The 461373-nt window shown below is 34.0% G+C and carries 445 protein-coding genes, 2 tRNA genes and 2 pseudogenes (2 of these 449 only partly in view); 192 read left to right on the plus strand and 257 right to left on the minus strand.

Features of this window, described 5'->3' with window-relative positions:
- Positions 1-239, plus strand: partial view of a hypothetical protein gene (locus NEF87_RS16260; RefSeq protein WP_457916660.1) — the 3' portion only. It extends 13 nt beyond the left edge of the window; the window shows 239 of its 252 coding nt (coding positions 14-252); its start codon lies beyond the left edge, outside the window; it ends in the stop codon at positions 237-239.
- Positions 240-483: 244 nt separating this feature from the next.
- Here NEF87_RS16260 and NEF87_RS16265 read toward each other — a convergent pair whose 3' ends face one another.
- Positions 484-1554, minus strand: a complete 1071-nt coding sequence (locus NEF87_RS16265) for a hypothetical protein (RefSeq protein ID WP_457916661.1) — start codon at positions 1552-1554, stop codon at positions 484-486.
- A 15-nt stretch (positions 1555-1569) separates the two neighbouring features.
- Here NEF87_RS16265 and NEF87_RS16270 point away from each other — a divergent pair, with 15 nt between their 5' ends.
- Positions 1570-1716, plus strand: a complete 147-nt coding sequence (locus NEF87_RS16270; RefSeq protein WP_457916662.1) for a hypothetical protein — start codon at positions 1570-1572, stop codon at positions 1714-1716.
- A gap of 17 nt (positions 1717-1733) precedes the next feature.
- Here NEF87_RS16270 and NEF87_RS16275 read toward each other — a convergent pair whose 3' ends face one another.
- A complete protein-coding gene (locus tag NEF87_RS16275; RefSeq protein ID WP_457916663.1) occupies positions 1734-1982 on the minus strand; it encodes a DUF3795 domain-containing protein in 249 nt (82 codons plus the stop codon).
- A 257-nt stretch (positions 1983-2239) separates the two neighbouring features.
- Between NEF87_RS16275 and NEF87_RS16280 the strand changes: the two genes are divergently transcribed.
- From NEF87_RS16280 to NEF87_RS16305, 6 genes are all read left to right on the plus strand, one after another.
- Positions 2240-2827, plus strand: coding sequence for a PadR family transcriptional regulator (locus NEF87_RS16280; protein ID WP_371802466.1), 588 nt, complete (start codon positions 2240-2242; stop codon positions 2825-2827).
- Entirely contained in the window at positions 2820-3854 is a 1035-nt protein-coding gene (locus NEF87_RS16285; RefSeq protein WP_457916664.1) for an HAAS signaling domain-containing protein, read from the plus strand. The genes NEF87_RS16280 and NEF87_RS16285 overlap by 8 nt, the downstream gene beginning before the upstream one ends.
- Before the next feature lie 136 nt (positions 3855-3990).
- Entirely contained in the window at positions 3991-4596 is a 606-nt protein-coding gene (locus NEF87_RS16290) for a hypothetical protein (RefSeq protein ID WP_457916665.1), read from the plus strand.
- Positions 4597-4764: 168 nt separating this feature from the next.
- Positions 4765-5475: a GTP cyclohydrolase II gene (gene ribA / locus NEF87_RS16295; protein ID WP_371802469.1), complete on the plus strand. Its 711-nt coding sequence runs from the start codon at positions 4765-4767 to the stop codon at positions 5473-5475.
- A gap of 77 nt (positions 5476-5552) precedes the next feature.
- The gene (locus NEF87_RS16300) at positions 5553-5975 is read left to right on the plus strand and encodes an AbrB/MazE/SpoVT family DNA-binding domain-containing protein (RefSeq protein WP_371802470.1); all 423 of its coding nucleotides are present in this window, start codon (positions 5553-5555) and stop codon (positions 5973-5975) included.
- 109 nt (positions 5976-6084) lie between these two features.
- Complete coding sequence (locus NEF87_RS16305) at positions 6085-6900, plus strand: hypothetical protein (RefSeq protein ID WP_457916666.1); 816 nt, start codon at positions 6085-6087, stop codon at positions 6898-6900.
- A 28-nt stretch (positions 6901-6928) separates the two neighbouring features.
- On the opposite strand, the gene NEF87_RS16310 is transcribed toward NEF87_RS16305, so the two are convergent.
- From NEF87_RS16310 to NEF87_RS16330, 5 genes are all read right to left on the minus strand, one after another.
- Positions 6929-8716 (minus strand): right-handed parallel beta-helix repeat-containing protein, encoded by a 1788-nt coding sequence (locus NEF87_RS16310; RefSeq protein ID WP_457916667.1) that lies wholly within the window; start codon positions 8714-8716, stop codon positions 6929-6931.
- Positions 8717-8859: 143 nt separating this feature from the next.
- A complete protein-coding gene (locus NEF87_RS16315; protein WP_457916668.1) occupies positions 8860-9192 on the minus strand; it encodes a hypothetical protein in 333 nt (110 codons plus the stop codon).
- Between the two features lie 86 nt (positions 9193-9278).
- A complete protein-coding gene (locus NEF87_RS16320) occupies positions 9279-11075 on the minus strand; it encodes a NosD domain-containing protein (RefSeq protein WP_457916669.1) in 1797 nt (598 codons plus the stop codon).
- A 143-nt stretch (positions 11076-11218) separates the two neighbouring features.
- On the minus strand, positions 11219-12034 hold the full coding sequence (locus NEF87_RS16325) for an ABC transporter permease subunit (RefSeq protein WP_457916670.1): 816 nt from the start codon (positions 12032-12034) through the stop codon (positions 11219-11221).
- A complete protein-coding gene (locus tag NEF87_RS16330) occupies positions 12031-13011 on the minus strand; it encodes an ABC transporter ATP-binding protein (RefSeq protein WP_457916671.1) in 981 nt (326 codons plus the stop codon). Before NEF87_RS16330 ends, NEF87_RS16325 begins: the two co-directional genes overlap by 4 nt.
- 93 nt (positions 13012-13104) lie before the next feature.
- Between NEF87_RS16330 and NEF87_RS16335 the strand changes: the two genes are divergently transcribed.
- Positions 13105-13602, plus strand: a complete 498-nt coding sequence (locus NEF87_RS16335) for a GNAT family N-acetyltransferase (protein ID WP_457916672.1) — start codon at positions 13105-13107, stop codon at positions 13600-13602.
- Between the two features lie 12 nt (positions 13603-13614).
- Here the strand turns inward: NEF87_RS16335 and NEF87_RS16340 are convergent, their stop codons facing one another.
- From NEF87_RS16340 to NEF87_RS16370, 7 genes are all read right to left on the minus strand, one after another.
- Positions 13615-14829, minus strand: a complete 1215-nt coding sequence (locus NEF87_RS16340) for a metallophosphoesterase family protein (RefSeq protein ID WP_457916673.1) — start codon at positions 14827-14829, stop codon at positions 13615-13617.
- A 113-nt stretch (positions 14830-14942) separates the two neighbouring features.
- On the minus strand, positions 14943-15653 hold the full coding sequence (locus NEF87_RS16345) for a hypothetical protein (protein ID WP_457916674.1): 711 nt from the start codon (positions 15651-15653) through the stop codon (positions 14943-14945).
- Positions 15654-15684: 31 nt separating this feature from the next.
- Positions 15685-17433 carry an ATP-binding protein gene (locus tag NEF87_RS16350; RefSeq protein WP_457916675.1) on the minus strand — a complete coding sequence of 583 codons (1749 nt, stop codon included), beginning with the start codon at positions 17431-17433 and terminating at the stop codon, positions 15685-15687.
- Positions 17434-17638: 205 nt separating this feature from the next.
- Complete coding sequence (locus tag NEF87_RS16355; RefSeq protein ID WP_371802479.1) at positions 17639-18004, minus strand: ribbon-helix-helix domain-containing protein; 366 nt, start codon at positions 18002-18004, stop codon at positions 17639-17641.
- Between the two features lie 313 nt (positions 18005-18317).
- Positions 18318-18638, minus strand: coding sequence for a ribbon-helix-helix domain-containing protein (locus tag NEF87_RS16360; protein WP_457916676.1), 321 nt, complete (start codon positions 18636-18638; stop codon positions 18318-18320).
- Between the two features lie 326 nt (positions 18639-18964).
- On the minus strand, positions 18965-21079 hold the full coding sequence (locus NEF87_RS16365; RefSeq protein ID WP_457916677.1) for an ATP-binding protein: 2115 nt from the start codon (positions 21077-21079) through the stop codon (positions 18965-18967).
- Positions 21080-21387: 308 nt separating this feature from the next.
- Positions 21388-23064 (minus strand): aldo/keto reductase, encoded by a 1677-nt coding sequence (locus NEF87_RS16370; RefSeq protein WP_457916678.1) that lies wholly within the window; start codon positions 23062-23064, stop codon positions 21388-21390.
- Between the two features lie 57 nt (positions 23065-23121).
- Between NEF87_RS16370 and NEF87_RS16375 the strand changes: the two genes are divergently transcribed.
- Positions 23122-23913, plus strand: a complete 792-nt coding sequence (locus tag NEF87_RS16375) for an alpha/beta hydrolase (protein ID WP_457916679.1) — start codon at positions 23122-23124, stop codon at positions 23911-23913.
- Between the two features lie 6 nt (positions 23914-23919).
- Here the strand turns inward: NEF87_RS16375 and NEF87_RS16380 are convergent, their stop codons facing one another.
- Together NEF87_RS16380 and NEF87_RS16385 are read right to left on the minus strand one after the other, a co-directional pair.
- Positions 23920-25212, minus strand: a complete 1293-nt coding sequence (locus tag NEF87_RS16380; RefSeq protein ID WP_457916680.1) for an SLC13 family permease — start codon at positions 25210-25212, stop codon at positions 23920-23922.
- A gap of 106 nt (positions 25213-25318) precedes the next feature.
- Positions 25319-26662, minus strand: coding sequence for an ArsB/NhaD family transporter (locus tag NEF87_RS16385; protein ID WP_371802485.1), 1344 nt, complete (start codon positions 26660-26662; stop codon positions 25319-25321).
- 326 nt (positions 26663-26988) lie between these two features.
- Between NEF87_RS16385 and NEF87_RS16390 the strand changes: the two genes are divergently transcribed.
- From NEF87_RS16390 to NEF87_RS16400, 3 genes are all read left to right on the plus strand, one after another.
- On the plus strand, positions 26989-27870 hold the full coding sequence (locus tag NEF87_RS16390) for an Mrp/NBP35 family ATP-binding protein (RefSeq protein WP_371802486.1): 882 nt from the start codon (positions 26989-26991) through the stop codon (positions 27868-27870).
- A 159-nt stretch (positions 27871-28029) separates the two neighbouring features.
- Positions 28030-28203: a hypothetical protein gene (locus NEF87_RS16395; RefSeq protein WP_371802487.1), complete on the plus strand. Its 174-nt coding sequence runs from the start codon at positions 28030-28032 to the stop codon at positions 28201-28203.
- A gap of 37 nt (positions 28204-28240) precedes the next feature.
- Positions 28241-28981, plus strand: coding sequence for a metallophosphoesterase family protein (locus NEF87_RS16400; protein WP_457916681.1), 741 nt, complete (start codon positions 28241-28243; stop codon positions 28979-28981).
- A gap of 313 nt (positions 28982-29294) precedes the next feature.
- Here the strand turns inward: NEF87_RS16400 and NEF87_RS16405 are convergent, their stop codons facing one another.
- Positions 29295-29768, minus strand: a complete 474-nt coding sequence (locus tag NEF87_RS16405) for a winged helix-turn-helix transcriptional regulator (protein ID WP_457916682.1) — start codon at positions 29766-29768, stop codon at positions 29295-29297.
- A gap of 217 nt (positions 29769-29985) precedes the next feature.
- Here NEF87_RS16405 and NEF87_RS16410 point away from each other — a divergent pair, with 217 nt between their 5' ends.
- Both NEF87_RS16410 and NEF87_RS16415 read left to right on the plus strand, forming a co-directional pair.
- The gene (locus tag NEF87_RS16410; RefSeq protein WP_457916683.1) at positions 29986-30522 is read left to right on the plus strand and encodes a class I SAM-dependent methyltransferase; all 537 of its coding nucleotides are present in this window, start codon (positions 29986-29988) and stop codon (positions 30520-30522) included.
- Between the two features lie 4 nt (positions 30523-30526).
- The gene (locus tag NEF87_RS16415; protein ID WP_457916684.1) at positions 30527-31045 is read left to right on the plus strand and encodes a methyltransferase family protein; all 519 of its coding nucleotides are present in this window, start codon (positions 30527-30529) and stop codon (positions 31043-31045) included.
- A gap of 50 nt (positions 31046-31095) precedes the next feature.
- On the opposite strand, the gene NEF87_RS16420 is transcribed toward NEF87_RS16415, so the two are convergent.
- Together NEF87_RS16420 and NEF87_RS16425 are read right to left on the minus strand one after the other, a co-directional pair.
- Positions 31096-32082, minus strand: coding sequence for an NAD-dependent epimerase/dehydratase family protein (locus tag NEF87_RS16420; protein WP_457916685.1), 987 nt, complete (start codon positions 32080-32082; stop codon positions 31096-31098).
- Positions 32083-32326: 244 nt separating this feature from the next.
- A complete protein-coding gene (locus NEF87_RS16425) occupies positions 32327-32482 on the minus strand; it encodes a hypothetical protein (RefSeq protein ID WP_457916686.1) in 156 nt (51 codons plus the stop codon).
- Between the two features lie 315 nt (positions 32483-32797).
- Here NEF87_RS16425 and NEF87_RS16430 point away from each other — a divergent pair, with 315 nt between their 5' ends.
- Complete coding sequence (locus NEF87_RS16430; RefSeq protein ID WP_457916687.1) at positions 32798-33940, plus strand: hypothetical protein; 1143 nt, start codon at positions 32798-32800, stop codon at positions 33938-33940.
- A gap of 52 nt (positions 33941-33992) precedes the next feature.
- Here the strand turns inward: NEF87_RS16430 and NEF87_RS16435 are convergent, their stop codons facing one another.
- Both NEF87_RS16435 and NEF87_RS16440 read right to left on the minus strand, forming a co-directional pair.
- Entirely contained in the window at positions 33993-35276 is a 1284-nt protein-coding gene (locus tag NEF87_RS16435; protein WP_457916688.1) for a 2-hydroxyacyl-CoA dehydratase subunit D, read from the minus strand.
- On the minus strand, positions 35276-36328 hold the full coding sequence (locus tag NEF87_RS16440) for a 2-hydroxyacyl-CoA dehydratase family protein (protein ID WP_457916689.1): 1053 nt from the start codon (positions 36326-36328) through the stop codon (positions 35276-35278). The genes NEF87_RS16435 and NEF87_RS16440 overlap by 1 nt, the downstream gene beginning before the upstream one ends.
- Positions 36329-36471: 143 nt before the next feature.
- On the opposite strand from NEF87_RS16440, the gene NEF87_RS16445 reads away from it, so the two are divergent.
- From NEF87_RS16445 to NEF87_RS16455, 3 genes are all read left to right on the plus strand, one after another.
- Complete coding sequence (locus tag NEF87_RS16445) at positions 36472-37347, plus strand: MBL fold metallo-hydrolase (protein ID WP_457916690.1); 876 nt, start codon at positions 36472-36474, stop codon at positions 37345-37347.
- A 302-nt stretch (positions 37348-37649) separates the two neighbouring features.
- Complete coding sequence (locus tag NEF87_RS16450; protein ID WP_457916691.1) at positions 37650-38969, plus strand: M28 family peptidase; 1320 nt, start codon at positions 37650-37652, stop codon at positions 38967-38969.
- 95 nt (positions 38970-39064) lie between these two features.
- Entirely contained in the window at positions 39065-39715 is a 651-nt protein-coding gene (locus NEF87_RS16455; RefSeq protein WP_457916692.1) for a hypothetical protein, read from the plus strand.
- A 7-nt stretch (positions 39716-39722) separates the two neighbouring features.
- Here the strand turns inward: NEF87_RS16455 and NEF87_RS16460 are convergent, their stop codons facing one another.
- Positions 39723-40715 (minus strand): alpha/beta fold hydrolase, encoded by a 993-nt coding sequence (locus NEF87_RS16460; RefSeq protein WP_457916693.1) that lies wholly within the window; start codon positions 40713-40715, stop codon positions 39723-39725.
- Between the two features lie 559 nt (positions 40716-41274).
- Between NEF87_RS16460 and NEF87_RS16465 the strand changes: the two genes are divergently transcribed.
- The 4 genes from NEF87_RS16465 to NEF87_RS16480 are packed head-to-tail and all read left to right on the plus strand — an operon-like array spanning position 41275 to position 44908.
- Positions 41275-42240 carry an RIO1 family regulatory kinase/ATPase domain-containing protein gene (locus tag NEF87_RS16465; RefSeq protein WP_457916694.1) on the plus strand — a complete coding sequence of 322 codons (966 nt, stop codon included), beginning with the start codon at positions 41275-41277 and terminating at the stop codon, positions 42238-42240.
- A gap of 54 nt (positions 42241-42294) precedes the next feature.
- Complete coding sequence (locus NEF87_RS16470; RefSeq protein ID WP_457916695.1) at positions 42295-42906, plus strand: Type 1 glutamine amidotransferase-like domain-containing protein; 612 nt, start codon at positions 42295-42297, stop codon at positions 42904-42906.
- A 32-nt stretch (positions 42907-42938) separates the two neighbouring features.
- Complete coding sequence (locus NEF87_RS16475) at positions 42939-43721, plus strand: HAD family hydrolase (protein WP_457916696.1); 783 nt, start codon at positions 42939-42941, stop codon at positions 43719-43721.
- Positions 43722-43774: 53 nt separating this feature from the next.
- A complete protein-coding gene (locus tag NEF87_RS16480) occupies positions 43775-44908 on the plus strand; it encodes a hypothetical protein (protein WP_457916697.1) in 1134 nt (377 codons plus the stop codon).
- Between the two features lie 66 nt (positions 44909-44974).
- Here NEF87_RS16480 and NEF87_RS16485 read toward each other — a convergent pair whose 3' ends face one another.
- From NEF87_RS16485 to NEF87_RS16495, 3 genes are all read right to left on the minus strand, one after another.
- Positions 44975-49273, minus strand: coding sequence for a PPC domain-containing protein (locus tag NEF87_RS16485; protein WP_457916698.1), 4299 nt, complete (start codon positions 49271-49273; stop codon positions 44975-44977).
- A 366-nt stretch (positions 49274-49639) separates the two neighbouring features.
- Positions 49640-49825, minus strand: a complete 186-nt coding sequence (locus NEF87_RS16490) for a hypothetical protein (RefSeq protein ID WP_457916699.1) — start codon at positions 49823-49825, stop codon at positions 49640-49642.
- A gap of 78 nt (positions 49826-49903) precedes the next feature.
- Positions 49904-51448: an FGGY-family carbohydrate kinase gene (locus NEF87_RS16495; RefSeq protein ID WP_457916700.1), complete on the minus strand. Its 1545-nt coding sequence runs from the start codon at positions 51446-51448 to the stop codon at positions 49904-49906.
- Positions 51449-51531: 83 nt separating this feature from the next.
- Between NEF87_RS16495 and NEF87_RS16500 the strand changes: the two genes are divergently transcribed.
- Complete coding sequence (locus NEF87_RS16500; protein WP_371802512.1) at positions 51532-51804, plus strand: hypothetical protein; 273 nt, start codon at positions 51532-51534, stop codon at positions 51802-51804.
- Positions 51805-51811: 7 nt separating this feature from the next.
- Here NEF87_RS16500 and NEF87_RS16505 read toward each other — a convergent pair whose 3' ends face one another.
- Complete coding sequence (locus NEF87_RS16505; protein WP_457916701.1) at positions 51812-52264, minus strand: rhodanese-like domain-containing protein; 453 nt, start codon at positions 52262-52264, stop codon at positions 51812-51814.
- Between the two features lie 109 nt (positions 52265-52373).
- Between NEF87_RS16505 and NEF87_RS16510 the strand changes: the two genes are divergently transcribed.
- Entirely contained in the window at positions 52374-53117 is a 744-nt protein-coding gene (locus NEF87_RS16510; protein ID WP_371802514.1) for a glycerophosphodiester phosphodiesterase, read from the plus strand.
- A gap of 18 nt (positions 53118-53135) precedes the next feature.
- Entirely contained in the window at positions 53136-53528 is a 393-nt protein-coding gene (locus NEF87_RS16515) for a hypothetical protein (RefSeq protein WP_371802515.1), read from the plus strand.
- A gap of 24 nt (positions 53529-53552) precedes the next feature.
- Here NEF87_RS16515 and NEF87_RS16520 read toward each other — a convergent pair whose 3' ends face one another.
- Positions 53553-54251 (minus strand): hypothetical protein, encoded by a 699-nt coding sequence (locus NEF87_RS16520; RefSeq protein ID WP_457916702.1) that lies wholly within the window; start codon positions 54249-54251, stop codon positions 53553-53555.
- Between the two features lie 187 nt (positions 54252-54438).
- On the opposite strand from NEF87_RS16520, the gene NEF87_RS16525 reads away from it, so the two are divergent.
- Genes NEF87_RS16525 through NEF87_RS16540 form a run of 4 tightly spaced genes read left to right on the plus strand, consistent with a single transcriptional unit; the run spans position 54439 to position 57758 of the window.
- Complete coding sequence (locus NEF87_RS16525) at positions 54439-55236, plus strand: hypothetical protein (protein ID WP_371802517.1); 798 nt, start codon at positions 54439-54441, stop codon at positions 55234-55236.
- 20 nt (positions 55237-55256) lie between these two features.
- Positions 55257-55991 carry a Mov34/MPN/PAD-1 family protein gene (locus tag NEF87_RS16530; protein ID WP_371802518.1) on the plus strand — a complete coding sequence of 245 codons (735 nt, stop codon included), beginning with the start codon at positions 55257-55259 and terminating at the stop codon, positions 55989-55991.
- A gap of 16 nt (positions 55992-56007) precedes the next feature.
- Complete coding sequence (locus NEF87_RS16535; RefSeq protein WP_371802519.1) at positions 56008-56865, plus strand: HesA/MoeB/ThiF family protein; 858 nt, start codon at positions 56008-56010, stop codon at positions 56863-56865.
- A gap of 35 nt (positions 56866-56900) precedes the next feature.
- Positions 56901-57758 carry a hypothetical protein gene (locus tag NEF87_RS16540; protein WP_457916703.1) on the plus strand — a complete coding sequence of 286 codons (858 nt, stop codon included), beginning with the start codon at positions 56901-56903 and terminating at the stop codon, positions 57756-57758.
- Positions 57759-57766: 8 nt separating this feature from the next.
- Here NEF87_RS16540 and NEF87_RS16545 read toward each other — a convergent pair whose 3' ends face one another.
- The 6 genes from NEF87_RS16545 to NEF87_RS16570 form a co-directional block, all read right to left on the minus strand.
- Positions 57767-58705 carry a hypothetical protein gene (locus tag NEF87_RS16545; protein ID WP_457916704.1) on the minus strand — a complete coding sequence of 313 codons (939 nt, stop codon included), beginning with the start codon at positions 58703-58705 and terminating at the stop codon, positions 57767-57769.
- A gap of 194 nt (positions 58706-58899) precedes the next feature.
- Entirely contained in the window at positions 58900-59157 is a 258-nt protein-coding gene (locus NEF87_RS16550) for a hypothetical protein (RefSeq protein ID WP_457916705.1), read from the minus strand.
- Between the two features lies 1 nt (position 59158).
- Positions 59159-59695 carry a hypothetical protein gene (locus NEF87_RS16555; RefSeq protein WP_371802523.1) on the minus strand — a complete coding sequence of 179 codons (537 nt, stop codon included), beginning with the start codon at positions 59693-59695 and terminating at the stop codon, positions 59159-59161.
- A gap of 1 nt (position 59696) precedes the next feature.
- The gene (locus NEF87_RS16560; protein ID WP_371802524.1) at positions 59697-60287 is read right to left on the minus strand and encodes a hypothetical protein; all 591 of its coding nucleotides are present in this window, start codon (positions 60285-60287) and stop codon (positions 59697-59699) included.
- Between the two features lie 436 nt (positions 60288-60723).
- Positions 60724-61623: a TolB family protein gene (locus NEF87_RS16565; RefSeq protein ID WP_457916706.1), complete on the minus strand. Its 900-nt coding sequence runs from the start codon at positions 61621-61623 to the stop codon at positions 60724-60726.
- Between the two features lie 158 nt (positions 61624-61781).
- A complete protein-coding gene (locus NEF87_RS16570) occupies positions 61782-62330 on the minus strand; it encodes an AAA family ATPase (protein WP_457916707.1) in 549 nt (182 codons plus the stop codon).
- A 242-nt stretch (positions 62331-62572) separates the two neighbouring features.
- Here NEF87_RS16570 and NEF87_RS16575 point away from each other — a divergent pair, with 242 nt between their 5' ends.
- The 4 genes from NEF87_RS16575 (at position 62573) to NEF87_RS16590 (ending at position 66615) form a co-directional block, all read left to right on the plus strand.
- Positions 62573-63718 (plus strand): actin, cytoplasmic 2, encoded by a 1146-nt coding sequence (locus NEF87_RS16575; protein ID WP_371802527.1) that lies wholly within the window; start codon positions 62573-62575, stop codon positions 63716-63718.
- Between the two features lie 345 nt (positions 63719-64063).
- A complete protein-coding gene (locus NEF87_RS16580) occupies positions 64064-64228 on the plus strand; it encodes a hypothetical protein (protein ID WP_371802528.1) in 165 nt (54 codons plus the stop codon).
- A 286-nt stretch (positions 64229-64514) separates the two neighbouring features.
- Entirely contained in the window at positions 64515-64928 is a 414-nt protein-coding gene (locus tag NEF87_RS16585) for a DUF3795 domain-containing protein (protein ID WP_371802529.1), read from the plus strand.
- Between the two features lie 292 nt (positions 64929-65220).
- On the plus strand, positions 65221-66615 hold the full coding sequence (locus tag NEF87_RS16590; protein WP_457916708.1) for an ABC transporter substrate-binding protein: 1395 nt from the start codon (positions 65221-65223) through the stop codon (positions 66613-66615).
- A 23-nt stretch (positions 66616-66638) separates the two neighbouring features.
- On the opposite strand, the gene NEF87_RS16595 is transcribed toward NEF87_RS16590, so the two are convergent.
- Positions 66639-67322, minus strand: coding sequence for a TIR domain-containing protein (locus NEF87_RS16595; protein WP_457916709.1), 684 nt, complete (start codon positions 67320-67322; stop codon positions 66639-66641).
- A gap of 136 nt (positions 67323-67458) precedes the next feature.
- Here NEF87_RS16595 and NEF87_RS16600 point away from each other — a divergent pair, with 136 nt between their 5' ends.
- A complete protein-coding gene (locus tag NEF87_RS16600) occupies positions 67459-68376 on the plus strand; it encodes an NAD-dependent epimerase/dehydratase family protein (RefSeq protein WP_457916710.1) in 918 nt (305 codons plus the stop codon).
- A gap of 173 nt (positions 68377-68549) precedes the next feature.
- Here the strand turns inward: NEF87_RS16600 and aroF are convergent, their stop codons facing one another.
- Genes aroF through trpD form a run of 6 tightly spaced genes read right to left on the minus strand, consistent with a single transcriptional unit; the run spans position 68550 to position 76383 of the window.
- The gene (aroF, locus tag NEF87_RS16605; RefSeq protein ID WP_457916711.1) at positions 68550-69533 is read right to left on the minus strand and encodes a 3-deoxy-7-phosphoheptulonate synthase; all 984 of its coding nucleotides are present in this window, start codon (positions 69531-69533) and stop codon (positions 68550-68552) included.
- 38 nt (positions 69534-69571) lie between these two features.
- Entirely contained in the window at positions 69572-70216 is a 645-nt protein-coding gene (locus NEF87_RS16610; RefSeq protein WP_457916712.1) for an anthranilate synthase component II, read from the minus strand.
- A gap of 16 nt (positions 70217-70232) precedes the next feature.
- Positions 70233-71753 carry an anthranilate synthase component I family protein gene (locus NEF87_RS16615; protein ID WP_457916713.1) on the minus strand — a complete coding sequence of 507 codons (1521 nt, stop codon included), beginning with the start codon at positions 71751-71753 and terminating at the stop codon, positions 70233-70235.
- A gap of 5 nt (positions 71754-71758) precedes the next feature.
- Positions 71759-72583: a tryptophan synthase subunit alpha gene (gene trpA / locus NEF87_RS16620; protein ID WP_457916714.1), complete on the minus strand. Its 825-nt coding sequence runs from the start codon at positions 72581-72583 to the stop codon at positions 71759-71761.
- Entirely contained in the window at positions 72576-75299 is a 2724-nt protein-coding gene (trpB, locus tag NEF87_RS16625) for a tryptophan synthase subunit beta (RefSeq protein WP_457916715.1), read from the minus strand. Before trpB ends, trpA begins: the two co-directional genes overlap by 8 nt.
- Positions 75300-75330: 31 nt before the next feature.
- Entirely contained in the window at positions 75331-76383 is a 1053-nt protein-coding gene (gene trpD / locus NEF87_RS16630) for an anthranilate phosphoribosyltransferase (RefSeq protein ID WP_371802538.1), read from the minus strand.
- A 534-nt stretch (positions 76384-76917) separates the two neighbouring features.
- Between trpD and NEF87_RS16635 the strand changes: the two genes are divergently transcribed.
- A complete protein-coding gene (locus NEF87_RS16635; protein ID WP_457916716.1) occupies positions 76918-78147 on the plus strand; it encodes a GNAT family N-acetyltransferase in 1230 nt (409 codons plus the stop codon).
- 8 nt (positions 78148-78155) lie between these two features.
- Here the strand turns inward: NEF87_RS16635 and NEF87_RS16640 are convergent, their stop codons facing one another.
- From NEF87_RS16640 to NEF87_RS16650, 3 genes are all read right to left on the minus strand, one after another.
- Entirely contained in the window at positions 78156-78521 is a 366-nt protein-coding gene (locus NEF87_RS16640; protein WP_457916717.1) for a hypothetical protein, read from the minus strand.
- 81 nt (positions 78522-78602) lie between these two features.
- On the minus strand, positions 78603-79274 hold the full coding sequence (gene trhA / locus NEF87_RS16645; RefSeq protein ID WP_371802541.1) for a PAQR family membrane homeostasis protein TrhA: 672 nt from the start codon (positions 79272-79274) through the stop codon (positions 78603-78605).
- A gap of 286 nt (positions 79275-79560) precedes the next feature.
- On the minus strand, positions 79561-80286 hold the full coding sequence (locus NEF87_RS16650; RefSeq protein ID WP_457916718.1) for a polymer-forming cytoskeletal protein: 726 nt from the start codon (positions 80284-80286) through the stop codon (positions 79561-79563).
- Between the two features lie 174 nt (positions 80287-80460).
- Here NEF87_RS16650 and NEF87_RS16655 point away from each other — a divergent pair, with 174 nt between their 5' ends.
- On the plus strand, positions 80461-80730 hold the full coding sequence (locus NEF87_RS16655) for a hypothetical protein (protein ID WP_457916719.1): 270 nt from the start codon (positions 80461-80463) through the stop codon (positions 80728-80730).
- Between the two features lie 139 nt (positions 80731-80869).
- Here NEF87_RS16655 and NEF87_RS16660 read toward each other — a convergent pair whose 3' ends face one another.
- The 5 genes from NEF87_RS16660 to NEF87_RS16680 all read right to left on the minus strand — a co-directional run bounded on the left by NEF87_RS16660 (position 80870) and on the right by NEF87_RS16680 (position 84783).
- Positions 80870-81280: a hypothetical protein gene (locus tag NEF87_RS16660; RefSeq protein ID WP_457916720.1), complete on the minus strand. Its 411-nt coding sequence runs from the start codon at positions 81278-81280 to the stop codon at positions 80870-80872.
- Positions 81252-82268, minus strand: coding sequence for an IS110 family RNA-guided transposase (locus NEF87_RS16665; protein ID WP_457916721.1), 1017 nt, complete (start codon positions 82266-82268; stop codon positions 81252-81254). Before NEF87_RS16665 ends, NEF87_RS16660 begins: the two co-directional genes overlap by 29 nt.
- A gap of 362 nt (positions 82269-82630) precedes the next feature.
- On the minus strand, positions 82631-82870 hold the full coding sequence (locus NEF87_RS16670; protein ID WP_457916722.1) for a hypothetical protein: 240 nt from the start codon (positions 82868-82870) through the stop codon (positions 82631-82633).
- A 248-nt stretch (positions 82871-83118) separates the two neighbouring features.
- Positions 83119-83946 (minus strand): 2-oxo acid dehydrogenase subunit E2, encoded by an 828-nt coding sequence (locus NEF87_RS16675; protein ID WP_457916723.1) that lies wholly within the window; start codon positions 83944-83946, stop codon positions 83119-83121.
- Between the two features lie 18 nt (positions 83947-83964).
- Positions 83965-84783: an SDR family oxidoreductase gene (locus NEF87_RS16680; protein ID WP_457916724.1), complete on the minus strand. Its 819-nt coding sequence runs from the start codon at positions 84781-84783 to the stop codon at positions 83965-83967.
- Positions 84784-85052: 269 nt separating this feature from the next.
- Between NEF87_RS16680 and NEF87_RS16685 the strand changes: the two genes are divergently transcribed.
- From NEF87_RS16685 to NEF87_RS16700, 4 genes are read left to right on the plus strand one after another with little or no spacing between them, the layout of a single operon-like run.
- Positions 85053-86087, plus strand: a complete 1035-nt coding sequence (locus NEF87_RS16685) for an acyl-CoA dehydratase activase-related protein (RefSeq protein ID WP_457916725.1) — start codon at positions 85053-85055, stop codon at positions 86085-86087.
- A complete protein-coding gene (locus tag NEF87_RS16690; RefSeq protein ID WP_457916726.1) occupies positions 86063-87220 on the plus strand; it encodes a CoA protein activase in 1158 nt (385 codons plus the stop codon). The genes NEF87_RS16685 and NEF87_RS16690 overlap by 25 nt, the downstream gene beginning before the upstream one ends.
- Before the next feature lie 13 nt (positions 87221-87233).
- The gene (locus tag NEF87_RS16695; protein WP_457916727.1) at positions 87234-88268 is read left to right on the plus strand and encodes an acyl-CoA dehydratase activase; all 1035 of its coding nucleotides are present in this window, start codon (positions 87234-87236) and stop codon (positions 88266-88268) included.
- Between the two features lie 48 nt (positions 88269-88316).
- A complete protein-coding gene (locus NEF87_RS16700) occupies positions 88317-89150 on the plus strand; it encodes a sugar phosphate isomerase/epimerase family protein (RefSeq protein WP_457916728.1) in 834 nt (277 codons plus the stop codon).
- A 12-nt stretch (positions 89151-89162) separates the two neighbouring features.
- Here the strand turns inward: NEF87_RS16700 and NEF87_RS16705 are convergent, their stop codons facing one another.
- From NEF87_RS16705 to NEF87_RS16720, 4 genes are read right to left on the minus strand one after another with little or no spacing between them, the layout of a single operon-like run.
- Positions 89163-90356, minus strand: coding sequence for a hypothetical protein (locus tag NEF87_RS16705; RefSeq protein WP_457916729.1), 1194 nt, complete (start codon positions 90354-90356; stop codon positions 89163-89165).
- Between the two features lie 56 nt (positions 90357-90412).
- Entirely contained in the window at positions 90413-93964 is a 3552-nt protein-coding gene (locus NEF87_RS16710) for a hypothetical protein (protein WP_457916730.1), read from the minus strand.
- Positions 93965-93966: 2 nt separating this feature from the next.
- A complete protein-coding gene (locus NEF87_RS16715) occupies positions 93967-94503 on the minus strand; it encodes an HIT family protein (protein WP_371802555.1) in 537 nt (178 codons plus the stop codon).
- 30 nt (positions 94504-94533) lie between these two features.
- A complete protein-coding gene (locus NEF87_RS16720; protein ID WP_457916731.1) occupies positions 94534-95058 on the minus strand; it encodes a DUF2299 family protein in 525 nt (174 codons plus the stop codon).
- A 96-nt stretch (positions 95059-95154) separates the two neighbouring features.
- On the opposite strand from NEF87_RS16720, the gene NEF87_RS16725 reads away from it, so the two are divergent.
- From NEF87_RS16725 to NEF87_RS16735, 3 genes are read left to right on the plus strand one after another with little or no spacing between them, the layout of a single operon-like run.
- Positions 95155-95988, plus strand: a complete 834-nt coding sequence (locus tag NEF87_RS16725) for an enoyl-CoA hydratase/isomerase family protein (RefSeq protein WP_371802557.1) — start codon at positions 95155-95157, stop codon at positions 95986-95988.
- Positions 95989-96029: 41 nt separating this feature from the next.
- Positions 96030-96644 carry a Maf family protein gene (locus tag NEF87_RS16730; RefSeq protein ID WP_457916732.1) on the plus strand — a complete coding sequence of 205 codons (615 nt, stop codon included), beginning with the start codon at positions 96030-96032 and terminating at the stop codon, positions 96642-96644.
- A gap of 40 nt (positions 96645-96684) precedes the next feature.
- Positions 96685-97041 carry a hypothetical protein gene (locus NEF87_RS16735; RefSeq protein WP_457916733.1) on the plus strand — a complete coding sequence of 119 codons (357 nt, stop codon included), beginning with the start codon at positions 96685-96687 and terminating at the stop codon, positions 97039-97041.
- Between the two features lie 422 nt (positions 97042-97463).
- Here the strand turns inward: NEF87_RS16735 and NEF87_RS16740 are convergent, their stop codons facing one another.
- Entirely contained in the window at positions 97464-98156 is a 693-nt protein-coding gene (locus NEF87_RS16740; protein ID WP_457916734.1) for an MBL fold metallo-hydrolase, read from the minus strand.
- Between the two features lie 132 nt (positions 98157-98288).
- Between NEF87_RS16740 and NEF87_RS16745 the strand changes: the two genes are divergently transcribed.
- Positions 98289-99149, plus strand: coding sequence for a hypothetical protein (locus tag NEF87_RS16745; RefSeq protein ID WP_371802561.1), 861 nt, complete (start codon positions 98289-98291; stop codon positions 99147-99149).
- 241 nt (positions 99150-99390) lie between these two features.
- Positions 99391-100242 carry an alpha/beta hydrolase gene (locus NEF87_RS16750; RefSeq protein ID WP_457916735.1) on the plus strand — a complete coding sequence of 284 codons (852 nt, stop codon included), beginning with the start codon at positions 99391-99393 and terminating at the stop codon, positions 100240-100242.
- Positions 100243-100282: 40 nt separating this feature from the next.
- Here the strand turns inward: NEF87_RS16750 and NEF87_RS16755 are convergent, their stop codons facing one another.
- The gene (locus NEF87_RS16755) at positions 100283-100825 is read right to left on the minus strand and encodes an NUDIX hydrolase (RefSeq protein WP_457916736.1); all 543 of its coding nucleotides are present in this window, start codon (positions 100823-100825) and stop codon (positions 100283-100285) included.
- A 141-nt stretch (positions 100826-100966) separates the two neighbouring features.
- Between NEF87_RS16755 and NEF87_RS16760 the strand changes: the two genes are divergently transcribed.
- The 3 genes from NEF87_RS16760 to NEF87_RS16770 are packed head-to-tail and all read left to right on the plus strand — an operon-like array spanning position 100967 to position 106393.
- On the plus strand, positions 100967-102256 hold the full coding sequence (locus NEF87_RS16760) for a hypothetical protein (protein ID WP_371802564.1): 1290 nt from the start codon (positions 100967-100969) through the stop codon (positions 102254-102256).
- A 48-nt stretch (positions 102257-102304) separates the two neighbouring features.
- A complete protein-coding gene (locus NEF87_RS16765; RefSeq protein WP_457916737.1) occupies positions 102305-103516 on the plus strand; it encodes a hypothetical protein in 1212 nt (403 codons plus the stop codon).
- Positions 103517-103543: 27 nt separating this feature from the next.
- Entirely contained in the window at positions 103544-106393 is a 2850-nt protein-coding gene (locus NEF87_RS16770; protein WP_457916738.1) for a site-specific DNA-methyltransferase, read from the plus strand.
- A 5-nt stretch (positions 106394-106398) separates the two neighbouring features.
- Here the strand turns inward: NEF87_RS16770 and NEF87_RS16775 are convergent, their stop codons facing one another.
- Positions 106399-106989 (minus strand): hypothetical protein, encoded by a 591-nt coding sequence (locus tag NEF87_RS16775; RefSeq protein ID WP_457916739.1) that lies wholly within the window; start codon positions 106987-106989, stop codon positions 106399-106401.
- A 74-nt stretch (positions 106990-107063) separates the two neighbouring features.
- Here NEF87_RS16775 and NEF87_RS16780 point away from each other — a divergent pair, with 74 nt between their 5' ends.
- Positions 107064-107342, plus strand: coding sequence for a hypothetical protein (locus tag NEF87_RS16780; RefSeq protein ID WP_371802568.1), 279 nt, complete (start codon positions 107064-107066; stop codon positions 107340-107342).
- The gene (locus NEF87_RS16785; protein WP_457916740.1) at positions 107342-108628 is read left to right on the plus strand and encodes an FAD-binding protein; all 1287 of its coding nucleotides are present in this window, start codon (positions 107342-107344) and stop codon (positions 108626-108628) included. The genes NEF87_RS16780 and NEF87_RS16785 overlap by 1 nt, the downstream gene beginning before the upstream one ends.
- 565 nt (positions 108629-109193) lie before the next feature.
- Here NEF87_RS16785 and NEF87_RS16790 read toward each other — a convergent pair.
- Positions 109194-110189 (minus strand): phosphotransferase enzyme family protein, encoded by a 996-nt coding sequence (locus NEF87_RS16790; RefSeq protein ID WP_457916741.1) that lies wholly within the window; start codon positions 110187-110189, stop codon positions 109194-109196.
- 79 nt (positions 110190-110268) lie between these two features.
- On the minus strand, positions 110269-111762 hold the full coding sequence (locus tag NEF87_RS16795) for an MFS transporter (RefSeq protein ID WP_457916742.1): 1494 nt from the start codon (positions 111760-111762) through the stop codon (positions 110269-110271).
- A 276-nt stretch (positions 111763-112038) separates the two neighbouring features.
- Here NEF87_RS16795 and NEF87_RS16800 point away from each other — a divergent pair, with 276 nt between their 5' ends.
- Complete coding sequence (locus tag NEF87_RS16800; protein ID WP_371802572.1) at positions 112039-112476, plus strand: TM2 domain-containing protein; 438 nt, start codon at positions 112039-112041, stop codon at positions 112474-112476.
- A gap of 50 nt (positions 112477-112526) precedes the next feature.
- Here the strand turns inward: NEF87_RS16800 and NEF87_RS16805 are convergent, their stop codons facing one another.
- Positions 112527-112997 (minus strand): GNAT family N-acetyltransferase, encoded by a 471-nt coding sequence (locus NEF87_RS16805; protein WP_457916743.1) that lies wholly within the window; start codon positions 112995-112997, stop codon positions 112527-112529.
- Between the two features lie 39 nt (positions 112998-113036).
- Positions 113037-113543 carry an RDD family protein gene (locus NEF87_RS16810; protein WP_457916744.1) on the minus strand — a complete coding sequence of 169 codons (507 nt, stop codon included), beginning with the start codon at positions 113541-113543 and terminating at the stop codon, positions 113037-113039.
- Between the two features lie 176 nt (positions 113544-113719).
- Between NEF87_RS16810 and NEF87_RS16815 the strand changes: the two genes are divergently transcribed.
- Both NEF87_RS16815 and NEF87_RS16820 read left to right on the plus strand, forming a co-directional pair.
- On the plus strand, positions 113720-114739 hold the full coding sequence (locus tag NEF87_RS16815) for a magnesium transporter CorA family protein (RefSeq protein WP_457916745.1): 1020 nt from the start codon (positions 113720-113722) through the stop codon (positions 114737-114739).
- A 29-nt stretch (positions 114740-114768) separates the two neighbouring features.
- A complete protein-coding gene (locus tag NEF87_RS16820; protein WP_457916746.1) occupies positions 114769-115488 on the plus strand; it encodes a nuclear transport factor 2 family protein in 720 nt (239 codons plus the stop codon).
- Positions 115489-115511: 23 nt separating this feature from the next.
- Here NEF87_RS16820 and NEF87_RS16825 read toward each other — a convergent pair whose 3' ends face one another.
- Both NEF87_RS16825 and NEF87_RS16830 read right to left on the minus strand, forming a co-directional pair.
- A complete protein-coding gene (locus NEF87_RS16825) occupies positions 115512-116138 on the minus strand; it encodes a hypothetical protein (protein WP_457916747.1) in 627 nt (208 codons plus the stop codon).
- Positions 116139-116458: 320 nt separating this feature from the next.
- Positions 116459-117178 carry a hypothetical protein gene (locus NEF87_RS16830; protein ID WP_457916748.1) on the minus strand — a complete coding sequence of 240 codons (720 nt, stop codon included), beginning with the start codon at positions 117176-117178 and terminating at the stop codon, positions 116459-116461.
- Positions 117179-117459: 281 nt separating this feature from the next.
- Between NEF87_RS16830 and NEF87_RS16835 the strand changes: the two genes are divergently transcribed.
- The 3 genes from NEF87_RS16835 to NEF87_RS16845 all read left to right on the plus strand — a co-directional run bounded on the left by NEF87_RS16835 (position 117460) and on the right by NEF87_RS16845 (position 120673).
- Positions 117460-118551 (plus strand): EF-Tu/IF-2/RF-3 family GTPase, encoded by a 1092-nt coding sequence (locus tag NEF87_RS16835; RefSeq protein ID WP_457916749.1) that lies wholly within the window; start codon positions 117460-117462, stop codon positions 118549-118551.
- 17 nt (positions 118552-118568) lie between these two features.
- Positions 118569-119546 carry a DMT family transporter gene (locus tag NEF87_RS16840; RefSeq protein WP_457916750.1) on the plus strand — a complete coding sequence of 326 codons (978 nt, stop codon included), beginning with the start codon at positions 118569-118571 and terminating at the stop codon, positions 119544-119546.
- Positions 119547-119644: 98 nt separating this feature from the next.
- The gene (locus NEF87_RS16845) at positions 119645-120673 is read left to right on the plus strand and encodes a hypothetical protein (RefSeq protein WP_371802582.1); all 1029 of its coding nucleotides are present in this window, start codon (positions 119645-119647) and stop codon (positions 120671-120673) included.
- A gap of 22 nt (positions 120674-120695) precedes the next feature.
- Here NEF87_RS16845 and NEF87_RS16850 read toward each other — a convergent pair whose 3' ends face one another.
- The 3 genes from NEF87_RS16850 to NEF87_RS16860 form a co-directional block, all read right to left on the minus strand.
- Positions 120696-121439: a GNAT family N-acetyltransferase gene (locus NEF87_RS16850; RefSeq protein WP_457916751.1), complete on the minus strand. Its 744-nt coding sequence runs from the start codon at positions 121437-121439 to the stop codon at positions 120696-120698.
- Between the two features lie 41 nt (positions 121440-121480).
- Positions 121481-122110 (minus strand): HAD family hydrolase, encoded by a 630-nt coding sequence (locus NEF87_RS16855; protein ID WP_371802584.1) that lies wholly within the window; start codon positions 122108-122110, stop codon positions 121481-121483.
- Between the two features lie 68 nt (positions 122111-122178).
- On the minus strand, positions 122179-123492 hold the full coding sequence (locus NEF87_RS16860) for a DEAD/DEAH box helicase (RefSeq protein ID WP_457916752.1): 1314 nt from the start codon (positions 123490-123492) through the stop codon (positions 122179-122181).
- Positions 123493-123935: 443 nt separating this feature from the next.
- Between NEF87_RS16860 and NEF87_RS16865 the strand changes: the two genes are divergently transcribed.
- Complete coding sequence (locus NEF87_RS16865; RefSeq protein ID WP_371802586.1) at positions 123936-124082, plus strand: hypothetical protein; 147 nt, start codon at positions 123936-123938, stop codon at positions 124080-124082.
- 14 nt (positions 124083-124096) lie between these two features.
- On the opposite strand, the gene NEF87_RS16870 is transcribed toward NEF87_RS16865, so the two are convergent.
- The 3 genes from NEF87_RS16870 to NEF87_RS16880 are packed head-to-tail and all read right to left on the minus strand — an operon-like array spanning position 124097 to position 127040.
- Positions 124097-124468 (minus strand): DUF167 domain-containing protein, encoded by a 372-nt coding sequence (locus NEF87_RS16870; RefSeq protein WP_457916753.1) that lies wholly within the window; start codon positions 124466-124468, stop codon positions 124097-124099.
- The gene (locus NEF87_RS16875) at positions 124455-125657 is read right to left on the minus strand and encodes a hypothetical protein (RefSeq protein ID WP_457916754.1); all 1203 of its coding nucleotides are present in this window, start codon (positions 125655-125657) and stop codon (positions 124455-124457) included. Before NEF87_RS16875 ends, NEF87_RS16870 begins: the two co-directional genes overlap by 14 nt.
- Before the next feature lie 12 nt (positions 125658-125669).
- On the minus strand, positions 125670-127040 hold the full coding sequence (locus NEF87_RS16880) for a DHHA1 domain-containing protein (protein WP_457916755.1): 1371 nt from the start codon (positions 127038-127040) through the stop codon (positions 125670-125672).
- Positions 127041-127295: 255 nt separating this feature from the next.
- Here NEF87_RS16880 and NEF87_RS16885 point away from each other — a divergent pair, with 255 nt between their 5' ends.
- The gene (locus NEF87_RS16885) at positions 127296-129065 is read left to right on the plus strand and encodes a hypothetical protein (protein ID WP_457916756.1); all 1770 of its coding nucleotides are present in this window, start codon (positions 127296-127298) and stop codon (positions 129063-129065) included.
- 78 nt (positions 129066-129143) lie between these two features.
- Here the strand turns inward: NEF87_RS16885 and NEF87_RS16890 are convergent, their stop codons facing one another.
- The gene (locus tag NEF87_RS16890) at positions 129144-129473 is read right to left on the minus strand and encodes a cupin domain-containing protein (RefSeq protein WP_457916757.1); all 330 of its coding nucleotides are present in this window, start codon (positions 129471-129473) and stop codon (positions 129144-129146) included.
- Positions 129474-129505: 32 nt separating this feature from the next.
- Positions 129506-130891: an iron-containing alcohol dehydrogenase family protein gene (locus tag NEF87_RS16895; RefSeq protein WP_457916758.1), complete on the minus strand. Its 1386-nt coding sequence runs from the start codon at positions 130889-130891 to the stop codon at positions 129506-129508.
- Between the two features lie 493 nt (positions 130892-131384).
- On the opposite strand from NEF87_RS16895, the gene NEF87_RS16900 reads away from it, so the two are divergent.
- Positions 131385-132221, plus strand: a complete 837-nt coding sequence (locus NEF87_RS16900) for a hypothetical protein (RefSeq protein ID WP_457916759.1) — start codon at positions 131385-131387, stop codon at positions 132219-132221.
- Positions 132222-132326: 105 nt separating this feature from the next.
- Here the strand turns inward: NEF87_RS16900 and NEF87_RS16905 are convergent, their stop codons facing one another.
- From NEF87_RS16905 to NEF87_RS16940, 8 genes are all read right to left on the minus strand, one after another.
- Positions 132327-133049: a hypothetical protein gene (locus tag NEF87_RS16905; protein WP_457916760.1), complete on the minus strand. Its 723-nt coding sequence runs from the start codon at positions 133047-133049 to the stop codon at positions 132327-132329.
- A gap of 11 nt (positions 133050-133060) precedes the next feature.
- The gene (locus NEF87_RS16910) at positions 133061-134236 is read right to left on the minus strand and encodes an ABC transporter permease (RefSeq protein ID WP_457916761.1); all 1176 of its coding nucleotides are present in this window, start codon (positions 134234-134236) and stop codon (positions 133061-133063) included.
- Positions 134237-134258: 22 nt separating this feature from the next.
- Positions 134259-135227, minus strand: a complete 969-nt coding sequence (locus tag NEF87_RS16915) for an ABC transporter ATP-binding protein (protein ID WP_457916762.1) — start codon at positions 135225-135227, stop codon at positions 134259-134261.
- A gap of 253 nt (positions 135228-135480) precedes the next feature.
- Complete coding sequence (locus NEF87_RS16920; RefSeq protein WP_457916763.1) at positions 135481-136338, minus strand: hypothetical protein; 858 nt, start codon at positions 136336-136338, stop codon at positions 135481-135483.
- 207 nt (positions 136339-136545) lie between these two features.
- Complete coding sequence (locus NEF87_RS16925; protein ID WP_457916764.1) at positions 136546-137574, minus strand: 3-oxoacyl-ACP synthase III; 1029 nt, start codon at positions 137572-137574, stop codon at positions 136546-136548.
- A 224-nt stretch (positions 137575-137798) separates the two neighbouring features.
- Positions 137799-139919, minus strand: a complete 2121-nt coding sequence (locus NEF87_RS16930) for an ATP-binding protein (RefSeq protein ID WP_457916765.1) — start codon at positions 139917-139919, stop codon at positions 137799-137801.
- 395 nt (positions 139920-140314) lie between these two features.
- Entirely contained in the window at positions 140315-140845 is a 531-nt protein-coding gene (locus NEF87_RS16935; protein WP_371802596.1) for a ubiquitin-conjugating enzyme E2, read from the minus strand.
- A 300-nt stretch (positions 140846-141145) separates the two neighbouring features.
- Positions 141146-141385, minus strand: a complete 240-nt coding sequence (locus NEF87_RS16940; RefSeq protein WP_457916766.1) for a hypothetical protein — start codon at positions 141383-141385, stop codon at positions 141146-141148.
- Between the two features lie 88 nt (positions 141386-141473).
- Here NEF87_RS16940 and NEF87_RS16945 point away from each other — a divergent pair, with 88 nt between their 5' ends.
- Entirely contained in the window at positions 141474-142028 is a 555-nt protein-coding gene (locus tag NEF87_RS16945) for a flavin reductase family protein (RefSeq protein WP_457916767.1), read from the plus strand.
- Between the two features lie 152 nt (positions 142029-142180).
- Here the strand turns inward: NEF87_RS16945 and NEF87_RS16950 are convergent, their stop codons facing one another.
- Positions 142181-143260, minus strand: a complete 1080-nt coding sequence (locus NEF87_RS16950) for a hypothetical protein (RefSeq protein WP_457916768.1) — start codon at positions 143258-143260, stop codon at positions 142181-142183.
- Positions 143261-143506: 246 nt separating this feature from the next.
- Here NEF87_RS16950 and NEF87_RS16955 point away from each other — a divergent pair, with 246 nt between their 5' ends.
- Positions 143507-144973, plus strand: coding sequence for a thrombospondin type 3 repeat-containing protein (locus tag NEF87_RS16955; RefSeq protein WP_457916769.1), 1467 nt, complete (start codon positions 143507-143509; stop codon positions 144971-144973).
- A 256-nt stretch (positions 144974-145229) separates the two neighbouring features.
- Here NEF87_RS16955 and NEF87_RS16960 read toward each other — a convergent pair whose 3' ends face one another.
- The 3 genes from NEF87_RS16960 to NEF87_RS16970 are packed head-to-tail and all read right to left on the minus strand — an operon-like array spanning position 145230 to position 149526.
- A complete protein-coding gene (locus tag NEF87_RS16960) occupies positions 145230-146987 on the minus strand; it encodes an ABC transporter ATP-binding protein (RefSeq protein ID WP_457916770.1) in 1758 nt (585 codons plus the stop codon).
- Positions 146984-148795, minus strand: a complete 1812-nt coding sequence (locus tag NEF87_RS16965; protein WP_457916771.1) for an ABC transporter ATP-binding protein — start codon at positions 148793-148795, stop codon at positions 146984-146986. Before NEF87_RS16965 ends, NEF87_RS16960 begins: the two co-directional genes overlap by 4 nt.
- 11 nt (positions 148796-148806) lie before the next feature.
- Positions 148807-149526: a hypothetical protein gene (locus tag NEF87_RS16970; RefSeq protein ID WP_457916772.1), complete on the minus strand. Its 720-nt coding sequence runs from the start codon at positions 149524-149526 to the stop codon at positions 148807-148809.
- Between the two features lie 79 nt (positions 149527-149605).
- Here NEF87_RS16970 and NEF87_RS16975 point away from each other — a divergent pair, with 79 nt between their 5' ends.
- Complete coding sequence (locus NEF87_RS16975) at positions 149606-150532, plus strand: hypothetical protein (protein ID WP_457916773.1); 927 nt, start codon at positions 149606-149608, stop codon at positions 150530-150532.
- 88 nt (positions 150533-150620) lie between these two features.
- On the opposite strand, the gene NEF87_RS16980 is transcribed toward NEF87_RS16975, so the two are convergent.
- Together NEF87_RS16980 and NEF87_RS16985 are read right to left on the minus strand one after the other, a co-directional pair.
- Positions 150621-150893 carry a hypothetical protein gene (locus NEF87_RS16980; protein WP_371802606.1) on the minus strand — a complete coding sequence of 91 codons (273 nt, stop codon included), beginning with the start codon at positions 150891-150893 and terminating at the stop codon, positions 150621-150623.
- Between the two features lie 90 nt (positions 150894-150983).
- Positions 150984-153116: a tetratricopeptide repeat protein gene (locus tag NEF87_RS16985; RefSeq protein WP_457916774.1), complete on the minus strand. Its 2133-nt coding sequence runs from the start codon at positions 153114-153116 to the stop codon at positions 150984-150986.
- Positions 153117-153262: 146 nt separating this feature from the next.
- Between NEF87_RS16985 and NEF87_RS16990 the strand changes: the two genes are divergently transcribed.
- Positions 153263-154039 carry a DUF1295 domain-containing protein gene (locus NEF87_RS16990; protein ID WP_457916775.1) on the plus strand — a complete coding sequence of 259 codons (777 nt, stop codon included), beginning with the start codon at positions 153263-153265 and terminating at the stop codon, positions 154037-154039.
- 25 nt (positions 154040-154064) lie between these two features.
- On the plus strand, positions 154065-155426 hold the full coding sequence (locus tag NEF87_RS16995; RefSeq protein WP_457916776.1) for a hypothetical protein: 1362 nt from the start codon (positions 154065-154067) through the stop codon (positions 155424-155426).
- Between the two features lie 10 nt (positions 155427-155436).
- Here the strand turns inward: NEF87_RS16995 and NEF87_RS17000 are convergent, their stop codons facing one another.
- Positions 155437-155919: a hypothetical protein gene (locus NEF87_RS17000; RefSeq protein WP_457916777.1), complete on the minus strand. Its 483-nt coding sequence runs from the start codon at positions 155917-155919 to the stop codon at positions 155437-155439.
- Between the two features lie 137 nt (positions 155920-156056).
- Entirely contained in the window at positions 156057-156689 is a 633-nt protein-coding gene (locus NEF87_RS17005) for a hypothetical protein (RefSeq protein WP_457916778.1), read from the minus strand.
- A 226-nt stretch (positions 156690-156915) separates the two neighbouring features.
- On the opposite strand from NEF87_RS17005, the gene NEF87_RS17010 reads away from it, so the two are divergent.
- The 4 genes from NEF87_RS17010 to NEF87_RS17025 all read left to right on the plus strand — a co-directional run bounded on the left by NEF87_RS17010 (position 156916) and on the right by NEF87_RS17025 (position 162443).
- Entirely contained in the window at positions 156916-157881 is a 966-nt protein-coding gene (locus NEF87_RS17010; protein ID WP_457916779.1) for a GNAT family N-acetyltransferase, read from the plus strand.
- Between the two features lie 175 nt (positions 157882-158056).
- Entirely contained in the window at positions 158057-160165 is a 2109-nt protein-coding gene (locus tag NEF87_RS17015) for a tetratricopeptide repeat protein (protein WP_457916780.1), read from the plus strand.
- A gap of 174 nt (positions 160166-160339) precedes the next feature.
- A complete protein-coding gene (locus NEF87_RS17020) occupies positions 160340-162094 on the plus strand; it encodes a Loki-CTERM sorting domain-containing protein (protein ID WP_457916781.1) in 1755 nt (584 codons plus the stop codon).
- 222 nt (positions 162095-162316) lie between these two features.
- Positions 162317-162443: transfer RNA gene (locus NEF87_RS17025), tRNA-Tyr, on the plus strand.
- A gap of 136 nt (positions 162444-162579) precedes the next feature.
- Here the strand turns inward: NEF87_RS17025 and NEF87_RS17030 are convergent.
- From NEF87_RS17030 to NEF87_RS17050, 5 genes are all read right to left on the minus strand, one after another.
- Complete coding sequence (locus NEF87_RS17030; RefSeq protein ID WP_457916782.1) at positions 162580-162918, minus strand: hypothetical protein; 339 nt, start codon at positions 162916-162918, stop codon at positions 162580-162582.
- An 81-nt stretch (positions 162919-162999) separates the two neighbouring features.
- Complete coding sequence (locus tag NEF87_RS17035; RefSeq protein WP_457916783.1) at positions 163000-164148, minus strand: M24 family metallopeptidase; 1149 nt, start codon at positions 164146-164148, stop codon at positions 163000-163002.
- Between the two features lie 2 nt (positions 164149-164150).
- On the minus strand, positions 164151-164666 hold the full coding sequence (locus NEF87_RS17040) for a hypothetical protein (RefSeq protein WP_457916784.1): 516 nt from the start codon (positions 164664-164666) through the stop codon (positions 164151-164153).
- A gap of 108 nt (positions 164667-164774) precedes the next feature.
- Entirely contained in the window at positions 164775-165308 is a 534-nt protein-coding gene (locus NEF87_RS17045) for a hypothetical protein (protein WP_457916785.1), read from the minus strand.
- A 265-nt stretch (positions 165309-165573) separates the two neighbouring features.
- Complete coding sequence (locus tag NEF87_RS17050) at positions 165574-167157, minus strand: methyl-accepting chemotaxis protein (protein WP_457916786.1); 1584 nt, start codon at positions 167155-167157, stop codon at positions 165574-165576.
- A 325-nt stretch (positions 167158-167482) separates the two neighbouring features.
- Between NEF87_RS17050 and NEF87_RS17055 the strand changes: the two genes are divergently transcribed.
- The 3 genes from NEF87_RS17055 (at position 167483) to NEF87_RS17065 (ending at position 169606) form a co-directional block, all read left to right on the plus strand.
- Positions 167483-167896 (plus strand): hypothetical protein, encoded by a 414-nt coding sequence (locus NEF87_RS17055; RefSeq protein ID WP_371802620.1) that lies wholly within the window; start codon positions 167483-167485, stop codon positions 167894-167896.
- Between the two features lie 56 nt (positions 167897-167952).
- Positions 167953-168990: a DNA methyltransferase gene (locus NEF87_RS17060; protein WP_457916787.1), complete on the plus strand. Its 1038-nt coding sequence runs from the start codon at positions 167953-167955 to the stop codon at positions 168988-168990.
- A 232-nt stretch (positions 168991-169222) separates the two neighbouring features.
- A complete protein-coding gene (locus NEF87_RS17065) occupies positions 169223-169606 on the plus strand; it encodes a response regulator (RefSeq protein ID WP_457916788.1) in 384 nt (127 codons plus the stop codon).
- 16 nt (positions 169607-169622) lie between these two features.
- On the opposite strand, the gene NEF87_RS17070 is transcribed toward NEF87_RS17065, so the two are convergent.
- Positions 169623-170192: a hypothetical protein gene (locus NEF87_RS17070; protein ID WP_457916789.1), complete on the minus strand. Its 570-nt coding sequence runs from the start codon at positions 170190-170192 to the stop codon at positions 169623-169625.
- Positions 170193-170276: 84 nt separating this feature from the next.
- On the minus strand, positions 170277-170972 hold the full coding sequence (locus NEF87_RS17075; RefSeq protein ID WP_457916790.1) for a GNAT family N-acetyltransferase: 696 nt from the start codon (positions 170970-170972) through the stop codon (positions 170277-170279).
- Between the two features lie 178 nt (positions 170973-171150).
- Here NEF87_RS17075 and NEF87_RS17080 point away from each other — a divergent pair, with 178 nt between their 5' ends.
- Entirely contained in the window at positions 171151-171690 is a 540-nt protein-coding gene (locus NEF87_RS17080) for a hypothetical protein (protein ID WP_457916791.1), read from the plus strand.
- 98 nt (positions 171691-171788) lie between these two features.
- The gene (locus tag NEF87_RS17085) at positions 171789-172676 is read left to right on the plus strand and encodes a damage-control phosphatase ARMT1 family protein (protein ID WP_457916792.1); all 888 of its coding nucleotides are present in this window, start codon (positions 171789-171791) and stop codon (positions 172674-172676) included.
- A gap of 34 nt (positions 172677-172710) precedes the next feature.
- On the opposite strand, the gene NEF87_RS17090 is transcribed toward NEF87_RS17085, so the two are convergent.
- Positions 172711-174390, minus strand: a complete 1680-nt coding sequence (locus NEF87_RS17090; protein WP_457916793.1) for an alpha-glucosidase — start codon at positions 174388-174390, stop codon at positions 172711-172713.
- A gap of 46 nt (positions 174391-174436) precedes the next feature.
- Positions 174437-175495 carry a hypothetical protein gene (locus NEF87_RS17095; protein ID WP_457916794.1) on the minus strand — a complete coding sequence of 353 codons (1059 nt, stop codon included), beginning with the start codon at positions 175493-175495 and terminating at the stop codon, positions 174437-174439.
- A 169-nt stretch (positions 175496-175664) separates the two neighbouring features.
- Here NEF87_RS17095 and NEF87_RS17100 point away from each other — a divergent pair, with 169 nt between their 5' ends.
- Positions 175665-176384 carry a TetR/AcrR family transcriptional regulator gene (locus tag NEF87_RS17100; RefSeq protein WP_371802629.1) on the plus strand — a complete coding sequence of 240 codons (720 nt, stop codon included), beginning with the start codon at positions 175665-175667 and terminating at the stop codon, positions 176382-176384.
- Between the two features lies 1 nt (position 176385).
- A complete protein-coding gene (locus NEF87_RS17105; protein WP_457916795.1) occupies positions 176386-176970 on the plus strand; it encodes a histidine phosphatase family protein in 585 nt (194 codons plus the stop codon).
- Between the two features lie 25 nt (positions 176971-176995).
- Here NEF87_RS17105 and NEF87_RS17110 read toward each other — a convergent pair whose 3' ends face one another.
- Together NEF87_RS17110 and NEF87_RS17115 are read right to left on the minus strand one after the other, a co-directional pair.
- Entirely contained in the window at positions 176996-178678 is a 1683-nt protein-coding gene (locus tag NEF87_RS17110) for a metallophosphoesterase (RefSeq protein ID WP_457916796.1), read from the minus strand.
- Between the two features lie 145 nt (positions 178679-178823).
- Positions 178824-179639 (minus strand): alpha/beta fold hydrolase, encoded by an 816-nt coding sequence (locus NEF87_RS17115; protein ID WP_457916797.1) that lies wholly within the window; start codon positions 179637-179639, stop codon positions 178824-178826.
- A 198-nt stretch (positions 179640-179837) separates the two neighbouring features.
- On the opposite strand from NEF87_RS17115, the gene NEF87_RS17120 reads away from it, so the two are divergent.
- Positions 179838-182390 carry an ATP-binding protein gene (locus NEF87_RS17120; RefSeq protein ID WP_457916798.1) on the plus strand — a complete coding sequence of 851 codons (2553 nt, stop codon included), beginning with the start codon at positions 179838-179840 and terminating at the stop codon, positions 182388-182390.
- Positions 182391-182480: 90 nt separating this feature from the next.
- Positions 182481-182918 (plus strand): response regulator, encoded by a 438-nt coding sequence (locus NEF87_RS17125; RefSeq protein ID WP_457916799.1) that lies wholly within the window; start codon positions 182481-182483, stop codon positions 182916-182918.
- A gap of 36 nt (positions 182919-182954) precedes the next feature.
- Here NEF87_RS17125 and NEF87_RS17130 read toward each other — a convergent pair whose 3' ends face one another.
- The 3 genes from NEF87_RS17130 to NEF87_RS17140 form a co-directional block, all read right to left on the minus strand.
- Positions 182955-185012 (minus strand): two-component system sensor histidine kinase NtrB, encoded by a 2058-nt coding sequence (locus NEF87_RS17130; RefSeq protein WP_457916800.1) that lies wholly within the window; start codon positions 185010-185012, stop codon positions 182955-182957.
- A gap of 131 nt (positions 185013-185143) precedes the next feature.
- Positions 185144-186376 carry a M28 family peptidase gene (locus NEF87_RS17135; protein WP_457916801.1) on the minus strand — a complete coding sequence of 411 codons (1233 nt, stop codon included), beginning with the start codon at positions 186374-186376 and terminating at the stop codon, positions 185144-185146.
- 157 nt (positions 186377-186533) lie between these two features.
- The gene (locus NEF87_RS17140; protein WP_457916802.1) at positions 186534-187346 is read right to left on the minus strand and encodes an MBL fold metallo-hydrolase; all 813 of its coding nucleotides are present in this window, start codon (positions 187344-187346) and stop codon (positions 186534-186536) included.
- A 116-nt stretch (positions 187347-187462) separates the two neighbouring features.
- On the opposite strand from NEF87_RS17140, the gene NEF87_RS17145 reads away from it, so the two are divergent.
- The gene (locus tag NEF87_RS17145; RefSeq protein WP_457916803.1) at positions 187463-189379 is read left to right on the plus strand and encodes a hypothetical protein; all 1917 of its coding nucleotides are present in this window, start codon (positions 187463-187465) and stop codon (positions 189377-189379) included.
- 30 nt (positions 189380-189409) lie between these two features.
- On the opposite strand, the gene NEF87_RS17150 is transcribed toward NEF87_RS17145, so the two are convergent.
- From NEF87_RS17150 to NEF87_RS17160, 3 genes are all read right to left on the minus strand, one after another.
- Entirely contained in the window at positions 189410-189829 is a 420-nt protein-coding gene (locus tag NEF87_RS17150; protein WP_371802639.1) for a hypothetical protein, read from the minus strand.
- Positions 189830-189928: 99 nt separating this feature from the next.
- On the minus strand, positions 189929-190468 hold the full coding sequence (locus NEF87_RS17155; protein ID WP_457916804.1) for a hypothetical protein: 540 nt from the start codon (positions 190466-190468) through the stop codon (positions 189929-189931).
- A gap of 88 nt (positions 190469-190556) precedes the next feature.
- The gene (locus NEF87_RS17160) at positions 190557-191042 is read right to left on the minus strand and encodes a hypothetical protein (protein WP_457916805.1); all 486 of its coding nucleotides are present in this window, start codon (positions 191040-191042) and stop codon (positions 190557-190559) included.
- 137 nt (positions 191043-191179) lie between these two features.
- Between NEF87_RS17160 and nudC the strand changes: the two genes are divergently transcribed.
- Entirely contained in the window at positions 191180-192106 is a 927-nt protein-coding gene (gene nudC / locus NEF87_RS17165) for an NAD(+) diphosphatase (RefSeq protein ID WP_457916806.1), read from the plus strand.
- Positions 192107-192171: 65 nt separating this feature from the next.
- Positions 192172-192996 carry a hypothetical protein gene (locus NEF87_RS17170; protein ID WP_457916807.1) on the plus strand — a complete coding sequence of 275 codons (825 nt, stop codon included), beginning with the start codon at positions 192172-192174 and terminating at the stop codon, positions 192994-192996.
- A 44-nt stretch (positions 192997-193040) separates the two neighbouring features.
- On the opposite strand, the gene NEF87_RS17175 is transcribed toward NEF87_RS17170, so the two are convergent.
- From NEF87_RS17175 to NEF87_RS17185, 3 genes are all read right to left on the minus strand, one after another.
- Complete coding sequence (locus NEF87_RS17175; protein WP_457916808.1) at positions 193041-193250, minus strand: hypothetical protein; 210 nt, start codon at positions 193248-193250, stop codon at positions 193041-193043.
- Between the two features lie 76 nt (positions 193251-193326).
- Positions 193327-193785 (minus strand): hypothetical protein, encoded by a 459-nt coding sequence (locus NEF87_RS17180; RefSeq protein ID WP_457916809.1) that lies wholly within the window; start codon positions 193783-193785, stop codon positions 193327-193329.
- Positions 193786-193863: 78 nt separating this feature from the next.
- The gene (locus NEF87_RS17185; protein ID WP_457916810.1) at positions 193864-194349 is read right to left on the minus strand and encodes a hypothetical protein; all 486 of its coding nucleotides are present in this window, start codon (positions 194347-194349) and stop codon (positions 193864-193866) included.
- A 613-nt stretch (positions 194350-194962) separates the two neighbouring features.
- Between NEF87_RS17185 and NEF87_RS17190 the strand changes: the two genes are divergently transcribed.
- From NEF87_RS17190 to NEF87_RS17205, 4 genes are all read left to right on the plus strand, one after another.
- Positions 194963-195679: an ABC transporter ATP-binding protein gene (locus NEF87_RS17190; protein WP_371802646.1), complete on the plus strand. Its 717-nt coding sequence runs from the start codon at positions 194963-194965 to the stop codon at positions 195677-195679.
- A 20-nt stretch (positions 195680-195699) separates the two neighbouring features.
- The gene (locus tag NEF87_RS17195) at positions 195700-198618 is read left to right on the plus strand and encodes an ABC transporter permease (protein WP_457916811.1); all 2919 of its coding nucleotides are present in this window, start codon (positions 195700-195702) and stop codon (positions 198616-198618) included.
- A 2-nt stretch (positions 198619-198620) separates the two neighbouring features.
- Positions 198621-199577: an ABC transporter ATP-binding protein gene (locus NEF87_RS17200; protein ID WP_457916812.1), complete on the plus strand. Its 957-nt coding sequence runs from the start codon at positions 198621-198623 to the stop codon at positions 199575-199577.
- Between the two features lie 223 nt (positions 199578-199800).
- The gene (locus tag NEF87_RS17205) at positions 199801-200547 is read left to right on the plus strand and encodes a hypothetical protein (protein ID WP_457916813.1); all 747 of its coding nucleotides are present in this window, start codon (positions 199801-199803) and stop codon (positions 200545-200547) included.
- Positions 200548-200554: 7 nt separating this feature from the next.
- Here NEF87_RS17205 and NEF87_RS17210 read toward each other — a convergent pair whose 3' ends face one another.
- The 7 genes from NEF87_RS17210 to NEF87_RS17240 form a co-directional block, all read right to left on the minus strand.
- Positions 200555-200710 carry a hypothetical protein gene (locus NEF87_RS17210; RefSeq protein ID WP_457916814.1) on the minus strand — a complete coding sequence of 52 codons (156 nt, stop codon included), beginning with the start codon at positions 200708-200710 and terminating at the stop codon, positions 200555-200557.
- Between the two features lie 24 nt (positions 200711-200734).
- Positions 200735-201535, minus strand: coding sequence for a hypothetical protein (locus NEF87_RS17215; RefSeq protein WP_457916815.1), 801 nt, complete (start codon positions 201533-201535; stop codon positions 200735-200737).
- Positions 201536-201649: 114 nt separating this feature from the next.
- Positions 201650-202168, minus strand: a complete 519-nt coding sequence (locus NEF87_RS17220; protein WP_371802651.1) for a hypothetical protein — start codon at positions 202166-202168, stop codon at positions 201650-201652.
- Positions 202169-202287: 119 nt separating this feature from the next.
- Positions 202288-202473: a hypothetical protein gene (locus NEF87_RS17225; protein ID WP_371802652.1), complete on the minus strand. Its 186-nt coding sequence runs from the start codon at positions 202471-202473 to the stop codon at positions 202288-202290.
- A gap of 167 nt (positions 202474-202640) precedes the next feature.
- Positions 202641-202859 carry a histone gene (locus NEF87_RS17230; protein ID WP_371802653.1) on the minus strand — a complete coding sequence of 73 codons (219 nt, stop codon included), beginning with the start codon at positions 202857-202859 and terminating at the stop codon, positions 202641-202643.
- A gap of 76 nt (positions 202860-202935) precedes the next feature.
- A complete protein-coding gene (locus tag NEF87_RS17235) occupies positions 202936-203154 on the minus strand; it encodes a histone (protein WP_371802654.1) in 219 nt (72 codons plus the stop codon).
- A gap of 400 nt (positions 203155-203554) precedes the next feature.
- Complete coding sequence (locus NEF87_RS17240; RefSeq protein WP_457916816.1) at positions 203555-204583, minus strand: prenyltransferase/squalene oxidase repeat-containing protein; 1029 nt, start codon at positions 204581-204583, stop codon at positions 203555-203557.
- 183 nt (positions 204584-204766) lie between these two features.
- Here NEF87_RS17240 and NEF87_RS17245 point away from each other — a divergent pair, with 183 nt between their 5' ends.
- From NEF87_RS17245 to NEF87_RS17255, 3 genes are all read left to right on the plus strand, one after another.
- Positions 204767-205465: a hypothetical protein gene (locus tag NEF87_RS17245; protein ID WP_371802657.1), complete on the plus strand. Its 699-nt coding sequence runs from the start codon at positions 204767-204769 to the stop codon at positions 205463-205465.
- Positions 205466-205476: 11 nt separating this feature from the next.
- A complete protein-coding gene (locus tag NEF87_RS17250) occupies positions 205477-206163 on the plus strand; it encodes a hypothetical protein (protein WP_457916817.1) in 687 nt (228 codons plus the stop codon).
- Between the two features lie 310 nt (positions 206164-206473).
- On the plus strand, positions 206474-206836 hold the full coding sequence (locus NEF87_RS17255; protein WP_457916818.1) for a fibronectin type III-like domain-contianing protein: 363 nt from the start codon (positions 206474-206476) through the stop codon (positions 206834-206836).
- 17 nt (positions 206837-206853) lie between these two features.
- On the opposite strand, the gene NEF87_RS17260 is transcribed toward NEF87_RS17255, so the two are convergent.
- Positions 206854-207870: an NAD(P)-dependent alcohol dehydrogenase gene (locus NEF87_RS17260; protein ID WP_457916819.1), complete on the minus strand. Its 1017-nt coding sequence runs from the start codon at positions 207868-207870 to the stop codon at positions 206854-206856.
- Positions 207871-207879: 9 nt separating this feature from the next.
- Entirely contained in the window at positions 207880-208605 is a 726-nt protein-coding gene (locus tag NEF87_RS17265) for a class I SAM-dependent methyltransferase (protein ID WP_457916820.1), read from the minus strand.
- 155 nt (positions 208606-208760) lie between these two features.
- On the opposite strand from NEF87_RS17265, the gene NEF87_RS17270 reads away from it, so the two are divergent.
- From NEF87_RS17270 to NEF87_RS17290, 5 genes are all read left to right on the plus strand, one after another.
- Complete coding sequence (locus NEF87_RS17270; protein ID WP_457916821.1) at positions 208761-209462, plus strand: hypothetical protein; 702 nt, start codon at positions 208761-208763, stop codon at positions 209460-209462.
- A 54-nt stretch (positions 209463-209516) separates the two neighbouring features.
- Positions 209517-210065: a GNAT family N-acetyltransferase gene (locus NEF87_RS17275; RefSeq protein ID WP_457916822.1), complete on the plus strand. Its 549-nt coding sequence runs from the start codon at positions 209517-209519 to the stop codon at positions 210063-210065.
- Between the two features lie 315 nt (positions 210066-210380).
- Positions 210381-211667 carry an MDR family MFS transporter gene (locus NEF87_RS17280; RefSeq protein WP_371802662.1) on the plus strand — a complete coding sequence of 429 codons (1287 nt, stop codon included), beginning with the start codon at positions 210381-210383 and terminating at the stop codon, positions 211665-211667.
- 206 nt (positions 211668-211873) lie between these two features.
- Positions 211874-212890, plus strand: a complete 1017-nt coding sequence (locus tag NEF87_RS17285) for a homoserine dehydrogenase (protein ID WP_457916823.1) — start codon at positions 211874-211876, stop codon at positions 212888-212890.
- A 41-nt stretch (positions 212891-212931) separates the two neighbouring features.
- Positions 212932-213753 (plus strand): CBS domain-containing protein, encoded by an 822-nt coding sequence (locus tag NEF87_RS17290; protein ID WP_371802664.1) that lies wholly within the window; start codon positions 212932-212934, stop codon positions 213751-213753.
- A 27-nt stretch (positions 213754-213780) separates the two neighbouring features.
- On the opposite strand, the gene NEF87_RS17295 is transcribed toward NEF87_RS17290, so the two are convergent.
- The 4 genes from NEF87_RS17295 to NEF87_RS17310 all read right to left on the minus strand — a co-directional run bounded on the left by NEF87_RS17295 (position 213781) and on the right by NEF87_RS17310 (position 216547).
- Positions 213781-213972, minus strand: coding sequence for a hypothetical protein (locus tag NEF87_RS17295; protein ID WP_457916824.1), 192 nt, complete (start codon positions 213970-213972; stop codon positions 213781-213783).
- A gap of 11 nt (positions 213973-213983) precedes the next feature.
- A complete protein-coding gene (locus NEF87_RS17300) occupies positions 213984-214589 on the minus strand; it encodes a XylR N-terminal domain-containing protein (protein ID WP_457916825.1) in 606 nt (201 codons plus the stop codon).
- 168 nt (positions 214590-214757) lie between these two features.
- Positions 214758-215333, minus strand: a complete 576-nt coding sequence (locus NEF87_RS17305) for a GNAT family N-acetyltransferase (protein WP_457916826.1) — start codon at positions 215331-215333, stop codon at positions 214758-214760.
- A 44-nt stretch (positions 215334-215377) separates the two neighbouring features.
- The gene (locus tag NEF87_RS17310; protein WP_457916827.1) at positions 215378-216547 is read right to left on the minus strand and encodes an ATP-grasp domain-containing protein; all 1170 of its coding nucleotides are present in this window, start codon (positions 216545-216547) and stop codon (positions 215378-215380) included.
- 581 nt (positions 216548-217128) lie between these two features.
- Between NEF87_RS17310 and NEF87_RS17315 the strand changes: the two are divergent.
- Together NEF87_RS17315 and NEF87_RS17320 are read left to right on the plus strand one after the other, a co-directional pair.
- Positions 217129-218262 (plus strand): annotated as a pseudogene (locus tag NEF87_RS17315) (AMP-binding protein); the annotation flags it as partial.
- 192 nt (positions 218263-218454) lie between these two features.
- Entirely contained in the window at positions 218455-218769 is a 315-nt protein-coding gene (locus NEF87_RS17320; protein ID WP_371806858.1) for an AMP-binding enzyme, read from the plus strand.
- Between the two features lie 44 nt (positions 218770-218813).
- Here NEF87_RS17320 and NEF87_RS17325 read toward each other — a convergent pair whose 3' ends face one another.
- Positions 218814-220643 (minus strand): hypothetical protein, encoded by a 1830-nt coding sequence (locus tag NEF87_RS17325; protein ID WP_457916828.1) that lies wholly within the window; start codon positions 220641-220643, stop codon positions 218814-218816.
- Positions 220644-220872: 229 nt separating this feature from the next.
- Between NEF87_RS17325 and NEF87_RS17330 the strand changes: the two genes are divergently transcribed.
- Positions 220873-221619, plus strand: a complete 747-nt coding sequence (locus tag NEF87_RS17330) for a DNA-methyltransferase (protein ID WP_457916829.1) — start codon at positions 220873-220875, stop codon at positions 221617-221619.
- 71 nt (positions 221620-221690) lie between these two features.
- Here the strand turns inward: NEF87_RS17330 and NEF87_RS17335 are convergent, their stop codons facing one another.
- Positions 221691-223109, minus strand: a complete 1419-nt coding sequence (locus NEF87_RS17335; RefSeq protein WP_457916830.1) for an MFS transporter — start codon at positions 223107-223109, stop codon at positions 221691-221693.
- A gap of 227 nt (positions 223110-223336) precedes the next feature.
- Between NEF87_RS17335 and NEF87_RS17340 the strand changes: the two genes are divergently transcribed.
- Complete coding sequence (locus NEF87_RS17340; protein ID WP_457916831.1) at positions 223337-225037, plus strand: C13 family peptidase; 1701 nt, start codon at positions 223337-223339, stop codon at positions 225035-225037.
- A gap of 49 nt (positions 225038-225086) precedes the next feature.
- Here the strand turns inward: NEF87_RS17340 and NEF87_RS17345 are convergent, their stop codons facing one another.
- On the minus strand, positions 225087-227984 hold the full coding sequence (locus tag NEF87_RS17345; protein WP_457916832.1) for a hypothetical protein: 2898 nt from the start codon (positions 227982-227984) through the stop codon (positions 225087-225089).
- A 130-nt stretch (positions 227985-228114) separates the two neighbouring features.
- Here NEF87_RS17345 and NEF87_RS17350 point away from each other — a divergent pair, with 130 nt between their 5' ends.
- On the plus strand, positions 228115-229164 hold the full coding sequence (locus NEF87_RS17350) for a threonine aldolase family protein (protein ID WP_457916833.1): 1050 nt from the start codon (positions 228115-228117) through the stop codon (positions 229162-229164).
- A gap of 269 nt (positions 229165-229433) precedes the next feature.
- A complete protein-coding gene (locus tag NEF87_RS17355; protein WP_457916834.1) occupies positions 229434-230141 on the plus strand; it encodes a hypothetical protein in 708 nt (235 codons plus the stop codon).
- A gap of 36 nt (positions 230142-230177) precedes the next feature.
- Here the strand turns inward: NEF87_RS17355 and NEF87_RS17360 are convergent, their stop codons facing one another.
- On the minus strand, positions 230178-230903 hold the full coding sequence (locus NEF87_RS17360; protein WP_457916835.1) for a hypothetical protein: 726 nt from the start codon (positions 230901-230903) through the stop codon (positions 230178-230180).
- Positions 230904-230987: 84 nt separating this feature from the next.
- On the opposite strand from NEF87_RS17360, the gene NEF87_RS17365 reads away from it, so the two are divergent.
- Entirely contained in the window at positions 230988-231533 is a 546-nt protein-coding gene (locus tag NEF87_RS17365) for a hypothetical protein (RefSeq protein ID WP_371802704.1), read from the plus strand.
- Positions 231534-231541: 8 nt separating this feature from the next.
- On the opposite strand, the gene NEF87_RS17370 is transcribed toward NEF87_RS17365, so the two are convergent.
- The 4 genes from NEF87_RS17370 to NEF87_RS17385 form a co-directional block, all read right to left on the minus strand.
- Positions 231542-231697 carry a hypothetical protein gene (locus NEF87_RS17370; protein ID WP_457916836.1) on the minus strand — a complete coding sequence of 52 codons (156 nt, stop codon included), beginning with the start codon at positions 231695-231697 and terminating at the stop codon, positions 231542-231544.
- A 45-nt stretch (positions 231698-231742) separates the two neighbouring features.
- Positions 231743-233572, minus strand: coding sequence for a PAS domain-containing sensor histidine kinase (locus tag NEF87_RS17375; protein WP_457916837.1), 1830 nt, complete (start codon positions 233570-233572; stop codon positions 231743-231745).
- Between the two features lie 62 nt (positions 233573-233634).
- Entirely contained in the window at positions 233635-233994 is a 360-nt protein-coding gene (locus NEF87_RS17380; RefSeq protein WP_371802707.1) for a hypothetical protein, read from the minus strand.
- A 1-nt stretch (position 233995) separates the two neighbouring features.
- Complete coding sequence (locus tag NEF87_RS17385) at positions 233996-236452, minus strand: beta-galactosidase (RefSeq protein WP_457916838.1); 2457 nt, start codon at positions 236450-236452, stop codon at positions 233996-233998.
- Positions 236453-236553: 101 nt separating this feature from the next.
- On the opposite strand from NEF87_RS17385, the gene NEF87_RS17390 reads away from it, so the two are divergent.
- Together NEF87_RS17390 and NEF87_RS17395 are read left to right on the plus strand one after the other, a co-directional pair.
- Complete coding sequence (locus tag NEF87_RS17390; RefSeq protein WP_457916839.1) at positions 236554-237639, plus strand: isocitrate/isopropylmalate dehydrogenase family protein; 1086 nt, start codon at positions 236554-236556, stop codon at positions 237637-237639.
- 23 nt (positions 237640-237662) lie between these two features.
- Positions 237663-237881, plus strand: coding sequence for a hypothetical protein (locus tag NEF87_RS17395; RefSeq protein WP_457916840.1), 219 nt, complete (start codon positions 237663-237665; stop codon positions 237879-237881).
- Between the two features lie 33 nt (positions 237882-237914).
- Here the strand turns inward: NEF87_RS17395 and NEF87_RS17400 are convergent, their stop codons facing one another.
- Both NEF87_RS17400 and NEF87_RS17405 read right to left on the minus strand, forming a co-directional pair.
- Positions 237915-239408: a hypothetical protein gene (locus tag NEF87_RS17400; protein ID WP_457916841.1), complete on the minus strand. Its 1494-nt coding sequence runs from the start codon at positions 239406-239408 to the stop codon at positions 237915-237917.
- A gap of 91 nt (positions 239409-239499) precedes the next feature.
- Positions 239500-240618, minus strand: coding sequence for a sugar phosphate nucleotidyltransferase (locus tag NEF87_RS17405; RefSeq protein ID WP_457916842.1), 1119 nt, complete (start codon positions 240616-240618; stop codon positions 239500-239502).
- A gap of 96 nt (positions 240619-240714) precedes the next feature.
- On the opposite strand from NEF87_RS17405, the gene NEF87_RS17410 reads away from it, so the two are divergent.
- From NEF87_RS17410 to NEF87_RS17435, 6 genes are all read left to right on the plus strand, one after another.
- Positions 240715-241887: a YqaA family protein gene (locus NEF87_RS17410; RefSeq protein WP_457916843.1), complete on the plus strand. Its 1173-nt coding sequence runs from the start codon at positions 240715-240717 to the stop codon at positions 241885-241887.
- A 33-nt stretch (positions 241888-241920) separates the two neighbouring features.
- Positions 241921-242469: a hypothetical protein gene (locus NEF87_RS17415; RefSeq protein WP_457916844.1), complete on the plus strand. Its 549-nt coding sequence runs from the start codon at positions 241921-241923 to the stop codon at positions 242467-242469.
- Between the two features lie 284 nt (positions 242470-242753).
- On the plus strand, positions 242754-243548 hold the full coding sequence (locus tag NEF87_RS17420) for a hypothetical protein (protein WP_457916845.1): 795 nt from the start codon (positions 242754-242756) through the stop codon (positions 243546-243548).
- Positions 243545-245296 carry an FAD-binding protein gene (locus NEF87_RS17425; protein ID WP_457916846.1) on the plus strand — a complete coding sequence of 584 codons (1752 nt, stop codon included), beginning with the start codon at positions 243545-243547 and terminating at the stop codon, positions 245294-245296. Before NEF87_RS17420 ends, NEF87_RS17425 begins: the two co-directional genes overlap by 4 nt.
- 55 nt (positions 245297-245351) lie before the next feature.
- A complete protein-coding gene (locus tag NEF87_RS17430; RefSeq protein WP_457916847.1) occupies positions 245352-246710 on the plus strand; it encodes an MFS transporter in 1359 nt (452 codons plus the stop codon).
- 122 nt (positions 246711-246832) lie between these two features.
- Positions 246833-248137, plus strand: coding sequence for a hypothetical protein (locus NEF87_RS17435; RefSeq protein WP_457916848.1), 1305 nt, complete (start codon positions 246833-246835; stop codon positions 248135-248137).
- 6 nt (positions 248138-248143) lie between these two features.
- On the opposite strand, the gene NEF87_RS17440 is transcribed toward NEF87_RS17435, so the two are convergent.
- The 3 genes from NEF87_RS17440 to NEF87_RS17450 all read right to left on the minus strand — a co-directional run bounded on the left by NEF87_RS17440 (position 248144) and on the right by NEF87_RS17450 (position 250563).
- On the minus strand, positions 248144-248779 hold the full coding sequence (locus NEF87_RS17440) for a hypothetical protein (protein WP_457916849.1): 636 nt from the start codon (positions 248777-248779) through the stop codon (positions 248144-248146).
- 177 nt (positions 248780-248956) lie between these two features.
- Positions 248957-249196 carry a response regulator gene (locus tag NEF87_RS17445; RefSeq protein ID WP_457916850.1) on the minus strand — a complete coding sequence of 80 codons (240 nt, stop codon included), beginning with the start codon at positions 249194-249196 and terminating at the stop codon, positions 248957-248959.
- A 239-nt stretch (positions 249197-249435) separates the two neighbouring features.
- On the minus strand, positions 249436-250563 hold the full coding sequence (locus NEF87_RS17450; protein ID WP_457916851.1) for a hypothetical protein: 1128 nt from the start codon (positions 250561-250563) through the stop codon (positions 249436-249438).
- A 238-nt stretch (positions 250564-250801) separates the two neighbouring features.
- On the opposite strand from NEF87_RS17450, the gene NEF87_RS17455 reads away from it, so the two are divergent.
- Positions 250802-251452 (plus strand): transcriptional regulator, encoded by a 651-nt coding sequence (locus NEF87_RS17455; RefSeq protein ID WP_457916852.1) that lies wholly within the window; start codon positions 250802-250804, stop codon positions 251450-251452.
- Positions 251453-251634: 182 nt separating this feature from the next.
- On the plus strand, positions 251635-252231 hold the full coding sequence (locus tag NEF87_RS17460) for a hypothetical protein (protein ID WP_457916853.1): 597 nt from the start codon (positions 251635-251637) through the stop codon (positions 252229-252231).
- A 439-nt stretch (positions 252232-252670) separates the two neighbouring features.
- Here the strand turns inward: NEF87_RS17460 and NEF87_RS17465 are convergent, their stop codons facing one another.
- Positions 252671-254065, minus strand: coding sequence for a hypothetical protein (locus tag NEF87_RS17465; RefSeq protein ID WP_457916854.1), 1395 nt, complete (start codon positions 254063-254065; stop codon positions 252671-252673).
- A 612-nt stretch (positions 254066-254677) separates the two neighbouring features.
- Positions 254678-255283 (minus strand): Pr6Pr family membrane protein, encoded by a 606-nt coding sequence (locus NEF87_RS17470; protein WP_457916855.1) that lies wholly within the window; start codon positions 255281-255283, stop codon positions 254678-254680.
- A 390-nt stretch (positions 255284-255673) separates the two neighbouring features.
- On the opposite strand from NEF87_RS17470, the gene NEF87_RS17475 reads away from it, so the two are divergent.
- Positions 255674-256486 (plus strand): hypothetical protein, encoded by an 813-nt coding sequence (locus tag NEF87_RS17475; RefSeq protein ID WP_457916856.1) that lies wholly within the window; start codon positions 255674-255676, stop codon positions 256484-256486.
- A gap of 61 nt (positions 256487-256547) precedes the next feature.
- Here the strand turns inward: NEF87_RS17475 and NEF87_RS17480 are convergent, their stop codons facing one another.
- Positions 256548-256931 (minus strand): winged helix-turn-helix domain-containing protein, encoded by a 384-nt coding sequence (locus NEF87_RS17480; RefSeq protein ID WP_371802727.1) that lies wholly within the window; start codon positions 256929-256931, stop codon positions 256548-256550.
- 168 nt (positions 256932-257099) lie between these two features.
- On the opposite strand from NEF87_RS17480, the gene NEF87_RS17485 reads away from it, so the two are divergent.
- Complete coding sequence (locus NEF87_RS17485; RefSeq protein WP_457916857.1) at positions 257100-257900, plus strand: hypothetical protein; 801 nt, start codon at positions 257100-257102, stop codon at positions 257898-257900.
- 116 nt (positions 257901-258016) lie between these two features.
- Positions 258017-258811, plus strand: coding sequence for a hypothetical protein (locus tag NEF87_RS17490; protein WP_457916858.1), 795 nt, complete (start codon positions 258017-258019; stop codon positions 258809-258811).
- A gap of 4 nt (positions 258812-258815) precedes the next feature.
- Here NEF87_RS17490 and NEF87_RS17495 read toward each other — a convergent pair whose 3' ends face one another.
- The gene (locus NEF87_RS17495) at positions 258816-259250 is read right to left on the minus strand and encodes a winged helix-turn-helix domain-containing protein (protein ID WP_457916859.1); all 435 of its coding nucleotides are present in this window, start codon (positions 259248-259250) and stop codon (positions 258816-258818) included.
- 174 nt (positions 259251-259424) lie between these two features.
- On the opposite strand from NEF87_RS17495, the gene NEF87_RS17500 reads away from it, so the two are divergent.
- From NEF87_RS17500 to NEF87_RS17510, 3 genes are read left to right on the plus strand one after another with little or no spacing between them, the layout of a single operon-like run.
- Positions 259425-260753, plus strand: a complete 1329-nt coding sequence (locus tag NEF87_RS17500) for an MFS transporter (protein WP_371802731.1) — start codon at positions 259425-259427, stop codon at positions 260751-260753.
- A gap of 51 nt (positions 260754-260804) precedes the next feature.
- Entirely contained in the window at positions 260805-261500 is a 696-nt protein-coding gene (locus NEF87_RS17505) for a tetratricopeptide repeat protein (protein WP_457916860.1), read from the plus strand.
- Between the two features lie 30 nt (positions 261501-261530).
- Positions 261531-262325: an NAD-binding protein gene (locus NEF87_RS17510; protein WP_457916861.1), complete on the plus strand. Its 795-nt coding sequence runs from the start codon at positions 261531-261533 to the stop codon at positions 262323-262325.
- Between the two features lie 40 nt (positions 262326-262365).
- Here the strand turns inward: NEF87_RS17510 and cysS are convergent, their stop codons facing one another.
- Positions 262366-263814, minus strand: coding sequence for a cysteine--tRNA ligase (gene cysS, locus NEF87_RS17515; protein WP_457916862.1), 1449 nt, complete (start codon positions 263812-263814; stop codon positions 262366-262368).
- 276 nt (positions 263815-264090) lie between these two features.
- A complete protein-coding gene (locus NEF87_RS17520) occupies positions 264091-264471 on the minus strand; it encodes a hypothetical protein (protein WP_457916863.1) in 381 nt (126 codons plus the stop codon).
- A 168-nt stretch (positions 264472-264639) separates the two neighbouring features.
- On the opposite strand from NEF87_RS17520, the gene NEF87_RS17525 reads away from it, so the two are divergent.
- Positions 264640-265203, plus strand: a complete 564-nt coding sequence (locus NEF87_RS17525; RefSeq protein WP_457916864.1) for a hypothetical protein — start codon at positions 264640-264642, stop codon at positions 265201-265203.
- 111 nt (positions 265204-265314) lie between these two features.
- Positions 265315-265980 (plus strand): hypothetical protein, encoded by a 666-nt coding sequence (locus NEF87_RS17530; protein WP_371802738.1) that lies wholly within the window; start codon positions 265315-265317, stop codon positions 265978-265980.
- A gap of 201 nt (positions 265981-266181) precedes the next feature.
- Here NEF87_RS17530 and NEF87_RS17535 read toward each other — a convergent pair whose 3' ends face one another.
- A complete protein-coding gene (locus NEF87_RS17535) occupies positions 266182-267561 on the minus strand; it encodes a signal recognition particle receptor subunit alpha (protein ID WP_457916865.1) in 1380 nt (459 codons plus the stop codon).
- 280 nt (positions 267562-267841) lie between these two features.
- Between NEF87_RS17535 and NEF87_RS17540 the strand changes: the two genes are divergently transcribed.
- The 5 genes from NEF87_RS17540 (at position 267842) to NEF87_RS17560 (ending at position 273169) form a co-directional block, all read left to right on the plus strand.
- On the plus strand, positions 267842-268747 hold the full coding sequence (locus NEF87_RS17540) for an EFR1 family ferrodoxin (protein ID WP_457916866.1): 906 nt from the start codon (positions 267842-267844) through the stop codon (positions 268745-268747).
- A gap of 32 nt (positions 268748-268779) precedes the next feature.
- Positions 268780-269406 carry a hypothetical protein gene (locus NEF87_RS17545; RefSeq protein ID WP_457916867.1) on the plus strand — a complete coding sequence of 209 codons (627 nt, stop codon included), beginning with the start codon at positions 268780-268782 and terminating at the stop codon, positions 269404-269406.
- Between the two features lie 121 nt (positions 269407-269527).
- Positions 269528-269710 (plus strand): hypothetical protein, encoded by a 183-nt coding sequence (locus NEF87_RS17550; protein ID WP_457916868.1) that lies wholly within the window; start codon positions 269528-269530, stop codon positions 269708-269710.
- Positions 269711-270151: 441 nt separating this feature from the next.
- Positions 270152-270817, plus strand: a complete 666-nt coding sequence (locus NEF87_RS17555) for a hypothetical protein (RefSeq protein ID WP_457916869.1) — start codon at positions 270152-270154, stop codon at positions 270815-270817.
- A gap of 246 nt (positions 270818-271063) precedes the next feature.
- Entirely contained in the window at positions 271064-273169 is a 2106-nt protein-coding gene (locus NEF87_RS17560) for a methyl-accepting chemotaxis protein (RefSeq protein ID WP_457916870.1), read from the plus strand.
- A 7-nt stretch (positions 273170-273176) separates the two neighbouring features.
- Here the strand turns inward: NEF87_RS17560 and NEF87_RS17565 are convergent, their stop codons facing one another.
- Together NEF87_RS17565 and NEF87_RS17570 are read right to left on the minus strand one after the other, a co-directional pair.
- A complete protein-coding gene (locus NEF87_RS17565; protein ID WP_457916871.1) occupies positions 273177-273344 on the minus strand; it encodes a hypothetical protein in 168 nt (55 codons plus the stop codon).
- Positions 273345-273346: 2 nt separating this feature from the next.
- Entirely contained in the window at positions 273347-275287 is a 1941-nt protein-coding gene (locus NEF87_RS17570; RefSeq protein WP_457916872.1) for a tetratricopeptide repeat protein, read from the minus strand.
- A gap of 171 nt (positions 275288-275458) precedes the next feature.
- Between NEF87_RS17570 and NEF87_RS17575 the strand changes: the two genes are divergently transcribed.
- Positions 275459-276316: an SDR family NAD(P)-dependent oxidoreductase gene (locus NEF87_RS17575; protein WP_457916873.1), complete on the plus strand. Its 858-nt coding sequence runs from the start codon at positions 275459-275461 to the stop codon at positions 276314-276316.
- A gap of 1 nt (position 276317) precedes the next feature.
- On the opposite strand, the gene NEF87_RS17580 is transcribed toward NEF87_RS17575, so the two are convergent.
- The gene (locus NEF87_RS17580; RefSeq protein WP_457916874.1) at positions 276318-279113 is read right to left on the minus strand and encodes a hybrid sensor histidine kinase/response regulator; all 2796 of its coding nucleotides are present in this window, start codon (positions 279111-279113) and stop codon (positions 276318-276320) included.
- A 125-nt stretch (positions 279114-279238) separates the two neighbouring features.
- Here NEF87_RS17580 and NEF87_RS17585 point away from each other — a divergent pair, with 125 nt between their 5' ends.
- The 3 genes from NEF87_RS17585 to NEF87_RS17595 all read left to right on the plus strand — a co-directional run bounded on the left by NEF87_RS17585 (position 279239) and on the right by NEF87_RS17595 (position 280719).
- On the plus strand, positions 279239-279568 hold the full coding sequence (locus NEF87_RS17585; protein ID WP_371802750.1) for a hypothetical protein: 330 nt from the start codon (positions 279239-279241) through the stop codon (positions 279566-279568).
- A gap of 182 nt (positions 279569-279750) precedes the next feature.
- Complete coding sequence (locus tag NEF87_RS17590) at positions 279751-280083, plus strand: hypothetical protein (RefSeq protein WP_371802751.1); 333 nt, start codon at positions 279751-279753, stop codon at positions 280081-280083.
- A gap of 219 nt (positions 280084-280302) precedes the next feature.
- Entirely contained in the window at positions 280303-280719 is a 417-nt protein-coding gene (locus NEF87_RS17595) for a hypothetical protein (protein WP_371802752.1), read from the plus strand.
- Positions 280720-280838: 119 nt separating this feature from the next.
- Here the strand turns inward: NEF87_RS17595 and NEF87_RS17600 are convergent, their stop codons facing one another.
- Positions 280839-281246: an SCP2 sterol-binding domain-containing protein gene (locus NEF87_RS17600; RefSeq protein WP_371802753.1), complete on the minus strand. Its 408-nt coding sequence runs from the start codon at positions 281244-281246 to the stop codon at positions 280839-280841.
- Positions 281247-281504: 258 nt separating this feature from the next.
- A complete protein-coding gene (locus tag NEF87_RS17605; protein ID WP_371802754.1) occupies positions 281505-281912 on the minus strand; it encodes an SCP2 sterol-binding domain-containing protein in 408 nt (135 codons plus the stop codon).
- A gap of 171 nt (positions 281913-282083) precedes the next feature.
- On the opposite strand from NEF87_RS17605, the gene NEF87_RS17610 reads away from it, so the two are divergent.
- Together NEF87_RS17610 and NEF87_RS17615 are read left to right on the plus strand one after the other, a co-directional pair.
- Complete coding sequence (locus NEF87_RS17610; RefSeq protein ID WP_457916875.1) at positions 282084-282773, plus strand: hypothetical protein; 690 nt, start codon at positions 282084-282086, stop codon at positions 282771-282773.
- 101 nt (positions 282774-282874) lie between these two features.
- Positions 282875-283420, plus strand: a complete 546-nt coding sequence (locus tag NEF87_RS17615; RefSeq protein ID WP_371802756.1) for a CopG family ribbon-helix-helix protein — start codon at positions 282875-282877, stop codon at positions 283418-283420.
- A gap of 30 nt (positions 283421-283450) precedes the next feature.
- On the opposite strand, the gene NEF87_RS17620 is transcribed toward NEF87_RS17615, so the two are convergent.
- On the minus strand, positions 283451-283765 hold the full coding sequence (locus NEF87_RS17620) for a MoaD/ThiS family protein (protein ID WP_457916876.1): 315 nt from the start codon (positions 283763-283765) through the stop codon (positions 283451-283453).
- A 114-nt stretch (positions 283766-283879) separates the two neighbouring features.
- On the opposite strand from NEF87_RS17620, the gene NEF87_RS17625 reads away from it, so the two are divergent.
- The 3 genes from NEF87_RS17625 (at position 283880) to NEF87_RS17635 (ending at position 286951) form a co-directional block, all read left to right on the plus strand.
- Positions 283880-285475 (plus strand): hypothetical protein, encoded by a 1596-nt coding sequence (locus tag NEF87_RS17625; protein ID WP_457916877.1) that lies wholly within the window; start codon positions 283880-283882, stop codon positions 285473-285475.
- Positions 285476-285520: 45 nt separating this feature from the next.
- Positions 285521-286210: a lysoplasmalogenase gene (locus NEF87_RS17630; protein WP_457916878.1), complete on the plus strand. Its 690-nt coding sequence runs from the start codon at positions 285521-285523 to the stop codon at positions 286208-286210.
- 147 nt (positions 286211-286357) lie between these two features.
- Complete coding sequence (locus NEF87_RS17635; RefSeq protein ID WP_371802760.1) at positions 286358-286951, plus strand: hypothetical protein; 594 nt, start codon at positions 286358-286360, stop codon at positions 286949-286951.
- Positions 286952-286974: 23 nt separating this feature from the next.
- On the opposite strand, the gene NEF87_RS17640 is transcribed toward NEF87_RS17635, so the two are convergent.
- From NEF87_RS17640 to NEF87_RS17665, 6 genes are all read right to left on the minus strand, one after another.
- Positions 286975-287868 carry a CoB--CoM heterodisulfide reductase iron-sulfur subunit B family protein gene (locus NEF87_RS17640; protein ID WP_371802761.1) on the minus strand — a complete coding sequence of 298 codons (894 nt, stop codon included), beginning with the start codon at positions 287866-287868 and terminating at the stop codon, positions 286975-286977.
- 1 nt (position 287869) lies between these two features.
- Positions 287870-288409 carry a 4Fe-4S dicluster domain-containing protein gene (locus NEF87_RS17645; RefSeq protein ID WP_371802762.1) on the minus strand — a complete coding sequence of 180 codons (540 nt, stop codon included), beginning with the start codon at positions 288407-288409 and terminating at the stop codon, positions 287870-287872.
- 67 nt (positions 288410-288476) lie between these two features.
- Entirely contained in the window at positions 288477-289019 is a 543-nt protein-coding gene (locus tag NEF87_RS17650; protein WP_371802763.1) for a hypothetical protein, read from the minus strand.
- Positions 289020-289065: 46 nt separating this feature from the next.
- A complete protein-coding gene (locus tag NEF87_RS17655; protein ID WP_371802764.1) occupies positions 289066-289665 on the minus strand; it encodes a Rab family GTPase in 600 nt (199 codons plus the stop codon).
- Positions 289666-289768: 103 nt separating this feature from the next.
- Positions 289769-291184: an NADPH-dependent glutamate synthase gene (gltA, locus tag NEF87_RS17660; protein WP_457920133.1), complete on the minus strand. Its 1416-nt coding sequence runs from the start codon at positions 291182-291184 to the stop codon at positions 289769-289771.
- Between the two features lie 2 nt (positions 291185-291186).
- Complete coding sequence (locus tag NEF87_RS17665) at positions 291187-292086, minus strand: sulfide/dihydroorotate dehydrogenase-like FAD/NAD-binding protein (protein WP_457916879.1); 900 nt, start codon at positions 292084-292086, stop codon at positions 291187-291189.
- Positions 292087-292404: 318 nt separating this feature from the next.
- Between NEF87_RS17665 and NEF87_RS17670 the strand changes: the two genes are divergently transcribed.
- From NEF87_RS17670 to NEF87_RS17685, 4 genes are all read left to right on the plus strand, one after another.
- Positions 292405-292860 (plus strand): hypothetical protein, encoded by a 456-nt coding sequence (locus NEF87_RS17670; RefSeq protein WP_457916880.1) that lies wholly within the window; start codon positions 292405-292407, stop codon positions 292858-292860.
- Positions 292861-292966: 106 nt separating this feature from the next.
- On the plus strand, positions 292967-294514 hold the full coding sequence (locus NEF87_RS17675) for a hybrid sensor histidine kinase/response regulator (protein WP_457916881.1): 1548 nt from the start codon (positions 292967-292969) through the stop codon (positions 294512-294514).
- A 129-nt stretch (positions 294515-294643) separates the two neighbouring features.
- Positions 294644-295891 (plus strand): hypothetical protein, encoded by a 1248-nt coding sequence (locus tag NEF87_RS17680; protein ID WP_457916882.1) that lies wholly within the window; start codon positions 294644-294646, stop codon positions 295889-295891.
- A 93-nt stretch (positions 295892-295984) separates the two neighbouring features.
- Positions 295985-297190, plus strand: coding sequence for a hypothetical protein (locus tag NEF87_RS17685; RefSeq protein WP_457916883.1), 1206 nt, complete (start codon positions 295985-295987; stop codon positions 297188-297190).
- 20 nt (positions 297191-297210) lie between these two features.
- On the opposite strand, the gene NEF87_RS17690 is transcribed toward NEF87_RS17685, so the two are convergent.
- Both NEF87_RS17690 and NEF87_RS17695 read right to left on the minus strand, forming a co-directional pair.
- Positions 297211-297372, minus strand: coding sequence for a hypothetical protein (locus NEF87_RS17690; RefSeq protein ID WP_457916884.1), 162 nt, complete (start codon positions 297370-297372; stop codon positions 297211-297213).
- A gap of 245 nt (positions 297373-297617) precedes the next feature.
- Positions 297618-299297, minus strand: coding sequence for an FAD-dependent oxidoreductase (locus NEF87_RS17695; protein WP_457916885.1), 1680 nt, complete (start codon positions 299295-299297; stop codon positions 297618-297620).
- Positions 299298-299623: 326 nt separating this feature from the next.
- On the opposite strand from NEF87_RS17695, the gene NEF87_RS17700 reads away from it, so the two are divergent.
- A complete protein-coding gene (locus NEF87_RS17700) occupies positions 299624-300979 on the plus strand; it encodes a hypothetical protein (protein WP_457916886.1) in 1356 nt (451 codons plus the stop codon).
- Between the two features lie 46 nt (positions 300980-301025).
- Here NEF87_RS17700 and NEF87_RS17705 read toward each other — a convergent pair whose 3' ends face one another.
- The 4 genes from NEF87_RS17705 to NEF87_RS17720 all read right to left on the minus strand — a co-directional run bounded on the left by NEF87_RS17705 (position 301026) and on the right by NEF87_RS17720 (position 307852).
- Positions 301026-304967: an STT3 domain-containing protein gene (locus NEF87_RS17705; RefSeq protein ID WP_457916887.1), complete on the minus strand. Its 3942-nt coding sequence runs from the start codon at positions 304965-304967 to the stop codon at positions 301026-301028.
- A gap of 125 nt (positions 304968-305092) precedes the next feature.
- Positions 305093-305773: a hypothetical protein gene (locus NEF87_RS17710; RefSeq protein WP_457916888.1), complete on the minus strand. Its 681-nt coding sequence runs from the start codon at positions 305771-305773 to the stop codon at positions 305093-305095.
- A gap of 40 nt (positions 305774-305813) precedes the next feature.
- Positions 305814-306317 (minus strand): hypothetical protein, encoded by a 504-nt coding sequence (locus NEF87_RS17715; RefSeq protein ID WP_371802774.1) that lies wholly within the window; start codon positions 306315-306317, stop codon positions 305814-305816.
- Positions 306318-306718: 401 nt separating this feature from the next.
- Positions 306719-307852 carry a hypothetical protein gene (locus NEF87_RS17720; protein WP_457916889.1) on the minus strand — a complete coding sequence of 378 codons (1134 nt, stop codon included), beginning with the start codon at positions 307850-307852 and terminating at the stop codon, positions 306719-306721.
- A 267-nt stretch (positions 307853-308119) separates the two neighbouring features.
- Between NEF87_RS17720 and NEF87_RS17725 the strand changes: the two genes are divergently transcribed.
- Positions 308120-308794 (plus strand): tetratricopeptide repeat protein, encoded by a 675-nt coding sequence (locus NEF87_RS17725; protein WP_371802777.1) that lies wholly within the window; start codon positions 308120-308122, stop codon positions 308792-308794.
- Between the two features lie 173 nt (positions 308795-308967).
- Here the strand turns inward: NEF87_RS17725 and NEF87_RS17730 are convergent, their stop codons facing one another.
- From NEF87_RS17730 to NEF87_RS17835, 22 genes and pseudogenes are all read right to left on the minus strand, one after another.
- Positions 308968-309153 (minus strand): hypothetical protein, encoded by a 186-nt coding sequence (locus NEF87_RS17730; RefSeq protein ID WP_457916890.1) that lies wholly within the window; start codon positions 309151-309153, stop codon positions 308968-308970.
- A 30-nt stretch (positions 309154-309183) separates the two neighbouring features.
- On the minus strand, positions 309184-309969 hold the full coding sequence (locus NEF87_RS17735) for a zinc ribbon domain-containing protein (protein ID WP_457916891.1): 786 nt from the start codon (positions 309967-309969) through the stop codon (positions 309184-309186).
- 263 nt (positions 309970-310232) lie between these two features.
- Entirely contained in the window at positions 310233-311240 is a 1008-nt protein-coding gene (locus NEF87_RS17740; protein ID WP_457916892.1) for a leucine-rich repeat domain-containing protein, read from the minus strand.
- 105 nt (positions 311241-311345) lie between these two features.
- Positions 311346-311837, minus strand: coding sequence for an uL15m family ribosomal protein (locus NEF87_RS17745; RefSeq protein WP_371802781.1), 492 nt, complete (start codon positions 311835-311837; stop codon positions 311346-311348).
- A gap of 13 nt (positions 311838-311850) precedes the next feature.
- Entirely contained in the window at positions 311851-312396 is a 546-nt protein-coding gene (locus NEF87_RS17750; protein ID WP_371802782.1) for a 50S ribosomal protein L30, read from the minus strand.
- Between the two features lie 18 nt (positions 312397-312414).
- Positions 312415-313164, minus strand: coding sequence for a 30S ribosomal protein S5 (locus NEF87_RS17755; protein WP_371802783.1), 750 nt, complete (start codon positions 313162-313164; stop codon positions 312415-312417).
- A 3-nt stretch (positions 313165-313167) separates the two neighbouring features.
- Positions 313168-313758 carry a 50S ribosomal protein L18 gene (locus tag NEF87_RS17760; RefSeq protein ID WP_371802784.1) on the minus strand — a complete coding sequence of 197 codons (591 nt, stop codon included), beginning with the start codon at positions 313756-313758 and terminating at the stop codon, positions 313168-313170.
- A gap of 10 nt (positions 313759-313768) precedes the next feature.
- Entirely contained in the window at positions 313769-314218 is a 450-nt protein-coding gene (locus NEF87_RS17765) for a 50S ribosomal protein L19e (protein WP_371802785.1), read from the minus strand.
- A 206-nt stretch (positions 314219-314424) separates the two neighbouring features.
- Positions 314425-314802 (minus strand): annotated as a pseudogene (locus NEF87_RS17770) (50S ribosomal protein L32e); the annotation flags it as partial.
- Positions 314803-314822: 20 nt separating this feature from the next.
- On the minus strand, positions 314823-315404 hold the full coding sequence (locus NEF87_RS17775; RefSeq protein WP_371802787.1) for a 50S ribosomal protein L6: 582 nt from the start codon (positions 315402-315404) through the stop codon (positions 314823-314825).
- Positions 315405-315420: 16 nt separating this feature from the next.
- Positions 315421-315813: a 30S ribosomal protein S8 gene (locus tag NEF87_RS17780; RefSeq protein WP_371802788.1), complete on the minus strand. Its 393-nt coding sequence runs from the start codon at positions 315811-315813 to the stop codon at positions 315421-315423.
- A gap of 13 nt (positions 315814-315826) precedes the next feature.
- Entirely contained in the window at positions 315827-315991 is a 165-nt protein-coding gene (locus tag NEF87_RS17785) for a 30S ribosomal protein S14 (RefSeq protein ID WP_371802789.1), read from the minus strand.
- A 10-nt stretch (positions 315992-316001) separates the two neighbouring features.
- Entirely contained in the window at positions 316002-316571 is a 570-nt protein-coding gene (locus NEF87_RS17790) for a 50S ribosomal protein L5 (protein ID WP_371802790.1), read from the minus strand.
- 13 nt (positions 316572-316584) lie between these two features.
- Complete coding sequence (locus tag NEF87_RS17795) at positions 316585-317331, minus strand: 30S ribosomal protein S4e (RefSeq protein WP_371802791.1); 747 nt, start codon at positions 317329-317331, stop codon at positions 316585-316587.
- 1 nt (position 317332) lies between these two features.
- Complete coding sequence (gene rplX, locus NEF87_RS17800) at positions 317333-317767, minus strand: 50S ribosomal protein L24 (RefSeq protein WP_371802792.1); 435 nt, start codon at positions 317765-317767, stop codon at positions 317333-317335.
- A 10-nt stretch (positions 317768-317777) separates the two neighbouring features.
- Positions 317778-318206, minus strand: coding sequence for a 50S ribosomal protein L14 (locus NEF87_RS17805; RefSeq protein WP_371802793.1), 429 nt, complete (start codon positions 318204-318206; stop codon positions 317778-317780).
- Position 318207: 1 nt separating this feature from the next.
- Positions 318208-318552 (minus strand): 30S ribosomal protein S17, encoded by a 345-nt coding sequence (locus NEF87_RS17810; RefSeq protein WP_371802794.1) that lies wholly within the window; start codon positions 318550-318552, stop codon positions 318208-318210.
- Positions 318549-318872 (minus strand): ribonuclease P protein subunit, encoded by a 324-nt coding sequence (locus tag NEF87_RS17815; RefSeq protein ID WP_371802795.1) that lies wholly within the window; start codon positions 318870-318872, stop codon positions 318549-318551. The genes NEF87_RS17810 and NEF87_RS17815 overlap by 4 nt, the downstream gene beginning before the upstream one ends.
- Positions 318853-319053, minus strand: a complete 201-nt coding sequence (rpmC, locus tag NEF87_RS17820; protein ID WP_371802796.1) for a 50S ribosomal protein L29 — start codon at positions 319051-319053, stop codon at positions 318853-318855. Before rpmC ends, NEF87_RS17815 begins: the two co-directional genes overlap by 20 nt.
- A 17-nt stretch (positions 319054-319070) precedes the next feature.
- Positions 319071-319865 (minus strand): 30S ribosomal protein S3, encoded by a 795-nt coding sequence (locus NEF87_RS17825; protein WP_371802797.1) that lies wholly within the window; start codon positions 319863-319865, stop codon positions 319071-319073.
- 5 nt (positions 319866-319870) lie between these two features.
- Positions 319871-320338: a 50S ribosomal protein L22 gene (gene rplV / locus NEF87_RS17830; RefSeq protein WP_371802798.1), complete on the minus strand. Its 468-nt coding sequence runs from the start codon at positions 320336-320338 to the stop codon at positions 319871-319873.
- Positions 320304-320513, minus strand: a complete 210-nt coding sequence (locus NEF87_RS17835; RefSeq protein ID WP_371802799.1) for a hypothetical protein — start codon at positions 320511-320513, stop codon at positions 320304-320306. Before NEF87_RS17835 ends, rplV begins: the two co-directional genes overlap by 35 nt.
- 249 nt (positions 320514-320762) lie before the next feature.
- Here NEF87_RS17835 and NEF87_RS17840 point away from each other — a divergent pair, with 249 nt between their 5' ends.
- A complete protein-coding gene (locus NEF87_RS17840) occupies positions 320763-321377 on the plus strand; it encodes a hypothetical protein (protein WP_457916893.1) in 615 nt (204 codons plus the stop codon).
- 103 nt (positions 321378-321480) lie between these two features.
- Here NEF87_RS17840 and NEF87_RS17845 read toward each other — a convergent pair whose 3' ends face one another.
- The 3 genes from NEF87_RS17845 to NEF87_RS17855 form a co-directional block, all read right to left on the minus strand.
- Positions 321481-322359: a DUF2268 domain-containing putative Zn-dependent protease gene (locus NEF87_RS17845; protein WP_457916894.1), complete on the minus strand. Its 879-nt coding sequence runs from the start codon at positions 322357-322359 to the stop codon at positions 321481-321483.
- A gap of 82 nt (positions 322360-322441) precedes the next feature.
- The gene (locus tag NEF87_RS17850) at positions 322442-322855 is read right to left on the minus strand and encodes a 30S ribosomal protein S19 (protein ID WP_371802802.1); all 414 of its coding nucleotides are present in this window, start codon (positions 322853-322855) and stop codon (positions 322442-322444) included.
- Positions 322856-322986: 131 nt separating this feature from the next.
- The gene (locus NEF87_RS17855; RefSeq protein ID WP_457916895.1) at positions 322987-324414 is read right to left on the minus strand and encodes a hypothetical protein; all 1428 of its coding nucleotides are present in this window, start codon (positions 324412-324414) and stop codon (positions 322987-322989) included.
- A 137-nt stretch (positions 324415-324551) separates the two neighbouring features.
- On the opposite strand from NEF87_RS17855, the gene NEF87_RS17860 reads away from it, so the two are divergent.
- From NEF87_RS17860 to NEF87_RS17875, 4 genes are read left to right on the plus strand one after another with little or no spacing between them, the layout of a single operon-like run.
- Entirely contained in the window at positions 324552-326015 is a 1464-nt protein-coding gene (locus NEF87_RS17860; RefSeq protein ID WP_457916896.1) for an extracellular solute-binding protein, read from the plus strand.
- A gap of 25 nt (positions 326016-326040) precedes the next feature.
- The gene (locus NEF87_RS17865) at positions 326041-327759 is read left to right on the plus strand and encodes an ATP-binding protein (RefSeq protein WP_457916897.1); all 1719 of its coding nucleotides are present in this window, start codon (positions 326041-326043) and stop codon (positions 327757-327759) included.
- The gene (locus tag NEF87_RS17870; RefSeq protein WP_457916898.1) at positions 327756-328115 is read left to right on the plus strand and encodes a response regulator; all 360 of its coding nucleotides are present in this window, start codon (positions 327756-327758) and stop codon (positions 328113-328115) included. The genes NEF87_RS17865 and NEF87_RS17870 overlap by 4 nt, the downstream gene beginning before the upstream one ends.
- A gap of 14 nt (positions 328116-328129) precedes the next feature.
- Positions 328130-329350, plus strand: a complete 1221-nt coding sequence (locus NEF87_RS17875; RefSeq protein WP_457916899.1) for an ATP-binding response regulator — start codon at positions 328130-328132, stop codon at positions 329348-329350.
- 337 nt (positions 329351-329687) lie between these two features.
- On the opposite strand, the gene NEF87_RS17880 is transcribed toward NEF87_RS17875, so the two are convergent.
- Positions 329688-331424, minus strand: coding sequence for a serine hydrolase (locus tag NEF87_RS17880; RefSeq protein WP_457916900.1), 1737 nt, complete (start codon positions 331422-331424; stop codon positions 329688-329690).
- Between the two features lie 468 nt (positions 331425-331892).
- Between NEF87_RS17880 and NEF87_RS17885 the strand changes: the two genes are divergently transcribed.
- On the plus strand, positions 331893-332600 hold the full coding sequence (locus NEF87_RS17885; RefSeq protein WP_457916901.1) for a hypothetical protein: 708 nt from the start codon (positions 331893-331895) through the stop codon (positions 332598-332600).
- Positions 332601-332633: 33 nt separating this feature from the next.
- On the opposite strand, the gene NEF87_RS17890 is transcribed toward NEF87_RS17885, so the two are convergent.
- The 5 genes from NEF87_RS17890 to NEF87_RS17910 all read right to left on the minus strand — a co-directional run bounded on the left by NEF87_RS17890 (position 332634) and on the right by NEF87_RS17910 (position 335706).
- Positions 332634-333020: a hypothetical protein gene (locus NEF87_RS17890; protein WP_457916902.1), complete on the minus strand. Its 387-nt coding sequence runs from the start codon at positions 333018-333020 to the stop codon at positions 332634-332636.
- Positions 333021-333170: 150 nt separating this feature from the next.
- Positions 333171-333455 carry a SemiSWEET family sugar transporter gene (locus tag NEF87_RS17895; RefSeq protein WP_457916903.1) on the minus strand — a complete coding sequence of 95 codons (285 nt, stop codon included), beginning with the start codon at positions 333453-333455 and terminating at the stop codon, positions 333171-333173.
- Positions 333456-334061: 606 nt separating this feature from the next.
- Positions 334062-334376, minus strand: coding sequence for a hypothetical protein (locus NEF87_RS17900; protein WP_457916904.1), 315 nt, complete (start codon positions 334374-334376; stop codon positions 334062-334064).
- A 213-nt stretch (positions 334377-334589) separates the two neighbouring features.
- Positions 334590-334892 carry a hypothetical protein gene (locus NEF87_RS17905; RefSeq protein ID WP_371802809.1) on the minus strand — a complete coding sequence of 101 codons (303 nt, stop codon included), beginning with the start codon at positions 334890-334892 and terminating at the stop codon, positions 334590-334592.
- Between the two features lie 25 nt (positions 334893-334917).
- Positions 334918-335706 carry a 6-hydroxymethylpterin diphosphokinase MptE-like protein gene (locus tag NEF87_RS17910; protein ID WP_457916905.1) on the minus strand — a complete coding sequence of 263 codons (789 nt, stop codon included), beginning with the start codon at positions 335704-335706 and terminating at the stop codon, positions 334918-334920.
- A gap of 61 nt (positions 335707-335767) precedes the next feature.
- Here NEF87_RS17910 and NEF87_RS17915 point away from each other — a divergent pair, with 61 nt between their 5' ends.
- On the plus strand, positions 335768-336226 hold the full coding sequence (locus NEF87_RS17915; protein WP_457916906.1) for a glycine cleavage system protein H: 459 nt from the start codon (positions 335768-335770) through the stop codon (positions 336224-336226).
- Between the two features lie 81 nt (positions 336227-336307).
- Positions 336308-337459: an ATP-NAD kinase family protein gene (locus NEF87_RS17920; protein ID WP_457916907.1), complete on the plus strand. Its 1152-nt coding sequence runs from the start codon at positions 336308-336310 to the stop codon at positions 337457-337459.
- Between the two features lie 130 nt (positions 337460-337589).
- Here NEF87_RS17920 and NEF87_RS17925 read toward each other — a convergent pair whose 3' ends face one another.
- A complete protein-coding gene (locus tag NEF87_RS17925; RefSeq protein WP_457916908.1) occupies positions 337590-338063 on the minus strand; it encodes a hypothetical protein in 474 nt (157 codons plus the stop codon).
- Between the two features lie 122 nt (positions 338064-338185).
- On the opposite strand from NEF87_RS17925, the gene NEF87_RS17930 reads away from it, so the two are divergent.
- Positions 338186-339277 carry a hypothetical protein gene (locus tag NEF87_RS17930; protein WP_457916909.1) on the plus strand — a complete coding sequence of 364 codons (1092 nt, stop codon included), beginning with the start codon at positions 338186-338188 and terminating at the stop codon, positions 339275-339277.
- 11 nt (positions 339278-339288) lie between these two features.
- Here NEF87_RS17930 and NEF87_RS17935 read toward each other — a convergent pair whose 3' ends face one another.
- Positions 339289-340260: a hypothetical protein gene (locus NEF87_RS17935; protein ID WP_457916910.1), complete on the minus strand. Its 972-nt coding sequence runs from the start codon at positions 340258-340260 to the stop codon at positions 339289-339291.
- A gap of 62 nt (positions 340261-340322) precedes the next feature.
- Between NEF87_RS17935 and NEF87_RS17940 the strand changes: the two genes are divergently transcribed.
- Complete coding sequence (locus NEF87_RS17940) at positions 340323-341123, plus strand: hypothetical protein (RefSeq protein ID WP_457916911.1); 801 nt, start codon at positions 340323-340325, stop codon at positions 341121-341123.
- A gap of 1 nt (position 341124) precedes the next feature.
- Here the strand turns inward: NEF87_RS17940 and NEF87_RS17945 are convergent, their stop codons facing one another.
- Positions 341125-341775: an SAM-dependent methyltransferase gene (locus NEF87_RS17945; RefSeq protein ID WP_457916912.1), complete on the minus strand. Its 651-nt coding sequence runs from the start codon at positions 341773-341775 to the stop codon at positions 341125-341127.
- A 168-nt stretch (positions 341776-341943) separates the two neighbouring features.
- On the opposite strand from NEF87_RS17945, the gene NEF87_RS17950 reads away from it, so the two are divergent.
- Complete coding sequence (locus NEF87_RS17950; RefSeq protein WP_457916913.1) at positions 341944-343188, plus strand: tRNA (guanine(10)-N(2))-dimethyltransferase; 1245 nt, start codon at positions 341944-341946, stop codon at positions 343186-343188.
- 18 nt (positions 343189-343206) lie between these two features.
- On the opposite strand, the gene NEF87_RS17955 is transcribed toward NEF87_RS17950, so the two are convergent.
- Entirely contained in the window at positions 343207-343950 is a 744-nt protein-coding gene (locus NEF87_RS17955; protein WP_457916914.1) for an AAA family ATPase, read from the minus strand.
- Between the two features lie 110 nt (positions 343951-344060).
- Between NEF87_RS17955 and NEF87_RS17960 the strand changes: the two genes are divergently transcribed.
- Positions 344061-344705: a hypothetical protein gene (locus NEF87_RS17960; RefSeq protein ID WP_457916915.1), complete on the plus strand. Its 645-nt coding sequence runs from the start codon at positions 344061-344063 to the stop codon at positions 344703-344705.
- A gap of 78 nt (positions 344706-344783) precedes the next feature.
- A complete protein-coding gene (locus NEF87_RS17965) occupies positions 344784-345821 on the plus strand; it encodes a leucine-rich repeat domain-containing protein (protein ID WP_457916916.1) in 1038 nt (345 codons plus the stop codon).
- A 6-nt stretch (positions 345822-345827) separates the two neighbouring features.
- Here NEF87_RS17965 and NEF87_RS17970 read toward each other — a convergent pair whose 3' ends face one another.
- From NEF87_RS17970 to NEF87_RS17985, 4 genes are read right to left on the minus strand one after another with little or no spacing between them, the layout of a single operon-like run.
- A complete protein-coding gene (locus tag NEF87_RS17970) occupies positions 345828-346394 on the minus strand; it encodes an inorganic diphosphatase (RefSeq protein WP_371802825.1) in 567 nt (188 codons plus the stop codon).
- A gap of 35 nt (positions 346395-346429) precedes the next feature.
- Positions 346430-347617, minus strand: a complete 1188-nt coding sequence (locus NEF87_RS17975; RefSeq protein ID WP_457916917.1) for a DUF362 domain-containing protein — start codon at positions 347615-347617, stop codon at positions 346430-346432.
- 29 nt (positions 347618-347646) lie between these two features.
- The gene (locus tag NEF87_RS17980) at positions 347647-348576 is read right to left on the minus strand and encodes a UbiA family prenyltransferase (protein WP_457916918.1); all 930 of its coding nucleotides are present in this window, start codon (positions 348574-348576) and stop codon (positions 347647-347649) included.
- A 13-nt stretch (positions 348577-348589) separates the two neighbouring features.
- Positions 348590-351163, minus strand: coding sequence for a M48 family metalloprotease (locus NEF87_RS17985; protein ID WP_457916919.1), 2574 nt, complete (start codon positions 351161-351163; stop codon positions 348590-348592).
- 56 nt (positions 351164-351219) lie between these two features.
- Here NEF87_RS17985 and uppS point away from each other — a divergent pair, with 56 nt between their 5' ends.
- A complete protein-coding gene (gene uppS / locus NEF87_RS17990; RefSeq protein WP_457916920.1) occupies positions 351220-351975 on the plus strand; it encodes a polyprenyl diphosphate synthase in 756 nt (251 codons plus the stop codon).
- Between the two features lie 6 nt (positions 351976-351981).
- Here the strand turns inward: uppS and NEF87_RS17995 are convergent, their stop codons facing one another.
- Genes NEF87_RS17995 through NEF87_RS18025 form a run of 7 tightly spaced genes read right to left on the minus strand, consistent with a single transcriptional unit; the run spans position 351982 to position 359962 of the window.
- Positions 351982-352971 carry a polyprenyl synthetase family protein gene (locus NEF87_RS17995; protein WP_457916921.1) on the minus strand — a complete coding sequence of 330 codons (990 nt, stop codon included), beginning with the start codon at positions 352969-352971 and terminating at the stop codon, positions 351982-351984.
- A gap of 29 nt (positions 352972-353000) precedes the next feature.
- Positions 353001-354071 carry a type 2 isopentenyl-diphosphate Delta-isomerase gene (fni, locus tag NEF87_RS18000; RefSeq protein ID WP_457916922.1) on the minus strand — a complete coding sequence of 357 codons (1071 nt, stop codon included), beginning with the start codon at positions 354069-354071 and terminating at the stop codon, positions 353001-353003.
- Positions 354072-354088: 17 nt separating this feature from the next.
- A complete protein-coding gene (locus NEF87_RS18005) occupies positions 354089-354904 on the minus strand; it encodes an isopentenyl phosphate kinase (RefSeq protein WP_457916923.1) in 816 nt (271 codons plus the stop codon).
- Positions 354897-355865, minus strand: a complete 969-nt coding sequence (mvk, locus tag NEF87_RS18010; RefSeq protein WP_457916924.1) for a mevalonate kinase — start codon at positions 355863-355865, stop codon at positions 354897-354899. Before mvk ends, NEF87_RS18005 begins: the two co-directional genes overlap by 8 nt.
- A 6-nt stretch (positions 355866-355871) precedes the next feature.
- Positions 355872-357044: a hydroxymethylglutaryl-CoA reductase, degradative gene (locus tag NEF87_RS18015; protein WP_457916925.1), complete on the minus strand. Its 1173-nt coding sequence runs from the start codon at positions 357042-357044 to the stop codon at positions 355872-355874.
- 1 nt (position 357045) lies between these two features.
- Positions 357046-358239: a diphosphomevalonate/mevalonate 3,5-bisphosphate decarboxylase family protein gene (locus tag NEF87_RS18020; RefSeq protein ID WP_457916926.1), complete on the minus strand. Its 1194-nt coding sequence runs from the start codon at positions 358237-358239 to the stop codon at positions 357046-357048.
- 19 nt (positions 358240-358258) lie between these two features.
- The gene (locus tag NEF87_RS18025; protein WP_457916927.1) at positions 358259-359962 is read right to left on the minus strand and encodes a hydroxymethylglutaryl-CoA synthase family protein; all 1704 of its coding nucleotides are present in this window, start codon (positions 359960-359962) and stop codon (positions 358259-358261) included.
- A 242-nt stretch (positions 359963-360204) separates the two neighbouring features.
- Here NEF87_RS18025 and NEF87_RS18030 point away from each other — a divergent pair, with 242 nt between their 5' ends.
- Positions 360205-361347 carry a DegT/DnrJ/EryC1/StrS family aminotransferase gene (locus tag NEF87_RS18030; RefSeq protein WP_457916928.1) on the plus strand — a complete coding sequence of 381 codons (1143 nt, stop codon included), beginning with the start codon at positions 360205-360207 and terminating at the stop codon, positions 361345-361347.
- Here NEF87_RS18030 and NEF87_RS18035 read toward each other — a convergent pair.
- The gene (locus NEF87_RS18035; RefSeq protein WP_371802838.1) at positions 361340-362281 is read right to left on the minus strand and encodes an alpha/beta fold hydrolase; all 942 of its coding nucleotides are present in this window, start codon (positions 362279-362281) and stop codon (positions 361340-361342) included. The two genes, NEF87_RS18030 and NEF87_RS18035, sit on opposite strands and share 8 nt — an antisense overlap.
- 3 nt (positions 362282-362284) lie before the next feature.
- On the opposite strand from NEF87_RS18035, the gene NEF87_RS18040 reads away from it, so the two are divergent.
- From NEF87_RS18040 to NEF87_RS18050, 3 genes are read left to right on the plus strand one after another with little or no spacing between them, the layout of a single operon-like run.
- The gene (locus NEF87_RS18040; protein ID WP_371802839.1) at positions 362285-363028 is read left to right on the plus strand and encodes a hypothetical protein; all 744 of its coding nucleotides are present in this window, start codon (positions 362285-362287) and stop codon (positions 363026-363028) included.
- Between the two features lie 20 nt (positions 363029-363048).
- A complete protein-coding gene (locus NEF87_RS18045) occupies positions 363049-363867 on the plus strand; it encodes a 4'-phosphopantetheinyl transferase family protein (protein ID WP_371802840.1) in 819 nt (272 codons plus the stop codon).
- Between the two features lie 6 nt (positions 363868-363873).
- Positions 363874-364815 carry an alpha/beta fold hydrolase gene (locus NEF87_RS18050; protein WP_457916929.1) on the plus strand — a complete coding sequence of 314 codons (942 nt, stop codon included), beginning with the start codon at positions 363874-363876 and terminating at the stop codon, positions 364813-364815.
- Between the two features lies 1 nt (position 364816).
- Here NEF87_RS18050 and NEF87_RS18055 read toward each other — a convergent pair whose 3' ends face one another.
- The 7 genes from NEF87_RS18055 to NEF87_RS18085 all read right to left on the minus strand — a co-directional run bounded on the left by NEF87_RS18055 (position 364817) and on the right by NEF87_RS18085 (position 371192).
- A complete protein-coding gene (locus NEF87_RS18055) occupies positions 364817-366103 on the minus strand; it encodes an acyl-CoA reductase (protein ID WP_457916930.1) in 1287 nt (428 codons plus the stop codon).
- Positions 366103-367224, minus strand: coding sequence for a LuxE/PaaK family acyltransferase (locus NEF87_RS18060; protein ID WP_457916931.1), 1122 nt, complete (start codon positions 367222-367224; stop codon positions 366103-366105). The genes NEF87_RS18055 and NEF87_RS18060 overlap by 1 nt, the downstream gene beginning before the upstream one ends.
- Entirely contained in the window at positions 367203-368285 is a 1083-nt protein-coding gene (locus NEF87_RS18065; RefSeq protein WP_457916932.1) for an iron-containing alcohol dehydrogenase, read from the minus strand. Before NEF87_RS18065 ends, NEF87_RS18060 begins: the two co-directional genes overlap by 22 nt.
- The gene (locus tag NEF87_RS18070; RefSeq protein ID WP_457916933.1) at positions 368282-369802 is read right to left on the minus strand and encodes a class I adenylate-forming enzyme family protein; all 1521 of its coding nucleotides are present in this window, start codon (positions 369800-369802) and stop codon (positions 368282-368284) included. Before NEF87_RS18070 ends, NEF87_RS18065 begins: the two co-directional genes overlap by 4 nt.
- Positions 369799-370038, minus strand: a complete 240-nt coding sequence (locus NEF87_RS18075; protein ID WP_371802846.1) for an acyl carrier protein — start codon at positions 370036-370038, stop codon at positions 369799-369801. Before NEF87_RS18075 ends, NEF87_RS18070 begins: the two co-directional genes overlap by 4 nt.
- 90 nt (positions 370039-370128) lie before the next feature.
- Positions 370129-370539: a MaoC family dehydratase gene (locus NEF87_RS18080; RefSeq protein ID WP_371802847.1), complete on the minus strand. Its 411-nt coding sequence runs from the start codon at positions 370537-370539 to the stop codon at positions 370129-370131.
- A 5-nt stretch (positions 370540-370544) separates the two neighbouring features.
- Entirely contained in the window at positions 370545-371192 is a 648-nt protein-coding gene (locus NEF87_RS18085; RefSeq protein WP_371802848.1) for a DapH/DapD/GlmU-related protein, read from the minus strand.
- A 91-nt stretch (positions 371193-371283) separates the two neighbouring features.
- On the opposite strand from NEF87_RS18085, the gene NEF87_RS18090 reads away from it, so the two are divergent.
- The gene (locus tag NEF87_RS18090) at positions 371284-372396 is read left to right on the plus strand and encodes a DUF354 domain-containing protein (RefSeq protein ID WP_457916934.1); all 1113 of its coding nucleotides are present in this window, start codon (positions 371284-371286) and stop codon (positions 372394-372396) included.
- Between the two features lie 24 nt (positions 372397-372420).
- Here NEF87_RS18090 and NEF87_RS18095 read toward each other — a convergent pair whose 3' ends face one another.
- Positions 372421-373785: a hypothetical protein gene (locus NEF87_RS18095; RefSeq protein ID WP_457916935.1), complete on the minus strand. Its 1365-nt coding sequence runs from the start codon at positions 373783-373785 to the stop codon at positions 372421-372423.
- A gap of 350 nt (positions 373786-374135) precedes the next feature.
- Here NEF87_RS18095 and NEF87_RS18100 point away from each other — a divergent pair, with 350 nt between their 5' ends.
- Positions 374136-374624, plus strand: a complete 489-nt coding sequence (locus NEF87_RS18100; protein ID WP_457916936.1) for a hypothetical protein — start codon at positions 374136-374138, stop codon at positions 374622-374624.
- Positions 374625-374766: 142 nt separating this feature from the next.
- Positions 374767-375798 carry a DUF2804 domain-containing protein gene (locus tag NEF87_RS18105; RefSeq protein ID WP_457916937.1) on the plus strand — a complete coding sequence of 344 codons (1032 nt, stop codon included), beginning with the start codon at positions 374767-374769 and terminating at the stop codon, positions 375796-375798.
- An 80-nt stretch (positions 375799-375878) separates the two neighbouring features.
- Here the strand turns inward: NEF87_RS18105 and NEF87_RS18110 are convergent, their stop codons facing one another.
- Complete coding sequence (locus tag NEF87_RS18110) at positions 375879-378647, minus strand: hypothetical protein (protein ID WP_457916938.1); 2769 nt, start codon at positions 378645-378647, stop codon at positions 375879-375881.
- Between the two features lie 101 nt (positions 378648-378748).
- Between NEF87_RS18110 and NEF87_RS18115 the strand changes: the two genes are divergently transcribed.
- Entirely contained in the window at positions 378749-379225 is a 477-nt protein-coding gene (locus tag NEF87_RS18115) for a flavodoxin family protein (protein ID WP_457916939.1), read from the plus strand.
- 57 nt (positions 379226-379282) lie between these two features.
- On the opposite strand, the gene NEF87_RS18120 is transcribed toward NEF87_RS18115, so the two are convergent.
- On the minus strand, positions 379283-380011 hold the full coding sequence (locus tag NEF87_RS18120) for a fumarylacetoacetate hydrolase family protein (protein ID WP_457916940.1): 729 nt from the start codon (positions 380009-380011) through the stop codon (positions 379283-379285).
- A gap of 289 nt (positions 380012-380300) precedes the next feature.
- Between NEF87_RS18120 and NEF87_RS18125 the strand changes: the two genes are divergently transcribed.
- Both NEF87_RS18125 and NEF87_RS18130 read left to right on the plus strand, forming a co-directional pair.
- Positions 380301-381554: a GTP-binding protein gene (locus NEF87_RS18125; protein WP_457916941.1), complete on the plus strand. Its 1254-nt coding sequence runs from the start codon at positions 380301-380303 to the stop codon at positions 381552-381554.
- Positions 381555-381565: 11 nt separating this feature from the next.
- On the plus strand, positions 381566-381982 hold the full coding sequence (locus tag NEF87_RS18130; protein ID WP_371802860.1) for a type II toxin-antitoxin system VapC family toxin: 417 nt from the start codon (positions 381566-381568) through the stop codon (positions 381980-381982).
- Positions 381983-382038: 56 nt separating this feature from the next.
- Here NEF87_RS18130 and NEF87_RS18135 read toward each other — a convergent pair whose 3' ends face one another.
- From NEF87_RS18135 to NEF87_RS18150, 4 genes are all read right to left on the minus strand, one after another.
- Positions 382039-383991 (minus strand): methyl-accepting chemotaxis protein, encoded by a 1953-nt coding sequence (locus NEF87_RS18135; RefSeq protein ID WP_457916942.1) that lies wholly within the window; start codon positions 383989-383991, stop codon positions 382039-382041.
- Positions 383992-384334: 343 nt separating this feature from the next.
- A complete protein-coding gene (locus NEF87_RS18140) occupies positions 384335-384712 on the minus strand; it encodes a translation initiation factor eIF-1A (RefSeq protein ID WP_371806860.1) in 378 nt (125 codons plus the stop codon).
- 196 nt (positions 384713-384908) lie between these two features.
- On the minus strand, positions 384909-387260 hold the full coding sequence (locus NEF87_RS18145; RefSeq protein ID WP_457916943.1) for a PAS domain-containing hybrid sensor histidine kinase/response regulator: 2352 nt from the start codon (positions 387258-387260) through the stop codon (positions 384909-384911).
- 87 nt (positions 387261-387347) lie between these two features.
- Positions 387348-388016, minus strand: coding sequence for a hypothetical protein (locus NEF87_RS18150; protein WP_371802862.1), 669 nt, complete (start codon positions 388014-388016; stop codon positions 387348-387350).
- Positions 388017-388163: 147 nt separating this feature from the next.
- Here NEF87_RS18150 and NEF87_RS18155 point away from each other — a divergent pair, with 147 nt between their 5' ends.
- Positions 388164-389513, plus strand: a complete 1350-nt coding sequence (locus tag NEF87_RS18155) for an MFS transporter (RefSeq protein ID WP_457916944.1) — start codon at positions 388164-388166, stop codon at positions 389511-389513.
- Between the two features lie 109 nt (positions 389514-389622).
- On the opposite strand, the gene NEF87_RS18160 is transcribed toward NEF87_RS18155, so the two are convergent.
- From NEF87_RS18160 to NEF87_RS18170, 3 genes are read right to left on the minus strand one after another with little or no spacing between them, the layout of a single operon-like run.
- Entirely contained in the window at positions 389623-390582 is a 960-nt protein-coding gene (locus NEF87_RS18160; RefSeq protein WP_371802864.1) for a metal-dependent hydrolase, read from the minus strand.
- Between the two features lie 48 nt (positions 390583-390630).
- Positions 390631-391839 (minus strand): aldo/keto reductase, encoded by a 1209-nt coding sequence (locus tag NEF87_RS18165; protein WP_457916945.1) that lies wholly within the window; start codon positions 391837-391839, stop codon positions 390631-390633.
- Positions 391840-391849: 10 nt separating this feature from the next.
- Positions 391850-392152, minus strand: a complete 303-nt coding sequence (locus NEF87_RS18170) for a hypothetical protein (protein ID WP_457916946.1) — start codon at positions 392150-392152, stop codon at positions 391850-391852.
- A 105-nt stretch (positions 392153-392257) separates the two neighbouring features.
- Here NEF87_RS18170 and NEF87_RS18175 point away from each other — a divergent pair, with 105 nt between their 5' ends.
- The 3 genes from NEF87_RS18175 (at position 392258) to NEF87_RS18185 (ending at position 394462) form a co-directional block, all read left to right on the plus strand.
- Complete coding sequence (locus tag NEF87_RS18175) at positions 392258-392395, plus strand: hypothetical protein (protein WP_457916947.1); 138 nt, start codon at positions 392258-392260, stop codon at positions 392393-392395.
- Between the two features lie 152 nt (positions 392396-392547).
- Positions 392548-393309, plus strand: coding sequence for a transcription elongation factor Spt5 (locus NEF87_RS18180; protein WP_371802868.1), 762 nt, complete (start codon positions 392548-392550; stop codon positions 393307-393309).
- 70 nt (positions 393310-393379) lie between these two features.
- Positions 393380-394462, plus strand: a complete 1083-nt coding sequence (locus NEF87_RS18185) for a hypothetical protein (RefSeq protein WP_457916948.1) — start codon at positions 393380-393382, stop codon at positions 394460-394462.
- Here NEF87_RS18185 and NEF87_RS18190 read toward each other — a convergent pair.
- From NEF87_RS18190 to NEF87_RS18205, 4 genes are all read right to left on the minus strand, one after another.
- A complete protein-coding gene (locus NEF87_RS18190; protein ID WP_457916949.1) occupies positions 394452-395423 on the minus strand; it encodes a triphosphoribosyl-dephospho-CoA synthase in 972 nt (323 codons plus the stop codon). The genes NEF87_RS18185 and NEF87_RS18190 overlap by 11 nt on opposite strands.
- A 62-nt stretch (positions 395424-395485) precedes the next feature.
- The gene (locus NEF87_RS18195) at positions 395486-395782 is read right to left on the minus strand and encodes a hypothetical protein (RefSeq protein WP_371802871.1); all 297 of its coding nucleotides are present in this window, start codon (positions 395780-395782) and stop codon (positions 395486-395488) included.
- A gap of 85 nt (positions 395783-395867) precedes the next feature.
- Positions 395868-397664, minus strand: coding sequence for a hypothetical protein (locus tag NEF87_RS18200; RefSeq protein ID WP_457916950.1), 1797 nt, complete (start codon positions 397662-397664; stop codon positions 395868-395870).
- Between the two features lie 95 nt (positions 397665-397759).
- Complete coding sequence (locus tag NEF87_RS18205; RefSeq protein ID WP_371802873.1) at positions 397760-398821, minus strand: helix-turn-helix domain-containing protein; 1062 nt, start codon at positions 398819-398821, stop codon at positions 397760-397762.
- 122 nt (positions 398822-398943) lie between these two features.
- Between NEF87_RS18205 and NEF87_RS18210 the strand changes: the two genes are divergently transcribed.
- Positions 398944-399072, plus strand: a complete 129-nt coding sequence (locus NEF87_RS18210) for a hypothetical protein (protein ID WP_371802874.1) — start codon at positions 398944-398946, stop codon at positions 399070-399072.
- 282 nt (positions 399073-399354) lie between these two features.
- Positions 399355-400161, plus strand: coding sequence for a caspase family protein (locus NEF87_RS18215; RefSeq protein WP_457916951.1), 807 nt, complete (start codon positions 399355-399357; stop codon positions 400159-400161).
- A 204-nt stretch (positions 400162-400365) separates the two neighbouring features.
- Here NEF87_RS18215 and NEF87_RS18220 read toward each other — a convergent pair whose 3' ends face one another.
- Positions 400366-402033: a RuBisCO large subunit C-terminal-like domain-containing protein gene (locus NEF87_RS18220; protein WP_371802876.1), complete on the minus strand. Its 1668-nt coding sequence runs from the start codon at positions 402031-402033 to the stop codon at positions 400366-400368.
- A gap of 50 nt (positions 402034-402083) precedes the next feature.
- Positions 402084-403073, minus strand: a complete 990-nt coding sequence (locus tag NEF87_RS18225) for a translation initiation factor eIF-2B (RefSeq protein WP_371802877.1) — start codon at positions 403071-403073, stop codon at positions 402084-402086.
- A 303-nt stretch (positions 403074-403376) separates the two neighbouring features.
- On the opposite strand from NEF87_RS18225, the gene NEF87_RS18230 reads away from it, so the two are divergent.
- Positions 403377-404750, plus strand: coding sequence for a DEAD/DEAH box helicase (locus tag NEF87_RS18230; protein ID WP_457916952.1), 1374 nt, complete (start codon positions 403377-403379; stop codon positions 404748-404750).
- 164 nt (positions 404751-404914) lie between these two features.
- On the opposite strand, the gene purE is transcribed toward NEF87_RS18230, so the two are convergent.
- A complete protein-coding gene (purE, locus tag NEF87_RS18235) occupies positions 404915-405298 on the minus strand; it encodes a 5-(carboxyamino)imidazole ribonucleotide mutase (RefSeq protein WP_371802879.1) in 384 nt (127 codons plus the stop codon).
- A 177-nt stretch (positions 405299-405475) separates the two neighbouring features.
- Between purE and NEF87_RS18240 the strand changes: the two genes are divergently transcribed.
- Positions 405476-406273 (plus strand): TrmB family transcriptional regulator, encoded by a 798-nt coding sequence (locus NEF87_RS18240; protein ID WP_371802880.1) that lies wholly within the window; start codon positions 405476-405478, stop codon positions 406271-406273.
- Positions 406274-406299: 26 nt separating this feature from the next.
- Here the strand turns inward: NEF87_RS18240 and NEF87_RS18245 are convergent, their stop codons facing one another.
- From NEF87_RS18245 to NEF87_RS18275, 7 genes are all read right to left on the minus strand, one after another.
- Positions 406300-406716: a response regulator gene (locus NEF87_RS18245; protein ID WP_457916953.1), complete on the minus strand. Its 417-nt coding sequence runs from the start codon at positions 406714-406716 to the stop codon at positions 406300-406302.
- 24 nt (positions 406717-406740) lie between these two features.
- Entirely contained in the window at positions 406741-407184 is a 444-nt protein-coding gene (locus NEF87_RS18250; RefSeq protein ID WP_457916954.1) for a hypothetical protein, read from the minus strand.
- Positions 407185-407399: 215 nt separating this feature from the next.
- Positions 407400-409733: an alpha/beta hydrolase gene (locus NEF87_RS18255; RefSeq protein ID WP_457916955.1), complete on the minus strand. Its 2334-nt coding sequence runs from the start codon at positions 409731-409733 to the stop codon at positions 407400-407402.
- A gap of 71 nt (positions 409734-409804) precedes the next feature.
- On the minus strand, positions 409805-410665 hold the full coding sequence (locus tag NEF87_RS18260; RefSeq protein ID WP_457916956.1) for an HAD-IIB family hydrolase: 861 nt from the start codon (positions 410663-410665) through the stop codon (positions 409805-409807).
- Positions 410666-410746: 81 nt separating this feature from the next.
- Complete coding sequence (gene thsB / locus NEF87_RS18265) at positions 410747-412432, minus strand: thermosome subunit beta (protein WP_371802885.1); 1686 nt, start codon at positions 412430-412432, stop codon at positions 410747-410749.
- A gap of 470 nt (positions 412433-412902) precedes the next feature.
- Positions 412903-414246, minus strand: coding sequence for a sugar-binding domain-containing protein (locus tag NEF87_RS18270; protein WP_457916957.1), 1344 nt, complete (start codon positions 414244-414246; stop codon positions 412903-412905).
- A gap of 77 nt (positions 414247-414323) precedes the next feature.
- On the minus strand, positions 414324-414743 hold the full coding sequence (locus NEF87_RS18275; RefSeq protein ID WP_371802887.1) for an AbrB/MazE/SpoVT family DNA-binding domain-containing protein: 420 nt from the start codon (positions 414741-414743) through the stop codon (positions 414324-414326).
- Positions 414744-415076: 333 nt separating this feature from the next.
- On the opposite strand from NEF87_RS18275, the gene NEF87_RS18280 reads away from it, so the two are divergent.
- On the plus strand, positions 415077-415718 hold the full coding sequence (locus tag NEF87_RS18280) for a hypothetical protein (RefSeq protein ID WP_371802888.1): 642 nt from the start codon (positions 415077-415079) through the stop codon (positions 415716-415718).
- Between the two features lie 9 nt (positions 415719-415727).
- Here NEF87_RS18280 and aroE read toward each other — a convergent pair whose 3' ends face one another.
- A complete protein-coding gene (aroE, locus tag NEF87_RS18285) occupies positions 415728-416612 on the minus strand; it encodes a shikimate dehydrogenase (protein ID WP_457916958.1) in 885 nt (294 codons plus the stop codon).
- Positions 416613-416782: 170 nt separating this feature from the next.
- On the opposite strand from aroE, the gene NEF87_RS18290 reads away from it, so the two are divergent.
- Positions 416783-418687: a beta-CASP ribonuclease aCPSF1 gene (locus tag NEF87_RS18290; protein WP_371802890.1), complete on the plus strand. Its 1905-nt coding sequence runs from the start codon at positions 416783-416785 to the stop codon at positions 418685-418687.
- 72 nt (positions 418688-418759) lie between these two features.
- Positions 418760-419716 (plus strand): 4Fe-4S binding protein, encoded by a 957-nt coding sequence (locus tag NEF87_RS18295; RefSeq protein ID WP_457916959.1) that lies wholly within the window; start codon positions 418760-418762, stop codon positions 419714-419716.
- Positions 419717-419906: 190 nt separating this feature from the next.
- Here NEF87_RS18295 and NEF87_RS18300 read toward each other — a convergent pair whose 3' ends face one another.
- Together NEF87_RS18300 and NEF87_RS18305 are read right to left on the minus strand one after the other, a co-directional pair.
- Positions 419907-420659, minus strand: coding sequence for an alkaline phosphatase family protein (locus tag NEF87_RS18300; protein ID WP_371802892.1), 753 nt, complete (start codon positions 420657-420659; stop codon positions 419907-419909).
- Between the two features lie 176 nt (positions 420660-420835).
- Positions 420836-421258 carry a hypothetical protein gene (locus NEF87_RS18305; RefSeq protein WP_371802893.1) on the minus strand — a complete coding sequence of 141 codons (423 nt, stop codon included), beginning with the start codon at positions 421256-421258 and terminating at the stop codon, positions 420836-420838.
- 118 nt (positions 421259-421376) lie between these two features.
- Here NEF87_RS18305 and larC point away from each other — a divergent pair, with 118 nt between their 5' ends.
- Both larC and NEF87_RS18315 read left to right on the plus strand, forming a co-directional pair.
- On the plus strand, positions 421377-422789 hold the full coding sequence (gene larC, locus NEF87_RS18310) for a nickel pincer cofactor biosynthesis protein LarC (protein WP_457916960.1): 1413 nt from the start codon (positions 421377-421379) through the stop codon (positions 422787-422789).
- 238 nt (positions 422790-423027) lie between these two features.
- On the plus strand, positions 423028-423465 hold the full coding sequence (locus tag NEF87_RS18315) for a ribbon-helix-helix domain-containing protein (protein WP_371802895.1): 438 nt from the start codon (positions 423028-423030) through the stop codon (positions 423463-423465).
- On the opposite strand, the gene NEF87_RS18320 is transcribed toward NEF87_RS18315, so the two are convergent.
- A complete protein-coding gene (locus tag NEF87_RS18320; RefSeq protein WP_457916961.1) occupies positions 423446-424525 on the minus strand; it encodes a hypothetical protein in 1080 nt (359 codons plus the stop codon). The two genes, NEF87_RS18315 and NEF87_RS18320, sit on opposite strands and share 20 nt — an antisense overlap.
- A 165-nt stretch (positions 424526-424690) precedes the next feature.
- Between NEF87_RS18320 and NEF87_RS18325 the strand changes: the two genes are divergently transcribed.
- Positions 424691-425806 (plus strand): pyridoxamine 5'-phosphate oxidase family protein, encoded by a 1116-nt coding sequence (locus NEF87_RS18325; RefSeq protein ID WP_457916962.1) that lies wholly within the window; start codon positions 424691-424693, stop codon positions 425804-425806.
- Positions 425807-425829: 23 nt separating this feature from the next.
- Here the strand turns inward: NEF87_RS18325 and NEF87_RS18330 are convergent, their stop codons facing one another.
- Together NEF87_RS18330 and NEF87_RS18335 are read right to left on the minus strand one after the other, a co-directional pair.
- Positions 425830-426810 carry an RsmB/NOP family class I SAM-dependent RNA methyltransferase gene (locus tag NEF87_RS18330; RefSeq protein ID WP_371802898.1) on the minus strand — a complete coding sequence of 327 codons (981 nt, stop codon included), beginning with the start codon at positions 426808-426810 and terminating at the stop codon, positions 425830-425832.
- Between the two features lie 11 nt (positions 426811-426821).
- Positions 426822-427610, minus strand: coding sequence for a hypothetical protein (locus NEF87_RS18335; RefSeq protein WP_371802899.1), 789 nt, complete (start codon positions 427608-427610; stop codon positions 426822-426824).
- 305 nt (positions 427611-427915) lie between these two features.
- On the opposite strand from NEF87_RS18335, the gene NEF87_RS18340 reads away from it, so the two are divergent.
- The 3 genes from NEF87_RS18340 (at position 427916) to NEF87_RS18350 (ending at position 430486) form a co-directional block, all read left to right on the plus strand.
- Positions 427916-428140 (plus strand): hypothetical protein, encoded by a 225-nt coding sequence (locus NEF87_RS18340; protein ID WP_371802900.1) that lies wholly within the window; start codon positions 427916-427918, stop codon positions 428138-428140.
- Positions 428141-428243: 103 nt separating this feature from the next.
- Positions 428244-429560 (plus strand): DUF1015 domain-containing protein, encoded by a 1317-nt coding sequence (locus NEF87_RS18345; RefSeq protein WP_371802902.1) that lies wholly within the window; start codon positions 428244-428246, stop codon positions 429558-429560.
- Positions 429561-429739: 179 nt separating this feature from the next.
- Positions 429740-430486 carry a hypothetical protein gene (locus NEF87_RS18350; RefSeq protein ID WP_457916963.1) on the plus strand — a complete coding sequence of 249 codons (747 nt, stop codon included), beginning with the start codon at positions 429740-429742 and terminating at the stop codon, positions 430484-430486.
- Between the two features lie 99 nt (positions 430487-430585).
- Here the strand turns inward: NEF87_RS18350 and NEF87_RS18355 are convergent, their stop codons facing one another.
- Positions 430586-431044: a GNAT family N-acetyltransferase gene (locus NEF87_RS18355; RefSeq protein ID WP_457916964.1), complete on the minus strand. Its 459-nt coding sequence runs from the start codon at positions 431042-431044 to the stop codon at positions 430586-430588.
- A gap of 116 nt (positions 431045-431160) precedes the next feature.
- On the minus strand, positions 431161-432819 hold the full coding sequence (locus tag NEF87_RS18360; RefSeq protein WP_457916965.1) for an Ig-like domain-containing protein: 1659 nt from the start codon (positions 432817-432819) through the stop codon (positions 431161-431163).
- 257 nt (positions 432820-433076) lie between these two features.
- Between NEF87_RS18360 and NEF87_RS18365 the strand changes: the two genes are divergently transcribed.
- A tRNA-Gln gene (locus tag NEF87_RS18365) sits at positions 433077-433152 on the plus strand.
- A gap of 49 nt (positions 433153-433201) precedes the next feature.
- Here NEF87_RS18365 and NEF87_RS18370 read toward each other — a convergent pair.
- Complete coding sequence (locus tag NEF87_RS18370; protein WP_457916966.1) at positions 433202-434689, minus strand: glycerophosphodiester phosphodiesterase family protein; 1488 nt, start codon at positions 434687-434689, stop codon at positions 433202-433204.
- Between the two features lie 66 nt (positions 434690-434755).
- On the opposite strand from NEF87_RS18370, the gene cyaB reads away from it, so the two are divergent.
- On the plus strand, positions 434756-435346 hold the full coding sequence (cyaB, locus tag NEF87_RS18375) for a class IV adenylate cyclase (RefSeq protein WP_371802909.1): 591 nt from the start codon (positions 434756-434758) through the stop codon (positions 435344-435346).
- Between the two features lie 15 nt (positions 435347-435361).
- Positions 435362-436072 carry a DNA alkylation repair protein gene (locus tag NEF87_RS18380; protein ID WP_457916967.1) on the plus strand — a complete coding sequence of 237 codons (711 nt, stop codon included), beginning with the start codon at positions 435362-435364 and terminating at the stop codon, positions 436070-436072.
- On the opposite strand, the gene NEF87_RS18385 is transcribed toward NEF87_RS18380, so the two are convergent.
- Positions 436069-436491: a nucleoside 2-deoxyribosyltransferase gene (locus tag NEF87_RS18385; protein WP_457916968.1), complete on the minus strand. Its 423-nt coding sequence runs from the start codon at positions 436489-436491 to the stop codon at positions 436069-436071. The two genes, NEF87_RS18380 and NEF87_RS18385, sit on opposite strands and share 4 nt — an antisense overlap.
- Before the next feature lie 43 nt (positions 436492-436534).
- Positions 436535-437116, minus strand: a complete 582-nt coding sequence (locus tag NEF87_RS18390; protein WP_457916969.1) for an HD domain-containing protein — start codon at positions 437114-437116, stop codon at positions 436535-436537.
- 142 nt (positions 437117-437258) lie between these two features.
- Here NEF87_RS18390 and NEF87_RS18395 point away from each other — a divergent pair, with 142 nt between their 5' ends.
- Positions 437259-438608: a PAS domain-containing protein gene (locus NEF87_RS18395; protein WP_457916970.1), complete on the plus strand. Its 1350-nt coding sequence runs from the start codon at positions 437259-437261 to the stop codon at positions 438606-438608.
- Positions 438609-438611: 3 nt separating this feature from the next.
- Here the strand turns inward: NEF87_RS18395 and NEF87_RS18400 are convergent, their stop codons facing one another.
- Together NEF87_RS18400 and NEF87_RS18405 are read right to left on the minus strand one after the other, a co-directional pair.
- Complete coding sequence (locus tag NEF87_RS18400) at positions 438612-441245, minus strand: type ISP restriction/modification enzyme (protein ID WP_457916971.1); 2634 nt, start codon at positions 441243-441245, stop codon at positions 438612-438614.
- A 236-nt stretch (positions 441246-441481) separates the two neighbouring features.
- A complete protein-coding gene (locus tag NEF87_RS18405) occupies positions 441482-442372 on the minus strand; it encodes a helix-turn-helix domain-containing protein (RefSeq protein ID WP_457916972.1) in 891 nt (296 codons plus the stop codon).
- A gap of 78 nt (positions 442373-442450) precedes the next feature.
- Here NEF87_RS18405 and NEF87_RS18410 point away from each other — a divergent pair, with 78 nt between their 5' ends.
- Together NEF87_RS18410 and NEF87_RS18415 are read left to right on the plus strand one after the other, a co-directional pair.
- A complete protein-coding gene (locus NEF87_RS18410) occupies positions 442451-443131 on the plus strand; it encodes a class I SAM-dependent methyltransferase (protein WP_457916973.1) in 681 nt (226 codons plus the stop codon).
- A 207-nt stretch (positions 443132-443338) separates the two neighbouring features.
- Positions 443339-443554 (plus strand): DUF1059 domain-containing protein, encoded by a 216-nt coding sequence (locus tag NEF87_RS18415; protein ID WP_371802917.1) that lies wholly within the window; start codon positions 443339-443341, stop codon positions 443552-443554.
- Between the two features lie 125 nt (positions 443555-443679).
- Here NEF87_RS18415 and NEF87_RS18420 read toward each other — a convergent pair whose 3' ends face one another.
- On the minus strand, positions 443680-444885 hold the full coding sequence (locus tag NEF87_RS18420; RefSeq protein ID WP_371802918.1) for a hypothetical protein: 1206 nt from the start codon (positions 444883-444885) through the stop codon (positions 443680-443682).
- 289 nt (positions 444886-445174) lie between these two features.
- On the opposite strand from NEF87_RS18420, the gene NEF87_RS18425 reads away from it, so the two are divergent.
- Entirely contained in the window at positions 445175-448297 is a 3123-nt protein-coding gene (locus NEF87_RS18425; RefSeq protein WP_457916974.1) for an ABC transporter substrate-binding protein, read from the plus strand.
- A 158-nt stretch (positions 448298-448455) separates the two neighbouring features.
- Positions 448456-449463, plus strand: a complete 1008-nt coding sequence (locus tag NEF87_RS18430) for a DUF6144 family protein (RefSeq protein ID WP_457916975.1) — start codon at positions 448456-448458, stop codon at positions 449461-449463.
- Here NEF87_RS18430 and NEF87_RS18435 read toward each other — a convergent pair.
- From NEF87_RS18435 to NEF87_RS18450, 4 genes are all read right to left on the minus strand, one after another.
- Entirely contained in the window at positions 449460-450155 is a 696-nt protein-coding gene (locus tag NEF87_RS18435) for a helix-turn-helix domain-containing protein (RefSeq protein ID WP_371802921.1), read from the minus strand. The two genes, NEF87_RS18430 and NEF87_RS18435, sit on opposite strands and share 4 nt — an antisense overlap.
- A 66-nt stretch (positions 450156-450221) precedes the next feature.
- Positions 450222-451838, minus strand: a complete 1617-nt coding sequence (locus tag NEF87_RS18440; protein ID WP_457916976.1) for a tryptophanase — start codon at positions 451836-451838, stop codon at positions 450222-450224.
- 155 nt (positions 451839-451993) lie between these two features.
- Positions 451994-452404, minus strand: coding sequence for a hypothetical protein (locus NEF87_RS18445; protein ID WP_457916977.1), 411 nt, complete (start codon positions 452402-452404; stop codon positions 451994-451996).
- A gap of 96 nt (positions 452405-452500) precedes the next feature.
- Complete coding sequence (locus tag NEF87_RS18450; protein WP_457916978.1) at positions 452501-452899, minus strand: RidA family protein; 399 nt, start codon at positions 452897-452899, stop codon at positions 452501-452503.
- 108 nt (positions 452900-453007) lie between these two features.
- Between NEF87_RS18450 and NEF87_RS18455 the strand changes: the two genes are divergently transcribed.
- A complete protein-coding gene (locus NEF87_RS18455) occupies positions 453008-453382 on the plus strand; it encodes a hypothetical protein (protein WP_371802925.1) in 375 nt (124 codons plus the stop codon).
- Positions 453383-453408: 26 nt separating this feature from the next.
- Here NEF87_RS18455 and NEF87_RS18460 read toward each other — a convergent pair whose 3' ends face one another.
- Entirely contained in the window at positions 453409-453897 is a 489-nt protein-coding gene (locus NEF87_RS18460) for a hypothetical protein (RefSeq protein ID WP_457916979.1), read from the minus strand.
- A 211-nt stretch (positions 453898-454108) separates the two neighbouring features.
- On the opposite strand from NEF87_RS18460, the gene NEF87_RS18465 reads away from it, so the two are divergent.
- Positions 454109-454942: an L-2-amino-thiazoline-4-carboxylic acid hydrolase gene (locus NEF87_RS18465; RefSeq protein ID WP_457916980.1), complete on the plus strand. Its 834-nt coding sequence runs from the start codon at positions 454109-454111 to the stop codon at positions 454940-454942.
- A 4-nt stretch (positions 454943-454946) separates the two neighbouring features.
- On the opposite strand, the gene NEF87_RS18470 is transcribed toward NEF87_RS18465, so the two are convergent.
- Positions 454947-455261 (minus strand): hypothetical protein, encoded by a 315-nt coding sequence (locus NEF87_RS18470; protein WP_457916981.1) that lies wholly within the window; start codon positions 455259-455261, stop codon positions 454947-454949.
- A gap of 110 nt (positions 455262-455371) precedes the next feature.
- On the opposite strand from NEF87_RS18470, the gene NEF87_RS18475 reads away from it, so the two are divergent.
- Complete coding sequence (locus NEF87_RS18475) at positions 455372-456301, plus strand: FKBP-type peptidyl-prolyl cis-trans isomerase (RefSeq protein ID WP_371802942.1); 930 nt, start codon at positions 455372-455374, stop codon at positions 456299-456301.
- A gap of 466 nt (positions 456302-456767) precedes the next feature.
- Here NEF87_RS18475 and NEF87_RS18480 read toward each other — a convergent pair whose 3' ends face one another.
- Positions 456768-457913: a GNAT family N-acetyltransferase gene (locus NEF87_RS18480; RefSeq protein WP_457916982.1), complete on the minus strand. Its 1146-nt coding sequence runs from the start codon at positions 457911-457913 to the stop codon at positions 456768-456770.
- A gap of 321 nt (positions 457914-458234) precedes the next feature.
- Between NEF87_RS18480 and NEF87_RS18485 the strand changes: the two genes are divergently transcribed.
- Positions 458235-459263 (plus strand): NAD(P)-dependent oxidoreductase, encoded by a 1029-nt coding sequence (locus NEF87_RS18485; RefSeq protein ID WP_457916983.1) that lies wholly within the window; start codon positions 458235-458237, stop codon positions 459261-459263.
- Positions 459264-459288: 25 nt separating this feature from the next.
- Here the strand turns inward: NEF87_RS18485 and NEF87_RS18490 are convergent, their stop codons facing one another.
- Complete coding sequence (locus NEF87_RS18490; protein ID WP_371802946.1) at positions 459289-459804, minus strand: UPF0179 family protein; 516 nt, start codon at positions 459802-459804, stop codon at positions 459289-459291.
- 67 nt (positions 459805-459871) lie between these two features.
- Complete coding sequence (locus NEF87_RS18495) at positions 459872-460588, minus strand: GAF domain-containing protein (RefSeq protein ID WP_457916984.1); 717 nt, start codon at positions 460586-460588, stop codon at positions 459872-459874.
- A gap of 164 nt (positions 460589-460752) precedes the next feature.
- Between NEF87_RS18495 and NEF87_RS18500 the strand changes: the two genes are divergently transcribed.
- On the plus strand, positions 460753-461373 hold the 5' portion of the coding sequence (locus NEF87_RS18500) for an Ntn hydrolase family protein (RefSeq protein ID WP_371802948.1). The gene runs 153 nt beyond the window's last position; the window shows 621 of its 774 coding nt (coding positions 1-621); the start codon lies at positions 460753-460755; its stop codon lies off the right edge, out of view.

The following is a 461373-nucleotide window of genomic DNA, read 5'->3' on the forward strand; positions in this document are numbered from 1 at the left end:
CAATTCAAATATCATCCCTTCCTTTAGGGGAAATCTCATTAATTATTATAGGGGCAATCATCTTGGCGATAGTTATTTTTGCCATCATTGACTATTTTAATAAAAAGAAAAGACATGAAATTTCACATATTGTTCATAATGAATTCGATAAGGAAGCTAAGTTAGAGCAAATGAGGGCAACTAAAAAGAGTAAACATATGCAAAATTTCAATCAATTGACTTCTGATAGTCGACCTTAATCTTTTTTACTGAGATTCCTTTTTTCTCTCATTTCCTTTTACTAACAAAAGTTTCCGAAATCACATGCTTTTTTTGGTAAAATTACAATTTTGATAAAATTGATTATTGATTAGCATTCTTGAAAAAATCAATTCTAAAGATGTTTGTCATTCTCAATATCGCAGTCATATGCAATAAAAACTCCCATAGTGAGGTCTTAATTAGAATAATTAATTAATCGGTGAAAATTTAAAAGAAATTATGTTAAAAAAATAATCCCCACTCATGCAAGATATATTTAGAGGTATTGTTTGTTGACACTGATTTTGGAGGAGGTAATGTAAAAAATGGGCAACCATCAGAATAATATGAAATTGTGAAAAAAACCCGTGTTACAGAGTATGAATGCGTTGTGGATAATTGAAACACATCGTCAATTACATCTAAAGGGACTTGTCTCAAAATGTATGTACCTTCTTCATCAAAAAGCAGCTGTTCTTCAAACCAATAGTTTGTGAAATCTTCAATTTCATTATCAAATAGCCCCAAAATAGATAAGCTTCTCTCAAAAAAAACTTGAAGATTGCTTATCGGTTCATCATTGACTTTGCATGTGTTTGCTACTTTGTTAATAACCCAACCATTTTGAAGTGTCTGTAAATCAAAGGGTTTAACCATTGCTTCATAAAAAAGATAGGGATAAGAATTACAATTATCAGTTATATTACTTTTAAGTCCGACTTCAAAATTATTCCAAGTTATTTTTTGCCCCAATTCTACCTCTGGAATGGTTTTAAATACATAACCATTGGGTACATTCACGGAAAGTGTTTCATTAAAGAGATTTTGATTTGAATTGTAAAAATAAATTACTGGTTTTAGGGCTTCAACAAAACATGCACGATGAACAAGAGTAATTGCATGAACTCTGTGATTTTTATCAATTATGACTGCTGTTTGATTGTCTATGTATCTACTATCACTGATATTGTTTGGAATTTTCACTATATAGATCAAATTTGCTTGAAGGCTGAGATTTGCTGTTGCTTCATATAGAATGCGATCGGTTTTTACAAGACTAATACTTTCCACAATTCTCCATGTGGTGAAGCTAATCTGATCCTTTCGTCTTTCCGGTAGTGAATATACTTCAACAAAAGAAGGCTCACTATCAGCATAAGTGTATCCATCAGCTTCAGAACTATTCCAATTTACTGTGATGTTTAAAAGATGCGTTTCCTTTTCTAATTTGCTGTAAATATATGTTCCACCAATCCCAAGTGCAGAAATTAAAAACAATCCTATAAAAAAAAGACTTGTGATTTTTTTCTTCATCAAGTGGTAATTGTTGTGCTCGTATTTATTCAATGGGGTCAGAAATTCGAACAAAAAAAAAACGGATTTGTTGATCCTAATAAAGGATCCACAGCTTATTTGATCAAAGTTCGATTAGAGGATTTCAATCTGATAACTCTCGGAATGAGTAAAATTGGATAAAAAAAAAATTTTTTTCTTCACAGTTTACCCGAAATATATTGACAGTATCCGTACTTAATTTGCCCAAATTTCTCAATAATCCCACATGGAAAGTTTTCACACTCAAAGCAAGTTTGAATTTTCCGTGAATATGCACAACCCGCAATTTTACAGACTTTATTCTCATGAGGATAGCATCCATCAGGTCCATTTGGACATTTTCCCTGCACTCGTCGCGGGCATTTTTCACATGCAATTCCACAGACTGCGATTCGTATTTTTTCCATGTAATAAAAAAAGAGATTTTATCCAATAAAATTAGAAGCTCAGTAGTTTTTTAATTTTTAACATTATTGTGAATTTGACGGATGTATTTAAAATATCTTGTAAAATAAACAGAAAACGATTTAAACGAAGATCAAAAGATTTAAATATTTATGTTATTTCTATAATACTATAGATAGTTAAGTATTAAACCTTAGCCATTCCATCCATATTATAGGGGGAAATATTTGTCTATTAAAAAAAAGTAAAATGATGAATTATGATTAAACGTGTTAAAAAACTCGGTTCTGATTCCACTACTGCGTTGATCTCGGATGATTCAATCAGGGCTTATCTTGCCAATTTCGAGTCTGAATTATCTCGAGGCATTAGCACTATTTGTGTCCTAAAAATTATTAAAAATTCTGGAGACCAAGGCATTACGGGATACCAAATTTTGAAGGAATTGGAAGAACAATCGAAATCTATGCTGATCCTTGAAGAAGGGCGATTATATCCTTTTTTGAAGAAATTGGAAAATTGGAAATCTAGCACTGGTGTTGTTAACTTAATCAGTGCCCGAAAAGAACAAACTGGGAGAAAAAAGAAATTTTATTTCATTACTCCCGAGGGAGTACAAATTTTGAATCACTTAGATGGATTTTTTTCAAAACTACTAGAATACATCTCGCCCATGCTCTCATTTCAAGTCGAATTGCAAGAAGATCACTATTTATATTGCCCAAATTGTGCTAATAAAATTGATCTGAATGAGGATATCATTTTTTGCGCAATGTGCGGGTTAGATATTGAAAATATTAAAAATCAAAGATTAGAAGGATTAGAAGGAGGCAATATCAATGACTAATCAACAAATTAAAACCTTTTTAAAAGAAATAGAAGAAAAATTACCAGAATGGTTAAAAGATAAGAAAGCCGATGTCACTGACATTTTAGATGAAATAGAATCACATATTTGGGAAAAAGCATCCGAAATCTCCCATAATGATGATCCAGACGAATTATCAATAAAGCAAGCAATTGTTTCAATGGGAACCCCCGCAGATATTGCTAAAGATTATAAAAAACGTGGAACACCCAAGTTCTTTATCTCAGAGGAGTTATTTCCTCTCTATGTTAGGACTTTGACCGTTGCTATCAGCGTAATTGCTGGTATTGCAGTACTTGCTAGTATTCCATGGACAGGAAATTTTCAATTCTGGAAATTCCTAGGGGATCTCTGGAATGCCATATTCACAACTGCTGTATATGTTTCTTTCTTTGCGACACTTATATTTGTCGGATTATCGATGGAGGGATACTTACCAGAAGATTTGGGTGTCAAGGGAAATATGAAACTGACATACGAATTCAAAGTGGCTCACAAAGAAAAAGGAAAAGGTAAGAAAAATAAATTCTACACTCCAGGTGAATGGTTCTTTGGAGCAGTATTTGGCTTTGTATTCGGTGCAATTTTAATTCTCCAACCAATTCCACAAATGAGTGAACTATTTGGAACAGAAATGTTGGCATGGTTCCGACTCTTAGGATTTCTCTCCATTGCGGAAGGAACTTTGAATTTGTTTCACATTATTCTTCAGAAATCCAATATTACCGGGCATCAATTCTTGAAATTACTCTTGATTGTTGTCAAAATCTTAGGGATATTCCTCCTCTTGCAATTGTTGGAAAATCCTGATATAATCACGATTATTTCAATAGAAAATGGAGTAGTTATTAGCCGCCCCCTAGTTGGATATTATCTCAGTAGTGAAAAAACCTTTAGAACTATTGTAATTGTGCTCTTAGTGTTTAGTGGCTTAGGAATAATGGATGAATTTTACAAAATGGTCTCTTTGCGTTATAAGTTTAATGCAAGTCAGATCGAAGAATAATTTTTTTTTTTTTTTGATTTATCTATAATTTTGTCGGATTTTGTCAAACATTATTTATATATAATCCCGATACGTTTTAGAGAATCTCAGATACCGCATACCTTTTTATGGGTGAAGTTGCTTCATATAGTCAAGGATGGAACTTTCTCACACCCTAATAAAAGGATCAGATCTTCTAAATCCATCTCTTTCTAGATCGAACACAAATACCAAAAATATTTTTGTACGCGATTCCAAACCTTCTTCCATTTCAAAAAATCTTCCTAAAAAAGCGAAGAATCGGAAAAAAAATAAACGGACTCAGCAATGTCCATTTTGTTCCCGGAAGCTGAAACATAAAAAAGGATTAAAACAACACATTGCTGTTAAACACCCTGAAAAAGTCCAGCGATATCAACGTCACAAAAAAAGAGCTGTTTTCAAACCAGATTTGGATTTAAAGTCTATAGTAAATGACTTTCCTCTAAAAAAAGACGACTCTGTTATATTAGCAGATGAGAACTTAAATTTCGATTCGTATCTTGTTAAAAAACTTGCCCAAGTGCAAAAAAAACACGTTTGCCCTCTCCCAGATCACATGCGAGGTTATTGTGATGAGATGATCCTTCGATTTTTAATTTCCCGGGGATATGGTTTAGTCACTCAAGACAAAGTTTTTGCCATTCGCGCATCAAAGCAAATAGAAAATGTCTATTTATTATCCCAAAATAGTTTAATTAAGATGGAAAAGGTTATTTTTTAATTAATTACATCTTTGTCAACCAGAAGGATCTCTTTTTTTTGGAAATTTGGTCAATGGATGGTAGTTTTGTTAAGGTGAACCTTTTAATTTGTTAGCCTATCAAACTTTTTGATTTATTTATAAAAAACGAAATCTATTAAATAAAAAGAACCTATTTTAGTTCGTAAAATGGAAAAAATATCCGAAAAAATGAGCTACGATGAGATTGTTTACAACAAATTATCGGACTTCTCCTGTGAGTCGGGCTGGAATTGTGTCGATTGTGACGAGAATGTGTGTGTAAAGGTGGTGTCCATCGCAGATTTCCCCTCTGAGTATGGTCATTTTAAAATTTTAGGCTTTGTGAATAATCAAGCGGATGAAGAAGACCACTGTGCAATCGTGAAGGGAAATTTGGAAGACGGGGAAAATGTTCTCGTTCGAATCCATTCTGAATGCCTCACGGGAGATGCTTTAGGTTCCCGTCGCTGTGATTGTGGGCCTCAATTACGTCTCGCTTTACGGCGTATTGAAGAAGAAGGTCGCGGAATTGTTGTATACATGCGACAGGAAGGCCGCGGAATTGGATTAACGAATAAATTGCGCTCCTATGCGCTTCAGGACTTAGGGGTTGATACCTATGACGCCAATATCGAATTGGGCTTTAATCCTGAAGAACGGAATTATGAAATTGCAATTGAAATGTTAAAAGCTCTGGGTGTGCAATCCGTTCGACTGATGACCAATAATCCCGACAAGATTATGGCTGTGGAGAAATATGGGTTAAAAGTCAAAGAACAAGTTCAACATGAGTTGCCTACTCATTCAGATGATAAAGAATACCTCACTACTAAAAAAGAACGGTTTGGCCATAAATTAGATTTAATAGATGAAAAATAAAATAAAACCAACATCTTGAAATCTGTTGACAAAGGCGAAATTTGTTATATAAAAAATTCTTTTTTTACTTGAGTTTCATGAGCATGAATCATTTTTATGGTGTTGCCAAGGTAAATTCGCGGGGTCAGATAGGGATTCCAAAACAAGCCCGCGAAGATTTTGCACTTAATTCAGGGGACAATCTTGCATTATTGGTTGGGGTTCTTCCCCACAGTAAAGATGCTATTATGTTAATGAAAGCGGAAGAATGGTATGGGGTACCAGAATCGGCCCCGATCAAAAATTCCAAGAATCGGGAGTTTGGTGGTTTGGTTAAGCTCGCAGAACGGGGCCAAATTGTCATACCTAAAAAAATACGCGAGCAAATTGGGATCACTTCTGGATTACAAATTTTAGTCTTATCACATGAAAAAACCCATAGCCTTGTTTTAGCTTTATTAAATCAAGATGCTGTTGGAAAATGGGCTGAAAATATGATAGGAAGGTCTAATAACGATTGAATTCCTTATACTAAAAGTTTATATTGATGTGTTGTCTTTTTCATATTAATATGAATTTCATACTCTCGTATTTTAAATATCTACAGGTAATTGGGGGGGTTTTATACTAATGGTTATGATTGACAATATTCCTTCCATTATTTTTCTGTGGTGTTATATGTTCATAATTTGGGGCAATTTGATCCATATTTGGATGAAAAAACCCGCAGAAAGAGCAAAATCGTGGAAGCTATTATTTGGTGCCTTTTTCCTGCTCGCCTTTGGGGATGTTTTTCACTTGCTTCCTAGAACTTATCTTTGGTTCCAATATTCTATAGGACACCAAATCGATATTTATACCAGTCCAATGGGTGTTTCGATATATGGGATTGGACTCATTTTAACAGGAATAACTATGACTTTCTTCTATTTGTTGTTTTACTTGTTCTGGAAAGAACATTTTATTAATCGTGTGAATATTCCTGGACTTCTGAACATTAAGAAACGAATAAAAATCTTTGATGGAATCGCTTTTGGTTCTGTCATAATCAGGAACATTCTAATTTTGCTACCTTGGAATAACTACGGAAGTGAACCCGTGTTATATTTAGGTTTCATTAGTTTTCGATTACTTACCAATTTACCTCTGTACATTATTGGATTGGAAGTATTATACTTGTTTCTGAAATCTACCCGAAAAACTCAAAGTACAAATGTAGTTCATCCAGATATAACAACTGCTCTCAAACGAAGTTCTGTATGGATTATTGTATCTTTTGTCACGTATACCATCACATTGTTGGGAAGTCCTGCAATTCCTCTGTTAGGGATGATGATGATTCCGAAAACGATCGCATATTTGCTCGTGTTTTATTATATGAAAAAATTTATCTTACTGAATCCCTCAAGTATGAAATTCGAGAAAGAATTTGCACTTGCGATTTAATTCAATATGAATTCTGGGTTTTCTTTTTTTAGGTTACTTCTAAGCTCGGGATATCCCTTTTCAGTAATGCTTTAATTTCTAAAGGATTAAATAAGAAAATTAGTGGTAATGAGAACCAAATAACATGAAAATAATAATTGAAGTCTATTAGGATAAACTTTGGTGTAATTTGTATCAATCCGAGCATTTCTATATTTTTTTCTATGAAAATAACTATACCTAACAATCCCCCCACCAAGTTTAGAATAATAAAAATGGTAAGTCGATTTTTTTCCCCTTTTCTGATTTCTGAATTTAGCAAGTCTTTTACTAATTTTTTCAAAACAAATATTATTCCAATCATTACAAGAAAACCGATTGAATATAGATAGGAGGAATAGATTCCAAAACCAAAATAACCGATTAGAATTAAAATGGGCGGAACAGCTACAAAATAAATATAGGCAAAATAATTTTTAAAGATCTGAAATTTCTTCTTTTTTACCAATTCCTTTGTCTCTTTATTTTCTTCAATGTTTTCTCCAGCATTTTTCTTATCAAAATCTGAATTTTTTTTCCATCTATTTTGATAGAGCAAATACACTATATAGATAACCGAAAAAACTATAAAATAAGAAATAAATATTGGGTCCTCTTTCCAGATTTTGATAGAATTGATTTCATTGTCAGATATTGTGTTTAGTTTAGGTTCATCAGAATAAATTCCTTTGTTTGATATTACATTAAGAAAGTTATTTGAGATGAGATTACCAACGGAATTAAGGAGTACTATACCATTTCTGTTATTATTTACTGTATTATTAATGATTTTTGAATTATTAGAATTTTTAAAAAGAATTCCAGATTCATAAAGGAGCCCATACTGAAAATTTTCCATGTTATAATCATTGGCAGGTGAAGACCAGAAATTCCTGATTCTATTCGTTTCATGACCTATTGTGGTAATGGTATTGTTTATTACGGAAACCCGATGACAAGAATCAATCACTACTGGATCAAACTTAGTAATACGAAAAATGTTATTACTAATAACTCCATCTGAGGACCACAATACCGTCATCGGATCAAAAGTTGAGTTTATTTCATTGTTTGATATTGTATAATTTAATAAGTAAGAAAATTGAATTGCTCCTCCAAAATCAATTTTGTTATTTTGGACACTGATATTGCTCCCTCCTCTAAATACTAAACCACCTCTATGAGATATAGTATTTGTTTCGAAAATTAAATTCTGAGTTCGAGAAATACACATTTGATATATTTTTCCAAATAATATGTTTCCAGTAATATTCAAATTTAGGTTGGAATAGGGAGAAAAATTGAATATTGGTGAATGTGAGACATTTATTTCATTCTTCGTGATGGATACATTTGAAATACGGTCAAACTCAATACCAAAAGCCACATTCGAAATAATATTCATATTAATTCGAATATTTGAACAATTTTCGATTATTATTGCACTTCTGGAGTTGTTAATACCCGAAATTAAACAATTTTGGATTAAAACATATTTCGTCGTATTTTGGATTGAAATTCCATGAGAGGATGAATTGGGACTTAGAATGAGATTTTCAATAATAATTGGATATTTTGAAGAGTGTCCATTATATGGGTCATTCGCAAATTGTTCCAAATCACTATCATCCTGAACTAAAATGAGCGCTGAACTTTCTTGGATGACATTATTAACTTGCGGAAAATAAACTTGGTCGAAATTTTCTGTACTCAGATCAAAGTTCAAATCATTAGGAACACGCAAAAATATTGAGGAAATTAGAATAATGATAGCTAGTAATTTTGGATAAGATTTCATCTATAATTTTATAATAGTGATTCAAAATATAAGTCTTATTTCACAAGATTGAATAGAAGTATTTTGATAAGAAAAGAGTGAAAAAAGAGAACTAAGTATTTTTAAACTTAAATAAATGGATAATCAAACAAAAAAAAAAGGAATCAAACAGGTATATCTCTCCTATCGGAGATCATTATAGAAGAAATTGTCAATACCATGGTATATCCGAATAAAATCAACATATCTCGTAGAACATTTTCATAGCTGTGAGAAACCATGATTCTCGCGGGTTCGTAATAGAAAAAGAGACTCAAGAATTTAATATCTTGAATATTTTCTTGAAAACTGGTGTAGAATGTGCCAATTACGAAGAACACAACAAAATTGCCGAAAGCCGCTCCCGTTGCATTCTTTCTATTTAAGAACGTTGAGAAAAAGAACGTTAAGAACGTTGATAAACTTTCATCTCTATTTCTAACATCGTTTTTGTTCATATAAATTTTATTTTATTGAACCATATATAATGGTAGAAATTGAAGAAAAAAATGAATAGCATTAAATGGGCTAATTTTTTGCTTTTTTATTGAACTTCTATTACTTGAGAACTCTTGTTTAGCAAATATTTGATTTCTTTAGGTTTTATCAGGAAAAATAGAGGTAATGTAAACCAAATAACATGGAAATAATAGCTATAATCTATTTGGATAAATTTTGGTGTAATAAGAATTAATCTTAGCATTTCTATGGATTTTCCTAAGATAATAAAGATACCTAACAGTCCCCCAATCAAATTTAAAATGAAAATAAAAATAAGTCTATAATTTTTCTTCTTTTTGAATTCTGCAGTCATATGATCTTCTGCAAATATTTTCAAAGCAAAAATTATTCCAATCATCACAACAAAACCGATTGTATAGATAGGAAAAGTATTGAAATTCAAGCCACAATAACCGAATAGAAGTAAAAATGGGGGAACGCCAAAGAAGTAAATATATGTAAAGATGTCTTTCAATGTTGAAAAGTTACTTATTTTTTCTTTTTCCTTTACTTTTCTTTTATTTTCAAAACCTTCATGGGTTTTTCCATCAACAAGATCTGATTCCTTTTTGACATTTTTTTGGATTAATAGATATCCTAAATAGAAGACACAATAAACGATAAAATAGGAAATAAATAATGTGTATTCTTTCCAAATTTTAATTGTATTGATTTCATTATTGGTGATTATATTTAGATCAGGTTCAGTAGAATAAATTCCTTCGTTTGATATCCCAGTGAGATGGTTGTTTGAGATAAAATTATCTATTGAATTAACCAATACAATACCATTGGTGTGAAAATTTATAGTATTATTAATTATTTCTGAATTGTTCGTATTGAGGAAAATAATGCCTGCTCCATCAGTGTCTCTAAAAACAAAATCTTCGGGGGGATTATTTGTAGCGGAAGTTGACCAAAAATTCTTATATTTTAAATACTTATAGCCTAATGTCGTTACATTATTATCTTCTACTGAAATAGAGTCGCAAGATGAGAAATACAATGATTCAAAGAAATAATTTAGGATTGTGTTATTATTGATAAATCCATCAATTGAATTTGTAATAGAGAGTGGTTTGTAGATAGTTTCCATTATATTATTAGAAATTTTAAAAGATATCACATTGGATAGGTAAATTCCTCTTCCAAAACTTAACTCACCTTTAAAAGTATTATTTAAAACGCTTACATTTTTACATTGGGATATTCTAAAGGCATCATTGATAACTAAATTGCCTTCGAAAAGGAGATTATGTATATATGAAAGATATGTTGGATAAGAATTACTTCTCAATTCATTGCCAATAATGGTAATATTTTCACTATGATCGAATGATTTGCTATCTAATGATTCATCTGAAGCATTGATTTTGTTATGGTTTATAATTATATTTGAGATATTAGTCCATTGAATACCAGTTTCAACTTTGGTTATTGTATTTAAGTCAATTTGAATATTGGAACAATTTATCATTTCTATTGCTAATGTCGTTCTTGAATTTCCCGATATTCTACAATTACGGATTAATACATGTTTTCTAGTATTTTGGATGGATATTACTTTTCCAGCTGAAATATTATTCAAACTTAAATTTTCTATAATTATTGGATATTTGGAAGAGTTTCCATTAAAAGAAACACTCGCAAATTGATCCAAATCGCCATCACTATTGATGGATATGAAAACTTCACTATTTTGGATAAATCCAGTAGATTGTGGAAAAGAAGTCTGGTTGAAATCATCTAGACAATGATCATTGATCAAATTAATGGAAACAGACAAAAATATTGAGGAAATTAGAATAATGATAGCTAGTAATTTTGGATAAGATTTCATCTATAATTTTATAATTGTGATTCAAAATATAAGTCTTATTTCACAAGATTGAATAGAAGTATTTTGATAAGAAAAGAGTGAAAAAAGAGAACTGAGTATTTTTAAACTTAAAAAAATGGATAATCAAACAAAAAAAATAGGAATCAAACAGGAATATCTCTCCTATCGAAGATCATTATAGAAGAAATTGTCAATACCAAGGTATATCCGAATAAAATCAACATATCTCGCAGAACATTTTCATAACTGTGAGAAACCATAATTCTCGCGGGTTCGTAGTAGAAAAAGATACTCAAGAATTTAATATCTTGGATATTTTCTTGAAAACTGGTGTAGAAGGTGCCAATTACGAAGAACACAACAAAAATTCCGAAAGCCGCTCCCGTTGCATTCTTTCTATTTAAGAACGTTGAGAAAAAGAAGGCTGTAGTTGTCAAAGATAAAATTAATAAAAATGCCCATGTTAGTGCTGTAATAAATTCTGCGGTATTAATTTCTTGATCTTTCAGATTTGGGAGAATTAAGATGAGTAAGGCAGTAATTAATCCCATGGAAATTATAACTGTGAGAATCGTAAATAGAAATCTCAGATATCGCCCGAGAATAAATTCCCATCGCTTCACCGGTTTGCTTAAGATTAAATCAATCGTTTTATTTTCAATTGTGGATGGAATATCTTGACCTGCTTTTAAGACAAAGTATATGCCTAGCCACATCCAAATCATGGCCAGAAATTCTACAGTGTAAAACCCCGCAAAAGTAGTCATATCAAGCACTCCCCCTACCATATCTAGAATCGCTTCAGGATAGTTAGCCACTAAATCTTCAAAATCGACAAAGAGGTCAGGGTCGAATATCACGGCGATCATTAGAACAAATAAACCCATAATGATCGAAAGGAGTAGGGTCGATTTGAGACTCTTTTTGATTTCAATCTTAGTAATTGTGAGAAGGCTCATCGTTTCATCTCCTCAGAATTTTCTTTATCATTTGTTTTATAATATTTCATAAAAATTTCTTCAAGGCTGGCACTATTTATATTGAAATCTTTGACAAATTCCCCTGCCCATTCTTGTCCACTCACTTCATGCAGCAACTGTCTTTTTTTCTCTGGTGAAATCAAAAATTCGATGGTAGTGGTGCTTTGGGATTTGATTGATGCCTCAGGAATCTCGTTTTGGAGATAGGATATGAAATCCTTTAAGCTTGCATTGGTTACAAATTCCAAATGAAAACTTTTCAACCCCTTCTCTTTCAAATCTGTGATGTCTGAAATCTCTACGAGTTTTCCCTCACGAATAATAGCAACCCGTTGGCAGTTATCTTCAACTTCGGAAAGGATATGGGAACATAAAAAGACGGTACAATTGGTCTTCCGTTGCTTTTCTTTCAATATTTTGAAAAATTCTGCTTGAATGAGAGGATCAAGTCCCGAAGTAGGTTCATCCAAAATTAATATTTCGAAATCACTCATTAAGGCGGCAAGGATTCCGACTTTCTGTTTATTTCCCTTGCTTAATTCTTGAGTGGGGCGATTTATATCTAAATTTAATCGAGTCGCAATTTTTTGAATTTCATCCAAATGGAAAGCGTTACCATACAATTTACTCAAGTATTCACACATTTGAAGGCCGGTCAGATCCCCTTCCAATCCTAATTCTCCCGGGATATATCCTATTTTACTGCGGTAAGTGGTTTGATGATTTGGATCAATTTTTTCTCCCAAAATGGTAATTTCACCCTCGACTCCTCTAAGCATCCCTAGAATGGCGCGGATAGTAGTGGTTTTTCCCGCACCATTGGGTCCTAAAAATCCAAAGATTTCCCCTTCGTTAACTTTAAAAGAAATATCATCAACCGCTTTGATTTCTACTCTTTTTGGGAATTTTTTAGTATAATATTTTTTTAAATTTTTAATTGTTATGACGGCACTCAATTTTTTTTACCTGATAGAAATTTTAATACGCTTCTGAAATAAGAAATCAGTCCATGGGATTTAATTTTGACCATTAATTCATAAAATTATCTGATGAATCCCAACACTGCGAAAAAAAAGGGTAGAAGCCAACAGATATGTGATTTAATTCAAATTCTTCCCGTTTCAGATACCACGGTGAATTCCGCAAAAAATTTGGTTTTGGCGGGTTTAAAGGAGCATTGGGGTTATATTGATGATACCCTGAATCCTGATCTATATGCGATCTTGGATCATTATATTGGAAAAGGGGACGATTTTCTAGTCGGAATCTATGAAAATGAAATAATCTGCTGCGGCGCTTTAATCCTAGAGGAAAATAAAGTAGGCCGAATGCAACGAATTTCAGTTGATCAGAATTTTCGAGGTATGGGATTAGCCAGTAAAATAGTTAGATCTTTGGAAAAGCAAGCAAAAATACGTGGAATGGATCGAATTGTGGTGGAAACAACCAACACATGGTCCGATGCCATTAGATTATATTTGAAAAATGGATATACTGAATCCCATCGCGATCCAGAAGATATTCATTTTTTTAAAGATCTTTCATAAATTGTTCTAATTTTACCTGTTTTTAATCATATATTGTTCAAGACGCTGAGGTTTTTTGTAAGTTTGTTGAGATGCATAAGTTTCTAAGGTACGAGTTGATTTTATGAATTTTCGATAGATTTTGACATCAATGATATCAAGATGGGAAAGAAACCATTCGCGCAAAGGTTTATCCTCAAAGTCTATTAATCGTGAAGGGGGATTTCCTTTGAAAACAATATAAAGCACGGGTAAGGAACGCGAATTTTTCAGGATTTGATCGTTTTTTTGAATTAAAAACGGGTTTTGTCTGATGATTTCGTGATTGATTTGAGCATAAATTTCTGACATAGATTGGTAGCTTTTGGAAAAAAACACGGTGATCCATTCAATTGGCCTATTTTTTAGCTTTATCAAAGAAATTTTCTGGCGAAATATCCCCTTGGACCCTGATATTTCTCCATAAAAGACACCTTTCTGAAATGTATTTTCTCCCGCAGAAACTGCTTGTGCACAACCAGGATTAAAAATCCATCCCTGAAGTGAATATCCTAAATGGTAATGTCCTAAACCTAAATAATCCACACGATCTCGCAGGCAAGATACTCGATGAAGTGATTGCCCTGGTACACCTTTCATCTGCCCTTGGATTCCGAAATGTTGAAGAAGAATATGAAACATTCCATCTTGGTCATTAATTCCCTCCCGAATTAAGTGAATTTTTTTTGGTAATTGCTTGCCTAAATAACTGGAGCCATAAATGACACAATTCTTTATAATCACTTTTCCTCCTTTACGTAAAATAGGATCAAAAATGCTAAATCGCTGTTCTGGTTGATTTTCTAAATCTGCATCCAGAAGGATCAACATTCCCAATTTATTTAAAATCCGAAGCCATGATTGTCTACGCGGAATTTGGTTTCCATGGGAATATCTGCGGATATCGTGGTTTCCTTCAATTGCAATTATAGGAATCTTTTCATTGGTTCTTTGTTTAAAATCCGATAATATATCAATAATTTGTTCCATTTGATTAGGCAATAGATCCTGTGATGTGAAAATGTCTCCTCCCAAGATTATAAAATCGACCTGTCTGTCAATCGCTAACGTCAAAATTTGCTGGAAGGCAAATAAATGATCATCGGCAAGCAAAGGATTCTGATATTGCTTAGATCCGAAGTGTAAATCGCTTGCATGTAGGAAACGAGTGCTTTTAGTATTGGTGGAAATATTTTGGGAAGAATTCACAATGCTCTAGGATATCAATTCTCCCCCAAAAAGTAAAGCACGAAGCAAGATTACTATATTTTTACAATTTTCTCATAGTTATGGAGAAAAAAATTCCGTAAAAACTATCAGTTCTACTTTAATTGAATCTGAATTGGTGCAAAAGAAAATTGTTTAGTCTGACCTGAAAACACAAATTCTGATGTAATCGGATAGAGAATATAGACTCCGGGATACCCTTTTTTAATGTTCCACGGCACATTTCCTACAATAATCTCTCCCGGATTGATGGTATTTGGTTGGGGAGTGTCTAATTTCTTGCCAAGCATTGTGAGCAATTCATTGCCTTGTAAATCTCCTAAACGAAATCCACATGGTGTAATATGCACTTGTTCATAAGTTACTGGTTGGTCTGTAATATTTTTCATTAAGAGTGTCAAATTACCTTCGTACATTGCTTCATTTTCTTCAGAACTTGTCGAATATATAGTTCCTTCATCTAAGAAAAAGGAAAATTCTAATCCACTCTCTTGCTTATCCTTAATTTTGCGAATGATAGGAAGATGTTTAACATCCATTTCATGCACCAGTGAAATCGTTCCCTCTTCTAATATGTCTAGCGCGTCAGTGAGTTTTTTAAATAGTTGTTCCTCTTCGGATTTTGCTGCGTAGAGTTGAATTGGTTCATTTTTGGTGGGAATATCATAGTACATGGCAATAAGCTTGCGGGAATCTTTTTCAGAATCATCAAATTCAAAGTGACTGAGTTGTAAACCGTATTTTTCTGCAAGAATTTCGATTTTGGATTTATCGGGAATGTTTTTTGCAGCAATTTTCAAAAGCATAGGAAAATTAAAGGAAGGAAGAAAAAATATTTTATCGTTTTTTCTTTTTCATAGCAGCAACACAACGTTCTGCTAAAGCAACGGCATCATCTGCCCGCTTGGTTTCATTTTTCAATTTAGCCTTCAATTCTTCATTTTCCACTTTCACACCAGACATTTCCAGCTGAAGAGTTTGTTGAAGAACACGAATGGCATCCCGATCATCAATTGTTTCTTGTAATTGGATGGTGAGATCGTCTTTTTCCTCCATAATTTCAAGCATTTTTTCATCATACATTTCCCCGGGCAATGGAGTATCCGAGTTTTCCGCGTTTAGATTTGGAATAAGGTCATTAATATCGTGAAGAAGGGTGGTTTTCTCAGATTCAATATTATTTTTAGATATATCCTCCATTTTGACCGTTTTTTGGGATTCTAAATCTAACAGGTTTTGCTTCATATTAAGATTTTCTTTCCGTAATTCATCAATTCGAGCATAGAGTTCAGATGGACTCAATTTTTGCGTTTTCAATACATCTTGAGATGCCTCTTCAAGAATACTTGGATTGAATGAATTTCGCAACCGTTCTACCAAAGCCGCTTTTGGTAAGATCTCTCCATTCTCAATAAAGTCTAGAGGATTATATCCTGCTCCACCGTGAATGGTATATCTTTTCCGAATTTTTACATATAACGGACAGAAAGGAGACACATCTCCTGTGATTATGGCTTCCCCAGGAGATAAATTTTGGATTTCTTCATCAGCATCATTGGTCAACCCTTCGGCTGAATTGCAAGTGATTTTGATATCATTTAGATCCGTGAGTTTATGGATAATCCATGTTCCCGCTTGAGCTCTTATTGTAACGTCTAGAAGCTGAGGTTTTTGAGTGATCACCACAAGATTGTGACCGAATTTTCTACCTTCTTGAGCTGAAAGTTTGAGGGTTTTTGTTATAGCTGTTTTTTTCTTACCAGCAAAAAGGTGTGCTTCATCTATAAACAAGTAATGGGGTGGTATTTTCCGGAGAGTACTCGCTTTATATAGTTGATAGCAAAAATGATTGACAAAATTCTCCTGGACTGGAATATCTAGCCCGGAAAGGTTGATAATTATCACATTTCCAGATGTGATTAAATCCTCGATGTTCGCCGCCAAGAGATAATCTAAATTCAAATCTGCACCAGGATTAACTTTAAGATCGCCAAACTCAATTATTGAGGCAGCATATTTCTTTTCTCGATCTTCAAGTTTAAAAAATGCTTCTTCTGGAGGAATGTTTTCTTTATCTAACAATTTTAGAGATGAATATTCCCCATGGCGATCAATAATTACCAAAGGAATTCTTTTTTTCATTAATTCTTCAATTATAACTCCAACTGTGTAGGATTTTCCTGAACCAGATTTTCCCGTTATAAAAACCCTACCCAATTTTTCAACATTGATATTTCCATCAATAGTTGTGTGCAAAATTTTGCCTAGATGAAGAGCTTGTTCATCCATAATATTTAAGCCGATAGCATCTTTGATTTCTTCATCTTTTGCGTCATAAATTTCTGTCGAAATATCAAAGGGACTTAGGGGAGGCTCCCCGATAACATTCACCTTTGCATGGTATCCATTTTGATCATTCCATAACTGTTGAATTCCTAAAACATAGTTTTTATCCTCACATTGGGCGGACAGATATGAATTTTTATGAATTGGATGAATTAAATTAACTTCAAATCCAAAAGGGGTTGTTTTTCCTTCAATTTTTGCGATAGCATTCGATTCGACAACTGGGGATTTATCAGTCATTTTTTTTCCTTCTATAATTAAATATCTTTTTTTCCCTTATCTAATTTAGTTAGACCAATTTTTTTTAGTAAAGAAATAGTGATTAAAAATATCAAAGAATCGAAAAAAACTGTTGTAAATGCTTCAAAAAACACTTCAAAAATATGAAATTTTGTTAAATCAATGGTTTTTTGTTTAAAGAAAGGAAAGAAAAAAGGGTAAAAATTTATCGCTTCACTAATTTATAGGTCTTATATTCCGTGACTCCCTCAATAGCACCTTCTTTTACGGGAACTCGGACAAACATACTATCATCGATTTGTTGCGGTTGTTTGGCAAGAGTAATTTGGTTTTGTTGATATTTTTGAAATGATTTGGCAGCGTCCAGCTCATGTATTAAAAAATCACGAACTGCAACTCGAATGAGTTCACTGCGGCTTGGATATAGACCTTTTTGACCTGTTAGTGCGTCAATTGCTTTTAAATAAGATACCGGAAGATTAACTGTGATTATTCTCAAATCTGTCCACACACCGTTAGTATTGATTGTAAACCTTACATTTCCTCTAAAACGAGACGAAACGTAAAACAATATTTTTCAAATTTCCCCCTTTTTGAAACCTATTATCCACTCCCGTGACGTTGCACATGAAATAAAAGGATTACGGTTGTTGCCAGCTTCTTTTAGGAAGACGACTACTATTTTATTTTGTCTGTCCTTGCTTATAAAAATATCGGCCTTTTTAAAGATGTTAGTTCTATAACATATTGGAAAAACAGCATATTTATAACGTGATTCTAAAAAACATAAGATTTAAATAACTCTTATTCTAAAACGGATTAGAAAATGGGTGATTGGAATGTTTCCCACATTTTCTAAAAATGATTCCAAAAGAAAAGCATTATTAGTGTTTTAACTTGTGATAAAACGAAATAAAGTCATTTGGCATTGATGGTTGTTTATCTATCATGGGAATTGGCTGATAATTCTTCCAATCTTTCGCTGATTCCAATTCTTCTATTAAAAATTCACGAACAGCACATCGGATTAATTCTGATCTACTTGGATATAATCCTCCCTTTGTCAATTTTTCAATGGCTTTCAGATAAGTTTCTGGGACATTTACAGTTATAATTCTAATACTCCATCTCCGCCTTGTAATTGCCTTTGAGAGAAAAATAATCTCAGTTAAATATTTATAATCTAATTCTGTGGTACAAATCACTTGAAATTAAGTAGTTCCAACAAACTTGTCTTTTAAACAAGCCGATTGAATTCGTATCTATGAACTTGAATAGATTATCTTTGATTTTGCACTAGTGGTTAATCTAGGTAAAAATCAACAGTAATGTTATTTGGTGGGGATTCAATAAAAAACTTTTGGCTCTTTTTAAAGACGACAAAACTCGATTTATTGCTATTTTTATCATTCCAAACACATTTTATTGGGGATTGCACGTGATTTCTTTCCAATAGATTAATTCTTTGTTCCCACTTAATGTTCATTCCCATCTATTACTCTTTCTTATCTAAAACTACATTTTTGTGGCCTTACTTTAAATTACGAAGTTTTTGTTTTAGTAATTTTACTAAATCCTCGAGTTTAAAGGGTTTTTGGAGCCATGTAACAGTCGGAGAAATTAGATCTGGTATTTTATCTTGCGAATATCCCGTAATAAATATAATGTCCTGTTTCTTGTTGACTGTCCGAATCCCATTATAAATTTCAATTCCATTTAAATCAGGTAAATTCACATCAAGGATTACAACCGGATATTGATCTGCATTTGCTATATAATGGGATAGAGTATCTTCTCCAGATGTAAAGTGTTTTACTTGTAAATTTAACTTCTGCAGATATTTCCTAATTGAAGTTGATATCGCTTTCTCATCTTCAGCAATTAAAATTTTCTGCTTGCTAAAAATCTTAAAACTTTTCTTATTACCAGTATCCACTTCTTGCTTTTCGACGTTTAGGTTAGTTAGATAAATCGGGAAAAATATCTTCGTTTCTAATCCTTCCCCTGGTTGGCTCTCCACCGATATGAATCCGTCCATAGAAAGAACATTACGATACACAATCGATAAACCTAAACCGGTACCCTTCCCTATTTTTTTTGTTGTAAAAAAAGGATCAAAAATATGTTTTAGGGTTTCTTCATCCATCCCTACTCCATCATCTTTGATAGAAATAAGTAATTCCCGCTCTTTATCATAAAAGTGGTTTGATTTGGAAATAGTTGTATTATGTTTAGGTTGTTCAGAAATCGATACTTGGATATTGCCCCCTTCAATCAAGGCATCTCGAGAGTTCACTAAAATATTTGTAATTATTTGGTGTAATTTTGTTTGATTTCCTAGGATATAAACAGGTGTTTCATTCCAATTGGAATTAATATGAATGCGTTTGTCAATGGTTTTGGAAAAAATTTTGATGGTTTTTTTGAGAAGGTTTTTGATTTCAATGGCTTCTTTCTCGAAATCTGTCTGACGGGAGAAAGTCAATATATTTGACGTCATTTCCTGGGCACGTTGCGTTAATTCTTCGATATCCGCAAAATTTTCGGAATATTCTTTCTGTTTATCGGAATCTGATATTATATCTAGAACATCTTCCTTCAATAGAAACAAATTTCCTTGTAATCCCATGAGAATATTGTTAAAATCATGAGCAACTCCCCCTGCTAAAGTACCTAAAGCTTCCATCTTTTGAGCTTGGAATAATTGAGTTTCCACTTCACTTTTTTCTAGGAAAGTTTTTTCAATCAATTCAGTTTTTTTTACTAATGAGCGAGCGAAGAGAAAGATAATAATGGAAGAAAACAGACTAATTACAATATAATGCCATTTAGCAAAATATCCTGTATTCGAAATAGAACTACTATTTGGTGATAGATGAAATTCCCAGACTCTACCATAAAAGTGAATCTGTTTTGTTGAACAATAATCACTTTTTAGATCAAAATCTTCCTGATAGTGGTATACTGAAGAGTTGAATTCTTGCAATTCAAAGGAAAAATCTTGAAGAATTGGAGTCTGTTTAATTAATTCTTCAATTAAAGGATTGATTTGAAAAACAACGTTGAAATATCCTACAATTTCGGTCACTTTAGTAGTGGTGTTAACGTAGATCAAAGGATGATATGTGACCAAACCCATTCCTCCTTGAAACAAAGTTGTAACATTTGTCATTCCAACGAGTCCATCGTCCCGTGCTTTTGAAAATGCAATGTTTTCTGCTCCTGAAAGCAACTTTACAACAGACTTATTTACTGCTCCTTGATTATTTTCTTCTGGGTATACCCATGAAATGACTCCTGAAGTATTTATCCAGTTTATAGCCAGATAACCTGGAAAAAATTCAAAATAATACGGAACCTTCAAGTAAAATCTTGTTGAAGAGTTTAAATTTTCAGTTCTTTGGATGTTCACCCAATCATTCGCAAAAATTTCAATTAATTCAATTCTTTGAGAGATATCATCTTCAATCTTCGATCTCATAAAGTTTGATAGTAATTCTGTCTCATTTTTTAACTTGGTTTGATCTTGCTTTACATCAAATACCCAAAACACGAAAGTTCCTATAAAAAATATTCCAAACAAAAGAAAAGGTGTTAGATTATGGATGAATTGTTGGTTTTTTTTAAAGAATTCCTTTCCCTTCATGTCATGGAATTAAGTAATCTCTTTCCTAAATTTTGTTCGAATCAATTGTAAAAACTACTCATGTAAAAAACACAATTTTGTCAGATCTTTAGAGTTGCAAGTTTTTTAATCTCATAACATCTACATGACGATGGAAAAACGTTTTAAAATGAAAATCTAAAAAATTATTAGTTTAATTCAATTCATTGATTTTCATCTCGAGAAGTTAATCTATCAAATCCACTTATAATTTTAATCCATTGGTACTGTGGAGATAAGGAAAATATGAATTAGCGTTGATATTGCTCATAAGATAAAAAATAATGATTCTATATAATTGGGATATAGACATCAAATTCAGAGTTTTGAGATGTGGGGTGGAATCGTCCATCATAATATTCTAAAATTGGTAAAGAAGTGATAATCGTATACTTACCATTTTCCTTCAACCATTTTTCAAAAATATAGGTCATTGTATCACCAAATTTGGCTATAGGTCCAATATGAGTAAATTTGGCCCATTTTTGACCATGAATTTTTCGCACAATCATATTATCTGGTATGTCCTCCACTTTTGAGACCTCAGTACAAGCTAAATATTCTTGTTCAGGGGAGTTTTGAATCGGAAAGGCAATTCCCCATGAGTATCCAGTTACTGGATGCTTAATCTTCCAATCTAATTTATTGAATTCTTCCCAAAGTCCAAGATTATTCATTTTACCTATTTCACCCGTCATTGCCATTCCGACAACTGTAAATGCGGGTTTTTCAATGAATTTTGGTCCTCGAACTTGTAGATTAAAGACTTCGGAAATTTCTTTGATTCCTGTCAGAACCGCATGGACTTTCTCTAAGTTGGTTGGAATGTCAATAGCTTGGGGACATTTATCAAGACACTGGCCACATTGTATACAAAGTGACGCATCACCATTACCTGGATCTTGTAACAAGTCATCTTTTTCTTTACACAACTCTGCATACGTATTATAGGCGGTATCTTTTGCCCCATCCCAGAAATAATCATTTAAAATCCGAAAAGTGGTTGGAATTGCTACTCCTGAGGGGCAAGGAAGACAATACTTGCAAAATGTACATGGCACAAGAGATTTTTGTTTAAAACGCGATGCGAGTTTTGTAATTAATTGGAGCTCTCTATCAGATAATTTATTTATGCCCGAATTTTTGGCACTTTCAATATTTTCTTGTACTTGTTCCATAGAACTCATTCCCGACAGTAAAGTGGCAACTTCTGGAAAATTCCATACATACTGGAGTGCCCAATCTGCGAGTGTCCGTTTAACTGGTGAATCTGCCAACAATTCTGATATTTCAGGTGTTGTTTTTACTAAAGCACCTCCTTTGATAGGTTCCATAATGACCACAGCAATACCTTTATTTGCAGCATATCGCAATCCTTTCATTGTTGCTTGAGTATCATGATCTACATAGTTGAATTGAATTTGAGCCATTTCCCAGGGATGGAAATCAATTATTTCCTTAAAAACTTCGAAGTCATCATGAAAAGAAAAACCAATATGTTTGATAAGACCATTCTCCTTCGCTTTTTCCATGCGTTCAACTAGTTTCAAGGTTTTTACTTTTTCAAATAAATTTTTTCCCAACGCGTGAAACAAATAAATATCTAGGTATGGAGTGTCTAATTTCTTTAATTGTTTATCTAAAAACTCATCGAAATCTTCGGATTTTTCAACTAACCAGACAGGACATTTAGTTACCAATTTGATTTTCTCTCGATATCCGTCCTTCAAAGCTTTCCCAACAATTATTTCACTTTGTTCACCGTGATAGTTCCAAGCTGTGTCAATATAATTGATCCCTTGATCAATACCATATCGGACCATTTTAATGGCTTCTTCTTCATCAATTACTTCAGAATCTCCTTCTTTTTTCATTGGAAAGCGCATACATCCAAAACCCAATGCGGATACTTTCCAATCTAGGGGCCCCATCTTGCGATGTTTCATTGCAAAATAGTAATGAGCCATTACTATTTAGAATTTTGGGTGGTAAGTTTTTTTAAGCTCATAGCAATTACAGTACCTATGGAAAAACGCTTTCAAATTGAAAATAGACGAGGGTATGAACTGCACTCAATACATTACTTTTCTTCTCCAGAATCATCTTCCTCAAAACCTCTTGCAATTCTGATTCATGGTTACTGTGGGGATAAAGAAAATATGGGCTTTAATGCTGAAGGATTTGAGTTAGGTCGGTTTACTAAATTGGCCAAAGCGTTACTCCAAGAAGGTTATGAAGTTCTTTCTTTTGATCTCTCTGGCCATGGTGAAAATATCCGAGAACCTTTACGTATCTCGAATTTTGTTATGGATGTAGAAGATATATATGCATGGGCCAAAAATCAGGGCTATACCAGAATCGGAACTGTTGCATATTCTCTAGGTGGCAATGCATCCATCCATGCTCAACTTCCAGAAAGGAAAGTGGCTGTTTTTTGGTCTCCCGCATTTTACCCTACTCGATCCAAAGGTAAATTTAAAGTATTTTTCTATAAAATTCTGGCTAAATTCATGAAATCTCCTGCAAAAGATGGAGCTAATTTTGGTGATGTTTTGGTTGATGGAACATTTTTACAAGAATCAATTAGAGGCACATCTGATAATGTTTTACAAAAATTCGTTATTCCCACATTAATTGTGCATGGTAAAAGTGATATGTACGTGCGCTGGGAATGGAGCCAAGAAGCCTTTAACAAAATGCCTCATGATGAAAAACATCAATTCCAAGTTGTGGAAAACGCTGAGCATCATTACGATAAAGATCTGTTACAGCAATTCATCGATCCTACGGTTGCTTGGTTAAAAATATATTTATGATGGCTGTTAAGAAACGATCAAACCATAAGCTACAAGGTAAATAATGCACATTCCGATATGAATTAGAGCAAAGGTGCCTCCTTTTTTCAGCAGTGTTTTATAGGTGAAACCTTCAACCTTTTGCTCGGTTGCAATATTTAAAGTCATTATATCGCACGCGGCGCCTTGTGGAAGAATATTACCTCCTAAATTTATTCCTAATAGGAAGGCAATTAGAACAATATTCGGTGGTGTTCCAGAATATAAATCGGAAAGTAGGGTAATTCCTACAATTGCTGTTGGACTATTTGCTAAAAAACCAGACATCAGAGAAGTGATCATTAAAACTCCAAGAGCCATTAATATTTCATTATCTGTGGGGACTTTTGAGAGTAAATTTCCGATAATATCAAAAGTGCCGTTAATATCCATATTACCAATTAGGAGAAATAGTGAAATGAAAAAGAAAATGACTTTCCAATCAATTTTAGCCATTGAATCCGTTATAGATTTCTTATTTAAAAGACTCATCACAATTGCTCCTAATAGAGCAATCAAATATGAATAATCGGACACAAAAATAAATCCAAGAATGACAAGTGTAAAATAAATTGAATTTAGAATAAATTGCTTTTTGTTAATAATAACAAGGCTTGGATCCATAATCTCCAGTAATATTTTTTTTCTCGCTTCTTCTGGTGGGGCTTGTTTTTTCAGCATTAATAAATCCAACAAAATAAGTGTTGCAGCTAAAGCTATCACCACAAAAATAATCATGTTTCCCATGAACCAATCTGCCCCAAGGCTGAAACCTGATGAAATCAATATATTTTCTGAAGAGGAAAAGGGAGTGATTATTGATCCGATGTTGATGGTTATTGTAATTCCAAAAAGATATGGTGCAGGTCTAATATTTAGAATTCGACAGGCTCGGATTACTAAAGGAACAAATATGATTGCCACAGTTACATCAGCAATAATCGCTGCTGTAATCGTTCCAATAATACAAATAAGATAGAAGAAAGCACGATGATTTCCCTTGGTTATATGCAAAGTTTTGACAGCGACCCATTGAAATATTTTATATTGCTCCGCTATCATTACCATAATTTGCATAGAGAGAATAAATATCAAGGGAGTAACTTCAATTGTAGAAACGAAGTCTTCTAAGGATGTATCAAAGCGTAATGCCGTTATCACACTGGCAATTAAAGCTGCTCCCATGGAATAGGCGACATAATCCATCTTATCTTGGCTGAAAATAATCATCACAGCCACAAATAGTACGAGTGTTATAATAATGGAAAAATAATCTGTCACGTTGCACAATCCCCTAGTTTATCATTAAGTGTTATTATCTCTTTATGTGGAAACAGTCCCTTAAGTTTTCTTAAAAAAGGATTTTATGGGTGTTTCGAAAATTTTTTTATAAAACACCTGTAATTAAAGCAAAAATTGTCATATACATTATACTATTCAAAATATGAAAGATGGTAATCATAGAACCATTCTTTAGCAGTGTCTTATAATTAAATCCGGTGATATTATTTTTCTCTGCCAAATTTAATGCCATCAGATCACATGCTGCTCCTTGCGGGAGGAAATTTGATCCAAGATTTATTCCAAAGAGGAATCCCATCAAAATTAGATCAGGAACCGCTCCGGGAGTTGTTCCATAGATATTTTGTAAGAGTGCAATAAAAACAACGGCTGTGGGCACTTGTGCTAAAAATCCTGATAGCACACTTATTAATAATAGAACTGTAATCCCTGCCAGTAATTCATTCTCCGACAAGATATTTCCTGTCCATTGTCCAACCACGATAAATAGACCTGAGATTTGCATACATCCAATTATTAAAAATAAGGATATGAAAAAGAATATGATCTTCCAATCAATTTTGGCAATTAAGTCAGTGATAAGACTATGATTTAATAAGCTCATAACAATCGCACCGAACACAGCCACTGCCCAAGCATTTGGGAACACAACAAAACCAATAATAATACTGATAAAATAGATCGAATTAAGAATAAATTCTCGGCGATCGACTATAACTATATCTGGATCCATGATTTCCAATAATATTCGTTTACGTTCTTCTACGGGAGGGGTTATCTTGCGGAGAAAAACAATATCTAATATAAAAAGAGTGAGAGGTAAGACTAAAAAGACATAGGCGGTAAATCTGGTAAGAAACCATTTAAAATCCAAGCCAAATACTCCTGCGATTAAAATATTTTCGGAAGATGAAAAAGGAGTATACAAGCTCCCAATATTGATGGTAAAACTGATTGCAAATAAGTAAGGGGTAGCATCAATCTTCAAAATTTTACAAGCTCTGACTACTAAGGGAATAAAAATAATTGCTACAGTAATATCGGCAATAATTGCTGCGGATAATGAACTAATAATGCATAATGAATAGAAAAACAAACGATGGTTGCCCTTAGTGATATGGAGTACTTTCAGTGCCACCCATTGGAAGATTTTGTGCTTTTCACAAATCATTATAATGACCTGCATCGAGATAAGAAACAAAATCGGTTCAAATTCGATAAATCCAACAAATGTATTAAAAATGTATTTAGATGGTTCAATTCCTTGATCATTTACTCCCAAAGATGGATAAAGTATTACAATCAGCACGACAGCGATGAATGCGGCTAAGAGCGAGAACGCTACATAATCCATTGAATCTTTTGTAAAAACTATCATAATGCCAACGAAGAGAATTAATAGAACAATTATCGGAAGTAAATCTGCCATGTTTTATCAAATACAATTTTTAGTATATTTTTTGGGGTGGGATACAAAAATTTTCAATAGGATCTCGGTTTTCATTCATTTCTCCCCAGATTTCAATACTCCTAATTTAGAAAATTCTTGGTTCCTATGTAAAACACGGATTTTTGGCCTTTTATTTTTATTTATTTCTTGTTTTGGAACTTTTATTCCAAAATAAATCGAGGGTATTTCTTCCCATTTATCGGTTCTGTAAATTCATAAACGAAATTCATGAATTTCCTTCAAAAAGTAATCACCAATTTTAATTTCAAAGATGTTTTATATGAATCAATATTCAAGTGATTAACATGACCGATGGAAAAGTAGAAGTATCGCAAGAAGATATTGACAGAGTGATGGGTAAACCCCAAAAAACTGCTCAACAAATAGAAATGGATGCCATTAAGAAAACCATGGCGGGAATCAAACACAAAATAATCGTTTGTAGTGGTAAAGGTGGAGTTGGAAAATCAACTGTCGCTGCAAACCTCGCAATCGCACTTGCTTCGCAAGGATTAAATGTAGGGATTTTAGATGTTGATATAACTGGGCCAAATATCGCTAAAATGTTAAATTTAGAAGGGCAACGTCCCGAAGTTCTACCAGGTGAAAATCTTTTTCTCCCAATTAATGGCCCGTTGAATATAAAAGTCATGTCTATGGCATTTTTACTTGAAACTCCCGATACTCCTGTTATTTGGCGTGGTCCTATGAAAATGAAGGCAATTCGTCAATTTCTTGCCGAAGGGAAGTGGGGTTCAATGGATTACTTAGTTTCTGATCTTCCTCCAGGCACCAGTGATGAAACTTTAGACATCATGCAATTAACCGAAGGAGATGTGGTAATCGTGACAACTCCCCAAGATGTTGCTACATTAGATTCCCGTAAAACCGTAATGATGGCTAAAGGGATGAAACGTAATGTAGTTGGGATTGTGGAGAACATGTCTGGTTTTAGTGTTGAATGTCCCGATTGTCATAAAACCCATACTTATGATCTCTTCGGTAGTGGTGGTGGAGAAAAAGCAGCCCAAGAACTCAAGGTTCCTTTCTTAGGTAGCATCCCTATTGAACAAGGCATTCGACAAGGGGGAGATGACGGATTACCTTTCACTTTAAAAGATCCAGAATCTGCTTCATCCAAAGCGTTCCAAGATATTGTGTCCAAAATTAGAAAATCACTTGAGTGATCAATTTAATTTCTCTAATTTTTCCCTTTTTTCATCTATTTTATCAAAACATGTTGTTTGAAATCAAATTTTGATCAAATAATTTTTAAAGAATTCAAATAAAAAACACGGGTGTCATTAATTTAAGTTTGGTCTCCTTATAGTATCTAGGTGTTATTTATGTCAGAAAAAGAAAAAATTCAAGAAAAATACAACAACCTTCGCACTCTATGGTTGGATTCGACAGATGCAAGTGAATCAGTTAAGTTAGTTATGGAGATGAAGGCATTGAAGGATAAATATCCTGATTTGATTGATTTTGAACGTGTTCCTTTTGGGAACCCTGTGTACTAACCAATTTCTTTTTTTACTTCTACGTTGATAGAGGGGTATGAAGATTCTCCTTCTTAGTGATCTATCAAATCGTGTTCCAAAAATCCCCATTGAAGTTATTCAATCATGTGATTGTGTTTTACTGGCGGGAGATATTACAATGGGTGCCCGAAGTGAACGATTGATTATTAAAGTTTTTACAAAACTCGCAGCATTGTTCCCAGCACCCCTACCCGTATTCTTTATTCCAGGAAATCATGATCATCCAGACCTAATGGAATCTCCTTCCTATATTCCAGAAAATTTCTTTCAAATGCATAATAAGATTTCGATGTTTTCTCCTGAAGTAGAAAATTCTGATATTAAATCTCTTCTTCTTCTCGGTTTCGGAGGTGCAACCCCCATTCCAGGATTTCCAAGTGGGCCTGGTCCAAACTATATCACTTTTACCGAAGATGAATTACGGGATCAATTGACAAATCTGTTTTCAGAAACCACATACCTTCGTAAAAATGCTTCCATTTGTACAATTTTATTTGTGCATAATCCTCCCTTTAATACCACCTTAGATTTAACTCATCAACTAGTGCATGTTGGTTCAAAATCTGTTCGGGATATCATTGAAAACTATTTTCCTGAGGTTTTCATCGCAGGGCATATTCATGAATCAAAAAGTATTGAATCATTAGGAGATACTCTTATGATAAATCCTGGTGAAGCAAAGTATGGACATTACGCAGTTATTGATATCTCCAAAAATCAAATCACGTCTAAGCTAGCGAAAGTTGAAAAAGCCTGAAAATGATAAAGAAATGACTCATTGAAGAAACTATAAAAAGAGATTCTGGAAAAAAATGGCTTTAATATCATAGAATGGAGGTAATCGAGTAGGTTAAAATGCTATTCCTCTATTTATATGAAAGCATGTATGCTAATAAGCATAATTAATGTGATTAGAGCTAGCATGATTAGACCTATTAATATCTTTATCCGTTTTCCACCATGTTCCTCCGAATTTTTATCCAAGCGTGGTGCTTGCATTAAATGAATTGAAATCCAAACACAAATGCTAAAGTTTCCATGAAGTATTGTTCAATCTTAGCTGTTAAATATCAAGAATCTTCTAAAGATTGGTTTTGGAATTCATCAAAATATGTTACATATACTAAAAGGGGGAGTAAAAGGCGAAAGATACCGTGTCCCAATTTGGTTAGGTTGTAACTTACCCGAATCGGTCTCTGATTTGGAAAAACAGTTCGATTGATAATTTTATCTTTCTCTAAAGATTTCAATCGTTTAGACAGTGTCCCGACGTTTACGTAAGATAACATTTGTTTTATTTCATTAAAATACAATTTTTCTTCTTCGCGGCTCAGAATGAATATAATGTCCAAAACATACTTAGAATCTAATATTTCAATAGCTTTTCGCAAGGATTGGAGTTCTGCTTCTACATGATTAGAATCGTGATTATGAAGACCAAGAAAATGATTAGATAATCCATTTTTGACTGCATTTTGCATTTTTGGGATTAAATTGATCATTTCTTGCATTTCCTCGATACGTTTTTCCATAGGATATGTCATTTACTTCCACTTCCAAATACAGTAAATACTTGAATAAGTATAATATCACATACTTACTTTCTTCCCGTGCACTTTTCCCTTTAAGAAGTAACAATTACTATATTAGTTAGAGTAAGTATGAATTTTGTACCTATTGAATCTATGTATTGTGATTCATTTTCGTCAAAATTCATGACTTTAATTCAAAACCATGCACTTTAACTGGAGATAAAACTATATGAGCACCCAAATGAGTAATTTTAATTTCAACCTGATGAGTTTTTTTATGACAGCGTTTAAAAAAAAATCTTTTATAGAAAAACGAATACGCGAATCTCAAATAAAAAAAGATGATTATGTCCTTGATTATGCCTGTGGTCCTGGAATATTTACAATTCCTATTGCATCATTTATAGGTGAGCAAGGAAAGGTCATTGCTGCAGATATCCATCCACTTGCAGGCGAAAAAATATGCAAGAAGGCATCTAATATGGTACTTACTAACATAGAATTCTATCAAACTGATTGTGAACTCCCAATTCCCGATAATTCCATTAATGTGGCACTTTTGTTTGATTGTATTCATATGTTTAAAAATATTAATAAGATTTTAGCTGAGATACACCAAGTTTTACGAAACGATGGTGTGTTATCCGTTGACATCCATCATATCAAAAAAGAAGATGGGATGAGCTTAATTGAGAAGAGCAACTTATTTTCTCTTGAAATGAATCATGATAATAGTAATCACTTATTATATAAACCTAGGAAGTGAGAAAATGAACCAAGAATCCCACCAAGTTCCTAAAAATAACCGGAAAGACTTAGGGAAGACGGTATCAAGGTGCGATTTAAAACAAGTGATCTTATTTTTTTCCTTTTTGATTTTTGTTAGCCTTGATCTATTATATTTAAAAATTGATGTTGGCTTGAATCTTGAAATGAAGTGGTATTATCGTTTAGTCATTAGTCTGCCGTTATTTATCATTGGAATTATAATTGCCAAAAAGAGCATGGTTATAATGTATTATGAAGTTCGCTCTCCTCCGGTGGTAGTGGATTGGGGGCCATTTCGCTATTCCCGTCATCCTATGTATTTAAGTGCCTTGCTTTTTTATTTTGGGATAACTGTGTTCAGTTTTTCAGTTGTAGGGATAATTTATTATCTTTTTATCTATGGGTTTTATGGCTATCTTGCACACTTTGAAGAAAACCATTTAATTTCACAATATCAAGAAGCTTATGTTGATTACAAAAAACAAGTGTTAAAATGGATTGATTTCCGCCATTTTAGCTAAATTTTTCCTTTTCCAGTAGTGTTTTTTATATAAAAAATTGGAAAAAACCATTACTTAATATATCCATTTTCTCTGTACCATTTAATTGCTTTCTCAATCGTTGTCTTAATTGGCGTCTGTTTTAATCCTAATTCACTTACTGCCTTAGAACAATCAAAATGTTCGCCCATCTTTCCTAACTTTACTTGCGATACTGATACCACAGGAGGTTTCTTGGAAATTCGGCTACCTACTTGAAATAAATGTCCTAACAATAATGCCACTCGATAAGGGATCTTCAATTTTGGAGGTTTAACTCCCGCAATATCCGCTATTAATTGGAAAAATTCACCCACAAATAAGTTTTCATTTCCAAAGAGATAACGTTCTCCAATTTTCCCTTTTTTTGCTGCTTGAATTTGACCCCGCGCGACATCTTCCACATCGATGACATTAATAGCCCCTTCAATATATCCGGGCATGTTTCTATTTGCGATATCTACAATGAGTGCTCCTGATGGTGTTGGTTTTCTATCTCTTACTCCAATAACCAACGTTGGATTTACTATTACTAAGGGAAGTCCTTTTTTACAGATTTTCTGGGCTTCTATCTCTGCAAGGTACTTTGAAATTGCATAATGATCCCCTGATTCCCAGCCATTGAACTCTGCTGTTTCATTAACATAGTTTCCTACACCGTGTGATCCAATTGAATTTGATGTACTTGTATAAACTACTTTTTGTAACCCTTGGGCAAGAGCTTCTTCGAAAAGAATTCGGGTACCTTCCACATTGATATCATAAAATAAATGTGTGTTTGGAGACCAATGGGCAAAATATGCTGCTGTATGATACAGTGTATCACATCCTTTCAACGCGGCCTTCACAGATTCCTTATCACGGATATCACAATAGACTTTCTCAACATCTAGATTATCTAAATTTCGAGTATCACTTCCTTTTCGAGTGGTGACTCTAACATCTGTTCCGTCTTTGATCAATTCATGAACTAAATTTGCTCCGATGAACCCATTTGCTCCAGTTACTAACACTTTCATCTTTTTTCTATTCCTATATGTTCTTTGAAATCTGAATTTAATATTTTCTTTGTTACTCCTTACCTTTTTTATTCTATCCTAATATATTTTTCTTAAATCGAACCTACTATCTTCTCATCTTACTCAATTCAATGAAAAGTGTTTGTATATTTTTTCCCAATAGTTGGCTTGTCCTAAAAGAAAGAATTTTATGCAGTCGGGGTTAGTGGGATAAAATTAGTTAATTATAATAAAAAAATGTCCCTTACGTCATAGAAACTGGGTATGGGAGATTATTTTTCACGGGCGCAATTGCTGATTCAATTGGGAAGTTATTCACTGCTTTTTTCTTTTTTTTACTCCCTTTTGAATGGACATATCGCGCATTGGATTTTATATTTTCATCAAAATAGTAATACATGATTTTTCACCGAAACCCTTCCCAAAATTTAAGGATACTAATTTATTAGTTTTCGGGAATTTAAACTTTCAGATTTTATGGTAAGTCTGCTGATATCTCAAAATTTGTGATATTCTGAATCAGAGCTATAAACAAAAAAAAATCTGCCAAAATCAATCAGATTCCCAAATAAATATTTATATGGTTATATAAGGCTAATAAAAACTAATATATCCGATCTTTAATAGTTTACAAGAATCAAATAGATAACAGTATGTTGGAATTATTCACCATGAAATCTGAAACTATATAAGAAGTGTTGTTTTTTTTACATTGATGGGATCAATCCACAATCTCAAAACCCAATTTACTCCCTTTCAAGGTAAAATTCGAGAATTTGAAAAGGAAATTGCTCAATTTTATCACCTATGTGGTGATTTAATGGGATTGCGTCCCAAATTGAATGTTATTTTCTTTTATTTGATGATACATCCTCAATTGACTCAAAAGCAAATCATGAGTTTAACCGGATATTCACAAAGCAATGTCTCATTGATGCTCCAAATTATGCTTGACAATGATATGGTTACCAAACAGACCATTAGTGGAAAAAATAGTTCTGCCTATATCTTGAAAATACAGGATTTTTCTTTAGATTACTCTAGTTTTCTTTCAGGAACCAAATTCCAGCTGATACTGGCCAGTTTGGAAGCATATTTAGTGCCATTACAAGTTCTTATGAAAAAAAAGACCCCTGGTAGCGCTCTTTTGTGGATGAGAATAAAGGAAATCATGTTTCTCCGAATAAAACAAAGTGACAACCGCCTTAACGGTTATAAACAATTAATTCAAAAGATTTTGAATTCCGATAATGAATTTTTGAAGCGGGAAGCCTTCACTTTAGTTCCTATTGATTTTGCTCCCGAGAGTGTTGCGATAGAAAATAAATTAATTAATATCATGATTGAAGATGAAATTTTCTTTATCAAACAAAAACCTTCCCATTCCAAGATTTTAGCTTATTTTTACACTCGTAGAATATTAACCCAAAAAATTTTACAAGATTTAACACATTTTTCCGCAGGAGTTATCTCTGAATCGCTTAGATTTTTTTCTAATGAAATGGATATTCGAGAAATACCGCCATCCCAATCGAAATTGAAAACAAAAGCAAAACTGTACGGGTTAGATTTCATTCATTATAGTTTACAATATTTCTTCATAAATTACAATCCAAAAGTGTGTGCTTATATTTCTCGATTTCAAGAAATTCTTCAAGAACTTCGCCAGCTTCCCCTTCAAAATTTTCATCAAAGAGGCTTTACAGAGCTATGTACATTCTTGGATCAATATTTAATAGCACGTTTGCAGCGGTTAAAGGCTGTCCGGCATTTGATGATTCAGTTTATTAAGAATTTTTATGAGTTTTATGGAAAAATTTGTCCTGATTGTCTCCCAAAGCCTCCAACTGAAAATTAATACGTTCTTACAGCCTAAATTAAAAAAAAACTTACTCAAAGGAATGAGGATCTTAATTTAGTTTATTTGCTTCGAGAAGTTCGATAAATCCTTCTAATCGTGTTTGCATGGGTGCTTCAGAAAAAGCACGGGGATCATTCATATCACAATCTAATAAGAGCACGGGAATTCCTTTATCTTCTTGAATCGCATTTTTTAAATCAATCATTCCGACACATGAGGGCCGACAACTCATATTTGAATGCAAAATAACACCATCAAGTTTGTAATCATCAATAGTTTTTTCAAAATATTTAATGCGGCGTTCCAAGGAATAATTATATGGCAATTTAATCATTGTTTGGGCCACATCCCGAATCGACTCCTTCAAACTGAGCCCCAGTTTTTTTCGAGGACCAAAAGAGAATGTATAGGGTTCATAGGTAACTACCGCACCATAATTGGCCAATTGGTGAAAATATTTGATGCGATACCACATAGGAATTCCTTCAAATAGAATTCGGTATTTTTCGGTACCTTTTGGCATAGCTCCTTCTTGCTTGACCACTTTTTCCTTAATATCAACTAATAAATTCTCATAATATTTAATCCCAACGTCTAATCCGGGTAAAATAACCATGGGAAAAATCGCTGCCAAAGTATCTTGGAATGCAACTGGTGTAGGCATAATTTTCCGATATTCATATATTTCATGCCATAATTCTGCTAGTCGATCGGATTTTTTAAGGATTTCAAAGTATTTCTTTTCGGAAAAAGTGTTTCCGGTAATTTTTTCGACAAATCCAATGAAATCATAAAATTGTTCTGCAACATAATCGATATATTCCTCCATTCGTTCATCCCCGATCCCGTCCACACAGCTGGGCACGTCAAAAGCAAAATATGGAACCTTCATTTTTCGCGCTTGGATTTGAAACCATTTCACATGGGTGTCACAAATGGTGTTGGTGGAAGCCATAAAAGTGGGTTTGTCGATGCCTCCAAGATTAGCACTGATTTTTCTAGCGGTCGCACCAATGTTGGTTTTAAAATAAGAACAGAGATCCCGGGAAAATCCTTCACTTTCGGCTTTTTCAATCAGTTCAAGGGAAACTTTTCGTGCTCCAGAAACACACGCGGCATTCTCGGGATGGAGAGGATAAATTCCCATACTGTAGCATAGTTCAACAGGAAACCCTGCGGCAACCCATGCGGTACTTTTCCATGGGAGAATGTGATTTAATTTTGCCTTAAGCATGTACTTGGTCATGATGCCCTTTAACTGCACTGATGACTTGAGATTTTCTACTCGAATACGAGAAGAAACTGGTTTTTGGGCATTTGTTGTGTCTTTCATTATAACATCTCTCCAAATGCTTCAATACGGGTCTTGAGTTGATGATCGATATCTGCAGTAAATTCCCGTTCTAAATGCATAATTTGATACCCCGCATCTTTCACCTGTTGAACTGTATACACGGAATCAAAGGCATAGGGTTCACAAAACTTTAAATTTTGGGATAAAACTCCGGCGAGATTATTTGATTTCATTCCTTCTAATATATAGCTTGCTCGAAGATCAGGAGGATTTTTAGTGGCAGGTCGAGGGATTGTGAAATAGTATTCGATCAATCGATCTAATACATCGTTCCCCATATTTTCAGAAATTAATGTAGCAAAATACCGTTCTCCGATAGATAAATCATCGCGAACCACTCGTAAATTACATTCATCTAATAGATCCATCCACTCTCCATAAGTGATATCTGATCCTGTAAGAAAAATCTTCTTTTTTGACGATGGGAATGGAGCTCGTTCTTGCCAATCTTTCAATAATGTTTTGAGTTCAGAAAATAACGATTTTTTATCTTGTTGCACGGATTTTTGACACATTGTAAAGTATTCTCGATTTGAAATGTCTTTAGTTGCCCGAAGAGTTGCCAAAGATTGCATCAATTTTTTTAGTGTATTGGATTCCTGAATAGCACTTTCAATTTTTGCAGGTGTAATATCAATTTGAAATTGATCTTCTAAAGTTTTGGCCATACGTTTGAGTTCCACTTTAAAGAATTTCTTCCCTGTTTCATTCATGTTTAGTGGAGAATTTACCCAATAGATGAAAGGGGTAGGAACATGTTTTTTCCAGACATCAAAATGGCGATTCGTAGCATCGCAACCATGAGCAACAACAATGCCTTGCCACTTCGCTGCATTAATTAAAGCATCGGATAGCATTGATCGGGCAGCTGGACAAAAAAAATTGGATAGGTATTGGTCCCCTAAATCGGTTGAGGTATGGACATCTCCTAAGATCTTATACGGATGGAATCCCGCCGCCATGATGAGTTCTTCCGGACAATCATGGGAACTATCAAAATATGCTAAAATTGGAGTGGTATTCTCAGTCATTATGTGAATCTCGATTGTTAATTGAGGTTAGTTTGATTTTGAAAAATATAAGTTTTAGTCTTTCAAATCTATGATATTTCCCAACCAGAAATAGAAGTTAGGAAAAATCAATAACAAGCATGTATATAATTTATTGAGAACAAATGGAACAATCTAGTTTGGTACAGATATCTCCAGGGATTTACTATTTACCATGTGGGGAAAATGACCGGCCAACTTTAGGTGTCATAATAGGTAAGAACGCAACTGCCTTAGTTGATGCAGGAAATTCTCCAGAACATGCAAAACTCTTGCTCACCGAAATTTCGAAATTACGTTTCGAAATCCCCCCAATTAAATATATTTGTATTACCCACTGGCATTGGGATCATATCTTTGGCTTATCAGCGTTCTCTAAGGATGTGAAAATTATTGCTCAGCAGCAAACGATTGAAAAAATTCTTGAAATGCAAGAATATCGGTGGGATGATCTTTCACTCGCCCAACGAGTGGCCGAAGGGACAGAAATTGTCTTTTGTGAAGAAAACATCAAGTTAGAATATCCGGATACAAATCGCCAGATCCAAGTTATAGTTCCAAATGTCTCCTTTGAATCGACCTATAATCTTGATTTAGGTAATACACAATGTATTTTACAACATGTTGGTGGAGATCATTCTCCCGATTCCACGATAATTGCAGTAAATGATGTGATTTTCTTGGGGGATGCTATTTATCCCAATGTATACAGTCAAGAGGAAGTAACTGGGGACTTACTTCACTTGCTGGAAGATCTATTGGCATCAGATTGCGATACTTATATTGAATCCCATGATAAACATTTCAACCACACCACATTAAACGAAATGTATGATTTATTTAAATTAATTTATGAGATTGTAAAATCCACTCCCAACTTAGATGAAATTCAAGCTGCAGTAGAAGCTTCTAATCCAATTGAAACTCTAAGAATTTCGTTATCTTGGGAGAAAGACGATATTTCATATTTTGCTGTGGCATTTTTCAAAGGACTCTCGTAAGCTTCTAAACCTCTTTTTTTTACATCTTAAACTGTCAAATTGGCTTTCCGTTTCTATTTTTACTTAAAATACTCTTTTGTTAAATGTTGGTCTAATTAATTAAAATGCTTTTTATTTGAATCAATGACTCGATTTCACTTATTACTCTATTTCATTTACCTAAATTCAATGAACTTGCTAAATTTTTCAATAATATTTCCAAGACATAGATTTAAATGAAAGTTTTTACTTGGGGTATATGTAGAAGTCGGTACTCTACATATCGTCCTAAAAAAATAAAAAGAAAATTTTGGTTTAATTTCATGACACAAAAGACCTTTCTTAATTCTGATTATATTGAAGCAAGATCTACGCACCATCAAAGTGTAGATCCCAAAAATATTATTGGTGTCTCTAAAACTGATGCTCAAGATGCTTTGGACTTAACCCAGTATATTATAGATCAAACGGGTCCTCGCTTAGCTGGATCAAAATCCTGCCATAAGGCGGCTAAGATGTTGAAAAATGAATTGGATGATTTTTGTGATCAGACCTATATAGAAGAATTTGCTGTACGTCCAGAATCATTTTTAGGTTTTACAAAGTTGATAGCGATTTGTTATATAATTTCTGCAATATGTGTTCTCATTGGAAGAGAGGGAATTTATATCGCCGCTCTTAGTTTATTCATTGGGTTACTGGTTGCCTTAAGTCAGTTCATATTTTATTGGAAAATATTTGATATTTTTTATCAAAAGAAGAAAGGATTCAACGTTAGTGGTATATTAGAGCCTGCGGGTGAAGTAAGGCAGCAAATTATCTTATCTGGGCATCATGATAGTGCTTTTGAATTCAACTTCCTTAAAAAAAAAGCGCAACGATGGTATAGCCCGCGGATATTTTTAGGAATGATCATGTTTATCGTTGCTAATGTGGCCAGCTATATTTGGTTGATCGATCACCTCATTATAGGCCATGAACCGAGTTATGTCATCGCAATTAAAATCGCTTTTATAATTGGCTTACTTTTCGTCCTCCCTTTTTATTTCTTCATTGGGAAAAAAGGAACTCCTGGAGCGGGAGATAATTTGATCGCCTCAACTATGGCAATTAAAGTTGGAAAAATGTTTGCCGAAGAGCGAAAACATCATGTCCCCTTATTAACTCATACAAGATTAATCATTTTAAGTAATGATGCTGAAGAAGCGGGATTACGAGGTGCGAACATTTATTGTAAACATCATCGCAAAGATCTACAAAGTATTCCTACATTTGACTTCAATCTGGATAGCATCTATAAATTAAGTGAGCTGCAATTTATGTCTTCTGATATCAATGGAACGATCCGGTTATCCAAAGATATGGCAACTGAATGTAGAATAATTGCTGAAGAATTTGGTTTTCATGCAAAAGTCACTCCTATTCCTTTTGGCGGAGGGGGAACAGATGCTGCTGAATTTTCTAAGATTGGGGTCGAATCTACCACTTTGATTTCGATGTCAACAGATCATAATCGCGAAGGAATTGTTTATCATACGATGGATGATACAGTTGAAAATATTGAGCCGGAAGCGGTTGAAGCTTGTTTGAAAATCATGGCACGCTATATCATGAAGAAAGAAAAGGAAATTTCTAAAAACTAATTTTTTTCTTAATGCAATTTTTCCATGTATTTTATCTTTATTGGGTGTTAACACATCATAGTATAATTTATTTGACTGTACTGTGAAAGAAAAATATGGCAAGAAAAAAATCAAAGATTAAATTAAAGAAGAATAACACTCATTCTACGCTCAAAGCAGTTTCATTAAGTGTATTTTTAACTTTGCTTATCGTGGGAGCAGGAGGTTATTTTGGTTTACCCTATATTTTTCCAAATCTTACTGCAGATCTATCTAAATATGACGATAATATTGAAAATACAGATGAAGGTATTCTTTTACAATCAATAATGGTGGAATCGTGGGATTTTGCGTACATTGAAGACTCTAGTACAACTAACTATGAACTCGTAGCAGACATGAATCTATCTATCTCGATTACTGCAGGATCAAAAATCAGAGCTCAATTTTCAACCCCCTATGTATTAGAAATTTATGACAATATGCAAGGTTTGCTTTCATTCTGGCTTAATCTAACGGTGGTTGGTGTGAAGAAAAAAATGGCCGAAATTTATCATTATTCAGATATAGCAACTGGTATTTACACGCGTTTAAGCAGCTTTGCATATTTAGAAGTGTTTACTGATCCCCTTCCTCAAGGCACCTATGAAATCCGGCTTGAATGGATATCGGAATCTGATCGTGCTGGAGATAATATCCTAATGTTTAGTCGTCCCAGTTTCTTTAATTACACTAGATCCCTCGTAGTTCAAGAATTCAAATCATAGGAATTGCCTATTTTTTTTCAAGAATAATGTTATTTTTTCCATAATATTTAATCCATAAAATTATTTTATCATAAATACCATAGCTCAACGCTTCTTTATCCGTTAGAAGTTCATGATAGGCCTTGGGGATGTAAGCTAAAAGTTTATTTTTGGTTTGGATTAATGAAATAAATTCCTTAATGCCTTGGAAATCAATGATGTGATCATTTTCTCCAAAAAACACAAAGGTTGGACAGAAATTGTCGAAATTTAAATTCTTTAAGTTGTGCACCATTTTCACTGCTTGGTAATAATAACGAGGGGAAACATCAACTAAACGGAAGGGATCATTTTGTTGGTATTCAATATAGGCTTTGGCTTTTGTTGAAAATCTTCCCTTGGAAGCATTATGGATGCTTTGCTTTTCAACACCCTTAAGGATCGCTCGGGTTAGGGCCGCTTGGATCATGGCAAATTCTGTCACTGGCCATGGTTTTACGGCCGGTGCAAGAAGTACCAATGATTGAATATTTTTGGGGTTTTTTGCAGTATATGTTATTGCTATTGCTCCTCCCATGCTTTCAGCAACAATATGAAGTGCGAGACCCACATATTTTCTTTTTAAGAAAGCGATAAATTCTTCTAAATCTCTTATCCATAATTCAAATTCCTTAATATCGCCTCTTTGATCAAGTTTCTCCCAACTTAAACCATGACCGCGTAAATCAAGTGAAATTATTTCCCAATTGAATTCAGCCAAATGATCGGCGAGCAAAACAAATTTTTCTCCATGAGAATGCAATCCATGGAGGCATAATACCAAGCGATTTGGAGGAAGGGCGGAGTATTTTTTCCATATCCGATAGTACAGTGAAAAACCATCAGATGTCTGGAATTCTTTACCTTCACACTGGTATTGATCACTATGCGAACGTAAAATATCCAATTTCTGATTTATTTGTTGGGCACTCAGAATCAATTGGGTTTTTTTCAAAGGTTTGATATTTGGAACAAAATCCATATATAATATTGGGAATTCGGAATTTTAAGAATAACGCTTTCCCATTTTTTTTGTCGTTCAGTATACAAAACTTCAAAAAATTTAAATATTTAAAATGACTATTTTTGCTTAGTAATATATACGAGGTGTATGCTGAATGATGGTAGAAGGAAAAGATCGGAGAACTCTCATTTTTGTGAATAATCAACATACACTTAAGAACATCTTGTAATTAACTGACTGTTTATTGTTGTTCATTTCATATTTGTGCAGATTTCATCTAATAAGGCACATTAAGCCACAAATTATTATGATATAGTGTGGAAATTATGGTATAATTCTTGTAATTCCTTATTCAGATGATTTTCTCCTTAAATTTTCCTTATTGGTGCTTGGAGAAAGATTAATTCAAAATAATCCGATTTTCGTTAGTTTGAATCTATTTCTTCCCATTAAATTGATTTATCTGATCAAAAATTCCCCCTCATTAACAAATGGGGATAAAGATCTTCGACTCTATTGTGTACGTATCATTTTTTTTCTGAAAACAACAAAAATAATTCAAAGTGAAATATCAATAATGGACAATAGTCATAATCAAAAAATTGGATTCGATTTTTCCAAAGACGGAATCAATTTTGACTCAATAGCTCAAAATCGTCTGTTTAAGTCGAAGTTCCAGCTTAAAGAAATAACCGTAGCTCAAGCAAAAGAACAATTGCTAGCGACACAGAAAATTGACAAAGTGCTTAAAGTCATAGGGGGCGGCAAAGAGGCAACTGTCCTCCTCGCACAAGAAAAAGATACAGGTGATTTGGTCTGTGCTAAAGTTTTTCGATATTATACAAGTACTATCCGAAAAAGATTACAAGGTACCAGACACATCTCCGAAAATGGGATGGCCGGAATTGCTGCTTCTCAAGAATATTGGAATTTGGATGGTTTGTATAAAGCAGGAATTCCTGTGCCCAAACCTCGATTACTCCTCAATAATATTGCAATCATGGATTTTATTAGTTCCGAAGAAGATGAAACTGTCCCAGCTCCTCTCTTAAGGGATGTGGATATTCGAAATTATGGAAATCCTGAAGAAATTTTCTATGAATCAATAGGATTACTCGCTGATATGTTCCTTAAAGCTCACTATATCCATGGTGATTATTCAGATCATAATCTCTTGATAAAGAAAGAAGGGCTGATTACCATGGATGTTTCACAATCCGTGGAATATAACCAAAAGACATTTATCAACACTCCCGTTCGTATCCGTATTGATCATGCTGTAGATATGCTACGTGTAGATATAGAGAATATTAATCAAGCATTCCGCAAGAATTACCGGCTCCATATGAATACTGAGGAAGTTCTTAAAGAAATATTGGATGAACTCCCTCAAAATTTGCAATCATATCTTGGGAGAACTGAAGATATTCCCTTCTATTCCGAAGGGTTTTATGCCCCAGAAATATATGCTGGGAAAGAACAAGTTCGTCAAACTGGTGTTCGAAAACGATCAAAACGTAATTATCAGAGAAAGAAACGATGATTTTTTCATTTTTTTTTATTAAACTTTTTTAATTAATCATTCTAAATTCTTGATATGAGACGATTAGTATTGTTTTCCAGCTTTGCCTTTAATCCCAACATTCAAGATGTCGTAAAAAAAATCATTCCTCAAGAAATTTCTGATAAACATATGGTCTTTATACCCGCTAATGGAATCCATAACGCTCACACTGAAATTTTGGATTATTGGGAGACAGTTGCTAAAAATCATCAAATTGGGTACACATGTGTAGATAACAGCCCTGATCAATCTCCCGACGATTTGAAATTTGCAAAACAACAAATTCGAAATGCAAATATTATCTTGATTTCTGGAGGTGATACTTATCCTATGCTTTCAAATTTTCAAAAATCGGGATTAGATCAAGCAATCTTAACATATTGGCAACGTGAAAATATCGTATTAAGTGGTTTTAGTGCAGGGGCATTACTGTTGACTCCAACAATCAATGTAAACAAAGTTCGGTTGGAAAGTTATGCTAAATTTTCGGAGGAAGAATTGAAAGCTCTTCATCTCGTTGATTTTACTATTTTTCCCCATTATGAGGAGAAGAGGCATAAAACTATGCTCGCTCAATATCGATCTCAATATTCCACGGAAATTCGTCCTTTACCTAACGATGCTCACATTGTGATCGAAAAGTAAGATCCTTTTTTTTAGCTTACCTTATTTTACTTATGCAGAATCCTGAATGGTTAAAATTGATCAAAGTTTTTTCCTTTGATTTAGGAGATACGCTATTTGAATATTTGGGGAACACACAAACATCCTACGATAGAGAAAACCAAATTCTTTTGGAATCAATGGAGAAACATGGTTATCACATTGCTGATATACCAAAATTTCTTGATATTTATCAAAAAACAATAAAATCAAACTATTTGGCTTTATTGAAAGAAGGGAAAGATACAAAATACATGTACGTTGTCTTAAGAAAAGTGTTTCAAATAATGGGGTGGACCGTTCCCAATGTTCCTACTCTCGTTGATATTATTCGTCCCGCTAATCTGCATCGTTTTTCAACATCTAATTTTAAACCATTTCATTATCTTCATTCCCTTTTGGAGCTTCTACAAAAAAATGGTAGAAAAATGATCTTGATTTCGAATATTCCGGAATCTTCAGGCCCTGGAGAACCTAAATTTGCAGATGAAATTTTAAAAAGGAATCACATATTTGATTTTTTCTCTTATATCATACTTTCAGGTGAACTTGAAATTAGCAAACCCAATCCAGCCATTTTTAATCAAGCCCTACATTTGACAGGTGTAAAACCATCTCAAATTGTTCATATTGGTGATAGTTATGAAATGGATGTTGTAGGGGCAGCATCTATTGGAATGAGAACAATATGGCTGACTAATGGCCATGAATTAAAGAAAAATCCTATAACACGCACTCCCGATTTGGAATTTCCTTCAATTAATGAATTTTATGAATTTCTAAATTTGTCGGACTAAAAATCACCTTTTTTTGACCAAACCTTCTTAAAGCCATATTCCCAATTTATATCGTGAGTCTTGATTTAAGCATTTTTATTCCTAATTTCGTTGGTTTTGTCTTGATTACACTTATTATTTTTTTTACAATCCAGAAAACAAATATCCATAGGAGTCCCATCAAATATTTTCTCTTGAATATGATCTTTGGCTGGCTTTACGCCGTAGTTGTGATTATTTACAGTTTTAATCCCTTTAATTCAGATAGTGTTCAAAAAATTTTCCAGATTATCTATTTGATGTTAATTTCTATGCAAACGATTGCCTATTTCCTATTTTTGGAAAGTATAATACGAAAAATTGTTTCTCGAATCCGATTTGCGGTTGTTTTTGTTTCTTTTTCTATTCAAATTTTTGGACAATGGACCGTGTACGGATTTATGATCAATAATCTTGATCATTTACCACTTTTTAGAGTTATTTCATTATTTAGTAAATTGGGATATGATGTGATTCAAATATTTGTCTACGGATTCTGTGGAATTCCAACCTATCAGAAAATGTATGCTTATACTAAAGAAAGAAAAGCAAAACTATTACTCTATGCTCAGTACATTTTGTTTATCGGAGCTATAATACCTTCTGTCATTGGAATATACAAAATTTATCATAGTTTAAATCCAGTTTTAGTCATTATAAAAGTGATAGGGGATTCTTTACCAATAATTGGGATTTTTCTGTTCTTATTTGTTAATTTATCAGATCTTAGCTTTCTCTATCAAGTTCCCTATGATCATTACTTTTTGATAGTCTCGGTAAAAAACAATGGTTTGGTAGTTTTGAACATGAAGTTTGAAAATAAGCGCACAAACGTCAAGATTGGAGAGAATTTAATTTCAGGAATGGTTTCTGCCTTAAACGCTGTATATAAGTCTATTTTTAAATCTACATCAAATTTCTCAGAAATTGTAAGCGATGATATATCTATGGTTTTTGAAACTGGTCAATATGTTACTGCTATGATCGGAGCCGATCAAATATCTCGAATTGTCAAGAGTGGATTGAAACAGTTTGTTCTCGATTTTGAAGATCATTATGCTGAAATTTTATCCACTCATCCGAATTATGTAGGGGAATTTCAAGATGGAAAAAAAATGGTTAAAAAAATTTTTCCTTTTCTTATTGAACAAAAAATCCAAAGTCAATAAGGAAAAAAAATAGAAAAGAAAAACAAAAAAAATAGAACTGTTCAATTCAATCCTCGAAATACTCGATTATTTGCGTTTATGGAAAGCAATGCTTAGTAAAGCAATCATACTTAGTATACCCATGACTGCCGTTGGATAACCTGGAATCGAATCGAATAAGTTTTGTACATCCTCGGAAGTGTTGCTTGTAGTATCGGATGTACTAGTAGTATTAGTGGTATCAGTATCATCGATCGTATCATCTATACTTCCATCCCATGAAACATAATTATCGGGGATATCAGAAGTAAATACCTCACCCAATTCCACTCCAGTCGGAGCAGATACTAATACTTGACGTTGCCATCGAGTCCAAGTGCCATTACTGATATAACGAGTCCCCATGAAAAAGTCCTGCAGAATACCCTCTTCATTCACAGCAATTTTCATGACAGATTCGATTCCATCACCCCTATCCACGACCATTTCAAATGTAGTTCCGCTGATCGTGAGATCTTCCGTAGTTATGGTGACACCTTCTGGTAATTCCATATAATAGTTGAGAATATCTAGTAATTCAGATTCTTGTGCAGACCAATCTGTCATTCCGATATCAAAGAATTGCGTATTAGCCAAAGTCCACATATCCTCATCACGGATTGTGCTTAAAAACCACATATTATATGCAATTCCATCTTCTTCATATTGCCAAGTTTCTGAATCCCATGTAGATGAGCCAGGTTCACGAAATCTTATACTACCAAGAAAGACTACATACTCATTGTCTGTGGATCTTACAGCACCAACAGTATATTCCATACCTCCTTTTTCTGAGGGATCTGCTCCAGTATCTTCTTCATTCCAATAGCCTGTGGGACGGTATTCAGATTGTTCCCATTCGTATACATCCAGAGATTGAACTCCCGTAATAGATGAAATGTCTGATTCTGATGTTATACCATAAGAACTGTTGACTAAGAAGCCTACGAAGGATTCTTCTCGATCATAACCTGAGGGCTCGTCATTTGTGTTGTTAAATTCTTCATTTTGTTTCATGTACATATCTAAATATGCTGTCATACCATAATTGTTCACATCTAATATAACGTCTTGTTGAAAAGTCCATTCACTCCATTCTTCATAACCACTTCCATCTGACCATGAATCCGACTTTTGTTCATCAAACCGTAGTCGGATTGTATTGGTGCCGAAATTCGATGCAAATGGTTCCGGTGGGCCATCCATGTTTCCAAACATAGTGATTATTGCATTTTCTTGTGTGGTCCAATCAACTCCTGCTGGTAATAATACAGGGGGGCCATCAATCTGGCCTAATCCTCCCATCGTCATGAATGATGCAGGATTTGTGGTATCCCAAACTAAAAATGGTTGAAATCCTTCCTTATGGTATTCCCCAACGGGTTCCAAATTAGGAGTCATTTGCATCGTTTCCATACTCCCGACTACACCCATTACGGTCCGATTTAATGCAAAGATATGGGTGACTGTAAAACGCGCTACAATAACATTGGTTTCATCAACTTTATCATCATTATCCGAACCCCAATTATCTTCATAGCGTTCATTTTGCACGATATATGTCCACCAATCCCCTTCTACCACACCAAGTTCTGGGTGATTTTTTGTCATTGAACCAGCAACAGAACAGTTGATAGTGAGAACTAAATCTTGGTGGAAATCTTCCCATTTATCTTCAGCCGATGAATTCCACTGCTTTTGATGGAACATTCTTACGGTTCCTACAGGATGTCCTGTGTCATGCCCTAACTGTTCAACAAACAGGTAAAAATCTTGTCCTGAATTTGCCATCGTTCCGTGGATTTCAAGAATCCCTGGTTCCCTGATTAATTCATAACCTGCAGTGAGATTGATATCGTTCTCAATAATATCTGTAATGAAGGCTTCAAATTCTGGAGATTGGAAATTAATATTTTTATGGAAATATCCTTCCCCGATCGCAGAATCAGGATGAATCGGATCGACGCGGCATAGCACTCGGTGTCGCCGCGCGCCAGTATTTATAACCATATCGGGCTGATCGAAAGATTCTTCAAATCCAATGATAACATCTTCCCCCGTAGCTGGATTGGAATATGCAAAACTAATCCATTCACGACTCCAAATACCTTGATCTTTATCATCATCTCCATCACCGCCATCATCATCATCTCCATCATCTTCAGTAGGAGGTTCGCCGGATCGGATTTCAATATTATAATTCACCCCAATATTCGCCCCAGTTACCTTGAAGTACAACTCATGGGATTCACTGGGATCAATATCAACTTGTAAATAACCATCTTCATCGGAATCATCTGGATTTACTTGTCCTCCACCAGCAGGATCGATTTCAGATAGTTCAAGACCACAATCTGGATCACAATGGATTACAACTTCATAATGCCATCCTTCGTTACCCCAGAAAACGAAGTAATCGTCATCAAATTTACTAAGATCGTTATAATGAGTATAACGGGCAGGAGTATCTAACCAAAACGGATTTAAATAATCGTCGTTATCTTCGAATTTATCCTCGCGAATATCAATCCAATTATCCCAATCATTATTTATGATGACATTGATCGAGTATGTGTCGTTCCAATATCCTTCAGAACCATTCACTTTCAAGTAATAAAAACCAGTATAAGTCGCAGTGTAATCAATAGACCAATAGTCACGAACCATGGGATATCCCTTGATAGTATTGTAAATATCTGTATTTTGGAGAATATCCTCTGAATTATTCATGAGATATAGATCCACATCTGCTCCCGTATAATATTCCAATTCCACTTTGATCTGATCTCCGGAATTCACATATACTTTATACCAATCATCATCATCGTGTAAATTTAGATACTTCAAGGATAAGGGAAATCCAAAACTGTTAAGATCTGAGGCTGTGTCCATAATATCATTATCCTCCATATAATCTGGTTTACCCCACCAATTTTCTATACTTCCGTAATTAGGGTAAACTCGCGTTGTTGAACTTTGCATTTCTTCCCAATTACAATCATAATATTGCCCTACATGATAAGTATCGTTGAAATTGTAACTTGCAGAAGCATTTACCATGAAATGAATCCAACGATCGTAGTCTACAGGTTCAATAAAAATCGAATCAATGGCATATTCATATTCAGTGGGAACTATGGTCTCTCCTGGAGTTTCTTGAATTATATCTTGAGTGGTTTCATTTAACCAATATAGTTTAACATCAGCCCCACTGTAATATTCCGTAAAGAGAGTCAAATTTTGATAGGCATCTAAACGAGTGGCAAAATGATCATCATCATTATATGTATTTAATCCCAACCAAATGTGATTTTCTAATGCTGGCCAATAAGTCAACTCGGTTGGATTATTGAAATCATCGTTATCTTCAAGCCAATCTTCCTCCCCAACCCATTCTTCCTCATCATATTGCTCTTCTGGATTATTATACCGTTCGAATCCCGCGGATTCGTCGTAGAATTCTTCCATTCCATCATCTGGATTATCATCACCTTCATCGGTCCATCCGTCTCCTCCATCCCCATCATCATAATTATTTTCATTGCCTTGCGGATTAAATCGATCTACATAATCCCCTGGAACAAATCCAAAACTATCGGGAACATCAAAAGAATATTGATCTAATCCTTCTCCGGGAGTATTACCATCATACCCTGCGAGCTCTAAGATTAGGATCGTCCCATTATCATTTTCTTTATAATAGGTCATTAATCCAGTTTCTTGGTTAAACCACGCATTTACCGAGAATGGTGCGTTTAGATCATCAGATTTGTTCAACGAGAAATCGACAATATGCCACCCGGCAGAAGTTGAATATGAAGATTCGAAATCGGTGGTTGCTCCGAAAGTATCTTTGATCAATTGATCTGTGTTTTCTGCAAGAGCAAGAACACCCACATCAGTAATATTATTTTCAATTAAAATTGTATGATTGAAAAGACGATATGTAAAATCATCGACTGTCCATCTTTCATTATCTCCGGTCATATTTTCGGTCATATCGTTCCACGTTTCTCCATCCCATCCCCAATCATCAAAATTTGAGACATTTGGGAAAAAGAAATCGTAGTGTACGAAATCATTGCTGGTATCTAGGTCAGATACTACTAGTTTTATTACCCCATCATCAGGACCATCATCCCCATCTTCCCCTTCTCGCACATTCGTAAAGTGATAATAAAGAACATCTCCTTCAACAACACTAATATTACTGGTCGGATTTAAATCACTCGCCTTTACAGTAGGCATTTTTATCGGTGAAGTTCCGAAAGTCATCGGAATCCCCGAAAATGTAAGGGAAACTAGAATAATGACACTCATTGTTAGCGAAATATTTTTTCGTTTCATATCATTAACTCCTTATTTTCAAAAAAAAGGTGTTCATGACAATTTTGGGGTACTTCTTTAAAAATGAAATTACCGTCTGGATTCCAGACCAATTTTTGATATTTGGTTTCCAAAAAAAAATTCACAATGAAGGATGATTTCTAGCAAAATATACTCCTACTTTGAAATTTCCCTTTAAATTCTTTTATCTCTCTGGATCACAGATAAAGTCACACTATCTTTAATATTTTTGGTTATTAAGTCATAGGGGTGAAGATAAGTGAAAAGATCATGTTCATTCATGCAAATTTTTTTGCGAAACTTCAAGAAGGGAAATAAATAGTCAAAAAAATCTTTCTCTTATTCATAGAACAAAAAGTCTTAGGTTTATTTTTGATAATGTTGATCAGCAAGAACAAAATTGGGGCAACTTCTATCACTTCCATAAACTTTTAAATTTAATTTTCGACATAGATATTCTTTAGATATCCCTTTATCATCAATCATTTCATCAGCAGCTGATCCTGCTCGATAAACACTCCATCCACAATTTTTGCATATTTTTTCAATCATAACAAGAAAAAACTTGAATCCTATCTTCTATTTACGTTTTAAGAAAAATGTGAAAAAAAATTCCAATTTTTGTTTTTTTTATTTTAAAAACTCGCTTAGCTCAGAATACAAACCAGATTGATTAATACTTTCATATAGCTTTTCCGAAATCTTGAATAATTTATCATACTTTATGGTATTTTCTAAAGTCGGTTCCCAGATATTGGTGATATTTGCCATTTCATCGGCCGCCCTTGCAATATCATTATATTCACCAGCCCCATAAGTTGCTAATATCGCAGCACCCACTGCGGTTGATTCTTCAAGATCTCCGCGACCACATTTTAATCCTAATACATCCGCCATAATTTGGTTCCAGAGATCAGATCTGCTTCCACCTCCGGTAATTCGGAGATCCTTTGGTTTCAATCCCAGATCTGCAAACACATTGACATTTTTCTTCACTTCCATGGCTACTCCTTCCATAACTGCTCGATATATGTCTCCCGTTTTATGACCTAACGCTAAACCAAACATTACTCCTCTGGCTTCTGGGTTCCAATGGGGTGCTCCTGCACCGATTAAATGGGGGATCATTAGTAATCCATTTGCCCCAACTGGAGATAAGGCTGCTTGTTCAGTCATCAGATCATAGGGATCTACATCTTGCCCTTTACTTTTATGAATGAAGGCTTGAATTGATTCAGCAGCTCCTACATTATCTCTAAACCATCGTAATGCTGCTCCACTTGTAAAAATACTCGCTTCTTGAACCCAAGTGCCTGGTACTGCTGCGCAACTACAAAGTACTCTCTTTTTTGGATCGAAGGTCGGTTTGTCAAGATACCCTAAAATAAACGAACCCGTTCCGGTGGTGCATTTCATTCTGCCCGGTTTTACGACTCCTACTCCCAAAGCGGCACATTGTTGATCTCCTGCTCCTGAAATAACTTTGGTTTTCGTTGAGAATCCTGTTTCTGAAGAATAAATATTTCCGATTTCTTTTCCAGATTCGATTGCCTCGGGCATTTTATCTAAATCGATCCCCATTTCATTTGCAATTGTATCCGACCATTTACAAGAATTTATATCAAAAAGCATGGTTCTCGAAGCATTAGAGTGATCTGTAATAAATTTCTTGGTCAATTTATGGGCAATGTAATCGTGGACGAGCACAAATTTATGTGTCTTATTATAAATTTCTGGTTTCTGATTTTTAAACCACATTATTTTGGACCCGCTGAAGTATGGATCGATGGTTAACCCCGTTGTCGAATAAATTTTGTCCTCCCCGATGTGTTCTTTGATCCAATTACATTCTTTTGTGGTTCGACGATCCTGCCATACAATAGCTTTTGCTAAAGATTTGCCCTCTTTATCTACCGGGACAATTGTTTCCCGCTGATTTGTGATGGCTACACTAAGAATATCCTCATTATTGATATTTGCTCTCCGAATGGCATTGAAAATTGTTTTACGAACCGCTTGCCACCATCCTTCAGCATCTTGCTCTACCATAACCGGTGAAGGATAAAAAGACTCCCATTCTTTATAATCGTGGGCAATTTCTTTTCCTTCCGTGGTAAAAATTAAACACCGAGTACCGGTTGTGCCTATATCCAAACCTGCTACGTACTTCGTCATATTTATTCACAATTTTTTTTTATATGCTTCTATTAGATCGTGTGAATTTTATAGCTTTTTAACTGGTGAGAATGAAATAAAATATGACTAAAATGTTGGACAATGAAAATACCCTTGGAAAAATTCAAAAATACCTACATAACAAACATAAGTTTGATCGAAAGTTAGATACGCGAGACTTGCTCGAACAACAAGATATTCTTTATAATGACTTCAAAGCTGCAATAAAATCGAATAATTCAACAAATATTCGGGAAACTTTAGGAAATTTATTAGTTGAATTGCTGAAGTATTCGAACACCAAGGAAATCGACTGGACAGATTTACTAAAAGAAAAAGTCAAACTAAATTTCTAAAATGTGATTATACAGTAGGATAACCTGCACTATTCCAAGCAGAAATTCCACCTACCATATTATATATTTTGGAAAATTCATTGGCTACAAGAACTTCAGAAGCTGATTGACTTCGGCTCCCTGATCGACAATGAACTATTATTTCTGTATCCTTATATTCTTCGAGTTCATCCAAACGATTCTCTAACTCGTCTAACGGAATCAAGATAGAGTTATTAAGATGTCCTGAATCATATTCACTTTGTGTACGTACATCAAGAACAATTAGATTTGGGTAATTTTTATCATCGTTAATCATCTCATATGCTTCAGAAACATTTATATCTTCAATACCGTCTGTTTGTCCATTATTAGGAGAAAGTTGGGGAATAAAAATAATCATAAGGATTATGCTTGCAATAACAGCAACGCTTCCGTAGATTAAGATTTTTTTTTTATTTAATTCAGAGTGTTGATCCATGATAAACTTACATTCTAGAAACAATTTATCCCTTTTCAATTACAATTGTAAGAAGTGTATTTAATAGCAAATACGAACTAAGTTTAATCATAAGAGTGAGGGACATTTAGTGAGTTTAAGTAGCGAACGACCGATTATTTTTGCCCATCGGGGGGCTTCTGGATATGAATATGAAAATTCCACTTCTGCATTTAATTATGCCATCACTTTGGGTGCTGACGGTATCGAAACGGACTGTTGGCTTTCGGAGGATGGAGAAGTTGTAGTTCATCACGATTTACTAATAAAAGCATCCCCTTCATTGAACATTCAGAAAATGACTCTCCAAGAGATTCAAAATCTTTCTTTACCAAATGGGGATAAAATTTTAAGTTTACGCGAATTGTTTGAGCAATTTGGTAGTAATGATATTCTTTCAAATCGTTTGGATCCCTTGAAGTTTAGCATTGATGTGCAAGATAACAAAGTAGGCCCTTCGATTGCAAACTTAGTTGAAGAATTCGGCTTAATCGATAGAGTAGATCTCTGTTGTGATACTCTTTGGAAAATGAAAAACATCCGCAAAATTAATCAACGTGTTCGTTTAGTTGCATCCAATTTGGAGCACATGATCAAACCCAAACATCTTGTGTCCGGCGGAAAAATGGCTTCTTTCAAGATAGAGGCATTTAATATCAAAGCAGAATATTTTTCCCCAAAGATGAAAGAAGCTTTGAATCAATATGGTTATAAATATTATATTTGGGATCTGCATTCCAGTCGAATTTTGCGCCAATACCTCCCTTATTCTCCGGATGCAATCTATTCCAATTTTCCCGATAAGGCCATAAAAGCATTAAATTCTATGATTTAAAAACTGTGAGTGAAAAAAATGTTTGATAATATGAAAAAAAATGTAAAAAACGCTGCGAAAAAAGCGGTTGAAGAGACTGAAAAATTTAGTCAAAAAGCAGGTCCAAAAATCGATGAAATCGTGCGAAAGACAGGTGAAACTGTTAAAAACGCTGCTGAAACTGCATCTCCTCATCTGAAAGAAATGCAATCCACCATCTCTCATAAAGTTCAATCCGGGGAAATCATTGATGATGCAAAAAGAATCGTAAATCAAACTGCTGAATCCTTGGAACGAGTCGCTCGACAAACTGGAAAAGTTCTGCAAGATGCTAGTAAAAAAGCATCCCCTTACATTAAAGATGCAAAGGATAAAATTGTTGAAAAAACTAAACCAATATTGGAAAAGGTAAAAGAATCATTCGAAGAATAATTAATCGAGAGGAGTGAGTCCCCTTTAGAATTTTTTCTCATACGCTTTTTGCTTGACAATTTCCTTACGCTCCATGTGGCCACAATCGGGACACACCAACATCCCAAATCCTATCTTATATCCATCCTGAATTCCAACTATTGGTCCATTACATACAGGACATGTGGGAGCGTTACTCGGGAACCATTGCCCTTTTGTGTTAGGAGTATTTTTTAATTTATTGATCCAATTCTGAAATCGTCCCATTGCTTGATATTGGTTTTTTTCCTTGGAACGTTCTTGGTAATTTTTTGGTCGTGACACAACCACCACCACTGATTTCATTTTTTCGGGACTGTTAATTAAAGTTAGAGTGGGTAAAATTGCATTATTCTTCATAGAGCCAAAGAACTCTAAAAGATCTGTTGGACCAACTGCTGCAATTGCACCTTTTCCTCCATAATCTGGATGGCGTTCAATTAAGATTTGAAACATTCGATCTCGGAAATCTAACGCCCATATAAGAATCCAAAAGTCTGGATCCAAAGCTTTTTTTTCTTCCCCCGCAATATTGAGTAATCCCATTTCGGCATTGTAATGTTGGTGTTTTCGGGTTAAACTATTAATATCTTCAAAGAACTGGCTTTCTATAAGGGGGTAAGGGTAAATCACGTCATTCATGTTATGCAAACTTATTTTAGTTGCAGACTTTTGCCAACTAGTACGGGTGGAGAGGTAAATCATTAAATATGACAGTCGGGGATTCAAAAAAAGAATGTGTTTTTTTGAATGAATTCCTTGTACTTTTTATAGAAATTCCATCAATAAAATGCAAGGATCAAATTTATCAAGATCAATTTCATTAATGGTCATATTAAGATTCCTTTCAAAGAAATTCAATTAATTTATTCGGTTCTGGATGCCCTCCATTATGAAAACACTCAATGAACAAATTCAAGATATTCTTACCCCTAATAATGCAATTGGGCTAATCAATCAAGAAAAAATATATGAGCTCTCACCGCTCATCCCTGTATCCATCTATTTTGAAATGATAGAAGATTTTGATGATGCTCTTCAGCAGAAATATTTAAGGTATCTTCAAATGGAAGGAATTGTGGTTTTTAATGGTATAATTTATGAGACTTCACGCGGTTTAAATTTCCAAGGACGATTGAAAGAAATTTTAACCGTGTATAATGCTCATTTCAAGCGGACCATTGGGAATAAAAAAGCCCTTTTGAAACTCTTCGATTCCGTCACTCCCTTCGAAATTGCGAATTTAACTCAGGATAAAGTCATATTTGTTATGAAAAATTTTCGAAGATCAGACATGAAAGGATTAGTGGCTATCCGATATCTGCCAGAATATGAAATTTATTATGATAAAAAAATTTATCAGATGCCTCCATGCACACTTCTGGTTCATATCGATGAAAATTTAAATTATGACACGCCGGAAGTGATTGCAGAAGATGGTTCCAATTTTTATGAGCACCCGTTTGTCTATGCTGATTTTTATAAGTTTGGACAAAGAATATGTATGGGGTCGTTTAGTCATAGTACTGAACAATCGCAAATTTATAGGTTAAGTTTTGCTAATGCCATTAATTCATTGTTAAAACAAGCCGTACAAATATTAGTCTCTGGATATAATCGTGATGTAAACCCAGCAAATGGGCATCTTGGGACATCCCAATATGAGAAATTTATTAAATCCAAAGAGTAGAATAAAAGGAAAATATTGGTATGAAGAATAAAGAGGTTGCTGTGGGGGATTCTTTAGAGAGTCTATTTTCACTTACTCCTTCAAATTGTAAAGAAATCGATGCAATGAATAAAAAACCACCATTTGATCAAATTATTGCTCTCACTGAAGAACAAGAAGAAAGACTGGCACTACGCCAGATTCATATATCTTCACGGGCTCTGCATAAAATGTTTTTCATGGCCAAAGAGGTCATTCGGCTTTTTAATGAACCTTTAGAAGTCTACGCTCTTGCAGTAGGGAATTCAGAAGTGATTGAAGACATATTAATTCCTCGTCAAATGTGTTCCCATACCTCAATTCATATAAATGCAAAAGATCTTCTCTCATTGATGCCAGAAATTCAAAAACAAGATGTGAATGTATTGGGATGGACACATAGCCATGCGAATTTTAGCGTTTTTTTTTCAGGTACGGATACCCAGAATCAAAAGACAATTCTGGCTGAAACTTCAAATTTTAGAACTCTTAATGGTTCACGGGTTAAATTCTGCTATGGGCTAACAGTAAATATTCACCAAGATGTTTTTGGGATGGTGAGTACACAATTTTCTTCGGGCAAAATCTATTCAAATCAAGCAACTCTGGAAATTCACAGTTCTCCGAATGATGGAGTTCTGTCTGACTTTGAAGAAGCCGCCCTTTCGCAAATTCTCCGGGATCATATACATATATTGAAATCTTCATCTCAAGACTTTAAATCTGAACATTGTTAATTATTAAGTGATAATTATGGTAGAAATAAAATACGATCGTCAAAGTCGCATTCCTCATTGGAATCAAACTGCTCTATCGGATGCATGTGTTGCCGTTATTGGCGCAGGTGCTTTAGGAAATCATGTATGTTTAGGTTTGATAGGGTTGGGAATTGGCACAATAAAAATCTATGATTTTGATGATATCGAAGCCCATAATTTAAACCGTCAATCTCTTTTTTGTGAAGAAGATATTGGCAAAAATAAAGCTGAAACTCTCGCATATCGCTTAGAAAAGCGGAATAGTAATTTAATGATATTAGGAATCAATGAAAAAATTGAAGAAGATACCATCGCTCCTGTCCTTCGAAAAGTTGATTTGGTCATTGATTGTGTAGATCGAATTTATGTGCGACGAATGATGAATCGTTACTGTCTCCGATCCAACATTCCATTGATCCATGGTGGAATTAGCTGGTGTGGAGGCCAAGTTGGTATATTAACCAGAACAACTCCATGCATAAATTGCATTTATCCCGAATCACTTCAAATTGAAGAATTGAAAAGTGTAACTTCTTGTATTCATAAACCAGAACCAAGTGTGGTCTATATTAGTCAAATTATCGCGGGGTTGATGGTGGAAAGTGTACGTCGTGCTTTGATGCCCTTTCCATCAGAAAAATCTCTTGGTTCTCAATTGTATAAAGTGGATTTTCGATTAGATCAACCCTTCTATTTTGAAAAAATATTTCGGAAGGTAGATTGTGAATGCACGTCAATTTTAAAACAAGTTGATCCTTCGATTCTAGAACAGGAAATGATTGAAAAGGCAAATCAGCAATCCCAAGAATCTCTTGATATTGCCAGCGCTCTTCGAGATGGGATTAGTTTCTAAATAAATGTAGATGCTCACCAAAAAATGTGAATATTATGGATGAAGAATTAAAACGTGCCATGGAAAAGGGTGAAATTTTAACCCTTGGAGAGATTACTCCAAAAGTCCCCGTCGATGTTACCTCCGAAATCTTAAAAGACTTAGATTTATCTCATCAGAAAATTCGATATAATTTTCCTATTGGCATTGATTTTTCTAAGCATATTTCTCCCGCTATATATTTTCCAAGCATGGAGATTCTCAAAAAAATCTTAGAAATTCCCTTCCTAACTACCGAAGATCACTATAATTTGGAGTCACTTTTGTTACTGTTGAGCCAAGGAAAGATAAATCGGTATCGCACTACTTTGCTTTCAATGCATTCTTCTGAAAAACAAATTGCTCCTCAGACTCCTGGCCTTCCTGATCAACAAAAGAGTTTAATTCATTTATTGGTTTTTCTATTATCGCTATCCTCTTCTGTTGAAGAAAAATGGCTCTCAAAGGATGGATTAGACCTTTATTTCCAAAAGAAGGAAAAAAAAAGTGCACAGAATAATCATGCACGTAGGTTAGAAATTTCAAGAAGTAAATTAACACTTCTTCAATATACCATTAATATTATCCTAAGAGAAATCTTAAAGATGCCTTTAAACCCATCTCAGATTGAAATTTGGGTCGATATTAAGAATAAAATTCTTTCGCATTTCTATTCTAAAGCAGAAATACTAGTCTGCGATCTATTAGACTCTTCAGTTCGTCCCCATTTTACTGTTTTATCTGCTTTGGTCAAAAATATGTCTAATTCTTCCGAAACGAATCAAGTAAATGATCAAAATCCAACACATATTAAAACTGCTGTGAAATTTTTCCTTCCTGAAATTTTTAAATGTCTAAATTATTTAATCCAATAAATCCACCCTTATTCTTCTCTATTTTTTGAAGAAGTGAGTTTTTTTGTAATATTCTTGAATGGGTCTGCTTCATTATTTTGAACCTCACTTTTAAAGGGTGTATTTTCGGGTTCTTGGGAGGAAGAGGGTTGTATTTTAGTCTTCTCATCCCTTATCCAGAAGGTTTTAATAGAATTATCATCTGGATATTGAACTGCTTGGGGGTTAGAAGGCATAATTGTTTTACTTTCGGATGATGCAGGTGTAAGATTTTTAGGGCGAAATGTTTTTTCAAAAGGAGATGCTATATCATTGGGTTTGAAGAGTGTTGCGGAATCCGGAGAAGGATGAATTGTCGCTGTTGTGCGTGGTTTAGCTTGATCAAAGGGATTTTCTTCCGATGAGAGGGATGTAAATTCTGATTTTGCAAAAGGATTAATGGGTACATCAAATTGGGGTTTGATCGTTTTATTGCTTGCTAGGGGAGAAAATGGTGTGTCAGTGCTGGAAAACTCTTTGGGCATGATTGTTTGGCTTGTATCTTCCTTCTTTTTTGGAAGTGCTGCTGCAAGATCCGCAATTTTCTTTAGTGACTCCCGAATTTGGGAAGAAACCCACGATTTTATATAGTGGCGATCTGGATGGTCTGAAATTGCTTTGGTTGTGGCAATTATTTCTTCATACGCGTCTTCAATTTTCCCCCGAGAAATCAAATTCCAGACATCTTCATCCCGATTTAAAAATTGTATATTAATATTACATTCTCTCAACAGTTCCACTCGTTGGTTATCAAATTCCATCAAAACTGGATGTTGCTTGATTTTTGTGTAGAGTTTGATGAGTTCTACTTTAGTTTTATCAAATTCACTTTTTGTATTGATATATGAGATACGACTGGCCAGACGATTTAGTGCAGAATGCATTTCATGGCCACTGACTATTGCTTTTTCTTTTCTCTTCTTTGACAAAACTAGCACCAACATTTATTGTTTTTTAGTACACCTATAACACGGATCATTATATTTATTTCTATAGTACTACCATCACTACCCGCTTCGGAGTTACAAATTGATTCTCAAACGAAACGTTTTCCTCAGCGCGAAATTTACGAAAAAGAGAAATCAATTAAAATTAAAAAAAACTTGAAAAATTCATCGCTATATTATTTCTCTTCAGCATATTTCTTTTCGGAAATGATGCCAACAAAAATCCCTAAGGCAATAAAAACACCCATTATAATAAAGGCCATTATGTAGGAATTTGACGGGAGAAAGCTTAAGAACGCATCTGATAGCCCCGCAAATATCTCTCCAAGTTGAATATAGATTGGTAAGACAAATGTTATTACTAATACGACGTAGGGATTTATTGGGGCTAAAAAGGCTCCAATTTGTGAAATTATTTCGGTTAAGTTCGCCATCTTAGAATCCCTCCGCTTCACTACTATAAGTTGTACTATAAGCATCGGCTTCTGCCTTAATTTTCGGTTCTTTTTCTTTTTCAGGTATGAAAGTAATCAAGAAATCTAATACTGTGATTGCAATATCAAAAATGACTGCTCCCATCATACCCCAGAAAAGTACTTCTAGATTAATGTTCAATGCGAGTGAAGATTCTGTCAAAATTGCCAAAGTTACATCAATACTTGTAAAATCTACAAAGATGAATGCTCCTAAGTAAATAATCTTGAATATTACTTTTATCAATTGCCAAAAGGGTTTCATTGTTGATTTCTCATGAGCCATCTTATGAGCAAAGGTCACTCCTAACAACATATAACCAAGAGATTTAACATAAAATACCAGTTGTTCCCAATCTGTAATTTCTACTAATAAACCTCCCCAAGATAAATCTGTACTTCCATAATTAGTTAATAAATAATCAGGGAGATAGATGTACAGAAAATATACTCCAGTTGAAGAGAGTAATGCCATTATAATTCGACCAATTAGCTTCATTTTAGAATCCCTTCTCCACATCTTCACCGATGACTAGTATTTCAAACTTAAGACCAAATTGATCCAAGGCATAGGAAATTGTAAAAGTTAAAGTCATCCGGGCTTCAAATCCGACATCAAATAAATCTGCGACATCCCATGGGGCCGTTAAATTGAATAATTCGCCAATTTCGGTTGTATTAAGTGCAAATAAGTCCATGTCTGCACTCACTTCAATTCTTAATGATTCGCCAACTGCAATTGTATCACCCGTTGCGGGTATAGGGGTTGCGGAATCCATTTCTGTAGAATTGCGGTCTAAAACCGTTTCCCATGCTGATTCATTGTCTATCCGCAATTCAAACTTGACTCCTAAGAGTACATCATTGATTGGGTATATTCCATTATTTTCCAGGTTTAATCCCACTTCTACGTGCAAGTCATCATATTTAATCCGAAAATCATCGGGATCAATATCTTGAATTTGGACACCCCCATCTGCTAAATCCATCGCTCCAAATATCCCATTTACTGAATTTAATACAAATGCGAGCATTACTAAAAGTGAGAGTGCTTTAACACTCCCACGAATAATTTTTAATACGTGTGCCATTTTTCTCTCCTTGTTTTGTTTGAAGGAAGTTAATACACTTTTGACCATTTTGCCATTAATAATTTTGGTTTATGCTTTAAAGGATAATTTGTTTTTGCATAATTAGTCTATAAGTTGTGTAAAACGCATTTGATATTTTCAAAGGAAAAATCTTCAATCCCTTCTAGAATACCCCTTTCCTTCATCTGTTCTTTCTTCTTTAATTATTTAACAATATTCCATATTTCGCCTTTGAGATGCTAATCAGAATTAATTGTTTTATAATTACTCGTAATATTTTTCCGGAAAATGTAGTAATGGTCAATTTCTGGGTCTAGATTTGCAGATTAGTGCAAAACAATATTTAGTATGAATAATAATTCTTGAAAATTACGTTCTCCTATTTCTTTTAACTCCCAATCTTATAAATTAGTTAAAAAAAAGAAATTGAAAATGGTTAGGAAAAAGAAAAAATCCACAAATTTGTATCATATGAGAAAACTATTAGGGAGCCATCCGCTGACCAGTCAGGAAATCGACAATCCCCAATATCTGTGAGTAAAGAAACTTTTTCAGAAGTCAAATTCTTAATAGCAATACTTGATATTCCATCATCAAATAAATGATATATGATTTGAGTGCCATCGTTTGACCATCTCGCCCAACTTTCTTTATCATTACTATTTCCTTTTGCCAAAAATTTCAAGTTACTTCCATCAACATTAATGGAGTAAATATCTTTGGCGGCATTTTCTTTAGAGAACAGAATTTGAGTATCATCATGATTCCAAGTTGGATTAACTGCTTCGTCTGCGTTAGGTACTAATTTCGCATCCCCACCTGACACAGGTTGAATATATAATTGCAAATAACTAGCATATACGATGTTTTGTCCATCATGGGACCAATCTGGACGAAAAGCATTACCACTCAAAGATGAAAATCTCACAATTTCTCCCGTAGCAATAGTTAAAATGTATATATAGGATGTTGAATCTGCAGTTGCTCGGGCATCAAAGGCTATTTGTGTATCATCTGGACTCCAAGTGCTGCTAAAATCCCCTGTCATCGTTGATACTACCGTCGTCAAATTTCCATCGGGAATTGAATAGATATTTAGACTCATTTTTGAAGTAGTGGGATTATATCGGGCGAAACAAACCTTATTTCCATCATTTGAAATACTTGAATGAAAATCCCAACCGGACCCTGAATTGGTAATTTGTAAAAAATCTTCTAATCCATATTGGGACGATTGAGGCGCCCTATTAGTAAAAATTAGACCTCCGACAATTAATACTGATAACAAGCTTATGATTGATATTGCAATTCCAATTTTTTTTTTTACTTTTTGCATTTTTCTCTCGGTGCTTTTTTTTTAATGAAGTCAAACAGGTATTACATCGCTCCATTATTATCAGAAATTATGTTTTGTTACTTAAAAATTTCCAATAGAGGACACAATTTTTAGTACTAAATTCTTTGAACAAAATATAAAGGTAATCTATACAGTAATCAACTGATCAAAGCGAGTACTCGGTCAACTTTCTCTTCCAATTCAAAATTGCCTTCTAACTTCAAAATTTTGCATGATAGTTTCTTTAACCATCCATCATGCAACATTTTACTTCGTGTGTTCATGTCTCCCTCATCATATCCTCTCGCCCAGTTCAGAAATTCTTGGGATTTTTCATACATTGTCCCCCCGGATTCAATTCTATCTCCATAACGTTGTTTCTCTCTCTCTGCTAACCTTACCATACGTATTTTGGGAGGAATCCACAGGTAAATTACCAAATCGAAATATGAGATTAGCATATCTCCCCACCCGCACAATGATCCCGATAGCGTCCACGATTCATGCTTGGATAAATCCTTTTTTAACATCTCTTGTCTGGCTTGTAGCTTTCGTTTAATACGAAAAGGGGGCGTAGTTGGAATCCAATAGTAATTATCTGTATCAAAATGATGCCAGTCTAATCGTTTTGCTATGGCTTGTGCTAAGGTCGTCGTACCAGACCCGGAAGCCCCAACAATGTGAATTCGATTTATTCGTTGTTTCATTTCCTAAAGTCATTTCTTTTAATTGTCAAATAAAAAATTAATCTTCCCTCTCCTCCCCTTATAAAGTAGACAAAAAAATCTCCCCCGAACTCTAAAAAAAAATGTCGACCTTTTAATTCTGTCTGGGTTTCACTAAAATCATAGGTTCACAATCTAAATTTTTTTAAGTCATAAGACTAGAGATAAATGTAAGATAATCGTTTTGTAGGGATTATAAAAAAAAATTTTTCCGTGAAAATAATATGAGCGACGATATGGACTGGTTAGCAGCTAAACCGTTAGTGGTTGATAACGGTACTGGTATTTCAAAAAATGGATTTGCAGGAGAAGATCAGCCTCGATCCGTATTTCCAACTTTAATTGGATATCCAAAATACACATCTATCATGACAGATGTAGAACACTACACTCGGGAATATTATATTGGGGAAGAAGCACTCCAACTCAAAGGAGTCCTCAAACTTATGTTTCCAGTAGAACACGGAGTCATCGAAGACTGGATGGCTATGGAAAAAATCTGGCATTACACTTTCTATACAGACTTACGAGTCGATCCAAGCGAACATCCGGTTTTACTTACTGAGGCACCTCTTAACCCTCGTCCAAATCGGGAAAAGATGGCCGAAATTATGTTCGAAACCTTCAATGTGCCCGCACTGTATGTGGCTATGCAAGCAGTATTGTCTTTGTATGCTTCTGGTCGAACTACAGGGTGTGTTATTGATATTGGGGATGGGGTATCGCACGTTGTCCCAATTTATGAAGGATTTGCACTTTCCCATGCAATCTCTCGGTTAGATTTAGCCGGGCGAGATATTACCACTTACTTACAAAGATTGCTTCGACAAAAAGGATTCACGTTCACAACATCCGCAGAAAAACAAATTGTCCGAGATATCAAGGAAAAACTCTGTTATGTAGCTTTAGATCCTGAAAAAGAAATTATGTTATCCAAGAAAGTAGCAGGGATGGAAAAAGTGTACATGATGCCTGATGGGGAAACCATTACCGTATCTGTGGAACGTTTCTTAGCGCCAGAATGTTTCTTCAACCCAAGTGTTATTGGAAAAGAGTTGGAACCTTTGGATGATGTGATTTGCACCGCAATTAAAGCCTGTGATGTAGATTTACGACGAGATTTGTATGGTAACATTGTGTTATCCGGGGGATCTACGATGTATCCTGGCTTGAAAGAACGGTTAACCAAAGAAATCAAAGAGCAAATCCCCGAAAGTGTGGATGTCAAGATCATTGCCCCCCCAGAACGGATGTATTCCGTATGGATTGGTGGCTCTATCTTGTCTTCGTTGAAGACATTCCAACGTATGTGGGTCACTCGACGCGAATACAAGGAAATGGGTCCACAAGTTATCCACCGCTGCTTCTAAGGCAGTTTTCTTTTCTTTTTTTCCCAATTTTTCTCTATTTTTTAAACAATTACTTTCAGTTATTTTTACAAATATACTGTCGAGTGACATTAAAGGTAGTTTAATTGAAGCTGTAATCGTATCTTTGGGAACAGGCTAAGTTTTATAACAAAAAAAGTTTGCATCCGAAAATCAGAATCATATCGAGTTGTCATATTTCTTTTTAATTCAATGGTAAAAAACGATTTGCCTATAATTTTGGGTGTGTAGTATCGGTGATTTTTATTTTTTACATAGTAGAATTCTCTTTTCTTTTTATTCAATAATAAAAAGGTATTAAAAGAATATTGCTAATATGGACTTGCTATGAAACATGATGAAGCGAATCATCATAATCATCTTTGTGAAAAAGCAAAGATTAGTATTGATGAAGCATTTGAAGAATTGGTCAAAGATCCAAAATATGTTTGTACTGGGTGTGGCCGAGTTGCTAATGACGCGAGTAGCATATGTTCACCGCGCAAATTATAGAACTTGAAAAAACCTAATTAAAGAGATAACTTTTTTTTCTTCCATATTATAGCTTAAGAAATCAATCAGCCACTAATTTTGATTGTTTCTATGAAAATGTTTTCGATACAGTTGCCGCATACTTGAAGAACAGTTTTTAACTTTGTTTTTGACTGAGAATAATAAAAAAAAAAACACGGCTTCTTGCAGTTATTCAAAAGCTACAATAATAATCGGAAAAGGAACTTTTTTTGTTATTATTGTAAACGATGACCAGATTTTTAATATTAAAATCATTAATTGACCCATGAAAAAAATCGGATTACGTCCCCTTGATTCCAATATAATAGGCTATTGCGGAGTTTTTTGTGGCGGCTGTCCATCCTACCATGTAGGAAATTGCCATGGTTGCCGATCAGTAGACACAAATCAAAAGCGAATATCGAAGTGGAAATGCCGAAAACGATTATGTTGTCTCGAAAAAGATATTTATTCTTGTGGTGATTGCTCTGAACTAATAGGCTGCCGACTTAGGAAACCCTTGATAAAGTCCTACCTTAAAAAATATAATCTGAATTTGGATCAGAATGCTCAGAATCTAGCTTTAAAAGGAAATGAAGAATGGTTGATTGAGCAAAGAACAAAGTATTTATGCCCACAATGTGGGGGAGTGATGTCTCCCTACGAACTTCGCTGCATTCAATGTGGATCTGAAAATTAAAGTTGAAATTAACAAAAAACTGCCAGAGCTGCAGACAATTTTTGAAATTTTTAACTTGGATTAATGAAACAAAAATATTTACTTGACAATTTATATCTCGTAAAATCATTTGCAATCAAAAATATGTAATATATGAAGAATTTCTGATAATTGCTTCTGGATGGATTGAAAGATGGATTTTTTTTTTTGAGAAATAATTAACTATCTTCATTTGTCGGAGAGTTTTTCTATGGCAATTTATATAGACAAAGTGTTTTATTATTAATACCCATAATGATGAGATAAGATTAAGATGAAATCCCTTGAAAAATTACTAACTCCCAGAATATCAAACAAAAAAAAATTAATCGTATTAAGTTCGATCTTTGTTTTAATCATCCTTACATGGATTCCAATTATGATCAATCCATTGAATGCGATAAAAACAGAGTATCGAACTATGAGTGAGGAACCTATTCCGTTTCTTTATGGACACACAACAGTCATTTCTAATATTGACCCACATTTTACCAATAATCCAGAAGCAATTAATTTGATTTTCCAAGTGTGTGAAGGATTATATGTGAATAAATGGAACGGGTCTGAATTTAATATTGAAAACCAATTAGCAGCAAGTAGTGAAAATGATGAGTTGGGAATGTGGTCTGAAGATATGCTTAATTTTACCGTTAATTTAAAACATGAAATCTACTTTCATGATGGAAGTTCGTTTAATGCATCAGTTGTTAAATGGAATTTTGATAGGTTAAGTACTTTTCTACAAAATACTACTGGAAATTATCCTGAATTTGCAGATCTTTATTATTTCACAAATGAATTCAATTCCAATTCTGAGTTAATAATAAATCGAACTGAAATTGTGAATAATTTCCAAATTCGCTTTGTCTTGAATACCCCTTACTCAAATTTAACCGACCTATTATGCCATAGTAGTGCAACCATGATGTCTCCTCAAATTTTGAATAGTGATACTCTTAACAAATCCGATACTCTTTTAGTTGGCACGGGGCCGTATTTGCATGAATTTTCATCAGATATGTTGGAAATCTTCTCATATAATCCTTTATTCTCTGATATCTTTCCTGATATCTCAGAAATGCATTGGATTCTTTATGATGATCCATTAAACTTAAATCTCGCCATGCAGTCAGGGGATATTGAAATGATTAGAAATCCATCTTTCAATCAAACTCAAGAAGGATTCTTTGATATAACACCCACAATTGATTCTCAATGGAATGTAGCTCATTTCTCTTGGACAAGTAATGTTTCTTGTAATAAGAATGGGGCAATTAACTTCTATAATACGGGTTATTTGAATCAACTATTTCCTAAATGTTGTATATGGGGAATTAATTATTATATCCCGCTCGTGGTTACGAATATTGGTGCATTAGTTTTAATTGGGCTAATTTCCTCAATCTCAATTATGCATGAAGTTGATTTCATTGATGACAATTCCGCGTTAGTTCAAAAAATGAAACGTAAATTAGTTTCGTCATCGATTTTAAAATGCAGTTTATCAGTCTTAGTTGTAGTCAGTTGTTTTTCACTTTTGAATTTCATGGTCTCCTGGATGATAGATGATTTTTTCCCTATAATAGTTCTAGCTTCAATCATTTTCCTCTTCTATACTATTCGAGATGGGATTTTATTTTATCAAAATTCTAAAAATCAGCAATTGTAAACTTTTTTTTTTTCCAAAAGCTGCTATTCTAAAATTGAATATCCACACAATTTCAATTTTTCTTTTAGTTTTGCTTCCCAATTATCATCGAATGGGCAATAGAGACTTTGTTGCAAATCTGACGGAATATCAACGGACTCAGTATCATGATAAAGTACCATGACTTTTTCTAATGTCAATTTACCAGCCAGATAACCAAGATCAAAAAATAAATTCTTTCCCAATGTAGATCCACTATTTAGATTAGGGGATATAACGAAAATAATGAAACCTATATCATTTTTCGACTTCAATCTATCAATTACTGATTTTCGGGGAGTTTCATTGACATAAAAATATTTTGGAATAAATCGTAACTGTTTTACTGCTTTTTCAACCAATTCTTGCATTTCACTGGCTTCTTCATGCATGATATAAATTCTTTGTTTTGACTCCAGCTCACTAATGAAGTTGCGGAGAAAATCGATTAAGTTGGGCCTATTAGTTTGAAGCCAATACATTTCTTTCATATACTTCGCACTGGGGGAATCCTCATGCGTAAATTTTTGACGATTCGTTATGGAAAAGGGTTTATATTGCTCTCCAAAAATCTCTAAAACCAAATTATTTGCTTTTTCAATTAATTCGGTGAATTGTTCAATTTTTGACCTTTGAATCTCATTCATAAGGGTTCGCAGTCGTGAAATGATTTTTTCTTGATCCTGCATAGATAATATATATATCAATAACTCGAATTTAAATGAAATAGCTGCGAAATTTATTGGGAAACCATTTATACATATTTGTTTCGTAAATACCAAAATTTTCTATAAGGAAAAAAGCCTAGAAATAGTAGAGAGGATCATGCACATTTTACAAATTGGCGGGACAGGTTTTTTGGGGGCTCATATTGCCCAACGATTAATCGCGAAAAATCATCAAGTATCCATCCTGACACGCGATACAACACCAACTGTACTCGCAGCTAAAAATTTGCGATTTGATCCGTCCGAAGTTTCATGGATTGAAGGGGATATTTTAAATATCGATGAGATTGTGTTTTCAGAACGATATGATATGATTGTTTATACAGCCATGGTTCCCTTTAAACCCGGGCGAATTTCAAATCGACAATTTAAAGCCTTAGAACATTTGACGCAACAGTATTTTGAGAACACAATTTCCGTAGCCCAAAAAATAGGTTGTCCATTGATTTTAACATCCGGAGCTAATTTTGCCACCAAAGATCAAGAAATCGCGGATGAGGAATGGCCAATTGCCAGAACTGGGATGGCTGCTTTGGGGAAGTGTTATGATGAGTTGATTTCCACAGTAAAATCACAAAATATTATTCCAATAATTGAGATGCTTCCTGCCCAAATTTATGGAAATGGGGGGATGTTTCAGAAGATACTCTCCATGGCAAAAAAAGGAAAATTGGTAATTCTTGGTGATGGAAATAACTATTTACCACGCATTCATGTGGAAGATTGCGCGGATGCATATGTGCGGGTAATTGAACAAAGACCGATAGGCAAGAAATTCATAATTTGTGATGATCAGCCAGTCACCGTCAAGAATTTTATGACTTATCTTGGACAACATTATGGAGTACATCGATATGTGAGAATTCCCAAATTTATCTTGCGGATAGCGATGGGGAAATACATTTATCACACGTTGATTATGGGTGGGAAGGTTTCAAATCAACGATTGAAGCAAGAAATCGGTTGGAAACCACGCTATCCAAGTTATAAGGAAGGAATTGATTCGCTGTTATAAAAATATCTCGAGAATAGCGAAGATTGGAATAGTAGATTATATTTTGCCAAATTTTATTTTTAGGGAGTCAATAATGGAGATATTCCCAATTTGATTATAAAAAAAGTAGAAGTATAATTGAATAAAAGACGAAATTTATCAAATTTAAGATGTAAATTCGTTTGCATCTTCATTTAGCGATAAACTACACTTGAAATGCGATTTACATTTGTGATTAAAGTATTTAGCATAGGTTCATCTAAGGATTGTGCACCATCACATAATGCTTCATCGGGTGTTGCGGTTGCTTCTATAATAACTCCATCTGCACCCACAGCAATAGCTGCTTGTGCAAGGGGTGTAACTAAAGGCCGTAATCCCGTTCCATGGGATGGATCTACTATGACTGGGAGATGGGAAACCTGTTTTAGATAGGCTACGGCATTCAAATCTAAAGTGTTTCGAAAAGCGTTCTCAAAAGTTCGAATTCCTCGTTCACAGAGTATAACATTTTGGTTGCCCCCTGCTAAAATATACTCGGAGGCTAATAAGAACTCATCAACAGTGGATGATAATCCTCTTTTGAGCAATATAGGTTTTCTAATTTTTCCACAAGCATCTAAGAGCATATAGTTTTGCATATTTCGTGATCCAATTTGTAAAATATCGGCATATTTCGCTACTAATGGAACATCTTCTGCTGTCATTACCTCAGTTACAACAGGTAATCCAACTTCTTTTCCAGCTTCTTGCAAATATTTCAATCCTTCTTCTTCAAGTCCTCTGAAAGAATGGGGGCTTGTTCGGGGTTTAAATGCACCTCCTCGTAGAATGTGGGCGCCTGCAGCTTTCACAAATCGTGCGGCGCTTTTGATTTGCAGTTCTGTTTCAATCGCACATGGTCCTGCTATTATCGTAATAGATGAACCTCCAATCCGCGTATTTCCAATAGCGATTACAGTGTCTTCTAGCTTGAATTCTCGGGATGATAAGTGATGTTTTGATTTAATATCCTTGATTTCCTCGATAATTGGTGAATTTTCGGTCAATTTTTTGGAAACTAAATATCGATCATCACCCCAATTAATGATTTTCACTCCTGCTTGACCTCCTCCGAGCTTTTGAATGAATTCGTCTACATCCTTTCGATTCGCATTGCGTTTTATTTTGATTAACATGTTTCTCTTTTCCTAAGTTTAGTTTTTTTTTTTCCTGATTACATTTTTAAAAAATTGGCAAGAATTAGAATTCCATTTGGTTTCATCATAATTGATTCGGGATGAAATTGAACTCCATAAATTGGAAATTCTTTATGTTTTATTGCCATAATTGCTCCATCGTCTGCCATTGCTGCGATTTTCAAATTTTCCGGTAATAAATCCGCTTTTGTAACTAACGAGTGATAACGGACCACCGAGCAAGGATTTGGAATATCTGCAAAAATTCCTTCTCCATCATGAAAAATTTTTGACATTTTTCCATGCATGGGACCCATTTTTGCCCGTCCCACATATTCTTCTTCCTTATCCTTCCCAAAGGCTTCAGTTATCGCCTGATGGCCTAAACACACTCCCAAGATCGGAATTTTGCTTCCGAACTTCTGAATTATGGGAATAATGTTTCCGGTATCATATTTTGGATGGCCTGGACCAGGGCTTATAATAATTTTATCCGGATTACATTGATCAATTTCATCACACGTGATAGAATTGGGGACAATTCGGACTTTTGCATCGGAGATGGTACATATATAATTTACGATGTTGTAAATGAAGGAATCTTGATTATTGATAAACAAGACAGTTTGTTCCCCACCAATGAAAGGGGCATTATTTTCGATTGTATGTGCTATTTCTACCATTTTCATCCTTCCTCTGTTAACTCATGGATTCCACAAAATTGATGGTGGCTGTGACCCCTCTGAGTTTGTTCTTGGTTTCTAAGAATTCTTCGTCTGGATCGGAATCGGCTACAATTCCGCCTCCCGCTTGAGCGACGTAAGTTTTGTTTTTGTTGAAGATGGTTCGAATGCTTATGGCCATATCCATGTCACCTGTAAAGTTCACATAGCCTGCACATCCTGCATAGGGACCTCGATCTTCGCGTTCCAACTTATGGATTATTTCCATGGCCTTTCGTTTTGGGGCACCCGAAACCGTCCCTGCAGGAAACATAGATTTTAAAATACTGAAAGGATCTAAATTTGAAGTGGATCTAACTCGCGAGATGAGATGCATAATATTTGGAAATTTTTTTAATTCGAGTAATTTATAGGTGTCAATTGAACCTGGAATACTGACTTTAGCTAAGTCATTTCTTGCTAGATCAACTAACATGATATGTTCGGCAACTTCTTTCTCGCTATGAAGTAATTCATTGGCCATCCGTATTTCATCGTCCACACTTCTTCCTCGCCTTCTGGTTCCTGCAATTGGAACAGTTTCGAGATGGCGTTGATTTTTCGTGATTAAAGCTTCTGGACTACTTCCAATAATGCGTACATCACCGTTGTGAGCACCTTCAAAATTCATGTAGTACATGTATGGAGAAGGATTTAAAATTCGCAAAGCTTGATAGACATCAATGGGTAAAACATCACTTTCAGCCATCATTTTCCGGGATAAAACTGCCTGAATAATATCTCCGGCATATATGTGTTCCTTAGTTTCTTCAATAATATTTCTCCATTGTTCTGGAGACGTATTTGTTTTGAAACTTGAATTTTGAGATAGTATAGCAGCACGATCTATTGATGTAGGTATGGAAAAAGGAGTGTGATTCGATCGTCTAAACTTTTCAAAAAGTGTGGATACGGTGGGATCGGTCTCATTTGCTCCAATGGTGTTATTAACTTCATAGATGGTTTGAGTTGTATGCGAATAGGCTAGAACTTTAGTAAACATCCCCATGATAATATCTGGAAACATTGCTTGCATCGCATCTGAGGATTCATACCCAACATAGGGCGAAACGACATCATACCCAATATAGCCCAATAAGCCTCCTGAAAAGATTTTTTGGGGAAATAATTCTGGCATGGCGGAGTTTGAGATGGGAAAAATGTCTTTAAGTCTGTCAATTCCAGGTAAAGTAACTGGAACTTCATCTTGAAATGATTGTACTCCATTTAGATCTGAAAATTTATGATCGGTGCACATATCAATCATTTTTTCCCCCTTCTCTGTTTGAATATCATAAATTTTTAGATTATTGTTAAGAACCTTAACCATGAAATCTGGTTGTAACCCAATAAAGCTAAAATGCATTTCTTGGGAATTCAGATCAATAGATTCTAGCAAAGCATGGTTTTTTGAGTCAATTTGACTGGTTAAATAACGATAAAACCCAAAGATATCCTTTGTGTTCCCAATTTTTTGTATGTTTAAGTTTAGTTCCATTTCTTTCACACTCTAAGCGCCTTAGTTGCATTCTTCATCTGTTGGGCAAATACCTCTATTTGCTCAAACATAGCTATTGGATTATCGAGATTTTTTTCAATTTGGTTAATTAAAGCCGACCCTACAATCACTCCATCTGCACCCATTTGAATGATTTCTTGAATATGAGCTGGTTTAGAAATCCCAAAACCTACGAAGACTGGGATTTTACGATCAGTTCCTAATTTGGATATAATTCGTCTAATTGTAGATGATGTTTCATTAAGAATTGTTTCTCGTGCACCTGTAATTCCTTTTACTGCAACCAAATAAATAAACCCTTGGGCTTTTCCAATTATATTGCTCAATCGTTCGGTATGGGTGGTAGGGGTGACTAAAAATATGATGTCTATTTCTACTTCTCGAGCTTCCTCAAGCAATTCTTGAGATTCTTCCACTGGGATATCTGCAGCAATTATTCCATTAATACCACTTTGGGCGAATTTATCCAGTGTTTGTTTTCGATGGGGTTCAACACCCAAGATATTACCATAAGTGAGTAAAATTAATGGTTTGTTAGTAAGTTTTCTTACTTCCTGGATGAGATGAAAACAATTGGAATAATTACTCCCACTTTGTAAGGCTCGATGGTTTGCAGAAAGAATTGTGGGGCCATCGGCGATAGGATCACTAAAGGGGATCCCTAATTCAATGAAATCAGAATAGGGTTCGATTGTTTGAATTAGTTTTAAAAAGACTTCTGGATTAGGATCTCCTAACACTAAAAAGGGAATAAAAGCAACCTCTTGGGCCGCTTTAACTTGTTGATATCGGGCTAAGATTTCATTCATGTGAAGTTTTCTCCATATTTTGCATTAATGTTTCAATATCTTTCCCTCCATGACCACTCAAATTTATCACGAGTATTTCATTAGGTGTCATTTTTTCTGCGATTTGTAATCCAAAGGCAATGGCATGGCTTGATTCAAGGGCAGGAATGATTCCTTCGGTATGAGTTAAGGTCAGGCACGCATCTATCGCTTCTGTATCTGTGATGTAACTCAATTTCAAGCGATTGATTGCTTTTAAATAACATAGCTCTGGACCAACTCCAGGATAATCTAATCCTGCCGAAATTGAATATGATTCTTGAATATTTCGGTTTTCATCTTGGATGAGCAATTGACGCGCTCCATGAAGAATTCCATCCGTTCCTTTTTGCAAGGCTAAGGCATGATGATCGGTTTGGGATCCCTTTCCGGCAGCTTCTACCCCCCAAAGTTCCACTTCTTCTTTGTCAATAAATTCATAAAAAGCTCCCATTGCATTAGATCCTCCTCCCACACAAGCGACTATTTTATCGGGCAAGCGTCCCTCAAAAAATTTAATTTGGGAATGAATTTCTTCCCCAATCACTTTTTGGAAATCTCTTACCATCATGGGGTAAGGATGTGGTCCTACAACGCTTCCCATAAGGTAATGTGTGTCCCCCAAATTTGCAATCCAGTACTGCAATCCGGCATTCACCGCATCTTTCAACGTTTGAGTGCCTGATGTAACTGGGATGACCGTTGCTCCTAGCATTTTCATGCGAGATACATTATATTTTTGGCGTTGCATATCTATAGCTCCCATAAATATGGTTGTTTTCATGCCAAAATATGCTCCTGCAATAGATGTTGCAAATCCGTGCTGTCCTGCTCCAGTTTCTGCCACCAATTTTGTTTTGCCCATTTTTTTTGCAAGAAGTGCTTGCCCCATCACATTATTCAGCTTATGAGCCCCCCCATGCAAAAGATCTTCTCGCTTTAAATAAATTTTACAACCGAATTTCTTGCTGAGATTTTTAGAAAAAGAAAGTGGAGTGGGTCTTCCCATATAATTTGACCGTATCTGGTTTAGTTCTTTGATAAATGCAGGATCTTCTTTATATCTGCAATATTCTCGCTCAAGTTCATTGATGGCCGGAATTAATGTTTCTGGAACAAATTTTCCCCCGAATCTACCAAATTTGCCATGCCGATCGGGAAATTGCGTTTTATAACTTGAAAAACAACATTTTTCTTTGGTTTTTTGTCGTTGAGTTTTAGTGAATTCTTCCATAAAATTTGCTACCCGTTGTTTATTTTTTTTTCCATCCATTTCCAAAGCACTGCTGATATCTATTCCAAAAGGATCTAATGTGGTTAAAATTGTCCCAATGTTATTCGTTCCAATGCCTCCCGCTACAATAAAACGTCTATTTGGAATTTGTTTTAAAATCTGTTGGGTTCGTTCTAAGTCCAAAATTTTTCCTCTTCCATTACTTGAATCTAACAAAATTGCAAATATCTCCGAAGGTAGACTTCTGATTTCATTAAAAACTTCACTAAGCGCTGAATTTTTTATATTCATTGGATGAATCATTTTTCTTAATAGATAAAGTGGAAAATCCTTTAGTTGCAATGCATTTTTGGAGATGTGAATCTGTAAAAAATCAGGTTTCACAATACTGTCAATCTTCTTAATTTCTTTGAGATTTTTATCTTTCAATACCAATACTTTGAGTTTGTTTTCTGGTATATTTGCATGAATTTCTATAGTTTCATCTATCTTGAGATTTCGTTTACTGGAAGGAATATCCAGAATTGTTCCGAAAGCGGATATTGATGGATATTTAATTTTACCTAAGATATGATAATCTGTCATTCCACATATTTTTAGAAAAGTATGGTTGTTTCCAGTTAATTCTTCCATTTTCTCCGTAATACTCCCACTCATTATCGCTGTTCCAACTAATGCGGCAAAAATACCTAGGGATTCCATTTTAAGGACATGATTTCGCAAATTAATTCCACTTTCGGTTATGATCGGTTGAGATTCCCCAAATATTTTCCTAACCTTTAAAACTAAATTAAAAGTGTGCTTCAAATCGGTGGTCAAATCCTTTAAATTTCGATTGTTAATCCCAATGACAAAAGGCTCGCGAGCAAACTGGAGGGGTCTAATTTTTTCTAAGTCTTTCTCATCATGGATCTCAACTAATGGTTCTAATCCAACTTCATGCATGAGATAAAACATTTCCACAGGATCACAAATAGATGTGATCAATAATGCATTACTGGCTCCACATTGTTTTCCCAATTCTAATTGTGCTTTTGAGATGTTAAAATCCTTTAAGATAATTGGGATTGTTCGAGGGGTATTTTCAGCCACCAAAGATAAATTTCCAAAACTTCCTTTGAATTTTCTCGGCTCAACTAATACACTTATGGCTATTGCTCCCCCAGCTATCATTTCTTTTGTCATTTTTCGGATGTTTTTGACTGTTGGAAAGAGAATTTTTTCTTGAATTGAAGCTTCAGGAATATGTTCTTGGAACTCATTTAAAGGGAGTAAGCTGCCTCGTGACGGGGAAGCTGGTTTTAATTCGGTGATTAATCCCAAATTTTGGCGATTTCTTAAAATATTTGCAAGTGTGAAACGATCTCTTTTATTGGATCCACTTAGTTTAGAGTCTATAGCTGGATTCTCCAAGATAGTTCGTATAGTTGGAATATCTTGCTTTCTAGACTCGGCTATCTCCATTAATATGCTCATTTTTTTTTTCAAAGTCCTTTTATTGGATAACTTCATTAAATTTCAAGATGCTTCCTTGTGTTTCTCTGACAAGTTCTTCTAGCTTCTTCAATGCTTTTCCTGTAGTAAGTGCTTCCTTTACTTTCTCGTAGGCTGTGTCATATGTCATATCTCCATATGCACTGAGAACTGCAAAAGCTGCATTGATGAGAACGATTTCGCGTTTAATCCCCAAATCTTCATTTTTTAAGATTTTAACTGCAATTTCCAAGTTTTTCTCAATCGTGCCTCCAGATAACTCTGACATATAAAATGAATTGACTCCGAAATCCGATGGTTTCAATGAATAGTACTCAATTTCACCTTCTTTTACCTCACCGACATGTACTTCTGAATACGGGATGATTTCATCAATACCTGGTTCTGAATTGATAATATAGACATGATTTGCTCCAAGTTTATTCATCACTTCAGCTAAGGGTTGAATGAGTTCCTTATTGAATACACCAAGAACATGAGATTTTGCATTAGCTGGATTAGTAAGAGGTCCTAAAATGTTAAATACTGTTCTCATTTTAAGAGATCTTCTTACCGGCATCACATATTTCATAGCAGGATGAAACTTTGGGGCAAACATAAATCCGATCCCAATTTTTTCAATGATGCTCTTAACTTCTTCTGGTTCTAAATTGATCTTCACCCCAAAAGCTTCTAAAAGATCTGCAGAGCCGCATTTAGATGAAATTGATCGATTTCCGTGTTTAGCGATGTGAACTCCTGCACCCGCTGCAACAATTGCAGCAAGTGTAGATATGTTGAATGTATTTGCATTGTCCCCTCCTGTTCCACAAGTGTCTACTAACGGCTCGGTGGTATTTGGAGTGATCTGGGATGCATATTCTCGCATAATTTCTGCAGCTCCTGCAATTATTTCTGAGGTTTCTCCTCTAATACATAAGGCTGTGAGAAAACTTGCAATTTCGGAATCACTTGTATGTCCTTGCATGATTTCTCGGATGATCTGTTGGGTATCATAGCGTGAAAGTTCATTTCCTTCAACTAAATTTATAATTCCTGATTGTATACTTGACATTTTGATTCGTTCTCATTATTTTGATGATGTAAAGTTCTTTAATTTGGTTCAAATTTCTGGTTTATGGAGTAAATTAGCAATTTCCCAAGCTTATGTAAAATTTGAAGTTAAACGAATCCCATCTTAAAAGACATGTTAGTAATTCATTTTTATCCCCCTATTCTCAAAATTCACTTCGATATATCTCTAACATTTACCAAAATATAACTATCATGAAATATTCTGATGGAATTGGGAAAATATGAATGAAATTACCTCATTCATTAATATTGGAACGCTCTAACTAGCAAATCTTTTCTTGAGATTTTGATGCTAATTAGAGCTTATGCCAAGGCCAAGCCTTGTTATCTAAAGATAAGCTGATGTCAACAATTTTACCGGAACTCATTGTAGTTGTGCACATAGTTATCTTCTACCCATAAAAATTTGAGTAAGTCATTATTCTTTTCTTCCTTTTTAAAATTAAGTAGTCCCAAGTGGAATAGGATCATCCCAAATCGTAAATTTGTTAAATTTTGCATCATTAGAATTATCATGAAGATTCAACAATTGGATCAAAGTTTTGAGAACCGATTTGCTGGATTGCTCAAACGGAATTTTGGACAAGATACTACATCTGCTATGTATAAATACTTTTTTGGAATGCCCGAATATTGGTCTAACATCTACGGTTGGGTTGATGGCGCCGATTTAGTCTCTATTTGGAATCAAGTACCTATTGATTTGATGATACGGAAGAAGAAAGTTAAAGCTTATTTTATAGAAGATGCAATAACCGTTCCTAATTATCGCAATCGAGGTTTAATCAAACAATTATTTTTGGCGAATTGTCACAAAGCTAAAGAAGAAAAGATTGATTTTATTGCACTCACTCCTTTTAAACATAAATACTATCACGATTTTGGATTTTCATCAGCATTCAATAGGTTTCGATTAAAAATATCTTTGGATTTACTATCAAAAACTTCTTCCTCTGATAAGTATTATGTTAAAATTGGCAATTTAGGAGAAGATGAGCAAATACGAACCGATTTCTATGGGATGTTGGCGGAATTCTGGAGTAATTCTAATTACAATGAGAGAATGTATACGAATTGGGGGAGTGAAAAATATCTCGAGTTTGTGAAAGATCTAAGGGTTGCACTAGCTTATAACTCCACAACCAACCATCCTAAAGGTTTTCTTATATATAAACTCAAAAATCGTGTGTTGAACATTGCTAGTTTTAGGTATACTTCCCTAGGTGCTTTTGATGCATTGAGGAATCTCATTTCGTCCTATTACGATCAAGCGGCTTCTATTCATTGCACATCTTTGCCTGAAGATTTTCCAATTGATCGTTTCATTCACTCTTATTGGAATGGTGGGGATGAAGCAATATTCAGCTATCAACCTAGTAAAATGCTACGTGTAGTTTCACCTAAATCTGTTTTTGAAAAGTTTTTAGATATTGCACCGCAGAAACCTCTTAAAATATTGCTAAATGATTCTCTCTTACCTGAAAACAGTGGAGTATATACATTAACTGAGAAGAAAACCGTTCAGTTTGAAATCGAAGCAATTCATGATCTTGAAATTACAATTCATGGTCTCGCACAAATGATTACTGGCAGATTCTCGGCAAGTGATTTATACCTTTCTGGTGAAATAATTTTTCCAGGGAATACCGAAGTTTCCACCTTATTTAGTGAGATTCCAGAGATCATTTTGGAATTAGATCGTCTCTACCCAAAAATAGTGACCTTTTATCCAGAATATGATTAATTTTTTTTTTATTCTGCATCTTTACGAAGATATTCCTTAGCTTCATCCATCGTATTAGCCAGTGTTATTTTCCGATTCGAAAATTTTATTACCACTTGATATAAAACTTTTTTTATGCCGGTGATCCCTAATACCACACTTTGTTTGACGAATGGTTTGTTATGGGCAGTAAATTCTTTCATCATTTGAGTCACTTCTTTATTTGCTTTCATGTCGGTTACATCAGATATTACGGAGAGTGAATGGTGTGGTTGGGCTGCGATTACTTTCTTCGCATCGTTAATCAATGCAGAAACTTCGGTGGAATTGCACCCCGCAAAATCTAAGTGCAATATTTTTTTTTCATGATGAGTAATAAATTTAATTTCCCCCATTTTTATCAATGATGGATTAATGAGAAAGAAGAAATAGTTTTAGTTTTAGAATGTTACTAATTCCGCAAATTTGTGGAACCCTTAAGCAATTGAAGAAAAAATGATGATGTAGTGAAGACCTATTCCGAGGGAAACCAAAATATGGAATATTTCGTGAAAATATGTAGGTTTCATAGAAATAAAGAAGAAGGAGCCTACTGAAATACTGATACCTGCAAGAATTAGCAAAATAAGCATTACAAGAGGCATGTTTTGTAAAAACTGCTTTATTGGTAATAAGGAAGACCATCCCATGATCAAGTAGAAACTTGTTATTTTCCATCGCTTTATATGAACGAATTTCACTTTTACGATTGTTCCGACTGCCACCATAAGCCATTGAAAACCTACTGTTATATTGTACCATAATCCATTTAGAAAGAGGTAGGATAATGGGGTGTATGCCCCCGCAATTGCAAAAAAGATTGCAATCTCATCAATTTGAGTGAACCAATTATGGTGCTGTTCATTTTTTTTACGGGAATGCCAAAGTGCGCTTGCAAAGAAAACAAACATGATTGAAACGCAATATATCCAAGAAATTCGCTGTGCTTCCGTATTATCCGACGTTTTAAAAATTAGGCCAATTAATCCAATCAACGTTAAAATTCCCGAAATGAGATGGGAATAACAATTGAATTTTTCCTTAGGATTAACAATTTTTGCCGATAGCGCAAATTTTGTTTGCAATTGTTCCGCAAGAGCTAAGGCCATAGGTTACAAAACTAAATTAATGGATATTTACCTAGATCATTGTAAAAATTCTGAAAATACTCGACAAACTTTTCTCTTTTTTGTTGGCTTTTTGGGAGGATTAGGATAGAATGGTACAAATGGTTGAAGTTGTTTTATAAGATGATTAGAAAAATTTAGGAAAAAATTCCAACGAATATTGTCAGTTTAGACATGTTTAATTTTGTATAGACTGCTCTTTATTCAAAAGTATTCATGATTATTCCTTTTCCTAAAGTGAAAAATAGGAAAATGAAAAACCGACAATTTAATGATGCAACTCTTCCAATGAAATTTGAATTGGATCATTTTCTAAATATGCATCTTTGTCGATATTTAGTTCATCTACATAAAATATCTTCCCGTAGATTATCGAATTCTCCCCAATATTCACATTTTGCCCCTGGATATCTCCCTCTACTTTGATATCATCAATAATGATGTCTTTTTGGGCAGCTAAATTTCCATAGATTCGTGATTTTCTATTGAAAAAGGATTTTACATCCTCCGTTCGGGATATTGTGATGTTTTTGCCAACAATGTTCCCATAGATTGAGGCTCGCCCTTTAATTGTTAAATTATCTTGTGATGTAAAATTCCCATTGATCTTCGCAGATCCTGCGAACATTGCTTTTTCAGTAACAAAAACATCTGCTTTGCATTTAAATGCGCCTTCTGCATTTAATTCTCCATTTATTGTGACATTTGAGTTGATTTTACCCATTCCGCCAAAATTAACATTATTTGTGACCTTTAAAGAATCATTACATTTGAATAATCCGTCTACTTGTAAATCTCCCCTTACCTCCAATTTTCCCTTTGCACTAAGTAACCCGTTAGCGTGTAGAGAGTCGCACTTGAAATCTCCTTGAATTTTTCCAAAACCATTAATATTTATGTCGTAAGGCATCTCTCCTGCAGGAATTTTAGCCATACCATTAAATTGCATGGGTTTACTGCTTAATTCTACTTTGAAACCATCATCATTTTCCATTTTTTCTACCTCCTTGAATAAACTATGTTTCATGGGACTTAAAAAATATTAGAAGTTCAAAAATAATCTTTTGACAAAAAATGGCCTCCATGATAAATTTCGGCCTCTGAAGGGTTTAGGTATCTATCAAGTTTTAATTATATTATAACACAACTCTTTGGAGTCATAAGAAATATGAGCTATTACAGTATTGAATTATCAGCCCAAACCTTTTGGGCAAACTTCGCCGGAATGCACATTCTTTATCAAGTTGCTATTATTGCTATTGCCACATTCTTAATTGTCATGAGTTTAACATTTGTCTATAATATGGTTGCTCTCGCATTCACATACACGAAAGATGTCTTGAAAATGATATATGAATTCTTGGAAAAAGGAGTGAGACAACTCTCCCAAGCTATTGAGAAATTATTTGCACGTAATTCTGAATCTGTACAAGCATAAGTTCTTTTTTTTTTACAAATCTATCTACACAAATATATCAGCCTTCTTTGCAAAAACATGAAAAAAAACCTTAGCCAGGGGGCATGAAGCCCCCATTATGGACTAAGGTCTATATTTTTTTAACCTTTACACGTTTTACTCACTTCGTATCCTTATCATTCAGATCCTTTTTATTCACCTTGTCAATCATCTGTGTAAAGCCCCGTGTCAATAGAAAACGACTTTTCGAATTGAGGTGTTCATGATGGTTTACAAAGAACCGTCCTATATCCTTTCGCAATGCACGCACTTGTGCGGATTGCAGTAAAGTGCCTGTTCGTGCTTTCCGTCGCAGTAGTTTTTGCATCTTTTGTTGAGTTTGCTCATAGTGAGGGTCATACTGAATGTTTTTCACTAGGATGTTGTACACGATTCGACTTAATTTAAAAGCCACCTTCATGCATGCCTTTTTGAACGGCAACTTACGTGAATGGTACTGTTTAGTAGCAAATTCATCAAGATCTGTTCCAGAAGCTTTTCCGTTAATTATTAAATTTGCAATCTGGACCAATGATCTCCAGAAGGTGGGCATTTGTGTATCTATTCACATGTCCCTTATTAATGCTACTTCCACTTTCTTTTATCTCTGGAACAACGCCACAAAACTTTGCGAATGCTCGCCAATCTCTGAAACGACGAAAATCTCCAACTTCAGTTAAAATTTGCAGGGCCGATACGGGACCCATGCATGGAATTGTAAGTAATGCTTGATAATTGGTTGTGAATTCGGCATCCGAGAGAATAAATTGCTCTGTCTGCAACAAGTATTGGGCAGCATGGCGTTCTACTTCGAGAAATTGCTGCAATAATTGTGCTAAATTAAATGTACTCTCCCGTGTCAGAGAAACGGATGCAAAAGGTGCAAAATCATCGCTATGCTTTTGCAATATCAAGATCGGCATTCCCTCTTCAATCATGTGCAAAAGAAGGGCTTGGAATGCATTTTGGAAGACCCCTCCATGGTGGATCCAATAGTCAAGGATTTGTAAGGACCATTCCTTGCCCAAATCGAATTTGTGCATGAAGTGAATGCTGCAAAGCACACGGTGGATCCGGTTTTTAAAGCGAGTTGAATCTTGTCGGCTTCGAGTGTAACTCCGAAGACAATCCCGGAGATGAAAGAATTGAGGATCGCCAACGTGGCTGGGGCGGAGTAATTTATCATAAAAAGATGGCTCTGCCATACGTTGAGCATCTGCTTTGTCATGTTTGTTTCCCAAATCTGTTAAACGACGATGGACTAAAAGGGGGTTCATTGCGATAATTTTCTCTTTTTCTTGTGGGAAGGCTCGTTCTAGCGCATGATACACTGGGCGATGATAGATCCCTGTGCATTCCATTAGATAGTGGGAAATTGGACAGTACTTTTTCAGAAAGTTCATCATTTCTTGAAGACCTGTTGGGACATTGCGGAAGGAATGCTGTTTTACCACAATAATTTCATTTTGTGCCGTTTGGGCACAGATACAGACAACAACTGTGTCTCGATGCACATCCATTCCAACTCCAAAGCGAATTATCTGTTCTATAAAAGTTGAATTCGAAGAGAGGTGCAGAGATCCACGGGATTTACACTTTTTTTTTTGTGTAACCTAAAAGTTTTTGAGGGATTTTGACTCATGCTAGATCACCGAATTCAGCGTCTACTGAATTCGTGTATTAAGGCATGTTGTTGTAGCAACGTGCCTTATTTCTTCTTTTATCCCCAATTATGATGAGAATTAAAGGATTTTCTATCGGTGACACAGTTCTGCCACTCCTTATGATGGTTCTGCCTGTTGCGGTCTGTTCCCGCCTTTTTCACCAAAGTGAAAAAAATCCCAAAAGGAACTGCACCATGTGCTGTAAGGCGTGACAATATTTAATTGAATAGCCAATTCAAAATCTTGGATGCAAATGATTGATCTACTTCAACATTCCATCCATTATATTGATTAACTAAAGTCCATGAAAGATGATTGACCTCAACACTTCCTGATCCACCTCGAAGGGAATCAAGGAGCATTACGCACAGAGATGACAAACTTTTTTTTGATATGAGCGGTGATAGGATCACAAAAATTAACAATTGTTCTCCAGAACCTTCAGGATTGGCAGACATGAGATGTCAACCGTAATTAGATTTTTGTCGGCAACATATATAAGTTTTCATCTTAAGCAGACAGTAGAAACATCCTTGGGGGATGGATGTCTATGCATGCCTTTGATCCTAACAATTCCTTTTGTATTTTCCACGAAAGATTAATTTTATGGCAAAAGAAAAGGGAAAAATCAAATCGTAAAATAACAATCTCAATTTAAACGCGTTGTAGGAGTGAGGAAAAAAGGTTAAAAAAATAAACAATTAAATTAAATTTTTAGAGATTTAAAGCACCACTCTTTATCATGGCATTCTTCAACAATCATGGAATAAAGATCTTGGAAGAAACGGGTAGCGGGCCCTCCATCAATTATTGCATGATCCATGGCAATTGTCGCTCCCAACATTTCCCGCTCCACAATTTCACCATTTATTTTACGGAGTCTTGTCCCAATCGCTCCAACTCCCATTGATAGAGTGTGTGGGGTAATGTGTATCATAAATCCTAAATCATTTCCAAACATTCCGACGGAGGTAACACCAACCGTGCCCATGATCTTCTTTTTTATTTCCGGATTCGAAAAAATCCGATGAACTACCATCTTACGAATAAATCGCGGGAGTTTTGGAAAAAGTTTTACAATTTTCTTTCCCTTCCCTTTTTCACTGGAGAGAGACACTTTTTTCACTTTTTGAGCGGCTCGTATTTCCTCATGAATTTCTCGAAGTGTTTTTTTATGTGCATTTCTCACCGTATAGCTAACAGGTTTTTTTATTCCATCTACTTCTTTTTCGATATTCGTCATTACATCCACTTCATCAAAGGTATAAAATTTTGATTTTCTTTTCCGAATTGTATTAACTGGAAACTTATGTTTCTCGACAACTCGAGCAAATGTGTTGATAAGAAATGCGGTGAAGCTCACAGATTCTCCTGTTTCTTCTTTATGACGTTGTAAAGTTTCACGTGCTCGAGTCACATCAAATTCGGAAAAGGCCCAAATCAGATTTTTTTTCTTTGAATAGGTCGTGTAATCGTCAATAGACTGTGCCATTCGGCTAATTTTTTTTACGGTAAATTTATGTTCTTGTTCCATATAAGTCACCAGATTATCTTAATCCATCAAATAGCGTTTTCGCATGGTGTTTTCTACCATTTTATGGGGTAGATGTTTAAGTAAAAAGGTTTTTAGTTTAGCTCCATGACCAATTGAATAATAGGCATGGGGATTTTTGAGATGGATGATTTTATTGATGAGATGTGCCATTTCTTTGGGTTTTACTGCTTTTGAGAGATTTTCATCCCGTCTTTGCTTTTGATGCTGTGCATTTTTGAAATAGGGAGAATTTTCAGATAAGAACAATTCTTGAGGGATTGTAGTGTCAACTTCAAAGGGTGCAATATCTACAACTTGAATTCCAAAATTGTTCAGTTCATGCCGTAATCCTTGCGTCATGGATCGCATGGCTGCTTTAGCAGCACCATAAAAGCTTGAAAATGGAACTGGGGTAACTCCTGCCATAGAACTAATGTTTATAATCAAGCCCGATCTTTGTTGTCGCATTTGAGGGAGAAATTGCTTGATAACTTGAACATGTCCAATAACATTGATCTCGAAATACTTGCGAATATTTTCCACAGGAACATCCTCAATCGCACCTACTTGGGAACTACCCGCATTATTGATAAGAATATCAATATTTCCGGCATATTTCGCCAAATCTTGAATGCTTCCATCATCTGTGATGTCCAATGGCAGATAGCTAACTCCTGGTATTCTATTTTCTTTCAAGATTTTTTCTGGATTTCGTGATGTTCCTATGACCGTAAAACCCTTAGAAGCTAACAATCGTGCTGTTTCATAACCCATCCCTCTTGAAATCCCAGTTATTAAAACTACTTTTCGCGAATCTTCTTGTTTCTTTCCATTCATTATGCTAAACCTATCGTTAGCGATAAATCGCTTTAGTTAGATGACTATTTAATTAAACCCCTAAAACCATTTAATTGTTCCTTCCCGACCAATAAATGATTTTTAAGCTTTATTTTTGATCATTTTTTTATAGTTGGAGAGACACTACATTATATACGGTTGTGAGTTATCACAAACATAAAGTATATTGATGCGACCAAAACCAAGTTTAACTCCATTAGTGGGGATCAATATAGAGATACGATAACTGTTTAAAAGAGGGAAATCAGATGCAAAAGAGGGTTGGAATACCGCGCGCTTTATTATTTCACAAATATCGGGATTTATGGGTCACATTTTTCACAGAATTAGGTGTTAAAGTCATAATTTCACCCAAAACCTCTAAAACAATCAAAGCATTGGGTGTGGGTAATGCAACTGATGAAGATTGCTATAGCACCAAGCTCTACCATGGTCATGCATTATGGTTAAAGGATAAGGTTGATTATTTGTTTGTGCCTCGTTTTGGGTCTGCTCATAAAAAACATGTCGGTTGTCCCAAATTTCAAGGATTAGCAGATGTTCTCCGCTTTATGTACCCGGATCTTCCTGAAATAATTCGTCCTTACTATTCTGAAGCTAAGGCAGGCCATGGAAAGTTACGCTATCTTCAAATTTGTTTCAGCATAGGCTTTCGTTTCACTTCTAATCCTTTTAGAATTATTCGGGCGATTAGAAAATCTCTTAAAGCTCAACGAGATCATTTAGCAAACTTAATTCTTTCTGAAAACAAATATTATCAGTGGGAACGTTCTGAATTATATGTAAACATTCCTCCAAAAAAACAAGAAGATGAATCTCCAATTAAACTTGCTCTGGCGGCTCATTCTTATGTACTTAATGATGATTATGCATCTGTAGAAATTCGGAAAAAACTAAGGGATTATGGAATTGATATAATTACTTCTGAGCAAGTTCCTCGCTCTTTAATCGAAGAACAATTAAAGAAGTTAGATTACAATATGTATTTCGATTATGAACGTGAGATTTTAGGCACTATTCTTCATTTTATTGATAAAAAAACGGTCGATGGAATCATTCATATTCAAATTTTTCCTTGCGGACCCGATTCAATTGTTGGAGAATTAGCTTCCCGTTTTTCAAAACGAGATCCAGAAGTCCCCTTGCTTCAACTTGTGTTTGATGAACTCACAGGCGAAGCAGGGGTTAATACCCGTTTAGAAGCTTTTGTTGATTTACTTCGTCGCAAACATCAAAAACAAATTGACGAAAAACAAATATGGAGGCCAATTCTATCCCAATAACATTTCCTCACTTTGGATCTTTAGTTTATGTATTTGAACGTTTATTTCATGAATTGAATCGCTATGATCTCATCATTCCCAATAAACCGAGCAAAAAAACCGCTGAACTTGGTGCGCGCCATGCTCCCGAATTTGTATGTACTCCATTCAAACTTACATTGGGTACATTTATTGAATCACTCGAACGGGGGGCAGATGAGCTTGCAATGGGGGGATGTCATGCGTATTGTAGGTTTGGATATTATTGGCCGGTACAAAAATTGATTCTTGAAGATTTAGGGTATAGCGATTTTAGATTCGTTCCTGTTGATTATGAAAGTCCAATCGAAATTTTCCGCACTCTTAAAAATGAATTTGGTCGAGATTGTAATTTTTCGCAAGTAGTTAGGGCTGTGAGAGCTTCTTATATTGCTAATCGTTTGACGGATATAACAGATAATCAAGTTTTTCATTATCGGGCATTAGAATTAGAAAAAGGCTTAACCGATAAAATTGCCAAGAAAATATTCAGAAGAATTGTAGATACGCCCAAAATTCGAGATATGAAAAAATTGCAGAAAGAAATTCCTAAAATCTTTAAACGGGAAGTTGAAATAGATCATAGTATTGACCCAATTAAAGTGGGTATTGTTGGTGAGATATATGTTGTATTAGAACCTGCCCTCAATGTTGAACTTCACCGTCGCTTGAATGAATTAGGGGTAGTTGTAGAACATTCAAACTCACTCCGACGATTTATTGACATCCCTTACAAGTTAAATCCCTTTAGACATATGCCCATCGATTATGAACAAAAAGCTGCTCGACCCTATGTGGCCCATCGTCTGGGGGGGGAAACTCAAGAATCCATCGGTTCCACAATTTTATTGAAGAAAAAAGGGTGGGATGGAATGGTTCACCTTTATCCGTTTACGTGTATGCCCGAAATAATCTCTCGCAGTATTTTACCCGCAGTAAGTCGGGATCATGATATGCCTGTTCTTTCTTTAGTTGTAGATGAACAAACTGGAGAAGCAGGATTTCAAACTCGCTTGGAAGCTTTTATTGACTTACTTGCAAGGAAAAAGTTGAAAAAAGCACCCCAAAATCCACACAAAAAGAAATATGAGGTTCCAATAACCCAACAAATTTAAAAGGTATTTCAATATGACAATAAATGGAAAAAAATTCTATTTGGGTGTTGATGTTGGTTCTATTAGCACCAATGTTGCAGTAATTAATGAAAAAAGAGAAGTAATTGGGTCGGTTTATATTCGTACCGATGGAAAACCAATTAATGCGGTACAAAAAGGAATTGTAATAATGCGAGATAAGCTTGGTGAAGATTTACCGATCAGTGGTGCAGGGACTACTGGTAGTGCCAGACAACTGACAGGAATAATAATTGGTGCTGATATTGTCAAGAATGAAATAACTGCTCATTCTCTTGCTGCATTAGAAATTCGTCCAGATGTTCAGACTGTCCTTGAAATTGGTGGTCAGGACAGTAAAATCATTATTCTTCGGGATGGAGTCGCGATTGATTTTGCAATGAATTCCGTATGTGCCGCTGGTACTGGGTCTTTTTTAGATCAACAAGCACGGAGGTTAAAAGTTCCTATTGAAGATTTTGGCGATTTAGCTCTAAAATCATCCAATTCCGTGACCATAGCGGGGAGATGTACTGTGTTTGCTGAATCGGATATGATCCATAAGCAACAATTGGGTTATCCCGAAAAGGATATAATACGAGGATTATGTGATGCTCTTGTTAGGAATTATTTGAATAATGTTGGCAAAGGTAAAGTCATCCGGCCTCCTATTATGTTTCAAGGTGGTGTTGCTGCTAATAAGGGTATTAGGCGGGCATTTGAACAAAGTCTTGGGCACAAAGTTCATGTTCCAGAACATTATGATGTCATGGGGGCGATTGGCGCAGCAATTCTAGCTCAAGAAGAAATAGAAAAACGTCCACGACCATCCAAGTTTTATGGGTGGGATATTCCCGAAATGACTTTCGAAACTACGGGATTTGAATGCGCTGATTGTCCTAATGTATGTGAAATTGTGGAAATTCGGAAGAATTCTGAGTTGGTTGCACGATGGGGATCAAAATGCGGGAAGTGGGATGATTTAGCCGTTTCGCATGAACCTGATGTTGAATCAAAAACACTAATGGAACCAATGATCAATCAGTTTTAAGAAAAATGTGAACTTTTTTATTCTTCCCCTATTTTTATATCACCATAAATGTCTTCTTGGAATGTAATACAAAATCACATCAGTTTTCACGCTGTTTACAATTCGTCTATATTAGATGCATTAAAATTTGCTAATCAATCTGGATTTAAGGGAATTCAAATTGCGGTTGAGGTTCCCCATTTATCTTTCGAACAAGTAAGCGATGAGGATTGCTTCCAAATTCGAAATTATGCAAAAAAACATGATCTCTATATTACTTTGCATGCTCCCGATGATGTGGTTTCACTTTTTGTCATTAATCCTGCTCTTCAACAAGGAATATTTGCTTATTATACTGCTTTATTTGATTTTGCAGAGAAAATTGGTGCTTGTTTGATAACGATACATTTAGGAAAAATGACAACTTTTCCCACAGATACAATTCCTGAACTAAAATATCCTGAGGAAGATCTCTTGATTTATTGGGAAGCGTTAGAGAATAATTTGGGAGAAATTGTTAAATCGGCTCGCAATCGATTTATTCTCTGTGTTGAAAACTATTATTTTAATCCGTTTATATTAGAAGTTTTAGAGCCTTTAATTCAAGATGAAGAAATTTTCTTGTGTTGGGATATCGCCAAAACTTTTACTCGAAGTGGGGAAAAAATTGCTGAGATTGAAGCCTTTTTTCTTGATAATCTCTCTCAAATTCGTCAAGTTCACTTACATGACATTCACAATTATCGAAGTCATCGATCAATAGGCGAAGGCATTATTGATTTTGCCTATTTTATAAAGTTATTAAAAGATGTTACCATTGAAGATTATTGTATAGAGGTGCGTCCTCACTCAAGGGCTGTTGATTCCTACAAAAAGTTAGAAAAAATTATCCAAAATCATTAAAAAAGGTGAACCTTATTGCAATTCCTTTTCTTTTTTGTCTTTCTTTGAATCTGGGATAGATTTCCTCGGATTTTTTCCCGTTAATTCCGTATCTAGTTTTTTTACTTTCATTTGATGCTCTAAATCTTGTTTTACTCTTTTTAATGCTTCCAATTCCAATTGATCTTGCTCACGTTGGAATTTTTCTTTTTCTAATGCATTTAATTCGACATTTTCACTTGATCTATCAGGTTTATCAAATTCTTTAAGGGTTGCTACGTAAGTTTCATGTTCTTTTTCTGGAATATAATTTAATTGATCAATAAGAAAATCTTGATCGTGCTGAGAAATGGGTAATTCTTTAATGGCGTGGATTAGCGGTTGGATATTTTTTGACTGAGTGTTCACATTTTCCAATTCTTCTAAATACTTTCCTTGTTGTTTTTCGGTTAAATAAATGAATGATTTTGCGATTAAGGTTCGTTCTTCCGATGACATATCAATCGAGAGCAGCTTTTCTCGAATTTCTGGCGCTAAAACAGTAAAAACTTCGCGTTTTTCATCAACAAGCATGTTTTTTTCTGCTTGGAGGGGGAGAGTTTTTTCTTGAGAATCATCTAATTTGCTATCTGCATCTTCTGGAATTATTCTTTCTCCGGTGAAAGGATTAAATTTTGCATTTTGACTTCCCGCTGGTAAAATTCGTTTTCCAGTATAAGGGTCAAATTTAGCGTTAATTTGAGTCTGTGGGATGTTCGATGAAGTTGATGAAATCAATTGGTTTTTTTTAGGAACTGGGCTGGAAATAAATGGTTTTTTTACTTTATTTGATACATTTGTGAACCATTTTTTGATAGCGGTCCATTTAATTTTAAACCAGTTTTTGAAATTTGTCCATCCTTCTTTCCAATCCTTGACAAAATCATCCCAATCTTTCTGCCATTTTGCCATTGTCGCTGTCCAAGAATCATCTTTCGGAGTCTGAGTTTTTGATTTTTCTTTATGTTTTTTTCCGTTTTGTTTGGATGCTATTGGTTTAATTCGTTCTATACCTTTCATTCCTTCTATTTTAAAACCACATGTTTCACAATAAATCGAAGCGCCACGCAACATCATATTGCTTAATTCTTCTGATATTATTGTATGACAATCAGGACACATTGAGATTTTTTTTGTGGGTGGTTTCTGAGGTGTTTTCATAGGAATTTCAGTTTCTCTAGTTTTCATTGTACTAATGAACTTCGAAATATATCAAAATTTGGGAAACCAATCATTGTCGTATTTCAAGTTTGTTGAAGAAGTTTTTTTCCAGTGATATCTTCAATTCTCTGAATGAGATCAGATATAAATGGGTTAGTTTTTATCCCTATATCTAAATTCTGCACAATACTTACTGCTTCATCATATTGCTTTAAAGTGAGATGTGCCACTAATAGATTATGGTAAAGACGGGAATAATTGGGGTTACTTGATTCACATTTAAGCGCTCGATTGTAAGCTTTAATTGCATCTTCATATTTTTCTTGGATTGCTAAACAGTTTCCATAGATAATCCATGGAGAAATAAGATTTGGATTAAATTCAATTATTGACTTTGCCTCGATTTTGGCAGTCTCAATTTTTGCTTTATTTTCTTTTCTACGAATAGAATAGTATAAAGCTTCGAGATTGGATAATTTTTCCACAAAATCTTTGTAAAATTCCAATTTTTTATTAAATTCTGGGTAATTTTGGCCATCAAAAATATCAAGTAAAGATTTAAACAGAATTTTTTTATTGGTATTTAGTATTTTTTGATTCTGAAATATTTCTTCTGAAAGTGCGATCAAATCTGATATTATTTTCTCTGAATTGGCCGCAAAATGGATGAGAATGTTAGTTAGAAATTGGTTGAAGGGAATTGTAATTTTTTCGCTTTTGATTGGTTCTTTTATCATCAAATACAATATTAATTTCTGAATATTTTGGAATATTTGGAGAATATTTGCATCAATATGGTCCTTTTTAATAAATAATTCCAAATCTTGCTTGGAAAGAAATTGTGTTTGCTTTAGGGGTAAATGCGCTTTTGTTTGGAAATATTGATCATATTTTTGAATTGTTTTTCCCAGTATTGAGACCATATTGCCCATCATTTGCACGCGAGCATCAAATCGACTAATTTCTTGATTGCTCATTTCATAGATCGACAGAAATTTCTCTAAAATGTTGGAGATAATATGAGGTGAGAATAATATGATTGAATCTTTAATATCAGTTAGTGTTTTAGCAAATCTTGTTGCTTTTCCCTCCTCGATTATCACGTAAGATGAATTTTGGAATGTTAGTTCTGCGATTCGCTTGATCTCTAAAAAATCTTGGGATGTGATTTTAATACGTTCAATATCTTCTTGAATAATATTAAAAACAGACAGAAAAATTCTAAATTCATCACTATTTTTATAGGGTTGGGCCAAAAAACGTTTAATTTCCTCTAAAAAATAATCCAAGTTGTTTTCATATACTGAAAGAGGGATTTCGACATATTTTTTCTGCATTCGCTGATAATTACCTTCATCACAAGCCCAAATGAAATCTTTTATAGATAAGATATTATACATATTCTCTAAATCATGTTCGAATCCTGCATATTCAACCCATTGTTTTATTAATGTTTTATGGATGGCAAAATCATATTCTGGTAATTCTCCCCTGAGATACCAATTATTTAGAAAAGACCTGATTTCTTTTTGAATTGGAAGCAAGAAATTTGGATGAATATTTGTCTCATGGGTTTGATTAAGCGTATCAATCCACACCTTGATTTGGAGCATTATTTCCGCGGCACTTTTAAGCAAATCAGGACTTGTTTTTAAGATATTTGCACTTTTATTGAATATTCTGATATATATAGAACAAAAATCTAATGTTATTTCAACATCTTTGTATATTTTTGTTAAATACTCAAAAACTTGAATTCCTACTTGGGGTAATTTTTTATGAAACATGATTAAGGGTGCTTGTTCTCCGATATTTCGGACAATCTTGTAAAAATCCCTTTTTGTGATATAACGTTCATCTATTGTTTTGAGTGTGGTTAAATATGTAACTAGTTTGTTATCTAGATAAGCAATAAAATCTAAATCTAGAGACAAGAATGTGAAATCTTTTTTAATCAGTTCTACAAGCGTTTTTCGATCTTTTTCAGAGATGTCCTTATCATAGAGATGAATGGAACTAATAAAATCCCGTAAAAAGTTAATATAATTATTATTTGTTATGGATTTGTGTTTCTCTGTACCTTTAAACTGATAAATTTCTAATAATACCTCTAACAGCAAAGATAAAATATTAAAGGAGCTAAATTTCGGGTGGTTTTTTAGGTAGCTTGTTAGGTAAGTAACAACTGAAGAATAATCTCCTCTGTTTAACATAATTGCAACTTTACTGGTGATTGCAACGATTTGGGGTTTTTCAAGAATTTTGATTAGTTCTTCCGATAAATCCCAATTAGAGAAGAGATATTCTACTGAACTAATAATAATATCGCTGTCCGCATAATATGAATCAAATAAATAAACGACAGTATGCACCAATAAACTTTGATTTTCCTCAAAAAGCTGGTATTGTAAAACCGACTTTAAGATGGATGAAACAGCTTGAATATTATCTACTGAAAATTGTTCTTTTAAATAGAGAATATAATTTCGTTCCATTTTTCTTTGGATTTTCGCAATTAGAGAGGGATCTGTGGATAGTGAAAATAGATCCCGTAAAACATTTAAACGTTGGCTGATTGAAGCCATTCCTTCAATTCTTTCTAATGAAATTTGAATATATTTAGCAAGATCATTTGGATCCTTAACCCACGCAGCTTTTTTCTTTGTTAGTAAGAGAATTCCAGTTTCTATTCTGGCAAGAATTTTATTGACAAAAGATTTACAATCTTCTTCATTTTTTAGATTATACTTAATATGTTTATCTTTTGATACAGTATCAGAGAACAAACCTTCATCTAATGAAAATAGTGGAGTCAGAGGAGATTTTTCCGAGTTATTTTCTGCTTGTTTATCGGTAAAAATAACTAAATTTCCAAGTTCTAAATTTTCTTTCACTTGCACTCCAATTCGAACACCGAAATCATCAAGTACTGTGACTTTTGAAGTTGATGCAATTTCTTCTGAAAGTAATTGATGTTCATCCAAGAATTGGACCCATTTAACCAGAAATAATGCTTCTTTGTAAAAAATAATGCCAATATGATTGATGGAAAACATTTTTTGTAGGGTATCATCCAAAGCATCAATAAATTGAATTATTTTTTCATATCGTTTATATTGCTTTAAGTCTTGCAAAACATTGGATTTTCGTAATTTTGTTTGAAGTTTATCAATACTTGTTTGTCCTTGAGCGGTGTAAAATTTTCCGTTTATAAAAAGCGTATTTGAATCAAGTAACGCTTGTTTCATTTGATTTAAAGATAAAGAGTTTGGATCTTCTTCAATTGAGATTTCTATTCCTTCTTGAAAGATAATTATATTTTCTTGTAGAATTAAATTAACATAATCTCTATCCGATCGAAATAACGTTTCAAAAGCCCATTGTTCTTTAATATCTTCTTCATTTTCAGAAAATTGAGCCAATAAAAGCTCATAGGTTTCAGCTTCTATTTTTGTATAAGACAATTTTTTGAGAAACGACAATATCTCATGAATTTCTTTGTGTTTGATATGCTGTAAAAGTTTCTTTTGATTTTCATCCATCCGGGCCCCATATCGTTCCAATGCTTCATTTGTCCAATGAATTAATTCAACATATCTCCGACTGACAAGATAATCTAATATTTTTAAAAGCACTATTATTTCACATCTGGAGAGAGAATAAAGTCTGGAATTCGGGCTTGAATTTTAGCCATAACTTGAGTCGCTTCTTCTACAACAATTCTTCCATTACCAATAATATCAATAAATCCGAGTTCTTGGTCATAACGAGGAACTACATGTACATGAATATGTTTAATGCTGGCTCCTGCAAAATTTCCTTGATTATACCCCACATTGAATCCTGAAGGGGAAAAAATGGCTCGTAACATTTTTTGACAATAGATAACAACTTCAAAAATTCGTTCTCGTTCTATTTTAGTTAGATCCTCGAATTTCTCTACATGTCGAGTTGGAATAACCATTAAATGTCCAGGATTATACGGATACAAATTTAGGGATATAAATAATAATTCTTCTTGATAAACTTTCAATGCTGTCACACGCGAGTCATTCTCTCTTACAGCACATAAAATGCATTCAACTTTCTTGCTCTGATCTTTAACATAATCCAGTTTTCCAATCGCATGTAAATGATTTGAAAAAAGCACTTTTTCCCGTTCTTCTTGCGACATCTTGCATCCTTCTGACAACTTTTTCTTTATTTAAGTAAACATTGAATTAGAAAAACCCATATCTCCAACATCTTTTATCGATTTGTTTTTTGGAATAACGCCTGACATCATTTCATTCACAGTCATATTCATTAAGACCGCTGCATTGAAAACTTTCCGAATGGCAATATAGAATGCATTTTCTGTGAGACCATCGGGGAAAATGTTTTCGAGAATGATATATCGGGCATTTTTTGGATCGAGATTGTAGAGGAGATTTTGTGTAAGCATGTACTTCTTAAACATCATGAAGAAATTCATTATACCGTTCACATTTTTCTTTGTAATGGCTTCCACATGTTGTTTTGCAATTTGAGTGGCAATTTGGATCGAAATTGCTTTAGTTTCTTTTGGTTTGATAATCATAATTCGCATAGGCTTAGGGGAACGGGGGGGGTAGTTTAGTTCATATCCAAATTCTAATTTTGGATTTTCTGGGACTTTCTTCCCAAGAATACCCTCGTCTATTGCATAATCTCGGATTTTTTCTTCAAGGGCAGATCGGTTCGTTGGCATGTACTTAAAAAAGAAGTAAAGAAAAATAAGCCTTTTCCATTTTTTAGTTAGAATAGGAAAATAAGGCTTTTATTCTTCAAAAAAAATGAACATCATATGACCGAAGAAGAAATAATAGTCGAAAATGATCAAAACGAAGAAACTCGAATTCAATTAAAAATCAAATCTAAAATCGCTTATATAACAATCAACACAAAAATGAATACCATTAATATAGATGTTGCGAAATTGCTTGTGAAACGACTACGAGAAGCAGAAGAAAATCCAAAAGTTAGTTGTGTGGTCTTGAAATCAGAAGGGGAATCGGTTTTTTCAGCAGGTTTTGATCTTGCCTTATTTGCAAATGGATTAAACCAAGAAGTTGTGGATAATATTTTAAGCCATGGAAGAGAGATTTCACGAACAATTTTCTTTATGAAGAAGCCCGTTATTGCTCAAATCCAAGGGAAAACCATCGGTTTGGGATGTATTATTGCATTATCTTGCGATTTTCGTTTTGTGGCCAATAAACCCGATATTTTTTTCCAACTTCCTGAAATCGATTTGAAGATTTTTCCCGCAACAGGCCCTACTGCGATGTCACTGCATGTTTTAGGACCCGTTCACGCTAAAGAAATGCTTTTAACTGGAAAAAAAGTTCCCCTCGAACAATTTGATAGATGGGGTGGAGTTACCGAACTTGTTGAGCCAGAATTATTGGGTAAAACAGTGAAAAAATTTGCTCGATCTTTAACACAAAAACCAACAGAATTATTGCATTTGGTCAAACCTGCTATTAATATTATGGCATACAATAAGGCAAAGGATTGGTATGATATGGAAAATGAAATGGCTCGTCATTATTTTGATGGATTCTTCGAAAATCCGCGAGATGAAATTGATGCTTTTATTGACAAAATGTGGAAAAAATATGGCTTCGGCCGGCCCTAAGTTTCCAAATTTTTTTATCTTTTCCAATTTTTATCTTTCTTATGAAATTAGTGCTTGGCTCTTCGAGCAGAGATCGAAAGAAATGTTTTGAACGAGCAAATTTATCATTTGAAATTATTCCAAGTAATTTTGACGAGTCTATGATTATAAATGATGATCCAATTGTTTTAGTAAAAGATCTTGCATTGAAGAAGGCTCGTAATGTTCTTCAACTATGGAATGATCACTATTCAAAAAATAAAGAACCTGCTATTATAATAGGAGCCGACACGATGGTTTTTTATGATGGAAAACTAATTGGAAAACCAAAGGATAAGCAAGATGCTTTTAGGATCATTTCAAATCTTTCTGGCCAATATCACGACATTTATACTGGAGTAGCAATCATACAGTCTGAAACGTTGCAACAAGAAGTGTTTGTTGATCATTCACGCATTCATTTTCAACAACTTGAACCTTCTGAAATTTGGGACTATCTTAATCTAAAAGATGAGTTCACTGGTAGAGCGGGTGCATATTCACTACGAGATCGGGCCAGTTTATTTATTGATGAGATTCAAGGCTCCCCTACTAATGTTATAGGACTACCTATGGCGAAATTACGGCGAATATTGAAAAACTTTGGTGTTAATTTGTTAAACTATAACACCGAATGATTTATTTTCCCTTTGGCAAATTTTTATCTAGGGAAAAACAATGGGAAGAAGAAAATCTCAGTCGAAAGAGCGATGGGATGTTGCTCGAATTCTTGCTTTAATCGGCGCCTTATTAGCTTTAGCGGGCTTTGCTATTGGAATTTATACTTCCGCTAGCAATCAAGCATGGTTGGATGTTTTATACCAATTAATTGGAATTGTGATATCAATTTTAGTGCTAATTCAAGTTGAAATCGTGAAAACAAAATTGGATGTTCCTTTTAAGTGGTGGATGTTATTAATTTTTGTCTGTGTTCAAGCAGCCATGGCTGGAATTACGGTTTACATGAATCTTGCAGGATTGGGGGTTCTCCTTGAAGTGGTAGCGGTGATCCTTCTATTGATTAATGCCCTTTGAACTTTTTTTTCTTTAAAACTTCAATATACTTTCTTAATTGCACAAAGACATTATTATATTAGAATATGTAAAAACTCTGGCAAATGAATTTCAATTCTTCACTTTTGCACCTGCTTGAACAACTATTTTCCAACTGAATTTTAACTTTTCCGCACATATGGCATTCGATCTCAACAAAAATTGGAAAAATTTTCAAAATATTCGAAAAATAAGGACATTGTTGACATTTGGTCAACATACCATATAGATTTTTATCTATCGGGAATGATTCAGATAACACCATATAATGTTATGATGATTTTATAGATATTTTAATGGTCATTTTTACAATAAAACCAGAAAACTATCAGAATGGTGATTGGAATTTTTCTGATCTTTTCGATTCATATCGATACATTCAATTTTTTTTAATTCAACACATATTAATTTCGCTGTAAATGCCCTCGAATAAAATTTCTTACTGAATCTTTTCCCTTAATTATTCCAAAATGTCCTTCACATAAGATATCTGCTTCTAAAGCAAGAATCTTCTTCATGGAAATTTTCCAATCTTGAATATTGGAATTAAATTCTGGTAAAAATGGACCATGGATGTCTTGTCCAAACAATATTTTAGTGTTATTGCCTTCATTCAAAACAATTGATATGGATCCTGGAGTATGTCCCGGAGTATGAAATACTTCAAATGATTTTACACCCAATTTCAATTTTTCTTTATCATTTCGAATAACATGAGAGATTTTTACAGGAATATATCCTTCACCATACCAATTTGCTGCGGTTAGATTTTCGGTATTGGGCGCTCCTTGAATTGCTGGGGCATCCCAATCATGAGCATGGATTTTCATTTTTGGAAAGATTTCTTTTAATTGGTGTGCAGCCCCAGCATGATCATAGTGGCAATGGGTCAAAATTAAATCAGAAATTTCATTATTTGCTAAAGGAGTTTTCTGAATGTTCTCCAGCAAAATAGATGCATTTTTCGTTCCGGCATCTATTAAACATATTTGATTCGAATCAATTTTGATCGCATACACACAGCAATCTCCGCTTCCAGAAATATCATCGGATCCTATAAGATAAACATCCTTTGAAACTTTAATCGGATCTTTCATACAAATATAAAAGACAACAATTCTAAAGAATTTTGATCAAATTTCAATAAACTCTTAGAAAACAAAATTTTTTCAGTTAGGTGTTTATTTATATGATTAGACTAATATTTATCAAAACAACGACGAACTCCTATGGCATTAAATTCTAAAAAAAATAAAAATTATGCATTACACTCGGATTTTGAGGATGAAAGTGAACGTGTAATGTTAACAATGAGTGATTCTACCGAACTTCTCATTCTAAGAACTTATGCTCCCGTTGCTTCTCGTAATGGTTTTACTATTCTTATGATTGCCGGATGGGGTAGTATCGTGCCTGGATGGAATGGTTTCCTAGATGAAGCGCGAGATGATTTTGATCTGGTCTATCTTGAAACTCGTGAAAAAGCATCTAGCACTCTAACAAAAAATTCCGTTCGGGGAAGTATTGAGCGTTTATCTTCAGATTTGCAAGAAGTTATTGAATTATTGAAACTGGATCAGAAGAGTTTAATATTATTTGGTTCATGTATGGGGGCAAATATCATTGCCGATGGTTTGGTTCAAGAAAAATTTGATGCCCACAAAAGTATTTTGCTTGGACCTCAGCCCAAATGGCCTATACCAAAAATATCAAAGGTTCTTCTTCCATTATTACCTAAACGCTCTTTGACTTTAATAAAACCATTTTTAAAATACTGGGTTGTTCATACACAATGTGATACTGAGGAAACTGCAGCTAAATATGCCCGAGTGCTTGATGAAGCAAGTAGTAAGAAGTGGCATCATGTCGGAAAACCCATCGCCTTCGATGATTATACGGAAATGTATTCGAAAGTGTCAAAACCTGTAGTTATTGTTGTTGAGGAAGGGGACAAAACCCATATTCCTGAGGATACCCTCGCAATCGCAAACTCAATTAAAAATTCTGAGATAGTATATATGGAAAGTAATAAAGTTGCCCACTCGGAAAGGATGGTAGTTAAAATCCGGGAAATACTTAATCTTCCATAAATAACAAACTCAATTTTTAATATTTTTTGAGTAATAGGTTTTTTTCCACTTTTTCAAGATTTTTATTTATAGAAAAATTTAATTGTCAAATGATCATCTATTTAAATAGGGAACTATTGTTTATTTGGGATTTCTTCCAATTCGATAGTTTCTTCATAGGATGCATTTCTACCTAGTAGATAGGAAGAGTATATGTAGACTACATCTTAAATTTTAATATAATCGAGGCTTATCCAAACTCATGCAAGAATTGCAGCTTTCAACAAAAATTCTCTTTGAAGATGAATGTGAAAAACAATACGTTGTAATGGATGATGGTACGCAATTACTTGCAATGCGTTCAATTGCTCCAAAAGAAACTCGAAATGGGCATACCCTTTTAATGGTCCCTGGATGGGGGACTTTACCGCTTTCTTGGAAAGGATTTATTGAAGAAGCACGAAAAGATTTTGATTTTATTTATTTTGAGACTCGAGAAAAAGCTTCAAGTATTTTACCAAAAAAAGCGGAACGCGGTGGCATTCAACGTTTGTCGACAGATCTCGCCATTGCAATAGAACAATTAGATCTAGATCAAGATAAACTCATCCTTGTTGGAAGTTGTATGGGTGCTAATCTCATTGCTGATGGTTTAGCTTATGATAAATATGCTCCTAAAGAATCGTTTTTAATTGGCCCTCAACCGAAGTGGCCAATGCCTTTTGGGACTCGTCCTCTTACACGGTTAGGTACTCGTTTTACCCTTACTCCAATCCGCCCGTTTTTGCGATATTGGATTAAAAAAACTCAAAGCGATACTCCGGAAACTGCCGCCAAATATATTCGGGTGATTGATGAAGCGAGTCCTCGTAAATGGTGGTATATTGGTAAACCGATTGCCCGTGAAAATTATTTACCTATGTATAAAATGCTGAAAAAATCTGTCGTTTTAATTGCGGAAAAAGGTGATAAGATGCACAAGGCGAAAGATGCTCAAAAAATTGCTAAAGCTGTTAAACATGCAAAACTCATTACAATGCCTTCTAATAAAGCCACCCATTCAGAATTAATGGTGTATAAAATTCGAGATCATCTTGGATTTTCCCCTATTTAATTATTTATGTCCTTTTATTTCTTCCTTTTTGTTTTAGTGCTTATTTTTGCTCATATAATGATAACCAGTGAAAGGCTGCGATGATGTATGTATTTGTTATTTTCCCATCTCGAATAAAATTTTGAACATCTTCCATTGGATAAAATTGGCATTCTAAATCTTCGTCAGGATCTAAATTGCGTATACCCGTATTGGTAATGTTTTCCGCGAGGAATGTATAACATTTATTTGATTGAATCGCGGGATTTGCATCTACAACTCCAATTTGTTGAAATTTATTCGAAATATACCCTGTTTCTTCCTTTAATTCTCTTCGGGCTCCATCAATAGGTGCTTCATCTGAATCGATGCAACCTCCCGGGATTTCCAACTCTACTTTATCAGACCCAAATCGAAATTGGCGGATCAGTAAAATTTCTTTTTTTTTATTTCGCACAATGATATTTGCCCAATCAGGTGTTTGAATAACGAATGCGGAAAATTTACCTCTTTTTTCTGGTTTTTCATAGATTTTTTTATACACATTGAAAGGTTTTGAAGAAAATACTTTATTCTCCTTAATAAGATTCCATTTTTTTATCATATAGATCAATATAAGTTTATAACTATTTTTTTGTTATGATTTCAGAACACAGATTTGTTTTTTTTCCTTGATGTTAAAATATTTAAGTGCCAAACACACTACTTAGATTAAGTTTACAAAATAATTTGGAGGTAATGCAGTATGATATTTATTGAAAATTCGGAATACACTTTCACAACTATAGAATCTATAGTCATGATCATTTATGGAGGATTTATAATCTTGCTTTTAATGTTTGGATGGGATCTTTTGGGAAGATTCATAAAAGCAGATAAACGTATGCGGGGTGATCCTGCCTATATGGTATTCTTCATAATTGCAGTTGCCATGTTGGGTTACGGTATTTATATGTTTCCCGCGTTGGTTGATTATTTCTTTGTAAGTGATTTGACGGGGGCAGATAATGCTCTTCTATGGATCGTACCATTTAAATATGCCTTGATTTTATGTATGATCGTTCCTATTGCTTATGTTTGTCTGTTAATTCTTCTTAAAAATCGAAGAAGGATTGCTAATATTCTGGGGTTAATCGGTGTTTTACCCACAATCTACATTTTTATTATAACTATTATCACCGGCAATAATCCTTCGATCAACGTTGGATTTACATCACCATTGATACTACCAGTTGTAGCATTCATAGCGATTTTTGCAGTTATCGATTTTATCGGAATCGTTTATATATTGATCGTGGAACTTGCTCCCCAAAAAGAAGTGAGAAATCGTGTTTTGCTTGGAATTTTGGGCATCGTTATTGCAGGGATTGGTGGTTTTATTGAAGTTTCAAGTCGAGATTCTCTAATTGATAATCCGGATAATTGGTGGTATGTATATGGGACATTTATTGAATTATTTGGATTCATTGTCATGCGCCATTTCTTCTTATCTATTCCATCCTATGATGAATTTGCTTGGAAGAATGGAATGATTGAAATGCACGTAATCATCGCTGAAACTGGAATTTCTTTACATTATCAGTCATTTGCAGAATTGAAAGCTAACGAGTTAAAGGGAGATATCAAAGTAACCGCAACCTTAGCTGAGAATGAAGCACGTCCAAATTCTGATCTTGTTGCAGGTGGTTTAGTGGGAATTAAAGGAATGCTTGCTGAAATTTCAGGCGACCGTGGAAAATTAGAGAATATTGAAATTGGTGAAAAATCTCTTGTCTTTAAACAAGGAAAAACAATCCTCTGTTTATTACTTGCAGATGAAAATTTGGGTGTTTATCATAGTTTACTTGATGATCTGGTGACAAGAATTGAAGAAGAACATCCTGGATTAGATAATTTCAATGGGGATACACGAAAACTTCATATCGCTCCTATAGTGGAAGAAGTTTTTGATTTAACCAATCAAGGAATTTTAAAGAAAACAAAAAAGAAGAAGAAAAAATCTCTTCCTTCTAACACCTCTGAATCGGAAGTGTAATATTTTTTTTAATTTCAATTTTAACCTAATTTAGCGGAAGAACAAGAAATGAAAATTCCCGGGTCATTTTTCGAAGTACAATTGGTATTAAATGGCGAATTAATTGAATTTCAGATTTTAAATCGCGCCGTTGTTGAATATCAAATTTCAGTGATGGATTTTGAAGAAATTGAATTTGATCTACCCGAATTTTTAGAGGAAAATCATGTAAGTTTACCAAAGAATCGACTAGAAAATGTATTGCAACAACTTGAAGGTGAGTATTTGGAATTGCAACAACAACAAGAAAAAATACGACATCAACAGATGACACAATATCAACAGTCGCAACAAAATATAATTACTTACGAGTCACAAAAGGTTCTTTTAATGGGAAGTAGTGGGAAATCATCTATTTATCAGGTAATTTTTGAAAGCAAATCCCCTTATGAAACTTTTTCTTTACCGCCAACTAAGAAAGTTATTAAACATAATATAGAATTTGCTGCAATGACATCTGCAAGCCGAAAACAAAATTTAGCCATACTCGAAGCTGGCAGTGAATTTCCCGCACCTGAACATTTTGACCAAGCATCGATTTTACTCTTTATCATTGATGCTTTTGAAGTTTCCAACTACGAAAACATCCGCTACCAATTACATCAAGCAATCAAATTATTAAAATATCATGGCAAACGTCCCGCCCATCTACAAGATTCGCAAAGCAACATATTTTGCTTTATTCATAAAATGGATCTGTTTCCGAATTCCGCAGAACAATTTGAATCTCTTGTAAAATATTTCCGTTATGATCCAGAGGCCGATGCAGTCAATCTGGAAATTAACTTTTTCCCTACCTCCATTTTTGATTCTTCCATTTATAGTGCTTGGGCTAAAGTAGTTGAAGTAATGATGCCTAAATCTTCAAAACTCAATGCATTATCAAATCAACTCAAAGAAGCTCTCGGTTTATATGCTACTTTGATTATTGAAAAACGAACTGGATTGCCAATATGTGCTTCCAAGACTTTATTGGATGATTCTGTTTTAGTTGGAAGCACTAATCGGGTGTTAATCGCTATAGAAAAAGTATTACCTGAGTATGAACTTGCAGGATTGAAAGATTTTAGAATTAATGCGGCGACTGGTGTCTTGGAAGTTAAACTTTTCCACCAATATTATATGTTGGTGCTATTGTATCCCCCTCATATTAATCTAAATGATGTGCATTCTCAAAAGAAGCTAACTGAATTTATTGAAACGATGCTAAATAGCATTTAGACATTTCTTTTACTCTGTGAAAATTTTATGGAAACCAACAAAGAAATACAATTGTTATCCATTATTCTATCAATTTTTCAACAGTCAGATGCACATTTGAATTTTGGTATTCATAAGATTTTAGGAAAATTTCGATCATCACTTAAGAAAAACCTTCTTAAGACGATTGATCTCAGCTTAATCCAGAATTCTATAGAGTTTTCCTCAAAAGAAAAAGAATTGTTCTGGGATCTGTTAATCGAGTTTTTTTCCTTATATTTTCCCAAAGGAAAATTATATAATATTCCAAAAAACCTGAATAATTCGATAGCTACGGATTTTTTTTTTCAATGGGTAAATGAAGATCAATATTATTACAAGATTGATGATTTTTATTTTAATTATCAAACTATTCTTGGCGATTTCCAAGTTTCTTTTGTCACATCGAAAGTAGAACTCGAAGATGGAGGAAAAAATAAACCAAAACGATATTTTATTCCTGCTTTGATTAATTCTCCAATAACATATTCGCCTGAAAATAGATCTTTTTCAATCAATTTTGAGTATAGGTCTTTGAATGAAGCAGAAAAAGAACTCTACAGTAGAAATTATCAAGCTAAAATTAATAAATTTCTTTTTCGCTCCTTTCAAGAAAATTTTGGATCTCAGATTTTGACAACTGAAAATTTGGATAAATTATTCGCCTGTCTTGAAGAATTTACGTCTCAAAGGTACTCTGATAGGTTCATTCATCCTCATCTTCTTAATTATTTGCATGATCAAGCAAAGTCATTTATTATTGCAAATGTTCCTTTCCCAATTGTAACAAATTGTGAAAATGGAGATAGTTTTCGGTATAATATTCTATATCAAGGCTTTATTCTTTCCTCTAACATAATAATCGAGCAAATCTGTTCCTTAGAAACTTTAAAAAAAAAACTCTATGAAAAAAAAAAATTTATAACAAAAACAGATCTAATCGTCCCTCTGAAATCTATTCCGACGGGTTATTATCCTGAAATTTTGAATAATAAGATGCAGCAAAGAGATTGGCTGAACTTAGTTGGTTATTCTCTTTCCTCGATTGATTCTGATAACTTTTTGAAATCTGGAGTCATTAACAATTCAATTCCTTCGAACATTCAAAACCTACCTGTGAATACCGGTCTCTATTCGGGAAAAATTAGATATTCTCTTTTAAATGCCCTTAATAAGAAGGCCTCAAATTCTCACAATTTGCTGATCAAGGGAGAAAATTGGCAGGTTTTGAATTTATTAAAGTCAAAATTTTTTCAGAAAATTAAAACAATTTATATTGATCCTCCCTATAATACGGGTGCAAATGATTTTGTTTATAGTGATAATTTCCAGAAAGCTAGCTGGTTAACAATGATGCAAAATCGGTTGGAGCTTTCAAAATATTTGTTAAAATCCGATGGGATCTTATTTTCTAGTATTGGGGATCATGAACTTCCAAATTATTCCTTGTTGTTGGAAAAGCTCTTTCCAAAGCGTTTAGACAATATTGTGTGGCACAAAAAAACCCAGCCTTCATACTTATCTCAGGAACTGATTTCTGTCACTGAATATATTTTAGCAGCCAAAAAACAAAATTCTCCCCTTAAATTAATGGGAAGTTATGGAAATAAAAATAAATTGACCGAATTAATCAATATTGGAAATTCTCCTTGTAAAAGAATTTTTCCTAAAGAAAATATTTTTATTGCAAATGGTTGGACTGGAATTTTACAAGCAGGGACCTATGGAAAAAATAAACTCAAAGTTGAGCTTTTAAACCCACAGATATCGGTAAATGAAGGTATTCCAGATGAAGATCTTATTTTGAAAAGTCGTTTTAAATGGGTGCAAGATCGAATTAATCATGAGCTAGATATTGGAGGTCAAATTCATATAAAAAGTATTAAATCTTTGCGACCCACAATTGCACGTTTTTATGATTCCCCTATAATTAAAGCTCCTACAACTCTACTCTCAAAAAAAGTGAACGACCTCCCAACAAATACAGATGCTAACGCTGAATTAAAAGCTCTTTTTCAGACCTCCCCTTTTGATTATTCCAAACCCTCAAAATTAATAAAATATTTAGTAAGATCCTCTACCTATTTTGATAAATCTGGGATTATTCTCGATTTTTTTGCGGGTTCTGGAACAACTGCTCAATCTATTATTGAATTAAATCAAGAAGATCAAGGTTCTCGCCAATATATTTTAATCGAAAAAGAACAATATTTTGAAAGCATTATTATTCCTCGAATTCAGAAGTTGATGTATTCTTCTACTTGGAAAGATGGTAAACCAGAATCTTTAACTGGATGCCCACACATTGCCAAAACCTTTCAAATTGAGCATTTTTGTGATACATTTCGCAATATCATTTTTTCAAATGAAATCTATCCAGAATATAAAACACCACAATCGGGAAAAAAATTTCTTAAATATGTTATAAACATGGATGATATAACTTCTTCCCTTAATCTTAACATTACAGAATTTGACGATCCCTTTAGTTATTATATGATCTCTTCTCAAAATGGAATAATGTCTGAAGTAAATCTTGATTTGGTGGAAACCTTCAATTTTCTTCTGGGGATAGATGTAAATTCCCACGAGTATTTCGAAGAACAAAACCGTGCTTATCAAATTGTGTCGGGCACGATATTGCCTTTGAATTCATCTCAGAAGCATAATTTGGAATTGATCTTAATTATTTGGAGAACTACAAAGGATCTTGATAGAAAAAAAGAATCTCACTTTCTAACCAAAAATTATCTCACTCAGCAAAAATTTGCACAAATCTATTTTAATGGAGTCTCTACAATTCCAAATGGAAAGGTGCTGGATAAATTGTTTTTAAAATTAATGTTTGAAGACTTATGAAATATTTATTCTAAATTTTTAAAAATAAATTGTATTTTTTCATTCCAAAGTCCCTTCTTCTTTAAAAACGCTTGAATAAGTTCCAACTTTTTAAGATCCATTTGAGCTACTTCGAAATCTTCCTTCGTTTTATAAAATAAAAGAAATCCGTCGGCGATTTCTTCAAAAGATGCCTTAATTCCAAGAATTTCAATAATTTTGAATGTAAAATTGTAATTTTGCCGGATTATCTCTTTGTAATTTGTTCGGTATTTGACAATCAAATATAGGTCATTCTCTTCTAGATCTTCTTCATCATAAAAATCTTTGGGGGTAGGTTTTGTGAGTACAGTTTCGAGGAGATTTGCATAATCTGAAACATTTTCCTGGATCAATTGGTAAAATTTTTCATAAATTTTTTTTTCTCCATGGTATGTGTTTTGGAAATCTCTCTCGGATTTATATTCAACAAAAATTTTCATATTTTCTCCATTTTCAATGAAATTTACTTGAGAATTGTTACCTCCCTCTGCTTTTTGCTGCAGAAATTTAAGAATTTCCTTTTTTGGGTCTTGAGAGTGAACAATACTAACTTCAATAAATGGCAGCGATTTCACAAGTCTTAATAAAAGAAACTTGAATAAGAAGCTTCTCTCCGGTTTATATTAAAACTTGGGAGAAATTGTTATTAGTGAGGAAAAAGATAGTTACCCTAGCGATGGGTACTGGTACTGAACTAAATCGTAAAAATTTAACGATCGATAAGAAGAATATTGTTAATTATATATCACCTGAATTACAAGAAGCATTGGAACTTGCCAAATTGGGGGATTTGCGACATTCTCAAATAATATCTGAATTAAAAGAGAAAATTAATGCAAATTTAGTGCAAGGTGAAAATGAAAATGTGAAGTCACGCCTCAAATTGAAATTATTGCGGTATCTTTATAATATGGAGGGGAATCTGTAATGGATGTTAAAAAGATTCAGTCTGATGTTGTAGTTGTGGGGGGTGGATTTTCTGGAATGAATATCGCACGAATTCTCTCTCAAAATGGTTTATCGTGCAATCTTATCTCAGGTGGGTATGGAGCATCTGAATTTTGGAATGGAACTGTTGATCTTCTTAATTATCCTGGTGATAATATTGAACTCGAGTTAGCCAAATTTCAAGTTTCTATTAAAGATCATCCCTATGCTAAATTAAGTTTGAAGGACATCCAAAATTCTCTCATTGAATTTAATCGAGACTTTACGAAGCTTAGTATTTTCCAAGAAGATGATAAGCTTGTTAATAGGCATGTCATCACACCACTGGGGACGACAAAATTATGTGTTGGTAATTGGAATTCGATTTTTTCTACCTATAAAGATTTTACGCTCGATACGAAGTGTTTATTAATAGAGTTCGCGGAATTTCCAAATTCAACTGCTCCATTAGTTTCCCTTGGGCTAAAAGAAACTTTTCCTGGGCAATTTAATGTATTAACAATCAACCTTGCAACAGTATTTAGTTTGATGAATTCTGAATTTACTGAATATTTAGAAGAAGGAAAATTATCCGCTCTTAATTTGGCCGAATTTTTTGATGAAAAAGTTCTCCACTTAGCGCCGGTGGCCGAGATTATCAAAAAAGAATTTGAACTGCAATTTCCAGATCTTAAATTCGAGGAATTAACTCATTTTCTATTTCCTGCTGTAATGGGGTTAGAACATACGCAAACAATTTTGAACAACTTAAGTACATTTCTTAATACTGAATGTTGGGAATTTTTAGTATTCACGCCAACCGTCCTTGCAAACCGTCTTATCAATAAAATGGAAAGAAAGCTCGAAATTGCGGGTGCAATCAACGATCATTCCAAAATCTTAGTTGATTTGACATCTGAAGAAAGCGTTCATAAGTGGAATTGTCATATAAGAAATTCAGATGGAGAAATAACCATTCTAAATTCGAAATATGTGATTTTTGCCACGGGTTCGATTTTTCTCCATGGATTTTTTAGAGATCAACTTAAGATGGCCAATCAATTTCTTTCTTTAGGGTTAGATTTTCCTGAATCCTTGAATCCTCATTTTGAAATTATTTCATCTCATGCCAACTCAAATATTTTTGTCGTGGGTTCTGCAATATTTCATTTTTCTACGAATCTTGGGGAAGATGATGAAATTCAAGATGGTACTGGTCTTGGTATGGCAATAGCGACGAGTTTTAAGGTTGCTCAAGAAATAATTGCCAGAGAAAAGACGAATTAACGGTTTTTTCCTATTTTTGCATTTTTATTCGATTTTTTGATTTATAACAATAAAAAATAGCTACCTATAAATACTTGAAGTGAATATATATGTTTGCCCAATATCAATGGAAATACGATTTACCATTTCTTGGGTGAATGTACGAAATTGAGTTTGCTTTAATAGGAATAAATGTCGGAAATTTGTTACTAAAGGAATAAATGGTGTTGCAGCTCAATAGAATCTGTATTGGTTTGTCCGAAATTGAGTTATAGGAATAAATGTCGGAAATTTGTTACTAAAGGAATAAATGATGTAAAAACTCAATCGAAATCTGTAATTGTTTGTACGAAATTGAGTCAATTATTAATAATTTGGATGTTGTCGAGACTCAATAGAAATCTGTAATTGTTTGTAGGTCGTACGAAAATTGGGTCAGTATTAAATATGCGAAAATGAAGTTGGAACCCAATCGAAATCTGTAAGGAATTTAGTTGGTACCCATTTGTAATCGCTTTATTCGGCGAACCCTATGAGACGTCGTACTCTTTGAGGCGGCGTCGAGGGATTTTTTTTATTCTTTACTTCATTCTATAGAAAATTTATAATCTATCCAAGGAAGATTCTTTTCTAACATTGGTTTCCATGCTGCTACTGCTTGCTGAGACCAATCATCCTCTTCTATGGATAATTCATAAACTAAAGTGCAAAATAAGCTAATATGGCGTAATTGAACAAATTTTGAGATTCTCTCTAACCATACATCACCAGTTGGATTAACTTCCAGATAACCTTTGATAAAAGCAGGATAAAATTCCTGAATCACTTGATTTCGGCTCTTTTCTGCTGTAGAAAAGCGCCAAGCTACATGAAAGAGCACTATCGCCATATCGGAAATGAACCAATCGTATTGGCAATCATCAAAATCAATTACTGTTAAATTGCCTCCGTTGATAAATAGGTTTGCATCATGGAGATCAAAGTGTACTAACCCAAAAGTATCCTCATTTTGAGGGAATGAACGAATTTCTTCTATCAATTGAATAGCATTTGTTAGAATTATTGGATGATCTTTTAAAATCTCCCTAATATTTCGAAGTACATGTTCTTGATCCCACGTTTGTCTTCGAACTTCAGGTGGTTGCATTGGATATTGTTTGGTTGCTAAGTGCATTTTTGCAAGGGTTTTTCCCCACAAATATTTGACCTCATCTGTCAATAACTCTGGACAATCTCCAATGATGCATCCTTCTAGTTTTTCAAATAAAACTGCGTAGAACGCGGAATTACTTAATTGGTATTTAACAATAAAATCTCCATTATTTGCCGTAACGGGAACACATGTTGGGATATTTTGAGTTTGAAGAAAATTAATCCAATTGATTTCAGCAGTAATTTCTTCTTTAGATCTATAGGAACTGTGAGAAATTCGGAGAATGAAGGAGTTTTGATCTCGTTCTGCTTCATAAATAAAATTTTCAGTCGTTTCCATTTCAGTTATTTTTTCAAAAGGGATTCTATATTCTTGTGCGATTTTTCTAAGAACTTCCACTGTTAAATACTTTTCAATTCCAACTTTCATCTGAATATCTCTTATTAGTGTTATATTCTGTCAAAAGTTTCTTAACTTAAATATTTATTTAAAAGAAGAAGAAAAAAAATTAGAGACGATCTGCTCGCTTTTGAGCATGGAGTTCTTCTAATTTAATGCGCATTTCTGCAATATGTTCCTTACCTAAGGGGTACCAGAACCATAAAATGGCCCCAATTAGTGCAAATATGGCGGGCATGAGAAATACACCTGTAGCGACACCTTTAATGGCATTTCCAATTCCTAAGGTTGGAGTTATGGGTTCTGCTGTAGGATCCTCTGGATTTGAAGGAACTAATCCATAAAGTGCTAAAAATGCCGGAATTAATGCAAAAACGACACTTTCCATAACTTTTCCAAACAAACACGCAATTCCTGCGTAAACTGCTTCCCGACGTTCACCAGTTTGAAGTTCATCATAATCTATGGTGTCAGCCCGCATAACTTGATGGAAAATAAAATCTCCACTGAATCCTAAAAATGTAATCGCCATTCCAATTGAAACTAACCAAATATTGCTTGGAACTTCCCATATTGTTGTACTTGATGTGAGATCACTAGTCATAATTCCAATATAAGAAATAAATCCACCAATTGCAATTGTCCAGAGTGAGTAACTTAGCGCTGCTTTGACCGAAATTTTCGAACCAATTTTTAATTGAATTGGGATACCAATAACGGCAAATAGTGCTGGAATTATAAAGTAAAGCATTGCATTACTTCCAGGATTCAAGTTAATTGCTCCGAAAATCCAACTAAACATAAAAAACATACCCGTAAGGAGAGAATTTAAAATTCCAACCGACATTCCATCATAGACCATATAAAGCAAGCCCGATTTGTTTTTAAATACATACTTGACACCTTCCCAAAACGGAGTTTCGTCTTTTGGAATTAATTCTTTTTTCTCCTTAACTACTTTAACAATAAAGATCCAAGGAATTAAAGCAACAATTCCGAATATTATGGCCATTAATTGAAATTCCGCAATTTTTGTTGAGGTGGGGTTAGTAAGATACATCATAGGAAAGGCAAGGCTTGCTCCCATTCCAACGAAGGTAAGGATCGATCCCAATCCATTGATTTCGGTACGTTCTTTTTGATCGAACGTCATTTGGGGTGCTAAAGATACATGAGCGAGATAGACTATTGTGAAGAAGGTGTCATAAATCATGTAACTGACCACATACCAGATCAATAAGGCTATCTGATATTTCTCACCTCCAGTTTGCAAGCGCCATCCTTGCGGAGGGATGAATAGGAGGATAAAACCAATTGTAAAGGGCACTGCGCTGTACTTAATCCATGGGAGATATCGTCCCATTTTTGTTCGAGTTCGATCTTGAAGGGTCCCAAAGATAGGATCATTTAGTACATTCCAAACCATGTATATCAATTGACCAATTAAAATATAATCTGCTTTTAATCCCATCCATGCATAATAGAAAGTGGTGATAGCTCCTGTGAATGAAGAGAAAAATCCTGACGGGAGGGTTCCCGTTGCATAGGCGAATTTTTCTTTGAATGATAATTTTTTTTGTTCACCTAGTTCTGTCAAAGCCATACCTTACCAAATGTTTAATTTTTATAAAAAGTACAACTTTTTTTTTTTAGAAATTTGAAAAAAGATACAATTTTGTTCAATTTTATCTTTGATTTTCTATGGAATTGATTCTAAATACGCAATTTTTTATGAATTTCCCTAAGTAAATGCGATTTTTGTTTATGGATAGTTCTATCTTCATTTATGGCAAATTTAAATTTAACAATTGGAGACAAAAATTGGTCTAAAGAATTTTTAATACCTCATACATCCATAATATAATTACCAGTAATTTATATGGAAGTAAAAAAAACGATGTCAAAATATTGTGTTAATTGCGGCGGGGAAAATAATCCCGGTGCTAAATTTTGTGCTTTATGTGGGGCAGAAATGTCTCCCACTGCTCCACCGACCAATCAAGAACCTCAATATCAACAAAATACCTATTCTCAACCAGAATACCAACAAGCCCAACCAGTATACGCAAACCAAAGTGGGCAAATAAATGATCCAAATCGAAAAGATCGCGTTGCAGCGGCTATTTTTGGAATTATCTTGGGTGGTATCGGAGTACACAAATTTTATTTGGGTAATATAGGGATGGGGATTTTATATCTGATTTTCTGCTGGACTGGTATTCCGTCTTTAATCGGTTTTATTGAAGGAATTATTTATCTCACTGAGAATGATGAAGAATTCCATCAAAAACATGTGTTACCAATTCTCCAGCGGTAGTTCTTTCTTTTTTCAATCTTTTTCTATTTTTCTCAGAAAATTTAACATCCTTAAATCTTCATGCTCATTTCAGTCCCATCAGTAAAACCTAATTTTTTGTAGAGTTTGCGACCCATCTCGGTAGCATGGAGATTCGCAATAGAAATATTTTGTTTTTTTAACCATTGTATGATTATCTCCATAATTTTTTGAGCAATTCCTTGTTTACGGAATTCTTCTACGACAACAACGCTCATAATGTACCCTTTCTTCCCGGATAAGTTGTTTGGACTGGGAGGGTGTTTATCAATAACGACTCCACCTGATCCAATTGCTTTTTTTTGTGTATCTTCCGCAATCCACCCAATAAATTCTCCTGTGGGAATACTTTGCTGAAAATACTCATTTGCTGCTTCATCGGCTAGATTCAGTAATTCTAAATCAGAATATCCCATTGATTCAAACATAATTCGTCGAAGTTTTACTATTGAGTTAACATCCGCAATAGAACACTGTCGAATTGAAATATTTCGTTTACTCATGTTTTTTCCCTCATATATAAAATGGTGTGAAAAAAAGGGTTATTTATGAACTACATGTGTATTAGCGAGAATCTGGCAAAAACGAGGATAATTTTCTTTGCCTTTTCTCCATTTCAAAAACAATCCGATGATTAAGTCGATTCCCACAAAGAAATAGAATTTACCTGCACTATGAATTAAGGCTTGAACTAAAGTAGGTCTGGTTAATTCTTTGTCTTTAATATGTCGTTTACCCTTCACTTCAAGCTTCATAATCCATTGACCCAAGGAACGTCCTTTGTTCAACCATGTAAAAATGAAGAAATAGAAAAAGACAACTCCCAGTTGAATGAAAAATTGTGTCCGTAATTCTGCAGTTGAAGGTGTTAATCCTTCAAAATGAATACCTACGATAATACCATAAGGAAGTGCTAATATTAGCAAATCTACGAAGTATGCGATTAAACGCGGTGGAAAATCAGCATAGTTATATTTTGGTATTTTGCTGGGGGTTTTTTTATGAGCGGATTTTGTCGGATTGCTTTTATTTTTAGTTGCGTGAGTCATGTTCCGATCCTCAAAAATTTATTAGCATAAACTGTACTATTGTACACGATGCTTTGAATTGTTATTAATATTTTATCCGTTTTAAGGATTTTATGATAGCGTCGGTGAGCATAAAAAAGTGTAAAAAAATCTAATCATCTAAACTGCATTGGAAAACAATATTGAAGGAATAGACAATGGCAAAAATGACATATTATATCGTGAGGGATGTAATTGAGAAACATCCGGTTATTGAAACCTGTGAGGTATCACTTGAAGATTTACGGGATGAATTCAATATTGAAGCAGTAAAAAAGCAATGCAAATTTTGTTTTTTGGATGTATTTCTTGAAGAGAGTCCTTTTGATCTTGACCACAATCAGGAAATCTTAGATTTAACCGTTTTACTTGATATTTCATTAGATACTTTTGAGGAGATTATCCAAGATAGTAGGCCACGTTTGGATGATTATCAAGAATATTTATTTATTTTATTTAAAAGCATTGGGAAACATCCAACTGAAATTGATGGGAAATCAGAACATCAATGCGGGTTGATTATTGATGAAAATATTTTAATGTCTATCCATGTTGGGATTCCATTACCTTTAGACAAACTCTTCCGATTATTTAACCGAAATCCACAAATGCTCATTCGGGGTGGAATCACATACCTCTCCACAACATACTTTGATGCGTTAATAGATCCCACATATCACGTGCTTGATGGGTGGAGGAAGCTTTCTGATGATATTGAATGGAGTATACTGAGTCAAAAGCGGGTAGATCAACAAACTACTCTTTCTCGTTTGATTGGAATTCGGGAATCAATTTTTGATACTGTGAAGATTCTTCAAGCGGATCGGGAAGTTGTGAATCGTATGAAAAGTCCGAATATGCCTATTTTTAAGAAAGAATTTATTCCACCTGAGTTGGATGATCATATCCGCCATTTACTTGATGAACAAGATATTCTCCGCGCTACTATTTCTGATTTGATGAATTTATTCTTCAATGCGGAATCGAGTAAAACAAATCGCGTTCTTTCCCGCTACACCTTTGTTACCTCCATACTATTACTTCCCAGTTTGATAGCTGGAATATTTGGAATGAATAATATTCATTTTCCTCAAATATCTTTTTGGTGGGTGTTAGTTATCATGGTTTCCTGTATGGGAGGATTATGGTTTTTGTTTAAAAAAAAACAACTTATTTAGGATTTAGGAATCTTATTATTCTGAGGAAATTGGAAAATCAGCATTGGGAAATATTTCATGACTATCTGGATTCTTATTCACTGAGGGATATGAATAGGCTTCTTGAAATTTTTTCTGATGATTTTAGTGGTTTTGGAACCGGATCGGATGAAAATTCATTTGATTTTGAAGATTTTACCGAACTTTACATTCGCGAAGTTGAGCAAGTTCCTTCAAAATTAGATATTCAAATTAATAGAGAGAAAATTCATTCTCATTCTTCGAATTTCTTTACTGGGATGGCTGAATTAGATATAAAAGTGTCACTTGATGATGGTATATTGTCTTTTGAAGGATTAAGGATTAGTGTTATATTTCAAAAGAAAAAAAATCTATGGAAACTCGTTCATAAGCATATCTCCTCCCCTCTTATAATTCAAGAAAATGGAGAAACTGTTCCAATTAAGGAACTTCAAAAGAAAAACCAAGAATTAGAGTTGAAAGTTGAAGAAAAAACTAAAAAATTATTAATTCAAAATGTCGAACTACAAGAAAAAAATGATAGATTACAAGCTGCATTAAATGAGGTTTCCACATTAAAAACACTACTTCCTATTTGTGCAAATTGTAAGAAAATTAGAGATGATTCGGGATATTGGCAAAATGTTGAAGAATATCTCCAAAAAAATACAGATATCCGTTTAACTCACAGTTTATGCAATGATTGCGTTCAGGAATTGTATCCCGAAATGAATTTTGATAATACCTAAATAAAAAAATCAAAAAAAAAGTATTAACTATTAAAATCAGAGGTCCGAGGGGCTCCAAAATTATATGACGGCTTGAGTTTTGCCTCCTTCGCCTGTTGTTCATCGGGGGAATTCACTGCGTAAATACTTCGGAATTTTGCGTTTATTAACGGAAAATGAGTTGTTCGGAAAAATGCTATCCCTAAAATAATAATTCCTAAGTAAAGGATAAAACTGAAGACTTTTTGAACAAAACCACTCATATAAAAGGGAAAGAATGGACAAAAAGCATAGTAATTGAAAAAAAATAGAATTAAACCAATAGTGAGAAAATGGCTATAATGTTTAATCTGGGGTGTTTTCTTTGAAGTCAAAAATATGATTGTACAGAGAATTGGGAGCAAAATAATCTCAAAAAATCCAATATTTCGATTGTTCATAACAGCAAAAACAGCTCCCAGAGTAATCAATTTCAATCCAAATAAAATAATTACACCCTTTGATAATTTTCCATTTGTCTTGTTATATAACAACTTCATATCAATTTGATAAACAAGAATAATTGTACATAATATGTCAAGAATCAATGATGACATTTTGTAAAAGTAAGAAATTCGTCCAAGTCTTGAAAAAATCACAATTTCTGTCCATATAATCATTTGTTCATCCATGGTAAGGTTAGAAAAAAAGTTTGAAGAAAAAATTCCAATTATAATCTTACAAATATTTAGAAGTAGCACAATTAAAAATTGTTTCATTAAAGATTTTGAGCAATGTTCTGCTAGTTTTACTTTTGAATATAGCACTCCATACCCAATCGAAAAAAGAATCAGAATGATCAGACAAATTAAGTCGAAGATAAAATTAGGATACATATTGTTTTTTGCCTCGTAACAAAAGTTAGAAGGAAAATGATATAATATTTTCTAAATCCAGAATAATCAGGTACATTATTAGTGTGGAAATATTAAAAAAAAAATAAAAAAGGTTCTTAGTAGGAATGTGCAATTAAATAAGTGCGAGCTGAATCATGGATTTCGCTCGGAGCACAAGCCCAAAAGTAGTCTGAACCACTCCAGCCAGGATCCGCATCGATAGTATTGGTGTTAGAATCACTGTTGTCATAATCGTAATCCCATGGATTGCCTGGGGCACCATCCATTGCCCAATCGTAAGCTTTGGCACATAATTCTGAGCAATACATGGATTTGTAAGTGCTCATTCCATATAGGTAATTATAATCATATTCCGTTTTGGACCCCCATTTCCAGGTCGTACGGAACCATGATGTTTCCCATGCTCCCGTGGCGTATGCATTGGCATATTCAATTACTTTTGATCGAATCCAATCCGTAACTCCTGTAACTCTTAACAATTCAGCTTCATCTGCCTTATTCAATCGAGATACATCATTAAAGACTACTCCATCAGGGGTGGCTTCAATACAAAAATATCCCCAATGGGAATATTCGGCTTCAGCATCATAATGATATGACCATCCAAGATAAATTGCTGAATGATCCCAATGACCCGGGATTAAATCAGTATATTTACCTCCTGCAGTGAGAATTATATCACCTGGGAGGGATAATCCTACTATGTTTAGTGCGTTTCCATCTCCTTCATCCCCTAAAGCAGCACCAAAATCCATAAAGGAGAACAGAACAACCATAAACATTGCGCTTACAATTAATTTTCGGTTTAATTTCATTTTTCAACCACAAAACCCATTTTTTTTTAAAAAAAACCCAAACAATTTTCGATTTAATTTTCAATATTTACCCATTAGACCAAATATTGCTGGTTTTACATTTTGTTCATGATCCTTAAAAGTATTGTGAATTAATTACAACATACAATTATGTCTCATCAATCCCACGAGATAGAGGCAACTTGGCTTGCGGAGATATATGTTGTTCTACCAATTGGGAGATATTTGGTTCAAAATTGAACTAGCGGAATATTTTTTGATTTTGCTATATTATAATATCTATGAGTGAAGTTGAAAGATCCATTACCATCGGTCTCTTGGGAGCGAATCATGATATTACCAAACTGGTGGGTGAAGCATTCGGCAGTCCAGGCACAAGATCAGACTTGCAATTTTATAATCGGCTAGATTCGGGGATGAATATGATTTTTACTGCGGTTGCCCCGATTGCATATCCTGAAAAAATAAAATCTTTAGTTCAAACCTGTGCAGAAACGAGTGTTCATATCATGATCATAGATTCCGAAACTGGAATTAATTCCGAAATTGGTGAAATTATGGTGATTATGGATTTGTATGCACAACATTTTAATTCCAAATTTATTGCAGTGATTGGAGGTATAACACCTACAAATGAGTGGCGTGTAGAAGAAATTCAGAATCAATTGCCAAAAGTGGTTGCAAATACTTCATTGAAAGCCATGGAATTAGTCGTTCTTAAAGATCGGGAAAACTATCAGCAATTAAAGCAGAAGGTATCCGATTTGTTTACATCAACTCCAAAACCCGATCCAAAAGATGCTCCATATAGTAAGGTCCTAATTGATCATGTGTTTCCGGTTCAAGGAATTGGTACTGTGGCGTTAGGCTTAGTGACTAAAGGACAAGTAAAAGCGGGACAAATGTATGATATTGTTCCGGTCCAGAATAAAGTCATTTTACGATCGATTCAAAAGCAAGATCGCGATTTTAAAACTGCTGAAGAAGGAGATCGGGTGGGCCTTGCTCTTAAAGGCATTAAAGGAGATAAAATCGATCGGAATGCGATCTTTTGCACTTTAGGGGCCATGACTACTTCCTCCAAATTTCAAGCGAAAGTTCATGTTTCTCCTTATTATCGTCCTCAAAGCGAATCGGGTATGATATCTCCAAAAGATGCCAAAGCTTACCATGCAATTGCAGATCTTGGAATCAGTCCCGTAAAATTATTAGAAGGGGAAGATATTGCGCCGGGAAAAACGGGTGTGATAACTTTAGAACTCGAAAAAGAATTACCCCATGATAGGAATGGAATGCGTGGGATTATTGCTGATTTTGGTCCTTTTGATAAAAAACTCCGCATTGTCGCATATTTTGAGCAGATTATTGAATAAAACTGTTGCGAAATCTTATGGTCAGACTCCTCTCCGAGAAATCAAAAGCTCAAATTCAAATTTTTCTCAGCGGTATTTTAATGGGAACTATTGGATTTTTTTTACTGGGCTTAAATCTTCTGTCAACTAATGCTATTGTGGCATTAAGGGGATTGTTTGGTGCGCTTATCATTTTTCCCATCTTGCTTTTTTCAAAAAAATTGGGATATATTAAAAAACTGTTCTTTTCTCATCCTTGGTTAACCATACTTCAAAGTATTACTGGTCCTGTGCTTATATATTGTTATTTTTATGCTATTATGAATTTAGGTTATGGAACTGCCGTTTTTCTTTTAAAGACTGGACCTATATTTTCTGTGTTTTTTATGTGGTTGTTTCTAAAACGAAGTCCTGATAAAAATGATCTATTAGCGTTTCTAATCACCATGATTGGAGTACTAATTTTAACACAACCTTGGGATCTGGCTTCTTCTTCAGAATCATATTGGAAGGGCATACTTATAGGATTGATATCTGGAGTATTAATGGGGGCTGCAAATGTATTTCGAATCATGATTTTTGACAAATCTCGATTGTATCAAGATACTGCTCTGACAAATTCTATAATTTCTTCAGAAGGACTATCAGAAACCAAACTTTCTGATGATTTAATTTATAGCAGTTTGAGTTTAATCTTTTTAGAAACCCTTGTGATGTTTGTTATGTTTTCCCTGCTTGATTTTTCTTATTTTAGAACCATGTCACCCATCCATTGGGCCATCGCCTTTGGTTTGGGTTTGATTCCGACTGTGATTGCTTTCTTTTTAAGAAACATTGCATTAAAACATGATGAAGCGGGGGATGTACTCATTTTCTCTTATTCCGAAACAATAATGGGGGCTCTTCTTACAGCTATTCTGGATCATGAGTTAACTTTGCTATTAATTTTGAGCGGAATATGTATTTTAGTGGCCAATGGCATAGTTGCTTTAAAACCAAAAAAAAATTTACCTTGACCAAATCAATCCACATAACTTACTTCTTCGGGCGATAAAGATTGGTTGCTAAAACACTTATTACCTCTTGTTGGTTATCTTAATGTAAGTGATAAGAAATGAATCTGAAACTAAGCAGAATTTTGGTTCTCATCTTCGCGATCTTTTGCCCCATCTATATTTTAGTAGTCTTCTTTACTTTTGACTTCAAGTTGGAATGGTTGCCTTTTGATTGGGGATACAATTCTCAAATTGTAAGTATTTCGGCTAATTGGATTTCTCCAATTCTCTTTTGTATTTCTTGGTTGTATTTCCTTTTCTTGACGGGAAAACGCCTCGCAAGCACAATTCAATTGATGGGGGAGACATCTTCTGTGATTTCTGCCCATTACATTATCTTTTATGGTGTTTGTGCTATTGTTATGCTGGTATCCTTTTTAATTCCCCTATTGACTCCAATCGTCGGTGTATTGGCGTTTTCTTCCCTTGTTTTTACTTTATTAACTTCCAAGGTAAATTGGGATGATTTAGATGATAAAACAAAGAAATTTGTAAAATTCTTTACTTTCTTTGTCAATATCCCTATGATTTTCTGTTCTATTCTTGTTGTTCCAGAGTTAATCGGTTTTTCAGTAGACTTCTTCTTGAATTTTTGGAATGGAGGGGGTTTAGAGTATTTGTATTTTATTATGAAAGGATTAGGTGTTGCTCTCCCGATTGGAAATTTCATGTTACTTTATCGAAATGCGGTTGGGGAATCGGAAGGTAGGAGAAGCAGTTCGGTTAAATCCAATACCGATATTTTGTTTGTAGAAATTGTGATAACTGGGTTTCTATTTTTGCTAGAATTTTATAATATAGAATTTGTTCAAATTTTGTATTATGGTGGAATGGTATTTTGGATTTTATCCTTTATTGCTAACTTTGTAAATAGTCGCAATGCGGGGAAATCTTCCAGCAATAAATTGTTACAAAGTCCCCTTTCATTAATCATGTTCGCAGTATTTTGGGTGGCAACCACTATTTTTGGGAATGATAGGTTTGCGTTTTCAGATATTCTTAGGAAAATTATTGTGGGGGGGGCAGCTTTTGTCTTTATTTTTGTCTTTTTCTTGGTTTTCATTGGCCATCCAGATTTGGATGACTAATTTTTTAAAAATTTTTATTACATTATTTCTCTGTTCGGGCAGAAAAGGTTACTTCTTCAAAGAATTTTGTAAATCCTAATGAACGCGCGACTGAAATTGATCCCAAATTTCCATCATGACATCGATAGAGAAGTAATTCATTTTTTCGTAGTGCTTTCTTGCATAATTCAGAAATCAATAGCCTACCCAATCCTTTTCTACGAAATTTTGGATGTGTTAGAACTCCAATATCTTTAGCATCTCCAAAATTGACCATGCTGGATACGGCGACTAATTTTTTTCCATGAAAACACCCTAAAACTTCGGGGTGGGTTATTTTTACCCATGAATTTTTTACTTCAAACTTGCTACATGCAAATTGAAGTCGTTTCAGGATGAATTGATCTTTTAATTTGAGAAAACGGAATGTATACTCATCAAATAATGGTTTTCGTTTCAGTTCTCCCGGTTTTAAGTGATAAATGTATATTAGATCATCTTTCTGAAACCCTTCACTCTCCATTTTAGATATAAAATCTTCCATGGAAATTGATTGTTCTAAAGGATTATTATCGTTCATTTTTAAAATTTTTTTATAAAAACTAGGTGCTACTTGAATAATTCGCTTCTTATCAAACGTCCAGAAATTGAAAGCATTGGTTTTTTTTAAATCTGGTTCTTCAATTATTGAAATTTCAGGATCTAAAAAATTTTCGAGTGGGATTGAGAAAAATTTAGCCCAACTTTTTGCTAATTTTCTAAAAAATTCGTTTTCAGTAAAATCCATCGTGGGAACTCCATTCTATGGAACTTTTTAAAAAAAATCGATTACTCTTCAATTTTTAGAATTCGGTTCAAATCGTCAACATAAATAAAATTAATTTGGGCTCTTTCAGCTGCTTCTTCATCCACCTTACTATCACCGATGAAAAGGACTTTTTCTGGAAGTAGATCATATCCGTCCATTATTCGAATTAATCCCTCGGGGTTGGGTTTTTCATTTGACACATCATTTCGACCAATTATTACTTTAAATTTATCATTTGAGCCAAATTGATTTAAAATTTCAAGAATTGTTTCGTGGAAATTATTAGAAACGATTCCAAAGAAGCAATCAAATCGAAGATGTTCTGCCATTTTTTCTATACCCATTGTAAATAGTTTTAGCGGCTCAAATCTTTTTTCCTTAAGTGCAATGAGTTCTTGATTACGCATATAATCTTGATAATACTGAAATGCTTGATCGCCTTGTTCAGTTCGTATGTAGCGGAATATTTTGAAAAATTTCTTTTTTTCTGGGATTTCTATTCCATAAGTACGTTTATAGTGACTTAAAATATGCTGTCTAATATCTTGCCATTGAATATGGAGATTAAAAAGTGTTCCATCAAGATCAAATAAAATTGCGGAACTTTGTTTAATTAAAGGCATCAACATTTGGGAAGAAGTGATTTTCATTAGGTTAACCTATGATCTATGTTTGCATGCGAAGTTTAAAAAATTTAAGGAAAAAAGAAACAGAAAAATTAGTACAAGAAATTGCGTCGATCGGGTTTTTTTCGATCATTTTTCTTTGGACCTGATTTTTTATAGGTACGTTTTGGATTGTTACGATTTCTACGGGCTGGATGGTCGGTGTTAAGATGCCTCTCTGAGTGAGATCCCGAAGATTGTCTATTTGACGAAGAGTATTGTCTTCGTTGAGGTAAAGGCCGTTTTTCAATATCTTTACTCATGAATCCCTCAATTCTAGATAAAGTACGCATTTGATCATTCATAACTAATGAAATTGCGATTCCTTTTGCAACTTTACCTGATGCATTCGATATTCGAGCGGTTCTACCAATACGGTGGACATAGTTCTCTTCAAATTCTGGAATATCATAATTAAACACATGACTGACTTTTTCTACATCTAATCCTCGAGCTGCTACATCGGTTGCAATTAGGCAATTAATTTTGCGTTTTCGAAATTTATCTAAAACGATTTCTCTTCTTCGTTGAGTTAAATTTCCTGAAATTAATTCCGGTTTAAGTGGTAATCTTTCTTCATTTTGAAAACGTTGATATAGCCAATCTCCTGTTCTTTTTGTGTTAACAAATATCATACAGTGAATTGGCTTTTCTTGACGAATGATTCGGATGAAATGGTAATATTTATCCTTGAAATCATCGATTAAATAATAGTATTGGTTACAGTTTTCTACTGTCATTGAATCTTGTGAGACATCAATTTCAATTACATTTTTATCTCCAGTGAACCGTTTAGTTAAATCATATACTGCATCTAACATCGTTGCAGAAAACAAGATTAATCGAGGATGAACATCTCTCATTGCATCCAATAATAAAAACTCAATATCGGGCATAAATCCCATATCCAAACAACGATCGGCTTCATCAAGAACTACAAATTTCACATCCGTAAAAGATACTCGATGTCGATTAAAAAGATCAATTAAACGTCCGGGGGTCGCAACAATGATTTGAGCCCCTTCCTGAATTTCTTGGACTTGTCGATCAATTGATACTCCTCCATAGACTTGAACCACTTTAATGTGGCGATATTTTGTGAGTTTTACAAAAACCTCTGCAACTTGTTTGCATAATTCTCGGGTTGGGACGATTATAACACTTTGAACTGTTTGCAAAGTATTATCAATTTTTTCTACTAGTGGGATCGCGAAAGCGAGTGTTTTTCCTGATCCCGTGCGCGCTTGAGCAATGATATGCGTATCTGGGGAATCTATTATCTCTGGAATTGCTCGTTCTTGGATTTCTGTGGCTGTTTCCATTCCCATCTGTTTCAATCCATGTAATAGGGAGTGGTTTAAATTCATTTCTTGAAATTTCATGTAAAAAACCCTTAAAAAAATAATCTTTTTTATAGCGTTAATGATCTATAGTGAATCTGGTTTTATCAAATTTTCTCTATTTTTAATAATTTTGCGTTTTTTTTTGTTATCGATTTCAATATTTGCTATTTGTACTGATTAATTTCTAACTAATTTCTACTTTTTAAATGTTTAAAACGAATTTATTATACACTCCGCTCGATATGGATAAATTCTTAATGTTTGAGTAATTTAAAGTAGAGTAAATTAGATTGTTTTAATAAACTTCCCGATGAAGACACTTTTTTGGAAGCTTTCGAAAAAATAAATATATATACTATTGCCGATATTATGATCCTACAAGCAATACACAATTGTGGTATTAAATAGCGCGACGATATATATAGTTGATTAATAGTTTTATTAGATATAAAAAGTGAATAATGGTGATGGTCGAAACTGAAACGATACTTCGAGATAAGATATGCCCCAAATGTGGATCGAAAATGAATTATCGTCGCAGAGTGTCAAGCAACCGTCTTCTTACATTACTTCAGTGTTCAGTGTGTCGGCATTACTTGGTAATAGATAATTAAAAGTGATATGACAATTATTTAATCAATTTCTGAGTCACTTCTTCAATGGAACTATTTGAAATTTCTAAAATTAACGTTTTGGTTGATGCTGTGTGACCACGCACTATTCTAATTGCAGATTTTGAAATTTTAAGTTTTGCACTTAAGAATTTAATAATGGCAATGTTAGCCTTTCCTTTGACAGGAGGTGCCGAAATATTCAAATAAAAATGTTCTCCTTCTCTAAAGAGCCTATTTTCTCGTGAATTCGGTTTTATTAGCAAAATAAGATTGTACAAATTGGGATTGTCTTCATCTTGATACAAAGAAAGAGTTTTTTGTATATCATTCATATCTTTTTTCTGAATTTTGCCTGATTTTTTTTTAGATTTGTTAAATTTCACCATTTAAATCCTCTTCAATTGTTATTAAGTGGATATATTCGTTCCCAAAAGTTTCTTGACCCCCTAAGAAGATTTGAAAAGTATCAATAGCTCCAATTTCCTTAAACGAAGGAACGTTTGTCGCTTTTTGCAATAACCCTCGAATCTCCACGAAATCACCCGTCCTAAAGTGGCCGACCAATTCATGTTCATAGACCATTAAACGGGTAATTTCTTCTCGGTAGATTTCAAATTTTTTCTCCATAATTTCAATGCATTCAATTTCAAAGAGACTGGGATAATAATATCCCCATCTATTGTTTTTGATTTTTGCTTTGATCCTAATGGGTGTCAAAGAAGAAAAAATTGTATCACTATAATAAAATGGATAATGAATCAATTCCGAAAAGGTTGGCGCAAATGTGATGGAAACTTTCCGTTGGTTGAAAAAGAATAGGTAATTCTTCCGATATATATATTCAAAGCATTCTTCCATATCCCTTCCTGTTTTCAAAGCCATTTTTTCTGCCAGAGGAAGAATTTCAGTCGTTTTATACCTTCTTAAACCACGTTTGTGGGAGGAAATATTTAGAGATGCTTCAACTATCTTCTTTGTCGCTCCGATCCCATAAATCATTATATCAATATCTGATTTGTTATGATGTGATTCCCATAAAATAGATCCAGTTACTCCAATATGATCCAAATCTATCCCGAATAATTCATTTAAGTTTAATCCCACTTCAACAGTTTCACGTTCTAGGCGATCTAAGTTTTGTTTTTCTTGTAAACTTCCTTTCTCAATAATTAATAACAGATCTTTAAACCGCTGTTGTGGATGCCAATGATGTAATATTTGTTCATAAGGGACTTCAATTAACTCCATTTGAAAAACAGAGTTGAAATTTTTAAATGAATGGCTTTTAATATTTGCTTCAGCGGATTTAGATGAGTAATTCGGTAAAACGCGAATAAATTCTTCTGCAGTGGTTTTTTGTTTCCAATACATAAGATCGTGGTTCCTAACCTTGCTAATTGGATCATTGACGGGTATCAGTCGTTTATGAATCTCTGGATCATCTTTAGGGGAAATTCGTTGATATTTTTGCAACGCGATTACTTTATTTTGGGGATGAATCGAACCTATTACTTGATAGATCCCTCCTTGTTTATCTTGAATGTAATCACGGTCTCTAAAAGGTTGAAATTTCATTTTGAGTCTCTTTTATAGATTGTTAATTATGGAATCGATTTGTTCTATTAAAGGTTGAAGAAGTTCCAGTGGGATGCGAATACCGCCTGCTAATCCATGTCCTCCTCCATCACCTCCAATTTGGTCCATAATTTTTTTGATTACAATGTTCACTCCTGAATTATTATGAGATTCTATGAATTGGGAGGTAGTTCTAACCGAAAACTTAAATTCACTTTTTGTTTCTCCTCCAATAAATAACATCTTAGAAGGGTCATAGATTTGATTTATGGATGCAAAACTACCTGTATCCGACCACATTTCAATGGGGATTTTTCCAGTTAAATTTACAATAATTGCATGAGTGGATTCAATTTTGTCCATTTTAACAAAGGTTGTAAGATTCTTAACAATTCCTTGAATATAATCTAAATATTTCTGTTTAAATTCCTTTGTGGCCTTTGTTGCACTAAGTAAGTTGGTAGCAATATCTGGTCGATCATGACCTAAAATAGATATCAATTGAGCATGTTCAAAAACATATTCTAACAATCCCTTTTTTTTTGGAAGGGTTAGAAACTTACCTTTCAAATTGGGATTTGTAAATCTTGCCACAATTTGGTTCACTTCATTTATCGTTAGTTCCTTCACTTTTGTTTTAGGGATGATTTCTAAAGATTCTAATATGGTCTTCGCTATTTTTGGATCACCTTCAACTTCGGGAACAAAAGGGAGAATTGATTGCGCTAAGGCTTTATCGATCCGTTCATTCTGGCCACCAAATAAACAGAGTCCTTCATGGAGGATAACTTGTTCAAGTTCAATGGCTTCTTCTATGACTAATAGGTTGTAAGACTTGTACTCATTGATGTGTTGTAGTGTATCTCCCCCCATTCCTAATGCTGCCAACCATGCTAAGTTTGTATTTTTTTCCGAAACTGCTTTTGCAAAAAGATAATTCAAAGTAGATCCTACAATTTCTTTCAACCCATGAAGTCCAAACTGGGTTGGATTACAATTATATACGTTTTCAGGCATCTTTCGCGTTGGATCAGGGCGAAATAGATGATGATCTAAATTATATATGTCAATATTGGGAAATTGTTCTAGAAAATCTATTAAGATTTGTCCTGATGGGCATACATCTGAAAATATGATTGCTTGTGGTATTGAAGGATCAAAATTAAAAGAACTTAGATATTTTTCCCATGAGATTTCTAAATTGAAGGAGGTTTGGGTGTATTTTACTTTTAATCGGTTGAGCATCTGCTTAATTATGGCTCCTGCAGTTATTCCATCTGCATCGGAATGATGAATTGATAAAATTTGGCTATATTTGGATAAATTCTCTAAAAATTCCATTGATGCCGTTTCAAGATATTGTTCAAATTGTGGATTGATCATGGTACTTATTTTTCCGCTTTTTTTATATTTAAAAAAACATCTAGTTCCATAAAAATTAACCCTTCCTTGGAGAAAATCAAAATCATTTCAATGCACCAATTATCTTTTTTTTTATAGCTGATTTGAAAGTATAATTAGAAGGTATATCCCTTTGAGTGGATGCATTTTCAGAAAATGCTTGATTGCTCTCCCTTACAGGGAAATCTACTCAGAAACCTATATAATAATAAAAATATATTTATCAGTGTCAATAAGATGGTTAGTTATTCACAGTTTCAAACGCGTGGCCGGAAGAATGCAAAGCAAATTTCGAAATTATCTTTTGTTTTGCTTGGCCTATTAGCATGTTCCATGATTTGTCAGTATCTGACAGATGGTAACAATCCAAATCCAGTAAACAATTCTCAATTAATGGGTTTTAATCCTTTGGCATCTACAGAGAATGCCGCACCAAGTGAACCTTTAGCAGTTAAGGAAGACCTTTCAAATGCTTTAGGTGATATTGAAATCATTGATGTCAATGTTCTCGAAAGTTTGACTGTCACAAATTTTGTAGCCAATAGCAATATTACTTATATTGTTGATAATGATGATCAAACTTCCTTTGTTGGAACAATTGAGACCGCTTCTACTTCTAATGCTGTCGGTACAGCAACTGATCGAGATGCCAACATTACTATTCAATTTTTAACTGAAATAGTATGGGCATACAATGAATCCATTGCCGATTTGGAAGAAAAAGTTGTTGGATTCACTCCAGTCGTTCAACCCGCCGAAATATCCGTTCTGAAAGTTGATGGGATCGAAATTACCAACGAATCCTTATTTTATACTGAGACTAATCTTGGAAAAAAAACCTTTTTCTATAATTTTGAAAATGAATATTTAAATGATCCAAGTGACTCCATTCGGATCAGATATAATTATAATGTCAAGGTGCCTGTTTCCCAATGGAAAGTTGTAACTACCCGGGTTGAAACCGAAGAAGGCGAAATTTTAGCAGGTGCTCCTCAATACATGACAAATTTGTCCACAACATTTACTCAAGTTTATGATTATTATGTAAAAATTGGAGGCTCTTCTAATTTACCTATTCGAGCCCTAACTAACATAAATTTGCCAAATAAAAATGAAATCTTTGATGTCAGTGTTGAAAGTTATAATGAGTTAAATAAAACGGATTTTTCCTACGATACAAATTTATTAAATGAAAAAATTATTCAAATTGACGATTATCTTAACATTTCTTCGGGAGTGTCAATTGAGGGTCGATTTTATGCAAATTTCACAGTTGAATTTTTGGAAGTCGTAGACGGCTTTTGGTGTGAAGATCGCCTTGTATCCGGAACGGATCGTCGTGAACGCGATTACAAAATAACTATTACTGAAGGTCCGGCGGACTTAATGTTAGTCTATTTTGGATTTAATGATACATCCATATATTATTCCCACTTGTGGGGTGATCCAGATCTCCGTAGTGCTTTAGGTCGAGATGTTTCCGTTGAAAATGTTAATCGATCGGCGTATCTTACACCCAGCGAACGCCTAGGTAAAGTTTTTATCGATGGTATTTCGATGCTCGCCCAAAGTCAGTTAACTCCATATCTCTTGTTTAAAGGTGAAATTGATGTCATAACTGTTGGCTATATTGGAGTTTATGATTTAAAATTGACGGTGACCGATCGCATTCAGACACCTTTGGCTAATGTTCAAGTTAATATTTATATTAACGACATTCCTTATGGAACTTTGATGAGTAATTTTGAAAATTACCCCATTGCACCTAAAACTACAGATTCCCAAGGGCATATCTTGATTCGAAATGTACCGATATCAGATTTTACTATTGAGATTCTTGATGCAGAAGGAAATTCCCAAGAAAATTTAACCGCTAATTCTCTAAAGGATTATAATAAAAATTTGGTTATTACCTCCAAAAGTCATTTTCCTGCAATAATTTTGTATTTCGGAGGAATTAGTGCCGTGATGGTAGTAATTGGATTTCTTAAATTCAAGAAGTATTAATTTTCTTTTTTCATTTCTATTTTTATCAAAAAATAATTTTACAACAAAAAAGCAAGTTGTATTTTTTATGAATAGGTTTTAAGTGCAATTGATTTTATCTTCAGGGAGATATTTTTCTTTAATGAAAATCAGTTTAGCTGGATTATTTTCTTTGTTTTCTAATCCATGCGATTCATTGGCTTCCAAGCGAATTGCAGATCCCATTGGGATCTGGATTTCTTCTTTTTCCAATTTAAATGTCATTATTCCTTGGAGTACATAAAAGGTTTCACCCATATGTTCATGAAAATGTGCTGGTTTTTCTTCTCCTGGTTGCAATGTTATCAAACCCCAGTCAATATCTGGACCTCGATTCATATATCGTACTCCTCCGTGAACAGGCTGTTCTTCTTCTGAAATAATTTTCATTCTCAAGCATCCTAGTTTTGATTTAAAAAAAATTACCATGCTTTGTCCAATAATTGTCGTAATGATTCCGGATCAATTGGACGGGGATTGGCATTCACTGATCTTCCCTTGGTCTGGGTGATAATCCACTCAAAATCTTCTTTTAATACACCTATGTCTTGTAATCTTAGCGGGATTTGTACTTGGGAGAAAATTTCTTTTATCATTCCCGTTAATCTTCGTGCATTTTCGTAATCTGTTCCTTCAGGCTCGTATTTATTGAATAAATCAAGTTGACTTAACACTTTTGCAATGTTGGCATATTTTTTCGCTTGCCATTCTAAGTTATAATCAATTACCCAAGGTAATAAAGCTCCACAAATTCTACCATGTGGTATATCGTATTTAACTCCAATTGGATGGGCGAGTCCATGCACTAATCCTAAATTTACATTGGAGAATGCAACTCCTGCGTAATATGAACCTAATAACATTTCTGCTCGTGCTGCAAAGTCTTGTCCATTTTCAAAAACTTTCTTCAAATTGCGACTTATGAGCACAATAGCTTCCATTGCATAAATATCGGCTAATGGATGGCTAAATTTAGAAACATATGCTTCAATTGCTTGAACAAATGCATCCGCTCCACTTGAAGCCGAAATATCGGGAGGGCAAGAAAGGGTTAATTCCGGATCTAACAAGATGAACTTTGCAATGAGTTGGTTTCCTCGAATGCTTTTTTTAAACCCATTCACTTTATCGATAAGCACGGCATTATTGGTTATTTCGGATCCAGTACCTGCTGTTGTTGGTACAGCTATCAAGGGTATTCCTGGTAACTCAAAAGGTTTACCTTCATAATAATCTTCTACCAGTCCTCCGTTCGTTGCAATACCTGCTATTGCTTTTGCAACATCTATTACTGACCCTCCTCCGATTCCCGCTATGTAATGAGGTTTCTCATCCAATGCAATTTGAACTCCTTCATTTACCATATCAATAGTTGCTTCTCCACTTCCACATGAGTATATTAAGGTAACAATAGCGTTTCTTTCACAAGCCGCTAATAAACGATCTAAAGCTCCAGAAGATTTTAATGATTTTCCTCCGATAACTATCAACAATTTAGGCTGTTCAATCGCCGCTTTTTTTATATGCATTAACATGGGGTCCAAAAGCGAAAAAATAGCCTTCGGTAATTCTTCTAACATCCCCTTTCCAAATTTCACCCGGGGTTGGGGAAACGAAAACTGAACTTCATCCCATTTTGTTGGAACTAAATGTTCCGTTTCTTGATTGGTTAACTTATTTTGCTTTTCGGGCTTTTCATTCGGAGAATGAAGAACTTCTAATACGTGATCCGCTGGTTCATCCTCACAAACTTCAGTGGGGCGATCTTTGGTATTTTCAGTTTTTTCATCTGAAGGTATTGGAACCATTTCTAGAGATAATAACACATCTAGAGATAATAACGTTTCTTGATAGAAGTTTAATTACATAAACACTCATTTAAGGAAATAGATCTATGAGAAATTTTGTGAAAAATTTGGGAGGTATTTTTTTGAAATTGATAAAAATCGGGCTCAAGATGATTCAAAGAGGTGTTTTCATTGTAGTAATTAAATAATATACTCAAATATGCAGGTGAAAAACATGATTAAAACACGTCAAAAATACGAAAATCGATTTGTTCGAAATCTCTACCTTGTCCTCTAATTTTATTTTTTTTCCTTTTTCACACAATTCTCTCATTTTTTTTTTTTAACATAAAATATTTCTTTATATCAACGAATTTGTGCTGGAATTGTTTCCAAAAGGAAGTTTCAATAACATTGAAAGCAAATTCATTTATCGTTTTGTTTTAAGGTGCATATCCTTAGTAGAAAATCGATACTGGATCAAATTTATTAATATAAAAATTATATTATTGATATGATAAGAGACTCTAATTCAATAGAAAAGCCAGAGAGCCATTTTTGGATCGATTTCAATATTTTCAACTTCATTAAAATTATTAGAACTAACACAAAATTGCGAACTGTATTGATTTTGTTTTCTATTTTTCAATTCCTCGTGATGACTTTATTGACTATTTTTCAGCCTTCTGGCCAATTTATTCTAGGACTTATCCCGGGAATAATTAGTCTTTTAATCGTCATTCCGTTTGTAGTATCTCAATATGCCCAACTCCAAAAATCACAAAACCCTAAGTCTCCCGAGTCCATCAAATCTGAATCCTATGTTTCAGTCTTCCGGACTTATTTTATTGTATTCGGAACATTTCTAAGTTTTGGGGTTATTTTGGGCGGATTTATTTATGGAATCGTCTTTTTTGTCTCCCAACTAATTTCTTTTGCATATGTAGGTGTGTTTTTCATCATTTTAGAAGTACTTTTTGGGTTGATGTCAATAATCTTGGTTTATATTGTTATAAATTTCTTCTATATCAAATTGAAGCAACCTCAAATTACTTTTAGAAAAAATCTTCAGAATTCATGGATCGATGCAAAAAATGAATGGCAAACTATCTACGGGCAAATTTTTAGTCGTTCTTTTCTATTAATCCCCCTCTTGTTACTTGAATATATTGTTCAATTTGGTGGTGTTTGGCTCATATTTCAAATTGTGGGATCTGAAGTGCCAATTGGTGGGCTATTCAATCCTGATGGATCATTCGTTGTACTATTCGTCGAAATTTTCATTCTAAATGGTTTTCTTCTTCTTATGAATTTTATTTTTATTCAACGGATTCATGAAAAAAACAGATGAGTTGGTGGCAAATAAGAATTGTAAAATATGAAAAAAAATACCGAATTCTCGGAAAATCGTATTATTCATGCGATGTGATGATAAATTCTATTGTGTTGAATCTATCTATTTCAAGTTTTCTTTTTCACCTTTTTTTTGGGTTTCTTTTGGGTTATTTCTTTTCTTTTTTTGGAAAAATATGATCATACCTAAAACGAGAGTTATTATGACTCCATTTACTACAATTGCCATCCATACAGTCGGAAATTCCCAAAAAAGAAACCATATTCCGCTCCCTTCACTTTTGAAATCGGAATAAGTGCTTAGCAAATCAACAGAATAGCTACCTTGATCCCCAACATATTGATCAAATTGTGTTCCATTCCAGTACATGCCAATTTTAAACGAAATTTCAGAATTATTGATGGGAAGAATATTTCGGGTAAAATTTAGTGATATTTTTTGGTGAAAGGCTAATCCTGGGGTGGCAACACCTCCTAAAAATGATTCTAAAGACGCATAATCCTCTTTATTATTGTCTAAAAAGAAAATTTGAAGGAAGTGGAATTGTATATAACCATTATTAATTGAAGCATCTAAGATAAAATCCAGCGTCTGATTTACTTGATATTCCGATGCAAAAGTTAGATTTAAGAATACTTGCTGGAAATCTGTAGTTAAATTGTGTTCCCAAATATAGATCGTTTCTGCAGAGCTATGTGGTGAAATTAAATGTTCTGGAACGAAATAATCTTCAGAAGGTAAATTTGAGCTCAATTGATATGGAAATGTGGGAATTAAGACGAGAAATGTACAAAGCACTATTGTAATTTTATTTTTTTTTGTCATTTTTTGTTCTCCTATACTCTGTTTTTACGACTGAAAACAATCAACCCCAAACTTATTGATCCAATGGCAAAGGCTAAATTGATCAATAAATCTTCCAAAACGTAAGCCATCCCCAGCCCTTGTACTAATATTGCTCGCATTGCGTTGGCTGCATAATATGTTGGGAATATTTTATTGAAGAATCCCGCTGAAAAGATCGCAATCGTCCCCCCAAAGAATTGAAAGGGGAGAATTAAGATCCATGCAAGTCCTCCTGCAGCATTGGAATCCTTCACGAGAGCAGCCACAATCAATCCAAACCCAATGCAAGTCATGGCTAAGATAAAACAATTGAGAAATGCCAGAAACCAATTTGCCTCCGGATGAATTTCCACACCAAATATTACAAGACATAGCATTAAAATGATTATCTGAATCGAAGAAAATACTAATTGGGCACTTCCGTTTCCCAATAATTGGGTCGCTCGGGGTACTGGGGTAGTATCAAGACGTTCCATAAGACCTCGTTCTTTTTCTCTTCCCATGTTCTGGGCAATATTCATGATTGCGATAGTGACACCCGCAACTACCACTCCGGGCATTAAATAATCGAAATAGGCGATCTGTTCTTGACTCGCCTCAATTTTAATTTCACTCAAACTCACATTTTCTTGTTGGACAATCATCTGATTGATCAATCCTTCAATTATACTCCCCACGATAGATTGAATGGTGGGATCGGGAGGACAAAAAATCTCAACTTGAGGTCCCTCGGGAAATGCGGGGTCAAATAATATTTCTGAAAAATTGGTGGGAAAGATTACTAAAGCATCTATATCACCTGAGACAACCTGAGTTCGGGCTTCTTCTTCATTCAAGTTTACGATTGCTGTTATTGTTTCATTAAAAGGGCTCTCTGGATCCTCAAAGAACCCGATTATAAATTCTGAACCGAAATCAACACTTTCTCCTGTATTTTGTCCATCCCAAGCTATACTATCATAAGAGACAAATGCAACATCAAAGGTTGCCACACTGCTTCCACGTAATCCAATAGTAAAAATTATCATGAACAATACAGGATATCCTATCACCCAAAACCATGAAGGACGATCTCGATATGAGATTTTTAGATATTTGCTAAAGATTCCCGTAAATTGGGAAAAGGAAGATTGATTGCCAGGTTTATTTTTTTCTGAAGATTTCATATTTTTTCTCTCCTGTATTATTTTATCCTCGTAACTCCTTTCCGGTCAAATCTAAGAATACATCTTCCAGTGTATTCTGCCGAATGACAAGATCCCGTAATTTTATTTTGAACTTCTGATCGATTTGATCATAAAACTCGGAAATTTTCCTTAAACCATTGAGAGCACTAAAAGATATTCGTTCTTTTCCTAACTCCTTCGCCCAAAGCACTGATGTTTGTTTGTCCAAAAAGTGAACTATTTGTTCCCGTTTGTTAAGTTCTTTTTCCATCAAGCGGAATTCAATAACATCACCTTCCCCTACCTTTCCTTTTAATTCTTGAGGGGTTCCTTGTGCAATAATTTTACCGTGATCAATTATGGCCAGCTCGTCAGAGAGATCATCTGCCTCCTCCATGTTATGGGTGGTTAGAATTACTGTTTTACCTTTATTCTCAAAATCTTTAATAAAATCCCAAACTACTCTACGACTTTGGGGATCTAACCCTGCACTGGGTTCGTCAAAGAAAATTATTTCTGGATCATGAATAACAGCCATGAGTATATTGACTCGTCGTTTCATTCCCCCAGAATATCCTTTCACTTTTTCATCCGCGCGGTCGAATAGATTCATTTTAGTCAATAGTTCGTCAGTTCGCTTCTTGTATATTGGAGGGGGAATTTTATGCATTTTGGCAATTAAGTGAATGTTTTCACGGGCTGTGAGAAGTTCATACATAATGAGATCTTGGGGACAAACTCCAATTAACTTTCGAATTTTATCACGTTGTTTTTGTAAATCAAAACCACAAATCATTGCCGTTCCTTGGGTTGGGGGGAGAATTGTAGAAAGCATTCTGATTGTTGTGCTTTTTCCAGCCCCATTGGGGCCTAAAAATCCAAAAATTTTACCTTTTGAAATTTTTAAATTAATTTTATCCACCGCTGAGACGTTGCCGTATTGCTTAGTTAAATCTATGGTTTCAATGCAAATTTCTGAAATTGTATTCACCTTTGTGTAGTAGATACTTAATAAATGTCTGAGTGAAGAAAAATTTTTTTCCTTCAGTATGTTATACAGTACATCGATAGGTTGATTTTAAAGTTATTATTTTTAAAATATTAGTTTTCTACTTACTGGTCAAAACGTCTAATTGGACTAAATTTGTGATTTTTCAATACCAAAAATTGTTTAGTTCCATCTAACTTCCAATTTGACATCTCACAATGAATAACTAAAAAGAAGAGTATGTTAATATGAATAATCATAAACATCTTTTTTTTTGATTCGATTTTCTCTTTGTTAATATAATAGTGCTGACAAACATAGTACTAATAATTCCAATGAATGAAAATGAGTTAATTTTTCTAGTCTTATCGGAATTTTCCGTGCCTGATCTTATGTTTTTAATAGATGTTTCTTTAATGTAATAACTCTGTACTGAAGTTTCAAAATTGCATGTGACTCCATCGCAAAACCGGATTTTTTGGTATACTTCCGAAAATTCAGATATATACCCTGTTGTTTGGTTAAATTTTAGTTTGTATAAGATTGTATATGTAAATCTGGTGCTGCCTGCCGTATATGTGGATAAATCATAAATTAAGGATGCTGTTTCATTATTATCAAGAAAATCGATCCTAAAATTCTCCGACTCAATGATTGATTGATTAATATCCCAAAAATTTTCGGCCTTTTGCTCAAGTTGGAAATCTGATATTGAGATATTTGAAAAAAAATCTTGAAATTGGAGAGTTGTGGGATAGATCCAGAAGAAAGATGCTTGGGAACTCTGATTATTTGATATAGTTAAATTTTCATCTTTGATTATTGAAAATTCTTTTAAATCCAAAGCGTCTGTATAAGATTTTGTGGTATAATGTCGGAGATTTAGCTTAAATTGTGAGTCATCAAGGATTTGTATGTCAGTTATTCTGATTTGATAAAAGGAATCGAAATCATGATTTTTTTTAACTTCATATAGAATATAATCATCATTTTCAATATTATATGATTCCCGAAATGCTGGAAATGATTCCGTATTCGCATCAATTGTGGCTAGCTCCAATGAAAGTACAAAATAAATAAGAAATAACCGAGAATACTTTTTTTTTAATTGCATCGAGATCATACCTACAAAAATTACTTCTTATTGAAAATTATATTTCCAAAAAAAAATAAGCAGAAAGATTTTATATATGAAATATATTACAGAATGTATTTAAATATTTAATACTTTATTGTTCAAATAAAGTCTTCTTTTTTTAAATTACATCTAATTTTGGAGAATTGGTGAAGATATATCACATTGGAATATTTTAAAATTACTCTACCAAGTTAAACTCATAATTGTTCCGTTTAATCCACTTCCCATTCCCATTAAAGCGATTTGATCTCCCGCATTCAATGTTTTGGTTTCTGCAGCATCAATCAGTGCCATAGGTAATGCAGCAGATGCCATATTACCATATTTTTCTAAAATAATATGGAATTTATCATGATTCAATTTACAAGCATTGCACAGAGCTTCAATTTGTCGATTACTCGTTTGATGAGGGATATACCTATCAATATATTGATCATTCCAATTTGGCCATGTTTGATTCGCTTTAGCCCAAGTTTTGACTGCCAGTTTTATTCCTTCTACCATCATACCATGAGTATTTGCATACATCTGGGAGTGGTCCAGACTGGCAAGACATAGTTTATTATGATCTTCTGCAGTATTTGCGACATTTACTGCATCATTTATAACATGCTGGGATTCCGCAATATCTTCATTAGCAATTAACATTGCAACTGCTCCTGATCCAAGAGTTAATGTTGCAAAATTCGACTTATAATCGTCCATTTTGCAATTGGTTGATTTTAACATTCTGAGAGTATTCTCCAACGCCTTAATCGATCCTTCACTAGATACTAATAACCCATATTTCTTGATCTTTCCTGCATTTATCATTGTTTTAATTAGCTCCATCCCATTTACAAAACCTAAACATGCATTGGAAATATCAAAGTTGAAACAATGGGGAGATAAATTTAGATTACCATGAACCAAGCTGGCTTGCGAAGGTTCAATATAATCTCTACAAATGGAAGTGTTGATTATACATTCGATGTCTTGAGAATCAATTCCAGCCTTTTCAATTACTTTTATTGCTGCTTTTGTAGTTGTTTCATAATATTTTATACCATGTTCCCAAAATCGCCGTTCTTTTATTCCAGTAATATTTTCAAGACTACCACGCGGAATATCGAGCCTTCCTAAAGTGTCTTCAATCTGTTCTTCAATCCAATCTGAAGTTATTACATTTGGGGCTTGATGATAGTCAATTGCTTCAATGTGCGCTTTTTTCATGCTATTTAATTCCTTTTTTTTTGGATGATCCTACTATAAATACTCAAGTAGTATAAACAAGACATGAATTTTTCTTCTTTAATACAATATATTGCCACCAAACTAGGATTATCATTGCGTGTCTGAGTATTCTAAAATTGAAGAAATGAAAAAAACGTGAAGTAGGGGGTGTGATTTCCTAATTTGATAAGGATTTGGGTTGTTTTTTCTCTGTTTTTTTGAAGTTATTCCGTACTGCTTTTATTGCTTTTTGGAATAAATAGGAAAAACGTGGTTCCCTCATGTAGCTTGCTTTTTACCTGAATTTCACCATGATGTTGCTTCATGATAGAATAACATATAGAGAGTCCTAAACCTGTTCCCGTAGGTTTAGTCGTAAAATAAGGATCATAGATTTTGGGCAAAATTTGTGGATCAATACCGCAACCAAAATCTTGGATAGAAATCATCACATAATCCTTTTCATCCAGATTATAGAGTTTTGTCTCAGTAGGAGTAATATTTTTAGCAACAACTTTAATTAATCCCCCATTCTCCATCGCTTGGCTTGCATTTAAAACAAGGTTTTGAATTACTTGGGAAATTTGGTCAGAATCGATATCAACGGGCCATAAATCATCGTCAATTTGTAGATCTGGCTTTGAATTAGATCCACTTAACGTAAAGGTAATGATTTCAGAAAGCATTTCTTGAATGGAAATTTTTTCTAATGTTGGTGCTCCACCCTTAGAAAAGGTCAATAATTGTTTGGTTAACTTCTGAGCTCGGATGGATGCATTTTGCGCTTCAGAAATAACATTCTTCACTTGATTTATATCCTTAGATTCTAACAATAAATCCGCAAGAGATAGATTTCCCATAATAATTGTTAAAATATTGTTGAAATCATGGGCAATTCCTCCTGCCAGAACTCCCAGTGATTCAATATTCCTATTTTTTGCTAATTCTGCTTCATCCTGAAGTTTTTTGGTGATATCTTCAATACTTGCAATCATTCCGTCGAAATTGCCTGCAGAATCGAATATGGGACTCGCATTAATAGACAATATTTTTCTCTTTTGAGATTTGTAACGTATGGAATGGATGATATTGAATACTGGTTTTTGGGTTGATTTTACGATTTGAAATGGAAGTTTATTATTTGGTAATGGTTCTCCGTTAATATCTTCGATTAACCATTCTGGACTATCATATTTCATAGGGTTTGGACTTGTTTTACGAAGATTTAGAATTTGTTTGGCATGTTCATTTGCAAATGTGATCTCTCCATTTTTATCGACCACCGTTACGCTAAATGGAACGGTTTGGATAAAGGAACTCATTTTCTGTTGTTCCAGAATGATTTGTTTTTCCATACTTCGTTGATGGGTGATATCAATCCCTACACTTAGGCTAGCTTCTAAATTTCCTGATCTGTCCGGGATAGTACTATTTTTCCAAAGGATTAATTTTTGAGTTCCATCTTTTGTCAAAACGGGATTTTCGTAAACGCTAAAACTAATTTTCTTTTCTTTTACAGTCTCTTTGAAAACTTTTTTTATTTCCTCTTTTCTCTCTGGAAGAATACAAGTGTCAAACCAATTTTTTCCTAGTATTTCAGAGATATTGTAATTTAGCAATTTTGCCCCCGGTTCATTAATATAATTGATGCATGCATTCTGATCCAACACAACGGTAATATCTCCTGCGAGATCAAGGTACTTTAAAAATTTATTTTGCTCCTTTTTAAGCATTTCGAAGGAAAGAGCTTGATCCACATATTTTCCAATTAAATAGGAAAGCGTAGATAAATAATTTGTAATATATCGATCAAATTCTGAAGAAAACTGCGGATAATTATTCAGAGCTTCCTGTATTTTCTCCATCGGGATCTTAAATTTCAAAGAAAGTTCTTTTAACTCATGAAAATCAGTAGGTGGGTTACCATAACCAACATTAATACTGCCGATGACTAAATCATCTAAAAATATAGGGACTCCAACCATCTGTATTTTTCCATGACATGTTATGCGTACAAGTCGTTTTTCTTCAATAGAACGCTTAGAGCAGTCTGTCCAGCAAGATTCATGGCAAAGCCACTTTCCACTTTGGATTGCAGTCGCTTGATCCTGACACTTACAAAGATTAAAGGAAGCGTCTGACAATGTTTTGCAATAATTTGAGGTAAATAGTTCATACGCATAGCTTCCATCGATCTCATAAATTGCAAGGGATGTCTGGAGTAATTCAATCAGTGGTAGTGCTATTTTGTGCAAAACAGAATGTCCTAACGAATTTCGAATAAGATGGCTTGGGATGGCTGTTTTAGTAAAGTATTTTGCCGATGAAATTGGTTCTTCTTGCATTATATTTTCATTTTTCCATTTTTAAGATAGGAAAGGCTTGTTTAAACTTATTAACCTAAAATTATTCTCCTAATAATATTTTCTTTGATAACTATCCTAATAATATTTTCTTTGATTGTGATTAATCTATCAATAATTTTGATTTGCTTACTTCTTTTTTCCATTAATTAAATCGAGCGTAAGTAAAAAAAATCTATGAAAATTAATTGCTCAATTATTACTTGCCCAAAAGCTAGAAAAAAACGATCCACTGTATAGTGAATTAGAGAAAAAAATTGCCTTAGACGGCACCCACGACCATAAATTACAGAATTATATACAATTCTTCAAATCTGTTATATGTAGTGGGTCTCATGTCATATTCCAACAATAAAATTGACTGGATCTAAAAAATCTTAATTCATCGCATACTTCTTGGTCCATTCTTTCGCTTTTGATTCAAACTTGTTGTAATGATTCAACGCTTGATCTCCCGCTTCAAAATTTAACGGATCAGCAGGATTGAAGAAGGGGGGCTCACAATGGATCTGACCTTTCAATGCTTCAATGATGTTTGTTAACGTTTTGGAAGGTGTCCAGCCACTTGCACCTGTTTTTATGTCTACTTTTCCTACTAATTCCGGATTCACTAAATCTAAACAGATATTGAGTTTGCCTGGACCTATAGATGAGTCAATGTTAGGATGCCACAACAAGGTATGACAGTAACAATAGGGAGGCGCGAAAGGAAAGTCCTCACCCATTTTGATTTCAAACATGAATTTACCGCCCTCATAGGGAGTATTGGGTCGGCCTGTGATAGTTAAACGGAGATGATCAACGCTCATACCCCATGGTTCGAGTTTAATAAAGGAATTATCTTTAAATGCTTCTAAAGCTTCTGTATAATCGACTTCTTCTCTAATAATGAACACCTTGTAATGCATGAATGCTTCATGCGATTTTGTAATCGTCGAGAGACGAAAACTTTGTGATAATATTACTAAAGATTGTTGACTTTAAAATTATATACTTTATCTGAATTGGTATTCATATTTTTAGTTCATAAATGTCGAAAAATTCAAAAAAAGAAGGTAATAATGGTGGTTTTTTAGAATCAGTGACCGAAGTGATAAAACTAGATTGTGAAATTCACCCTAGCATGAAAAATTGGAGAGAAAAAAATGACCTTTACATTTTTTATGAAAAATCCATATTTTATCCATTTATTTGGAGGAATACAAAATCTAGATTCCCTTGAAGGTTTTACCCGCAGAAATGACTTGATTGATATTTCTCTGATAATCCTCATTTCCCCGTCTTTTTGCTTCGTCAAGTGTGTTTTCAGAGTCTTGGGGATTCTGGCGGATATTTTGGGATTCCATCCGACGGTTTTTAGATTTTCGATCCAAAATCCAAGAACCAAGAATTCCGACTACGACAACTATTAGAAATATAATTCCCACGACTAGAATTGCATTTGTCATTATAAACACATAGTGACTATGTGGGAATAAAAACTTTCCCCCTGTGATAGATGTAGAATTTAAGAAGGTTCACCATTAATTTAAAACAATGGGAAAAATATCGTTATCCTTATCACAGAATCCTTTAATTCTTCCAACGGCGGTTATTTCAGTGGGAGATTTTGATCATGCCAATCTGATCACCCTTGCCTATGCAGGTAAATTATGCTTTAAGCCTTCCATTATCGCTATTGGGATCCATCCCCAAAGGTATTCTTATCACTTAATTGAAGAACTTCCGGAATTCGTAATCAATCTCCCAAGGGATGATCAAATGTATGCAGTAGATTATTGTGGAACTCGTTCGGGAAGAAAATTAAATAAATGGGAAATGTTAAAATTGACCAAAGAACCCAGTTCAATTGTATCTGTTCCTCGAATTAAGGAATTTCCTTTTAATATTGAGTGTAAAATAATAAAAAAGCATAGTTTTGGCTCTCATACCAGTTTTTTTGGTGAAATTGTTGCCATACACGCCGATGAATCCCTAGTTGAGGATGGTAAGCTAAAACATGGTGATATAAACCAACTTGCCTATATTGCAGGCAAATACTTCCAGTTTCCTAACAATCCTGTGGCCAATCAAAATTTTTCCTTAGATTGACGAATCTTGTTGATTAAAATAGAAGAATACTAACTTCAATCGGTGAAAATAATTATGCGAACTTACTGAAATAGTGTGAAAAAAGAACCACATTCCTAATGTATATGCAATTTTAGAGTGTTAATGCCAGATATCTTCAAATCCTAATTGGATCATTTTGCAAAATCAACATAAGGAAAGGCATTCTGAATTAAATCATCAATTTGCTTTCTATCTGGGAATTTATGCGTTTTTATGAAGCTTTGGATTATTTCATCTGGAAAAGATGATACAAATCGTTTTAAAGATTGTGTAAAGAATTTTGTGCGGCCTTCTGAAATAACACCTAATCTCCCCGCATTATCTGGAAGGTTTACAAAATAAATCGAAAATCCTGTTGCTTCTATACGATTTAATTCTCCACCAATTCCCAAATTGTGTTTGATAAGAGAATTAAGAGCAGTAAAAGCACTCGTAATCAGGATATCACGATTAACATCAGCGCTTGCTTCTTCAAATTTAAAATGTTTTGAATACATCAGTAATCCTGCATGATCATATATCATAAACGAATGAATTGGAAAGGGAATAGAGTAGAGATATTTTGGATTTCGAATATAATTGAGTATAATTATTGTCAAACCCAAAAAAGCAAAAACTAATCCAATGATGCTAAATATTTGGTCCTGTATTACTGAAATATCTCGGATAAAGAAGATAATTCTGTAAAAAGTGAGGAAGATAATTCCAATAAATTCAATGAATACTTGTCTATTTTTTGTATTTCGATAGTTTTGCAGAATCATCCAAAAACTGAGGCAAATTGCTATTAAAGATGCGGTTGAACCAATAATATACATCCAATCTAAAGAATATGAAATTTGATCAGATGAGAATTGACCTGAATAACTGATAAGTTGCACCGCTAATATAAGGGTGTACACAATGAAACTAGTGATTAAACTGTAGATCCCAATGTTCAGCCTGTCATTGCTAAGATAAATGTAATGCATGTAAAGAAAAAGAAATGAAAAGTATGTAGAAGATACACCGATTATTGCAAAAAATGAATCATAAATATTCATGACAAAATAGAAAATATTCCCAAATGAAGCACAAAATACTGATGCTATAATGTATGGGATATCTGCTTGATTTTTAACAATTCTTATCACCAGAAAAACCAATAAAACTAAAAGTACCACATTTATCGATAGATTAATCCATTGATTTACATTTAAAGCGTATATCATAGTTAATATTATTCTGATAATATTTATATTAAAACTTGTTAATTATCAGAAATAATTTGGGAATATCTTACTGAACTTAATTGAATTAAAATAGGGTCATTTTCTATTTTATTTACTTTATTTTATCCAAATTAATAATTCTTTTTTCTCCGATTATACTGAAATATTCCTAATAAAACGAAAGAAAAGATTACAATACCTAAGAAAAAAATACTCGAGGAAGAATCCAATATGTGAGGTATTGAATTGCCAAATAAAAAAGGAAATTTGGGGATGGGAACATCAATTATTGCAATATTAATTGCAATGGGGGCACTACTGGCACAATTTTATCCGGGGTTTGATTTTGTTGATCGCGATGATCCAGTGGTGGGAATTTTAGATCCCGATTTAGACGAGCAAGTTTTTGGGATGATTACTATTCGGGGGCTAATCTATGAAAACTCAAATTACTCCATCTCTATACGGATAAATGGAACGGAGATTGGAACGACTCTTCCATTTTTGTGGAATTCCTCGACAATTTCTGATGGTAATTATACTTTATCAATACTCGTGATAGATGTTGCGTTTAATCAAGGCGAAGACTCTATTAATATCTCCATAATTAACGATTTTGAATGGGATTCTGATCATGATGGGCTTGGCGATCGAGAAGAACAGAAGTTAGGAACTAATCCGTGGCAAATCGATTCCGATACCGATAGTTTTAGTGATGGGTACGAAGTATCATATGGTTCGGATCCCCTTAATAGTTCAGATCGTCCCTTATTTTATGAAGCTGAATTTAATGAGTTAGTTAAAAATTTAGATGGAAATGTGACATTGATTCACCAATTGATTAGCTGGTCTCACGGAAATAGCAGTATTTTAGATCAACTAATTCTTTCTGCGGAGAAGAATGCCACATTAGTTCAAAATTTGTTCTACTGGGGGCAAAGGAATGCTTCTCTGATTCAAGATTTGCTTGTTTGGTCTTCGGGGAATGCATCGCTGATTCAACACTTAATGGATTGGTCTGTTGGAAATGCGACCTTAATATCTAACTTAATTGCGACCTCTTATACTGACTTAATTCAAAACTTGTTACTTTGGTTGGAAGGAAATGCCACACTCATACAGAGATTAACTGAATCTTTGGATGGAAATGCCACGCTGCTTGAAAATTTAGTATCGTGGAGTAATTCTAATGCGAGTCTTATGTTAAGTTTACTTGATTGGTGCGCGGAAAATGCCACACTCCTGCAAAATGTGATTCTATGGACCGAGAGTAATGCCACCTTACTTCAAAATCATCTGGCTTCTTCCGAGAATTTGGGAGGAAATATTACCCGCCTATGGTATAAGCAGTACTTTGGAGCTCTGATGCCGGATAGTGCAGATACATTAAAAACTGCCTCTGAATTGAATATAACATTCACGATTACGGGAAATGAGACAACTTATTTGAATTTTAATTCGGGAAATGTTGCTTTAGGTAATACCTACAATATGAAAGTGTTTTTCATGCTGGATGATGTTTTAATCCCAAATCCGCAAGCTTTTGTTCAATCGTCATCAGGAACCATTGCTGATTATACCTCTATTTCTTTACAGCATGTAATCAGCGGGTTAGATGCTGGTATTCACACAATAACGATTCAATTTATGTCAAATAATCAATTTTGTTATCTATCCAAAAACTCATTGATGTTATTAACTTTTTCGTCTTGATTAATTTAATTGCTATTGTGTTCCTATAACGCTTTTATTTTTTCTTTTCTTATTCGCACAAAAAAATTGTTGCTGTAATGAGAAGGATCTAAAAAATACATGAAGGGAAATTCTACTCGCTCGCTATTTAAAGAGGTTGGTTGAGATAGTCAAAGCATTTATGGTAAAGGGAAACATACGTTCCATTTGTGAAAAAAAATTCTTTTTGTTATACAATGGAAGTTCCCAAAATGAGCTCACTGAGGTAATTTACAGTTTAAAATTGTTGGTATTCAAAGTATTTATGATAAAGTGAAGCATATTTTCCTTCCAAAGCTAGTAAATTCTTATGAGTTCCTTGTTCTATGATTTTTCCATGATCTAATACAACAATCCGATCTGCTTTAATTACCGTCGAAAGTCGATGGGCTATGATAATCGCCGTTCGGTTCTGTAAAACTCGTTCTAAGGCGTCTTGAATCAAGGCTTCAGTATAAGCATCAACACTCGCTGTGGCTTCATCTAAAATTAAAATGTCTGGATCCATTAATATCGCACGAGCAAAGCTGATGAGTTGTCGCTGTCCCATAGATAACTCTCCCCCTCGTTCCCCAACATAGGTTTTTAATCCTTCAGGCAAATAGTCAATAAATTCTTCCGCATGGGCAATTCGTATCGCATTCTGAACTTCCTCTTTGGTTGCAGAAAGATTTCCATATCGAATATTCTCTTCAATAGAACCTGGAAAGAGGAAAATATTTTGTTCCACTTTTGCGATTCGTTTTCGAATGGAACTTATGTCGATATCTCGAAGATTTCTTCGATCGATTGTTATCGTACCTTCTTGATATTCATAAAATCGTGATAAAAGTGCTCCAATTGTTGTTTTACCTGCACCTGTATGACCCACAATTGCGATTTTCTCTCCATTTTTGATATTTAAATTCAAATTTTCGATAACTGGTTGATCTGGGATATAAGAAAAATTAACGTTATCAAATTGAATATCTCCACGTAAATTTGCAACTTTTTTCGATTTTAAATTTTGCTGGACTTTAGGCTTTCGTTCCAAAATTCGAACAATTCGTTGGAAGGCGGCCATCCCGGTACTCAATTCGGGGAAAAATCGAGCAATTATCATAATGGGACGGAAGAAGGTTTGTAAATATAAAACAAATAGGATCATCGTTCCAGGAGATACTTCTTGATCAATCACTTTTAGCGCTCCGAAATATAAGACGATACATAAAATAACGGAAGATAAGGTATTAAGAAGAGGGCGCCAGAAATGGGTGACCGAGGTAAGGCGAAACCAAGAATTGAAATACTCATGGTTAACTACATCAAACTGTTGGGAAACTTGCATTTCCTGACCATAATTTTTGGAAATATGAATTCCTTCAATTGATTCAACCATCGCAGCATTAACATTACCAATCGATCTCCGGAACGTGATACTCACTTTTTTCGCCAATTTGCGAAGAGCAAAGGTTAAAAGAAATAGGACGGGAATTGCAAGTAGGACAATTAGCGCTAAAGTGCTATTAAACCATAATAAAATGAGAAATGTGATGATGCTGATGAAAAGATTGCCAATGGTATCCGAAATGAGTATGGCAATATTACTGAAATCCACGGTATCATTTACCACAATGCTATTGATTTTTCCACTCAAATTCTCATCAAAGAATGTCATATCCTGGGATTGAACTGCATCAAACACATCTAATCGTAGATTTTCCAAAAAATGTGGCACGAAATGTCCTAGTTGTCGTCTATGGGAAGAAAAACTCCACCAATTAATAAGAGAGCATCCAAGATAAGTCACTCCGCTAAGGATGATTAAAAAAGTATTCTGATTTTCTAATAATATGTGATCGGAGACATATCGCACTAAAATTGGATTGATCAATTCGGTGAGCATTCGCAAAAATATAAAAAGGGCAATTAGACCCAATTGTTTTTTAAAGGGGTTCAAAAAATGTAGAAATTTGTTGAAAAGCTCCCGATCCGAATAATCTTGTTCTTTTCTCAATATTCTTCCTCCTGGATTATTTTTGAATTCCCAAATATTCGCCCGTAATCCGGGGAAGTATTTAGCAAAGTATCATGGGTTCCTTGCGCTACAATTTTGCCCTGCTTTAACACCAAAATTTTATCGGATATTTGAATTGTATGTAATCGATGGGTGATGATTATTGTTGTGCGATTATGTAGAATATTATTGATTGCTTGCCCAATTTTGCTCTCCGTTTCACTATCGATGGCAGACATGGAATCATCCAAAATCAAAATGTCTGGATTTACTAAGAATGCTCGGGCAATCGCAATTCTTTGTTTTTCTCCTCCCGATAATTTGGTTCCTCGTTCTCCCACTAAGGTATCGTACTTATCGGGAAGTTCTTGGACAAAATCGTCCACAAAAGCTAGTTTTGCAACTCGTTGGACTTCTTCATCCGATGCTTCTGGATTCCCAAATCGTATGTTATTTGCAATTGATTGGGAAAACAGAAAAACATCTTGTTCAATATAGCCTATTTTTTTTCGCAGTAAATTTAGAGGGAATTTCCGGATATCGATATCATCCAAAAGAATTGTTCCCTGTTGAGGATGATAAAATCTCTGCAATAATTTTACGAGAGTTGTTTTTCCCCCTCCTGTAGGTCCTACCAATGCAATTTGTTGATTCGGTTCAATGGAAAAATTCACTTTATTTAAAATATAAAACGGATTGGCCTTTGCAGTTTGATATGAAAAGGAAACATCATGAAATTGAATTTTCCCCGATAATCGAGATTTATTAATCTTGTTAGTTTCTTCAACTGAAGAAATTGATTGTTGTTCTATCTCCTCTTCCGAACTCCCTTGGCTTAAAGCTCGATAAAGACGTTCGCTTGCTCCAAATCCTCCAATCATGTCTTTAGTGGCCCAAAAAATCATATTTGTAGGTTCTAAGAAAGTTAGAAGAAGTAAATTTAAGCCAGTTAATTCACCTAGTGTCATTTTTCCTTGAAGAACAAAAATACACGACAAAAGGAAGGTTGTCCCAATAGCTCCGTATAAGGTCAACATTGGAAGAAATTTAGCTTGGATTTTATTTTCTCCTAACCAATTTTCTTTGTAGGCTCGAACAACTTTAGCAAATTTTTTCCGCTCGAAAGGTTCTGCAGAGAACGCGCGAGTGACTTCTGCCCCTTTTATTGAATCTTGTACGGTTACGGTAATGTCTGCGTGTTTTCTTAAAGCTAACTTGGAAAAAGGGGTTAATTTCTTCCGATAATCTAAAACAGTAATTGTATAAATGATGAGGAAAGGAATCGTGACAATTAACATTATTGGGGGAAAGGATTGACTTTGAAGAATTATCATAACAATACTCAAAATAAATGGGTACACATAGAAACTACCGTGGGCAATCATTGTATTTATAATACGGAGATCGTTGGTAGCCAACGCTTGTAAATCCCCCGTTCGTAATTCATCATGATAACTCAACGATTTATGTTGCAAGGTCTCAAAAAATTCTTGACGCATATTTTGTTCTGTTTTTGAGCCCAATTTATGACCAATCATCCAGGTCGTGTATTCTAAAATATTACGGGTCATGTAAATTCCGAGTAGAATCGCAAGTAACACGAAAAAGTTGGTCGATGGGGATGGATCTATAAGATTGTCAATAATTTCGCCAATCTTAACTGGAATATATGAGCCTACAGAAGTAACTAAGATAATACCTAAAAGATTTAGGAAAAATAACATTTTATTCTGGACAATGTGAAAGAACATCCATTTTTTGTAGTTTTGCCGTTGAAAAGTATGATGGGTTAAAGTTGCTTCTGTCAATTTTTAGACCTCTATGCTGTTTTTAGTTCCACTTGATTCTTTTTATTGGGTAGTATTAAAAATATTCCAAGAAAGGTCAAAAAGATGCTAATGAGAAATGACCATTGCCAAGGAGGATAAGAATAGATCCGTGGATCTATCTGGGAAATCCACAATTTTGAGGGAAGTAAAGAACGAAGTACATTTCCTATAACGACTACATTTAATGGGATAAATATTAATACAAAACTCCACGATTTGGGCCATACCGTCTGACGCTCATTTTTTTTTTGATCGATTAACAGTAGTAAGTACATATTTAGGGAAAAATAGAAACCATAGAGTGCTATTGCAGCAGGAATTGAATGTAACCACGGATATTCTCTGGGAAATAGGCCCACAAATGAGAATCCAATACATGCCGTAATGGATAAAACATTAATAGCTTCTGCAAATCGAGGTGAAGAATTTTTTAAACCGTCATTGAGATAACGCATGTGGGGCACCAACAATAATCCCATCACAATCATGCCAATATTCCATAAGATGTGTCCATCTGGATTAGAAGTAATACTTCCCTGTGCACTTATTTTAAAATCAAGTATTGAATATTTTACGGGGAATAACGATTGTGAAATCAACGATATGATTGTATACCCGACTATAATCACTCCAAAATAGATGCCTTGCTCTTTTTTAGATGTTTTTCCTTTCCATATCTCTTGGATTTTTTCAAACACTTTCAATTTCAAAATAACGCCCCTTCATTAATCAAAAACCTCAGATTCATTAAATTTTTTAGCAATTTACCAATAACCAAAGTGTAGTACTATGGTGATTATTCAAACACAAACTTCCCAAAAGCAAGTTCCAGAGTTGTTCTTGAAGGTAGCAATTAGATTTTTTTGCATCTCTGCCTTTGTTTCACTGTGGTTACCATTTCTGCTTGTCTCTTTTAGTTCAAATATTATCTGGGATTCGGTTTCTGGAATGGGATTTGGGAATTATGCGGATTCATGGGTATTTGCCCCCGTATTATTTAGTAGTGGTTTGATTGCTTCTGTTTATCTATTTCAAATTTGGTTTCAATCTGGCAAATCCATTATTTGGGATCATGTCAAACCAGGTTGGCTTCTCTTTTGTATATATATATTTCAACTTCTTACGAAACGTCAGCAGTTTCTTATTGTGTTCGAAGACCCCATTCGTGTCCAATCCGCTCAATTATATTATGTACCTCATCCTGGAGTTGGTTTCTTTGTCTTTATTTTTTCTATCATTGCGATCATTGGCTTAATCGGTATTAGGGGTCAACATTATAATGCTCCCATCCAGCTATTTGAAACTCATATTGAAAAAATTGGTTTAATTGCCGCTTTTCTTTTCATACTTCCTTTCTTCTTTTCTTATGATGGATCTGAACTAAAAATCCTCTTAGGGATAGGGTATGGATTTGTTTGGGATGGAACTACGTTTTCTAATGCCGCGGCGATGGGAGGTTGGATCGTTAATTCTTTTCAAATATTCTTGTTGTTACTAATCGTCGCATTTAAAGGAAAACGAAAGGTGAAAATGATTTTGGAAGTGATAGTTCTGGCTTTGGGCACTTATTTCTTCACTCAAGTTGGGTTTGCTATCTGGCGATTATATATCCCTGGTGGCCATCAATTTCCTATCTATCCTCCTCTGTCGATATTTATGGTGATATTATGGTGGACTTATGCAAATATTGCATGGGATTTTCTCGCTTCACTATAATTTTTTTGACAAAAACAAGGAAGACCATAGAAATATCACTCACCAAAAATCAATATTGTGTTTCAAAAGAATTTATTTAAAAAATTGATTAATTTTGTTTTTCCAGTCTCCCAATTTCCGCTAACACTTTCTTTTCTTCCGCTTCACTAAGATCTCCTTCCATCATTTTTCGTTCCAATTGGCTAATTCGTTTTTCAACTTGAGCTTTAGGAATACCGGAAGGTTTACGTGGGTTTTTTTTCTTCTTAGACTGTTGAAAATTAGGTTGTCGCGACTTTTGTTGAGGATTTACTGGACCATGGGAAATCCCGAGCTGCGAACGGAATTCTTCTAAGGAAAGTTTCTTCTTTTTCTGAGGCATAGTAAAGTAACACTTTAAAAAAATTGAGTAAGAGGTTACAATTTATCGCAATTTAAAAAAAATTGGGTATATTCAGTTTTTTTACTTCATTTATTTTAATTCAATGATCTTTTGTTTTATGCCTCTAATCCACTCCAAAGTAATTTCTCCAATATCGGAAAGATCTGAAATCGCTTCATTCAAATGTTTAATAATTTGATCCCTTTCTGAGAAAAATGGCACGAAATCTTCTGGCATTAAGAAGCATAACACTGCAAATGTTTTTTCTTTCATTCGAGCATCTTGGATTTTTTGATCATGAATTTTAAAAGAATAAGTCAAAGCAACATATCCTGAATAATCAGGAATCGGTAAAGGTCCAAATAAACCGTAATTTGGAGAATTTCCTTGTCCTATTGCGATTGTGTAGAGTAAAGCTAGTTTTTGTAATAGAACTGCGTTTAGCGTCTCATTCGATTGATCCATTGGTAGCAAATGTTCAACGGATTCTGATATTACTGGGATTGGGCCTAAATCAGACATTTCAAATAGCATTCCTTTGATTGTTTCAAGGGCATAATCAGGGAATTCGGTAATATTAGCAATTTGATTTTGGCTAATATGTGAGATAATAACATCCAATTTTGCAATCGCAATTCGTTCTCCCATAGAAATTTTTCCCTTTTCTTCATTGAGTAACTTTTTTTCGTGTTGGGATAAATTTGCAAGTTCACGGAAAAAAAAACCTGCGAATTGCCAATATTTTTTTGTTTTCGCAATTTCTAACCCTGTTTCAAGGAAATTGCGTGATTGGGGTAATTTATCTTGGATAAAAGCCAATTTAGCCCTAATTTGTTTTATAAAAAGCAATAAAATTGTTGATTTTTCTTCCCATGCCAGCTCTTCAAGTTCCGATGCGAGATTGTGTGCTTTTTTAAAGATTTTAGGATTATTGAATAATTTTAATTCGGTAAGATATCCTTCCATTAAAAAAGATAGAGTGTAGCGCTTTAAATCTTGGGAAATAATTTCTTGAGTGCGAATTTCTTCCAATATTTCCAAAGATTCTGCATAATCCTTGATATTTTCATTACTGCGTAAAATGAGTGCGTTTGATACCAGATAATATTGGGATATTAAAATGGAACTATTCTTATTTTCAAGATAAATTCGTTGAATTTCATCAAAATACGCAATAGCTTCTCCACAATAACCATTTTCACAAGCTAAAAATATCAATTGGAATAATGTTTCCACAGTTACTTGATTATCCTCTACTTGTTTATCTATTTCGAGGGATTGTTGAAAATAAGAAAAAGCTCTTGAGAAATCGCCCTTAGATTGATAAATTAGGCCTAAATTGAAGAGTAAGATTGCTTTGTGGTTTTCCAAAGCTTTTATGATGTTGATTGTCCCATAAGACCAAGGTTCCAAAACCCATTCAAACCCCTGTAATTCATGAACAAGTTTTCTCTTTTCTTCATCATATTCCTGTTGGATTTTCAGACTTCTTTGATAATAAGTTAATGCAGTGTCAATTTCGCCCCATATTCGATAAACTTCCCCAACATTGTTTAGCACAGGAATCAATAAAGCATGTTGTTCTAACTCTTCTCTGATTCCAACACTTTTGCGGAAGTGAATCATAGCATCATCAAATTGACCCAAATTTAAATCTAATGAGCCTAAATGATTCAAGACTAATGAAGTTCCAATATTGTTCTGTAATTTTTCAAAAATCAGTAAGGATTCATGATATTTGCTTTGAGCAATATCATTATTGCCAGATATGCTATACAAAATTCCACTATTTATAAGAATTAGAGCTTTTAATTGGAGATCTGTAGATTTTTCATACCCTTGATTAAATAATTCATGAGCTTCATCAAAATTACCTAAAAATGCCTCTAAACAACCCCAGCACAATTTAATTTTAGCGAGATATTTTCTCCGTAAATCGGGGTCATTTTTAACAGTAAGTACTTCTTCAATCTTTATTAATATCTTCCTGACTTCTTTAGTTCTTTCATAACTCCAAAAAATTGTGGCAATATCACAAAACGTATTGATATATTTCTCAGAGTTTTCTGTGAAATGGACAAAATGATTTATGTAAACCATTTCTTCCATAATTTGAGTTTCATTTTTTGTGATAATATACTCTTCTAAATGGGATTTCAGATTATTGAGTCGTTTTTCTGAAATTTCTCTTTGATTTTTACCAGAAGAATGATTTAGGCTCATATTTTCATCCCATTTTAAATTCTAATTTGTAATTCTAAGGAATAATCTTATATTCAAAAAATATTTTCACTCCTAAATAGTTTCCCATTGTCTACATATCTCCCAATATATTTCCTTTAAATTCAGTGATATCTGAAAAAATAATTGTGGTCTTGTTTAACGAACAACTGTTTTATTTAATTCTTAAATATGTGGTTTTAGGTATTGGATTACTCGTTTTTATTATATTATTTTTTGTTAAAGCAGGTTATGGAAGATATATATCAAAAAAATGGGGTCCCATGGTCAATGAAAAGTTGGGATGGGTGCTAATGGAGTTTATTTCTCCAGTGCTGGTTTTTGTTTTCTTTATTATCAGCGATCGAAAACAAGAAATTACCATGATTATTATTTTATTGATCTGGGAACTTCATTATGTTCAACGAGCCTTTGTGTATCCTTTTCTTATGCGGGGTAAAAAAAAGATGCCTTTGTCCATTATACTTATGGGGTTCATATTTAACGGTTTCAATGGCTATTTACAAGGACGATACTTGTACAAACTTTCAGATTTAGATAAATATTCTCCCCAATGGCTTCTTTCACCTGCATTTATTATCGGGACGATTCTATTTATTGTCGGATATGTCATTAATCTACGTTCTGATTTCATTTTACGTCATTTACGAGAACCAGGCGAAGATAATGGCTATAAAATCCCTTATGGTGGTTTATTCAAACAAATTTCTTGTCCAAATTATTTTGGGGAGATTCTTGAGTGGATCGGGTGGACAATTCTTACATGGTCTTTAACAGGTTTAGTCTTTGCAGCATGGACTGCTGCTAATTTAATCCCTCGTGCATATTCGCATCACAAATGGTATTCCGAAACATTTCCCGACTATCCCAAGGAACGAAAAGCTATAATCCCTTACATTTTTTGAGAAGCCTTCCTTTTTTATCTTTAGCATGGTTTCTTTTTCTGAAAATCGAAAAATCCCCTACCGAGTTATTTTATGTAAATACAACGAAATCTCCTTAAAATCTTCTCAATATCAGAAAAAAATATTTCAAATTCTCATTGATTCGGTAAAGAAAATTTGTATTCGGGAAAATCTTCATCTTCAATCGGCACTGAATTTAAAGGGCAGATTACTGTTTTTTTTTAATTCTGAAGAGATTCCCGCTGCACTTTTCGTTTTTCGGCACATTATTGGATTTCAATCGATTGCTCCTGCTATTAGTGTGAGTCGAAAATATGAGACTTTGAAACATGCGTTCATAGATTTTGCATTACAAGTGCTTCAAACGGGCGAATCCTTTGCAATCAAGTTTAAATCGATTGTTCCTTATCCCATTAAAGCCGCAAAGGTCAAGAATGATTTCTATAATTTAATCCGGCAAGAAGCCAGAGTACAAAATAAAAAGGTTTCTGTTAAAAACAAAGGGGCCACCCGGGAATTTACAATTGAAATTCGTGAAAAGGGAACATACCTATACGTAGAAGACATTCCTACTCTGTGGGGAGGATTACCTATTGAAACATCAAACTCTTTACTTTATCCGTGGGATGATACTGTGGAAGAACAAATTCCGGCAAAATTACTTCTCCGTCGAGGTGCGATAATTGCCCCTGTGATATTTGACAATACCCGCTCTTCTCAAACTGTTACCCAAACCGAGTATTCACTTTCTTCGCATTCATCTTTATATGATTTAGCTAAGTATTATTCTGAAGAACTTCCAGTCATTATTCTTCCTGTTAAAAATCTTATTGAGACTCTCGATTCTATGATTCCTGCTGACCATTCTCCTTATCCCTATTATTATGGATGCTTTCTAAAATTATTGGAAAAAATTGTACTCCAATCCAGAGATCGGGCTACTGCATTTTATGGTGATCGAAATCTCCATTTTCGTGGCTTTATCTCTAGTTTACATACTCAAATGCCTTCCTATCTGGCAATGGGGCAAAATCTAGCTATTCTTCAATTTGTCCCCGAAGCAGGGTTTTCTTTTGACGATATTCAGTTTATCATTAATGAATTTCGTAACCAAAACAATCAATTTTCATTTAACAAAGAAGTTCAACTTCTTCAAGAAAAATCACTGTTAAACGCTCAGAAATCTGCGATCGTATCTAATTCTCAAGTTCCCTCTTTTCTTCTCCAACTAACCCATGGTGCAATACTCGATGGGCATTTTCCCACACCAGAAGAATTGGCAAAAGTGACATCCAATCCTCGAATTCGAAAACTAATTTCTTCAATTGTGCACAATAAAGAGATTCAAATGATTTCAGGAAAAATATTAGTAAAAAATAAGCAATGAAGACTGAAGATTAATTCTCTATAAATTTTTCTAAGTTTCCAATTTTATTATTAAGCTCACTGATTCTTGCGGTTAAGGATTTCTTCTCAGATGGGGATAATTTCGCTTGTTGTAGTTGTTTCTGAACACTTTTAAGATCTTCATAGAGAACATCCAATTTGTCTAGCACTAATTTATTCCCAATCCGAAAACGACTATCATGAATCGTTGAGATTCCATTCACTAAGTTTTCTTTCTCTATCGCTGAAGAATATTTTTTCTTGAAATCTGCAAACTCTAGAGTGATCTGTTCTTTTTGGGCTTCTAATTGTTGAAGTTGTTTTTTTAACTGGGAATTTTCTAAATTTAGCGATTCTATTTTCCTTTCTAACTCGTCAGTATCTACTATTGATTTTATTTTAGCATTACTGGTCTTTTTTGGAGTAGATTTCTTGCTTTTTGTCGATTTTTTCCCGTTTTTTGTTATAGATTTCTTACTTGTTTTCTTCGCCAAATTTCTTCACCAATTTCCAAATTCCACGCTTGAGAATAATTTGATCTGGGATATTATAATAGTTAATTTTAAGAAAAAATTTGTCTGATTTATTGGAAAAAGTTTGAAAAGTTTTTCACAGTTTTGTTGGAAAGTGATTATGCATGTGCTAGTTGATCTAGATTTAGATTAGGAATAGGTTTTACAAAGGTATAGATCCACCCTTGAATCAGAAAGGGTAGATGAAAAAGCAAATCTATGATATCATTATAAATCGAAGAAAGAACTCCATATATCTGGAAATAAACAATTTGGGTAAAAACCATCCAAAAAACAATCCAAAGAATGATGCATATCCGTATCCAGGAATAAACTAAGTAATTTTTTTGAAGTTTTATCAAACCTAAAATCGAGATAGATAAACCCAAGAAAAGAAAACCTAAAGAACTCGCTATTATTATTTCTGTTCCCAAGGATGTGGGATTTTCACCCGTGAAGCGCGTAAATTCGTCATAAATTCCCATTATGAATGAGAATGAAATAAATGTCGATCCCCACGCCACAAGTTTATTTGTCCCTTTCACTTCTGAAATCAAGATCAAAAAGATACCAAAATAAATTAAAACTTGACCTATGGAAACCGGTGTGACTTGATAAATTAAGGATTTATATCGATAATATCCGTCTGAAGGAATTTTTCCCAAATACAAAAATAATGTCCCAAAGATATTCCGTAGGATAATTCCGATTGTTGCCAATATTGATCCGCTAATTGTTAAGTACTTAACCATTTTACTCTTACTTACAATTCCTAATTTTCTTATTTAAACCCAAATATCCCTAAAGCAACATTATTGTTATAAGAAAAAAAAAATACCTGCTTTTGGTTTCAACCTATATTAATGAATCGTGTATTTAAAGTTTTCTTTCTCGAATAATTGAGGAAATTGCTGTGCTGGAGCAAATATTAAATATTGACGAAGATATAATTCGAATATAAATCTATGGTGATAATAAATGACCTTTAAGCTCACAAAATTTTCTGAAATTAACTTAGTATCCCTCTCATCCTTTATTTGGGAAAACTGCCTTGCTTTTAATAGAACTGAATTTACTTCATCTGAATTGATCTTAAGTAAACTATTAGACCATCAATCTTCTCATGATGCTTCTTTACTCTTTTCATGGAAAGAAAATAATGAATTTCTAGGGGTTCTTTATTTATATCTTGAAAATTCACAATATAATATTATGAATCCTGGATTTTTTGGCCAATACCCTATAATACGAAAAGATCTTGATTATTCCCTTTCTTTATCAAATATTATAATAAACTTAATTCAAGTATTGCAAGAGATGCATCCTGAAATTACTTCCTTAAAGTTTGAATTATCCCCTGAACATAAAAAAATGCCAGAAACAAGTTCCATAGATGAAATAATGAACGATGCTGGATTTAATTGCGTCTACTCTAAATTGTCATTGGATTTAACCAACTATACTAGCAATACTATCAATTCAATTTCCGGATTAAAATTTGAAAATTATTCTCCAAATCTTCAGAAGGAATTCTTCCATTGTTATTATGAGTCTTTTATGGATGCGGATCTCGCTTTTTTCAAAAATATGTCGGACGAAGAACGAAATGAGATGTATTTAGAGCTTCTTACACCAGAATATATGAATTATGCTGCTTCCTTCATTGTACGTAAAGAAAAACTAATTGTTGGTGGGGCGATTATTTGGAACTATAGTGAATCATCTGAGAAAAATGCACACCTCAACCTGATGTGCGTCCATCCTCACCATCAACATCAAGGAATTGGACAAGTTCTTTTAGATCATGCCATTCAACATATTAAGCATCAAAAAATTCCTTCTCTCTCCCTTTATACTGAAAATGATCGTTCTCCATACAAATTTTATACACAATTTGGGTTTCTTCCTGCTAATGGATGGAAAACCTTTATATTGAATATTTAGGATTCAATTTCTATCGATATTGACTTGCAATGTTTTTTTGTTTTAGTTTTTTTCATCTTTTTTTCTGTGCCGTCCAAAGTCCAATTTTCTCATATTATCACAAAAAACCCATATATTTTCATTTGAGGAATAATTACTAAAAAACTGTACACATTACAGCCTAGGTGCAGATTACTTGGTTACAGAAAAAGAATTTCGGGAAATAATTGAACGAACTGAAACATTGCATTTAAGCGATCCTCAAGAGGAAGAACAGTTTCTGAAAGAAAATCTTACAAAAAATCTTACCCAACCTCAATATATCACTCTCAATTTACAACTTGCCTACTGTTTCTTAGTTCTTTCTCGTTATAATGATTCTTATGAGTTATATTCGCAAATGAAAGAGTTTGCTTTAAAAGATAAGAATGAAGAGTTATATGCAGATACTCTTGAAGGGATTGGAAATACCCAAGTTGAAATCGGTCAAAAAAAAGAAGCTCGGAAGAATCTCTTGGAAGCAATCTCTATTTATCAGAAACTCAATCTTCCTGAAAAGGAATCCAAAGCATCCAATTGTCTGGCTGTACTCTATTTTCAAGCCAATGATTATGATGAGGCCATCAAATGGTATGAAAAAGCTCAAAATCTGACAGATGACAAAAAGTCAATCCGGTTTGTTAATGCCCTAGGAAATTCGGGATTGATTTATCATTCTCAAGGTAATATGGAGAAAGCGGCTGAAATATATAGTCGAGCAGTTTCGATAGCAAAAGAATGTCATTATTCATTTGTGCGACTTATTTTTCAGGAAAAACTCGGAGAAACTTATCGAGAATTAGGGGATTTGGAAAACGCCGAGGCAAATTTTAACGATGCCTATCAATTTGCGGTAAAGATGCAAGATGATAAGCATATTGGTACTCTTTCAACCTTTTTAGCCAATTTTTGGTTAGAAATGGGTAATTTTCATAAGGCTTATACATACCTCCAACAAGGGTTTATTCATTTGAAAAAAGTCCATTTTCCCTTTGGATTACTGGACTGTTATTATGTTTCAGCTCAATTTTGGCTCGCTAAAGGACAATTGGCTGATTCAAAGAAAGATTTATTTAAAGTTCTTGAAATTATTGAATCTAATGGGATTTTTGAAGTTGAATGTGATGTTTTAACAATGTTAGCTGAAGTGCATGAATCATTAGGCGAACTTGATGAAGCATTTCGCTGTCTCGTTAAAGCAGATAAATTAGCTCAAGAACGGAATTCTAAATTTCAACATGCTATGGTGTTACTTCAGCGGGCACGAATTAATATCAATCTTACCAAATTTAATGAAGCAATCATATTTTTGAATGAAGTGCTCTGGATTGCTGGTGAATCCGAAGATCTCTATTTAGTCTATGAATCAAATTTTCTTTTCACCCAAATTTATTTAACCAAATACATTCGTAATAAAACCACGTTTTCTTTTTATGAAGAGGCGTTAAAATATTTACGAATCGCATTACGTCTTACAAAAGAGAAAAAATTAATTCCCCGTTATATCAACACCCTTATTATAGAAGCATTATTAACTTCTTCCCAAAATGACTATCCATCTGCATTAAATTCTTTGAAAACGGCTCAAAAATATGCTGAAGAATCGCGTATGGATAGAAAACTTCAAGAAATCAACGAACGTCTCAATTTTATTGAAAATACTTCCCCTTCCCATAAAATCTGTACTGCTCAACAAAATTTTGTTCTTGCAATAGCTCTTGAAGATTTGCGACGGTTCACGTTTTTCTATCCCAATAATAGTTTAACCGAAAAGTTAACCGACGATTCTTTTATAGTAGCCTATGAGATTTTTAAAAATGGGGACCATAAAATTCTCTCGGTTGATAATACCCCGCTTGTTGATATCTCCTATTCCGCAGAAGTGGATCAGATGGGGTGTGTTTATGCGCGGAATCTCTATAGCAAAATGAAAAATCGCATTGATTCTATGGGACCGTTCCCATTTGGCAAGAGATCAACCAGTTCTTTTCTTGTTAAGCTTCTTCTCGAAACCAGTTCCCCCACTTCTGAATTGAATCTTCAAAAATCCATTTGTATTTTAGCCATTGTGTTTCCTCAAAAAATGAATTCTTTATTTTATGATAAAGAAAAGGTAGAGTGGTTAATCTATAATCGGTTTAATGCCATCAAAACTATTTCTCAAATAACCCCTGAATTGTTGCGAGATGTCAGATCTTATGTAATGCAAACCTTAATTGCAGAGTTGCAGAAAACTGTCGATGAATATCATTCGGCAGATATATAAACTGACTTTCATTCAAAAGGGTGTAGTAGTGGATATTTTTCTTTTTTTACCCGTTATTAGTCATTTTTCTAATAAAAATTGATCTTATAGCCATTTTGAATCCTAGTAGGAAAGATATAAAAAACCTATCAACAACTTGAAGGTAACAAACATTTTCACTCAAAGGTGTTCTTAATGTCAAAGAAAGACAAATTTTCATACCACTCACAAATTAAATTTTCAATTCCTATTCTTTTACTTCTCGGAATCATATGCATTCAAAGCTATGTAATTCCTATAAATCAGGCTCTATCATATACAGAAGCTGATGGACCATTTTCTAAATTGATTATAGAGATAGAACGGCTACAAAACAGTGCATCCCATTCTCCCATCAAAATTACTGGTAATGATTGGTCTCCCTATGCTATTCTTGGGAATGGGTCTTTTGGCAATCCTTATATCATTGCGAATCTCACTATCGATGGTGGTGGGGATTTTGAAGAAGCAGGTATTTTTATCGAAAATTCTGATGTTTATGGGATTATCCGTAATTGTACCTTTGTAAATATCGGGGTTGGGGTTGGTTTACTAAATTCAGGAAATTGTTCCATTGAACAGAATCGAGTTAATATTTCCCAATACAGTATCTATCTAGATCAATCCTCAAATTGCACAGTTATTCAAAATAATCTCACATATCAAGGGTTTGGTATTTATCTGGATAACTCTTTGAATTGTTCCATGATAAATAATAACATACGGGATTCTACAGGGGGCATTGGCATCGAATCTTCTTCAGAATGTTTAATTTTTAATAATTATCTTTACAATTCTTCAGGATCTGGCATTGTACTTAATTCAGGATCGACGGATGTTGATGTGATACAAAATTCTATTGTCAAATCTGAATATGGTATTGTGGGGGAAAGTTCCTCGTTTTGTACATTAATTAAAAACATTATTCAAGATTGTTCTGAATATGCGATCTATATTATCCAGTCTTCAAACTATCTTTTAAATCGAAATAATTTAACGGATAATTTTGTTGCTGGAATAGTTCTTTGGACATCATCCAATATCAATGTCACCGATAACAACCGCATTCAAAATGAAACTAATTATGGTATTTTAGTGTACGATTCAAATTTCTGCAATATTCGTAATAATTACATAGAAAACGTTCTTGAAGATGGAACAATCATTTTTCTTTCTTCAAACATCTCCCTCATAGGAAATATCTTTCGATCTAATTCTCATAATGGTGTGAGTTTGAATAATTCATTGGATTGTCTCATAGAACGGAATTTTTTCATCCATAATTCTGAAAATGGACTTGGAATTGATGCTTCCTCATCGAATAATCAAATTCGCAATAATTCCTTTTCAAAAAATGATAAAGAAGCAATCAATGATTTTGGGACTGGAAATATTTTTTCTGAAAATAAATTTTTCACCAAAATCTCTATTAATTTTAATAGTTCGAGTCTTTATGTTAGAAGTGGGGAGTTGTTTCAGTTAAATTGTAGTTATAGTGAGGGATATGGCCCAATATCATTTTTGTGGGATTTTGGTGATGGGGGCTTTTCGAGTCTACAAAATGCTACGCATACCTATAGTATGGAAGATGTGTATGAAGTATTTCTTACTGTTATAGAGGCTGATGGTGACGTTTCAATATTTACTCGTTATATATTTGTATACTCTGAAATACCGACAGAAACGGACACAACTACTACCTCAACAACTACAACAGCTACTACCTCAACAACTTCGACAACTACAACATCTTCTTCAACTACAGTTACAACGTCTTCTCCTGAAACTTCAAGTACTGTTGATTCACCTTCTGATTCAGAACAATTTGATATCCCGGGGTATTCCATTGGACTCCTTCTGATATCTGTTGGATTTGTTGTGCTCATAATTCGGAAAAAATACTTAGTCTGATCATCTTTTTTTTCCCTCATTTTAGTCAAAATAACTAAGATGCTATTCCGGTCCTCATTTCTCTCGGTTTATTTCTTCAAGTGATGATCAAAAAATCTTAAATTTAATGAACATTTTTTAATGATCAGATTGTTTCATTTCAGTTGGTTTATACTGGAATGTAAAAATACTGAATTTTGAACCCAGTACCTACAATCAGATGATATCACAAATTTCATCGCTCCCCCCTTAACTCAGTTGGTAGAGTGCTCGGCTGTAGAACTGATTAATCGCGTGGAAAAGGGCAACCTATGACTCCACGTCAGCAGCAGCTACCGGGACGTCGCCGGCTCGACTCCGGCAGGGGGGACTATCACTCTTCTCTTATTTTCCGAATTTCTCTTATTAAAAATTAGCAAGATTCAATTTAAAATTCATGGACTTTGAAGATAATAAAAAAGATCCTCTTAAGAATTTCAAAGAAATAAAAAGATAAGGCAAAATGGTTAAGCATTTTGCTTTACGATTATCATAATTGCAATTATGATTGCAACTCCAACTGCTACTATGAGTATAATTACCCAAGTTGGAAGTGGATTCGGAGGATCTATCGAATTAGTACTTGTAGTTGTATCCGTACCTATGGTAGTTGTTTGTCCTGTGCCACTATCAGATGTGGCCCATGTCCAATAATTATCGAGATTGAATTGAAAGTCACCAAATTCTGCTGGATTAAAACTCGTTGTGTTGAAATTACCAGAAAGATCGATATTTTCCAAATCACTATCCTCGGTTAAATTTCCGGAATAATTAACTAACGCATTATCATCAATTGTGCAATTCACATCTCCTCTATTTTTTCATAATAATTGTTTTATAAGATGTCATATCTTTCAAAATTTCTAAAAAAAAATGCCTTTGTAATTTTAAGAAATATATTCAATTCGGGCTTCTGTTAGCATTTCAACTTTCCCGTTGCGGATCATGATATCGTTCTCAAGGCGGAAACCCCCTTCTCCCTTGACATACGCTCCCGGTTCAATCGCCAGTACCATCCCTTCTTGAATTCGCTGTTCTTTCCAAGATTCCAACCGTTTCGGATCGGTAGGTTTGGGAAAGAGAAAGGGGGCGTCATGCTCTTCTAATCCTAATCCGTGCCCTAACCCGTAATTCATAGGGTATCCTGCACCCTCCAAAATATCTCGGGCCGTTTCAGCAATTGTATGAATTGGTACGTCAATGTCAATCATATTCATCACAGCATCATAGGCTTTCAGCGACACATCAATCATTTTCTGTTGTTCCGTTGAAATTGTTCCAAAAGCAAAAGGTTGGGTGATATCACTGCAATATCCATTTAATTTAGCCCCAAAATCAATTATCGAAAGTCCGGGTTTGTTGAAGGGGGCATTAGTGGCATAAGGATGGCAATGAAGTTGATAGCTTCGATCAGTATTTGCCACTAAGGATGGGAAGGCATTTTCGTCTGCACCAAGTTCACGCATTCGTTTCATCACATAGAAGGCCAGATCATTTTCTGTTTCATCTGAAGCATTTTGGGCGAATCGCCGAATATCTTTAAGTAAATTATTACTGAGGTGGGCTACATCTGTAAGTCGATCCAGTTCTAAAGGTGTTTTAGTGGCTCGTAATTGGGCCAGTTCAAATCCAATTTCCCGAGGTTTCTGATAGATCTTACAATTAGGTATATATTGTTGTAAATTTAAAACTAATTGAAATGGTGCGTTAGAGAGTACCCCAATTACGGGAGATGAAGTTTTGACCGATTTTTTCACAAAATCGGCTAAGGCGTTCATCGCTGAATATTGAAAGTTAATAAGATCCAAGATGTGATCCACTTCAGCATGTTCTTCCGCTAGGGGGACATCAGCAGGCATTAAACAAGTTTCTCCTGATTGCGTGATTGCCAAGAGAGCATCTGTTGGATGGCCAGATAAATACTGTAAATGCGTTGTTCGAGCCATCTCGGAATCATTCACTAAGAGCAAATCTATTCCCTTGGTCTCTAATTCGGCCAAAAGGTGATCTAATTTTTCAGTTGTGATTGAGCGCATTTTTAATCGACCTCATAAATATCTATATTTTTACAATCTTGCAGCTTGGAGAGTAAAACTAATTTTGGGAAAATATTTGGAATCCGAATATTATGGCAATTAATTATCTTTAAGATATATTGTTGAAAGGTTTCCTTATCAACATCGGGAGCAAAGGAAAGCTTTTTGATATTAATAAAACTAATTTCATTGGCTGCATCTATGAGATCTTGTTTAGTAACGGTCAAATTTTCATGACCAATGACAGCTAACGGTTTTTTGTTTAATGGGCGTAAGACTTTAGCAGATATCTGTGGAAATCCTTCTTCTATGGAATCAACAACATCCTTCATCATTTTAGATACTGCCATTCCAACATTCATGTCAAGATCTTTCGTTTTGTTCACAAATTGCTCGTACACCTCAGCATTTACTCCTCGGATAGATATTGATTTCAAATTATCTTTTTCAGAAAAATATTTAGAACGGAACTGGTCTATCGTATCATCAAAGTCAAAATTTTCATTTTTATCAACCATTTGTTTAACCTCTTTTCATGTAATCATGTTTTACAACACTAAATGTATACCTCTCATACTATTAAATTTTTATTTTTGATATACTCTTAATATCAATAGATGCAATAATTATCTTTTTTTAACCGTTTTGACTAATTTATTTGTCATTCTATTCAATTCATCAGAATATTGCGATATTTCCTCCAAAATTGAAGATTGTTCTTCTAGGAAAGAGGATAAACTTGAGTCTTCTGTAGCTTTTTTTTGAATTATTAAATTGATTTTTTCCATACTTTCAACCATGTTCGTTATAATTCTTAAAAAGCGAATTTGGTAATCAATGTCAGTGAAATTATTCATGGAGATGCTTCTATCTTCATTGTTAATCATTGATAGCAATTTTTTGTTCATCAGTCGTAATAACTCCGTTGAAACTTTTGGAGTTTCTTTTTCAAAGGGATTAAATACTTTTTTCATCCATTTTTCATTTCCATTCTCAATATTCAAGCCTAAAAATTTAAGATTTTCATTAAAGGGATGGTTATTCTTATTTTTTTTATCTAAGATGAATCTAGGCTTTGAAGATTCCTCCGTAGTAAAATATTCAGTTGGGAAATAATTTGATTTTTCTTCGAAATTTAAATTTTTATTTTCATTGCACATTTGCTGCACCTTGATTGTTGTTAAACACGTTTTATTGTTTTACATGTTTTCATGTTAAACATCATTTATAAAGTTATATCTTCTTTATCCATCATAGTTCTCAATGTCAAATATGGGATAATATTCTTCCAAAAAATCGCTTGGCGCTTGAAAAAGCTGCAAAATAAGATTTAAAATAATTTTGATTTATAGAAGTATTGTAAAAGTTAGGGTTTTCAAATCCAAACTCAAATTACCATAAAGATAAAGAATAAAAAAATTTTTTTTATATTTTCTTGACTTCTTCAAATAGCTTTTCTGCCGCCGCATTTAATTCTTCCGCCGCCGCACTCATTTCCTCTAGCGTTGAAGCCATTTCTTCTGTGGAGGAAGATAATTCTTGTGCAGTTCCGGAACTTTGCTCAATAACAACGTTAATTTTTTCAACACTTTCGACAATATTGGTGATATCCTTATCTTGTCCAGATACATTGTCGATTGTTTGCTTAATTCCATTATTTGTCAAATTAATTACTTGAAATAATGCGTCGAGCTGGACTTTGGTTCCGCTTAGAGATGCATCTCCTTTTTCGATCGATCGCACAGTATCGTTAGTTGCGGAAACAGCATCTGAAACTTCTACTTGGATGGCCTTAATCAGATCATTTATTTGATCTGCGGCTTGTTTTGAATCTTCAGCAAGTTTTCGGACTTGTTCTGCTACGACTGCAAAACCTTTTCCAGCATCACCTGCGCGGGCCGCTTCTATTGCAGCATTAAGGGCTAAAAGGTTAGTTTCTGTAGCAATACCTGCAATCACTTCCACAATTTTATTAATTTCCTTGCTCTTGACTTCCAGCGATCCCATGGTTTGGGCGACTTTGTCAGCTCCTTTAGTAATTTCCCCAATTTGAATGACTAAATCATCGGTCAGATCTTTTCCTTTTTGGGCCATGTTTTGACCATCTTCTCCCTGCTTCGCAAGTTCTGCTGAATCATCAACAATCTTATTACTAATATCTTGAACTTTTAATACTGCGGTGGATATTTGATTCACAGATTGGGTTTGATGTTGAGCCCCTTTGGCTACTTCTTGTGTGCCTCCAGTGACTTCTTGCACGGATAAATTTATTTGGTTGCTCGATTCCGCAATCTGAGTGGACATTGAAGAAACTTCTCCCGCAATTTGCTGCACATTTGTCACTAATGTCCTAAGATTTGTGACATCTTGAAATGTTTCCACACCTCCGACGATTTCATTCCCCACTCCAAAAATCGGTGCGCCCCCAATTTGAATAACCTTGCCTAAAAGACTTAAATCTTGCATGTCCACAACTCCTTTTGCTTGTTTCGCTTTCATTACAGGACAATTTTCTGTTAAGCAAACTTTTGTTTTAAATTGCTCATGGCATTTTGTTCCGAGTACTGCCTCAGAAAATCCGGTTATTTTCGTGAAACGATCATTGATCTGTGTGATTTTAAAATCATTATCTACTGTCATTATTCCAACTGGGAGTCCAGTTACCACATTTCGTTGCTCCGTCACATCAGCAAAGGTTTCCATTCCTCCTATCACTTGTCCGCGAGCATTCACTAAAGGAGACCCTCCAATTTGAAGTGTTTGATCTCCAATTTTTAAATCTTGCACATCAATCGTGTGTTTTTGTTTTTTCGCCATAGCAACAGGGCATTTATCAGTGTTGCAAAATTTGGTTTTGAAGTGATCAAAACATTTTGTTCCTATAATTTCATCTGAAAAACCCGTGATTTGGGTGAATTTATCATTAATTTCAAAGACTTTAAAGTCATTGTTCACCAACATAATCCCAACAGGAAGATCTTGGGCCATTTTTCTTCTATTATATCTCATAAACGAATTCTCCTTTTTCAACGAATAACTATTCAAAGTGAATATACATGTCATGTTTCTTACCATTCATTTATAACTAAAGTTTGACAACAATTATTCAAATTAAATACTTTTTTTTCCGAAATACAGCTTTAAATAGGATTGGAATTATTTTTGGGATAATTTCAAATTCAAATCGAACAAATTTTGTATGTATTGATAAAACATAGTATCACCTTCCAGTTCAAGAGAATTTTTCTTTAAAATCAAAATATTATCAATGAGTTATGTCCAACAATGTATAATGAACAAGTTAATTAAGTCGTCTAAATAACCAGTAACAAATATGATTAAATGTTTGCAGATCTGCGATTCCTTGGGCTTTCCATTTTTCAACCGCATTTTTGGTAATTTTCCCGAGATGGATGAAACCCTACTGGCAGGGTTAATTTCGGCCATCTCAAGTATTTCCAATCAAATTTTCCATCAAAAATTAGCGACGATTACCTTCGGGGAAGGGAAGGGCAAATCCAACATTGTTATTGTCCAAAAGGATTTTCTTCAAGAAAAAAAATCCATCTATTTTGTGTTTTTCATTCAAGGAGAATGTGATATGGTTTTGATAAAGGAAGTCTCGACGGAGATTTTTATTAAATTAAAGAATTCTTTTCGCAATCCCACCAATATTTTCAATGAGTTAAAAGAAAAAATAAATTTTATTTTAGATACGCGATTTCACAGTCTTACCGTTTGTTTGTAAACTTCTGGGATTCCAACTAAATTTTAATTTTCCCCCCCCTTTTCATTCTTATTAGCATGTCTCAGAAAAATTCTTTACTCTCCTGGAAATCAAAAAATGAATCCTTAAGATTGGCTCTCCGTCCATCAAATAAGGAATTTATAGTAGATACATCTCGAACCAATCCTAAGACGAATATGAGATTTCAATTTTTTGAGGGAGATAATTTGGACGTGCTAAAAACCTTACAAAAAAACAATCAATCATCTGTGAATCTTGCTTTCGTTGATCCCCCCTATAATAGCCGGAACGATTTCATAAAAAACGATTCTCCAACCAAGACACCTTCCTATTGGAATAGTGGAGTTTCCCATAAGCGATGGTTAGAAATGATGCATCCTCGGTTAGTGTTGGTTCACGAGTTGTTGCAGGAAGAAAGAGGGTTGCTTATTGCAACTATTGATGAAAAAGAATTTCCCTATTTCAAAATTTTATTGGACAACATTTTTGGGGAGAAAAATTTTGTTGGGACTGTTATCTGGAAATCCATGGAAGGGATAAAAAGTAATGCTTCTTTTACCTTCAATCATACCTATTGTCTGATATATGCCAAGAATTTTGATAAATATAAACAATTTCATTCACAATCCAAATTTGCTCTCTCCAATACGTATCAACTAAATCGCTTTGAATCCGTTTGGACAGATTTATCTTCCAGCGTGCAAGCCAGAACAGAATTGTTGGAATCCTTGAATAAGATCATTCCTGAACAGTATTTCCGATTTCTGAATCCAAAACCCCTCGATCTTCTACATCGCATACTTTCTCTATCTGCTCTGCAAGAAAATGATTTAGTATTAGATCTTTTTGCTGGTAGTGGGTCACTATTTTGTGCACTTACGCAGTATTCTCACTTGATTCGCAAAGAATTTCGGTATTTTGGGATCCAATACCCTTTAAAAATATCAGAATTGATCAAAAAGCAAAACCCAGAAATTATTTTTGATCCGAAATTAACAGTTTTTGATTTGCTCGTCCAACGAGTGACCTATGAACTTGGAAAAAAACATGCTTCAAATCCAAATTTTCCAGCATACATCATTGAAAAGTATTAATCAGATCAAGGAAAGTAAAAAAATATAAGGTTGATTTTATATCATAGAATTTCTACTTATTTGAAGAATTGATCTGAATTCATTTGCCTCATCAAAATTATTGGAGATGGGGATCGGAAATCGAAACCTTTTTATGAATAATGTTTCTTTATTCATTTAGTATAATATTGTCAAACATATTTATGGAACTCTTCACCAAAATGTACCGAATAAAAAAAATTGGTAGTGTCTTATGGCTGAAAAATCTAATGAAGCTCCGCTTCTGGTAATAGATGACGACTCATCGATTTTGAGACTGCTTGACAAATTTTTGACTAAGAAAGGGCATAATGTTGTGGTTGCTTCTAATGCAGAGGATGCTATGGAAATATTGAAGCAAAATCAAAATATTGGTGCCATTTTATCCGATTTAAAAATGCCTGGGAAAGATGGAGATGAAATGGTAAAAGATATTCGGGGTATGGGATCTGACATTCCCGTGTATATTATGACTGGATTTCCCGAAAATGATAAAATCAATAGGTTGAATTCTTACGGTGTGACTGAAATTGTTTTAAAACCCCTCGATTTACAATCCCTGGAAGAAAAACTTTATTTTAAAAAAAATAACGATTAAATTTCATAGATTTCTTTCAAATCCAAACACATGAATTTTCTAATTTCATAATGGTATCTAAATTTCCAGGTTCATAACAATCCATTCGGAGAATGATCATATCACCATGAGATATTTTCAGATTCTCGAATATATGTTGAGGTACCAAAGCTTGTCCATACACGTGATCATTTAAAATCTCGTGAATGACCCTTTTTGAGTAAAAATGCCCCGCTTCACTTAACCAGTTATTTAATTTTAGGTTTGGCATCAAGTGGAATAAGAATTGCTCTTCAAGACGATCTTTCTCGAGTTGACCCGTACTATTCTCGTTCAAAATGTCTGTTGCAATATAATTTATCCACATTTCGTGGCTTGAAGTAATTGTTTGAATTCTAATTTTTCCTTCTAAAGAGAATTCGGGGGCATTGTAGGAAGTTTGTGATTCACAGAGATCTTTGCTAATGATCATTCCATCATCATCAAACCCCTCTAACTCATTAACCGTGCAAAATAACCAATTTGGGGTGATATGATGCTGATACCAGTTAAAATTATTTGGTGTTGATTGAAAGTAAGATGAGCTGTGCATGATCCTCAATTTCATCGAAGAAGATCTCCATTAAAAGAAGTCATTTTAGAAAGATCCCACTTTTTTCCCACAAAAGTTCCAATTTATTTTACTTCAAGTTTAAATAAATATTAGGGAATTAGGAACATTTTCTAAAATCATCTGTAATACTGCAGAGTAATTTTTAAGTTTATAATGAATAGTATATAATTTAACAATAATAGACTTGACTATCACAGGGGAAAAATCTTCTAAAGATTTTGAAGAAACCACTAATAATTTCAGATGCGTAAACACTTCGGGATTTATTTCATATTCGTATTTAACTTCTTTCTCATTTAACGGGGGCAAGAAATAAACAACATTCTGCAGTACATTCATCCCTACCTGTTGATAGAATTGTATTCGTCGCATTTTTAAGTTTTTCTTTTCTCCATATTCTGGATCTTCAACTTCTGCGACTAATAACAAATTAGGATCTTGTTCGTTTGAATATTGAACTAAATGCCTCAGAAATGCTGTTCCGATTCCTTTTCCTCGCCATTCCTTTTTCAAAGCGAAGTAATCTAAAAGTAAAAAGGAAGGATCTTCAAAGATAGCTATTAGAGCAATGGCTATAACTTCATTCTCTTTTCTGCAGTAATAAATTCTTTCTTTAAGTTTTTCAAATTTTTTTAATATCGTCCTAAAGGGGATAGTTTCACTCGGGGGAAAAGCTTCTAAATAAATTGCTTCAAGTTGGGAAATATAGGGATCGTCTTCTGTGAGCATTTTCTCAATGACATAATTGCCAGTATTACACTCAAATCCCATCATGTTGATAATTATTATTATTTTCGATTAACTTTAAAAGGATCAGTTTCGAAGATTGATATGATATTTGGAAGATTTTAAAAAATAACTTGAATCCAGTGAGTTATAGGTAATAATTCGGAACCCGTTAATTTACAGACAACTACTTTCACCAATTAAATCAAATTCCATATCGAGATAGGTGAGCAAAATCGGATTAAAATTAGAAAATTTGGATGAAAAAACTCGTCAGCTAATGGATGAAGAGTTTAAGTTGGATCAAAAAAATAAAAAATTGTATTTTAGCCCTCGGTTATCTGAAAAGGGGGAGAACATGTATCAAAATCTCTTAGAAAATGCGATTCTCTATGGAAATGATACGACATTAGCTACGGAATTAAAAACGGAAGATGCCATAAAAGTAAAAGAAAAACGCATGATGGCGATGGGAGGAGTGATATTGGTCGATGTTCCCAAAAATGCCAACGAAGCCCTTGCTGAAGGGGAATTTAATCGGTACTATATTCGGGCGATGTGTCGAAAAGCAATAGATACTGGAATTAAAAAACTACAAATTTACAATGCTAATCCTGAGCGAGAAACTCCCGCCGAATATAAACGATTAATCGGAAAGCATTTGGATCCTAAGGAATTACTTAACGATCTACGAAATCATAGTTATGTTGATGGGACTTCCGGAATTCCGGTTCCTCAGACTGGATTGACAGTTAAATTTGGTTGAACACCGATTTTTTCTTCTTTTATATACTAACTCAATTGAAGAAATTCGTAACTTTTCCAAATATTCATTTTCTGCCTTAGATTAAGCTACTTATTAAGATGGATCTTCAGAGCGTATGTTTAACTTGTCTTTTAGGACAAGTAGAAAAGGCCTATAAAACGTTACAAATTCCTTATTCCAATAGTGAGATTGTGAATTTACAAAAAAAAATCATGGGGCGCTTGGCCCGAGTTAATTCGCTGCTCATGCCCTATTATAGTCAGATAGTTTACCAAACAATAGCAGAAAATATTGGGCAAATAGATCCTTACAAAAAATTGAAGGAGGAGTATAATCATCGGGCATTACAATTAATCCCAATATTGAAAAATGAAATTGCAATCTCAGAAGATCCCTTATTAGCAGCTATTAAAATTGCAATTATGGGCAATACAATTGATTTTGGAACCCCCCATACAATCGACATTGAAAAAGATGTTGCTGAATTCTCCCTAAATTCTTTAAAAATCAATCATTACAAGGATTTTATTTCAGATTTTCAAAAAGCTGAAAAAATTATGATTATCGGAGATAATACTGGGGAGGTGGTATTTGACTTGATTTTAATTGAATTTCTTCATCTTAATTATCCCTCCAAGTTCATTACGTTCGCAGTACGGGGAGGTCCCGCGATAAATGATGTGACAATCAATGATATCAAAGATCTAGATCTTCAGAACTATTGCACTATTGTAGAAGGTTCCGCCAGCCCTGGTGTTATAATGGAGCAAACTACCACACAATTTCAACAAGCCTTCAAAGAAGCGGACATTATCCTATCCAAAGGTCAAGGTAATTTTGAATCCTTGGATGGGATTCCATTAAATCGTTCGTCATTGTATTTTCTGTTAAAAGCAAAGTGTAATCTCGTTGCTTCAAAGTTCAACGTGCCTGTAGGTTCTCTAATTTTCTATCACCGAGAACAAATGCCTTTAAAATGGAATTGAAGTTGCAGGAAAAAAAACAGAAAAAAAGCACTTCTTATTCCATTATTATTGCTTCATAGGGACGCAATATTATCTTTTGCTCATTATTCTCCGCTTTTACAATTGTTGTAGAAGCAATGATGTTTTTGGAGGCCGTTGGATTACTGAACTCCACCAAAGTATCTTCAAAATTCAGAAATATATTCACTTCTTCTTTAACATCACTTGTTTTTATCCATCGGGAGAAGCCCAAGACTTGTTTTGGAAGTAATTCTGAGGCAATTAGGGTCATTCTTCCGGAGTTTAGTACCGAATATTGCTTTCGAATCTGAAGAAACCGTTTATAACAGTGAAGAATCGAATCGGGATTATTATACATGGTTTCAACATTTCGATCTTGATATCCAGAAGACACAGGAAGCCATGGTTTAATGGATGGAGAACAAAATCCTGCATTCTGAGATGGTGTCCATTGCATTGGGGTTCGACAATTATCACGATGGATGGCTTCACTTGTAATTTTCTGCAACAATTTTTGTATGACTTTGGGTAATTTTCTAAATCGCGAAACAACTGCATCTAAAGAGTCACTAAGGGGTATACTATTCTGCTGAAGACCAATTTCTTCACCATAGTAAATGTAGGGAACTGCTCTAGCGGTTAATTGCAAGGCTGCATTTAATTTTGCTATTTCTAAATCGTTGTTGAACCGGGAAATTCGCCTCATAATATCATGATTTGAAGAAACCCATGTTGGAATGAATGGATCTGGATAATATTGATTAAACTTATTGAGAAGCTTTCGTATTGTTTTAGGTTGCAATTTAACTCCTAAGGTTTCAAAGAGGAAAATGGAATTCAATCCTGGATTGTTTACTTCACCACAATATTTTTTTATAGTGGGCATGGGTCCCTCTACTTCTCCGACTAGAAATCGCGATGGGTTGGAGTATTCGTCTATCAATTTACGCAGTTCCTGAACAAAGATCATGGTATCGGGATGATGCATCGTCATTTTGGTGGATTTAAATAGAACTCCATCCTCCGATGGTAAGAGATGTCGAGAAAGTGGATTATTTCGGAACGCTGCATCCTCATAAAGGGAGTCAATGATATCTAATCGAAAGCCATCTGCCCCCTTTTCTAACCAGAATCGCACAGTTCCAAACATTTTTGCTTTTACTTCCGGATTTCGATAGTTTAAGTCTGGCTGAAAAGGTAGAAACTGTGCCCAATACCATTGATCGGTATTTTCATCATAATACCATCCACTCCCTGTAATTCGCGCTTGCCAATTATTAGGTGGTGCTTTTCCCTTCGGTTTTTTACCATCTTGCCATACATACCAATCCCGTTTAGGATTGTCGCGACTTGATTTTGATTCCAAAAACCAGGGATGTTTATCACTCGTGTGATTCAAAACCAAATCCATTATTATTTTCATGCCTCGATCATGAATTTCTTGAATTAATTTATCACAATTTGCCATAGTCCCGTATTCTGGTGCAATATCTTTATAATTAGCAATATCATATCCAAAATCTTCTTGGGGACTGGTATAAAAGGGTGAAAACCAAATCGTTTCTACACCTAAATCTTTGACATAATCTAACTTAGAAATGATGCCTTCGAGATCTCCAATGCCATTTCCAGAACTATCCATAAATGATCGTGGGTAGATTTGATATACAGTGGTCTTTTTCCACCACAAATCTGTTTCCGGTTGTCGTGTCATTATTTCCAGTTCGTTTTTAATCGTAAAAAATCTATGGAAAATGAATTCACAATGAAAAGAGAAATATACTCAGCCATGTAAGGCTGCCTGGCATCAAGCTATTTAACAAATTGTCTGACACATTGCGACTATATAAATCGATGAAGGCAAATGCTATTGAATTAACCAAGGCAAGTCCAAAAATTATGAGAAGGGAAAAGGAAGAAACTGGATATAGAACGAAAATCAACCAAATGCCTAGAAATGTGGATACAATCCCCGCAATCAACCCTTCATATGTCTTTTTACTATCGATACCTATTTTATCCAAATGATGGGTCCCAAAATTTTTTCCAATTATAGAAGCAAAAGCATCCGCGATACAGCTGACCCACGCCGCAGAGAGTAAAACTTGAAATGGTACTATGGGATGAATCCAAGTAAGATTAGCGAGTAATATTGGTGTGGCCGCATTTAATGTCCAACTCTCGCGAGTTGGTTCGAGGGATTTTTCATACCATTTCCATCCCCACTTTGGAAGAAACTCCCAATGATCCATCCGTAGCAGATCTCCGATGACCATCATAATCCAAAAAAGGCCTGCTACTATGAAATAAATGAAGTTTCTAAATCCTATGGCAGAAATTCCGAGGGAAATTATTTCACTTTCAAAATGTTGTGTTATTTCGTGAGTCAGCAACAATCCCGCAAATTGAAAGAAATGCAAAATCTTGCGGCTAAAATCTTTCACTCGATCTGCTTTAACGGCATGTTCTTGTTGATCATATTTTTGTCGTAAATTGGTCAGAAAACTTTCATAGGAAATTTCTTGGCGAAAAGAAGGATTAAGCCATTTTCTAATAACATTTGGAAAAACATTCAAACCTAAAAAAAAGATGATCAATGAGAGGTAAATACCGAAAAGAATGCGGGGAAAAAGCGAATTTTGGGAAAAGAGAGTCAAAATATAAAAGCCCATTAATAGAAATAACATCCCTTGAATGAGTTCTGAATATCGAACGGTCTTTTTAGGTGGAAAATTCCATCGTTGAATTGTATGAATGAAGAGCAATATTCCAATGACCCAGAAAAAAAACGCATTGATCCAATCTACCAGAGTTATCATATATTTGAACCTATATGCCAACTCTAAGTTGCTTCCGATAATAACCTTATCTTTTAATCGAAAAGATATATGATGAAATTTTTCGCAATAATATTTATTTCCCAAAAACATTTTTTGGTAAGAAAAGATAACTACTCATGAGAATCAAATTTTATGGGATTAGATATTAATGACGCAACCAAATACTTCTGACAAAAAAATCATAGATCGAAAGGAACGCGATCGAATTCGGAGACGTAAAGATATTCTTGATGCCGTAGAACGTTTATGTGATGCAGATGGATACGTCAATTTTGAAAAGTTAAATTTGGATAATATTGCTAAAGAGGCAGGGTTAAGTAAACCTACTCTTTATCGTTATTTTGAGTCTAAAGATGATCTATTCCTTGCTTTTGCGGCCCATAGTTATCGAAAATTTTCGGCTTTGATTTTGGAGAGTGTTCAGAAGGATGGCTCCTTTTCTGAAAAGATTAAAGGATTGGGGATGGCTTATTACCATTTTTCATCCCAGAATCCAAAATATAATGAGATATTGGATATGTTGGGTGAAAAAGGAGAATATGTTCGAATTATTAATAAAACCAAAATAAATTCTTTAACATTTAGTGAAGAAGAATATCGCACCGAATGGGAACGAAATCGTAAGATCGTAATGGATATTGTGGAAGAAGAGTTTTTTAAATCCTCAAATGCAAAAGAAATAGCATCTAACAATCAAATAACTAATCTATTATCGATTATGTTCCCGGTGATGTTAAGTGGGACTATTTACGAATTTAAACACCGAAATAAGGTTCTTAAAACAAAGGGTGTGGAAGAAGAAGCTATTTTAGAAGAAATGCTTGATTTAATTTGTCGGGGATTATTGGAAAAATATAATGTGCAATGAAATGAGTTCCAAAATCTTTTTTTTACGTCATGCCTCCACAATGGTGGATTTAACCATACCGTCCCACACTTGGGAATTGTCCCCTCAGGGAATTCAAATGAGCCAGGAAATTGCCTTTTTCCCACACTTTTCTACTGTTAAGCACATTTATTGCTCAATGGAAAAGAAAACATATTTAACTATATCTCCTTTTGCTGAACAACATAAACTTCTGCTAGATTGTCACGCGGGTCTTGATGAAGTTCATTTTAAGGGATTACCTCTATCAGACCCCGAACAATTTAAGGATTTAAAATTCCAATGTTTTCAAAATTTAGATCTATCCATATCCGGGTCAGAAACTTTTCGACGGGGCTTAAATCGTTTCAAAAAGACTCTTAGTGAAATTCAGCAACGTCATTTATCGGAAGATATATTGATTGTATCTCATGGGACCATTTTATCCCTTTTTTTTGCTGATCTTCTTGGTATATTGAATGATGGCAATGCAATGTTTAATCGATGGTGTAATCTCTCCTTCTGTGCATGGGGGGCAGTTGAATCGGGATCAATCCTTCATGATCTCTCTCGTTTAAGAATTAATTAAAAAAGGGAAAATAAGATGCTTCTTTTCATGCTGTAATGGTATATTCTAAGACTCTTTCACCTTCCACTGTGCCATCATCTTGTAATACATATAGTTCTAACCCCGTTGCTGAGATATCACAACGTAGAATGGCTTGATCTTCTAGCTCATAGCCCCCAGTCACAATCATTGGGAAATTATAGGGATTAAATTCAGAAGATGAAGCATACTTGACATTTTCATGGTGGTGACCTGATATAGTCATATCTGTTCCAGTTGAATTTAATAAATCGCACCAAACCTGTTGGTAATCCAAAAATGATCCTGCGTCAGATTCCGTAAGATATTCATTAAGCGGAGCATGAACTAAAACGATTCTATATGTTGCATTAATATAGGCATCAGAAACAACTTCCTTCTCTAACCACGCAGTCTGAGCTTCTCGATAGGTTGAAAAATCATTCAAACCGGAATATTCTTCATGGGAATCGTCTTTATCTTCACCCGAATCTAATATTGTAAAGTGAACGGGACCAAGATTAAAAGAGTAGTAATAATTTCCTGTAGGTGTATCGATGTAATCCAAAAAATCTCGGGAAAGTTCTCCCCGAGTTTCATGGTTTCCTCGGACAAAGACAAAAGGTATTTCAGAAGCAAATTCATCAGTTAGGGGAGTGATCATCTGGTCAGCAATTTGTTGGGGGCTATCCACATGGTTTAATATATCCCCATCTAGAAAGACAATATCGTAAGGTGACTTTCCTCCCAGCTCTAATAAGGGGGAAAAAAGGTGTGATTGTTCATGAATATCCGAAAACAATAAGAATGATAGTTCTTCTGGATTTGTTTGGGGTACAGTAAACTGATATAAGTCACTTTCTACGATTTTCCCAAATATAGCATTAATTGGGAAAATTCGTTTGATCTCTTGAGAAAAAACTTTATAATAATAGGTGGATCCCGCAGTTAAATTTTCAAGAGTTACTGTTCCTATTTGGGAGACATCTTTTAATCCATCCTTCATGCTGTATACTTTATGTTCCAATGTATCGTCTAAACCATATTGCACCCAGTTGGAAGAGTCACGATTAGTCAACCACATGATCGAAAATGAATTTTCACCAAGATATTGGAGATAAGGTTCCGTATTCATGGTTGATTTCCCCATGGATGGATTGTTAATAAAAGAAACCGATGCAATTATTAACATTCCAAGGAGTAAATTCGTCCCGATAGCTTGTGCTTTTATTTTAAGTGGTCGTTTCCATAAGGAAGCCAATTTTGGTTGAATTAAAATAAATAGGGTTAAAGATATTCCGAAAAAGATCCAAGGTAAAATCGAAAGAAATCCATACTTTATGAGCACTTTTTCATTGCCCATCTCAGATAGTAGTACTACAGTTAGGGCAACACAGAAAATATTGAAGAAAACGATTCTAATATAGTCTCCTAACTTCGGTTTATGTTGTTCTTCAACAATCAATGTTGAAAAATGATACACATATCGATAAATTTCAATGCCAATAACTCCAATTATAAGGATCGCTATAATTAAAATCCAATTTATATTAAGGTCTGTCATATCGTTGATAAATCGATTTACATCAAACCAAATTGGTTGAATGATGAGTAAGAGGAGAAAAAAACTGATAAATAATACAATGCTAAATGCGAAAAGAAGTTTTTTTCCAAAATTTGGAGGAAATAATCTTGATTTTTCTGTTTCCATAAAAGCTCTTGGATGAAGAAGTTAATATAACTTTCTTTCAATTCAAATCAAGGAAAAAAGAGAACAAATTTGTGCAAATTCAATCGTGCTCTGAAAAATTTCAATATCATCGATAATTTTTTGATCAGTTCCGCGGGAAAATGCTCTAATTGCTTTCTAAGAATGTGTTAACTGCTTGAATAAATTCTGGATAATTATCCCTACGTACATTGTGTCCTGCATTTTTGATGTATTCAATAGAACAATTTTTAAATTTGGGCTGGATTTTGCGCGCACTTTTAATTCGTAGCATTCCTTTCTCTGGTATGATTAGAAGGCTTGGACAATTTATCTTTGGGAAAACCTCAACCCATTGAGAAGGAAAAGTGGTTAAGTTCATCATTGAAAGAGATTTTTCTGTTGCAAATGCTTTTTGGGCATGAGCCCATTGAATAATTTCAGTTTCATGCCAATGAGAGTTTCTTTTCCGACACCAATCTTCAATTTGCGTTTCATTTTTCTTCATATTCATTTTTACCATTGATTTAAACAGGAATCCAATAAATTTTGATATGAAGCGGGAAGATTTACTTAAGAGATAGGCTGGATCCTCTAAAATGATTTTGGAAATTAAATTTGGATGGTTTGCTCCGAGTAGTGTTGCAATTTGGCCTCCCATCGAATGACCCATTATAATGGGATTCAGAATTCTCAATTTTAGAATAAGATGGGCTATATCCTCTGCCATAGTTGGAACGTCAAATCCGGATTCAGTCATTGTGCTTTTTCCATGCCCTCGAGCATCAGGCATGATTATATCATAATCCGATTCTAAAGTCTCGGCAATTCGAGTCCAAGTAAGTCCATAATCTGTAAATCCATGCAATAAGATTAGAATCGGCTTATTTCCTCCCGTTCGAGTATAGTGGAGGTTAATGCCATTAATTTCAAGATCAAACTGTTGCCATTGTTCGATGGTCATTGATTACTCTTATTTTTTATCCCAATTAAAATATTTTTCAATATCAACTAAGAAAGAAATCTGATTGATTTTTTCACTGCGAAAATATTTATCTAAATTCCTCAACAGAAGTTATTTAGCATCTATTCGTTTATGTGAACTTGAGATGAAAACTGGCGGGAAATGCTAATTTTCTTCTTAAAAAAAAGGTGATCTTTAATGACCGACCCCTCTCCAGAAGCAACACAAATCACAAATCTCCAACAAGAACTTGCGCTTTATAAATCAAAATATTATACTTTGTTAAATAACGTTCGTGAATCAGTAGCAATATATAAGCCAATCAAAGATGGGTCCGATTTTCAAATCATTAATTTAAATCCTTCAGCTTGTCAAACTGAACACGTTTCTTTTGAGGATGTGAAGGGAGGAAGTCTTATAGAGACGTTTCCAGGAGTTGAACAATTTGGATTACTGGAAATTTTAAAAAATGTTTGGAAATCAGGTAACGCGCAAAAATTTCCTCTCAGAATGTATCAAGATGAACGTATCCAAGGTTGGCGTGATAATTTTATTTTTAAAATGCCTGGTAATGAAATTGTTGCAGTTTACGAAGATAAAACTGCTGAAAAACAACTGATTCAAGATTTAGAAATTACTAAAGCTCTATTAAATCAGACACTTCAGCAAAGTCCAGATGGGCTGATCATTGCAGATGCAAATTCAAAAAAAATTTTATTCATAAATCAAATTGCAGTATCATTATTAGGAATAGAATCAAAAAGTGTGGTAAATCTGAATCAGATAGATGGATTTTGGGATATATTTGATAAAAATCGAAATCCTGTAGCTGTAAATGAATATCCTCTCATTAAAGCGATTAATGGACAATTTACTAAACCTGAAACTCTTCTTATTAAACGATCGAGTGATAGTAAAGAATTTTGGTGTGAAGCTAAAGGTTACCCCATTTTTAATGAAAAGGGCAAAATATTTGCTGGGTGCTTTTTGTTTAGCGATATTACGGAAAAAATTAATTTCCGACAGAAAGTAAAAATGCTGGCTAAATTTCCCGAAGAAAATCCATTCCCTGTAATGCGAATTTCCATGGATGGTAAAGTTCTATTTCATAATAAAGCAAGTTCTCCTCTTTTAAAAAAATGGAATTTTGATGGAGAATTCCTAAATTCAGAGGAAGTAATAAATCCTCTTGATGCAATGAAAATGGAATCAAAAATTGTCCAGCTAAATGTAGATGTTAAAGCCCTCACATTTTTTGTCATATTTATCCCCATTCCCGATTCAAACATGATAAACATTTATGCCTATGATATTTCTGAAATTAAGATGCTCTCAAAGTTTCCAGAGCAAAATCCAAATCCCGTTATTCGTTTAGATCGTAATGGTTTTGTCAAATACCATAATAAAGCAAGCCTACCTCTATTGCAATTCTGGGGTTTTAGAAATCACAATATTTATGCAGCTGAAATATTGCAGGAATTAACTAAAGTTCACAATACCTCCAAAATTGGGAAAGTGGAAACACAAATTGGAGAAAAATTTTATTCTATTTTTTTAAAATCCATAGAGAATACCGATCTAATCAATCTATATGCCCTTGATATTACTGAAAAAGTTAAAACTACGCAAAATTTTATCAAATCCCAAGAAAGATACTATAATTTATTTTATAACATGTTAGATGGGTATGCGTACCATGCCATTATTCTAAATGAACATGGCTCTCCAATAGATTATGAGTTTATTGATATCAATCCCGCTTTCACAGAAATGACTGGGATTACGCGAGAAATGGCTATTGGAAAAAAAGTGACCCAGATAGTACCCAATATTAAAGATGATACTGTAGATTGGATTGGAACATATGGAAAGGTTGCATTAAGTGGAAAATCTATTACATTCGAGAATTTTTCTCAAGGGTTAAACAAACATTTTGCCGTATCAAGTTATTGTCCAGAAAGAGGGTATTTTGTTACCGTATTTCGAGATATCACTGAACAAAAAAGGTTGAGTAAAGAAATTGAAGACTTAAATCAAGATTTAGAAGTACGCATTCAGCAAAGAACTCTGAAGCTAGAAGCAGTTAATCGAGAATTGGAAACTTTTTCATATTCTGTATCCCATGATTTAAGAGCTCCTTTGCGTGGGATAGATGGGTTTAGTCAGGCTATTTTAGAAGATTATAACAATGTTTTAGATGAAACTGGCCAAGATTATCTTCGAAGGATTCGATCTGGAGTTCAGCGGATGGGTGATTTAATCAATGATATGTTGCAACTTTCTCGCTTGACTCGGATGGAACTCCATAAAGCATCTGTAAATCTTAGCTCTATTGCACAGGATATTATCGATGATCTTTTTACAGCAGATCCAGAACGACAAATAAAAATAAAAATTCAAAAAGATCTAATTCATTTTTGCGATTATCAATTAATTCGTTCTGTTTTGCAAAATTTACTCGAAAATGCTTGGAAATTTACTCAGAATACTCTGAATCCACAAATTGAATTTGGAAAAATGTTATTAGATGAGCAGATAACATTTTTTGTGCGAGATAATGGTGCAGGTTTTGATATGAATTACTATAACAAACTTTTTGGGACATTTCAACGTTTACATTCAGTAAATGAATTTGAAGGAACAGGAATTGGATTGGCCACTGTTCAGCGCATTATTCATAAACATGGGGGATCAATAAGGGCCGAAGGCAAAGTTAATGAAGGAGCTACTTTCTATTTTACTTTAAATTGAAGATCGAAAAATAAAATGCTTCAATTAAATTTTTTATTTAGCAAAAAGCTTTAAGAAACTCAATAGATAACGATATGTAGTGAAGAATTGATGTCATCAAAAATAATTTTGCTGGTTGAAGATAATCCAGATGATATTCTATTAACCAAACGAGCCTTGAGCAAAAACAGTATTTTAAATGAAGTGGTTGTTGCTAATGATGGGGTTCAAGCTTTAGATTATCTTTTTGGGCGAGGGAAATGGGAAGGGCGGGATACATCATTGAAACCAGAGGTGGTTCTTTTAGATCTTAAAATGCCTAAAATGGGTGGTTTAGAGGTTTTAAAAGAAATCCGAGAAAATAAATTGACGAAAAGGCTTCCGGTGATCATTCTTACAACCTCCAAAGAAGAATCTGATGTTGCAAAGGGTTATGATCTCGGTGCAAATAGTTATATTTGTAAACCCGTTGATTTTAATCAATTTCATGAGGCAATCAAACAACTTGGGTTATATTGGTTGGTCTTAAATCAAAGTCCTAACATATAATCTTTCTTTTCAACTTTTTTCCTAATTTTATTAACTTCACTGAGGATTTTGAATTGGAAAATATAATTTGAATACTGTTCCTTGATTAGCTTCGGATTCAAAAGTAATCCATCCGTCATGTTCTTGCATGATTGAATAACAACTGGCCAGCCCTAAACCATTTCCCTTTGTTTTAGTGGTGAAATATGGCTCAAAAATGTGTTTTTGTTGTTCCTTGGGGATGCCTTTCCCTTGATCTTCAAACGAGATTTGAATGTAAGTTCCTTGAGAAAGTGGGGTTTCATCTTGAAGAAATACTTCCTTTAATTCTATCGTAATCGTTATGATTCCTCCTTGGGGCATTGCTTGCTGGGCATTTAGAAGGAGATTGTCAAATAATTGGTTTATTTGGCCTGAGTCTAACTCAATTTCTGGAATCTCTCCAATAATCTTAACATCTGTTTTAGATTTTGATCCCCGCATAGCTAATGAAATTGAATCATCGAGAATTTGAATTAAGGAATTTTTTGTTTTGATAGTGGGATTTCGTTTAGAAAAAGTGAGCAGTTTCTGGGTTAACTGTTTCGCCCTTTGACCTGCATTTGTCAAATCACTCAAAATTTCTTTTCCTTCGTGGGATAAATTGTCTTCGTATTGCAGGAGATCCACATTTCCTAATATGCTTACCAATAAATTGTTAAAATCATGGGCAATTCCTCCTGCTAATACAGCAAGGGATTCAATTTTTTCAAAACGTAGTTGTTCAACCAAGATTTTTTTTTCTGCTTTCTTTAATTCGGTTACATCCCGTATTACCGATAAAACTGTATTTTGTGATGTTGGAATGCATCGAGCTTCAAAATAATGCTTTTCACCTTTTATTTCTAATGAGTATGTTATTGATGTTATCTTTTTTTGATCAATTGCTTGCTCAATACATGCTTTTGTTTTAAATCCAACATCTTTTGGAATGAGATTAATGATTTTTTTTCCAATTTGGTGTTCTCTCGGTTGAAATAATACTTCTTCATTACCAAAAATATCAATAACGGTTGTATCATAACTAACATGAAAAACAGCATCGGGCAAATTTTTTAGCAAAAGATCGATATCCCTCGAGTAATCTAATCTTTCATAACCTCGAATATCTAAATGTTGGTCGATATAGACAATAAACGGGTGTGTACATATGATTCCACTTCGAATGAAAACCGATGTCAATTGACCTTTTGTAGAGATACACCTTTCATGCAATTCTGAGGATATTCTATAGTAGGATGATTCAAAACAAAATGGACATGAAAGTAGGATATATTCTTTCCCTCCATTCTTGGATATAGTGGGTTCCTTCTGGTTGCCTTTTATTTTTTTAGATGGGTACAAAATATTATCTGTATTGATTGTAGGTATACTTTCCAAATCTATTTTGAAATTCCCTTCATAGGCAAAATATACTGCAGTAAGGGTAAGTATGCACATAGTATAGTAAAACGGTCCAAAATTAAGATCAAAAACCAAATCCCACAATCCATCAAAGACATTTGTGATCCAAATGAGATTTTGCACTAAGCAAAATCGAAAGACATTTAACATCTTTTTTTTTGAGTAATTTGAGGTATGGTGAACAAAATAGTATGCTTTGACCATAGCTGGTACAAATACGAGTAAAGATTGAATTAAAACCAAAATTTTGAGATATATGGTATGAAAGTAAGGAAAGTAGTAGAAAATAATCAATGTCAATGAATAAGAATGCATTAACACTTTGATTATTTGACGTTTTTGGGAAAATGTCTTATTGATATAATTCATGAATGCTACGTTTGCTAACAATAAAAATGTGCGCCCTAATGAACCCTCATCTATGATAAGCAAAACATAGGATGTATCCATACCTTCTGTATATAATCCCCACACAAATTTGCGCGATGATTCCAAAAAAGTGGCAACGGTAAGAAATATATAATATAATACAAACCCTTTCAAAATAGAATTTTGTTTTCGTTTCCAGAGCAAATATAATTGAACAGTAAATATTAATAAAGCGACACCGATGAAAAATTCAATAAAACCATAAACCAAATTGCTTTCAAACAACCATTTTTTTAACATCATGTCACTGGAATCTCCAATTCCTAGTTTTGTTTCAAGAACCTTAGTATATTGAAGCTTAAATACTCTTCAATTCGACAATTTTGTTCAGAATCAAAAAAAAATATATAGAGTTAATCAAAAATGGAAAAAAATTAAATTGAGATCTTTTGATCTTTTTGCATACAATATTCATGTAGAATTTTCAAGGATGCTTTTACAATTTCCGGCTCGATTGCTTCAACTTTATCATCGGGGGTATGGTAAACTGAAGCACGAGAATCATTTCCCCATGGCATAGCAATTAAAGAGGTTGCTTCTACTCCAATTTTTCCAAATTCTCCTGCATCGGTTCCACCGGTAAGAAATGCGATGGGTTTTTTCGTTGCCTTGTATCCCTTTTGATGTGCAATTTGCTCACATTCTTTAGCCATTTTTTCGGATAAATTAACACTACCGTTGATGTCTGTTGTCAAAAAGAATAAATCATCTAAAGTGTAAAGACAATCCATATTGAAATTATACGTTGGAATTTTTTTTAATTCGTCTTCATGAAGTTTGCAATAGGCTCGCGCTCCACGTAATCCTGCTTCTTCTGCATCCCAACTCCCAAGAATAATTCTGGTGTGTTTCAATGGTTGACCATTTTTTTTCGCATTTGCTATGATATATCCCATTTGATTGGCTACCGCTACAGCGATCATATTATCTCCTGCACCGGGGGTTCCCTTATTTCCCCGAAAAAACCACATTTGTAAAACCAAAAGGAGGAGTATCGTGGCAGTAATTTTCCAGATCGTCCCTAATAGTGGTTCGCGTCCTGTAATAAGCTTAAATATACTCCAAATAAGTGGGATTAAGAACATAAAAAACACACTTCCCAGTCCACCGTATAATCGAAGAGGGTACAATTTGGGCTGGTAATAAAGAAAATTGAATACATACGCACAATCATGATGGCCGCTTATAATGATTTGCTGTTTGACCTCATCTTCAGGTTCAATTGTTCCAATCACATTGTGACCCGTTTTTTTTTGCCAAAGCGGATCAATAAACTCCTTATAGAAGAAAAACTCCATAACCATGGTTAAAATTCCTATGGAAATAAGCACAACGGAATAAAAAGGTCGTTGAATCCATAAAAATACCGTCGAAATCACATATAAAATAACTAACAATCTAATATAACCCAGAAAGGCGTTGGGGGAAAAAGTGAATTTCTCAGTTGTTACCGAATCACAATAAGATTCAAATTCTTTCTTTATCGAATCGGCAGCTTTTTTCGATCCTGGTGAACCGGCTAATCGTTCTCCCGAAGTTTGAATCATTCTTTCAGTGAATTCTAGGGTTAACTTCACATCAGAATATTGAATCATTTCATTAATCATATTGATTCTATGTTGACTCGCACTCTATTTAGAACTTTCTTCAGCCCAAATTTTTTTTCTCAAATCATTCATGATAACGATGATAAGGACAGCAGGACATTTTTATTGATTTTTATTAATTTTAATGTCATTTTGCTCTTTATTATATAAATTTCAATTACCCTCTTGCTGGATTCTCCAAAATCTGGTCAATTAAGTGTTGTTTCTGAAAATCATGACCAGTCATATAGCACATAAAATCTTCCCTACCTAAAGTTTTTCGGCAAATTTGCTTGGTAGAATATTTTTTTTCCGCAAGAGATAGTACATTTTCTCTAAGTTGTTCCATATATGTAATCTTACCTTGAATCGCTTCTTTTCCATCTTTCACAATACCCTTAAAACCACAAAACACGGTTTTTACATCTAAAGCAACTAATTTTCTCAACGAGTGTAATGTTTCATAAAAACTCTCTAGTTTGCGTAGATACATTATCTTTCGTCCTAAAAATAAATCTCCTGTAAATAACCATCCATTAGTCGGTTCAAAAAGACATATATGATCAATCGAATGGCCGGGGGTATAAATCACTTCCAATTTATACTTGCCAATGGACACAGAGTCCCCTATTTCTGTTGCTGTAGATGGTTCTGGTAATTTCCATGCAATTTTCTGATAGGGAAGAAGTTTGAGAAGTTTTGGGTTTTCGATGATCTCCATTGCCTTTTTATGTGCCAATGTATTAATATTATACCTTTTTTGCAAAATCTGGTTATTTCCGATATGATCTTCATGCGAGTGGGTGATTATCGCCGTATTAATCTGAAATTTTTTTAGAGCTTCAAGAAATTCTTTTCTTCCTGATTTGCTTCCTGTATCGATTAATGTGTCTTCTAAAACAAAACAATGAACAGGATAAATTAATCTTCCAAATAACCGTTTTCCCATACGAATTATTGATATTGGACCAAATTGCCGAACTGAACCCATAAGCCTCTGTATGTGTTTAAGTTTCTAACTATATAATTGTTTTTTTATAGAATTTCATAAAATCATAAAAATAGCAGAAATATTTAAACAATCTTTTGCCCAAGTAATATTTGGGGATGAAAACGAATCCGCAAACAATTTTACTTGAAAAATTAGAACATTTCTTTACTACTGAAAGCAATAAAATCCTTTCTTCACATGAAGTATGTCAAAACTGTAAAAAATCGTGTCTATCTAGTCAATTGAAAATATTCCGCTTTGAATTTATCCCATTGAATGCATCGCGTCACATGTTAAAACAGTTAAGCAATCGCCAGAAACAACGCATGTTGGTGAAAAATGGAAACACTTTTGAGTTAAATCATAAGGATATGTTTGTAGTTCGGATTAAAAATTTATTTTTGAATGCTCGTTATCAAGTTCTTTGTAACTCGTGTTTTAGTATTGCCCGTCATCAATTCGAGTGGGATATTTTAGTGAATCCTTCTTCCACAGATAAAGAATTAAAGGAAGTAATTCGAAATCTCATTAAGAAAGGAAGTAATTCGGATATTCTTGAATTATGCGAATTATTGACACCGAATATATCGAATCGTATGCGAAAAATTCCCCGCCATGTAAGACATATCTGGTTGTTGTTTTCATATTTTGCGAAGCGATTATTTCAACATCCTGTCGCTCAACCTCATGTCAAAGCTTGGATGCAAAAGTGGATGGGTTTTTTAGCTGAAAGCAATTTTATTTCATCCCAAATTGGAATCAGTATCTCCAAAAGCATTTTTGCTATTGACGATAAATCCCTATCCAATCATTTTTTTTCGATTCTATATAGCTCAGAGATGAATTATTTTAAATTTTTCAGATTAAATGGCGAAATGTACTTTAATCACGCAATTTCCGCTTATCTTGTTGAATTTCAGGAAGAATCTAAAATTTCACCTCGCCAAATGGAAGATACTTTAAGAGGGCTAATTGCGGGGGGAAATCCTAAACAGATTGAGATTTTACTTGAAAAATTTCCTCAATTTTCAAAACAATATCAAGAAATCATCATGGAAGACCTTTTCTTCTTTGGATTTCGGAAGAATTTCACTCCCTTATTAGATCAACTCCTAAAAAAAGTGGACTTAGTTGAAGATCCAATAATAAAAAACGATCTTTATTCCATCTATACAAAATTGAAAAAAAATCTTAGTGATTTGGAAACAACTCGTCAAAAAACCCTTGATGAACAAAATCGGATGAATGACCTTGAACAGAAAAGAATAAAAATGCTTCATCAAGAATGGATGAAAAAATCAGGGCCTTCTCCAAATCAAATGGCCTCCATCAGTTCGGAACTCATTACAAAAGTCTATAATCCAGTTATCGAAGCGCACATTCAAACCTATCGCGAGGATTTGGAACTGTTTTTCACTACTCATACGAAACCAGTGATCGCTTTTGATAACGAGGAATTTCATAATCGAGTTTTTTGTATTTTAGGGGTAGTGATATACCCAGATCTATCCTATTCAGTGAAACTAATTTCAGTTGATGATATTTATCCCATCAATGATTCTCACCGGGAATTGATGGATGAAATGAAGACTTGGTTGAAATCGTTCCCGAGTTCTCAGGTAATTTCCCATGGGACAAATCAAGCAGAAGGACAAATTATCAAAGATGGGGGTCATTTTCAGATAAATACACAAGATGTTCTCCACGCGGCCAAATATTTCAACAATCATTATGCCCATCATCTGAAAGGCGAAGGTTTAAAGCATTTTGAAAAAATGATTGAATTCGAAAGAAAAGCTTGCCCGGTATTAAAACATGAGATGAGTGGGAGTACATTTTTCAATCTTGCCGAAGTAAGTATGGATCAATTATTATGTGAACAGCCTCTATCGGTTTGTGGAATCTGTCACCGAGAACAAGATGTGTTACTGTACTGTCTTGAGGATGCGTTTTCTTCCTTGCTAATTTACATTATTTTCTCAAATAAAGAACCAATTTTGTGTAAAAATCTCGGATATGAACTTCTAAAATAGCGCTTACTTTTTTGTTTAACACATTACTCTTTATCGAAATGTCGAGATCTCTCCCTTTCGGATCCACTTATCATCAATATGGGTATACATTGTGATCCATGCGCACACAAAATCCAAATTAACAATGCTACCATCATCCATTTTGCGCTTTCCAACAATTTTTACTTTGACTAGTGACCAAGCAATTGAACCATCATCTGCAATTTCTATGATGGGTTCCATGATATCCTCGTATTGAGAGAAAGTGGTGTTATAGAGATAGTTTGTAAATTGCGTTCGAATTTCTTCAACTGTCGGATAATCAATATCGCCATCTTTAATTCGCATGTAATTTTTGTCAATATCTTTAGTAAACCAGTCCAAATTCTTATCCCAATGTGCTTGTATCATGTCTTTGTGGAGCTGATGAATTTCTGCTTTCCATTTTTTCATGCTTGATTTCAATACCATAATAATCACATTTAACATCAAATATTAATTATCAATATCGAACGTTATGAAATAAATGTAATCAATTTTATTTAGGGGTAATTATTTAAAGAAAGTTTTCTAACGATAAATTTTAGGCAAATTCTCCTTTATATGGCGAAAAATTGGATCACTGCTTGGAAGTTGATTTTCTAATTGATTCAATTCATGAACGGTGCATTCATTGCAAATTCTCATTTTCTCCAAATAAGTCAAATTTTTTTTGTTTATTGCTTTTTGGATTAATTTTTGGGGAGAAAGAAGATAGATTTCAGCAATTTCATCTAAAATTGCTGTAGAGTAATTTTCCCCATGCGCAACTATTAGATATTGGCGTAATTCTTTGGATAAGTGAAATTGATTTCGATGAAAGTACATGAATGGTAATATTTGCACATATTTATCCCGGGATATTCCATACAATGAGGATCTTTCTCTGGCGTTGAGAAAAGCATTTGTTATTTCAAAAGGAATTAATGTTTTTATCTCATTTAAATCAACTTTCCATCCTTCTTCCTTGTCAGAAATAAAAGAGATATAGTCTGGACATATATGAAATGGTGTAGAATTAGAAGATTGGAATTGATTCTTAAGTGGACTCCCTCTTTTTAAATTTTCCACAATTATAAATATTGCTAGTTAATTAATAAATTTAACCAATATTCGAGTAATTTTTTACTCATATGTGAGTAATTGTGTTAAAAAAAGTCTAAGAATCTTTTTCAAATCCAAACCAAGGTCCTTTTTCCAGTTCCTCCATGAAGTAATCTTTATCTTCGGTGTTCTTTATTGATTTTGCTGCTTCTTTAGCCAATAAATATTCAATTTTTGCATTTTCCACATCTTTATTTAAAGCATAAGCTCTAGCAAGTCCTTCATGAGCAAAAGCAAGATCAAAATCCTTAATATTTTCCTTCTCAGTCAAGTTCCAGCATTCTTTAGCATGATGCAAAGCGGGTTCTCCTCTTTTTAATAAGGAATAGACATGAGTTAAAATCCACTCTCCTCGTTGATAATTGATTGGTTTACCTACTTGACCCCAAAAAAATCGGGATGTATGTGCTGCAGCAATCATCATTTCTTTTTCCCAAGGTTTCAACTTGTCCAATTTTTCAATATAATCCCAAGTTTCATTGAAACAAGTTTTAGCTAGTTGGATCTTGATTTCTTGAGTTATTTTCACATTGTTTACCATTTCATTCAACTAACATATCACCTATTTTCTATAAAAATATATGCGTATTTTCTTAAAAGTCCATTTCGTCGCAATTTACATATTGCCAATCCTAATTTGAAGCATAGATTTATTTGACGGCAAAGTTAATTATTTTTATGGTCAACGATTTTAACCTTTGTTCAAAAATGTTATCCTTTGAACATTTAACTGCTTTAGAACCCACAGGAACTATTTTTCTTTTCCAAAATAATAATATTTTAGCCTTAAAGCAAAATAATGGCTCCAGAATCCCTCTATTTTTTATTAAAACAAATAGCAAAGAATGGAAAAATGAAATTGTTCCACAAATTGAGCAATTATCTCATCTGAATTGGAAATGCATTCAGTTTGGAGAGTATCTAAACGAGCCAGTTTATATAATGTATTTTTCAAAAGAGACAAACTTCAAAATAATGGAAGGATCTGGTTCTGATAATTCAAACTATTATCTTAAAGACTATCCAATAAGATACTTGATCCGGCTCGAACCTGGTTTCAATTTATTAATTGCTGGCATCGCTTTTCATATATATACCTGGATAACAACTCATAAATATTGCGGTGTTTGTGGTATTAAAACTATTGCTTCACCATCTGAATTTGCTCTAAAGTGTCCTGATTGTTCTCATGTTGAATATCCCTTGATCTCTCCTGCCGTTATAATTGCTATTACCAAAGGGGATAAAATATTACTCGCCCACAATAATCAATTTCCCCCAAATTTATATAGTGTAGTCGCCGGGTTTGTGAATCCTGGGGAAACTTTAGAAGAAGCTGTCGCTCGGGAAGTGAAGGAAGAAATCGGAATTACTATAAAAAATATCGCATATTTTGAATCCCAACCATGGCCGTTTCCCAATTCATTAATGCTCGCTTTTACTGCAGAGTGGTCAGAAGGAGTAATTAAGGTAGACAACAACGAAATACATGATGCCAAGTGGTTCAAGTGTGATGAATTTCCACAGCTTCCTTCATCCATTAGTGTCGCTCGAAAATTGATTGATCATTTTGTCTCAACCCAGTCTTCCAAACCTCAAAAATAAGTTGTTCTCATAAAGAAATACATTTGAATGGATCTATTTTTAATCCTCAAAACGAATTGTGACTTATGAATTATGTTTTTCCAACGACATTTTTTGCATATCTTGATCTTTTAGGTTTTTCCCAGTTTGTTTTGAATCTTTCTGCTCAAGAAGAATTTCAGAAAGATCCTTTTCGCAAACAACAAACTCTTCTCTATTACTATAATGTTCTTGAACCTTTAGTAAATGGGTCGATTTTTGCTCATAAATCTATTCCAAGCCCTGAAAATGTTGAACCAATTAAAAATTACAATAATTTCAAAGTTAAGATTTCAGAATTGAATTCAATGATTGTGTCTGATAGCATCTTTCTCTGGACTGATGATCTATCAATCGAAGGATTTACTAAACTTTTGCATGTTGTGAAAAGTATTATAAACACAAATATGCTATGGGACTTTGGATTTCCGCTTCGGGGGGGAATTAGTATGGGTTCGATCACATATCAACGTATAGATTGGGAAACTCCGAAAATTAATGCGATTTCGACTCTTGTTGGGGATGCTTTAGTTAAAGCTGCAGCTATTGAGGCTAATCAAGATTGGGCAGGGTGTATGCTTGATTCTGAGATAGTTGAGTACTTTAAAGCGCTTGATAATTCCAATGACACGATTAAATATTTAGAGCAACAAAATTTGATAAATCATTACAAATGTCCTCTAAAAACGGTCCCTTCAGATGCCTATGTTGTTAAATGGCCAGAAGTAAAAGGAAAGGTGAATCTTTCATTATATGATTTGCCGATTACTATGACTTTTCAACGAAATGGTCCAATATTGGAAACTTCTATTCAACAAAAACTGCAAAATACTCTTGATTTTGTTCATTCACTGCAAAATATCTTAGATTAGGGCAAAGAAAAATCATTTATTGGAGCTCAGTTTGGTCTTTTTTTTTAAGATTCATGTAATTTCTGATCTTTTTTAGTTATTACTCGTGTAGGATTCGGTTCTAACAAACTTCCTATAAGCCCAAGGATTATTAAGCCCATTGTTATATAGAGAACAATTCCACCACCATTCGGAAATCTTATTATTCCTGCTCCAGCAATAATACCTAATAATCCCACAATTGCAAATTGGGTTAATTTTGTCATTTGTCCCATATTCCAGAAATGGTTGATCAGATATTTAAATTGATCTTTGAAAAAAGTTTAATCTATAACGATGAATTTTTGGCTCTTACTGAGTTTGATCAATAATTAAAATGACAATTCCTGTAATTAAAAGTAATGTTATATTAAGATAACAGCAAATTAATCCCGCACCTGTATTAATCGAGCCCCAAATATGATCATTTGCCAATGAATCGAAAAACGCAGCACAGATTATTAATCCAACTCCTGCAATGATTTCGATAATAGGTAATAAGTTTACCATTTTTCGAGATATCTTTTTTTGAAATCCTTTAATTGCCAATAAGATACTTATAGCCGTAATTAGTAAGATTCCTAAACCAGTAAGAAATAAATCACTCAAGAAATCATCTGTTAATCCTTTGTTAAAACCAAAGAACCAGATTTGAATATTTCCAAACCATGTGCTCTCATCTAACGCGGGTAAAATTAAAGATAAACATCCTAAAATTCCACTAAAAAGAAGTACAATATTATGGGCAACTTTTTTTGATTTAAAGTTCATGTCAAAGACTTTTTTTTAGCCTATATTAATCTATCCTTCCACTTTTTTTTTAATCAAAAAAAAATAAAAGCAGCATACTTAAAGGAAGGCTTTTGCCATTAGCAACACCCCGATAGAAAGCATCATGAAAAGTAATATATCAAATAGTTCCACAAATCCTTCAAAAATGCCTCCAATTCCCTCAACAATTAATCCTAACAACATGAAACATAAGCCGCTAAAAAAGAACCACATTTTCCTTTTAACATCAACAGAACTTTTTCTAATTCCAAAAATATAAAGATTTAACATCGTCAGTATGATCATTACTCCAATGTAACCTGCAAAACTGAAGAAGATAGCGTCCATATAATCCATAGTAGAAATATCCGTATTTTCTACATAAATCCAATCAGAAAATATCATAAACCCTGATATTACTAAGGTTACTACAAGAGGAATTATGAATCGTATGGGGTGACTCCTTATAATTTTGCTTGAATGAATAATTACTTGCATTGTTGTAAAGAGAAAGAAAACTGCAAACATTAGGGAGATAAATCCCGCTCTTATCGAGAATTGCATCAACACCGCATCGTTGAAAAAATAGCATAAAATCCAACTAAACTCAGAGATAAAGCCAGCAATTGGTTTCCTAAGTAGGATTTATTTTTTTTAAGCAGAAGATAACTGATTAAAAATGATCCCAACGCCAATACCATTTGAAATATATTGACAATGATCTCTAGCATATCTTATTTTTAATAAATGAACTTAAGAATATTTTGTATAACTAAAATTTAAAGTATCGATAAAGAATAACTCATTTGGTTGACATTCTGGTTTAAAACTGCCCATTCTTTATCTTAACAGTAATAAATTAGGATTTATTGCTGTGAAAATTATTTCTGTAAGCTTCCAAGCAAAAAATATTAAGATCATACTTGTTTTGTATGAATTTATTCTATTTTTCCTTTTTTCGAAAATAATAGATACGCATGGAGATTAACCTGGATGGGAGTTAGGTTCAGTTAAATTTTGAATTTTAAAAAAAAGAAATCAATTTTTTTATCCTGAATATTGTTCAAAATTTCATGAACAACAAGCCTTGCTAACAAATGGTTCCTCGATTATTAATAATATTGGGAAACATTTTTTTTTGTAACATAAGTGTATTAAAAAAAAATACTGATGTCTCATGGAATCAACAGCACCAAATTCAACTTTATCAAATAATATTCTTGAAATTCAAGATATCGAGAAAATTTTTAACGAAGGCAAACGAAATGAAGTAAATGTTCTTAAAGGTATAGATTTTCAAATGCAAGCGGGCCAATTTTTTGCTTTAATGGGTCCTTCTGGAAGTGGAAAGTCTACACTGTTAAACATTGTTGGAGGTCTGCTAAAATCTTCTGCTGGAACAGTTAAAATAAAAAATATTGACATTTATTCACTCAAAGATGATCAATTAACTGCTCTTCGAGGTGCAAATATTGGATGGATTTTTCAATCTTTTGGATTGATCGATAATCTAACTGCTCTCGAAAATATAATCGTTCCCTTGAATTTAGCGGGGATCAAGGATAAAGATGCCTACACTAGGGCAATGGAACTATTATCTCTTGTGGGACTCGAGGATCGTGCTGATCATTTTCCGGATGGTCTTTCAGGAGGTCAAAAGCAGAGAGTCGCGATTGCAAGAGCTTTGGCTAATGATCCTCTAATTCTCTATGCTGATGAACCAACAGGCAATCTTGACACAAAAACGGGGGTTGAAATAATAGAGATTTTTAAAAAACTCACCAAAATGGGAAAATCGATCTTAATGGTGACTCATGATGTTAAATTGGCTCATGCAGCAGATCAAGTCTTTATCTTAAGAAATGGAAAGGTTGAGGCAGAAATGGAGATTTAAATCTCAGGATAATGATAAATATGGTCGAAATTAAAGCTAATAAAAAATCAAATGCATATTATTTCCGAAAGCGAATTATTCGGGAATTTTTCCTAGCGCCTTTCCATTCTATCGTTAGGAATAAACGTAGATCTATGGCGATGCTTTCTGGAATTGTGCTAGCAGTTACACTTCTTTCGGGAATTCTCCTGTATAATGATGAACTAAAACAAAATAATTATAAAACCATAGTCCAAGATTTTCCCTATGATGCTCGGTTTGATATTATGGGAAATGAAACACTGGATAACATGAAAGATCTCGAATCCTTTATTTTAAACGATTCGCGCACTTTAGATACTGCACTATTTGCATCTAGTCGTAGTAATATGGGTAATAATTGGTTGGCAACTTATGTGACTCCGAAATATACAAATAACTCAGAAATAGATTATGTTTATTACTATCGGTCAACATTTGTTTCCCAAGATATTTTTACAGGTCCAATTGGCCAAAGTTTTATGCAGATGAACTTCAAGGGTGAAGCGAATCTTACTGGTAGATCTGTGATTCTTCCAGAATCATTTTTAGAATCATTAGATTTAACTATTGGGGATTCCATAGATATGCTCAATTTTTCTCAAACCATCTATTCTCCTAGTGGAGATCCTAATGAGAATCATGGTTTTTTAACCAATTTGACAATTCGTGGAACATATGATCCCTTTGAGCAACAAAGTGATGAAATGAATTCAATTCATAATCCTTTTCACAGTGATCGAATTTATCTTTCGTTAGAATTATTGAACAATGCTACCATGGTCGATGTTCATCATGGATTTACCTATACAGGCAATTTTTACTTAGCATTAAAAATCGATGTTTCGCAATTTAACGTCAAAGAACCGATCAAGTTCAATAAAGAACTAAATCTTTTTATAAACCAACTTACGCGTGATTATTCAGCAGATTTACAGGGATATAATGAAATAGAACAACCTTTGTTGAGATTTCAATCTCAAAGCATTTTTATTACTTTTTTGTACATCGTTCTAGCAATTCCGGTGGTTTTACTCTCTCTTTATCTATTGAATTTTGGGTTGGAAATGGCTTTAGAAGAACGTAGGAGAGCTATTGCCATAAAGAAGGTTCAAGGGGCTAATTCGAAGCAAATATTTTCGGAGCTGCGAGATGAAACACTATTTCTGTTGATTGGAGGTTCAGTACTCGGCTATTGTTTAGGTATTATTGCAGCTTGGGCAATTAGTAGTGCTTCTGGGTTTATGCAAACCGATTTCCAGTCAAATTTAAGTCTATGGGAATATTTCTCATTTGATTTATGGGCTTTTATTATTCCTTTTATCGTGGTTAGTGTTCTTTTAATCATAGTTACCTATAAAAAAGGGAAGAAATTCATTGAACAAGAAGTTACCCAAGGTGTTGCAAAACGTGAACTCAAAAAAGAGCGCATTTTCAAACGATATAAACTCGATATAATATGCTTTATGCTTAGTTTGTCAGGTATTGCCTTAGTTATGATTAAAATGCTTAAAATTCCGATTCCGATTTCTCAAGCAACCGAAATCGCCATTTTTGTGATCTCTCCTTTTATGTTTTGGATCGGGGGTAGTTCCGTTGGATCAAGGATTGTTAAAAAAATCCCCCTTAAAATGGAAAAATCGCTATTAGCTATTCCTGTGTTTCATGATGTAAAGCAAATCATCAAATCTGGATTAAAACGTAGGGGGGATATTGAACGATTGGCTGTAATTATTATTCTGACTTTATCGATTGCCTCCCTTGCTACTATTCAAGGAAATACTGAAGAAACTCAAGCGGAGCGTTCACTTGAATGGCAAATTGGGGCAGATTGGCAAATAAATTTTGCAGAAGAAAACAACTATCATGATGCCATTGCCAACATTTCTGGACTCGATGATTCTATTGCTCTCAATTCAATGAATATTCGTTCTTTAAGTTCTTGGATTTCTGTTATAGCTATGGAAAATGAACAGGAATTGCTTAACTTGAAACAAAACTCTCCAGTATTATTTTGGCAAAATGACAATTTTGACGCTTTTACAGCCGAGGGTGCTCTCCAAGCACTAGAAGATAATCCAGAAGGTATTTTTCTTACTGCTGATCATCTCTATATGCTGGATGCAAAAGTTGGAGATTTGATTGAAATTCGGATCTACGTGAGTAATTCCTCACAAGGAGAAGTAAAAACTATGGAAAATATTAAAATTTTAGGAACCGTCAACCAGCTTCCAGGTGGAATTCAATCGTATGGTTTAATATCACGACATCTTTTTTTAAAATTTCAGGCATTATCTAACGGCTTGGAGGAAGAGGCTATGATCGGATCTCAATTTAATGCAACTCGGTATTATGTTCATTCATCTTATAGTTCCAATATTTCTGCTGGGGAAATTGAAGATATTAAAAATGCTTTAGAAAGTGATTCAAGGGTCTCAAATTATCTATCCTATTACGAACAATATGCTGCAATCGATACTACTGAACAAGGCTATGGTATTTCGGGTTTACTTTCTTTAAATTTTGTGATAAGCTTAGTTGCAGTGTTTATCAGTGCTTTTTCCTTTTCAGCTATTTTGATGGAAAGACGGAAGCATGAATTTGCAATTCTTCGTGCCATTGGAGCTAAAAAAGGGCAAATATATAAGATGGTTATCGGAGAAAATTCGTTAATGATGTTAACGGCTTCAATATGGGGGATTTTCATTGGAGTCGGAATTAGTTACCTCTTCAACAACGTGTTCATATTTATCAATATGATGCTCCAGAATAGTAATTCTGTGTATCGAAGTGTAGTGCTTCCTGGTGTGGAATTACTCATCATTAGTTGTATAACCTTTTTTGGAATGATGGCGGCATCCGTTTTATCTGTACGATCTGCAGCAAATCAAGATTTAAGCTTGGCAACAAAGGTGGTTTAAGAATGCAAGAAGAACAACTCATACTTAGCGCGAATAACGTGTATTCCATCTATGATGGATTGGAAGGTGCTGCAAATGTTGTAGCTTTACGTGGTTTAAATTTACACGTAGAAAAGGGTGAATTTATAGCGATTGTGGGAACCTCAGGTGCTGGAAAATCTACTCTTCTCCGCACTCTCGGTGGTTTGCAGAAACCCAGTGCTGGTTCTATTCGCTATTATGATCAAGAAATATCTCGGATGGCTGAATCAGATTTAGTTCCCTTACGTCGTCAGACTATTGGTTTTATTTTTCAAGAAGGAAATTTATTAGCGGAATTTTCTGCCTTTGAAAATGTTGTAAAAACACTCCGATATGCAGGGGTTAAATATTCAGAAGCGATAGAACGGGCTGAAGCTATTTTACGTAAACTTGATCTTGGTTCACGTATGCATGATTTACCGCATCGGTTGAGTGGGGGTGAGCAACAAAGAGTGGCTATTGCACGTGCTTTAGCTAATAAACCGGCATTAATATTAGCTGATGAACCCACAGGAAACTTAGATTCTCAAAATACAGATCATGTAATGAAAATTTTTAAGGAACTTCATAATAAGTCCGATACTGCCTTCTTGATTGTAACTCATAGTCAGCATGTCGCTTCTTATGCCGATCGAAGTATAGAATTGAGTGATGGGACTATCATCGGACAGCATGGTCTAGGGAGTGATCTCTATGCATTAGAAGCTTCGCGTTCGATCTCTGTGTCACCAAACGGAACTTTAACTCTTCCTCCCGAAATGTTGGGTGTTTTAGATACCTATGGTCTTCAATGGAATTTTAAATTTGACCTAAATGGACATGGTGCACGAATTATCGGATCTCCTTCCATTCAAAATCTAAAATTATGTCCCGTGTGTAAAGTGAAATTGAATGGTGAAAAATTCCATTGCAAATCATGTGGAGCGAAAATTAATTAATAGGGATTTGTAATAGATCTTTAAATGTTATAGAAATGGTGGTTCAATACGGATAGCTGAGTTTTTTTACTTTTTCTAATATTAGAGAAAACTGGAAAAATTACAATAATAATTTGCATTGAACTGATATCATTTCCTCTTGTTTTTTATTTTTTGGACTTATATGGATGGGAAAAATTCTGGCATAAAAATTTAAATCGCTATACAGCAAAGTTAGTTTATCATGGCATTTTCAACAGTTATCTTACAAGTGTACCTTATCTATGGGCTTATATTTATCTTATTTACAATTCTCGGTTTTAAAATTCTAAGTAGGAAGCGAACTCGGATATCTATTACCCTATCCTTAACTTTCCTTGTTCCCGCAGTGGGAATTTTAATTAACATCATTTATCGAACTGTTGACAATTATGCCTTTAATCTCATCGGAAATAAGTTAACCATTATATTTTCCTGTCTGGGGTTAGTAAATGTCTATTCTTTTATAAAAATGATTGAAAAATCAAAAGAAAGCTTCTATTTGAAGAAGCAAGTGTTAATTTCCCTTGTTTATTTTGTATTACTTTTAGTATTACTTTTAATACCTGAGGGTGTTGACTTTGAATACGGTGGTGTAGCAGGAATCAGTGGATATAATTCTCGTTCTTTAGATCCTCTAGATCTTGGGGTCCCTGTATGGTCGAATTCATTCTTTGTATATGGAATCATAGTTTCTCAATTGATGACTGGATTAATCATTTATCTTGGGGTTAAACAATACAATGAAATGGGTAAAATGGGTGTGTTTGGCAAGAAATATATTCAGACACTGATTGGAATAATCCTAATGGATTTAGTTATCATTGGGAGTTTCCTTTTCAATTGGTTAAATTCTGATATTGGGAGAACAATCCATTTAATAATAAGTCTTTGTATTGTTCCTTCTGCTATCTTTCTATATTTAGGATTGAAGCAAGAGAAAAAAAAATGAGATTAGATTAACGGGCTAATTTCTCTTTTTTACGAATGAAGGTTTTATAACCTTTCATTGCAAGCATAATAGCTACCATCATCACCATGATACAAATATTGATGAAGCTCTCTTGCGATATACTTCCAAAAATTATAATTTCTGACCAATTACCAAATCCCATGCTTTTTAGTGTGTTTTGAAATGTTCAGAGAACATTTTCATATTGTTTATACAAGCAATAGACAAGAAACGCTGAGAATGCATCTTCACTGCAATAAAGAAGAACGTCTTGCGGTTTTTTGCAAGTTAAACATATTCGTTGGGGTGAATCTTGAAAATGGTTTAATAAACTATGATTCATGGCTTGAAAGTACATTTTCCAATGCCACTGTTTATGCTTAAAAAATGGACACGCATGTCGTGTATATCCAATGAAATTCTCAAAATCTATCAAATTTTGAATTTCTGGGGGTAAAATTTTTCCATCTCGTAATAATCGGAGGAAAAATTCTGTGTTTACCACATCACCCTTTTGATCTTCAAATAAATAGGATTCCTTCTTATTTTCTCCGTGATATCCCACTGTTGAAAAGTTTTTTTGAGCCAGAAATTTCTTGAATTGGGAGATAATCTGTCGATCTCCTTCCTTTTTATAGATCAGATTGTCCAAAATGAACGGTACCACGTGAAATTCACTTTTTTGATTCAATGTTATGGCACTTATACATACCAAATTTTCGTGATATTCCTCACTATCTATGATACACACGTTCTTTAGAGATTTGATATAAGCTTGATCGAATAATGGGGGGAGCTTTGTTATAAAGGAAGTGAAAAAATTTTCGTATTGTACTATTTTTCCGGCCAAAATGGTCTTATCAACACGTAAACGTCTATGATTTTTCTTATTTTGATATAATTCATCGTCTAGTTGTTTAAGAATGGTTCGCTCTTCGGCAATATTTTTTGGAATGGCGGTTTTTTTCGTTCCTTCCTTAGGAGACATATAATCTTTCTCATCCATGCAACCTTTTGAATTTTTCGATCTAAGGATGGATCGTAAAAAATAAAGAAAAAACGCTTCTTGAAGGTTAATTCGAAAGATACTACGAAAATCAGATTATTGATCTAATTTTCTCGCTTGATTCTTCCGAAAATTGATGTAAACAATGATCCCAATAATTAATACTCCGATATCTGTAATTAAAGCACCTGCCCAGGTGGAGTACAGACCTAATCCGTAGTTTGGAGTATTTGTAAAGAAAAATGGAACACCTTCGGCATTGGAAAGCCATACACTTAGGGGCCATCCAATGAAGTCTAAAATCCAATGGCCAAATACTAATAATCCTATCATCATACTTGAATGAAAAGCGTTTAACTTCATAATTTCATTCTCATCAACTCCATGTTTTCTTTTGCTCGATTGCATGAACTTGACTGTAGTAAAAGAGATGAGACTTGCCAATATTGTCCATATTAGTGCCATTAAAAGACCGTGGCTGGCCCACGTTGCGGTTGGGAAGAACAGAGAAATTATATCAATTAGCATTGAGCTTATTAGCAAGATCCAGATTGAAATTTTGGGAGCAAAACGTTTTGCGGCAAAACCAGTTCCAAAATGTGCTAGAAAAGGCATAAGAAATACTTGAACTATGCATTTATAAAATTTCATTATTTGTTTTAATTTCATAAAGTAAAATGAATAACTTGTGGATGTATTCATCATTTGATACAAAAAAAAAAAAGGTTTCTAAACTAATCTAATTTCTCTCGTTTTACTCTTTTTTGCAATATTATTGCGACACATGTCATAATGGTGATTATACCAACCAAGAATCCTGTATAACCAGGAATAGTATTGAAATAATCGTCTGTTGATTGTTTCCCAACTGGTACTTGAGGTGAAGTATTACTGTTGGATATAATAGAAACACGAACCATCTCATAATTTGAAAATTCAGATTTTCCAATATTATTTACTGCTTTAATCGCATACTAATAATCGCCATTGGATAATCTAGAATCAATGAACTGGGTATTATCTTCCAGAATTGTTGCAATCAAAATATTGGAAAAGGTGAGAAAAAAAATTGATTTGAAAGGTTTTTTTAGAAATTTTCGATTGCCAATTCAATGTCGCCTTTGGAGATCTTCTTACGTTTGCTGTGTTTGGCAAATACTAAAGCAGATGCAGTAAGCTTTTTGGATCGGTCTTCTAAGTAGTTTAATAAGAGTTCCACAGCGTCTCGACTCACGATTTCAGCGCCTGCGCTTTTCATGAGACTTCGGAGTGGGCTCCATGCAAAAATTCTTCGTTTTTTGGCCATATTGTTTCAATCCAGAGTTTTTTTTATTGTAGTAAAGAAAAAAAGATGTTTTTGATATTTATAATCGATTAGTCGTTTATAAATAGTCAATTGCTAATTGCATATCCCCTTGGGAAATCTTCTTGCGTTTAGCGTGTTTGGCGAATTTTTGAGCCATAATGGTCAATTTTTTAGATCGGTCTTCTAAATAGTATAATAAAGCTTCAACTGCTTCTCGGCTTACAATCTCGGCTCCAGCTTTTTTCATTAAAGCTCGAAGTGGAGACCATGCAAATGTTCGTTTTCTTTTAGCCATTTTTTTCATACTCCGCGTATAAATAAATAGGTAGCTGCCCTCAACTAGAGACTTATTGTAGACAATAAATTCCCAAATGAGTTCAAACTAATTATAATATAGTGTTTTGTCTATTTAAAACTTATGCAGATTTTGGGTGAAAATTGTATCCGAATGGGATGGATCGGTGATTCTATCGACAAAAATCAGACTTCCTAAAGTGGAAAATGATCCCGTTTCCATGTCCCTTAGGAAGAAAATGCGGTGAAATTTGCAAGATCGATTTGGGAAAAATAGAATATCACTTCTAAATCTTGCTAAATCTAATATTCTATGTAATTAGGAATATTTAAAATTAGTAATTTCTTCTTCCATAGAAATTGGTGTCTTAAATGAATTCTTCTCTTATAGATCCAGATTTTTAGAAATTCCTATTTGCATCGAGAAATCGTTGAAAAATTCGACAGATTTGAAAACTCACCCATAATTGCATATTTTTTGATTTTGGTGAATTTTTAACTTGATGCTTCGATGAATAAGATATATTCCAGAGTCCTGACTGGTTTTGATGATCTTGAAGCCAATCCAGACCTCTTTTAATATCTGGATCACTCGCAAGAAAACCTAAATTTGAAAGTGAATCCATGGCTGAAACTAGATTATTCCACCAGTAAGGATATTCAAATTTTACCCAATATCCTGCATCCTGATAAGATGTGTAATTTTTGTCTTTCAAAAAAAAGGCTTTTTTCAATAATTTCCCTGCTTGATGAGCCTCTGGGCGATTTCTATATTGAGGGTGATTCGCAAAAGCTCGAATTACCATTCCTGTCCAATTATGTGACGATGGCCTTGTTGCGTCTCGTTCAGTGATCGTGGAAGCATTTTGCGATGTTAATCTATTAACTTCTTTGTTGGTTAGATTTAGAGACATCAAATATGTTGCGAGCCATCCTCCATCATCTTGACGGGTAGAAAGTAACCATTCCATCGCATTATTCAATCGAGGATCCTTTTCATATCCTGCTTGGTTGAGTAGTGAAGCTAGCGCTCCTGTGTAATACATTGCAAATTGGTTTGCTAATATGCCTCGAAAATCTCCAAAATCTGTTTGACAACTAAATATATATTCCGAAGCCTTCCGAACAGCCGGATTTTCTTTAGTCAATCTATATTTTTCCACCAAAATTCTAAAATTTCTCCAAGTTTCGATTAGGGAGTAATTTATTGCAGGATATCTTAATTGATTCTTTGATACTGATTTCCATGATCCATTCGGTTGCTGTTTCTTAATTATTTTCTGAACTACGGGGGCATTTTCAAGAAAAAATAAATCCTTTTCCCTTCGATTTAATAAATCTTGTTTTACAAAATGCTTTAAAATCTCATCATTGGAGGAAAGCAGTGGATCTATTGGGTTATATTCAAAATAAGAAGACCATTGAAACATTGTTATTTTAATTTAACGTAAGTTCTATATAATATTTCAGAAAGGTGAATAAATCGAAGAAATTAAAACAGTTATCGACCAAATTTCTATTTAATTTTCCCCACTTTAAATCAAAATCGTAGGAATTTCTTTTGAGGATGATTTTTTATGTTCATAAACCATATTGTATTTGTGATGATTTAAATGAAAATAAATCCAATCCCTAAGCAATTTATTATATTTTCTGGTGGAGGAGGTCTCATCGAAAGATCTCAGCTTGTTTCTCTTCATCCAGGTACAAATATATTTGATATCGAAAATGTTCCTGCTGCATTTGATCCTTCGACTACAATGATATCCATGTCGGGATCAGAATCTGCTGCTTTGCTTCAAGTAGATGTGAAGCGTCCAGATAAACAAATTGTTGAAAATTTTATCAACCGTGAAAAAAGTGCTGCACAGAATATTATTGCCAATGCCACTGATTTACGAGGTGAAAGTCGTGATATGATCTTACAAATCATTGAAAGTGCTAACTACAGACGATATGAAGACATGAATGGTTCTATTGTAATTAAAATAGACTCGACAGTGGAACAAGAAATTACACTTCAGGTAAAATATTTCATTGAAGATTCTCGAATTAAATGGGAACCTTCCTTACATATTGAATTGGATGAAGAAACCCAAATGGCCAAATTGGAGAGTTATATTCTGGTAATGAATAATACCGATATTTCTTACCCTAAATGCACAATAGGGTTTGCAGAATTTGAAACTAAGGGAATTGCTCCGGAGATGGGCTATTTAGAAGATTTAGAAATGGAACAAATGGCTCAAAGTGAAATTCCAAAAAATCGGATGATGAAACAAATGCAAAAAGTTTCAAATGTCTACATGTAGGTGTAAAAAAAATGAAAGCCCAATTAGAAAGTAGAAAAAGTGTTCGTTTAAACTGGTTTAAACAAGAAAAAGTACCATTTTCAATTAAAAATATATTAGAATGGCAATATTCTCGTCATTCCGCAGAGCAAAATGAGATTCTACGCGAAGTTCTCATGCAGTATGAATTTTCTCAACTTGAAAAACCTATTCCCAATACTGATATCATCATTTTTGATAAAACTGGATTGCCTCAAGCGTACATGAATACAGAAAAAAATATTGGAAAGAAATTTTTAACCAATAAAGTCCCAAATCGGGAAATATCTGTAAAGGATCGCTTAGTCAGCTTAAAGAAAGGGGAAAATAAAGTGACTTCAAAACCTGTTCCTCCTCAAGAAGCCCATCGGTACAAGGAAATACAGGAACATGAAAGGATAGATGTGATTCAACGAAAAATATCTGTTACAAATGAATCAAGTAGGGATATGAAGGAGATTCGGTTGGAATTTATTCAGACCAAGGAAGTTGAATTTCTATCTTGCAAACCTGAAACATCTGGCTCTTCTCCTCCCGAATATTTCTGGAAAGTTGATATTCCGGCTGAATCCACAACAAGTATTGAAATAAATCTCAATGTCATCACAAAAAGTGTCTATAAAATTGAAAAAGAGAAAATTGTTGAAAAAATACAGCCTAATATTCAATATCAAAGATAGGTCTAATCAAATAACTGCATCTAACGCATTTTTTTTTTAACCTTTTCATGAATAACTTTCATACAGATCCCTTTTAGTATCTTAAAATATATATTACTAAACATTTAAGGAGTTTTTTTATCTACTATATTCATTTTTTGTCACTATTTCCTGGTGATTTTAGCTAAATAACTACCTCTATTTCCCCTAAAGATTACTTCTAGGTACCAACCAGTTTCATCACACAAAGTTTGCAATGTTTCTGGGCTATACATTATTTGATAAAGAGAAATATCCCATAAGATTCCCGTTTGGGTATGGGTTAAGTTATATGAGTTTTCAATATTCCGATTTAGTTTTAGACTGCCAAAGCTATGCCAAATCCGATATCCTCAAAATATCCATAAAAATATCGAATATGGGTCCTAAACAAGGGTATGAAATTGTGCAAGTTTATAGTGGCTACGAAAAACCGTCTGTCGAACGTCATCATAAAGATTTGCGGGGATTTAAACGAATTTCTTTAGAAGCGAACGAATCTAAGACTGTAAAATTCGAAATTCCAATTGAATCTCTCGCTTATTATTCTCCCGAATCCAAGATATGGATTGTGGATCCAATATCCTACTATCTTTGGGTGGGGCCGAATTCTAATGAATCTCAAGCTTTAACTGCCACATTTACTGTAGAATAGTTTTTTATATCAATATTTTATTTACGTATTTTAATTACTACATTCCCCTTTTTCTGGCCCGATTCGACATATTTATGAGCTTCTATAATATCTTCCAAAGCGTATGTCCTATCGATAACTGTTTTAAGTTTTCCGGCTTCAACTAGATCCTTGAGATAAACCAAATCTTTTGAGGTATAATCCACTGTCCCTCCTATTGCTCGTTTTCTGGTTTTTTTAGATAATCGCTTAGCTCGAATTGTACGAAAGAGCGTGGGATTTGCAAACAAATAGATCCCTGTTTCAGCTAATGACTTAATGCACTTTGAAAAGGAATTTTTACCAACGATATCAAAAATGACATCATAAGTTTTCCCGAGGTTGGTAAAGTTTTCATGTGTATAATCAATCACATGATCCGCTCCAATAGATTTTAACATTGCTAATTTTTCTGTACTGTCAATGGCAGTTACTTCTCCTCCATAATATTTGGCGAGTTGGATTCCCACTGTACCAATACTTCCTCCCGCACCGATAATCAGTACTTTCGATCCCTCTTGAATCTTACCTTGTTTTATAAAATGTAAGGCATTAAATCCCCCAAGCGGAATAGCTGCGGCTTCTTCAAAAGTCATGTTTGCTGGCTTTTTAACAATGACTGCGTTCTCTCGGTTATCTGGAATGCAAATATATTCAGCATAACCTCCAAAATTAAATCCATTGGTAGCCATCACTAGATCTCCTTCTTTAAATTGAATCACATCCTTGCCCACTGCTTCAATTTCTCCCGCTAGCTCCTGTCCCAATATTTTTATTCGTTTTGGTTTTCTAACCCCAATTATTAATCGTATAAGAGGACGCATCCACATCGCTAACTTTAAGCTTCTCATTTCACAATCGCCAGCAGAAACTGTGGTTGCATGAATTTTAATTAGAATTTCATTTTCCTTAGGAATAGGTTTATCAATTGATTGGAGTTGAAGCCCTTCCGGGCCTCCATACTTAGTCCAAATGATCGCTTTCATTTTTGGAGTTTTTTTATCTATTATATTCATTTTTTATCACTATTTCCTGGTGATTTTAGCTAAATAACTACCTCTATCTCCCCTAAAGATTACTTCTAGGTGTAAACCAACTTCATCACACAAAGTTTGCAAAGTTTTTGGATCAATTTGAAGCATGTGAAACATATCGCCCAATTTCCCTTGAAATTCTATCTGAAATCGTATTTCTCCAAAGTATCTCCCGTTTTGTACATTATTCTGGCGATATTTAACATGAATTGGATCTTTACTTGATCTAATATCGCTCGAATCGAATAAAATCTGACCTTTTTCTTTCATGATTGATTTAGCATATTGAAGGAATTTTCGCATACCCTTCAGGTCCCCAACGAACCCAATGCTCCGCCCTAAACTAAGAATTGTGTCATATCTTTGTGTTTGCTTTTGATCATAAATGCTTCCACAAATCGCCTTCTTGACTCCTCGAGAAATCATAATTTCACACGCTTGTACCGATATATCCAATGCATCTACTTCGAGATTACTTTTCTGCAACTCCAGAGTGTGCACCCCTGTACCCGCTCCCAGATCCAAAACTTTACCCTTAGCCTTTTGAAGAGCGAATAACTCCATTTCGGAAAAATCCGCTTTATTCCGAAAATAGGGTGCGATCTTCATTTCATCTCGGTGTCCATCATCCCGAACGATATAGGTTATTGCTTCTTTATTACCTTTAAAATAATCTCGCAAAGCTAATCCAAATGGTGCCATCGCATTTTGCATCATATAAAGAAATTACTATTTCCCCCATTTATACCTTTATGATTTTGATTGTAAAATGCTAATTATTATTTGATTGATTGTAAAATCGTTAGAAGTTTACTTTATCAAATAGTTATTTCAGTAAAAAGACATATATTCTTCTTGGCAAAATATTAATCATGAGTCAACCCCTAGTTTTTCCCCAAAATCATTATGAATCCCTTCCACATATTCGGATCTCCAAAAAAAGATATTTAGTCATTGAAAATAATTTTCTATATTTAGTTAAACTCCATTCCGATCAATCAATCTTCACCCAACTTTTTCTTTGTAGTGAAATTCAAAAGTTTGTCGTTCAAATGCAAAGATCAAAAAATGGGAGTTACTTACAATTGTCCATTTTACCTCGAACGGGAAAGAAAAAAGGATTTTTTATCCGTCCTAGGAAATTTGGGTATTCTCCAATTGATTGGATGCAAATCCCCGAATTTTTAAATATAATTGGATTTAAATCAGAACTTCTTCCTTCTAATAAAAAAAGGTTAGAGGATATCCAAAAAGCATGGGAAGTAAGGGGACCATATCGATATTTCTCTTCCGAAGATAAAATTTTTGATTTATTTGAAAATCTTGAATTTGTAGAAGAATTGAAAATGATCCGATTAAATCCCTTAGGGATTGTATTAACAACTTTAGGTGCATGTTGTTTAATCCCCGCAATAATTTTTGGATTTATACCTCTTTCTACCCCAAATTATCTCTTTTGGATTTTGTCAGGTATAACGTTGCCGTTTTTAGGAATTGGAATATCAATAATTAACTTATTCATAAAGAAGAAGAAAAAATTTGCTAAAAAATATGATATTGAATATTATTTTTGAATTTTTTATTTAACAATTTTCATTTAAATGCCTTTAAAGTGAATATAGTAATCAATGAAACTGCCAACCTTAGAGTCTAATCGTCTGATCCTTCGTCCTCTCAAGGAATCGGATTTAGATTTTTTTAGAACTCAATATTCTGATCCTCTTGTTCAGAAATATACTATGTTAAGCTTTCAAACTGATGTAGAACTTCAAGATTTCTACTCCCGAGGGTGTGGAATAATCCGACCAGACCAATTTAGGATAATGTTAGAAATAAAAAATTCTCATGAACCTATAGGGTCCATAGTTATTGAAAATTGGGACCAAAAGCATCAAAGCGCTGAAATTGGTTACGACTTATCCCCCCATTTCTGGCATCAAGGTTTCATGAATGAAGCCCTTACTGTAATGTTAGAATACATCTTTTTAGTCTTGAATGTAAATCGTGTAGAAGCTACTGTTAATCCAACGAACATACAATCCATCAAGTTATTAAAGAAATGCAGATTTGTTCAGGAAGGGATTTTACGTCAAAAGTATTATTACCAAGGGATATTTCATGATGAAATCATCTTCAGTTTATTAAAGGATGATTTCAGAAGAAATAACGGTCAATAATTACGTTTTGGGAATTATAGTTGGATTATCGAAAAACAAAAAAATTTATTCGCCTTTTACATTTGCATTGCAACTATGGATCCGAATGTTTTTATATGAATGTTAATTAAAAATTATTGATCATAATTTTTTTAGAAATTTTATGACGAAGCAATTCTGTGAAGAACAAATTTCCAAGCCATTTTTCAAAGAGTTTGTCAATGTAAAGTGCCAAGAAGAGAGTTTTTGATCCCTTTCTTAGACAATTCTAAACTCTATGTTCATGGTATGTTTTGTTTTTCATTGAACTTCAAATCAAAAAAGAAGGGAGAACTCATGTTTTCAAAATTAAAAAAAATATCACAGGAATTTCCAAATACCTTTTGGGTATTAACTCTTTCCACATTCATTGATAGAATGGGGGGATTTATGCTTTTCCCATTCTTTTCGATCTATTTAATGGAGCACTTTTCCGCTTCCTTTACACAAGTTGGTCTATTATTTATGATGATGTCCATCGGAAATATCCTTGGTAGTGTTATCGGTGGAGCCGTAACTGACAAAATTGGCCGGAAAAAAATTATTATTTTTGGTTTAGTTGCATCTGGTCTTGGTAGTATCTTGATGGGATTGGTAAATCAGCTCGAAATATTTTATATTCTCGCTTCATTGCTTGGAATACTTGGTTCTATTGGACATCCGGCTCGCCAAGCGATGGTTCCGGATTTACTATTACCTGAACAACATTCACAAGCTTATGCAATATTACGTGTTGCAGTAAATATTTCTGCAACTGTCGGACCTATTTTAGGTGGATTTATTGCTCTACATTCCTATATGGCTCTATTTATTATAGATGCTGCATCCAGTATAATCACTGCAATCATTGTTGCTTTTATCATTCCTGAAACAAAACGCCCTGTTTCGATTGAAGCAGAATCGCAATCATTTAGTGAAACTCTCAAAGGATATTTCACTGTCATGAAAGATAGGGTTTTTATGTCATATTTATTCATATCTGCAATTATGATTTTAGTATATATGCAAATGTACTCAACACTTTCGGTTTATTTAGTCGCAGAACAAGGTTTTACTAATCAGATGATTGGATTACTAATGAGCGTCAATGCAGCTCTGGTTGTTACAACCCAATTTTTGATCACTCGAAAAATATCCAAAATGCCTCTTTTAAAAGCGATGGCTCTTGGAACCTTATGTTATGGAATTGGGTTTGGAATGTTCGGGATTGTAAATTCCGTATATTTTGTCTTTATTGCGATGATTTTTGTCACTTTAGGTGAAATGATTGCATTACCCACCAGTCAGGGTGTTGTTGCAAAATTTGCCCCCGAGGATAAGCGAGGTCGGTATATGGCTGTATTCAGTTTTTCTTGGACTATTCCTAATCTGTTTGGAACATTGCTCGCTGGAAATATCATGGATAAATATAATCCAAATTGGGTTTGGTATGGTTGTGTCATTCTTTCTGCAATCGCCATTGGAGGTTTCTTATTACTGCACAGATCCAATAAAGATCGTTTTGTTGATGAAATTGTGACGGATGTGGTTGAACCAGTCGACGATGTGCGTTCTATTAAAGCAAAAGCTGAAATTAAAAATTAAATTTTCTCTCACCATTGCCTTTTTTTCTAATTTTCAAGAATATTTAAAGAGATCGGTGCCAATTTTTAACATAGAGCCGAATCTTTCTCCCCTATTTTCTTGCTTTGAGTTTTCAGAACACCAAAGTAATAAATATACCAAAATCTATGCCTAAGAGTCATTCATGATTCCCAAATCTTTATTTAACTAAAAAGACTGTGAATTTTATGGTTTCGTTAATATTGGTTGGATTTGGAGGAGTAGGTCGAGCACTTGTTGAAATTATGCAAAACGATGCAGATTACTTAAGATCAAATTTTGGCTTCGTTCCAGTAGTTAAAGCAATTTGTGAACGACAGGGATCTCTTATTGATGATAATGGGCTCAATTTATCAAATCTGCTGGATTTGGGTGATATTGCATCGTCCCCCTATTGGCAAGCCGGATTAACTACCTTAGAAATCATTCAAGAAATAAAAGCAGATATCCTTGTAGAGTGTTCATGGGCTTCAAATGATGGGGAACCTGCCTTTACAGTTCTAAAAACCGCTATGCAAAAAAAAATGCATATTGTATCCTCAAATAAACCCCCCTTTTATCTGAAATACGGCGAATTGAAGCAAATTGCTCAAGAAAAAGGTGTTATGATGCGCATTGAAAGCACTGTATTGAGTGCAGTGCCAGCCTTGGCTGCTGAAACAACTCTTGCTGGAGCTCATATTTCAAGTATCCGAGGGATTTTGAATGGAACATGCAATTACATTCTTACTCGAATGACTCAATCTAAATTGCCTTTCAAAGAAGCTCTTAAAGAAGCTCAAGATTTGGGCTATGCAGAAGCAGATCCGACCATGGATATTAATGGGAAGGATGCGGCAGGTAAAATTGTTATTTTATCAAATGCTCTTCTTGGTTGGAATAAGACTATTCATGATATTAAAGTGCAAGGTATTGAAGATGTCACTGCTGAAGATATTGAACGAGCCAAAAGGGAGCATAAATACATTAAACATGTGTGTCAAGCGAAAGATGGAAAGTTGAGCGCAGGTATTGAGTTAGTTCCTATGGACTCGAGCTTAGCTATCATGGGATCTTTAAATCTCGTCGAATTTGAAACAAAACATGCTGGCCCTTATACCTTCATCGGGCGTGGGGCAGGCGGGTTTGAAGCTGCATCAGGAGTCCTTTCGGATATAATTCATATCTCTACACAATTGTATGATTCTAAAAAAGAAAATCTTTGAGAGTGATCTATTAAAGGTATGTGAAATTAAATTGTTCAAGCATGGAAAATTATGATATTGATACTGCTACCGCCGAAGAAATAATGACACCTTATGTGATCATGTTGTCTGATTCTGCTACTTTTGAAGATGTGGTCAAATCATTATATGACAATAATATCTCTGCAGTGTTTATTCATAAAAAGACAACCGATGAATTTTTTATCATTTCACAATCTGATATTATTCATTTTATGAGAGTTGAAGGTCTAAATCTACCAAGTATCAAAGATATTCCTGTATCGAAACTTATGAAAGGACCTATTCGTATGGTCGATATTGATACACCCGTAGATAAAATTATTCATGTTATGGCAAAACATGAATATAAGCGGGTTTTAATTTCTGATAAAAATACTCCGGTTGGCGTGGTGAGTACTCGAGATGTGCTCATTTGGAACAATACTTATTTTAAACCAGCCAAACCTCAAGTACTGCTCTTCATGGATAATCAAACAAGCAATTTTATTTCACAATACATTTTTGAAGAAAATGTGGATAGCTCCCTCCAACGGGATCTCATCGATATATATGGGGGTGCGCTAAATTCGATTTCCTTGATGACTGATGAAATTCTGAAAAAATCGGGCAAAATGGCTCAATTAACTAAGGATAATCGCTGTATTTTATTTGAACCTGATAAAGTAATTACTGGAGTATTGATCTGTGATTTTAATTCCATTGATTTACGTTGCAAGCTTCAAGAAGCCACTCGTAAATTTTGCGAAGTGTATGCTAAAGAGCTCGAATCGAGTCAGCATATGCATGGGATCTGTCGGACTTGCGATGTATCTCCAGTATTACCTATTTTTGTTGGAGAATAAGATCGAAAAGAAAAAAAAGTTTCCCCTTCAATATATGGGAGCTGCTTTTCCAGTAATTTTTTGAATAGCTTCTTTAAATTTAGCAATATTTTGATCAGAATCTTCTACATTGGCAGCAATTAGCGAATTTATCATCGTTTTCTTTGCCAGTTCAACTTTTCCTTCATATCCTTTTTCATCTTTGATATATTGATAATATTTCATTAATTTTTGACCCATTTTCATACCTCCTATACTTTAAACTCCTTTAATGCTTCGATGTATGGTTTAGCTTCTTCACCCCAATCTTCTTCAGGTTTAATTTCCCATTCGCAATGATCGTCACCTTTTCCCATACATATAGGTTCGATTGCGATAATTTTCTTCCCCATAAATGCACTGCACCATCCAGATGCATAACCCATTAATGACCAACAAACAGGCTCTGAATCTTCCCCAAAGTTCATTAAGTGTTGTTCTGCTTCATAGGAATTGTTCCATACTCCAGTGAAGTAAATCTCCCCTTTCTTACGATCAATTTTCACTTCCTTGGGAGTTGCCTGAACAACACCTTCCCATGTATGAATAACAGGACCTGAGGCAAGTAGATCTATTTCACTATCAAACTTATAATTTAATTCCATTTGCATAAAATCTGCATATCCATGTTGATATCCAAATTTTAAAAACATTTTCCGGGCTTTTTCCTTCCCAATCTCGTCAAAGATCATTTTACGGAGAAGTCCAATAGCCTCTGTATCAAAAATCACCAATCTGGTATCTTTAAATGTTGTCATTCCCTTTTCCATGTTGAATTTGAGATCTTTTTCAAAATTAAAATCTTGAGCTTTCATCATTATCATCTCTAAACGATATATCTTTGTTTGATAACATTAACCCAAAATCAAAATAAATGGGTTCGTCTTCTAAAAAATATGAAAAATGAAAAAATATGTTATAATTGTAACTCTGATGACAATACTGACAATTATGTTGGGAAAAAAAATTTGGGATGATCCTCAACCTTAGGATTGAATCTTATCTAAAATTGAATTAACATAGGCTGGTTGAAACTCTTCCGCTAGTAGATCCATAAAAATGACATCAAATTTTTTTCCACCAATGATCCGACCTTGGCGTCGTCTTCCTATCTCTTTGAACCCGACTTTTTTATATAATGCAATGGCTCGCTGATTAAATTCAAAGGTTCCTAGCATGATATTATTAATATTTAGCAAATTAAAAGCATAATCCAGAATTAAATTCATAACATCTTGCCCATAACCTTTTCCCCAACAATTTTTTTCTCCAATCGCAATTCCCACCATGGCACGTCGATCAACATGGTCAATATCAAATAACATGACCCGTCCGATGGCAGTATTTGATTGAGAGTCAATAATGGAAAAAATATGCTTGTTATTCTTAATTATGTGAGAAATCGAGTTCTGTTCATTTGTGATTGATGTAGGATAATATACTTCATTGCCCAAGAGCATGGTTGTTTCCGTATCATTGAACCATGTCGCCCATTTTTCAGCATCTTCCTCGTTACAAGGGGAAAGATAACACAATTTCCCAATCATTTTTTTAAAATACATGATAGAGAATACAGAAGAAAAAGTATAAAAAAATTCAGTTTTCCCTATTTTAAGATTATGCAATCGATTAAATCATCGTTTAGTATTCGAAGCATTTCATCTTTAGTGGATTCATCAAATTCTACAAAGGCAATTGCAAACAAAGGAAATTTTCGATAATCCATTTGGCGAATCTCCAATGGATGAGTGAATTTCGAAGCAAATTTTTCGTAATCAATCGATGCAATATCCTCCCGTTTGATTTCTTTTGGGATATCTCCAACTACCATCGCATAGGTCTTTTTTTCCTTTCCTACTGTAACTTGCTCCCAATTAGGTGTGTTTCTTTCGAAGAACATCTGGTAATTATTAGTTCCCCAAGCAAAATAAGCTAAGTCGGTGACACACAAACCTGCAAACCGCATTGGATTAGCTTCAATAATCCCCACTTTCCCTTTTTCATCAACTCGAAATTCAATGTGCATAGGAAAATTCTTGATCAATGTGACTTCTCCTATTTGCTGAAGAGTTTTAAGAAAAGTCTCCCGATTTTGAGTTATTATTTCTTTCGATGTTATGTATAATCTATCGGAAGTGTCTTCTGGAGATGCGAAATAATGCTTTAGTATATTAAGTATCGAAGGTTTCCCTTTTTCATTAAAATAGACATCGACGGCATATTCATCCCCTTCAATCATCTCTTCAATAATAAAATTGGTTGAATTTACGACCTCAATTGGAAAAACATCTTTGTTGTTGGCCATTTCTGCTCGAATTGAAGAGATTATTATTGGCCATTCTTCTCTAGTTTGCACAACGTATACGCCCAAACTAAAAAATCCAATTGAAGGTTTAATAATGAATGGAAATGGTACTTCTTCGAGGTTTAAACTTTCAAGATCACTTAATTTAATTTGTTTGAAATAGAAATTTGGAAAATATGATTGCATTTTCTCTCTGAATATAACCTTATCTTTAAATATATTAATTTTCTCACTTAAGTCCATAAAATCCAAGTTTTTATTAATCCAATTGATGGAGTTTTCCGAATTGCTGAAAAGAGGTTGAGCGGGATTTTTTTTGAGCATTTCAATAAATTTAGATTCTTCCATAAAATTAATCTTGGAATTCAATTTCATGTCTTGAATTGCTGTATTTTTCAAAACTGGCACTTGCATTTCAATAAGGGTATTTTCAAGGAAATTGGAAACAAAAGGTTTGTCTAATATTATCATTGCTACCTACGAGTAAGAAACATCGCTTAGCAAAAAAATTTCTGTATCATTACTATAAGGATTTTATCAAAAATCCTTTTTTTTATTAACATCAATAATTTTTAAAATTGGTTTGTAGATCACAATTTTGAAATATCTATCCAATTTTTGACTTTTAAACGTTTTTGAGTTAATTCCGAGAATAATTTAAATAATTTGCACAGATGTGGTAAATATTTTCTAATTTGGGTTGAGAGTTTAGTGGGAAATGATCTTTTATTTCATTGAGCTTTGAAATTCTTTTGGAAAAAAGACATTTCTTAATGCATTCTTTAGGAATTTCGACAGAGCTACATAAAGATTTAAATTGACAAAAATAGAAAATTGAAATGATATAACAAATACGCATTGTTACATTGTTATGGTTATAATAAATTTAGGTGCTGAATAAGATGACAATTAAATATACTGTAGATGAAGGTCGTCCTTTTTATGGCAAATTTTGGCCAAAAGGAGTACCTCATCAATTAGATTATGATTATTCCTTGACTGTTGGAGGAATGCTGGATCGGGCTATTGAAAAATGGCCAAATGACCCCGCAATGTGGTTTTTAAAGACTTGGGTAACATATAAAGAATTTGGCAATTATGTAGATCGAATGGCGACCTATCTTCATTCGATTGGAGTGAAAAAAGGAGATGTTGTAGCAATTCATTTAGCTAATTGTATACAATATGAAGTGGCTTATTTTGCTATTGCTAAAATTGGAGCAATTGTTACTGGAATAAACCCAACGTATAAACCGATGGAAATCTTACACCAGTGCAAACTAACTGGAGCTAAAGTGATTATCGTGTTAGATGCACTTTATTTTCATTATGTATCAAAGTTTCGAGATGAATGGGATTTCGATAAAATAATTTATACTAATTTAGTGGATCTCGCCTCTGGTATGTCTCCTGTGATTAAATTTATCGGAAAGTTATTGAAAAAGATTCCTAAAGCAAAGGTAGAACATCCCAATGCTATTTCTTTTATGGAATGCTTAAAAACTGCCCCAAATGTACCAAATGTGGAAATTGATTGTGAAAACGATGCTGCCACTTTGATCATGACTGGCGGTACAACAGGTGTGCCAAAAGCGGCTGAGTTAACTCACATGAATGTCGTTGCAAATGCATTTCAATGTAAGGAAATTTTAATCAATCAACGAGAAGAAGGTAGTACTGAAGCTCCTCTTGGTCATCGAACGGGTATGGTTGGTTGTCTACCATTATATCACAGTTTTGCTATGACAACAGTCATGAATATTTCAATGGCCGTTGGTGGCTGGCAAATGCTGTTTGCAAAGCCTCCACCCACCGAAGAATTATTGAAGGAAATTCATGAATTACCCGATTATAATGGCTATATATATTGTGCTGCCGAAATTTTATTCCAAAGGATTGCTGAAATCGATCATGCGGTATTAGAAAAATATCCTTTGAAAGGTCATTTGAAATTATGCATTAGTGGAGCTGGACCGCTTCATGAATATGTGCGGATTCCTTATGAAAAGAATACTGGTGCAAAAATTACTGAAGGATATGGACTTTCTGAGTGTTCACCTGTTGCAAGCTGTAATAATTTTTATGGCGAACGTGAACCTGGATATATTGGTGTTCCAGCACCTGGTACTGATTGGGCTATTTTTGATGCGGAAGATTTTTCAAAAGGGATTATCAATGGCCTCGGAGAAGAAGCTGGTACTGGAGAAATTTGCGTTGCCGGTCCTCAAGTTATGAAAGGTTATTGGCAAAATCCTGAACGAACCAAAGAAACGATTAAAGAATACGATGGTCGCAAATGGCTATTAACTGGTGATATTGGTTTTATGGATGAGTACGGCCGAATTGCGATTCGAGATCGAAAGAAGCAATTGATTAAAATGGCAGGTCATTCCGTATTTCCAAAGGAAGTGGAATCATTAATTGGTTCTCACGAAAAAGTTCTCGAGGTTGCGGTCGCTGGATTACCTGATCCTAAAACGGGTGAAGCAGTAAAAGCTTGGGTTGCTTTGAAACCAGAATTTAGAGGTACAATTACTGGAGAAGAAATTAAAGCTTGGACTGAAGAGAATATGACACGCTGGAAATGTCCAAAATATGTGGAAATTATTGATGAAGTTCCAAAATCAAACGTTGGAAAAATTATGCGTCGAACTTTGCAAGAAGCAGACCCGATGTTCAAGAAAAGTGAATAAAACAATTTTTTCAATTTTTTTTTAAAATAATCATTTTATACTTGTTATGTTTCTTCTTCCTTATCCTTGCTTTCCAATTTACTTGTTGATTTGATTTCAATTCGTATAATCTTCATTCTAATTTTGGAATAAATATTTTTGAGCTCAAAATCGAAGGAGTAATAATCAATGAGACTTTCAAACCAACTACGATAAGTTTCAATTAGGTATAGGTGATTTTTACTTAATATCTGGAAAAAATGTGCCATTAAGTACTGTACTTGATGATTCTCATAGGGTTGAGTTAAAACTGATTCAAAATGTTGGAATAAAAAATCGACGATCTCAGTTCCTTGATGAATTAGAAGTACCTCATTTAGAGTTTGTAAAAAGAATATACCCAATTCATGAATTTCTTTGGAATTCGATTTTAAACATTGTTCCATTTTACCTTTGATATATTCTAATAATTGCGGATTCTTTTTTACAACTGTAAAAATGATGTATCGGGTGTGTTCTTGAATCTCTGGATTTTCTTGATCTAAAGTACTGACTAAATATCCAAACCTTACTGCTTCATTGAAATAATTAAAGGAATTGTGAAGAAAATATAACATTTTTAGAGATTTTTTGATTGTAAGGGAAGCTCCGTAGCTTAAATGAGTTAAAAAATCCATGAAATATGTATCTGCTAAAGCAATGTTGTTGGATCTGATAATCATTTCAAAAACAAGCTCATAGATAATTGCTGGAAATCTTGGGCACTGATCTTGATGGAGCCACGTGGAGACCAAGGGATAATCCTTGAGAGTTTCAGGATTTTTTTGTATATAAACGGAAATAATATTCAAAATATGTTCTATATACCGCTCCTTACCACTAGGGGATCCTGAAATTAAGATCTGGGCTAATTTAGTGAGTAATTCTCGAGCAATTTTGTCACAAGGTTGTTGGAAGTCTGATGGAAGATTTTCTCCATAGAGAAGATTATGAATCCAGTCTAAAATAATATCTAACTGGTATTCCAAGAGTGTTTTAGGTATTGGTGCTAAGTTAGGATCATTCTGCTCTTTTTCTCGCTTCAAAGCAAATAACTCATAAAACGTCAACCACATCTGGATGTCGTCCCAAAATTGATTGATCAAGTCAGGGTATTTCTCTATTAGTTCCACCCAAAGAAAAAAGTAACACTGAAATCCGGGTGGAAGCTGAGACTGAGAGATCCCTTGAGATTGATTTGCTGCGTCTTTACTTTTATGCTTGGATTTTCGCTTTTTCTTAGATTTTTTAGGAGATTTTCCATCAAAGTGTTCAAAGGGTGTAATTTTCAAATAATCGACTTGGTTGGTTAAAATTTGATTGATTTTACGGAAATATTTCTTATGCCATTCTGGTTTGATTTTAAAAGTGATTTCACAGACATGTTTTCCAAATTTATGTCGTTTTTCATTGGAATTATCCAATTCATCAAATATGGTTTCTGAATGTTGCATAAAATAATCTAAATTCTCATCAACAAATTGATACACAAACTTATAACAAATTTTTTGAACTTCAGGATAAGGATTTAATCTCCCTTCCCAAATCTCATTCCAAAAGAAGGCAATATATTGTGAATTTTGGAGCACATTTGTTTGAATTTCCCGATAAAACGCTAGCGTGGCTTCCTTGTCATTCTTCTCCGATTTGGTTGCAAATTTAACAAAAATTTTATACCAATGAGCATAAGTTTTTTCATTCCACCCCAGTTGTTCCGTGGTAATTCCTAAATGCCCTCCAATTTTGGGAAGAATTTTTGGTTTAGATTTGAATAAATTCGTTAGTGACTTCAAAATAGGCTTCTTTTCTTTCTTAAGTTTTTGAGAAGCCTTATTTTCATCGGAAGTCTGAGCCATAGTTCGTCATTGAACTAAACAATTTTCCAAAGTTGAACTTAACCTCTTAGAAAGATTCTTGAAAAAATTCATTCAGAAAAAAAATAAATCATGGGAAAAAAGATCTCAACTTGTTAACCTCGAGATCAGTTGAAAAAAAGTGAATTTTAGGTTAAAGTTGCAATTTTCAGAGAAAATTTGATAATTTGGGTGTTTTTTTAAATTAGTTTTCATATATTAGCATAAGAAAATGCTAAAAAAAATGGATTGCTACGATTTCATGAAATCTATCGAAGATGAAAAATATGATTTAATCTTAGCAGATCCCCCCTATAATAATTGTGTAGAAAATGAATGGGATAATCAATGGCAAAACGATGATGAATATTTAAAATGGTTAGAAATCAGAATAATAGAGTTTGCAAGATTACTCAAACCCTCAGGAAATTTAATTTTGTATTGTAAAAGGCAGTTTCATCATCATATCAAACTGATTTTGGATAAATATTTAACAGAACAAAGATCGATCATTTGGGTTAGGCGGAGAATGATGGATATGACTCGTGGTAAAACCCTTGCAAGCGGATATGAGCCAATTCTGTGGTATAGTAAATCTGATTCATATTTTTATAATTCTGAGAACGCTAAAGTTCCTCCTCAAAAACATTTAAGCCATCGGAGTGAGTATAAAAAAGGTGGTAGGTTAGAGAAAGGTGTAGGGTTGACTGATGCATGGGTTGATATCTCTGCGTTACCTCATAATTCTAAAGAAAAAACAATTCATCCTACTCAAAAACCCTTAAAAATTTGTAATCGAATTGTTAAAATATTTTCACCAGAGCAAGGGTGTGTTTTTATCCCATTTGGGGGTAGTGGAAGTGAAATACTTGCATGCATCAACTATAATTTAGATTGGAATGCTACTGAGATAAATGATGACTATTATTACCTAATAAAATCACGAATTGAAGATGCACTCAAAAATATTACCAAATAGATTAAAATTGGGGCTAAATACATAAAATACATGAAAAAAAGAGAGAGTAATTTGGTCGGGATAGATATTAATTATTCGGATTTGTACCCTAACTTGGCAAGGTATTCTTTTTCTTTTTCATGATGGATTTTTGAAAGTTTTTCTTTTTGTTCTTTCCATTTTGGTCCAGCTAAAGGATAGAGAAACATAATCAAAAAGGAGATAAAGAGAAGAATTCCGGGCACTAACATCCATCCTAATAAAATTCCTGTCTCTGCAGAACCAGTCTGTAATCCTTTATCTAAGGTTGTATCATATCCATAGTAAGCTATTACCCAAAGGAAAATCGAATTCGCGAAACTAAATGCTGGTTTAGTCACCAAAGAGTTCACTCCAGCATACACTCCTTCTCGTCGTAAACCAGTTTGAATCTCATCATAATCAATTACATCTCCAAATTGAATCTGAATTAGATAAAAACCGGCGGCGACACCTAATCCTATCAAAAAGAAGGCGATTGTTGCAAAAATTTGATTTTTTCCTAAGAATGAAAGAGTAATTGCACCGACAGATATTCCCAACAAGCATCCTTGCATTAATTTTTTCACACCCCAAGTTTCATGTCGAGTCACTAATATAATTAGAGTACCAATCGTGCTAATCAACATCGCTACAATTAATGGAATAACGTTGACATTAGTTACTTCTTCCATGTAATAACCAAGACCCATGAACAAAGCCGATTGGACATAAATTACGGTAAAAGAGAGTACTTCAAAGATCAGAAAGGATTTATTTTTAAAACTGGAGAGCAAGGCTTTGAAAAATGGAGGTTGCTCTTCTTCTTGAGTATAGTGGTTTTCTTTAACAATATAGCTACTCGCAAAGACAATCAGACCAACAATAACTGCGAGTATTATTTGAAAAGTGACAAATGGAGTCGTATCATCATTAGCTCCCGGACGAAATCCGAGCACCACTAATGGAAATGCCATTCCAATCACTGAAAAGAGTACTTTCCAAATAAAAATCGAACCTCGAGCTTTATTAGATACCGCCATTTCAAATGGAAGAACATAAAGGGCAGAAGCAACTGCAGTATAGAATGTATCATAGAAGAATAGGGCAATTAAGAAATGAATGAAGAGTATTGTCTGATTGTCTGTTACCGGCCAATTTATCCAGCATGCTATATATGAAATTGTAATTAAGGGTGCTCCATATCTAACATATGGAATTCTACGTCCCAATTTGCTTTTAGTTCGATCAGTAATGTATCCATAAATTGGATCGTTGACTGCATTCCAAATACCAAAAAGGATCCATACGATTCCAGCATTTGTTAAGCTTAAACCTCGATTAGTTGTAAAATAGTAGGACAAGGTTGCGCTGATGATCCCCATTATGATCCCCACGCCACCATCTGCCGCAGTAACTGCTATTCTAGATAATATGGGGACATTTTCTTCCTGAATTGGTTGTCCTCCTTGTGTTGATGTTGTTGATTGCATTTTATTTTCTCCGGGTGATTTTTTTAAAAAATAAATTTGTAAAACAAAATTAACAAATTTCTTTAGTTTTTTTAAAATAATGTTTTACAAATATATAAAGATTTCTTCTTTCTTTTACGAAACGTTTTACAATCACAAAAATAAGTTGATTTTTTTGGATATATATAATTGCCTCAACAATTGATTTATTAATTTAGAAATGAAATATTGAAACGTGAAATGTAAAAATGAATGTCGCAAGATTGAAAAAAACCTTATTACTTATGTTAATCTTTAACTCTCTCAATATTTTGGGTGCTATTACTACAAATAACCACAAAGATGAAATTCTTTTTCCAAATCAACCTCAATCTGCCGATTTCTATACTCTAAATATCGGAGCGTGGATTATTGTTGCGGGCGATCGAGAATCAGATCACGATTTATATTACTGTCTTGAACAAGGCTGCATAGATGTTTATAATAAATTAATTAATTTAGGGTACTCCCATGACGATATATACTTCCTAGCAGGAAATTGGGATGGTTCACTCCCACCCAATGCTGATGATGTTTCTACTCGAATTAATATTGAGTATGCAGTGATCAATTGGGCATCTTTGAAAGTAAATGAAAACAAAGGTCTTGGGATCTATCTTTTAAGTCATGGGGGATACAATAAAATGGCTCTTCCAGGAGCTGATTTGTCAGATACTCAATTGGATTCTTATCTGAGTAGTCTTGAATGGATTTCAGATATGGAAAGATCTGTGGTTATTTATGATGCATGTCATTCTGGATCGTTCATAGATCCTTTAAGTAAGGAAGGGCGGATAATTATAACTTCAACTGATATTGATAATAGAGCCTTTGAAAATTCCGATGATTCTCATGGATTATTCTCAGAACATTTTTGGACAGCCCTTTCAAATGGAGACCTGTTAGGGAATTGCTTTGTGTACGCCACTGATTGCGTAGATTTATTGGGTATCAATTCGGAACAAACACCCTTGATTGATGATAACTGTGATGAAATTGGCCATGAAGTGAATTCGTATTTCCATAGTTTACCAAACGGAGGGGATGGCTGGGATGCTTTACAAATTACACTTGGAAAAACAAATTTGCATCCAGAATTCGTGGTTCTTGATAAATGTAGTCTTCGAACATACATCCCTGAAGGTATGGAAGAATTGCATCTTTGGACAATACTTGATAACAATACTGAAATAGAGTTTGTAAAAGCTCGTATTTTTCCAGAGTGGTGGGAGTGGCCCACACCTCATGTCGATGATGACGGAATTGCCTACTTTACTGAAAGTGATTTTCCTAGTTTGGAATCTTTCGATCTCACCCTTAAACCTGAACCTGGAATAAACGGCGGAAAAAATTATTCAACGTCAATCTATATTCCAAAAAATCCCAGTATTTTTGGACAAGGAAATGGAACCTACAAAATCTTATATGAAGCCAAATCTAAAAGTGGTCAAGTCGCAAAACCATTAGTCTCCTCAGTTGTTATAAACGAAAATGGTGAAGCTCCCTTGGATTTAATCCCTCCTACCGTCAAAATTCTAAATCCTCTCTCTGATCTTGCAATTCAAGGTTTACTTAATATTACTGTAGAAGGAGAAGATGATCAAGCTTTAGATCAAATTCAAATTGTATTGGATGGAAAAATCTTGGAGACTTTTGAAATGCCTTCCTACTTACCGTATCCAGTGGAAACTCACAGCTTGGATACTTTCAAAATGAAAGATGGGATCCATAATTTAACTGCAATTGCGTATGATTTGGCGGGGAATAGACAGCAATCCTCCGTATTCATCAACTTTCAGAATGGATCAATTTTAAATTTTGATTACATGCCTTATCTTATTGGGGCGGCAGTAGGAATTGGAGTTTTCATGTTTGGAACATTACTCATTTGGACAAAGAAGAAAAAATAAAGTTGAAAGGTTCTATTGGCTCTAAAGGGTTTTTTTTTAAGCAAATTAATTAGTCAGATAGTTTATAACCATGATCTTTGAACCAATCTTGCAATTTTTCTTGATCTACAACATCTTTTTTCTTCTTTTTTAAGAGAAAGAAAGTTCCCCCTCCAATTCCTCCTGCAACTGAGACTCCTAGAGAGATCCAGACAACAACACTTACCTTAGTTGTGAAGGAATATTCACTAACAACCCAATTTCCCGCTTCATCTTGGGCATATACTTGAAGGGTATGACTTCCTGATTTCACGGGTAAAAATACTTGATAAGTTCCATTTAAGGTAACATTTTCTCCATTATCCCAGTTATAATGTACCGCAGCCAAGGCAAAATTATCTATAATGCTCAAAATTATCGAAGAATTCTTTGTTAAACGAGTTTTTGAGGAAGTGAGGGAGATCGTTGGGGGAGTATTGTCAGAAGTGATATTGAAAGATTTATATGCTTCGTTTCCAGTTTGATCCCATGCATAAACATGGAGAACATGGAGTCCTTCTTCCATAGGGGTTAAGGTTTGATAGTTGCCTTGCCAGGGTATTTCAGTGCTATTATCCCATGCATAGCTCACATTTTGTAAATAAGGTTCAATGATGCTAACTGCAATAATTGTGAAAGGTTGGAGAATAGCGTTATTTTGAATAGTCATTAAGGAAATGAGTGGAGCTGTAGTATCAATAAATATTTCAAAGGTCACATTAGCCCAATTATTTGCTTGATCTTGAGCAAAAACCAACAAATTATTTGAACCCTCGGTGATATTATCTACTAATATTGCATAAGGTGCATTTATAGTTATATTTGTTCCATTATTCCAATTGTATAGCACTTGTACAAGGTCATTCTGATCTTGTACAAAAAAAGTTGCATAGTCTCCTTGACCAAGTGCACCTCCTAAAGTTGGATTCGTTAAAGTAATATTTGGTGCTGAATTATCCGCTATGAATTCAAAAATTTGATGTGCTGTATTTCCAAGAGTATCATTGGCGGATACGTATAATCGATGAACACCATCTTCGAGAGGTAAATTAGTCACATAAGGTGAACTCCACCCATATATCACGTTTTCATCATCCCAATGATACCAAACCGCTTCCAATAAAGGATCGCTAATAGTTAGTTCTATTAATGTTCCTGATTGGTATATATATGGTGTTTGAGGCATGATCATTTGAATAGTTGGTATTGTATCATCAATAGAAAAATTATAGGCTGTGGAAATTCTATTTCCCGCAAGATCTTCTGCATACACATTTAATATAATTTCATTTGTTCCTTGATCCACGAAAATAATGTTATAGGGTGAATTCAATGTTGAATTGCTACCACCATTCCAATTATAGTTCACCTGATTGACGGTATTTTCATCTGTTATCTGTAAATCTATAATATCTCCAGGTGAGATTCCCCTTCCTTCTTTTGGACTAAGAAGGGTAATCGCTGGATTCTGATTATCAATTATGAATTCAAATGATTGCGTTTCCAAGTTTCCTGCTTTATCTTGGGCATTAACAATTAGTATATTTTCTCCATCAGAGAGTGAAGGAACTTTGATTTCATAAGGAGAAATTAGGGAATTTGAAAATTCTGGATACCCATCCCAAGTGTATAGAATCGTGTGAATTGAGTTGAGTTCAGAGATATTTAAATTAAAAACTGCTCCAACTTGCAATTCCATGGCCATTTCAAGATTCATCAGCTGAATCGTGGGTTTGGTATCGTCTATAGTAAAGAAGTAACAATTATGACGAAGTTTGCCTGCTGTATCATTCGCATAGATATTCAATTTATGAAGCCCATCCAAAATTATTCCAATGGTTATGTTATACGGTACGTTCAGCGTAATATTTGCTCCATCATCCCAATTAAAAAATACAGATTCAATAGATTGTAGGTCTGTAACATCGAAATTCAAAATTTGTGATGATTTTATTTCGGAATTGTTCGTTGGGGTGTGGAGTACAATTGATGGTGCATCATCAACTGAGAAGGAAAACAATTCTGTTTGCAAATTACCCGCAATATCATAAGCAAAGAGGTTCAGTTCATTACTACCTTCCGATAATCCGCTTGCTGTGATATTGAAAGGATATTCCAATGAATTATTTGAACCATCATTCCAATTATAATAACAGTGATCTAATGTGTTGGTATCAGAAATGTCTAAGTTTATGATCTCGGTATTTTGAATTGTAAGACCCGAATATCGTGTAATTATTGGCGCTGTTTCATCAATAATTACATCGTAGGATTGAATGCTATTGGAATTTGAAGCATTGTCGGTAGCGATAATATTAAAGGTGTGATGTCCTTCAGATAGATCAGGAACAATGAGCGAATATAGAGGTCCGGATAAGGGAAGATCGGAGGTGCTATCCCAATGATAATAGACGGAATTGATCGAATTGTTTTCAACTACAACGAACTCAAAAATGTTTCCATTTTTTGTTTCCAAATCTTTCAAAAACAGAATTTGAGGTTTAGTGTCATCTATAATCCATTGTTTTTCAAAAGTTCGTGTTTCTCCATTAGAATTATTTGCATGAATAATTAAAGTATGAAATCCATCTTCCAGTTCTGGACATGTTATTGTGTAAGGAGATCCTCCGTTAATAACTATATCTGCTGCTTCATCCCAATTATACCATACGGTATCTACTGTACCGTCTATAGTTTCAACAATAAATGAAATATCTGATTGTGATTGAATTTCTATATTATTTAAAGGATCAATTATCTCAATATTTGGTGCCGTGGCTGGTGAAGGTTGATTTTGTAAATCAGTTGCTTCTTGAAGATTTCGAGAATTTAGATTAAAAAATCCTTGATTCACTGAATTACTTACTAAAAATATCATTAGAACTGCGATTATCTTTCGATTATTCATGGAATTCATATTATCCTTCATTTCAACTTCAAATTTCACAGATGGTTCTTAATTCACAACTGATCATTGTGAGGAGTTTTTGAATTCAAACATAGGTTTTAAGAAAAATTCCAAAAAAAATCTCAAATGCAATCCAAAATTACTATTATATATGCGAATCATTGATTTTCGATCCGACACAGTCACAAAACCCAGTCCTGAAATGTGGGAAGTTATAAAATCCATGGATAATAGTAAATTGGGGGATGATGTTGAACGAGATGATCCAACTGTCTTAGAATTGGAAGCTAAAGCCGCTAAAGTGGTAGGAAAAGATGCCGCCCTCTTTGTTACTTCTGGAACCCAAGGGAATTTAATCTCCCTTTTAGCCCAAACCACTCCCGGAGAAGAAATTTTAGTGGATGAACAATCTCATATTTATAAATGGGAGGTCGGTGGTGCTGCTCGTATGGGAGGACTCATGGTGCGAACTTTTCCCTCAAATAAAGGCATGTTTAATCCCAACAATCTTCAATCTCTTATCCGTCCCCATGATGATATACATCAACCCATAACTTCTATGATTTGTCTAGAAAATAGTCAAAATTATTATGGAGGGATTGCCTTGCCCACGTCTTTATTCAAGGAAACGCGAGATTTTGCAGATCAGAATCACCTAAAATTACATGTTGATGGTGCTCGAATCTTTAATGCTGCTATTGCTCGTAAAATTGATGTGAAAGAGTATACAAAATTTGTAGATAGTGTTCAATTTTGTTTGTCTAAGGGTTTATCTTGCCCAATCGGTTCCATTATTGCGGGGTCTCATGAATTTATTGATTCCGCAATTAAATGGCGGAAAATGTTAGGTGGGGGCTGGCGTCAAGCTGGAATCATCGCTTCTATGGGTGTGGTAGCTTTAGAACAAAAATGGATTGATCGACTTAGTGTAGATAACCAATTAGCCAAAAATCTTGGGACCATTTTATCTGGGATGGATTTACCGATCAACATTCCTGAACCGGATACAAATATTTTGATGGTTGAAGTACCCACTCACTTAGACATGCCTAAACTCGAGCATTCATTGGAGAGTGCTGGCATTAGAACTCATGCAATGGGACAACGCATTCGAATAGTAACACATTCTGGAATTAATCAAGATGATATCGAATACAGTGCCCAAATTATTTCTGATGTAATAAGAAAAAGTGTTCTTTAATCAATGTGATTATTAAGTTTTTTTTTATTTATCCGAATTATTAAATTTCACAAATATAAATTGTTCAATTTCTGGTAATCTCTTTGAATCTTAACTGACTTCACTTTGTGAGTCGTTTCATAAGTTTAAAAGGATTTTCTGATCTTTTTCCTTGAATCCTATTTGATACTGCTTTATATAAAGATTTTAATTTATCGTATTGAACAACAGCTTTGGTGTTTTTGTTTAAAACGTATCTTTTATTTATTGGCAATACCGTGATAAAAGTAATGCCGATTGAAAGAAATTTTAATTTGACTTTAAATCAAGAGGAATTGCTGAAAATTTTAGGAAATAACTTTTCCCAATTATTGAAAAAACCTAAATTTAGTCAAATTTTCTGCGAAATTCAATCTAATTTGTTTCAATTATTTGAACCTCAGTTAATTTGGGATCTTTTTCCGGTTAAGGACCTTACTCCAACCGGTTTTTTATTAGAAAGTGGCGTCAAAATCGGTGGAGGGCCAGTAAAAGAAGTTATGGGAGAAGCTTCAAAAGTTCTCTTAGGAATTTGTACTATTGGACCGAAATTTGATGAGGAAATCAACAAATTTACTCAATCAGGTAATATTTTTGAGGCAGTTATATTAGAAAGCATTGCAAGTTTTTTAGTAGATCAAGTTCGTGAAACTTTTTTTTCTCAGACCCAATTAAAGATAAAACGAGAAGGAAAATTTAATTCCATTCTACTTTGCCCAGGTGAATCGGATTGGGATGTCTCTGATCATAAATTTTTCTTTGATTTATTGCATCCTGAACAAATAGGTGTAAGTTTGAAGGAATCTATGTTAATGATCCCTATGAAATCTTTGTCATTCATGATAGGTGTTAGGAATGAACCATTTAGATTAGATCATAAAAGACGATGTGATTTTTGTTCACTGCAACCTAGGTGTAGATATTCCCAAATAAATAATGGAAGAAATTTATGTACTTAAGCTTATTTTTTAATTAAAGAAAAAACAAAAAAGATATTATTTTTCAATAAAAGGAGTGGCAGTGATGGATTTTTCAGAGCTAATTGAAAAATATGCTTTATAGACAATCCATGCCATCGCCATATATGCCATGGTTTTTGGAATCATCAGCATTCCAAGTGCGGGAACACTCCGAACGAATAAGATCACTGGCGTATAAAACAGATAGGATACGAAAATGCAATAAGCTAAATTTTTGAAAGTTGCATTCCCTTCGGCTTTTGCATCTCGAAGTATTAAAATTGCAACGCCTAACCCTTGGATCATTAACGGAATATTACGGGCTAATCCAAATCCAAGAGGTGGAACTACATTTCCCCATTCATTTTGAGGAAAGACAAATAAAATCAACCGAATAATTCCTACTCCCATTAAAATATAATATAGGATATCTCGTGGTTTGTTAAATTGAATTCGCCAAACTTCCAAAATTATCATATAAAGGATCCCAACAGTAATGGCCGTACTTAACGCGCCCAAACCCACTAAAGTTGCATTATTTTCTAATCCTCCTAAGGCATAAGCAACTACTCGAAATCCAACATGTCCGGTATCTCCAAAGGCTAATAAAAAGAAGCCTAGCATCATGAGTGATGCAATTTTCCAATCTTCTTTTTGGACATTTTTTCGTTTCAAAAACATTTTGACAACAAACATCCAAATGAACGTCAAATATATGATGTTAAAGGTTATTTCTCCAATTTCTGCCATTGATAAAGCCATATGTATCACTTCAGATCAAATTCGATCTGTTACACTTGTTACACTTGTTACAACATTTAAATATTGCTAAGACTTATTTGTAGTATGGTTGGCCGGCTTCTCGGAATTCGACTTCCAGAAAAAATCATGGATAAATTCGATCTCATTGCCCAACAACGAAATGAGACTTCCAATCAATTGGGAAAAAAAGCTCTAATAGAATGGATTGAAGTCCTTTTTACCTCCCGTAATTTGAACATGATTATTTTTCCAAAGGAAATATTGATAAAAACGCTTTCGTACTTGAATAAGGAACAACAAAGTGAAATTGCTAAAGATGTAGCTACAAATATTATTGAATATTTTCAATTTCTATTTAAAACCCACATCAAGCACTTCTCCGATGAAATATTTAACCAAGTTATATCCAAATTTCTGGGAGCTTCTGGTGCTATGTGGTTTGATCACCTTGAGTTTGACCTTAATAAACAACAAGGTAAATTCCAAGCTTCTCATACGTCGGGAATTCAATGGTCACAATTTTCAAGCATTGTCATGCAAAAAATCTTCAAAGATCATTTTAAATATGAAATATTGGAAGATTCAATCATCAGTGGAAAAAATAGTGTCTATTTCAATTTTTCAAAGTAGAAAAAAAGTTACCATGGTTGCCCGCCAGATTTATTTATTAAAAGGTTAGATGCGGCATTATGCTTATCCACGTTTAACTGATTTTCTTTTTCATTTAAAACTGTTTTATGATGAATTCCTGTGCTTTTTTTAATTTTCGCTACAATCCTTCGGATAAATCCCATTGTCTTGCTATTATAACTTCAATACAGATTTATAAACATTCCGTTTCACACGAGAACTATTGGAAGATAGATAAAAAATGTTGTCCCCCGATTTAGTTCTGATTCAAATGTGAGATATCCATTGTGATTTTTTATGATGGAATAGCATGATGTCAGTCCTAAACCCGACCCTGTCGCTTTTGTTGTGAAATATGGATCAAAAATCCTTTTTTGTTCCTCGGGGGAGATTCCAATGCCCATGTCCTTAATTTTAATTAATGCATATTCACCTTCTGGGATGGGAAAATAGTTATTTTTATCTATTGTAACTCTTTCTGTACTTAAAGTTATCATTCCACCATTTTCCATCGCTTGAATTGCATTGATGAGTATGTTATTTAAGACTTGGTAAATTTGCCCTTCATCAAATGATATTTGAGGAAGATTTTCACATAAGTTAATTTCACTTTGAATATTTGTTCCTCGCAAGACAAAATGTGCTGATTTAACGACAAGGTCTTCAAGTGAACTAACATTTTTTATCGGGGTTCCTCCCTTGGAAAAGCTTAGCAATTGTTGAGTTAGATTTCTGGCTTGTAGAGTCGCATTTTCTAAATCATTAATGATTTCAATTTTTTCTTGTTCATCTGATTCAATTTGGAGTAGATTAATATTGCCGAGTATTGCTGATAATATATTGTTAAAGTCGTGAGCGATACCTCCCGCAAGTAATGAGATGGACTCGACTCGTTCATTACGATGAGACTCCGCTGAAATTTTTCGTAGTTCTGTTACATCTCGCAATATTGCTTGAATCCGATGAGGTTGATTATCCTTATAAATGATGTTTGAAGATACTTCCATATTGCAAATGGAGCCATCTTTTCTGATCATATCTACCGAATATCTGGTTTTTTTCTTTTTTCCTTGAATCTTTGCCAAGGCTTGTTGATCAGTGAAATTTCGATGTTTTTCAGAAACAAAATCATTGCTATTTTTTCCTATCATTTCTTTTTGTGAATATTGGAGAATATTATTGCAGGCAGGATTTATTGAGATTATAATACCTTCCAAAGTGAGTAGAACAATTATATCCTGCGCATTTTCAATCATTTGCTCAAATAAAATATCCTGTTGCTTTTTTGCTTCTTCAATTCGTCGTAATTTTGTAATATCTAAAGAAATGGTCAATTCACGTTTGTTGTCGATGAAAATATCTTGATTGATTATGTATTTTTTACTTCCATCTTTGCAATTCACCAATCTTTCACGAATTCGAGCATTATTTAAATCCAAATATTCACGTTGATTTCTAATTTTTTCAAAGTAGGCTGGATCGGGATAGGCAAGTCTCCCCCAATCATCGTTAGACTTGATATCTTCCTGTGTATAACCAAACATTTTTGAAAAAGCGGGATTTATATATTCAACAACATCTTCTTTATCCGTAAGTACGATGGGAAGTGGAAATTCTTCTATCATTTTATGTAAATATGCCTCAGTCAATGACGTTTTCATTTCAATTTCCAGTAATAGCGCAGGATCAATGAAAAAGAAGATTGTAAATTCTTTGAAAATTTCCACATTTTGAATAATAAAATTCCGAATTCTTTGATCTTTACAGCGAATTTTGAGAATTTTTAACTTATTATGAGGTGGTTTGTATTTCTGTGAATGTTTAAATGCCTTAATGTCACTATTTTGCTCTAATAAAGCGATGGAATTCCATGTTTGAAGTATTGGAATATCATCTAATGAATACTTTATGACATTTGTGAAATGATGATTAATGAAAATACAGTGTTCCCCACTATCTACTATCAATATTGGGAAAGGGAGATCTTCACAAATTAATTTAATTTGTTTCATATTTTGATGATAATCTTCTATATCCATGCTCATCTTTCTAAAGCATGATTAACCTAAAAATTTTTTTTACTAGAACACGATCCCACTTGCTATTTATTTGAAAATTTATTATTGTAGGGATTCTTACTTTCTTCTTGTTTTTGTAAGGATTCTTCACGCGATTGCTTTAAATACACCATTTTGCCATATAATCGCTTCCATTTTTCCCGTTCAAATCCTGAATATCCTAAAATGAGAAATCCGATTACTGCAAAAACTGCTGAAATCCAACGGATATTTGCAAATACAAAATACACTATTACTCCAATGATTCCACATCCAATGGCCAAAAAAAAACTGGTTCGGTATTGTTTCATTCTTTGGTTATGGAATTTTTCCATATCGGCTTTGGAGACTTTAAGCAGTCTCTCAGTCAATTCTCTATCTGTCATTTTTCCTGTTAAACTCATGTTATATTCCTTCAATCGTTTCCTTTTCAATTTCGAATGTGTAAGTTATTTGTAAATAATGTATCATAAAAGCAACTGAGTCACTAAATTCAATCATACAGTAGTTAAATTTTTCATCATTTGCAGCACTGAAAGTTGATCTTACATCCCCTTTAATCGGTTCAATCTTCATTTCTCCTTTGAGATACATTAGCGAAATTTTTCCTAAAAAGTGTGGTTCTAGGGAGTTTTTCAGAATTGGGAAAAGTAAGCGTAATTTTTGAGTTCCTTCAGTTTTTACATACTCATGCACTTCTGCTGTACAATATTGAATTACTAGATTTGGAGATAATCTCATAAATGCATGCCATGTTGAAAATATATTGGGAGGAATCGAAATATTATCAATTTCTAAGTTCTTTGCAAATTTTTTCCCCTTCGGATTATAGAGATTAAATGAAATGTTATTTTGGGGATTTGGGTTCAAATTTCCAACAGTAATGAGCCGTTCTTCATTAGGGGCGAGGTTTTGGATTACCACACATTCTCCAGATGCAGAAACATTTTTTGTGGGAAAATTAATATCTTCAAATAATTTACTGAGCATATCTACCGAATCTATATGTGAAGAAACCATAATCCCTGAATGGATCACTTTTCCCATCTTATAATGCCGAGAAAAGGCATGAATTCTCTTTCCATCATCAGAATGTGCCAGTATTTGGGCATTTTGGATGAATTCTAAGTTGTATGAATATAACTTATTTATATGGAGGATCGTTTCTGAATGTTCTCTACCAATCCAAATAACATCAGTTATATTCAATTCTTCTTTTGCCTTGGCAAAATAGAGGGAATACAGTGTTCGATCTTCCTCAAAATACTCGTTATACATCGGAATATCACCAAATGAAATAATTTTTCCTCCATTTTCTACATATTCTTGGAGTAAAACCATTGTTTCATGTTCCATCCAACCTAAGTAATACAACATAATGTAGGGTTTCTCTGCCATTTCAACCCCAGTAATTTGATGCAGATCAATAACATCATAATGAATGAAATATTTCGTGAGTAATTGTAAATAGTTTTTGTAGTTTATTTTGAGTTGTTCATAATCCATAGAGAACCCAAAATTCAAGGAATTAAAAATATCGCCTTTTGATTTTAATCTTGTATATGGATGATAATAAGCAACGCTGAGAGCATCATAGGATTTTACTAATGACCGGATGACATTTTCATTTGTTTTGATGAAATTGTGTAGTTTTTTAACTTCTAAACTTCGAGCTATTTGAATTGGTCCATTAAGAGTACTATCATTCTTTATATTTGAAGAAATGGCTCTAATTCCATGGGCTAATGATAATTGAAATAATGTATGTGTATTCAATTGTTTATAGGGGCGCTTTTCCGAGTATTCTTGAAATTTGGCAATAAACGGAGGGTTGTGAAAATGACTTTTTAACCATTCAATATGCCAACTTGTAAAACAATTCACATTCACTTGGGAATGAAAAACTTCTGGAAGAAAATTAAATCCGATGACGACATTAGAGCCTTCGTATAATACATTATTATGAGTCAATTGATGTTGGGTATTTATTGGTGATTTGTAAGAATTGATATTCAAATAAATTGGAATAAAAATTTCATTATCTCGCACAAATTCAACCAAAATACTAATAAATTCTGAAATAACCCATTCTTTAAATTCTAACCAATCTAAAAATGGAAGGAGTTCGAAAGAATATTCATGTGTGTAGTTTTGTTTTGGGGGGTAAGGTGGATTTATCTCTTCAAAGGTAAGGTAGTGTTCTCCATAAATCTCGTTTAATGCTTGAACAAGGAGATATTTCTTTTTAAGAAAGTTTTGGTAGAATTCATTATAAATCGGATGAAAACCGAAAGAAAAGTATTGGCTTTCCACGTTGAAAGTGAATTCATCATCAATTTGATATAAAATGATATTACCTTGAGGAAATTGATACTTCTGGACAAATCGATTGATTATTTCGTACCAAGTTTTGACTTTTTCCATATATTTAGGATGGAGAGGGGCAACAATCGGTTTTTTATTTTCCCCAAAAACAGCTTGGGTTCCATTTACATCAAGATCAATTATTTCAGGATAGTTAGTAAATAACCACTTGGGAAGATATTCGAATTTTCCATGGTGTGTATTTCTTGGCCCTGGTCGAATCAAGATATACATTTCATTTGCTTTACAAATATCAAAAAGTTGAGCAATATTTTTTTTTGGGGAATTAAAATCGATCTTTCCTTCTTCAGTCTCATGAAAAGCCCATGGAATAAATATCGAAATTGCATTATAGCCACCATTTTTAAGTTTAGATATATTTTCTTGCCATAAATCTGCGCTTATCTCGTAATAATGCATTTCTGCGGAGAGAAGAAAGACTGGTTTTCCCCCAATATAAATAGTTTTTTGCGAAACTTCAACAATCGATTCATCCATTGATTATTTTATTTAATGATTTTCCGATTCTAAAAAGCTTTGGGAATGAATTCAAATAGATCACACAAAAATTCTTATGATTTAACATCAATAAAAAAAATATGCCTCGAAAGATTATTGCGATTGCGAAAGGTGATGGAGTAGGACCAGAAGTTGTCAATGAAGGAATTAAAATATTGAAACTTCTCGAAAAATATTCTGATTATTCTTTTGATTTTGTAGAAACTCCCTTGGGTGGACAAGTATTAAAAGATACAGGCACGAACCTTCCCACAAAATCATTTGATTTGATGAAAACTAGTGATGCGATTCTATTTGGGGCTATTGGTCTTCCTGATCTGCCATTAGGAGTCGCTGAAACAGCGATTCTAAAAATTCGCCATGGTTTAAATCAGTATGTAAATCTTCGACCTGCAAAATTGTATGAGCCCTTACGGGATAAATGTCCTTTGAAAGAAGAATATATACAAAATGGAATTGATATTACCACTATTCGGGAAAATACTGAGGGTTTATATGCAAAAATTGGAAAAAAGGATATCAATTCTGCAGAGAATCTTATGCGATACTCACGAACAGCGGTAGAACGTCTGATAAAATATGGTTTTGAGTATGCTATGCGAAAAGGACATTCTGAAGTCATAAGTGTTGATAAGGCTAATTTATTAGAATGTAGTCAGTTTTGGCGAGAGATTTATCAAGACATTGGTCAAAATTATCCCTCCTTGACTCAAAAGAATTTTTATGTGGATGCCTTTTGTCAATGGTTGATACGAAAACCTTATACTGTACAGACAGTAGTTACCGAGAATATGTTCGGGGATATTATCAGTGATGAAGCAGCATACTTGATTGGATCTTTGGGGATGGCTGCCAGTGGCAATATTAATCCAGATGGTATTTCAATGTATGAACCAATCCATGGCTCTGCCCCTGATATTGCAGGACAAGGAATCGCTAATCCTATTGGGACAATATTATCAGTGAAGTTAATGTTGGAAGAATCCTTTCAGGATGATCATTTAGGAACTTTGATAGAAGATTCAATAGTGGAAAGTTTGGGCATTGGAAGGACTTTAGACATTTTGCCTCTCGTTTATTCCGCTAATTCTCATTTTAAAACTTTAAATACCCAAGAAATGGGAGATTTAATCCTCGCTCTTCTACAAAAACGTTTAAAGGTTTAAAAAAACAAGTAGATGATAAGTAAATGCCACCTACAACTATTCGATTTTATTGCGATATATGTAAGAAAACCGTCTCCGTCGCGCTCCCTGAAGATTTTTGCAACGATTTCAAGAAATCCGCCGATAAATGGCCTTATCCTTTAGTTTATCCTCATGAAGGTCACTATGCGATTGTGTATCTTGATGAAGATATGAAGGAACGGGGAGTAAATGTCTCCCGAATGGTATTTAAAGAAAATTAGAAAGAAGATTTACGGAAAAAAGAAAAACACTTCTTATTTTTTAAGTAATTTTTCAATTTCATCAATTCGATATCTTGTTTTTTTGGAATCGCTCTCGAGTTTTTTCAGTTGTTTTTCATAGTTCTTCTGAGTTAAATTTCCTGAGGCAAATTTCTTTTCAACAAATGCACTTAGATTGCGAATACTATTAAGTTTATTCTCTAAACTTTCATGTTCGGCTTTTAATTCTTCCTTGGTTTTTTGGGTCGCTGGAGGTACAGTTTTTTTGGGTTTCACTTCTATAGGATCTGTGCTGGTGGGTTCAATTCTAGAAGAATAATCAGAAGGTGCTGAAATAGATTGATTTTGGTCTGCTACATAACTAGGCTCCAAATTTGGAGGTGGTGCTAAAGTTGGAGGCGGATTAAAATTTGCGGGAGTTGCATTTTTTGTTTCGTTGTCACCCAATGATGAAATACTTGCCATAATATTATCCAGAGGATTATTTCCAGAGGATACTTGTGTAGGGGATGTTTGAGGTGGTTGAGCTGCCGGAGGTTCAGAATACGTCTGAGTGTGAATTAAATCCTCTTCTTTTGCAATTACAACTCGCATCAAATTTGCCATATTCGTTTGTAAATTATCAAATTCAGAGAGCATTCGTTCTTTAAATGATATCATTTCCGTTAACATATCTTCAAAGGCTTTAAACAACTCTTCATCGGTTTTAATTTTGACTGTCGAAGAATATGTAATTTCTGGAATAGTTGTGTGAATCGCAGGTCTTCCTTGATCATTTCTACTTGCATCTGGGATCCCATCTTCTGCAGTAACATTTAATTGGGATTGAGAATCAATTTGGGTTCGTTTAGAGGTTCTTAACCAAGAAAAGACATTCATTGCTAATTGAGAATGACTTCCATAATTTATTCCTCCCATGATTTTATCCCTGAACATTTCATAACTTCCTATGGATACTATTCTCCCTTCCCCTAATTCACACGCCAACATCAAAGGACTTTCAAAAGGCTCTGCATTTGGACCAGATGAAAATACAGGTGTGACTGTCGCACTTGAAATTGTTAAACTACAGCCTGCGCGAAAACAAATATCTGATATTCCCTCTGTAATTGGGTGGGGAAATCCAAAATCTGTAATAGTAGGAAGGTTTTCAACCCCTAAGTTACTTGCTTTATCTAATACTTGGTTATTTTCAAAAATCATTCCAAATTCTTCTGCGAGTTCGCTTAAATTGGATCTCCGCCCTTTATCTCCACCAGCATGGCTTAAAAGTAATAAACTTCCTCCTTTTTTAACCCATTTCTTGATAGATTCTATTTCCTGCCTACTTAATCGAGAATTATCAGGACACGCAAAAACAACAATATCATAAGGTGATAAATTTTCTGTTGTAATTGGAAATTCTGCATAATTTTCGCATTTATACCCATTTGAATCCAATAATTCAGCAAGTTTGGAGAGTGAATTTGTAATTTTTCCTCTTTCTTTATGAGCTTGATCAAAGCCAATAACAAATGATTGGGACATCTATAAGCAAATAAATGTCTTAGAAGCAAATAAATGTTTTTTGGAAAGAAAAAAAAAACCAAAACTGAAGTAAAAAGAAAAATTCGTTAAATTAGAGTTCCAATAAAAAGGAATTATCTCCTAAAGTAATATTATCCTTGATGATTGAATCAATCTTGACATTATCTCCAATAATCGACATTTTGGATATTATGCGTTGTAAAGTGCAATTATCTCCAATAACAATATTTTCTAAATTACAATCTTCAATTGTACAATTTTTTCCTATACTGACAAATGGACCAATTACTGAACGGATAATTTGACTATTTTTACCAATAGCGCAAGGAGAAGTGATCACTGAATCTTCAATTTTCTTGATAGATCCTTTTAGATGTGCGTTGTGGGCTTCTAATAATATTCGATTTGCTTGTAAAAGTGCTTCTGGCCTCCCAAAATCTAAAATCCCGTCCATAAAAGGTTCACTCTTTATTTTAAATCCTTCTTCAACCAATTGTTGAAGTCCGGGAGTAAATTGAAATTCTATTTTTTTCTTCTTCCCCTCTTTAATTGCTTGAAGATGAGCTTGATATTGTTGATCTAAGATGGCATACAACCGTTTCATGGTTTTTGCTTTGAAGGCATACACTCCTGAAATGGCTTGAGTCGAAGTAGTATGTTTGGGTTTTTCAACCATTGAGTGTATAATATTATCTTCGTCCGTTTCTACAATACCATAAAATTGTGTTTTTTCTGGAGAAACAATCATTGTTCCTAAGACTCCATCCACATTTGGGTCGTCTAATGCATCAAGGATGAATTGATAATCTTTTACAGGTATCATATCTGATAAAAAGACTAAACAATAGTCTTCTTTTGATTTATCGGTTGGAACGTCTGGTGTATTCTCGTACCATTCCTTTGAAAGGAGAATTGCTTGCCCCAATCCACCAAAAAAGGGTACATCACCTTGATATCCTGCAGGTGTCTGTTCTACATAACCTAAAGCAAAGTCTTCCGAATAATGTTTTTCAAGATAATCTTTGATCTGGACACTTTTATACCCCGTAATTAGACATATTGGTGTTTTTTTGGGTAGGGATGCGCCTATTTTATTTAAAATATGATCTACCCCGCGAGATCCGCCAATCTGTACAAATGCTTTCGGTTTACTAAACGAAAATGGTCGTAGTCGCATTCCTACGCCCGCTATTGGTAAAACTAATTTCATTACGTTTGATCATATTTTTGAAAACTTATGAATCTTATTTGTTAGGGAAAAAATGTTATATAAAACGATTTCATATAATAGACTTAAGTGAATTAAATGGTAGACATACGAATCGGGAAACTTCGGATACGAAATTTAGAAATATTTACCTTGTGTATTTTAGGTCTTATTTACGCTCTAGTAATTATAATTAAGCCAGACACCTTAATTTATGATTGGGTTGCGGCTCTTTCGGGTTCTATTCGAAATATTGCTACGGGAACATCTAATTCTATTTTAGCATCCTTTCTAATTTCATTAGGTGGCAATAGCTCGGTTTTAATTGTAGTTCCATATGCTCTGGTGATTTATCTACTTTCAGTTCAGAATCCTACGAGTTGGGTCTGGATAACTCTTGCGAGCGGTATTGGTGCCGCCCTGGGAGAAATTGTTAGTTATTATGTTGGCCGTTTGATTAGTAAATCTGATAAAATGAGAACCTCCGAAGTTGGCGAAAAATTTCACCGCATGAAGGTTCAATTTGAAAAAAATCCGAAAACTGTTCCTTGGACCGTTTTTTTATTTGCTTTAACTCCCTTGCCAGATGATATAATTTTAGTTCCTCTGGGAATGATGGAATATGATTATAAACGCACGATTTTTCCTTGTATGGTTGGGAAAACAATTCTTTGTGGTATAATTTGTCTTATGGGGTATTTTGTGGGGGCCTATATAAATTTCATGGATGATTTGGTTGAACTCTATCCTATCGCTGGAGTCTTATACTTTGTAATTCCTTCAGAAGGAGTTAATCCTCGGGCAGACCTTATTTCCTTTAGTTTTGTGTTTATCTTCGTTTATTTAGTTGCCCGAATTAATCTTGAAGGTTTTATTAAACGAAGGAGTAAGGTAAGAAAACATTTTCAAGCAATGCTCTTAGAAGGAGATAATAAAACACTTCCTGAGTTGGCTGAGATGTATGATGTTGTTAATTATGAAGCTTTTGAGAAACATATGATTGCACTGGCTGATAAATCCCCCAATATCACTTTCCATGATTCCACCTACCATTTTGATGCTATTGCTAATAAAAAATCTAAAATCGATCATCAAAATTCCAATTATCATATCGATGCTATTTATGATAAATCCATGGCATATTCACAGAGCATGGAATTCATTGATTTCTTCTTTTCAACTGAATCAAGGGCCCTAACAGATGACGAAATCCCAAAAGACAATGATTCTAGTCAAAAGGGAGGTCAAGCTGAGGGAGAACAAAAAGTATAAATTTCCGATTTCTTTTTTTCACCTTAGACATTTATGCAAAAACCAAAGTCTATTATTTTTAATCCTCGTGGAAAGGTTATTATCCTTTCCATTATCAGTTTTGCTATTTTAGGATCTTTGATCCAACCAACCCTTGTTTGTGCTGCCGAAGAAGTTTCAATGAGCATTTCAAAAACCATGGGATCAGATTTCGGTCAAAAAATTAATGGCAAGTTTAGAATACGTGGAACCGGAAGTGCTGGAATTACGTCCTTGGATCTGTATTTTAATGGAACATTAGTTGCTAATGAAGATACCAATGCTCTTGATTTTAACTTTGATACTGATGATTATTCCTTGGGAATGATGAATATCACCTTGATTGGTAAAGATGCTTCTGGAAACATCTATAGCGATCAGAAGGATAAGGAATTTGTTTCATCTGCAATCAATTTAATTCTGATTCCCATTTTTCTTTTGGCCATAGGGGGCACAATTGGAGCTAAATATTATCAAAATAAGAAACAGAATAAGAAAAAGGAAGTTAATTTGGATAAAACTAAGCAAAATGTAAAAATCAAAATAGATAAAGATTTCATGTAATTCACTTCTTTTTAATTTTTATCTGTACAAGTAAATACATCTTTTTTCTTTTTTTTCTGAGCAAAATCTTAATTTGAAAAGATTTAAAGATATGTTAATTATGATAACCAAGCATTTTAGCCAAATTCTGTCTTTTCTTGAATTGAAGACTCTCAAAAGATTCAAACCCTAGTCTTTAATAAATTCTCTACCTTGTTATCCTTGTGAATAGGCGTTCATATCGCTATCTGATTTATTTTTTGTTTGTATCTACTTGCCTTTTTCCGTTTGTTACAAAGGAAAGTATGGGTTCTCCAGGAGAAGATAATGAAGAGGGCGCACATTCCGATGGTTGGTATTCGATCTTTACCAACTCTTCCCGGTCTTTGGATATTATTCCCGAAGAACATATTTTCATAGATATTTTGGTTAAGGGACCTGGCGTTATTTTAAAATTCCACCCGGATGTTCTTGAAAATCAATTTTTCACAGTTTATCCTGCCCCAATTATTACAGATGGATCGGATTTTGATTCTGCTCCTGAAATGGATGAAATTGCAGTTGTGTTTGAATTCATTGCTCCTAAAAAAGCAGGAGTATATGAAATTTTAATTTATGGAAGAAGTCCCGAGGGTCCAGGAAAACCTTACATTGCAGACTTAAATTTCACAATCAATGTTGGTTTTGCCCAAGAATCAAATTCTTGGTTTAAGATCGATATTTTTAATCATCTTAATATGTATTTAGGATCAGTCGCTATGATCTCCTTTATTTCTGGAACCATTATCATCAAAGTTCAAAAACGCAAGACATATTTGCATGGAATCTTAATGAGTACTGCATTGGTTGCCACATCAATAAATGTTGCCTTTATCCTTAAAGATTGCTTCCGAATTATGGGAAAATGGATTGCTTATGATTATTTTGATTGGATTTATCTCCTCCATTTCATCCCTGGGATTATCGGTTTTGGTGCCTTTTTCGTGGCCTATATGAAAGGGTTGGCAGGTTATCGAAATAAAAAGAGTGGATATCTTGCATTAGGGTGTTGGGTATTGAATTTTATATTTGGGATCATTGTTTGGGGGGTAAATTGGTGAAATTTCCTTCCAATAAAAGCAAAAATGTGCAAAAATATATCTCCGCATTAATGGAGAATGGTATTATTGCATTTTCAAATAAACTTGGAGATCGAATTGCTGTAAGTGGTGATTTAAGTGGATCTTCTTTTCATCATCATCAATGGAAAAGAAAATTTATTGCTGATCTTGTGATTTGGCCGAAATCTGTTTCTCAAATCCAATTTATTGTCGAACTTGCTGAAAAATTGAACTTATCTTTAACTGTTCGGGGCGGGGGATGTAATTATTTTGGATCTACGCATCCTTTTAATGGGGGAATTATTTTGGATCTGAAACGAATGAATCAGTTCCATTTCAATCTTGAAGCTAAAACAATGACAGTTGAAGCGGGATCTGTGATTTCTACCGTTATGGATTATTTAAATCGCCATTCTTTTCAATTATGTGTGTATCCAACTAGTTCTCTTAGTGCCACTTTTGCAGGATGGCTGTCAACAGGGGGTTCCATTGGCATTGGATCCTCAAGTTATGGAGAATTTCTTTCTCAAATTGAGAAATTGGCGGTTATATCTCCTACCGGAAAAATAATTGAAGTTTCTACTAAGGAAGAAATATCTTTATATGTCGGGAGCTTAGGATTGTTCGGAATTATTACTTCTATCACATTCCGAGTTGTTCCTCAATTTTCCCTCTTTCCCTATTATCTTCAAGTCGAAAGTTTAACTACGTTAAACTCCACTTTAAGTAAGATAGCGGAATTGGAAGATGTATATTTTTGTTTTTTCAGCAATTTCGGTCTTCATAGTCTACGAAATTTGCATGAAGTCCAATCGGGGAATGTTCCATTTTACATTTTGCTTGTGACTCGCACCCTATTAAATTCTGCTGATGAATTCTTTGATCAAGCTGAAATAACTCACTATTCTAAGATTTTGGCCCAAGAAGTTTGGCAAAATCGCTTTAAGTTTGAACTTGCTCCAAAAAGAGGGAATACGGTACTGATTTCCCAACATTATAAGGTTTCAATAGAACTATTAATCCAAGTATTAAAAAAAGCCAATTTTAAATTTAAGAAGGCTCAAATTAGGTCGTTTTATTCTGGAATAGTTGTTTCACCAGAACAAATTCGTCTTTCAATATCAATCCCAAGCACAGGGGATTTATTTGATCATCTGCTTCCAAGTAAAGCGATTTTACATAGTCTTACTAACTATATATATCAAAACAATGGATGTTTGTACACTTTAGGTTTACTGAATTTTATCTATGGGCAAAAATTTGAGAGTTCCCAATTGAAACTCTTGAAAAAACGAAAAAAGGCGCTTGATCCATCGTCTCGGTTGAATCCGGGAAAACTTACTTATGGAACTGCCACTTATTTTCGAATGCAAATTCTGTTTGGATTGAATTCATTTTGGCGAAGACACCTGCGAGGGGGAAGAAAATCAAGGGAACGAAAATGTAACCTCGAAACAAAGGAAATTCAATCCCCTGGAATTTTCGATCTTTGCTCTTCCTGTGGGTTTTGCCGCAATAAATGTCCTGCATATCTAGTTGATCCAAATGAAATCTATTCTCCCTCTGGACGATTTCGACTCGTTTCTACGATGATAGAAGAGAAAATAAATCCTTTTCCATTTGAATTTATCGATTCTCTGTTTCGGTGTACTACTTGTCAGGCGTGTGAGAAGATTTGTCCCTTGGAAATTCCTATTGTGAATATTGTTGAATATTTGCGAGCAAAAATTAATTCTTCTTCCAAGTAATCTTTTTTATCTATTTTAAACCATAGGTTTAATTTTACAAAAGGCAAATAGAATTATGGACGATACATCTTTTAATAATTCTCTTTCTCTCTCTTCTCCTAAACAAATAACAAATTTACCTCCCAAAACTTGGACTGTTGTGACACTATTGAGTATTGCGGGGCAAATTGCATGGGCTGTAGAAAATTCTTGGTTCAATGTTTTTGTGTTTGATGAAATCACTACTAGTCCTACACCTATTGCATGGATGGTAGCTGTCAGTGCTGTTGTGGCTACTTTAACTACCATTATTTTTGGAGCAGTAAGTGATAGATCAAAATCGAAAATGGGGCGACGTAAACCCTTTATTCTCTTTGGCTATATAATTTGGGGAATCATTACGGCTTTGTTTCCCACAGTAGAATTAATTCAAAATGTGGGAGTTGCGGTTGTGATGGTTGTCATTATGGACGGAATCATGACTTTCTTCGGATCAATGGCCAATGATGCTGCTTTTAATGCTTGGACTACCGATATCACTGATACAACTAATCGCGGGAGGCTTCAGGGAGTCCTTCAAATGTCAACCCTTATTGCCAATTTGATTGCTATTGGTGCATCAGGTTTTGTAATTGAAACTTGGGGATATTTCGTCTTCTTTTATGTATTAGGTGGATTTGTGACCGTTATTGGTCTCATTGCTGGAATCATGATCCAAGATCCCCCTATTATAGCAAATAATTCTTCTGAAAACAACCCTAAATTTTTCGAAGATTTAATCCATACTTTTAAACCATCAACAGTTAAACAAAATCCCGTTCTTTATATCTTACTTGTTCATCTTGGATTGGTAGGAATTGCTGCGCAAATATCCTCACCCTATACATTTGTATATCTTGAAAATTTCTTAGATTTTGATAAAGGGCAAGTAAGTATTATTGGAGGTGCTGTCATCTTGGTGGCAGCCATCGTTTCCATTATCTATGGTTTCAATTCTCATCGATTACCGCGAAAACCCGTATTAATGCTTACAATTGTGCTCAATGCTATTTTTGGGATTATTTTCTATTTCGTCACGTCTTTTATCTCAGTCATTTTTGTATACGCTGTAATCTTATCGTTATCTATGGTTAATAGCATAGTGCTGTTCTCTTGGATTCAAGATTTATATCCCGTAGAAGATCGAGGAAAATTCCAAGGAATCCGTATGGTCTTCTTTGTGGCGATTCCCATGGTCTTTGGCCCGATTATTGGAAGTAATGTGATCAAATTTTATGGCGAACCGATTATGGACGGCACGACGATATCTGGGTATGTTCCTTCCCCTGAAATTTTTCTGTATTCTGGTATCATTTCACTTTTAGCCCTTATTCCACTCTTCTTCATTTCAAAATTCAGTAAGAAGATTACTGATGAAGAGGAATTTGTTCATTAACTTCTTCTTTTCTAATCTAATATTTTTTTCTTTTGTAAATTTCGATTTTAAATACAATCTTAACCAACTATAATTAATAGGTTGCAACAACCAACTATCCTTCTTTACAATGAGGTAATCATATGTCTGAATCCATTCAAGAAAAACAACCCCTAGCAAAATCAAAAGTGTTTACCCTTAATCGAGATCCCATTTTCTGGCGAGATTTAAGTTTCTATTTCTTTGTGTACTTCACTCAAGCAATAATTTCCTACTTTACTCTCTATTTTGCGTCAGAACTTTATCGGGATGAATTGAGTTATGATTTCAATCAAATTAGCTGGATTATATTGTTAACTTATCTCCCCTTACTTTTTAAACCCAAGTTCTCAAAAATATTTACGAATAAGCCCTCAACTTATTTAAAATACACCGTAATTTTAGGAATTATTCTTAATTTTATTGGGTTTATCATTATCAGCCTAGATATAGTTTATTCAACAATTCTATTATATATTCCTGTAATATTTATTGCTTTAACTGGTTCCGTGTTAATTGATTCTACCGCTGATACTGTGTTTGTCTTAAAATATAAAGAACAAACATCGTTATTATCTTGGATTCAACAAATTGGAAGCATCCTTGGCTCTTTAATTTCAACCATAATTTATGCAAATACTGTTGGAACAAATGCAATAAGAAAGGATTGGGGAATTTTTCTTTTTATCATGAGTTTCGTAATGTTTCCTTTAGTGGGATGGCTTTTTTTTAAAGATATGTTCAAAAGTAAAATAATTAGTGCTGACTCCAATAAGATCACAAATTTAAAAGACAAACAATATCCAGATTTTAAAAATATAATAAAAACTCTATCTTTCAAGGAAAAAAAAGTGATAAAACTCTTTATCTTCTTACTTATCGGCTTAAACGCGAGTTATTTGGTTGGAACTCTAAATGAGACCATAATAATAGATCGATTTGGTACTGGTGGCTTTACTTCTTTCTCAGAATATTGGGCTGTAATTGGATCTACCGTAAAACTGGTCTTCTTAGTTTTATTAGTCTTCTTTCTTCCTCTTATTAGAAAAAAAGCGTTTTTTATCATTGTCTGCACAGGAATATATTCAATAGTATATTTATCCTTAATACCGATATTATCATTGACAGGAATTGGAATTTTATATGTTATATATTCTCCTCTTGGTTTAATTTTTGGAATTGCATGGATTGCTTTAATGATTGAGCTCACTCCGAAACAATTTACTGCATGGTGGTACCAAATATTTGCACTAGTGGTACTGTTAACTCGAATTATTTTCGAATTTGTTGGATTACGAATAGCTCATAAGCTCGGTGCAGCCCCTCTGTTTTATGCGGCTGCCGTTTTAATTCTCATAACTCTGCCAATCTTAATCAAAGTCATGAAATTGAAATCCCTACCAGAGTAAACTTTTTTAAATGGCTAATGGAATAATTTTTTCGTTACTTCTGGGTTCTTGCTCTTCATTTTTGATACTTCGGAATGTCCATACCATACTAAAGAGTAATACTAGCTCTCCTAAGGATCCGAAGACTAATCCAAAAATCGAAGCGGGAAGTGCACTCATGATGAAAATAATAATTCCTCCTGCCAAAAGATACCAAGAATGTTTACGAGATTCATGAAATATTGCTCCACCTAACCCAATGCAAATGACCACAACTGCAACAGATGCATAAGGAAATGATTTAGCTGCTGTGTGACTCTGAGTATAATATAATATTCCATCAAAATATCGTGGTTCTAATGTGATTCCCAGAAGATGGGTGAATACCCCAAAGAAAATAAAGGCAATGGTTATTCCCCACGTCAAATATGATGGAATCAGTTTTGATTTACCTCGATCCACTCGATAGAAGTTTAGTAGCGTTATCCCGGCTGGGATGAGCAGGGGAGTAAAAAAAGCATGGATGATGAAGCGACCGAAATTTAAGGTGTGTAAGAGCTCTGATTCTCCGAGCAATGTGCCTATTGATACAACGATGGTGTCATATATTAACCCTATAATTACAATCATAATTGTTCCGTCTAAATAAAGAGTGTTTTTCATAGTTTTTATAGAAAATACCAATAAAACAATGAACAACACTGCAAGAATTGGAAATATAATATTAGAGATCATTTGATGGAATAAACTCTATCTTCTGTTTTATAAAGTATTTTGGTTTCGTGTTTTGCGCAATCTGGAAAAATCAAAAATTATCATTTCTAATTATAATCTACCCATTTACTCCTTTTTTTGAGATGATGCAAGAATTTCTTTGATATTTATTAATAGATCCTTCTGAGAGAATGGTTTTAATCGGTATTTAAGCCCTATTTTAAAAATTTCCAGTTCAACTAATATTTTTTCCGAATATCTTGAGATAAATAATACTAAAACGTCTGGTTTTTCTTTCACAATTATTTCAATTAGTTCAGTCCCATTCATTAAAGGCATAATCATGTCATTAATAAATAAATCCATAGAATTTTAATGAGCACGAAATATAGATAAAGCTTGGAGAGGATCACCCGCGATAAGTACATTATAACCGCTGTTTTTTAAATGATTTTGAAATAATTTGCGAGGTTGCGGTTCGTTTTCCACGATTAACAAGGTTTCATTTCTAAAAAGATCCTTTTTTGCAATATTTTCACGTTTTTCTTGTTTTGAAACTGATAAATTCCATCAGTGATCTCTGGAAGAGGGTTGATATTTTTTAATCAATAGACTCCATCTGTGTGTTTGAGAAAAGGGAAGATTTCATTAAATATTTCTTCTCCCGCTTTATACCTCTCATTTGAACTGGGAGTATTCTTTAATGATTCTTCAAACATCGATTCAAACTCCTCAACAAACTTTTTGAGTCCCTTTTGCAAAACCAGAGAAACCTGATTTGTTGCTACCGTTGCTGTGATATATTCTCCTGAATCCAATATCAATGAGACATCGCTATTGATGATTTTTGTTATATAACCTTTTGATTTTAAGGAGGATTGATGCAATGTAGTTAAAGTCGAATTTAGAAATGTGAAATAGTTTTCATCCAGTTCATTTTTCGTATTTTTGGTTTCGAAGGTTAACGATAGCAAATTTAACTTTGTTTCTTTGTGAATAACTATCAACATGTAATGATCGAAGGGTAATCGGAAAATGTATTTTAGATTTAAAGTGCTAACTATGAGAAATAAACTGAATCCGATGACAGTCAAAACTTCTCCAATTTTACGCGCTAAACTTAAAGCAAGGGATAGCTCATCAAACGAATAAGGTATAATTATTACTAGTCCCATTACATATCCCAAAGTTGTGATAACCATCGAAATATAAAAAAATTCAGATAGTTTTTCAGAAGTATATTTCCACATGTTGTAACACACCGGAATTCCACAAAATCCAAAAACAAATATCTGTAGTCCCTTTAAACTTAATCGACATATGAAGTACATCATATTGTTAACAGGTGATTTAAAAATTATTTCATTGTAAGTCAAAACTAGATAGAAATAACCCATCACGGTTACTGTAATAAAAAATACTATCAGTGAAATGTCCCGTTGGGAACGTTTTATCCTTCTTAATCCATCTAAAAATATATAAAAGAAAAAAATCTGAAGGCAATAAAGAAATATATAAAAACCTCTGAGAGCTAATTGTCCTTGCTTTGAAGGTATGATTTTTAAAAAATATAAGCAAACAAAAATTAAATTTAACATCCCTAATAAGTAGGCTAAGAAGAAATCCTTAACGGGACGATTTTGATGCTTCCGTTTGTAATTTATAAGGAAAATTCCAAATAGAAGAAAAATTCCGAAATTTGATAAAAAATCATATGATAATACAGTAACCATTTTTAAAATGAATATCACTTTAAAATTAAATTTAATTTATTTCAACTGATTTTAACTGATTATAAATTTGGGTCGATTGTTAAATCACATATGTGTATTATTGAATATGGGTAGTTATCCAAATATGAAGTTTGGTCGATTAATTTGTGCAAAACATTTAAAATGTATTTTATCCATAGTCAATGACAGATATATATAACAATAATTTTTCCCCTCCTTTAAAATCAAGCGATTTGATATGGACATGAAATCTTCAGTGTTTTGGTTGACAATTTTATCTATTGTGGTCTTAACTTTCATCATTCTAAGTATTCTATCCGTTCACAAAATTCGCAGATATCGACAAACTGTTTTCTACCATGAAATACAATCACTTGAGTCTTTTTTAGATATTTTAGATAATAGTGACAATCATATAGATGGAACGCTAAGAACAAAAATTTCAAAAGAAATTCTTAAAATTGTTAGAAAAAAACCCCAATTGTTGACTATGGTGCCATCAAATGATAAAAGTAAAGTTTCTGAAAATCTTGAAACACAATTATTACCAAATCAATTCCTCAAACCTTATCCTTTTAATATTCTGTTGGCTCTCTCGAACTTGGGAAAAACTTATTTCACAACCCTTTTAAAAACTTTGAAAATGAGCAAAGGAAATTTAAACCATCATTTAAAAAAACTTCAAGAACAAGATTTAGTAAAAGAAGAAAATGATTTGATGGATTTTCGTCGGAAAACATGGGAAATTACACCACAAGGTAAACAAGAATTCAACACCTTGGTTCATAATTTGAAGAATCGTCTTCAGAAATTCGAACCTCCTAGTTCTCTGCTGGTGAATGAACAGGGGCGAGTGAAATCTTATTCGATAATTCAAACGGCCAATTAGAATCGACCTCATTCTCTAGTAATCTACTCCCCAAAAAAAAGTTCTCCAGAAAAAATTATTCTCGATTAAAACGCAAAAAAGCGGTTTGTTTTTAGAACTACCTTTGAGGTTTATATACAAACACTTTTTTAACACAAATGGACAAGAAATTTGTCTAAAAATAATTGTAAAAAAGTGATAAAATGAAAAATTCCAAAATAATTGCCATGAGTGTATTATTCTTATGTACACTTTCTTTCCTCAATTTAGGAAATGCTTATGTGACTCCTCCTGATTCACCATTGGTTGTCGGAAATAAATATTGGACTGAATATAATATGATTTATAGTCAAAAAAGTGGATGGACTTATAAAAAAAGATTCACTATCACAGTTCAACTTTGGACGACGTGTAAAGAATCTCCATATGGGGGGAAATATTTAGATGTTTACGCAGTTGGTTTATATACATATGCTGGTTTGGTTGCACAAAGAGGTGTTTCAGTGACAACAAGTGGAGATTATATTATCTGCCAAAATGTTGGTAGTGGAAGTGCTCCAACTGTTGTTCAGATTAAAGCTAGCCCCATAATTTATTGCAATGGGGCTACTCTTAATCCTGTTATAATCCTTCAATTAGATATTATGGGTGGCCATAAATTAGATGTGGACATTAATTCATTACCTGGTGGTTGGAAAATATCAAGTTCCGAAGTAGAAACTGAAGGTCTTCCATATAATGTAGATACATTAGACACTTTAACTTCGGTATGGGAGAGAAGTTTTCAACAACAAGCCTAGTTATGAGTTTTTAAAGCCAGAATATAATTAATTAATCAGAAAATCTTGAGTCATAGTTTTTTTTTATTTTTTATCAAAAAAATATTAATTCGCCTCTTCAAGAATCTCAACTCTCATATTTTCTTCCAGTCGAGCATGTATGTAAATTGCTTGGATAAATATTCTGGGTCGTGGCATGGAAATGGAAATAGTTTAATGAAAAATAAATTTTCGGCTCTAATTTGGATCCAACAAAAGTTTAAGGTCATTTTTTGTTATGAACTCAATTTAGAGAGATAGTTAATCAACTAAGATTATGTTATTTTTCAGAGTGATGATTTGATAGCTAATTAAAGAAGTAAGTTTCCAAGGATCGTATATAAAAAAAAATGAAAAAAAATGTGGTTGTGTGTGATTAAAGATCAGAAAAAAAGGTTGGTTGGTTGAAAGAATTGTGAATTTAATGCCACATCGCCATGGCATCTTGCATAAAGCGAATGGCTTTTTCTTCTAAGGCCATAATTTCCCGAAGTAAAATGGCCCCTTCTTCTCGACAGAAGAATGATGAGGGTTGCCCTAATGTAAATGGGAAAAGGGCGGTAAATTCTTCCCATTTATCCGCAATCTCTTGATATTTTTTTGCGGCTTTTTGGATCATGAAACTAAATGATTTGTTCGCATATTTGTCGTGAATCATATATAAGAAATCTGCACAATGCTGCTTATTCTCTGCATAATAAGACCCTAAAAAGGCATTGGCTTGAGGATTCAAGCTGGAAAGAATTTCTTCATTACTTTTAAGTAAATTTGCCCATTCTTCAAACATCTGAGGACCAGATACTCGGTCATCATGTTCTGGCTTCCCTGTTCCATTTTTAGCAAATTCAATGGCTCGTTCTAAAGCTTCGCGATAATCATTGTCTGTAATGGGGGCGGTTTCATCTCGTACAAAGACTGCATGCATATAATTAGTCGTTTTTAGTGAATAAAATTGGCATGGAAATCCACTATAGCCCATATCGCTGTGGTAGGCGTGAGCCATATAATAATCTTGGAAACAACCATTGACAATTCCATATTCCGGAAGGAGTAAGCCAAATAAGACCGCAGGTTTTTGGAATTGCTTGATTTCCTGTTTCACTACATTGAACATGTTCTTTGCCCGTTCGATATCTTCCAGAGTAATCGTACCATAATAGGTTGGAAAGGCTTTTTCTTCATAATGTCCATGTAATTCATAGCCTAAACGGCTGGAAGCCTTTAATATTTGATCCCAATCACAATATTTAAAGTGGGAACTTCCATCAATGGCATCCTTAGTAAAATTATTGAGGAAACTCATCCCAGAGAATCCATTAACAAATGAAACGGAATATTTTTTTTCCAAAGAATTGAAAATACCTGTGATGGATGCTACAAAAGAATTCATTGCACCGGGATATTGTGCTGGCTTTGGCACGGATATCTTTTCTTGCAATATTTTTGGGGCTTGAAATAGTCCTTCATAGGGATGCAATTGTGTGTTTGATTGAAAATAATCGGAATTCACTGCCCGTTCAAAGAGGTTTACATTCGTATCTAAGAAATTTTTCCCTTTTGGGGTGATTTTATAGTAGCCACGAGAGAGACGTTCGATAAGATGTTCTTTTTCTAAAATGACGAGGTGATTAACCAAGGAAGTTTTACTGATTTGGGAAAAATCCTTCAAATTTTTAAAAGTTTGAATATTTTCGGAATTCAAGAGCATAAGCAAGTTTAATCGCTTAGGATTGGCAAGAGATTTGAGAACGTCGCTGATTCGACTTACTTCTTCATGAATGACTTGCATTGATACAATTTGATTTTCGATAACCATGATTTTTTCACATTTTTTGTTTTTGGGGGAGTATCTCTTTCCTCAGGTTGTTTTTTAGTGAACTGAGCCTAATATCCACTGTTTTATCATCTAGAGCGGATGATTTGAAGTATTACATTTCTTGGAGTTCATCCGTGTTTCTTGTTCCTAACGTCCACTGAATTTCGTAAGATTAATGTCAAAGCACCCAATATGTTGGAATTTCCGTATTTGGTTAATGTGGGCTTTGAAACATTTTTTACCTGATGGAAAAAAATATTGCGACAATCGCAAACTATTATAATTTATTATGTGAAACCATATATTTAAAGCTATTGAGTTTTGCATTTTTTGCAAACCTAAAATAATGCGTTTTTGAGCGACTTGATATTTTTCGATTCAGTGCAATATATCTTAAATTCTGTATTTTACGATAATATTTTGAGAAATTGTTTTAAAGCCCTGAATGTATGAAATAAATTTGTATAAATTTAAATTTGGTTTAATTTATCTACTAATTTTAATTTTCTAAGATCAAAGTTCATAAAAAATAGTTCCAATTTATTATCACCAAATTTCGTTTTTTGCAAAGAATTTATCCAAAATGATTTAAATTCTAAGTGCTGAATTCGATTAAATTTGGTAATTTTGAGTAAATTTTCGATTTATTCCAATTAAAGTTGAGCCTAAAATAAGATAGAAGGCTGTCATCCCTAAAATAGATAGAATATATGGGCCCACTCCCAAAGATAATGGGTCAATAAAGAAATATGGATAGAATCCAGTTACGACACCATAAATCAGAGTCAAGACTAAATAACATATCGGGTAGATAAGCCATTTTTGAAGGTAATTCCACTTGTATCGGATGTTTCTTTCGGTTAAAAACCAATCCACAATAAAATAAACTGGAATCAAATAGTGGAAAAGAATATTAGTTATATCAAAAGCGTAATCTGGAGGCATTAATGGTGCTAAAATAATAGCGAAAATTAGAAAGGTGGCTGTGATGTACAGCGTAATTCCACCTCGAACCAGTCCTGTAAGCTTCTGGTATTTTTCTGGTTTCCTATCCCAGAGAATTGCTAACAACAACCACACTGCTACCAAGAAATTTGATTGAATCGTATAAAACAGAAATAAAAAGAGGGATTTGCTCGTTGCAATATCATAAATTAGGATTATCCATCCGATTAAGCAAAATATTATACGTAGTATCCATAAGCTTTTTTTGACCATTTTCGTAATCACCGATGAATAACTCATGTAATCTTACAATTCAAAAAATGCTTTCTCCTTTATATAAAAAAGGGTTCAAGTAATTTGGAATAACTAAACTGATGCTATAAAAGCTATCTTTTGAAATACTCCATGTTGAGTTTTTTTTTTTTATTAACAATAAATCTAAGAAAATTGGAAACCCATGATCAATAATGAGGTTTTATTGCTCATAGTGTTGTGGTCACTTGAAGAGCTAAAAAAAATGACCAAATTTTCAGAAAACTTGGAAAATTCTTTTATAAAATGTCTCTATTTTTTCTCTTAATTCAATCTTTTTTCAATGAAAGTGTAATTTGAAAAATTTTGAATCCTAGGAAATTTAAAGCACGTTGAATTAAAATGATCTTGATGAAAAACCAAACTCCCCAGAATATTGAAGAGAAGTCTACGATTTGGGGGGATATTAAGTTCAGTTTTCATCTATATAAGCAAAATTTCAAACCGATTTTTTGGGTGTCTTTAATCCGATTTTTGGCCATATATTCGGCAAGTCATGCCTTGCGTTTTGTATTTCACCAACAAATCTACAACTCAATGCCCAATATGCCTGTGATGTGGATTGAGTGGCTACTTCGAGTTCCTTCCGATCTCATTAGTTTTGGCTTTTGGGGGGCAATAGTTGGAATGGCCTATGATATTATGTCTTCTGGAGATGGTTTCGCAGATCTTAAGAATTCATTTTATTATATCAAGAAATATTGGTTTCCGTTTGTTATCTTAAGTCTTTTGGTCAATTTATTTATCTATGTCATTCGTCTGGTAATTCCTTGGTATGTAAGCATGGGAGAAGCGATTATTTTGCGGACCTTTTCCTTTTTTTGGAGTTTGCTGTTTGTGGAAACTTCGGCAGGATTGGTAAGTCGCCACAATATTCGAGATGCTCTGAAGGATAACTTTAAACTACTGTTCACATGTTTTAAACGAATTTTTAAAACTTTTGGTGTATTTTATCTTTTATTCATGGTAGGGCGAATTCTTCTCGGCTATTATTTATGGTACTATGGAAATCCATCTTCAATCGTGCATTTAATTGTAATAATTGTATTATATACTTGGAATGTCATTCATGGCTTTTTAGGTTCTCCAATGTACGCATTTTTAACCATTGGAATCTATAATGAAGAATTGCGGTATAAAAATCAAGAAATTAAGAATGTATGATCTAATTTATTGAACTCAATATTTTTCAAGAATTGAAGAATGCGGAGTAGATTCAATCGAATTATTGAATACCGGGCCATTCAAAATGAAAAGTGAAATGCAATGCACTGGTACGATAATACTTAAGCAAAATTCGTTTTTTATTGATTTGAGTTCTAGCCACCACAACTACCCCATACTTCTGTAGCTCGGAAATATGTCGTTTAACCGTACCCGGATTCATTCCGGTAGCAGTGCTTAATTCCATGATAGTTTTTTCTTGGGTTAACAAAATTTCAAGTAAAATTTGCTTTTTTTCATGGGTAAAACTGGGAATGACATTTGGGTCTGTGATAATCATGTCTTCTGCAGGAATAAAGGTCCCTTCATTTGCATCTGAACTGCGAATATCCTCTGGAGAATTAAAATTTGGTGAATTGCGTCGTTTTGTATTTCCATCTTCCATTGTAATTACCCAAATCGATCCAGTCGATATTTAATATAGAAAGAAGCTGGTTAATATTTATAAATTCTGATTGAGAAATCATAATTTGTTCAAAAAAAGATGAATAAAGCGAGTTTTTTATAAAACCCTTACGAAATTTTTTATTCATTGTGTAAAATAGACTATAGTATGGAAGCTGGGGAACAAAATGGGGCGATATCTGTTGATGTAAAATCAGATTATAAGCTCAGCTTCTCTTTATTCAGGGAGAATTTTCGTCCCTTCTTCATTGTTCTATTAATTGGGTTTATTGTTTTCAAAGGAATAGATCATTTATTGACTCGTTTTGTGCTTCCGCTAATCTTAAGTAATTGGTTCTTTGTTGATCCCGCTACAATCATATTTTTCTTCTTTTTACCTGGAGATAGTATCTTTTTTGGATTTTTTGGGGCTGCCATGGGTTTAGGGTACGATATAATGTCTTCAGGTGATGGTTTCACCGAAGTTCGGAATTCCCTGTTCTATATCCGAAAATACTGGCTGAAATTTTTCTTCTTTTGCTTCTTTTTTAACATTTTTACCTATTGGTTACTATATTTGAGTTTTTTTACTATTCCTTTCCATACCAGTATTATTTTCCATGGCCTAAGCTTGATTTGGGTGATTCTCTTTTCCAACATTTTCCCTGCCCTGGTTCATCGGGATCAATTTCTCCCCGCTTTCAAGGATAATTTTCAAATTCTTTCTCAACAATTTGGCCGAGTGATTATCACATATCTGCCATATTATTTGATTTTTGTTTACTTTCGCTCCGGAATAAACATATATCGTAATTTCTTTGTACTCGATACCACTGATCTTTATGCATTTCTCAGTATTACAACTAGCATCTTAGAAATCCTATATGTTTTTGTGGGATTTCCTATTTTCGCTTTTCTTTCTTTAAGTATGTACAATGAAATAATTACCAACCAACAAATGGAGAAATAATGCTCTCGATTTTATTTCAATAGAAATAGAACTTTATGGGAAAGAATTCTTTTGAAGTTAGGTTTTTTGATCAAATTTCGAAATTTTTTAACAAGTGACAACCTAACTAATACTTAATGGTCGATATCGATTCCGAAATCTCTCCCTCCTATGATATTGAGAAAGAATATAAGTTGAGTTTTGACTTATTCAAAGACAACTTTAAACCTTTTTTTATAGTCTTGCTAATAGGATTTGTAATTTATATGGCTTTGGATCATTATTTGACCAAAATTATTCTACCCAATATCAATTGGATGGACCTCAAAATTTCCCGTCAATTGATGCTATTTATCATATATTTACCGGGGGACAGCATATTCTTCGGATTTTTCGGAGCAGCTATGGGATTGGGCTATGATATAATGTCTTCGGGTGATGGATTTACGGAAGTTCGGAATTCACTTTATTATATACGGAAGTATTGGTTCAAATTCTTTGTCTTTTGTTTCATTTTTAATATTTTTTCATATTGGCTATTATATCTTGCAGTAGATCACATTCCTCTCAATATATATGTATCATTCAAAATTCTTAATTTTTTCTGGATAATTCTATTTTCAAATGTATTTCCCGCCTTGGTTCACAGAAAAAAACTATTAATTGCCGTGAAAGAGAATTTTGAGATACTTTCCCATAGTTTTGGACGCGTAATCTTGACTTATTTACCATACTACCTTATTTTTACACAAATCCGTACTGGAGTTTTAATTTATCAGCATTATGTTATCTTTGATATGGAAGATCTTACGACGAACATAATAAAATTTTGCCTGACTGTATTTTATGTCTTTATTGGATTTCCCATTTTCGCTTTTCTATCTTTAAGTATGTATAATGAAGAAATTCGGAGTCAAGAATTAGATAAATAATGTGTTAGGGCCATTCAAAATGAAAAACAAAGTGAAATGCTGTTGTTCGATAATATTTTAGTAAAATTTTTTTTTGATTAAACTCTTCTCGGGCAACAACAACTAGAGTTCCCTCGACAAGGTCTGTAAGATGACGCTTTACCGTTCCGGGATTCCAGCCGGTGGCCGTACTAAGTTCCATAATTGTTTTTTCTGAATGTAGCAGCAAGTCTAATATTACTTTTTTCTTCTCATGGTTGATTAATGGAATAATATTAGGATCGGTGATGAGAAGTGTGTCTTCTGGCTCGTATTTACTCTTTTGAGGAAGAGAATCGCTCTTCGAATCGTTTATTGATATTTTTCTTCTTCCTCCTATTTTCTTTTTTATTTCCCTATATTGGTAAGTAAAAGATATAAAAAAACCTTTATTGTCAAATTTAGTTCCGTTTTTATCCATAAAAAAATTTTTGCTAATCCGTTCATATTTTGTGAAATTTAGCTTGTTTTTCAATAATTTTATCGAATAGATTTTATGTAATGAATTTTCGTTTTTGGATGAGAATTGGTTAAGTACATTTTTTAATTTAGCCAGCTAAGTGACAACTAATTTACAAAAAATATCGCGATTTTTATGGAAAATACAGATAGTGATTCTAATTTACAATTAGATAATAAAAAAAGAATTTTGGCTTGGTCTTTATACGATTGGGCTAATTCCGCATTTGCCACCACCATAATGGCTGGATTTTTTCCAGTCTTTTTAGGGGCATATTGGGCACCGGAATCCATTGTTGATACAGCACAAAAAACGTTTCTTTTAGGGGCATTCAATTCTGGTGCTTCTTTAATTGTGATGATTCTTGCTCCAATATTAGGAGCAATCGCAGATCATATGGCTGGAAAGAAGAAATTTTTGGCCGCTTTTTGTCTTATGGGCGTAATAATGTCTGCTTCTTTAGGTTTCCTTGCTTCTGGTCAATATTGGTTTGCGTTGGTACTTTATGCATTAGGAACAATAGGTTTTTCAGGGGCTAATATATTTTATGATTCGTTATTACCCGCTGTTGCTTCAGAGAAAAAAGTTGATTATGTCTCCAGTTTAGGGTTCAGTTTAGGATACATAGGTGGCGGATTATTGTTTACTCTTAACGTAGCTATGTACCTTTTGCATGATTCCATTGGCTTAACAGAAGATCAAGCCATAAAATTATCATTTATCTCCGTAGGTGTCTGGTGGTTAGTATTTTCAATTCCACTCTTTAGAAAAGTCCCAGAACCATATGTGAAAGAAAAAATTTCTGCCTCTCAAGCAATCAAAGGTGGATTTACTCAACTTAAAACAACATTTCAAGATATTTCTCGGTTGAAATATGTTGCCATGTTTCTCCTTGCGTTTTGGCTCTATATTGATGGTGTGGATACAATTATCCGAATGGCTTTAGATTTTGGTGATAGCTTAGATACAGTAGATCTTGGACCCACAGAATTAATTGTTATCTTACTTATGGTTCAATTCATCGCTTTTCCGGCGACTTTATTGTACAATACCTTTGCCCAAAAGATTGGAATTAAAAAGGGTTTGCTGGTCGCCATCGGCGGTTATGGTCTGATTACTATTCTGGGATATTTTATCAGTGAAAATTGGCATTTTTATGTGCTAGGTGGGATGATTGGGCTATTTCAAGGTGGTATTCAAGCACTTAGTAGAAGTATGTATTCAAGGTTAATTCCTAAGAAGAAGGCTGCGGAATTTTATGGATTTTTCAATATGTGGGGTAAATTTGCTGCGGTTATTGGTCCTTTCATGATGGGTGGGATTACTAAACTTACTGGAAATCCCCGGTTTGGGTTACTTTCCTTACTCGCATTGTTTGTCTTAGGTGGTTTAATTCTATTTTTCGTCGATTTGGAAAAAGGCGAAGAACTTGCCCAAAAATTTGATGAGGAAGTAGAAATATAAGCTGAAAATATATCACCAAAAAATGAACTTAACAGGTGAAGCACCATTGGAATGCAAAGAATTAAAATAGCATATCCATTTTTTTTACTAATGATTTTCATAACCGAACCCGACTCTCCTTCAGAGACCATTTTCAGCGGAGATAATATCATTTATACCTTTATTATTATTATTACCTTTGGGCTAGTTTGGTATACCTTCAAAAAATATCGAGAGCAAATTTCTCGTAAAACACAATGGATTTTGAGTATCATTTTCTTGTTTACTGGAATTGTTTCATTCATTTTTACCATTTCATTGGATAGTATTCTTTTTTCTCTCGGGGCTATATTGATGTGTGCACTTGGTATGTATATGGCACCTTTAAAAATTTACAAAAAACTTCTCGATGTTGATGAAGAAGAAGAAGTTGTAATCACTCCAAAAAAGAAGAAGATCATAGCCATTAATGAAGAATACGAAGAAACACTCTATCAACAAATGGATCGTGAAGGTCATGCCTTATACAAGACAAAAAAGTATCAATATGCGATTGATTGCTTTGTAAAAATGTTACAGCTGGATCCAGAAAGTGTGGAAGCTTGGTATATGCTCGGGAAGATCAATCTTGATCGTAATCGTATAAAGGAAGCCAGAAAGTGTTTTATAGAAGCTTATAAACTCAACAAAGAAGAAGAAAAAGTGGTAACTGCTCTTCGTGAAGTTAATGCTCTCGTTAAGCCTCCTCAAGAAAAACCAAAAGAATAAGTTTTTTTTTCATCTTCCCTTTATAAACATATGACGGATGAAGCTGTTCTTAAAAAATCGAAGAATAGAGGTCCGTTGCAAGAAAAATTTATTGTTCTTTCTAAATTTCTCCGACGCAGTCGGATGTTAAAAGTGGTTATTCTTGTAGTTCTTTTAAATTTAATCCTAGCGGCAATTTATGCTAATATCGAAGGCATCGATTATCATCTTGCCTTATATTGGGCAACAGATACTCTTACTAATACTGGCTCCGGTTTAGTTCCCCCCACACTGAAAGTTTCGTGGATCGGAACCACGATTTTCATGTGGTTGGGGTTGGGAATTACTTTAGTCTTTGTCGAATTTGTCTATGTTAAAATGGTGAAAAATATGCGAGGTAATAAAGTGATAAAGTTCAAAGATCATACTATTCTTATTGGATGGAATCCCAAAATCCGTCATTTTCTGAAAAATCTCCAAGGCACTTTGGGAGTAGATCATAATTATGTATTGGTGGCTGATATTGCCGATCGTCCTTTTGATCTTCCTCAAGTGGTAGAATTTCTTCGAGGAAATCCTGATGAAGAGCGGATTTTATTACGAGCTGGTATGAAAGATGCTCAACAAGCGATTGTGGCAACGGAGGATGATGCTGATGCAGTTTTAATTGCGATGACGATCCAAAGCATCAATATCAATGTCAGGATCTGTGTGAATCTCTTAAGTGAAGAAAACATCAAACACTTAAAACGCATTGGGATCGAACAAATTGTGTGTGATGAAAATTTGACTGGCAACGCGCTTGTCGATGCCTTCTATAAAAATCAAGAAGATTATTTCCTATAGTCTTTTTACTCCAAAGATAAAAAAAAGTGAATATTAATGCCTATTTTTTCAGTTCAAAAGTGTAATCTGATCCTTTATCATTGACCACAACACCTGTTTCAGTAATGATATCGCGAATCTTATCCGCTAAAGCCCAGTTTTTATTCTTCTTTGCTTCTTTGCGATAATCTAAAAATTTTACTATTAGGTCTTCATATCGCTGTTTCCATTCGGATGTATCGTCTTGAACTATTTCTATTGGATTTGTGATGAATTGGAAGAAAGAATCTATACCTTCCAAGAAGGTGATAATTTGGGCTTGTACGTTTTTATCCAAGGCTTGATCTTGATTGAAGATCTGTTTTTGGAAATAGTTGATCATGGCAAAGAGAAATCCAATGGCTTTCGCAGCATTAAAATCATTATCCATGGCTTCATGAAAATCTTCTATAAATTTCTGCGCCTGTACCATCTGTTCATTCCCGAGTGGCGTGGCATCTTCAGAAATTTGCTTTGAATAATTTTTCATTGTAGAGTAAAACTTTTGAATTTTCTCCAAATTCTTTTGGGCTTGTTCCAATTTATCCATACTGAAGTTTATGGGGCTCTTATAATATGCTGTGGCAAAATAATAGCGGAGAAACGTTCCCGAAAATTTTTCCATCATATCCATTAACGGAATGAAATTTCCTAAGGATTTCGACATTTTTTCATTATCAACATTGAGAAATCCATTATGGATCCAATAATTAACAAATTTTTCCCCGGTCGCACTTTCGGCTTGGGCGATCTCATTTTGATGATGAGGACGGAGGAGATCCTTTCCACCTCCATGAATGTCCACAGTATTACCTAAATACTTTGTTGCCATTACAGAACATTCAATATGCCACCCAGGTCTTCCTTTACTCCAAGGGGAATCCCAAGATGGTTCGCCTGGTTTTTCTTTTTTCCATAAAACGAAATCTTCAATATTGCGTTTTGCATCCGCAAAATCTGACTGGGTAAATTGTTCTTCTTCTTCTCCGGCTTTATTCTTCTTTCTAAAAATATATTTGTAATCCTCATATTTACTAGTATCAAAATAGACACTTCCATCTGAAACATAGGCAAAACCTTTCTCTTCCAATGTTTGAATCATTTTTATTATATCTGGGATCTCTTCTGTCGCACGAGGTTTCACAGAAGGAGGTTTAATAAACAATTTCTGTTGCATCTGTTCATATTCATCTATGTATTGCTGTGAGATGGCGTAAATGTCTGTCCCTCGCTCATTCGCTCTGCGGATCATTTTATCATCAACATCGGTATAATTCATAACATAATTGACTTCATACCCGCGATATTCAAGATATCGTCGGATAATATCAAACGAAATCGCCGAATAAGCATGGCCTAAATGGGGAGAATCATATACTGTCACCCCACACACATACATGCCGACCTTATTTTTAATCAATGGTTTGAATTCTTCCACTTCATTATGAAGATCGTTGAAAATTTTAATCATACTACTATAAGTGTACTAACCTTATTTTAGTTTTCGAGTCATTTTGGATGTGGGTTTCATTTTAATGAGAAATTCATAGGCAGATTTCAATGAGTTCATTTTCCCAAATATTCGTTAGAAATATTTAATATCTTTTGAAATTGAATTAGAAGTGTCGATTGATTGAATTAATGGAAAATAAGAATTTAGAGTAAAAATCAGTTTAATATTTTTCAGTTGTATATTCATTAATAATAAATTGAAGAAAATGAAAAAAATGAAGCGTAATAATTTCTATTAAAAACCAAAAATTGCCATGAATTCTGAAATACCTAGTGTTGCAAAAACAAATATCAAAACAATGATTATCATCACGATTATTGGTAATAAACCTGCTAAAATTAGTGCTAATAGTCCTTTTCCATAAGTTACTTTATGACGAGTACTGATAATGTACGCTGAGAGAAAGCATCCGCACGGAATCAATCCGCAAACGAAACTTAATAGAGTAGTAACAAATACGGATCCAAATTCATTTTCTTTTCCATCCACCCTCGCTATACCCCATTTCATACATAAAACATTTAAAATGAAGGATACAACGAACATTCCTATGACGATACCGATTCCGAACACGCCAATAAGATTGTTTAACATATCTGTATATTGTCCAGCCATTCATAACACCAAATATCACTAGAAATTGAGCAAAGTTGATCAATTTTTATTGAATGCTCTTATTTCGCTTTATCTAAATAAAAAAGTTTTGACTCTTTTTGTTGGATGATTTATACAGCCAATCCAACCTTTTTTATAGGAATCCCACACTAAAATATTTAAATTCTGGTGAAAAATCTGATAGCAAAAATTCGCCTTCATTTACGTGCTTTGCGTCCAATTCTTTTATCGCATCATCCACTTTGCGAGACCTTTTCAAATGATATGCATACTTTTAAAATTGGTCACAGAAAATTATGTATTGGATGTTTTATCACCTATCCTACCGCATTGGTGTTCTATTTAATAGGTTCATTATCTGGATTATTCAATATTTTCACTACTCCACAATTGTGGTATTTTGGCTTTGGTTTATGTGGTATATACCTTTTTAGTATCCTTGGGCTAACAAAAACTAAGAAAATTAAAATGATTACAAAATTTTTGATTGGATGTGGAATCGCTTTTTGTGTGGCAGCAATTTGGTCTCTTTCTCATCCAATCAGACTAAGATTGATTGTGATTGGAATTTATTTTCTAATTGGTCATGCATTTATCAATACAATGCGTTTACTCGATATATATAGAACATGTCATAAATGCGAATATGATTGTGATTGGCAGCGCTGTCCGGGAATGTCTTCAATTCTATCTCCTGATACTATTCCAAAAATTGAATCTGATACCCCATAGATTTATTTTTGTTAACAGAAAAAATTAATCGATTTTCCTTCAAACTGGCCATAAACACTTAAATATTGTGTTGAAAATAGTACTAATGTATATAAAAGGAGATACCAAAACATGAGTCTTTTACAAGTCATTCGAACCACGTTTCTGGTCATTACTACCCTCATTGGAGTCTATTCCTCCGTGAAAATTATCCAGAAAAATAAAACTTTGATGAATTATTTAATGGCGGCCTATACCTTTCTGATTGGATTATATACGTTCACCGTAATCCTATATGATTTCATTACTGAATTGGTCTATTTCTTGATTCCCTTCGGAATTTTAGCGTTATTTTTATCTACTCTTTCCATCTATTTCTCAGTTCAGTGTATGCTTAAATCCCAAGAATGGTTTGATAAGAAAGAGCGTTGGATTCCGTTTCTAATTCTTTGGGTGGCATATGCAATTATTCTGTATTCTGTGGATCTTGTAACTATCGTGAGTAATGATGATGTGATTAACACTCAAGTAGAAATGTGGCCGCTCTTAATAGGCATTGTATTCATTATGTTTTTCTTGATTTTCACCTTAGTTAATTTGTTTCAAGCCTCTAAAGCCTTTGAAACTCCCAATCAAAAAGTTCAGTTGTTCATTTATTCTGTGAGTATCAATATAGTTGCTGTAATTGTCAGTGTTATTTCCCAAGTTGTTACTGATGGAGGTTATATCGATTTAGTATTTTACATGTTGATTTCCATATCGGCATTAATCATGTTAAAAGTGTTTAATTCCAAATAGAAAAAAAATATGCTTTGGTTTTTTTTTTTATTTCTACATTTACCCTTACTTGTATCCATTCTCACATGAATCCGAAAATGGAATAAAAATTTCCGTATTTCTGTGATAGAAAGGATCAAAAGTTCGACTTTAAGTCGATAATATCTTTATAGATTAAAAAAAAAAGAAATCTAAATAACAATTTCATTCTTCATTTTTCTCTTATGTTAAATCTTTAAAACTTGAAAAATCAGGAATCCCTCTTTTTCCTTTTGAATTCATTCGATCTCGTTTTCCAGGTCGTTTTGGTTTTAGAAATTCACGCATTGTTTTGTTTAGTTGCGACCATTGTTTCAATAGAGCTTTGACGTCCGAATATGTAGTACCACTGCCCTTCGCTATTCGATCGATGCGTGATCGCTTAATTTGTGCTGGATTGTCCCGTTCATAAGGTGTCATGGAGTTCATGATCACTTCAATTCGATCCAAATTATCTTCCGCTACATCTTTCAATTCTTTTGGGATATTTGCTTTTCCGAAAAACCCTAATAATTTTTTTAATCCTCCCATCTTCCCAATAGATTTCAATTGAAGATACATATCATTTAATGTCATTTTTCCCCTTCGCATTCGTTTTTCTTGATCCTTATCAGGTTCAATTCCAACTTCGTCCATTTTCTTCATCAAACCTTGCAGATCCGGGATTCCCATTAAAGTTCCAACAAAACTAGTCGGATGAAATTTATCAAGATCGTCAACACGTTCTCCTACCCCAATGAATTTAATTGGTGCATTAGTTGCAGCTGCTGCTGAAAGGGCGCCTCCACCTTTTGCAGAACCGTCGAGTTTAGTTATAATTATGCTACCTACGTGAGTACTCTCTGAAAAAGCTTTGGCTTGAGAATATGCTTGTTGTCCCAATGTACCATCAATCACTAAAATCGTTTCATTGGGTTTTATTATTTTTTCAAGTTTTTGCATCTCTGCCATTAGCCCTGATTCATTCTTGTGACGGCCAGCGGTGTCAATAATAATGAGATCTGTTTTATCCTTTCCAGGCTTTGAAAATAATTTAATCCCTTTTCTTGCTAATTTGATCGAGCTTGATTCTTTAGGATTTCCATAGTATTTTACTCCTATTGAATCCATAGTTTGAGCCATTTGTTCATAAGCACCAGGTCGATCAGTGTCTGTACAAATTGCACCAACCTTAAAACCATTTTTAGAATAGAAATTTGCTAATTTTCCTACGGTTGTCGTTTTTCCTGATCCTTGAATTCCTATCAATAAGATAATGGTTTGTTTTCCAGTTTTAATGCGTTTTGGTGCATCTTTTCCTCCTAAAAGATTGATCAATTCATCGTGCAGAATTTTAATGATAAATTCCCTCCGATCGATCTTCTTATTTATTTCTTGATCCATTGCTCGTTTTCTAATGTTTTCCGTCACTTGAAAGCAAATCTCTACTTTTACATCTGCCATTAATAAACTCCGTTGTAATTCCAAGAGTATTGCATCTATTGCATTTTTGTCTATTTCTGGTAGATGTCGGACCTTTCGAATTAGTCCATCCAATGTTTTTCCAAAGTTTTCTAGTACCACAGTTCTCACGTATCAACAAAATAGATCAAATTTTTAAAGGAGTGATTATGTAATTAACATTATGTTAACATACAATTCTGTCTAAAAACGGATGCATTCTGGATCTTTTTAAATTAATTAAAGAAGGTTTTTTTTTCAACATCACTCTAATTATCATCCAATCTCCCTCACATTTGAAAAAAGAGTCATTTTTCACTATTTCGAGGTAAAATTGCTAAAAAGATCAATATTTCCTCTTTTCCCAAAAGTTATATTTCAAACTGAATAGAATTAACATGCGATGAAAGTTGCAATCTTTTATTTTTCGGCTACTGGTGTTACCCACCAGATTGCGCAAGAAATCCAAAATAATCTTCAAATTCAAGATAGTAATGACCCCATTATTGTTAATATGTTCAATATCCTTTATCCTTCAGTTCAAGCAAAAAGCGTGATTTTTTCGGATTATGATGTCTGTTTTTTTGGGTTTCCAGTATACGCAGGAAGACTACCGAGAATTGCTGAAGAATGGTTTTTAAAACAAAAAGGAGAATCTTGTCCCTGCGCGATGTTTTTTACGTATGGAGGAAGGCTTCTGGAAAATGCCAATCAAGTAACATACCATTTACTCACCCGTGCCAATTTCCGCCCTATATTATCCGCAGAATTTTTAGGACGTCATTCTTTCAATGTCGCTAAAGGGTGGAAACTTTGTGAAGATCGCCCAAATGCGGAAGATTTCCATATCGCGCGCGAATTTAGCCAAAAAGCTATTGAGTTAATTCGAAATCCCGAAGTTCATTTTCAAATTAATATGGATGATTTTCATTACACTCCTGCAGTTTTATCTACTTCAACTCAGCGTTCTGCTTTTCATCCCTCCCGCTTTGGTGAAGGTTGCAGTATGTGTCGGCAGTGTGAAATTGAATGCCCCGTCAATGCCATGAATGCGGATACTGGAGAAGTGCATTTAGCCACTTGTCTACAGTGTATGCATTGTGTTTCGATTTGTCCGGATCACGTTCTAAAAATTGATGATGTTACCGAAAAATTTCCAAATTTCATGAATCGCTGGCACTTAACCTCGGAAATTGTTGCAAAGAAGCAAAGTCTGTTTTATTCATCATATCCAGAAAAAAAAATGTTGTTAGCAAGCGAAAATCAGCATCGAAATAATACCATTCATTTTTTCGGTGAAAAGATATGAATTTTTTTTATAACATTTCACAGGTTTCAATCATGGTTAGATTATCAACTCCCCCAAATAAAAATAAATTACAAAATCTGTCTCTTAATGTGAGCTATTCTCCTCGAGAAAAAAATATTCTTTTTACTACATCTGGAATTTTCATATCAACTCTTATTGGATGGGTTTTTTTTCTAAAAAACCAAATGAATGGTTTTGAATTCATTATTGGATTCATATTGGTCTTTTCTTTAGTCGTTGTAATCGATTTAATTCGATTTAAGATTGTTAAGTGCGTTAGAATTGAATTCATGAACGAAGGATTATTTCTAACCGACAATGCAGGTAATAGATTTTTTATTAGTCACCAAGTTATTAAAGGTTTAGATATTTCCCAAAGAGTTTCAAACATATCTTTTACTTTGATAACATCTAAACGCTCTGTAACCCTAAGAATATATGTTCAAGATGAGCGCCCATTGCTGATAACTGGAATTTGTGATACCTCTGTTTTTTCTGACAACCAATATAGCTATTATTCCATCGTGCAGTACTGTTTGAAAGTTTACAACATTGAAAATTCAAACTCACATATTCAATCCATAATTAAATCAATAATATTTGTATTTTCTCTCATATTATTCTCCGCGTTTGTAATTTCTCTTCTCTTATTTAAATAAGTCTGCTACTCTTGTTTTGTTTACAGTAAAATATACGTCTACTCCTGTTTTCGAACACTTTCAAGATATTTTAAATTTCAAGGCGCTTTTTTGCGAATCCAAGAACATAAATTTGGAGTATATGGAAGAAAGTTTGACTTCAGATTCGGCTGAAATCGACCATTGGAAGGAAATTAATCTAATGATCAATATTGCCCTCATTCTGGATGAAATTGATCAATTAAGCAAATATAACAATTATGGGCAACGAATGTGTCATCTCATGTTCTTCCCGCAGACCATCCGCTACACTCGGTTTTCTTAACGAAAAAGAAAATTGAAGTCTCTTAAATTGCTAAAATTTTCTTAAAAGATAGAAAAGAATGGAGCCAGCCATGAGATTTGCACTCATGCAAAGAGGATCTGCAGTCCCCCGCCTTAACTACTTGGCTAGGCTGGCAAATGAAAAATAAAATACAAAGATACCAATACATGATATTTATTAAAATTTATGATATTCAAAGAGAAATGGGGAATTATAATAAGACTCCAAATCTGTGGATGCTTGTGAAATAGGTTTATGGGTCAAAAAGAAGTGTTTTAAAGTGAATTTCCTTCAATAACAAGGAACAAAATTCTAAAAATGACATACCAACAAATATAAGGAATAAAAATCCTAATTAATGAGATGAATGCTTTTTCTTTGCAAGTTGATCCGCACTTAAAGGAAAATTTTGGCCTAAATTCCTACAAAAACATAGGATGTATGAAATTTAAGATCAAAGATCCTGAATTAAATAAGCAAGTCATGGCCCGGAGCAAGTTTTCAAATGTATTGTCCTATAAGAAAATTAAACGCTTAGCCAAAGTTGAATCCGAAAACCTTTGCTATTTATGCGAAAACTTTGGATTAGATTTATGTCCTTTTTCAAAAAGTCAAATCGAAAGTAAACTTCTAGAAGATCAACATCAAAAAACAAAATGTTCAATATGTGGAAATCGACCCAAGAATTTCCACGATCTTCTGTTTTATACTAAACATCCTGATTTAATCTGTTTTACATGCTATCGGGCGATGGAAAAAGGAGTTCTATTTCAATATCTTAAACAAAAATTAAGAATAACTACTTCAGGAATGTTATCCGCTCCTATAAGCTCATTAATTATCATTTATATTGTGTTTGGAGGAAAAATCCCATTTCTTGACATGATAAAACCAAATTGGTTATATTTGACAGTATTTATCCTAATTAGCTTCTTAATTGGGTTTTCCCCCTTTATTCTTATTCCTATTTATAAGAAAAGGAAGTTACTTCGGATTGAATCTGCAGCAGAGAAGTACAGTTATCAAGAACAGGATCTAACTGAATATTCCTATGATAAAATTATAAAAATCCTTTTCACTCCTGAGATCAAACCACGAAGTGAATAAAATTGCTCCTTGTTGAAAGTAAAAGATTTCTTCAAAAGTAATATCAAATTCGTTATTCAAATTAAATAAATTCTCCATTTATTGCGCGAGAATTTTGCTGTAATTAGCACTTATTATTACCAGACGAAAAATTCGATATAATTGATGTAACCAGTTCAAAAATTAGAAGAAAGACAAAAATATTCTTAGATTTTTTTTGTAATTAGAATTTTAAATGGTGGGGAGTAATTATGTCATTTGTGTAAAATGAATTTCAAAAAAAAAATGTTACAGTTAATTTTCATCGCTTGGATAATTCCCCCGTTAGTTTGGTTTGGTATGAATTTACTTGCTCAACTTTGGACTTTTGATGAATTGATCATATTGCTGACTACATTTCAAGTCCCTCTCATCGTTGTAGGTGTAACAACAAGCGTGATGGTTTTTAGCAATCATTTCATAACCCGAATAGAGAATTATCTGAAGTCACCAGATAAGGATAATGAATTAATGATTCAAAACATCATAGCGCGTTTCCCAATTTGGTTATTCCTCATATATCTTGTTTATTGTTTTGGAGGACCCGCTCTTGGTCTGGTAAATAGGTTTTTTGAACCACGAGAAGTCGTTTTTTCCATTTTCTTAGGTTTTCCAACAATAATGTTGACTCTTATTCCTTTTTTAATAAAAATAATTTACATGTTGTCTGAATGGACAATTGAAATTCCTTTACCTGAGAAGCGAATGTCAATTTCAGTGAAAATGCGTATTATTCTTATGGCTTTTTTTACTATAATAGGAATTAGTTTGACCATTTTTTTGTCGACGTTGGCATTGATAAATGCAAATCTGGGATCAAATGAGGATATCTTTGGAGTTATTCTCCGAAAAATAGGTCTAATTTTGTGCATTTTCTTAGGTCTTAGCATTTTCAATGTAGTTTATATGTCCCAGATAATTTCAAAATCGATAATTAAATGTGCCGATATATCTGCTGCAATTGCATTAGGGGATTATAATCAGAAATTAGAGAAAGAATCGCGGGATGAGTTAGGATATCTAATGAATTCATTAAGTACGATGACACTTTCAATAAAAAAGAACATTGAACTAAATCGACTCTTTTTCGATTCAACAGATGCGCCAATGATTTATTTAAATTCAGAATTGGTGATTCAAGATATTAGTAAATCCTTGGTTGAGTTGAGTAAAATTCCTAAAAATAGGTATATTGGTAGTGATTTAAGGCAAATATTCCAAAATTCAAGTGATTATGAACTTAGTGTAGAAAGTCTTAAAGTTCAGGATAAAATAGAAAACTATGAATTTATACTGAAATCCAATCAACAAAAGAAAAAAATTTGCTCTATAAATGCAGAGATTCTCATTTCTTCAGCAAATAAAAAGATTGGGTATTTAGTCACATTGATCGATATGTCGAAGATAAAACACCTTATTGAAAATGTATCAACAATTTCTGAACAAGTCACTCAAATGGCCCATGAAATCGCAGAGTCTTCAAATCAAGTAAATGAAACTGTCCAGAATATCTCTGAAGAGACTCAAAATGTCTCTCACACTGCTCAAATGCAAGTTGAACAATTGAATCAAATATCAAGAGCAATTCAAGAGATTCAAACATCAAGTAAAAATAATGTAGGTGGGATGGAGGATATCGTAAAGCAATCGAAAGCTGGGCAAGAAATGGCCAAAAAAAGCAAAAATTTAACAGTTGATTTGTCTGTCAAAATGACTGAAATCAATAGTGGGGCTCAAAATGTCTCAAAAACTATGATTGCTCTTGAAAAAATTAGCAAGGATATCAATAAAATTGTAGAGTCAATTTCAAGTATTGCCACAGAAACTAATCTTCTGGCATTGAATGCTGCAATTGAAGCGGCTAGGGCTGGAGATGCTGGAAAAGGATTTGCTGTTGTTGCAGAACAAGTGAGAACCTTGGCTGAAGATTCAAAAAAAGCTACTAATCAGATAACTGAGTTAATTAGTGTCATTCAGAAAGAAGTTCTGGATGCTGCTAAATCAACCAATATAACTGTTCAATCCATTGTAGATGGATTAAATGCTTTGAACTTAACAAAAGCTCAATTAGATGAACTTTTTATAATCATTGATTCAACGGATACAGGAATAAATCAATCTATAAATAATATTAATGTTCAGGATGGAAAGATCCAGCAAATTGTATCAAATATTGATCGCATTGGAGAGTTGATTAACAGCAATTCAATATCTGTTCAACAATTATCCTCGACAACGGAAGAAATGTCTTCCATCTTGGAAGAAACCTCTGCAGCATCAGAGGAATTAAACGCCGCTTCAGTGAATTTATTCACCGAAATAAAACAATTGTAATTTTTCTTTAAATTTCTGTAAAAGGAAAAAAAATTTTTACATGAATATCCTTTAAGCCTGGACCTTGGACTAAGCCCATACCTAAAGAGGGATTTCCTTCATCTCCTTGATTGGTTAAGAAAAATGCTAAAATAGAAAGTGGATTGAATATACGTAGAATTGAGTTGAATACCAAATTTATTCATTTTCCAGTTGAAAAGAATTGAAAAGTACATTGGTTATATTTACCCTATCTTTTTCACAAACAAAACAACTCGCATCTAAAGAGTGTGTTAAAATATCTTTAGAACCATATTGATTAGCATTGAAATTTTTAAGAAATTGCTTGATTTTCGATTGTGCGAAATAGCTGTTCCCTTTGAAAATGTAGCAAAAAACAAATGGGGGGGCTCGAGCTAACGCTAGAAAACTGTCTCCAATGATGGCACGATCAAAGGAATCTGCGAATAATTCCGTACAAAAGGAGTTCATGGCTGAGAGAAACGCACTAAGCATTTGCTCATCAATACTAAGCGAATGAGAAAATGAATGTTTATATAATGCAGTCCCAGTTTCATTCATAATAACAAATAAAAGAGGTTGTTCTTCTTTGACCTCACTATTTGTATATCCTTTTTCTAAGTTCATGACTGCTATTTGTTCCTGAATTCCGGAATATTGAACCCGTTCTGATAGTCCAGCCTTGGTATTTTTCATTTCCATCAATTTGGATTCTTCTAGTAATATTTTATCATGTTCGTTGGACACATGAATGGCTAGTTTAGTTAGACCATTTTTTTCCGCAATTTTTTGAGCCTCAATTAAAAACTTCCGGCTTTCAATAAAATCAAGTAATATCAATGATAATTTAGCACGTAATAACAAAGTTTCACCTAATATAGAATGTGACCCACTTTTTTTTGCAATATGTTGTAACCGGGTGATTAATTCATCAATTTCAGTAATTATTTCTTGTTCATTAGTCGTTTTTAGATCAGTGATAAGTAATTCACACAAATTTATGATTGCATGAATCATATAATCAAACTCATAATTTTTTTCTTGAACAAGGTCTAGGAGTATAGTTTGGGCTTGATATCGATCTCGAGCTCGATGACTTGCCTTTAAAATGAAAGCTTGCGCAATTTTGAATCGGAAAATAAGGTTTTTTGATTGTTCGATTTCTACAATTTTTTCAAACTGGAGTAAATATTGTTGAGCTTCTTCAATATTCTGCTGTTCTAGCAAAGTTCGAATGATACTAAAAATGATATTTGTCATCCTATAATTATTTCCAAGTTTTTCTCCAATATTGATTGCTTGGAGTAAATAGTGATGCGATTGCTCCAAATCACCCAATTGGCGGTAAATATTTCCTATGTTATCTAAAATTGAGCAATATAGGGATATATTCTCCGTTTTACTAATAATCTCAGAACTTTTCTTTAAATAACTTAAAGCTTTTTCAAAATGCCCTATTCGCTGATATATCCATCCAATATTGTTGTAAATTATTGTCAAATATGAAATATCATTGATTTCACGACAATTTTCTTCAGCTTCCATTAAAAATTGCAATCCAACGTCAATTTGTCCTGCTGCATTATTAATTACAGATTTTGAAACTAATAACTTGGCGATTTCTTTTTTGTTGCCAAATTTCCTTTGTTTTTGTAAAAGATCATCTAATAAAGTGGTTGAGCTGTCATAACTCCCCTTAGTCCATAAAATTGCACAATAATAGTATCCTAGCATTGCTTCCCGTTTTGTAACTTCCTTTTGGGAGATATCATGTAAGGCGGATATTAGTTGTTGACCAAATTCAATATATTTCAATGCTTGCTCTAATTTACCCGATCGGTAGTATGATTCGACACATTCTATTATAAAATCTAAGGAAATGAGTGGAAATCCTTCTAGTTGGCATTTACGGTAAAATTCCAACGCAAGTGTTATTACTTCTTGATAGTTTGCTTTTAAATTTAGTATTCTTATATGTTCGAGTTTTATCAGAAATCGATTTTGCTTTGAGAGTTCATATTTTTCATCTAATTCTTTAATAATTAGCAACGCTTCATTATATTTGCAAAGATTGAATAGGTTTTTGATTTTTTCATATTTTTTGGTAAAATCAACCATCTAAATTCAAGTAAGGTTTTTTTATCTTAAATAAATTTATAGATTTTTTGCAATGAAAAGTATAAAAAACATATTTGTAGAGATGAAGTTGTTGATTTTCTCTCTCCTTTTTGCCATGCCCCTTATCTGCTCTGGTTTTTTCTTAATCTCAAAGGGTTTTAAAGGGTAGCAATGCTTAATAACAACTATCGACTTTATCAAAGTGAGTTAGATATGGATTTAGGTTTAAAAGGAAAAAATGTGCTGGTGACAGGAGCAACGGGTGGAATCGGTTTAGTAACTGTCCGGAAATTCATAGAAGAAGGGGCGTTTGTCATTGCCCATTATCATCACAATACTGCGGAAGCTGAAAGGTTACAACACGAATATTCTTTGTCTATTCTGACTTTAGGGGCAGATTTATCTGATGAAATCCAAGTTCAAGAAATGTTTACCACTATTTCTCAAAAAGTTGGAAAAATTGATATTTTAGTGTGTAATGCGGGGATTTGGCCGAAAACGGATGAAACTGTTGCCCAAATGTCCTTTAAACGATGGAAGCGTACACAAGCGGTCAATTTAGATTCTGTATTTCTCTGTTGTCGGGCTTTCTTCCATCAATTACAAACGCAAATCCGAGAATCTGCTAATATTATTTTGATTGGATCTACTGCAGCCATCTTTGGAGAAGCAGGGCATTTAGATTATTCTGCGTCTAAAGCCGCGCTCACCTATGGTTTCACAAAAACATTGAAGAATGAAATCGTCAAGTATGCTAGATTGGGAAGAGTGAATACCATATGTCCAGGTTGGGTCAAAACCCCCATGTCTGAAGATGCCTTAGCTGATACTAAAGGAGTAAAGAAAGTATTGCAAACAATTCCGATGCGAAAAATTGCTCAAGCGGAGGATATTGCTCTTTCCATATTAAGCCTTGCATCTGATGTCTTATCGGGTCATATTAGTGGAGAAATATTGACGGTCGCGGGTGGGATGGAAGGTCGAATTCTTTTTTCTCCTACCGAAATTGATCTTGATGCCGCATTTTGAACTAAACCATGAATTTTTTTTTTTTCAAATCAATTTTTTCTATAGCCAATCTCAGTTCCTCCAAAGTAAAAGGTTTGGGTATAGCATAATCGAATCCATATTTTTCATAATTCGCCATGACTGGATCTGTGGAATATCCTGAAGATACAATGGCAAAAATCGTTGGATCAATTTCCCGAATTTTCGTTAAAGTTTCCAAGCCTCCAATATCTCCAGGGATGGTTAAATCCAGAATTACTGCATCAAAACCATGTCCTGATACAAATTCTTCACCTAAAATTGATATTGCTTCAATTCCCCCATAGGTTATATAGCTAAAGCACTTTAACTTTTTGAGCATCATCGATATGGTTTTTAGGACTGTTTCTTCATCATCCATGACTAAAATACGATAGTTATATGGGATTTGCTGAGTTTTTTTAGCTCTTTGTTCAAGTTTTACTTGGTGCTGAGATGCTGGTAAATATATGAAAAACGTCGTTCCTTCTTCAATAATTGAAGAGAATGTAAGCAATCCTCCATGGCGCGAAATAATTGAAAAACTCGTGGCCAATCCTAAACCTGAGCCATGTTCTTTTGTTGTGAAAAATGGACTAAAAATCTTTTCTTGAAATTCCTTCGGAATACCTGTTCCTGTATCATGGAATGAAATTTGAACATAATTCCCAGAAGAAAGGGGGAGATTTGAATTATTTTTTTGAGTAAAATTTCTGGCGGTTATCAACAATTCTCCGCCTGTAGACATTGCTTGATCAGCATTTATTGCGATATTATTTATGACTTGGTTGATTTGTCCTCTATCAATTTCCACAGTAGATAAGTCGTCAGCTAAATCATACACACACTTAACTTTGGATCCACGTAAAACAAAATTCACCGACTCTTGGATTAACTCTTTAAGGTTTGCTGTTTTTTTTATGGGGGCTCCTCCTTTCGAAAAGGTCAGTAATTGATTGGTTAAATCTTTAGCTCGAATTGTTGCCTTTTCTACTTCATTAAGAGATTCAAATTGTTCCGAATCTGGATTAATATCATATTTCAACAAAGATAAATTTCCTAATATAGAAGTTAAAATATTATTGAAATCATGAGCAATTCCTCCAGCGAGTATTCCTAACGATTCTAATTTTTGGATTTTGATTAATTCTTCTTCAAGTGCTTTTTGATCGGTGATATCAAGCGCGATTCCTCCAATTAGGGGATCTTTTTTTGGCCGATCAATGCGGAATTTTATGCTTTTAACCGTTCGTACTGTTCCGTCTAAATGCCTTATTGTATCCTCCTGATCCAGAATTTTTTGTTGTAAAATTACTTTATTTTCTTTTTCCTTAAACTTGACTTCTTCAACATCAAATAAATCTTTAATTTTCATTTCTCTCCAATTTTTCCCAAAAACATGTTCCTCAGCGTATTTATTTACATATAAATACTTTCCATCTAAATCTCTTAGATATATTGATCCTTGGATGTTGTCCATAAACATTGAAAATAATTCTTGGGAATCTCGTAGATCCGCTTGACTCGTTTGTAATTCTTGTAGATGTTTTTTTTGTTTTGTGATATCACGTTGAAAGGAGATTAATGCTGTTATGTTTCCATCATCATCAAAAATTGCCGATCCCTTGCACTCCACTTCCATAATCTTTCCAGATTTATGAATTAATTCTACTTCAGCATAATTACTTCCCGTTTTTAATAACTGAGGAAAATTTTCCTGAAAAATTTGTTGGGATTTTTTAGTAAAGAATTTGGTCATTTTTGATCCCTCAATTTCTTCGCGAGTATAGCCTGTTCCATCCACTGCTGCTTGATTTGTTTTAAGGATGATCCCTGAAGTATTCATGATATGAATGAAATCTTTAGAGGTCTTTAGTAGTGAGCTAAATTTGATTTCCGATTTACGTTGTTGCTGTTCTGCAATTTTTTGTTCGGAAATATCCCGACATATTCCCATAAACTCATAAATTTCGCCTGTTTCAGAAATAATGGGTGCAAAACTGGTGAATAAATGGGCATAGGTACCATCAGCTCTTTGGAAACGATAGTTTATATTATCAACTGTCTTTCCATGATATAGGGGTTTTAAAACTTCATTTAATTGATGAAGATCATCGGGATGGATATAATCAAATCCATTTAGTGAAAATACTTCAGGTATTGAATATCCGAGCATTTCTGTAAATCCAGAATTAATAAACTTATATTCTCCTTTGGTATTCACTCGAAATATTGCAACCGAAGGATTTTCTACTAACAATCGATAATTTTGCTCTGATTCTTTTAAGGATTGTTGAGCTTGTTTTTGTTCCGTAATATCTTCAGCAATACCAACGATTTTTGTAATTATTTCATTTTCTCCTTTGATAATGAACCCCCGATCGGAAATCCAACGAACCTCTCCATCAGGACGAACTATACGATAATCTCGGATCTTACCTCCCCCAGTTTCAATAATTTTTCTGAAGGACGCGTCAGCTTCTATTTTATCATCTGGATGGATGCTCTTTTCCCAAAGACTATAATCCTGAAGGATGTCATTCGGTTCCAAATGCCAGATTTCTTTAAAAGCTGGACTTACATATACTACTTTTTGCTTCTGTAAATCAAATATCCAAATGACTTCTTTAATTTCTTCGATTAATGCTTTAAAATCATGTTCGTGGCCGATCTGTGTAAATAATTCTTGTCCTCTTTTAAATAATTGCTCTTTTGCGATATTTGCTCTAAATCGATTTATTAATTCGATTTCTTGATCTATCGGTAATTCTAAGCTTTTAATGAAATCGAGATCATCCATAAATGAGTAATACTAAGAAAATCGTACGTATTAACATTTCTTTTTATAAGATACAAATTTTTTCGAAGAAATCGTATTATCCAGATGTTATCACATTTCATCTATTTCATTCCAATAATTAAAGTATGGATTCCCATATTGCTTCACAGTATCTTGCCAATATAAATCACCTTCAAGATTTGCAAGAAAAAGTGAAATTTTATGAACAATCTAATGATTATCACAACGGGATGGATGCTTTTGTGGCTTATATCGAATATGTCCGCTCTTTACAGCAACCTCTAACCTTGATCACCCTCTATATTCGGTTTGCAAAATTCTGTCTCATGAATAATGACACTCTTTTTGCACGAGATTTATACAAAGAAGCTAAAATATTAATTTCAACTTATGAATCTGATCAAAATTTAGCCCCAAAAAAAGAAACTTTAAGTCATCCTCATCCGCTCTCATAATTATAAACCTTCATTTTTACCATCAAATGTAATTCTCCGCTTTTTTTTTTTCTTTCTTTCTCTTTTCAATTATTCTTAATTAGATTTATCTTGCGATATTCGCTTAGGTATCCTGTTATGTATCATGGGGATATCATTTCAGATGTTATGTCAATTCAAATGTTTTGAGTTTTTGAACTATTATGATGAGAACCCAATTCGAATATCTCGCCAGTGTGAATAAATTGCAATCACTTCAACAACAAGTGGCCTATTGGGAAAAAACCTCCGAGAACTACAAGAAATCATTAGAAATTTTTCGGGATTATTTACAATGTGTCCAAGAATTTAACGATCCCAAAGATCTTATCAATGGCTATATTAGGATGGCCAATTATTGTGAACGGATGGATGATCGCCTCTTTTCTTGCGATCTGTATCAAGAAGCTATTAACTTATTAGTCGCTTCTGGTATTGGCTCTGAAAGTAATATCAAGAATCTCCGGAATAAAATCCAATCTTTACACTACTATTAACAACCTTCATATTTTGAATCATTTTAGCCACATTTTTTTTCTTTTCTTTCTTTTTATTCATCTTCAAAAAATCCAGTAATTTCATTACGAAATAAAGCAAATTGAGGTGAGAAATTTTCTATTTTTCTCTACTCCTAATTTAAAGAAAACGTTCGTACCATTTATGTCCCAATCTTTTATTAGAAAGAGATTTAAAGTCTAAAACTAAATAATACCCATATGATTTTCGCTATTGAATTTACCGATACTACTTTAATTCGGTTATTGTTTGTATTTTGGTTGCCCGCATACATTGCACATTTAATTGGGTTTATGATTGCAAATCACGATGATATTTTCTTTGATTGGAAACGATTTGCACTTGGTGATATTGCGGGATGGGGAATTATCTGTGGAATAACTGTTTTATTTGTTAGTTTTCTGGATAGCCCAAGGTGGGTTTTGTATTTAGTCTATGGGATTCATACATTAATTCTTTCAACCATTTTTACAGATGCTTCTTTATATCAAGAAACTATTTCCGCAGCCAATATAGGTAAAATATTTATGGAAACGATTGTTGAATCTATCTTAATTCCATGGGCAGCAGGAGTAGGAGTAGGCGTTATTTCTGTTCTTATTTTTGGATTGAACTAATTTTTTTATTACTCCAAATTTCTGATGTTTTTCTAAAACCAAAATAGTACTAACTTAACTTTCAAATTAAAAATTGAAGTGGATTTAATAATTAAAGAGAAAAAAGAGAATATTGAAGTTTATTCTTCCAATTCTTCACGAACTAATTCCGTTAGGGTACGGAATTTGACAGCATCAGGGAGAGGGCCAATAATTTTTAATTCTCCTCCCATATACGCGCTCGTGGCATCAATTTCTCCAGAAAAGATCCCTGCGGCAGTATCAGCAGACATTTCTAAGGTTATATCGGGGTCTTCATGAGTTCCTTTTTTAACAGAGAATTTGCATTCTTCAATCATGAAATAGAAATCATCTTTATCTTCCATTTTAATTTGGAAAGTACGATCCCAGCCATCTACTTCTTCTTCAATATCTTCAGATTCATTACAGACTTCCATAAAAAGTTCTAAATAATCGTCTAAATCCTCAGAACTAAAAGAACCATCATCAATTTTATCCAATAACGCTTGTTTTTTTTCTTCGTCCAAATTTAACACCTTTAGTGTAACTCAGAAAACCGAGCTATTGGTTTTACTAAATTGTTTAACTATAAAAATTTTGTTTCTCTAATAATGGTGAAAATCTTCTCCAAATTGGTTGATATAAAGTGTTTCTTCTCATTTTTGAACATTTTTCATCATTTTTCCATCCTTCCTTGCCCTTAGAATGAAAACCCGAAGTTTTTAAGAGAAAATATTTTTAATGAGTAAAAAATGACAGAAAAAAAAAATATTAAAAGACTGGAATTAATCGGCTTCTTCCATTTCTTCTCGGAGCATTTCCAGTAAGGAAACGAAATTTGCACCGTCTTTTAAAGAACCCTCAATCTTAAGATCTCCTTTCATATAGACTGCCGTACTATCCATTTTTCCCGATAGAACTCCAACACAAATATCCTCTTTCATAGAATAAGTTAATGAAGGGGAATCAATTGAACCCTTTCCTGCGGATAATTTTCCACCCTCAATTTTGAGCCAGAAATCATCCATGCCTTCTACTTTGAATAAATAACTTTTATCGCCCATATCTTCGAGTTCTTCTTGAATATCTTCATTGCTGTTACCAAATTCTGCTGCTACGGTAAGAAATTCGTCTACATCAGCGGCAGTAAAGGTATCATTTTCCCATTTTTCTACTAATTCTTTTGCACCCATAATATATCACCAAAATTTCGGGATTGTGGTTAGTTTATTTCTTTCTGAATAAAAACTTTTTTTTCATTTTTTCTTGAACAAATGAAATACAAAATTTGGCCTACCGAAATATAATAAATAGGGTTAGTGATATTCTATGTAACTATAATCAATTTCTAAAAGGTTACTCTAATGATCTTACAAACTGGTTTATATGCAAAATTTGTCGATATATTTGTCGATTCTGGGGCTATCATGCTTGTTATTTGTGGTTTGATGGCTTTAGTGTGGTTCGGTTATGAAGGCGTGAGACGTGGCTTCATTAAATCGAAGAATGAATCTTGGGAACGTGATACCGTTTCCCGTGTCTTAAAAATTATCATACTTCTCGGATTAATCCTTGGTGTAGTTGTAGTCGCAACGGGTATTATGACGATGGTCTTAGATATGCCTCCATCCTATGCTTATCGCGATTTTGGAGATGTTCCACTCTCTCAAAATCACTTTGACTGGTTTACAAGTATTTTATTGTTATTAATGGGAGTTGCTATGTTCTTAAAACCCTTAGAAGATGTTCCTTTGGCTTCCTTAATTGGTATCATTGCGGGAGCAGGTGTTGCACTCATCCTCGCATTAACAATTCCACAATCTTTGGTTACAACTTTATCCCCTTATGTTAATATGAAATGGGTATTATTTGGTATATTCGTTGTCGTTGCCACCATGGTTGGGGTAGCATTGAAATTTTGGGTAGGTGCTTTGGAAGCAATTTCTAAAGTCATTTCGTGGCCTCCATTTGCTTTATTGGCAGCAGCCCTTTGTTTAACCCAAGGTTTTATGATTTGGATTACCGGAAATACTCTCATAATGATTGGTTATTAAGTTTTTTTCATCTTTTCATTTTTATTTCTTGTTAGGCAGGGCGATATTTCTAATTTGTTTCCTAAACAAAATTTTTTAAGCAAAAAAAATAAATTCGATATATGGATTCGGAGAAGAAAGAAGCCAGTAAAAAAAATGAATATGAGCGATTTTCTGTCTCAGTGCCCGCAGATTTAAATGAAAAATTTGAAGTTTTAAGGGGTCAATTGAATTTAAGCCGGTCAGATGCTATCCGAAAAGGAATGCGTCTGTTTTTAAATCAAGAATCCATTAAATATTTGGATGATCCAAAAGTTACGAAGGGTAATGTGCTAGGTACAATAAGTTATATTGAAAAAGCCCATACGCATTACCATGATGCTGCAGGGCATCATCATCATGACCATGATGAAAAAAAGACTAATCTTTCGGATTCTGATTCCTATTATTTTCCTGTGGAACAACTGGAATTCATTAAAGCGAATGATCTTCAACATCATTTCTTAGATATAATTGTTTCTACTACTCACATTCATGCTGGACCCGAGAAATGTATGCTTATAATTGCCGTCAATGGGTCCTACAGTCGGGTGCAAGAATTGATAGGTGGGTTGTCCCATTTTAAGACAATTGAAACCATTAAGTTTTCACCTTTGGAAATGTATTAATGATTCTACAAATAAAATAAAGAAAAAAGATTATCCTCCATGAAGTGATGTTATTAAGGTTATAGTTCTATCTTTTTGAAGTTGGCGCGCTAGACCTCCTGCAATGGATATATCTACATCATCAACAAGACAGATAAGACCCACTTCCAATTGTTTAGTCGTCTCCTTGAGAATGAATTCATTTTTTGGGGAAAAATAATCTTGTTGCACTTTTTCTAATACGCTTTGAAGGGTTGTGTTCTTTGGGAAGGGAAGTACCACATGATCTTGTCCAACGGTGTTTTTCAATGAAGAATAGAAAATGACCTTAACTTGTATCATTGATTTTTCAACAATTTCTGCCATGATCTTATGAAAGGTGCATTTCAGAAAAATTTCATTGTTGAATGGATGAAGTTTCGATAGCTTTTTTTATTTCAACAAAAAAGTAAGTACAAGTACGAAAAATAAGTGATATCTTTGTGGGAACAAGTTAAAGAGTTAGAAAATAAAGGGAAAATCAATAAAACAGTCAAAGTCATGGTTTCAGATTTAATTGCCATTCGGGAAAAATTATTTGAACAAGATAATAACTTGAGTGTGGCTCAAGCAAAAATCGCTGATTTATTAGAGAAAAAGTCTCTTCCACCGCAGAATATTAATCATTCTCCTGGTTCTGCTTCTGGAAATCAAGGAAAAGTTCCAATCTTCGATGTAAATACTGTTGATTTAAAAAATCGAGAGAATGCAATTGAACAAAAAGAATCTGAATTAAAAATTCGTGAAGAACAGCTTTTAGCAAAAGAAATAATGGTTCAGAGCGATTCTCAGGCTATAATCCAAGAGCTTGAAAAAAAACTAGAAAATAGAGAAGAAATTGTGCTTCAATTTCAACAACAAATGGTGGAGCTCCGAAGATCGCTCGAAGAAAAAAGTATGATTATTGATTCCCTTAATCAACAAAATTCTGCCAATGTTGCTGTTCCTCCTCCACAAATGGAATTAAATAGGGAATTGGATGAAGAAATCATCGCTCGTGATGCTGAAATATCGAAATTGCATGGCATTATTTCAGATTTTGAGTCCAAAAATGGTGTTAAAGATCTTGGTTCCCTTGAATCTCAATTAAAAGAAATGACCAAGGATGCCCAATCACAACAGGAAATCTTGGAGTTTAAAAATCAAGAATTATTAGCTGCTCAATCATTGATTGAAACTCAAAAGGCTGAACTCGCTCAAGCGATGATTGAATTGGGCGAAGAACGAAAAAGGATGGATAAAGAAATAGCATTGCAAAAAGCGGTCATGAGTGGTGAAATTGAGATGCAGAAATCTGCCATGAGCACTGAAATTGAGAATGTAAATCTTTCTTTACAAGATACTATTGCTGAAAAAACTCAAGAAATTGCACAATTGAAAGCTTACATTGAACAACTATCATCTCAAACAAATCAAGCAAATACAATGGCAAATACTGAAAAGGACAGTATGATTGCTCAATTACAAGCTAATTTAAAGCAAGCTGAATCTATTTATAATTCAAATCAAGTCCGTTTGCAAGAATTGACTCAAGGAAATCAAAGTTTACAGAAATATATTGAAGAGTTGAAAGATTCGGCGATTGCTCCTGAAAAATACAATCAATTGATGGGGCGGCTAAAAGAAACAGAATCAAATTATTCAACCTTGAATCAAAATTTTAATAACTTAACTCAACGGTACCACCAACTCGAAAAATTGGTTGAGGATAAAGATCGACAAATCAAATCCCTAGATCAAGCTCATTCAGTAATGGCTCCCTCAATTAGTGGATCAAGTACTACTACTACATCTTCCTATACAGCAAAACCTGTTTCAACTGCCACAATCTCAGAACCTGCGAGTGTGTTTTCACCATCACCAATAACACCGCAAGCTCCTCCATCCCAAACATTTTCTAGTGCACGAGTGACTTGCACAAAGTGCAATTCAACAAGTATTAGTATCGTTGAAGATAAAACTAAAATTCTAACTTATGCACCATCTATAGTTTACGCAAAAAAGCACGTCTGCAAACAATGCGGAAATGAGTTTTAATTTTTTTTAGCTAACCTTTTTTTTCCTACACAACAAAGTTACTTCATGGCTTTAAGTATAATACCAATGATCATTTTTTTTGTTTTCGTAGGTGCTCATTTATTTGGAGAATATCTCATCATCAAAGAAAACAAAGATGGAATGAAAATTCGATATATCACTAAACCCTTTTTGATACCCTTGCTGGGTCTGTTTTATATCACGGGGAATTCAGCCATAAATTGGTGGTTAGTTGCAGGGTTGGTTGGAGGTTTCGGGGGAGATGTTTGTTTGATGATCCCAGATCCGAACAATACTAAGAAATTTTTCCGTATTGGTTTGATATCATTCTTGTTAGGACATGTATTCTATATTATCGCTTTTATTGTTGCCGCAGATGGATTTCAAAATTATAAGTTTTGGAGCTTTTTACTAACTCTTCCCTATATGATTATCGGCGCTTTGGTCTTTCCACGTTTGACCAAACACACAGGAAAGATGACAAAAGCAGTAACAATTTATCTAGTGGTTATTGTTCTCATGGGTGTAAGTACTTCTTTCCTTTGGGGTATCGGAGATCCTGGAGGTATAATATTAGCGATGATCGGTGCCTTAATATTCATGATATCTGATACTATTAACGCTTTCAATAAATTTGCTAGTCCTATTCCTTATGAAAGATTGTATACCATGAGTACTTATTTGATAGGTCAGTTTCTTATCATTTTAGGATTTTTACTGGCTCTTCATATATAGCAATAGATTTTTTTTACTATTATTTTTTGTATTATGGATGCGTGAAGAAGTCCAAATACCATAGTTCAGTTAAAACTGCACTAGAATTTGTTCAGAAGAAAGAAAATTTTAATATCATTCATGTTACATGTAATTTATCTGAGGATCATGGTTAAAAAATTTGCACTCGCTGGTTCGGTAATTCTTTTCATTTCCTGGTTAATAGAGTGCATGATGGCTTTCAATTTACTAAATTCCTCCTATTTTTTAGTGAGTTTGCAATTTCTTTTTAGTAAAATTCCTGGATTTTATTGGCAACTTTTGCAAATTCTTGGATTCGCACTCTATTTTTGTGAAACGATATTTACCAAACGTTTTTTTCTTATTATTGTTTCAATCCTAATTATCCTTGGAAAAATTATTTCCAGCATCTTTTTTGCTGAAATATTGCATGTTAACGCACGAATTGTTTCTATGGGAAATGAACTTATGATTTTAGGATTTATGTTGTATCTCGTAGGATTTTATAAATATCGGAATGCAGTACAATTGGGATATTATATATTAGTTAGTTATGTGGTACTTTTGCTAAGTGAGATTTTTGTTCTTTATTTCCTTCAATTAAGTCAATCGGCTGAAACTGCCCAAATAGTTGCAGCTTTTTGGAATTTAGGATTACTTACACTATTTATATTCCATGGGATTGCTATAACAATCTCGAAAAATGCGTTTTTAGAAGTGAATGAAGAAGAAAAAAAATAAACGGACAATAAAACGGGTTCTTATTAAAAACCAAGTTCTTTTAGTAATTTCATGGGTTTATTTTGGTGAAATTTTAATCCTAAATCTTTAATAGGCATTCCAAAGGCTAATGCCATTAACTCGGTAATATAAAGGACAGGTATCTTAACCTCCATCCCAAAAGTTTTTTTCATGCTTCGTTGACCTGCTTCTAACTGTTGAAAACAAGAAGGACAATTTACCATGATAATATTAGCGCCTGCTTCAAGAATGCTGGAATATTTCCGCTTCATCATGCCATTTGCAGCATCTTCATTATTTCGGGCGACTCCTGAAGAACAACACATATTTTCTTCATCATATTCTATGATTTCGGCTCCTAATTGCTCTAATATTTCTTTGGCAAAGAATGGTTTCATTGGATCATCAATTTGCATCATTTCACTTGGACGGGCATAATGACAACCTACATGAATTGCGACTTTAAAACCTGTAAGTGGTTTTTCAACTGCTGATTTAATCGCTTCCAATCCAATTTCGTCATGTAAGACTTCCACGAAATGTTTAACTTGAGCTATTCCTGTATAAGTCTTTCCAACTTTTTCTAATCTTTCTTGGACAAGAGATTTTTCGTGGGAATGATGATTTAATTCATAATTAACAGCTTTCAAAGTTTCTGTACATCCATTACACATACTGATAATGGGTCTTCCATTTTTTTCCGCTAAACTTAAGTTTCGGGCTCCCAAGGTAAGCCATGTTTGATGATCAGTGCTTTGAACTCCAACAGGATCTGGGCAACATCCAAATTCTTTATTGTCATTTAAAGTGACCCCCAATTTATCAAATACTAATCGAGCACTTTTTTCAATAAACGGAATTCGATTTTGGATGGTACAACCTGGGAAGAATTCATAATCGTGTGTTTCGGTGGTCATTTTATTTTTCCTCTTGTGTTTCTGTAGCTTCACGTTTTTCTTCATATATGAGTATCGTTTTTGCGGGAGTCATATCCATTAGCGTTTGAATTTCTTTCACATCAATATTATAAGATTCAGGTAATCCTAACTGCTCACGACGTTTTATAATGGCTGGTTGGAGTGGAACCGCTTTTCCATTCTCATAAACTTGCTTAGTCTCACTTGTATAGGAAGTTGGAATGTTATGGCTTAAGGCAGCGGCATTTTTGACTACAATAAAAGTTTCATGAAGATTAACATTTTGAGGACATTCTTCTTGACATAGTTCACACATAGTGCAGTCCCACACATTTGGCATCAGATCTTCTACTAATTTTTCTTGCATCCCAAAATTTGCCAATTGAATAATTGTACGTGGATTATATTTCCCTCCCGTTTCTAAGGCAACCGGACAAATTGTTGAACATGTACTGCAATTATAACACACTCTAAGTGAGATTCCAAGTTCGTTTTCGGATAAGTCTTCACGGAGTATTGCAGAAGGGCTTAATTTTTCCATCTTAAGTGTAACAAGCATCCAAAAATTAAAAAGAATTTTATTTATTCAAAAAAGATGCTATTGAAGATCATAACTCCTTTTTTTCAGATTGCGAAAGGTTCTGAAATGCCTGAACAATTTTTTGATATAGAATCTCATCGACATCACACAAAATTGTCTCATCATCATATAAGTCATTAAGTTCCCCAATATAGCCTTCGGTAGCATGCTTAGCACAAATTTCTGGGGGACATTTGCATATCGAGCATACAACACTGACATCTGCACAAAATGGACACCACGATCTTAAATCATTTTTATTTTCTTTTTGATTTGGGAACCATTTCTCTTCTAAGCAAAGTTTAGCTAATTCTTGGGCCGATTTTTGCTTTTCCAATAATTCTGGAAAATCTTTTCGTAACTGTTCAAGTTGCATTGCTTCTTTTTCATCGCTTCCGCTAACATCAACATAAATTGCTCCTTTATATCCACAATCAGGACATAAATATTTCGGTGCTGAATAAATTCCACTTATATTCGAAGCATATCTTAAATTTGATTTCAGACAGTTTGGACACCGTTCAGTTATCGGTTCATCTTTTTTTTTTTTGCGTCCTTTCCAGATACCCATAATAAAACTATAGAAATTCAAAGAAAAAAAAATCATTGTTTTAGTTTTATTTTTGATCTTCCTGTGCAATTAGAGATTTTGCGACAGTGCGGAACAGATCCTCAATACCAGTTCCATCTCGGGCTGATGTTTCAAAATATGAATCGATATTGAATTCCTTTTTAAAATCCTCAATGATATCAGTAGGGATTGCTTGTTCATTTCCTGGGACCAAATCTCTTTTAGATCCAACTAGATAAAATTTAACATCCGGATTTCCCCAAACTCCTCCTTCCTTTAAAATATCGATCCAATTAAATAATTTTTGAAGAGTATTGTATCGTACGAGATCAAAAACCAAGATTACTCCTTCTGCTCCTTTTGTGTAATCTTTCAAGATGAATCGGAATCTTTCTTGCCCAGCAAAATCCCAAAGAAGTAATGTTAAGCGATTTTCATATTGTTCATCGATCGTTTTCAATTTTTTTACAAAAAAATCGCTTCCAATGGTCATTTTTGTTGAATCTAAGAATACTTTATTTACATATCGGTAAAGTAATGTAGTTTTACCCACTCCACCTTCACCAAGAATAAGTACCTTCTTTTTTATTTGGCGGACTTGTTTTCCACTTTCAGTGTTGAGATCAGAATCTAGATTTTCCGGCATTTCTCCTCATTATGTAAAAGTTCTCTACGTGGTATAATTTCAATGTGTTGAAAAAAGTGTAAAAAAATAATAAAAAAATTTCCAAAAGTTTCTATAAAAAATACTATTCTGTGATCTGTTTTTGTAGATAGTCATGAATTCCATAAGCTGCTTGTTTTCCTGCTCCCATGGCAGATATCACTGTTGCTGATCCAGTGACAATATCTCCCCCAGAAAATGTATCAGGTAAAGATGTTTGCAATTCGTCATTTACTTCAATATATCCCCATTTATTTAATTTCAAACCTTCTGTTTGGGATGTAAAAAGAGGGTTCGCTCGTGCCCCAATTGCCATTACTACTAAATCTACATCAAGGATATATTCTGTATTGGGTTGAACTATTGGTCTCCTACGTCCTGATGCATCAGGTTCACCTAATTCCATTTTTACTACTTCTAATCCCTTCACAAATCCGTCTTCTCCTCCAATGATTTTTGTTGGATTTCTTAAAAAGTGGAATTCAATTCCTTCTTCAACAGCATGCTCGTATTCTTCGTGACGGGCGGGAAGTTCTTTTTCACTTCGACGATAAACTACAATCACTTTTTCTGCTCCTAATCGAAGGGCTGTTCTTGCGGAATCCATTGCAACATTGCCACCTCCAATTACCGCAACTTTTTTTGCGCGCTCAACTGGAGTATCATACTCTGGATCATAAGCTTTCATTAAGTTGACACGTGTTAGAATTTCGTTAGCACTTAAAACCCCATTTAATTCGGTTCCTGGAATATCCAAAAAGATTGGTAAACCTGCCCCTACTGCGACAAAAAAGGCTTTAAACCCTTTTTGACGGAGATCCTCCAGAGTTAGAATTTGTCCAATCACTTTATTGGTCTCTAATTTGACTCCACAATCCCGCAATTTGTTTATTTCCTTACGAACGATTTCTTTTGGTAAGCGGAATTCGGGAATTCCATAGACTAAAACACCTCCAGTTTTATGGAAAGCTTCAAAAATTGTTACATCATATCCTTTGGCAGCCAGTTCTCCAGCACAGGTTAAACCTGCTGGTCCTGCACCAATGATAGCAACTTTGATTTTTTCTTCTGTATCTTCACAGAATGCACCTTCTGGAATGTCTTCTGGATGTTCCATATCCCAATCTGCCACAAATCGCTCCAATCTTCCAATTCCGACAGGTTTAGACTCTTTGATCTTGCCTAAAGTACAGAATTTTTCACATTGGTTTTCCTGAGGGCATACTCGTCCACAAATAGCGGGTAAAACGTTTTTCTCCTTAATTTTATTAATTGCTCCTCGATAGTCCTTTTCATTGATTAAAGCAATAAATTCTGGAATTGGAACTTCAACAGGACACCCTTTCACACAAGCTCGATTTTTACATTTCAAACATCGCTTCGCTTCTTGCAATGCCATTTCTTCTGTAAATCCTAAGGCTACTTCAGAGAAATTTTGTCCACGTTCCTTTGGATCCTGCACAGGCATTGGAGTTCTTTCTTTTATAATTTGCATTTTCACCATTAGAATTCTTCTCCTTCATTTTCTTCACAAAATTTTGCCTCTGCCCTACATTTTTCATTGTAATGACTTAATCTCACTTTCTCAACTCTTAAAAATCGACTGTTTCGCTTTAAAAGATTATCAAAATCCACGTTATGTCCATCCACATCAGGACCATCGACACAAGCATATTTGGTTCCCCCATCAAGTTGTTGAAAACGACAACCTCCGCACATTCCAGTACCGTCTACCATTATTGTGTTCAAGGAAACGGTGGTTGGGACTTTTGGTACACCTTCTTTCGATCCATTGGTTAATAGGGCAACAAATTTCATCATTATCAATGGACCAATTGCTATTACTTGTGAGATTGGTCTTGATGTTATGATCTCTTCTAAAACATGGGTGACTAATCCCTTTCTTCCAATTGTTCCATCATCGGTTGTGATAATGACTTCATCAGCAATAATATCAAATTTTTCCTTCCAAAAGAGAAGGTTTGCAGTTCGCGCCCCTAAAATGATGATTATTTCATTTCCCGCTTCCTTTAATTCCTTAGCTTGTGGATATATTGGAGCAATTCCAACTCCACCTCCCACTAATACAACAGGATTCGGGAATTTCTTGATATGTGCCTTTTTTCCTAGTGGTCCGACAAGATCCATTATTTCTTCCCCGACTTCAAGCTTTGCAAGTTGAGTTGTTGATTTTCCAATGGCCATGACCACCATAGTTATTGTACCTTCTTCTCGATTATAATCAGCAACAGTTAATGGGAATCTTTCTCCTTTTTCATCAATTCTAAGGATTAAAAAATTACCTCCAGATGCTTTTTGAGCTATTTGTGGTGCTTTTATTATTAATTCAAATACAGAATGCTCTGGATTCAAAAATGTCTTGGATATGATTTTATGCCCCATGATTGAATTTCTCACTTCGTTTTAGTAAAATTTAGATTATCTGTCATTTTTATAAGAAAATTATTGATTTACAGAAATCAGTTTAATATTAATTTAGAAGATCTCAATAAAAATCTTTCTTCAAATCTGGAAATTTTATACCAAGAATCTATTTTGTGATTGGTTTGAATCGATTTTGGTTACTTTATCCTTTCATTTTTTTACCAAAATTGTATATTAAATTTTCAATTGTTATTCCAAAAAAAAATCATAAGATAGTTCAGAAGTTTTAAATGTTAGATATTTTTTTGAAAGATATCTAAGAAATTTTGTGATATTATGGTTGTGTTAGAGACTACATTAGTGTTTAAGGATACTGTATTGGTTGAGAAATTATATCCTGCCGGAAAGAGTGGCGATTTTTTAACCAAAGACATCCGAACTGGTTTATTAAACTCTCTAACTCACCTCGCAGAACGTGCTTTTCAAGATAAATTACAAAATGTTAGTCTTGGGCCCTATCAAATAATCCAGATTTCTCAAGAAATTCGTCAAAAAAAGAAGGATTCCCCTATTGATTTTCTTTCAATGTATACCATTGCTCAAAAAAATACCAATAATAAGGAAGTTGTGAAATGTATGCAAAAAGCGATGCAGCAATTCATTGATAGGTATTCAATATTTGATATATATTCACTTAATCAGCAAAAATTTCTGAAATTTGCCGACAGATTTGAAAAAATCTTTTCAAAATTGATCATTTCAGATGAAGAACGATTTCGGGCTGTTTTTTAGATTTTACCGATTCTTTATTTCAAGTCTTTTTCATTTGAAGTGATAAAAAATTTAGGAAGCAGAAATTTAGATTAATTAAGGAATCTTTTTGGAAACGATTAAAATAATGAATGATAATATTCTCAACTTACTTCTTGTTGAAGATAATGAAGGTGACGCGAATCTTATCTTATCTTTTCTTGAAGAAAGTAATAAAATTGAGTTTACGGTTGATTGGAAGCGAAATATTTGCGAGTTTTCGATCGATGGGTCAGATCAATCATATGATGTCATTTTACTCGATTTATCCCTTCCTAATTTTTCTGGAATTGAAGCATTTTCGATGATGCATAAGAACTTTCCAGATATACCGATAGTTGTGCTGACTTCTGTTATAAATGAAGATGAAGCGATTAAAACCCTACAGCAAGGGGCTCAAGATGTAATAAGTAAGGATCATCTTACTACTTTTTTATTAAATCGTGCTATAAAACATTCTATTGAAAGAAAACAAATGGAACAAGAGATTATCAGAACACAAAAATTAGAAACAATTGGAATTTTAGCCGGGGGAATTGCTCACGATTTCAATAACATTTTAACCTCAATTTTGGGGAATATTTCGCTTGTAAAGATGGAAATTTCCCCTGAAGATCAACCCGATGTGCATGAAATATTGGGGGAAGCTGAGACGGCTTCTCTTCGAGCAAAAGATTTGGCAAATCAATTACTGACTTTTTCAAAAGGTGGTGCTCCAGTTAAGAAATTGACGAATTTATTTGTTTTAATACATGACTCTGCCACATTTGCCCTGCGAGGATCAAATGTTCGGTGCAATCTTGATGTAGATCCAGAAATGTGGGAAGTAAATGTGGATCCAAACCAAATTCATCAAGTTCTAAATAACATTATAATTAATGCTGATCAAGCGATGCCAAAAGGGGGCGAAATTACAATCCATGTCAAAAATATCAGCACAAAGAAAAATTATTTTCCATCAAATGTGTCTGAACGGCCATATATTGAAATATCGATTCAAGATGATGGTATTGGAATTACTACTGAGAATTTATCACGGATTTTTGATCCTTATTTTACCTATGGGAAAGTAAATGGTTCAGGACTTGGTCTTACGACTTCTTATTCCATAATTAAACGACATGAAGGTTATATGTGGGTTGATTCCGAGTTAGGGGTGGGTACTACAGTATTTGTTTTATTACCTGCTCATCCAAAACCATTTTCTCCCCAATTAGCTAAAACTAGCTCTCATGAAGGAAAAAAAGAAAAATATAAGGTCCTTATTATGGATGATGAAATCGGTGTAAGAACAATTCTTGCTAAGATGCTCAGACGTTTGAATTATTCCGTCGTAGAGACGGTAAATGGTACGGAGTCAATTGCTGCTTATGAAGATGCATTATCTACTTCTCACCCAGTCGATTTGCTAATTATGGATTTGACCATTCCTGGAGGAATGGGAGGTGAAAAAGCAATAAATATTTTGCATAAGAAATATCCTGATATCAAGGCAATTGTATCCAGTGGTTATTCGAATGATCCAATTATGGCAGAGTATGCTAAGTTTGGATTTATAGGTGTCTTGATGAAACCCTTTACTATTAAAAATCTTAAATATACTCTGGCAAATGTTTTAAACTTGAAAGTCGAATAATTGAAAAACTAATGAATCTCAATCCGCTATTTTCTCTGAAATACTAATTTTGCTAAATAATTTAAGATCAAAAATCTTAGTTATTCTGCTACATTCTAATATAATATTTAATATTAGGAATTAATTATTATGACAATCTATTGGGCACCTTTCCTTCATGCATATCAACCACCATGGCAAGATGTTGAAATATTAAAACAAATTTACAAAGAATGCTATATGCCACTATTATCAATGTTAGAACGACATGAAAATGTAAAACTGACACTAAATATCCAAGGTTGTTTACTCGATCAATTTGCAAAATTGAATTTAAAAGAATCTCGTAATAAATTGCGTCATCTGATTGAAAATCAGAAAGTTGAGTTGGTTGGTTCTGGAAAATATCATCCAATTTTACCCTTAATTCCTCCTGCAGAAGTTGATCGACAAATAAAACTCACAAATAGCACAATAATGCAACATTTTTCTCAAGATAAACTATCCGGTTTTTTCCCTCCTGAAATGGCTGTATCACCACAGCTATGCAAAATTATTAAGAAATCTAATTTTGAGTGGATGATTATGGATGGAATTGCGAATTCTGATGAATGGCCGCATGATTACGTCCAACAATCTCCTTCTGGTTTAGTAACCGTTTTTCGAGATACATACTTATCAAATTTGATTTCTTTTAACAACATCGATGCTCAAGGTTTCGTTGATCAGCTTGCTACCATGTTTGAACAGTTTCCAGATGAAGATCACTATGTAATTACAGCGCAAGATGCTGAAACATTTGGTCATCACATCAAATATTATGAAACCAGCTTTTTGGGAAAAGCTTTTTCAATTATTGAAGATAGATCCGATATCAAAATTTGTTTTATATCGGATTTACTGAAGAAATTTCCCAAAAAGATTGGAAAGCAGATTAAATCATCATCATGGAGTACTGATGGGGGGGATTTAGCTGCAAAAGTACCATATCCGCTCTGGATGCATCCTCTCAACCCTATACATAAGTATCAATATCGTATGTTAAGAGCTCTTTATCGATTAATGGAGATCGTTGAAAAATGCGCACTAGAAAAAGGTGAAGATTCTAATTTTTCAAATTATTACAAGACAGCTCGATTTTTTTATGATGAATCTCTTCACTCATGTTGGTTATGGTGGGCCTCCATGCGCCCAATGTGGTCTCCAAATTTAATTTATAAAGGGATAGATTTAATAAATAAAACAGCTCTCAATGCCCAACTTGCTCTGATTAATTTGAAAGTAGGGGAAGGGGATCAATATTATAGTATTGTTATTGATAATGGTGAAAAATTAATGAATGCCTTAGTAGATCAAGAATCAAAAGGCCAACATCTTCGAACCTATGGAGATTTCTAATTATAAATCTGGTTGTATCAATAATCATAAGATTTGTTAACCAATCACATCCTCAATTTTTTTAAGCCTTCTGAATAATTTTAAGTGTTGAATATGGGAAAATACAAAAAATACAATGATTATGATTGTACAATTGAATCCTTTTCAAGTGCTCTGAATAATCTTGATCGAATAGAAAATGCTTCAGAATCGCTGCGATTTTTCATGGGTTTTGATGGTTATGTGGATTTACTTTATAATATGTTAAAATCTCGGCAGAATGTTGCTGAATATGAAATTTATGCTAATATGGCCGATTTTGGACAAAGAATTGTTGATACTGCTGGAAGTTCAACTTCCATTGAACGAGTTCTTAAAATAAAGTTGGCTGGAGGTTTTGCCCCTAATATGGCTCGGGCAATTGCAAATATGGTTCCAAAATCAACAATAGACTTATACGCTGCAATGGGGTATCCGGAGATTGATCCTCTGTTCCAAAATCTCCCTTCTAATGTAAATTTATTTTCTGTTGCAAACAGTGGTGAGACTTTGGCTATGGAATTCTCTGATGGTAAAGTCATGTCACAAGATATGGGAGGATTATTTGAACTTGATTGGAAAACTTTAGTTTCTCGGATGGGTGGAATAGATGCAGTTATTGAGGCTTTTAATCGGAATGATGCTATAGGAAATGGTCATTGGAGTTTAATGTTACATATGAATAATTATTTTGAACATTTTATATCAGATATACTGCCCAATGTCTCTAAATCTCAAAAAAAACTCTTTTTTGTAGACCCTGCAGATTTTACCAAGCGTTCCCACCAAGAAATTCGCAATATGCTTTCCTTACTTGGAAAAATTGATGAAACAATTCCGGTGGTTCTAAGTCTCAACGATCGGGAAGCCATTGACGTGTCGAATGTATTAAATCGTGAAGGAGTACCAAAAATACAAAAGGGAAGTCTCCAATCTTTTGAAAAGGCAGGTCAAAATATCAATTCTGTTCTAAATTTGACTCATCTTGTCATACATGAGCCTCATTTTGCAACAATTACCGGTCATGAGAATCATTTTTGGGTGACAGAAGGTTATACTTCTGCACCTAAATTTACAGTAGCTGCAGGAGATCATTTCAATGCAGGAATTTTAATCTCAAAGTTATCTAAATTATCTTCTGCTGAATCTTTGATTGTTGCTAATGCTGCAACAGCAATTTTTGTCAGGACGGGGCAATCTCCTTCTATTTTGAATTTGAAAAAATATATTTCAAACTATATTGATTATATTGAAACCGATATTAGTACTTTTGAAATATAAGCCTTTTTTTTGGGGATAAATTAGAGACAATCGTTCATTAGGTATATCCAGATGTCAAGATCATCTTGACAAATTCCAATGGTTGCATCTTTTTGATCTTGATTCTCGATACTTTCATAGCTTATTTTAACGTTTTTTGCAGATATAGTAAGTTGGGAGTTTTTTTGTGAAATTGTTTTCATTTTTATCTTTCTCGTGATATTGCCCTTCCAATTAATTATATTTCAGAGGGATTATCATTGCTATGTTGATTTAATCAAATTCTTATTTAAACTAACTGCAACTTGTCCAATGCATAAATATCGGTCAATTTTGAATCAAAAATTAAATATTTATGTTCAAATACACTACAAAATTCTAAAAAAATGTTTTATCTTATTTATCCAAAAGTTAAATCATTTAAAAATGGAATAAATTCCCTTAAGAATCAAAACCAAAGCCAATTACTAACATAATCAACATAAGTTTGTATTTCTTCCTTCACTCTTGTATTATCCCATCCATATTTTTCTCCCATAATCGTAGCTATTTTACTTGCAATTTCTTGTGATTTGGTATGGTGGACAAATAAGGATATTTCTGTTCTTCTACAAACCATATCTAAAAGATGGGGGGCTAATTCATGATCACAGATCCATTCTATTTCCGCAGCGCAAAAATTATTACCTTCAATTAGAGGTTTTCCCTTTTCTGGATTTTTCATGATATCTTCTAATATTTCGAAAGCTTGATTTCCATATTGGCGATGTAAATCTTCCAGTAGTTCATCATCGAGCTTTGGGTATATGCCTTGTCTTTCGCCTTTACTATAAATGTTGTCAAATTCCTCCTTTTTCAATCCGACAATAAATGGCTGCATACTGAACTTCTTTTTCATATGATTCCGCGGAAATTTTGGGAAGATATTCTTTTTTACCAAATGATAAAGCAAATCTTCACCCATCAAGCGATAAATTGTTAATTTTCCTCCAATTAATGAAACGAGACCATTAGTATGGTCAATAATAACATGTTTTCGGGAGACTTCTCCAGCATCCTTAGCATTTGGATCAACAACAAGAGGACGTATTCCAGCATAGGTTGAAATAATGTCTTTTTCTGTAATATGGGCATTAGGAAATAGAAAATTGACTCCATCTAACAAGTAATCTGCGTCTGCTTTAGTACAAATCGGATTATTTAAATCGCCGTTATAATCTGTATCAGTGGTCCCTATTATTGTGTATTTTTCTCTTCTTAAAACAAAGTAAAATCTTCCATCTTCCTTCGATTGTAATCCAAAGGCTTGATGATTTCCCAATCGTTCATTTTTAATAACCAAGTGAACTCCTTTTGTAGGTCGAATATATTTTGATTGAGACTGCAAAATTTCATCCGTGAATATCCCCGTTGCATTAACAACTTGGGTTCCGAAAGCGGAATATTCTTGGTTTGAGATTTTATCGACAATTTTTACTCCAATAACTTTTCCTGTTTCATTTGTTTCAAATCCATCAACTTTTGCATAATTAAGTGCAATAGATTTTCCTTTAGCAAAAAATAATGATTCTTTGATTGTCTCTAAGGTTAAACGTGCATCATCAACATTATTATCGTAATAATAGCCTCCCATTACGAATCCTTCTTCTCGAATATTGGGTTCCATTTCGAGAAATTCTTCCCGCGTCAAAATTTTAGGTTTGGCATAATTTTTAAATTTCGAAAATGTATCGCTAAATTTGTTATAGAGATACAGAGCAATTTTTACTTTTTGAGGGGAATACATATATCCTTCGTATGAGTAGAGATTGAAAGCAAGTGGTCGAACTAGATTGGGAAAATGATTACGTAACCAATTTCTCTCCGTGCATGATTCTCGAACAACTTTGAATTGGTTATTTCCTAAATAACGTAATCCTCCATGGATTAATTTTGAAGAGCGGGAAGATGTGCCGAATGCAAAATCATTCTTATCGAGTAATAAAAAGGAAAGCCCACGTAATGCAGCTTCTCGACAAATTCCTGCCCCAGTCATTCCTCCTCCAATAATTATTAAGTCAAAATGTTTTTCTTCTAAATTTTGTGTTAATTTGTTTCGATCCATAGTGGACCATGCAAAATTTTTCATCTGAGAGTTCATCTAGTTCTGATTAATATTTCTCTCTTAAAATAGCCAATTTTACCTTTTTCCTTAAAATTAAGAAAAGTGAACGATCAATTTTCGTTTTAATTAAAAAAATCCAGAAATGTTTTGAACTGTATCTTTACACATTTTCACTCAAATGGTGATTAAATCAAAAATAAAATAAAGAGATTTTAAAAATCAAAAAGGGAAAAGGAAAAGGAAAACAGTCTTCAAGGTTATAAACGATCCGAATTAAATCGCCTATAACCGTTCCAAGCTGAAAACCGATCAAGTTATAAAAGGGAAAGAAGAAATAATATTGAATCTATATGATATCTTTACAGTCACGGGCGATTCCCCAATCGACCGACTGCTCTTTCCCTAAGGATATCTTTCTTTTGAAAGAATTTAAAGCTTTACTTAATGAGCAGATCAAACTATTGGGGCTGGCCAAACGATTCCGTCCTCGGCTATATACATGGGCTGATTTTGTCTTCCCAAAATTATATGCACTTACTCGACAAATCTCAGTCCATGTTGCTTCTGAAGGTCTAAATGCTTTCCTTGTTAGACATTACAAGTCAAAATATCGCTTACAACCCAAACGATTTCAAGATAAAGTACGTCATCGACGATTTATCCCACATCAGACCGATGTCGACAAATTTTTCCGCCGGTTATCGAAAAAAGAAGTTCAAAATCTCTTCGGAAATATCAATATGGCCCTCTGTCGTAAGATCGCTACTTTCTTTGGTCCTTCTCAAAAATGGCGATTCTTGGTCGATAATACGGAATATCCTTATTATGGTTCAACTCAGACCCCGTATGAACAGAAGACCTTCAAGCGTCACATGGGTACTAAAACAGTGCGTATGTTTCAAGGTCATTCAACTCATTGTCAAAATATTACCCTCTTTACCGATTTCTATTTACTGCAGAAAGGGGTGGGACGTTGGCTATCAATCCCAAATTCTGTTGATTGGTTGAAATTCAATAATTTTGGGTTTAATTATGGTCTAATGGATCGGGAATTTTATCGAGTACAACTCGTGAAAATGTTAAAAGATCGTAAAATTCCGATCATAATGCCAGCAAAGAAATACTCACATGTTAAACGCCGAATTAAAAACTACTTGCTAAAAACGGCCCCTTTAGTCTCAACTTACTTATTTAAACAGAAACCAGGTGCAAAACCCTGGCAAAGTTCGGTGAATCTACATATTGTCATTGTAGGACATGATGATCAACCTGCGTGGAAAATCCGTGATCAATTCTGGAAGAAGCAAATCACTTATGATGAGGCGATTCACCAATTATCAGCATTCTTTACAACCTTGGATCCTTGGAAAAATAAACGATCGTGGGCAAAATGGTTGACTAAGACCTATAAAATTCGATGGAATCAGGAAACAGGGTTCAGCTCTTTAAATAGAATTCATGAACAATTCCGATACCGCTATCCAACTGTACATCTGGCGGAATTGTACCTTCGTGTAATGATCCACAATGGATGGCAGTTTTATCGTAATCAAGGTTTAAAACAAGGGATTCATCATCAAGAATTAACTCTTTTTTGGTATAGAAATCGTATGTTAAATCAACTTGAGGAAATCATTGTAAGATCAAGCTATGAAAATGTAAAATATTTACAAAAAAGGAAAAGGAGGCTATACTTTGAAATATAGGTTATAACCTTTAAGACTGAGGAAAAAAAAGAGATATTGGATATTTCTAAGCAATTGTAAGAGTATCAAACAATTCATATCCTTCTGCGGTAACAATTTTGATGTGGAAATCGGAACCGACAGTTGTTGTTAGATCAAGGTTAATATCAATAGAATAATAGTACGTTTCTCCTTCTACACTGGATCCACTTATGATTCTATCTGAAACTATATCTCCATCAGCATTTTTTACTGTGATATTTGACATACTAATGAAGACGTAATCTTCTGCATCATTTATTTTGTAATAGAAACCATCTAAATTCACTGATTCATCGGTTACCATAGATAATATTATTTTTACATCTAATTTATTAGGTAAGTAGTTGGCTTCGGTATACGTTTCAGTATTATCCTTTAATTCAATTTTAACAGGTGAAGTGAGTTGAGGCAGTCTGGAAGTGAAATCTGCAGATGCTTCTATTCCTTCAGTCGTGTTTAACACAATTTCAACGGTATTGGAGATGTTAACTTTGAGACCACTATAATCTACATCTAATACTGCAATGCCATTCGGTTGAATCGTCAATGTTGAAGTCGTTCCACCAATAACCATTCCATTTGTTAAATCAACTTTTGTTGCTAAAGTATCATTAACAATAATATTATCCAGAGTAATTGCTAAACTACCCGTGTTTTTTACAACTAATCGAACGGATTCATCCGTAAATGCGGCAGACATTGAATCTGCTTCATCCATGATTGCAATTGATTTAGATGCACTTCGAGGGATCATATATGCCCCATCCGATGATACTGTTTGATCATTCATCCCAGTAATCACGATTTTTACTGGTGTATCTAAAACAACATCTGTAATCGTAGTCTGAAGTGTGACCGATTCTCCTGCTTCTAAGAACGGATCTCCCCCATTTAGAAAATCATCCAATTCAATATCATAATGAACATCATCTGCATAGATACTTTGAATGCTGAAAGTCTTCTCTCCCGTGTTTTCTACAGTCAATTGTAAAGTTCCATCATCCAACAAATACGAATCTGTATTATAATTCATATAGAGATCTCCAATTGGGCCTTCTTTTTGAGAATAGGAGGCATAATCATACAGATAGCTATCTTGGATCTTGGTGGTTAAATCTCCTTTAATAGAAAGTTTGTATCCTTTGGTATTGACACCTAAAGTGGTACTAACTACCTTTCCAAGCTTACTATTCATTTGAATTTGAACATCTTCATTGAACTTATCATTTATCGCAATGTCGTTTCTGGTTATACTAAAAGTATAATTGTTCGACGGAGCAATTAAAGTTGGGGTTGTCGCAGTATCTTCACCAAGGATTGTTATGTTTTCCATTAAAACTGGTCGAATTCCATCATTTTTAATGTTGATATTGAAATTTTGATCTGCCCCATCAAGTTCAATAGAACTTGCTGATCGGTCAATACTAATCAATTCTTCCGAAGGAACCTCTACCAGTGATGTAGAGCTATCAGCGGTAATAAAATACCCTCTTCCTTGATCTCCAATAAAGTTAGCCGTAGCCTTTAGGCTATATGATTTCAATTCTGTCCAATCTTCATTTATTTCTTCCGTATCAAACCAGACATATCGAGATTCACCTGCTTGGATATCATTCAGATCGTTTTCAACTGTATAGTTCAAATCGTAGGATGATCCCTCGTAGTTCAATTGTAGACTATCAATCTTGATCGGTTCGTTGCCTGTATTTTCAACCTCGAAATATCCAGTTCCATCAGTATCTAAATGGGTATCTTTTACTTCAAATTCGGCTTCTAAACCAGTATAATCTACTTTAAACACTTTCACTATCTCACTTGTTGAGAAGAATGCTGGTGTGAAGTATTGGGGTTCAAAAGCACCATTAATTGAATCGTGGGTGCTCCAAAGATCACCGTCTGCATCTGTTCGGGCTTGAATAGTGTCTGTCCCTTCAATTTGATTGACTAAATTTTCTTGGAGTTGGTTATAATTTTGGGGTAAGCCTGCTGACGTTGTTATGGCACCGGCAAACATGAGGCGAACCAAAGTTGAATCAAACCATTTATCTCCATAAAGACCGGTAGTTTCATTTACATAATCCGCTTCATTGAAAACTTCTGTTTCACTTTCCCACCAATCTTGTCTCATACCCAAATTATCATAATAATCTGTATTATCATTGCAAATTCGAAGCATCCAAGGCCATTTCCCTTCATCGCCTCCGATTCCACTATATAAATGCCCGAAGAACACTACAACATAATCTGCTTGGAGACGCTGGAATATTTGTGCGCTGACTCTCTCATTCGTTTCCATCATGGCCATTCCCGTCATCCCTATCCGCGTCTGATTCCACGTTCCGTTATCATTGACCGTTGTGATATTACCGATCGCAGATAACCAATATCCATAATCCCACCAAGATACGGCAACGGAAGAACTATCTAAATTATATTTCATCCAAGTGAGTGTTTCTTCCCAATCATGAAGGGCCCCTGCTGTAACAATATCTGCATAACCCATTTGTTCGGCGGAAATATCGATGGCATGAATGGATTGAGCAAAGAATAAAAGCCCAATTCCAATATATACGACAATTCCTTCTGATTTTGCGATTGTGCGTTGAATCTGCCGTTTTCGCCGTCTGGTGATCATCTGGTCTTTCTTCATCAGAGTTCCAAATTGTTTCATGATATTTGCTAAACCATATGCTCCGAGAAGGGCTGCGGCGGGAGCAAATAACAATATAATTCGAATCATACTTCCTGTGAAGTAAAATAAGGTTAATACAAACACAATCATTAAAATATCTTCCATATTGCCTCTGCGGATAGCAAAGTAAATTCCTGGAATTATAAACAACAGTGGGATGAATGCATTGTAATAAAATACACTCCATGGACTTGGGGCGTGTTCCCCAACAGAGGCGACTAAATTAATCGCATCGCGAATGTTAGGATTAATAATTGATTCAATCCTTCCTGCAAGATCGAAAGGAAGAATCCCTGGATTTACCCAGAATATAATCAATGCAGTTAAAATTACTGGGATTGATCCCCACTTAATACCTGTGAGAATTTTTTCATAATTCCCCTTCTCTTTTTGCATATAGATAAAGTGATATACAACTAACGCAATCTCAAAGAAAAAGGGCACAAAGAAATCCATATCGTTGAAATTTGTTCCCCACTTAAAACCAGGGTTAATAGAATAAACTAACAAACCAATCATGATAGAACTTGTATAGGCCATCAGAATGTTTGGGTTGTATTTATCTAATATAATGATGATAAAGACAATTAATGGAAGTAAACTGAACGCATATGTTAATCCTCCCCAACTAAGAGCGAGATATCCAATTGAAAGCCCCGCAAAAATTCCATCTGAAAGTTTACCCGATTTTACTGCACGAATAAAGAAAAGGAAGGTTAATAATACCGCAAAAACTCCGATAGTTTCATTGTCAAAGAACCCAATCACAGTTCGTTGCATATGTCCAGGACTAAAAGCTAAGAAGAATGCTGCAATTAATCCGGTTCTTCGATCCAAGATTTCTTTTCCGAGGAAATACATCACTAATACAGTTAATCCACCCATAAAAGCTGGAAAATAGTAGGCTACTTGGAATGCGGTCACGGAAATTCCGATTCCATTTAAAAACCAATAAATTAATGCATTAGTAACTAATAGGCCAGGTCGTAAATTGAATCGATCCACACCCTCGGGAAACCAGAATTTAAAATCATGAAAGTGTAACCAATCGTAAAGCCCCATATCAATAAGTTTTGTTAATGAATCATATTGATACCAAGGGTCAAATGCTTTGATAAGAAATGTTCCTTGAACTACCGGCGAGGCACGGACTAATATTGCCAGTATAACTATCAAAACCAAAGAAATGTAGAAAAAGGGTGCATCCTTATCGATTTTTACACTTGTTTTTATCTTATCTCCTTTTTCGGAGAAGTACTGTTTAATTTTACCCATTTAAAAATCACTAAAGGTTTTAGCTCGAGTTAGTGTGAAAAATTGATCTTAACTAAAAAAATTATTAGTATTGTTCTTGAAAGTTCTTTATTGATACATTAGATGAAATGAAAAATAGTCGGATTTTAGCTTTTAAAAGCGAGTAATTCTTTCTTTATCAACTTCGTAATAGCCTTCCGAAATTGAAATAAATAATTATCTAGGCGTTTGTCATCTATCAACAAATTATAATTGTAACTTATCTCTTGGGCAATACGTTCGACCGCTTTGGGTTCTCGTTCTAATCGATAGAGCAATTGAAATGTGCCTTCTTTTAATAACTGTCCATTTTGATCTACCCAATTCATTTTATATTTATTTGTAAGAAATTTCACGAATTCTTTTCTTCCCGAAAGAATATACATTTTTCCCGCTCCACAATAATTTTGCCAAGTTTGCCGAAATTCGTTATAGGATAATAATTTCCCCGACCTCAATTTGAAAAATGATTGGTCCCGAACTAAACTAAAAAGTTTTTGTGAGTCCACAAGTAAAGGATGTTGGCCTATTTCATTTTGATAGATTTCCTTAATATCTTTATCAAGGGCTTCATTTTCGATATTGTCAAGTGTCCATATTTTGTCTAACAGCAGATCAAGAATTTGTTTTGATATGGCTACATCCATCTCGCCAATTTTACTCTCCAAACTTGACGATTTTGATTTTGTTTTTTTTGGTTTAGCCTTGGTTTTATTTCCTTTCTTCTTTTTTTCCTCCATCTCAAGTTTCAGTTGTTCAAGTTTCCGTTTTGCTTCATCCAGAGACATAATTTCACCTCATTTTTTTGTATTAATCGTCTTATCTGTATTAATCGGCCAATTCTTGAATTAATTGATCCAATTCTTTCCGTTCTTCTTCACTTAAGCCAAATTCTAATTCTACTATATTTTCAAGCGTTTTTGTGTGTGTTATGGTTTGAATAAGTTCCATTACTTTATCATCTAATAGAGTTAATCTTTTCAGATATTTATTCACCATCTCTTTGATACCAGGTAAATCGTAATCACTTTGATTTTGAAATTCTGGAAATGCATTAAACTCATCCATCAATTTTTGTTCCGATCGTGAATTTCGAAGAGCGATTTTTGTTTTAAATCGTTTATTTTGCGGGTCAATTATCTCCTTTTTAATGAGAAATCGGGGATTTTTCTTTTCAATACGTAGAAGGGTTCCGCGAGTTGCTCCAAATGTCCATTGCAATTCCTTACAAATTCCATACAAAGTTAAAGGAAGCTTGGATTCATTTTTTCTGAGCCAAGCATACATTTTTTGTTCGTTTTCCTTTGCAATCTTCTCTTTCGGATAACTCATGCTTACCATATTCTTAGTTGGTAAAAAATATATATTTTTTTCTTTTGATATGCCTTATCCGTATTTCTTCCTTGTTAAATTTTAATTCAACAATTCTGAGCAAAATCTAACTGCGACTCTGAAATATCTAAAATTTGAACTAAAATGCGACGATAGGGTCATTAATGGTGTTAAGGGATCTGGGAAAACGAATTTATCACCATTATTTCTTAAAAAACCTATTTGATAATCCCAGCTCCAGCAATAGCATAGGGAATATACGAAGCAGAAGAACTTGAAAGTTATCAAGACTGATTATCTAATTCTAAAAGAACAATCTTTTCTGTTAAAAGTAACAACTCACACGGTTAGACTTTTGGGTAAAAAATCTTCCCCCTTCTTGACTTGTGACCAAAATTCTTTCATGATTCCTTTTTTCGCTGAATAATTGGTAGGTTAAAATCGATTTTCGATAATATTTTACTCATTTTTTCCGCCCCAAAAGGTTCGTTTGGAGACCTATCATCCAACAATGCCTTTTCCCAAGATTCTATCGTGGTTGTGAGGATACGATGAAGACTGTGATAGGCTACTTCATCGTCACGGTCAATGAAAAGGAACCCAAAGTAATCTTGATAAAATTCAATAATGATCCATGTTGACCCAAAACGAATGAGGCTGAATTCTGCTTTTACTGTCCCCAAAGTTAGTTCAAGTGGGGCTTTAAGCAAATGGGGGATGGTCTGCAAAATGCTGGACAACATATTAGCATTTTCTTTTTTTCCATCAAAACGGATTTGTCCAACTGGAATACCTGTGGGTTTTTTTTCAGTGATCAAAATTTGACTAACCCGGGCTCGTGATAAAAGGAAAAATGTAGAATCATTCCGGATGACAATCCATATTCCAAAATAGAGTACTAAACATCCAAATTCTATGAGGAAATATTTCCAAACTTCTGTTGAAATAAAACTGACCAGATAACAGATCACATAAACAAGTATAACTAAAAAAAAATTTCGAAAATTTATCCCTTGGCTATCGTTAAAGTATTGCTCCCTTGCCTTTTGTATAAATTTAATCATTAATTCCATGATGGGAAGAAAGAGCAATATGTCAAAAAAGAACAAATTTGGATCAACAGGCACCAAATAGTTGATATGAAGTGATTCGATATGGGCAGGATAGGAAAACTGGGGAAATAATAAAATTATAAATTTCATTCCAAAGAAAATAGGGTATACAGTGTATCGAAAGTTAAATTTTGAGGTAATAGTGCTCAATTCAACAAGATATATTATCAGAATGGCAATATGCATTAAGAGATGGGCAATCATAAGAAATTCATGAAAATAGGGAATATCCGAGGATATTAGAAAAATTCCGATTAACCTATTAGCTGATGTTATTGCGAAAAATAGGATACCCCAAAAATAAAGAATGTAATATTTAAATTTCCATTCTTTGTAGAGCTTTAGAAAATGGACCGAGATTAAGAATAAAAAGATGACCCCACCCCCCGAAACGATGAGAATCACTCCACGCCAGAAGATCACTTTTTAATTAGTTTTTTTCTTCCTAAAGAGATTCCGCTCTTCTTTCTTACTATTTCGACCACAATTTTTTCTTTTGTCAGCAAATAAATTCTCTTCTGAGTTATGGGTTGAATAAAAGCAAACCCAGAGAGATTTGTTTCGCAATTTTTGGTAAAAAACAACTCATTAGTGCTATGGCAAATTTAGTTATATAAAAAAATGTAGAACAAAGGTTTTTCTTAATTCAAAAATCCCAATGTTTTAGTACGTTGGCGATTTTCGTAACATATGGTTCTTGATGAGAAAGTTTCAGAAAAAATTGCCAAAGCAATCTCTGATGGAAATTTTAAACAAGCGTTAAAATTGATCACCCCTCCCCTAAAAGAGGATCCTACTAACGTTTCTTTATTACTTGACCATGGATTTGTCTCCACAAATTTAAACAAATTTGCCGAGGCTGAGGAATCCTACACCAAGGTTACTGAGTTACTTCCTGATAGTGCATCTGGTTATGCGGGATTAGGATTTACTTATCGAATTCAGGGCAAAAACGGTGATGCCGTCAAGGTATTTTTAAAAGGAATTGAAATTTCCCCTGATAATGCCATGATTCATTATGAGTTGGGTGAAACCTTCTTTGATATGGATCAGTATGAAAATGCTTTAAAGGCTTATTATAAAGCAATTCAATTTGGCGGGGCCGAAAATGAAGCAGAAACATTACATCGAATTGCTCAAGTACATTTAGGGATGGAAGAGCCAGATAAAGCCTTGGAAATTGCCCAAAATGTTTTGAAAAAGGATCCAGGATATCTATCGATATACAATATTATGGGTGTTGCTGCATATATGAAGGAATCATGGAAAGATGCAATGAAATATTTTGAAAAATACTTGAAAGCAGTTCCTGATGATGAAGCCGCTTTAAGTATTATGGAAGAAATCAAAGAAAATTTGAAATAATTTTTTAGTTCTTTGAACTCTCTTTTTTCAATTTCTTTCCAGTTGAACTTTAATCATTGTACGAATGATCCTTTTTCTTCAAACTAACAATTAATTGTTTTTTTAAGAAAGAAAGAGAAAAAATTTTTGATAATAGAATTAAAGGTTCAAGAAAAATATTATCGATGTGAGTTTTAAAATTCCTGTTTAACATTTATATTTGATTCGATATTAAGAACGCGTTTGAGAAGATCATCCATTTTATCTTTCATTACTACATTTTTATCTTCTAAATCTGCTCGTTCCATTCGGTCCAATCGGGTAACAATATCATCTATTTTTTCCATCATTGTTTTAACATAATCGCTGAGCTTGATCATTTCTGTTCACTACTCTTTAAAATTTAAAGCTCAATTACCTGTCCCACAAAATGGACACATCTTCCATCCAGGTTGTAATTCTTTACCACAATTGCTGCAAGATCGTTTCAATCCTGTTCCACAATAGGGGCACATCATATAATCTGGAAGAATTTTTTTTCCACATGATTGACAAGAAAGATCACTAATAATTGATGAACTTGTGGTTGATACACTTGGAGAAATTCCGCTTTTTTTTGCTTTTCTCTTAGCTTTCTGAACTACTCTATACTCTTCAAATAATTTTTCTCCATTTGTGGTCATTTTGATGCGTGGATTTGCTTTGTCATCAACCATCTCAAATAAATTGCAATAAACACCATAATTAACAAATGAATCGATGATTTGTTTTCTGATTTCTTCTCGAACCTTGCCTAAAATAATATAAAATGCCTTCGCAATTTCATCCACCTTCATTGATTTTGATTCAGAAACAATCGTCCGATAAATAATATCCCGATATGGATCTATGGTTAAAATATTCTTGGCGATAATTAATTGTCGTTCTCCTTTTGTTTCACTTAACCATTTTTCACCTAAATCGTTGATACAATAAGTATCATCATCTTCTTTTTCTAATAGTTTGAGGATTTCACCACTATGTAATCCTTCATCCAAACTATTTTCCTCTAGCATGGTAGCAATTTTCAAGGATGGGATAGACGCTTCTCCTCCTTTGAAATTAATTGCTTCAATCACTTTCAATAAAACATCATAGTGTCCAAAAAGGAACATCATCGCTTCACTATGATCTGCTCTAATTAATTCAAGACTCATCTTAGATACAAATAGAAAGAAAGCTTACTTATACCTTTTTTTTGGAAAGATTTTGGAATAATTTAATTTGTATCGATATATGTCGAAAGGAGTAGTTTTGAAATAATTTCATCATATTAATATCTAATTACTTAATTCTTCAACTCCTTGCTTAAATCGAGTTATTGAACATTTATTATTAACGTTCAATGGAATTATAGCAATGCTTTGAAATTAACTCTTAAAATTTTTTCAATATTGATTTTTAAAGATATAAAACTTATTTAAAGAAAAAGGTTCATCGAATCTGACAAGGAGATCTTCAAACGTTGATTTACTTGCATTAGAATTGGATCCTTAACAGAACAATTTTCTTCTAGAATTTGTCTAACTCTATGATCCGCCTCGTGGATTAAACGTATCTTTTCATCTGGTGTTAAATCCGCAGTTTCGCTGTATTCTTCAGCTAAATGCAATGGATCTTTATAATAATAGTGATATAATTCTTCAAATACTTTCAAATTCAATTCTAAAGATTCCAAATCCATTTTTCTATAATGTACTCTATTCTCGAGATCATAACATTTTCGGATTAGCCGGGTCGCTTTTGGTGTGAGTACAAAGGAAGAAAAAGATTGCCAATTTCCCAATTTGAGGATATTGATCGAAATGAATTTTACCAGCTGTTCTAAATGATTTCTGGAAATGTTTGCTAAAGAACGAATGGGATTTCCTTTAAAATTAAAAAGAGTGAACACATACTTTGGAACTTGTTGAAAAAATCGAGGAAAATAAGATATTTTATTATTACTGAGATCTAATACTTCCAACTTCGTTAAATCTTGAATAAATTCTGGGAGAAACGAAAGTTGATTATCCTTTACAGATAATACTTCAAGATTTTTTAATTTTCTAATTGATTCAGGTAGATAGAGCAAATCATTATTGGAGATATTTAAATGTTTTAAATGGGTAAGGTTTTCAATGGATTCTGGAATCCTTTGTATTTTGCGATACAAAAGAATCAAATGTTCTATATGAAAGGGATTGGTGATCCTTAAAATAAGATGACCTTTTTGCACTTCTAAACTTTCGATATCCATGTGTTTGTAGTAAGGATTTTGCATGTCAGTAAATAGCGATTCTTGGAATATTTTGATATTTTCCTTTAGTTGATAGACAATATCATCAAGTGCTTTTTTCTCCTGTTCAGGGAATTGCATGGAAAGTTCATGCGATCCTAAAGTCTTGTATTTGTGATTACCTTGCCAAACAATTCGGGGATATTTCATTTGAAAGCCTTTTTTTAAAATCTTTAATTATTTATAAAATCATCACAAAAGTTGTTTCAAACTGAAAGATAAATTAAGAATTAAAAAGTTATAAAGAAAAAAAACTTATTCTGCTTTCGCAGTTAAGGTAAGTTTGCATTTGGCTTCCGTCATCTTTTCAACGGCGCCTTTGCTGGCTTTGGCTACAGTAATATCCAATTTCTTGGTGATTTTACCTTTTCCGATAAGCTTATTGTAGCCCAAAGATTTCAAATCGATCATATAGGTTTCCCCTTTCTTTTCGATCTTTTCTTCTGCTAACCATTTATCAGCAATAAGCTCGATATCTTTGAGGTTGATCGGTGTAACTTTTTGGATTCGACGAATGTTTTGAGGTCGTATAAATCCTGTTTTACCTATTCGCCATTTATCTCCATCAGGGCCAGGAAAGCCTTTAGCTTTCATCATTTGGTAATAAGACCATTTATATTTGAATTTTCCTGCTGTAAGTCCGTGACCACCGGTTTGACCTTTGGCTCGATGTGCTCCAATGGTTCCATACCCTCGAGTTCGATTAGCATGCATTTTTCGGCTTTTCTTTCTGTGTGTTGTTGGCATTTTGATTATCTCCTTAGATCATTTTTTTAAGGTAAACATTGATCTTATCGCCAATGTTGCCTAAAACGCCGCCAGCTGCAATAGGTTTCTTAATGGAACCTTTGAATCCCCCAATTGGAGGGTGTAATCTGAATACTGGCTTCAGATCTTTCACTTCTTTTAATCGAATTTTCCCTTCATGGAGTGCTTTTGCTAAATCACCAATAGATTTATAGACTGTTGAGAATCGGATGTGTTCATCAGTTAAAGGTTTGCTTCCACGTAAAAGTGCTCGCTTGGCTAATAACTTTTTAAGAGATTCTTCGGAAACAGTTCCATAAGCAATATAATCTTTAGCTTTTTGCAACATTCCTCGGGTAGATGCGTCAGTACGTAAGAGAGTGCAACTGTTGACCGAATAAAGATTCATTAAATGAAGGGTGTTTAAAATTTTACGATTCATTCCATGAGCACCTCGAATCCGAATAACACATACGGTTTCTTCTGGTGCTGGTTCTTTTTTAACCTTCTTTGAAACTTTAGCAACATTTTCTTTTTCAGTTTTTACTTTGCTTGACATTTTCATTTACCTCGTAGATTATGCGCTCCAATCTTCCTTAGTCATGACTTTATACATGTTTTCTAAGGCGTTGAAGACTGCTTTAGCCATATTGGATCGGTTTTTGGTATTTCCTTTGGTAATTGTCCAAATATCCGTAATTCCTGCAAGTCGTAAAACGAGCTTTGCAGTATCGGAGCAGGCCAATCCGGTCCCTTTTGGGGCTGGTTTCAAAGTAACTCGTACACTTCCCATTTTTCCAGATGCTTCGAATGGGATTGAATGGTGTCCTCCGCAATTGCATTCCCAACTTCCACAACCCCGTTTGACTGGGATAATGTGTAGTTTAGCTTTTGCAATACCTTTGCGAATTCCAGGGCCTACTTCTTTATTCTTTGAGGAATTAAGTCCTACGAATCCATCTTTGTTTCCTACAACAACTGAACATTTGAATCGAGATTGTTCTCCTGCATCAGTTTGTTTCTGCACCATTTTAATATCGATGACTTCTTCTTTTAGGTTTGGAATAAGTGTGTCAAGAATTTCTTTTTCTTTAATGACATAGTTATTCTTTAAGATTTCGTCAACAGATGTAATTTGGCCCTCCTTCACTAATCGACCGAGTCGAGTTAAAGGTACCCAATCATCCAATGGATTTCTTCTGACAAATGGTTTACGACGCTGACCGCCTCGTCCACCTCGATTGCCACCAGGACCACCTGGACCACGTCGGCCGCCTGAACCGCGTCGGCCACCTTGGTTACTTGAAGTTGATTTGTTTTCTGACATTTATTACACCTTTTTTTCCATTTCGGATTTGACCTTCTTGAACTGGTCGACAATTTTGGTTGGGTCGCCCTTTTTCTTTAGAGTTGCAGAAAAGAGTTTTTTATATTTTTTCGAATCTTCTTTGGACAATGTTGCGGCATAATCTGCAATGTGTTGTCCAGCAATTCGATCTTCAGAGTTCTCACTGAACCATTCTTCACCATGAGGAACTTCAACTCCAGCATCGATAAATCCTTTGAAAGCAGCTTTCATACGATTATCGTGGACTAAAATTCCAACATCTAAGATAGCATCTTCGATACCGGCTTTTTTGGCTCGTAATCCGCAAAGATATCCTGTTAAGTATGCGGATGGGAGGTTGCCTGTATTGTAATACCAGCTAAATTCTTTTTCAAGTTGAGTCGAATGACTTTGTGCGAGTAATTTATCACCTACAACTGCCGATGCCATAACTTGCACAATAGTGTGCTTGTTAGAAGATCGAACAATGAGACGATTTCGTCGGGATAAGACTAATTTTAATCTTCGATGGTAGTTGGTTTTGCCTTCGCGTCTTCTTCGGAAGGGAACCCTATACTTTGGACCGTTTGCCATTTTATTCACCTTAGCTCCTCATAAGTTTGTGTTCATCGATATATCGGTGTAGTGTTGCAACAGAGTTGAATGCCCCACCTTTGGCTTTCAGATATAATTCTCGATAAACGGATACTTCTATTCGTTCAGTAGATCGTAATTTTTTCAATTCACGTCTTAAAGGTCTAATCTTGTTAATCCAGTTTCGTTTTGGATCAGATCGAGCAGATTTTAACCCTTTTCGACTTCCATATCCACGAGCACGTCCTTTTTGTTTCTTCTTTAATTGTTCGTTGGCTCGTCCTCGGGACACACCTTTTTTGTATCGTTTAGTAATGATTTTATTTTTAATTAAATTACGAATGTCTTCACGAGTGATGGCCATTAAAACATCTTCCATAGCATCAGGATGAACATATACCCGATGTACTCCACATTTTAAGACTTCAGCCGCGAGTCGTTTTTGAGCGTTAATATTCATTGTAATTTAACCTCCAATTATTCCGAGACCTCTTCTGAGTCTTCGGTTTCTTCTTCCTCAGAAGGTTTCTTTTCTTTTAATTTTTTGATTTGATCGCGCTTAGATTTTGGTTGGGATTCTGATTCTTCGTCTTCCATTTCTTCGTCAGTTTCTTCTTCCTCTTCAACGTCTTCTAAGTCTAACATTTCGTCTTTTCCAAGACCGCTGTTTAATACTCGAAATCCTTGTTCACGAGCAATTTCTACAATATTTAATTTCTTTCGTGCACCAAGTCGTGCAGCAATTCGGATTGCATGGAATTTTGGATCAAGGGTTTCTAATTCTTTGACGTGCATTACTAAAATATCTTCTAATCCGGATGGATGTAATCCTCGTATATTTTTTGGAGATCCGAAACCAGGTTCAGGTGAAACGACCCCATTTTTAGTCTTACGTCGGGTTTTGTTATCAATACCTCGTTGTTTTCTCCATCCACTTTTTGAGAGTTTTTTGTATCGCCAAGATTCGAATCGAGCAAAGCTTGGGCGTTGTTTCTTTTTAGTAGTGCGAACTCGTAATAATCTGTTTTTTTCTTTTAAGTTCATTTTCATTTTCACCTATGAGTCTATTTGATTGTCCAAAATTGTGTTTCTCCGAGAGATTTTTCGAAGACATAAACTCCATCTTTGAAGACTCGTTTATCTTTGTCTTTGATCTTGCACAACTTTTGAATGTTGGCACAGGTTTGGCCAACGGCTTCTTTGTCAACACCGGATACAATAACTTCTTCCTTATTGGCTTTTACAACTACATCACCAATAGTATGAGTCGTTCGAGGTGCTCGTTCTCCAATGAAATTTTTAATGAGAATTGCTGTTTTTCCTTTTTTAGGTGGTTCTACGGTAATTGGAAAGTGAGAATATACAATTTTCATTTTATAAACATAACCTTCTTGCACTCCTTTGAACATATTGAGTACATGGTTTTGTAATGTTCCTACCAGCGCGATTTGGCGCTTGCGTGGAAAATCAGCATGGAAATAAAGCATATTGCCGATGTGTGTAATTTGGACTGCTTTTGCATGTGCAAAATCTCTTACAATGGTGCCTTTTTTTCCTTTAACGGTGACTTTTTTATCATCCGATAAAGTTAGAGTGACATCGCTAGGGATTTCGACTTCAGTATCTGTACTTACTAATTTAACCATTTTACATCAACATTCCTTAATATACATAAGCAAGTAATCGGCCACCCACATGTTGTTTCTTAGCTTCGATATGAGACATTACACCTTTGCTGGTAGAAAGTAAGATCATTCCGAAATCTACAGCAGGTAAGTAATTTTTCTCTTCCGCTTCAATGTGTTTAGCTTTGATTGCTTTTCGGGGTTTTATAACCCCAATTTTATTTATTCGACCAAGTAATTCAACTTTGAATTTACCTTGTCTTCCGTCATTAATGCTTTCATATTCTGCAATATATCCGTTTGCTTGTAAAATCCGTAATACGGTTCCAATCAATTTTGATCGGGGGTGGATAAGCACGGTACTCTTACAGACGGTTTCGGCATTTTTGATAATGCTACAAGCATCTGCTAATGGATCTAATAGTGTCATTTTTTGTAGCCTCCTAGAAATATTTTTTAAAGCCCATTGGCCCAGCTACTTCTCTAAAGCAGCGTCGGCAGACATTGATTCCATAAGCGCGGATTAATCCCCGATGGCTTCCACATCGTCTGCATGCACGTGAGCCTTTTCCTTTTTGAGATAAAGTTAATGTTCGTTTTTCTGCCATGATATATCACCTAATAATAACGTTCCTCCATTTTTTCTACTACTTCAGCACCCACAACGGTTTGCATAAAGAATTGTGCTTCGGCTTTGGTGAGATAATGGTTTCGGCCAATTTTGCGTCTAAATTTCTTTCGAGATCGAATGCGAAATCCTGGGCGAACTAATCGAACAGATACGTTAAATCCGAAAATTCCAAGTTCGGGATCATACTTAACTCCTGGAACTTTGATATGTTCATCCACTCCCCATGAAACAGATCCACGGTTGTCGAATGCACGAGCTAAAATTCGGTTGTCTGTTGGAACTAAGGTTCGTTTTATGATATCTAGTGCAACATCTCCTCGTAAGGTTACTTTGGTTGCGATGGATTGAGTTTTTCGGACTCCCCATTCTTTTACATTTTTCTTAGCTTTAAGAATGACTGGTTGAGTTCCGGTTAAATCTTCCAATACTTTGGAGGCTTTCACTAATTCTTCTCCTGCTTGACCGACACCGATGTTTACAACAACTTTATCGATGAAAGGCATTTGCATTGGATGTTTCCATTTTGTTTTAAAATCTGACTCTTCTGGGTTTGCCATTTTATTTAACCTCTTACTCCATTGGTAAATCAATGCTGGATGATTCAGTGCCAATTACGAAGGCATAATCATATGCAGTACTGATTGTTTCTCCTGATTTAGATTCGATTTCTGCAATAGATGCATTAACACCGAATCTGGTGGTTAATTTTGAAATTTGTCCGGCTACTCCGATGTTTTTTCCTGCTTCGATGATTGCTTGATTACCTTCCTTTAAGGGGTAATAATCAAGTATTTCCTGTTCAGGAATTGAAATTTTTACAGAACCACGAGTTTGGTATTTAGAAATTTCTTCCGGTTTAACCACAATATTTCGTCCATCATGAAGGTGTAATTGGAAATCTCCACCTTTAATATTTGAAATATCTTTCACTTTGCATAATTTAAATTTGCTTTCATCTTGGGTAATTTCAGAGACTATTAAACCATGTTTATGCGAAGGCAAAACACGATAAGTCTTTGAAATTTCTGGAATTTCAATAACATCCATCATTCCGATTGGAAGACGGTGATCGTGTTTTACTTTTCCATCTACTAATACTTTATTAGCATTTAAGATGAATTTCGATTCACGGATATTGGTGGTCAATTTTAATAAGTCTCGGAGAACATGGCCTAATGGTAAGCAAAAATTCTTTGAGTGTGCTCCAGGGCGTGGATTAATAAAGAATGCTCCTGCTGAGCGTTCCTTACGTGCAATCTGTAAATGGCCTGGAGTTGCTAATCGTTTTTGATGTCGTTTATTTCCTTTGGATCCCATATTATTTGCCTCCTTTCACTTTCTTTGGTCCGGTTGGGAGTATTTCTTCTAATTTTTCTTTACGTCCAATCATTCGGTCTTCGCGCCAAGCGTCAATTTTCTTTTTCGCTTTTTTAGTTTCAAATTTGGTTAAAATTAGTTTTGAAATTGCTACTGGAACAAAATAGTTGGAGCCATCGCGTTTTTGTAAAGTTGCTTCTTCGATGGTTACTCGTCGTTTTCTTTTATCTAAGGATAAAATACTTCCTTCAATTCCTTCAAATTCTCCGGATACAATACGAACGGAATCTCCGATTCGTAAAGGCATTCGTTTCACCCCATATTGGGCTTGTAATGGTTCATCTAAAGGAATGGTAAAGACTTTACTCACTTGATGATTTTTAATATTTCGCAATGCATATCTTTGCTTGACTGGCTTTTTTGATTTAATTCGCATAATATTCACCTTATATGATCAAACTAGCAATATTGCTTAAACGAGGCCACAGATCTGCAGCTTCTCGAGCGATTGGGCCCGATACGCGGGATCCTTTTGGATCGCCATCATCGGCAACTATACAGCATGCATTATCTTCGAAGGAAATTCGGGACCCATCGAGTCTTCGGATTTCTTTTTTCTGTCGAACAATGACTGCTTTTAAGATTTTCTTTCGTAAATCTGGATTACCTTTCTTTATGGACACAATAACTAAATCTCCAACACATGCTTTTGGGTATCGATTCAATCGTCCGTGGTATCCTTTGACTGCTATGATTTTTGCAAGTTTTGCTCCAGAGTTATCTGCCACAGTTAAGATGGTAGATGTTTGTAAGGACTTAGTAATTCGTGTTCTGAAAACACTTGAAGTTTTTGCCCCTGAACGTCGTCCGCCCATATTATTTCTCCTCCGAAACTTTGTCAATTACAATAAAATTGACTGTTTTGCTAATCTTTTTCGATTCTGCAATTTTCACCGTATCTCCTACTTCTACTTCAATACATTTTGGAAGATGGGCTGCAATTTTAGAACTTCTTCGTTCATAACGTTGATACTTTTTAATATAAAAAGTGAAATCACGTTGCACAACAACTGTCGAGTTCATTTTAGTAGAAATAACTACTCCTGAAAGAATTCGACCCCGCAATTTGATATTTCCATGATAAGGACAGTTAGCGTCCTCACATTCTTTGGTGGGTGCGGTTACCCCGGGAATTCCGATATTTTTAACGGTATTACTCAATGTAATTTTCTCCGATGTTTTTTTCTAATAAGTTTAATTCTGTTTTCTGGGTTTCCCACAATTTTATCCCCATCATATTGGATGAGTTTTTTAATTCCATTGGATTGGGGGAGCCAGCAACGAAAAATATATTGGTTTTTAATATATGTTTTTGTTGAGGATGAATCTTGGATGACAAGTGTAAATTTTGTTTCATCAATAACGTTGCCCAATAAGCGGAAGTCCGCCCAAGTTGTGTTATATTTGTGTTTTCCATACAAGTTCAATCCTATTTGGTCGAGATATACAAAAATTTCAGGTCTAAATCTCTTTGAGTTCATTTTGAACAGTCAATATCCGGGCAACTGCACGTTTAATCTGTCGAATTTTGGTGGGGTCAGTTAAAGTTCCACCCATAGCGTTTGAGCTATGAAGTTTGAAAAGTTCATTACGCAAATCTGATAATTTCTTTTCACGTTCAATGGCGCTCATGTTTCGAATTTCATCAATTTTTACTTTCATTTGATTTCACCTATTGATTAATTTTCTTCTTCCTCTTCTTTCTTCACTTCATCATCGTCATTTGAGAGAACAGTTGCTTCTTCTGCATCATCGGTATCGTCGAATAATTCATCTTCCTCTTCTTCATCAGGAATTTCCTCTTCAACAATTTCATCTTTATTGTAGAATTCATCAACTGGTTTGACTTCTTTTTTCTCTTCTTCTTTGCGATCAAAGATACCTTCAATGATTTTAACCTCATCAGGCATTTGATAAGAGATAGGCATTATTTTGACACGAATTCCGAGAACTCCAGATTTCATGGTTAAGTGAGTAACTCCGGCATCAACACCTTCATCAGCAGGGGTTCCACATTTGGAAATAACGCCTGCTCGGAATACTTGATGTCGAGCCCGTTGGGAAGTAACTTTACCACTGATATGCACTTCTACACCTCGAGCACCAGCTTTAATAATTCTGCGGAGGATCGAATAAGTTGCACGTCGATAGTTTTGTCCTTTTTGGATTGCAAAAGCAATTCGTTCGGCTTGAATCTGAGGATTTAATTCGGGGACTTCTACGGTTTCAACATCAATAGTAGGAACATTAATGTTGAATTTATCTTTGACTGCTTCCGTTAATTCTTTCACCCGTGCTCCCCGTCGTCCAATAACAATACCTGGGCGAGAAGTTCTGATGGTGATTCGAGTTCCCATAGGAGTTTTTTGAAGTTCGCAACCGGCATATCCTGAATTATCTAACTCGGTTCCTAAGAATTCTTCAATTAATGTTTGTTGAATTCCGCGGTTAATAAAATGTTTTTTTACTGGCATATTTATCACATTTCGGTTAATACAATTTCAATATGGCAGAGAGTCTTAAAATAGGGGGTGCTTCTACCATGTGCACGTTCAATGTATCGTTTTACTTTACGTCCTTGCATGACTGCAGAGTGTGTAATTTTCAATCGATCTGGATCAAGACCTTTGTATTCGGCATTGCTCTCAGCATTAGCTAGAACTTCATACACGAGTCGGGCAGATTTTTCAGGGAAACGACCAGAAGCAAATTTATGTTCTTGCATTCCATGTCGATGACCAACTTTCTTGTTATGTCGTCGAAATGGAACTGGAGTTTTAATCATAATTACTCCTTCTAAGAAGTTTTTGGCTTTTTCTAAGCCCATTCCTTTAATTGTATTGCACACTTCTCTAGTATTTTTAACGCTGACCCTTAAATCTCTGCCAGATGCAATTGCAGTTTTATCTGGGTCAAGACCTTGGACACTCATTTTCCAATTTGGCATTTTTTGTTCGTCCTGTTAATTTATGGAAGGTCGGAATCTTGTCGTTAGCGACAATCATTTTCCACTCAATTTTTATTAATGAGCTGATAATGGTGGATATAAAGAATATCCTCACAGGGTAGTGTGAATATGGTACCAGATATTCGTCGTCATCAGAGACTCCGATACGGGGCATATCCACGCCCGGTTTTTTCCATTCCCCGGCGCATCAATAAGAACCGAAAACTTGATCTTTTGATCAAGTGTTAGGAAACACAAACTTCCGTAATTAATTAATTTTTCGATTGGAGGGGAGAAAAGGTGAAATTTATATACGAAGCTGTCCCCCCCTTAGGCAAAATTTCTCCTTGGGAAGAAAACTTTTTGTTTTGTAAGGAGAAAAAAAACCAAAGCAAATAAAATAATAGACTGCCAATTTAGGTACATGAATAATTTTACACTCCGGTCGAAATCACTTCCCCGTATATTATTAATCATTTTCTTTGGATTATTAATCTTTTCTTCATTTACAACTGTGAACTCCACATTTTCAAAGGGGGACTCCATTGTATGGGCGACTGGCGAACGAAAAGCCACAACGGGCTATATTAAGGCAACTTACAATTCCATTTCCAACAGCTCAAACTTGCTCATTGATTTTCAAGAATTTGATTTTTATGGAGATCCAAAAGAAAACATTACTGAAAATGTTCCTATGCCAAATTTTTGGGTGACGGTCGAAAATGTCACCTCCTATGGGGAAAATAGTTATGAAAAGGCGTCAACTACTATATTAGATGAAGAGATCGACTGTGTAATAATCGAACGGGCCAATGGGGAAATTGTGACTTCCTATTATTATGATTTAGCCTCGGGGGTTATGGTGTATGCCAGCGGAACTGACGATAGTTTTATACGACTAATATCGTGGACTGATATCGATATCAAAGCATATGCAGATGAAACCAACAAAGGAATTCCTGGATATGGGTTATTTTTGCTTGGAAGTGTGAGTCTCATTACATTAGCAATTAAAACCAAGAAAATAAGCTTGAAATAAGTTCATTTTTCCCTTTCCTTCTCGATTTAATCTAGCGTTCAAAATCATATATTTCCTCTAATCAACCTTTTTTTACTAATTCTCGTTTCAACCATAGAAATTCTTAGAATTGTTCTAGGGTCTCAAGAATTTTGATATAAATATGTTTTTCGGGTAAAAGTGCAATTTCTTTGAAGGATAATAATTTTAACCATTCTTTTATAATCTCATGCCCTAGAAAATAGCCCGTTTGTGATTTTCCCTCAATATTGAACCATGATCCAAAAAAATTCTTTGATGTCTGGGCCTCATTCAGTCGATACTCTTGAAGAAATTTTTGGGCTAAGATATGCTTGTGTTGATAACACCACTCTACCCAATTATCTTGTCCTTCTTGCATGTGCCAGTCATTATATCCCATAATTTGGTGCTCGGCCCACATTGCCATCCCTTCTTCATAAATTGAAAAAAGAAGATCATCATTATGAAATTTAAAATCCTTACAACCTCGTTCCTTCAAATGAATGAGATGCCCAACCTCATGGGCAACTAATGCTTTCAAGCGTTCTTCTGATGTCCATCCACATTGGAGGATATTCTCTAGTCCCAACAAAACTGCTGCTTCATTGATGAACGATGTTGCCCACCCCGCCCCCATCCCAATCCCGACATAAATCACGTAATTTATCGGGAATTCGATTTGGAAAAGTTCTTGGCATTTCATATGGATGGTTGGAATGATTTCTTGAATTTGCTTTCCAATTTTTGTAAAAGAAGTGGCATTTTTCTGTAGATCGGAAAAAACATAATTTTTAACAATAGATTTCCATTCATAACCATCAACCTCATATTCGTGAACCAACTTTCTTCTTAAATTTAAGTGATTTTTCATGAATATCGAATACCATGCGTCCATATATTCCTCATCAGTCAAATTGGAAGCCATTTGCCAAAACTGATCAAAATGAGTATAAACATCGATAATTTGGAATGATTTTTTCATTGTAAAAAAACTCACTGCATGATAAATTAAATGGAATAATATCAGAAAAATGGAATGTAGAAAAGATAGAGAGAAAAAAAAATTATTTTAATGGTACGAACTGACTGGATCGAGTGGCTCCAACCCCAGGGTTTCCATGGGAAACCTTTTTACAGGTTGGGCTGTATTCACCAAGGTAATGTCCAATGTGTTCTGGAGAGATTTTCACAGGAATGAATTCTAACCCATTGTGGACACCAATTGTTAATCCAATAAATTCTGGGAAGATTACCATATCACGATTGTGAGTTCTGACAGTAATTTCACGCCCATCTTTCAAAGCTTTACTGGCTTTTTTTAATTTTTTAAGTAATTTCTTTTGTCGTCGTGGCATTCCTCGTTTAAGGGTGCGTCGTTGACGGGAAGGAATTAAATCTAAAAATTGTTTCATACTCATTTTTTTGAGTTCTTCGAGGTCTTTTCCCCGATATAGGAATTTTCTTCGTGATTCCGACATGTTAATTCACTTATCATCGTAGATGATATAATGAGATCCGAAGTCTTCCATAAATTAAAAAATTTATTGTTTTTTACGTTTTAGCGCACTTCATGGCATTTAAACCTAGGTATTTCTAAAAAGTGAAAAAATCACTCTGATTGGAGAGCTGAAATTTGAGAGAAAAACTTTTGGAAGATGGTTACCGCGTCACGCTCTTCGAGCTTAGTGAGTTCTTGCATTGCTATTGTGGAAAGTTTTTGGAGTTCAGAAATGGCGTTCATCAATGATAGATCCACGAATGTCTTATGGGTGCGTACTATTGCCTCGGGATGAGAAAGGCTTCCCTCTAATTCCTCAAAGGTTGTTTGAATCCAAGCTAAAAGCTGGTCATCGGGTCGATCCGGTTCAAAACTTTGGTCAATGATCCACAGCATTTTTTCTTGAAGTTGATCGATGAAATCCTTAGCTGTGATATTGGCTTCAAATTTAATTTTGTCAGCGGCTCGTAATCCTGCAAATCGCATTAATTCTTCCCATTGATGAGCAAAAACTCGAATGTAAGGATATAAAATGCTATTTAATTCCGTTGACATTCTCCCATGGAATTCTTTTTTAGGTGCATCCCAATATTTTTGGGATATGTTCATGATCGATGAATTGTCGATAAATCTTAATCTTGATTTTCCAAAAACACCATCTGGGAATGCAATTAAAGGTAATATCGAGGCTCCTGTCTTTTTATGGAGGCTGATATAACTTTGAGGGGTGTGAATTAAGTAAGGGTATTTTCCATGGATAACTGGGGCTCGAAGTTGCTTTGTTGAGCTATAATCATGATAAACCGTTAAGGCATAATTTCGTTCTAAATCACGTTTTAACAAGGGGGCAATTTTTGAATAAGATGTACTGGCATAAATATTCAAGTTATTGAAATGAGCCCGATTATTATTCTCCCACATTGGTAGATTTTTAATGCTTGCGGTCACAGACATTTTATACCTTTTTGGATGTAAAAATAATTGAGGTGAATGAAATTGTTCCCCTATATGTAGGATAGGAACGATTACACCTTTGCCTTTGGCTAATTCCCGATCGAGTAGATCATATCTTTCATATCTATGTAATGATACTTGTTCTCCTGGTTGGAAATCACACGTTTGCGGTAAACGAAAAAGAACATCTAATAAGAGCATTCCCATGTATTTTCCATTAGCAACACTCACTTTTTTAATCCATTTTTGCGGTTTTTCTGGGTAAAGTGCTCTGATACTCGCTTGCATACGTCGCTGCACTTTTTTGGACCTCCCAAAAAATAGCTGTCCAAAAAGGTGTCCCCATCCATTAAGGGCGCTGTGAGGAAATATCTTGGTAAACCGATATACTCGAGATTGATCAATAAATTTAATAACTTTAAACAAAAATCCCATTGAATCTCCCCAACTTTGGTCATCTTTCTTATTTCTCAGATTCGTTTTTGCATCTTTCGAATATTTTTCCGATTTTTTACGCAAGTGGGCTTGATCTGCAAGATATAGGTAGGCCATAGGTAGAATAGCTTTAGAGTTTTTAAAAACCATTTCATTTTCTTTTTTGAATTTAGCAAAAAATGGATTAGACATAAAATTATGAACAAAATTGGAAAATTAGTTATGAGATAATTTTAAAACTTGGAAACGTTTTTACCAATGTAGCCACATAATCGTACTGATTAAAAATGAAGATAAAAAAGCTTTACAAGATTTTGACTTTTTCACTTGTAATTATTACTTTTTCATCTTCATATTTAACTCCAGATAGTTCTTCTGAAATTATAATCTCATCACAAGATAATTTGAAAATAATTGTGTCTGATCAACAAGTCCCTGCTATTATGGGGATTATCGATGATTTTTTGGCAGATCCACTCGGTTCTGGTGTGGATAGTATCGAAGTAATTGCTTCTGGGACTCGAGCAGAAGATCAGCATTCTTATTTAGTGGAGCAGATGCTACTAAAGTCAAACGAATTTGATGTCATAGGGCTTGATACCATTTGGCTTGCACAATTTGCAGAAAATGGATGGGTTGAAGCACTTGATTCTCGCTTAGAATCTAATGAATTAAGTAACTTTGCAGATGGCTTGGTAAAATCTTGCAAGTATAATGGAAAAACATATGCATATCCTTACTTTATGAATTTAGGAATATTGTATTATCGAAAGGATTTAATAAAAGCATACAATTTTACTGAAAATGATTTTAATACTTGGGCAGAATTGAATACAACAGCAAATCACATTTTAAAAAATGAAAACTTCGCATCGAGAAATCCAAATTTAGTTGGATTTATTAGTCAATTTGATACTTACGAAGGGGCAGTAGTTAATTTCTTTGAATGGGCAGCTAGTTTTGGAGCTACGGGTATTATTAATTCTAATGGGGATGTAAATATTATTAATTCTGGTGTTGAAGATGCTATGACCTTTTTGCAAGAACTAACTTCACAAGAAGGGGTTGATGTTCAACTAAATTCTAATATAATTCCATATGAGTGCATAAACATGGATGAAAGTTTATCTATGGAAAAATGGCTTGCTGGGGAAGCTATTTTCATGAGACAATGGACATTCGCCTACACCAGTTCAATAAATTACAACATCAGTTTTGGAGTTCTTCCACTTCCAACTGCTACAGATTCTCCAGACGAAAAATCCTCTTGTGTTGGGGGGTCTGTTTTGGCAATACCGGCATTTAGCCAAAATAAAGCTGCTGCTTGGAATTTAATAAAATTTCTTGGAAAAAAACTGGCACAAGAATTTGAACTTACAAATGCTTCAAATTTTCCTGCATTAAAATCTGTGTATGATAATCCGCCATCAAATTATGAATGGATCCAAAATTGGAAAGAACAACTTGGCAAAACTATTACTAGGCCTGTTCATCCTAAATATTCCTTAATTTCATCGGTCATAGCACAAAACATGAATGATTTATTAAGCTTCAGGAAAGATGTTAACACTGCACTAACTGATATGAATGAAGAAATTACTCGTATAATTGATGAAAAAGAGAATAAAAATTTGACCGTTTTCATCATCCTTGCAACAACCATAGCAACAAGTGCGCTATCTCTATTTATTCTATCATATATTAGAAGATCAATACAAAGGAAGATAAATACTAACAAAAAGGTGGTTTAAATTTATGTGGAAAAGGAGAAGAGATATGATAAAGAGATATAAGAAAAGAATTATAATAATTTCAATAATCATATTATCAGTCATTTCTACGCTCATCATTGCTAGTTTAATCTCTTCTCTAACACCAACTTCTGAAGAAAACCTCGAAATTCTTGTTGGGCAATATGATAATCCTCCAAAGATTTTTGAGGATGATAATGGTAAGGTAGTTGGATTATTTCCTGATCTTTTAGAATATGTTGCGGAAAAAGAAGGTTGGACAATTAAGTATCTGAAAGGTAGTTGGACCGAATGCTTAGAGAGATTGGAAAGAAAAGATATAGATATTATGGTTGATGTTGCATATTCTGATTCAAGAGCTGAAATATATGATTTCAACAATATTGAAATATTTACAAATTGGGGTGTGGTATACGGAAAAGAAGGTTCTCATATAGAGTCTCTCAAAGATCTCGAAAAAAAAAAAGTTGCGGTTATGAAAGGAAGCATTCACACGGATGGCGAAGATGGAATTAAAAATGTTACACAGAAGTTGGGTATCAATTGCACTTTCATAGAATTAGAGAATTATGATCTTGTTTTTGAAATGTTAAGCGAAGGTGGAGCGGATGCGGGAATTGTTAATAGATTATTTGGAATATCAAAAGAAAGTGAATACAATATTAAAAGAACTGCAATTATTTTCAACCCTAGAAAACTTATGTTTGCTTTTCCAAAGGGTGAAAATAAGAGTGATATTCTTATCTCAAAAATTGATGAACATCTGCTTTTATTAAAGGAGGATTCTGATTCTTTCTATTTTAAGGTGATTGATAAGTATATTTATAATCAAGTATATTTGAATATTCCAGGCTGGATAATACCTACCTTAATTAGTTCTATTGGTTTGTTAGTCACATTCGCTTCTGCAAGTTTATTGTTAAAAAAGGCTGTTGATAAAAGAACAGATCAGTTGCAACATGCACATGACAATCTAGAACGACGTGTTACAAAACGAACAGAAGAATTAAATGAAGCGAACATTAGATTGAAAGAATTGGATAGATTGAAAAGTATGTTTTTAGCAAGTATGAGCCATGAATTGCGAACTCCTCTAAACTCTATCATCGGTTTTTCTGGTTGGCTCTTGATGGATATGGAAGGTGAATTAAATGAAGAGCAACGAACACAACTTGGTATGGTAAAACAAAGTGCAAATCATCTTTTAGAATTAATAAATGATATATTAGACATATCAAAAATAGAAGCTGGTAAAGTAGATCTAGAAATTGAAGCATTTGATCTCTCTGTAGTTTTGAACACTCAATTGGATTCAGTTTTACCATTAATAAGAGAAAAAGAATTAGAAATAATGCGTGAAATTCCAGAGAATTTGATTATTAGGTGTGATAAACGTCGGATTAAACAAATATTTGTGAACCTTCTTGCTAATGCCATTAAATTCACGGATCATGGATTTATCAAAGTTGCTGTAAAACCATTGAATAAAACACATTTGAAAATATCTGTCTTGGATAGTGGAATCGGAATGTTAACCAGTGATATTCATAAGCTTTTCATACCATTTCAACAGATCGATATGTCTTCAACTAAGAAACATGAAGGTACTGGATTGGGTTTATATCTGTGCAAGAAATTGCTAAACTTACTTCATGGGGAAATTTTCGTTACAAGCAATTTTGGTCAAGGCAGTGAATTCACATTCACTATACCTTTGAATTATGAAGAAGAGGTTAAAAAATGAAAAAAGTTCTTGTAATAGAAGATAATGAAACAAATCTCTATTTAATGCGCACTATTCTAAAAAAATATGGATGTCATGTGATTGAAGCACAAGATGGTTATAGTGGAGTAGAACTTGCAGTCGCTGAAAGCCCTGATCTAATCTTGATGGATATTCAATTACCAATATTAGATGGATATGGAGCTACAAAGAAGATTCGGTCAATAGAAAAAACAAAAAACATCCCAATTATTGCAATAACATCATACGCTATGGTTGGAGATAAAGAAAAAACATTAAGAGCAGGTTGCAATGTATATATTGAAAAACCAATTGATCCAAAATCATTTATTGAAGAATTAAAAAAATTTTTATAAAGCAGAGGAATAAAATGAAAATCCTGATAATTGATGACAAAAAAGAAAATAATTATTTAGTTGAACGTATGATCACTAAATTAGGTTATGAGGCTATATTGGCTGAAAATGGTGTAGAAGCTCTTGAGCTATTATTTAAATTCGATTTTATTATGGTTATTTCTGATATTTTAATGCCAGAAATGGATGGATTTCAACTCTGCAAAATAGTCCGATGCTTAAAGAAATTCGATGGTTTAAAATTTGTATTTTATACTGCTACTTATACAGAAAAAGAAGATGAAGAATTTGCTATGGAATTGGGGGCAGATAAGTTTTTGAGAAAACCTATGGATCCTCAATTATTTTTACAGGAGATTCAAAAACTGCTGCAAAAAGAACAAGCTGATCACGATTATCGTAAAAATTATATTAAAAAACCTGAGAAGGAGATTTTTAAGCTCTATAACGAACGCTTAATCAATAAATTGGAAAAAAAGACTCGTGAACTTGAAAAATTTAAACAAATGGATGGGGAACGCTTAAGAGCCCAAAAAATTGAATCACTCGCTTTAATTGCTGGGGGAATTGCTCATGATTTTAACAATCTATTGGTAGGAATATTAGGAAATACAAATATTATTCAAACGGATAAGTCTTTAAGTATTGAAGTTCAAGATTCTTTAAAAGATATTGAAAAAGCGACACTACGGGCTAGCGAATTGACCGAGCAACTTCTTGCTTTTTCAAAAGATGGGAATATTATCAAAGAAACTAAGGATATCACTCCTATAATTGAAGAATCGATTTCACTTGTGTTACGAGGTTCCAAATCAAAATGCATAATTAACACACAAAAGAATTTACCCAAAGTTGAGGTTGACTCTGGCCAAATGACTCAAGTGTTTAACAATCTATTAATCAATGCAAATCAATCTATGGAAAATGGTGGAGAAATACATGTTTCAATTGAAGTTGTGCATATCTCTGATGATCTTGAATTTCCCTTACCGTACGGGCCATATGTTCAAATATCCATTAAAGATCAAGGTGTAGGTGTTCCACAAAACGTCCACCAGCATATATTTGAGCCTTATTTTACCACCAAAGAAAAAGGGAATGGATTGGGTTTAGCAACTTGCTATACAATTATTAAACGCCATGGTGGGTATATTTCATTCAAGTCCAACCCAAAAACTGAACCCGGTACGACTTTTCAAATTTTTCTCCCAATTTTTGAACAAAATTATGAATAATTCAAATCTGAATTAGTTTCGATTCATTTTTTGAGGTTTTTGGGTTATTTAATAAAATGAGTGTTGTTTTTTTTTCCTTCCGACAAAATATATTTTGTCAATCAGGTTGTTGGCACTACTATCATCGAATGCGACATGATACTAATAGTATCTACGTGATTATAGTGTAACATGTCGATAGGAGAAGCAGAAAAAAGTTAAAAAAAAGGAATTGTTCCCCTTTTTTAATAATATCGATCTAAAGAGCGCAATTGACATTAAAAACCAATTTTACGAACGTTTTTTTGTTTTACTTGCAGGAAAATTTAAATAAAAAATTTTATCAGAATTCAATTTTTCAATCCATTCTGTTACATTTATAAATAGAATTCGTTGTTCTGATGTGAAGTTCACGATATTCGTCATTTTCATCTTGAATGAATGTAAATTTCATCAGTGAATTTCTTATTTGAAAACGTAAATTACGCAGAGGAAAAAGCTCTACAGGAGTTTCACCCAGAAAAACCGCTTCGAGAGATGTTGAATTTTTCAGTTGGATCACTAAAGGATTGTTTAGAAAATCATAGGTTCCTATAAGCAATTTTAACAAGCGTTCATCTCTTAATGCATTATCGGGCTGTCGTTCGAATTTTAAGGGTGGAAGTAATTCATCTAATTGGATTTCGAATTTCGTAATTTCTCCATCAGCGTTTTGATTAAATATTACAGGCCAATATTCATCCCAAAGATAGAAATAAAGCATGAATGTGTCATAGTGGACATGAACCAAAGGAAATTCAAACCGCGGGGTTTTTAATACTAACTGTTTCTCCTCATTTTGAATTATTTCAAAGATTGGATAACCGGGGTGTTTATATTTCCCTTTGTATTCTGTTAATGGAAAAGATGGATGGGTATGTTGTTTTGCACTGTTAAGAATGAGCTTTTTCATATCCCTTTGGGCATTTTTAACTGAATCACGGGTTTTAGTGGATTCTTCCATCCAGTCCCAACGTTCCAGATCGAGTATTATATCAAGAATTTCATTACTGACTGCTTTATGAAGAATTGAAGGGTATTCATTTGCAAGCACCACAATACCTATGTTATTATCGGGTAAAAACGTCACTTGACTATTAAATCCATCAATTCCTCCGGTATGTGTGATCACTTCGAAACCTCGATACATACTTATAAACCATCCCAAACCATAGCTCTCCATTTTTCTCCAGTTTTTTTTGGGGAATAAATCACGATCTTCTTCCTCAATAATCGTGGTAGGTTTGTGGAGTTGGGAAAAAATCTTTGGGGCGATTAAAGATTTATCTCCAATCTTTCCTTGATTATATTGGAACATTAACCATTTCGCTAAATCCTTTGGAGTTGTTTTAATTCCTCCTGCGCCTGGTGTCGATTCAGTATGATAATTCATTAAATGGATCCCCTTAGGATCATTCTTATATGGTTTCGCCATGCGTTGTGTTTCGAATGCTTCGTTATCCGATAAGGTCGTATCTTCCATTCCAAGGGGATTTAAGATTTTTTCTTTCAAAAAAGCAGAAAATTTCATATCACTGAATTCTTCTACAATTTTAGCCGCTACATAAAACATCAAATTATTATATTGGTAAGTTTCTCGTAGATCTTTTGAGAATTCTAAATAGGGCATTCGCGATAGTAGTTTTTCATATGTGAAGTTATCATCCAAATACCACATCATATCATGACCAGATAATCCTGTCCGATGGGATAATAAATCTCGTAAGGTAACGTGCTCATTTACAAATTTATCGGAAGTTCGGAATTGTGGAAACTTTTTTCGTAATGGCTCATCCCAAGCCAATAATCCTTGATCTACTAAGAATGCAATCGAGGCCGCTGTGAATGATTTTGAAATGGAAGCAATATTAAATAATGTATCCTCTGTCATCGAAATGTTATTTTCGATGTCTCTATATCCATAGCATTGACTATAAATGATTTCCTTCTCGTGAGTAATAACAATTGCTAATCCAGAAGATTTTTTTTTTTGAAAATGCAGTTCTAGTTTTTGTTCTAATGATTTTATCTCTTCTTTCACATCAATATTTTTCATACAATATTACCTCTGTTTTTAGAAAAATTTAATTCTTCAATAAAGTTTTCCAATTTTCGAAATTCATAAAGCATACTTTCTATCCACAAGATCATTATTCCTACGGTGATAAGCAATATTGGAATATCTATAGGTATAACCTATGGAATAAACCAGTCTTCCACCTATCGAAAAAATTCCCCTTGTTAGTCAGGCCGTTGGCCTTCCTATCACCCCTATCTGGCACCATACTAATTATAACGTACGTTATTATTATGTAGCATGACAATAGGAAAACCAGAAAAAAAGTCAAAAAAACGGAAATATTGTCTTTTTTTCAGTAATACCATGACAATGATATGATTACCACCAAAAAACCAATTTTACGAACGATTTTTCGTTTTATTTGCTGGAAAAATTAGATATAAATTATTCATCCTTTTTTTTTATTTGCAAAAATTTAAAGGAAAGGACATTGAGCTATGAAATATGAGTCAAATAATCCTCACCACGGGACGAGGCACAAAATTACGACAAAATGATTCATCACTGATGACCCTCAATATTACTCCCAAAGATCCAAAGGAAAAATCTCAACTTAATCAAGTTATGATGATTTTAGAAGACATTTTAATCCCCATAAATCATGTAGGGATTGCTTCCACCGATGGAATAAAAGTCACAATCCCCCCAGAAAATGCTTACATGGTTTTGAATACATCTGAAACGACGATCTGTGTTGAGACGGGTGAAATTGATTATACTCAGCATTCTATCCTCTATGATCCATATTTATATGAGCATGAAGATCATGTGGATTATGATTCAGCAGAATTCATTAAAACCTATGATATTCCAGCTGGATACACTGATGTCCTCCCCAAGTGGTATTCCATTAAATTTTCCTATCCTGAATTCAATCTAATCTTTGTGCGACCTGGTTTAGGGATTAGCCTACAAAGTCATGCTAAAAGGGAAGAATATTGGGAAATTGCTGCCGGAGAACCCATAGTCATTTCAGGATCTAAGGTATCTTACAATAATCCCCAAGGAACCAAATTTTATATCCCCCTAGGAAATTTACATACAATTATTAATCCTTCTAAAGATGTCTGGGTGATATTAAAGGAAACCTATAAAGGCAACTTTGATGAAAAAGATATCGTTCGGGTATTTAATCCGAATCATTATAATTAGATTTTTTGACTTTTTTAGAATCATTTAGCGAATCTATTTCTGCCAAAATTTCCTTTTTTGATACTCCTTCGCTTCTTCATGAGTTTTTCGCAAGAAATCTATCTTAGAAAACCCCTTAACTCGGGCTAACCGTTCATGATTAGATATTTTAATATCATGATGGGTAATTGGGTGTAACATTTGCCAACCTAACCATATGATTCCCCCTGCTACCAAAAAAATAGAGAAGGTTGAGACAATAATAACTCCAACTTCCCAGCCAACCCATGGAAGGCCATAAATTTTTGCAAGCCATGTTGGGGCAACATGAGATTCATAATAAAGGTTGAGCGGCATGGTAAGAATAGTCCACGGAATTAATATTACCCAGAAAAGAATTTGTCCTATCCCCCAAATTCTTCCGTAAATATTCCGCTTCATAATAATCATAAAATGTAGAATGATATAAGAACCATTTTTTTTGAAACAATACGGAAAGTGTTTTTCTCCTTAAAAAAATCTTAACTAAAATCAAGAAAATGAATGATTTTCTTAAGATAGTCACGTCTCTCAATTCAATTTGTAAAAATGTTATATTTCCTGTCTCAAAGTTGGTCGAATCAAGTATTGGATTTTTTTCACCAAGATATATCCTGCCAAAAGGGCAGTAACGCCATTGGCTCCAACAATATTCCAATCTTGAAGGAAAAATCCATAAATAATCCAAAAAGTAACTCCGGTAGTAAACAAAATCCACATACTAAGTGAAATATCATCGGTTTTTCTCGTCCGATAGACTTTCCATGCTTGAGGAATAAAACTGATGCTTGTCAATATCGCAGCCACAGATCCAACTAGTTCATACCAGAGTGCCATTACGTGGAATTATTTCACACCTTTATAAAACTTGACTTCGTTTTATTCTTTTTAATCAGTTAAAATGAAAGATTACAATTTTTTCCGATTAGATCGATTTTGGTTAGAAATCAAAAATTCAAGAATCTTTTCAATTGCTTCTAAAAATCCTCGAAATTTAAAGCCAATTTTTTTAATGGCTCTTTTTGCAAAAAAAGATAAAAATCTAAGGATCCCTTATGGATGTAGAATTTTCAATCGCACAATGAAATAGATCCAGTTTCCCTCAGCTACGAAATCCCATTAAAATGTTCAAAATTGAGAAAATATTTAATCTGATTCAAACGACCTTTGATTTGTTTGTTAAGGAGCGACTTTTATATTATTTTCCTGAATATATTCCCCTTGTTAAGAAAATTCTTCTTTAATTCCTTTCTAAGTCAACCAATTTGCTTATAATTTGCTAAAATTGATTGCCACGTTATTTAGATCACTCATTTGCAAATTTAAGTAGACTTGAAAGGATGATTGCTTCTTTTCTGAGAGAATTGAAGATGAGAATGGCAAAAAGGGAAGGATTGTAGAAATCTCCCTATGATACCAAAAAAAAAGCTTTTGAATTTTCGTTTATTCTGATTTTGTTTCGGCTTCAGCTGCTTTGCTAGCTGCTTCTTCAGCTTCCAACTCTTCTTCTAATTCTTCAAGAGGTACTGGTGGTGGGGTTGTAATCATTGAATATCCAATCCACATAGCAAGTAAACCGATCATGATCACAGCTAATGTCATTGGAACTACGACGGCCCATCTCCAATCAAAGAAAGCCCAAATTCCGGTAGTTGCACCATCATTGATTAAATCCAAAGGACCCCAAATAATATATAAGACTGACATTGCCAATCCGATCAACAAGATGACAATTCCGAATGCTTTATCTTTACCCATATTTTTTCACTTTATAAGATTATATAGAGGATAAAATATATCCTTAACTCCTAAAATTAAATGCCCTTTAAAAACCAATTGATTCCAATTTCATCTCAGAAAATCAATAAATTCCTTTTTTATTTGGTAATGAACTCTAGTTTTTATTATAAAACATTTCTTTTAGAAATTAGAAGCAATTAAAAATAAATAGTTTAATTGGTCCTTGTAGAATTATGGTTTTGGGGTAATTTCTGTTCCACATTTCTCGCAAATAATGCGCTGACCTGCTTTTAGGGGTAAAAGTAATTCTTTGGGAATGGCGGATTCACATACAGAACATCTAAGGATGCTGCTATGTTCATCGATATGCTCAATATTAACCCCAGAAATTTTTTCAGTAAATTGAAGGTTTTCACGCTCAGTTTTGTAATCTTGATATTTTGACTTAGCGGATTGATAACTATTGACTGCCTTTTTCTTTAATCTTTGCCAACGGCCTTGGGGTTTTGAATTTTGAGATGTTTCATCTTCCATAGTTTCTCTTCCTTATGATAACAAACTAGTTCATTAAATTAAATCTTTCACATTGCTGGGGAGAATTAATGAAAATTAAATTGCGCGAGTGGTTTTGCTGAAGTTCATCGAAGAGATCTTGAGATATTTTTAATTTTTTCCTTTTGAAATCTGTCATAGGTTGATCTGTTGAAAGATTTGGTTTAGAATATTTCCCAATTTTATCCTCAAAATCATATCCGATCATATAAAAGGGATAATTTGATGGTATGATGTGGTGAAGCAAGAAAGGACCTCGATCGCCGTCGGTAAATCCTCCCGGGTTAATTATCGGATATCGGGAAGTGGTTTGGGTGGTGCAAATCAAATTGGGGGAAGTTTGTAATATCGATTTGAAACGATGGATATTAGGAATATTATCTCCATGACCGAGGATACTTGCTATGCATCCTGAATTGAGGTTGTTTTGCAATTGATCTGGTGTTATTCCATCTAAATCGGAGACAATGAGGTCTGGATAAAGTGTAAGTTCATTTAAACATCGAGTTGCCCCATCTGCCGCGATTATAAAAAAGTTTTCTCGGTGTTTTTCTAAGATCTGGACCATTATGGTTAAAATTGGCTGTAGACTTGGACCTGCACCACAAAAGATCAAGTTTTTTTTTTTTAATCGATTTTGAAGGGAATTAATCACATTTTCCACGGGAATGTTCTTTCTAAGGGAGTAAAGTAGATCTCGTGCAATAATGTCATTGTTTTGATCGAAATCAAAAACATCTCGAATTTTTTGATACCAAATAGCAGCATTTGGGTATTCAAGAAGATTTGAATCCATATATCACCATATTCTTTTTATTACAAAAAATCTTTTCTTTTCTAAGTAGTAGGTCAAAAATATGGAATTGATCCTTGGGAAAAACATAATAATATTGAAAGAGTCGCTCTTTTATTCGAAAGTACATAATTGGGTGGATTTGAATGAAGATGTGGCTACAATTGGATTGACTGATTATGCTCAAGCTGAGATGGGCGAGATCTCAATGGTGGAATTAATGGAAAGGTCACTGCCTGGGACTGAATTATCTCAAGTCAAATTTCAAGGAAATTTTCCCTCATCGGCTCCAATTCCAGATGTGACTATTGAGAGTGCAAAAACTGTTTCTCAACTATATTCTCCCCTTTCAGGAAAAGTCATTTCTGTCAATTCCGAATTATGTGTTGAGCCTGAGCGAGTTAACCTTTCTCCTTACGAGAGAGGTTGGTTGATTACTTTGGAACCTACAAAAATTGACCAAGAGTTATGCAATTTAATGGATTACAAGGAGTATGCACAATTTCTCAAATCTTTATACTGATCTTTAATTCTCTCCTTCATTGATTCGACATTTACCTGAGTTTATATTCTGAATCTTGTAATATTAATTTCGTGATGTAAAATGAATATTCCTGCCAAAATTGGATTTATAATTAACCCTATTGCTGGGATGGGCGGATCCGTTGGTTTGAAAGGGTCTGATGGTGTAGAAATTCTTCAGAAATCTCGTGAGTTGGGAGCTGTTGCTCAAGCAAATCGACGAGTGCAAGAATTCTTATCTCATCTTTCTGTAGATAAAAAAAGCATCTCTTTTGTTTCCCTGCCTGGGATCATGGGGGGAACAATATTGAACCAAAATGGATTCAATGTCGAATTATTACATAGTTCAGATCTTCCAGTTGAAACTGTTTTATTTGAAACTTCTCCTTATCATACAAAAAAAGCTGCAGAGTTGATGCTTCAATCTCATGTAAAACTTCTTATTTTTGTTGGGGGGGATGGAACTGCTCGCAATATCGTTGAAGCAGTTGGCACATCGCTCCCATGCATGGGGATCCCAGCTGGAGTTAAAATTCATTCAAGTGTTTTTACAACAAATCCCAAGACCGCAGCAGAACTGCTCGAGATATTTCTTGAAGGTGGGTTAACTTTGCGCGAATCAGAAGTAATGGATATTGATGAAGATGCTTTTCGAGAAAATCGGGTATTATCCAAACTGTATGGTTATTTAATGACTCCCTATGTCCCCACTCTCTCTCAACCTTCCAAAATGGCCAGCCCTCAAACGGATCATGAGCATCATAATCAGAACAGAATGGCGGAATGGATTATTCAACAAATGGATAATTCTGGATCTGAGTATTATTATTTATTAGGTCCTGGAACTACTACCCGCGCGATTACAAATTTATTACAAGAAGAAAAAACGTTGTTGGGAGTTGATTTATTTTACAAAAAGAAATTAGTTGCTAAAGACTTAAACGAACAACAAATTTTGGAAATGATTGCTGATCACCCAACAAAACTTGTTGTGACACCTATTGGGGCTCAAGGATTTATTTTTGGTCGAGGTAATCTTCAGTTAAGTCCGAAGGTACTTACTACAATTGGCTTAAAAAATATTATTATTATTGCAACTAAATACAAAATTTCGACCTTACCCGACAGAAAGATGCGCATAGACTCTCGTAATCCCGATTTTGATAGAAAATTCACAGGGCTCCATCGCGTTTTGGTAGATTATGGCGAAATGCAGATTGTAGATGTAGTTTAGTTGGTCAATTTATTATAGAAAATCTTTTAGAAGTGATTCTAAAACGTGATAACCTTTAAAAACACCTAAAGCAATTTTTAGAGACTACAGGATGTATATTGGAAAAAGAGAACTAAAGATAAAAAAAAGATTACGATACTATTATTTTGCCCGTTTTAACTGCCATCATGTATTGCAGAATACCGAAGCTTGTACCTGCTAATACCATACCCAAAATTAATAATTTGATTGCATAATTATAATTGAAGGAATGTTTGGTTGCATTGTATAATAAAAAGAATCCTGATCCGCCGATAAAAATAAGTACTGCCGCAACAATTGATTCAATAACAAAAGCATCACTTGTTGAAGGATAGAGCCACATGATTGCACCTGATGCATTTCCTCCCATTGCACTTGGTTCTTTAATGAGAATGTAAATTCCACCCATCAACAACCAGAAAAGAAAGATGAACGTGCCCAATAGCATCATACTTCGCCCTGGACTCGGTAAAGATAAACTACCTTCACGATAGGTAGGGTATTTGATTCGGGGAATTCTAACTTGATTGCCCATAACCCATGGCATTTTTTTCCCAAATTTATCTTGGAGTTTTTCACTCATACTAAGCTTATTAGTTTTTTTTTTAAATTGATTTTGGTTTTTTTCTTTGGGTTTTCTTTGTGAAAATAAAGAAAGTTGATCACTACCTAAACCTTTAATTCTGGTTGGTAAAATAATATAGTATGGTTCTCGATGATCTCGGGTTGGCGATCCGAAGGATGTTCAATATTAATTTTAAAAAACAACCCGGGGAAAGCATCTTATTTATCTCGGATTATGTGCCTGTAGAGTATATTACTGAACAAAATTCACGTAAATGCGAGATGATAAATCAACGCTCGAATTTTGTTGAATTATTATATATGAGATCACAAGATATCTTTAGTGAATCTGAAGTTAACTTGATTAAATATCCTGCAACATTTCAATCTGGCAAAGAAATTCCCTTAAATGTAATCGAGATGATGAAATCGCATAATATTTTTGTGGCTCTTACGACCTATTCTTTAACTCATACAGATGGTATTCTGGAAGCTTGTAACAATGGTGCTCGAGGAGCTTCCATGCCTGGTTTCACACCTGATATGTTTGAAGTATCCCGCCCGATGGCTTCTGACCATGACAAAATGCGGGTACTTGGTGAGAAATATATAAATGAGATAATTAAAGCGAAAGAAGAAGACACTGAAAGACAATGCCAAGTTAAAATTCAAGATCAATCAAAAAATTGCTTGGAATTTGATATCTTAGGTAATAAGCGTCATTTCCGCCATAATTTTGGTTTGTTTCACAAACCAGGAATGAGTGGAAATTTACCTGCTGGAGATATTCATATTTCCCCTGATATTCAAGAAAATGCTTTTGGTCGCATCTCAATTCCAAGAGTTTGGACCAAATTTTGCCACCCTGAAAGTGAATTTTTAACCCTCATTTTTGATCATGGGTGTGTATCGGCGATCGAAGGTGCTAAGGATAGTCTGATGGAATTTTTAGGTTTTAAAGAGGGAAATCGGTCTCCAGCTACAGAAGAATTAAAATTATCGCGGCGTAATTTAGCGGAATTTGGAATTGGGTTAAATCCATTTGCAACCAAACATGATTCATTATTAGAAGCTCAAAAAATACTCGGGACGTGTTATATTGGACTTGGTACCAGTGATACATTAGGTGGGGTTGTGAAATCCGATACTCATTTAAATTTCGTTATTCCAGGCGCCAATCTTTTTATCAATGATAAACAGATCATTACCAATGGAGTTCCCATTTTTAAATAGCCCCTGGACAATCAAAAGTAGTCTTTGATTCCTTCCATTGTAATTTGAAATTTTATAATCTGTTCTCTTTTTGTTTGACTATTCAACAAATGAGCGTATCTTACACCAGATTCCGTTGTTACAATTGAATTTTGTTCAATTTCTCCTAATAATATCCACTGTTTTATGTACATATCTAGTGTTGTTGCTAAGATAGGAATAACCTTAAAAAAATGTGAATCGTCCATTGCAGCGGTCACTTGGGATGTGACTAATATTGGGATATTGAATTGTTTTGCCCATATCTGCAATTTATTCAGTTTACTTGCTAAGTCTGCAATAATCGAATTGATTGGTTTATTATTTAAGGCAATTTCGTGGCGATAAAGTTTAGTAAGGGAATCAATAACTAAAAATTTGCTTTCTTTTGTACGAAGAATTTCCGGAATTTTTGGAAAAACTTGAGAAAATTCTGAGAGGGATTGTAGTGAGATTACATCGATCTTTTTAAAAAGTTCATGGGGGGATAATCCTTGTCCGACTGCCATTTGTCCAATTCTCTCTGGACGAAATGTGCTTTCCGTATCAATAAATAGTGCGATTTTTTCTGGGAGATTTTGTTGAAATTTTTGATAAACGGATATTAAACATTGATGAGCAAATTGAGATTTTCCAGATCGAAATGGTCCATAGAGCAAAGTAAGTTGACCTGCGTTTATACCATTGAAATCAAGAATACTATCCATGTTTATAGAACCAGATGTAACATTCCATTGATCTTCCAACGAAGCGTGCCAATTCATTAATTCTGGCTGATATTTTGCCCGAATTTTTTCAATTAAATAGTCTAATTTCTTTAAATTTGATTGAGATTTCTCTATCCCAAGTATCGAAATCATTTCTTCCCGATTTAACAAAGCAAAAAAACTTAGATCCGTCCACCCTTTTTTTTTTAATTGAACCATTCTTTCTTGATCCAAGTTTACTTGATCAAAAATCTCCACATCTTATTGTGTAAAGGGAAAACAATAAAATTTTTTTATTTTGGAACCTTATTTATAAAGATATGGTAGCTAAAAAAAAGAAATCGACGAAAGCAAAGAAATCGACAAAAGCAAAGAAAACGACGAAAGCTAAAAAATCGACGAAATCTACAAAAAAAAAGACTGCAGTGGCAAAAAAGAAAACAACAGTAAAGAAAGCTGTTGGAAAGAAAACAAAAACTACTGCAAAGCGGACTACCAAGAAAAAAAAGACCTCGGTCAAAGTAAGCTCCGCAAAAAAAGCTACCGCTTCAAAAAAAGTGAAGAAATCTTCTCGGAAACGAACATCAAAGGGAAAAAAGGTAGTCTCTGCTAAGACTAAAAAATTAAATTATTCTGATGTGGATCAAAAAATCTTAGATCTACTTGAAGTTCAACCCCAACATATTTTATATTTTGACGATATTGAGTCGAATTTTGGTTTTTCTGTAGAAGAGATCAAAAAAGCTTGTAAACGATTAGAAAATCGAAATCCTCCCAAAATCACAACGAAGTTAGTGATGGAAAATTCAAGATGGATCATTCGAATTAAAAAAGTTGAAGATTATGGTATCGATATTTCAACAAAAAAGAAATCTACTAAATTAGTATGGAATACAGCTAACGATTTACCGTGTTTTATTTGTCCTTATATAAAAAAATGTAGTGATGGGCAAGAACTTTATAATCCTAAATCTTGTGCGTGGTTAACAGATTGGTTGATTTCATCAGTAAATAGTCCTGAACCATTTACAGGCAATCCTTTTCATCCTGATTACACATCCAAAAAATCTCGTGCTGAATCAAAAGAAGAAGCCGCTAAAGAAGTAAAAAAGGTTGAATAAACTAAAATTTTTTAAATTTTAAGCCGATGATATATAATTCTCGGCTAGTATCTCTGGAAGATTGTGGTTTCATCCTCTTTAACATTGAGAAATGTTCTTTATACTTTTGAAGAATTTCATTAGTTTCTTCTGATTGAAAGACCTTTATTGCAACGTTGCCATTTCTACGTAAGTGTTTTAAAGCGATTTCAAATACTTTTTCAACCATAGATAATTGAATTGCAACATCTCGGAAATCTCCGGTAGTCTTCGGGGCTAAATCGGAAACAATTGCATCATATGGGCTATTTTCTTGAATTACTTTGGCACATTGTTCTTTAAAAATATCTAATCTATATGTTTCAATGAAAGAAACGTCTTCAAATGGTTTAATTGATGTCAAATCGATCCCAATTGCTTTGAATTTTTTGGATTGTTGATCAATGGGACGTTTGAGAAATTCGTCCTTAATGTATTCCAACCATGCCCCGGGTGCAGCACCTAAATCGAGAATGCGCTTGGAATTTCGCCCATTGACTTGAAAGATATTATATTTTTCGTTAATTTGTTTCAATTTATAATAAGAACGGGCACGATGGTTTTCTTGCTTGCTTTTCTTATAGTACTTATCATTTCTTTGTTTATTAATCCAAGAATTTCCTTTCTTCGCCATGTGATATCACATTCTAGGGATGATAAAATGAATTTTGGATCGTAGTAATGGTTTTCGTTTTCTAATCAAATCTTTTATTTATTGGACGAAATTCAGTTGAGATTGAAAATACGTGAGGTGTCGAAATCTCAATAATTTTTTTTGGTTTGAATTCTTTTTAACCATATTATGGATAATTTTGAAGCAGCTCTCGCTAAATTAATTATACGAGAAGAAGGTGAAATTAAGTTTTATACGTTTGATTCCACACAATATTCCGATAGTGGAAGTGCTTTAAAAAAATCTATGCCTGTTTTTTATAATCCCATACAAGAAGTCAATCGATCCTTAAGCCAAATTGTATATCGAGCTTTTCAACAAGTTACGGCAGATGATGAGCATTTTCAGCCCTTTACAATTTGTGATTCCATGGCAGCTTCGGGAATTCGATCTTTAAGATTGTTAAAATATCTCGATCATCCTATAAAAGTGATTAGTAATGACTTAAATCCCCTTGCTCTAAAAATTATTGAAAAAAATTTAGAGTTAAACAACTTTTCTCGGGAAGATCTTGAGCTTACAAATGAAGATGCTGCTTTTCTTTTTTCGAAGCTCCATAATTCTCGTCAATATCCATCATCTATTGACATAGATCCATTTGGTACTCCCAATATATTTATTGAACCTGCTTTGCGAGCAGTAGCTCTTCGAGGTTTGGTGGGGATTACTGCAACTGATACTGCTGTGTTATTTGGTGTAAAACCAACAGCTTGTGCAAGAAAATATAATTTGCGATGTTTACGTTCTTCTTTTCTTAAGGAGGTGGGACTTCGTTTATTACTTTATTATACGGCAATTCGCGCTCATCCTTATATGAATTATATTGAACCTCAAATGTCTTTAAGTTTTGAACATTATATTCGTATTTTTGTGCGTGTGTTTAAAGGAAAAGGAGGTGTGAATCGTAATCTTGCGAATTCTGGTTATATGTTGTGGTGTCCAAAATGTGATTGGCGGAAAACTATCGGTCTTGATTTACGTAATTCACAAGTGGGATCATCTTGTCCTCTATGTGGGTCAAAAATTGATTATGGTGGACCACTTTGGATTGGTCCATTGCATGATAATTTATTTGTAGAAAAAACAATTTTAGTTTTAAATGGGTCAACTAAAGAGCAAATTCCTTCCAAGAAACGTTTGACAAAACTATTGAATATAGTGAAGGAGGAAAATCAATTTCCACCGGGATATTATGATCTCCATAAATTATGCGATCTTCTCAATGTTTCTGTTTCGAAATCCACAGATATTCTTCAAAAAATACATGCTGCTGGTTTTCAAGCGGGAATGACTCACATTGACCCACGAGCAATAAAATCTGATATTCCGATCAATTTACTGAAAGAAATTTTAGTGAATCTTCATAATAGTTAAGTAATAAACAAAAATTTTTTAAGAAAATCCCCTATCTCCCAAGAGATAAGTCCATGTGGAGGGTAAAATCGATATGGAGTTATTTTTGGTGAGAGAAAATTTCATGCGAGATACTTGAGGTGTTCTTTCAATTTTTATTTCCTTGTCCGTCCAATAAGATATGATTTTTCCTCCATAGGGCATCGCAACCAAGGTTTCATCATCTTGTTTACGTTTGGTGAAATTATTGAGTAACAACACAGGTATTTCTTTTTCTCTGCAAATTTTTGTTAAAGTGGCCAAAATTAAGGTCATTTCTTGATTAATGTGTTCGTTTTTTTTATCCGTTCCTAATTCTAATAAGTATTGACTCGCAATTTCATCAATAATTATAAATCCTACTTTGGGATGTTTAAAAAATCTTTCTAGCTGTTCAATTTGCAGTTGCCATTTTATTATGACATCAAGTTGTTCCTTAAATGTGTTTACTTGCCAAAAAAGAACTTGTGATTTGAATTTATCCCATTGAGGTATGATTCGTTTAATTAACTGCTTGATTGGACTTTGTTTTGTGTGTAAGTAGAAGCATTTTTGATCTGTTTTTTCAAGAATTTGGAGAATGAGTTGCAAGGCAATTGTAGTTTTTCCAGTTCCGACATCTCCCCATAGCATAGTAAGTTGAGGATTCAATAACAAAGACGAAACAAAATCATTTATTGAAATATATGGGAATTTATCCTTTTTTTGGGAAAATATCATTTCTTCATTGGGAATGTAATCCATTTAACGAATCAATCCGATATAAATGTATATTTATGAACGTTGCTCAGATTTTTAAACTTGAAGTACACTGTTTAATTAGGGTCGAACATTTAAAAATTTGGGTGAAAATTTTGTCGGATGTTGGAATCTATACAAATGATTTGCGTTTGTTTTATCATATAACAAAGAAATTCAAAAGCGAAAATTTTGAATTTAATGCATTGGATGATTTTAGATGTATTAACCCTTCCACAAAAGTTTTAATAACAACCCAATCTGACTTGGATCTATTTGACCCTGATATTCCTGATTACATTGATGTCATTATCGTGTTGCCTTCATATTCATTAGATGAAATTATGTTGCGAACGTGCCAACACTTAAAAAATATTCCTACTGCGAGAGAGATAACTATTTCTCTTGACCCTGGCACAGTTCGGACAGGTCTTGCAATATTTTTAGATGGGTATTATCTTTACAGTACAGAGTTTACCTCTCTTGACCGAGTACGCTCATTTATTCAAGAGATTTTTGGGATTTATCCCAATCCTTCGAAGATGATTAAAATTGGAAATGGTTATTCCCAGCTAACAAAAAGATTTCTTAAAGCATTAATAGTTCGTCAAGTGGCAAATATAAATGTACACTATTCATTAGTGAATGAAAGATTTACTTCAAATTCTTCCCGATGTAAGAAAATAGGGGTTAAATCTGTTCATGAGCAAGCAGCTATCTTAATCGGTCGAAGAAAAGGAAAAATAGTTACTGGTTTTTAGTTTCAAAAACATTGTTGTTTTTTTTTTCAAAACTTCCTAAGATCAAATAAAGAAATAGATCAAAGAATTTGTCTTAGTGTGAGTGCATCTAATCAAGGAAGTTTCCTACAAGATTTTAATGAGATGGAAGTGCAGTTGTACAAACATTTAAGGAGAGCCCGAAAAGCACTCAATCTTCAAACTATTATTTCATTAACTGGAATGAAGAAAAAAACCATTCTAAGTTCAATAAAGAAATTTAATTTTCTGGGATTAATTTATTCTCCTTCTCGGAATAATTTTGCATTACAGGGAAAATACCATGGTGATCCTCTTTTAATGTACGAGTATGAAGCATTAACTGAACTTGAGCATATTTTAGGAGAATCAATCCCCCAAATCGAAAAAGTTGATCTAAATTTTGGATATGTATCGGATAACTTTCGGGTTCTTGAACTCGGATTATATAAAAAAAATATTGAAGAACTTCCTCATTCTATTGGTAAATTGAAGCAATTAAGAATACTCGATTTGGGTTATAATAAACTCAAGAAATTACCCTTAGAATTGCGTAATTTAGTAGGAATTACACGACTTAATTTGATGTTTAATCTTTTTACAGAGATTCCTCTCATGATTCGAAAAATGGTAACACTCAGAGAACTTGAATTTCAAGGCAATAAACTCACCGAGTTGCCTCCTTGGATAAATAAATTGACATTCATGTCTGGGATGGATTTTGGGCATAACAATTTAGAACGTTTGCATGAAAATATTGGAAAACACCCAAAATTAAACTATCTCGATTTGTGGAACAATAAACTTACTGAACTTCCAGATTCCATCTGCCAACTAAAAGAGTTGAAATTATTGGGGTTGTCAAGAAATCAACTTGTATCCCTTCCTGAATCTATCGGAAGTCTTTCCAACTTAATTTCACTTGGGTTGGATAGTAACCAAATCGATGCTTTTCCAGAATCTATCTGCAAATTGACTCATTTAGAAAAATTAGATATTAGTTATAACCCATTAACTTCTAATTCAGATAAAGTTAAAAAATGGTTAAATAATTTAATAGTTGGGGAAAAATGCCAATTAACCAATGTTCATGAAGCAAGTAGTCAAGACGAGGGCTAAAGAAAATTATGGATGAATTTTGGCAATATCCCCAAATTTTTTAATAAATGCCTCAACTGATTTGGAAATGATCATATGTGCGTAATCACGCCCTTTCCAATCTCTTACTTCTGAGTAGGAATGTTCTTCTAAATTTTTATATGTTCTGAAAAATTCTTGAATTTCATCAATATAGTGCTGAGGTAATTGCACGATATCCTCGTATGTTTTATATATGGGATCCATATCTGGAACAGCCAAGATTTTTTCATCCACTCCATTTTGATCTTCCATCAGTAAAACGCCAATAGGTCGTACTTCCAAACAGACTAGAGGGTATGTAGGGTGAGTGATTAATACTAAGATATCTAAAGGATCACCATCATCAGCATATGTGCCTGGAATGAATCCATAATCTTGCGGATAAATAACGCTTGAATGCAACACTCTATCTAACTTTAAAAGATTCGTTGTTTTAGACATTTCGTATTTATTTTGAGTCCCTTTTGGGCATTCTATAATAGCATTGACCTTTTTAGGGACATCAGAACCAGGGGAAATAACTTGCCAATATTTTTGAAGTTCTTTCATCATTTTAACCTATGATAATTATTGCTATATTCATTTTTTTATTCAGGGCGAATTAAGTTTAAACGTTGACCATTTGGTATAACGGATGGATATTGCTTAAAAAGTCGACCCCATTCGGTGGTATTATATTTTTTAATCCGTTGCTTTCCAATTGTGTTATACCAAAATAAATCATGATAAATGGCGCTTAGCATGACTGGACCTAGATTAAAGAGAAAAGTATGCATCAGGGGCTCTAAGAATTTCAGTTTTCCTTTGCGAACTTGTTGATCTCCCCACACTACTAAGCTACGTTCAACGCTAAATTTCCAATCTTCATCCTTAGCATCTTCATCTCCGATTATTTCAATTTGATCTGGGTCTCCACATCCTAATCCGGCATCATGACATAATTTGATGAAAGGAAGTTTCATTGGATCAAAACCCATCATTTTGGCAGCGATTGCATCAACCGCTACTTGATCATATCCTGCCATGATATAGTTCTTAATTCGAGGCATCATACATCGGGGACCTGCTCCATCACCTGCGACTGTTCCATCAACAATTGCCATTAAGCTAGGATGAATTTGTTTTTGGATTGTGAGCAAATCGACGAGTACTTCGCTCATATATTGATGAGAGAAATGGCGACGTTTCGTGAGTAGTCCGCCAAAAGAATTTTTAATGGAACAAGTTATCCCACCAGCACTTTCATGATTATGATGATCAAAGTCACCTCCCATGGAACCTGTGTGACCATGAGTTTTAAAAGTAGGGAGGTGGATCATGTTTTTTCCGATGTAAAATTGTGGAATTGAAAATCCTTCTGGAAATATTTTGGAGTCTAGCACCATCAAAGGTAATTTAGATTTGAAGGGGGTGAATTTTACACGGGTTAATGGAACAAAGTAAGTATTATATTTTGTAATTATGGGTGACCATTTATTGCCCTTCAAACCCTTTGCAATATTTGTAACAACCGTGCGATTTTCACAAGTAAAAATATTTTTACCGGAAAACCCATCGTCTTTCATTTTTTTTAATACTCCCTCAACTTGCCAAGGGGGGGAAGAACACGCAGGGTAGTATTTACTCCAAGAGAGGTTCAATTTAACAAGTGTTTTCTGTTCAGGGGAAAAAAATTTCGTATAATTTGCTAATTCCATTAATTTTGCATAATCGTCTATTATCGTTTTACTCGAAGTTTTTTTAACAAAAATCTGGGGTTTTTCTTTAGCTGGCATAGATACTCACTTAAATAAATTCATAATATTTACAATATAAAAAAGTCCCACGTTCCAATTTCTAAGTATAGGATTGACAGCACTAATATGCCTAATGTTAAACTTCCAATTACCATAGGTTTATCTGTAATTAACTTTTCTGCATTACGTGCAATAATAGGTTTTGCATGAATAAGATAGATATAACGGATGATTAAGAATAGTGCAAAAGGGGTACTAAAAACTAATAGTCCTTGATTTTCTAGTGGAACGATAGAATCACTCTCTTGAGGTCCTAACACGCAATATAATGTATACATAATAAATAGGGCCGTTCCAACTATAATGAGTATATTGTTTAAAAGGGCACTAGAATATTCATCATAGGTTTTTTTATGTTTGCTTGCATCTTCTGAACCCAGTAAGTCAAAATCTGCAATTCGTTTTCCTGTGGCAAGAAGCAAAGCTGTAAGAAATACTGTAATCGTTAACCATGGTGATATTCTGACGTTAAGGATGGCACAACCTGCGAGAGCTCTCCAAATATAGGTTGTACTTAAGCAAATAATATCTGCAAATGCAATTTGCTTAAGAACAAAATTATATAGAACTCCATTTAGAAACACCAGGACAATCATAATAGAAAACAAATTTTTAAAATAGATAATGAAGCCAATCTCAATCCCGAAGATGATAAAAAATAGAACCCATGCAAACATTTTTGACAATGTTCCATTCGCTAATGGTCGAGTTAACATTTTTTCGGAATGGATTTTGTCCGATTCAATATCCATTATATCATTTAAAATATAAACCAAAGAAGAACTAAGACAAATTAAGAAGAATCCCAATAGCAAGCGCGGATATTCGGGAAATTCAAATAATTTGCCTGCAAAAAAAACTCCTATGAATAAAATCAAGTTTTTGTAGTATTGACGAACTCGTAGGAGCTGAAATACCGCTTTAAATTTTGAAGCCATAATTTTCACAGTTTTATATTAATATTTTTTCTGGATGTCTCCATTGGATTATTTTATTTATTAAATTACTGAAACCACTAATATTTGATTTCTTTTGGAGAATTAGATTTGGTGAAATTAATCCAATCACATCAATTTTAGAGATTTCGAGTTCCATTTCTTCTTCAAAAATAGATTTTACCCAGATTTTATGTATTTGTTCAATTTCACTTTTTTCATCTATTTTGAATTCAATTTTAGTGATGAAGGCATCAATTTCTGCATTAACTGCTTTCTTTAAAATAACATAACACCGAATTTGTTGTTCTTGCAAGTGCTGAATAAATTTTCGTTCTGATTCAAATGAAGTTTCGTCATTATGGATTGGGAAGTAAAGTTCGGAATATTTGAAAATATAATCTTCTTTTTTAGCTTCAAATGTGGAGTTCGATTCTGGATCCTTCAATTGCAATACAAATTCCTTGTTTTCATTTAACTCATAGTTTTCTAATATCATTCTTTTGAAAGATCCCTTTTCTTTCATAAAAATATCTTTTTCCTTAAACTGCTCAATATATTGATACGATTTAGGAACGATCTCGTTAAAAATAGATTTTTTCACTTCACTTTCCTGATCCCCTAGACGTTCAAAAACTAAAACTCCTGTATTAAGGAAAAGATAGGAAGGGTTCTCCTTTTTAGGCTTTTTCTCTGATTTTTGGTAGACTTCCTCAAGGCGAATTTCTTTCAATTTCAGTAACGATTCCTCTTTCCTATATGGGTAAATTTCTCCGATATTGACTGAAACTTCTAAATTTTGGGATGGATTAATAGTGATAAATTCTTTTGTTTCATCTCCTTGCAATACCTTCACTTTATATCTTATTGGTTCTGTTATGCTATCCACATACTCAATATCTTCAATTCTTCCAAATATTCTTTTCTTTGTTATCAAATTTTGATAAACATAAGTTTGTCCAATTTTAAAACTCAATTCTTCCTTTTTCTTTAAAATTGTCATAATATCCTTAACATCAGTTATTTTGAATCGTTTTTTGACTTTCTCAGTTGTCATTTGAATATATTTTTGTCGAGCATGTTCTGTTTCTATTAAAAATTGATTTGCTTTATATTTTTTAAGAAACGTAAATGGCATTAATGATTCACGCATGCAAGAAATTGGTGTTTCATTGTAAGATGCCATTATTCGATGATAGGATGGGGGGTGAGAGTTAATAAGATTTGAGAGAAGTGTCCCTTTATTTGGATTAATTAAATTTTTATTAAGATAACTCGCTGTTGAGATATAATTCAGCATTTTATTATTTTCAGTTTCAATTTCATTACTCAATAATGTTGCATCTAGTCCAATTTCATGAGATGTTGCATAAAATGATTCCAAGTTATACAATCCTTTTGCCAATTCATGAGCATAACCAGCGTCTCGAGCCGCTTTATCTGCATGAGCTTCAAAATCACGAACGAAAATATAAATAAAAACACTCATAACAACATTCAAGAGTAAAAAGACCCATAATGGGAACGGTTGGCTGTCTGGTGCAAAAGTATAATCATACATGGTCACGGGCCATTTTAAGAAATAAAATATAAGTATCTGTATTGATGAGATGATGTTTAACCAAAAAGTGTGAAGTCCCTTTAAATGTCCAAGTTCATGGGCAACAACCCCTTTTAATTCGTCTTCGGGTATTGTATCTATTTCCGGAGAAATAATTGCCATATGCATATTAAAGAAGGCTCCATAGGCCATGGCATTTAGGATGGGGTATTTAGCATATCTAATTTTAATCTTTTTAGGATCCATTTTCATTTTGATTGCAGTCTCTTCAACAATTTTAACCAAACGAGGATCATCGGTTTTCTTATAACCCATTAAAAGATCTAACAAAGGTCCTGAAAAGACATATATAACAATATTACTAATAATAAGAGCAAAATAGATGGAATTCATTATGATGTCTTCTAATTCTTGTGGTCCTAATTTAGCAACAGTTACAATTAATCCCCATGCAACTAAATAGACTGCAAGAGTAAGGTATGTTGGGCTCATAAATCGGAAAACAACCATATATTTCCGACCGAAGAATGCAAAACCTAATATGAGCATTACCCAGAAACTCAAAGAAAATGCTGTATTTAACCATACTTCTCCGTCTTCGATCAATCCATTTGCCTGTAAGATATCTCCTATAATTCCTGCAAAAAAAATCATATTGTATGTAATTACGGTTATTAGCACAACTTTATTAAGAATTTCATAATCCTTCATTTCATAAACACCAAAAATGAGATAGATTGAGAAGGCACCAATAAAAGAGTTAAACAAATTTTTAGAAGCAAGGTAGACGGTGATAAATAAGAAAATGATAACAACAAGATCACTCCATTCACTTCGTTTTCCATTTTTTATCCAATTAAGTCCTTCATTAATCATTACTATCCACATTATTCCAAAGCCTGCCCATAAAGCAATATCAAGTGGCTTTGTAGGTATTTTAATTACCTGTAAGAGAAATAGGGGCAATATGATTGATAAAGTACCAAGAATAAATGTTAAAAGAATTAACATCTGGTTTCTTTTTTTCATGGGTAAAGGTATTATTGGGAAAATTAATACTTAATTGCTTATTTCTTTAAGTGAAAATGGATGATCTTGAACAAATTACTTCGCTTGTACAGCTAAAGGAAATGTATAGAAATAAGTTACCGAACCATGTTGGATTAATTTTAGATGGCAATCGGAGATGGATCAAACAACAAGGCCTTGTAGACACATTGAAAGGCCATAAAGCAGGGTATAAAACCCTAAGGAAAATTCTTTACCCATTTTTCGAAGCAGGAGTGACTTATCTAAGTATTTATGCACTTTCTTCTGAAAATATTCGAAAAAGATCGGCTAAAGAAGTGAAATATTTGTTTAAGTTACTCTTGACTGGAATTGAAGATGTGTTGAAAGAACCGCTTATTCATGAAAAGCGCGTCCAAGTTAAAGTAATTGGACGATTACACGAACTTCCCGAAGATATTCAACATGCTATTGAGCATATGAATCAAGCAACAGCGCATTATAATGGATGTTTTATCAATGTTTGTATTAATTATGATGGTCAGGAAGAAATTGTTGATGCTGTAAAAAGCATTGTTTCCAAGGGTTTACCTGTTGAAAAAATCAATAAGCAAGTGCTCAAGGAGCATCTTTATACCAATAAATTTCCAGAAGCAGATTATATTATTCGAACAGGGATGGATGATGGAGCTCGAATTTCTGGATTTTTAGTATGGGATTCATCATATGCTGAATATCGATTTCGAAACGAATTGTGGCCAGAATATAACGAAAAAATGCTACTTGAAGATTTAATCGAATATGTAAAGCGTAATCGAAGAAAAGGCAAATAGACTTGTTTAGTTGGTTCGTGTTAAAGCTAATTCTGCAATTCCAACCAAATTTTCTTTCGCTTCTGACTCGGGAAATATACTCAATGTTTTTTTTGCTTCGCTTGCATGTTTTTTTGCTATCAGTTTTGCTTCAGAAATTGCCCCGCTCTTTTTAATTAGATCAAGCGCTTTCTGCACATCTAAGTCATTTTTCTCTTTTTTATCCAAAAATGTTTTTAGATTTTTTAAGTCTGTCGAACTCAGATGTTCCAAAGCATATAGAAGGATGTATGTTTTTTTTCCTTCACGGAGATCACTCCCTATTGGTTTTCCAAAATCTTTTACATTTCCAATTATTCCTAAAATATCATCAACTAATTGAAATGCAATTCCAAGTGAAATACCATATTGTTCTAAAGCTTCAATCTCTACTTTTGAAAATTCGCCTGCTATAGCTCCAATCTGAACACTTGTTTTGAAAAGGGCTCCCGTTTTTAATTTGATCATTTCAAAGTATTCTTCAACTGAAACATCCGTCCTATTCTCAAAATTCATATCCATGGTTTGCCCTTCACATAAATCAATTCCAACATTTCCCAAGGCTAAGGAAATATTAGATTTAATGTCAGGAGAAAATTGTGATTCATTAACTAATACTGTACTCATTGATGATAGCAAATCTCCCGCTAAAATTGCTGTCGATTCATTCCATTTCGTGTGTACAGTTGGTATTCCTCTTCGAATTGGATCATTATCCATGATGTCATCATGAATGAGGGTAAAAGTGTGTAGAATTTCAACAGCACTGGCAATTGGAATCAAATTATCAATGTAAGGTTGGTTTAGTTTAAAACTTTCTATTACTAAAAATGGTCTCAGTCGTTTTCCTCCTCCGAGAATGTAATGATTGGCTGCATCCCACAGGTTTTTTATTTTACCCATCAATCGTTTTGATAAAAATTGATCCACTTTGTTTGCTGTTTGACTTATATTTAATTTTATTTGTTTTTCATCCATATTATTCATTCCTTTATATGATTTTGACGTTAGATTCTATTATTTTTCCATGTTTCTAAGGGGGGATATATTATTTTTGGGATATTTTGTAGTTCCTTCAAGTTTTTACTTCCTGTTAGAAGCATCACTCGTTTTAAATCCCTTTCTAACTTGCTGATGTATTCATTTATTTCTTTAGGTCCATTTTTGATAAGTTGAATAAAAGGTAGTGCAATTCCCCCCATATCAGCTCCAATTGAAATTGCTTTAGCAATATCAATTCCACTTCGAATTCCCCCACTTCCGATTATGAAGTTCTTTGGGTTTGAGACGCTTTTTACTTCCAAAATACTGGCCGCGGTTGGGATCCCCCAGTCTGAAAAAGGGTTTAAATTATCATGTCCATAACTAATTTGTTTGGATTTTGTTCGATGATTTTCTATTACTGAAAAAGATGTTCCACCTGCCCCAGCAACATCAATAATTTCGATTCCGTTGTTAAATAATTTCTGGGCAATTTCCTTGGAAATTCCTGCTCCTGTTTCTTTAATAATTATTGGAATTTCTAATTCATCTCTCAATTCTATAATTTTATTGAATCCAGAACCATAAATTCTATCTCCTTCTGGTTGAATTATTTCTTGAAGACTATTAAGATGAATCGCTAAGGCATCAGCATCAATCATTTTGATAATTTTTTCAATGGGGCTAATATCTGAATACCGGACAATTTGAGCGATTCCTATATTGGCAATTAATGGAATAGTGGGTGCAACATTTCTTGCTATTTTGAATGACATATATGATTCTGGATGCTCTAATGCTACTCTCTGGCTTCCAACCATCATGGCAATTTTTTTTTCTTCAGCAACATTTGCTAATATTTTGTTGATTTCTTTTCCTTTTTCAGTTCCACCTGTCAATGCTTCAATAACAAGAGGTATTCTTAAGTTTTTGTTTAAAAATGTGATAGATGTATTTATTTCTTCAAATTCAAAGTTGGGTATAGCTTGATGAATAAATTCAATGTATTTGAACCAAGATTTGTTATTTGATTCAACTTGTTGGGTTTGAGCAATTTCAATATGTTTGTCTTTTCTATCAAGAATAGTGGTTTTCATCCTAAGTGCCTCATTTTTTAATATATAGTTGTTGAAGGAATTTTTTGTTGTTGAAGGGCTTTTAAAAGGAAATTTTTCTGTTTACCGTTAATTAATTGGACTGGGATTTTCAATTTGCAAATTTTTTTAGTTTCTTCTAATTTTCCCAAAATTCCTCCCGTTACATCAATTTTTAGTCCTAAATTGAAGAATTTAATGGAATCAATTTTTGTATGCTCAATATTTGAAAGAAGTTTTTTTTTTTTATCAGCATCTTCAATATAAAGACCATCTTCATCGAAACAAAAAACAACTTTCCTAATTCGGTATTTTGGTGGTTTTTTTGAATCCACAAATTGTTTACATATTTCTTCAATTATTTTATCACCTGAAATAATGGAAAAATCATTTTCTTGTCCAAAGATAATATCTCCATATAATATTGGAGTAATTTTCAAATCTAGCAATTTTATTAATACTGTTATCAAATTTCCCGAGGGGAATCGCTTTTGATAAAATACAGCAGAAGGTTGTATAGGCATCGCTGGAATTTTTTTTTCTAAGAACTTATTTAAGATAATAGAATTTAACTTAGCCACTCCGTTATGGGTTTTTATTAATCCTATTATTTGATCCTCAATTTCATTATTCCGGCCCGAAACGATGTGGTATTCCTTCGCAAGTGGGTGAGCAAATGATCCCGCTCCATGAACTATAATGCATTTCTGATCTGCTTTTTGTATTTGATCAATCAAATCATCCAAAACGTCTTCTTTCAATGAAAAAGGAATATTTTTGTCTGTTATGACACTACCGCCTATTTTAATAATCGTAATATCCTGTGTATTAGTCATTTTGAACCCCTGAGTAATTAATTGATGTTAGAATTGAAGTAAAACTATTTTCCTTTAACTTTTTTGATAATTTTGTTAAATTTTCTGATGAATCAATTGCTATTAGACAACCACCTGACCCTGCTCCTGTTATTTTTATACCTTGGATTTCTTCATTAGAAGCAATTTTTAATATTTTTTCTATATTTGGTGTTGATAATTTTAATTTTTGCAATTGAACTTGATTTTGATGTAAAACCTGTTGTAACATCGAGAAATTATTGGAATTTAATGCATTCAATCCTCGTTTTGTTATTTTCCCAATTTCATTAAAAATAATATTCGTTGATTCAGGGTTTTTTTTAATTAAATTTGACACTTGTTGTATTGCTTGTATTGTTTCGTGTGGTTCACCAGAATATATGAGTAGAATTGGGATATTATCTATAGGAACGCGTTCTATCTGGGAATCGTGGTATAGGATTGCACCTCCATAAGAGCATATTGAATTATCAATTCCTGAAGGATTTCCATGTGTGATTTGTTCGCATTTTAGAGCACAGTGCGAGATGTTTGCTTTATCAAGTCCAAGGTTGAAATAATGACTTAGTGCTGAACATAATGCTACGGCTATAGATGCCGAAGATCCTAAACCAGATCCTGGCCAAATTTGGGATGAAATCTCAATCCGAATTCTGAATCTTTTTTCCTCGATTCCATACTTTTCACTAATATATTGGAGACCAATTGGAATTTGAACCCATTTTTCATTAACATTTTTCCTCATATTATCTAAGGATTCGAATTCCTTACAATATTCATAATCTCGTAAGTTGAGAATTATTTTATTATATTTATGAGAACTGATTTTGCATTCTGAGAATAAATTGATCGCTACAGCAAGAGCAGGATAATTATGGACTACTGCGTGTTCTCCAAAGAGAATACACTTCCCAGGGGCTTTAGCGATTGTTGTGGTCATTATATTTCAACTCTTATTTCCCAATTTCTTGTTGTGAAGTTTCATATGTCCTTTTTGTATTCCTTCTGATGCCAATGCCCTTAGTGCTGCAATGTTTTGTGCTAAACCAACTGCAACCGCTATTTGAGCTAATTCTTCGGCTTTTGACACTTGTAAAATCTTAAATGCAATTCTGGTCATCGGATGATTTTGAATTATATTCCCAATTGTTGCTATAGGCATAGGTAGTTCTAATTCTCCACATAATCGTCCTTGATGATCTACCCAATATTTACTTAAACTTGAATAACTTCCCGTTTTGGAATTATAACTTGCGAAGGCATGTGCTCCCGCTTCTAATGCTCTTGTATCATTCCCAGTTGCTAATGCTAAAGCGGAAATCCCATTCATGATTCCTTTATTATGGGTTGTGGCACGAAATGGATCTGCTTGAGCAAAAGCGTATGCATTCATTATATTTGAGACTATTTCTGGACCTCCTAACATTTCTGTGTCAAAAATTGCGGAACATTTTGCCATTCGATGGATAGAGAGATTTGAAATAATTTTAAGCATAATCATTCCCGGAATTTTATCTTCTAAATAATTGGCGAGCGCTTCTACCATCGTATTGACTGCATTAGCTCCCATGGCATCTAAAACATCAATCAGTACATGTAAAATAACCATTGGTCCCTTTATTGTCTTTATTTGGCGAACAATGATGTCTCTTGCCCCTCCTCCTAATGAAATTAACTTCTCATCACAAGAATTTGCCAAATCTAACAGTTTCTTCTTTTCAAAGTTAATGAATTGAGAAATTTCTATAATTTGCTCTTCTTCAATTTTAACAATTTGAATTTGACCAATCATAATCGATTTAACTGGTTCGCATCTAAATCCACCATATTTTCTCGCAAACCGTGCCGCATTACTCGCAGCAGCTACAATCGAAGGTTCTTCTGTGACCATGGGTATAAGATATTCGTTTTCGTTAATTAGAAAGTTAGTGGCTAATGAAAAGGGTAATTGAAAACTTCCAATTACATTCTCTGTATAGGCATCCAATTCATCTGGATTAAAATATCCAAAATTTTTTAAAATATTTTGCTCTGCATCAGTTAAATCAGCTAATTTTTTGATGATTGATTGCCGTTCTTCAACAGTGTGCTTATAAAAACCAGAAATTGATGATTTCAAATTAAACCCTATTAAACAATTTGAGATCACCAGATAATAATTTTGCTTCTGGGGACACTTGTTTGACTGTTTTGCTTGCCCCTCCAATTTTCCCTATTGTTATATCAAAATCTGAATTTAACTCAAGTAGCGCTTTTTGAATCGTTGGAGTATTTTTTGATTTCGTGAGGAGAACCGTGGAAGGGCCTGTATCAATAGAAAAATATGTTGGAATGCCAGAATCGCGTAATTCTCTTGTTAATTTCATTATTGCTACTGTTTCTGGCGCCCATACAATTATACTTTTTTCGAGAGGGGCAGTCATGGTAATTGCATGAAGATTCAAAGTATCATTTTCAGCGAAAGACCCAATTTTATCAAAATCATGTTCATATAGTGCATTAGCAAAATCTAATATCTTTGATTTTCGATCTCTTAACCACTGTGAATAAAATGGTGATAGAGGTGCGATGTTATGGGCTTCCTCGGTTTTGAGATTCGCTGGAATTGAAATTGTTATTAAATCAATATCATTAATAAAATTCTTATCTGCAGTTCCATCCATTCTATGTGCATAGCTTTCCATTGCATTCATTTTTGGATGATTGAACCATAATCCAATTCCACCAACACTACTTCTGGATGCTGAACCCGCAAGGTAACGTGAAAAGATGCTTTTTAATCGAAAATTACTGTGGATTGAGTTTTCTTCGCTATATAGAATATTCATTGCTGCATGCGCAATTGCAGCACCTCCCGAGGCAGATGTTCCCAATCCTTTTCCAAGGGTTGTTTGCAGTGTATTTTTCATCACATTTCGTGAAATAACTAATCCTTTGGTTGAACATTTAGAATACTTTCTTATGAAATTTAGCTGATGTTGTATTCTATCAAATTCTCTTTTATTAGATGCGATTTCCTTTCCATTTAAAATGAATTTATCTTCAGAAAATTCTTTTGATAGTTTCAAATAACTGATAGTGAATGCAGAATCGTTATTTAAAGAGATGCTGGGAAAATATGCAATCCTATGATTATGATCTGCCATTCCATGATATTTTAATAACCCTTGAATAGGATATGCGATGGAATAACTTTCTCCTTCTTCAAAATCGCATACTTGGGATTCCGGAATAAAAGAGAAGTCCCATTTTTTTTTTTCTTCGAAAAACTGGACTATTTCTTTATGATTTTCTTCTAAGATATCTCCGATCATTTAAATCACACTTAAAATCTTAAAAATGTATCTCTTCCGTCATTATTGGCACTTTTGCCGTTGTCTGTATTTGTTCATTAATATATTCCAAATAAGGTGAATTAAATATCGGGCTATAAATAGGCATCCAATTGATTAATCCATGTTTTGGATTGGATTCTAAAGAATTATTCCAACGAAGGATTTCAAATTCTACTAGATCGTTTTTCTGAGTATTTTTAGTTGAAAGCACAAAACCTGCCTTTAAAGGTTGCAGATTTCCTTCTATAAATTGCTTTTTATCAATTACTGTTCCTATAATTGGAAAATTGGTGATGTTATTACCTGAATGACCTTTTGGACAGAAATTTAAATGTGAATATCCTGGTATGATGCATCCTTCATCGCAATAATTTAAAGAAATGCTCTTCATTTGCATATTTTTCTTCAACTCCAGCTTTATCCAACAAAGATCTGGTGTTTCTGTTTTCTTTCTTAGATCTTCATATTTTTCAACAGAAATTTGGACTTTGTTAATCATGAAATTATGAATATTGAGAGAATTTGAAAGAACTAAATGAAATTTGGGTTGAATTTTTAATAATCCTGATATCGCAGTTGCACCTGAGCCATAGGATCCAAAATAAATCGTATTATTTGCTTTTCCCATATTTTCCAATATGTACATCAATTCTGCCCAGATTGAAGCAGAATACATATTCCCAAAAAGTGAAGAAACTTGTAACGGAGGTAGAAATATCGCTTTAAGTTTTTGAAATATCCAATTTTCCACTTTTGAACGTTTATCTTTTGCAAAATTAAGCGAATCTAATTTATTAACAATCTCATCGTTCAAAAGAAAATTTTCTTGTAAATTATTAAAATAAGATATTTCACAATCTTTCTTAACCTTAATTGGATCTTTTCTCATCAATAGATCAATATTATCCAAAGCTCGAGTCGCAATGAGTTTCTGCATAAATTTCAATGGTAATTTCGAATATGGGGAATGAAATATGTAAAAATCGGTGTATGTATTTCCAATCTGAGACATTAAATCGTCATAGGCGTCAATTTGAAGTTTTAGATAAGATTTTACACTATATTGACCGAATACTTGTGCATTTCTTTCCCCTTCTGGACGATAAAAATCATTAATATTGGCAGACACTTTCCCAAAATTTTTACCAAATACTGCGATACGCGGGTTTCGGGTAAGGACTAACGCTACCGCCCCTGCTCCTTGAGTTGGTTCTCCTGGGCTCTTTAAATCATACTTTGAAATATCGACTATAATAATAAGTGCTTTGTTAATTATACCTGTTTCAAGCATGCCTATTGCATTTAAAATTGCTAACGTTCCAGCGGCACAAGCATTAGATACATCTTGAGTCATGCAATTTTTCGGAATTTTTAATAAATCTTTATAGATATTTGAAATTGATTTAACTGCATAAATTGTGGCTTCAGTTCCGACGAATAACGCATCAATTTCAGCAGGATCAATTTTACCTCGGAATAGGGCATTTTGAGCCGCTTTTAATCCAATGGATATACAATCCTCTCCTCGATTTGGAACACGCATTTCGTACGCCATTAGCCCATATTTAAATTTGTCTGGATTTACATCTCGCAATTTGGCTAAATTTTCCAGACTTAAGTAGTATTTTGGTGCGTAAAATCCTATTGAATCTATTCCAACATTTGAAAATAGATCATTTATGTCATTTTGTGAAAGTGTCAAGATCTCTAATTCCTTAATTTTTATCTAAAGATGCAAAGATTTAATTCTATCAATATTTAGTAGGAAAAAAAACTTAGCTAATGTTCGATTCAATAAATGTTGGACCGTTGTTGCATTATTTATTTAAATCGTTTAAATATTATAATTATGTTTAACTTATCAATTTTTTTTTAATTTTTTAATAAAAATAGTGTTTTATAAAATTCTTATTAGAAAGAAACTTATGATTGTTAGAGAAAAATATGAAGGATTTACCCGTAGTAGATGTGGATATTGCTCAAGAAGAATTAGATGCAGTTACTGATGTTGTGAAAAGTAAATTTTTAATAGAGGGCAAAAATGCTCGCGCTTTTGAAAAAAAATTTGGTAAGTTTACTGGATCAAAATATGTTACTACTGTCACAAACGGTACTTGTGCCTTACATCTCGCTTTAACGGCTCTTGATATTGGTCCAGGTGATGAAGTTATTACTACTCCATTTACTTTTGTTGCTTCCAGCAATTCAATTTTATTCAATGGAGCGATTCCTATTTTTGTTGATGTTGATCTTAATTCATTTAATATAGATCCTGCTAAAATTGAGGCTGCGATCACCCCTAATACAAAAGCTATCATGCCAGTTCATATTTTTGGAAATCCATGTGATATGAAAGCAATTAAAGATATCGCTGATGCTCATAAATTACATATTATCGAAGACTGCGCTCAAGCTCATGATGCGCGTATCGATAATCAACATACGGGAATTTTTGGGGATATAGGGTGTTTTTCTTTTTATGGAACAAAGAATCTTGTAGGTGGAGAGGGGGGAGCTCTTATTTGCCAAGATGAAGATTTGTTTGATAAGATATTAAGTTTTAAAAATCATGGAAGAAGTCCAACAGGAGGATATTCACATTTCAAAGTGGGATATAATTATAGAACGACGGATATGTCTGCAGCAATTATGAATGTTCAAATGGATCGAGCCGAAGAAATTCTTCAGAGGCGCCATCGTAATGGAAATTTGTATCGTGAACTATTATCTGATCATCCAAACTTGATTGTTCAAAAAATTCTTCCTGATGCGCAAGCGAGTGATTATATAATGGCTCCCGTATTGAAAGATACAGAAAAAACCCCAAACGATGTTATCAATTATCTTAAATCCCAGAATATATCTTCTCGCACAATATATTCGACTTTATCCTACGAACAACCATGCTACAAAAATATTCGTGATTGGATTATGGCTCGTGTGGTGGATTATCCTAACTATTCTAAGGTAAAATGTCCTAATGCTGAATATATTGCTCGAAATCATTTTGAAATTCCAATGGTTTCTTCATTAACTGATGAAAATATAAGATTTATTGTAGATTCTTTGGAAAAGTTTTTTAAGTAATTTTCTTCCAGTTTTTTTCAATTATTTCTTCGATAGACTCAATAACTAAGGTAGGATTATCTATATGGATATAGTGGCTTGTTTTACATAATATTTGTCTACTGTCTGAAGAGAGAGAGAGAAAATCTTTTTGCCAATCAATCCAATTTGAATTTTTATTACCTTCAACATGGGTTAGTATATAGAGAGGTAAATCTCCATAATTTTCAAGCTGCTTAACCTGTTTAAAACTCTCAGGTAAAGCTTTAAATTCTTGATATATTGTGGCATAAGATTTTTTTTGAAGTGCCAGATCTTGGTTCCATTTGGAAAATTGAGGTGTAGTTTTTCCCATAAAATTCCGAGCTAATAATTTTACTCCAAAGTTCCCCAAGAAATACAGAAATTTATAATATATTCTCCATAGTGTGAAGCCTGATAGAATTTCATTTGGGTGGGATGCATCTACCAAAATCATTCCAATAACTTCTTTTTGGTTTTGTTTATAAAATGACCGAATAAATACACCTCCGGCTGAATGACCCACTAAAATGAAAGGGCCCTCAATTTTCGCTTCTTGAAGTGCTAAAGACAGTTCTTTAGCGATTTGATCACTTGTTCTAGCTTTGTTACTGTGGCCACTCCATCCCATTCCAGCACGATCATAAGAGACCGTTCTGACTGATTCAGATATTTTGGGTTGCACAAATGACCAAGTGAGACAATTATTCCCTAATCCACTCTCAAAAATAATTGTGACATTTGGATTTGAAAACTCTTTCCTTTTTGGAGGATCCAGTACTCGAAGGTGAATATTTGGTGGAACATTGAAGAGTTGACCTGGAGCGTATATTTTACTTGCTGTATTGTCTCTTATCCATTGTATTAACAATCCAACAATTGCTAAGATAAATATTATAACAAGTGGGATTATTAACCAGATAAAAGAACTCACAAGATGATCTTAGATGAAGATATAAAAAAAACTTCGGTTATTGAAGCGTTTTTTAAGTCAAAAATCATTCAAGAAATTGTGGAGCACAAAGTTGAAATTTACACAATAACAAAAGAAGGGACTTTACTATGCAAATATTCAATTCTGGGGATTGAAGAGACTGAACGAGATCAATTAATGTCTGGGTTTCTAATGGCTCTGAATGTATTTGCAAAAGATATTGGATTTCCTTCCGGTGTTTCACTTATTCGCTCAGGAAATTTGGAAGCAAGGTTTTCTTCAGGTGATTATGTTTTTTCTGTATTAATTATTGATTATAGTATGCCCCTAGGCTTAATGACTGAACCCATTTTATCAGGTCTTTCAAAAGAATTATGTGATATATTTGAAGAAACTTATAAAGAAGTTCTTTTGAAGGGGTCAAAAACAAATGTATATCGTCCTTCTGATTTTCTTGGATTTCAATCACAAATTACAAAGATTATTGATCGATACGGTCGGGAAACTGATGAACTCTATCAAAAACTCGTTCTTATTGAGTCGATGTATGCAAAAGTACCCCAAAAATGGATTCTCCCTCTAATTGAAAAAGTCCATGATGGTATCGATCTTGTCGAAGAATTAAGAAAAATTCCTAGCATTTATAGAAATCAGTTAAAAACTGCAATTGATAAAGTTTATTTTGATTCTATGCCTCTTTGGGAAATATTTGCAATATCTACCATTCCAGATGATATCTTCAATTAAAAAAAAATTTGAATACAAAAATGATTGAATTAAGTCCAAATTCCCCAATAATTTTGCTCGATGACCCTTGTAAAGTTATATGCAGAAATGAAGTTATCTTAAAATATCATGAAATACTCTATAATGGAACTGTGTTTTATTTAGGTGTCTGCAATCAAATAAAGGATCATCAATTTCGCCAGCAAAATTTCGAACATATTTTTAATCAACCTGATTATTGGCATCATCTTGAGAAAAAGAAAATTTCCGGGTTTCTAAAAAAAGATCAACTAGATCGTTTATGGGAATGGTCTTTGTCAAAAATTTTAATTAAAGAAGGTGAGAATGAATTCTTCAATAACTCTACTACATTTGAATTCAATAAAATTTACGTCGAAAGTTCCCAAAACTCTGCATTAAGAGTAGTTCATGAAAAAAGTGTATCCTCAATAAAAGAATTAAGGTTTTTATCAATTACTCACTCTTCTAGTCAAATTTTTACTATTGTTGCACCAAACGATATAGGTATTGATTGTGAATATATACGAAATATCTCCCCCTCCTTAAAAAAAAAAATGCTTCCAAAGGACCATGAAAAGTCATTTTTAAAATTCTTTAACATGTTTTTTAGGTTATCCGTTAAAGATATCCCCATAGTTATATGGTCTATTAAAGAGTCTACATTGAAAGCCCTTAATTTTAATAACATTGGGGAAATTCACAATATTTCATTACTCATTGAAGATGGAAAGATCTATACAACTCATAAAATGCGAAATCTGAAATGTATCAATTTTTTTACAATTAGCAATCAATCTATATTTGTAATCAGTATTGTTGTGGAAAATTCAGAGAAATGAAATATTATGATGAAAAAAAACCATTCCGTTGCATTATCTCAAACAATAAATCTTTCAGTTCTTGAATTTTATCCGCCGAAAACAGAAATAAACCAGCTTCAAACAATAATTCTCTTGAATTCTTCTTTTTTCAATCAAAACCAGTGGAATAATGGGTTGAAAGTATTATTTTCTCTTTTACCTGAAAATCATCATTTTCGATTTATAACCTATGATTATTCGGGAGTTGGGGGCAGTGATTATGAGAATGCAAAGATTTCAATTGATAATTTCATGGATGAATTTTTTTCTATTCTAACTTATTTTGACCTTCAAAAGGTTCATGTCTTTGGAATGAGCATAGGTTCGTGGATTGCCTTAAATTTAACTGCTAAATATCCTCAAAGAATCCGCAGTTTTGTTGGATATGGTAATTTAGCGCCTTATCTTCCAAATTTTCAATTAATGCGCCAAAAAAGATTTGAAAGTATTAAGGAATCATTTGTCTCCATTAAAACTCTCTCTTCTCATTCTATTGATGAAAATAATTGGTTAACTTTGTTCAATCAATTTTATATTCCAGTTTTTTTTGATCATATCAAATCAGATAACTCTGAAAACTCTTTTAATAATGCAAGAAGAATTTTAGCAAAAATTGTCTACCCAATGGTCAAAGGAAATAAAATGGCATTAATACCTGACTACTACGATTATATTGTTAATACAATGGTTAAAGAAGGAAATGAGCTTCTTCCTTTACTAACTCAAATTTCCCCTCTTATTCCAGTTATGTTTCTGAATGGAGAAATAGATCCAATCGCTCCACCTTTAATGAGTTCTGATTTACATTCAAAAATTAAGCATTCAAAATTAGAGATTTTACCTAAATTGGGTCACGGAAGTGTGATCTTGGGAAAAGGGAATAAAAAAATAATGGAACTCTACTTAGAATTCATTCAAAATCTATAACTTACTTTCCATAGTATAAAGTGGTCCAATTCACTAATCGAGACATAAATAGCATTCCATCCCAGGGAGAATCGAATAGATGCATTTGCCCTAAATTCACACAGCGGGATACTCCTTTAAAAGTGGCTTCATCTGCAAAAGCAACCAATTTTTCTTTATCGCTAATGGCACACCCAATCGTCTGAATCTTTTTGGTAATTAGTGGTAAGGCTTCCATAACCGAATCCACTTCTTTGAGAAAGATAGTTCTCGACTCGACCGGATCCTCTAATTGAATATTTGAATTGATTAATATTGTCCAGTCATTTTCAATAGGACAAATTACTTTTTTCTGAAGATCTAAAGCATATTGAGCTCGAATATTAATAATTTTGCTGGATATATACGGATCAGCATCGATTTTTGGAAATTGACGGGCGGCTCGTTTAAATGCATCTTGTAATTGAGAGACGAGTTCTTCAAAAGGAAGTGTTCCTCGCTCAAAAAAGACCACATGAGGAGAGGTACATGCTGCCTGATCAAATAAGAAAACATCACTTACCAGGAATCGAAGTTGACGTTTAAGCTGATCCGATGCTAACATGTCTTTATCAAAAACCGCGAAGGAATACTTTGGTCCAAAGATAATATCTTCACAATGTGCATTTTTAGGAAGCCCCGTAATCGCTTTTACTGCTGAACCTCCTCCCCATACAATGCGAATGTCTGCAATATCCGAAAATTCTTGATTTGCTTTGTGATTTACCCGATCATAATAGAGGATCCCAACTGATTTCAATAAATCATGACCACTCCAGCCCGATTCTGATTGTGTGTCGTTAAACACATCAAGAAGGGTAATCATGGTGGAATGACTTTTAGGGGGGATTCGCAAGAGATTTGCATTACCCACAAAAATTGATTGAAAAAGGGAGAATAATCCCAAAGTAGGAACATTACCGGCAATCCAGTGGCAAGCTAATCCACGGGGTTGAGCTTTCAAGCGCTTTTTTTCCCCAACAAAGTGGTCAAGATAATCCATAGTTTGGAAATTTTTGTTAACAATTTGAGAAAAGTTATTGCGTTTAAGCCAGCTGGATAAGAAGGCTACGCCTTCAACCTGATTCACTTTGGGTGATTTAATTAAATTCTTACTATATTCATGGAAAATGTCCAAAATTGCTACTTTTGGTATTGATTTGAGAATTCGAGCGCCTTCTTGAATTTGAGAGAGAAGGGGTCGAAGGGATTCCACAGATTTATATTGGGGATAGAAGATTTCCCCTCCGAATAACGCAATGTTAATCATTATTTATCGCCTCGTTTTTCCGCGAAGGTATCGCCGCATCCACGGGTTTCAGTTTTTTCAACCCGGGATCGAAATTCGAAATATTTTCCCTTCCGACCGCATGGGCAATCATCAATTCCTATTAATTCACCCACATCTTCGGTAATAATCGCTTGACCGGGATAGCTACTTGGAATAATATTGAGAATTTCAATTAAACCGGGGGATCCGATGGGTTGTTCCTGCATGGTATAGATATCCCGAATAATTACTTCGGCAAAATCGGGGATATGTTTATGTCCCGCTTCGCAATCCAGAAACACCACCCCTAATTGTTCAACCATTCCATAAAAATCAATGATATTTGCAGAGCTTGTCCCAAATATCTTCGCTACGGTTTGTGAAAATTGATCTTTAGTAACTGCTTGAGCAGTAAGTTTCTTCCACCCACCACTATGAACCAATTTCATATTCGGAAAATCGAGGGTTTTTTTTGCTTCTTGCATTTGTTGAATGAATCTACTCCAAACAATATAGGTAAAACCAGAGACTAAAATTTCCTGACCCGCAAATTCGTCACAAAATTGCGTTAATCTCTCAACATTGATATAAAGTTCCCCTTCAATTTCATCCATCACATAAACTTTTGTACGTCCAAAATTCCCTGCAATTCCTCTGATGGCCGCACCACGAGCCGTAAGGGTGGATGCTCCAGCCTTATTCACGTTTTCCGTATCTAAAATCAATACAGGGCGACGCTTTCCTCCTAAATAATTTTTGAGGGTTGCCATCAAACCTCGTGATTGGCGGAACGAAGTTTCTTTATTGATGTAGATCTTGCTGGGGGTGCTGGTCGTTGTTCCGCTAGAATGCATAGTTCGAATGATTTCTTCCACAGGACATGTTTTTAAATCAAAATGTTTGAACATAGACACAGGTAAGGGTGGAATATCTACGAGAGCGGTATAATGATCCGGCTGCTTTCCTAGGGAAGAATAAAACTTCTGTAATTCAGGAGAAACTTCCATGTTGTGGACGATTTGAGATCGAAGGATCTCCAAGAGGAGAGGTTCTTTCTCCTGGTGGGGGAGCTGGAATTGGACTTGAGCGATGAGTTCTTTTACTTGTGTTGAAGGATCCATTGAATCAACTCAATAACTTGTTCTTGTTTAAATCGGATGGGTGATGTGGAGATGGATGGATCTTGCATTGTTGCCGTGGCCCATTGATCAACATCTATTGCTTGGGGATCAATTGTTGATGAATAATCCTCAAATCCTAAAGAGGACCAACTATCAAGATATTCTTGGTAAATTGGTTTGTCTGTTTGTTTTTGATACCATCCTAAAACATTTTTAAATACCCAAAGAATTGCTGCTCCATGAGAAATTTTAATTTGCTGTTCTAATGAATGAGCTAATGCATGTCCGACTCCAACATAGGCATTGCCTTGGACAATCCCTGCGAGATATCCTGAATACATAATATTTCCGAGTGCTTTAACATCTGTTGGATTTTCATGTAATTGAGCGAATCCTAGTTGCAATAAGTCAAGACTGCTTGAACTGATACTTTTCATAATGGGAGTGCTCATCATTGAAAGAGTGCCTTCAGCAGCGTGGGAAAAGATGTCCGCTCCAAAAACATGAAGTAAATCCACAGGTAATGTGGTAAGAAATGCATGATCTAAGATGGCCATATCAGGCATAAACCCTTGATTGGTAAAAGGAAATTTGTGTCCGTGAGCATCATAAATAACTGCCACAGAAGTTGTTTCCGAACCTGTACCTGGAGTCGTAGGTATTGCAACTAGTTTTATGTGATTGTCGGTGATAAATTGATTTGTTTTTAAATCTTCAAAGGACAATTCGGGATGAGACAATAAAATTCTTAGGATTTTTGCGGGATCTAGGGTTGAACCGCCTCCGATTGCCACAATTGCATCTAATTTCGTACTGGCATATTTTTCTCTAAGTTGAATGATTTGATCCTGATTGATTATATCAATAGATTCAATCAATGTTGTTTTTTCCTTTGTATATTTCTCTACTTTTGCAAAATATTCTGATTCATGAACGGGGCGGGCAACCATAAGTAATAAATTGGTTGCTTCAATACTTTTTAAGCAAGCTATTGCTCCTTTCTTATAATACACTTCGGGTGTATTTAAAATGCGTTTTACCATTAATTTTTTCTTTATCATTCTGAAGATCCTCGGGTTTTTTTATCCATTTGTTTTAGTTTGACTTTATCTAATTTATTTGAATTGTTTTTTGGTAAGCTAGGGAGAAACTCATATTCTTTGGGAATTTTATGATTCGGGAAGTGAGCCTTGCAATAAGTTGTAATTTGATCTGCGTCGAGCTTCGTTTCGCCTTTTAAGGAAACATACGCTTTCATCGCTTCCCCCAAAATATCGTCTGGAATTCCGATGATCCCTACTTCAACGACTTCATCAAGTTGGGCAATATAATCTTCCACTTCTTTAGGGCTAACACGGAAACCTCCCACTTTAAGAATATTCTTTTCTCGATCAGTTAGGAAAATGAATCCTTCTTCATCAATCGTGCCTATGTCCCCTGTATATAACTTGCCATTTCTAAAGGATTTAGCGGTAGTTTCAGGATCTTGCCAATACCCTAATGTAATATTTTCTCCGGATGCAACTAATTCTCCAATTTCTCCAGGTTTGATCGGTTGTCCATTTTTATTAACTACCGAGAGAGTGGTGTTTGGGATACCCTTTCCAATTGAACCGAGTTTTTTATCCAATAAACTTGGAGGAAGATATGATAACCGGGCTGTAGCTTCTGTTTGTCCATACATAATAAATATTTCTGTGGTAGGTAGCGCCTGGCGTAATTCTTGAATAAAGGCATTGGCTAATTTTCCTCCCGCTTGTTGCGCAATGCGTAGGGTTGGAAATTTCATTTGTTTTAATGCCGATCGCCTTAGTAAAATTTGATAGGTACTCGGAACTCCTGCAAATACGGTACACTCTTTTTGATTAATTTCCTTCAGCACTTTTCCGGGGAACATGAAATGGTTATTCAATACCACCGATCCACCTACTCTCAAATGGGTGTGTAGCAATGATGTGCCAAAACAATAGGAAAAGGGAAGAACTGCCATTACCCGATCGGATTCTTGTAATCCTAAGTATTCAATAATAGAATTCGAATTTACCATGATATTTTGGTGGGTTTGCATAACCCCCTTCGGTGTGCCGGTAGATCCGGATGTAAAAATAAGGATCGCAAGCCGCTGTTTTGGATTATTTATCGGGTATATTGTTCCTTCTGTGGTAGTTAGAGTGAAAATATTTTCATATCCTTCCACATCTTGATCAGTTAAAATGAGTTCTAAGGGAAGATTGAATTTGGCAAGTTTTTTGATATATTTCTTTTGCAAGAAGAAACATTTAATATTACAGCTTTCAATGACGTATTTAAAATTACTTTCTCCAAATTGATGATGGATCGGAACGGCAACCCGCCCACTTCCTATGATTGCAAGATATGAAATAATGAAGAAAGGTGAGTTGTCCGCCACAATCATTATTTTTGCTTCAGGTTCTAAGGATAAATTATCTATTTTGGAGATCAATTTTAGTACATGTGAATTTAATTCAGAAAAGGATAGGGTGTTTTCACCCTGAAAAATAGCCGTTTTTGTTTCTAACCGTTGTGCTTGTTCTAATATGTAGTGTGTGAGGTTCATATTTCAATACCATGGTTTTTAAGAGCATCTTTAATCGCCCCAATGGAATCCATTTCGGTGATTTCTTCTACATCTAATTCTAAACCGAAGGTGTCTTCAAACCGTGCCATTAAATCCATATGGGATACCGAGGTCCAACTTTCAATATCATCGGGGGTCGCATCATCCTCAATTTCGTCGCGGCTAATATTAAATACTTCCATTAGCATTGTGATTAAAACTTCCGCTTGACTCATATTAAAAGCATTAATACTCGATTTTTTTAAAAAATTTCTCTTCAATTATTTAATGAAAATCTTTATTTTCTAATTTAGACGAAAAAATATTTATTGCTTTGGTTTTCTGACATGCATGAGCATTGATTCTGCAAAGCCTGTGATAACTTCTTTCCCCTTTTGATTTGTAATTATTGTTTCAATTTTACACTTTTTGCTGGAATCAATCTCCAATATTTTCAAGTGTGCTACTACTGTATCTCCCACGTAGACTGGTTTTTCAAATTTTAAATTTTGAGAGAGCCATAAGTTTCCTGAACCCATTAATTTGGTAAGTCCGGTTGAGATCAATGAAGCTGAAATCAATCCATGGGCAATAGGTCTTCTAAAAAATGTACGTTTTGCAAATTCGATATCGTGATGAATTGGATTTCTATCTCCACTCAAATTCATAAAAGCATCAATATCTTCAGTTGTAATAGTTTTGGATATTTCACATTGTTTTCCAATTGTCAATTCCATTGAAATCAGTTTTTCTTATTATTTTTTTTATTTAATTGAATTTCTTTTGCTTTCATCATCTTGTCGAGCCATTTTCTTTTCATGACACATTTTGCAGGATTTCCGCGCCAAACTTCTTCCGGTGGAACATTTTTATCTATAACCGATCCTGCGGAAATTACTGCATTCTTTCCAATAGTTACACCTGGAAAAATTGAACAATTCCCACCAACTCGACATCCATCCTCAAAAGTGGGACCTTCCATTGGAATATCTACCATACCCATATATCGGTCATTCATAGTACAAACATCTGGACCTATAAAACAGCCTTCACCAATAATAACATCTGCAGTTATTAGTGCTCGAGTCTGAATCACGCTTTTTTTCCGAATAATTGTATTACATTCTACAATTGCATTCCTTCCTATCATCACCTCGTCTTCAATTGTGCATCCTTCGCGAATCGATGCCCCATCTCCAATAAAAACGCGTTTTCCAATTTTTGAACCAGCATAAATAATTGAATTCGAGCAAATAATTGTGCCCTCTCCGATTTCTGTTTCTGGATATTCTTTTTCTTTTCCAGCGAATATAGAATTTACTCCAAAAATGGGTTGTTTATTTAAAATAACATTGGCTTGCACAGTATACGAATGTTTTTCTTCAGACATAAGTAACTCATAACCCTCGTTGGATATAAATTTTTATTGGAAAATTTTAGATTCTATTACGGGTTAGTCTACCTACTTAGGAGTTAAGAAAATGAAATTACAAGGAAAAAAAATTTGGATTGACGTTGAAGAACCAAAGACTGGAATTATGTTCAAATCACTCTTTCAGAAATTTCTTGATGCAGGAGCAGAATTATTAATCACCGCCCGTGATTTTGATTCTACTCATAAAATCATGGATGATGTAGGTATTAAATATATCAAAGTTGGGAAACACGGTGGGGCTGATATTCAAGAAAAATTGAAAACTTATATCGATCGCCTTGCAGATCTATTTCCGATTATTACCAAAGAAAACCCTGATTTCTTAGTCACTTTTGGTTCTGTTGAAGGGACTCGCATTGCTTACGGTTTACAAATTCCTTCTATTGGATTCAGTGATGAACCTAGGAGTGTTCATGTTTCAAAATTATACTTCCCCTATATTGGAATGTTAATTACACCAGATTGCATTCCTATTGAACAATACAACGCTTTACATGCAACTAATGATCGCATAATACGATATAATGGGATCGATGAAGTTGCATGGTTAAGACATTATCAACCAAATCCAGATATATTAAATAAATTTAATGTTGAACCTGGGAAATTTGTTTTGATGAGAAGTGAACCCACATTTGCTTGTTATTTTGTTGATAAACTGCAACCTGATGAAACCTTCATTGCCAAATATTTTCCAAAAATGTTTAAAGCATGCCCAGATCAAACTTATTTCTTGTTAGTTCGCACTGAAGGTCAGGAACGATGGTTGAAAGAACAATTAAAAGAGTATTTACCCAATGAAAAAATTCGAATAACCCGGTACCTCCCAAATATTGTTGATTTATGTTTCTATGCTTCTATCGTTGTTAGCGGTGGTGGAACAATCGTAAGAGAATCCGCAATGTTGAATGTACCTAGTATCGAATATTTTCCGGGAGAATCAGCACCCCAAGAAATTTGGTTAATAGAAAATGGATTTCCAATGGAACATTTGCGGGAAACTGATCAAATTATTTCTCGTTGTATTGAGTTAATTCAAAAAGGTCCGGGTAAAGATCGGTTTACCGACGCGTTTAAAAAACGCATTATGGATTTTGAGGATCCGAATCAGATATGTTATAATTATGTAGTGGAAAAACTCACAAACATTGAAAAATAATTCTTAAAAAAAGATTTTTTATTGTTATTCTTGTTCATTTTGCTTTCTTTCAGCTATACTGATATAGCCAGGCTTCATTTTTTGTTTTTTTAAGGTTCTTTTAAAATATATTAAAGTCACCCCATACCAAATTGCTAATATAATTAAACCAATCACTCCTCCAATTAACCAATTCACTAAATAGGTTATATCAAAAATAAATTGATTAATTATTATTAAGAATATTAAAGCAATACCCAATAAGGTTCCCATAACTACTGATAACATCAAAATTCTGCGATAACGACGAATAACAAAAATGTATCCAATTACACTAAGTATCCCTATTGTAGTGCAAACAATCCAATTTATCTCTTCTAATGGAATTAAGAATTGCGTGCTTATTAAAGCTAAGAACCCTGATACTAATGAAAGAGCCATGAAATGATTGACAAGTTCCTTTTCGTTTAAAGCTCCTGTGACCACAATCAAACGTGGTAATGTTAAAGCAGCTCCAATTTCGTCAGATGCGTGGATTAACTCGTCCTTGTCGATCCAAATATCTTGAACTGAGACAGAGTGGCTTTCTCTGAATCCCTTTTCGGATGTAATCACATAAAAACTATTGAATACTTGCGGTAACATGACAATGACCATTACAACTTCAATTGATCCCATAACTCCCACTGCTCCAATTGCGGCTCCAATTACTAATGTGCCTATATCTCCTGGAAATGCTTTTGCTGGATATTTATTAAATAGGAAAAATGCGAAGACTGCAGCAAATGAAATAATCCCAAATAATAGCCCTTCCCCAGATTTTAAAATAATGGCTGCAATTACCATAACCAAAAGTGCGATGGATGTTGTTCCAGATCCTTCTCCATTATATCCTTCTAACATATTAACAGTATTTGTTAAAATCATGATTATGAAAGGAACCATCAGAGGATAAATAATATTTAAGCGAAGTTGCCCCAATATCGGTAAGGTTGGGTTTTCGATGTCAACTTTCGTTAATAAATTCGCAATGAATAATGGTATTCCAGTAATGAACATCAATACTATTTTTTTTAAAGAACCTAATTGATGACGATCATCATACCATCCGATTATCGCTGCAATAATAATTGTAATATCGAAAGTTAATATCTCTGCCCAGAGTTTGGAGAAAAAAATGAATGCCAAAATTGATCCAATCAAAATTCCGATCGTTAAGCCTAATCCCCCAGATTCTGCAGTTGCTGGACGACCGATTTTGTGTATATCATATCCCACATACCCTTTTTCTTTCAGCCATTTGATTAGTGGAGGGTAAATTAAATACGTGATGGTGAAGATAATGCCTCCAATTAATGTAATCAGTAGATAATCAATCCATGTAAAACTTAAAGTGTCAAAAGTGTTCATTACATATCTCACCTAACTACTTTTAACATACCCTTCCCCCTTAAAAATCTGTTTGGCACAAAAGGTACCCCACTCTATACTATCCCTATACAATGTCTAAATTATAGATTTACCTCGAAGCCACGTCATAAATGATTCTTTCTTTTATCAAATTACACAATTCCTCATTTTCATATCCATTTTGAGTTTGATCTTGAAATTGTTTTTATTAAAATCTTTTATAAGTGTTTCTTAGTGTTTGTAAGTAAGTAATTTTTTCATATGGAATGACGATTTCCATATGGTTTCATGTGATTGTTTTGGATTTCAAATTATAGACCCGTGTACACTATTATTATTTAGAGTAAACCATGATTCACAATAATATGCATCATCACTACCATCACAGACACCATCGCCATCGTCGCCACCGCGGATCTCCATTGGGATTATTATTTCCCCTTGTTTTCTTCATTGTATTTGTTTCTGGCAGCGGAACTGCTCTTGGATTTATCTTTCCAATCTTCATCTTGATCATAATTATTTCTATTATCTCCAGTGTAGCGAGAAATAATTCTTCTAATGATTATTCAGAACGGAGATCGACCTATGGTGCGTACCCTAATTCATCACAATCAAATGGGTATGCTCAGACTTATCAATCGACCAATCATCCCCCTAGTCAAAATCATAGTTATTCCCAAAATAATTCTACATACAAACCTATAGCAGTTGCTCCTATCAAAGCCAAAATTTCATGTTCATCTTGTGATATTGAACTGGATTCAAGCAGTCAACAAGCTTTAAGGGAAAATGGCTTTGTTTACTGTAGCTTTTGTGGGAATAAAATTGTGCAATAGATGCAATAAGTTCAAATTTTTTGATTGCTTGGTGTTTTTTCACTTTTTTTCCCTTTGAATTCTTAATGACAATTTTGAATTTTTATTAATCTCAAAAACTAATCTTAATTTACCGTATTTATCATTCATTCAGGTAACTTTTATGCAAAAACAAATCACATCACCTTCGGAATTATTAGATCATCGCGGAAATTTGAAACAGTCTGGATGGGCAAAACAGCTCTTACTTAATTATGATCGGAACCAAATTCGTGGTCATCAATTTAGAATCAAAGAATGGGATTACTATGAAATAATAAATCCGGAGTTCGGGATTGTTCTCTTGATTTATGATATCGGTTATATGGCGAAGGTGATAGTGAAATGGATGGATTTTATTACACATATATCCGAGGAAGTTTCAGAAACCATTTGGTTTAGTAAAGGTTCATTGAATCTTCCCTCCTCGTCGGAAAAAGGTGATATACTTTTCAAAAAAGGCAACTCATTATGGGAATGTAAATGGGACTATTCTGCAGAACAACGGGAGTTCAACTTTACTTTTCCTAAGTTCCGTAATAATTCTGGAATTTCAGGACATATTTTCTTATCTCGACCTAAAAAAATGGATACCATGGTTAATGTGATCCCTTTTAAGAAGAAAAATCAGTTTGTGTATGTTCAAAAAGCAAATTGTATGATTCCTACTGGAGAAGTTCTGGTGGCAGGACAAAAATATTTGTTTTCAGAAGAAAATCACTCCTTCGGCTGTCTGGATTGGTCTCGAGCTATTTTTCCCTATCATGTTGAATGGTGTTGGAGTACCGCTTCCGGAAAAGTTAATGGGGTTCCTTTTGGTCTTAATATTGATTATGGTTTTGGATTAGAATCCAGTAAAAATATGCTTTTTTATGATTATCAAGGCCATCATCTTGATTCGGTGGAATATTCTTGGAATAACGAAGATCCATTACAACCATGGAATTTTTCCAGTCATGATAATCGAGTTAACCTCACTTTAACTCCAATTCAGGTAGATCATGAGGGGATGAATTTGATTTTATTAAAAACAAAATGTTTGAAAGTCTATGGATTCTTTACTGGAGAAGTCATTTTGGATGGGGGTCAGAAACTAATTATTCGACCAGAAGATAAATTATTTGGATCCGCAGAATCCGTGGTCAATTATTGGTGAAGTGATATTTACCTCCTCTCACTCCTCAAAAATTGACGAAGAGATAAATATAATTAAGGGAAAAATGAAGATCAAAAAAATTAGGACTTTTTTTTGGCCATAATTAATATTACAACAATTAATCCTCCGATACCTCCAATAATTCCGAGTTGGGTGTTCGTATCTGTCGGTTGTAAATAGGTGATCCAATTGTTGGGAGAATCTCCCTCTGAAGTCGTTTCACTGGTACCCTCGCTAGTACTCCTGCTAGCATCCTCACTAGTAGTTGTATTCAGAAACTCAATTGTGATCTTTACTATTGTGTGTAGTCCATTCCCGTATTGATCCACTACTGAGATTTTTATCCAATAGAAGCTCTTTGTTAATTCGGTAATATTTTGGATGATTCCTTCATCATTAATTACAAATTCTGAAGTTGCATTTATCGAATAAGTAATATTAGACAAATCTGTTGCTATAACTTGGATGTTTAAGGCATTCCCTTCCGTTAAAATTTGGTCTGAAGGGGGTTGATTCCAAGTGGGGGAAGTTGTGTCTCGGACAGAGAATGACAAATTATGATTCATTTCATTTCCTAGGGTGTCATTAACCCTAATTTCAAGAGGATAGGTTCCAATCGGAAGGAGACCAACTGTTGTTAAATTCCCTGTTTCAGAGTTGATGTAAAAATGGATTGTATCGTTAATGGTATAACAATCAATCCCCGAGGGATCCGTTGCATTGAGATCATAATACCAGTCTTGACCAAATTCAATAAATTGATTAATAGGTAGAGGGTTCCATGTGGGGGCTCCCGGTTCTTGGACCTGTATCATAATTTCAAAAAAGTTCTCATTACCTAAGGTGTCATTAACCATTATTTCAAGAGGATAGGTTCCAATTGGAAGGATGCCAACTGTTGTTAAATTGCCTGTTTCAGAGTCAATGTGAAAATGGGTTGTATCGTTAATGGTATAACAATCAATCCCCGAGGGATCTGTAGCATTGAGATCATAATACCAATCATAGCCGAATTCGATAAATTGATTGAGTGGTGCGGGATCCCATGTGGGGGCTCCCGGTTCTTGGAATGTTGTGAAATTCCAGGTGTTTGATATATTATAGGATTGTCCGTCACCAGTAACTGTATACCATTCATAAGTAGTATCATTTAGTAGTTCACTCCACTCAACTGCTGCGACATCCCCACTTGAAACTCCAAACTGGGTTCCAATGAGTGAATCATCTTTTGCATTGAAAAATGATACAGTGAGTGTATCTGAATCTGGATCATCCACGTATACCATTAATTGTGCTGATGATGATATTTCTGTGCTATTAAATGCTGGGAATGGGTTTGTAGCGGTTGATTTTAAGGAACCCCAATAATCCAATTGCGGATCTCCATATAAATTAAATTCCATTTTATTCATCCAACTTTCTGCGCCCCAGAGATCTCCTCCATTGTATTTGGACTCGAAAAGAGCATCTCCCGCGGGAAGATTAAGTCGTAGTAAGTTATCCATGTATTTATAGCCTAATCCTGTATTGTCGGAGACATAATCCCACATATCTGCTTCCCATTCTCCTACACCGTACCAGCTTACTTGGGCTGCGGACACCGTACTAATGGCTGCACCTTGTTTTAATAATGCATATCCTAAATTATTCGAGTTTTCTGGGTTCCCATTATTACAAGAAGATTGATAAATGAATGCTGGGACATCTGTTTCGAGGTTTCCGACAGAAGAAGAACTTACAAAAGGTTCCCAATCCATTTCACTCGCATTATCTTCTGGAACCCCATCTCCATCGTCAGCAGACCAATATTTGCGATAAACTCCAGAATCACTGCCATGACCCCACCATAAAACGGCCCCTTGATCATAGTTGAAATATGTTTCAAAATTTGAAGCGTTTAAATTGTTTGTATAATGAAATGCACTTGGGAGGACAGGATCCAATCCGGCTCCTTCATACAACACGGTATCATTCATACCTAATCCTGCTAACACATTTGTATAGAGTTCTTCTGGTAGATTTAATCCGTCTGTTCTCTCATATCCTTGATTATCTTCATTTTCATAATTGGAAATTGCCATCGGTAACAGGATGTTGTTTTTTCCCTCGTAAGTTTGGTTGTGATGGGATCGAATTCGGAATAAAATTTCATCCAGTGTAGAGTAATCCTCATCATAAACGGGAATACGTCCTGCAAAAACTTCTGTTTGAAAATCTACCTCAGTATCTTCATATTCGCCGTAAAATCCATCTGAATCGGAATCCCAATTTCCAGATAGGTCAGCATAATAGTAGTCTGTGAAAGTAAATTCATCGGAACCTGTTCCCGAACGTGGCCAGACTTTTAACATGGGTACATCCCCTCCATCATCTGGATCGCCAATCAACAGCACATATTCTATATTTTTAGGTGTTTGTTGGTTTTTCAACCATGTACGGATGGCGTGAGCGCGATCTTGACCAAAAAAATATCCATAATCGTCTTCTGTAATAACTTCTACATTGAACCCTAAATATTGTTTATATTTTACAAAATCTTGCAATTCCGCACTATTTGTTTCAATCGCATTGGTGGTCACGATAATATACGAGGTATTTACATCCTCCGTTTGGTGGGGGGGAGCGTTAACTTGAGGTGTTTGATCTATTTTTCTATGTGAATATAGTTGCATATTGTTTAGAATTACGGCTTTCAGCGATTCATCAACAATTAGGTCTTTGATTTGAAGGGTTTCTTCCGTATCGTCTGTAATTTTAGATGTACTTCCCTGAAGAAGCCCGCATAGGAATAGGAAGATCAATATTTTCTTAAGATGACCCTTCCTTTGAAATTCCTTACTTTTTTTCATATATATAACATCGAAACTTTGTTAATATTTTCTTGGGTTCATGGAGAAGATTAATATGAAAAAAAGCACTCTGACAAGGTAGAATATAAGGATACAAGAAAATGAAAACACTGATTGTAATCTATTCCTATCATCATAAGAATACAGAGAAAATCGCACATATAATGGGAAAAGTGTTGGATGCTGATGTAAAAGCACCTAAAAATTTAACTCCCGAAATAGTTCGAACATATGATCTTATTGGGTTTGGGTCGGGAATCTATAGTGCCAAGCATCACTCAATTCTGCTTGAATTTGTGAAAAATTTGCCCGAAATTCCAAATCTAAACGCTTTCATTTTTTCAACAGCAGCCTTAGTTGGAAAAGAAAAAATGATGTCAGATCACCAGCAGTTGAAAAGTGTGTTAGAAAGAAAAGGATTTGTGATTCTGGATGAGTTTAGTTGTAAAGGATTTAACACCAATAGCTTCTTAAAGTTCTTCGGTGGTATGAATAAAAATAGACCAAATGCTATAGACCTGAAGAATGCGGAAATTTTTGCCCAGAATCTTCGAAATAGTCTGGAAAAGAAGAATTGAAACGAATCCAATAAATTAAATAAAAAAAATGGGTGTGTCTCCTTTTTCAAACCTTTACTATAATTCCATTTTCACCGGATTCTTGAGTATCCCGATGTTTTCAATTTCAATTTCCATGATATCCCCTTCTTTTAAGGCTGCCACTCCTTTGGGGGTTCCGGTTATTATGATATCTCCTTCTTCCAATGTAAAATTGCATGAAACATATTCAATAATGGAGGGAATGTCGAAAATCATAAATCGTGTGTTAGAATCTTGGCATAGATTTCCATTTAAACGACTTTGAATTCTTAAATTTTGGGGATCTCCGATATCCTCCATTAATACTACTTGAGGTCCAATTGGTCCAAAAGTATCAAAACTTTTTCCCCTAAACCATCCTGTTTTATCCGATTTTTGAATATTTCGCTGACTCACATCATTCATACAAGTGAATCCCAAAATATGCTTCATTGCTTCGTTTTTAGGGACATTTTTACATCTATCCTTAATTATAATTGCAAGTTCCGCTTCAAGATCCGTCCGTACTGTCTCAAAATTGTATTGATAGGCTATTTTTGGAATAACAACTGGTTCATCCGGGCCAATTAAAACATTTGGAGTTTTTGGAAATATATGAGGTTCTGTAGGTAGAGTATTTTTTGCTTTCTCTGGATCAATATCTAAATTCAATGCAATTTCCTGACTTTCTTTGATATGTTCCAGGTAATTCAAACCCAAAGCGATGATTTTACTCGGATGAATTTTATAACGTTCTTTTTTTTTATAAATAGGAAGTGTTACCATACCTCTTTATAATGTAATCTCGTTAAAAAATAGAATAAAAATGAAACTTATTAATTCTTTGTTAATTCTCTTAAAAATCATTCTACTCTCGCCCTTTTCCGAATTATTTTTAACTCATCAATCTAAATTATATCTGCAAGCATCGGTCAAAAATTACCAAAATCTTTCCGTACACATATTTGTGAACTTTGTTAAAATGTCATCCCCAAAAATCTAAATTTTTAATAAACTCCAAATATGAATAATATTAGGAAACCTTTTTTTGATCGACAAGGAATGAATCCAACACATGGTAAAGAAGAAATATGTTTTCAAGATTCTGGTGGCTGGCCAAGGTGGAGTAGGAAAAACTACTCTCTTAAATCGTGCCGTGACGGGTAAATTTGTTCAGAACACAGCTATGACCATCGGCGTCGAGTTTCACTTATTGAATTTTACACTTGGCAATGAAGGATCAGATGACTCCCTCAACACGACGCTTCAACTTTGGGATTTTGGTGGCCAGGAGCGATTTCGCTTCATGTTGGATTCATACGTGGCTGGTGCACGTGGTGCCCTCTTATTATATGATTTAACCCGATTACGAACTCTAGATGGACTAGAAGAATGGGTGAATATTGTGCGAAAACACGATAAAAATTTACCTATTTTGTTTGTCGGAACCAAATTGGATAGGGTTGAAGATATCACGGTCGCAGATGATTATGCCCACGAATTCTTGGAACCCTTACAAATGTTTGGACATATGAAGATTTCCAGTAAAGATGGAACTGGTGTAAAGGATGCTTTCAAAGCCATCTCTCGCAAAATTTTAGAAATGAATGGAGTGCCATTACCTGCTGAAGATTTAAGCGGTGTAGTTACTCCTGCTCCTGGAACAAATTTACCTGGTGGAGATCAAATAACTCCTTCGACTCCAAGTCCAGCCCCTTTCAGTGCACCTTCACCCCCTAAATCGGAGAACCCTGCGCCTTTTAGTGCACCAAAACCTGTTGAGCCAACTCCTGCACCTTTCAGTGCACCTTCGACTCCAAGTCCAGCGCCTTTCAGCGCACCTGTTGTTCCTAAATCAGAGGGTTCTGCACCTTTCAGTGCACCTTCGACTCCAAGTCCAGCACCTTTCAGCGCACCTAGTGCTCCTAAATCAGAGAGCCCTGCGCCTTTTAGTGCTCCGAAACCTGTTGAGCCAACTCCTGCACCTTTCAGTGCACCTTCGACACCAAGTCCAGCACCTTTCAGCGCACCTAGTGCTCCTAAATCAGAAAGCCCTGCGCCTTTTAGTGCCCCAAAACCCGTTGAGCCAACTCCTGCACCTTCAATTCCAAGTCCAGCGCCTTTCAGCGCACCTAGTGCTCCTAAACCAGAGAACTCTGCACCTTTTAGTGCCCCAAAACCTGTTGAGCCAACTCCTTTTACTGCTCCAAAACCCGCTGATCCTTCACCCTTTAGTTTTTCTCAACCTACTGAAGAAGAAAAGAAGAAAGAAGCAGAACGGAAGAAAAAGGAAGAAGATGAACGCCTTAATAGCTTTTTCTCTGTATAGAAGGGTCTCTGGTGGTCATTTACCTTTTTTTAGATGCTAATTTTATCTTAATTCCCGCTCAGTTCAAAGTTGATATATATTCTGAATTCGAGCGCTTAATTCCGAAACCTTGGGAAATTATATTAGTGTCAGCTATATTTTCTGAAATCGAATATAAAATTACTCGGTTCTCTCAAAAAACAAAATTGAAACGACAATATTTAATGGCCCGTCAATTACTTACGCGACAATCTTATCGCCTAATAAAGAAAGAACGCACATCTGATCAAATAGTTGATGATTTGCTGTTAGAAGTGGCCCTTGAATTCCAAGAACTTGGGGGTGAAGTTTATCTCTGTACGAATGATAAAGAATTACGGGAAAAATGTCATCAACAAGAAATAAAAACTGTTTTCTTGCGTCAAGAAAAATTTTTAGATGTTGAATAAGTGTTTGTTATTCAAAAATATGTATAAAAAAAAGAGGTAAAATTAGATATTTACACTTATAATTTCTGAATTTCAGTAAATAGTCTTTCAGCTGTGCTATTTAATTCTTCAGCAGCAGCACTCATTTCTTCAAGCGTTGAAGCCATTTCTTCAGTTGAGGATGACAATTCTTCTGCAGTACCCGAGCTTTGTTCGATCACAACATTGATTTTTTCAACGCTATTAACAATTTCATTAATATCCCCATCTTGAGATGATACTGAATCAATTGTTTGCTTAATTCCTTCATTTGTTTGATTTATTACATTAAACAAAGCATCTAATTGAACTTTGGTTCCATTTAAAGCCACATCCCCTTTTTCAATAGAGTTCACCGTGTCATTTGTTGCAGAGACTGCATCCCCTACTTCAACTTGGATTGCTTTGATTAAGTCGTTAATCTGATCCGCGGCTTGTTTGGAGTCTTCTGCTAACTTTCTGACCTGTTCTGCAACAACTGCAAATCCTTTGCCTGCATCACCTGCTCGAGCTGCTTCGATTGCAGCATTTAACGCAAGTAAATTCGTTTCTGTTGCTATTCCAGCAATAGCATCAACAATTTTATTGATCTCTTTACTTTTTATTTCAAGGGATCCCATTGTTTTTGCTACTTTATCTGCTCCTTTAGTTATTTCAGTGATTTGAGTGACCAAGTCCTCGGTAAGATTTTTTCCCTTTTGTGCCATAGCTTGACCTTGGGAACCAACTTCCGCAAGATCTGCAGAATTTTTTACAATTTCTTGACTGACTCCTTGAACTTTAAGGACTGCATTAGAAATTTGATTGACAGATTGTGTTTGATGTTGAGCACCTTTAGCAACTTCCTGTGTTCCTCCTGTTACTTCTTGAACAGATAGATTTATTTGATTACTGGATTGAGCAATTTGATTTGCCATACTTGAAACCTCTTCTGCAATTTTTGCGACCTCTTTAATTAAATTCTTAATATTGGTCACATCAACTATCGTTCCAATTGCTCCCAAATTTTTACCAGAAGAATCAATTAAAGGTTTAACTGTGATTTGAACAATAATATGTTCATTCCGACCACTTTTTAATTCAAATTCAACATCTTTCGCTTCCCCATTGTGTTGAAGTTGACTTAGAAAATCTTCCCCCTTTCTTCCTTCCTTGAAAATCGAATTAATAGACTTCCCAATGTAGGTATCTTTCGAAAATTGGGTAAAATCTAACATTGATTGACCAACATTTTTAATAGTATAATCTGAATCTGTAATTATTATTGGTGAAGATGTCCCGTTTACAATGGTTGTATTCATTTCAGATTGTTCACTCACTTCAACAAGTATTGTTTCCATGCCTAACGCCGAATTCTGAGTTAATTTTGAACTTTGAATGTTAACTACAATGATGGATGCAATAATAGCTATCGTTGAAATTATCGCTACCCAAAAAATGATAGTATTAATTAGAATTAATTGGGGAGTTGAAACATCTTCAACATATCGTTCTATACCTTTGAGTACTTCAGTGATTGATTCCATGTGCACATCTAACTCACCATAGGGAACCAAGAATTCTGCTAAAGTTGAATCATTTTCTGCTACCGTATAGCATACTAATACTTGAGATTCAAATTCGTCAAATTCTGTCTTACTTTCAACTACTAATTCCAAAATATCGTTTGGCATGTTCAATAACAAGTAACTATCAAACAAATTCGCTGCATCTGCAATAAATGAATTGATTTCTTCCTTCAATGCGATTCTATTATCAGTATCCAGAAAATAATCAAAAGATATTTCATATGCATTTAGTAAACTGATTTGAATCTCCATCGAGTGGTCTGCAATTTCAACCTCATTATCTATGAGTTTTGTATTTTGGGCTTGAATTATTATCATAAAGGTGATATTTGAGACCCCTAATATTACGAGTAAGAAAAGAGTATTCCGTAACCTTTTCACGGCTTTATTGATTGTTTCAAGATTTTTATTTTCATTTGCCATATTTTTTTCCTCTAAGTTCTTTTCATTCGATTTCAAACTATTTCAATTGAATTGATTGTAAGGGTTTTGCATCATTTCATATATTTTTGGAAGGGTTACACCCAAAATTACATTTATATTGAATTTAAAGCCCAAAATCGATTTAATCTGAAATAAAAATTATATTAGGTCTTCCAGTCTAATGAACCTCTTATATGTAAATTCTGAGAAATATTTGTAAATAGAAATCCACTTTTTTCAAAAATGATGTTTTTAATAGGATTGTGAAGTGTCTAAGAATTAATACAATCCATGACGAAGAGAAATATTTTTCTTGGCTAAAAATGAAGTTTAAAAAAAAGGTTTAGATATTTTGCATGTCTTCTAAGAAATTTTTCTTAATGTAATTATGATTTTGAAGCCATGTGGATTGGGTACGAGTATATCGCCAAATGATGTGGGCTTTGCGCTTTTTACCTTCTTTTTCCGTTTCAAAGTACCACGGACTTAAAATGACTAAATCGCCAACGCGTGTCCACATTCGTTTTTTGATTTTACCCCGAATAAGCCCCATATAGAGTGTACCGTCTTCTCCCTTCACGGACATATGTTCACCACCATATATTTCCGTCACGACTCCCAATATTTCTTCATTTCTATAATTGGGAATTCTTGGGCGCTTAGGTGTAGCATCGGCTTGATTTCTTCTTCTATTTTTAGGAATAAGCCCGACCCCGTTGATTGATTAGCATAAGTCATTTAATTAACGATAACTTATTATTTTTTGGATTTGGGAGATGTCAATAGTAATCCAAAAAATTGCCCTTGCAAATATATGTTTATTAGAAAATTTAGAAAAAAGTCACTAATCTTCAAGAATGATAAGATCTGGCAAATATATTTATGTTCCTAATCAGCACAAAAGAGGAAATAGGAGGTTAGATCCATTTTTCACATTTTTCTTTCAATTGTTGCAAGGTGAATGGTTTAACAAGATAGTCGCAAAAACCATAATCTTTATGTTGGGCAAGAATAGGATCTGTCGAATATCCACTGAATACAATCACTTTAAGTTCTGGATAGATTTCATGAACTTGTTGAACCGCAATTTTACCTCCAATACCTCCAGGAATTGTGAGATCCATAAAAACTAGATCAAATTCTTTCCCAATTGCATGATTTTGGTTTAAAATCCCAATAATTTCCGCACCATCATAGCAAGATTCCATATCATAACCGAATTTGCTAAATACTCGCTGTAAGAATTTGTGTATCTTGGGATCGTCATCAAGTACTAAAATGCGGCCGTTAATTTTTTTGGAAATTGAGGGACTTGTTGATATTATCTTCTTATCTTTTGTTATAGGAAGGTATATGTCAAAAATAGTTCCATAATTTTTTTCCGAGCGAAATGTAATGTGTCCAGCATGTTTCTTTATGATTGAATAACTCATAGTAAGACCTAAACCATTGCCTTCGGGCTTGGTTGTAAAGTAAGGGTTGAAAATTTTGTGCTGGTATTCCTTCGGGATCCCAATTCCGTGATCTTGAATTTGAATTTTAATGTATTCTCCTTTCTTTAAGGGAATCAGTGATTTTGCCGATATATGTTCCTTTTTCACCGTTATGTTTATAGTTCCTCCTTTCGGCATGGACTGTCTGGCATTAATTATTAGATTATTGAAAACTTGATTCATCTGTCCGAAATCAAATTCTGTGGTAGGTAAGTTAGATTGAAAATCAAACACACATTTGCAATTTGATCCTCTGAGCACAAAATTAGCAGAATCACGAATTAATTGTTCAATAGATTCGAGTTTTAAGATTGGTGCCCCTCCTTTAGAAAAAGTAAGAAGCTGTTTTGCTAGATCTCGGGCATGTAAGGTGGCGGATTCTAAATCATGAAAGATTTCTTTTTGATCAGGCGTGAAATTCGTGTTTTCAATTTGTAGCAAATCTATGTTGCCAAGAATTGAAACCAATATATTATTGAAGTCATGGGCTAGTCCTCCAGCGAGTAAACCAATGGATTCGATTCTTTGTTGGCGAAATCGCTCTTCAGTAATCATCTTTCGATAACCGATATCACGGGCAATAACTAATATTCCAGAAAATTTATTTTCACGATAAATTAACCGTGACATAACTTCAACAGATATGGTACCACCATTTTTCTTTTTTAGATCCAATTCATAAAGAGTTCTGTCTTGTTTTTTTTCTTGTTTGGCTTGGATATTTTGCTTAACTAATGAATGGAAATCTTCAACAATAAATTCAAAAGCAGGATGATTGATTACCTCCTCTTCTGTGAAACCTAACAATTCTGTGACAACGGGATTGATTTTTTGCATTAAAATATTTGAATCAACTAGAAATATCATATCTCGGGAGTTTTCAACAATCTCTCGATAAGCAAGTTCTTGTTTTTGAGCTTCTTTTTCGATTTTGCGTTGAGCTGTGATATCTTGTAAAAAAGTAAAATCCTCTTTCCCAATGGAGATATTTTGAAAAATCATAGTTTTTTTTTCCCCATTTTTGCATGTAATAATTCGTTCATGAGCGCCATATGGATCATATCCTGGCTGTCGCGTTTCAAGGAGAATTTGATTGCGATATTCAATATCTGGATATACTTGTAACGACCATGCTCTATTATCTGGAAAATCTTCAATTGTGTATCCTAAATCTTGAGTAAATATGGGATTAACATATTTAAATTTCCCCTTCTCATCAGTAACAACGATGGGGAATGGAAAAAATTCGGCTATTTCTTGAAATCGTTCTTTAGTTTTTTTGAGATAATCATCTGAATGATATTTATCTGAAGCATCTTCGCAAATAGTTATGGTTAATTGGTCTGTAATGGGGATAGATTGAAAAAAGAAATGGAGAATTTGACCAGATTTCCCAGTGAAAAAATTAAAATGTGGTGTAGTGAGTCCATTTTCAGTTTTTTTCAATTTTAGTTTCAATTTCTCCCGTTTTTGTTCGTTAGGATATGCTCTGCGTTCCCAATCTGCTCTGGTTGCAATATCTTGTAGATTATATCCCGTTTTTTCTTCAAAAAGGGAATTTACATATAAATTATTATCTTGAATATCCGAAAGAACAATAGGAAATGGAAACTTGTCCAAAATTAGCTTCAAATCTGAAATATCAAAAATAAAATTCTTTTCTTCATTATTTTGGTGCAAATTTTGCTTGATTTCTTTTAATAGTGATTTTTGCTCTTCTTTCTTTAGGGAACTGAGTAGTTGCAGTATGTGTTGTTTTTTATCCTCAAGTTCCATAATCTAATAATTGTAGTTCCTTTCAACCTAAAAATTTATTTTTGTTGTTTTAAAATTGATCTGTTAGAATGTTATGCTGCTATATAGTCACTTTTGTTTTTTTCTTTGATTATTTCCAAGCTTCTTAATAAATTCATTAGAAGTCAAGAATCCAACAGGGCACGCGAATGAATGAAAAGTATGTTTATAATGAGTTTGATTATTTTCTAGATGTTCAAATTTTTCAATTTGTTTAAGGAAATTTTCGTGTAGTTGTTTGAATTCCTTAATTTCTTCTTTTGATTTAAAATTCAAGATTGTATGCGAAGAGGTAAACACAGCTTCTTGACCGATATTTTTGGAAGTTTTCTCTGGCATTGTTTGCATGAATTTGGCTGAAATTTTTGCTAATTGGTGATTGATACTTGAAATACCCACCACCGCGTTAGCTGCCAAGTGAATTTTTTTTTGAGCCTCAATCCAATTCTCTTGCTTAAATTTTATAGATTCAAAATCTTGGGAATCAATCAATTTTTGAATATAATCTGAAAGGCAATAATATTTTCCACGCTTTTCGATAGTTGCTTGGTTATCGAGTACAATTGTTTTAACTCTAATTAAATCTTTCATCTTTCGTAATAAAGTGCTTTCGGGAATATCTAATAATCCAGAAAGTTGCATTAAGTTCAAGGATCTGAAAGTATAGAGGGTGATGAGAATGGAGAATTCTGTTTCATCATCAATTAAATCATTTAATGAAACTGGTTTAGCCTTCATTAGTTAATAGATAAATTAAACCTATTTAAATTAAATCCTATTTGGTATAGATTTCAAAACATTTAAAAATCCATAATTATATTATTTTCATATTGACATATATTTCAAAATGGAATATATGCTCAAAAATGTAAGTTGTGATTTGTTATGGAAACACGAGATTATAAACAACCGACTATAAAAAATTATCATCACTACCTGATTTTTTGGGCAGGTCAACGTCTTTCATATCTAGGCTCAGAAATTGTGCAATTTGCTTTAATTTGGTGGTTAACAGAGACTTCTCAAAGTGCAACGATTCTTTCAATAGGAATGTTTATCACTATTCTTCCAAGAGTCCTCTTAAGTTCCTTTGCGGGCGTAATTGCAGATAAATTTGATAGAAAAAAAGTAGTAGCAATTGCTGACGGACTTCAAGCCTTAACAACATTAACTCTAATTCTATTAATATTGATTCAAAATATTGCTATTTGGTTAGTATTAAGCTTCAATGGAATTCGTGCTATCTTTCAAACTTTCCATGATCCTGCTACAAATGCTGTTGCCTCAACCATGGTTCCTAAATCTAAATTATCACGTATCAATGGAATGAATCAGCTGGTCCGATCAATTATTGACATGCTTTGTCCCATTATTGCAGTACTCCTTATGTCGTTTCTTCCGATCCATTCAATTCTTTGGGTTGATATTATCACATTTGGTATCGCTATTACAACACTCCTAATGATAACGATCCCAAAAAATCCAAAAGTAATTTCTGAACAACTCGAAACCGAACAATCTATCAAAACATCATTTAAAGGGGAATTGATGGAAGGAATTCATGCTATCGAAAGTGTGAAAGGTTTATCTGCAATGTTCATTCTGGTTGCTTGTACTAACCTATTTTTAAGTCCCTTTAACGTCCTGAGCACTTTCTTTGTTAATGTGATACATGGAGGAAATGAAGTGAATATGGCGATTTTAAGTGTCGTATTTCAAGTTGGATTAATTTTAGGGGCTCTTGTGTCTTCCCTTAAAAAAGAATGGAAAAAGAAAGCTCTTGTTATGGTAATTAGTGTAATTGCTGTTTTTTCTGGAATAATATTCATGGCTTTCACTCCAGAGGGTAATTTTTATTGGATGAGCGTTGGAGGTTTCATTGTTACATTCCTATTACCAATGTTTCAAACCCTCTTAGTCACCATCATGCAAACAACAGTTCCTCGTGAAAAAATGGGTCGAATCTTTGGTATTTTCAGCACAGTTAATTCTGCAACAATGCTTCTTGGATATGTTGCATCTGGACCACTGGCCGATCTAATTGGTGTTGTACCTCTCTATATTGTGAGTTCTCTAATTGCTATTGGGTTTGTTCTACTATTATATTTCTTCAGTAATCTCAGAGAGTTGGATAAGTTGGACTTAAAATCACATAAAGTAGAAAAAAGTGATGATGACGCTCCAGTATTCGTTTCTAGTCAAATATTAGAAGATAAACCCATAGAATCTCAATAATTTTCCAAAACCTTTTGCTCCCTTTTTTCTTAGTTTTGATTTTATTAATGGGTTAAATTTATTGAAATTTTGACAGTTCGATTCAATATATAATTTGAAAGATGCTTATTCAGAGTGAAGTGGATGGTTTAGAATATATTCTCTCATAATTTTGAGAAATCTTAAATAATTTCTCTGTTTTTAGATTAAAATGGTATATTCGAGCCATGGATCTACCATTCATCATAGTTTCTAAAAACGAAAATCTGATCTGGAACGAATCGCCGTCCCGTACAATCTTAGGGATCTTAGTCCATTTTTTCCTATAATAATCGTCATTACATCTATGGAGTGCCTCTTCATAAAATTTCATCTCTTGGGGTGTAAAATCCCATTTTTCTTCCAAATATATCAAACGGGAGGAAGATCGAGTTCCTTTTTCTAAATTGAGTTCAATATTTTTATCAGAAAGATGGAAGTTATACACATAATAGTGATGTGGAAGAACTCCGGGGAAATATTTTTGAGTGTCTACTAATTTGGAAGTTATTTTTCTTCTAAGGATACTGCGATACCCATAATATCCAATAAATAGAAGTAATGAAATACCATTGTATAATCGAAATAGGTCGATACTTGTGAATTGATAGACAATAAAACCTATACTTGCTATAATAACTGAAGATACCATCGTGAACATGCTCCCTGCTTTTTCTACATAAAAACTGTATTCTTTCTTTGAAATGGGATAGAAAATGGGGATCAATGTTGTGGTCAGTAGATCCATGCTTATGTGTAATCCATAGAACAAACTTCCGAGTATCCACGTCAAGAAAAAGGATTTGGAAAATACCACAGAAAAAATAATACTACCGATTAATGCAACTCCCAAACCAATTATATATGAGTGGGAACCTCCTCGATGTTCCAAATAATCTGCTTTAAAGATTTTCTTCAAAGGGGTCAGAAAAAGGTCAAAATCTGGTAGGATTGCAAATAGTATGCCGAAGAGATAATATTCTGACATAACATCACCTCCGAAGGTTCCGTAGAGTAGTGCTGCAACAACAGCATGTGTGAATAGATCCATTAATTATCAGTGTGATTATTGTATCTAGTAATAAAAAAAGGATAGGTTTTATTGATATACATCGTCAATTGATTGATGCTTTTCCATGACCGCCATTACTTTTGTTAATTCTTCTGGAATATTGATTTCTTGAGGACATTTTGGAATACATGCTCCACACTTCGTACACAGAGAAGATCGTCCCATATTTGGTTTCTTTACTAGTTGTGCTTTATTTTTTGCTAAACTTCGATAGCGATTTTTCTGTTGAAATCTGAGAAGGCGATCCATGGGGGCTTTACTATCATTTAAGGAAATTGCATTTATGGTTGCAAAATTTTCTGGGATATTAACTCCAAATGGGCAAGGCATACAATATCGACAAGCTGTACAAGGAACTCGAATTTTTTCTCTATATATTTGAGTGATTTGCGTTAAAATTTGGTTTTCTTCTTCAGAAAGTGATTTAACTCCGGATTTATCTGCACTGGCGCAATTTTCTTCAACCATTTTCATATTCCCCATCCCACTTAACACAATACTTACTTCGGGTTGATTCCAGATAAATTGAAGTGCCCAATCTACGGGTGATCGATGAATGGGGGCATTGTTCATTATATCTAATGCCTCACGTGGGGGATTTGCCAACATTCCTCCTTTGACGGGTTCCATAATAATCACAGCAATATCCTTTGAATGAGCATAAGCCAAACCTTCTTGGTTTGCTTGAATTGCCGTATCCATATAATTATATTGAATTTGGCATGCATCCCATTCATAATAATCGATTATTTCTTTAAATTTGGGAAGTGAGTCATGAAATGAGAACCCAATAGCATTTATTTTTCCTGCGGCTTTGGCGTGTTCCATTTTTTCAATCAAATTGAATTTTTTTACGACATTAAAATATGTTTTGTTCAAACTGTGAAACAAATATAAATCTACATGGTCAGTTTGTAAACTTTCAAGCTGAGATTTTAAAAATTTTTCAAAATCATCTGCTTTTCTTACTAAAAACATAGGTAGTTTGGTTACCAACTTTACTTTTTCACGGTATCCATCCTGTAATGCTTTTCCCAATACTTTTTCAGAGTTTCCCATATGGTAGGGCCAAGCAGTATCAACATAGTTGATCCCTAAATCAATTCCACGTCTAATTATTCTAATTGCTTCTTCCTCGTCCAAGCGCTTTAAAATTCCTTTGGTTGGAAGGCGCATTGCACCAAATCCCAATGCTGAAACATCCCACCCCAATTTTCCCATTTTTCGATATTGCATGATCTTCTAATTACTCCTTTTTTGTAGATGGTGAATCATTCTTATTTTTTGCTTTGATTTTTTCAAAAGAATACCCACAATTCTCTTTGGTTATATGTTCAAAGGCTGTCCGTGGATATTTACGACAATTGAGCGGTCTAAACCTGTATATTGCACAACGTGGATGGCCTTCCTCATCGTATCGTAAGGCAGGACATACATTTGGGAGTTTACAACAGTCGCCACATCGTACACATTCCCCAATTCTTTTTCTACTGACCGGTAAGATTGCAGTAAATGTGCGAAAAATTCGTGAAAACCAGTTATTTTTCATTTTAATAAAATCATATGAAATAATCCAAGATCCGATTTAAAAATAGGGAAAATGGGCGGACAATTTTTCCCCAAACTTTAAATCCGTAAAATATAATGTTCCGTTATGAAAGAATTAACAAAAACCAAAATTCGCATGTTTTTCGGTTATGTGTTTTCATTTCTATTTCATTCCTATCCTACAGTGATCGTTGGAAATGCGGTTGCAAAAGGAAAGAAAAAGAAAAAAAAAGAAACAGAATAAAAAAAATACAAATTTGGTTTGGTGAAATGGAATTCTAAAATAACAATGTTTTTTTGAAATGCTACTTTTCTAACATTACTTTTTCTTCTAAAACTCTATTGAAAAAAAAGGGATTTTAGGAAGAAACAATCACTATTATATAGGTAAGAAACATGTCACCTGATGATATTAATATTACAGAGCAAAAAGAATCAACCATTTTTGCCGTACGAACTACTATTGGACAAGAAAAATCTGTTCTGACCAATATATTTAACCGATTAAAAGTTTTAAATCCCTTTCCTGATTTAAAGGCGTTAATGATTGCTGAAGAATTGCGAGGTTATGTATTTGTTGAAGCAACTCATCAACGTGATGTCATGATCACTATTGCTGGATTACGCCACATCAAGGGTAAAATTGTTGGTTCTATCTCACTTGATTCGATCTCTCATGTTATCTCCCCACGCAAAGTTACTGAAATTTTAGAGGAAGGTGATACTGTAGAAATTGTATCCGGAATTTTTATGGGCCAAAAAGCTCAAGTCATCCGAATGCCGAAAGAAGGGGCCAAAGAAGAAGTTACTTTAAGGCTTTTGGATTCTGATTCTGCTATATCTATCAAAATTCATGGTGATTTCTTGAAATTGATTGAAAAAGGTGCTCGTCATCAAGAAGAGTATATCATTAAGGATATGGAGGTCAGTGATGGAACAACAATTCCTGCGAGTGAAGATGATTCGGAAGGAGTTACTGTTGTGGTAGATGGAGCTTCAGAGGGTAGCGATGAAGAATTATTTGATTTTGGTGAATCTGCAGACGAAGATGGAACTGATGATGAGGATTACGATGAAAGTTCTGTGGATCGGGAAAAATCTGATGATGAGGATATCGATGAAGACGAAGATGATGAGTGGTCTAAATTTGGTTTCTGATTTTTTTTGAAAAAACCAAAAAAACAATCTTGTATTCTACCCTTTTTTTTACCTTTCAGGAGAAATTAACATGCACGGATTCTTTTATGTCGGAGTATTAAATTTGAAAGATGGATTCCCCCTTGTTGAATTCAAAGATCTGACTTTTAGGAAGCCTGATTTACAAATAAATTTCATTAAAGCATTGATCGATCAAGGTATTTCCTTTCTCGATATGGAAATGGCTCATGAAATGAATTCGCTTCAATTGCAGTTAGAAAATTCTCCCTATCCCTTTGTATTTTATTTTTTTAAGGGGCGTCAAACACTTCTTATGGTTGTCTCAGAGAAATATAATAAGACTATCTTCAATTTAATGGAACAAATTGTAATGGAGTTTGAACATGAAATTGATCTTTCCAGTGAAAATGATATGCAAAAGGAAAAAATAGTTGAATTAACAATTAAAAATCTTGCAGGCAATCTTTCACAATTTTTAATCCCAAGTTTTTTAATCCCTGAGATTAATCCTAATGCTCTTTTTGATTCATTTTCTTCCTTTTTTGCCCAAAATGATGATGTTTCTGTTATTTATGATTTGATTGACGGTTCATGGACACTTTCTGATATATTTGAACGGGTTGAAATTGATCAAAAACTTGTAAATGAAATAATTTTTAATCTCTGGGTAAATGATCTTATTTATTTTCGGTTTCATTATTATGATTGGGATGTTTTTGAAGGCCTCCAAAATAATAAAAATTATCTCGAAGATGGAAATCCAAATAATGTGGCCCTAATCAACAAGTATAATAGCAATAAAATTATCCGTGTAATCCAACTTTGTCAAGATCCAATTTCATACAAGGAAATTTTGGGACAACTTGATATTACCCGTACGAAACTGAATAAATATATGTCTGAGTTAATCTTCTTGAAAATTATTGAAAAAAAGCCTATGATTCCACACTTTTCTCATATTTCAGAAGATATTGTTCCTCTTTTATCTATGCAAGGTTTTTCTGATGAAGATTTTTATATTTTTAAAAAACTGGAGTCTAATCTTGATGGGAAAGTTTGTCTTGATGATGTTGCTTTAGAAATACAGCGAGATTCAATTAAAATCAAAAAACTTTTAGATAAATATAATGCTGCAATTAAGATTATCGATTAAATAATTGTTCTATTATTAAAACACATGCAGTTAAATCTGCCGTTGTTCCGGGATTAAGTTTTCCCTTAGATTCTAACATCTTTTGGTTAAGTTCCTTTATTTTCAATAATCCTGCTTGAGTTGTGATTCCTCCGGCTTTAATGATCACTTTTGCCCGGTTTTGAATATCTCTCGCACAAATTGTCCCATTTTTTCGAAAAATAAGTGAATCTGGAACAGTGGCGAGGATTTGAAGAAATAAATTTTTAACATCTTTCTCTTGAGAATTTAAGGGATTTTGAATTGGGAAGACTGATTGTAAATAAAAATTACGGCAGAATTCATAATTCGTACAATATTGGGCGCTGATCATATCAAAATCTGCACTTTCTTGGAATAAATCCTTCATTGTTTTTTGATCTTCGATAATTATTGTTTCAATTGAACTCTTCGTGAAATCATATTTTGACACTAGGGGTTTATTTCCAGGAGTTTTAATTCCTCCAGCATTAGATATCTGAATTGCTTTGGAGAGCCAAATTCCATCTTGTGGGGTAGTTGTTGCGATTACATGTTCTACAGTGTTCCAAAATTTATTCCAATTAACTTTTTTAGGAATATCATTTCGAAATAATAGATCAAATGCAAATATTAGGGGTGAATATAAAAGAATATGTCCCAATAACAGATTCTTATAAGGAGGATTGGAAACCATGGTATGAACTGATTGAAAAATAAAATTTCCGATAGAAAAATCCGGAGAACTAATATTTTTTTTATCAAAATATTTTGAATTGAACTTTTTTAGAAGTTGGAGGATATGACAATAATCTTGATAAGAAACACCATCGATTATTTGGGATGGTCCAACGTTTCCTGGTTTTGGTGTGGATACTTCTTGCAGACCTGCATCATAAATAATATTGATAAATTCCTCTAGTGATTCCAGCTGAAAACTAAGGTGTTCTGATGGATTTTTCATAGAAATCAAAAGTTGTTATAATATAAGAGAAAAAAGATAAAAAGGAGCAATGCTAAAAATTTTTACCGATCCATGACTTGAAATCCATTTCCTTTTTCGTTCACTAATGAAATTAAGCGGAAATCATCTTTCAAGCCTGCATTATAAATAAATTTATTCAATCGCAACTTCAACATTTTTTTGGAAAATGATACTGGAACACTAATCTTAATAGTACTCCCCTCTTTGGAAATTTTGCTGTTTGCAATATTTTCTTCAATATATTGTTCTGATTGAGAAATATACTTGTCTTTTTTTAGTCCTAATTTAGTGACATCAAAAATGTATTCGACTGTTTCGATTTTTTTCTTGCGGGCCATAATTTTCACATTTTAAATTGATTATTTTCTTAAAAGAAGGCAAAAAATAAAATTTTTTCTAATTCAATCATTTCGAAGAAAAAAATTAAGAAGTAAGTTTTTGTTTTGAACTGGTAGATTTGTCTTTATTTTCTGAATCATTAGATTTTTCTTTTGGTTTATCTTCTAAATCGTCTTTTTCACTTGAATCTTGTTTTTCCCCTTTAATCTTCGATTTTAGATCTTTTACCCTCTTTAAACGTTCAAGTTCGCGTTTTTCATGCTTTAATCCTTCCAACTCCAATTTTTCTTGTTCGCTTTTCTTTCTCTGTTCTTCTAATTGTTTGATACGTTCCATTTCTTTTTTCTGTTTTTCTTTTTTAGCTAATTCTTCTTGAATCGTTTGTTCTTCTTGCTCTTTTGAAATTATTGGATCAATATCTTCAAGAACTTGGATTGTTTCCTTTGATGGTTCCATCTTGATCTCTTTTTCTGGAGTAGGAGTAACGTTCTCATCTGATTCTTCATTTTTAGAGGTTTCTAGTGTAGATACAAAATCATGATGGTGCGTATCTGGGATATAGTGAAGCTGAGAAATTAAATAGTCCTGCTGATTGGTTGGAATCTGCAAAGTTTTGATTCGATTAATAAATTCTTCATATTCTGCTTCATTATATTCATTAACGTGTTGTAATTCTTCTAAGTACTTCATTTGTTGGGTGGGGTTTAAATAAATAAAAGATTTTGCGAGTAAATTTCGTTCTTCTTCAGAAATTGGTAGATTCATTAATTGCTCTCTGACGGAATCATCTAAAACCATAAATAACTCTTGAATCTGCATGGATGGAAACGGTTTCGGAGATGAAATTCCTTGTTGCGGAACATTTTTTTTAGCTTCTGGAATATGTTGTGGGAAAGAAGTTGGTTCTTTCTCAGTTTGATTTAATAATGGTTTTCCAGTCATTGGGTCAAAGCGCATCTGTTTAGTGATTGGTTTCCCCGTCATAGGATCGAATTTGTGTCTTTTTGTTGAAATTTGGACTAATTCTGGTGGTTTGGCTGTATCACCAGGATCATAGGCTTGAAATTCTTTGACTTCATATGGAATTGGCTCGAATTTAACCATATAATTTTGACTTGCTTCCCCAGTTTTTAATACACGATTAAAGGCTTTGGCATTATACCTCTGTTTCTCTTGAAAAGATCTGCTGTTTTTGCGCTTAGTTTTTCGGAAAGTTTTTTTATTTAATCGCGCAGTTCGCTTGTATTCTTTTGTAATATTTTTGAGAGAGGTTTTGTGTTTTTTTCGATTTGCTTTTTTTACTGTTTTAAATTCTTTGTCGATTTGTTTTTGTGTAATTTTATCTGCATTGATATTGGATAATTTGGTGATTTTATAGATTCTTTTATTATTTTTGACAGTGGTTTTATATAAGCGTTTATTATTTTTGATTAATTTTTTATATTTTCTCCGGTCCCTAACCATTGGGCGCTTGAAAGCCTTTCTATTTTGTTTTTTAATTTTCTGAAATTCTTTTCGATTGCTTTTCCGAATTGTCTTGTATCCCTTGATATCGATCAATTGTTTGTTTGCGGGAAGTGACGCATATTTATTAGCATCGAATTGTTCAAATTTTACTGATGTAGATGGTTTTGCTGGTTTTATAGAAGTTGGGCCTGGTGTATAGCGCGGTTGGACTGGTTGAACTTTTGGTATTGCTTGGGGAGATTGAGTTTGAATATGTTTTCTTAATTGATCTTTAGAATTTATCTCAAATTGATGACCACAACTCTCACAAAATACTTCTTTTCCCAATAATAGTTTCTCAACTAACCGTGGTTCCAATTGTGTGCTACATTGTGTGCAAAATTTTTTCGGAATCGGAGAATTTCTTGATTGCATGTACTTAATTATTAACTTCTCTTTTGCTTAATTTATTCTTAACCTAGCCCGATGCTTAGCAAAAAAAAACCCATGGCTTTAAAAAAAAAAAGGGATCACTTTAGTCGAATAAATTCTTTTGGTCTTCCTTTTTGTTGAGGTTGTGAAATTCTCTCAATTTTTCCTTCTTTAACTAAACGTGTGATTAAATTCTTAAGCTCGTGACCCGAAATCTTCAATTTTGTGCATAATTCATTCCGTTGCATAAGTGGTTCATTTTGAAGAAATTCAATCAAATTAGCTTCCCTAGGGGGAATGAAGTTGATTTGTTGCTCAATAGGATTTAGATGGAGACTTTTTTGAATTTGTTTAATTATACCTGGTGCATGATAGAATCCAGAAATGAGATCTATCCCATGTTCTATAGATGGGTTTTTATTTTTCGCTATGAAATAGGGATAATTTACCAATATTTTTCCATCGATTAACATTTGACCTACCCGTGTATAAGCATCATTGATTGATATAGCTTCATATGTTCTGTATTGTCTTCTATTTATTTGGATATTGCATTTTTGAATGAAGGGTGATATCGTTTTTATATAGTCTGATAGTTCTTCAAAATCACGATTAGAATACTGTATTTCGATTGAAATTCCTCTACTATATGCTTTAATAATACCAATTTTCAATCGTTTGAATATGAATGGGGGTGTCGCAATAAAAATGACTGATTTTTGACAGTCTTTTATGAATTTATCTTCGATTATCTTAATTCCCATCTCGATTGAAGAGAAGTGAAATTGGTTTGTTTGAATCGTACATAAACCGAAATGTGAAGTTGTTCGGGCATAATCCTCATTTAATATTTTTTCCAAATGGTTCAATTTTTCAAGTTTAACTTGTCGATAGCGTTCCAATATAATTGATGGGTTTATAGGAGTAAATTTTTTTTCTAAACCTTGTTGAATTTCAATGATTTCCTTTTTCTTTAGTTTTTTTAGAATGTAATAGATTTGATTATAGGAGATATTGAGTTGATCTTTAATTTTGAGTAATAAATCTTTTGTAGTTGCCCTTCCCAATTTTAGCAAAGCCATATAGACTACAACCATCTCATGATCAAAACCATTTTCATATAGAGGTTCCAGTTGTTTTTGTAGTTTGGTCATCGTCATATATTTAATCTCTCAAATTATCATATCGATTTTATGACTAAGTAATATTCATACTTGAAAGAAGGAATATTTAACTTTTTTCAGTGTCATAATCTAATTAACCTCATTTATGGTGATGAAACATGACTGAATGTCGAGAATGTAAATTTTATAAACCTATTGATGAGACCAAAGGTGACTGCTTTGGTCATGAAGTTCCTGCAGCAATGAATGTTGATCAATGCCCATCTAAGGCTTTTCAAGCAAGATAGTTGTTTTTTTTTAAATTAATTTCTCTTCTTTTTTTTCAATCTGATCTGATATATGATTTCAATTAAAAAATTGAACATTTTTAATACATTAAACTAATAGCAAGAAATTCTGGAAGTAAAGAAGTTGAATCTTGAATTTGGGTTTGTTTTTTCAAATTTTTTATTTTGATAAATTGAGAAACGGTTCATTAATTCACAATACTTATATATTACTTGAATAAAAGTAACATTAACGAATTGAATGATATTTTATCTATCATTTTTTTCGTTAAGGTGTTATAAATGAAAAAAAATCATTTTCTGGTTGGGTTAATGGCTCTTTTGATTGTCATCCCCCTTACATTTGTAGTAGCTTCTGCAGAAACCAATACGCGTAGTGTTATGCGTCCTGGTGGTGGCGGTGGCGGTGGTGGTAATACTTATGTCCCACCTCCCTTACCTACTGGTGGAGCTCCACTAACAGGTCAAAAATATGCATTAGTTATAGGAATTAGTGATTATGATGGTGATTCAAGTGATTTGACCTATTGTGATGATGATGCTTATGATTGGCGTGATTATCTTGAATCCATTGGTTATCAAGTGACTCTACTCATTGATGAACAAGCAACTGAAGCAGGCATCCTTGCTGCACTACAGAATCTTGCAGATCTTGAAGATGAAGCTGGCGATGCAGTCGCTATTTGCTATTCTGGTCATGGTTCTTATTCTCGAACAACTGGAGAATCATGTTTAGTCGCATGGGAATTAGCTGGTGTTTATGTTTCTGAAATCAAACCAATCACCGATACATTCCAAAGTGAACATGTTTTCTTCTTTGATGATGCTTGTGTTCAAGGAACAATGGTCGAACTATTAAATGCTGGGTGGGTTGGTGCTATTGGATCCACAACAAAAACTTATACCTACGATGGAGATTCAACTATGCAAAATGGAATCTTTACTTATTATGCTATGGAAGCAATCAATCTAGGTTATACCACAGGTGAAGCAATAGGAAATTATGCAGTTAATATGTTTGATGCTAATACTCAGGGTGATGCAACCTTGTATGACGCATACACCATCGGTGATTTAAATTTAGCATAAGAAATTGAATTGTCCACACAAATTTAAGTATAATAATCAAACCGCAATTATTCCCTCAATAGTTGTAATGGGGTGAAAACCCCTTTTTTTTCTCTTTCTATCCATATATGTATTATTTCTCGAATTTATTATCGATTAACTATAATTTTATCTGACTCGAGGTAAACAACAGACAGATTTAGAAAAAAGAGATAAAAAAACAATTTACAGGAGAGTTGGGCTAAATTTTTCCAGATCCGCTCGTAATTCTGGAAATTTTTCCATAGCAGTTTTTAGATCCACTGGTTTTGGAGCAGTTTCGGGGTGATTTTCTGTCAAGAAGTACGGTCGTTCATCAGGATCAACTACAATTTTTGAATCTGCAGTTAAAGTTTTTAACCAATTTCCATATATTTCATTATCCCACCTTCTGAAGGCGAGCAAAGTTTCGAAATATTTGCCCATTGCAACTTGTGGGGAATCTCCCGCTGAAATGGAGTCTCGAGCTTGTACCATCGATCGGGAGCCTCCAATTGTGCCTAAGGGGTGTGAATGGGTACCTCCTCCCGCTTGGGCAATGAAATCTAAATTTGGTGTATCTCCAATTGGGTTCATTATGGTTGCTACATCCCATAAGACAGTCGCTTTTAATCCCCCTGAACAAATTGGTCGCATAGTTTTAATATTCCCTAAAGGTCGCAAACAAGTTTCCAAGTTTTCTAAAACCGTATGATAAGAAGATTCCATTTTTCCCTTGGGTGCTCCAATGTGAAACTGATCAATTCCTCCTAAGCGTGCAATTAAAGCCCAGACTTTCATGGAAATACCATGTCTTAAATCGATTCGTTCACCGTCTATAATTAATTCTGGAAAGATCGTTTGAGCTCCATGTCCTGCTCGATGACCATGTAAAATCATTTCAGGGTATTTTTTTCGAATGGTTTGGACTCCTGTCATTCCTGTTGCGAGAATATCTAACATTAAACAATTACCTCCTAATGATTTAATTAGATCTGCTCGTTTTATCATTTCATCCATATCACCATGAGTAATATTGGCGACATACACGAGATTTCTTCCTGTTTTTTCGTGTATTTCATTGATTCCTTTCATCACCAATTTAGCGCGTTCTTCAAACGTGCAATAATCTTGTGAAGTGAGGTTTTCATCATCTTTTACAACATCCAATCCTCCATAAAAAGATCGTGTTGATGTTTTGGCCCAATCCGCCTCGCTAAGGCCTGTTTTTGGTTTAACTATGGTACCAACTGTAATTTTATTCCCCAATATTTTCTTTATTCCTTCGTTTCCAATCGTGGGTCCAATAAAGGAGTTTGCAAAATCATCTGGAATATCTATGTCCTCAAGCCGAACACCCCAAGCAGCACTGGCCATTCCGGTATAGTTTCCCATTACTACGCTTAAAATTTGAGGGAGGTTTCCTTTTTCAAATCCTTCTTTGGGAAGTGCTACTGCCGCCATACCATTTTTAGCATTCAATCCTATGACTTTCGCTTCTAAAATTTTCATATTGGCTTTGGAATTCTCATCCATTTCTTCGGGTAAGAGTGTTTTTAATTCTGGATCCCATGTACCGGTACTTTCTTCAGCAGCAATTTCCAAAGCTGCGCGAAGTAATCCATATTCTACAGACCATCCCTTTCGAAGTTTTGGACTAATCGATACATACATAATGATGCAAGATTTACGAAAATCTTCAAAATTAAAGGGAATTTCTGGGTCCAATAAATAGGGTCCCAATCTAACTCGCATTTTTTCATCGATCAATTCAATTTTTGGAGTTGCTAATCCATAGGCTTCATATAAGTCGCATGTAATTATTGGTAGTTCAACCTTTTCTGGAAAAACTACCCAATTTTCTATTTTTACCATTTTTCAACCTCGTGAAAGTTACATAAATTACAATTTAAAAAAGTGTTTTTTTAAAAATCATCACATTCGTCTTGATGTTCAACTAAATGATACGCTTCATGCAGAAAAGGATAAACTAACTGGAAATTATTGTGGACTTGGCCACTTGGAAAAATTCCTGCTTCCGAAATTACGCCTGAAATATAAAGTCGGTTAACCGTTTCAAAAGCTGGATTAAGAATGTGAATGTTTTCGGGCTTTTGTTCCCAATCTTTCCATATTTCGACGGTGTCTCTCATTTCAATTTTTTCATAATTACCGAAGGCGGTATCTGGATTATATTTTAACAATGGAGTTGCAATATAGAATGGGATGTGTTCTTCCTTTGCCACTAAAGCCAAGAGCCGGCTTCCAATTTTATTCAAAACAGTTCCTTCACTCGTCACTGCGTCAGCTCCAATAATCATCAGATCTGTCCCCATATTATTCGCAGCCCAGCGCATGGCACTATCAACTACTTGGATGACTTCAATTCCTGCATTGCTTAATTTTTTCGATGTAATTCGCCCTTGGTAAAAAGGTCTTGTTTCAGTTGAGATAACTTTGAAATTCTTACCTTGTCGATGAGCTTCAATTAATATAGCTTCCACTATTGAACTGTGACAGTGAGTTTGTACTACGTAAGGTTCATCTAAATTATCTGGAATGAGACGGGCCCCATACTTGGCAATCCTTCTTTTAGCTACCTTTAGGATTTTTTCATATTCGCTGCCATAAATTTCGACCATTTTCGCCATATCGTAATCAATCCCTTGCTCATAATCATGGCGAAGTTTTCCTAAGATATACATTAATCCATTTCGCATTGCGGGTTCTGTTGACCGACTTTTTGCAAAAATTTCCTCAGCTTTCACTAAATAGTTCCATAGGTCGGGTTTAGAAAGGTGAGCATTTCTCTGGGCAAATTGAACCATTTGATTTACTGCAAAAAGGGCAATGTTGGTAGCACCTTGCACTTCTAATGCTCTTATCTTACTGGCTGCTTTTTTTAATTCTTTCATTTCAATCTCCTAATTGTACTAGTTAAGTCTCTTACAAAGTGTTGGAGATGCATCCCTATATATTTTCTGTAAGACAAATCTTTGTTTATAAAATATCTCACGAAGGTAGTTGGGATGGGTGACTATCTAAAATTCCCCGATTGTCATCATGTTCTCGCGATTATGAATGTCTCATGTAACCGAGATTGAATTTCTTATTTTTCTTGCAATTGGTATATTATTTCTAAGAATTCAAAATTTATGACAAGATTGTGATATTTTTTCGAGTATTTATTAAGATCTGACCGACTTCTTTACATATTAATGTCAAATCAAACAGCATTTCACAATTTAGGATTAAATGCCATTTTACAACGTGCAGTTCGAGAATCTGGATACTTAAAACCGACTCCGATTCAATCCCAAACAATTCCGCCACTTTTAGCGGGGAGAGATCTCGTAGGTTGTGCACAAACAGGTACGGGGAAGACGGCCGCATTTGCCCTTCCAATTTTACAATTATTAGCAATTAAGATGCAAGAAAAATCTTCTCCAAAATCCAAACTCAATTCACACTCGAAAAAGAACATTCGTGTCTTAGTTTTATCACCAACCCGGGAATTAGCTATTCAAATTGGTGACTCATTCAGCAAGTACGGCCGATTCAATAAAAAAATCACTAACACCGTAATTTTCGGCGGTGTTAAGCAGAATAAACAAGTTAAAACTCTTAAATCTGGAGTTGATATTCTTGTTGCTACACCCGGACGCCTTTTGGATTTAATTGGGCAAGATATAATTTCCCTTCATCATATTGAAATATTAGTTTTCGATGAAGCAGATCGTATGTTGGATATGGGCTTTATTCATGATGTTCGAAAGATCATGAAAAATATTTCTGGTGTGCACCAAACCATGTTATTTTCTGCTACAATGCCAAAGCAAATAGTTCAATTAGCAAAGGACTTTCTTCAAAACCCAGTAAAGGTCTCGGTGACCCCAAATCAACCGACTGTCGAAAAAATTGATCAAACTGTTCATTTTGTGCCAAAAAGCGAAAAGCAAGCATTACTTTTATCCATCGTAACCAATCCGAAAGTGATCCGAGCTCTGGTTTTTTCCCGAACAAAGCACGGTGCGAATAAAATTGTAAAGAAACTAATACAAGCAGGAGTAGGAGCAGAGCCAATCCATGGAAATAAATCACAAAATGCTCGGCAAAAAGCCTTGAAAAATTTTCGAGATGGGACAACACGAATACTTGTCGCGACTGATGTCGCTGCACGTGGGATTGATGTTGAAAATATTTCTCATGTAATACAATTTGACTTACCGGATGTTTCCGAAACATATGTTCATCGCATCGGAAGGACTGCTCGCGCAGGAGCAGGCGGTATTGCGATTGCTTTTTGTGCTTCTGATGAGCGTCCCTTACTCCGTGATATCGAAAAATTAATTCGAATGAAAATCCCCGATGCCACGAATTCGAGACCAAGAAGTAAACAAAAGTTGAACACACTACCACAAAAAAATCAATCCATACTTACCAACTCAAAAAAAAGAGTAAATCAATCATACCAGAAGAACCAATTAAAATCAGTAAAACCTCCGTTTAAGTGCCCACAATGTTCTCGGTTATTCAGTTCTAAAGCTGGTGTCTCTCAGCATATCAAAGCTAAGCATAATCCCCTTTCTTAGCATTTTTTACTTGCTTTTCAACAGATTTGATAAAAACTCTCAACTATTCTAAGAAGGAATGATTACAAAAATGACTACTTTTATCCATATTTCTTCGGATAATACCATATAATAAGAAAAATGTAGGAAAAAGAAAAAGAAAAAGCAAATTTCGTGAAATTTATCTATGCATTTAAAATACGTATCGCTAAATAAGCTGCATTCTTGGCATTATCAATTCCAACCGTTGCGACTGGTACACCTGGAGGCATTTGAACAATTGATAATAAAGCATCTAATCCTCCAAGTTTTGCACTCACCGGAACTCCGATTACTGGTTTTTGCGTTTTAGAAGCAACGACTCCAGGGAGTGCTGCAGATAAACCTGCGACACATATATAGACCTTTGCATCGGATTGTTTGATATATGCATCCAATTCATCGGGATTTCGGTGAGCAGATAAAATTTTCAATTCAAATTCAATTTTTTCTTGGGTGAGCACATCTACGGCTTTATTATAGATTTTCTCATCAGATTTACTTCCTGCGATTATGACAACTGTTGGCATTTTAATCACAAAAGCAGAATTTTCGTTCCAATTTAAAAATAATTATAATTTCATAATATTTTCCCTCTATACTTTTTTGGCAAAAAAGCTTATTTATATCAGAGAAAAATTAAAGTACAACTAATCCTTATTTGATATGAAAGGTTCTAATGTAGGAATTTTTGTTTGGTGAAAATAATGAGCTCGAATATACCGCAAGAAGTTTATGCAGCATTGAAAGAATTTGGCTTAACGGACTATGAAACCCGAGCCTTTATTGCCTTAATTACCAATGGCATATCCTCGGCCAAAGAATTATCGGATCGGACTAAAATTCCTTATAGTCGAATTTACGATGTATTGGTAAATTTGGAAAATATTGGCTGGGTTAAAGTGATCAGCGGGCGTCCGATGAAATATAAAGCAGAACGCCCCGCATTTGTTGCAAAATTAGCAAAGAAACAAATTGAAGCTAAATACTCCCGTATTGAAACCGCTCTTATTGAAAAACTCGAACCTTTGTATGGACAAGATGAACAAGTCGAATCCACACCTATATGGATCCTGAACGGTAATGTTCAACAAAAAGTTATTGATATGGTAAAAGCTACCAATAAAACCCTTACGATCTTTCTGAAAAACCCAAATGAAGGGCTTCTTGCTGATATGTTTGAACATTTCTTATATTTAACCGAGAAAAAGGTCGATATTAATATTTTGGTTAATGAGAGTAATTTAAACGTAACAAATAAAAACATTTGGCGAAAGATTGCATCGATTTCAAAGGTTCAGACCGTTAAAAATGTATTATTCGATGCTTTCTTATTTGATAATAATGAAATGTTAATTTTCTTAACAACCTTTTTCCGAATTTCTATTAAGGATGAGAACATGGTCTTTTTCATTCAAGAAAGCCGTTTGATCAATTATACAAAAACTTACTTCAAAATGTTATGGTCAATGGGTGAGAAGTTTTTGTTAAAAAATTATTCTTAATCTTGTTTTTGATATCTTATTGTTTTTTAGGATTGTTGTGAAATACTTGCTTTGACTTCCTTTTTGAATCCTTTTTCAATCGGAAAATATTGAGATAATAAAGATTGAATTTCAACATCATCAAATGGTTTTTTCAAGTATTGATAACCTTGAATATCCTTAAGTTTTTGCTGAACTTGGTTATTATAATAAGTAAGCAGAAAAATAATATCCGAATTCCCAGAGTGGGAGATTTTTTGGATCGTATTAATTCCTTTATACATTCCTTCAAGATGAATATCTATAAAAATTAAAGAAGGTTGATATTTATTATATATTTTGATGAAATCATCATAGTTATTGACCGTTCCAACAACATTTATTCCCGATTTCTCTAATTCTAGTTTGGTCATCATTGCAATTATCAAAGAATTTTCTGCAATAATGGCACTTTTTTTTTTCATCAATGTAATTGATTCCCTAAGTTTTTAATTCCTGATAAAGCTGCAATCAATATACTGATTATCTGAAGAAATTTTTCCACTGAAAAATGACCAAAACATTAATCCTTGTTTATTCTGAGTTTGAATCTGGAAATTTACTATTTTGCCAAAGATTTCTAATTCCTCAATAATGAAGGGTACCTCACGAATAGCAAAAAATTCATCCATACCCATATTTGCTTCGATCATTTCATTAAGGGTTGTGAATCCTAAAGTTGATATACAGAATTTGTTTGCAGTCACAATTGCCAACGTATCAAATTTGACCCTAAATAACGCCACATTAGGGGTATTTGAATATGCTTCTTTGTAAAAAGAATCATCAGAATGATTGACTTCGCTATTTAACGGGGTAGAGAAAAATCCCATTTCTAACTCTGAAGGGCTTGCCACTTGGCTTCTATTCATTGTTCGTTTATGAATTTCCATTTTTATTGTTTCCTAAAGCATATTCAATACTTACATAAAGTAAGTTGATTCGAGTATTAAAATTTATCTAATAAATATTGATATGTTTAAATCAACAATAATGTATCGAAATTCGAACTTAAATATTACTCTGAATTATAACTGTAATTGGTTATATGTTGGATTAAAAAAAAAAAATGCAAAAAAAATTGATATATATGAATCCAAATCTTAAATTAAATTACTGAATAAATGAAGATATATTTTCCTGTCATTAACAAAGTCACTGCGGCTGCTTGAATGAATGCAATTGCATAAATATTCCGGGTTTGCTGGTAAAAAAATGCACTTGTATACGCCATAAATCCTTGAAACCCGATCATTATTATACCTATGACAACTATTGCAGCTGAACCTGTGTTTCCTTGTAATAGTAACCATTTCAATTTTGAATTGATGAAGACACCTCCAATTAAATAAGAGATCAACCACATAAGCCAGATAATACTCCCGTTGATGACTATTTCTTGTAAGTATCCTTTGAAATTTGGATATATATTTTGTTTTTCAAAGAGCTGAGTCTTGGAAATAATTTCCAAATTGAAATAGAAGAAGAATGTCATCAGGAAGAATACAAGTACTTCCAAATAGAGTCGTGGTGAATAAGGACGAGGGAAAATTTTTGGATATTTAAAGATGATCGCAAAAATATTGTAAGAAAGTAATGGAATTCCAATGACGAAGATCAAAAATTGAAGGGCTTTCAAAAATCCCTTAAATGTTAATCCTATTCTCTTTAAATCAATTTTTCTCGTGTTTTTTTCTCCTCGTCTATTTAGGAAAATCATTACATTGACTGCTCCAAAGAGAAATACGGCTGTCCAGAAATACTGCCAAATGTATGTGTTTATAAGCCAAAATCGAAGAAAATATTGATCCACAAGCCAGCTTATACTGATTCCAGAAATAAAACACCCAATTATTAAAAACATGTAGAATGTCTTTGTTTTCCAACTATTTACAAATTTTACTGGATCCCCAATGTAATCAATTCGAAATTCTTGGTCTTTTTTTACTAATTCATGAATTTCTTCTTCTTTCAAATCCAAATTTTCTTTAATATTAATCAAAGGAACATATTTCGGAATAGTATCAGCCGCTTTGGGAAAAATCCGTTTTGCGGTTAAGAATCCAACCATTAAAATTAACATGAGCGTTCCTACAAGAATGAAATAACCTCCAAAAATCCTGGAGATGTAGCAAAATTCGATGTTTAACTTGGAAGTGCAAGTTCGAGGTATATGATTCTCTGGTGCTAAATTCAAACTCCTCACCATCCAATCAATCATGAGATCCATATTGGCGCTGGTTAACACTTCTTCAACATGATCTTGGCCTGGTAAAATTGTTAATTTCCGTGCTGTACCATTAACAAAAGAAAAATGTGAATTCTCAAGATTTTCGATATTAATATTTGGATTTTTTTCATATTCCGATGATAGAATTGATGTATTGTACCAACCATCTGTTGCTTGTTCAAATAGAGTAAATTGAATATCCACCGTGGTGAGTCCATCTGTATCTCCAGTCATTAAATAATAGTTGGGAATATTTGTGCCGTTGATAAATCCTCCAATAGATCTTCTAGCAACATCTTCACTTGAAATAACACCATTGCTACAACCCATGAATGTTGATAGAAATACACCCCATTTCTCATCATCAATCACATCCGTCCCTAAAACCGCTTTAAAAGTATCTTGAAGATCAGTATATCCCCAAATCGATCCAACCGCTTTTATTTTTCCTCCGGTTCCTAAAGGTGTTTTATCAAATATTCCCGCTCGAGTAGTCACCAAACCTCCATTGGAATGCCCCATCACTGCAATTTTGCTGGGATCGACATCTTCCAATGTTGACATGTATTCAACTGCTGACCAAATTACTTGTAGTCCATTCAATCCAAAATCCCAAAGTCCTCCTGAATCTCCATGACCTGGAAGATTGGTGGCGAGAACTTTAAAACCTGCTGCTGCCAAATCCATGGCGTTATGTAAGTTTGCTTCTGCATTTACTACCATGCCATGAGACCAAACAATTCCAGGTAATTTTGTTTCTGCAGGATGCGTTGGCGTTAACAAATAGGCAGAAACAGTGAAAATTTCAAGATTGTCTGGGAGGATTGATACATTGTTGAACAACATATCTCGATTGGCCATCGCTCGATTATATGAAATTTCAGTGGTAAAGGATACTTTTTGGATGGTATATGAGGGTGAAAAGGTGCCAACCGAAGCAAAACCGATCCCTAACACATAAAATACGATGGTAAAAACTAAGAAAATTTTCCAAACACGAAGCTTGATCTTTGCTGCGCGAGTTTTTGCATCCTCATATGCTTCTTCAATTTTTTTTTGGGTATTGAACAGCGCTTCACTCAATTTTAGTTTAGATAGATGATAATCCTTCTGAATTCGATGATAAATATCATCCAGTTTTTTTAAAACTTTGTGATCTTCACCAGGATGCTGATGTTCTTTATGTTTAGGGGTATGTCCGCTTTGGTCCATCTACAAAAATAGGAAAAAAAAACAATCATTAAAATGTTCGGGATATGTTTTTTGAAAATGAGAATATCAATTTAACCCATCATTTTTTGGAGATATAAAGCAACTCCATTTTCCTTATGGTTTCCAATGGTTCGCGTTGCAATTTTTTTAAGTTCAATGACTGCATTTTCGACAGCACATCCTTCATCGGCGACTTCAAACATGGGTATATCATTGGTATTGTCTCCAAAACAAACGATTTTTTTAACCTGTAGAAATTTTTTGAGAAAAATTAGCGCATCTTTTTTATTTCCGTCGCGAGGAACTACCTCTATCCAAGTAAATCCTGGAGAATATATATCTTTCATTTCATGGATGTAAATTTCTGGATCTTCAAGAATTTGATTTCGAACAAATTCTACTTGATTGTCTGGTAAGATGATGTTAATTTCAATGGTCTTATCATTGATTTCTGGGAGTTTTGACACCTTAATAAAGCGAGGATCTTTGTTTTTGATGCGATCTTCAATATAGAATTTCTCAGATGCATTATTAACAGAGGTGAAATAGACTTTATTTTGGTTTTCTTCATTGATAGCATATAGGATTGGATTAAGGTTTAATTGGTAATAAATTGCAAGAAGTTTTTCAACCAATTCTTCTCGAAGAAAAGAAGATTTTAGGATGGATTCTTGGACAGGATCATAAATAAAAATACCATTGTGACAAATGATTGGAATATTTAAGTTTAAATCCTTAATCTTTGGGTATGCGGATTCAAAAGAACGAGCAGTGGCGATCGAAAATAAATTACCTTGTGCAATAAATTGATTAATAATATCTATTGAAGTTGATGCTATTTTTTGCTCATCATCCATCAAAGTTCCATCCAAATCTGAAATATAAAGCGTAGAATTTTGTGTGATAGGCTGATTTTGAAGGAGGTTGCTCATAATTATAGAAATGAACCATATCTTAAGAATGAAAATACAAAAAAAATTTGATGAAAAAAATGTAAATTGATGTTCCCAAAATTACATCATACCAGGTGGCATACCACCCATGCCGCCCATACCAGGAGGCATTCCTCCCATACCACCAGGAGGCATTCCACCAGGTGCACCACCGCCACCACCACCACCAACGCCGGCAATAACATCGTCGATTCGGAGGATCATTTGTGCGGCTTCGCTTGCGCTTTTTATAGCTTGTTTCTTTACATTTACTGGTTCAATAACACCATAAGCAGCCATATCATTTTCAACTTTCATGTCATCTAAGTTCAATCCAGCATATTTATGTCCTTCACCATGGGCAGATCGGAGTTTCATTAACATTTCAATTTGATCTAAACCAGCGTTTTCTGCCAAAGTTTTAGGGATAATGTCTAAAGCGTCTGCAAAAACTTCGACTGCGAGTTGTTCCCGTCCAGAAAGTGTTTCGGCATATTTTCGGAGTTCTTTGGCCACTTCTAATTCTGGTGCACCTCCTCCTCCTACGATGGAAGGTTCTTCAATACAATCTTTGACTACGCATAATGCATCATGGATGGATCGATCGGCTTCATCTACTACCAATTCAGTTCCACCTCGAACAAATACTACAACGGATTTTGGACTTTTACATTGTTCAATGAATACCCAGTTTTCATTCATAATCTTTCGTTCTTCGATTAATCCTGCATGTCCTAATCCTTCAGCATTTAGATCATCTAAATTCGAGAAAATATTTGCTCCCGTTGCCTTGGATAGCTTGTCTAAATCGGATTTTTTCACACGTCTTACTGCTGAAATTCCTTTTTTGACTAAGAAATGTTGAGCCATATCATCTATACCCTTTTGGCAAATGACAAAATTTGCTCCAGTTGCGGCAATCTTATTGGCTAAGTCTTCAAGCATTTGTTGTTCTTGATCTAAGAATGCGGAGATTTGATCTGGGCTGGTAATTTGTAATTTGGCATCAAATTCTGTTTTTTCAACTTCAACGGCTGCGGAAATAAGTAAGATTTTTGCATTTTCAATTCGTTTAGCCATGCCAGAGTTTACTATTTCTTTATCCAAAATTAATCCTGAAATAAATTGAGTTTCATCCAAACTAGCGCCTTCCTTCTTCTGGATTTGGATACGATCTAAATCGACCACATTTTTGCCTTCTACTTCTTCACTTACTGCCAAACATGCATCGACCACGATGTTGCTGACTAATCCAGAATATTCATTGATGATTTTTGAACTCATGGATGTTTTCGCAGCTTTTTTCAACATTTCTTTATCGGTTGCGCTGATTGGGGTTGCAATTTTATCCAAAATTTCAATTGCTTTAGTAGCGGCTTTTCTGAATCCTTCTGTAATTACAGTAGGGTGAATTTTTTGATCGAGAAGTTTTTCTGCTCGTTTTAATAATTCTCCTGCTAAGATCACAGACGAAGTGGTTCCATCTCCAACTTCTTCATCTTGAGTTTTGCTGACTTCTACTAACATCTTTGCTGCAGGATGCTGAACATCGACTTCTTTGAGAATTGTTGCTCCATCATTAGTGATGGTAACATCTCCAAATTGGTCTACAAGCATTTTGTCCATTCCACGTGGGCCAAGGCTGCTTCGAACTGCTTCTGCAATTGTTTTTGCTGCAAGGATATTATTACGTTGTGCATTCTTTCCTTGAGTTCGTTCTGCACCTTCTTTCAATATATAGACTGGTTGTCCGCCTAATTGTGCCATTTTTTTTACCTTTTTTAAAATTCTTCAAAATAATCACATTTTCCTAAATTTAGGAAAGATCTGATTTTTGAAGTTTATGTATGGAAGTCTAAGTCACCAAAAATTTTAAAGTTTTTTTTGCAGCCAAAAAAAAGTCGAGTTAATTTGAAAATTTTTTTATTCAAACATATTGATTTCCCCCCAAAAAAAGAAGAGAAACTTAGCATAAAATGCTAAAAATTGCTATTATTGTTGAAGTTATTGTAAATCTTCAGTTTATTTGTCCGAAAAGTTTTTATTCTCTAAAAAATCGTAAGATTGATAATAATGGAAACCTTGATTTAAATATAAACGATGTCGATCAGCAGCTTACCTCAAAAAAATACTTCTTCTTCAAAAACTGAACCTGAAAAAAAGATTGTTTCCAGCATCAAACCATTAATTGTTATTGAGAGTTTTGATGATATATAAAAAAAATGATTCATAATTGATTATTTTAGCGTATCTATGAATTTTCCATCAATTTCTTGATACCACGTTTTGGCTTCAAAATTCGTTTTAACTGGCAAGAAATAGCGGGTAGGGTCTAATCTATTTGTAAACATCTTCTCATAGTCTAAAATCAATTTATTAAGTTTAGGATCCGATGGGTCCAAGACGAAATTAATCGTATATAATGCGACTGAAGGTTGATATGTTATGGCATCGATGTAATCATTAAAGAACGTCTGTTTTTCATTTGTTGTTAAGTGAGTAACTGGGATGTCTACTAATGTTAAAAATCCATATCGCGACGCAAGCTCGATTATAAAGGGTGTTAAAATTCCTTGATTTGAACGAATTGTGTTTATATTTTGGTTTTTCATTCGTTTAAATCGATCTAATATATCAATACGTGGATTTGAATATCCATATTTCTCTGAATCGATTGGGAAATCTCCTCCTTGAATTTCAAACGGTGCTCCATTTAACATAATTTGTTCCCCAATTACATTAATTTCGCGAATTCCAATATTTTCATCAATATAAATCATCCCTCCCTCATCGTTTCCAATTCTAACAGAGAGTTTGTATAAATTGGGGGATTTTGGTGTCCAAAGTTCTAAATCCTCTTTGTTAATATGTACAACAATCTTCGAAAGCCGGCTATTTTTTTTTAATACATCTATTGGTCGTTTAATATTTATTACAGGAACATAATCCCGAGTGATTTTTATTGAAATCTCACCCGTATAATCCTCTTCAGCTGCGTTCTTTACATAGAAAGAAAAGGTTAATTCAGCAAAATTTAATTTATGACTAATTTCATCATATCTTAATACTGTTTCCATGCTTCTTTCTTCTAAAGTTAAGGTTTTTTCTGTCCGAATATAGACTTCTCCAAAAATACCGAAATACTCTGTAACCTTTTCTGTTGAGATATATCGATTGGCATCAGGTTTTCCATCAATCCGAATAGCCAAAAAATGAGTGTTATTATCAGCAAATTTTGATATGTCAAATTTGAAAGGGAGAAATGCCCCATGAAAAGACCCGATTTCTAAACCATCAATATAAATTGTGGCTTTATGTGCAATTTGAGCAAAAAATAAGAATACTTTTTTATTTGAAAAGGATTTTGGGGTCCGAAAAGTTCGCCAATACCATGCAACACCTTCATAATCTTTAAATTCTGTCGAACTTCTTCGGTTCCAACAGCTTGGAACAGCAATTCTCGTTTTTTCTTCTAAATAAGGCTGATTTTCTTGGAGAAACCATTCTTGTTCGATTCCTTCACCATTAGGATCTACAGCAAAACGCCATAGTTCTCCTGTTAAACTAATCACATCTTCCATTTTTTTCTACAAAAAGAGTCTTGGTTGTAATTCTAAAAAAGTCTTGTGGAAGAAGTTGTAAAAAAGGTGAGATATGATTACAATATTTTACTCTTCATTGGTCGTTCGACGGAAACGCTTTTAGCGCCTCCTCTTTCAATTAGGGCCTTCTTAAATTCCTCTACAGGTAATTCTGGTACCGGACTAATTACAGTCCATTCTGCGATTTGATTTTTTTTAAGGATAACTGTTTGTCCATATAAAAGACTGAGGCCTAATTCTCCAAACACCTTTGAAACCGTACTCAAAGCTCCTGGTTCGTCTGCAATAATTATTCTCAAGCGCATAAAAGCTTGTTCATCTGAGAAGGGTAAAGGGATGATTCGCAATTCATTCTCGTTTGAATCGCTGATGAGCATAATGTGGGAATTCTCCTTCAGCCCTAGACTTTTACGCATTCCTCGTGGGATTACGATTCTTCCGCGGGAATCAATTTTAAGAATCTCTGTTTCTTTCATGATGGTAACTCTCGTAGTGTTGTGAGTCAGATATATGTATGTGGGATTAATTAGTTTAAAAAGCTTTCTTGAGAAAAAGGGAGGTTGGATTTCTTGCCTCCATTTTTTCTCTACTTTTTGGTTTAAACTATGAAATTGAACCTTTAAGTTTTAGTTTTTTAACTATGACTTTGCTTTTGATTTTTAATGATTTTTCCTTTCCCATTACTTTTTTTCTTTTTCCCACAACCCATTTTCTGCCCATGGTTCCATTTTGAATTTTTTTTTATGAAACTTTTTTTAATCCAAAAATGATAGGTACTCATATATAAAACAACCGAGAGAAGAAATTTCATGAGTGAACAAGATATAAAAAAAGAAATGCGGCAATTGATTATGCTCGTCTCTTCGATTCGATCCCAAGATCAAGATCATTGGGAATCCCATGTGGAGTTTTCCAATCAAGTTATTGAATTTATTAAGAAAATTCAGAAGGATATGAATAATAACTGGGATAAAATTAATAATAGTGTATTAAATTTGAACAAATCCATCGAAGAGTCATTAGATTCACTTTTAACTGGAATAAACCCTGATTCTATAAAACAAACGTCTCAATCTTTAAAAGAAATTCAAGAAACTATGGGCAAAACAGTTCAAGCAATTAATTTGGATGGAATAATGAAAGAACTTCAAGGATTGTCTGGAGAAGGAATAGTTTTGTCTGGATCTGGCGTTTCAAAAGGGAAAAAAGGCAAAAGTAAGAAAAAGGGTGCAACAAAGCTTGATTCTGGATCGTCTGGTCCGTATTCTGCAGATGATGAATCCATTTCAGATGAAGCTCTGGATGCGGATGGATATACTCAGGAAGAACAAGAAATGATAAAAGCTTATCAAGAAATTTATGGTCCGGGTCAAATTCCGGCTCATTTAAAGAAAAAGAAGAAGAAAAAAGACCCTCATCTTTTAAAACCCAGTGATTTCTTTGGTATGTAATGTTATCGCTTATTTATGATTGAGTAAGTGTTGTAGAACTATTTTTTTCATCAGTTTTTTATTCGGTTTTTTTCCTGTCCACCATTCAAAGCCAATGGCTCCTTGATTTACAAGCATCTCTACTCCTGAAAGGGTTTTACATCCAATTTGATCTGCATTTTGCAACAATTGAGTGTGGAGTGGATTGTACACAATATCATTCACAAATAATTCTGGATGTAGAAATTCTATTTCAATTGGACATTTTTCAATATTTGGGCTCATTCCCACTGAGGTTGTATTTATCAAGAGATCTGCTTCGTCTAAGGCTTTTTTTAACTCGTTCTTTTGATCAAAAAGAATCCCATTGATTTGAATATCATAGTAGTTCCGTAAATTATTCACTAAAGTTTGCATTTTTGTTGGAGATCTATTTATAATCGTAATTTTGTTTATTTTTTGAGCTAAATAGAATGCAATTGCTTTCGCAGCTCCTCCTGCTCCCAGAATGATTACGTTTTTATTATTCAAATTCATGCCCGTATCTTCTATTGCTTGCAAACACCCTTCTCCATCCGTATTTCTTCCAATTAGCTTGTTATTCTCATTTTTAATTGTATTGACCGAACCAATTTTCAAAGCTGTTTCGTCCACGTCATCCAAAAATTGCATGATTGAAACTTTATGGGGGATTGTGATATTTACACCTCGTATGTTTAGACTCCTAATCGCTTGTGTCGCTTTTTCCAGATTTAGTTCAGTCACTTGGAATGGAACGTACACATAATTCAACCCTAAATCTTGAATTATGGCATTTTGCATTTTTGGTGACAACGTATGTTCCACTGGATCTCCAAAAATGCCTAAGACTTTAGATGAACCATTTATCATCATCGATGGAAAAAGATCTGCCATAATTTGATCTTACTTTTAATTAAAGAAAAACCTTTTTTAATAAGAAATGCCTTTCTTACCTTGTAACTTGTCTTCTTTTCTAGAAGTTATTTATATACGTTGCAATTGATTTTTTATCGCAACAGAATATTCAATTTAATAATATAATTTGAACCTCAAGTGAAAAATTAATGAGTTCAGACACATATGAAAAAATAAGGGCCCGAATTAGAGAATCTCTTCCAGAATCTGCGAAAGTGACTGGTATAGAGTTTGAAGGGCCCGAAATTGCTATTTATAGTTCTAGCGTTGCTTTTATTGGAAATGATCGAGATGAAGTTAAATCCCTCGTTAAAATACTTCGCAAAAGGATTGTGGTCCGCAGTGATCCCACCATTCGATTGGATAATGAATTGACGGTTGAGAAAATCAAAGAAATTATTCCAGAAGAAGCTGAAGTTTCAAAAATTATGTTCAATGAAAATTTAGGTGAAGTAATTATTGAAGCGACAAAACCTGGAGTTGCTATTGGAAAAGCCGGCTCAAATTTGAAGTTGATCAAGAAACAAACTTTATGGATTCCTCAAGTCATTCGAACTCCTCCAATTGAATCTCGAACCGTTGCTCTTATCCGCAGTATGCTTCAAAAAGAACGTCAATTACAGAAAGAAATTTTCCGCACTATTGGCCAACGAATTCATCGCCCTGCCATCAAGAAAGATATTAACATCCGGATGACTGCCTTAGGGAGTTTCCGAGAAGTTGGTAGATCATCAATCCTTATCCAAACTGATGAAAGTATGGTATTATTGGATTGTGGTTTAAATGTTGGGAATCCAAAGGATCTTTTTCCTCATTTTGATAATGGAAATTTTCGTATTGCTGATTTGGATGCGGTTATCATATCTCACGCTCATTTAGATCATTCAGGACTAATTCCGTATTTATTCAAATATGGGTATGATGGACCTATTTATACAAGCGAGCCAACATTACATCTTTCGACCATGTTACAACTTGATTATATCAATATTTGTAAACGTGAAGGGCGACCTGCCCCTTATTCCAAAAAAGATATTAAAAGCGCTGTACTGCACACTTATCCACTAGCTTGGGGGAAAGTCACAGATATTGCTCCAGACATTAAATTAACATTGCATAACGCAGGACATATTCTTGGTTCTTCTTTGATCCATTTACATTTTGGAAATGGGGATCACAATCTTGTTTTTACGGGAGATTATAAATTCCAACGAACTCGATTATTGGAAGCCGCTTCTTGCAAGTTTCCGCGATTGGAAACTTTGATCACAGAATCCACTTATGGTGGAGTTCAAGACATTGTTCCAAGTCGCTATGAATCGGAAAAAACTCTAATACAAGTTATGAATTCAACTATTCGTAAGGGTGGAAAAGTGCTTATTCCCGTATTAGCTGTTGGAAGAGCTCAAGAAATCATGGTTGTGTTAGAAGATTTCATTTCACGAAAAATGATTGATCCAGTTCCTGTTTACGTTGATGGAATGATCTCTGAAGCTACTGCAGTCCATACAACTCATCCAGATTATCTTAATTCCGAATTGCGTGAAAAAATATTTCATCAAGGGAAGAATCCTTTCACTTCAGAAATTTTTACTCAAGTAGATGGATATCAAGCTCGAGATGATATTATTTCTGGAGGACCTTGTATTATTATGGCCACTTCTGGAATGTTACAGGGAGGACCTTCCGTTCAATATCTCAAAGGAATTTCTGATGATCCTAATAGTACTATTTTATTCTGTAGTTACCAAGTTGAAGGCACACTTGGTCGGAGAGTCCAAAAAGGATACCGCGAGTTTAATGCTATGACATCCAGTGGAAAAAGTACTCCAACAAAAATTAAACTAAACGTATTTACCGTGGAAGGTTTTAGTGGGCATTCCAATCGCAGCCAAATTATCTCTTTCATTCGGAAAGTGAAACCACGTCCTGAACGAGTTATAACCCTTCATGGTGAAGCGTCAAAATGTATGGGATTAGCTTCTGTCATCCATAAACGGTTAAAAAGCGAAACTCGCTCTCCTGTTAATAATGAGACACTCGTACTAAAATAAGAAATCACTTTTTTCAAAAATTCTTTTACTGTACAAAAACCCTTTTTTATTTTTAATACTTTTTCACTACGTATGAGCGAAGTCACTACCGCTACGAAGAATAAGAAAATACCCGTTATTTCGATAAGTCGAAAAATTATTCAGTTTTTGTCTTTCTTCGTAATAAATTATGCAATTCTGGAATGGATTTTTAATGCTGATTTTTCAATCTTAGATAATTATGCACGCGTGTTACCTTTCCTTCATTCGGCTAATAGTGCTTGGACGCAGGGTGCTGGATTGCTCGAATATTCATTTTACATGATTGCCACTGGAAGAATTCCCTATTTATTCGTTGGGATCTTGGGATTACTTGGTCTCTTTTCAGGAAGAATCTTTTGTGGATGGGTTTGTCCCACTGGATTTATGCAAGACCTTTTCGGAGGATTAGGTGGTGATAGCCGACTCTCCTTGGAGGCAGATCAATTCTTGAAAAAAGTAAAATCTTTCTTCTTAATTGTCTTGCTCTTCTTATTCACATTAATTCTAATCTTCTTCAAGACTGATCCCGATTTGCATCAACAATGGTTAGAAAGTCTCGGATCTATGGCATATAATGCGCTAGAACCAATTTCAATGTCTGAATTCCTATTTGTGACTCTTCCTAACATAATCACGACAGCTGTTGATAATGGGGGGAGTTTAACTGGAATATTTGGAGGGACATTTAAGACGATTATTTTTGTGATCTATGTGTTAATCATTATCGCATCTGCTGTCTATCCAAGATTCTATTGCAAATATATGTGTCCTTACGCAGCAACAATAAAGGTCTTTTCCAATTATAGCTTTTTAAAATTGCAACGAATGCCTACTCGATGTCCAGGAAGAAAAGAATGTGGTGTGTGTGAGCAAATCTGCCCCATGCAAATTCGAATCTTAGAAGAACCCTTTAGTGGGTTTACCGGAGATGGTGAGTGCACCTTATGTCTGGATTGTATGCAGCAATGCCCACACGACGCCATTAAGTGGAAATTTGGCTTTAATTAATTTTTTTTATCCTATTTTTGGGCAGGAATTTTGTCTTTTTGGTTTATTCAAAATTGCAAGATTACTTGACTCCTATTTTGGAATATGGCCTTCTGAAGCTAATTAGATTTCATATAAATAATAAATCGAATATTTAAAAGGAATGAGGTTAACTTTTCGAACAATTAAAAACGAAAGAAAAAAAAGAAGCTCAAGGTTTATACATAAAAAGTGCTAAAGGCACAGAAGCAGCTCGCCATTGAGCCACCTTTCCTTGGTAGTTTAAGTCAATCTTATAACGACCATGATTTCCGATAACTAACATCAAACTTCTTCGTTTTAACATCTTCCAACTTGATAAGATCCATTTATCTGTGCGTTTAATAAGTTTTTGAATTAATTCTTCGGGATTTGCTGCTCCAGTTCTACGTTTTTGTTGGTATATTTCCTCAAAATCTAAATAATGAAGAAAACTTAGATCATGACGATTAATAATTTTTGCTGCTTCAATCCAAGTGGCCATATCATTAGCTTTGGCAATTCCGTAGTTTGCACCATAACGGGCTGTATCTTTTTGCCTTCCTACAAATACTGATGACTTCCCAACACTTTCCAAATATTTTAAAAGATGGAATCCATTATTTTCAAATTCAAACCCCCCGAAAAACATTTGATGAAGTGTTCCCAAAGTATAAGGGTTTGAAGTCGAAAGTAAAACTAACGCATCTGCAGTGGAAATTAAAAATTGGGGTTTGTAATACGTAATTTCAAACAATCCAAAGTTGTCTATCATATTGATTACAATTCTTTCTACCGGTCCTTTTGATCGAAATAAATCTATAACTGGTTGAATCGCGGGAGGAAGATATGAAGGTGCTTCAACATTTAATAATTCTAAGATTGTAGCGGGGAAGGCGGGCAATAATCCTTCCAAAGTGGGCATTTCTTCTTGTTCTTGGCTCATTTTAACGCACGTTTTGTTGTGAAAAACAACCCTTCCACAGTTTCTTTCCTATATATATAGATGACCCACTCCCATTTTATATATTTTCTTTATAGGGAAAAGATCTATTTTCAAGTAACAACTCTTTCTCTTTAACAAAATTAATCATTATTTTGCCAATTTTCTTCAATTTTTGCTTAATTTGGTTTTAAAAAAATTTCTTGTTTTTTCTCCAAATATTTTTTCCTACGATATTGAGTAATATACCTTGAGTTCCAATTAAACCATTCAAACAAAAACAGGAGAAGGAGAAGAGGTAATAAAATTCTTTGAAAATGGGGTCGAGTGAGCAATAAAGTTAGCGCCAATAACATAATCGGAAGTCCGATAACTTTCCAGTGATAGCTTCGTTTTTCAACTTTTTTTTCGGTAATTACAAATTCTTTCTGCATTTCAATTGGGAGTTCTGCAAAATGTTCTGGGCAACATCCATAAGTATCACATTCTTCACAGAGTGGTTTATGGCATACAATGCAAAAAATCAAACGTTTCTTGTTATTTTCTTTAATGGCTTTGTTGCACTTCGTACACTCTAAACAAAACTGATATTGTGAAATCAATGATACCCCTTTTTCTTTTTATTGAAGATGATAAAGTTCTCGTCAAACATTTTTATTTCCTTCTCACTTAAAAAACTATCTTTTAAATCAAAGAGGTATTTATTTAATTTGAAACATCGTGAAAAAAATCCTCTTTATTGATTGTGGTTATTCTGGAGTATCTGGTGATTTACTCATTTCGAGTTTAGCTGGAATAATTGGACGTGATGAAATGCTCCACTTCTTAACAAAAGTGCTATCCAAAATTATGCCCAATTCAAATTATCATTGTGATCTCATATCCAAAATAAGCTCTGGGATTGAAGGGCTTTATTTAGATTTTCATGCTCACTCCAAAGATCAAGAACAGCATGTGGAAGTCTTGAAATCTCATGAAGATATTCATGTTTCCCAACCTCACTCCCATCATCATCAATCAATGAAAAACTCTGAGAAATCTCATAATCCCCATCACCATCACCATTATTCCATCGCGAACATGGAAGTTGATTTAAAAGATGGGTTGTCGGTTCATCCTTTTTCTGCTAAAGCAGTTGAAGTCGCGTTATTCGTCTTGCGACAATTAATTGAAGCCGAGTCTCAAATCCATGGTGTTCCTATTGATAAAGTTCATCTTCATGAAATTGGTTCGAGGGATACAATCTTAGATATTTGTGGTGTAATTTTTGGCCTAGAAAAGGTGGGTGTCTTCAATGAAATCGATCCTGTAGTTATTAACATCTCCCCTGTTGCAGTTGGAGGTGGCCAGGTAAAATGTGCTCATGGAATTATGCCTGTACCCGCACCTGCAACAACAAAATTGCTCGAAATAGGTAAAATTGCTTTCAAAAAAGGTCCTGTTGATTTCGAGTTAGCGACCCCAACCGGTATTGCTCTACTCGCTAGTTTGAACTTGTTAGGATATTTGACTAATGATATTTCAGATTATAACCAGATGATTCTTAAATCTGGAATTGGTGTGGGGACATTGCAATTTCCTGACCGTGCTAACATTCTTCGTTCATTTTTGTATCAAGCTAAATCATCTCCTAAAACCGGTAATTCGCATTTTGATTTATTTTTAACCAATAATTCACTTGGGAACACACATGATGTATATAAAGTAGAAACAAATGTGGATGATGTTCGGGGTGAAATTTTAGGCAACCTCATTACATTATTAGTGAAATCAGGAGCCTTAGATGTATCTATAATTCCAACACTGACTAAAAAAAATCGCCCTGGTCAATTAATCGCGGTCGTTTGTCACGATAAGGATATAGAACGATTGAGTTCCATTTTAATTTCAGAGACTGGTTCCTTGGGAGTTCGCATTTCTTCTTCATCCAGAATTTGTTTGAAACGTGAAATTGTATCTTACGATGTGATGTTGGACAAACGAATGGTTAATTTTAAAGTTAAAATCGCTCGTAATAAGAAGGATCAAATTATTCAACAAAAAATTGAATTTGATGATTTGGAAAAAATATCCAAAATACTGGATAAACCTATTAGAATTATTGAACGACAATTATGGAAACTAATCAACTAAGTTCAAAAAACACTAATCACAATATTTTTTACGCTCTTTGCAAAATTTGAGAAAATTGAAACCATTGTTGAATATTGGCACAAATTCTTACTTCGATCACTAAATGCTTTATTCAAACAAACGTTTGTGGAAATTATTAAATATGGGTGAATTCTTTAATAAGATTAGTAGTGTTTTAAAAAAATGTATTTTACCCTAAATTGAAGTTTGGGGAAAAAATAATTACGGTGTTTAACCCATGCCCATAGTTAGCATGAATATAAGCGATTCAATGAAACGCTTTTTGAAGCGTATGGTTGGAACTCAAGAATATAAGAACAGTTCTAACGTGATGCGGGATGCTTTGGTCCGCCTGATGAGTTCAAAAGAAGATGGAGTTATCGGTCCTGTCAGTTTGGATAAAACCGATTTTTCCAATCTCATTCCTTCAATTACTTCCAGTATTATTATTACCCTCCCAACATATCACTCAAAATTAGATAAGAAATTAAATCGGATTGAAATCAATTATCATAGCAGTATTATACATAAATCTATTTTCACTCATCAAAATATTAAAACGATAACTTATGTTATGGAAGATACGATGGTAAATACTCAGAGTTTCATAACCGAATTAAATGCGATGGAATCTCTTCAAGCATTCCGATATATTATCAACGAGCCTGAAGAATAAATTCTTCCAATTCTTTTTTAGTTTTTTTTACAAATTCTGTATTCGATCGAAATTCATTAATTGCTTTTACAATTTCTTCCAGCTTATTTTTGATGATACTGTAACCTGTTAGATTGCCCAAATTTGTGGTTGGATCTTGTAATTCATTCAACATGTCGCAAAATTTAATGTAATAAGAATATATTCGAGTATCTGCAGCAATTATTATGTTCAGATTGGTTAAGGAGCGATAATCTAATGAATAAATGCTTTGTTTTTTCGAAGATTTTTTTGGAAATTTCTTAATCACTCCAGTTTTCTCCAGTTCTTTCAAGCTTTTTGATATTGCACTCAGAGAATTCTGAGTTAATTGTACAAGTCTTTGTTGGGTTAAATTCCTTCTAAAATAAAAATATCCAATGATCTTATTATTCAACGTTTTTTTTTCACTAAGGCAGGATTCTCGGTATTCGTACATTTTCTGTTCAATATTAGCAATTTTGGGGGAAAATTCTATTAATGAGTTGTTATTGAGCAAGTTCAAAGTATATTCAGGAAAGAAATCATTTCTTTTTCTTCCATCAATGCTTCTTCGTTGACATTCCACAAAATTTAAGTATCCATTGATTCTTCTAATTAGAAATTCCGCTTGAATTGGATGTTCTTCTTTGAGATTCATTAAGTGCTTTTTGTATTGGATTAATATTTGTTCATAGTTCTCCCACTCTTCTAAAAGACTTGAAAATGGTTTATAAATAAAAAGAACATGATTTTTTTTCAAGAAATATTCGTATTTATGAGTTCCAGGGATAAAATTTTTTACAATACTTCCGACATTAACTAGAAAGTTAAGTGAAGTTGATATTGTTGAAAATGAGAACTTAGTTAAATCTCTTAGCTCTTGTTGTGTCAATTTTCCATGTATTTGAATGAAGGAAAAAATTATTGTAGCTTTATCACCTGCATCATCTGAAATTGTTTGGAAAAATTCAACCAACACACCTTCCATCTCTTTGATTTTTCCTTCGAATAAATGTGATGCATTTTTTTTTTTGAATAACACAAGGTTTTGTTTAGTCATTTCTTGCATTTTTCTCTACATAATTTAACTCATTTATAAAATATAATATTATTTATATTTCGAAAATTGCAAAAACCTTTAATATTAAAATTAACTTCATCAAGATAATTATCATAAATTCGAATATATGAATATATCTGAATTTTTGAATAAATAGGTGTTAATGTGCAGCTTGAAGAAATAATGGCATTTTTATCAAAATCTGATATTATTTATTTTGCCAGCGTAGAAAATTGTCAACCCCGCGTGCGTGTAATGGGGTTGATTTATTCAAATGAAAAATTTTGGGTAACATCCAAAACTTCCCGTACAAAGATAAATCAATTGAAAGAAAATTCCTCTTTTGAATTTTGCACTGTCATCAAGCAAGGAAATAGTCTTGGGACTATTCGTGCAAGAGGTACTGCTAATATTATTGACGATAATGATATTAAATCCGCTGTGTCTAAATCAATTTCTTGGTTCGATACATATTGGAAATCGTCCCAAGACCCTGATTATACATTAATAGAGTTGGATATCCATGAACTTTTTGTTCAAAGTCCGTTTGACAAAGAATTTTATCATTATTCCTTAAAAGAAGTTGAAAAATGTGAAGACGATTGGCCTGAAAAGTTATATAATAGTCTAGAAACAGTTGTGGGTGCAGATCGTCGATCAGAAATAATAAAAGTGAAACCTGGTTTTGGAGATAAATATACGTTGGGTGAAATTGAAGATTGGACAATTTCTGCAGTCAATTCTATGGAACAAAAACTTTCAAGACAAGAAACACACGAATGTATTTCTCAATGTGCTCATATAATGCCAGATTCACGAATTAAAATCTATCGGGATGTTTATGAAAAACATCATGATGTCGATGAGGTATTGGATTACATGCAAACATCTTTTCTACAACGTTTGGAAGATCGTTTTGAAATGAAAATGGAATGGAGAAATGCTGTCATGGATGGAAAGTGGGGTGAAGCAGGCTATCGCAAAAATTCTTCAATTATCGCCACCAAAATGCCTGCAAATTTTATTGCATATTTTGAAGCAGAAGGCAAAATTGAGAAAGGGAAATGCTACTGTCATTGCGGGAGGATACGAAATCTGATTGGATCTTCGGAAAAAAATCTTTCTCCTTCCTATTGCTACTGTGGAGGTGGATTTTATAAGTCAAATTGGGAACGTATTTTATCCCAGCCTGTGGAGATAAAATTACTCAAATCAATTCTTCAAGGTGATGATGTCTGCCAATTCGAAATTAAATTACCCGAAAATATTGTTAAAAAATAAAAATCAATTGAAAAGTGTTTTTTCTACTTCTTTTTCATCAAACACAGAAAGAATGCATCTGTATCATGAAGGTTTGGATATAATCGCCGGGATTTGATTAAATCATATCCGAATTCCATATCTCCAATGTGTTCATGACCTGGCATTCCTATATCTTCAAAGGGTTCGATAATATCGATATCTTTTCTTTGACTGATCGTTTCAGATACTACTTGTTCATTTTCTTGATAATGGAATGAACAAGTGGAATACATTAAATATCCTCCAGAAGGTAGTAAATCTAAACCGGTTTTCAATAATCTTTTCTGAATTTGAGATAATCGTTTAATATCTTTGTCATTTTTAACTTTCTTTAAATTTGGATCTCCTCGAATAATACCACTTCCGCTACAGGGAGCATCCAATAATATTTTATTAGGGACAAATGATGCTAAATTATTGGAATTTAGTTGTGTGGAATCAAAGGGAAAAATAATACAATTTTTAATTCCACATCGTTTGACATTCGATGTTAAAGCGCGTAACCTTGATGGTTTTGCATCTACTGCTACTAATGTTCCTTTTTGCTCCATAATTTGTGCAATTTGGGTGGTTTTACTCCCTGGTGCAGCACACATATCAAGTATATTATCTCCTGGTTGAGGAAACAAGAAATGTACTGGAATCATTGAAGCTAAAGATTGAATATAATATTTTCCTTTCAAATATTCATGAGTCGCCCCTAATCGATATTGGGCATCGGAGCTATCTACATGGAATGCATAATCTACCCATTTTGTTGGTCGTAGATGAAATCCCTTTGCTTCTAAAAGAGTTTTAACTTCTTGAGGGTTGGATTTTAAAGTATTTACTCGGATAGTATCGACATCTGGTTTATTGAAAGCACGGATCACACCCATATAATCATCTGGGAAGTTGATCATAATTTGCTCCATCATAAACGGGGAGTACGCATAATCTTCAGCAAGTTGTCGTATTTTATCTGATTCTGATAATTGTGTCATATTTTTTCCCTCTATGAACCTTTGCGTAAGTATGTCCCTAAATCCGTTAATGTCATCAAACTTAGTGTGAAATTCTGTGATCGACTATAATCATCAACCGATTTATATTCACCCTCAACTGGACGTTTCACACCCGCTTGTTTGACCCGCAATAGAGCAAGTCCTATATAATCATCCCGCTCATCAAACACAAAAATGAGTTTCTTCTTAACAATTGAACTTATTTCAGAGATCACGCAATCCAATTCGATGGGTCTTCCATAACTAAACGCCTTAGCTCCATCCTCATCAATTTGAATGATTTGTAAATCCTTAAAAATCTCAGGATAGGATTGTTTTGTTAAGTGATAAATAAATTCCCCTCCCTCATAGGAAAGGAAAAAGGCTCGTTCAAATCCAGTTCGTGTTCTTTTTCTTCGCATATATCCAAAATGAATTCCACAATGTACTAATGGGAATTTTCGCGAGAATTTTTTGACTATTCGGCTCATAGTTGTTGGAACTAAATATATGTCTCGTGAAATATCTTCAAATTGATAAAGAACATAATTACCTGAATTTGCTATGGAATCAAATAAATTGGGAGAGACCGATTCAAAATATTCTTTAATTAGAGTTACATTCGTAGCATTTAAAGGTACAAATTTCGTCTCACGGGATTGGGATGTTTTTTTCTTGTGGTGGGTTTTTTTCTGCACTTTTTTTGAAGTCCTTTTATAACCCATTTTAGGAAGACCTTTAGCTTTTCGCCGTGTCGAGCTATCGTGTGAATAATCTTCAGTTTTTTTCCCGGAGTCCATGGTTTCGATTCAAGAAGAATAGGTTTCCACTACCAATTAACTTTTTGATCATTTAACGTAAACTTCCCACAATCAATCTTATGTAAAATTACAGTAAAATTATTTTAGATTTATTTGATTTGATTGAATAATTTTTTGATGTGCTGGATTAATTATATATATTTTGTCTAAATGTTGTTTTCGTAATTTTCCAGTGAATCTAATCGTAATTCTTCAGTTTCAAATGATATTCCGTCCTCCAATTAACTATATTTTTATAGTCGCATTTTTCAAATGTTATTTAGAATACAAATTTGGGATGTCTCATGGCTGATAAAACAAACAAATTTAAAGGTGACGGGACCGATGAATTGAGAAGATTGATTGTTAATTATTATCGAAATCATGTTTATGGAGCTTTTGCTGATAATTTTTTGGAATGGAATCCAAAAAATAAATTAGTAATTATTGATCTTATCAAGCAAGAATTTCAAGAATGTGACTTGCAAACCATTGAATCCATCATGGATGAATATTACAAGGAATTCTGACATTATTCGTTTTTTTTATCATTTATGTTCTAAATGATTCAAAGTTTTTTTTCGCACTGATATGGTTTATATTATTTTTTGTATTAAAAATTCATGAACACAAATGATTTCCAACCAAGATCTTGAAAAAATCGGCCTTCACATCCCCAAAATCCTTTTGCCTAAATCAGGACTTTCTTTAGAAAAATGGGCTGTTGTTGCCTGTGATCAATATACCGCTGAGCCGGAATATTGGCAAGAAGTTGAACAAATTGTGGGAACTGATCCTAGTACATTACGCTTAATTTATCCTGAAGTCTACTTAAAGGAATCTAAAGCTGATAAGGAATCTCGAATCAAAAAAATAAACCACACCATGAATGAGTATCTAAAAGCAAAAGTATGGGTAGAGCATGAGGGGTTAGTTTATCTGGAACGAACAACTCATGGAAAAACTCGTCAAGGTTTAATGGTTGCTCTTGATTTGGAAAACTATGATTATTCCAAGGGATCTCAAACCCTAATTCGAGCCACTGAAGGTACTATTGTTGATCGTTTGCCCCCTCGGATCAAAATTCGAGAGAATGCTCCCGTGGAATTACCTCATATTATGGTTCTAATCGACGATCCTCAAAAACAAGTGATTGAATCTCTTGCAACAAGTCAGAAAACTTTAGTTTATGATTTTGATCTTATGATGAAAGGTGGCCACCTTAAGGGATACACCCTTTCCAAAGATTTAGAAGATCAAATCGTAAAAGAATTAACCGGTTTAACAGATCTTGCCCAATACCGAGAAAAATATAAGTTATCTTCATCTATTTCTGACATCCTATTATATGCAATGGGTGATGGAAATCATTCTCTTGCCACAGCGAAAGCCATTTGGGAGCAAACCAAGAAAGAAAAGGGTATGGATCATCCTTCTCGTTATGCTCTCGTTGAATTAGTTAATCTTCATTCTGATGCTTTGGAATTTGAACCTATTCATCGAATCTTGTTTGGCGTATCCTTTGATATTATTGAGGCAATGAAGAAATTTTACAATAATCAACTCAAAATTGTTGAAGTACAAAAAGCTGAAATGATCAAAATTGTGAAATCGAGTACTTCTCAAGTATTCGGTTTGTTATTTGATAACCGTTATTTTACCGTGGAATTTACACATCCTCCTACAAATCTAACTGTAGGTTCCTTACAACAATGGTTGGATTCGATCGTAAAAGCCAATGAAGTAGAAGAAATTGATTATGTCCACGGCACGGATGCTACTGTGCAGATAGGAATGCAAACTGGGAATGTTGGCTTTTTCCTTCCAGTTTTAAAGAAGGAAGAACTCTTCCCCACAGTAATCTTGGATGGTGCTCTCCCCCGAAAAACGTTTAGTATGGGAGAAGCCGAAGAGAAACGGTTCTATTTTGAAGCTCGAAAAATTCAATAAGATATTTCAAGAAATCATTTTTTTCATTATTTCCTTCTCATCCTTATTCTGGGTATAGTCTAGAAATTTGTTTCAATTTTTGAAAAAAAGTGCTATGTATCTCTGACAAAGTTTAAATATTTGTTATTTCTATATAGTCATGTTGTTAAATCTACATAACCTAAAATGAGGAAAATTGCATGGCACAAATTCTCACACATGATCCTAAAATCATTCAGCCCGAGTTAAATCGCGAAGAAATCCAAATTGAAATCAAACCATCTTTTCCGGCACTAATTACTGGACGATGGGACCATAAATATGAAAAATTTTACATCTGGTCTGTATTTCTTTCTCTAGTGGTTATTTCAGTTTTTGCTCAATTGGTTTTTCCTACCAAGTTTTCATGGATTACTAAAACAATTTCCGATCAAGGTAGTTTCGTTGCAAATCCCTCCGGTCATTTATTGTGGCGTATTGGTGTTATAATAAATGGGATCGCTCATATACCTCACATATTGTATATCAAAAATCACATAGGATTTATCCATCCCAAGCTTGCTAACCTTTTTGGTGTGGTTGGGATCTCTTCTGCTGTTGGATTTAGTTTAGTTGGGCTTATTTCTATGGATTATGGTCCAATTCATTATGTTTTTGCGTTAATCGCCTTTGTGGGATATTATTTCGCCGGAAATTTTACTTTTTTGATCATTAACAGAAAGTCAAATCCTGCTTATGTGAAATTCAAGAAATCTGGATTATTAAAATTGTTTTATTTATTCTTCAATGTATCTGGTCTGGGGTGTTTATTTTCGTTTCTTTTTTATGAAACTCCCACTAACCAACGAATTTATCCTCCTGTGGAATGGGCATTTTTAATTGCAATCTGTATTTGGTTATTAATTTGGCCGCGAATGATTAAAACAATAAATTCTGCTAAAAAATAGGTGACTCACTAGATTCTGTTTGTCTATATTGAATTGCATCATTTTAAAAAACCATTTTTTTATCAAGTATCAAATTCCATTTTTTAATCCCTTGAAATGTCACTTCATATTTTTATTCAAGTTTTCCTCTATAATGATCCGGTATTGATACAACTTTTCTTTTCCCTCACCATAGAAATTAATAAATTCACCGAACTTTGTGGCTCCAATTCTTTCATAAAGTTTTTGAGCTTTTTTGTTAGTGGAGAGCGTATCTCCAATAAAGGAACGATAACCTTCTTTTTTCCCCTTTTCGATTGCCAGTTGAAGCAACTCCGTACCAACCTTGCCATTTCGATAATCTTCATCTACCCAGAGAAAGTCTCCGTATAAATTATATGAGTGGCGCGAAAGCACAATAAAACCCACTTTTTTTTCCTTTATGGATGCAACATACACTTGATAATACGGATCCTTAAAATAAATGGAGTAACATTCAAAATGCTTGAAATCTCGGCAAATGTGTTTTATTTCACTGATTGATTCTTCAGAAAAACAGTATATTGCTATTTTTACCATATTATGTTTTTAGAAATTACCCTATAAAAGTGCAGTTGTTGTTATTTGGAACATGGAACAAATCGTCCTTAATGAATATAAATGTAGAAAAAAAAACTGAAAATACTTCACTATGCTTAATTAAACCAAACATAGGAAGAATAATCAGAGATTAATGGGTATTGCATGTATGTATCGCTTGATGCTCCATTAAAGACAATCTGTCTTGCATAATTGAATGAATCGACTGCATTGTATCCATCATCAACATGATTAAAGAATGCATTAGAAAAGACTCCTTCATTTGGAAGATTACCCACAGCATATGCATTGTGGTCTTCGTCTGAGGTAGACATAGCTAAATATGGGGATGCTTGGAAATCTATTGGAAATCCTCCAGAATGGCATGATTCAATTAGATAAGCTTTACGTACTGTATCGATTCCATCCATCATTGTTCGGAAATCACTGGAATATACAAAACTTCCACTAGGACGGAAAGCGGTGTAGGAATCTACTCCATTATTATTTCCATGGCCAAATAAATACATGAAAACTGTGTCTTCAGCTCCGACATATGCATCGACTGTAGCAAAATCTGAAGCAAAATTGTAGGTATCTCTGAAATTGAAGATTTTTGTATAGCCTTCACCTTGTAAGACATTCCAGTACTCATCAATAATCCATTGGGCTCCGGCATCACTAGCCCAGAAGAAAACTGCAATCTTCTCGGCATCTGGACTTGGACCTTGTTCTTCTTCTATGGTGACAGTTAACTCATAATTTCCCGTTCCACTATATGAACGAACCATAATATACCAAGTACCTTCAGCAGGATTGTTAAATGTAACTTCTTCTCCACCTGATGTATAACCTCGCCAATCGTATGATGAGGTCGTAGGTTCTGCTCCGAAACGGCCATAGACATCAAAATCTGCGGAACCACATGTTAATATTGTTTCCATGCTTATTGCTTCATCTGATACTTGCATAGTATACATGAAAGTATCATATTGAGCTGCAAGGTATCCAGTTACTGGAACTCCGCTGAATAATTCGTTTGAAGGTGTTCCTCCATTATTAACTACAACTGTGACTGAATCTTCAACATAATTGCCTGCAACATCGTAAGCACGAACTGTAATTGTATGAGAGCCATCAGTTGATTGGGTTGTATCCCAGGTCCATGAATATGGGGAGCTGGTATCATCTGTCCATGATCCGCTATCCAGCTTACATTGAACTTTATCCATTCCGGATTCAGAATCACTAGCAGTAGCGCTGATGGTTATTGTATTTTGAACACTTACACCATTTAAAGGAGCTGTAATTGCTACAGATGGGGCAGTGGTATCAGATGTGCCATCATCTGCATAATATGTTAGTTCTCCAGTATAGGCCGTAGTAGATGCCCAGTATGAATACATTTTCACTCCAATATAGTATGTTCCAGCCGTTTGAATATTGTAAGAACAGGTTTCTGGATTATTTGTTGTATAACCTCGAGCGAGGTAATTGCTGGTTGATGCACTGGTGCAAATATAGCAATCTATATCATAGGAATTTCCCCAAGAAATACTGAGTTGCATTAATCCTGGTTCTGCTTCGACGGTGAACCAATCTGTTTCACCTCGACCTACAGAATCATCCCAAGTCACAGTAGATTGACTTGAAAATGCAAATATTGATGACGAATTTCCTTCCAAAGTGTTTGTTGCTTGTACGGAGGCCATTGTAAAGAAAATTACACTGGTCACTAAGGCAATAAACACTATTGACTGTATTTTTTTTTTCATTTAAATCACACAAATTTTGTAATACCCAATTACATAATTGTGCATAAATCGAATCAAACTCCGATTTTTAGTGTACACAATTATGTACTGATAGATTATTCATAGACTTTATTAATATAATGAAAAATCTATCATTATGTGATCTCAAGAACGAATTCCTATTCAATGTGAATTTAAATGCAACAATTATTCCAATTTATATATCAGAAATTTTATTTGCAATCTTATATAAAATTACATAGTTACAATACTATCAAAGCCCCTTAGTGTAGTGGCCAAGCATCGAGGGCCCTGACCCCTTTGACGTCGGTTCGAATCCGGCAGGGGCTACCATTTTTTTCGAAACATTATTTCATAAAATAAGATTCTGAAAAAATTCTATTTATTCCACTGGTAGTATTTCTGGTTTTTTTTGCTTCACCACAAACATTAGGATCCCGCCCAACATTCCAATAGAACACGAAATCCCCCAAATTAAAATGTACGATTTGTAGGAGATAATCCACGTGGGTTTTTCTAAAGGAACCAAAATATGCAATGCATTTGTTTTAACAAAATCAACTCCGAGACACCATAACTGCGAAAATCGACTCGGAGAATCTACGGTCCATACCATAACCGTTACATGTTGTTCTTCATACTCGCGAAAGACTTGATTTGATAGTGCGTGATGGGTGTTAATCATATCTCTTCCATCTCCGACTTTGGTCATATTGGTAGCCAATAGATTGTTGGAATTTATCATTATCTTATCATTCAAGTTTGAATCGGCAAGTTCTTGTAAAAGAATATCCCAATATTGATCATGGAAAGGATGATCTTCAGCAGGACCTTCGGCATCTATATCAACATATAGATCCAACTCGCGCGTGAGATTTAAAACTTCTGCCAAAGTGGGTATCTTTTCTCCCCGAAATGCTTCTGCTTCCGTTTGAGATACATAGCCTTCATGAATGGTTTTATAAGGATCCTTCTCTACAAACCAAGAACCTGCATCAAGTTGTTGTAATTCAGACATGTTAAACATCGTGACATCATCATGCACTCGTTCTGGAAAAATTTCAGCAATATTTGTTGTCCGTTCAGCAGTATCGTCGTGACAAAGGAATAAAATCCCATCATAGCTGATTGATACATCAACTTCCCAGCCGAATGCTCCCCAATCTGAAGCAACTTGCCCTGCAACTAAAGTATTTTCTGGGGCAAGATGGGATGCTCCCCTATGTGCCATAATTTTAGGCTTTTCTGGGAGTGAACCGCGTAATACATTTACAGGGGGTGCAAGGATGGGAAGTAAAAGGCCCGAGATATTAGTGATAACAAGAAAAATGAGTATTCCTCCTGATTTTAAACGATTCAATGTCGGTGGAGAATAGTTCAATTTCCTAATTCGCTTCAAAGTAGGGGGAAATAAAATACTTAAGATGACAATTATAATACAAAATAAAATCGGGCTGATATTTTCCAATTCTGGTCTGATCACTCGCAATTCCTCGCCTCCTTCTTTAATAAGAACATAGAGCATGAAATTCCATCCCAAAAAAAAAGTCAGAGGTATAATTTTATTTGCCAAGTGAAGGGAAAAGATAGAAACGTCTTCTATTTTTCGAATTTTCTTTGTGTTTGCAACGCTTAAAAAACTACCATAACAGATGAGAATGCCGGATACAACCATAATTATGACCAACCAATTCCAATGTAGACTCATCGCATTCCCTAAAAATTGATTAATATCTATCCAAATTGGTTCCACAAGGAAAGCTATCAGTGTAAATACAAGCATATTCGCTAAAAACACCCAGTAGAAACCAATCCATTGTTTACTATAGTGAGTTTTACGAAAAGGATTCTTCCATGTTAGTTTGCTCATCATTTTTCCTTCGTGAATAAACTATTTATTTTTTATCTTATTGTATAGAATACAGGAGAACCACTCATGTTTGAAATGGAGATTAAATTAAAAATTACCAATATCGAAGAATTGCGTTCCAAGCTTTCCTCTTTAGATCATTCCCATCCTGTTGATTTGCATCATACTGATCGATATTATAATCTTCCCCCAACTATCGGTGATTTTGCGAAGACTGATGAAGCGCTTCGTTTACGGTCTTCTATTGAGAAACATCCCGTATCTCATGAAATTATCAAAGAATGCCATGATCTGACATATAAAGGGCCAAAATTAGATAAAACTGTTAAATCTCGCATCGAACATGTATGTCATGTCGTTGAGGCTCACCAAATGGATGAGATTTTATTGGCTTTAGGATATCAAAAAGTTATTTCTGTTAAGAAACAGCGTGAAGTTCATGAAATCATTTTTGATGGTCATCCGATTGAATGTTTAATCGATCAAATTGAGCATTTGGATGGATTGTATTTTGAAGCTGAGATGATGGTGGGTTCCGAAGAAGAAATGAGCGCAACAAAACAAATTCTTTTGAATTTTGTTAACTATCTTGGGTATACAGAACAAGATACAATCGTAGAATCATATTTGGAATTAGTTCTTTCAAAATTGACTTAATAGAGAAGAAAAATTATGTCTCGTATAGATGAGTGCCAACAAGATTTGATTCAATTCATTGAAGAAGAAAAAGCTTCGATGTTCCCCAAATTTTTCAAAGCCTTTCCCGGAGGGTATGGGGAAGGGGATAAATTCTTAGGGATTCGGGTTCCAAATATCCGCAAAGTGGCCAAAAAATATAAAGATTTTACCTTTAACGAATTATCTGTTTTGATTCAAGATGAATATCATGAGGTCCGGATGTGCGCTTTATTTATTTTAGTGCTTCAGTTTGAAAAGGCTAAGGAAGAGTCTCAGAGAAAAAGAATTTGTGATTTTTACCTAAAAAATATCAACGCTGTGAATAACTGGGATCTCGTAGATTCAACCGCCCATAAAATCTTAGGGGCTTATTTGGAAGATAAGAAACGTGATTTGCTATATGAATATGCTACCAGCAATCAATTGTGGCTCCAGAGAATTGCAATAATTGCAACCTTTTGCTACATTCGTCATGAAGATTATGATGACGCCCTCAAAATATCAAAAATTCTACTCCAACATAAGCACGATTTAATTCATAAGGCTGTTGGATGGATGCTCCGGGAAGTTGGGAATCGAAATCTACCCCGAGAAGAAGAATTTCTCAAAGTATATTATAAGACAATGCCGCGGACAATGCTTCGCTATGCTATTGAAAAATTCGATGAGCCCTTAAGGAAAAAATATCTCCATGGTGAAATTTAAGATGCCTCAATTTGCCGCTGAAATGATAGGTTGATTTTTTCAAAATATTCATCTAATTCGGAAAGTTGATCATAAAGGTAAATTTCTGTGGCAATACCTTGAATTGTGTTTGATATATCAGATCCTTGTTTTGCGATTACATAGATTGGAATTTTTCGTGCATAGCAATAACCGGCCTCAATTCCTAAACCTACTCCTTTTTCAGAAAATTCTAATACCAAAGCATCGCATAAGTCGATTTGTTTAAAACTTAGATCCATCAACTTTTGGGGTGTAAAATGAATTTTTCCCCATTGTTCTAAGTCTTTCACTGCTATAATTGAGTCAATTCCCGCGTTTTCTAATTTATTTGCTAATTCTGTTATGAATTCTCTATTCGTGTTATCCGGATGATATTTGATAGCCAGATATATCTTCATGCTCCTAGAAATGCATGTGAAAAAATAGGTTTTTCGTTTTTGATCAATGATTTAATTCTTCAATAAGTTCACTTTGGAATTGGCGGATGCGATAGGTTCGTTCCTTAGCCAATTGTTTGCTATATGGCAAATACATTTTCTCTATTAATTTGAATAATTTATCGTCACAGTGATCTATAACGGCTCTGATTCCCTGTAACCTTTGTCCTTGATAGGCGCACACTCGATATATCCCCACGGCACCGAGAGCATCTAATTTATCTGCATCGGAAATAATTTTTGCTTCCAAGGTCTGAGCGGTACCACCAATTGAAAATGAGTGGCTTAAAATGCCCTGAACGATCTCTTCTACAACAGATTCTGCAATATTGAGTTTCATTAATAAATTGCGGCTCATTTTTGCTGAAATTGTTGCATGATGTTCGTTTTCAACCTTTTCAAACTTTCTTCCAATATCATGCAACCAACCGATACATTGAATTTTGTGCCAAGATCCCCCTTCTTGATCATGAATTTTTTTCGCGAGATGAATAACTCGTTCAACATGCCCTAATCCATGTAGGTCATCTGTTGATACATAGTTTATTCTTGCAAATGCGATGATCTCCTCAATCTTCGATTCCAATAAATTACGATCCTCTCTTTTTTTGGAACAATCCACAATAATGCTTATCTAAAATTCTTATAAAATTAAATGAATCTTACATTAATATCTTTAAAAAAAAATCCTAACTCCTATAGGTTCTTTCAGCTTATTACTTATGTTCATGTTTGGAAATAATGAAAAAGTAACTGATGCGTTATGGGAATTATCTGAAGGGAAATCGCCCATTTTTACAAAAGGATCGGTTAAGCAAATCACAGGATATTCAAATGAAGAGATTCAAAAGAAAACTTGGTTTTCTCTTCTTCATCCGGATGATGTTGAGTTGGTAAAATTACATTTCAAACAAGCACTTGAATTGGGACAATCTTTCAACCTTCGCTATCGGCTCTGTCATAAATCAGGGAATTGGCTGTGGTTAAATGATAGAACTTATGATTTGAAAGAGACAAATGGAACATATGTTATTGAAGGGATTGTATCCGATATTACTGAACTTATCAAACATCAGATTAATTTAGAAGAAAGTGAAGCTAAATATCGCTCTTTACAGAACAATATTCCGGACGTTTTGTATAAGGAAGATGGACGCAGTCAAATGAGTTATATCAGTGAAAATATAGTGAATATTTTAGGATATACTCCCAGTGAAATAACGAATGAAATGTGGGCAAAAATAGTGCATCCTGACGATCTTCCAAAGTTACAAAAAGTTTCTGAGCAAATTTTTGCAGAAGGTATGCCTTTTGATTTAGAATATCGCATTTACCATAAAGATGGTACATTGAAATGGATACACGAACGTGCGTTGGCCATTGCTGAACATAAAAAGAAAATTAGCTCATATGGAATTATCTCTGATATCACTAAACGAAAAGAAATGGAGAAAAGACTCAAAATTAGTGAAGATCGGTGGACCTTTGCATTAGAATGCAATCAAGATGGTGTTTGGGATTGGAATTTAGTTACAAATAGTGTTTTTTTTTCAGAAAACTGGAAGAAAATGCTTGGTTATGCACCTGACGAAATTAGCCATGATTTGATGGAATGGGATAAATTAGTTCATCCTGAAGATAAAGTTCAAGCATATAGTGATATTAATGAACATATTCAAGGAAAAACTGAGTGGTATGTTAACGAACATCGTCTCCTATGCAAAGATGGTTCTTATAAGTGGATTCTCGATCGGGGGAAGGTTATGGAATGGGATGATCATGGGACTCCCACCCGCTTCATTGGGACTCATACTGATATTACTGAACGCAAGATTGCGGAACGTGAAAAAGAAAAGTTGATAAATGACCTTCAAACCGCCTTATCTCATGTGAAGCAACTTGGAGGACTCCTCCCGATTTGTGCTGAATGCAAAAAAGTTCGGGATGATGCAGGTTATTATCATCAAATCGAAGATTTCCTACGATCGAATTCCGATATTGAGTTTTCCCACGGATTATGCCCTGATTGTGCTCGCCGATTGTACCCTGATTTTATCGATGAAGATAAAACCGCATAAAAATTAAAAGCCAATTACATCCATTTTTTGATAAATTGAATCCAAGAGAGGTAGTAGTTGGAGTGTTTTTTTAATCGCTGAACATATCTTGAGAAAAATGATCAATTCTTCATGCGTTAATCCTCGTTGAAGAGTATTCCACTTTTGAGTTGAATTAAATTGACGTGATTTTAAAAATTGTGAGAGTTGCGGGATATTTCCAATTTGAAATTCCCACATTGCTTGGCTGATTCCTTTAATCCAAGGTGTACTCAAATCACTTGAACCAGTTGATGGGTTTTTCTTTAGGTCATTAAAGAAAATGCATTCTTTTCTTTTATCAAATCTGAAATTTTGAATTATCCATTGATCTGGGGCAATATCTGCGGTTTCCAATGATGGATCAATTGAGATATTCAGGGTGTGAGCTTGAGCCAGTTTAAACCCGAGTTCACTTAATCTTCGGTAATATTCTTGATTCGATGGAAGTGGAATTCCGGGGAAGGATTTGCGTAGATAGGCATCATATCGAGTTCTATAAGTTGGTGAAAATAAGACTCCATAGATATAATAGAAAAACTCTTCTTGAGATGTTGTAAAATCCAATATTGGCAGTAAAACATTTGATTGCCCATCATAGTTCAAGAGAAATGCATACGCGGTATCAGTAACAGACATAAAACATTTCTCTATCAAACGAGTTGAAATGAATGCGGTGCAAAACTGAGGTTTTCGGGATGATTTTGATACCGTAATTGCAGGGTTACCTTGATTAATTTGATCAATATAGCCCATACGGTGACCTTCCACAATGCTTCTATCATAAGCAATATATCTGTGATCAAATCCCCTATATTGAACAGTTTGAATGGTGTTTTTTGCATCTTCTAAATTGGTTTGGGAGAATATTTTTTCTTTCTTCCAAGACTTGGAATCGTGGACTTTAACTTTCAATTGCTCCAATGTTTCAAAATCTTTGTTAAAGAATTTTGTTAAGTTAGATCTAACGGTTGTTTCATCTGTATCCATCACCAAATGATCTCTTCCTGCCATAATACCGCTTGTGGGAGTTCTTTTAAAAAATTTATTAATTGGAGTAAAAGTTTCATAACGATCGAGGTGTTCCATGTCCAGTTTCACAAAATAATTCTTCTTAGTTTCAGGTAATAATTCAAACAACCCTTCCTCAAATCCTTGTGCTAAAATGGCAAATTTTTCTTCCCGGGTATTTTGGGGTACATCCATGTAATGTATTGCTGCATTTTTATTCGGACGATTGTCGATCCGAACCATGAAGGCGATGCACACTCCAACTCTGATATCAAATGGATTTCCACTCTCTTTTTTACGCATATCTCCATGCAAATCTACAATATATATATGATCAAAGGTTTGTCGTAATGAGTTCCGCATTACGGAAAACATTTGTCCTTCCAGGTAACGACTATTTGTGATCATTGCAACTACGCCTGTTCCAACTTGTTCCACTTTCCATTGAGCAAACCGGATGAATTTCACATAGTCATCAGCAAGAATTTTTTGATTTTTTTCCTGTAATCCCTGTTTATAATCCTGAATTTTTTCAGTGATCCACTTGCAGTTATTTTGAGAACTTAAATTATATGGAGGGTTACCAATTATCACAATGGTATCCCCAGAAGTGGTCATTTTCGATTTAAATTTATGATTACTCGCAGAATCTAAAGTATTTTGCAAAAAATATTTGATATTGAGTTCTTCACCTTGGAAAGGAACATCGAGTCTATCAAGAGTATGCAACAATCGGATATGACCCAATACGTAAGGTGCCGGTAATACTTCAAAGGAATAAAAGTAGGGAAAAAAATAGTCTTTTAACCAAAGTTGGAAATTATCTTTATATTTCTTGGATTGTTGTCCAAATTGATGCTGAAATTTTAGTCCTGTATATTTCAACAATCCACCAGCGAAAGCCATAGTTCCGGCTGCTGGATCCAAAAATATCAAATTTTCCTTCTTATTTTTCCGTGTTGAACCGATCACTCCATTTGGTATATTTAACTTAGTCTGACATAAGTGATGGATGGCATCATACATGAAAATTACAATCGGTTCTGGTGTATATATCATTCCATTTTGTTTGGCGGTTAATGGATCATAATACAGTAAAAATTCACTGTAAAAAGTCGTAATTAGGGATTCTGAATTATTTAATAAAGTATGAAAGGTTGTTGTTTGAAAAACATTGATCAGTTCATCTATTAAAGATCGAAATATATTAGATAGTGAATTCCTCGAATTACCATACATTTTGTGTAAAATTTTGCCATAAGGGTGATTTGAAGCCAAATTTTTGATAGTAAACTTAGTGGAATCTTTGTGTGAAGAGCAAAATTTTATCCAAGAACAAAAAGTACCATAAATAATTGATTGAGTATATAATTCGGCAAATAATTCATCCTTTTGAAATAGTTCAGAGTCAATCCCTAAATTAGAAGGAGTAAAGTTGTGTTCTTTTATTTCAAGTTTGTCAATAGTTCTCATGAATTCCAGGGCGTATTCTTTAATATCCTTAGCAATATTTGCTAAAAGTGGTATCATTTTCTTTATATTTGCCAGAGTTGTCTGATAGTCTCTATTTTTCTGAGAAGATGCTTGAATTGGTTTTGAAGAGATCATAATATTAACCTATTAACCACTTGACAACATATGTTAATCTAATAATATATACTATTCGTATTGATAATATAAATGTTAGGAGATTGCTCTTTTCTTCAATTTGACATAAAATATCTGCAAAAAATTTTCAAAGGGAGATTTCTCCATATTTCTCCTCGACTTCGATTTTAGCTAAGAATTTTCCATACTTCCAAATTAAGACCGATCTATATAAAAACGTAAAAAATTTGTTTTTGTCAATCCTTTTCAAGGCTTACTGAAGATATTTGATAATTTTGTAAAGTCCTAGTTAATATTTCTTTGAAATCTGGTAAGTTTGCGCTCCAGATCGAGAGTAAAACTGTGGGATATTGGTGAAATTTCAGAACTGTAAATCCTCCATGCATTTTTCCTAAAAATTTGGTTTTTATCTCTAGTTTCCGATAAGGAATGTGGTTAGTATTATCAATATCTAATATTTTAGACGAGAACTTTATTTCCTCAAAACCAAAAGGAAGTTGATCTTGGACATTTTCTAAAGCATCCTGAAATTGAGCTTCTTGTTTTTGGATTACTCTTGGAATGGCTTCTTCTAAATGTTCTTTATATCTGTATTTAAAGATTACAATCCCTGCGGAATCGGCCCGAAAATTTCGCCTGGTATCAAACTCCACACTCATAACTGTTTCCATTCCACTTGCATTATGCACCTCTGGAATTTCTTTGATGATCCATTTCTTCTTTTTGATTTTGCTAACAATTTCTTTTAACAAAGGAGGCATGATATCAAACTTAGTGTTTGGTTGAGCCACAATTGTATCAAGATCAAGGATTAATCCCTCAGAAGTTTGCTTCAATCTCTGCAATTTCATTTCCTTTTCTTGAATAATAAGATTTAGGATGTTTTGAGGGTTAAGGGGGAAAAAACGTTTCTTTTTCTTTTTCATCTCTTCAAACAAAAAACCCTTCTCTTTCAAGTTTTTTATAATTTTATATAAATTGGGTCGTTTTTTCTTTGAAAAATAAGGGGATTGGTAAATTTCTGCCACTGTGGCTGATTTTTCTTGGAGTAAAAAGCAATACATTAGGGCTTCTTCTTTAGATAAACCAAAGGATATCAAATTATTGATAACTTCGTTTATAATCACAGTGTATACTTGTAGGTATACAGTAGATATATGTTTTTATTTTCATATTTTGATCATAGCACATTCGATGTGATTACTATGAGTAGAAAACTACCACCACGTATTCCCGAAGGGGGAGCCATTGAAAATACTGAAGATTATGATATGAATTTATACAGTGATTTTATTAAAAAGCACCGTCTGAGTGATTATAAAAAATTGGTTTCACGAATGTTGATTCAACATGTGATTCCCCAAAATGGAAAGTTATTGGAAATTGGGCCGGGTCCTGGATGGATTGGAATATTAGTTGCACAACAACGACCTGATGTCCAAATAATTGGGTTGGAAGCTTCAAAAGATATGATTGAGGTTGCGACCCAAAATACTTTTGAAGAACATGTAGATACTCAAATCCGCTATGTTTATGGATTTGTAGAGTCCATGGATGATTTTACGGATGACTCATTTGATATAGTTTTTTCCAATGACTCTTTGCACCATTGGGAAAACCCATTCAAAGGTTTTAAAGAAATACAGCGGGTTCTTAAACCATCTGGGGAATTATTCATTCACGATGAACGAAGGAATCTAAATTTTGGAGAAAAGTTTATTGTGAATGTGTTTGGACGTTTGTTGGCTGGAAAAATGGCGAAATATTGGAAATCTTCCATAGATGCAAGTTATACTCCGATGGAATTAATCGAAATATTAAAAAAGATTCCATTGTGCAATTGGAGCGTTCATTCCGAAATGTTAGGTTTAACGATTCAAACATAATTTTTTTTAAGAATTTGGTCTTCCTAGAACAACATCATTCTAAGGTCTTCTTTGCTTTTTTTTTCTTGATTTTCCTCATTTCAATGCGTATTTTAGTAAATTGGAGTGATTCTTGAATTTACATAGGTTTAATAGGTCAGATCATGTTTAAATACATACAAATTGGATTTATCAATTTGAAAAAAAAGTAATAAGAAGATATTCAAAATGTATTACAGTTTCCGATGTGAAAGTTGTGGCTTCAATTGTAATTGGGAAGAAGTGGCTAGTACACGCTCTAGTCTGATAAAGTACGCAATGGAACATTATCAATGGGATCACGAAATGGAGGAAATTTCACCTGAATTACGAAGAAAAATTGAAAATGTAATTGAGGAAATTACGTATGAGGAAGAAGAAACAGATTTTGAAATAAACTGGTAGAAAATCTTTCTCTTTTTTTTATAATCTCATTCTATTTTATAACCCAAGGAAAAAAGGATGATTTCATTTATTTATTGAATAACACTTTTTTCAGAAGAGAAAAAAAACGGACTTTTATACTCCATTTAAAGCGATAGGATTATTTTATTGTGAGCCCTTAACATTTCTTCCAATATCAATTGCATGGCATCAGGAATATCTGGATTTACATCTGGGATACTGCGCTTAGCATTAATACTTGCGAGCAATATTTCACTTAAGCCTCGAACAATCATATCTGGTGAATACCATGGTCGTTTGGATGCCCACCATTGCTGACATGAATGAATTCCCCTGTCGAGAAAACTACGGGCATTATTATATAGTCCTTTCTGGTCATCATTCATACTGTCATAGTATTTTTGAGCTAGATGGACTGTTGTTAAGGCATACATAATAAAATGGTGTTGTTCTTGGTGAAGTGGATTATTTGGATCAAACCATAGAGGGAATGGGACGCCTCGATCTAAATCATAGGGCATAGTGCTCCAACTGGATGCTTTTGGGGATTGCTTCTGCCCTTTCGGAAAGCGATCCACTATTTCCGAAACAGTGCACATTTTAATATCATCTCTATGAGGTAATGCTTCGAAAAGAGGGATTAAAAAGTCTTTAATCGCATGTTTTACATGATGCCCGAAGGTTTCACCGTCCATAGCCAAAATGACATAATAATCTTGATCTTGGTTCTTATATTTCAATCGATTAGCAAAGGCTTCAATATTGTTTAATTTATCAAAAGCACAATCAATAGATGTATAATCATCTCGAAAAACTAAACCTAATCCTGTTTTATTGTGTTGTGATATGCTAGTTGTTGGAAATTCTGACAAAGAATTCGCAATTCCTGAACTAATAACCCAATCAAATCCCATTTTCTTGATTGCAGGAAATATTTCTTCGCTGATTGCCATTTCGGGCGGGAAAAATCCTCTTGGTTTGTAAATATTACCAAAATATTGACGGTTGGTGTCATTATTCAACTTGATTTGTCGTAAAATCTCCGGTTCTGGTATTAAGGGGAGTAAAGGGTGAAATTTTCCAGAGCCTGTGAAATCTATCTGACCACGTGAAGCTAATGTGGAAATTCCTTCTATTACATCTCGATAACCATAATCATCTAACTGCTCCGTGAGTGTAGCATTAATATTTAGTGAAATCTTTGCGTTTGGGTGATCTCGGAGGGCATCCAAAATAGGGCGATAAGATTCCTTAACAATTTGTTTGATAACGGGAGCAATTTGGACGGGAGGTTGATAAATATGAAATAAAAATGCAAAATAAACTACCATGATGATTATTTCTCAGAACTTCCCTTAAAATCTACTTACTTTAAAATTGCTATGAAAAAGATCAATTACTCCAATTATAAATCCCGATTTTTTGATGAAATTAAGATTTTCTCCTTAGAACATACTTCTTAAGTCATTTTTTGATCATGTCACCTCAATTTAAGGGCTAAAACGCTACAATGATGATTCATCTCGATATAAATTGGATGAATTTTTATACCAATATTTCGTAATTACATTAATGGAAAAATCTATACAAACATGAGGTATATAAGTGATGTGAAATCAAATGATCGTAAAATCTAAGCATTTCTCAAAAATTGTCCTGCTCCTTTTTGTTATGACACTGGAGATCGGATCAAATATAAATATACTCAATCAAATTACCGAAAAATCCCCTGATAAATCATCTGTATATTCAGATATAAGGTCTGCTTATTCCTTTACAAATGAAACCATTTTTGTTTTGGGTCACCCATATGATATAACTGCGATTGATCCTCTTAACGCCTGGGACTCATCCAGTATTGAAGTCATAGATCAGATTTGTGAAGGATTATTTTCCACCAATCTCTCAGATCCAGCTCATTCTATAATTCCTAGGCTTGCAAGTGATGAGGGTATCTGGAATGGGGATGGAACAATTTTTAATGTCACTTTGATGGAAAATATTTACTTTCATGATGGGACTCGTTTTAATGCAACTGCAGTAAAATGGAATTTCGACAGATTAAAAGATATGATTACTAATAGTTCCGGATTATCTGAAGTGTATCCTCTAATAGCAAGTGTTTATACTCCAGTGAATGATACATTTGTTATCCAAAACATCACTGTTGTGAATGAAACATATATATCTTTCAAATTAAACTACCCATATTCACCTTTTAAAGGAATGCTAACTTTTTCTGGATCTTATATCATATCTCCCCATTCAACCCCTCTACATCGATTTCTTAATGCAAGTGCTGAGAGCTTGGTTGGAACCGGTCCTTATTGTTTTACAGAGTTTATAGATCAAGACTCTATCACCTTCGATTATTGGCCTTTTTATCATAGAGGAATTCCGGGTATTAAAAGAATGATATGGGTAGTATATGACAATGTTGAAGATTTAAACTTGAGTCTGATAAATGGAACAATCGATATGGTTGATTCTCCCTCTGTTGATTACTTTGATGTATACAATGCATCAAGTGATATCACTTTTCAAGAAGGTCCAGAATCATTGGTTGGTCAATACTTGTGTATGAATAATAATTACATCAATCAAACTTTTCGTAAGGCTATTTCCTTTGGCATTAATTACACCGAAATCCTAAACATATCAAATCCTCCAAATTCAAGATTAAAGTCTCCTTTACCATCTGGGCTATCTGGGTCAAATGAGAGCTTCAACTATGCGACGATGAACATCACTCAAGCTCGACAAATAATCATTGACATGAATATGTCTAGTGGATTGACACAACTTTCATCCGATGAGGAATGGCAAAATCTCACTGAAACTACTCCTGCTCTTACTGTTAATTATACTTATAATGATGGATCCTATACTCGGAAAACAATAGGTGCTATTATTACGGATAATCTTGGATATATTGGAATCAAAGTCAATAATGTGAATTTAACTTGGGGGGAATTTGCAGAATATTTATACGAGATAAATGGACATACAAAAGATGAGCTCAATCTTTATGTAACTGGATGGGGTGCTGATTATAACGATGCCCTTGCTTGGTTAACTCCATTATTCTCAAATAATTCAGTCAGTAATCTTGCAAATATCAATGATCCCTATCTGCAATCGCTACTTTTGAATGGAACCAATGAAATTGATGTATTGACTCTCCAAACAATAGTTGATGAAATTCAACGTTATTTAGTAGAAGATCTTATGCCCGTTGCAAACTTATTTTCTCCTAAAATTTTTGGAGCTTGGTCAACCAATTTAAGCGGATTTTTATTAAATTCTTGGGGGAAACAAGAGTTTTTCGCTTGTACTTGGAATAATGAAACAGTTAATATAATTGATCTTAATACCAATATATTTGCAGATCCCGATAATGATGCAATATCTAGTTGGGATGAGTATTCGATTTATTTTACAAATCCATATAATGAAGATACTGATAGCGACGGGATGCCTGATGCATGGGAACTTACATATTCTCTTGATCCATTGGATAATGGTGATGGAATTTTAGATAGTGATCTAGATGGATTGATTAATGCATGGGAATATGGAAATTCTACCATACCTGATGATTCTGATAGTGATGATGATGGATTGTCAGATAATTTGGAACTTATAATGTATTTAACTAATGCTACGAATAATGATACCGATGGGGATGGTTTATTCGATTATAATGAAATATTTCTCTATTCTACTAATGCTTCGGATAGTGATACTGATGGCGATAGTATTTCAGATTTTGAAGAATTGATACTTTATTCCACAAATGCTACGAACAATGATACCGATGGGGATGGTTTATTTGATTATAATGAAATATTTCTCTATTCTACTAATGCTTCGGATAGCGATTCTGATGGTGATAGTATATCCGATTTTGATGAATTGATGGTTTATTCCACTAATGCTTCGAATGATGACAGCGATGGGGACAATTTATCTGATTTTGACGAACTAATGGTCTATTCTACTAATGCCACGAGTAATGATACTGATGGGGACAGCTTATCTGATTTTGATGAACTATTGGTCTATTCTACTAATGCCACGAGCAATGATACTGATGGAGATGGGTTATCAGATTTTAATGAACTGAAACTTTACTTTACAAATGCTACAAGTAGTGATTCAGATGGGGATGGATTATCTGACTTTGATGAATTGATGCTTCATTTTACTGATGCTTTGAATTATGATACGGATGGGGATGGGATTAGTGATTCTATGGAGCTTGAATTTGATTCAGATCCTCTAAATCAATCAAGTATTCCTCAGATTGAGAGTCTATTATCAATTACTATTAATTCCAGAATAAGACCTTTTGGTTCATGTTGCATTTCATGGGATGGTCCTATAATGCCTGTATTGGATAATCTGTCCATTTATCTATCTTCTACAAAATTTACTAAAGATAATATTGGATCTATGGAACCTTATATAATGTTTACCAAAGAGATCCCAGATAATTATACTTTATCCAATTTAGATGATGGAACATGGTATCTTCTAATTCTCGTCGAAAATCAGAATATAACTCTCGCTTCTAGTATTATTGAATTTACCGTCGAAAATCCATTCAATTCAACTATACCAATCTATCAAATTTTTAGTATCATCGCTGGAATTCTTGCAATTTTAGGGGTGATTGAGGTATTTATGAAGATGAGACAACATAAAAGGAAGGATATTGATTCCCTACACCATGAGTTGTAAATCGTCTAGCTTTGAGGTTTTTTTACTAATTATTTTTCTTACATTTTCCAGTCATAGATCTTAATTTCTAAATTTTTAAATTTAGAAATCTAGCGAGAGGCTTAATTTTTAAAGCATGCTGGATAAAATATTGTATATAATATGGAGCTAATGAAATTATGTCCTTATCCAAATATATTGAGTATTTAACACAGAAAAATATTTCTTCGGAAAAATGTGAAGCCGCTTTAAGTTTAATGCAAGATTTTGAAACATATTTGCACTCGGTTGGGGCGGATGCAAGAAACATCACTTATGATCTTGTTCAAAATTTTGTTGCACAAATGATTGAAAGGAGAATCAACACTGAACAAAATTTTGTGTATATCCTCTATTATGGCTACTATTTGAACAATTTTGAGATAATAAATGCAATTATGGAAATAATCGATGGGGGAGAAATGTTCCCTAATTTATCTAAGCAACTAATTGCGAAATTTGGACAAAAATTCCATGACGAAATTTTCACTGATGTAGAATTACCTCCTTTAGGAACCCATCCAAAAAAAAAACCAGAAATTGCAAAAATTCTTGTTTCTCGTATAATTGACAAATTAGGTCCTGAAAAAAGTGTCCAATTTTTCAAAACGGGCTTGCGCGATAAGTATCCCCAAGCTTATGTAAAAGGTCATGAGACTTTTAAGAAACTCCAAAATGTGGACGAACTCCTCAAAATTAAGCATCAAACTTTAGTGGAGAATCTAACCAAGTGTTTTAATGAGAATAGTTTATTTTTCACGCAACCTGTTACCAGAGAAGTGTTGGATTTTGTAAAAAGTGATCAAAGTATCAGTGCGGGTATCCGAAAAGGGGATACGATCTACATGAAAAAGATTCCATATATGACTAACAAAGTATTAGAAGAAACTGATCAACGAAAGCGTAATTATTATGTATGCCATAATCCGATGATTCGAGAAGCTTTTCTTGAAGAAGACCAACCCATTGATCCAATATTTTGTAATTGTAGCGGGGGTTTTATGAAAAATTATTGGGAGGCAGTGCTTGACTGCGAAGTCGATGTTGAATTGCTTGATTCTGTGATGATGGGGGGTAAATTTTGCGAATTTGCGATTCATTTACCCTCAGAAATTGTGGAAAAAACCAAAAATCATCCCGTTGTTTAAGATTTTTTTCCTTTTTTCCCTTTCGTATGTCGTAATTCTACTAATGTCTTGATAGGTAACACCATATTAAAAGCGAGATATGGTCGTGCGATATTCTCTTTCAATTCTTCTTTTTCAATAAGAGCCAGTGTTTTTTCCTTAAAATCTTGATAAAGCTTCATATATTCCTTATATCCATTTTCTGATAAGGGAATGAGATCCCTCGGAATGTGATTTGATGGATTTGTGTGAAATTGAAGGGCATCTTGAGATGATTTGATGGATTTTTCACTTGTTTCACTAAAGAGGCTGATTTCACGCATTAATTCCCGTACGGTTTCAAAGAGTAATGTATTCCAGCGGAAAATATTGCGGGAATAGCCAATTATTTGAGATTCGGGTAAGTTTGCCAAATCTCCAAAATCCATGAAGACCGTCTTATAAAAATCAGCGCTTAATTCATAATTTTTTAAGGGTTTAATAGAGCCTTCTATGATTTGATCGGATTCTAAAATCAAGCCTTGATTTGCCATTAACTTCATATGATAAACGGTGGTGTTCTTCGTTTTTCCCAAAAATTTGCTTAACTCGGTGAGATTAAGCTTCCGGTAGATAAACAAATACAATAATGCTTGTAACCTTGGTTTACTATTTAATGTTTTAAAAATCTCAATTTTTTCTGGTACTTGAGATGATGTAGTATTTGCTTCCATGAGGTTTGAATCCTTTGAAATCTAAAAAAAAAGGAAAGATGTAAACGTGTGCTTTCTCGTTGAGAATTATTTATATTCAGGAACTAATCCGGTTTGAAAATGACGCAAACTTAATTCTGCTCCGCGTGAAATTCTGACTCTTGGGATTTGATCTTTATTCTTGTAGAGTTCTGTGACCGCTGCTACCGTGTAATCCATATCTGAAAGGCTGTAGGCATTTCGAGGAATCGCAAAGCGCACCAAATTTAAAATGCCCTTGCGTTGTTCCTCGGTTCGTTGATCCCATTCAAAAGCAAATGGACCTAGTTCACAAGATCTAATTCCATAATGCTTTACTAATTCAATTGAGAATCCAACGCCACCAAAATCTTCCGTTTTCATACAGGTCCCTTCTAAGAAGCGATCCATATCAATATAGACTGCATGACCTCCCGCAGGTAAAACAACTGGCACATTATTTTCTGCTAATTTTTTGGCTAAATACCGGGTCTGAGTGATTCTTGAGCGAAGATAAGGTTCTTTTACCACTTCATGAAGGCCTACAGCGAGTGCCATAATATCTCGGCCACTTAATGCTCCATAAGAGTCATTTCCAAGTGTAACTATTTGTTTTTCTTTCAAACGAGTTCCAATTTGCGTCCCATTAATTGAATACTTTGTGCTAAACACTCCCTTATCTCGAATGGCGAGTAGTCCTCCCATATTTGCCAATCCATCTTTTTTTAAACTGATTGTGAAACCATCAACATGCGAAAACATCTCTTGGATGATAGCCCTTACTGATTTATCTTGATAACCTTCCTCAAACTCTTTAATGAAGTAGGCATTTTCTGCAAAACGACATGCATCAAAGAAGAATGGGATCTCATATTTGTCTGCTACCTTGTGGACTGCTTTGATATTGGCCATTGATACTGGTTGTCCTGCGACCGAATTATTTGTAATGGTCAATAAGATAAGAGGGATTGAATCTACTCCACGAGTTTGAATTAATTTTTCCAATCCTTCTACATCCATATCTCCTTTGAATGGGTTTCGTTTGTCCATATCTTCGTGTGGAAAATGATTTAGGACAATGGATTTGTCAAATAAATTGACCGGTTCAATATTGACTGCCCGAATATTTGCTCCGGTTGTATCAAAATGACCGTTATTTGGAATACAATATTTTTTGTTTGGGTCGATTTCAAAAAGCACTTCTGCTAAAGTTGAAAAGAGAAGGTGTTCAGCAGCACGGCCTTGAGGGCAAATAAATGTGTTAGGTCGAGCTAATTGGTGAACGCCTCCATTAATAAATCCTCCTTCAAAAGATGTGAGATAGAGTTCTTTCATCAATTTTTCAACATCATCTTCCCCTGAAAGAACGAGATTAATGGCTTTTTTAGGATTATCACCACGTTCAAAAACATCCCGAAATGCGTCTAATAATACATAATATCCTTTATTTCGGCCGTAAGATTCATCTCCATGAATTAAAGCGGACCATTGGAGATCTGTCATTGAAGTAGAACCGCTATCTGAGAGATAATCTAAATTTAACAGATCAGCAGGAAAAGAGAACATGTTATATTCGGTTTCCTTAAGTGCACGGGCACGTTGTTCTAAAGAAACGTCTTTATAATTCCTAACAACATAAGCTTTATGGGTGGGAACGGGAGTTCCTAATTTATGCATTGGTTTCATTTTAAAATCATTCCTTCACAATATCACAAAAAATGATATGTTTGTTGAAAATAGGATCAAGTACATATTATTGGAGGAAGTATTTAATGATTTTCTAAAAAAAGGTTTTTTTTTGTGATATTGGATGATGTTCCCGTTTGTGTCTGATGGATGGATTAAATCCTCAATTTCTTGATCCAGTAAACCCATACTATGTTAAATCCAAGAAAAGTTGTGAAAAACAACCAAAGAATGAAAGAATTAAACATTGAAAATTGAATTATTGAGATCAAAATTCCAATTATTGCTCCTGCTGACCAAATTAATTTTAGTTTTAATAATATTTCATAAATCTCCAATGAAGATTTCTGAGCCACGAGGGAAATGCCTCCTATTCCAAATAAAGCTGCTGCAGAAATTCGTGATGCCACCGGATCAATTGAATCCCATCCAAATAGATTCAGCATTTGGACGGGGAATAAAAAGAGTGGGAGGGCAATTAAATAATCTATTAGAAAATGAATTTTGAATGCAATCTTCAGACCATTTGGGGGTCGGTTTTTATCTTTATAGCTAGTATTCATCATTATTCAATAAATTCATTCCAGAAAGAAAAAAACACTTCTTATCATTATTTTGGAAAATTACCAAAGAAGTTATAAAAAAAAAAGCATGAAAAACATTTATTCTTTAATGGCTGTTGCTTTGATCTCTATTTTTACATCTTTGGGTAACCGCGCAACTTCTACAGCTGCCCGAGCAGGATATCCTGTGGTTTTGCAATAGGGCTCAAACGTGGTTGCATAAACTTGATTCATAAGTCCAAATTCATTCATGTCCTTCAAAAAGACATCACATATAACAACATCTCCCAAAGTGAATCCTGCAGCGTCTAAGACTGCTTGAATGTTTGAAAAACATTGCTTTGTTTGGGCTTCAATTGTTTCTCCGACGATTACACCTGTCTTAGGATCTAGAGGGATTTGCCCTGAAAGATAAAGAGTCTTCCCCACTTTAACAGCGTGAGAATAAGGTCCGACTGCTTTTGGTGCGGCTTCCGCATTGATGATTTCTTTTGCCATAATTTTTTGTAAATCAGCGATGTAAAAAAAATTATTGTAATTTTCACTTCTTGCTTATCAATTCTCATCAGTAAAAATTTAAGGTATTGCAGATATGTTTCTAGTAATATGAACTGCGAACATGGCTTTCTAATGGAGACATGCCCCCACTGCCAAATGCAAGTTGGGGTCAAACCAAAGATTCAACTAGTGAAACCGGCCGCACGAGAGATACCCATGCCCGTTCCAAGTAAAGATGGTATTCATGTACCAACTGATCTTCAATTTGATGATATGTATAAGAAAAACAAATCGCTTTCCCACATGCCCCAAAAATTAACACGTAATTTTGATGTGAGAATCGGATTAAATTCTTCTGGACCTTCTTTATTTCAAGAAAGATCGCAACAATTAAGTGCAAAATATGATCCAAAAGGACTCCACCAAGATCCAAATTCGGAGCTCTCTATTGTTGATTTGCGTAAGAAGTTTACTCAAAAATAATTATCCCTTATTTGAGGGTGTCTTTCTTATTCTTCTTTTTCTATCTTATCATACAGAATTCTTTGTTCAGGAAGAAAATCCGAGTTTGGAATTGAAGAATAGATATTTTTTTGGTAAATCTCTAACTGATCTCGTTCTAAATCAAATAATTCTTTAATTTCCTTGAATTCTTCCATTTCTCCCTTCCAATCAAGCAGATCTTCTGCATAATAATCCACAAATTTCTTTTTTAGATATCCAAGATAAGAGATAATTTTGGTGTCTTTCTGATCGAGGGGAGTTCGAACAACGAAGGTTAAACGATGATCTTCGTAATGAGCAAGAGTTAATTTATAGTTTTTCCCTTTAATCATTTGAACTTCCTCCATCCCAATTTCAGAAGCAAACGCATTGATGGCAGAAATGAAACCTCCAAACAAATCTGCACTCTGTTCTTCTAAAAATTGTTCATTGTATAAAGTTAGACCATTTTCGGTTAATATCCAAATTTCGTCGATTAAGGGTACTGATTTCATGTTATTGTTTATCCCGTTTTTTGTATAAATGGATTATACAATAGATTGTTTGTTGTGGAGTTTCTATAGAGATATGTATTCTACCTTTTTTTGTCCTTTAAGAATTTTTGGAACTGCGTTAGAGAATAAAAATCTGATATTCAATTCATCAAAAAATTAATATATGATTCGAATATTTAATATCGTATATATGATATCAATAACTAAATCTATGAAAAAAGAAGATAATCGAACCCAAAAAATAGGGTTACTTCAATTTTTCCAAGGAGAGCTTGATGAATTGGATATGTTTTTGCAAGAATTTCAAAAAATTAAGCCCGACTGGCTTGACACTACGCTTACTGAATATTTCAAAATTCTCACTAGCAAAATTAATCCAACACAAACCTCGAAAGGATTTCCCATTTCAGAACTATCGCAAGACAAGTGGAAATTGTTGGGTGCACATCTTCCGAAGATTCAAATTATTCAGCAAGCATTGCTATCCTTTTTACATTTGGAAAACTTTTCTCTTGCAGGAAAAGAGTTTTTAGACCGAGATGATTTTCTCGTCGTTCCTTTTGGGGATTATATTCGTTGTGCTTATTATCATGTCTATTATTTCTTCCATGCGTTAATGAATTTGCAAGGGAAAGAAATGGCTTATGCGATTACCCGTCAAATCGCTGAAATTAATTATACAAAGCCAAGACCTGATCAAAAGAAGATGAATTCTGTTAGGGAATTTGGGGAATGGATTGATGGTTTATGCACACGTACTCATAATTTCATTAGTGGGGAAGATGACGATCAACATTTCATCAATAAAGTAGTGGGTTGTGTTTGGGGAGAAGCCTTGCAGCAAGTGGAAGATCCAGAATTGATGTATTTTCTGATTTGTTATGGGGACTTTTTCACACCCAAAGCAAAAAATGAGCACTTTGAGCTAACTCGCAAAGAGACAATCTTGCAAGGAAGTAAAATGTGCGATTTTTGTTATCATGATACCCGTATTCATCAAAAATTGGAACATCCTATCAAGGAATTCTGGGAAAAATTGTGCTGAAAATTTACTTTTTTTTAATTTCCCATTGATCCCCAACAATATCAATCATGTCAAATTTCGCCATGGCGGCGGTTAAATCAATTAATTCTCCCTCTATTCGTTCAAGATGAATTAATTTTTTCTTAATTTGCGAAAATTCATCATTTTGTTTTAAAAAAAAATCAAATAGAGACATTTTTTGTTCAGGAGTTTGAATTTTCACATATTCATTGACTGCTTCCCTTATAAAAGCGGATAAACTTTCACGCGGGTTTACTTCATTCCAAAGAGTCAATTCCTTCTCAGAAACTGTAATTGAAATTCGTTTACTTGATGTCATACTATCACATACTAATTGCATACTTTCGCATACATAACTTAAAGGTCATTGCATGATTTGAAGATTTGTATTTAATAACTTTTTAAATCGAAATTATAGTTGTGAATCTTATGGCAGACGAAGAAAAAATTGTTGATGTAGAAGTCGAAGAGACTGAAGAAGAAAAAACCAAGCGCGAAGAAGAAGAGAAAAAGGCAAAAGACGCCGAAAAGCGCAAAAAGAAACTTGCAAAGGAAACTGTTGCGGAAGGCGATATGGTTTTTGTAGATGTGTTAGGCAAAACTCTTGAAGAAGATGAGGCTAATAACATGGTGTTCCAAGCCAGCAACGTGGAAGATGCTAAATTATTACCTAATTACGATCCAAAAAACGATGCCCGATATATCAATGATCTTGCTATTGTTGGTAAGAAAGGGTTCGTGGAAGATAAAATTGATGAAATTTTAAAGAGTGGAATCAAATTCTTTGAAGAAAAAACTGTTGATCTTGAACCAGTAGATGCATTTGGAGAACGTGAAGGCAAAAAAATTGAAAAAGTCAGCCAAAAACAATTCATGAAAGACATGAATAATGAAAAACCTTATCCAGGTGCTCAATATAAAGATAAAAAAGGGCGATCAGGAGTTGTTTTACGTGCTGCACAAGGACGATTATTAGTTGATTTCAACCATCCTCTCGCTGGAAAGAAAATCCAATACCGTGTCAAGGTAACCGATAAAGTTGAAGGATTTGAAGGGCAAGCCTCCGCATTATTAGGTCGTCGTTTAGGTGGAATGCAAAGTATGGGTGAAATGTTCAAATTTGACCACGATGCTGAATCAAAAACTCTTGAAGTCGAAATTCCTCAAATGTTAATGTTCCAATTAGCTCAACAACAAGGAGGAATTTACTTCAAAATGGGTGCTTCCATGGATTTACAAGAACATTTACCTGATGTAGATACAGTCAAATTTGTTGAAGTGTTTGCAAAAACTCCTGCTCCAGTGGCTGAACATGATCACGAACACGACCATGATCACGACCATGATCACGAAGAATAAGCTCACTTTCTCTAAAATTACTCTGATTTTTAACTTTTTTTCCTTCTTACTTTCTTATTTTGAATTATCAAATTGCTATCTATAAATTCAAATCAACAACTTCAGAATAAAATAAGGACTTTTTTGAGTTTTTCAATTTATTAATAAATCTTGCTAATTTTAATAAAATGTGTAAATTTGTTGACTGTTTGGGCCAAAATTGACACAATTTTGAAGTAAGTTTATATTCATATATTTTTCTTATACATACGGATTAAACGATTCAAAACTTTGATATTTATTCGATACACTCACCATTAATTTACCTTCACATTTGCTCTAAATTTGATGTTGCTGCATCAAGACCAGTTGTATCCTAAATATTGAGGCCCTACGACAGAATCTGTTTCATTCAATCACACACACTTTTTTTCTTCTCTTCTTTTTGAATTGTTTCTTGAATACAAAAAAACATGAAAAAAGAAATTCATTTTTTTAGATCCGGATATTTGGTAAAAACCGATTGTTGAAATAATTTCCACCTTGGTAATCCATGAACACTTTCAAAATCAGGATCTAAACAGAATTGATAATAGAATTGATGTGGATTTTCCATATTTATCAATAACATTTTGTTGAAGGTGGTAATTACTCCTTCATAACGCCCAAGTTTTACTTGGAGAATGGCTAAAATACTTAAGGCCGTCTGATCTACTGGTTTCAATTTTAAAGCACGTTTAATATATTTTAAACCAATTTCGGGTTGATTTAGGTATAACCCTTTATACCATGAATTTTCGATAAATCTTTGATACTCATCAAAAAAGCCCAATACTGCTGTATATTGTTTTTGAAGCAAGAATCCCGCTCGTTTGGCTGTCTTTTGCGATGCTGTGTTGTGTTCGGAACAATGCCACGCTACTGTAATTTTCCTTTGCAGACATTCTTCAATACAAGCGGCAACTGAAATCGTTCCTAAACCTGCTCTTCGATGCTGTTCTTCGGTCCATACTCCCATTTCTGCTTTATTTTCTGTAACAAAATCTGCCATGGCGCGAGATATGATTTCAGTACCATTTTTAATCACCACATATCCAAATCCATGTTTTGAAAATTCTTCAAGAGACCTCCATTGGGAGTAAATTTCCTCCATCATTTTTTTGTAGTTGATTAATTCTTCCCGTCCAAGAATATCTTTAATTTTCCACATTTTACAGTCTTTGGGGATCTGTTCCTTCCATGATGGGTTTTTCTGGGATTGCAACATAAAAAAACATCGTTTGAGCAAAATATAATCGCTAAGATGGAAATCACTATCAAATATGGAATTCCATTTTGGATTGGAGAAATATATGACCCACTCCCCGTGTTCTGGTTTCATTATGGGCCAAATTTGTTTTTTTATGATCTCTCCGATTCCGTAATTAAACTGTTTATTTGCTGTGTTTCCAACCAAATACATTGAATATTGATTATCTACTAAAAAAGCTGAACTGGGTGTGTGTATATCATCCACCCAGACTTTCCCATCGTTATCATGATTTAAAACTGCAATGCAGTTCAAGTTGATTGCCACTTCTTCAAATAACTGTCGTACTTGGGCATATTTCTCTTTTTGCAATAGGTGTATCATTTTTTTCACGTTCTCTACTTGAAATATTTTATCATGCATATCACATTTTTAATGGTCTCTTGAAGAAACAGATTGCTGTATAAGAAGAGAAGTTAAAAGAGAAAGAAAGTACGTTAAACATTGTAAATAAGCACTTTTGAATCTGCCTACCTCTTACATGCAGACAATTGTTCATTCCAAAGTTGATTAAAATTGATGCTTACTTACAATACATAAAATAAATATATTCTAATGATAGAGAGTATTTGAGAAATAAAAATTTGTTTATAATATATTTGTTTATAAAAAATATACTTAATATTTGACATTCGAGGCGTTTATGTGGAAAATCTAAGCAAAATTAGTGTGCTATTTATCTGGGATGTAAATGAACGACTAAAAACTTACCTGAAATCGAAGTTAGAACAACTATCTAATCTTAATCTAATTTTTCCAAAGGATCTATCTGAAGAAAACTTATTAAGTTTAGCACCGAAAGCATCGGTTATAATTGGGTGGCGTCCGGACATAAAAATGCTCCAATCTGCAGATCAACTAAAGCTTTTCATCAATCCAGGGGCGGGTGTGCAGCATTTAATTCCCATATTTCGAGATCTTGAAAGAAAGGATCAAATAATTTTAGTAAATGGCCATGGTAATTCTTATTTTACCGCTCAACATGCGGTGGCTCTCTTACTCTCGCTAACCAATAAAATAATTCTTCATCATGACTGGATGAAGCAAGGAAAATGGCGAACTGGGGATTCGGAGGCCAAATCCGTGCCCCTTTGGAAGAAGAAAGTCGGTTTAATTGGTTATGGGGCGATCAACAAGAAAGTTCATCAGCTTTTATCTGCGTTTCAATGTGAGTTTTCCATTTTACGAAGATCTTGGGAAAACACCAATGAACAATTGTTAACTCCAGTGACTCGGTATGAACCTTCCGAAATTCGGAAATTCATGGGAAACATTGATTTTTGTATTGTTGCCGTTCCTCAAACGGGGAATACGGTTAATATGATCCAAAAGGATGAATTAAATCGGTTAGGACGTACTGGATTTTTAGTCTCTGTCGCCCGTGGGCAAGTAATCAACGAAGAAGATCTTTATTATGCTTTAAATGAAAATCGAATTGCTGGGGCTGCCATTGATGTGTGGTATGATTATTCTCCCGAACCAAACACAGATAATCAGAAATTTCCCTATCATTTTCCCTTTCATGAATTGCCTAACATTGTACTCTCTCCGCATCGAGCCGCTTCGCCCTTTGATAACCTCGATCGTTGGGATGAGGTGGTTGAAAATTTGACCAAAATTTCGGAAGGAAAAAAAGACTTTATTAATCAAGTGAATATTGCAAATGAATACTAAATTGGGTTTTTTATATTGCACTCGATTATTTTTTTTGAAAACGTACAACTGATAAATGCAACCCTCGGGGGCATTTTTTGATTTTTTTCATCCGTTGGACCAGTTTCACTTTTTGACCTCTTTGAATCATCAGGCTATGTGGTTGACAATATTTATGATACACACAATCATCGTGATCGCAGCCAACAGGAGTAAAATCGAGTATCGAACCTTCATAAATGTCCTTATTGTGCATGGAAGCAAACAATACGGGTTTTTTAATCTTAACTAATACCATGTCTTCCTCATGAAAATCTTCTGGACACGGAATGACCCGATCTAAGATTTCTACTACTTCATAAACGGTATTTGGAGTTAAATTTTGTTGACATGTCTCATAGAGTGTACATGTAGTCGGACATTCTTGCTTTGGTTCTTGAAAGAAAAATTGAAATCCTTTATATGCAAATGATTTCCCGAGAAAAGTCATTAAAGCCATCGCTAATATGAAAACATAATATTTGATCCTTTTAAAAGAACATTGATCAACAAATTCAACCATAGAACATCTAACAATCGCATTGAGTTTGGGAAAAAATCCCGAAAAATATGAGAAAACAATGTCCCCATTATTCTTCAATTTGATAATGTTCTTTCAAACATTTAGGACATAGTGAATGGGAAAACAATAGGTCAGAATTCCGTGATACATATTCTTCCACTTGAAGCCAAAAACCTTCATCATCGCGGACATTTTTACAATGGCTGCAAATTGGGATGAATCCTTTTAATGTCTTTATTTCTTTCAGTGATTTTTCTAATTTATTAATATTTTCTCGAATATTGTCAAGATTTCGACTATTTACCAAAGCCATTGCCGCAAATTCACAGAATCCTTCTGCCAATTTTGCATCATGATCATTAAAGGGATCTTTTTTATTAGCCAATCCCATCACACCTACCGATTTTTTTTTAATAATAAGAGGTGCAAATAAGATATTGTTTAAAGGCATATGGCCCGGCGGCATCAATTTTGCAAATCTGGATGACATAAAGGAATTGTTATACACGGCTTTCTGTTTTTGATAGCATTCTTCCCGTAATCCTCTAATTGGCATTGGTAAAGAAGGATCCACAGTACATTTTATACCACCTGATTCTAAAAACAAGACATCATTAAGTTTTCCATCTTTTGACAATAGAGCAATATATCCAGAAGTCGCTTCCGTTAAATAGCATGCTTCATCAAATATTTTCCTTGCTGAATCCTGAAAATTATCAAATTCGAGTACTGCCTTGGATGCTCTCATTAAGGATTCAACTTCGTTTAAACGTGATTGTTCCATTATGATCTCAAAAATACAAGTTTTTAGTTGGCTTAAAGCATGATGGATCGAGGACAAATATTTTGTTCATTTCTTTTGAAAAAATGTTTAGTTTTTAACGCAAAAATTTAAGTTATTGTGAATTATAACAAGAATAACTATAAAGTTATTTAAAGCGTGATACCATGGACCAACTACCGAACCAAACGAACATTGATATGAACATTCTGAAGATAACGCCAGAAAGTGCTGATGATTTCAAAGTAGAACAACTAAAAGCTTTACCAAAGATGAAAACGGGGACAACTACTGTCGCTTTATTAATAAAAGACGGTGTCGTATTAGCTACGGACAATCGCGCCACCATGGGGATGTATGTCGCCAATAAAAATGCAAAGAAACTCCATATGATTCAACCTCATATGTATATTACGATTGCAGGGTCTGTCGCCGATGCCCAATATTTAATTGATTTGTTGAAGGCTGAAACAGAAATTTACAAGCTACGAAACGATCATGATATTGGAGTGGGACAAACCGCCAAATTACTTCAAAATATACTCTATAATAATAAAGGTTATTTCCAAGTTGGTCATCTTCTCGGAGGGTATACCGACAAAGAAGGTGGGGCCATCTATAATTTAGGAGGGTATGGTTCCTTATTAGAAGAAAAATATGCGTCTGTTGGAAGTGGAAGTCCTTTTGCGATAGGAGTCCTTGAAACAGATTGGAAAGAAGATTTATCTGCTGAAGACGGAATGATTTTAGCTGCCAGAGCGGTACGTTCTGCAATTATTCGAGATATT

Source organism: Candidatus Lokiarchaeum ossiferum (genome assembly GCA_025839675.1).
Classification (GTDB): domain Archaea; phylum Asgardarchaeota; class Lokiarchaeia; order Sigyniarchaeales; family Promethearchaeaceae; genus Lokiarchaeum; species Lokiarchaeum ossiferum.

Bases quoted from the DNA above. Each gene is read 5' to 3' on its own strand.
- NEF87_RS18300 (WP_371802892.1), bottom strand. From the start codon at position 420,659: ATGAGCCAAGAACAAGAAGAAATGCCCACTTTGGAAGGATTATTGCCC.
- NEF87_RS16690 (WP_457916726.1), top strand. From the start codon at position 86,063: ATGGAGGCCAATTCTATCCCAATAACATTTCCTCACTTTGGATCTTTA.
- NEF87_RS18175 (WP_457916947.1), top strand. From the start codon at position 392,258: ATGAAAGAATTAACAAAAACCAAAATTCGCATGTTTTTCGGTTATGTG.
- NEF87_RS17710 (WP_457916888.1), bottom strand. From the start codon at position 305,773: ATGTCTCTGGATGAAGCAAAACGGAAACTTGAACAACTGAAACTTGAG.
- NEF87_RS16320 (WP_457916669.1), bottom strand. From the start codon at position 11,075: ATGAAATCTTATCCAAAATTACTAGCTATCATTATTCTAATTTCCTCA.
- NEF87_RS18410 (WP_457916973.1), top strand. From the start codon at position 442,451: ATGAGTAGAAAACTACCACCACGTATTCCCGAAGGGGGAGCCATTGAA.
- NEF87_RS18125 (WP_457916941.1), top strand. From the start codon at position 380,301: ATGGTAAAGAAGAAATATGTTTTCAAGATTCTGGTGGCTGGCCAAGGT.
- NEF87_RS17545 (WP_457916867.1), top strand. From the start codon at position 268,780: ATGGTTAGATTATCAACTCCCCCAAATAAAAATAAATTACAAAATCTG.
- cysS (WP_457916862.1), bottom strand. From the start codon at position 263,814: ATGATTAAAATTTTCAACGATCTTCATAATGAAGTGGAAGAATTCAAA.
- NEF87_RS17620 (WP_457916876.1), bottom strand. From the start codon at position 283,765: ATGGCAGAAATTGTTGAAAAATCAATGATACAAGTTAAGGTCATTTTC.
- NEF87_RS17755 (WP_371802783.1), bottom strand. From the start codon at position 313,164: ATGTCAGAAAACAAATCAACTTCAAGTAACCAAGGTGGCCGACGCGGT.
- NEF87_RS16985 (WP_457916774.1), bottom strand. From the start codon at position 153,116: ATGAGCCTAAATCATTCTTCTGGTAAAAATCAAAGAGAAATTTCAGAA.
- NEF87_RS16890 (WP_457916757.1), bottom strand. From the start codon at position 129,473: ATGAAAATTATTTCAGAAGAAGAACAGCCTGTTCACGGAGGAGTACGA.
- NEF87_RS17605 (WP_371802754.1), bottom strand. From the start codon at position 281,912: ATGGGTGCAAAAGAATTAGTAGAAAAATGGGAAAATGATACCTTTACT.
- NEF87_RS17260 (WP_457916819.1), bottom strand. From the start codon at position 207,870: ATGAATATAATAGATAAAAAAACTCCAAAAATGAAAGCGATCATTTGG.
- NEF87_RS17895 (WP_457916903.1), bottom strand. From the start codon at position 333,455: ATGGCACTCTGGTATGAACTAGTTGGATCTGTGGCTGCGATATTGACA.
- NEF87_RS18220 (WP_371802876.1), bottom strand. From the start codon at position 402,033: ATGGTAAAAATAGAAAATTGGGTAGTTTTTCCAGAAAAGGTTGAACTA.
- NEF87_RS16995 (WP_457916776.1), top strand. From the start codon at position 154,065: ATGGTTTCTTTTTCTGAAAATCGAAAAATCCCCTACCGAGTTATTTTA.
- NEF87_RS17010 (WP_457916779.1), top strand. From the start codon at position 156,916: ATGACCTTTAAGCTCACAAAATTTTCTGAAATTAACTTAGTATCCCTC.
- NEF87_RS17160 (WP_457916805.1), bottom strand. From the start codon at position 191,042: ATGGTAAACAATGTGAAAATAACTCAAGAAATCAAGATCCAACTAGCT.
- NEF87_RS17235 (WP_371802654.1), bottom strand. From the start codon at position 203,154: ATGGCTAAAAGAAAACGAACATTTGCATGGTCTCCACTTCGAGCTTTA.
- NEF87_RS16555 (WP_371802523.1), bottom strand. From the start codon at position 59,695: ATGAAGCTAATTGGTCGAATTATAATGGCATTACTCTCTTCAACTGGA.
- NEF87_RS16535 (WP_371802519.1), top strand. From the start codon at position 56,008: ATGGTAGAAATAAAATACGATCGTCAAAGTCGCATTCCTCATTGGAAT.
- NEF87_RS17370 (WP_457916836.1), bottom strand. From the start codon at position 231,697: ATGGGATTTATCCGAAGGATTGTAGCGAAAATTAAAAAAAGCACAGGA.
- NEF87_RS17440 (WP_457916849.1), bottom strand. From the start codon at position 248,779: ATGAAAAACACTCTTTATTTAGACGGAACAATTATGATTGTAATTATA.
- trpA (WP_457916714.1), bottom strand. From the start codon at position 72,583: ATGAATGAAATCTTAGCCCGATATCAACAAGTTAAAGCGGCCCAAGAG.
- NEF87_RS18200 (WP_457916950.1), bottom strand. From the start codon at position 397,664: ATGCAATCAAGAAATTCTCCGATTCCGAAAAAATTTTGCACACAATGT.
- NEF87_RS17175 (WP_457916808.1), bottom strand. From the start codon at position 193,250: ATGGGACAAATGACAAAATTAACCCAATTTGCAATTGTGGGATTATTA.
- NEF87_RS18370 (WP_457916966.1), bottom strand. From the start codon at position 434,689: ATGAGCAAACTAACATGGAAGAATCCTTTTCGTAAAACTCACTATAGT.
- NEF87_RS17485 (WP_457916857.1), top strand. From the start codon at position 257,100: ATGGAAGCTGGGGAACAAAATGGGGCGATATCTGTTGATGTAAAATCA.
- NEF87_RS17780 (WP_371802788.1), bottom strand. From the start codon at position 315,813: ATGACACTATTAGATCCATTAGCAGATGCTTGTAGCATTATCAAAAAT.
- NEF87_RS17215 (WP_457916815.1), bottom strand. From the start codon at position 201,535: ATGTCTCCTAAGGAAGGAACGAAAAAAACCGCCATTCCAAAAAATATT.
- NEF87_RS17330 (WP_457916829.1), top strand. From the start codon at position 220,873: ATGCTAAAAAAAATGGATTGCTACGATTTCATGAAATCTATCGAAGAT.
- NEF87_RS17480 (WP_371802727.1), bottom strand. From the start codon at position 256,931: ATGGAAGATGGAAATACAAAACGACGCAATTCACCAAATTTTAATTCT.
- NEF87_RS16505 (WP_457916701.1), bottom strand. From the start codon at position 52,264: ATGGATCAACACTCTGAATTAAATAAAAAAAAAATCTTAATCTACGGA.
- aroE (WP_457916958.1), bottom strand. From the start codon at position 416,612: ATGGCAGATCTTTTTCCATCGATGATGATAAATGGTTCATCTAAAGTC.
- NEF87_RS16930 (WP_457916765.1), bottom strand. From the start codon at position 139,919: ATGCAAGAAGAACCAATTTCATCGGCAAAATACTTTACTAAAACAGCC.
- NEF87_RS18120 (WP_457916940.1), bottom strand. From the start codon at position 380,011: ATGGTAACACTTCCTATTTATAAAAAAAAAGAACGTTATAAAATTCAT.
- NEF87_RS16905 (WP_457916760.1), bottom strand. From the start codon at position 133,049: ATGACAAAAAAAAATAAAATTACAATAGTGCTTTGTACATTTCTCGTC.
- NEF87_RS16325 (WP_457916670.1), bottom strand. From the start codon at position 12,034: ATGAGCCTTCTCACAATTACTAAGATTGAAATCAAAAAGAGTCTCAAA.
- NEF87_RS17120 (WP_457916798.1), top strand. From the start codon at position 179,838: ATGACCGACCCCTCTCCAGAAGCAACACAAATCACAAATCTCCAACAA.
- NEF87_RS16580 (WP_371802528.1), top strand. From the start codon at position 64,064: ATGAAACATGATGAAGCGAATCATCATAATCATCTTTGTGAAAAAGCA.
- NEF87_RS17825 (WP_371802797.1), bottom strand. From the start codon at position 319,865: ATGCCAGTAAAAAAACATTTTATTAACCGCGGAATTCAACAAACATTA.
- NEF87_RS17050 (WP_457916786.1), bottom strand. From the start codon at position 167,157: ATGAGATATAATAGAAGAAAAATGGCCCAAGATCTTCCTGTTGGGATT.
- NEF87_RS16465 (WP_457916694.1), top strand. From the start codon at position 41,275: ATGGACAATAGTCATAATCAAAAAATTGGATTCGATTTTTCCAAAGAC.
- NEF87_RS17020 (WP_457916781.1), top strand. From the start codon at position 160,340: ATGTCAAAGAAAGACAAATTTTCATACCACTCACAAATTAAATTTTCA.
- NEF87_RS16435 (WP_457916688.1), bottom strand. From the start codon at position 35,276: ATGAAAGACACAACAAATGCCCAAAAACCAGTTTCTTCTCGTATTCGA.
- NEF87_RS16300 (WP_371802470.1), top strand. From the start codon at position 5,553: ATGAGCATGAATCATTTTTATGGTGTTGCCAAGGTAAATTCGCGGGGT.
- NEF87_RS18205 (WP_371802873.1), bottom strand. From the start codon at position 398,821: ATGACGATGACCAAACTACAAAAACAACTGGAACCTCTATATGAAAAT.
- NEF87_RS18190 (WP_457916949.1), bottom strand. From the start codon at position 395,423: ATGAAAAATCCATCAGAACACCTTAGTTTTCAGCTGGAATCACTAGAG.
- NEF87_RS17170 (WP_457916807.1), top strand. From the start codon at position 192,172: ATGAATTATGTTTTTCCAACGACATTTTTTGCATATCTTGATCTTTTA.
- NEF87_RS17095 (WP_457916794.1), bottom strand. From the start codon at position 175,495: ATGATAACTCTGGTAGATTGGATCAATGCGTTTTTTTTCTGGGTCATT.
- NEF87_RS16655 (WP_457916719.1), top strand. From the start codon at position 80,461: ATGAGCTATTACAGTATTGAATTATCAGCCCAAACCTTTTGGGCAAAC.
- NEF87_RS16470 (WP_457916695.1), top strand. From the start codon at position 42,295: ATGAGACGATTAGTATTGTTTTCCAGCTTTGCCTTTAATCCCAACATT.
- NEF87_RS16675 (WP_457916723.1), bottom strand. From the start codon at position 83,946: ATGGAACAAGAACATAAATTTACCGTAAAAAAAATTAGCCGAATGGCA.
- NEF87_RS16485 (WP_457916698.1), bottom strand. From the start codon at position 49,273: ATGAAACGAAAAAATATTTCGCTAACAATGAGTGTCATTATTCTAGTT.
- NEF87_RS17395 (WP_457916840.1), top strand. From the start codon at position 237,663: ATGCCACCTACAACTATTCGATTTTATTGCGATATATGTAAGAAAACC.
- purE (WP_371802879.1), bottom strand. From the start codon at position 405,298: ATGCCAACAGTTGTCATAATCGCAGGAAGTAAATCTGATGAGAAAATC.
- NEF87_RS18440 (WP_457916976.1), bottom strand. From the start codon at position 451,838: ATGAAACCAATGCATAAATTAGGAACTCCCGTTCCCACCCATAAAGCT.
- NEF87_RS16680 (WP_457916724.1), bottom strand. From the start codon at position 84,783: ATGAATGGAAAGAAACAAGAAGATTCGCGAAAAGTAGTTTTAATAACT.
- NEF87_RS18380 (WP_457916967.1), top strand. From the start codon at position 435,362: ATGTCTCGTATAGATGAGTGCCAACAAGATTTGATTCAATTCATTGAA.
- NEF87_RS16315 (WP_457916668.1), bottom strand. From the start codon at position 9,192: ATGAACAAAAACGATGTTAGAAATAGAGATGAAAGTTTATCAACGTTC.
- NEF87_RS17925 (WP_457916908.1), bottom strand. From the start codon at position 338,063: ATGAGTGAAAAACTCCAAGATAAATTTGGGAAAAAAATGCCATGGGTT.
- NEF87_RS16290 (WP_457916665.1), top strand. From the start codon at position 3,991: ATGGAACTTTCTCACACCCTAATAAAAGGATCAGATCTTCTAAATCCA.
- NEF87_RS17580 (WP_457916874.1), bottom strand. From the start codon at position 279,113: ATGGATGATCTCGATTTCATTAAAAGCTTAGAATTACCGATAGATCAA.
- NEF87_RS17500 (WP_371802731.1), top strand. From the start codon at position 259,425: ATGGAAAATACAGATAGTGATTCTAATTTACAATTAGATAATAAAAAA.
- NEF87_RS17195 (WP_457916811.1), top strand. From the start codon at position 195,700: ATGGTCGAAATTAAAGCTAATAAAAAATCAAATGCATATTATTTCCGA.
- NEF87_RS18100 (WP_457916936.1), top strand. From the start codon at position 374,136: ATGATTCACAATAATATGCATCATCACTACCATCACAGACACCATCGC.
- NEF87_RS18395 (WP_457916970.1), top strand. From the start codon at position 437,259: ATGTTTGGAAATAATGAAAAAGTAACTGATGCGTTATGGGAATTATCT.
- NEF87_RS16800 (WP_371802572.1), top strand. From the start codon at position 112,039: ATGGAAGTAAAAAAAACGATGTCAAAATATTGTGTTAATTGCGGCGGG.
- NEF87_RS17380 (WP_371802707.1), bottom strand. From the start codon at position 233,994: ATGAGTTTAACAGGAAAAATGACAGATAGAGAATTGACTGAGAGACTG.
- NEF87_RS16445 (WP_457916690.1), top strand. From the start codon at position 36,472: ATGGAACAATCTAGTTTGGTACAGATATCTCCAGGGATTTACTATTTA.
- NEF87_RS18295 (WP_457916959.1), top strand. From the start codon at position 418,760: ATGAGCGAAGTCACTACCGCTACGAAGAATAAGAAAATACCCGTTATT.
- NEF87_RS17740 (WP_457916892.1), bottom strand. From the start codon at position 311,240: ATGAAATATCCCCGAATTGTTTGGCAAGGTAATCACAAATACAAGACT.
- NEF87_RS16700 (WP_457916728.1), top strand. From the start codon at position 88,317: ATGTCTTCTTGGAATGTAATACAAAATCACATCAGTTTTCACGCTGTT.
- NEF87_RS18030 (WP_457916928.1), top strand. From the start codon at position 360,205: ATGAAGGATTTACCCGTAGTAGATGTGGATATTGCTCAAGAAGAATTA.
- ribA (WP_371802469.1), top strand. From the start codon at position 4,765: ATGGAAAAAATATCCGAAAAAATGAGCTACGATGAGATTGTTTACAAC.
- NEF87_RS16635 (WP_457916716.1), top strand. From the start codon at position 76,918: ATGAAGATTCAACAATTGGATCAAAGTTTTGAGAACCGATTTGCTGGA.
- NEF87_RS17700 (WP_457916886.1), top strand. From the start codon at position 299,624: ATGATATCTTTACAGTCACGGGCGATTCCCCAATCGACCGACTGCTCT.
- NEF87_RS16460 (WP_457916693.1), bottom strand. From the start codon at position 40,715: ATGGATTTTGTTCCAAATATCAAACCTTTGAAAAAAACCCAATTGATT.
- NEF87_RS17455 (WP_457916852.1), top strand. From the start codon at position 250,802: ATGGACATGAAATCTTCAGTGTTTTGGTTGACAATTTTATCTATTGTG.
- NEF87_RS17245 (WP_371802657.1), top strand. From the start codon at position 204,767: ATGAAAATAAATCCAATCCCTAAGCAATTTATTATATTTTCTGGTGGA.
- rpmC (WP_371802796.1), bottom strand. From the start codon at position 319,053: ATGAAAGTAAAAATTGATGAAATTCGAAACATGAGCGCCATTGAACGT.
- NEF87_RS17880 (WP_457916900.1), bottom strand. From the start codon at position 331,424: ATGAAAAATATTGATGTGAAAGAAGAGATAAAATCATTAGAACAAAAA.
- NEF87_RS16565 (WP_457916706.1), bottom strand. From the start codon at position 61,623: ATGCAAAAAGTAAAAAAAAAAATTGGAATTGCAATATCAATCATAAGC.
- NEF87_RS17290 (WP_371802664.1), top strand. From the start codon at position 212,932: ATGGAAAATTATGATATTGATACTGCTACCGCCGAAGAAATAATGACA.
- NEF87_RS16585 (WP_371802529.1), top strand. From the start codon at position 64,515: ATGAAAAAAATCGGATTACGTCCCCTTGATTCCAATATAATAGGCTAT.
- NEF87_RS17100 (WP_371802629.1), top strand. From the start codon at position 175,665: ATGACGCAACCAAATACTTCTGACAAAAAAATCATAGATCGAAAGGAA.
- NEF87_RS17445 (WP_457916850.1), bottom strand. From the start codon at position 249,196: ATGGATTTATTTATTAATGACATGATTATGCCTTTAATGAATGGGACT.
- nudC (WP_457916806.1), top strand. From the start codon at position 191,180: ATGGTCAACGATTTTAACCTTTGTTCAAAAATGTTATCCTTTGAACAT.
- NEF87_RS16695 (WP_457916727.1), top strand. From the start codon at position 87,234: ATGACAATAAATGGAAAAAAATTCTATTTGGGTGTTGATGTTGGTTCT.
- NEF87_RS16640 (WP_457916717.1), bottom strand. From the start codon at position 78,521: ATGGGGGAAATTAAATTTATTACTCATCATGAAAAAAAAATATTGCAC.
- NEF87_RS17760 (WP_371802784.1), bottom strand. From the start codon at position 313,758: ATGGCAAACGGTCCAAAGTATAGGGTTCCCTTCCGAAGAAGACGCGAA.
- NEF87_RS16590 (WP_457916708.1), top strand. From the start codon at position 65,221: ATGAAATCCCTTGAAAAATTACTAACTCCCAGAATATCAAACAAAAAA.
- NEF87_RS16855 (WP_371802584.1), bottom strand. From the start codon at position 122,110: ATGAAAATCACTTCTTCCCAAATGTTGATGCCTTTAATTAAACAAAGT.
- mvk (WP_457916924.1), bottom strand. From the start codon at position 355,865: ATGACCACAACAATCGCTAAAGCCCCTGGGAAGTGTATTCTCTTTGGA.
- NEF87_RS17190 (WP_371802646.1), top strand. From the start codon at position 194,963: ATGGAATCAACAGCACCAAATTCAACTTTATCAAATAATATTCTTGAA.
- NEF87_RS17275 (WP_457916822.1), top strand. From the start codon at position 209,517: ATGAAACTGCCAACCTTAGAGTCTAATCGTCTGATCCTTCGTCCTCTC.
- NEF87_RS17850 (WP_371802802.1), bottom strand. From the start codon at position 322,855: ATGTCGGAATCACGAAGAAAATTCCTATATCGGGGAAAAGACCTCGAA.
- NEF87_RS18465 (WP_457916980.1), top strand. From the start codon at position 454,109: ATGAAAAAAGAAGATAATCGAACCCAAAAAATAGGGTTACTTCAATTT.
- NEF87_RS17530 (WP_371802738.1), top strand. From the start codon at position 265,315: ATGAGTCTTTTACAAGTCATTCGAACCACGTTTCTGGTCATTACTACC.
- NEF87_RS17570 (WP_457916872.1), bottom strand. From the start codon at position 275,287: ATGGTTGATTTTACCAAAAAATATGAAAAAATCAAAAACCTATTCAAT.
- NEF87_RS16285 (WP_457916664.1), top strand. From the start codon at position 2,820: ATGACTAATCAACAAATTAAAACCTTTTTAAAAGAAATAGAAGAAAAA.
- NEF87_RS18460 (WP_457916979.1), bottom strand. From the start codon at position 453,897: ATGAAATCAGTACCCTTAATCGACGAAATTTGGATATTAACCGAAAAT.
- NEF87_RS18425 (WP_457916974.1), top strand. From the start codon at position 445,175: ATGATCGTAAAATCTAAGCATTTCTCAAAAATTGTCCTGCTCCTTTTT.
- NEF87_RS17995 (WP_457916921.1), bottom strand. From the start codon at position 352,971: ATGGATGAAAAACAAATAAAATTAAATATAAGTCAAACAGCAAACAAA.
- NEF87_RS16840 (WP_457916750.1), top strand. From the start codon at position 118,569: ATGGTCAGACTCCTCTCCGAGAAATCAAAAGCTCAAATTCAAATTTTT.
- NEF87_RS17715 (WP_371802774.1), bottom strand. From the start codon at position 306,317: ATGAGTTATCCGAAAGAGAAGATTGCAAAGGAAAACGAACAAAAAATG.
- NEF87_RS17325 (WP_457916828.1), bottom strand. From the start codon at position 220,643: ATGGCTCAGACTTCCGATGAAAATAAGGCTTCTCAAAAACTTAAGAAA.
- NEF87_RS17875 (WP_457916899.1), top strand. From the start codon at position 328,130: ATGAAAATCCTGATAATTGATGACAAAAAAGAAAATAATTATTTAGTT.
- NEF87_RS18495 (WP_457916984.1), bottom strand. From the start codon at position 460,588: ATGGAACAATCACGTTTAAACGAAGTTGAATCCTTAATGAGAGCATCC.
- NEF87_RS16310 (WP_457916667.1), bottom strand. From the start codon at position 8,716: ATGAAATCTTATCCAAAATTACTAGCTATCATTATTCTAATTTCCTCA.
- NEF87_RS16760 (WP_371802564.1), top strand. From the start codon at position 100,967: ATGATATTTATTGAAAATTCGGAATACACTTTCACAACTATAGAATCT.
- NEF87_RS16720 (WP_457916731.1), bottom strand. From the start codon at position 95,058: ATGCCAACGAACCGATCTGCCCTTGAAGAAAAAATCCGAGATTATGCA.
- NEF87_RS16865 (WP_371802586.1), top strand. From the start codon at position 123,936: ATGGTCGAAACTGAAACGATACTTCGAGATAAGATATGCCCCAAATGT.
- NEF87_RS16770 (WP_457916738.1), top strand. From the start codon at position 103,544: ATGGAAACCAACAAAGAAATACAATTGTTATCCATTATTCTATCAATT.
- NEF87_RS17270 (WP_457916821.1), top strand. From the start codon at position 208,761: ATGAGTCAACCCCTAGTTTTTCCCCAAAATCATTATGAATCCCTTCCA.
- NEF87_RS18230 (WP_457916952.1), top strand. From the start codon at position 403,377: ATGTCAAATCAAACAGCATTTCACAATTTAGGATTAAATGCCATTTTA.
- NEF87_RS18350 (WP_457916963.1), top strand. From the start codon at position 429,740: ATGGCACAAATTCTCACACATGATCCTAAAATCATTCAGCCCGAGTTA.
- NEF87_RS16520 (WP_457916702.1), bottom strand. From the start codon at position 54,251: ATGATTTACCTCTCCACCCGTACTAGTTGGCAAAAGTCTGCAACTAAA.
- NEF87_RS18075 (WP_371802846.1), bottom strand. From the start codon at position 370,038: ATGAGTCAAGCGGAAGTTTTAATCACAATGCTAATGGAAGTATTTAAT.
- NEF87_RS16350 (WP_457916675.1), bottom strand. From the start codon at position 17,433: ATGACTGATAAATCCCCAGTTGTCGAATCGAATGCTATCGCAAAAATT.
- NEF87_RS16880 (WP_457916755.1), bottom strand. From the start codon at position 127,040: ATGATCAATCCACAATTTGAACAATATCTTGAAACGGCATCAATGGAA.
- NEF87_RS18450 (WP_457916978.1), bottom strand. From the start codon at position 452,899: ATGGCAAAAGAAATCATCAATGCGGAAGCCGCACCAAAAGCAGTCGGA.
- fni (WP_457916922.1), bottom strand. From the start codon at position 354,071: ATGAAAACCACTATTCTTGATAGAAAAGACAAACATATTGAAATTGCT.
- NEF87_RS17375 (WP_457916837.1), bottom strand. From the start codon at position 233,572: ATGGATATAGAAGATTATCATCAAAATATGAAACAAATTAAATTAATT.
- NEF87_RS17900 (WP_457916904.1), bottom strand. From the start codon at position 334,376: ATGGGTAAAGATAAAGCATTCGGAATTGTCATCTTGTTGATCGGATTG.
- NEF87_RS17220 (WP_371802651.1), bottom strand. From the start codon at position 202,168: ATGCCTTTTCTAGCACATTTTGGAACTGGTTTTGCCGCAAAACGTTTT.
- NEF87_RS16385 (WP_371802485.1), bottom strand. From the start codon at position 26,662: ATGGCAGATTTACTTCCGATAATTGTTCTATTAATTCTCTTCGTTGGC.
- NEF87_RS18455 (WP_371802925.1), top strand. From the start codon at position 453,008: ATGAACTGCGAACATGGCTTTCTAATGGAGACATGCCCCCACTGCCAA.
- NEF87_RS17610 (WP_457916875.1), top strand. From the start codon at position 282,084: ATGATCTTACAAACTGGTTTATATGCAAAATTTGTCGATATATTTGTC.
- NEF87_RS17635 (WP_371802760.1), top strand. From the start codon at position 286,358: ATGGTTAAAAAATTTGCACTCGCTGGTTCGGTAATTCTTTTCATTTCC.
- NEF87_RS17670 (WP_457916880.1), top strand. From the start codon at position 292,405: ATGGTTGTGTTAGAGACTACATTAGTGTTTAAGGATACTGTATTGGTT.
- NEF87_RS17205 (WP_457916813.1), top strand. From the start codon at position 199,801: ATGGCATTTTCAACAGTTATCTTACAAGTGTACCTTATCTATGGGCTT.
- NEF87_RS17145 (WP_457916803.1), top strand. From the start codon at position 187,463: ATGAAAACGAATCCGCAAACAATTTTACTTGAAAAATTAGAACATTTC.
- NEF87_RS16715 (WP_371802555.1), bottom strand. From the start codon at position 94,503: ATGTCGCAAGAAGAACGGGAAAAAGTGCTTTTTTCAAATCATTTACAT.
- NEF87_RS17555 (WP_457916869.1), top strand. From the start codon at position 270,152: ATGAAATTTAAGATCAAAGATCCTGAATTAAATAAGCAAGTCATGGCC.
- NEF87_RS16740 (WP_457916734.1), bottom strand. From the start codon at position 98,156: ATGAAAGATCCGATTAAAGTTTCAAAGGATGTTTATCTTATAGGATCC.
- NEF87_RS17255 (WP_457916818.1), top strand. From the start codon at position 206,474: ATGAGTTTTCAATATTCCGATTTAGTTTTAGACTGCCAAAGCTATGCC.
- NEF87_RS17295 (WP_457916824.1), bottom strand. From the start codon at position 213,972: ATGGGTCAAAAATTAATGAAATATTATCAATATATCAAAGATGAAAAA.
- NEF87_RS17250 (WP_457916817.1), top strand. From the start codon at position 205,477: ATGAAAGCCCAATTAGAAAGTAGAAAAAGTGTTCGTTTAAACTGGTTT.
- NEF87_RS17335 (WP_457916830.1), bottom strand. From the start codon at position 223,109: ATGCAATCAACAACATCAACACAAGGAGGACAACCAATTCAGGAAGAA.
- NEF87_RS16945 (WP_457916767.1), top strand. From the start codon at position 141,474: ATGGGAAAAATATCGTTATCCTTATCACAGAATCCTTTAATTCTTCCA.
- NEF87_RS17230 (WP_371802653.1), bottom strand. From the start codon at position 202,859: ATGGCCAAAAAACGAAGAATTTTTGCATGGAGCCCACTCCGAAGTCTC.
- NEF87_RS17955 (WP_457916914.1), bottom strand. From the start codon at position 343,950: ATGGATTACATTCCCAATGAAGAAATGATATTTTCCCAAAAAAAGGAT.
- NEF87_RS17385 (WP_457916838.1), bottom strand. From the start codon at position 236,452: ATGGATGAATCGATTGTTGAAGTTTCGCAAAAAACTATTTATATTGGG.
- NEF87_RS17435 (WP_457916848.1), top strand. From the start codon at position 246,833: ATGTCTGAATCCATTCAAGAAAAACAACCCCTAGCAAAATCAAAAGTG.
- NEF87_RS16500 (WP_371802512.1), top strand. From the start codon at position 51,532: ATGACTAAAATGTTGGACAATGAAAATACCCTTGGAAAAATTCAAAAA.
- NEF87_RS17890 (WP_457916902.1), bottom strand. From the start codon at position 333,020: ATGAAGCGGAATATTTACGGAAGAATTTGGGGGATAGGACAAATTCTT.
- NEF87_RS17410 (WP_457916843.1), top strand. From the start codon at position 240,715: ATGGTAGACATACGAATCGGGAAACTTCGGATACGAAATTTAGAAATA.
- NEF87_RS16575 (WP_371802527.1), top strand. From the start codon at position 62,573: ATGAGCGACGATATGGACTGGTTAGCAGCTAAACCGTTAGTGGTTGAT.
- NEF87_RS16925 (WP_457916764.1), bottom strand. From the start codon at position 137,574: ATGAAAAAAGCGCACATTGAAGCAATTGACTATCATCAAGCCCCAAAT.
- NEF87_RS16490 (WP_457916699.1), bottom strand. From the start codon at position 49,825: ATGATTGAAAAAATATGCAAAAATTGTGGATGGAGTGTTTATCGAGCA.
- NEF87_RS16615 (WP_457916713.1), bottom strand. From the start codon at position 71,753: ATGGAACTAAACTTAAACATACAAAAAATTGGGAACACAAAGGATATC.
- NEF87_RS17180 (WP_457916809.1), bottom strand. From the start codon at position 193,785: ATGAACTTTAAATCAAAAAAAGTTGCCCATAATATTGTACTTCTTTTT.
- NEF87_RS17240 (WP_457916816.1), bottom strand. From the start codon at position 204,583: ATGTTTCAATGGTCTTCTTATTTTGAATATAACCCAATAGATCCACTG.
- NEF87_RS16345 (WP_457916674.1), bottom strand. From the start codon at position 15,653: ATGCTTTTGAAAATTGCTGCAAAAAACATTCCCGATAAATCCAAAATC.
- NEF87_RS18355 (WP_457916964.1), bottom strand. From the start codon at position 431,044: ATGGTAAAAATAGCAATATACTGTTTTTCTGAAGAATCAATCAGTGAA.
- NEF87_RS17200 (WP_457916812.1), top strand. From the start codon at position 198,621: ATGCAAGAAGAACAACTCATACTTAGCGCGAATAACGTGTATTCCATC.
- NEF87_RS17460 (WP_457916853.1), top strand. From the start codon at position 251,635: ATGAAAAATTCCAAAATAATTGCCATGAGTGTATTATTCTTATGTACA.
- NEF87_RS16850 (WP_457916751.1), bottom strand. From the start codon at position 121,439: ATGGATTTTACTGAAAACGAATTTTTTAGAAAATTAGCAAAAAGTTGG.
- NEF87_RS18115 (WP_457916939.1), top strand. From the start codon at position 378,749: ATGAAAACACTGATTGTAATCTATTCCTATCATCATAAGAATACAGAG.
- NEF87_RS16650 (WP_457916718.1), bottom strand. From the start codon at position 80,286: ATGGAAAATGATGATGGTTTCAAAGTAGAATTAAGCAGTAAACCCATG.
- NEF87_RS17340 (WP_457916831.1), top strand. From the start codon at position 223,337: ATGAATGTCGCAAGATTGAAAAAAACCTTATTACTTATGTTAATCTTT.
- NEF87_RS16810 (WP_457916744.1), bottom strand. From the start codon at position 113,543: ATGACTCACGCAACTAAAAATAAAAGCAATCCGACAAAATCCGCTCAT.
- NEF87_RS16550 (WP_457916705.1), bottom strand. From the start codon at position 59,157: ATGGCGAACTTAACCGAAATAATTTCACAAATTGGAGCCTTTTTAGCC.
- NEF87_RS17430 (WP_457916847.1), top strand. From the start codon at position 245,352: ATGGACGATACATCTTTTAATAATTCTCTTTCTCTCTCTTCTCCTAAA.
- NEF87_RS16870 (WP_457916753.1), bottom strand. From the start codon at position 124,468: ATGGTGAAATTTAACAAATCTAAAAAAAAATCAGGCAAAATTCAGAAA.
- NEF87_RS17390 (WP_457916839.1), top strand. From the start codon at position 236,554: ATGCCTCGAAAGATTATTGCGATTGCGAAAGGTGATGGAGTAGGACCA.
- NEF87_RS17490 (WP_457916858.1), top strand. From the start codon at position 258,017: ATGGTCGATATCGATTCCGAAATCTCTCCCTCCTATGATATTGAGAAA.
- NEF87_RS17045 (WP_457916785.1), bottom strand. From the start codon at position 165,308: ATGTGCAATGAAAATAAAAATTTAAATTTCGAAGAAAAATCAAATTAT.
- NEF87_RS17040 (WP_457916784.1), bottom strand. From the start codon at position 164,666: ATGGTTGATAAAAATGAAAATTTTGACTTTGATGATACGATAGACCAG.
- NEF87_RS17285 (WP_457916823.1), top strand. From the start codon at position 211,874: ATGGTTTCGTTAATATTGGTTGGATTTGGAGGAGTAGGTCGAGCACTT.
- NEF87_RS16980 (WP_371802606.1), bottom strand. From the start codon at position 150,893: ATGCCTCAGAAAAAGAAGAAACTTTCCTTAGAAGAATTCCGTTCGCAG.
- NEF87_RS18475 (WP_371802942.1), top strand. From the start codon at position 455,372: ATGGCAGACGAAGAAAAAATTGTTGATGTAGAAGTCGAAGAGACTGAA.
- NEF87_RS18020 (WP_457916926.1), bottom strand. From the start codon at position 358,239: ATGATCGGAGATATCTTAGAAGAAAATCATAAAGAAATAGTCCAGTTT.
- NEF87_RS18065 (WP_457916932.1), bottom strand. From the start codon at position 368,285: ATGATAAAGAAAAAATTAATGGTAAAACGCATTTTAAATACACCCGAA.
- NEF87_RS16280 (WP_371802466.1), top strand. From the start codon at position 2,240: ATGATTAAACGTGTTAAAAAACTCGGTTCTGATTCCACTACTGCGTTG.
- NEF87_RS17540 (WP_457916866.1), top strand. From the start codon at position 267,842: ATGAAAGTTGCAATCTTTTATTTTTCGGCTACTGGTGTTACCCACCAG.
- NEF87_RS18270 (WP_457916957.1), bottom strand. From the start codon at position 414,246: ATGGAAGATGTGATTAGTTTAACAGGAGAACTATGGCGTTTTGCTGTA.
- NEF87_RS18110 (WP_457916938.1), bottom strand. From the start codon at position 378,647: ATGAAAAAAAGTAAGGAATTTCAAAGGAAGGGTCATCTTAAGAAAATA.
- NEF87_RS17400 (WP_457916841.1), bottom strand. From the start codon at position 239,408: ATGTCCCAATCATTTGTTATTGGCTTTGATCAAGCTCATAAAGAAAGA.
- NEF87_RS18275 (WP_371802887.1), bottom strand. From the start codon at position 414,743: ATGAAAGAAACAGAGATTCTTAAAATTGATTCCCGCGGAAGAATCGTA.
- NEF87_RS18445 (WP_457916977.1), bottom strand. From the start codon at position 452,404: ATGATGAATACTAGCTATAAAGATAAAAACCGACCCCCAAATGGTCTG.
- NEF87_RS18490 (WP_371802946.1), bottom strand. From the start codon at position 459,804: ATGGTTGAATTTGTTGATCAATGTTCTTTTAAAAGGATCAAATATTAT.
- NEF87_RS17415 (WP_457916844.1), top strand. From the start codon at position 241,921: ATGCAAAAACCAAAGTCTATTATTTTTAATCCTCGTGGAAAGGTTATT.
- NEF87_RS18330 (WP_371802898.1), bottom strand. From the start codon at position 426,810: ATGACACAATTATCAGAATCAGATAAAATACGACAACTTGCTGAAGAT.
- NEF87_RS16755 (WP_457916736.1), bottom strand. From the start codon at position 100,825: ATGATAAAAAAATGGAATCTTATTAAGGAGAATAAAGTATTTTCTTCA.
- NEF87_RS17750 (WP_371802782.1), bottom strand. From the start codon at position 312,396: ATGTCAAGCAAAGTAAAAACTGAAAAAGAAAATGTTGCTAAAGTTTCA.
- NEF87_RS16790 (WP_457916741.1), bottom strand. From the start codon at position 110,189: ATGAAAGTTGGAATTGAAAAGTATTTAACAGTGGAAGTTCTTAGAAAA.
- NEF87_RS16335 (WP_457916672.1), top strand. From the start codon at position 13,105: ATGAATCCCAACACTGCGAAAAAAAAGGGTAGAAGCCAACAGATATGT.
- NEF87_RS16835 (WP_457916749.1), top strand. From the start codon at position 117,460: ATGAGTGAAGTTGAAAGATCCATTACCATCGGTCTCTTGGGAGCGAAT.
- NEF87_RS16425 (WP_457916686.1), bottom strand. From the start codon at position 32,482: ATGTATTACTATTTTGATGAAAATATAAAATCCAATGCGCGATATGTC.
- NEF87_RS16430 (WP_457916687.1), top strand. From the start codon at position 32,798: ATGGGATCAATCCACAATCTCAAAACCCAATTTACTCCCTTTCAAGGT.
- NEF87_RS17105 (WP_457916795.1), top strand. From the start codon at position 176,386: ATGAGTTCCAAAATCTTTTTTTTACGTCATGCCTCCACAATGGTGGAT.
- NEF87_RS17815 (WP_371802795.1), bottom strand. From the start codon at position 318,872: ATGAACTCAAAGAGATTTAGACCTGAAATTTTTGTATATCTCGACCAA.
- NEF87_RS16530 (WP_371802518.1), top strand. From the start codon at position 55,257: ATGAAGAATAAAGAGGTTGCTGTGGGGGATTCTTTAGAGAGTCTATTT.
- NEF87_RS16950 (WP_457916768.1), bottom strand. From the start codon at position 143,260: ATGATATACGCTTTAAATGTAAATCAATGGATTAATCTATCGATAAAT.
- NEF87_RS17855 (WP_457916895.1), bottom strand. From the start codon at position 324,414: ATGGTTTTTAAAAACTCTAAAGCTATTCTACCTATGGCCTACCTATAT.
- NEF87_RS17350 (WP_457916833.1), top strand. From the start codon at position 228,115: ATGCGAATCATTGATTTTCGATCCGACACAGTCACAAAACCCAGTCCT.
- NEF87_RS18105 (WP_457916937.1), top strand. From the start codon at position 374,767: ATGCAAAAACAAATCACATCACCTTCGGAATTATTAGATCATCGCGGA.
- NEF87_RS17520 (WP_457916863.1), bottom strand. From the start codon at position 264,471: ATGGCTGGACAATATACAGATATGTTAAACAATCTTATTGGCGTGTTC.
- NEF87_RS16910 (WP_457916761.1), bottom strand. From the start codon at position 134,236: ATGAAATCTTCAGAAAAAAATAAACCTGGCAATCAATCTTCCTTTTCC.
- NEF87_RS16475 (WP_457916696.1), top strand. From the start codon at position 42,939: ATGCAGAATCCTGAATGGTTAAAATTGATCAAAGTTTTTTCCTTTGAT.
- NEF87_RS16765 (WP_457916737.1), top strand. From the start codon at position 102,305: ATGAAAATTCCCGGGTCATTTTTCGAAGTACAATTGGTATTAAATGGC.
- NEF87_RS16405 (WP_457916682.1), bottom strand. From the start codon at position 29,768: ATGACATATCCTATGGAAAAACGTATCGAGGAAATGCAAGAAATGATC.
- NEF87_RS16395 (WP_371802487.1), top strand. From the start codon at position 28,030: ATGTCAGAAAAAGAAAAAATTCAAGAAAAATACAACAACCTTCGCACT.
- NEF87_RS17590 (WP_371802751.1), top strand. From the start codon at position 279,751: ATGATGAGAACCCAATTCGAATATCTCGCCAGTGTGAATAAATTGCAA.
- aroF (WP_457916711.1), bottom strand. From the start codon at position 69,533: ATGTTAATCAAAATAAAACGCAATGCGAATCGAAAGGATGTAGACGAA.
- NEF87_RS17075 (WP_457916790.1), bottom strand. From the start codon at position 170,972: ATGATGGGATTTGAGTGTAATACTGGCAATTATGTCATTGAGAAAATG.
- NEF87_RS16795 (WP_457916742.1), bottom strand. From the start codon at position 111,762: ATGGCTTTGACAGAACTAGGTGAACAAAAAAAATTATCATTCAAAGAA.
- NEF87_RS18085 (WP_371802848.1), bottom strand. From the start codon at position 371,192: ATGTCTGAAGAAAAACATTCGTATACTGTGCAAGCCAATGTTATTTTA.
- NEF87_RS17575 (WP_457916873.1), top strand. From the start codon at position 275,459: ATGCTTAATAACAACTATCGACTTTATCAAAGTGAGTTAGATATGGAT.
- NEF87_RS17865 (WP_457916897.1), top strand. From the start codon at position 326,041: ATGATAAAGAGATATAAGAAAAGAATTATAATAATTTCAATAATCATA.
- NEF87_RS16540 (WP_457916703.1), top strand. From the start codon at position 56,901: ATGGATGAAGAATTAAAACGTGCCATGGAAAAGGGTGAAATTTTAACC.
- NEF87_RS16450 (WP_457916691.1), top strand. From the start codon at position 37,650: ATGACACAAAAGACCTTTCTTAATTCTGATTATATTGAAGCAAGATCT.
- NEF87_RS17300 (WP_457916825.1), bottom strand. From the start codon at position 214,589: ATGATGAAAGCTCAAGATTTTAATTTTGAAAAAGATCTCAAATTCAAC.
- NEF87_RS17675 (WP_457916881.1), top strand. From the start codon at position 292,967: ATGAATGATAATATTCTCAACTTACTTCTTGTTGAAGATAATGAAGGT.
- NEF87_RS17920 (WP_457916907.1), top strand. From the start codon at position 336,308: ATGAATATTCCTGCCAAAATTGGATTTATAATTAACCCTATTGCTGGG.
- NEF87_RS16525 (WP_371802517.1), top strand. From the start codon at position 54,439: ATGAAAACACTCAATGAACAAATTCAAGATATTCTTACCCCTAATAAT.
- NEF87_RS17650 (WP_371802763.1), bottom strand. From the start codon at position 289,019: ATGGGTATCTGGAAAGGACGCAAAAAAAAAAAAGATGAACCGATAACT.
- NEF87_RS18040 (WP_371802839.1), top strand. From the start codon at position 362,285: ATGATCTTAGATGAAGATATAAAAAAAACTTCGGTTATTGAAGCGTTT.
- NEF87_RS16265 (WP_457916661.1), bottom strand. From the start codon at position 1,554: ATGAAGAAAAAAATCACAAGTCTTTTTTTTATAGGATTGTTTTTAATT.
- NEF87_RS17420 (WP_457916845.1), top strand. From the start codon at position 242,754: ATGGGTTCTCCAGGAGAAGATAATGAAGAGGGCGCACATTCCGATGGT.
- NEF87_RS18345 (WP_371802902.1), top strand. From the start codon at position 428,244: ATGATTTCCAACCAAGATCTTGAAAAAATCGGCCTTCACATCCCCAAA.
- NEF87_RS16895 (WP_457916758.1), bottom strand. From the start codon at position 130,891: ATGGTTCCAATACCTTCAGATGAAAAAACTGAAAATACCAAAGATCGC.
- trhA (WP_371802541.1), bottom strand. From the start codon at position 79,274: ATGGCCTTAGCTCTTGCGGAACAATTGCAAACAAAATTTGCGCTATCG.
- NEF87_RS16935 (WP_371802596.1), bottom strand. From the start codon at position 140,845: ATGCATTACAAGGTGTTCATTATTAGAGAAGAAGTCGATTATACAGAA.
- NEF87_RS17975 (WP_457916917.1), bottom strand. From the start codon at position 347,617: ATGCCAGCTAAAGAAAAACCCCAGATTTTTGTTAAAAAAACTTCGAGT.
- NEF87_RS17510 (WP_457916861.1), top strand. From the start codon at position 261,531: ATGACGGATGAAGCTGTTCTTAAAAAATCGAAGAATAGAGGTCCGTTG.
- NEF87_RS18215 (WP_457916951.1), top strand. From the start codon at position 399,355: ATGAAAAAAAATCATTTTCTGGTTGGGTTAATGGCTCTTTTGATTGTC.
- NEF87_RS16805 (WP_457916743.1), bottom strand. From the start codon at position 112,997: ATGAGTAAACGAAATATTTCAATTCGACAGTGTTCTATTGCGGATGTT.
- NEF87_RS16305 (WP_457916666.1), top strand. From the start codon at position 6,085: ATGGTTATGATTGACAATATTCCTTCCATTATTTTTCTGTGGTGTTAT.
- NEF87_RS17665 (WP_457916879.1), bottom strand. From the start codon at position 292,086: ATGGGGCATAAAATCATATCCAAGACATTTTTGAATCCAGAGCATTCT.
- NEF87_RS16365 (WP_457916677.1), bottom strand. From the start codon at position 21,079: ATGAAGGGAAAGGAATTCTTTAAAAAAAACCAACAATTCATCCATAAT.
- NEF87_RS17595 (WP_371802752.1), top strand. From the start codon at position 280,303: ATGATTTTCGCTATTGAATTTACCGATACTACTTTAATTCGGTTATTG.
- NEF87_RS17110 (WP_457916796.1), bottom strand. From the start codon at position 178,678: ATGGAAACAGAAAAATCAAGATTATTTCCTCCAAATTTTGGAAAAAAA.
- NEF87_RS17680 (WP_457916882.1), top strand. From the start codon at position 294,644: ATGACAATCTATTGGGCACCTTTCCTTCATGCATATCAACCACCATGG.
- NEF87_RS18480 (WP_457916982.1), bottom strand. From the start codon at position 457,913: ATGATACACCTATTGCAAAAAGAGAAATATGCCCAAGTACGACAGTTA.
- NEF87_RS16665 (WP_457916721.1), bottom strand. From the start codon at position 82,268: ATGGATGTGCATCGAGACACAGTTGTTGTCTGTATCTGTGCCCAAACG.
- NEF87_RS17450 (WP_457916851.1), bottom strand. From the start codon at position 250,563: ATGGTTACTGTATTATCATATGATTTTTTATCAAATTTCGGAATTTTT.
- NEF87_RS17115 (WP_457916797.1), bottom strand. From the start codon at position 179,639: ATGACCATCGAACAATGGCAACAGTTTGATCTTGAAATTAATGGCATT.
- NEF87_RS17320 (WP_371806858.1), top strand. From the start codon at position 218,455: ATGGCAGGTCATTCCGTATTTCCAAAGGAAGTGGAATCATTAATTGGT.
- NEF87_RS18210 (WP_371802874.1), top strand. From the start codon at position 398,944: ATGACTGAATGTCGAGAATGTAAATTTTATAAACCTATTGATGAGACC.
- NEF87_RS17910 (WP_457916905.1), bottom strand. From the start codon at position 335,706: ATGGATTCAAATCTTCTTGAATACCCAAATGCTGCTATTTGGTATCAA.
- NEF87_RS18415 (WP_371802917.1), top strand. From the start codon at position 443,339: ATGTATTACAGTTTCCGATGTGAAAGTTGTGGCTTCAATTGTAATTGG.
- NEF87_RS17695 (WP_457916885.1), bottom strand. From the start codon at position 299,297: ATGAAAAATTTTGCATGGTCCACTATGGATCGAAACAAATTAACACAA.
- NEF87_RS17905 (WP_371802809.1), bottom strand. From the start codon at position 334,892: ATGGAAGATGAAACATCTCAAAATTCAAAACCCCAAGGCCGTTGGCAA.
- NEF87_RS18050 (WP_457916929.1), top strand. From the start codon at position 363,874: ATGATGAAAAAAAACCATTCCGTTGCATTATCTCAAACAATAAATCTT.
- NEF87_RS17745 (WP_371802781.1), bottom strand. From the start codon at position 311,837: ATGCCAACAACACACAGAAAGAAAAGCCGAAAAATGCATGCTAATCGA.
- NEF87_RS16750 (WP_457916735.1), top strand. From the start codon at position 99,391: ATGCAAGAATTGCAGCTTTCAACAAAAATTCTCTTTGAAGATGAATGT.
- uppS (WP_457916920.1), top strand. From the start codon at position 351,220: ATGGATGATCTTGAACAAATTACTTCGCTTGTACAGCTAAAGGAAATG.
- trpD (WP_371802538.1), bottom strand. From the start codon at position 76,383: ATGTCAAGTATACAATCAGGAATTATAAATTTAGTTGAAGGAAATGAA.
- NEF87_RS16730 (WP_457916732.1), top strand. From the start codon at position 96,030: ATGAAATTAGTGCTTGGCTCTTCGAGCAGAGATCGAAAGAAATGTTTT.
- NEF87_RS18160 (WP_371802864.1), bottom strand. From the start codon at position 390,582: ATGGATCTATTCACACATGCTGTTGTTGCAGCACTACTCTACGGAACC.
- NEF87_RS18045 (WP_371802840.1), top strand. From the start codon at position 363,049: ATGATTGAATTAAGTCCAAATTCCCCAATAATTTTGCTCGATGACCCT.
- rplX (WP_371802792.1), bottom strand. From the start codon at position 317,767: ATGCGAATTAAATCAAAAAAGCCAGTCAAGCAAAGATATGCATTGCGA.
- NEF87_RS18435 (WP_371802921.1), bottom strand. From the start codon at position 450,155: ATGGAAGCAAATACTACATCATCTCAAGTACCAGAAAAAATTGAGATT.
- NEF87_RS18135 (WP_457916942.1), bottom strand. From the start codon at position 383,991: ATGGCAAATGAAAATAAAAATCTTGAAACAATCAATAAAGCCGTGAAA.
- NEF87_RS17765 (WP_371802785.1), bottom strand. From the start codon at position 314,218: ATGAATATTAACGCTCAAAAACGACTCGCGGCTGAAGTCTTAAAATGT.
- NEF87_RS16860 (WP_457916752.1), bottom strand. From the start codon at position 123,492: ATGAATTTAAACCACTCCCTATTACATGGATTGAAACAGATGGGAATG.
- NEF87_RS17685 (WP_457916883.1), top strand. From the start codon at position 295,985: ATGGGAAAATACAAAAAATACAATGATTATGATTGTACAATTGAATCC.
- NEF87_RS18430 (WP_457916975.1), top strand. From the start codon at position 448,456: ATGTCCTTATCCAAATATATTGAGTATTTAACACAGAAAAATATTTCT.
- NEF87_RS18360 (WP_457916965.1), bottom strand. From the start codon at position 432,819: ATGAAAAAAAAAATACAGTCAATAGTGTTTATTGCCTTAGTGACCAGT.
- NEF87_RS16600 (WP_457916710.1), top strand. From the start codon at position 67,459: ATGCACATTTTACAAATTGGCGGGACAGGTTTTTTGGGGGCTCATATT.
- NEF87_RS16370 (WP_457916678.1), bottom strand. From the start codon at position 23,064: ATGGCTCATTACTATTTTGCAATGAAACATCGCAAGATGGGGCCCCTA.
- NEF87_RS17130 (WP_457916800.1), bottom strand. From the start codon at position 185,012: ATGATGTTAAAAAAATGGTTGTTTGAAAGCAATTTGGTTTATGGTTTT.
- NEF87_RS16875 (WP_457916754.1), bottom strand. From the start codon at position 125,657: ATGAAATTTCAACCTTTTAGAGACCGTGATTACATTCAAGATAAACAA.
- NEF87_RS17035 (WP_457916783.1), bottom strand. From the start codon at position 164,148: ATGCGCTCAATCACAACTGAAAAATTAGATCACCTTTTGGCCGAATTA.
- NEF87_RS18180 (WP_371802868.1), top strand. From the start codon at position 392,548: ATGTCACCTGATGATATTAATATTACAGAGCAAAAAGAATCAACCATT.
- NEF87_RS16610 (WP_457916712.1), bottom strand. From the start codon at position 70,216: ATGGTAGAAATAGCACATACAATCGAAAATAATGCCCCTTTCATTGGT.
- NEF87_RS18280 (WP_371802888.1), top strand. From the start codon at position 415,077: ATGAGTGAACAAGATATAAAAAAAGAAATGCGGCAATTGATTATGCTC.
- NEF87_RS18420 (WP_371802918.1), bottom strand. From the start codon at position 444,885: ATGGTAGTTTATTTTGCATTTTTATTTCATATTTATCAACCTCCCGTC.
- NEF87_RS18005 (WP_457916923.1), bottom strand. From the start codon at position 354,904: ATGACTAATACACAGGATATTACGATTATTAAAATAGGCGGTAGTGTC.
- NEF87_RS16825 (WP_457916747.1), bottom strand. From the start codon at position 116,138: ATGGATGAACAAATGATTATATGGACAGAAATTGTGATTTTTTCAAGA.
- NEF87_RS16400 (WP_457916681.1), top strand. From the start codon at position 28,241: ATGAAGATTCTCCTTCTTAGTGATCTATCAAATCGTGTTCCAAAAATC.
- NEF87_RS16705 (WP_457916729.1), bottom strand. From the start codon at position 90,356: ATGAAAACTAGAGAAACTGAAATTCCTATGAAAACACCTCAGAAACCA.
- NEF87_RS17655 (WP_371802764.1), bottom strand. From the start codon at position 289,665: ATGCCGGAAAATCTAGATTCTGATCTCAACACTGAAAGTGGAAAACAA.
- NEF87_RS17615 (WP_371802756.1), top strand. From the start codon at position 282,875: ATGGATTCGGAGAAGAAAGAAGCCAGTAAAAAAAATGAATATGAGCGA.
- NEF87_RS17950 (WP_457916913.1), top strand. From the start codon at position 341,944: ATGGATAATTTTGAAGCAGCTCTCGCTAAATTAATTATACGAGAAGAA.
- NEF87_RS16975 (WP_457916773.1), top strand. From the start codon at position 149,606: ATGGTGATTATTCAAACACAAACTTCCCAAAAGCAAGTTCCAGAGTTG.
- NEF87_RS16745 (WP_371802561.1), top strand. From the start codon at position 98,289: ATGGCATTAAATTCTAAAAAAAATAAAAATTATGCATTACACTCGGAT.
- NEF87_RS17980 (WP_457916918.1), bottom strand. From the start codon at position 348,576: ATGGCTTCAAAATTTAAAGCGGTATTTCAGCTCCTACGAGTTCGTCAA.
- NEF87_RS16495 (WP_457916700.1), bottom strand. From the start codon at position 51,448: ATGACGAAGTACGTAGCAGGTTTGGATATAGGCACAACCGGTACTCGG.
- NEF87_RS17495 (WP_457916859.1), bottom strand. From the start codon at position 259,250: ATGGATAAAAACGGAACTAAATTTGACAATAAAGGTTTTTTTATATCT.
- NEF87_RS18315 (WP_371802895.1), top strand. From the start codon at position 423,028: ATGCCCATAGTTAGCATGAATATAAGCGATTCAATGAAACGCTTTTTG.
- trpB (WP_457916715.1), bottom strand. From the start codon at position 75,299: ATGGAGATAGCCGAGTCTAGAAAGCAAGATATTCCAACTATACGAACT.
- NEF87_RS18165 (WP_457916945.1), bottom strand. From the start codon at position 391,839: ATGCAATATCGAAAAATGGGAAAATTGGGGTGGGATGTTTCAGCATTG.
- NEF87_RS18150 (WP_371802862.1), bottom strand. From the start codon at position 388,016: ATGAAGGCTAAACCAGTTTCATTAAATGATTTAATTGATGATGAAACA.
- NEF87_RS16410 (WP_457916683.1), top strand. From the start codon at position 29,986: ATGAGCACCCAAATGAGTAATTTTAATTTCAACCTGATGAGTTTTTTT.
- NEF87_RS16785 (WP_457916740.1), top strand. From the start codon at position 107,342: ATGGATGTTAAAAAGATTCAGTCTGATGTTGTAGTTGTGGGGGGTGGA.
- NEF87_RS18090 (WP_457916934.1), top strand. From the start codon at position 371,284: ATGAAATTACAAGGAAAAAAAATTTGGATTGACGTTGAAGAACCAAAG.
- NEF87_RS16685 (WP_457916725.1), top strand. From the start codon at position 85,053: ATGCAAAAGAGGGTTGGAATACCGCGCGCTTTATTATTTCACAAATAT.
- NEF87_RS18225 (WP_371802877.1), bottom strand. From the start codon at position 403,073: ATGAAAGAATTAAAAAAAGCAGCCAGTAAGATAAGAGCATTAGAAGTG.
- NEF87_RS18335 (WP_371802899.1), bottom strand. From the start codon at position 427,610: ATGGACTCCGGGAAAAAAACTGAAGATTATTCACACGATAGCTCGACA.
- NEF87_RS17135 (WP_457916801.1), bottom strand. From the start codon at position 186,376: ATGATTAATGAAATGATTCAATATTCTGATGTGAAGTTAACCCTAGAA.
- NEF87_RS16390 (WP_371802486.1), top strand. From the start codon at position 26,989: ATGACCGATGGAAAAGTAGAAGTATCGCAAGAAGATATTGACAGAGTG.
- NEF87_RS17475 (WP_457916856.1), top strand. From the start codon at position 255,674: ATGAAAAACCAAACTCCCCAGAATATTGAAGAGAAGTCTACGATTTGG.
- NEF87_RS17945 (WP_457916912.1), bottom strand. From the start codon at position 341,775: ATGGCGAAGAAAGGAAATTCTTGGATTAATAAACAAAGAAATGATAAG.
- NEF87_RS17055 (WP_371802620.1), top strand. From the start codon at position 167,483: ATGATTAAATGTTTGCAGATCTGCGATTCCTTGGGCTTTCCATTTTTC.
- NEF87_RS17885 (WP_457916901.1), top strand. From the start codon at position 331,893: ATGAGTCAAATAATCCTCACCACGGGACGAGGCACAAAATTACGACAA.
- NEF87_RS18195 (WP_371802871.1), bottom strand. From the start codon at position 395,782: ATGGCCCGCAAGAAAAAAATCGAAACAGTCGAATACATTTTTGATGTC.
- NEF87_RS16725 (WP_371802557.1), top strand. From the start codon at position 95,155: ATGACCGAAGAAGAAATAATAGTCGAAAATGATCAAAACGAAGAAACT.
- NEF87_RS17150 (WP_371802639.1), bottom strand. From the start codon at position 189,829: ATGGTATTGAAATCAAGCATGAAAAAATGGAAAGCAGAAATTCATCAG.
- NEF87_RS17805 (WP_371802793.1), bottom strand. From the start codon at position 318,206: ATGGGCGGACGACGTTCAGGGGCAAAAACTTCAAGTGTTTTCAGAACA.
- NEF87_RS17345 (WP_457916832.1), bottom strand. From the start codon at position 227,984: ATGAAGGATAATATGAATTCCATGAATAATCGAAAGATAATCGCAGTT.
- NEF87_RS17560 (WP_457916870.1), top strand. From the start codon at position 271,064: ATGAATTTCAAAAAAAAAATGTTACAGTTAATTTTCATCGCTTGGATA.
- NEF87_RS17505 (WP_457916860.1), top strand. From the start codon at position 260,805: ATGCAAAGAATTAAAATAGCATATCCATTTTTTTTACTAATGATTTTC.
- NEF87_RS18070 (WP_457916933.1), bottom strand. From the start codon at position 369,802: ATGAACCTCACACACTACATATTAGAACAAGCACAACGGTTAGAAACA.
- NEF87_RS17060 (WP_457916787.1), top strand. From the start codon at position 167,953: ATGTCTCAGAAAAATTCTTTACTCTCCTGGAAATCAAAAAATGAATCC.
- NEF87_RS16440 (WP_457916689.1), bottom strand. From the start codon at position 36,328: ATGACTGAGAATACCACTCCAATTTTAGCATATTTTGATAGTTCCCAT.
- NEF87_RS18320 (WP_457916961.1), bottom strand. From the start codon at position 424,525: ATGACTAAACAAAACCTTGTGTTATTCAAAAAAAAAAATGCATCACAT.
- NEF87_RS17735 (WP_457916891.1), bottom strand. From the start codon at position 309,969: ATGAGTCTTGAATTAATTAGAGCAGATCATAGTGAAGCGATGATGTTC.
- NEF87_RS17630 (WP_457916878.1), top strand. From the start codon at position 285,521: ATGGCTTTAAGTATAATACCAATGATCATTTTTTTTGTTTTCGTAGGT.
- NEF87_RS16885 (WP_457916756.1), top strand. From the start codon at position 127,296: ATGGTTAGTTATTCACAGTTTCAAACGCGTGGCCGGAAGAATGCAAAG.
- NEF87_RS17140 (WP_457916802.1), bottom strand. From the start codon at position 187,346: ATGGGTTCAGTTCGGCAATTTGGTCCAATATCAATAATTCGTATGGGA.
- NEF87_RS17225 (WP_371802652.1), bottom strand. From the start codon at position 202,473: ATGGTTCGTGTTTCTATTATATCCAACAGTAATACTTCACCTCAAGTA.
- NEF87_RS17280 (WP_371802662.1), top strand. From the start codon at position 210,381: ATGTTTTCAAAATTAAAAAAAATATCACAGGAATTTCCAAATACCTTT.
- cyaB (WP_371802909.1), top strand. From the start codon at position 434,756: ATGTTTGAAATGGAGATTAAATTAAAAATTACCAATATCGAAGAATTG.
- NEF87_RS17365 (WP_371802704.1), top strand. From the start codon at position 230,988: ATGGTTGGCCGGCTTCTCGGAATTCGACTTCCAGAAAAAATCATGGAT.
- NEF87_RS18240 (WP_371802880.1), top strand. From the start codon at position 405,476: ATGAGCTCGAATATACCGCAAGAAGTTTATGCAGCATTGAAAGAATTT.
- NEF87_RS18095 (WP_457916935.1), bottom strand. From the start codon at position 373,785: ATGAACACTTTTGACACTTTAAGTTTTACATGGATTGATTATCTACTG.
- NEF87_RS17790 (WP_371802790.1), bottom strand. From the start codon at position 316,571: ATGGCAAACCCAGAAGAGTCAGATTTTAAAACAAAATGGAAACATCCA.
- NEF87_RS17870 (WP_457916898.1), top strand. From the start codon at position 327,756: ATGAAAAAAGTTCTTGTAATAGAAGATAATGAAACAAATCTCTATTTA.
- NEF87_RS18060 (WP_457916931.1), bottom strand. From the start codon at position 367,224: ATGGATCCTTCAACACAAGTAAAAGAACTCATCGCTCAAGTCCAATTC.
- rplV (WP_371802798.1), bottom strand. From the start codon at position 320,338: ATGCCAAATTGGAAAATGAGTGTCCAAGGTCTTGACCCAGATAAAACT.
- NEF87_RS17465 (WP_457916854.1), bottom strand. From the start codon at position 254,065: ATGGTTATCGAAAATCAAATTGTATCAATGCAAGTCATTCATGAAGAA.
- NEF87_RS17305 (WP_457916826.1), bottom strand. From the start codon at position 215,333: ATGTATTTTAAAAAAATGATTGGGAAATTGTGTTATCTTTCCCCTTGT.
- NEF87_RS16830 (WP_457916748.1), bottom strand. From the start codon at position 117,178: ATGAAATTAAACCGAAAATTAATTGTAAGCGCAATGTTTATGGTTGTT.
- NEF87_RS17070 (WP_457916789.1), bottom strand. From the start codon at position 170,192: ATGAAATTGAGGATCATGCACAGCTCATCTTACTTTCAATCAACACCA.
- NEF87_RS16455 (WP_457916692.1), top strand. From the start codon at position 39,065: ATGGCAAGAAAAAAATCAAAGATTAAATTAAAGAAGAATAACACTCAT.
- NEF87_RS16940 (WP_457916766.1), bottom strand. From the start codon at position 141,385: ATGACAAATGCAATTCTAGTCGTGGGAATTATATTTCTAATAGTTGTC.
- NEF87_RS17210 (WP_457916814.1), bottom strand. From the start codon at position 200,710: ATGGGATTTGGTAATTGGTCAGAAATTATAATTTTTGGAAGTATATCG.
- NEF87_RS17005 (WP_457916778.1), bottom strand. From the start codon at position 156,689: ATGGTTAAGTACTTAACAATTAGCGGATCAATATTGGCAACAATCGGA.
- NEF87_RS17355 (WP_457916834.1), top strand. From the start codon at position 229,434: ATGCCGATTGAAAGAAATTTTAATTTGACTTTAAATCAAGAGGAATTG.
- NEF87_RS17125 (WP_457916799.1), top strand. From the start codon at position 182,481: ATGTCATCAAAAATAATTTTGCTGGTTGAAGATAATCCAGATGATATT.
- NEF87_RS18245 (WP_457916953.1), bottom strand. From the start codon at position 406,716: ATGAAAAAAAAAAGTGCCATTATTGCAGAAAATTCTTTGATAATTGCA.
- NEF87_RS16900 (WP_457916759.1), top strand. From the start codon at position 131,385: ATGATAAGAGACTCTAATTCAATAGAAAAGCCAGAGAGCCATTTTTGG.
- NEF87_RS16595 (WP_457916709.1), bottom strand. From the start codon at position 67,322: ATGCAGGATCAAGAAAAAATCATTTCACGACTGCGAACCCTTATGAAT.
- NEF87_RS16515 (WP_371802515.1), top strand. From the start codon at position 53,136: ATGTTTGATAATATGAAAAAAAATGTAAAAAACGCTGCGAAAAAAGCG.
- NEF87_RS18260 (WP_457916956.1), bottom strand. From the start codon at position 410,665: ATGAGCAACCTCCTTCAAAATCAGCCTATCACACAAAATTCTACGCTT.
- NEF87_RS18470 (WP_457916981.1), bottom strand. From the start codon at position 455,261: ATGACATCAAGTAAACGAATTTCAATTACAGTTTCTGAGAAGGAATTG.
- NEF87_RS18055 (WP_457916930.1), bottom strand. From the start codon at position 366,103: ATGATTAACATTGCGTTATTCGGAGGGGAAATCTTCTATCCCCAATAT.
- NEF87_RS17940 (WP_457916911.1), top strand. From the start codon at position 340,323: ATGGTAGCTAAAAAAAAGAAATCGACGAAAGCAAAGAAATCGACAAAA.
- NEF87_RS16560 (WP_371802524.1), bottom strand. From the start codon at position 60,287: ATGGCACACGTATTAAAAATTATTCGTGGGAGTGTTAAAGCACTCTCA.
- NEF87_RS17585 (WP_371802750.1), top strand. From the start codon at position 279,239: ATGGATTCCCATATTGCTTCACAGTATCTTGCCAATATAAATCACCTT.
- NEF87_RS17310 (WP_457916827.1), bottom strand. From the start codon at position 216,547: ATGATAATATTAGACAAACCTTTTGTTTCCAATTTCCTTGAAAATACC.
- NEF87_RS17090 (WP_457916793.1), bottom strand. From the start codon at position 174,390: ATGACACGACAACCGGAAACAGATTTGTGGTGGAAAAAGACCACTGTA.
- NEF87_RS16415 (WP_457916684.1), top strand. From the start codon at position 30,527: ATGAACCAAGAATCCCACCAAGTTCCTAAAAATAACCGGAAAGACTTA.
- NEF87_RS17835 (WP_371802799.1), bottom strand. From the start codon at position 320,513: ATGCCCCGTATCGGAGTCTCTGATGACGACGAATATCTGGTACCATAT.
- NEF87_RS18385 (WP_457916968.1), bottom strand. From the start codon at position 436,491: ATGAAGATATATCTGGCTATCAAATATCATCCGGATAACACGAATAGA.
- NEF87_RS18080 (WP_371802847.1), bottom strand. From the start codon at position 370,539: ATGGAATTGACAATTGGAAAACAATGTGAAATATCCAAAACTATTACA.
- NEF87_RS17705 (WP_457916887.1), bottom strand. From the start codon at position 304,967: ATGGGTAAAATTAAACAGTACTTCTCCGAAAAAGGAGATAAGATAAAA.
- NEF87_RS16375 (WP_457916679.1), top strand. From the start codon at position 23,122: ATGGAAAAACGCTTTCAAATTGAAAATAGACGAGGGTATGAACTGCAC.
- NEF87_RS17795 (WP_371802791.1), bottom strand. From the start codon at position 317,331: ATGGGATCCAAAGGAAATAAACGACATCAAAAACGATTAGCAACTCCA.
- NEF87_RS18340 (WP_371802900.1), top strand. From the start codon at position 427,916: ATGGCTGATAAAACAAACAAATTTAAAGGTGACGGGACCGATGAATTG.
- NEF87_RS16920 (WP_457916763.1), bottom strand. From the start codon at position 136,338: ATGCAATTAAAAAAAAAGTATTCTCGGTTATTTCTTATTTATTTTGTA.
- NEF87_RS17405 (WP_457916842.1), bottom strand. From the start codon at position 240,618: ATGAAATTAGTTTTACCAATAGCGGGCGTAGGAATGCGACTACGACCA.
- thsB (WP_371802885.1), bottom strand. From the start codon at position 412,432: ATGGCACAATTAGGCGGACAACCAGTCTATATATTGAAAGAAGGTGCA.
- NEF87_RS17970 (WP_371802825.1), bottom strand. From the start codon at position 346,394: ATGATGAAAGAACTTCAAAAATATTGGCAAGTTATTTCCCCTGGTTCT.
- NEF87_RS16845 (WP_371802582.1), top strand. From the start codon at position 119,645: ATGAATCTGAAACTAAGCAGAATTTTGGTTCTCATCTTCGCGATCTTT.
- NEF87_RS16670 (WP_457916722.1), bottom strand. From the start codon at position 82,870: ATGTCTGCCAATCCTGAAGGTTCTGGAGAACAATTGTTAATTTTTGTG.
- NEF87_RS17840 (WP_457916893.1), top strand. From the start codon at position 320,763: ATGAATAATTTTACACTCCGGTCGAAATCACTTCCCCGTATATTATTA.
- NEF87_RS17785 (WP_371802789.1), bottom strand. From the start codon at position 315,991: ATGGCAGAAAAACGAACATTAACTTTATCTCAAAAAGGAAAAGGCTCA.
- NEF87_RS18400 (WP_457916971.1), bottom strand. From the start codon at position 441,245: ATGATCTCTTCAAAACCAATTCAAGCATCTTCTCAGAAAAATAGAGAC.
- NEF87_RS17640 (WP_371802761.1), bottom strand. From the start codon at position 287,868: ATGACCACCGAAACACACGATTATGAATTCTTCCCAGGTTGTACCATC.
- NEF87_RS18290 (WP_371802890.1), top strand. From the start codon at position 416,783: ATGAGTTCAGACACATATGAAAAAATAAGGGCCCGAATTAGAGAATCT.
- NEF87_RS17645 (WP_371802762.1), bottom strand. From the start codon at position 288,409: ATGGAAAAATTAAGCCCTTCTGCAATACTCCGTGAAGACTTATCCGAA.
- NEF87_RS17690 (WP_457916884.1), bottom strand. From the start codon at position 297,372: ATGAAAACAATTTCACAAAAAAACTCCCAACTTACTATATCTGCAAAA.
- NEF87_RS17860 (WP_457916896.1), top strand. From the start codon at position 324,552: ATGAAGATAAAAAAGCTTTACAAGATTTTGACTTTTTCACTTGTAATT.
- NEF87_RS17085 (WP_457916792.1), top strand. From the start codon at position 171,789: ATGGATCTTCAGAGCGTATGTTTAACTTGTCTTTTAGGACAAGTAGAA.
- NEF87_RS18155 (WP_457916944.1), top strand. From the start codon at position 388,164: ATGGAAACACGAGATTATAAACAACCGACTATAAAAAATTATCATCAC.
- NEF87_RS18255 (WP_457916955.1), bottom strand. From the start codon at position 409,733: ATGGACCAAAGCGGACATACCCCTAAACATAAAGAACATCAGCATCCT.
- NEF87_RS17985 (WP_457916919.1), bottom strand. From the start codon at position 351,163: ATGAAAAAAAGAAACCAGATGTTAATTCTTTTAACATTTATTCTTGGT.
- NEF87_RS17930 (WP_457916909.1), top strand. From the start codon at position 338,186: ATGGTTCTCGATGATCTCGGGTTGGCGATCCGAAGGATGTTCAATATT.
- NEF87_RS17730 (WP_457916890.1), bottom strand. From the start codon at position 309,153: ATGATCAAGCTCAGCGATTATGTTAAAACAATGATGGAAAAAATAGAT.
- NEF87_RS17725 (WP_371802777.1), top strand. From the start codon at position 308,120: ATGGTTCTTGATGAGAAAGTTTCAGAAAAAATTGCCAAAGCAATCTCT.
- NEF87_RS17470 (WP_457916855.1), bottom strand. From the start codon at position 255,283: ATGGTCAAAAAAAGCTTATGGATACTACGTATAATATTTTGCTTAATC.
- NEF87_RS16275 (WP_457916663.1), bottom strand. From the start codon at position 1,982: ATGGAAAAAATACGAATCGCAGTCTGTGGAATTGCATGTGAAAAATGC.
- NEF87_RS16815 (WP_457916745.1), top strand. From the start codon at position 113,720: ATGGCAAAAATGACATATTATATCGTGAGGGATGTAATTGAGAAACAT.
- NEF87_RS18145 (WP_457916943.1), bottom strand. From the start codon at position 387,260: ATGGAACTTGAGGATAAAAAACAACACATACTGCAACTACTCAGTTCC.
- NEF87_RS17360 (WP_457916835.1), bottom strand. From the start codon at position 230,903: ATGGCTTTATCAATGGCAGAAATTGGAGAAATAACCTTTAACATCATA.
- NEF87_RS18185 (WP_457916948.1), top strand. From the start codon at position 393,380: ATGCACGGATTCTTTTATGTCGGAGTATTAAATTTGAAAGATGGATTC.
- NEF87_RS18250 (WP_457916954.1), bottom strand. From the start codon at position 407,184: ATGGAAATTCATAAACGAACAATGAATAGAAGCCAAGTGGCAAGCCCT.
- NEF87_RS17845 (WP_457916894.1), bottom strand. From the start codon at position 322,359: ATGAAAAAATCATTCCAAATTATCGATGTTTATACTCATTTTGATCAG.
- NEF87_RS18170 (WP_457916946.1), bottom strand. From the start codon at position 392,152: ATGAAAAATAACTGGTTTTCACGAATTTTTCGCACATTTACTGCAATC.
- NEF87_RS17550 (WP_457916868.1), top strand. From the start codon at position 269,528: ATGGAAGAAAGTTTGACTTCAGATTCGGCTGAAATCGACCATTGGAAG.
- NEF87_RS17265 (WP_457916820.1), bottom strand. From the start codon at position 208,605: ATGATGCAAAATGCGATGGCACCATTTGGATTAGCTTTGCGAGATTAT.
- NEF87_RS16420 (WP_457916685.1), bottom strand. From the start codon at position 32,082: ATGAAAGTGTTAGTAACTGGAGCAAATGGGTTCATCGGAGCAAATTTA.
- NEF87_RS17065 (WP_457916788.1), top strand. From the start codon at position 169,223: ATGGCTGAAAAATCTAATGAAGCTCCGCTTCTGGTAATAGATGACGAC.
- NEF87_RS17185 (WP_457916810.1), bottom strand. From the start codon at position 194,349: ATGCAATTCTCGATAAGAGCGGGATTTATCTCCCTAATGTTTGCAGTT.
- NEF87_RS16570 (WP_457916707.1), bottom strand. From the start codon at position 62,330: ATGAAACAACGAATAAATCGAATTCACATTGTTGGGGCTTCCGGGTCT.
- NEF87_RS17915 (WP_457916906.1), top strand. From the start codon at position 335,768: ATGGAATTGATCCTTGGGAAAAACATAATAATATTGAAAGAGTCGCTC.
- NEF87_RS17775 (WP_371802787.1), bottom strand. From the start codon at position 315,404: ATGGTTAAATTAGTAAGTACAGATACTGAAGTCGAAATCCCTAGCGAT.
- NEF87_RS16735 (WP_457916733.1), top strand. From the start codon at position 96,685: ATGGGAAGAAGAAAATCTCAGTCGAAAGAGCGATGGGATGTTGCTCGA.